At 70.5% G+C, this 455164-nt stretch carries 428 protein-coding genes, 5 tRNA genes, 3 rRNA genes, 1 other RNA gene, 2 pseudogenes and 1 riboswitch (2 of these 440 only partly in view); of the genes and pseudogenes, 301 read left to right on the top strand and 138 right to left on the bottom strand.

Translation table 11 applies throughout. The annotated features are described in order from the left end of the window. Nucleotides 1-1856, bottom strand: the 5' portion of a protein-coding gene (locus AB3M34_RS19130; protein ID WP_370616333.1) for a DEAD/DEAH box helicase. 703 nt of this gene lie to the left of the window's left edge; 1856 of the gene's 2559 nt are visible here — the first part of the coding sequence; it begins with the start codon at nucleotides 1854-1856; its stop codon lies beyond the left edge, outside the window. A 73-nt stretch (nucleotides 1857-1929) separates the two neighbouring features. Here AB3M34_RS19130 and AB3M34_RS19125 point away from each other — a divergent pair, with 73 nt between their 5' ends. Then, nucleotides 1930-2700 (top strand): SGNH/GDSL hydrolase family protein, encoded by a 771-nt coding sequence (locus AB3M34_RS19125; protein ID WP_370616332.1) that lies wholly within the window; start codon nucleotides 1930-1932, stop codon nucleotides 2698-2700. Nucleotides 2701-2743: 43 nt separating this feature from the next. Here the strand turns inward: AB3M34_RS19125 and AB3M34_RS19120 are convergent, their stop codons facing one another. Further along, entirely contained in the window at nucleotides 2744-3706 is a 963-nt protein-coding gene (locus AB3M34_RS19120; RefSeq protein ID WP_370616331.1) for a type IV toxin-antitoxin system AbiEi family antitoxin domain-containing protein, read from the bottom strand. Between the two features lie 139 nt (nucleotides 3707-3845). Between AB3M34_RS19120 and ggt the strand changes: the two genes are divergently transcribed. Beyond that, entirely contained in the window at nucleotides 3846-5663 is a 1818-nt protein-coding gene (gene ggt, locus AB3M34_RS19115; RefSeq protein WP_370616330.1) for a gamma-glutamyltransferase, read from the top strand. Between the two features lie 6 nt (nucleotides 5664-5669). Here the strand turns inward: ggt and allB are convergent, their stop codons facing one another. The 5 genes from allB to AB3M34_RS19090 are packed head-to-tail and all read right to left on the bottom strand — an operon-like array spanning nucleotide 5670 to nucleotide 11226. After that, the gene (gene allB, locus AB3M34_RS19110) at nucleotides 5670-6995 is read right to left on the bottom strand and encodes an allantoinase AllB (RefSeq protein ID WP_370616329.1); all 1326 of its coding nucleotides are present in this window, start codon (nucleotides 6993-6995) and stop codon (nucleotides 5670-5672) included. Nucleotides 6996-6997: 2 nt separating this feature from the next. Further along, nucleotides 6998-7915 carry a factor-independent urate hydroxylase gene (pucL, locus tag AB3M34_RS19105; RefSeq protein ID WP_370616327.1) on the bottom strand — a complete coding sequence of 306 codons (918 nt, stop codon included), beginning with the start codon at nucleotides 7913-7915 and terminating at the stop codon, nucleotides 6998-7000. A gap of 1 nt (nucleotide 7916) precedes the next feature. Then, nucleotides 7917-8252: a hydroxyisourate hydrolase gene (gene uraH / locus AB3M34_RS19100; RefSeq protein WP_370616325.1), complete on the bottom strand. Its 336-nt coding sequence runs from the start codon at nucleotides 8250-8252 to the stop codon at nucleotides 7917-7919. Continuing rightward, nucleotides 8249-10012 (bottom strand): allantoate amidohydrolase, encoded by a 1764-nt coding sequence (locus AB3M34_RS19095; protein ID WP_370616324.1) that lies wholly within the window; start codon nucleotides 10010-10012, stop codon nucleotides 8249-8251. The genes uraH and AB3M34_RS19095 overlap by 4 nt, the downstream gene beginning before the upstream one ends. After that, nucleotides 10009-11226, bottom strand: coding sequence for a pyridoxal-phosphate-dependent aminotransferase family protein (locus AB3M34_RS19090; RefSeq protein WP_370616323.1), 1218 nt, complete (start codon nucleotides 11224-11226; stop codon nucleotides 10009-10011). Before AB3M34_RS19090 ends, AB3M34_RS19095 begins: the two co-directional genes overlap by 4 nt. A gap of 90 nt (nucleotides 11227-11316) precedes the next feature. On the opposite strand from AB3M34_RS19090, the gene AB3M34_RS19085 reads away from it, so the two are divergent. Together AB3M34_RS19085 and AB3M34_RS19080 are read left to right on the top strand one after the other, a co-directional pair. After that, nucleotides 11317-14688, top strand: a complete 3372-nt coding sequence (locus AB3M34_RS19085) for an SNF2-related protein (RefSeq protein ID WP_370620065.1) — start codon at nucleotides 11317-11319, stop codon at nucleotides 14686-14688. A 107-nt stretch (nucleotides 14689-14795) separates the two neighbouring features. Then, nucleotides 14796-15356 (top strand): DoxX family membrane protein, encoded by a 561-nt coding sequence (locus AB3M34_RS19080; RefSeq protein ID WP_370616322.1) that lies wholly within the window; start codon nucleotides 14796-14798, stop codon nucleotides 15354-15356. 2 nt (nucleotides 15357-15358) lie between these two features. On the opposite strand, the gene AB3M34_RS19075 is transcribed toward AB3M34_RS19080, so the two are convergent. Further along, nucleotides 15359-16666: an isochorismate synthase gene (locus tag AB3M34_RS19075; RefSeq protein ID WP_370620063.1), complete on the bottom strand. Its 1308-nt coding sequence runs from the start codon at nucleotides 16664-16666 to the stop codon at nucleotides 15359-15361. Between the two features lie 50 nt (nucleotides 16667-16716). On the opposite strand from AB3M34_RS19075, the gene AB3M34_RS19070 reads away from it, so the two are divergent. From AB3M34_RS19070 to AB3M34_RS18990, 17 genes are all read left to right on the top strand, one after another. Continuing rightward, the gene (locus AB3M34_RS19070) at nucleotides 16717-17409 is read left to right on the top strand and encodes a demethylmenaquinone methyltransferase (RefSeq protein ID WP_370616320.1); all 693 of its coding nucleotides are present in this window, start codon (nucleotides 16717-16719) and stop codon (nucleotides 17407-17409) included. Between the two features lie 209 nt (nucleotides 17410-17618). Continuing rightward, entirely contained in the window at nucleotides 17619-17978 is a 360-nt protein-coding gene (locus AB3M34_RS19065) for an NADH-quinone oxidoreductase subunit A (RefSeq protein WP_149770153.1), read from the top strand. 1 nt (nucleotide 17979) lies between these two features. Beyond that, a complete protein-coding gene (locus tag AB3M34_RS19060) occupies nucleotides 17980-18534 on the top strand; it encodes a NuoB/complex I 20 kDa subunit family protein (RefSeq protein ID WP_370616319.1) in 555 nt (184 codons plus the stop codon). After that, a complete protein-coding gene (locus AB3M34_RS19055; protein ID WP_370616318.1) occupies nucleotides 18531-19250 on the top strand; it encodes an NADH-quinone oxidoreductase subunit C in 720 nt (239 codons plus the stop codon). The genes AB3M34_RS19060 and AB3M34_RS19055 overlap by 4 nt, the downstream gene beginning before the upstream one ends. Continuing rightward, the gene (locus AB3M34_RS19050; RefSeq protein ID WP_370616317.1) at nucleotides 19247-20599 is read left to right on the top strand and encodes an NADH-quinone oxidoreductase subunit D; all 1353 of its coding nucleotides are present in this window, start codon (nucleotides 19247-19249) and stop codon (nucleotides 20597-20599) included. Before AB3M34_RS19055 ends, AB3M34_RS19050 begins: the two co-directional genes overlap by 4 nt. Then, the gene (gene nuoE, locus AB3M34_RS19045) at nucleotides 20596-21396 is read left to right on the top strand and encodes an NADH-quinone oxidoreductase subunit NuoE (RefSeq protein ID WP_370616316.1); all 801 of its coding nucleotides are present in this window, start codon (nucleotides 20596-20598) and stop codon (nucleotides 21394-21396) included. Before AB3M34_RS19050 ends, nuoE begins: the two co-directional genes overlap by 4 nt. Beyond that, entirely contained in the window at nucleotides 21393-22709 is a 1317-nt protein-coding gene (gene nuoF / locus AB3M34_RS19040; RefSeq protein WP_370616315.1) for an NADH-quinone oxidoreductase subunit NuoF, read from the top strand. Before nuoE ends, nuoF begins: the two co-directional genes overlap by 4 nt. After that, nucleotides 22706-25288 carry an NADH-quinone oxidoreductase subunit G gene (locus tag AB3M34_RS19035; RefSeq protein WP_370616314.1) on the top strand — a complete coding sequence of 861 codons (2583 nt, stop codon included), beginning with the start codon at nucleotides 22706-22708 and terminating at the stop codon, nucleotides 25286-25288. Before nuoF ends, AB3M34_RS19035 begins: the two co-directional genes overlap by 4 nt. Next, nucleotides 25285-26541: an NADH-quinone oxidoreductase subunit NuoH gene (gene nuoH / locus AB3M34_RS19030; protein WP_370616313.1), complete on the top strand. Its 1257-nt coding sequence runs from the start codon at nucleotides 25285-25287 to the stop codon at nucleotides 26539-26541. The genes AB3M34_RS19035 and nuoH (AB3M34_RS19030) overlap by 4 nt, the downstream gene beginning before the upstream one ends. 7 nt (nucleotides 26542-26548) lie before the next feature. Beyond that, a complete protein-coding gene (gene nuoI, locus AB3M34_RS19025; RefSeq protein WP_370616312.1) occupies nucleotides 26549-27118 on the top strand; it encodes an NADH-quinone oxidoreductase subunit NuoI in 570 nt (189 codons plus the stop codon). After that, nucleotides 27115-28017, top strand: coding sequence for an NADH-quinone oxidoreductase subunit J (locus AB3M34_RS19020; protein ID WP_370616311.1), 903 nt, complete (start codon nucleotides 27115-27117; stop codon nucleotides 28015-28017). Before nuoI ends, AB3M34_RS19020 begins: the two co-directional genes overlap by 4 nt. Beyond that, nucleotides 28014-28313, top strand: coding sequence for an NADH-quinone oxidoreductase subunit NuoK (gene nuoK / locus AB3M34_RS19015; RefSeq protein WP_370616310.1), 300 nt, complete (start codon nucleotides 28014-28016; stop codon nucleotides 28311-28313). The genes AB3M34_RS19020 and nuoK (AB3M34_RS19015) overlap by 4 nt, the downstream gene beginning before the upstream one ends. A 10-nt stretch (nucleotides 28314-28323) precedes the next feature. Continuing rightward, entirely contained in the window at nucleotides 28324-30279 is a 1956-nt protein-coding gene (gene nuoL / locus AB3M34_RS19010) for an NADH-quinone oxidoreductase subunit L (RefSeq protein ID WP_370616308.1), read from the top strand. A 5-nt stretch (nucleotides 30280-30284) separates the two neighbouring features. Beyond that, a complete protein-coding gene (locus AB3M34_RS19005) occupies nucleotides 30285-31823 on the top strand; it encodes an NADH-quinone oxidoreductase subunit M (RefSeq protein WP_370620061.1) in 1539 nt (512 codons plus the stop codon). Beyond that, entirely contained in the window at nucleotides 31820-33439 is a 1620-nt protein-coding gene (gene nuoN, locus AB3M34_RS19000) for an NADH-quinone oxidoreductase subunit NuoN (protein ID WP_370616307.1), read from the top strand. The genes AB3M34_RS19005 and nuoN overlap by 4 nt, the downstream gene beginning before the upstream one ends. Before the next feature lie 95 nt (nucleotides 33440-33534). Then, a complete protein-coding gene (locus AB3M34_RS18995; RefSeq protein ID WP_370620059.1) occupies nucleotides 33535-34467 on the top strand; it encodes a polyprenyl synthetase family protein in 933 nt (310 codons plus the stop codon). A gap of 88 nt (nucleotides 34468-34555) precedes the next feature. Continuing rightward, entirely contained in the window at nucleotides 34556-37279 is a 2724-nt protein-coding gene (locus tag AB3M34_RS18990) for a SpoIIE family protein phosphatase (RefSeq protein WP_370616306.1), read from the top strand. 18 nt (nucleotides 37280-37297) lie between these two features. Here AB3M34_RS18990 and rarD read toward each other — a convergent pair whose 3' ends face one another. The 4 genes from rarD to AB3M34_RS18970 form a co-directional block, all read right to left on the bottom strand. After that, on the bottom strand, nucleotides 37298-38230 hold the full coding sequence (rarD, locus tag AB3M34_RS18985; protein WP_370616305.1) for an EamA family transporter RarD: 933 nt from the start codon (nucleotides 38228-38230) through the stop codon (nucleotides 37298-37300). 9 nt (nucleotides 38231-38239) lie between these two features. Further along, nucleotides 38240-39334 carry a 2-oxoacid:ferredoxin oxidoreductase subunit beta gene (locus AB3M34_RS18980; RefSeq protein WP_370616303.1) on the bottom strand — a complete coding sequence of 365 codons (1095 nt, stop codon included), beginning with the start codon at nucleotides 39332-39334 and terminating at the stop codon, nucleotides 38240-38242. After that, nucleotides 39331-41256, bottom strand: coding sequence for a 2-oxoacid:acceptor oxidoreductase subunit alpha (locus AB3M34_RS18975; RefSeq protein ID WP_370620057.1), 1926 nt, complete (start codon nucleotides 41254-41256; stop codon nucleotides 39331-39333). The genes AB3M34_RS18980 and AB3M34_RS18975 overlap by 4 nt, the downstream gene beginning before the upstream one ends. Before the next feature lie 143 nt (nucleotides 41257-41399). Further along, nucleotides 41400-42983 carry a M28 family peptidase gene (locus AB3M34_RS18970; RefSeq protein WP_370616301.1) on the bottom strand — a complete coding sequence of 528 codons (1584 nt, stop codon included), beginning with the start codon at nucleotides 42981-42983 and terminating at the stop codon, nucleotides 41400-41402. 142 nt (nucleotides 42984-43125) lie between these two features. Here AB3M34_RS18970 and AB3M34_RS18965 point away from each other — a divergent pair, with 142 nt between their 5' ends. Continuing rightward, the gene (locus AB3M34_RS18965; protein WP_370616300.1) at nucleotides 43126-43752 is read left to right on the top strand and encodes an HAD family hydrolase; all 627 of its coding nucleotides are present in this window, start codon (nucleotides 43126-43128) and stop codon (nucleotides 43750-43752) included. 24 nt (nucleotides 43753-43776) lie between these two features. On the opposite strand, the gene AB3M34_RS18960 is transcribed toward AB3M34_RS18965, so the two are convergent. The 3 genes from AB3M34_RS18960 to AB3M34_RS18950 form a co-directional block, all read right to left on the bottom strand. After that, nucleotides 43777-44337, bottom strand: a complete 561-nt coding sequence (locus AB3M34_RS18960; protein WP_370616299.1) for a DinB family protein — start codon at nucleotides 44335-44337, stop codon at nucleotides 43777-43779. 17 nt (nucleotides 44338-44354) lie between these two features. Further along, complete coding sequence (locus AB3M34_RS18955; protein ID WP_370616298.1) at nucleotides 44355-44855, bottom strand: hypothetical protein; 501 nt, start codon at nucleotides 44853-44855, stop codon at nucleotides 44355-44357. 77 nt (nucleotides 44856-44932) lie between these two features. Next, nucleotides 44933-46954, bottom strand: a complete 2022-nt coding sequence (locus tag AB3M34_RS18950; protein ID WP_370616296.1) for a S8 family serine peptidase — start codon at nucleotides 46952-46954, stop codon at nucleotides 44933-44935. A gap of 110 nt (nucleotides 46955-47064) precedes the next feature. Here AB3M34_RS18950 and AB3M34_RS18945 point away from each other — a divergent pair, with 110 nt between their 5' ends. From AB3M34_RS18945 to rnhA, 11 genes and pseudogenes are all read left to right on the top strand, one after another. Further along, a complete protein-coding gene (locus AB3M34_RS18945; protein WP_370616294.1) occupies nucleotides 47065-47439 on the top strand; it encodes an NADH-quinone oxidoreductase subunit A in 375 nt (124 codons plus the stop codon). After that, complete coding sequence (locus tag AB3M34_RS18940; RefSeq protein WP_370616293.1) at nucleotides 47430-48035, top strand: NADH-quinone oxidoreductase subunit B; 606 nt, start codon at nucleotides 47430-47432, stop codon at nucleotides 48033-48035. Before AB3M34_RS18945 ends, AB3M34_RS18940 begins: the two co-directional genes overlap by 10 nt. A gap of 7 nt (nucleotides 48036-48042) precedes the next feature. Further along, entirely contained in the window at nucleotides 48043-48813 is a 771-nt protein-coding gene (locus tag AB3M34_RS18935) for an NADH-quinone oxidoreductase subunit C (protein WP_370616291.1), read from the top strand. Further along, nucleotides 48806-49759 carry an NADH-quinone oxidoreductase subunit NuoH gene (gene nuoH / locus AB3M34_RS18930; RefSeq protein WP_370616289.1) on the top strand — a complete coding sequence of 318 codons (954 nt, stop codon included), beginning with the start codon at nucleotides 48806-48808 and terminating at the stop codon, nucleotides 49757-49759. Before AB3M34_RS18935 ends, nuoH (AB3M34_RS18930) begins: the two co-directional genes overlap by 8 nt. A 104-nt stretch (nucleotides 49760-49863) precedes the next feature. Continuing rightward, a pseudogene (locus AB3M34_RS18925) lies at nucleotides 49864-50160 on the top strand (4Fe-4S binding protein); the annotation flags it as partial. A gap of 161 nt (nucleotides 50161-50321) precedes the next feature. Further along, entirely contained in the window at nucleotides 50322-50825 is a 504-nt protein-coding gene (locus tag AB3M34_RS18920; protein WP_370616288.1) for an NADH-quinone oxidoreductase subunit J, read from the top strand. Beyond that, complete coding sequence (gene nuoK, locus AB3M34_RS18915) at nucleotides 50825-51157, top strand: NADH-quinone oxidoreductase subunit NuoK (RefSeq protein WP_370616286.1); 333 nt, start codon at nucleotides 50825-50827, stop codon at nucleotides 51155-51157. The genes AB3M34_RS18920 and nuoK (AB3M34_RS18915) overlap by 1 nt, the downstream gene beginning before the upstream one ends. Next, the gene (locus AB3M34_RS18910) at nucleotides 51154-52899 is read left to right on the top strand and encodes an NADH-quinone oxidoreductase subunit L (protein ID WP_370616284.1); all 1746 of its coding nucleotides are present in this window, start codon (nucleotides 51154-51156) and stop codon (nucleotides 52897-52899) included. The genes nuoK (AB3M34_RS18915) and AB3M34_RS18910 overlap by 4 nt, the downstream gene beginning before the upstream one ends. Next, nucleotides 52896-54410 (top strand): complex I subunit 4 family protein, encoded by a 1515-nt coding sequence (locus AB3M34_RS18905; protein WP_370616283.1) that lies wholly within the window; start codon nucleotides 52896-52898, stop codon nucleotides 54408-54410. Before AB3M34_RS18910 ends, AB3M34_RS18905 begins: the two co-directional genes overlap by 4 nt. Beyond that, entirely contained in the window at nucleotides 54407-55834 is a 1428-nt protein-coding gene (locus AB3M34_RS18900) for an NADH-quinone oxidoreductase subunit N (RefSeq protein WP_370616281.1), read from the top strand. Before AB3M34_RS18905 ends, AB3M34_RS18900 begins: the two co-directional genes overlap by 4 nt. 47 nt (nucleotides 55835-55881) lie before the next feature. Beyond that, the gene (rnhA, locus tag AB3M34_RS18895; RefSeq protein WP_370616280.1) at nucleotides 55882-56343 is read left to right on the top strand and encodes a ribonuclease HI; all 462 of its coding nucleotides are present in this window, start codon (nucleotides 55882-55884) and stop codon (nucleotides 56341-56343) included. On the opposite strand, the gene AB3M34_RS18890 is transcribed toward rnhA, so the two are convergent. Next, complete coding sequence (locus AB3M34_RS18890; protein WP_370616279.1) at nucleotides 56330-56824, bottom strand: YajQ family cyclic di-GMP-binding protein; 495 nt, start codon at nucleotides 56822-56824, stop codon at nucleotides 56330-56332. The two genes, rnhA and AB3M34_RS18890, sit on opposite strands and share 14 nt — an antisense overlap. Before the next feature lie 100 nt (nucleotides 56825-56924). Between AB3M34_RS18890 and AB3M34_RS18885 the strand changes: the two genes are divergently transcribed. Continuing rightward, nucleotides 56925-57006: transfer RNA gene (locus AB3M34_RS18885), tRNA-Tyr, on the top strand. Nucleotides 57007-57064: 58 nt separating this feature from the next. Here the strand turns inward: AB3M34_RS18885 and AB3M34_RS18880 are convergent. Next, a complete protein-coding gene (locus AB3M34_RS18880) occupies nucleotides 57065-58234 on the bottom strand; it encodes a serine hydrolase domain-containing protein (protein ID WP_370616278.1) in 1170 nt (389 codons plus the stop codon). 110 nt (nucleotides 58235-58344) lie between these two features. Here AB3M34_RS18880 and AB3M34_RS18875 point away from each other — a divergent pair. The 4 genes from AB3M34_RS18875 to AB3M34_RS18860 all read left to right on the top strand — a co-directional run bounded on the left by AB3M34_RS18875 (nucleotide 58345) and on the right by AB3M34_RS18860 (nucleotide 59875). Then, nucleotides 58345-58417 (top strand) — tRNA-Thr (locus AB3M34_RS18875). A 52-nt stretch (nucleotides 58418-58469) separates the two neighbouring features. Then, a tRNA-Met gene (locus AB3M34_RS18870) sits at nucleotides 58470-58543 on the top strand. 46 nt (nucleotides 58544-58589) lie between these two features. Continuing rightward, nucleotides 58590-58760 carry a 50S ribosomal protein L33 gene (gene rpmG, locus AB3M34_RS18865; RefSeq protein WP_370616276.1) on the top strand — a complete coding sequence of 57 codons (171 nt, stop codon included), beginning with the start codon at nucleotides 58590-58592 and terminating at the stop codon, nucleotides 58758-58760. Nucleotides 58761-58843: 83 nt separating this feature from the next. After that, entirely contained in the window at nucleotides 58844-59875 is a 1032-nt protein-coding gene (locus AB3M34_RS18860) for a UDP-N-acetylmuramate dehydrogenase (RefSeq protein ID WP_370616275.1), read from the top strand. Between the two features lie 17 nt (nucleotides 59876-59892). Here the strand turns inward: AB3M34_RS18860 and AB3M34_RS18855 are convergent, their stop codons facing one another. The 3 genes and pseudogenes from AB3M34_RS18855 to AB3M34_RS18845 form a co-directional block, all read right to left on the bottom strand. Continuing rightward, nucleotides 59893-60411 carry a hypothetical protein gene (locus AB3M34_RS18855; protein WP_370620109.1) on the bottom strand — a complete coding sequence of 173 codons (519 nt, stop codon included), beginning with the start codon at nucleotides 60409-60411 and terminating at the stop codon, nucleotides 59893-59895. Nucleotides 60412-60599: 188 nt separating this feature from the next. Beyond that, nucleotides 60600-60734 (bottom strand): annotated as a pseudogene (locus tag AB3M34_RS18850) (type IV toxin-antitoxin system AbiEi family antitoxin domain-containing protein); the annotation flags it as partial. 174 nt (nucleotides 60735-60908) lie between these two features. Continuing rightward, nucleotides 60909-61940: an adenosine deaminase gene (locus AB3M34_RS18845; RefSeq protein ID WP_370616273.1), complete on the bottom strand. Its 1032-nt coding sequence runs from the start codon at nucleotides 61938-61940 to the stop codon at nucleotides 60909-60911. Nucleotides 61941-62077: 137 nt separating this feature from the next. Between AB3M34_RS18845 and AB3M34_RS18840 the strand changes: the two genes are divergently transcribed. The 20 genes from AB3M34_RS18840 to AB3M34_RS18745 all read left to right on the top strand — a co-directional run bounded on the left by AB3M34_RS18840 (nucleotide 62078) and on the right by AB3M34_RS18745 (nucleotide 79324). Then, nucleotides 62078-62150, top strand: a tRNA-Trp gene (locus AB3M34_RS18840). 66 nt (nucleotides 62151-62216) lie between these two features. Next, nucleotides 62217-62444 (top strand): preprotein translocase subunit SecE, encoded by a 228-nt coding sequence (secE, locus tag AB3M34_RS18835; protein WP_149770185.1) that lies wholly within the window; start codon nucleotides 62217-62219, stop codon nucleotides 62442-62444. A gap of 353 nt (nucleotides 62445-62797) precedes the next feature. After that, complete coding sequence (nusG, locus tag AB3M34_RS18830; protein WP_407070178.1) at nucleotides 62798-63613, top strand: transcription termination/antitermination protein NusG; 816 nt, start codon at nucleotides 62798-62800, stop codon at nucleotides 63611-63613. Nucleotides 63614-63702: 89 nt separating this feature from the next. After that, complete coding sequence (gene rplK, locus AB3M34_RS18825) at nucleotides 63703-64131, top strand: 50S ribosomal protein L11 (RefSeq protein WP_370616270.1); 429 nt, start codon at nucleotides 63703-63705, stop codon at nucleotides 64129-64131. A gap of 80 nt (nucleotides 64132-64211) precedes the next feature. After that, nucleotides 64212-64925, top strand: coding sequence for a 50S ribosomal protein L1 (gene rplA, locus AB3M34_RS18820; protein WP_370616268.1), 714 nt, complete (start codon nucleotides 64212-64214; stop codon nucleotides 64923-64925). A 122-nt stretch (nucleotides 64926-65047) separates the two neighbouring features. Next, nucleotides 65048-65860 carry a DUF6612 family protein gene (locus AB3M34_RS18815; protein WP_370616267.1) on the top strand — a complete coding sequence of 271 codons (813 nt, stop codon included), beginning with the start codon at nucleotides 65048-65050 and terminating at the stop codon, nucleotides 65858-65860. Nucleotides 65861-66147: 287 nt separating this feature from the next. After that, on the top strand, nucleotides 66148-66732 hold the full coding sequence (rplJ, locus tag AB3M34_RS18810) for a 50S ribosomal protein L10 (protein WP_370616266.1): 585 nt from the start codon (nucleotides 66148-66150) through the stop codon (nucleotides 66730-66732). A gap of 55 nt (nucleotides 66733-66787) precedes the next feature. After that, nucleotides 66788-67177 carry a 50S ribosomal protein L7/L12 gene (gene rplL, locus AB3M34_RS18805; protein WP_370616265.1) on the top strand — a complete coding sequence of 130 codons (390 nt, stop codon included), beginning with the start codon at nucleotides 66788-66790 and terminating at the stop codon, nucleotides 67175-67177. A gap of 304 nt (nucleotides 67178-67481) precedes the next feature. Beyond that, nucleotides 67482-68495 (top strand): DUF6801 domain-containing protein, encoded by a 1014-nt coding sequence (locus AB3M34_RS18800; RefSeq protein ID WP_370616263.1) that lies wholly within the window; start codon nucleotides 67482-67484, stop codon nucleotides 68493-68495. Between the two features lie 67 nt (nucleotides 68496-68562). Then, nucleotides 68563-69552 carry an ABC transporter ATP-binding protein gene (locus tag AB3M34_RS18795; RefSeq protein ID WP_370616261.1) on the top strand — a complete coding sequence of 330 codons (990 nt, stop codon included), beginning with the start codon at nucleotides 68563-68565 and terminating at the stop codon, nucleotides 69550-69552. Next, nucleotides 69549-70328, top strand: a complete 780-nt coding sequence (locus tag AB3M34_RS18790; protein ID WP_370616260.1) for an MlaE family ABC transporter permease — start codon at nucleotides 69549-69551, stop codon at nucleotides 70326-70328. The genes AB3M34_RS18795 and AB3M34_RS18790 overlap by 4 nt, the downstream gene beginning before the upstream one ends. Before the next feature lies 1 nt (nucleotide 70329). Further along, nucleotides 70330-71157 carry an MlaE family ABC transporter permease gene (locus AB3M34_RS18785; RefSeq protein ID WP_370616259.1) on the top strand — a complete coding sequence of 276 codons (828 nt, stop codon included), beginning with the start codon at nucleotides 70330-70332 and terminating at the stop codon, nucleotides 71155-71157. Then, nucleotides 71157-72473, top strand: coding sequence for an MCE family protein (locus AB3M34_RS18780; protein ID WP_370616257.1), 1317 nt, complete (start codon nucleotides 71157-71159; stop codon nucleotides 72471-72473). Before AB3M34_RS18785 ends, AB3M34_RS18780 begins: the two co-directional genes overlap by 1 nt. Beyond that, the gene (locus tag AB3M34_RS18775; protein WP_370616256.1) at nucleotides 72470-73576 is read left to right on the top strand and encodes an MCE family protein; all 1107 of its coding nucleotides are present in this window, start codon (nucleotides 72470-72472) and stop codon (nucleotides 73574-73576) included. Before AB3M34_RS18780 ends, AB3M34_RS18775 begins: the two co-directional genes overlap by 4 nt. Next, entirely contained in the window at nucleotides 73564-74547 is a 984-nt protein-coding gene (locus AB3M34_RS18770) for an MCE family protein (protein ID WP_370616255.1), read from the top strand. The genes AB3M34_RS18775 and AB3M34_RS18770 overlap by 13 nt, the downstream gene beginning before the upstream one ends. Then, a complete protein-coding gene (locus tag AB3M34_RS18765) occupies nucleotides 74544-75770 on the top strand; it encodes an MCE family protein (RefSeq protein ID WP_370616254.1) in 1227 nt (408 codons plus the stop codon). Before AB3M34_RS18770 ends, AB3M34_RS18765 begins: the two co-directional genes overlap by 4 nt. Continuing rightward, a complete protein-coding gene (locus AB3M34_RS18760) occupies nucleotides 75770-76873 on the top strand; it encodes an MCE family protein (RefSeq protein WP_370616253.1) in 1104 nt (367 codons plus the stop codon). The genes AB3M34_RS18765 and AB3M34_RS18760 overlap by 1 nt, the downstream gene beginning before the upstream one ends. Then, nucleotides 76870-78132: an MCE family protein gene (locus AB3M34_RS18755; RefSeq protein WP_370616251.1), complete on the top strand. Its 1263-nt coding sequence runs from the start codon at nucleotides 76870-76872 to the stop codon at nucleotides 78130-78132. Before AB3M34_RS18760 ends, AB3M34_RS18755 begins: the two co-directional genes overlap by 4 nt. Then, nucleotides 78099-78662: a hypothetical protein gene (locus AB3M34_RS18750; protein WP_370616249.1), complete on the top strand. Its 564-nt coding sequence runs from the start codon at nucleotides 78099-78101 to the stop codon at nucleotides 78660-78662. The genes AB3M34_RS18755 and AB3M34_RS18750 overlap by 34 nt, the downstream gene beginning before the upstream one ends. Further along, on the top strand, nucleotides 78659-79324 hold the full coding sequence (locus AB3M34_RS18745; RefSeq protein ID WP_370616247.1) for a hypothetical protein: 666 nt from the start codon (nucleotides 78659-78661) through the stop codon (nucleotides 79322-79324). Before AB3M34_RS18750 ends, AB3M34_RS18745 begins: the two co-directional genes overlap by 4 nt. Nucleotides 79325-79345: 21 nt before the next feature. On the opposite strand, the gene AB3M34_RS18740 is transcribed toward AB3M34_RS18745, so the two are convergent. Continuing rightward, nucleotides 79346-80059, bottom strand: coding sequence for a class E sortase (locus AB3M34_RS18740; protein WP_370616246.1), 714 nt, complete (start codon nucleotides 80057-80059; stop codon nucleotides 79346-79348). 334 nt (nucleotides 80060-80393) lie between these two features. On the opposite strand from AB3M34_RS18740, the gene rpoB reads away from it, so the two are divergent. The 3 genes from rpoB (at nucleotide 80394) to AB3M34_RS18725 (ending at nucleotide 89103) form a co-directional block, all read left to right on the top strand. After that, nucleotides 80394-83864: a DNA-directed RNA polymerase subunit beta gene (gene rpoB, locus AB3M34_RS18735; protein WP_370616245.1), complete on the top strand. Its 3471-nt coding sequence runs from the start codon at nucleotides 80394-80396 to the stop codon at nucleotides 83862-83864. 85 nt (nucleotides 83865-83949) lie between these two features. Next, complete coding sequence (locus AB3M34_RS18730) at nucleotides 83950-87828, top strand: DNA-directed RNA polymerase subunit beta' (protein ID WP_370616243.1); 3879 nt, start codon at nucleotides 83950-83952, stop codon at nucleotides 87826-87828. A gap of 168 nt (nucleotides 87829-87996) precedes the next feature. Continuing rightward, entirely contained in the window at nucleotides 87997-89103 is a 1107-nt protein-coding gene (locus AB3M34_RS18725) for an acyltransferase family protein (protein ID WP_370616241.1), read from the top strand. On the opposite strand, the gene AB3M34_RS18720 is transcribed toward AB3M34_RS18725, so the two are convergent. Continuing rightward, complete coding sequence (locus AB3M34_RS18720) at nucleotides 89079-90272, bottom strand: hypothetical protein (protein ID WP_370616240.1); 1194 nt, start codon at nucleotides 90270-90272, stop codon at nucleotides 89079-89081. The genes AB3M34_RS18725 and AB3M34_RS18720 overlap by 25 nt on opposite strands. A gap of 133 nt (nucleotides 90273-90405) precedes the next feature. Between AB3M34_RS18720 and AB3M34_RS18715 the strand changes: the two genes are divergently transcribed. The 7 genes from AB3M34_RS18715 to AB3M34_RS18685 all read left to right on the top strand — a co-directional run bounded on the left by AB3M34_RS18715 (nucleotide 90406) and on the right by AB3M34_RS18685 (nucleotide 100259). Next, nucleotides 90406-91695 (top strand): hydroxyacid-oxoacid transhydrogenase, encoded by a 1290-nt coding sequence (locus AB3M34_RS18715; protein WP_370616238.1) that lies wholly within the window; start codon nucleotides 90406-90408, stop codon nucleotides 91693-91695. Then, complete coding sequence (locus AB3M34_RS18710; protein ID WP_370616237.1) at nucleotides 91692-94628, top strand: FAD-binding and (Fe-S)-binding domain-containing protein; 2937 nt, start codon at nucleotides 91692-91694, stop codon at nucleotides 94626-94628. The genes AB3M34_RS18715 and AB3M34_RS18710 overlap by 4 nt, the downstream gene beginning before the upstream one ends. A 286-nt stretch (nucleotides 94629-94914) precedes the next feature. Further along, entirely contained in the window at nucleotides 94915-95289 is a 375-nt protein-coding gene (rpsL, locus tag AB3M34_RS18705; RefSeq protein WP_139087780.1) for a 30S ribosomal protein S12, read from the top strand. Further along, entirely contained in the window at nucleotides 95289-95759 is a 471-nt protein-coding gene (gene rpsG, locus AB3M34_RS18700) for a 30S ribosomal protein S7 (RefSeq protein ID WP_370616236.1), read from the top strand. The genes rpsL and rpsG overlap by 1 nt, the downstream gene beginning before the upstream one ends. A 79-nt stretch (nucleotides 95760-95838) precedes the next feature. Next, nucleotides 95839-97947 (top strand): elongation factor G, encoded by a 2109-nt coding sequence (gene fusA / locus AB3M34_RS18695; protein WP_370616234.1) that lies wholly within the window; start codon nucleotides 95839-95841, stop codon nucleotides 97945-97947. A 72-nt stretch (nucleotides 97948-98019) separates the two neighbouring features. Continuing rightward, entirely contained in the window at nucleotides 98020-99213 is a 1194-nt protein-coding gene (tuf, locus tag AB3M34_RS18690) for an elongation factor Tu (RefSeq protein ID WP_370616232.1), read from the top strand. Between the two features lie 134 nt (nucleotides 99214-99347). Further along, a complete protein-coding gene (locus tag AB3M34_RS18685) occupies nucleotides 99348-100259 on the top strand; it encodes a cation diffusion facilitator family transporter (protein ID WP_370616231.1) in 912 nt (303 codons plus the stop codon). A 9-nt stretch (nucleotides 100260-100268) separates the two neighbouring features. Here the strand turns inward: AB3M34_RS18685 and AB3M34_RS18680 are convergent, their stop codons facing one another. The 3 genes from AB3M34_RS18680 to AB3M34_RS18670 are packed head-to-tail and all read right to left on the bottom strand — an operon-like array spanning nucleotide 100269 to nucleotide 104284. Beyond that, complete coding sequence (locus tag AB3M34_RS18680; RefSeq protein WP_370616229.1) at nucleotides 100269-102887, bottom strand: molybdopterin-dependent oxidoreductase; 2619 nt, start codon at nucleotides 102885-102887, stop codon at nucleotides 100269-100271. Further along, a complete protein-coding gene (locus AB3M34_RS18675; RefSeq protein ID WP_370616228.1) occupies nucleotides 102884-103777 on the bottom strand; it encodes an FAD binding domain-containing protein in 894 nt (297 codons plus the stop codon). The genes AB3M34_RS18680 and AB3M34_RS18675 overlap by 4 nt, the downstream gene beginning before the upstream one ends. 9 nt (nucleotides 103778-103786) lie before the next feature. Then, nucleotides 103787-104284, bottom strand: coding sequence for a nucleoside deaminase (locus AB3M34_RS18670; protein ID WP_370616226.1), 498 nt, complete (start codon nucleotides 104282-104284; stop codon nucleotides 103787-103789). A gap of 416 nt (nucleotides 104285-104700) precedes the next feature. Here AB3M34_RS18670 and rpsJ point away from each other — a divergent pair, with 416 nt between their 5' ends. The 34 genes from rpsJ to AB3M34_RS18500 all read left to right on the top strand — a co-directional run bounded on the left by rpsJ (nucleotide 104701) and on the right by AB3M34_RS18500 (nucleotide 123013). Then, nucleotides 104701-105009 carry a 30S ribosomal protein S10 gene (gene rpsJ / locus AB3M34_RS18665; protein WP_039345402.1) on the top strand — a complete coding sequence of 103 codons (309 nt, stop codon included), beginning with the start codon at nucleotides 104701-104703 and terminating at the stop codon, nucleotides 105007-105009. Between the two features lie 13 nt (nucleotides 105010-105022). Further along, nucleotides 105023-105682 carry a 50S ribosomal protein L3 gene (rplC, locus tag AB3M34_RS18660; RefSeq protein ID WP_370616223.1) on the top strand — a complete coding sequence of 220 codons (660 nt, stop codon included), beginning with the start codon at nucleotides 105023-105025 and terminating at the stop codon, nucleotides 105680-105682. Further along, nucleotides 105679-106338: a 50S ribosomal protein L4 gene (gene rplD, locus AB3M34_RS18655; protein ID WP_370616222.1), complete on the top strand. Its 660-nt coding sequence runs from the start codon at nucleotides 105679-105681 to the stop codon at nucleotides 106336-106338. The genes rplC and rplD overlap by 4 nt, the downstream gene beginning before the upstream one ends. Further along, a complete protein-coding gene (gene rplW / locus AB3M34_RS18650) occupies nucleotides 106335-106640 on the top strand; it encodes a 50S ribosomal protein L23 (RefSeq protein WP_370616221.1) in 306 nt (101 codons plus the stop codon). The genes rplD and rplW overlap by 4 nt, the downstream gene beginning before the upstream one ends. A 19-nt stretch (nucleotides 106641-106659) precedes the next feature. Beyond that, a complete protein-coding gene (rplB, locus tag AB3M34_RS18645; protein ID WP_370616220.1) occupies nucleotides 106660-107490 on the top strand; it encodes a 50S ribosomal protein L2 in 831 nt (276 codons plus the stop codon). 13 nt (nucleotides 107491-107503) lie between these two features. Next, nucleotides 107504-107785 carry a 30S ribosomal protein S19 gene (gene rpsS, locus AB3M34_RS18640; RefSeq protein WP_370616218.1) on the top strand — a complete coding sequence of 94 codons (282 nt, stop codon included), beginning with the start codon at nucleotides 107504-107506 and terminating at the stop codon, nucleotides 107783-107785. A gap of 29 nt (nucleotides 107786-107814) precedes the next feature. Further along, complete coding sequence (gene rplV / locus AB3M34_RS18635; protein ID WP_370616216.1) at nucleotides 107815-108261, top strand: 50S ribosomal protein L22; 447 nt, start codon at nucleotides 107815-107817, stop codon at nucleotides 108259-108261. Next, nucleotides 108261-109097 carry a 30S ribosomal protein S3 gene (rpsC, locus tag AB3M34_RS18630; RefSeq protein WP_370616214.1) on the top strand — a complete coding sequence of 279 codons (837 nt, stop codon included), beginning with the start codon at nucleotides 108261-108263 and terminating at the stop codon, nucleotides 109095-109097. Before rplV ends, rpsC begins: the two co-directional genes overlap by 1 nt. A 4-nt stretch (nucleotides 109098-109101) precedes the next feature. Beyond that, entirely contained in the window at nucleotides 109102-109521 is a 420-nt protein-coding gene (rplP, locus tag AB3M34_RS18625; RefSeq protein ID WP_370616212.1) for a 50S ribosomal protein L16, read from the top strand. Continuing rightward, nucleotides 109521-109745 carry a 50S ribosomal protein L29 gene (gene rpmC, locus AB3M34_RS18620; protein ID WP_149770225.1) on the top strand — a complete coding sequence of 75 codons (225 nt, stop codon included), beginning with the start codon at nucleotides 109521-109523 and terminating at the stop codon, nucleotides 109743-109745. The genes rplP and rpmC overlap by 1 nt, the downstream gene beginning before the upstream one ends. Further along, on the top strand, nucleotides 109742-110017 hold the full coding sequence (rpsQ, locus tag AB3M34_RS18615) for a 30S ribosomal protein S17 (RefSeq protein ID WP_149770226.1): 276 nt from the start codon (nucleotides 109742-109744) through the stop codon (nucleotides 110015-110017). The genes rpmC and rpsQ overlap by 4 nt, the downstream gene beginning before the upstream one ends. Nucleotides 110018-110083: 66 nt before the next feature. Further along, the gene (gene rplN / locus AB3M34_RS18610) at nucleotides 110084-110452 is read left to right on the top strand and encodes a 50S ribosomal protein L14 (RefSeq protein ID WP_149770227.1); all 369 of its coding nucleotides are present in this window, start codon (nucleotides 110084-110086) and stop codon (nucleotides 110450-110452) included. After that, nucleotides 110452-110820: a 50S ribosomal protein L24 gene (gene rplX / locus AB3M34_RS18605; RefSeq protein WP_370616211.1), complete on the top strand. Its 369-nt coding sequence runs from the start codon at nucleotides 110452-110454 to the stop codon at nucleotides 110818-110820. The genes rplN and rplX overlap by 1 nt, the downstream gene beginning before the upstream one ends. Further along, nucleotides 110820-111389 (top strand): 50S ribosomal protein L5, encoded by a 570-nt coding sequence (gene rplE / locus AB3M34_RS18600; protein WP_370616209.1) that lies wholly within the window; start codon nucleotides 110820-110822, stop codon nucleotides 111387-111389. The genes rplX and rplE overlap by 1 nt, the downstream gene beginning before the upstream one ends. 2 nt (nucleotides 111390-111391) lie before the next feature. Then, complete coding sequence (locus tag AB3M34_RS18595; RefSeq protein WP_139087798.1) at nucleotides 111392-111577, top strand: type Z 30S ribosomal protein S14; 186 nt, start codon at nucleotides 111392-111394, stop codon at nucleotides 111575-111577. Between the two features lie 74 nt (nucleotides 111578-111651). Continuing rightward, a complete protein-coding gene (gene rpsH / locus AB3M34_RS18590; RefSeq protein ID WP_370616207.1) occupies nucleotides 111652-112059 on the top strand; it encodes a 30S ribosomal protein S8 in 408 nt (135 codons plus the stop codon). A gap of 16 nt (nucleotides 112060-112075) precedes the next feature. Then, a complete protein-coding gene (gene rplF, locus AB3M34_RS18585) occupies nucleotides 112076-112618 on the top strand; it encodes a 50S ribosomal protein L6 (RefSeq protein ID WP_370616205.1) in 543 nt (180 codons plus the stop codon). Next, a complete protein-coding gene (rplR, locus tag AB3M34_RS18580) occupies nucleotides 112618-113001 on the top strand; it encodes a 50S ribosomal protein L18 (protein ID WP_149770232.1) in 384 nt (127 codons plus the stop codon). The genes rplF and rplR overlap by 1 nt, the downstream gene beginning before the upstream one ends. 26 nt (nucleotides 113002-113027) lie before the next feature. Next, on the top strand, nucleotides 113028-113630 hold the full coding sequence (gene rpsE / locus AB3M34_RS18575; protein WP_167005660.1) for a 30S ribosomal protein S5: 603 nt from the start codon (nucleotides 113028-113030) through the stop codon (nucleotides 113628-113630). Beyond that, on the top strand, nucleotides 113630-113812 hold the full coding sequence (rpmD, locus tag AB3M34_RS18570) for a 50S ribosomal protein L30 (RefSeq protein WP_370620055.1): 183 nt from the start codon (nucleotides 113630-113632) through the stop codon (nucleotides 113810-113812). Before rpsE ends, rpmD begins: the two co-directional genes overlap by 1 nt. A gap of 14 nt (nucleotides 113813-113826) precedes the next feature. Then, complete coding sequence (gene rplO / locus AB3M34_RS18565) at nucleotides 113827-114267, top strand: 50S ribosomal protein L15 (RefSeq protein ID WP_370616202.1); 441 nt, start codon at nucleotides 113827-113829, stop codon at nucleotides 114265-114267. Between the two features lie 130 nt (nucleotides 114268-114397). Continuing rightward, nucleotides 114398-115705 (top strand): preprotein translocase subunit SecY, encoded by a 1308-nt coding sequence (gene secY / locus AB3M34_RS18560; protein ID WP_370616201.1) that lies wholly within the window; start codon nucleotides 114398-114400, stop codon nucleotides 115703-115705. After that, on the top strand, nucleotides 115702-116271 hold the full coding sequence (locus AB3M34_RS18555; protein ID WP_370616199.1) for an adenylate kinase: 570 nt from the start codon (nucleotides 115702-115704) through the stop codon (nucleotides 116269-116271). The genes secY and AB3M34_RS18555 overlap by 4 nt, the downstream gene beginning before the upstream one ends. Before the next feature lie 23 nt (nucleotides 116272-116294). Beyond that, on the top strand, nucleotides 116295-117131 hold the full coding sequence (gene map, locus AB3M34_RS18550) for a type I methionyl aminopeptidase (RefSeq protein ID WP_370616197.1): 837 nt from the start codon (nucleotides 116295-116297) through the stop codon (nucleotides 117129-117131). 114 nt (nucleotides 117132-117245) lie between these two features. After that, entirely contained in the window at nucleotides 117246-117467 is a 222-nt protein-coding gene (gene infA / locus AB3M34_RS18545; RefSeq protein WP_039345467.1) for a translation initiation factor IF-1, read from the top strand. An 80-nt stretch (nucleotides 117468-117547) separates the two neighbouring features. Further along, nucleotides 117548-117661, top strand: a complete 114-nt coding sequence (gene rpmJ / locus AB3M34_RS18540) for a 50S ribosomal protein L36 (RefSeq protein WP_068116313.1) — start codon at nucleotides 117548-117550, stop codon at nucleotides 117659-117661. A gap of 135 nt (nucleotides 117662-117796) precedes the next feature. Continuing rightward, entirely contained in the window at nucleotides 117797-118174 is a 378-nt protein-coding gene (gene rpsM / locus AB3M34_RS18535) for a 30S ribosomal protein S13 (RefSeq protein WP_370616195.1), read from the top strand. Next, a complete protein-coding gene (rpsK, locus tag AB3M34_RS18530) occupies nucleotides 118174-118572 on the top strand; it encodes a 30S ribosomal protein S11 (protein ID WP_139087808.1) in 399 nt (132 codons plus the stop codon). Before rpsM ends, rpsK begins: the two co-directional genes overlap by 1 nt. Nucleotides 118573-118599: 27 nt before the next feature. Continuing rightward, complete coding sequence (rpsD, locus tag AB3M34_RS18525; RefSeq protein ID WP_370616193.1) at nucleotides 118600-119208, top strand: 30S ribosomal protein S4; 609 nt, start codon at nucleotides 118600-118602, stop codon at nucleotides 119206-119208. A gap of 112 nt (nucleotides 119209-119320) precedes the next feature. After that, nucleotides 119321-120331, top strand: a complete 1011-nt coding sequence (locus AB3M34_RS18520; protein ID WP_149770239.1) for a DNA-directed RNA polymerase subunit alpha — start codon at nucleotides 119321-119323, stop codon at nucleotides 120329-120331. A gap of 47 nt (nucleotides 120332-120378) precedes the next feature. Then, on the top strand, nucleotides 120379-120939 hold the full coding sequence (gene rplQ / locus AB3M34_RS18515) for a 50S ribosomal protein L17 (RefSeq protein WP_370616191.1): 561 nt from the start codon (nucleotides 120379-120381) through the stop codon (nucleotides 120937-120939). A 112-nt stretch (nucleotides 120940-121051) separates the two neighbouring features. Then, on the top strand, nucleotides 121052-121318 hold the full coding sequence (locus tag AB3M34_RS18510) for a GlsB/YeaQ/YmgE family stress response membrane protein (protein ID WP_370616190.1): 267 nt from the start codon (nucleotides 121052-121054) through the stop codon (nucleotides 121316-121318). Between the two features lie 89 nt (nucleotides 121319-121407). Further along, nucleotides 121408-122457, top strand: coding sequence for an LLM class flavin-dependent oxidoreductase (locus tag AB3M34_RS18505; RefSeq protein WP_370616188.1), 1050 nt, complete (start codon nucleotides 121408-121410; stop codon nucleotides 122455-122457). Between the two features lie 31 nt (nucleotides 122458-122488). Further along, nucleotides 122489-123013, top strand: coding sequence for a 2'-5' RNA ligase family protein (locus AB3M34_RS18500; protein ID WP_370616186.1), 525 nt, complete (start codon nucleotides 122489-122491; stop codon nucleotides 123011-123013). A 34-nt stretch (nucleotides 123014-123047) separates the two neighbouring features. Here AB3M34_RS18500 and AB3M34_RS18495 read toward each other — a convergent pair whose 3' ends face one another. Together AB3M34_RS18495 and AB3M34_RS18490 are read right to left on the bottom strand one after the other, a co-directional pair. Then, nucleotides 123048-124556: a flotillin family protein gene (locus AB3M34_RS18495; protein WP_370616184.1), complete on the bottom strand. Its 1509-nt coding sequence runs from the start codon at nucleotides 124554-124556 to the stop codon at nucleotides 123048-123050. A 24-nt stretch (nucleotides 124557-124580) separates the two neighbouring features. Then, nucleotides 124581-125084, bottom strand: coding sequence for a hypothetical protein (locus AB3M34_RS18490; protein ID WP_370616183.1), 504 nt, complete (start codon nucleotides 125082-125084; stop codon nucleotides 124581-124583). A gap of 94 nt (nucleotides 125085-125178) precedes the next feature. Between AB3M34_RS18490 and AB3M34_RS18485 the strand changes: the two genes are divergently transcribed. Then, the gene (locus AB3M34_RS18485) at nucleotides 125179-126885 is read left to right on the top strand and encodes an ABC-F family ATP-binding cassette domain-containing protein (RefSeq protein ID WP_370616181.1); all 1707 of its coding nucleotides are present in this window, start codon (nucleotides 125179-125181) and stop codon (nucleotides 126883-126885) included. 4 nt (nucleotides 126886-126889) lie between these two features. On the opposite strand, the gene AB3M34_RS18480 is transcribed toward AB3M34_RS18485, so the two are convergent. The 3 genes from AB3M34_RS18480 to AB3M34_RS18470 form a co-directional block, all read right to left on the bottom strand. Continuing rightward, nucleotides 126890-127315, bottom strand: coding sequence for a hypothetical protein (locus tag AB3M34_RS18480; RefSeq protein WP_370616179.1), 426 nt, complete (start codon nucleotides 127313-127315; stop codon nucleotides 126890-126892). A 66-nt stretch (nucleotides 127316-127381) separates the two neighbouring features. Further along, entirely contained in the window at nucleotides 127382-130594 is a 3213-nt protein-coding gene (locus AB3M34_RS18475; protein WP_370616177.1) for an acetyl-CoA carboxylase family protein, read from the bottom strand. Continuing rightward, on the bottom strand, nucleotides 130591-131277 hold the full coding sequence (locus AB3M34_RS18470) for a TetR/AcrR family transcriptional regulator (RefSeq protein ID WP_370616175.1): 687 nt from the start codon (nucleotides 131275-131277) through the stop codon (nucleotides 130591-130593). The genes AB3M34_RS18475 and AB3M34_RS18470 overlap by 4 nt, the downstream gene beginning before the upstream one ends. Nucleotides 131278-131355: 78 nt before the next feature. On the opposite strand from AB3M34_RS18470, the gene AB3M34_RS18465 reads away from it, so the two are divergent. The 4 genes from AB3M34_RS18465 to AB3M34_RS18450 are packed head-to-tail and all read left to right on the top strand — an operon-like array spanning nucleotide 131356 to nucleotide 135404. Then, entirely contained in the window at nucleotides 131356-132174 is an 819-nt protein-coding gene (locus tag AB3M34_RS18465) for an SDR family oxidoreductase (protein WP_370616174.1), read from the top strand. A gap of 16 nt (nucleotides 132175-132190) precedes the next feature. Further along, the gene (locus AB3M34_RS18460; RefSeq protein WP_370616172.1) at nucleotides 132191-133411 is read left to right on the top strand and encodes an acyl-CoA dehydrogenase family protein; all 1221 of its coding nucleotides are present in this window, start codon (nucleotides 132191-132193) and stop codon (nucleotides 133409-133411) included. Next, complete coding sequence (locus AB3M34_RS18455) at nucleotides 133408-134619, top strand: acetyl-CoA C-acyltransferase (RefSeq protein ID WP_370616171.1); 1212 nt, start codon at nucleotides 133408-133410, stop codon at nucleotides 134617-134619. Before AB3M34_RS18460 ends, AB3M34_RS18455 begins: the two co-directional genes overlap by 4 nt. After that, complete coding sequence (locus AB3M34_RS18450; protein ID WP_370616169.1) at nucleotides 134616-135404, top strand: enoyl-CoA hydratase-related protein; 789 nt, start codon at nucleotides 134616-134618, stop codon at nucleotides 135402-135404. The genes AB3M34_RS18455 and AB3M34_RS18450 overlap by 4 nt, the downstream gene beginning before the upstream one ends. On the opposite strand, the gene AB3M34_RS18445 is transcribed toward AB3M34_RS18450, so the two are convergent. The 5 genes from AB3M34_RS18445 to AB3M34_RS18425 all read right to left on the bottom strand — a co-directional run bounded on the left by AB3M34_RS18445 (nucleotide 135401) and on the right by AB3M34_RS18425 (nucleotide 140118). Next, on the bottom strand, nucleotides 135401-136000 hold the full coding sequence (locus AB3M34_RS18445) for a class I SAM-dependent methyltransferase (protein WP_370616167.1): 600 nt from the start codon (nucleotides 135998-136000) through the stop codon (nucleotides 135401-135403). The two genes, AB3M34_RS18450 and AB3M34_RS18445, sit on opposite strands and share 4 nt — an antisense overlap. Then, nucleotides 135993-136817 carry a tRNA pseudouridine(38-40) synthase TruA gene (truA, locus tag AB3M34_RS18440; RefSeq protein ID WP_370616166.1) on the bottom strand — a complete coding sequence of 275 codons (825 nt, stop codon included), beginning with the start codon at nucleotides 136815-136817 and terminating at the stop codon, nucleotides 135993-135995. Before truA ends, AB3M34_RS18445 begins: the two co-directional genes overlap by 8 nt. Before the next feature lie 21 nt (nucleotides 136818-136838). Beyond that, a complete protein-coding gene (locus AB3M34_RS18435) occupies nucleotides 136839-137885 on the bottom strand; it encodes an NADP-dependent oxidoreductase (RefSeq protein WP_370616164.1) in 1047 nt (348 codons plus the stop codon). 102 nt (nucleotides 137886-137987) lie between these two features. Beyond that, entirely contained in the window at nucleotides 137988-138587 is a 600-nt protein-coding gene (locus AB3M34_RS18430; RefSeq protein WP_370616162.1) for an LPXTG cell wall anchor domain-containing protein, read from the bottom strand. Between the two features lie 217 nt (nucleotides 138588-138804). After that, nucleotides 138805-140118 (bottom strand): citrate synthase, encoded by a 1314-nt coding sequence (locus AB3M34_RS18425; protein WP_370616160.1) that lies wholly within the window; start codon nucleotides 140116-140118, stop codon nucleotides 138805-138807. Between the two features lie 350 nt (nucleotides 140119-140468). Between AB3M34_RS18425 and rplM the strand changes: the two genes are divergently transcribed. From rplM to AB3M34_RS18405, 4 genes are all read left to right on the top strand, one after another. Beyond that, nucleotides 140469-140912: a 50S ribosomal protein L13 gene (rplM, locus tag AB3M34_RS18420; protein WP_370616158.1), complete on the top strand. Its 444-nt coding sequence runs from the start codon at nucleotides 140469-140471 to the stop codon at nucleotides 140910-140912. Between the two features lie 24 nt (nucleotides 140913-140936). Then, nucleotides 140937-141446, top strand: coding sequence for a 30S ribosomal protein S9 (rpsI, locus tag AB3M34_RS18415; protein WP_370616156.1), 510 nt, complete (start codon nucleotides 140937-140939; stop codon nucleotides 141444-141446). A 10-nt stretch (nucleotides 141447-141456) separates the two neighbouring features. Next, entirely contained in the window at nucleotides 141457-142803 is a 1347-nt protein-coding gene (glmM, locus tag AB3M34_RS18410) for a phosphoglucosamine mutase (RefSeq protein WP_370616154.1), read from the top strand. Between the two features lie 62 nt (nucleotides 142804-142865). Continuing rightward, nucleotides 142866-143858 carry a hypothetical protein gene (locus AB3M34_RS18405; RefSeq protein ID WP_370616152.1) on the top strand — a complete coding sequence of 331 codons (993 nt, stop codon included), beginning with the start codon at nucleotides 142866-142868 and terminating at the stop codon, nucleotides 143856-143858. 7 nt (nucleotides 143859-143865) lie between these two features. On the opposite strand, the gene AB3M34_RS18400 is transcribed toward AB3M34_RS18405, so the two are convergent. Together AB3M34_RS18400 and coaA are read right to left on the bottom strand one after the other, a co-directional pair. Further along, nucleotides 143866-144747: a bile acid:sodium symporter family protein gene (locus AB3M34_RS18400; protein WP_370616150.1), complete on the bottom strand. Its 882-nt coding sequence runs from the start codon at nucleotides 144745-144747 to the stop codon at nucleotides 143866-143868. A 65-nt stretch (nucleotides 144748-144812) separates the two neighbouring features. Continuing rightward, nucleotides 144813-145781, bottom strand: a complete 969-nt coding sequence (coaA, locus tag AB3M34_RS18395; protein ID WP_370616148.1) for a type I pantothenate kinase — start codon at nucleotides 145779-145781, stop codon at nucleotides 144813-144815. Nucleotides 145782-145824: 43 nt separating this feature from the next. Between coaA and glmS the strand changes: the two genes are divergently transcribed. From glmS to AB3M34_RS18350, 9 genes are read left to right on the top strand one after another with little or no spacing between them, the layout of a single operon-like run. Next, nucleotides 145825-147672 carry a glutamine--fructose-6-phosphate transaminase (isomerizing) gene (gene glmS, locus AB3M34_RS18390; protein WP_370616146.1) on the top strand — a complete coding sequence of 616 codons (1848 nt, stop codon included), beginning with the start codon at nucleotides 145825-145827 and terminating at the stop codon, nucleotides 147670-147672. 39 nt (nucleotides 147673-147711) lie between these two features. Further along, nucleotides 147712-149187 (top strand): bifunctional ADP-dependent NAD(P)H-hydrate dehydratase/NAD(P)H-hydrate epimerase, encoded by a 1476-nt coding sequence (locus tag AB3M34_RS18385; RefSeq protein ID WP_370616145.1) that lies wholly within the window; start codon nucleotides 147712-147714, stop codon nucleotides 149185-149187. Continuing rightward, nucleotides 149184-150332 (top strand): alanine racemase, encoded by a 1149-nt coding sequence (alr, locus tag AB3M34_RS18380; RefSeq protein ID WP_370616143.1) that lies wholly within the window; start codon nucleotides 149184-149186, stop codon nucleotides 150330-150332. The genes AB3M34_RS18385 and alr overlap by 4 nt, the downstream gene beginning before the upstream one ends. 13 nt (nucleotides 150333-150345) lie before the next feature. Continuing rightward, a complete protein-coding gene (locus AB3M34_RS18375; protein WP_370616141.1) occupies nucleotides 150346-151383 on the top strand; it encodes an alpha/beta fold hydrolase in 1038 nt (345 codons plus the stop codon). Continuing rightward, complete coding sequence (tsaE, locus tag AB3M34_RS18370) at nucleotides 151380-152432, top strand: tRNA (adenosine(37)-N6)-threonylcarbamoyltransferase complex ATPase subunit type 1 TsaE (RefSeq protein WP_370616139.1); 1053 nt, start codon at nucleotides 151380-151382, stop codon at nucleotides 152430-152432. The genes AB3M34_RS18375 and tsaE overlap by 4 nt, the downstream gene beginning before the upstream one ends. Before the next feature lie 31 nt (nucleotides 152433-152463). Next, nucleotides 152464-153120 (top strand): tRNA (adenosine(37)-N6)-threonylcarbamoyltransferase complex dimerization subunit type 1 TsaB, encoded by a 657-nt coding sequence (gene tsaB / locus AB3M34_RS18365; protein WP_370616137.1) that lies wholly within the window; start codon nucleotides 152464-152466, stop codon nucleotides 153118-153120. Nucleotides 153121-153143: 23 nt separating this feature from the next. Then, nucleotides 153144-153566 (top strand): ribosomal protein S18-alanine N-acetyltransferase, encoded by a 423-nt coding sequence (rimI, locus tag AB3M34_RS18360; protein WP_370616136.1) that lies wholly within the window; start codon nucleotides 153144-153146, stop codon nucleotides 153564-153566. Beyond that, complete coding sequence (locus AB3M34_RS18355; protein WP_370616134.1) at nucleotides 153566-153949, top strand: RidA family protein; 384 nt, start codon at nucleotides 153566-153568, stop codon at nucleotides 153947-153949. Before rimI ends, AB3M34_RS18355 begins: the two co-directional genes overlap by 1 nt. 47 nt (nucleotides 153950-153996) lie before the next feature. Further along, entirely contained in the window at nucleotides 153997-154749 is a 753-nt protein-coding gene (locus AB3M34_RS18350; protein ID WP_370616132.1) for a lysophospholipid acyltransferase family protein, read from the top strand. A gap of 115 nt (nucleotides 154750-154864) precedes the next feature. Here AB3M34_RS18350 and AB3M34_RS18345 read toward each other — a convergent pair whose 3' ends face one another. Further along, a complete protein-coding gene (locus AB3M34_RS18345) occupies nucleotides 154865-155842 on the bottom strand; it encodes an aldo/keto reductase (protein ID WP_370616130.1) in 978 nt (325 codons plus the stop codon). Next, entirely contained in the window at nucleotides 155843-156343 is a 501-nt protein-coding gene (locus AB3M34_RS18340) for a DinB family protein (protein ID WP_370616128.1), read from the bottom strand. It lies immediately after the preceding gene. Here AB3M34_RS18340 and tsaD point away from each other — a divergent pair. Continuing rightward, on the top strand, nucleotides 156342-157418 hold the full coding sequence (gene tsaD, locus AB3M34_RS18335) for a tRNA (adenosine(37)-N6)-threonylcarbamoyltransferase complex transferase subunit TsaD (RefSeq protein WP_370616126.1): 1077 nt from the start codon (nucleotides 156342-156344) through the stop codon (nucleotides 157416-157418). The two genes, AB3M34_RS18340 and tsaD, sit on opposite strands and share 2 nt — an antisense overlap. A gap of 230 nt (nucleotides 157419-157648) precedes the next feature. After that, entirely contained in the window at nucleotides 157649-160309 is a 2661-nt protein-coding gene (locus AB3M34_RS18330) for an Ig-like domain-containing protein (protein ID WP_370616125.1), read from the top strand. 85 nt (nucleotides 160310-160394) lie between these two features. Here the strand turns inward: AB3M34_RS18330 and AB3M34_RS18325 are convergent, their stop codons facing one another. Then, nucleotides 160395-161567 (bottom strand): class I SAM-dependent methyltransferase, encoded by a 1173-nt coding sequence (locus AB3M34_RS18325; protein WP_370616124.1) that lies wholly within the window; start codon nucleotides 161565-161567, stop codon nucleotides 160395-160397. A 206-nt stretch (nucleotides 161568-161773) separates the two neighbouring features. Between AB3M34_RS18325 and groES the strand changes: the two genes are divergently transcribed. The 12 genes from groES (at nucleotide 161774) to AB3M34_RS18265 (ending at nucleotide 178734) form a co-directional block, all read left to right on the top strand. Beyond that, on the top strand, nucleotides 161774-162073 hold the full coding sequence (groES, locus tag AB3M34_RS18320; protein WP_370616122.1) for a co-chaperone GroES: 300 nt from the start codon (nucleotides 161774-161776) through the stop codon (nucleotides 162071-162073). A gap of 107 nt (nucleotides 162074-162180) precedes the next feature. Then, entirely contained in the window at nucleotides 162181-163758 is a 1578-nt protein-coding gene (gene groL, locus AB3M34_RS18315; RefSeq protein ID WP_370616120.1) for a chaperonin GroEL, read from the top strand. Nucleotides 163759-163934: 176 nt separating this feature from the next. Then, nucleotides 163935-164534, top strand: a complete 600-nt coding sequence (locus AB3M34_RS18310) for a sigma-70 family RNA polymerase sigma factor (RefSeq protein ID WP_370616118.1) — start codon at nucleotides 163935-163937, stop codon at nucleotides 164532-164534. Continuing rightward, a complete protein-coding gene (locus tag AB3M34_RS18305) occupies nucleotides 164531-165568 on the top strand; it encodes a hypothetical protein (RefSeq protein WP_370616117.1) in 1038 nt (345 codons plus the stop codon). Before AB3M34_RS18310 ends, AB3M34_RS18305 begins: the two co-directional genes overlap by 4 nt. Nucleotides 165569-165677: 109 nt before the next feature. Beyond that, nucleotides 165678-167195, top strand: a complete 1518-nt coding sequence (guaB, locus tag AB3M34_RS18300; protein ID WP_370616115.1) for an IMP dehydrogenase — start codon at nucleotides 165678-165680, stop codon at nucleotides 167193-167195. A gap of 42 nt (nucleotides 167196-167237) precedes the next feature. Then, the gene (locus tag AB3M34_RS18295; protein ID WP_370616113.1) at nucleotides 167238-168341 is read left to right on the top strand and encodes a GuaB3 family IMP dehydrogenase-related protein; all 1104 of its coding nucleotides are present in this window, start codon (nucleotides 167238-167240) and stop codon (nucleotides 168339-168341) included. Between the two features lie 68 nt (nucleotides 168342-168409). Further along, nucleotides 168410-170146, top strand: a complete 1737-nt coding sequence (locus tag AB3M34_RS18290; protein WP_370616111.1) for a helicase HerA-like domain-containing protein — start codon at nucleotides 168410-168412, stop codon at nucleotides 170144-170146. 106 nt (nucleotides 170147-170252) lie between these two features. Continuing rightward, nucleotides 170253-171869, top strand: a complete 1617-nt coding sequence (locus tag AB3M34_RS18285; protein WP_370616109.1) for a succinic semialdehyde dehydrogenase — start codon at nucleotides 170253-170255, stop codon at nucleotides 171867-171869. Nucleotides 171870-171971: 102 nt separating this feature from the next. Further along, nucleotides 171972-173678 (top strand): GMC oxidoreductase, encoded by a 1707-nt coding sequence (locus AB3M34_RS18280; protein ID WP_370616107.1) that lies wholly within the window; start codon nucleotides 171972-171974, stop codon nucleotides 173676-173678. A gap of 312 nt (nucleotides 173679-173990) precedes the next feature. Beyond that, on the top strand, nucleotides 173991-176567 hold the full coding sequence (locus AB3M34_RS18275) for a glycoside hydrolase family 3 protein (protein ID WP_370616105.1): 2577 nt from the start codon (nucleotides 173991-173993) through the stop codon (nucleotides 176565-176567). 73 nt (nucleotides 176568-176640) lie between these two features. Beyond that, nucleotides 176641-178206 (top strand): glutamine-hydrolyzing GMP synthase, encoded by a 1566-nt coding sequence (guaA, locus tag AB3M34_RS18270; protein WP_370616103.1) that lies wholly within the window; start codon nucleotides 176641-176643, stop codon nucleotides 178204-178206. Between the two features lie 3 nt (nucleotides 178207-178209). Next, entirely contained in the window at nucleotides 178210-178734 is a 525-nt protein-coding gene (locus AB3M34_RS18265) for a DinB family protein (protein WP_370616102.1), read from the top strand. Here the strand turns inward: AB3M34_RS18265 and AB3M34_RS18260 are convergent. From AB3M34_RS18260 to nhaA, 4 genes are all read right to left on the bottom strand, one after another. Then, a complete protein-coding gene (locus AB3M34_RS18260) occupies nucleotides 178724-179959 on the bottom strand; it encodes an RNA polymerase sigma factor (protein ID WP_370616101.1) in 1236 nt (411 codons plus the stop codon). The two genes, AB3M34_RS18265 and AB3M34_RS18260, sit on opposite strands and share 11 nt — an antisense overlap. Nucleotides 179960-179969: 10 nt before the next feature. Beyond that, nucleotides 179970-180314: a YciI family protein gene (locus AB3M34_RS18255; protein WP_370616099.1), complete on the bottom strand. Its 345-nt coding sequence runs from the start codon at nucleotides 180312-180314 to the stop codon at nucleotides 179970-179972. An 80-nt stretch (nucleotides 180315-180394) separates the two neighbouring features. After that, the gene (locus AB3M34_RS18250) at nucleotides 180395-181495 is read right to left on the bottom strand and encodes a GNAT family N-acetyltransferase (RefSeq protein WP_370616098.1); all 1101 of its coding nucleotides are present in this window, start codon (nucleotides 181493-181495) and stop codon (nucleotides 180395-180397) included. A gap of 50 nt (nucleotides 181496-181545) precedes the next feature. Continuing rightward, nucleotides 181546-182850: a Na+/H+ antiporter NhaA gene (gene nhaA, locus AB3M34_RS18245; protein WP_370616096.1), complete on the bottom strand. Its 1305-nt coding sequence runs from the start codon at nucleotides 182848-182850 to the stop codon at nucleotides 181546-181548. 171 nt (nucleotides 182851-183021) lie between these two features. Here nhaA and AB3M34_RS18240 point away from each other — a divergent pair, with 171 nt between their 5' ends. Genes AB3M34_RS18240 through AB3M34_RS18225 form a run of 4 tightly spaced genes read left to right on the top strand, consistent with a single transcriptional unit; the run spans nucleotide 183022 to nucleotide 187382 of the window. Continuing rightward, nucleotides 183022-184746 (top strand): ABC transporter ATP-binding protein, encoded by a 1725-nt coding sequence (locus AB3M34_RS18240; protein WP_370616095.1) that lies wholly within the window; start codon nucleotides 183022-183024, stop codon nucleotides 184744-184746. Then, nucleotides 184739-186484, top strand: coding sequence for an ABC transporter ATP-binding protein (locus AB3M34_RS18235; RefSeq protein WP_370616094.1), 1746 nt, complete (start codon nucleotides 184739-184741; stop codon nucleotides 186482-186484). The genes AB3M34_RS18240 and AB3M34_RS18235 overlap by 8 nt, the downstream gene beginning before the upstream one ends. A gap of 36 nt (nucleotides 186485-186520) precedes the next feature. Continuing rightward, on the top strand, nucleotides 186521-186907 hold the full coding sequence (locus tag AB3M34_RS18230) for a nuclear transport factor 2 family protein (RefSeq protein WP_370616092.1): 387 nt from the start codon (nucleotides 186521-186523) through the stop codon (nucleotides 186905-186907). Nucleotides 186908-186941: 34 nt separating this feature from the next. Then, nucleotides 186942-187382 (top strand): Lrp/AsnC family transcriptional regulator, encoded by a 441-nt coding sequence (locus tag AB3M34_RS18225; protein WP_370616090.1) that lies wholly within the window; start codon nucleotides 186942-186944, stop codon nucleotides 187380-187382. Between the two features lie 4 nt (nucleotides 187383-187386). On the opposite strand, the gene AB3M34_RS18220 is transcribed toward AB3M34_RS18225, so the two are convergent. From AB3M34_RS18220 to AB3M34_RS18210, 3 genes are read right to left on the bottom strand one after another with little or no spacing between them, the layout of a single operon-like run. Beyond that, a complete protein-coding gene (locus AB3M34_RS18220) occupies nucleotides 187387-187581 on the bottom strand; it encodes a PspC domain-containing protein (protein ID WP_370616088.1) in 195 nt (64 codons plus the stop codon). After that, nucleotides 187578-188015 carry a hypothetical protein gene (locus tag AB3M34_RS18215; protein ID WP_370616086.1) on the bottom strand — a complete coding sequence of 146 codons (438 nt, stop codon included), beginning with the start codon at nucleotides 188013-188015 and terminating at the stop codon, nucleotides 187578-187580. The genes AB3M34_RS18220 and AB3M34_RS18215 overlap by 4 nt, the downstream gene beginning before the upstream one ends. Next, nucleotides 188012-189346, bottom strand: coding sequence for a PspC domain-containing protein (locus tag AB3M34_RS18210; RefSeq protein ID WP_370616084.1), 1335 nt, complete (start codon nucleotides 189344-189346; stop codon nucleotides 188012-188014). The genes AB3M34_RS18215 and AB3M34_RS18210 overlap by 4 nt, the downstream gene beginning before the upstream one ends. 147 nt (nucleotides 189347-189493) lie before the next feature. Here AB3M34_RS18210 and AB3M34_RS18205 point away from each other — a divergent pair, with 147 nt between their 5' ends. The 4 genes from AB3M34_RS18205 (at nucleotide 189494) to AB3M34_RS18190 (ending at nucleotide 194947) form a co-directional block, all read left to right on the top strand. Then, on the top strand, nucleotides 189494-190777 hold the full coding sequence (locus AB3M34_RS18205; RefSeq protein ID WP_370620054.1) for a PspC domain-containing protein: 1284 nt from the start codon (nucleotides 189494-189496) through the stop codon (nucleotides 190775-190777). Nucleotides 190778-190839: 62 nt separating this feature from the next. Continuing rightward, nucleotides 190840-191442: a LuxR C-terminal-related transcriptional regulator gene (locus AB3M34_RS18200; RefSeq protein WP_370620052.1), complete on the top strand. Its 603-nt coding sequence runs from the start codon at nucleotides 190840-190842 to the stop codon at nucleotides 191440-191442. Between the two features lie 59 nt (nucleotides 191443-191501). Beyond that, a complete protein-coding gene (locus tag AB3M34_RS18195) occupies nucleotides 191502-192839 on the top strand; it encodes a protealysin inhibitor emfourin (protein ID WP_370616083.1) in 1338 nt (445 codons plus the stop codon). A 17-nt stretch (nucleotides 192840-192856) separates the two neighbouring features. Next, nucleotides 192857-194947 carry a heavy metal translocating P-type ATPase gene (locus AB3M34_RS18190; RefSeq protein ID WP_370616081.1) on the top strand — a complete coding sequence of 697 codons (2091 nt, stop codon included), beginning with the start codon at nucleotides 192857-192859 and terminating at the stop codon, nucleotides 194945-194947. 55 nt (nucleotides 194948-195002) lie between these two features. Here AB3M34_RS18190 and AB3M34_RS18185 read toward each other — a convergent pair whose 3' ends face one another. Next, nucleotides 195003-196286, bottom strand: a complete 1284-nt coding sequence (locus AB3M34_RS18185; protein WP_370616079.1) for a fatty acid desaturase family protein — start codon at nucleotides 196284-196286, stop codon at nucleotides 195003-195005. A 10-nt stretch (nucleotides 196287-196296) separates the two neighbouring features. Further along, the gene (locus AB3M34_RS18180; RefSeq protein ID WP_370616078.1) at nucleotides 196297-197388 is read right to left on the bottom strand and encodes a ferredoxin reductase; all 1092 of its coding nucleotides are present in this window, start codon (nucleotides 197386-197388) and stop codon (nucleotides 196297-196299) included. A gap of 139 nt (nucleotides 197389-197527) precedes the next feature. On the opposite strand from AB3M34_RS18180, the gene AB3M34_RS18175 reads away from it, so the two are divergent. Genes AB3M34_RS18175 through AB3M34_RS18165 form a run of 3 tightly spaced genes read left to right on the top strand, consistent with a single transcriptional unit; the run spans nucleotide 197528 to nucleotide 202798 of the window. Further along, nucleotides 197528-198103: a GNAT family N-acetyltransferase gene (locus tag AB3M34_RS18175; RefSeq protein ID WP_370616076.1), complete on the top strand. Its 576-nt coding sequence runs from the start codon at nucleotides 197528-197530 to the stop codon at nucleotides 198101-198103. 27 nt (nucleotides 198104-198130) lie between these two features. Beyond that, nucleotides 198131-199564: a glucose-6-phosphate dehydrogenase gene (zwf, locus tag AB3M34_RS18170; RefSeq protein ID WP_370616075.1), complete on the top strand. Its 1434-nt coding sequence runs from the start codon at nucleotides 198131-198133 to the stop codon at nucleotides 199562-199564. 36 nt (nucleotides 199565-199600) lie between these two features. Continuing rightward, nucleotides 199601-202798 (top strand): BTAD domain-containing putative transcriptional regulator, encoded by a 3198-nt coding sequence (locus AB3M34_RS18165; RefSeq protein ID WP_370616073.1) that lies wholly within the window; start codon nucleotides 199601-199603, stop codon nucleotides 202796-202798. A 71-nt stretch (nucleotides 202799-202869) separates the two neighbouring features. Here AB3M34_RS18165 and AB3M34_RS18160 read toward each other — a convergent pair whose 3' ends face one another. The 3 genes from AB3M34_RS18160 to AB3M34_RS18150 all read right to left on the bottom strand — a co-directional run bounded on the left by AB3M34_RS18160 (nucleotide 202870) and on the right by AB3M34_RS18150 (nucleotide 205093). Beyond that, nucleotides 202870-203676, bottom strand: coding sequence for an ABC transporter permease (locus tag AB3M34_RS18160; protein WP_370616072.1), 807 nt, complete (start codon nucleotides 203674-203676; stop codon nucleotides 202870-202872). Further along, nucleotides 203673-204653 carry an ATP-binding cassette domain-containing protein gene (locus AB3M34_RS18155; protein WP_370616070.1) on the bottom strand — a complete coding sequence of 327 codons (981 nt, stop codon included), beginning with the start codon at nucleotides 204651-204653 and terminating at the stop codon, nucleotides 203673-203675. The genes AB3M34_RS18160 and AB3M34_RS18155 overlap by 4 nt, the downstream gene beginning before the upstream one ends. Nucleotides 204654-204733: 80 nt before the next feature. Continuing rightward, a complete protein-coding gene (locus AB3M34_RS18150) occupies nucleotides 204734-205093 on the bottom strand; it encodes a GntR family transcriptional regulator (RefSeq protein WP_370616068.1) in 360 nt (119 codons plus the stop codon). 134 nt (nucleotides 205094-205227) lie between these two features. Between AB3M34_RS18150 and pcrA the strand changes: the two genes are divergently transcribed. Further along, the gene (pcrA, locus tag AB3M34_RS18145; RefSeq protein ID WP_370616066.1) at nucleotides 205228-207645 is read left to right on the top strand and encodes a DNA helicase PcrA; all 2418 of its coding nucleotides are present in this window, start codon (nucleotides 205228-205230) and stop codon (nucleotides 207643-207645) included. Nucleotides 207646-207696: 51 nt separating this feature from the next. Here pcrA and AB3M34_RS18140 read toward each other — a convergent pair whose 3' ends face one another. Together AB3M34_RS18140 and AB3M34_RS18135 are read right to left on the bottom strand one after the other, a co-directional pair. Continuing rightward, nucleotides 207697-208947 (bottom strand): M23 family metallopeptidase, encoded by a 1251-nt coding sequence (locus AB3M34_RS18140; protein ID WP_370616064.1) that lies wholly within the window; start codon nucleotides 208945-208947, stop codon nucleotides 207697-207699. A 172-nt stretch (nucleotides 208948-209119) separates the two neighbouring features. Next, complete coding sequence (locus tag AB3M34_RS18135; RefSeq protein ID WP_370616062.1) at nucleotides 209120-210028, bottom strand: alpha/beta fold hydrolase; 909 nt, start codon at nucleotides 210026-210028, stop codon at nucleotides 209120-209122. Nucleotides 210029-210134: 106 nt separating this feature from the next. On the opposite strand from AB3M34_RS18135, the gene sucC reads away from it, so the two are divergent. Next, complete coding sequence (sucC, locus tag AB3M34_RS18130) at nucleotides 210135-211298, top strand: ADP-forming succinate--CoA ligase subunit beta (RefSeq protein WP_370616060.1); 1164 nt, start codon at nucleotides 210135-210137, stop codon at nucleotides 211296-211298. A gap of 14 nt (nucleotides 211299-211312) precedes the next feature. After that, nucleotides 211313-212209 (top strand): succinate--CoA ligase subunit alpha, encoded by an 897-nt coding sequence (sucD, locus tag AB3M34_RS18125; RefSeq protein ID WP_370616058.1) that lies wholly within the window; start codon nucleotides 211313-211315, stop codon nucleotides 212207-212209. Between the two features lie 133 nt (nucleotides 212210-212342). Here sucD and AB3M34_RS18120 read toward each other — a convergent pair whose 3' ends face one another. Then, nucleotides 212343-214208 (bottom strand): sensor domain-containing protein, encoded by a 1866-nt coding sequence (locus tag AB3M34_RS18120; RefSeq protein ID WP_370616056.1) that lies wholly within the window; start codon nucleotides 214206-214208, stop codon nucleotides 212343-212345. 117 nt (nucleotides 214209-214325) lie between these two features. Here AB3M34_RS18120 and AB3M34_RS18115 point away from each other — a divergent pair, with 117 nt between their 5' ends. The 4 genes from AB3M34_RS18115 (at nucleotide 214326) to AB3M34_RS18100 (ending at nucleotide 218797) form a co-directional block, all read left to right on the top strand. Beyond that, nucleotides 214326-215585: a DUF6350 family protein gene (locus AB3M34_RS18115; protein ID WP_370616055.1), complete on the top strand. Its 1260-nt coding sequence runs from the start codon at nucleotides 214326-214328 to the stop codon at nucleotides 215583-215585. After that, a complete protein-coding gene (purN, locus tag AB3M34_RS18110) occupies nucleotides 215554-216192 on the top strand; it encodes a phosphoribosylglycinamide formyltransferase (RefSeq protein ID WP_370620050.1) in 639 nt (212 codons plus the stop codon). The genes AB3M34_RS18115 and purN overlap by 32 nt, the downstream gene beginning before the upstream one ends. Then, nucleotides 216189-217763 (top strand): bifunctional phosphoribosylaminoimidazolecarboxamide formyltransferase/IMP cyclohydrolase, encoded by a 1575-nt coding sequence (gene purH, locus AB3M34_RS18105; protein ID WP_370616053.1) that lies wholly within the window; start codon nucleotides 216189-216191, stop codon nucleotides 217761-217763. The genes purN and purH overlap by 4 nt, the downstream gene beginning before the upstream one ends. A 131-nt stretch (nucleotides 217764-217894) precedes the next feature. Continuing rightward, nucleotides 217895-218797 carry a hypothetical protein gene (locus AB3M34_RS18100; RefSeq protein WP_370616051.1) on the top strand — a complete coding sequence of 301 codons (903 nt, stop codon included), beginning with the start codon at nucleotides 217895-217897 and terminating at the stop codon, nucleotides 218795-218797. A gap of 79 nt (nucleotides 218798-218876) precedes the next feature. Here the strand turns inward: AB3M34_RS18100 and AB3M34_RS18095 are convergent, their stop codons facing one another. Beyond that, nucleotides 218877-219419: a YbaK/EbsC family protein gene (locus AB3M34_RS18095; protein ID WP_370616050.1), complete on the bottom strand. Its 543-nt coding sequence runs from the start codon at nucleotides 219417-219419 to the stop codon at nucleotides 218877-218879. A gap of 30 nt (nucleotides 219420-219449) precedes the next feature. On the opposite strand from AB3M34_RS18095, the gene AB3M34_RS18090 reads away from it, so the two are divergent. The 3 genes from AB3M34_RS18090 (at nucleotide 219450) to AB3M34_RS18080 (ending at nucleotide 221034) form a co-directional block, all read left to right on the top strand. Beyond that, on the top strand, nucleotides 219450-220310 hold the full coding sequence (locus AB3M34_RS18090; RefSeq protein ID WP_370616049.1) for a bifunctional methylenetetrahydrofolate dehydrogenase/methenyltetrahydrofolate cyclohydrolase: 861 nt from the start codon (nucleotides 219450-219452) through the stop codon (nucleotides 220308-220310). Continuing rightward, nucleotides 220307-220579 carry a DUF3017 domain-containing protein gene (locus tag AB3M34_RS18085; protein ID WP_370616048.1) on the top strand — a complete coding sequence of 91 codons (273 nt, stop codon included), beginning with the start codon at nucleotides 220307-220309 and terminating at the stop codon, nucleotides 220577-220579. The genes AB3M34_RS18090 and AB3M34_RS18085 overlap by 4 nt, the downstream gene beginning before the upstream one ends. Before the next feature lie 62 nt (nucleotides 220580-220641). Further along, complete coding sequence (locus AB3M34_RS18080; RefSeq protein WP_370616046.1) at nucleotides 220642-221034, top strand: hypothetical protein; 393 nt, start codon at nucleotides 220642-220644, stop codon at nucleotides 221032-221034. Between the two features lie 87 nt (nucleotides 221035-221121). Here the strand turns inward: AB3M34_RS18080 and AB3M34_RS18075 are convergent, their stop codons facing one another. Then, entirely contained in the window at nucleotides 221122-222111 is a 990-nt protein-coding gene (locus AB3M34_RS18075) for a malate dehydrogenase (RefSeq protein ID WP_370616044.1), read from the bottom strand. A 115-nt stretch (nucleotides 222112-222226) separates the two neighbouring features. Next, complete coding sequence (gene aqpZ, locus AB3M34_RS18070; protein WP_370616042.1) at nucleotides 222227-222979, bottom strand: aquaporin Z; 753 nt, start codon at nucleotides 222977-222979, stop codon at nucleotides 222227-222229. Nucleotides 222980-223131: 152 nt separating this feature from the next. Between aqpZ and AB3M34_RS18065 the strand changes: the two genes are divergently transcribed. After that, nucleotides 223132-224379 (top strand): MFS transporter, encoded by a 1248-nt coding sequence (locus AB3M34_RS18065; RefSeq protein WP_370616040.1) that lies wholly within the window; start codon nucleotides 223132-223134, stop codon nucleotides 224377-224379. A gap of 136 nt (nucleotides 224380-224515) precedes the next feature. Here the strand turns inward: AB3M34_RS18065 and AB3M34_RS18060 are convergent, their stop codons facing one another. From AB3M34_RS18060 to trxA, 9 genes are all read right to left on the bottom strand, one after another. Beyond that, on the bottom strand, nucleotides 224516-225490 hold the full coding sequence (locus AB3M34_RS18060; RefSeq protein ID WP_370616038.1) for a sulfate/molybdate ABC transporter ATP-binding protein: 975 nt from the start codon (nucleotides 225488-225490) through the stop codon (nucleotides 224516-224518). Next, nucleotides 225487-226371 carry a sulfate ABC transporter permease gene (locus AB3M34_RS18055; protein WP_370616036.1) on the bottom strand — a complete coding sequence of 295 codons (885 nt, stop codon included), beginning with the start codon at nucleotides 226369-226371 and terminating at the stop codon, nucleotides 225487-225489. Before AB3M34_RS18055 ends, AB3M34_RS18060 begins: the two co-directional genes overlap by 4 nt. Further along, nucleotides 226368-227213: a sulfate ABC transporter permease subunit CysT gene (gene cysT, locus AB3M34_RS18050; RefSeq protein WP_370616034.1), complete on the bottom strand. Its 846-nt coding sequence runs from the start codon at nucleotides 227211-227213 to the stop codon at nucleotides 226368-226370. Before cysT ends, AB3M34_RS18055 begins: the two co-directional genes overlap by 4 nt. Further along, complete coding sequence (locus tag AB3M34_RS18045) at nucleotides 227210-228235, bottom strand: sulfate ABC transporter substrate-binding protein (RefSeq protein ID WP_370616033.1); 1026 nt, start codon at nucleotides 228233-228235, stop codon at nucleotides 227210-227212. The genes cysT and AB3M34_RS18045 overlap by 4 nt, the downstream gene beginning before the upstream one ends. Nucleotides 228236-228405: 170 nt before the next feature. Beyond that, complete coding sequence (locus AB3M34_RS18040) at nucleotides 228406-229260, bottom strand: hypothetical protein (protein ID WP_370616032.1); 855 nt, start codon at nucleotides 229258-229260, stop codon at nucleotides 228406-228408. Nucleotides 229261-229321: 61 nt separating this feature from the next. Further along, nucleotides 229322-230182: a formyltetrahydrofolate deformylase gene (purU, locus tag AB3M34_RS18035; RefSeq protein ID WP_370616031.1), complete on the bottom strand. Its 861-nt coding sequence runs from the start codon at nucleotides 230180-230182 to the stop codon at nucleotides 229322-229324. Between the two features lie 21 nt (nucleotides 230183-230203). Then, complete coding sequence (locus tag AB3M34_RS18030; protein ID WP_370616030.1) at nucleotides 230204-231712, bottom strand: DHA2 family efflux MFS transporter permease subunit; 1509 nt, start codon at nucleotides 231710-231712, stop codon at nucleotides 230204-230206. After that, nucleotides 231694-232263, bottom strand: coding sequence for a PadR family transcriptional regulator (locus AB3M34_RS18025; RefSeq protein ID WP_370616029.1), 570 nt, complete (start codon nucleotides 232261-232263; stop codon nucleotides 231694-231696). Before AB3M34_RS18025 ends, AB3M34_RS18030 begins: the two co-directional genes overlap by 19 nt. A gap of 114 nt (nucleotides 232264-232377) precedes the next feature. Further along, nucleotides 232378-232761, bottom strand: coding sequence for a thioredoxin (gene trxA, locus AB3M34_RS18020; RefSeq protein WP_370616028.1), 384 nt, complete (start codon nucleotides 232759-232761; stop codon nucleotides 232378-232380). Nucleotides 232762-233151: 390 nt separating this feature from the next. Here trxA and AB3M34_RS18015 point away from each other — a divergent pair, with 390 nt between their 5' ends. Then, the gene (locus AB3M34_RS18015) at nucleotides 233152-233787 is read left to right on the top strand and encodes a hypothetical protein (protein ID WP_370616027.1); all 636 of its coding nucleotides are present in this window, start codon (nucleotides 233152-233154) and stop codon (nucleotides 233785-233787) included. Here the strand turns inward: AB3M34_RS18015 and AB3M34_RS18010 are convergent. Together AB3M34_RS18010 and galK are read right to left on the bottom strand one after the other, a co-directional pair. After that, nucleotides 233741-234595: a prephenate dehydratase gene (locus AB3M34_RS18010; RefSeq protein ID WP_370620048.1), complete on the bottom strand. Its 855-nt coding sequence runs from the start codon at nucleotides 234593-234595 to the stop codon at nucleotides 233741-233743. The two genes, AB3M34_RS18015 and AB3M34_RS18010, sit on opposite strands and share 47 nt — an antisense overlap. Nucleotides 234596-234629: 34 nt before the next feature. Then, nucleotides 234630-235748, bottom strand: coding sequence for a galactokinase (galK, locus tag AB3M34_RS18005; RefSeq protein ID WP_370616026.1), 1119 nt, complete (start codon nucleotides 235746-235748; stop codon nucleotides 234630-234632). A gap of 41 nt (nucleotides 235749-235789) precedes the next feature. Between galK and AB3M34_RS18000 the strand changes: the two genes are divergently transcribed. From AB3M34_RS18000 to AB3M34_RS17980, 5 genes are read left to right on the top strand one after another with little or no spacing between them, the layout of a single operon-like run. Beyond that, nucleotides 235790-237070, top strand: coding sequence for a hemolysin family protein (locus AB3M34_RS18000; RefSeq protein ID WP_370616024.1), 1281 nt, complete (start codon nucleotides 235790-235792; stop codon nucleotides 237068-237070). A gap of 34 nt (nucleotides 237071-237104) precedes the next feature. Next, on the top strand, nucleotides 237105-238121 hold the full coding sequence (gene trpS / locus AB3M34_RS17995; RefSeq protein WP_370616023.1) for a tryptophan--tRNA ligase: 1017 nt from the start codon (nucleotides 237105-237107) through the stop codon (nucleotides 238119-238121). 40 nt (nucleotides 238122-238161) lie between these two features. Continuing rightward, complete coding sequence (locus AB3M34_RS17990) at nucleotides 238162-238674, top strand: 2'-5' RNA ligase family protein (protein ID WP_370616021.1); 513 nt, start codon at nucleotides 238162-238164, stop codon at nucleotides 238672-238674. Nucleotides 238675-238703: 29 nt separating this feature from the next. Then, nucleotides 238704-239795, top strand: a complete 1092-nt coding sequence (locus tag AB3M34_RS17985; RefSeq protein WP_370616020.1) for a YihY/virulence factor BrkB family protein — start codon at nucleotides 238704-238706, stop codon at nucleotides 239793-239795. Then, nucleotides 239792-240751, top strand: coding sequence for a serine/threonine dehydratase (locus AB3M34_RS17980; protein ID WP_370616018.1), 960 nt, complete (start codon nucleotides 239792-239794; stop codon nucleotides 240749-240751). The genes AB3M34_RS17985 and AB3M34_RS17980 overlap by 4 nt, the downstream gene beginning before the upstream one ends. A 101-nt stretch (nucleotides 240752-240852) precedes the next feature. Here AB3M34_RS17980 and AB3M34_RS17975 read toward each other — a convergent pair whose 3' ends face one another. After that, a complete protein-coding gene (locus AB3M34_RS17975; protein ID WP_370616017.1) occupies nucleotides 240853-241779 on the bottom strand; it encodes a LysR family transcriptional regulator in 927 nt (308 codons plus the stop codon). A gap of 88 nt (nucleotides 241780-241867) precedes the next feature. Here AB3M34_RS17975 and AB3M34_RS17970 point away from each other — a divergent pair, with 88 nt between their 5' ends. From AB3M34_RS17970 to AB3M34_RS17905, 14 genes are all read left to right on the top strand, one after another. Further along, nucleotides 241868-242578 (top strand): succinate dehydrogenase cytochrome b subunit, encoded by a 711-nt coding sequence (locus AB3M34_RS17970; protein WP_370616015.1) that lies wholly within the window; start codon nucleotides 241868-241870, stop codon nucleotides 242576-242578. A gap of 4 nt (nucleotides 242579-242582) precedes the next feature. Beyond that, nucleotides 242583-244556: a fumarate reductase/succinate dehydrogenase flavoprotein subunit gene (locus AB3M34_RS17965; RefSeq protein ID WP_370616013.1), complete on the top strand. Its 1974-nt coding sequence runs from the start codon at nucleotides 242583-242585 to the stop codon at nucleotides 244554-244556. After that, complete coding sequence (locus AB3M34_RS17960) at nucleotides 244553-245299, top strand: succinate dehydrogenase/fumarate reductase iron-sulfur subunit (RefSeq protein WP_370616011.1); 747 nt, start codon at nucleotides 244553-244555, stop codon at nucleotides 245297-245299. The genes AB3M34_RS17965 and AB3M34_RS17960 overlap by 4 nt, the downstream gene beginning before the upstream one ends. 172 nt (nucleotides 245300-245471) lie before the next feature. Continuing rightward, on the top strand, nucleotides 245472-246650 hold the full coding sequence (locus tag AB3M34_RS17955) for an amidohydrolase (protein WP_370616009.1): 1179 nt from the start codon (nucleotides 245472-245474) through the stop codon (nucleotides 246648-246650). A 261-nt stretch (nucleotides 246651-246911) separates the two neighbouring features. Further along, complete coding sequence (locus tag AB3M34_RS17950) at nucleotides 246912-247991, top strand: BMP family lipoprotein (protein ID WP_370616007.1); 1080 nt, start codon at nucleotides 246912-246914, stop codon at nucleotides 247989-247991. Nucleotides 247992-248100: 109 nt separating this feature from the next. Further along, nucleotides 248101-249606: an ABC transporter ATP-binding protein gene (locus AB3M34_RS17945; RefSeq protein ID WP_370616006.1), complete on the top strand. Its 1506-nt coding sequence runs from the start codon at nucleotides 248101-248103 to the stop codon at nucleotides 249604-249606. Beyond that, the gene (locus AB3M34_RS17940) at nucleotides 249603-250697 is read left to right on the top strand and encodes an ABC transporter permease (RefSeq protein ID WP_370616004.1); all 1095 of its coding nucleotides are present in this window, start codon (nucleotides 249603-249605) and stop codon (nucleotides 250695-250697) included. The genes AB3M34_RS17945 and AB3M34_RS17940 overlap by 4 nt, the downstream gene beginning before the upstream one ends. Before the next feature lie 46 nt (nucleotides 250698-250743). Further along, nucleotides 250744-252006: an ABC transporter permease gene (locus tag AB3M34_RS17935; RefSeq protein ID WP_370616002.1), complete on the top strand. Its 1263-nt coding sequence runs from the start codon at nucleotides 250744-250746 to the stop codon at nucleotides 252004-252006. Continuing rightward, entirely contained in the window at nucleotides 252003-252401 is a 399-nt protein-coding gene (locus AB3M34_RS17930) for a cytidine deaminase (RefSeq protein WP_370616000.1), read from the top strand. Before AB3M34_RS17935 ends, AB3M34_RS17930 begins: the two co-directional genes overlap by 4 nt. A 22-nt stretch (nucleotides 252402-252423) precedes the next feature. Continuing rightward, on the top strand, nucleotides 252424-253638 hold the full coding sequence (locus tag AB3M34_RS17925) for a cytochrome P450 (RefSeq protein ID WP_370615998.1): 1215 nt from the start codon (nucleotides 252424-252426) through the stop codon (nucleotides 253636-253638). Continuing rightward, nucleotides 253635-254924 (top strand): thymidine phosphorylase, encoded by a 1290-nt coding sequence (locus AB3M34_RS17920; RefSeq protein WP_370615996.1) that lies wholly within the window; start codon nucleotides 253635-253637, stop codon nucleotides 254922-254924. The genes AB3M34_RS17925 and AB3M34_RS17920 overlap by 4 nt, the downstream gene beginning before the upstream one ends. 99 nt (nucleotides 254925-255023) lie before the next feature. After that, nucleotides 255024-256091 carry an adenosine deaminase gene (locus tag AB3M34_RS17915; RefSeq protein WP_370615994.1) on the top strand — a complete coding sequence of 356 codons (1068 nt, stop codon included), beginning with the start codon at nucleotides 255024-255026 and terminating at the stop codon, nucleotides 256089-256091. A 78-nt stretch (nucleotides 256092-256169) separates the two neighbouring features. Next, complete coding sequence (locus tag AB3M34_RS17910; RefSeq protein WP_370615992.1) at nucleotides 256170-257783, top strand: substrate-binding domain-containing protein; 1614 nt, start codon at nucleotides 256170-256172, stop codon at nucleotides 257781-257783. 87 nt (nucleotides 257784-257870) lie between these two features. Continuing rightward, nucleotides 257871-259493 carry a substrate-binding domain-containing protein gene (locus tag AB3M34_RS17905; RefSeq protein ID WP_370615990.1) on the top strand — a complete coding sequence of 541 codons (1623 nt, stop codon included), beginning with the start codon at nucleotides 257871-257873 and terminating at the stop codon, nucleotides 259491-259493. Between the two features lie 12 nt (nucleotides 259494-259505). Here the strand turns inward: AB3M34_RS17905 and AB3M34_RS17900 are convergent, their stop codons facing one another. From AB3M34_RS17900 to deoC, 4 genes are read right to left on the bottom strand one after another with little or no spacing between them, the layout of a single operon-like run. Further along, complete coding sequence (locus tag AB3M34_RS17900) at nucleotides 259506-260141, bottom strand: ATP-binding protein (RefSeq protein ID WP_370615988.1); 636 nt, start codon at nucleotides 260139-260141, stop codon at nucleotides 259506-259508. After that, nucleotides 260138-260998 (bottom strand): aldehyde dehydrogenase family protein, encoded by an 861-nt coding sequence (locus AB3M34_RS17895; RefSeq protein WP_370615986.1) that lies wholly within the window; start codon nucleotides 260996-260998, stop codon nucleotides 260138-260140. The genes AB3M34_RS17900 and AB3M34_RS17895 overlap by 4 nt, the downstream gene beginning before the upstream one ends. Next, complete coding sequence (locus AB3M34_RS17890; protein WP_370615985.1) at nucleotides 260995-262461, bottom strand: aldehyde dehydrogenase family protein; 1467 nt, start codon at nucleotides 262459-262461, stop codon at nucleotides 260995-260997. The genes AB3M34_RS17895 and AB3M34_RS17890 overlap by 4 nt, the downstream gene beginning before the upstream one ends. Before the next feature lie 11 nt (nucleotides 262462-262472). Further along, nucleotides 262473-263423, bottom strand: a complete 951-nt coding sequence (deoC, locus tag AB3M34_RS17885; protein WP_370615983.1) for a deoxyribose-phosphate aldolase — start codon at nucleotides 263421-263423, stop codon at nucleotides 262473-262475. A 58-nt stretch (nucleotides 263424-263481) separates the two neighbouring features. Here deoC and AB3M34_RS17880 point away from each other — a divergent pair, with 58 nt between their 5' ends. Then, a complete protein-coding gene (locus tag AB3M34_RS17880; protein ID WP_370615981.1) occupies nucleotides 263482-264318 on the top strand; it encodes a universal stress protein in 837 nt (278 codons plus the stop codon). A 314-nt stretch (nucleotides 264319-264632) separates the two neighbouring features. Continuing rightward, the gene (locus AB3M34_RS17875; protein ID WP_370615979.1) at nucleotides 264633-265661 is read left to right on the top strand and encodes a glycoside hydrolase family 25 protein; all 1029 of its coding nucleotides are present in this window, start codon (nucleotides 264633-264635) and stop codon (nucleotides 265659-265661) included. Between the two features lie 109 nt (nucleotides 265662-265770). Here the strand turns inward: AB3M34_RS17875 and AB3M34_RS17870 are convergent, their stop codons facing one another. From AB3M34_RS17870 to AB3M34_RS17855, 4 genes are read right to left on the bottom strand one after another with little or no spacing between them, the layout of a single operon-like run. Next, nucleotides 265771-267831, bottom strand: a complete 2061-nt coding sequence (locus tag AB3M34_RS17870; protein ID WP_370615978.1) for an alkaline phosphatase family protein — start codon at nucleotides 267829-267831, stop codon at nucleotides 265771-265773. A gap of 4 nt (nucleotides 267832-267835) precedes the next feature. Next, nucleotides 267836-269458 carry a phospho-sugar mutase gene (locus tag AB3M34_RS17865; protein ID WP_370615976.1) on the bottom strand — a complete coding sequence of 541 codons (1623 nt, stop codon included), beginning with the start codon at nucleotides 269456-269458 and terminating at the stop codon, nucleotides 267836-267838. After that, the gene (locus AB3M34_RS17860; RefSeq protein WP_370615974.1) at nucleotides 269455-270249 is read right to left on the bottom strand and encodes an NAD-dependent epimerase/dehydratase family protein; all 795 of its coding nucleotides are present in this window, start codon (nucleotides 270247-270249) and stop codon (nucleotides 269455-269457) included. The genes AB3M34_RS17865 and AB3M34_RS17860 overlap by 4 nt, the downstream gene beginning before the upstream one ends. After that, nucleotides 270249-271022, bottom strand: coding sequence for a purine-nucleoside phosphorylase (locus AB3M34_RS17855; protein WP_370620046.1), 774 nt, complete (start codon nucleotides 271020-271022; stop codon nucleotides 270249-270251). Before AB3M34_RS17855 ends, AB3M34_RS17860 begins: the two co-directional genes overlap by 1 nt. Nucleotides 271023-271113: 91 nt before the next feature. Here AB3M34_RS17855 and AB3M34_RS17850 point away from each other — a divergent pair, with 91 nt between their 5' ends. Further along, nucleotides 271114-271704 carry a TetR/AcrR family transcriptional regulator gene (locus tag AB3M34_RS17850; RefSeq protein WP_370615973.1) on the top strand — a complete coding sequence of 197 codons (591 nt, stop codon included), beginning with the start codon at nucleotides 271114-271116 and terminating at the stop codon, nucleotides 271702-271704. Nucleotides 271705-271785: 81 nt separating this feature from the next. Here AB3M34_RS17850 and AB3M34_RS17845 read toward each other — a convergent pair whose 3' ends face one another. The 6 genes from AB3M34_RS17845 to AB3M34_RS17820 are packed head-to-tail and all read right to left on the bottom strand — an operon-like array spanning nucleotide 271786 to nucleotide 280071. Next, nucleotides 271786-273726: an Ig-like domain repeat protein gene (locus tag AB3M34_RS17845; RefSeq protein ID WP_370615971.1), complete on the bottom strand. Its 1941-nt coding sequence runs from the start codon at nucleotides 273724-273726 to the stop codon at nucleotides 271786-271788. Nucleotides 273727-273778: 52 nt separating this feature from the next. Next, on the bottom strand, nucleotides 273779-275920 hold the full coding sequence (locus tag AB3M34_RS17840; protein WP_370615969.1) for a hypothetical protein: 2142 nt from the start codon (nucleotides 275918-275920) through the stop codon (nucleotides 273779-273781). After that, entirely contained in the window at nucleotides 275917-277110 is a 1194-nt protein-coding gene (locus tag AB3M34_RS17835) for a hypothetical protein (RefSeq protein ID WP_370615967.1), read from the bottom strand. The genes AB3M34_RS17840 and AB3M34_RS17835 overlap by 4 nt, the downstream gene beginning before the upstream one ends. Continuing rightward, nucleotides 277107-277907, bottom strand: coding sequence for a heme ABC transporter ATP-binding protein (locus AB3M34_RS17830; RefSeq protein WP_370615965.1), 801 nt, complete (start codon nucleotides 277905-277907; stop codon nucleotides 277107-277109). Before AB3M34_RS17830 ends, AB3M34_RS17835 begins: the two co-directional genes overlap by 4 nt. Continuing rightward, a complete protein-coding gene (locus tag AB3M34_RS17825) occupies nucleotides 277904-278974 on the bottom strand; it encodes a FecCD family ABC transporter permease (RefSeq protein WP_370615963.1) in 1071 nt (356 codons plus the stop codon). The genes AB3M34_RS17830 and AB3M34_RS17825 overlap by 4 nt, the downstream gene beginning before the upstream one ends. Further along, nucleotides 278971-280071 carry a heme/hemin ABC transporter substrate-binding protein gene (locus tag AB3M34_RS17820; protein ID WP_370615961.1) on the bottom strand — a complete coding sequence of 367 codons (1101 nt, stop codon included), beginning with the start codon at nucleotides 280069-280071 and terminating at the stop codon, nucleotides 278971-278973. The genes AB3M34_RS17825 and AB3M34_RS17820 overlap by 4 nt, the downstream gene beginning before the upstream one ends. A 205-nt stretch (nucleotides 280072-280276) precedes the next feature. On the opposite strand from AB3M34_RS17820, the gene AB3M34_RS17815 reads away from it, so the two are divergent. Then, nucleotides 280277-280942, top strand: coding sequence for a heme oxygenase (biliverdin-producing) (locus AB3M34_RS17815; protein ID WP_370615959.1), 666 nt, complete (start codon nucleotides 280277-280279; stop codon nucleotides 280940-280942). A gap of 111 nt (nucleotides 280943-281053) precedes the next feature. Continuing rightward, nucleotides 281054-282427: an NAD(P)H-quinone dehydrogenase gene (locus AB3M34_RS17810; RefSeq protein WP_370615957.1), complete on the top strand. Its 1374-nt coding sequence runs from the start codon at nucleotides 281054-281056 to the stop codon at nucleotides 282425-282427. A gap of 78 nt (nucleotides 282428-282505) precedes the next feature. Here AB3M34_RS17810 and AB3M34_RS17805 read toward each other — a convergent pair whose 3' ends face one another. The 6 genes from AB3M34_RS17805 to AB3M34_RS17780 form a co-directional block, all read right to left on the bottom strand. Then, nucleotides 282506-285883: a pyruvate carboxylase gene (locus AB3M34_RS17805; RefSeq protein ID WP_370615956.1), complete on the bottom strand. Its 3378-nt coding sequence runs from the start codon at nucleotides 285881-285883 to the stop codon at nucleotides 282506-282508. A gap of 65 nt (nucleotides 285884-285948) precedes the next feature. After that, nucleotides 285949-286359 (bottom strand): universal stress protein, encoded by a 411-nt coding sequence (locus tag AB3M34_RS17800; protein WP_370615955.1) that lies wholly within the window; start codon nucleotides 286357-286359, stop codon nucleotides 285949-285951. Nucleotides 286360-286437: 78 nt separating this feature from the next. Next, nucleotides 286438-287634 (bottom strand): hypothetical protein, encoded by a 1197-nt coding sequence (locus AB3M34_RS17795; protein WP_370615954.1) that lies wholly within the window; start codon nucleotides 287632-287634, stop codon nucleotides 286438-286440. After that, complete coding sequence (locus tag AB3M34_RS17790; RefSeq protein ID WP_370615952.1) at nucleotides 287631-288308, bottom strand: hypothetical protein; 678 nt, start codon at nucleotides 288306-288308, stop codon at nucleotides 287631-287633. Before AB3M34_RS17790 ends, AB3M34_RS17795 begins: the two co-directional genes overlap by 4 nt. Continuing rightward, the gene (locus AB3M34_RS17785; protein WP_370615951.1) at nucleotides 288305-289678 is read right to left on the bottom strand and encodes a hypothetical protein; all 1374 of its coding nucleotides are present in this window, start codon (nucleotides 289676-289678) and stop codon (nucleotides 288305-288307) included. Before AB3M34_RS17785 ends, AB3M34_RS17790 begins: the two co-directional genes overlap by 4 nt. A 5-nt stretch (nucleotides 289679-289683) precedes the next feature. Next, entirely contained in the window at nucleotides 289684-291441 is a 1758-nt protein-coding gene (locus AB3M34_RS17780) for an acetyl/propionyl/methylcrotonyl-CoA carboxylase subunit alpha (protein ID WP_407070177.1), read from the bottom strand. A 122-nt stretch (nucleotides 291442-291563) separates the two neighbouring features. Between AB3M34_RS17780 and AB3M34_RS17775 the strand changes: the two genes are divergently transcribed. Both AB3M34_RS17775 and AB3M34_RS17770 read left to right on the top strand, forming a co-directional pair. Next, complete coding sequence (locus AB3M34_RS17775) at nucleotides 291564-292022, top strand: helix-turn-helix domain-containing protein (protein WP_370615948.1); 459 nt, start codon at nucleotides 291564-291566, stop codon at nucleotides 292020-292022. Next, nucleotides 292015-293028, top strand: a complete 1014-nt coding sequence (locus AB3M34_RS17770; protein ID WP_370615946.1) for a serine/threonine-protein kinase — start codon at nucleotides 292015-292017, stop codon at nucleotides 293026-293028. Before AB3M34_RS17775 ends, AB3M34_RS17770 begins: the two co-directional genes overlap by 8 nt. Here the strand turns inward: AB3M34_RS17770 and AB3M34_RS17765 are convergent, their stop codons facing one another. Next, nucleotides 293029-295005: a vWA domain-containing protein gene (locus AB3M34_RS17765; protein WP_370615944.1), complete on the bottom strand. Its 1977-nt coding sequence runs from the start codon at nucleotides 295003-295005 to the stop codon at nucleotides 293029-293031. A gap of 143 nt (nucleotides 295006-295148) precedes the next feature. On the opposite strand from AB3M34_RS17765, the gene AB3M34_RS17760 reads away from it, so the two are divergent. Then, a complete protein-coding gene (locus AB3M34_RS17760) occupies nucleotides 295149-296318 on the top strand; it encodes an acyl-CoA dehydrogenase family protein (RefSeq protein WP_370615942.1) in 1170 nt (389 codons plus the stop codon). 13 nt (nucleotides 296319-296331) lie between these two features. On the opposite strand, the gene AB3M34_RS17755 is transcribed toward AB3M34_RS17760, so the two are convergent. Continuing rightward, the gene (locus AB3M34_RS17755) at nucleotides 296332-296790 is read right to left on the bottom strand and encodes a nucleoside deaminase (protein WP_370615940.1); all 459 of its coding nucleotides are present in this window, start codon (nucleotides 296788-296790) and stop codon (nucleotides 296332-296334) included. Nucleotides 296791-296912: 122 nt separating this feature from the next. Here AB3M34_RS17755 and AB3M34_RS17750 point away from each other — a divergent pair, with 122 nt between their 5' ends. Together AB3M34_RS17750 and AB3M34_RS17745 are read left to right on the top strand one after the other, a co-directional pair. Then, the gene (locus AB3M34_RS17750; RefSeq protein ID WP_370615938.1) at nucleotides 296913-297338 is read left to right on the top strand and encodes a GNAT family N-acetyltransferase; all 426 of its coding nucleotides are present in this window, start codon (nucleotides 296913-296915) and stop codon (nucleotides 297336-297338) included. A 34-nt stretch (nucleotides 297339-297372) separates the two neighbouring features. Next, nucleotides 297373-298860, top strand: a complete 1488-nt coding sequence (locus AB3M34_RS17745; protein ID WP_370615937.1) for an HNH endonuclease signature motif containing protein — start codon at nucleotides 297373-297375, stop codon at nucleotides 298858-298860. Between the two features lie 68 nt (nucleotides 298861-298928). On the opposite strand, the gene AB3M34_RS17740 is transcribed toward AB3M34_RS17745, so the two are convergent. The 6 genes from AB3M34_RS17740 to AB3M34_RS17715 form a co-directional block, all read right to left on the bottom strand. Next, nucleotides 298929-299534, bottom strand: a complete 606-nt coding sequence (locus AB3M34_RS17740; protein ID WP_370615935.1) for a Maf family protein — start codon at nucleotides 299532-299534, stop codon at nucleotides 298929-298931. 21 nt (nucleotides 299535-299555) lie between these two features. Beyond that, a complete protein-coding gene (locus AB3M34_RS17735) occupies nucleotides 299556-300185 on the bottom strand; it encodes a hypothetical protein (RefSeq protein WP_370615933.1) in 630 nt (209 codons plus the stop codon). A gap of 73 nt (nucleotides 300186-300258) precedes the next feature. Beyond that, nucleotides 300259-300411 carry a hypothetical protein gene (locus tag AB3M34_RS17730; RefSeq protein ID WP_370615931.1) on the bottom strand — a complete coding sequence of 51 codons (153 nt, stop codon included), beginning with the start codon at nucleotides 300409-300411 and terminating at the stop codon, nucleotides 300259-300261. Between the two features lie 49 nt (nucleotides 300412-300460). Next, the gene (locus AB3M34_RS17725; protein ID WP_370615929.1) at nucleotides 300461-300634 is read right to left on the bottom strand and encodes a hypothetical protein; all 174 of its coding nucleotides are present in this window, start codon (nucleotides 300632-300634) and stop codon (nucleotides 300461-300463) included. A gap of 45 nt (nucleotides 300635-300679) precedes the next feature. Further along, entirely contained in the window at nucleotides 300680-300937 is a 258-nt protein-coding gene (locus AB3M34_RS17720; protein WP_370615928.1) for an acyl-CoA carboxylase epsilon subunit, read from the bottom strand. Further along, the gene (locus AB3M34_RS17715; protein WP_370615926.1) at nucleotides 300934-302532 is read right to left on the bottom strand and encodes an acyl-CoA carboxylase subunit beta; all 1599 of its coding nucleotides are present in this window, start codon (nucleotides 302530-302532) and stop codon (nucleotides 300934-300936) included. The genes AB3M34_RS17720 and AB3M34_RS17715 overlap by 4 nt, the downstream gene beginning before the upstream one ends. 66 nt (nucleotides 302533-302598) lie before the next feature. On the opposite strand from AB3M34_RS17715, the gene AB3M34_RS17710 reads away from it, so the two are divergent. From AB3M34_RS17710 to AB3M34_RS17685, 6 genes are all read left to right on the top strand, one after another. Then, nucleotides 302599-303426 (top strand): biotin--[acetyl-CoA-carboxylase] ligase, encoded by an 828-nt coding sequence (locus tag AB3M34_RS17710; RefSeq protein WP_370615925.1) that lies wholly within the window; start codon nucleotides 302599-302601, stop codon nucleotides 303424-303426. 12 nt (nucleotides 303427-303438) lie between these two features. After that, nucleotides 303439-303939: a PH domain-containing protein gene (locus AB3M34_RS17705; RefSeq protein ID WP_370615923.1), complete on the top strand. Its 501-nt coding sequence runs from the start codon at nucleotides 303439-303441 to the stop codon at nucleotides 303937-303939. A gap of 1 nt (nucleotide 303940) precedes the next feature. Next, nucleotides 303941-304915: an adenylate/guanylate cyclase domain-containing protein gene (locus AB3M34_RS17700; RefSeq protein ID WP_370615921.1), complete on the top strand. Its 975-nt coding sequence runs from the start codon at nucleotides 303941-303943 to the stop codon at nucleotides 304913-304915. A gap of 67 nt (nucleotides 304916-304982) precedes the next feature. Then, nucleotides 304983-306161, top strand: coding sequence for a 5-(carboxyamino)imidazole ribonucleotide synthase (locus AB3M34_RS17695; RefSeq protein ID WP_370615919.1), 1179 nt, complete (start codon nucleotides 304983-304985; stop codon nucleotides 306159-306161). Beyond that, entirely contained in the window at nucleotides 306154-306663 is a 510-nt protein-coding gene (purE, locus tag AB3M34_RS17690) for a 5-(carboxyamino)imidazole ribonucleotide mutase (protein WP_370615917.1), read from the top strand. Before AB3M34_RS17695 ends, purE begins: the two co-directional genes overlap by 8 nt. A 129-nt stretch (nucleotides 306664-306792) precedes the next feature. Then, on the top strand, nucleotides 306793-307815 hold the full coding sequence (locus AB3M34_RS17685) for an esterase/lipase family protein (RefSeq protein ID WP_370615916.1): 1023 nt from the start codon (nucleotides 306793-306795) through the stop codon (nucleotides 307813-307815). Here the strand turns inward: AB3M34_RS17685 and AB3M34_RS17680 are convergent, their stop codons facing one another. Further along, entirely contained in the window at nucleotides 307816-308457 is a 642-nt protein-coding gene (locus AB3M34_RS17680; protein WP_370615914.1) for a pyridoxamine 5'-phosphate oxidase family protein, read from the bottom strand. 72 nt (nucleotides 308458-308529) lie between these two features. Between AB3M34_RS17680 and AB3M34_RS17675 the strand changes: the two genes are divergently transcribed. Then, nucleotides 308530-309684, top strand: coding sequence for an acyl-CoA dehydrogenase family protein (locus AB3M34_RS17675; RefSeq protein WP_370620044.1), 1155 nt, complete (start codon nucleotides 308530-308532; stop codon nucleotides 309682-309684). Nucleotides 309685-309952: 268 nt separating this feature from the next. Here AB3M34_RS17675 and AB3M34_RS17670 read toward each other — a convergent pair whose 3' ends face one another. Then, on the bottom strand, nucleotides 309953-311173 hold the full coding sequence (locus AB3M34_RS17670) for an LCP family protein (protein ID WP_370615912.1): 1221 nt from the start codon (nucleotides 311171-311173) through the stop codon (nucleotides 309953-309955). A 141-nt stretch (nucleotides 311174-311314) separates the two neighbouring features. Between AB3M34_RS17670 and AB3M34_RS17665 the strand changes: the two genes are divergently transcribed. Continuing rightward, a complete protein-coding gene (locus AB3M34_RS17665; RefSeq protein WP_370615911.1) occupies nucleotides 311315-312757 on the top strand; it encodes an LCP family protein in 1443 nt (480 codons plus the stop codon). A 7-nt stretch (nucleotides 312758-312764) separates the two neighbouring features. Here the strand turns inward: AB3M34_RS17665 and AB3M34_RS17660 are convergent, their stop codons facing one another. Genes AB3M34_RS17660 through AB3M34_RS17650 form a run of 3 tightly spaced genes read right to left on the bottom strand, consistent with a single transcriptional unit; the run spans nucleotide 312765 to nucleotide 315605 of the window. After that, nucleotides 312765-313478: a TIGR03089 family protein gene (locus AB3M34_RS17660; RefSeq protein ID WP_370615909.1), complete on the bottom strand. Its 714-nt coding sequence runs from the start codon at nucleotides 313476-313478 to the stop codon at nucleotides 312765-312767. 10 nt (nucleotides 313479-313488) lie between these two features. After that, entirely contained in the window at nucleotides 313489-314472 is a 984-nt protein-coding gene (cofE, locus tag AB3M34_RS17655) for a coenzyme F420-0:L-glutamate ligase (protein ID WP_370615907.1), read from the bottom strand. Next, nucleotides 314469-315605, bottom strand: coding sequence for a 2-phospho-L-lactate transferase (locus tag AB3M34_RS17650; RefSeq protein ID WP_370615906.1), 1137 nt, complete (start codon nucleotides 315603-315605; stop codon nucleotides 314469-314471). The genes cofE and AB3M34_RS17650 overlap by 4 nt, the downstream gene beginning before the upstream one ends. Nucleotides 315606-315756: 151 nt before the next feature. Here AB3M34_RS17650 and AB3M34_RS17645 point away from each other — a divergent pair, with 151 nt between their 5' ends. From AB3M34_RS17645 to AB3M34_RS17630, 4 genes are all read left to right on the top strand, one after another. Continuing rightward, nucleotides 315757-317055: a hypothetical protein gene (locus tag AB3M34_RS17645; RefSeq protein WP_370615904.1), complete on the top strand. Its 1299-nt coding sequence runs from the start codon at nucleotides 315757-315759 to the stop codon at nucleotides 317053-317055. A gap of 246 nt (nucleotides 317056-317301) precedes the next feature. Further along, nucleotides 317302-317550: a WhiB family transcriptional regulator gene (locus AB3M34_RS17640; protein WP_149770400.1), complete on the top strand. Its 249-nt coding sequence runs from the start codon at nucleotides 317302-317304 to the stop codon at nucleotides 317548-317550. A 137-nt stretch (nucleotides 317551-317687) separates the two neighbouring features. Further along, nucleotides 317688-320495, top strand: coding sequence for a glycosyltransferase (locus tag AB3M34_RS17635; protein WP_370615903.1), 2808 nt, complete (start codon nucleotides 317688-317690; stop codon nucleotides 320493-320495). Beyond that, the gene (locus AB3M34_RS17630) at nucleotides 320492-322015 is read left to right on the top strand and encodes a DUF5719 family protein (RefSeq protein ID WP_370615902.1); all 1524 of its coding nucleotides are present in this window, start codon (nucleotides 320492-320494) and stop codon (nucleotides 322013-322015) included. The genes AB3M34_RS17635 and AB3M34_RS17630 overlap by 4 nt, the downstream gene beginning before the upstream one ends. Before the next feature lie 3 nt (nucleotides 322016-322018). On the opposite strand, the gene AB3M34_RS17625 is transcribed toward AB3M34_RS17630, so the two are convergent. Then, a complete protein-coding gene (locus tag AB3M34_RS17625; protein ID WP_370615901.1) occupies nucleotides 322019-322474 on the bottom strand; it encodes a metallopeptidase family protein in 456 nt (151 codons plus the stop codon). 126 nt (nucleotides 322475-322600) lie between these two features. Here AB3M34_RS17625 and AB3M34_RS17620 point away from each other — a divergent pair, with 126 nt between their 5' ends. From AB3M34_RS17620 to secA, 13 genes are all read left to right on the top strand, one after another. Continuing rightward, nucleotides 322601-322948 carry a DUF3499 domain-containing protein gene (locus AB3M34_RS17620; RefSeq protein WP_370615900.1) on the top strand — a complete coding sequence of 116 codons (348 nt, stop codon included), beginning with the start codon at nucleotides 322601-322603 and terminating at the stop codon, nucleotides 322946-322948. Between the two features lie 5 nt (nucleotides 322949-322953). Continuing rightward, nucleotides 322954-324345 carry a phosphomannomutase/phosphoglucomutase gene (locus AB3M34_RS17615; protein ID WP_370615898.1) on the top strand — a complete coding sequence of 464 codons (1392 nt, stop codon included), beginning with the start codon at nucleotides 322954-322956 and terminating at the stop codon, nucleotides 324343-324345. Then, nucleotides 324342-324515: a Trm112 family protein gene (locus tag AB3M34_RS17610; protein ID WP_370615896.1), complete on the top strand. Its 174-nt coding sequence runs from the start codon at nucleotides 324342-324344 to the stop codon at nucleotides 324513-324515. Before AB3M34_RS17615 ends, AB3M34_RS17610 begins: the two co-directional genes overlap by 4 nt. Nucleotides 324516-324532: 17 nt before the next feature. After that, the gene (locus AB3M34_RS17605) at nucleotides 324533-325546 is read left to right on the top strand and encodes an SIS domain-containing protein (protein ID WP_370615895.1); all 1014 of its coding nucleotides are present in this window, start codon (nucleotides 324533-324535) and stop codon (nucleotides 325544-325546) included. 54 nt (nucleotides 325547-325600) lie between these two features. Further along, nucleotides 325601-327031, top strand: coding sequence for an adenosylhomocysteinase (gene ahcY, locus AB3M34_RS17600; RefSeq protein WP_370615893.1), 1431 nt, complete (start codon nucleotides 325601-325603; stop codon nucleotides 327029-327031). A 112-nt stretch (nucleotides 327032-327143) separates the two neighbouring features. Continuing rightward, nucleotides 327144-327809: an MtrAB system response regulator MtrA gene (gene mtrA, locus AB3M34_RS17595; RefSeq protein ID WP_370620042.1), complete on the top strand. Its 666-nt coding sequence runs from the start codon at nucleotides 327144-327146 to the stop codon at nucleotides 327807-327809. A 5-nt stretch (nucleotides 327810-327814) separates the two neighbouring features. Further along, nucleotides 327815-329455, top strand: a complete 1641-nt coding sequence (gene mtrB, locus AB3M34_RS17590) for an MtrAB system histidine kinase MtrB (protein ID WP_370615892.1) — start codon at nucleotides 327815-327817, stop codon at nucleotides 329453-329455. Continuing rightward, nucleotides 329452-331215: an LpqB family beta-propeller domain-containing protein gene (locus AB3M34_RS17585; RefSeq protein ID WP_370615891.1), complete on the top strand. Its 1764-nt coding sequence runs from the start codon at nucleotides 329452-329454 to the stop codon at nucleotides 331213-331215. The genes mtrB and AB3M34_RS17585 overlap by 4 nt, the downstream gene beginning before the upstream one ends. Nucleotides 331216-331353: 138 nt before the next feature. Next, complete coding sequence (locus AB3M34_RS17580; RefSeq protein WP_370615889.1) at nucleotides 331354-332070, top strand: ComF family protein; 717 nt, start codon at nucleotides 331354-331356, stop codon at nucleotides 332068-332070. 123 nt (nucleotides 332071-332193) lie between these two features. Beyond that, nucleotides 332194-332844 (top strand): ribosome hibernation-promoting factor, HPF/YfiA family, encoded by a 651-nt coding sequence (gene hpf / locus AB3M34_RS17575; RefSeq protein WP_370615887.1) that lies wholly within the window; start codon nucleotides 332194-332196, stop codon nucleotides 332842-332844. Nucleotides 332845-332870: 26 nt separating this feature from the next. Continuing rightward, nucleotides 332871-333545, top strand: coding sequence for a response regulator (locus AB3M34_RS17570; RefSeq protein ID WP_370615885.1), 675 nt, complete (start codon nucleotides 332871-332873; stop codon nucleotides 333543-333545). Further along, nucleotides 333542-334762 carry a winged helix-turn-helix domain-containing protein gene (locus tag AB3M34_RS17565; RefSeq protein ID WP_370615884.1) on the top strand — a complete coding sequence of 407 codons (1221 nt, stop codon included), beginning with the start codon at nucleotides 333542-333544 and terminating at the stop codon, nucleotides 334760-334762. Before AB3M34_RS17570 ends, AB3M34_RS17565 begins: the two co-directional genes overlap by 4 nt. Before the next feature lie 144 nt (nucleotides 334763-334906). Continuing rightward, on the top strand, nucleotides 334907-337618 hold the full coding sequence (secA, locus tag AB3M34_RS17560) for a preprotein translocase subunit SecA (protein WP_370620040.1): 2712 nt from the start codon (nucleotides 334907-334909) through the stop codon (nucleotides 337616-337618). A 67-nt stretch (nucleotides 337619-337685) separates the two neighbouring features. Here the strand turns inward: secA and AB3M34_RS17555 are convergent, their stop codons facing one another. Together AB3M34_RS17555 and AB3M34_RS17550 are read right to left on the bottom strand one after the other, a co-directional pair. Continuing rightward, nucleotides 337686-338183 (bottom strand): Rv3235 family protein, encoded by a 498-nt coding sequence (locus AB3M34_RS17555; protein ID WP_370615883.1) that lies wholly within the window; start codon nucleotides 338181-338183, stop codon nucleotides 337686-337688. Beyond that, a complete protein-coding gene (locus AB3M34_RS17550) occupies nucleotides 338180-339088 on the bottom strand; it encodes a LysM peptidoglycan-binding domain-containing protein (protein WP_370615881.1) in 909 nt (302 codons plus the stop codon). Before AB3M34_RS17550 ends, AB3M34_RS17555 begins: the two co-directional genes overlap by 4 nt. Nucleotides 339089-339189: 101 nt before the next feature. Here AB3M34_RS17550 and AB3M34_RS17545 point away from each other — a divergent pair, with 101 nt between their 5' ends. Beyond that, nucleotides 339190-339699 (top strand): hypothetical protein, encoded by a 510-nt coding sequence (locus AB3M34_RS17545; RefSeq protein WP_370615880.1) that lies wholly within the window; start codon nucleotides 339190-339192, stop codon nucleotides 339697-339699. Here the strand turns inward: AB3M34_RS17545 and AB3M34_RS17540 are convergent. Then, complete coding sequence (locus AB3M34_RS17540) at nucleotides 339683-339952, bottom strand: helix-turn-helix transcriptional regulator (RefSeq protein WP_370615878.1); 270 nt, start codon at nucleotides 339950-339952, stop codon at nucleotides 339683-339685. The genes AB3M34_RS17545 and AB3M34_RS17540 overlap by 17 nt on opposite strands. A 104-nt stretch (nucleotides 339953-340056) precedes the next feature. Between AB3M34_RS17540 and AB3M34_RS17535 the strand changes: the two genes are divergently transcribed. From AB3M34_RS17535 to AB3M34_RS17520, 4 genes are read left to right on the top strand one after another with little or no spacing between them, the layout of a single operon-like run. Beyond that, nucleotides 340057-340752, top strand: a complete 696-nt coding sequence (locus tag AB3M34_RS17535; RefSeq protein ID WP_370615876.1) for a hypothetical protein — start codon at nucleotides 340057-340059, stop codon at nucleotides 340750-340752. After that, nucleotides 340749-341987: an AAA family ATPase gene (locus AB3M34_RS17530; RefSeq protein WP_370615874.1), complete on the top strand. Its 1239-nt coding sequence runs from the start codon at nucleotides 340749-340751 to the stop codon at nucleotides 341985-341987. The genes AB3M34_RS17535 and AB3M34_RS17530 overlap by 4 nt, the downstream gene beginning before the upstream one ends. Before the next feature lie 9 nt (nucleotides 341988-341996). After that, nucleotides 341997-343445, top strand: a complete 1449-nt coding sequence (locus tag AB3M34_RS17525) for a WS/DGAT/MGAT family O-acyltransferase (protein ID WP_370615873.1) — start codon at nucleotides 341997-341999, stop codon at nucleotides 343443-343445. Continuing rightward, nucleotides 343442-343762, top strand: a complete 321-nt coding sequence (locus AB3M34_RS17520; protein ID WP_370615872.1) for a hypothetical protein — start codon at nucleotides 343442-343444, stop codon at nucleotides 343760-343762. Before AB3M34_RS17525 ends, AB3M34_RS17520 begins: the two co-directional genes overlap by 4 nt. Nucleotides 343763-343765: 3 nt before the next feature. On the opposite strand, the gene AB3M34_RS17515 is transcribed toward AB3M34_RS17520, so the two are convergent. Together AB3M34_RS17515 and AB3M34_RS17510 are read right to left on the bottom strand one after the other, a co-directional pair. Continuing rightward, entirely contained in the window at nucleotides 343766-345160 is a 1395-nt protein-coding gene (locus tag AB3M34_RS17515) for a transaminase (protein WP_370615871.1), read from the bottom strand. Nucleotides 345161-345247: 87 nt separating this feature from the next. Next, nucleotides 345248-346210: a ThuA domain-containing protein gene (locus AB3M34_RS17510; protein WP_370615870.1), complete on the bottom strand. Its 963-nt coding sequence runs from the start codon at nucleotides 346208-346210 to the stop codon at nucleotides 345248-345250. A gap of 333 nt (nucleotides 346211-346543) precedes the next feature. On the opposite strand from AB3M34_RS17510, the gene AB3M34_RS17505 reads away from it, so the two are divergent. Next, nucleotides 346544-348877, top strand: coding sequence for a PQQ-dependent sugar dehydrogenase (locus AB3M34_RS17505; RefSeq protein ID WP_370615869.1), 2334 nt, complete (start codon nucleotides 346544-346546; stop codon nucleotides 348875-348877). A 48-nt stretch (nucleotides 348878-348925) separates the two neighbouring features. Here the strand turns inward: AB3M34_RS17505 and AB3M34_RS17500 are convergent, their stop codons facing one another. After that, on the bottom strand, nucleotides 348926-349957 hold the full coding sequence (locus tag AB3M34_RS17500; RefSeq protein ID WP_370615867.1) for a LacI family DNA-binding transcriptional regulator: 1032 nt from the start codon (nucleotides 349955-349957) through the stop codon (nucleotides 348926-348928). A gap of 170 nt (nucleotides 349958-350127) precedes the next feature. Here AB3M34_RS17500 and AB3M34_RS17495 point away from each other — a divergent pair, with 170 nt between their 5' ends. Genes AB3M34_RS17495 through AB3M34_RS17445 form a run of 11 tightly spaced genes read left to right on the top strand, consistent with a single transcriptional unit; the run spans nucleotide 350128 to nucleotide 360438 of the window. Beyond that, nucleotides 350128-351351 (top strand): amino acid ABC transporter substrate-binding protein, encoded by a 1224-nt coding sequence (locus AB3M34_RS17495; protein ID WP_370615866.1) that lies wholly within the window; start codon nucleotides 350128-350130, stop codon nucleotides 351349-351351. 7 nt (nucleotides 351352-351358) lie between these two features. Beyond that, nucleotides 351359-352243, top strand: a complete 885-nt coding sequence (locus tag AB3M34_RS17490) for a branched-chain amino acid ABC transporter permease (protein WP_370615864.1) — start codon at nucleotides 351359-351361, stop codon at nucleotides 352241-352243. Beyond that, complete coding sequence (locus AB3M34_RS17485; protein WP_370615862.1) at nucleotides 352227-353318, top strand: branched-chain amino acid ABC transporter permease; 1092 nt, start codon at nucleotides 352227-352229, stop codon at nucleotides 353316-353318. The genes AB3M34_RS17490 and AB3M34_RS17485 overlap by 17 nt, the downstream gene beginning before the upstream one ends. Continuing rightward, the gene (locus tag AB3M34_RS17480; protein ID WP_370615860.1) at nucleotides 353315-354079 is read left to right on the top strand and encodes an ABC transporter ATP-binding protein; all 765 of its coding nucleotides are present in this window, start codon (nucleotides 353315-353317) and stop codon (nucleotides 354077-354079) included. Before AB3M34_RS17485 ends, AB3M34_RS17480 begins: the two co-directional genes overlap by 4 nt. Then, entirely contained in the window at nucleotides 354072-354854 is a 783-nt protein-coding gene (locus tag AB3M34_RS17475; protein WP_370615858.1) for an ABC transporter ATP-binding protein, read from the top strand. The genes AB3M34_RS17480 and AB3M34_RS17475 overlap by 8 nt, the downstream gene beginning before the upstream one ends. Nucleotides 354855-354859: 5 nt before the next feature. Continuing rightward, on the top strand, nucleotides 354860-356008 hold the full coding sequence (locus AB3M34_RS17470; protein WP_370615857.1) for a Gfo/Idh/MocA family protein: 1149 nt from the start codon (nucleotides 354860-354862) through the stop codon (nucleotides 356006-356008). After that, nucleotides 356005-357174 carry a dihydrodipicolinate synthase family protein gene (locus tag AB3M34_RS17465; protein ID WP_370615855.1) on the top strand — a complete coding sequence of 390 codons (1170 nt, stop codon included), beginning with the start codon at nucleotides 356005-356007 and terminating at the stop codon, nucleotides 357172-357174. Before AB3M34_RS17470 ends, AB3M34_RS17465 begins: the two co-directional genes overlap by 4 nt. Beyond that, nucleotides 357171-358067 carry a sugar phosphate isomerase/epimerase family protein gene (locus AB3M34_RS17460; protein WP_370615853.1) on the top strand — a complete coding sequence of 299 codons (897 nt, stop codon included), beginning with the start codon at nucleotides 357171-357173 and terminating at the stop codon, nucleotides 358065-358067. The genes AB3M34_RS17465 and AB3M34_RS17460 overlap by 4 nt, the downstream gene beginning before the upstream one ends. Next, the gene (locus AB3M34_RS17455) at nucleotides 358064-359167 is read left to right on the top strand and encodes a glycerate kinase (protein WP_370615851.1); all 1104 of its coding nucleotides are present in this window, start codon (nucleotides 358064-358066) and stop codon (nucleotides 359165-359167) included. The genes AB3M34_RS17460 and AB3M34_RS17455 overlap by 4 nt, the downstream gene beginning before the upstream one ends. 9 nt (nucleotides 359168-359176) lie before the next feature. Then, entirely contained in the window at nucleotides 359177-359968 is a 792-nt protein-coding gene (locus AB3M34_RS17450) for a hypothetical protein (protein ID WP_370615849.1), read from the top strand. Beyond that, nucleotides 359965-360438, top strand: a complete 474-nt coding sequence (locus AB3M34_RS17445; protein ID WP_370615847.1) for an RDD family protein — start codon at nucleotides 359965-359967, stop codon at nucleotides 360436-360438. The genes AB3M34_RS17450 and AB3M34_RS17445 overlap by 4 nt, the downstream gene beginning before the upstream one ends. A gap of 79 nt (nucleotides 360439-360517) precedes the next feature. On the opposite strand, the gene AB3M34_RS17440 is transcribed toward AB3M34_RS17445, so the two are convergent. Beyond that, nucleotides 360518-361012: a DUF2505 domain-containing protein gene (locus AB3M34_RS17440; RefSeq protein ID WP_370615846.1), complete on the bottom strand. Its 495-nt coding sequence runs from the start codon at nucleotides 361010-361012 to the stop codon at nucleotides 360518-360520. Nucleotides 361013-361103: 91 nt separating this feature from the next. Between AB3M34_RS17440 and AB3M34_RS17435 the strand changes: the two genes are divergently transcribed. Continuing rightward, nucleotides 361104-365879, top strand: coding sequence for an NAD-glutamate dehydrogenase (locus tag AB3M34_RS17435; protein ID WP_370620039.1), 4776 nt, complete (start codon nucleotides 361104-361106; stop codon nucleotides 365877-365879). Nucleotides 365880-365910: 31 nt separating this feature from the next. Here AB3M34_RS17435 and AB3M34_RS17430 read toward each other — a convergent pair whose 3' ends face one another. Genes AB3M34_RS17430 through AB3M34_RS17415 form a run of 4 tightly spaced genes read right to left on the bottom strand, consistent with a single transcriptional unit; the run spans nucleotide 365911 to nucleotide 370689 of the window. Continuing rightward, entirely contained in the window at nucleotides 365911-368187 is a 2277-nt protein-coding gene (locus AB3M34_RS17430; protein WP_370615844.1) for a PspA/IM30 family protein, read from the bottom strand. A 49-nt stretch (nucleotides 368188-368236) separates the two neighbouring features. After that, entirely contained in the window at nucleotides 368237-368995 is a 759-nt protein-coding gene (locus tag AB3M34_RS17425; RefSeq protein ID WP_370615843.1) for an amino acid ABC transporter ATP-binding protein, read from the bottom strand. Continuing rightward, nucleotides 368995-369819, bottom strand: coding sequence for an amino acid ABC transporter permease (locus tag AB3M34_RS17420; protein WP_370615841.1), 825 nt, complete (start codon nucleotides 369817-369819; stop codon nucleotides 368995-368997). Before AB3M34_RS17420 ends, AB3M34_RS17425 begins: the two co-directional genes overlap by 1 nt. Before the next feature lie 45 nt (nucleotides 369820-369864). Next, nucleotides 369865-370689: a transporter substrate-binding domain-containing protein gene (locus AB3M34_RS17415; protein WP_370615839.1), complete on the bottom strand. Its 825-nt coding sequence runs from the start codon at nucleotides 370687-370689 to the stop codon at nucleotides 369865-369867. Between the two features lie 249 nt (nucleotides 370690-370938). On the opposite strand from AB3M34_RS17415, the gene AB3M34_RS17410 reads away from it, so the two are divergent. From AB3M34_RS17410 to AB3M34_RS17315, 20 genes are all read left to right on the top strand, one after another. Further along, nucleotides 370939-371868, top strand: coding sequence for an NAD(P)H-binding protein (locus tag AB3M34_RS17410; RefSeq protein WP_370615838.1), 930 nt, complete (start codon nucleotides 370939-370941; stop codon nucleotides 371866-371868). Beyond that, on the top strand, nucleotides 371865-372617 hold the full coding sequence (locus tag AB3M34_RS17405) for a CPBP family intramembrane glutamic endopeptidase (protein WP_370615836.1): 753 nt from the start codon (nucleotides 371865-371867) through the stop codon (nucleotides 372615-372617). Before AB3M34_RS17410 ends, AB3M34_RS17405 begins: the two co-directional genes overlap by 4 nt. A gap of 138 nt (nucleotides 372618-372755) precedes the next feature. Beyond that, entirely contained in the window at nucleotides 372756-375437 is a 2682-nt protein-coding gene (locus AB3M34_RS17400; protein ID WP_370615834.1) for a M14 family zinc carboxypeptidase, read from the top strand. A gap of 80 nt (nucleotides 375438-375517) precedes the next feature. After that, nucleotides 375518-376228: a hypothetical protein gene (locus AB3M34_RS17395; protein ID WP_370615833.1), complete on the top strand. Its 711-nt coding sequence runs from the start codon at nucleotides 375518-375520 to the stop codon at nucleotides 376226-376228. Nucleotides 376229-376352: 124 nt separating this feature from the next. Further along, nucleotides 376353-377576: a CpaF family protein gene (locus AB3M34_RS17390; RefSeq protein ID WP_370615831.1), complete on the top strand. Its 1224-nt coding sequence runs from the start codon at nucleotides 376353-376355 to the stop codon at nucleotides 377574-377576. Then, a complete protein-coding gene (locus AB3M34_RS17385) occupies nucleotides 377573-378433 on the top strand; it encodes a type II secretion system F family protein (RefSeq protein WP_370615829.1) in 861 nt (286 codons plus the stop codon). The genes AB3M34_RS17390 and AB3M34_RS17385 overlap by 4 nt, the downstream gene beginning before the upstream one ends. Continuing rightward, complete coding sequence (locus AB3M34_RS17380; RefSeq protein ID WP_370615828.1) at nucleotides 378430-379362, top strand: type II secretion system F family protein; 933 nt, start codon at nucleotides 378430-378432, stop codon at nucleotides 379360-379362. Before AB3M34_RS17385 ends, AB3M34_RS17380 begins: the two co-directional genes overlap by 4 nt. Nucleotides 379363-379378: 16 nt before the next feature. Next, nucleotides 379379-379573, top strand: coding sequence for a hypothetical protein (locus AB3M34_RS17375; RefSeq protein ID WP_370615826.1), 195 nt, complete (start codon nucleotides 379379-379381; stop codon nucleotides 379571-379573). Between the two features lie 65 nt (nucleotides 379574-379638). Next, the gene (locus tag AB3M34_RS17370; RefSeq protein WP_370615824.1) at nucleotides 379639-379989 is read left to right on the top strand and encodes a TadE/TadG family type IV pilus assembly protein; all 351 of its coding nucleotides are present in this window, start codon (nucleotides 379639-379641) and stop codon (nucleotides 379987-379989) included. Nucleotides 379990-380036: 47 nt separating this feature from the next. Then, a complete protein-coding gene (locus AB3M34_RS17365; RefSeq protein ID WP_370620037.1) occupies nucleotides 380037-380432 on the top strand; it encodes a hypothetical protein in 396 nt (131 codons plus the stop codon). Then, the gene (locus AB3M34_RS17360; protein ID WP_370615822.1) at nucleotides 380429-380872 is read left to right on the top strand and encodes a pilus assembly protein TadG-related protein; all 444 of its coding nucleotides are present in this window, start codon (nucleotides 380429-380431) and stop codon (nucleotides 380870-380872) included. Before AB3M34_RS17365 ends, AB3M34_RS17360 begins: the two co-directional genes overlap by 4 nt. A 433-nt stretch (nucleotides 380873-381305) precedes the next feature. Further along, nucleotides 381306-382825, top strand: a 16S ribosomal RNA gene (locus AB3M34_RS17355). A 401-nt stretch (nucleotides 382826-383226) separates the two neighbouring features. Beyond that, nucleotides 383227-386347: ribosomal RNA gene (locus AB3M34_RS17350) — 23S ribosomal RNA — on the top strand. Nucleotides 386348-386458: 111 nt separating this feature from the next. Next, a 5S ribosomal RNA gene (rrf, locus tag AB3M34_RS17345) occupies nucleotides 386459-386575 on the top strand. The 16S, 23S and 5S rRNA genes sit together here, the layout of an rRNA operon. A 146-nt stretch (nucleotides 386576-386721) precedes the next feature. Beyond that, complete coding sequence (locus AB3M34_RS17340) at nucleotides 386722-387729, top strand: tetratricopeptide repeat protein (RefSeq protein WP_370615821.1); 1008 nt, start codon at nucleotides 386722-386724, stop codon at nucleotides 387727-387729. A 90-nt stretch (nucleotides 387730-387819) separates the two neighbouring features. Next, nucleotides 387820-389553 (top strand): sulfatase-like hydrolase/transferase, encoded by a 1734-nt coding sequence (locus tag AB3M34_RS17335; RefSeq protein WP_370615819.1) that lies wholly within the window; start codon nucleotides 387820-387822, stop codon nucleotides 389551-389553. 73 nt (nucleotides 389554-389626) lie between these two features. Continuing rightward, nucleotides 389627-390742: a peptide chain release factor 2 gene (gene prfB / locus AB3M34_RS17330; protein ID WP_370615818.1), complete on the top strand. Its 1116-nt coding sequence runs from the start codon at nucleotides 389627-389629 to the stop codon at nucleotides 390740-390742. A 19-nt stretch (nucleotides 390743-390761) separates the two neighbouring features. Then, complete coding sequence (ftsE, locus tag AB3M34_RS17325; RefSeq protein ID WP_370615816.1) at nucleotides 390762-391451, top strand: cell division ATP-binding protein FtsE; 690 nt, start codon at nucleotides 390762-390764, stop codon at nucleotides 391449-391451. Between the two features lie 9 nt (nucleotides 391452-391460). Then, entirely contained in the window at nucleotides 391461-392381 is a 921-nt protein-coding gene (ftsX, locus tag AB3M34_RS17320) for a permease-like cell division protein FtsX (RefSeq protein WP_370615814.1), read from the top strand. Nucleotides 392382-392472: 91 nt separating this feature from the next. Beyond that, complete coding sequence (locus AB3M34_RS17315; RefSeq protein WP_370615812.1) at nucleotides 392473-393891, top strand: peptidoglycan DD-metalloendopeptidase family protein; 1419 nt, start codon at nucleotides 392473-392475, stop codon at nucleotides 393889-393891. Nucleotides 393892-393906: 15 nt separating this feature from the next. On the opposite strand, the gene AB3M34_RS17310 is transcribed toward AB3M34_RS17315, so the two are convergent. Further along, complete coding sequence (locus AB3M34_RS17310) at nucleotides 393907-395313, bottom strand: MFS transporter (protein ID WP_370615810.1); 1407 nt, start codon at nucleotides 395311-395313, stop codon at nucleotides 393907-393909. 58 nt (nucleotides 395314-395371) lie between these two features. Here AB3M34_RS17310 and smpB point away from each other — a divergent pair, with 58 nt between their 5' ends. The 3 genes from smpB to ssrA all read left to right on the top strand — a co-directional run bounded on the left by smpB (nucleotide 395372) and on the right by ssrA (nucleotide 397198). Continuing rightward, nucleotides 395372-395851, top strand: a complete 480-nt coding sequence (smpB, locus tag AB3M34_RS17305) for an SsrA-binding protein SmpB (RefSeq protein WP_370615808.1) — start codon at nucleotides 395372-395374, stop codon at nucleotides 395849-395851. Continuing rightward, nucleotides 395848-396744, top strand: a complete 897-nt coding sequence (locus tag AB3M34_RS17300; protein ID WP_370615806.1) for an amidohydrolase family protein — start codon at nucleotides 395848-395850, stop codon at nucleotides 396742-396744. The genes smpB and AB3M34_RS17300 overlap by 4 nt, the downstream gene beginning before the upstream one ends. A gap of 82 nt (nucleotides 396745-396826) precedes the next feature. Next, nucleotides 396827-397198: a transfer-messenger RNA gene (gene ssrA, locus AB3M34_RS17295) on the top strand. 144 nt (nucleotides 397199-397342) lie between these two features. Here the strand turns inward: ssrA and AB3M34_RS17290 are convergent. After that, nucleotides 397343-398170 carry a helix-turn-helix domain-containing protein gene (locus AB3M34_RS17290; RefSeq protein WP_370615804.1) on the bottom strand — a complete coding sequence of 276 codons (828 nt, stop codon included), beginning with the start codon at nucleotides 398168-398170 and terminating at the stop codon, nucleotides 397343-397345. A gap of 113 nt (nucleotides 398171-398283) precedes the next feature. Here AB3M34_RS17290 and AB3M34_RS17285 point away from each other — a divergent pair, with 113 nt between their 5' ends. Then, nucleotides 398284-398883 carry an NADPH-dependent FMN reductase gene (locus AB3M34_RS17285; RefSeq protein ID WP_370615803.1) on the top strand — a complete coding sequence of 200 codons (600 nt, stop codon included), beginning with the start codon at nucleotides 398284-398286 and terminating at the stop codon, nucleotides 398881-398883. A 19-nt stretch (nucleotides 398884-398902) separates the two neighbouring features. Here the strand turns inward: AB3M34_RS17285 and AB3M34_RS17280 are convergent, their stop codons facing one another. Both AB3M34_RS17280 and AB3M34_RS17275 read right to left on the bottom strand, forming a co-directional pair. Next, nucleotides 398903-400468: a hypothetical protein gene (locus AB3M34_RS17280; protein WP_370615801.1), complete on the bottom strand. Its 1566-nt coding sequence runs from the start codon at nucleotides 400466-400468 to the stop codon at nucleotides 398903-398905. 130 nt (nucleotides 400469-400598) lie between these two features. Beyond that, the gene (locus AB3M34_RS17275; protein ID WP_370615800.1) at nucleotides 400599-400895 is read right to left on the bottom strand and encodes a WhiB family transcriptional regulator; all 297 of its coding nucleotides are present in this window, start codon (nucleotides 400893-400895) and stop codon (nucleotides 400599-400601) included. Nucleotides 400896-401097: 202 nt separating this feature from the next. On the opposite strand from AB3M34_RS17275, the gene AB3M34_RS17270 reads away from it, so the two are divergent. Then, the gene (locus AB3M34_RS17270) at nucleotides 401098-402036 is read left to right on the top strand and encodes a MerR family transcriptional regulator (protein ID WP_370615798.1); all 939 of its coding nucleotides are present in this window, start codon (nucleotides 401098-401100) and stop codon (nucleotides 402034-402036) included. A gap of 63 nt (nucleotides 402037-402099) precedes the next feature. Here AB3M34_RS17270 and AB3M34_RS17265 read toward each other — a convergent pair whose 3' ends face one another. Together AB3M34_RS17265 and AB3M34_RS17260 are read right to left on the bottom strand one after the other, a co-directional pair. Beyond that, complete coding sequence (locus AB3M34_RS17265; RefSeq protein ID WP_370615797.1) at nucleotides 402100-403671, bottom strand: carboxypeptidase regulatory-like domain-containing protein; 1572 nt, start codon at nucleotides 403669-403671, stop codon at nucleotides 402100-402102. 71 nt (nucleotides 403672-403742) lie between these two features. Further along, nucleotides 403743-404003 (bottom strand): hypothetical protein, encoded by a 261-nt coding sequence (locus AB3M34_RS17260; protein WP_370615795.1) that lies wholly within the window; start codon nucleotides 404001-404003, stop codon nucleotides 403743-403745. Between the two features lie 117 nt (nucleotides 404004-404120). On the opposite strand from AB3M34_RS17260, the gene AB3M34_RS17255 reads away from it, so the two are divergent. Continuing rightward, on the top strand, nucleotides 404121-404381 hold the full coding sequence (locus tag AB3M34_RS17255; RefSeq protein WP_370615793.1) for a hypothetical protein: 261 nt from the start codon (nucleotides 404121-404123) through the stop codon (nucleotides 404379-404381). On the opposite strand, the gene AB3M34_RS17250 is transcribed toward AB3M34_RS17255, so the two are convergent. Further along, nucleotides 404382-404714: a TraR/DksA C4-type zinc finger protein gene (locus tag AB3M34_RS17250; protein ID WP_370615792.1), complete on the bottom strand. Its 333-nt coding sequence runs from the start codon at nucleotides 404712-404714 to the stop codon at nucleotides 404382-404384. 86 nt (nucleotides 404715-404800) lie between these two features. Here AB3M34_RS17250 and poxB point away from each other — a divergent pair, with 86 nt between their 5' ends. After that, nucleotides 404801-406534 carry a ubiquinone-dependent pyruvate dehydrogenase gene (gene poxB / locus AB3M34_RS17245; RefSeq protein WP_370615791.1) on the top strand — a complete coding sequence of 578 codons (1734 nt, stop codon included), beginning with the start codon at nucleotides 404801-404803 and terminating at the stop codon, nucleotides 406532-406534. Nucleotides 406535-406538: 4 nt separating this feature from the next. On the opposite strand, the gene AB3M34_RS17240 is transcribed toward poxB, so the two are convergent. Continuing rightward, entirely contained in the window at nucleotides 406539-407774 is a 1236-nt protein-coding gene (locus AB3M34_RS17240) for a glycoside hydrolase family 3 N-terminal domain-containing protein (RefSeq protein ID WP_370615789.1), read from the bottom strand. Between the two features lie 128 nt (nucleotides 407775-407902). On the opposite strand from AB3M34_RS17240, the gene AB3M34_RS17235 reads away from it, so the two are divergent. The 8 genes from AB3M34_RS17235 (at nucleotide 407903) to AB3M34_RS17200 (ending at nucleotide 417384) form a co-directional block, all read left to right on the top strand. After that, complete coding sequence (locus tag AB3M34_RS17235) at nucleotides 407903-409474, top strand: GGDEF domain-containing protein (RefSeq protein ID WP_370615788.1); 1572 nt, start codon at nucleotides 407903-407905, stop codon at nucleotides 409472-409474. A 161-nt stretch (nucleotides 409475-409635) separates the two neighbouring features. After that, nucleotides 409636-410325, top strand: a complete 690-nt coding sequence (locus AB3M34_RS17230) for an NUDIX hydrolase (RefSeq protein ID WP_370615786.1) — start codon at nucleotides 409636-409638, stop codon at nucleotides 410323-410325. A gap of 64 nt (nucleotides 410326-410389) precedes the next feature. Continuing rightward, the gene (gene nadA / locus AB3M34_RS17225) at nucleotides 410390-411658 is read left to right on the top strand and encodes a quinolinate synthase NadA (protein ID WP_370615784.1); all 1269 of its coding nucleotides are present in this window, start codon (nucleotides 410390-410392) and stop codon (nucleotides 411656-411658) included. Beyond that, nucleotides 411655-413208: an L-aspartate oxidase gene (gene nadB, locus AB3M34_RS17220; RefSeq protein WP_370615783.1), complete on the top strand. Its 1554-nt coding sequence runs from the start codon at nucleotides 411655-411657 to the stop codon at nucleotides 413206-413208. The genes nadA and nadB overlap by 4 nt, the downstream gene beginning before the upstream one ends. Then, on the top strand, nucleotides 413202-414056 hold the full coding sequence (gene nadC / locus AB3M34_RS17215; protein ID WP_370615781.1) for a carboxylating nicotinate-nucleotide diphosphorylase: 855 nt from the start codon (nucleotides 413202-413204) through the stop codon (nucleotides 414054-414056). Before nadB ends, nadC begins: the two co-directional genes overlap by 7 nt. Beyond that, on the top strand, nucleotides 414057-415211 hold the full coding sequence (locus tag AB3M34_RS17210; RefSeq protein ID WP_370615780.1) for a cysteine desulfurase family protein: 1155 nt from the start codon (nucleotides 414057-414059) through the stop codon (nucleotides 415209-415211). Between the two features lie 339 nt (nucleotides 415212-415550). Further along, nucleotides 415551-415713, top strand: a riboswitch (cyclic di-AMP (ydaO/yuaA leader). A 7-nt stretch (nucleotides 415714-415720) separates the two neighbouring features. Beyond that, nucleotides 415721-416275 carry a C40 family peptidase gene (locus AB3M34_RS17205; RefSeq protein ID WP_370615778.1) on the top strand — a complete coding sequence of 185 codons (555 nt, stop codon included), beginning with the start codon at nucleotides 415721-415723 and terminating at the stop codon, nucleotides 416273-416275. Nucleotides 416276-416346: 71 nt separating this feature from the next. Then, nucleotides 416347-417384 carry a DUF3048 domain-containing protein gene (locus AB3M34_RS17200; RefSeq protein WP_370615777.1) on the top strand — a complete coding sequence of 346 codons (1038 nt, stop codon included), beginning with the start codon at nucleotides 416347-416349 and terminating at the stop codon, nucleotides 417382-417384. Nucleotides 417385-417548: 164 nt separating this feature from the next. Here the strand turns inward: AB3M34_RS17200 and AB3M34_RS17195 are convergent, their stop codons facing one another. Then, nucleotides 417549-418355 (bottom strand): MerR family transcriptional regulator, encoded by an 807-nt coding sequence (locus tag AB3M34_RS17195; protein ID WP_370615776.1) that lies wholly within the window; start codon nucleotides 418353-418355, stop codon nucleotides 417549-417551. 109 nt (nucleotides 418356-418464) lie between these two features. On the opposite strand from AB3M34_RS17195, the gene AB3M34_RS17190 reads away from it, so the two are divergent. The 5 genes from AB3M34_RS17190 to AB3M34_RS17170 are packed head-to-tail and all read left to right on the top strand — an operon-like array spanning nucleotide 418465 to nucleotide 423699. Further along, complete coding sequence (locus tag AB3M34_RS17190) at nucleotides 418465-419067, top strand: YqgE/AlgH family protein (RefSeq protein WP_370615775.1); 603 nt, start codon at nucleotides 418465-418467, stop codon at nucleotides 419065-419067. A gap of 40 nt (nucleotides 419068-419107) precedes the next feature. Beyond that, nucleotides 419108-419371, top strand: coding sequence for a DUF3039 domain-containing protein (locus AB3M34_RS17185; RefSeq protein WP_370615773.1), 264 nt, complete (start codon nucleotides 419108-419110; stop codon nucleotides 419369-419371). Continuing rightward, nucleotides 419364-420413 (top strand): zinc metalloprotease, encoded by a 1050-nt coding sequence (locus AB3M34_RS17180; protein WP_370620035.1) that lies wholly within the window; start codon nucleotides 419364-419366, stop codon nucleotides 420411-420413. Before AB3M34_RS17185 ends, AB3M34_RS17180 begins: the two co-directional genes overlap by 8 nt. Then, complete coding sequence (locus AB3M34_RS17175; protein ID WP_370615772.1) at nucleotides 420413-422224, top strand: DEAD/DEAH box helicase; 1812 nt, start codon at nucleotides 420413-420415, stop codon at nucleotides 422222-422224. The genes AB3M34_RS17180 and AB3M34_RS17175 overlap by 1 nt, the downstream gene beginning before the upstream one ends. Then, a complete protein-coding gene (locus tag AB3M34_RS17170) occupies nucleotides 422200-423699 on the top strand; it encodes a M1 family metallopeptidase (protein WP_370615771.1) in 1500 nt (499 codons plus the stop codon). Before AB3M34_RS17175 ends, AB3M34_RS17170 begins: the two co-directional genes overlap by 25 nt. Here the strand turns inward: AB3M34_RS17170 and AB3M34_RS17165 are convergent. Both AB3M34_RS17165 and AB3M34_RS17160 read right to left on the bottom strand, forming a co-directional pair. Then, entirely contained in the window at nucleotides 423672-424544 is an 873-nt protein-coding gene (locus AB3M34_RS17165; protein ID WP_370615769.1) for an SDR family NAD(P)-dependent oxidoreductase, read from the bottom strand. The genes AB3M34_RS17170 and AB3M34_RS17165 overlap by 28 nt on opposite strands. A 5-nt stretch (nucleotides 424545-424549) precedes the next feature. Then, nucleotides 424550-425059: an Lrp/AsnC family transcriptional regulator gene (locus AB3M34_RS17160; protein WP_370615767.1), complete on the bottom strand. Its 510-nt coding sequence runs from the start codon at nucleotides 425057-425059 to the stop codon at nucleotides 424550-424552. A gap of 21 nt (nucleotides 425060-425080) precedes the next feature. Between AB3M34_RS17160 and AB3M34_RS17155 the strand changes: the two genes are divergently transcribed. From AB3M34_RS17155 to AB3M34_RS17145, 3 genes are read left to right on the top strand one after another with little or no spacing between them, the layout of a single operon-like run. Further along, nucleotides 425081-426457 (top strand): FAD-binding oxidoreductase, encoded by a 1377-nt coding sequence (locus tag AB3M34_RS17155; RefSeq protein WP_370615766.1) that lies wholly within the window; start codon nucleotides 425081-425083, stop codon nucleotides 426455-426457. Between the two features lie 10 nt (nucleotides 426458-426467). Continuing rightward, nucleotides 426468-427466: an alpha/beta hydrolase gene (locus AB3M34_RS17150; protein WP_370615764.1), complete on the top strand. Its 999-nt coding sequence runs from the start codon at nucleotides 426468-426470 to the stop codon at nucleotides 427464-427466. Between the two features lie 36 nt (nucleotides 427467-427502). Then, nucleotides 427503-427940, top strand: coding sequence for a hypothetical protein (locus AB3M34_RS17145; RefSeq protein ID WP_370615763.1), 438 nt, complete (start codon nucleotides 427503-427505; stop codon nucleotides 427938-427940). On the opposite strand, the gene AB3M34_RS17140 is transcribed toward AB3M34_RS17145, so the two are convergent. Further along, nucleotides 427909-428802 carry a hypothetical protein gene (locus tag AB3M34_RS17140; protein WP_370615761.1) on the bottom strand — a complete coding sequence of 298 codons (894 nt, stop codon included), beginning with the start codon at nucleotides 428800-428802 and terminating at the stop codon, nucleotides 427909-427911. The two genes, AB3M34_RS17145 and AB3M34_RS17140, sit on opposite strands and share 32 nt — an antisense overlap. A 56-nt stretch (nucleotides 428803-428858) precedes the next feature. On the opposite strand from AB3M34_RS17140, the gene AB3M34_RS17135 reads away from it, so the two are divergent. Together AB3M34_RS17135 and AB3M34_RS17130 are read left to right on the top strand one after the other, a co-directional pair. Further along, nucleotides 428859-429761 (top strand): oxygenase MpaB family protein, encoded by a 903-nt coding sequence (locus tag AB3M34_RS17135; protein ID WP_370615760.1) that lies wholly within the window; start codon nucleotides 428859-428861, stop codon nucleotides 429759-429761. Next, on the top strand, nucleotides 429754-430350 hold the full coding sequence (locus tag AB3M34_RS17130) for an acyltransferase (RefSeq protein ID WP_370615758.1): 597 nt from the start codon (nucleotides 429754-429756) through the stop codon (nucleotides 430348-430350). Before AB3M34_RS17135 ends, AB3M34_RS17130 begins: the two co-directional genes overlap by 8 nt. Before the next feature lie 12 nt (nucleotides 430351-430362). On the opposite strand, the gene AB3M34_RS17125 is transcribed toward AB3M34_RS17130, so the two are convergent. Genes AB3M34_RS17125 through AB3M34_RS17115 form a run of 3 tightly spaced genes read right to left on the bottom strand, consistent with a single transcriptional unit; the run spans nucleotide 430363 to nucleotide 433580 of the window. Then, nucleotides 430363-430914 (bottom strand): isochorismatase family protein, encoded by a 552-nt coding sequence (locus tag AB3M34_RS17125; RefSeq protein ID WP_370615756.1) that lies wholly within the window; start codon nucleotides 430912-430914, stop codon nucleotides 430363-430365. A 5-nt stretch (nucleotides 430915-430919) separates the two neighbouring features. Further along, nucleotides 430920-432242 carry a nicotinate phosphoribosyltransferase gene (locus AB3M34_RS17120; protein ID WP_370615755.1) on the bottom strand — a complete coding sequence of 441 codons (1323 nt, stop codon included), beginning with the start codon at nucleotides 432240-432242 and terminating at the stop codon, nucleotides 430920-430922. 36 nt (nucleotides 432243-432278) lie between these two features. Further along, the gene (locus AB3M34_RS17115; protein WP_370615754.1) at nucleotides 432279-433580 is read right to left on the bottom strand and encodes a hypothetical protein; all 1302 of its coding nucleotides are present in this window, start codon (nucleotides 433578-433580) and stop codon (nucleotides 432279-432281) included. A 67-nt stretch (nucleotides 433581-433647) separates the two neighbouring features. On the opposite strand from AB3M34_RS17115, the gene clpS reads away from it, so the two are divergent. From clpS to AB3M34_RS17055, 12 genes are all read left to right on the top strand, one after another. Next, nucleotides 433648-433944 carry an ATP-dependent Clp protease adapter ClpS gene (gene clpS, locus AB3M34_RS17110; RefSeq protein WP_370615752.1) on the top strand — a complete coding sequence of 99 codons (297 nt, stop codon included), beginning with the start codon at nucleotides 433648-433650 and terminating at the stop codon, nucleotides 433942-433944. 10 nt (nucleotides 433945-433954) lie between these two features. Next, on the top strand, nucleotides 433955-434536 hold the full coding sequence (locus tag AB3M34_RS17105) for a DUF2017 domain-containing protein (protein WP_370615751.1): 582 nt from the start codon (nucleotides 433955-433957) through the stop codon (nucleotides 434534-434536). A gap of 83 nt (nucleotides 434537-434619) precedes the next feature. Continuing rightward, a complete protein-coding gene (locus AB3M34_RS17100; protein ID WP_370615749.1) occupies nucleotides 434620-435774 on the top strand; it encodes a sensor histidine kinase in 1155 nt (384 codons plus the stop codon). Next, on the top strand, nucleotides 435771-436436 hold the full coding sequence (locus AB3M34_RS17095) for a response regulator (RefSeq protein ID WP_370615748.1): 666 nt from the start codon (nucleotides 435771-435773) through the stop codon (nucleotides 436434-436436). Before AB3M34_RS17100 ends, AB3M34_RS17095 begins: the two co-directional genes overlap by 4 nt. A 24-nt stretch (nucleotides 436437-436460) precedes the next feature. Further along, nucleotides 436461-436931, top strand: coding sequence for a 2'-5' RNA ligase family protein (locus tag AB3M34_RS17090; RefSeq protein ID WP_370615746.1), 471 nt, complete (start codon nucleotides 436461-436463; stop codon nucleotides 436929-436931). A gap of 154 nt (nucleotides 436932-437085) precedes the next feature. Then, entirely contained in the window at nucleotides 437086-437373 is a 288-nt protein-coding gene (locus AB3M34_RS17085) for an SHOCT domain-containing protein (protein ID WP_370615745.1), read from the top strand. After that, nucleotides 437370-438323 carry an ABC transporter ATP-binding protein gene (locus AB3M34_RS17080; protein WP_370615744.1) on the top strand — a complete coding sequence of 318 codons (954 nt, stop codon included), beginning with the start codon at nucleotides 437370-437372 and terminating at the stop codon, nucleotides 438321-438323. The genes AB3M34_RS17085 and AB3M34_RS17080 overlap by 4 nt, the downstream gene beginning before the upstream one ends. Continuing rightward, on the top strand, nucleotides 438316-439173 hold the full coding sequence (locus tag AB3M34_RS17075; protein ID WP_370615743.1) for an ABC transporter permease: 858 nt from the start codon (nucleotides 438316-438318) through the stop codon (nucleotides 439171-439173). Before AB3M34_RS17080 ends, AB3M34_RS17075 begins: the two co-directional genes overlap by 8 nt. Nucleotides 439174-439230: 57 nt before the next feature. Next, nucleotides 439231-439656: a Mov34/MPN/PAD-1 family protein gene (locus tag AB3M34_RS17070; RefSeq protein ID WP_370615741.1), complete on the top strand. Its 426-nt coding sequence runs from the start codon at nucleotides 439231-439233 to the stop codon at nucleotides 439654-439656. A 72-nt stretch (nucleotides 439657-439728) separates the two neighbouring features. Beyond that, a complete protein-coding gene (locus AB3M34_RS17065) occupies nucleotides 439729-440007 on the top strand; it encodes a MoaD/ThiS family protein (protein ID WP_370615739.1) in 279 nt (92 codons plus the stop codon). A 13-nt stretch (nucleotides 440008-440020) separates the two neighbouring features. Continuing rightward, on the top strand, nucleotides 440021-440968 hold the full coding sequence (locus AB3M34_RS17060; protein ID WP_370615738.1) for a PLP-dependent cysteine synthase family protein: 948 nt from the start codon (nucleotides 440021-440023) through the stop codon (nucleotides 440966-440968). A gap of 114 nt (nucleotides 440969-441082) precedes the next feature. Next, a complete protein-coding gene (locus AB3M34_RS17055; RefSeq protein ID WP_370615737.1) occupies nucleotides 441083-441478 on the top strand; it encodes a hypothetical protein in 396 nt (131 codons plus the stop codon). Here the strand turns inward: AB3M34_RS17055 and AB3M34_RS17050 are convergent. Further along, on the bottom strand, nucleotides 441466-441969 hold the full coding sequence (locus AB3M34_RS17050) for a DinB family protein (protein WP_370615735.1): 504 nt from the start codon (nucleotides 441967-441969) through the stop codon (nucleotides 441466-441468). The two genes, AB3M34_RS17055 and AB3M34_RS17050, sit on opposite strands and share 13 nt — an antisense overlap. Before the next feature lie 109 nt (nucleotides 441970-442078). Here AB3M34_RS17050 and murI point away from each other — a divergent pair, with 109 nt between their 5' ends. From murI to AB3M34_RS17025, 5 genes are all read left to right on the top strand, one after another. Further along, on the top strand, nucleotides 442079-442882 hold the full coding sequence (gene murI, locus AB3M34_RS17045; RefSeq protein WP_370615734.1) for a glutamate racemase: 804 nt from the start codon (nucleotides 442079-442081) through the stop codon (nucleotides 442880-442882). Further along, complete coding sequence (locus AB3M34_RS17040) at nucleotides 442879-443643, top strand: MBL fold metallo-hydrolase (RefSeq protein ID WP_370615732.1); 765 nt, start codon at nucleotides 442879-442881, stop codon at nucleotides 443641-443643. Before murI ends, AB3M34_RS17040 begins: the two co-directional genes overlap by 4 nt. Nucleotides 443644-443728: 85 nt before the next feature. Further along, nucleotides 443729-444466 (top strand): ribonuclease PH, encoded by a 738-nt coding sequence (rph, locus tag AB3M34_RS17035; RefSeq protein ID WP_370615731.1) that lies wholly within the window; start codon nucleotides 443729-443731, stop codon nucleotides 444464-444466. Then, nucleotides 444463-445071: an RdgB/HAM1 family non-canonical purine NTP pyrophosphatase gene (gene rdgB / locus AB3M34_RS17030; RefSeq protein WP_370615730.1), complete on the top strand. Its 609-nt coding sequence runs from the start codon at nucleotides 444463-444465 to the stop codon at nucleotides 445069-445071. The genes rph and rdgB overlap by 4 nt, the downstream gene beginning before the upstream one ends. Before the next feature lie 7 nt (nucleotides 445072-445078). Continuing rightward, a complete protein-coding gene (locus tag AB3M34_RS17025; protein WP_370615728.1) occupies nucleotides 445079-445507 on the top strand; it encodes a hypothetical protein in 429 nt (142 codons plus the stop codon). Here AB3M34_RS17025 and AB3M34_RS17020 read toward each other — a convergent pair. Further along, nucleotides 445489-445953 carry a tRNA (cytidine(34)-2'-O)-methyltransferase gene (locus tag AB3M34_RS17020; protein ID WP_370615727.1) on the bottom strand — a complete coding sequence of 155 codons (465 nt, stop codon included), beginning with the start codon at nucleotides 445951-445953 and terminating at the stop codon, nucleotides 445489-445491. The genes AB3M34_RS17025 and AB3M34_RS17020 overlap by 19 nt on opposite strands. Nucleotides 445954-446007: 54 nt before the next feature. On the opposite strand from AB3M34_RS17020, the gene AB3M34_RS17015 reads away from it, so the two are divergent. Together AB3M34_RS17015 and AB3M34_RS17010 are read left to right on the top strand one after the other, a co-directional pair. Next, nucleotides 446008-446886, top strand: a complete 879-nt coding sequence (locus tag AB3M34_RS17015) for a helix-turn-helix domain-containing protein (protein WP_370615726.1) — start codon at nucleotides 446008-446010, stop codon at nucleotides 446884-446886. A 4-nt stretch (nucleotides 446887-446890) separates the two neighbouring features. Continuing rightward, entirely contained in the window at nucleotides 446891-447319 is a 429-nt protein-coding gene (locus AB3M34_RS17010; protein ID WP_370615725.1) for a VOC family protein, read from the top strand. Nucleotides 447320-447441: 122 nt separating this feature from the next. On the opposite strand, the gene AB3M34_RS17005 is transcribed toward AB3M34_RS17010, so the two are convergent. Together AB3M34_RS17005 and bcp are read right to left on the bottom strand one after the other, a co-directional pair. Next, nucleotides 447442-447526 (bottom strand) — tRNA-Leu (locus tag AB3M34_RS17005). Nucleotides 447527-447579: 53 nt separating this feature from the next. Then, a complete protein-coding gene (gene bcp, locus AB3M34_RS17000) occupies nucleotides 447580-448050 on the bottom strand; it encodes a thioredoxin-dependent thiol peroxidase (RefSeq protein ID WP_370615724.1) in 471 nt (156 codons plus the stop codon). A 103-nt stretch (nucleotides 448051-448153) separates the two neighbouring features. On the opposite strand from bcp, the gene AB3M34_RS16995 reads away from it, so the two are divergent. From AB3M34_RS16995 to AB3M34_RS16985, 3 genes are read left to right on the top strand one after another with little or no spacing between them, the layout of a single operon-like run. After that, complete coding sequence (locus AB3M34_RS16995; protein WP_370615722.1) at nucleotides 448154-448438, top strand: DUF3618 domain-containing protein; 285 nt, start codon at nucleotides 448154-448156, stop codon at nucleotides 448436-448438. Next, nucleotides 448439-448759, top strand: coding sequence for a GroES family chaperonin (locus AB3M34_RS16990; protein WP_370615720.1), 321 nt, complete (start codon nucleotides 448439-448441; stop codon nucleotides 448757-448759). Nucleotides 448760-448767: 8 nt separating this feature from the next. Continuing rightward, entirely contained in the window at nucleotides 448768-449898 is a 1131-nt protein-coding gene (locus AB3M34_RS16985; RefSeq protein ID WP_370615719.1) for an FUSC family protein, read from the top strand. 18 nt (nucleotides 449899-449916) lie between these two features. Here the strand turns inward: AB3M34_RS16985 and AB3M34_RS16980 are convergent, their stop codons facing one another. Then, complete coding sequence (locus AB3M34_RS16980; protein WP_370615718.1) at nucleotides 449917-450879, bottom strand: L-lactate dehydrogenase; 963 nt, start codon at nucleotides 450877-450879, stop codon at nucleotides 449917-449919. A gap of 98 nt (nucleotides 450880-450977) precedes the next feature. Between AB3M34_RS16980 and AB3M34_RS16975 the strand changes: the two genes are divergently transcribed. Continuing rightward, a complete protein-coding gene (locus AB3M34_RS16975) occupies nucleotides 450978-451196 on the top strand; it encodes a hypothetical protein (RefSeq protein ID WP_370615717.1) in 219 nt (72 codons plus the stop codon). Here AB3M34_RS16975 and AB3M34_RS16970 read toward each other — a convergent pair. Both AB3M34_RS16970 and AB3M34_RS16965 read right to left on the bottom strand, forming a co-directional pair. Then, nucleotides 451193-451480: a hypothetical protein gene (locus tag AB3M34_RS16970; protein WP_370615715.1), complete on the bottom strand. Its 288-nt coding sequence runs from the start codon at nucleotides 451478-451480 to the stop codon at nucleotides 451193-451195. The genes AB3M34_RS16975 and AB3M34_RS16970 overlap by 4 nt on opposite strands. 26 nt (nucleotides 451481-451506) lie before the next feature. Further along, a complete protein-coding gene (locus AB3M34_RS16965; protein ID WP_370615714.1) occupies nucleotides 451507-452217 on the bottom strand; it encodes a CatB-related O-acetyltransferase in 711 nt (236 codons plus the stop codon). A gap of 145 nt (nucleotides 452218-452362) precedes the next feature. Here AB3M34_RS16965 and AB3M34_RS16960 point away from each other — a divergent pair, with 145 nt between their 5' ends. The 4 genes from AB3M34_RS16960 (at nucleotide 452363) to AB3M34_RS16945 (ending at nucleotide 454923) form a co-directional block, all read left to right on the top strand. Continuing rightward, the gene (locus AB3M34_RS16960; protein WP_370615712.1) at nucleotides 452363-452887 is read left to right on the top strand and encodes a winged helix-turn-helix transcriptional regulator; all 525 of its coding nucleotides are present in this window, start codon (nucleotides 452363-452365) and stop codon (nucleotides 452885-452887) included. Then, a complete protein-coding gene (locus AB3M34_RS16955; protein ID WP_370615711.1) occupies nucleotides 452884-453414 on the top strand; it encodes a PaaI family thioesterase in 531 nt (176 codons plus the stop codon). Before AB3M34_RS16960 ends, AB3M34_RS16955 begins: the two co-directional genes overlap by 4 nt. An 85-nt stretch (nucleotides 453415-453499) precedes the next feature. Next, nucleotides 453500-453850, top strand: a complete 351-nt coding sequence (locus AB3M34_RS16950; RefSeq protein ID WP_370615709.1) for a hypothetical protein — start codon at nucleotides 453500-453502, stop codon at nucleotides 453848-453850. Next, a complete protein-coding gene (locus AB3M34_RS16945) occupies nucleotides 453847-454923 on the top strand; it encodes a YihY/virulence factor BrkB family protein (RefSeq protein ID WP_370615708.1) in 1077 nt (358 codons plus the stop codon). Before AB3M34_RS16950 ends, AB3M34_RS16945 begins: the two co-directional genes overlap by 4 nt. Nucleotides 454924-454972: 49 nt before the next feature. Here AB3M34_RS16945 and AB3M34_RS16940 read toward each other — a convergent pair whose 3' ends face one another. Further along, nucleotides 454973-455164 carry the end of a winged helix-turn-helix transcriptional regulator gene (locus AB3M34_RS16940; RefSeq protein ID WP_370615707.1) on the bottom strand. 486 nt of this gene lie beyond the right edge of the window, so 192 of the gene's 678 nt are visible here — the last part of the coding sequence; its start codon lies beyond the right edge, outside the window; the stop codon is at nucleotides 454973-454975.

Raw genomic sequence — 455164 nt, 5'->3', positions numbered from 1 at the left:
GACTTCGGCTTCAGCTCGTGGTCGGCGACCCACGGATGGCCGGAACGGTACGCCTCGTACGCGACCTCCAGCTCGTCGCGCAGGGGCTGCGGGTGCTCGACGTCCTCGAGGAGCTCCATCCGCTCCTCGTACTCGAGTCCCTCGGCCTTCATCTCGGCGACGGCCTCGCCCTTGGCGCGGTTGCGCTGGGCACTGATGATCGTGCGGGGGTCCTCGAGGATCGCCTCGAAGACCGAGACGACCTCCAGCGCGTACGTCGGCGACTCCGGGTCGAGGATCTCCAGCGCCGCGACGGCGAACGGCGCCAGCGGCTGGTTGAGGGCGAAGTCCTCCTGGAGGTCCACCGTGAGGCGTACGGTGCGCCCGTCGGCGTCGGGCTGCGCGAGCTCCTCCACGACACCGCCCTCGATCAGGGTCGTGAAGATCGACTCGGCCTCGGCGAGCATCCGCTCCTGGTCCGCCTCGCTCGCGTGGCTGTCGGTGATGAGGGAGCGTACGGCGGCGCGGGCGTCACCGGGACGCGCGACGAGGTTGAGCACCATCGCGTGGGTCATCCGCATCCGCGAGACGAGCGGCTCAGGCTGTCCGGTCGACAGCTTGTCGAACGTGCGGTCGGACCAGTTGACGAAGCCCTCCGGCGGCTTCTTGCGCTGGATCCTGCGCAGCTTCTTGGGGTCGTCGCCGGCCTTGCGGACCATCTTGGCGTTCTCGACCTCGTGCTCGGGCGCCTCCACGACGACCCGCCCGATCGTGTCGTAGCCGGCACGTCCGGCGCGGCCGGCGATCTGCTGGAACTCGCGGACGTGCAGGTGCCGCTGACGGATGCCGTCGTACTTCGAGAGGCCCGAGAACAGGACCGTACGGATCGGCACGTTGATGCCGACGCCGAGCGTGTCCGTGCCGCAGACGACCTTGAGCAGGCCCTTCTGGGTGAGCCGCTCGACCAGCCGGCGGTAGCGCGGGAGCATGCCGGCGTGGTGGACGCCGATGCCCATCCGCACGAGCCTCGACAGCGTCTTGCCGAAGCCCGTCTGGAACTTGAAGTCGCCGAGCGCGGTGGCGATCGTGTCCTTCTCCGCCCGCGTCGTCACGTTGATGCTCGACAGCGCCTGCGCCCGCTCGATCGCCGACGCCTGGGTGAAGTGCACGATGTAGATCGGTGCCTGCCCGGTCGCGAGCAGCTCCTCGACGGTCTCGTGCACGGGCGAGGTGACGTACTCGTGGACCAGCGGGACGGGCCGGTCGGTCCCGGCGACCAGCGTGGTCTCGCGGCCGGTGCGCTCGGTGAGGTCCTTCTCGAACCGGGTGGTGTCGCCGAGCGTCGCCGACATCAGCAGGAACTGCGCGTGCGGCAGCTCGAGCAGCGGCACCTCCCACGCCCATCCGCGGTCGGGCTCGGAGTAGAAGTGGAACTCGTCCATCACCACGAGACCGACCTCGGCGGCCGCCCCCTCGCGCAGGGCCTTGTTGGCGAGGATCTCGGCGGTCGCGGCGATGATCGGGGCGTCGGCGTTGACGGAGGCGTCGCCGGTCATCATCCCGACGTTGTCGGCGCCGAACATGTCGACGAGCGCGAAGAACTTCTCCGACACCAGCGCCTTGATGGGTGCGGTGTAGAAGCTGCGCCGGCCCTTGGCGAGCGCGGCGAACTGCGCGCCCGCGGCGACGAGGCTCTTGCCGGAACCGGTGGGGGTCGCGAGGATCACGTTGGAGCCGGACACGATCTCGATGAGCGCGTCCTCCTGGGCGGGATAGAGGGTCAGGCCCTCACCCTCGGCCCACGTGCTGAACGCCTCGAAGACGACGTCGGCGTCGTCGGACTCCTCGGCGGCGGGAAGGTGGTCGACGAGGCGCATGATGCTGCCATCCTCCCACGCGGGACCTACCGGGGTGCTCGGCCACAAGGGTCGCCGGTGCAACAATCGGGACATGGTCAGCGAACCCACCTACCACCGTTATGTCGCCATGGGTGACTCGTTCACCGAAGGGGTCGGAGACCCCGACAAGTCCCGGCCGAACGGGCTCCGCGGGTGGGCGGACCGGGTCGCCGAGGTGCTCGCGACGAAGACCGACGACTTCGGCTACGCGAACCTCGCCGTCCGCGGGCGCCTCCTCAAGCCCGTGATCGCCGAGCAGCTCGAGCACGCCCTCAAGCTCTCGCCGGACCTCGTCACGATCTACGCCGGCGGCAACGACATCCTGCGGCCGAAGGTCGACCTCGACCTCCTCGGCGAGCTGTACGACGCCGCGATCGGTCGCCTCGCCGTGTGCGGGGGGCGTGTCGTCATGTTCACCGGCTTCGACCTGGGCCACGCGCCCGTGTTCGGCAAGCTCCGGGGGAGGGTCGCGGTCTACAACGAGATCGTGCGCGAGATCGCCGACAACCACGGCGCCACCGTCGTCGACTACTGGCGCTTCCGCGAGTTCCGGGACGAGCGCTACTGGGACACCGACCGGCTGCACATGGCGACCCCCGGCCACAAGCAGATGGCGATCCACGTGCTCGACACCCTCGGGATCTCGCACGACCTCAAGAAGCCGCGCCTGCCGAGGGCGGTGCCGCCGTCCAAGAAGGAGAAGCGCGACGCCGACCTCGCGTGGGCCAAGGAGTTCGCGATGCCGTGGGTCCAGCGTCGGATGAACGGCACGTCCTCGGGCGACTCGGTGAAGCCTAAGCGCCCGAGCCTCGAACCGATCTGACGTTTTCCGCGCAACGCGGGCCGCTGGCGCCACCCGATGGCACCTACGGCCCGCGTACCGCTCGCACCGCGCAGTCCGGTGAGGCGCACGGTTGCGGCGAACCCTCCCACCCGGCGTTGCTCAGGACACGCGCGATCTTGATCGCGGTGGCGCAGGGTCGTCGATACACCTGCCCCCACCCCAGTCGGGCGGTCTGGCGTCCCTCGCCGAGCACGTCGAGGTCTCGTTCGAGATCTGCATCCCGGCGCGCAGACGACTCGTGGTAGATCCGCCCGTCGAGCTCGATCACGATCCGGTCCAGGTCGACGTCGCGGTACGCGGACCCGCCCGGCGCCTCCGCGAGGACCTGGCGCCGCCCGCGTGGCAGGCCGTGCGGGCGCTCCACACGGGTCAGGTAGCCGTGCTCGAGGGCGGAGTGCGTTCCTTCCGCGATGTCGCGCAGCACATCCGTCGTCCAACGCCGCCGACGCGCCCGCGCACGACGCTCGAGGGCGTCCGCCAGCCGGGCGGCGGTCGTACGGGGTGAACCGCAGGCCCCGGACAGGATCGCGACAGCGTCGACCTCGTCGTCGGCCGCCAGCGCACGGTCGAGGACAGCCTCCTCGTAGCGCAGCCGCGGTGGTCCCGCGTTCCACTGGACGTCGTCGTCGAGCCGGACTCGCCGTACGACCTCGATCCCGCCCGGCGCTGCCTTCAGGTTTCGCTGGCGATCGATCGCCAGCTGGATGGGCTCCTCCAGGGTCGAGTCCCACCGCCTTCGCTCGGCCGCCCGCAGCGCCGACTCATCGGCGAGGGCCGCAGGCCACGCATAGAGCACCGCGCCCCACGCCCGTTGGATCCACGTCGGGGCGCCGGTGTGGTTCACGAGCACCCCGGGGAACAGTTGCTCAAGCTCCTTCGCCCGGACCATGCGCCGGACGTCGTGCGGCTCGTACCCGGCGGCGAGGAGCTGTCGGCGCGCGATCACACCGCCTTGAAGCTCGAAGAGCTCGCCGATCGTTTCCACGGCCTCAGCGTGGACCGTACGCCGCCGGTCCCGCAGCGGTCGTCCACAGGCACTGCGCGGGCCGTAGCTGTCAGCAGGTGGCTCCTGTGGCCCGCGCTTGCGATCTGCGCCTTCGCAGGACCCGTCGTAGCGTCGAAGGATGGACGTGAGGCGCATCACCACGACCCTGTCCGTCGTCGCACTGGGTGCCGCCGTGCTGGTCGCGGCGCCCGCGGAGGCGCACCGACGACCAGCGCCCTCGCTCCCCACGCCCACGTCGTACGGCACGGGTGGCGCGGTCTCGTCGGTGGACGCGACGGCCAGCAAGGTGGGGCGCGACGTGCTCGCTCGTGGCGGCAACGCGGCGGACGCTGCGGTCGCGATGGCGGCGACCCTCGGCGTGACCGAGCCGTACAGCGCCGGGATCGGCGGCGGCGGCTACTTCGTCTACTACGACGCCAAGCGGCACAAGGTCTCGACGATCGACGGCCGCGAGACGGCGCCGGCCGGGATCACGCCCGACGCGTTCATCGACCCGGCGACCGGGGCCCCTTACCGCTTCACACCTGAGCTGGTCTCCTCCGGCGTCGCCGTCGGCGTGCCGGGGACGCTCGCCACCTGGGACGAGGCGCTGGACCGCTTCGGCACGCGCTCGCTCGCGCGTTCCCTGGCGCCGGCGATCGGTGTCGCGGCGAAGGGGTTCCCGGTCGACCAGACGTTCCGCAGCCAGACGCTCGACAACGAGGCGCGGTTCGCCGCGTTCCCGGACACGGCCGAGCTGTTCCTGCCCGGCGGGGACGCCCCGCAGGTCGGCACGACGTTCCGCAACCCGGATCTGGCCCGCACGTACGCGCAGATCGCGCTGCGGGGCCCGCGCGCCTTCTACCGCGGGTCGCTCGCCCGCGAGATCGCGGCCACGGTGCAGGCGCCGCCGAAGGACCCGGCGTCCACGCTCCCGGCACCGGCCGGATCGATGACTGCGGCCGACCTGGCGGCGTACGAGGTCGTGAACCAGGCGCCGAGCAAGGTCCGCTACCGCGGGCACGACGTGTTCTCGATGGCGCCGTCGAGCTCGGGAGGTACGACCGTCGGCGAGGCGCTCAACATCCTCGAGAACTACCGGCTGCGCGGCGGGTCGGGCACGCCGCAGAGCCTGCACCTGTTCCTGGAGGCGAGCGCCCATGCGTTCGCCGACCGCAATGCGTACGTCGGCGACCCGGCGTTCGTTGACGTGCCGACCCGGACGCTGCTGAGCCAGCGGTTCGCCGACTCACGGGCGTGCAGGATCGATCCGACGCAGGCGTCGACGCGGCCGGTCGCACCGGGCGCGCTGGACGGCTCCGGCTGTGGCGCCGCGGCGCTCAGCGAGACGCCCGACACGGAGAACGTGTCGACGACGCACCTGTCGGTCGTCGACAAGTGGGGCAACGCGGTCGCGTACACGCTCACGATCGAGCAGACCGGCGGCTCGGGCATCACGGTCCCCGGTCGCGGCTTCCTGCTGAACAACGAGCTGACCGACTTCTCCGCCGTCTACAACGAGGCCGACCCGAACCGCATCCAGCCGGGCAAGCGCCCACGCTCGTCGATGTCGCCGACGATCGTGGTCGACGACGGCAAGGTGAAGTACGTCCTCGGGTCGCCCGGCGGCGCCACGATCATCACGACCGTGCTCCAGATCCTGATCAACCGCATCGACCTCGGCATGACCTTGCCCGAGGCGGTCGCCGCGCCGCGAGCCTCGCAGCGCAATGCGGCCACGACGCCGTCGGAGCCCGCGTTCATCGAGGCGTACGGCGCCGCGCTGACCCCGTACGGCCAGCGGCTCGTGCCGTCGGGAGACGCGTTCACGTCCGCTGCGGAGATCGGCGCCGCGGCGACGATCGAGGTCGGCAGACGCGGCACGATGATCGCCGCGGCCGAGCCCGTACGACGCGGCGGCGGCACCGGGCTCGTGGTGCGCCCGCGGCGGCACTGAGGGCGGTCAGCGGCGCAGCAGGCGACCCGTCGCTGTCGCGGGTACGGCGTCCGTGGTCGCATCGAACACCGTCTCGCCGCGCAGCACCGTCCGCGTGACGCGACCCTGCAGGGTGAGCCCGGCGTACGGGGTCGGCTTGTTCCTGTGCGCGAGCGCCTCCGCGTGCACCTCGTACGAGTCGGTGGGCGACCACAGGACGAAGTCGGCGTCGTACCCGGCGGCGATCGCCCCCTTGCCTGCCACGCCGGCGATGCGTGCGGGGGTGGTGGACATCCAGGCGCTCACCCGCTCGATCCCGACCCCTCGGCGCACCGCCGAGTCGGCGACGGCGGCGAACCCGACCTGGAGGCCCGTGATGCCGCCCCACGCCTGCTGGAGGTCGCCGCCGCCGCGGGACTTCTCCGCTGCGGTCGACGGCGAGTGGTCGGACACGACGCAGTCGATCACACCGTCGACGAGCGCGTCCCACAGCGCGTCCTGGTTGCCGCGGTCCCGGATCGGCGGGCAGCACTTGAACTCCGTCGCGCCGTCCGGGACCGAGCCGGCGTCGAGCACGAGGTAGTGCGGGCAGGTCTCGACCGTCAGCGGCAGCCCCTCTGCGCGGGCGTCGGCGATCAGACCGAGCGCGCGGGCGCTCGAGAGGTGCACGAGGTGCGTCCGCGTGCCGTGCTCGCGGACCGCGTCCACGACCCGAGCGATCGCGGCGACCTCGGCCTCGTCGGGGCGCGAGGAGACGAAGTCGGCGTACGCCCGGCTCGGTGGCGCGGGGGACGAGGCGATCACGTCCGGGTCCTCGGCGTGCACGATCAGCAGGCCGTCGAACCCGCCGATCTCGCGCATCGCGGCGTGCAGCTGGTCACGGCCGAGCGGAGGGAAGTCCGCGACACCGGAGTCGATCAGGAAGCACTTGAAGCCGAGCACGCCCTCGTCCCACAGCCCCTCCAGCGAGCCGAGGTTGTCGGGCACCGCGCCGCCCCAGAAGCCGGTGTCGACCCGCACCTGGCCCTCGGCCCGGCTCCGTTTGAGCGCGAGCGCTTCCGGGGTCGTCGTCGCGGGGACGCTGTTGAGCGGCATGTCGACGATCGTCGTGACGCCGCCGCGCGCCGCCGCCTCGGTCGCCGTCGCGAAGCCCTCCCACGCGGTGCGCCCCGGCTCGTTCACGTGGACGTGCGTGTCGACGACGCCAGGGAGGACGTACGCACCTGCGCCGGCGTCGTCGCCGCTCGCGCCGAGGGTCACCGCCGTGATCGTGCCGTCGGTGATCGTGATCGTGGCCGGCCGCAGCTCGCCGTCGACCAGCGCGTTCGCGGCGCTGAGCGCAGACCGGCCCATCCTCAGCAGAACCCGCCCACCAGGGCCCACGCCGCGTCGGCCGAGTCGGCGCCGTCGCGCAGCACGGACGCCTCGATCAACCCGTACGGACGGTCGGCGACGGAGAAGACCTCGCCGGGGTTGTCGAGGTCGAAGGGCGTCAGGTCGACGAGGAAGTGGTGCTTGTTGGGCATGGAGAAACGGACCTCGGCGATCTCGGGCACGGCATCGAGCACCGCGGAGCCCATCGCGTAGAGGGACTGCTGGAGCGCGAGCGAGTACGTCTCGGCGAACGCGTCGAGCATCGCCGCTCGCGCCGCCTCGTACGCCCGGTCGTACGCCGTGGCGTCGAGCGGTCCGGCGTCCGCCGCGTACCGCCACCGGGCCGTGACCGACGTCGCGAGGATCCGGTCGTCCGCGTCGGCCAGCGTCGTGAACTCGTCGCGCGGGAACCCGACGAACTCCGACCCGGTCGACTTGAGCACGACCAGGTCCGCGAGCCCCGCGAGGACGGTCGTCGCGTCGGAGTCACGGACCACCAGCGCCGTACGGGTCTCGCCGCCGTCGCGCACGAACGCATGGTCGTGTCCCTGCGGGCTGGCCGCGGTCGGGATGCGCGACCACGCGTACTGCTCGGCCTCCCAGCGCCCGCCGGTGACCCAGTCGAAGGAGCCCGTGAAGTGGTCGGCGAGCCGGAGGAGGAACGTCTCGGGAGCGCCGACGCCCTCGCGCGCGAACGCGTACACGGTGTTCTTCTGCGTGTCGGTCGCCACCACGTGCGCGTTGTCGCCCTCGGTGTGCGCCGCGGTGAAGTCGCCCGTCAGCTGGCTCGTCACCGACAGGTCGCTCACGCGGTGCCGCGGCGTGTCCCGGTCGACCCGTACGAGGCGGACCTGGGCCTTGCCGTACTGGTTGGGGCCGAGCTGGTACGGGGCCGGCACGTCAGCTCCCTCGGTAGGTGGAGTAGCCGAAGGGGCTCAGCAGCAGCGGCACGTGGACGTGCTCGTCGGTCTCGATCGTGAAGGTGACCTCGACCGTCGGGAAGAAGGCCGACCGGTCGTCGCGGGCGAAGTAGGCGTCGGTGTCGAACGTCAGCCGGTAGGTGCCGGACGGGATGTGCTTGGGGCCCAGCTCGGTGATCCGACCGTCGGCGTCGGTGGTGCCGACGGCCATGGGCTCGACGGAGCGCTCGTCGACGTGGCTGAGCGTGACGGCGAGGCCGGCTGCGGGGAGTCCGAGGGAGGTGTCGAGGACGTGGGTGGTGACGTGGCTGGTCATGCCCCATCCTTGCCGGTCCGCAGCGCCGCCACCACTGATTGCAGACGAAGGGTCGCGATCTCCCGCAGCTCGGCCCTGACGACCTCCCGCTCGGTCGCGTCGTCGTTGCCGAGACGGTCTTCGAGGAGGGCGAGGATCTCCTCGGCGTCGCGTCCGGCAGCACGGACGAGGAAGACCCGGTCGAACCGCTTCTCGTACGCCGCGTTGCCGGCCTGGAGCCGCGCCGCCACGTCGTCGTCGGTGGCAACCCGCGACTGCTCGCGCGCCGACATCGCCGCCTCTGCGGCGGGACGTCGCGAGCGCTCGCCGATGCGGGGGTGTTGCGCGAGCGCGTGGTCGACCTCCTCGTCGGTCCAGGTGGCTGCCGCCGCGTCGGCGTGCTGCAGGAGCGCGGCGACGGACTCGTACGGACGGGCGGTGACGACCGCCTCGACCCAGCGGGGGACGTCGGCGCACCTGGTCAGTGCCGCGGCGAGCTCCGCCCCCGGCATGGCGTTGACGGTGGCGAGGTCCACGGTGCTCGCCGCCACCGCCAGCACGGCTGCCTCGAACGCGTCGATCGCCGCTCCCACGTCGTCGACCCGCACGGACTCGTCCGGGTGGTGCGAGACGCCGTCGCGGCACCGGACGAACTGCATCGCGACCGGAGTCACCGTGGCGATCGCCATCGCGTCGTGGCCCGCCAGGCTCGTCAGCACCATCGGCGCGTCCTGCCCTGTCGTGGCCCGCACTCCGGTGGCGATCGCGTCGCGCAGGTGAGGATCCATCTCCACCGCCGGCGCGCGGTGCGTCTCGGTCGCCTCGAACGCCAGCCCCCGCTCCGCGCAGCGCTTCTCGATCGCGTCGGCGATCAGGTCCCAGGCGCGGTCGCGGTCCACGTCGCGCTCCGCCCGCAGGTCGAGCGTGAAGTCGGCGCGACCAGGGACCACGTTGACCGCGCCGGGGTGCACCTGCATCGATCCCACGGTCGCGACGACGCCCTCCGCGCGGGCGATGCGCTCGACGTCGATCACCGCGTGGCTCGCTCCGACGAGAGCGTCGCGCCTCCGGTCGTACGGGGTGCCTCCGGCGTGCCGTGCCTCCCCGACGACGCTGAGGGTGAAACGTCGCGCGCCGGCGATCGAACGGACGACGCCGAGCGGGAGGTCGGCGGCCTCGAGGTACGAGCCCTGCTCGATGTGAGACTCGAGATAGCCGACGAGCGACCCGGGGTCGCGTGCGGCGTCACCGGCCCGGGCCGGGTCCAGGCCGAACCGCGCGAACGCCTCCCGCAGCGTCGTCCCGTCCGCGTCGCGCTGCTCCCACCAGCTCTGGTCCCACGTGCCGGCCAGGCCACGACTGCCCGTCAGGGCCGCACCGAACCGGGCCCCCTCCTCGTCGGAGAAGCCCACGACCTCGAGCGCGAAGGGCAGCGACGCCCTCCGGTCTCGCAGCCGCTCGGCGACCGCGACCGCGACGACGACGCCGAGCGGCCCGTCGTACCGTCCCGCGTCCGGCACGGTGTCGAGGTGCGAGCCGAGGAGCAGCGCGGGCAGCCCGGGCGTCGCCCCCTCGAGTCGCCCGCAGACGTTGCCGACGGCGTCCGTCCAGGTCGACATGCCGGCCTCGTGCATCCACGAGGCGGCGAGCGTGCTGGCGGCCGCGTGCTCCGGTGTCAAGGAGAAGCGGTCGATGCGGCCCTCGACCGCGCTGAGCGTCGCGAGCGCGTCGCACCGGTCGAGCGCCGTACGCGCGTCGGCGAGCGGGTCGCGTGCCCTCATGCGGCGTACACCTCCTTCGCGGCGGCGAAACCCGCCCCTGGTAGCGGGGACGTGCCGGCGCCGCGCAGCACCTGCTCGAGCGCGGCCAGGGTCGTCAGTACGGCGTCGTGCCGCGCGTTCCAGCCCATCGTGCCGATGCGCCAGACCTTGCCGTGCAGCGGACCGAACGACGTCCCGATCTCGATCGCGAAGTCGGTCAGCATCTGGGCCCGCGCGGCATCCCCGTCCACGCCGTCCGGGATCTCGACCGCGACGACGTTATTCATCCTGTGCGCCTGATCGCCGAAGAGCACGAGCCCGAGCGCCTGCACGCCGGCCGTCATCGCGGCGCCGTGCAGCCGGTGGCGTGCGACGGCCGCGTCCATGCCCTCCTCGACGAGGAGGCGCGCGCACTCGCGAGCGCCGTACAGCATCGTCGTGGCCTCGGTGTGGTGGTTGAGGCGACGCGGCCCCCAGTAGTCGAGGATCATCGCGAGGTCGAAGTAGTTGGAGCCGATCCGGCGGCCGCGCTCGGCGTCGCCGGCCTCGCGGATCCCGGCCTCCACGTGGCGTCGACCGAGCACGACCTCGACGGCCGCGGGCGAGAGGGTGATGGGCGCGCTCCCCGACGGACCGCCGAGGCACTTCTGCAGGCCCGCCGTCGCGACGTCGAGCTGCCAGTCGTCCATCGCGAACGCGTTGCCGGCCAGCGACGCGGTGGCGTCGACGTACGTCAGCACCCCGAGCTCCCGGCAGACCGTACCGACCTCCGAGAGCGGCTGGCACATCGTCGTGGACGTGTCGCCCTGCACGGTCGCGAGCACCTTCGGCCGCACACGGCGTACGGCGTCGGCGATCTGCTGCTCGTCGAACACGGTTCCCCACGCCGTCTCGATCACGTGCACGTCCGCCCCGCAGCGCTCGGCGATCTCGCGCAGCAGGTGGCCGAACCGTCCGAGGACCGGCACCAGCACCCGGTCGCCCGGCTCGAGCAGCGACACGAGGGCGGCCTCGATGCCGGCGCGCGACGTGCCGTCGACCAGCAGCGTGGCCTCGTTCGTGGTCCGGAAGACGTCGCGGTAGAGCGCCATGGTCTCGTTCATCGACTCCGTCATCCACGGGTCGAACTGCCCGACCAGCTGCGCCGACATCGCCCGCAGCACCCGTGGATCGGCGTTCACCGGGCCGGGACCCATGAGCAGGCGCGGGGGCGGATCGATCGGGGCGACGGGCACAGGTCAACTGTGACACCGACACCGCGGGACGGCCCGCGAACCGCTCAGCTCGACCGACCCGTCCGCGACGCCGCCTAGGCTGGTCGGGTGATGACGCTCGACGACCTCGCGGACGACGCCCTCCTGCGTCTCCACATGGACGCGAGCACGATCGAGCGCGGCCGCGCCTACGCGCGCGACGGCTACGTCATCGACCTCGACGTCGCTCGCAACCGCGACGGCTACCTGCTCCAGAGCAGCGTGGCCGGCACCAGCGCGGCGAGCTACCAGACGGTCGTGTCGGCGCGCAGCGAGCCGGGCCAGCCGGTCGAGCTCTACACCGCGTGCTCGTGCCCGGTGGGCCACCGCTGCAAGCACGCCGTCGCCACGGTGCTGGTCGCTCGCGACCGCGCCGCACGCGCCGCGACGTCGTCCGCCGAGCCCGAGCGGGGTCCGAGCTGGACGCGGGTCCTCGACGACCTGCTCGGCGACGCCGGCGACGACGGGTCGTCGGCGGCGCGCCCGGCGAGGCCCGGGCAAGACCTCGCCCTCCGCGTCGAGATCAGCGCCAGCGGGCCGCAGGAGCGGCGCTTCGGCCGCACCTGGAACGACGCCGTACGCCCTGCGCTGAGGCTGCGGCCCGTCACCCGCGGTCGTCGTGGCGCGTGGGTCAAGTCCGGTGTGGGCTGGCGCGACCTCGTGGTCGCCGACCCCCGCGACGGTCGTTTCGTCCCCGAGCACCTCGACGTCCTGCGCGCGATCCACGGCACGCACCGTGCGCGCTACTCCTACGGCTTCGGCTCCGAGGACACCCTCCCGCTGACCGCGCTCGGGGCGTCGCTGTGGCGGCTCCTCCGCGAGGCCGGTGAGGTGGGGCTGCCGCTGGTGGCGTCCGGCTTCGCCGAGGTGCGGGTCGCGCCGCAGCCTGCCCGGGCCGCGCTGGACGCCCGGGCCGACGACCGTGGAGGCGCCGTCCTCGTCGCCGGGGCGGCGGTCGGGGGCGCGTGGAGCCCCTCGGACGACGTGACCTTCCTCGGCACGCCCGAGCACGGCGTCGCGCTCTGGGAGGGCAGCGGTGACGACGCCGTGGTCACGCTGGCGCCACTCGACCGGCCGCTCTCGCCGGCGGTCAAGGAGATGTTCGCGGCCCGCGCTCCGGTGACGGTGCCGCCGGACGGCATGGACGAGCTGCGCCACACCTACCTCCCCCGCGTGGGTCGCCTGATCGAGGTGGGGTCGCGCGACGACTCCGTCCACGTGCCAGCCCCGCCTGCCCCGCACCTCGTCCTCGCCCTCAGCTGGGTCGGTGGCGCGGAGGCGCGGCTCTCGTGGGCGTGGCACTACCGCAGCCCCGCGACCGGCCAGACCGTGCGGGTGTTCGCGCTCGACGACGAGCCCGCGCCGTTCGGCATGCGCGATCCAGCCCTCGAGTCGGCGGTGCTCTCCGGACTCGTGCTCGACGAGGCGGCGGCGGTCCTGCTGCTGCGCGCGGGGACGGCAGTGCCCGCCCCGTACCCCGAGCTCGTCCTGCGCGACATGGACGCGGTCCGGTTCGCCCACGACATCCTTCCCGGTCTCCGTGACAACCCCGCGTTCGAGGTGCAGGTCGACGGTCACGAGCCGGCGTACGAGGAGGTCGTCGGCACGCCCGAGATCTCGTTCACGACGGCCCCGACGCCGTCCGGCCGCACCGACTGGCTCGACCTCGAGGTGGTCGTCACCATCGGCGGACGTCAGGTCGGGCTGGCGACGATCATCGAGGCGATCGCGACCGGGCAGGACAAGATCCTGCTGCACAAGACCGACCGCAAGGGCACCTACCTGTACGTCAGCGTCGACCACCCCGAGCTCGACGCACTCACCCGCATGCTCGCCGACGCCCGCGCGCTCAGCGACCGCCGCCGCGACGAGGGCACGATGAGCGTGGCGACGAGCGCGTTCGACCTGTGGGACGAGCTCGACGAGATCGGCGTCGTCGACGCGCAGGCAGCCCGGTGGGTCTCCCTGGCCCGGCGGCTCGTCGGGTCCGAGGGGGTCCCCGCGCTCGCTGCGCCCGCCGGTCTCAAGGCCACCCTCCGCCCGTACCAGCTCGAGGGCTTCTCGTGGCTCGCGTTCCTCGCCGAGCACGGCCTGGGCGGGATCCTCGCCGACGACATGGGGCTCGGCAAGACTCTGCAGACGATCGCTCTCGTCACGCACGCCCGCGAGCGCGAGCCGGACGCGCCACCGTTCCTCGTGGTCGCGCCGACGAGCGTCGTCGCGACGTGGGCAGGGGAGGCGGCCGCCTTCGCGCCAGGGCTGGTCGTGCGCACGGTCACCGAGTCCAGCGCCCGACGGCGTGAGCCGTTGCCCGCGGTGGTTGACGGCGCCGACATCGTCGTCACCTCGTACACGCTGCTGCGGCTCGAGGCCGACGACTACGTGGCGCTGCCGTGGTCCGGCCGGATCCTCGACGAGGCCCAGGCGGTCAAGAACCACCGGGGCAAGACCTACCAGGCCGTCTGCCGGGTCGAGGCGCCGTTCTCGCTGGCGATCACCGGCACCCCTGTCGAGAACGACCTCATGGAGCTGTGGTCCCTGCTGTCGCTGACCGCGCCGGGGCTGTTCCCGCACCCGCTCCACTTCTCCCACGAGATCGCCAAGCCGATCGAGAAGGGCGGCGACGGCGAGCTCCTCGCGATGCTCAAGCGACGCATCCGGCCGGTGATGCTGCGTCGCACCAAGGAGCTCGTGGCCGCAGACCTGCCACCGAAGCAGGAGCAGGTGCTGGAGGTGGCCTTGTCCGCGCGCCACCGCAAGCTGTACGACACCCACCTGCAGCGTGAGCGCCAGCGCATCCTCGGCCTGCTCGAGGAGGCCGGCGACGACGAGGCAGCGTTGAGGCGGCACCGCATCACGATCTTCGCCGCTCTCACCCGCCTGCGGCAGCTGAGCCTCGACCCCGCCCTCGTCGACGAACGCTACGAGGCGGTCGGGTCCGCCAAGACCGACCTGCTCGTCGACCACGTCCGCGAGCTCGCCGCCGAGGGCCACCGTGCGCTCGTCTTCAGCCAGTTCACAACCTATCTGCGGCGCGTGCAGGCCCGGCTCGAGAGCGAGGGCATCGCCACCGCGTACCTCGACGGCAGCACCCGCGACCGTGCCGCGGTCATCGACGGATTCAAGTCGGGTGACCAGCCGGTGTTCCTCATCAGCCTCAAGGCCGGCGGTGTGGGCCTGACCCTGACCGAGGCCGACTACGTCTTCGTGCTCGACCCGTGGTGGAACCCCGCCGTCGAGGCGCAGGCCGTCGACCGGGTGCACCGCATCGGCCAGCAGTCACCGGTGAACGTCTACCGGCTCGTCTCTGCAGGGACGATCGAGGACAAGGTGGTCGAGCTGAAGGCGCGCAAGGCCGAGCTCGTCGCCGGCGTGCTCGACGACGGCGCTCTGTCGTCTGCCGCGCTCACGGCCGACGACCTGTCGGGTTTGCTCGAGACCTGAGCCAAACACTGCGACATTCCGGACACCTTCACTGCAGCACCCGGCGAGGCGCGCCATATTGAGAGCAGGGCGACGGGGGAACGGCGCCCATGACGAGGGGACGACCGATGACCGGATCCGAGACCACCAGCGCCGGCGGGGCCCACGCCCTCCCGTCGAGCGGCGAGGCACAGCCTGTGGTGTCGCTCCCGGTCGCGCGAGCGCTCGCGCTCCTGCGGATCGTGCTCGGCTTCACCTTTCTGTGGGCCTTCCTCGACAAGCTCTTCGGGCTGACGTACTCGACCCCGAAGGACGCGGCCTGGATCGACGGCGCCAGTCCCACCGACGGCTACCTGTCGAACGCTGCCAAGGGCCCGTTCGAGAGCTTTTACCACTCGATCGCCGGACAGTGGTGGGCCGACTGGCTCTTCATGCTCGGCCTGCTCGGCATCGGTGTCTCGCTTCTCCTCGGGGTCGCGATCAGGATCGGCGCCGTCTGCGGCTGCCTCATGTACTTCCTGATGTGGACCGTCGCCCTCCCGCCGGAGACGAACCCGGTCGTCGACGACCACATCATCGGCCTGCTCGCCGTCGCGGTCTGCGGGCTCGCGCTCGCGGGCGACACCTGGGGGCTCGGCAGGATGTGGGGCGCGCTGGGGTTCGTCAAGGCGAACCCCTGGCTGCGCTAGCGCTAGCCCGTCAGCGAGTCGCGCACCGGGACGAGCTTGGCCTGCGACTCGGCGAGCTCGGCCTCGGGGGAGGAGTCCGCGACGATGCCGCACCCGGCGAACAGCCGGACCCGCGACCCGTCGTACTCGGCCGAGCGCAGCGCGATGCCCCACTCGCCGTCGCCGTCGGCGTCGATCCACCCGACCGGCGCGGCGTAGCGGCTGCGGTCGAGGTGCTCGATCTCAGCGATCAGCTCGAGCGCCGTCGCCCGCGGCGTTCCCCCGACCGCGGCCGACGGGTGCAGCGCGGCGGCGAGGTCGAGAGCGGTCGCTGACTCGTGCTCGGCGTCGACCACGCCGGCGACGTCGGTGGCCAGGTGCATCACGTTCGGGAGGTGGAGCACGAACGGCGTCTCGGGCACGTTCGTCGACGAGCAGTACGGCTCGAGCGCGTCGGCGACCGAGCGGACGGCGTACTCGTGCTCCTCGAGGTCCTTGCTGGAGCGGGCCAACGAGCCGGCGAGGGCGAGGTCGCGGGCGTCGTCGCCGGTCCGGCGGATCGTGCCGGCCAGCACCCGCGAGGTCACCAGCCCCCGCTCACGGCGTACGAGCATCTCCGGGGTCGCTCCGAACAGGCGGTCGACGTGGAAGGTCCAGCAGTTCGGGTACGCCTCGGCGAGCCGCCGAAGCGGTGCGCGGACGTCGAGCGGCGCCGCGAGGTCGGCGACGAGGTCACGGGCGAGGACGACCTTGTCGAGGGCGCCGGACTCGATGCGGCGGACCGCGTCGGACACGATCGTCTCCCACTGCGCGCCCGACGTGGAGCCGTCGGTGAACACCGCGGCCTCGGGGGTGGCCGGCTCGTCGCTCGGGGCGATCCGCGGCGGCGGGGCGAGCGCGGACTCGCGGATCGTGGTGACCCAGGTGGTGCCGCCGCGTCGGCCGACCACGACGCGCGGCACGACGAGCACGGAGCTGCCGCCGGTGCGGCCCTGCGTACGACCGGAGTCGTCGGCGAACGCGAACGAGCCGAACGCGACCAGACCGCTGCCGGGGACGCCGACCTTGTCGCGCACGACGGAGTGGGCCGAGACCTCGCGCCACCAGTCGCCGGCGTCGTCGAACCGGCTCGCGCCGGACGTCTCGACCCGGGCGGCCTCGCCCCAGCCCACGATCCCGTCGCCGTCGCGGACCCAGGCGAGCGCGCCCTCGGTGGGGAGCAGGTGGGTGAGGGGGACGCCGTCGAGGTCGGACGGTGCCAGCGGGACCGACTGCGCCACCAGTCGGAGAGGGCCACGGAGAGGCACGACGGTGTCGGTCACGTCTGCCAGGGTACGACCCGTGCCGTGGAGGACACCGTGGTGCGTGACACAGTTGCCTCGTGAGCCGAGCGAACCTGGACAAGCAGCCGCACGAGGTCGCGTCGATGTTCGACGCCGTCGCCAAGCGCTACGACCTCACGAACGACGTGCTGTCGCTGGGTCAGGACCGCCAGTGGCGTCGCCGCGTCCAGGCGCTGGTCGCCGCGCAGCCCGGCGACCGCGTGCTCGACCTCGCCGCAGGCACGGGCACCTCCTCGGTGCCCTTCGCCGACGACGGCGCGTACGTCGTGCCCTGCGACTTCAGCATCGGCATGCTCCGTGAGGGCAAGCGGCACCACGCCGAGCTGCCGTTCACCGCCGGCGACGGCATGCGCCTCCCGTTCGCCGACTCGACGTTCGACGCGGTGACGATCTCGTTCGGGCTCCGCAACGTGCACGAGCCCGAGGTCGCGCTCGCCGAGATGCTGCGCGTGACGAGGCCCGGCGGACGGCTGGTGGTCTGCGAGTTCAGCCACCCCACGTTCGGGCCGTTCCGCACGGTCTACCTCGAGTACCTGATGCGAGCACTCCCGCCCGTCGCGCGAGCCGTCTCCTCGAACCCCGACTCGTACGTCTACCTGGCCGAGTCGATCATCGCGTGGCCGGACCAGCTCGGCCTCGCGAAGGTGATCGCCGAGACCGGTTGGGGCGCTACCCGCTGGGAGAACCTCTCCGGCGGGATCGTCGCGCTCCACACCGCGACCAAGGCCTGAAACGGCACCTCCCCAGGCCCTGAATTACGCACCGTGTTTGTTGCGTAATCGCAGGTCGGGCGGCGTTTCCGAGGTCCTGCTGTGACCTCGCCCACCCCGTGTCGTGGCCGTCCGCTCGCCGTGGCATAGTGACGTGCAACACAAGGAATCACCGCTCGGTGATGTCCGCGTGGACAGGCTCGTGAACATTTTCACGAAGGGAGGATGCGGTGACCGAGTACACCCCGGTCTTGGTGCTCGCCGCCATCTCGGGAGCGTTCGCGGTGTTCTCCGTGCTGATCGCCCCGCTCACCGGACCGAAGCGCTACAACCGCGCCAAGGTCGACTCGTACGAGTGCGGCATCGAGCCGACCCCGCAGGCAGCGGGAGGCGGTCGCGTTCCGGTGAAGTACTTCATCACCGCGATGCTCTTCATCGTGTTCGACGTGGAGATCATCTTCCTCTACCCGTTCGCGGTGGAGTTCGATCTCCTCGGCTGGTTCGGCATCGTCGAGATGCTGCTGTTCATCGCGACGGTCTTCGTCGCGTACGTCTACGTCTGGCGCCGCGGCGGACTGGAGTGGGACTGACATGGGCCTGGAGGAAAAGCTTCCCAGCGGGGTCCTGCTGACGACCGTCGAAGGTCTCGCGGGCTACTTCCGCAAGGCGTCGTTCTGGCCGGCCACCTTCGGCCTGGCCTGCTGCGCGATCGAGATGATGGAGTTCGGCGCCCCGAAGTACGACTCGTCGCGCTTCGGCATGGAGGTCTTCCGTGCCTCGCCGCGCCAGGCCGACCTGATGATCGTCGCCGGGCGCGTCAGCCAGAAGATGGCGCCGGTGCTGCGCCAGATCTACGACCAGATGGCCAACCCCAAGTACGTCCTCGCGATGGGCGTGTGCGCCAGCTCCGGCGGCATGTTCAACAACTACGCGATCGTCCAGGGCGTCGACCACATCGTCCCGGTCGACATGTACCTTCCCGGCTGCCCTCCGCGGCCCGAGATGCTCATCGACGCGGTGATGAAGCTGCACACCAAGATCCAGGACACGAAGCTCGGCGCGCACCGCACCGCCGAGATCGCGGCCGACGAGAAGATCGCCCTCGAGGCGGTCCCGACGACGGCGATGAAGGGGCTGCTGCGATGACTCAGGACCCGAGCAGCACGTCGGTCGGAGGCGAGGACGTCGTCCCCTCCACGGCACGCACCCTCGAGGTCGTCGAGGTCCGCGAGGGCATGTTCGGCATCCGCGGCTCCGGAGACACCTCGGGTTACGGCGGGCTCCAGCGGCCAGTCGCGATGCCCGAGGCGTCCGCCCGTCCGTACGGCGGCTGGTTCGACGACGTCGCCGACCGGCTCGAGCAGATCCTCGGCGAGAGCGTCGGCGCCGGTGCGGTGGAGTCGGCCGTCGTCGACCGTGACGAGCTCACGCTGCACGTGTCGCGCGAGCGGATCCGCGAGGTCTGCCAGCACCTGCGCGACGACGCGGCGCTGCGCTTCGAGCTCTGCAGCGGCATCTCCGGCGTCCACTACCCGCACGAGACGGGCCGCGAGCTGCACGCGGTCTACCACCTGCTGTCGATGACCCACAACCGGCGCATCCGGCTCGAGGTCGCCGCCCCGGAGTCCGACCCGCACATCGAGTCGGTCGTCGCCGTCTACCCGACCGCCGACTGGCACGAGCGCGAGACGTACGACTTCTTCGGGATCGTGTTCGACGGCCACCCGGCCCTCACCCGCATCCTCATGCCGGACGACTGGCCCGGCCACCCCCAGCGCAAGGACTACCCGCTCGGCGGAATCCCCGTCGAGTACAAGGGCGCAACCGTCCCACCGCCCGACGAGCGGAGGTCGTACTCGTGAGCACCACCGACCAGACACAGACCGATCCGTACGCCCCGGCCCAGGAGACGACCTCCGGCCCCGTCTACACCGTCACCGGTCAGGACTGGGACACCGTGGTCTCCGGCGTCGATCCCGACGTCTCCGAGCGGATCGTCGTCAACATGGGGCCCCAGCACCCGTCGACGCACGGTGTGCTCCGGCTGATCCTCGAGATCGAGGGCGAGACGGTGACCGAGGCCCGCTGCGGCATCGGCTACCTGCACACCGGCATCGAGAAGAACATGGAGTACCGCACCTGGACCCAGGGCGTCACGTTCTGCACCCGGATGGACTACCTGTCCCCGATGTACAACGAGGCCGCCTACGTCCTCGCGATCGAGAAGCTGCTCGGCATCACCGACCAGGTCCCCGAGAAGGCCGACGTCCTCCGCGTGATGATGATGGAGGTCAACCGGATCTCCTCGCACCTCGTCGCGATCGCCACCGGCGGCATGGAGATCGGCGCCCTGACCGTGATGACCGTCGGGTTCCGTGAGCGCGAGCTGTGCCTCGACATCTTCGAGCTGTTCTCGGGCCTGCGCATGAACTCCGCCTACCTGCGGCCGGGCGGAGTCTCGGCCGACGTCCCCGACGGCGGTCTCGACGCGGTCGACCGGTTCGTCGCCCTGATGCGCAAGCGGCTCCCCGAGCTGGCGGCGCTGTGCAACCAGAACCCGATCTTCAAGGGACGCCTCCAGGACGTCGGCTTCCTCGACCTCGCCGGGTGCCTCGCGCTCGGCATCACCGGGCCGGCGCTGCGCTCGACCGGCTACGACTGGGACCTGCGCAAGAAGCAGCCCTACTGCGGCTACGACACGTACGACTTCGACGTCATCACCCGCGACGAGCCCGACGCGTACGGCCGGTTCCGCATCCGGCTCGACGAGATGGACCAGTCGCTGCGCATCATCGAGCAGTGCGTCACCCGGCTCCGCGGCCTCGAGGGCGCGCCGGTGATGGTGGCCGACAAGAAGATCGCGTGGCCCGCGCAGCTCGCGGTCGGGCCCGACGGCCAGGGCAACTCGCTCGAGCACATCCGCCACATCATGGGCGAGTCCATGGAAGCCCTGATCCACCACTTCAAGCTCGTCACGGAGGGCTTCCGCGTCCCGGCCGGCCAGACCTACGTCAGCGTGGAGTCGCCGCGCGGCGAGCTCTCGTGCCACCTGGTCTCCGACGGCGGCACCCGCCCGTACCGTGCGCACTTCCGCGACCCGTCCTTCAGCAACCTGCAGGCCACCGCGGCGATGTCGGAGGGCGGCATGCTCGCCGACGTCATCGTCGCGATCGCCAGCATCGACCCGGTGATGGGAGGGGTGGACCGGTGAGCGGTCTGGACTCCGCACGTGTCCGCGACGACCTGCAGGCGATCATCGCCCGCTACCCGCAGAAGCGGTCGGCGCTGCTCCCGATGCTGCACCTCGTGCAGTCCGTCGAGGGCCGGGTGACGTCCGAGGCGATCGAGCTGTGCGCCGAGCTCCTCGACATCTCGGCGGCCGACGTCAACGGCGTCGCGACCTTCTACACGATGTACAAGCGGCGCGAGGTCGGCGACTACCACGTCGGCGTCTGCACCAACACGCTGTGCGCGGTGATGGGCGGCGACGCGATCTTCTCCCGTCTGCGCGAGCACCTCGGCGTCGGCAACGACGAGCGCACGGCCGACGGCAAGGTCACGCTGGAGCACATCGAGTGCAACGCAGCCTGCGACTACGCGCCGGTGATGACGGTGAACTGGGAGTTCTTCGACAACCAGACTCCCGACTCCGCCGTCGAGCTCGTGGACGACCTGCGTGCCGGCACGCCGCGCACCGCCAGCCGCGGTGCACAGATCGTGACGTGGCGCGAGGCGGAGCGCGTGCTCGCCGGCTTCCCCGACGGACGCGCCGACGAAGGCCCCGCTGCCGGCGAGGCGTCGCTGGCCGGACTGCGGCTCGCGCAGGAGCACGCGTGGACTGCGCCGGAGTCGCCCGCCGGCCGCGACTCGCAGGCTCGCTCGGCGTCCGGCGAGTCCCCGGAGGCCGCCGTCGCGCAGGCCGACACGCAGCGCGCCGAGTCGGAGGCGTTGGTCGACGACAGCACCACCCCGCCCGCGCAGCGCGACGAAGCCGAGGAGGCCGAATGAGCGTCGCACCCCTCACGCCGGTCCTCACCCAGGGGTGGGACCACGAGCGCTCGTGGACGCTCGACGCCTACGGCGAGTACGCCGCCCTCCGTTCGGCGCTGGGCCAGGCCCCCGACGACGTCATCGCGACCGTCAAGGACTCCGGTCTGCGCGGACGCGGCGGAGCGGGCTTCCCCACCGGCATGAAGTGGGGCTTCATCCCGCAGGACCCGAGCCAGCCGGGCGGTGACAAGCCCCACTACCTCGTGGTCAACGCCGACGAGTCCGAGCCGGGCACCTGCAAGGACATCCCGCTGATGATGGCGAGCCCGCACGTCCTCATCGAGGGCGTCGCGATCACCTGCCACGCGATCCGCGCCAAGAAGGCGTTCATCTACGTCCGCGGAGAGGTCCTGCACGTCATCCGCAGGCTCCAGGCCGCGGTCGAGGAGGCGTACGCAGCGGGGTTCCTCGGCGCCGACGTCTTCGGCTCGGGCATCGACGTCGACGTGGTGGTCCACGCCGGTGCCGGCGCCTACATCTGCGGCGAGGAGACGGCGCTGCTCGACTCGCTCGAGGGGCGCCGCGGCCAACCGCGGCTGCGTCCGCCGTTCCCGGCCGTCGCCGGCCTGTACGCCGCACCGACCGTGATCAACAACGTCGAGTCGATCGCCTCGGTGCCCTGCATCGTGGAGAACGGCGCGGAGTGGTTCGCCTCGATGGGCACCGAGAAGTCCAAGGGCATGACGATCTACTCGCTGTCGGGCCACGTGAAGCGGCCAGGCCAGTACGAGGCCCCGCTCGGCATCACGCTGCGCGAGCTGCTCGACCTGTCCGGCGGGATGCGCGAGGGCTCGGAGCTGAAGTTCTGGACCCCGGGTGGCTCGTCCACCCCGATCCTCACCGCCGAGCACCTCGACGTGCCGCTCGACTACGAGGGCGTCTCCGGTGCGGGGTCGATGCTCGGCACGAAGGCGCTGCAGCTGTTCGACCAGACGACCTCGGTCGTACGCTGCGTGCTGCGCTGGACGGAGTTCTACAAGCACGAGTCCTGCGGCAAGTGCACCCCGTGCCGCGAGGGCACGTGGTGGCTGGTGCAGACGCTCGAGCGGCTCGAGGCCGGCAAGGGCACCGAGGGCGACATCGAGCTCCTCCTCGACCAGTGCGACAACATCCTCGGGCGCGCGTTCTGCGCGCTCGGCGACGGTGCGACCAGCCCGATCACCTCGGCGATCGAGCACTTCCGCGACGAGTTCGAGGCAGGGATGCACACGCCCGCGTGGGACCTGTTCCCGTACGAGGCGTCCACGGCCTGGAAGGGAGCCACGGCATGACGGTCACGAAGGGCACGGAGACCGGCGGTGAGCTGGCCGACCAGGACCTCGTCACGCTGGTCATCGACGACGTCGAGGTGAGCGTGCCCGCGGGCACGCTGGTGATCCGCGCGGCGGAGCTGATCGGTGTCGAGATCCCGCGCTTCTGCGACCACCCGCTGCTCGCTCCGGTCGGCGCGTGCCGCCAGTGCCTCGTGGAGGTCCCCGACGCCGGCAACGGCCGTGGCATGCCCAAGCCGCAGGCGTCCTGCACGCTGCCGGTCTCGCCCGGCATGGTGGTGAAGACGCAGATCACGTCGCCGGTCGCCGACAAGGCGCAGAGCGGCATCATGGAGTTCCTCCTGATCAACCACCCGCTCGACTGCCCGATGTGCGACAAGGGTGGCGAGTGCCCCCTCCAGAACCAGGCGATGAGCCACGGCGAGGGTGAGTCGCGGTTCGCGGAGACGAAGCGGACGTACCCCAAGCCGCTGGCGATCTCGCCGCAGGTGCTGCTCGACCGTGAGCGCTGCATCCTGTGCGCGCGCTGCACCCGCTTCTCCGAGCAGATCGCGGGCGACCCGTTCATCGCGATGGCCGAGCGCGGCGCGCTCCAGCAGGTCGCGATCTACGAGAACGAGCCCTACTCGTCGTACTTCTCCGGCAACGCCATCCAGATCTGTCCCGTCGGCGCGCTCACCAGCTCCGCGTACCGGTTCCGCTCGCGTCCGTTCGACCTGGTGTCGACCCCGTCGGTCGCCGAGCACGACGCCTGCGGTGCTGCGATCCGGGTCGACCACCGTCGCGGCAAGGTGATGCGCCGCCTGGCCGGCGACGATCCCGAGGTCAACGAGGAGTGGATCAGCGACAAGGACCGCTTCGCGTTCGCCTACGACCGCCAGGCCGACCGCCTGACGCGTCCGCTGGTTCGTGACCCCGAGACCGGCGCGCTGGAGCCTGCGTCGTGGCCGTCAGCGTTCCTCGCCGCGGCCCGTGGGCTCACCGCGGCGGCCGGATCGGGCGGCGTCGGTGTCCTGACCGGCGGCCGGCTGACGGTCGAGGACGCGTACGCGTACGCCAAGCTGGCGCGCACCGTCCTCGGCACGAACGACATCGACTTCCGTGCCCGCCCGCACTCCGACGAGGAGGCCGAGTTCCTCGCGCACGCGGTCGCAGGCACCGGGCTCGGCGTCACGTACGCCGACCTCGAGGCGGCCGGCAAGGTCGTCCTGGTGGGCCTCGAGCCCGAGGACGAGGCGGCCACGATCTTCCTGCGGCTGCGCAAGGCCTGGCGCCAGAACGGCACCGAGGTCGTCGCCCTCGCGAGCCACGCCACCCGCGGTCTGGAGAAGGTCGGCGGACGCCTGGTCCGCACCGTCCCCGGCGACGAGGCCAAGGCGCTGGGCGAGGCCGGTCTGACCCCGGGCACGATCGTGCTGCTCGGCGAACGGCTGGCACGCGTCGAGGGCGCCTTCACGACGGCCCTGACGGCGGCGACGCGCAGCGGCGCACGACTGGCCTGGGTCCCGCGGCGTGCGGGCGACCGTGGCGCGGTCGATGCCGGGTGCCTCCCCAACGTGCTGCCGGGCGGTCGCCCGGTGCTGGACGGAGAGGCGCGCGCAGACCTTGCGGCGGCCTGGGGTGTTGCTTCCGTTCCGGGCGAGGTCGGTCGCAGCACCGACGAGATCCTCGCCGCGGCCCTCACAGGTGAGATCGGCGGTCTGCTGGTCGCCGGCGTCGAGGTCGACGACCTCGCCGATCCGCGCGGTGCGCTGGACGCCATCGACGCGGCCGGCTTCGTGGTGAGCCTCGAGGTCCGCGCCAGCGCGGTCACCGAGCGGGCCGACGTGGTCCTCCCCGTCGCTGCCACCGTGGAGAAGTCGGGCTCCTTCCACAGCTGGGAGGGCCGCCGCCGCCCGTTCGGCGCGGTGCTCACCGTGCCGCACGCGCTTCCCGACACCCGCGTCCTCGCCGGCATCGCCGAGGCCGCTGGGCGCGACCTCGGGTTCCGTACGCCCGACGCGGCCGCCGCGGAGCTGGCCGAGCTCGGTGCCTGGGACGGTGCGCGCGCGCCGAAGCCCGAGGTCGTCCCAGGCCGTGCGCCGCGGACAGACCCCAGCGAGCTCGTCCTCGACACGTGGCGCCGGCTGATCGACGACGGACGCGGCCAGGACGGCGACCCGCACTACCAGGCGACGGCGCGACCGTCGGTGGCGCTGCTCTCCCCGGCGACCGCGCGGGCGGCCGGTGTCCGTGACGGCGACGAGATCGTCCTCCGCACCGAGCGCGGTGCCGTGGCCGTTCCCGTGGGCATCACCGACATCGCCGACGGAGTGGTCTGGACTCCCGCGAACTCCAACGGGCTGTCGCTCCTCGGCATCCTGGGCGCGGCGTACGGAGACGTCGTCACCGTCGAGCGCGCGACCCCGGGTGACGAGGCGAACGCCCTCTCCGGGCCACCGCACCCGCACCGGCACGAGGCGCCGATCGACCAGGTGCAGCGGGACGAGACAACGGCACCGGGTGAGGACGCCACCGCGCCGTACGAGCCCGACGGGTCGAGCTCGCCGGCCCGCTCTACTCAGGAGGACGACCAGTGAGCGAGCTGTTCGGCAACGAGGCCTGGTGGGTGGTCATCCTCAAGGCGCTCCTGGTGTTCGTCGTCCTGGTGGTCTTCACCCTCTTCAACATCTGGTTCGAGCGCCGGGTCGTGGCGCGCATGCAGCACCGCGTCGGACCCAACGTGTGGGGCCCGTTCGGCCTCCTCCAGAGCCTTGCCGACGGCGTCAAGCTGGCGCTGAAGGAAGAGATCTTCCCCAAGCACGCGCACAAGGTCGTCTACTTCATCGCCCCGGTGATCGCCACGATCCCGGCGTTCCTCGCCTGGGCGGTGATCCCGTTCGGTCCCGAGGTCACGATCCCGTTCACCGACACGGTGACGCCGCTGCAGCTGACGGACATGCCGGTCGCGGTGCTCTACATCCTCGCCGTCACCTCGATCGGCGTGTACGGCATCGTGCTCGGCGGCTGGGCCTCCGGCTCCACCTACTCTCTCCTCGGCGGAGTCCGCTCCTCGGCGCAGATGATCTCGTACGAGGTCGCGATGGGCCTCTCGCTGGTCGCGGTCTTCATCTACGCCGGCTCGATGTCGACCTCGGAGATCGTGGCGGCGCAGGCCGAGGACACGTGGTTCGCGCTCCCGCTGCTGCCGTCGTTCATCATCTACATGATCGCGATGGTCGGCGAGACCAACCGCGCCCCGTTCGACCTGCCGGAGGCCGAGGGCGAGCTGGTCGGCGGCTTCCACACCGAGTACTCCTCGCTGAAGTTCGCGCTGTTCTTCCTCGCCGAGTACATCAACATGGTGACCGTCTCGGCGCTGGCGACGACGATGTTCCTCGGCGGCTGGCGTGCACCGTGGGGCATCTCGATGATCGACGGGGCCAACGAGGGCTACTGGCCGGTGCTGTGGTTCCTCGGCAAGACCCTGCTGTTCGTCTTCCTCTTCATCTGGCTGCGCGGTTCGCTCCCGCGGCTGCGCTACGACCAGTTCATGAAGTTCGGCTGGAAGGTCCTCATCCCCGTCTCGCTGGCGTGGATCGTCGTGGTCTGCGTGATGCGGCGGCTCATCGTCGACGGCGACCTCGACCCGACCAAGATCCTGATCGTCGCCGGCGTCCTCGTGGCCGCCCTGCTCGTCGTCCAGTTCATCCCCGAGCGGCGGACACCGACCGTCGAGGCTCCCGAGCCCGACGCGTTCGCCGGCGGCTACCCCGTACCCCCGATGCCCGGGCAGCAGCCGGTCGCCCCCAGCGGGGCACCGGTCGCATCCTCCGGCGAGAAGGAGGCCTGACTCCGCGATGGCTACCTTGAAGGAACAGCTCTGGGACCCGATCGCCGGCTTCGGCGTGACGTTCCGGACGATGTTCAAGAAGCCCGTGACGGTGCAGTACCCGTTCGAGAAGCGGCCGACCGCGCCGCGGTTCCACGGCCGGCACCAGCTCAACCGTTGGCCGGACGGGCTCGAGAAGTGCATCGGCTGCGAGCTGTGCGCGTGGGCGTGCCCCGCGGACGCGATCCTGGTCGAGGGCGAGTCCAACACCGAGGACGAGCGCTTCTCGCCGGGCGAGCGGTACGGCCGCGTCTACCAGATCAACTACCTGCGCTGCATCCTCTGCGGGTTGTGCATCGAGGCGTGCCCGACGCGAGCGCTCACGATGACCAACGAGTACGAGCTGGCCGACACGAGCCGCGAGTCGTTGATCTTCGAGAAGTCCGACCTCCTGGCGCCGCTGCTGCCCGGCATGGAGCAGCCGCCGCACCCGCTGCGTCTCGGCGACTCCGAGCGTGACTACTACCGCGGCGACGCGGCCGCCCGAGCAGTGGCCGAGGGGTCGATCGCGGCCGGGCCGGCGGGAGGCGAGAAGTGACCGGGTTCTTCCTGCTGGCGCCGATCATGATCGTCGCCGCGCTCGGCGTCGTCCTGTCGCGCAAGGCGGTGCACTCGGCGCTCTGCCTCGCCGTGGTGATGATCTCGCTCGCGATGATGTACGCGATGCAGGACGCTCCGTTCCTGTTCGCGGTGCAGATCATCGTCTACACCGGCGCGATCATGATGCTGTTCCTCTTCGTCCTGATGCTGGTGGGCGTCGACAAGACCGACTCGCTGGTGGAGACGATCAAGGGTCAGCGCCTGGTGGCCATCGTCGTCGGACTGCTCTTCGGCGGCGTCCTCGTCACGGCCGTCGCGCAGGCGTTCGTCGGACCCACGGTCGGGCTCGCCGAGGCCAACGCGGACGGCAACGTGCACGGTCTCGCGAAGCTGCTCTTCAACCGCTACGTCTTCGCGTTCGAGGCGACCAGCGCCCTGCTGATCACGGCGGTGCTCGGCGCGATGGTGCTCGCGCACCGCGAGCGGCTCGAGCCGCGCCCGTCGCAGCGCGACCTCGCTCTCGAGCGCATGCAGCGCTACGCGGAGCGCGGCGAGCACCCGGGCAACCTGCCCACGCCGGGTGTCTTCGCCCGGCACAACGCGGTCGACGTCCCTGCCCTGCTGCCCGACGGCACCGCCTCGGAGATCTCGACGTCCAAGACGCTCCGCGACCGCGGCGTCGTGCGCGACGGCGCGTTCGACGGCGACGTCGCGCTCACGATGCGGCGGCTCGAGGCGGACGGACCCGAGCGCGGTGTCATCGAGTCGGCGCCGATCTCGATCGCAGGGCCGCTGTCGCCGGAGTCCGAGCGCGCGCGCCCTGCGCATCCCGTCCGACCCGCGAGCGACGCCGGAGCGACCGCCGACACTCACCAGGACGAGGAGGCCGACCAGTGACCATCGATCCCTACATCGGACTGTCGGCCCTGCTGTTCGCCATCGGAGCGGTCGGCGTGCTCGTACGCCGCAACGCGATCGTCGTGTTCATGTGCGTGGAGCTGATGCTCAACGCCTGCAACCTGTCGTTCGTCACGTTCGCCCGCGCCCACGGCAACCTCGACGGCCAGGTGGCCGCGTTCTTCGTGATGGTGGTCGCCGCGGCCGAGGTCGTCGTCGGGCTCGCGATCATCGTGTCGATCTTCCGTACCCGTCGCTCGGCCTCGGTCGACGACGCCAGTCTGCTGAAGCTCTGAGGTGGCGGGAATGACGAGTATGTCCTCCATCGTGCTGGCTGCGAGCGAGCACGGCGACGTCGTGCCGGTCGCCGCCGACGGTGTTTTCTCCTGGTTGTGGCTCCTGGTGGCGATCCCTGCCGTCAGCGCTGCGATCCTCCTGATCGGAGACGGTGCGGGCGACCACGGTCCGCTCGACCGCTTCGGCCACCTCCTCGGCACGGCGGCCGCTCTCGCGTCGTTCGTCGTGGGCGTGGTCGGCTTCGTCGCGCTGCTCGGTCAGGACGTCGCCGACCGTGCCGTGACGCAGGACCTCTGGACCTGGATGCAGGTCGGCGGGTTCGACGTCACGATGAGCGTCTACTACGACCAGCTCGCGTCCCTGTTCGTGCTGCTGATCACCGGTGTCGGGTCGTTGATCCACATCTACTCGATCGGCTACATGGCCCACGACCCTCGCAAGCGACGGTTCTTCGGCTTCCTCAACCTGTTCATCGCGGCGATGCTCGTGCTCGTCCTCGCCGGCGACTACCTCGTGCTGTTCCTCGGCTGGGAGGGCGTGGGTCTCGCCTCGTACCTCTTGATCGGGTTCTGGCAGGAGAAGCGCTCCGCCGCCGTCGCCGCCAAGAAGGCGTTCATCGTCAACCGCGTCGGCGACCTCGGCCTCGCGCTCGGCATCATGCTGATGTTCGCGCAGTTCGGTACGACCAACATCCACGAGGTCGGCCTCAACGTCAGCAACGCGTCCCAGTCGGTCGCCACTGCGCTCGGGCTGCTGCTCCTGCTCGGCGCGTGCGGCAAGTCCGCGCAGGTCCCGCTGCAGAGCTGGCTCCTCGACGCGATGGAGGGTCCGACCCCGGTCTCGGCCCTCATCCACGCCGCGACGATGGTCACCGCCGGTGTCTACCTGGTGGTCCGGTCGGCCGCGATCTACGACCTCTCGGAGGTCGCACGTACGGCGGTCGTGATCGTCGGCTGCGTCACGCTGCTGTTCGGTGCCTGGATCGGCTGCGCGAAGGACGACATCAAGAAGGCACTGGCCGGCTCCACGATGAGCCAGATCGGCTACATGATGCTGGCGGCGGGGCTCGGCCCGGCCGGCTACGCGTTCGCGATCTTCCACCTGATCACGCACGGCTTCTTCAAGGCCAACATGTTCCTCGGTGCCGGCTCCGTGATGCACGGCATGAACGACGACGTCGACATGCGCCACTACGGAGCGCTGCGCAAGCTCATGCCGCTGACGTTCATCACGTTCGCGATGGGCTACCTGGCGATCATCGGCTTCCCGGGCTTCTCCGGCTTCTTCTCCAAGGACCGCATCATCGAGACGGCGTTCGCGACCAACTTCTGGGCTGGCCTCGCGGCGCTGCTCGGCGCCGGCGTGACCGCGTTCTACATGACGCGCGTGATGATCATGACCTTCTTCGGTGAGAAGCGTTGGCGGGAGGACGTGCACCCCCACGAGTCGCCGAAGATCATGACGGTGCCGCTCATCGTCCTGGCGGCGCTCTCCGTCGTCGGTGGCGCGCTGACGTTCTCCGACTGGATCGAGGACTGGCTGACTCCGGTGACGGGGTCGGAGCACCACGAGCTGGGCGTGCCGGCGTGGGTGATCACGCTGATCATCGTGGCCGTCGTGGCTGTCGGCGCCTCCCTGGCCTACGTGCTGTTCGCCCGCCGCGACATCCCGGACACCGCACCGCAGCAGGTCTCGGTCTTCACCCGGGCGGGCCGCGCCGACCTGTACGGCGACGCCGTCAACGAGGCGGTGTTCATGCGGCCCGGCCAGTACCTCACGCGCTCGCTCGTCTACGTCGACGGGAGCGGCATCGACGGCGCGGTCACGGGCACCGCGGAGCTCGTCGGTGACGGAGCGCGCGGCCTGCGGCGGCTCCAGACCGGATTCGTCCGGACCTACGCCGCCGAGATCTTCGGTGGCGCCCTCGTCCTCGTCCTGGCCCTCCTGGCGGTGAACCTCGCGTGAGTGACATGTCCTTCCCCTGGCTGACCGTGCTGATGGTCGTCCCGCTGGTCGGTGCGGTGCTCGTCGCCGCGCTGCCGCGCAGCCGACCGGCGCTCGCGAAGTGGACGGCGCTCGGTGTCTCGCTCGTGTCGCTCGGCATCTCGCTGGGCGTGCTGTCGCAGTTCGACCTCGACTCCGGCAGCTTCCAGCTCACCGAGCAGCACGAGTGGATCGAGCAGCTCGGAGTCCACTACGCGCTGGGTGTCGACGGCATCGGGCTCACCCTGATCCTGATGACGACGATCCTGGTGCCGATCGTCATCGTCGCCGGCTGGAACGACGCCGACGACGCGCGCTGGAGCGTCGGCACGTTCTTCGCACTCATGCTGGCGCTCGAGGGCCTCGTCATCGGCGTGTTCGCCGCGACCGACGTCTTCTTGTTCTACGTGCTGTTCGAGGCCGCGCTGGTCCCGGCGTACTTCCTCATCGGAGGCTACGGCGGTGCACGCCGGTCGTACGCCGCCCTGAAGTTCCTGATGTTCTCCCTCGCCGGCGGACTCCTCATGCTCGCCTCGGTGATCGGCATGTGGGTGATCTCCAGCAGCCAGGGCGACCCGTCGTTCCTGCTGGCGGACATGAAGGACCTGTCGATCGGCACGGTGGAGGGCCGCTGGCTGTTCCTGGGCTTCTTCATCGCGTTCGCGGTGAAGGCGCCGATGGTGCCGCTGCACACGTGGCTCCCCGACGCGGCGTCTGCGGCGACACCGGGCACGTCGGTGCTGCTGGTGAGCGTGCTGGACAAGCTCGGCACGTTCGGCATGATCCGCTTCTGCCTGGGCCTGTTCCCGGAGGCCTCGGAGTGGGCGAGCCCGGTCGTCATCACGCTGGCCGTCATCAGCATCCTGTACGGAGCCCTGCTGGCGATCGGTCAGGACCACATGATGCGGCTGATCGCGTTCACGTCCGTCTCGCACTTCGGCTTCATCGTGCTGGGCATCTTCGCCCTGACGTCGCAGTCGGCGTCGGGATCGACGTTCTACATGTTCAACCACGGCCTGTCGACGGCGGCGCTCTTCCTCATCGCCGGGTTCCTGATCCAGCGGCGCGGGTCGGCGCGGATCTCCGACTTCGGCGGCGTCCAGAAGATCGCGCCGATCACGGCCGGCCTGTTCCTGATCGCGGGACTCGCCTCGCTCTCCCTGCCGGGACTGTCGACGTTCGTCGGCGAGTTCCTGGTGCTGGCAGGCACGTTCACCCGGTCGACGACCGCCGCGGTGTTCGCCACGCTCGGCATCGTGCTCGCAGCGCTCTACATCCTGCTGATGTACCAGCGCACCATGACCGGTCCGCTGCGCGAGGACAACCGGGGCATCACCGACATGGTGCCGCGCGAGATCGTCGCGATCGCGCCCGTCGTCGTCCTGCTCATCGGGTTCGGGCTGTTCCCGCAGCCGATCCTCGACGTCGTCAACCCGGCCGTGTCGGAGACGCTCGACCACGTCCAGGTCGGCGACCCGGAGCCGAAGACCCCGTCCTTCCCGATCGCTGAGGGGAGCTCCAAGTGAGTGCCGTGAGCGTGCAAGCCATCGTCGTCGCGGCGCCGTCGCCGATCGATGCGCCCGACGTCGACTACGCGACGATCTCGCCGCTGCTCATCATCCTCGGAGCCGCGGTCCTCGGCGTGCTGGTCGAGGCGTTCGTCCCCCGCGCGTACCGGTTCGTCGTCCAGGTCGCGGTCGCGGTCGTCGGTGTGGTCGCCGCGTTCGTGGCGACGGTCCTCGTGGGCGCCGGACTCGACACGGTCGACGGGGACGTGACAGGCCGTGGCGGTCCGACCGCGATGGGCGCCCTGAGCGTCGACGGCCCTGCGGTCGTGACCTGGGCGATGCTCCTGTTCTTCGGTCTCCTGGGCGTGCTGCTGTTCGCCGAGCGTCGGCTCGACGGCGGCCTGAGCGCCTTCACGAGCCAGGCGTCGACTCCTCCGGGCAGCGCTGACGAGCGGCGCGCGACCCGCATGCGGATCGAGCACAGCGAGGTGTTCCCGCTCGCGTTGTTCGCCCTCGGCGGCATGATGTTCTTCGCCTCGGCCAACGACCTGCTCGGCATGTTCGTGGCGCTCGAGGTCCTGAGCCTGCCGCTGTACCTGATGTGCGGTCTGGCGCGACGTCGCCGGCTGCTCAGCCAGGAGGCGGCGATGAAGTACTTCCTCCTGGGCGCGTTCTCCAGCGCGTTCTTCCTGTACGGCGTCGCGATGATCTACGGCTACGCCGGCTCGTTCGACCTCGGCGAGATCTCCACCGCCGTGAGCAGCCAGATCGGCGGCCAGAACCTCCTCCTCGCCGGCATGGCGCTGATCCTGGTCGGCCTGCTTTTCAAGGTGGCCGCGGTCCCGTTCCACGCGTGGACCCCCGACGTCTACCAGGGTGCTCCCACGCCGGTGACGGCGTTCATGGCCGCCGGCACGAAGGCGGCGGCGTTCGTCGCGATGCTGCGCATCTTCTTCGTCGCCTTCGGGGGCGCCCGCTGGGACTGGGTTCCCGCCGTGTGGGCGATCGCGATCATCACCATGCTGTTCGGTGCGATCGCCTCGATCGCGCAGACCGACGTCAAGCGGATGCTCGCGTACTCGTCGATCGCGCACGCGGGCTTCCTTCTGGTCGGCATGGCCGGTCTGACCAGCGGCGACGGCGTCACGAGCGTGTCGGCGGTGCTGTTCTACCTCGTGGCGTACGGCGCGGCCGTGATCGGCGCGTTCGCCGTGGTCACCCTGGTCCGCGACGCCGGCGGCGAGACGACCCACCTGAGCCGGTGGGCCGGGCTCGGCAAGGAGTCGCCGGTGCTCGCTCTCGCGTTCACGGTGTTCCTGCTCTCGTTCGCGGGGATCCCGCTGACAGGCGGCTTCATCAGCAAGTGGTCGGTGTTCGCGGCGGCCTGGGAGGGCGGCGCGTGGCCGCTCGTCGTGGTCGGCGTGGTCGCCTCCGCGCTCGCGCTCTTCTTCTACGTCCGGGTCGTCGTGCTGCTGTTCTTCGCTCCTCCGCAAGGTGATGGTCCGACGGTCGTCGTGCCCAGCCCCCTGACCTGGTCGGTCGTCGCCGTGACCGTGGCTGTCACAATCGTGCTGGGAGTTCTTCCTGGTCCGCTGCTCGAGGTCGTGCAGCAGGCCGGGTCGTTCGTCCGTTGACCAATCGCGCGACCGAGGGAGCAGCAGCCGTGGCGTCACACGCCTGGGGCATCGCCGAGTCCGACACCGAGCTCGATGCCCGCATCCGCGCTCGCATGGACGAGATCGAGAAGCAGCTCAGCGCTGCGGTCCATGACGAGGACGGATTCGTCGACGAGACAGCCAGCCACCTGCTGGCGGCCGGCGGCAAGCGGTTCCGACCCTTGGTGGTGCTGCTCGCCGCCGAGTTCGGCGACGATCCGGGCGCCGACGACGTGGTCCCGTCAGCCGTGGTGATCGAGCTGACGCACCTCGCCACGCTCTACCACGACGACGTGATGGACGAGGCGGCGCTGCGGCGCGGTGCCGCGTCGGCCAACGCGCGCTGGGACAACTCCATCGCGATCCTGACCGGCGACTACCTGTTCGCGGTCGCGTCGCGCGTCGTCGCGGGTCTCGGGACGGACGCCGTCCGGATCCAGGCGGAGACCTTCCAGCGCCTGGTCCACGGCCAGATCCACGAGACCGTCGGTCCACGGACCGACGACGACCCGCTCCAGCACTACCTGGGTGTGGTGGCCGACAAGACGGGTTCGCTGGTGGCGACCGCGGCACGCTTCGGCGCGATGATGAGCGGTGCCGACCCGGGCGTCGTGTCGACGCTCACCGAGTTCGGTGAGCGCATCGGCGCCGCGTTCCAGCTGGCCGACGACGTCATCGACATCGCGAGCGAGTCGCACGACTCCGGCAAGACGCCGGGCACGGACCTCCGCGAGGGCGTCCCGACCCTCCCGACACTGCTGGTCCGGCAGGCGGCCCGCCCCGAGGACGCACGGCTCCTCGACCTGCTCAGCCGTCCCTTGACCGACGACGCCGAGGTGGACGAGGCGCTCGCCCTGCTCCGCACGAACCCCGCGCTCGAGGAGGCCCGCGTGCTCGTACGCCGCGAGGCCGACATCGCTCGCTCGCTGCTCGACCAGCTTGCTGCCGGCCCCGCACGCACGGCGCTGCTCGGGGTGTGCGACCGCGTCGTCACACGGCTCGGCTGACGGCGCACGCCGCCGCGCGTCGCGGCATGTGGTGACCTCCACGCCGCTGACAGAGGATACTGGCAGCACGCTGTCGCGGAGGTCCGAGGTGAGCAAGCACAGGTCGTACGTCCACCTGACGGTGTTCGTGGTGCTCTCGCTGTCCCTCGCGACCGTCATCGCGGTGATGTGGCGCGTGAACGATCTCGGACCCGAGGCGACGCTGCCGTGGGCGTGCCTGCCGGTCCTGCTGGTCACGGTCGCCGCGGCCAGCTACTTCACGGTGGAGGTCCGCGGTCCGGCCGACCCGGTCCGGTTCACCCTGATGGCGTCGGCGATCGCGCCGCTCGTCTACGGCTACGGCGTCGCCGTCGTCACGGCGACCGTCGCGGCCGCCCACCTTCCGGGTCTGCTCTCCCGCCGCACGCCGCGCATGCGGACGCTGACGCGGATGGCGCGCTGGACCCTCGCAGCAGCAGTCGGCTCGGCCGTCGCGGACCTGCTCGGCATCCAGCCGGTGCTCACGGACACCGCGATCATCGCGCTGCTGGCGGCTCTCGCCGTGATCGTCGTCGTCAACACCCTGGGAGTCCTGGTCGAGGGTGCCGTCACCGACCCGGTCGCCTGGCCGTACCCGATCCGCTCTCTCGGCTACCTGCTCGTCGCCGCCACCACGCACCTCGTCGTCAACACGCTGTTCGGCCTGCTGTTCGTCTTCGCGCTCGCCGGCAGCCCGTTCGGCGTGCTCCTCGTCCCTGTCCCGCTGCTGCTGACCTTCATGGCCGCTCGGCTGTACGAAGGGGCGTTCGCCGACCGGGCCCGCGTCGAGACGCTGAGCGAGACGGTCCGCGTGCTGTCCGAGCCGGTCGACCCGATGACCGCGGTGCGCCCGTTCCTCAAGGAGATCCGCGAGCGGTTCGACGCGCGCGCGGTGTCGCTGGTGGTGCTCCGGGAGGACGCACGGGCCAGTGCGTACCGGCTGTCTGCGGACGGCGAGTACGAGGAGGACGTCCCCGTCGGCCCGCTCGAGCGACGGCTCGCCCGCACGGGCAAGTCCACGCGGGCCTCCGCCGACGACAACACGGCGATCGCCCGGCTGCTGCGCGAGGCAGGAGTGGGGTCCTGCCTCTCGGCACCGATGCAGATCGGCCCAAGGGACGTCGGGGTGATCGTGCTGCTGGACCTCCAGGACGCTCCACCGGCGATCGCGCGCGACCAGATGGCCGTGATGCAGACGCTGGCACGCCAGACGGCGCACACGCTCACCCGCGGTTGGGCGATCGCGAAGGTGGTCCAGAACGAGCGGTCGCTCGCCGAGATCCTCCAGAGCACGTCGGACGGCATCTTCACCGTCGACGCGACCGGCAGGATCTCGACGTGGAACCCGGCGTGCGAGCACATCACCGGGCTCCCGGCCGCAGAGGTCATCGGGCGGCGTGACGCGCTGCTGCGGGTCCAGGCGCGGACGGCCGCCCGCCGTACCGTCGACCTCACCGAGTGGCCGACGATCGACGAGTTCCCGCGCGAGATGGTGATCACGGCGGTCGACGGGCGTTCGCGGCAGCTGGCGTGCTCCTTCGCAGAGGCCGAGGGCAGCGACGGGTCACCGCTCCTCGTCGTCGTCGCCCGCGACATCACACCGGCGACGGAGTTCCACGAGCTGAGCGAGCAGTTCAAGCGGCTCGTCGAGATGCAGGCGGCCCAGCGGCTCGTGGTCGACCACCTCCAGCAGGCCGTCGCACCCGAGCCCCCCGGCATCGAGGGCGTGGACATCGCGGTCTCGTACGTGGCCTCCGATCCGACGGCACCGACCGGCGGAGACCTGTTCGACTGGCGCCTCCTCCCGACCGGCGAGCTGCACGTCGCGGTCGTCGACGTGCTCGGCCACGGCGTGACCGCCACCCGGGACGCGCTCACCGTGATCCACACCCTCCGCTACGTGGCCGTGGAGGGGACGCCGCTCGAGCGTCTGGTCCTCCGCGCGGACGAGCTCCTCGGAGCCCAGGACAGCGACCTGGTCGCCACCGTCGTGGTGGCGCGCTTCAACCCGGTGACCGGTGACCTCCGCGTCGCCTCCGGCGGGCACCCGCCGGCGCTGGTCGTCTCCCCGGGCGGTGCGGTCCGTGAGGTCGCGAGCAGCGGCGGCGCCATCGGGTGGCCCGGCGTCGGCAGCAGCTCGGTCGCGTCGACGCGGCTCGGGGCGGGCGACTCTCTGATCCTCTACACCGACGGCCTCGTCGAGGCGCGGCGCGACATCATCGCCGGGATGGAGCAGCTCGAGCGGATCGCCTCCGAGTCCGCCGACCTGCCGGCGCAGAAGCTGTCCGACGCGTTGGTCGTCCGGTCCCTGGAGGGCGCCGAGCGCCACGACGACGCGCTCGCCCTCGTCGTACGCCGCGCCCCCAGGCCCGCGGTCGCGCCTGTCGTCCGCTGGGAGCTCGGCCCGCAGGCGACCTCGATGATCAGCCGGGTACGCCGTGAGCTCGGCCAGTGGATGGACGAGCACGAGATCGCGAGCGAGGACGCGCTTCTCGTCGCCGCCGAGCTGATGTCGAACGCCATCGCGGTGGCGCGTACCCGGGCCGTCCTGTCGGTCGAGGTCGACGACGGCGCGCTCGTGATCGTGGTCAGCGACGACGGGCGCGGGGATCCCGACCTCGCGCAGCAGGGCCTGACGCCGCCTCCCACGGGGACGGAGGGCGGTCGAGGACTCTTCATCGTGCGTCACCTCAGCAGCGACGTGCAGACACGCAGCACCGGCGAGGGCTCGACCGTGCGCGCACGCGTCGCCACGGCGCCGCGGACACCGGTGACCGGCAGCGTCGTGTCCTGAACGGACCGACGCGGACGGTCACACGATGTTGTCGGCGGCGCGGCGGAGCGTACGCCGGTGGTGTCCGGTCGCCTCGACCGTGATGAGGACGAGCGCCGCCCACACGAGGACGAAGCCCACCCAGCGACCGGTGGTCATGTGCTCGTGCATGACGAGGACGCCGATCGCGAACTGGAGGATCGGGGCGATGTACTGGAGCATCCCGAGCGTGGTCAGGCTGAGGCGCGTCGCGGCGCCGGCGAACAGCAGCAGCGGGGCCGCGGTGACGACCCCGGTCGCGACGAGCAGGAGCGAGTGACCGGCGCCGTGGGCGCCGAAGCTGAGCGCGCCGGTCACGGCGAGGAAGCCGAGGTAGGCGAGCGCGACCGGTGCGAGCACGAGCGTCTCGACCGCCAACCCCTCGATCGACCCGATGCCGGCCTGCTTCTTCAGCAGGCCGTAGACGCCGAACGAGACCGCGAGCGTCAGAGCGATCACGGGGACGTGCCCGTAGTCCCACGTCAGCTCCACGACGGCCAGCAGCGCGAGCCCGAGCGCGCACCACTGCAGCGGGCGGAGCCGCTCGCGCAGGAACACGACTCCGAACGCGATCGTGATCAGCGGGTTGATGAAGTAGCCGAGCGACGCCTCCACGACCCGGTCGCTGTTGACGGCGTAGATGAACGTCCCCCAGTTGACGGACACCGCGACGGCGCCGGCGACCACGTACGCCATCCGTCGCCGGTCGCGGAGGACCGCGAGGGCGTGGCTCCACCGGCGTGCCGCCAGCAGCAGCAGAGCGACGACGACCAGCGACCAGACCACGCGGTGCGCGAGCACCTCGAGAGCGGAAGCGGGCTCGAGCAGCGGCCAGAAGAGCGGGACGACGCCCCAGATGAGGTAGGCGCCCACCCCGAGGGCGAGCCCTTCGGCGGTGTCGGAGGCGCCTCGCCCCAGTCCGGCTCGTGTCACCAGGTGAGGCTACGCGTCGATGGTCCAGGTGTCGTTGCCGGTCAGCAGCTGCTGGAGGTCGCCCTCGCCCATCGTGCCGACAGCCGTGTCCAGCTGCTGGCGCGCGAGGTCGTCGTACGCCGGTCGCTCGACCTGGCGGAAGATGCCGATCGGTGCCCGATCGAGGTGACCGGCGTCGGTGAGCCGGCTGATCGCGAACGCGAGAGTCGGGTCCTCGGCATGGGCGTCGTGGACGAGGATCTGGTCGCGGTTGGCGTCGGTGACCTCGACGGCCTCGATCGTCCCGGTGGCAGGGTTGCGGACGAGCCCGTGCTCGCCGTCCGGGCCGTACGTGATCGGCTGGCCGTGCACGAGGGGGATGACCGCGTGGTCGCGCGTCGCGGGGTCCTTGATCGTGTCGAAGGCGCCGTCGTTGAAGATCGGGCAGTTCTGGTAGATCTCGACCAGCGACGTACCGCGGTGCGCGGCGGCCTCGCGCAGCACCCCGGTGAGGTGGTTGCGGTCGGTGTCGATGGTGCGGGCGACGAAGCTGGCCTCGGCGCCCAGAGCCAGCGAGATCGGGTTGAACGGGTTGTCGAGCGAGCCCATCGGCGTGGACTTGGTGACCTTGCCGATCTCCGACGTGGGGGAGTACTGACCCTTGGTGAGGCCGTAGATCCTGTTGTTGAAGAGCAGGATCGTCATGTTGACGTTGCGGCGCAGCGCGTGGATCAGGTGGTTGCCGCCGATCGAGAGCGCATCGCCGTCACCGGTCACGACCCACACCGAGAGGTCGGCGCGGCTCGTCGCGAGGCCCGTCGCGATCGCGGGCGCACGGCCGTGGATCGAGTGCATGCCGTACGTGTCGAGGTAGTACGGGAAGCGAGACGAGCAGCCGATGCCGGAGACGAAGACGATGTTCTCGCGCTTCAGTCCGAGATCCGGCAGGAATCCCTGGACGGCCTTGAGGACGGCGTAGTCGCCGCAGCCGGGGCACCAGCGCACCTCCTGGTCGGAGGTGAACTCCTTGCCGGTCTGCTTCGCGTCGGCCGCGGGCATCCCGGCGAGACCGTCGCGGGCGAGACCGTCCTGGATGAGGGAGGGGGAGGGGAGGTCGATACTCATCGGTCGTTCTCCAGGCTGTGGGTGTCGATGCTCTTGACGGCCTGCGCGATGACCTCGGCCAGCTCCTCGGAGCCGAACGGCATGCCGGTCACCTTGTCGTAGCCCTTGACGTCGACGAGGAACTCCGCACGCAGCAGCAGCGCGAGCTGACCGAGGTTCATCTCGGGCACGATCACGTGGTCGTACGACCGGAGGACCTTGCCGAGGTTGCGCGGGAAGGGGTTGATGTGGCGCAGGTGGGTGTGCGCGACGTCGATGCCCTGGGCACGCGCAGCGCGGACGCCGGCACCGATCGGGCCGTACGTCGAGCCCCAGCCGAGAACGAGGACCTGTGCCTTGCCCGACGGGTCGTCGACGACGAGGTCGGGGATCGTGTCGGCCACCCGGGCGACCTTCGCCGCACGGTTGCGGACCATCCGGTCGTGGTTGGCCGGGTCGTACGAGATGTTGCCGGTGCCGTCGGCCTTCTCGATGCCACCGACACGGTGCTCGAGGCCGGCGACGCCGGGCGGCGCCCACGCGGGGGCGTGCGTCTCGGGATCGCGGGCGTACGGGAGGAACTCCTCGCCGTCGCCGGGGGGTGAGGCGAACGCCGGCTCGATGCGGGGGAGAGACGCGACGTCGGGGATGCTCCAGGGCTCGGACCCGTTGGCGAGGTAGCCGTCGGACAGCAGCATGACCGGGGTGCGGTACGTGACGGCGATCCGAGCGGCCTCGACGGCCGCGTCGAAGCAGTCGGCCGGCGACTGGGGGGCGATCACGGGCAGCGGCGCCTCGCCGTTGCGGCCGAACATCGCCTGGAGGAGGTCGGACTGCTCGGTCTTCGTCGGGAGCCCGGTCGACGGGCCGCCGCGCTGGACGTCGACGATGACGAGCGGCAGCTCCAGCATGACCGCCAGACCGATCGTCTCCGACTTGAGCGAGATGCCGGGGCCCGAGGTCGTGGTGACACCGAGCGCGCCGCCGAACGAGGCACCGAGGGCCGCGCCGATGCCGGCGATCTCGTCCTCGGCCTGGAACGTCGTGACGCCGAAGTGCTTGTGCTTGGACAGCTCGTGGAGGATGTCCGAGGCCGGCGTGATCGGGTACGCGCCCAGGAAGACGGGGAGTCCCGACTGCCGGCCCGAGGCGACGATCCCGTACGCGAGCGCCGTGTTGCCGGTGATGTTGCGGTAGCGGCCGCTCGCCATCGGCGCGGGGGCGATCTCGTACGAGACGGCGAAGGCCTCGGTCGTCTCACCGAAGTACCAACCGGCCTTGAAGGCCGCGACGTTGGCGTCGCGGATCGCAGGCTTCTTCGCGAACTTGGTCTGGAGGTAGGCGAGCGTCGCGTCGGTCGGGCGGCCGTACATCCACGACAGCAGTCCCAGCGCGAACATGTTCTTGGAGCGGGCGGCGTCCTTGCGCCCGAGCCCGAAGTCGGCGACGGCGTCGACGGTCATCCCGGTCAGGTCCAGCGGGTGCACCTGGTAGTCGGCGAGCGAGTCGTCGTCCAGCGGCGACACGTCGTAGCCGGCCTTGGCCAGGTTGCGCTTGGTGAAGTCGTGGCTGTCGACGATCACGATGCCGCCGGGCCGCAGGTCCGAGATGTTGGCCGCGAGGGCGGCCGGGTTCATGGCGACCAGCACGTCGGGGCGGTCGCCCGGCGTGAGGATGTCGTGGTCGGCGAAGTGGACCTGGAAGGAGCTGACGCCCGGGAGCGTGCCCTGAGGTGCGCGGATCTCCGCCGGGAAGTTCGGCAGTGTGGAGAGGTCGTTGCCGAAGGCCGCCGTCTCTTGTGTGAAACGGTCGCCTGTCAGCTGCATCCCGTCGCCGGAGTCTCCTGCGAACCGGATGACCACCCGGTCCAGCTTTTCGACCTGCTTGCTCTCGCTCGCCAAGGCCCGGCCCTTCTGTGCGTCGTCTCTGAAGTGGTGCCCCATGAGCAGGTTAGCCACACCTTCAGAGTAAGGGGAGTGAATTTGGAACACTGTTCCATATCAGATCACGGGCATGTCGCGCGGGGCTCCGACGGTGTGCGTCAGAACGCGGCCCGGGATCCAGGATCCCGGGCCGCGTCGGGTGGCTACTGCAGGAAACGGTCCTGCAGGGCGTCGATGCTCTTGCCCGCACCGTGCGACTTGCCCGGCTTGCGGACACCGTTGACGGTCGACGTGTCGAACGCGAACGTGATCGTCGCCGCGGCGACCGCGTCGGAGTTGACGTCGAGCGCGTACTCGTTGACGTTGCCGACCAGCGTGTAGTCCTCCTCGAGCTGGTCGTACAGCGCCTCGTTCTGGCCGTCACCGGTGAGGTTGTCGCAGAACGCGTGGTAGCACGGGTCGTACGCCGCGCCGGCGACACCGCCGTACAGGTCCTCCTCGGCCTCGGTCTTCACGCCCTCGGCGCCGGTGAACAGGCCGCCCGCCGGGATCTCGATCGCGATGAACGGGCCGTAGTCGGACCTTCCGGAGAACTCCGTGTCCTGGAACGGGATCCCGCGGTCGGCGTAGAACTTCTCGAACACGTCCTCGATCTGCGCCGAGCCCTCCGGGATGAAGCCGGGGGCCGCGGTGCCGCCGGAGTTGTCTCCGTCGTACACGCCGAACATGTAGTTCGGGGACCCGATCATGTCGAAGTTCAGGTACAGCGCGATGTCGTCCGCCTCGGCCGGGGACAGGTTCGCGACGTAGTGCTCGGACCCGAGCAGGCCGGACTCCTCCGCGCCCCACCACGCGAAGCGCACCGTGTTGTTGGGCTTGACCTTCTGCATCTGGATCGCGGTCTCCAGCAGGGCCGCGCTGCCGGTCCCGTTGTCGTTGATGCCGGCGCCGCCCTGGACGCTGTCGAGGTGGGCCCCGACCATGACCGTGTTGTTGTCGTCGCCCTTCTCGGTCTCGGCGAACACGTTGTACGCCGTCCGCTCCTCGGCCACGTAGTCCACGGTGACGGTGACGGTGGCGCCGGGTGTCGCTGCGAGGTCCTCGCCGGCCGCGGACGTCACGAACACCGCGGGGATCTCGAGGCCGGTGGCGTCACCGATCATGTTGATGAGCCCGGTACGGCCGGGCTGACCCTCGTTCATCACGACCACGCCTGCCGCGCCGGCGGTCTGGGCGTTGAGAACCTTCACGTTGAAGCCGCACGTGCCGCGTTGGACGAGCGCGATGCCACCGATCGGGAAGCCGGCGAAGTCGCTGGCCTCGCAGCCGCTCGTGTTGCTGTTCGGCGGCAGCGCCGCAGCGGGGACGACGACCCCGACGGGAACCAGCGGTCCGGTCGCGGTGCCCTCCGGGCTGCCGGAGTCGAAGGTGTTGCGGAGGAAGTCGGTCTCGTTCACGAACGTCCGGGGATTCGGGCTCACCCGGATCAGCTCCGAGTTCTCCTCGAAGTAGTCGAACGCGAACGGCTGGACGACGGGGTCGTAGCCGGCACCCTCGAGCTGCTCGACGACGTAGTCGACCGAGGCGTCGTAGCCCTCCCTGCCGGCGGCACGGTCGCCGTGCTCGTCGGCGATCTCCTGGAGTGCCTCGAGGTGGTCGAGGACACCCTCGACCGTGACGGCCTTGGTGAGCTTCTTGACGGAGTTGTTGTTGGGGACGCCGGCCGACGGTGCGGCGCCGGCGACGACCAGGGCCGCGATCGCGACCCCGGCGTAGACGGTCCTCATTGCGTTTCGTAACACTGAACGAGCCCTTCTCGTGAAGCGCTCGGCCCCCTGTGCCCGAGACTGCCGAACGGTCCTGAGACTAGACGCACCGGTCGGCAGGCGCCGGTCGTTTGCGCACGTCCTCGCCCCGTAGCGTGGAGGCATGGCAGCTGACCTCGTCGTCTTCGACCTCGGCAACGTCCTCATCCGGTGGGACCCCGTCCCCGCCGTCGCCGCCCGCGTGGGGGAGGAGCGAGCCCGGGCCTTCGTCGCGGATCCCGACTTCGACTTCGGAGGGTGGAATCACGAGCAGGACGCGGGGCGTGGCTGGGACGAGGCCGAGCGCGTCGCGCTCGCGGCCTTCGCGCACTACGCAGACGAGATCCCCGCCTATCGCGCGAACTTCGCCGCGTCGCTCGTCGGTGAGATCGAAGGCTCGGTGGCGATCGTGCGCGAGCTGCACGCCGCCGGGGTGCCCCTCGTTGCCCTGACGAACTGGTCGGCCGAGCTCTTCGGGCACGCGCTCGAGCGCTTCGACGTCCTCGGCGCGTTCGACGACATCGTCGTGTCGGGCGCCGAGGGACTCGCGAAGCCGGACCCGAGGATCTTCGACGTCCTCGCGACCCGAGTCGGACGCTCGCTCGACGGCGTCGTGTTCGTCGACGACCTGCCGCGCAACATCGAGGCTGCTGCTCGCGCGGGGATGGATGCGATCCGCTTCACCGACCCCGAGGCGCTCCGCCGCGACCTGGTCGCCCGCGGGCTCCCGCTGGCACCGGTCTCCGGCTGACCAGGCGCGACAGGCTCGCCCGCGTCACTGGCCGACCCGTCCGTCGACGCACTCACGCAGGAGGTCGGCGTGGCCGCAGTGCCGGGCGTACTCCTCGATCCGGTGCACCATCAGCTCTCTGACGGACACCTGGTCCTTGCCCAGCCGCGCGCCCAGGTCCGGGTGTGCGGCGAGCGCGGCATCGGTCGCGGCCTGCTCGCGCGCGAGGTCGGCGTACGCGGCGTCGACGACGGCCTGCTCGGCGACGGCCCCGTCGAAGTCCGCGTCACGCGCGCCGTACAGCGTGGGAAGCGGGTCGCCGTCGGTGATCCAGCTCTGCCAGTCGCGCTCCACCTCGGCGAGGTGGCGGACCAGGCCGAGCAGCGACATCGTCGAGGGCGGGACCGACCGGCGGGCCAGCTGCTCCGGATCGAGCCCGTCGCACTTCATCAGCAGGGTCAGGCGGTAGTTCGCCAGGAAGTCGAGCAGCGTCGCGAGCTCGCCGTCTGGGGTGCCGCCGTCGTTCGTGCGCGGGTCGTCGTCGGGGTCGGCCCACATGTCGGGATAGACCGACGCCTTGCTCCAGCGCGCTGGTTCTTCGCTCATGCGCCTATCGTCGCTGGCTACGAGCTCGGAGACGACTCCCGCGGGCCGGTGTCACGAGCGGCGATGGCGTACCTGACGCCTGCGAGCGCCTCTCGGATCGTGCTCGCGTAGCCGTCGTCGGGAAGGATGTCGACCCGGGCCGCCGCGTGCTCGGCGTGGACTGCGGCCTCGTCGAAGCGGCCGAGCCGGCGCAGGACGTCGGCGAGGTTGAGGTGCAGCGACGGGAAGAACCCGGCGATCGCCAGGCTCGCGTCGTACTGCTGGGCACGGGCGTCCGTCGTCTCGTGGGCCGCGTCGAGCGCGCGCTGGTCCCACAGCAGCTCGTCCTCGGGGTCGGCGGTGACGTCGGCGAGGTAGTGCGCGATGACGCAGCGGTAGAACGGGTCACCGTCGTCACCCACCTCGAACCAGGTCGCGGCGAGGGCGTCGCGCGCGGCGGCCCGGTCGCTGCGACCCAGGGCCACCGCGTCGGTCACGCGCTGCATCAGAGGGTCGGGGGACGAGGTGGTCTCGGTCATGCGCCCGAGCGTACGAGAGGGCGGGGACACGACGCGTGTCCCCGCCCTCCCCGATCGATCGGCTGTCGCCGTCCGGGCTACCTCACGCGCAAGGTCCGCGGTCGCGACACGGACCGGCTGAAGGCAGAGCGCTTCGGGACGAACGTCGCCCTGATCGTGTGCTTGCCACGCTTGAGCCTCGTCGACCTCAGCGTGAGGACCGCCTTGCCCTTCTTCAGCTTGACGGACTTCAGGCGCTTCTTGCCGTCACGGAAGACGATCTTCCCCTTCGCCGAGCCGGCAGCGACACGCACGGTGGCGACGAGCTTGGCGCCGTTGCGGCCGTACCGGGTCGCCTTCGGCTTGACGCGAAGCCGCACCGCCGACGCGACCTTGGGCACGCGCAGGCCTGCCGTCGAGCGCCACAGGACAGGCGATCCGGCACCCTTGCGACCGGCGACCTGCGCCTGGATCAGCGCGCCGCCGTCCGCGACGGCGACGCGGTACGACGAGGCGTACGCGCCGGGGATGGGAACACCGCTGCGGAGCCAGCGGACGCTGTAGCCGGTCGGACTCCCGAGCCAGGTGCCGGCGTTCGTGGTCAGCACCTGGCCACGCCGCGCGACGCCTCGCAGGACGGGCGACGTCTTGGCGAGAGTCAGCCGGGAGACGTCGAGGATGCCGGTGCCGCAGTCCGCGCGGACGCACGGCGCGTAGCCGGAGACGTGTGCCGGGAACGGCCTGACGGCCCAGCGGAGTGCGTGCTCGATGGTGGCCGGCGAGTGGTATCCGGTCGACGCGATCAACGCGGCCGCGGCAGCGACCGAGGGTGAGGCCATGCTCGTGCCCGCCTGCTGCGCCCACGCGGCGCTGGTGGGCCTGGTCGCTCCGGCATTCACCGTCGAGAGGATCGCGCCCCCGTTGACGAGGTCGCCGCCGGGAGCCGACAGGTCGACGGCCGGGCCGTAGTTCGAGTACGGGTGGTACAGCCCGTTCACGGGGGCCTTGCCGGCGGACTGGCCGAGCTTGTTGGTCGCTCCGACCACGACCACTCCGGGACAGTTCGCAGGAGTGAAGAGCCTCGCGTCCATCCTGTCGTTGCCCGCCGCGACGACGACGACCGAACCGCGGGCGCGGGCGTTGAGGATCGCCTTGCGGAGCGGGCTGGGGCAGATGTCGGAGCGACCCGACAACGACAGGTTGAGCACCTTCGCAGGCGTCCGGTTGCGGGGCAGCCGGCCGACCGTGCCGCCGGATCCCCAGGTGATCGCCGCGGCCATGTCCGAGGTCGAGCCTCCGCACGTGCCGAGCACCCGCAGGTGCTGGATGCGCACCCCAGGGGCGTTGCCGACGATGCCTTGGCCGTTGTTGGCCCGGGCGCCCACGATGCCGGCGACATGCGTGCCGTGCCACGAGCTGCTCGTCGCTGCGCCACAGCCCTCGGCCCCCGTGAGCCAGTCGCCCTCGTCGCGCGGGTTGGTGTCCCGGCCGTGACCGTCGCGGGCCACCCATGCCGCGGAGATGAAGTCCATGCCGGCGACCATCTTGCCGTCGAGGTCGGGGTGCGACGTCTGTCCGGTGTCGATCACGCCGACGACGACGCGTCCGGTCGTCGCCGGCCATGCGGCGTACGAGTGCGTGCCGAAGGTGTCACGGATGTACCACTGCTGCCACCAGGCGCTGTCGTTCAGCACGGGGGGCGCGGCGGCTGCGGTCACCAGCACGTCGGGCTCGACCGAGGCGACGCCGGGCAGCGCCTCGACCTTCTTCGCGGCCTGTTCGGCCTCGGCCAGGCTTGCGGGGGCGTCGAAGGCCAGGGCCGCGACCCCGTCCTCGACCGGCGTCGTGGTGGCCTCGGTGTCGAGTCCCTGGGACTCGACGACACGGCGCGAGGCCTTCGTCACGGACTGCGCAGCGTCGTCGTACGTGATGAGGAGGCCGACGGCGCGGGCCGCAGGAGCGACGTTGAGGGGGGCGGGAGATTCTCCTGGGGCGGCCGCGGTCCCAGGGGTCGCTGCTCGGCCGCGAGGCTCGGCAGGATCGGCGATCGCTGGCGCGGCCACGGCGAGCACGAGACTCGCGGACGCGACCAGGGCGAGGGGTCGGATCAGACGGGGCATGGGCCTTAGTGTGACGGTTCGAGGGGTCGCGGTCACCACGGGCCCGCGCCGCCGGCACACGCCGCCCTGCAGTCCGTGCGCCGGTCGCTCGACCCCCTAGACTCAGGCGCATGTCCGACTACCCCGACTACCTCGCGTCGTACGCCTCGGTGGCCGCGATCATCGGGGTCGGCGTGCTGCTGGCGGCAGGGATGCTCGGGGTCAACAGGCTGTTCCGCCCCACGCTGACCACGCCCGCGAAGCTGCTCACGTATGAGTCCGGAGTGGACCCCGTCGGCGTCGGGTGGGCGCAGAGCAACGTCCGCTACTACGTCTACGCCTTCCTCTACGTCATCTTCGCGGTCGATGCCGTGTTCCTGTTCCCCTGGGCGGTGGTCTTCGAGTCCATCGGGTGGGCCGCCGCCGTCGAGATGGCGGTGTTCCTCGGCTTCATCGCGGTCGGGCTCGTGTACGCCTGGCGCAAAGGGGTGCTGTCGTGGACGTGACGCCCGCGCCCGTACCGCTCGGTGTCCCGTCGCTGCAGCGTCTCGGCGAGACAGACCTCGGCATCGGGTCCGCCCTCGCGCCTCGCCCTGTGCGCTACCTGCTCAACTGGGGGCGCCGCTACTCGCTGTGGGTGTTCAACTTCGGGCTCGCGTGCTGCGCGATCGAGTTCATCGCCGCGTCGATGGCGCGGCACGACTTCATCCGCCTCGGTGTGATCCCGTTCGCGCCCGGTCCACGCCAGGCCGACCTCATGGTCGTCTCGGGCACGGTCACCGACAAGATGGCGCCGGCGATCGAGCGCCTCTACCACCAGATGCCCGACCCGAAGTACGTGATCTCGTTCGGCTCGTGCGCCAACTCCGGCGGGCCGTACTGGGACTCCTACTGCGTCACCAAGGGCGTCGACCAGATCATCCCCGTCGACGTCTACGTGCCGGGCTGCCCGCCGCGTCCGGAGGCTTTGCTCCAGGGCATCGTCACGCTCCAGGACAAGATCGCCGGCGAGGACCTCGCCGAGCGCTACGGGCGCACCGGTCCACGCCGGTCGGTCTCCTCGCTCCTCCGGCCCCCGGTCACGCCCGAGCGGGACGGGTAGGACGGCGATGGGATGGGCCTCTGACGTCCTCGACCTGGGGCGGGTGATCGGTGGCGACCGCGTCACCGCCTCCGACCACCTCGGGCAGCTCACGCTCACCGTCCCCTCCGGGTGGTGGCGACCGATCCTGACCGCGCTGCGCGACCGGGCGGGGTGCGCCTACTTCGACTGGCTGAGTGCCGTCGACGAGGCCGGGGGGCCCACGCCGTACGCCGACGAGCCCGAGCTCGCAGGCGGCTTCCGCGTCGTGTGCCATGTCGCCGCCCTGTCGCCCGGGGTCGCCAGGACGGCCGTACGCGACGTCCTCGTGCAGACCACGGTCGCCCGTGCGGAGCCAGTGCTGGACTCGGTCGTCGGCGTCTACGCGGGCGCTGCGTGGCACGAGCGCGAGACCCACGAGATGTTCGGGATCGACTTCCGCGACGGCGTCGCGCTCGACACGTTGCTGCTCCCGGACGCCTTCGAAGGCCATCCGCTCCGCAAGGACTTCGTGCTGGCGTCGCGGGTCGTCAAGCCGTGGCCGGGCGCGAAGGAGCCCGGGGAGTCGGACCACGACGTCGCGGCGGCCGACGCGTCGCCCGGACGTCGCCGGATGCGTCCGCCCGGTGTTCCCGACGCCGAGCAGTGGGGCCCGAGGGAGCCGGGGTCGCCGGCGCCCGACCCGTTGGCCCACGCCACCGCCGGGCCTGCGTCCGGCCCCGCGCGCCCACGTCGGGCGCGTCGCCAGCCACCCGGTGAGCCCACGCCGGACCCCGGTGAGGGAGCCGGCGATGGCTGACGTCCTCGAGATCGCGCTGCGCTGCCTCCTCGTGCTGGCGGCCTTCCTCGTGCTGCCCCTGCTCATCGGGCAGATCGAGCACAAGACGATGGCGCACATGCAGTCGCGCGTCGGTCCGATGTACGCCGGCGGCTTCCACGGCTGGGCCCAGCTGGTCGCCGACGGGGTGAAGTTCGTCCAGAAGGAGGACGTCACACCGCGGGCGGCGGACCGTACGGTGTTCGCGCTGGCGCCGGCCGTCGCCCTGGTCCCGTACCTCGTCGTCCTGTTCGTCATCCCGCTCGGGCCGAGCATGGTCGGCGCGGACCTCGACGTCGGGTTGTTCTTCGCGCTGGCGGTGATGAGCATCGGCGTTCTCGGCTCGCTGATGGGCGGCTGGGCCAGCGCCAACAAGTACTCCCTGATCGGCGGCCTGCGTGTCGCGTCCCAGCTGATGAGCTACGAGCTGCCGATGGTGCTGTCGGCGGTCTCGGTGGCGATGATGGCCGGCACGCTGTCGCTGGTCGGCATCGCGGAGGCGTGGCAGTGGTCGTGGCTGGTGTGGCAGCTCCCCGCGCTCGTGGTCTTCGTGATCGCGGGGCTCGCCGAGCTGCAGCGTCCGCCGTTCGACATGCCGATCGCCGACGCGGAGCTGGTGCTCGGCCCGTACACCGAGTACGGAGGCATGCGCTTCGCGATGTTCCTCCTCGCCGAGTACGCGGGCATCCTGGTGCTCGCCGGGTTGACCACGACGCTCTTCCTCGGCGGGTGGCGCGGCCCCTCGTCCGACGAGCTCGGCTGGTTGTGGGCCCTGGTGAAGACGATGGTCGTGGCGTTCTGCGTGGTGTGGTTCCGTGTCGCGTGGCCGCGCATGCGCGAAGACCAGCTCAATGCACTGGCCTGGAAGGTCCTGGTGCCGGTGGCGCTCGGACAGCTGGCCCTGACGACGGTGGTGGTTCTCGTATGAGCAGGTTCGGACGTGCCGTGAAGGGCAGCGGTCTGGTCAAGGGTCTGCAGGTGACCTGGCACAACCTGACCCACCGTGCCGTGACCCAGCAGTACCCGGACGTGATGCCGGACCTGCCGCCACGCAGTCGCGGAGTGATCGCGCTGCAGGAGGAGAACTGCACCTCCTGCATGCTCTGCGCCCGGGAGTGCCCGGCGTGGTGCATCTACATCGACTCGCACAAGGAGACCGCTCCGCCGGCGACGGAGGGTGGACGCGAGCGGTCCTTCAACGTGCTGGACCGCTTCGACATCGACTACTCGTTGTGCATGTACTGCGGGATCTGCATCGAGGTCTGTCCGTTCGACGCCCTGCACTGGTCGCCCGAGTTCGAGTACGCCGAGCTCGACATCCGCGACCTGACGCACGACAAGGACCGCCTGCGCGAGTGGATGTGGACGGTCCCGCCGCCGCAGCCCCTCGATCCGGCCGCGGAGGATCCGAAGGAGATCGCGGTGGCGGAGAAGGCAGCCCACCGGGAGGCGGAGAAGTCGACGGAGCGCGAGGCCCCGGAGCCTGACGCATGACGGCGGTGACGGTGATCTTCGCGGCGCTCGGGCTGGTCGCCCTGGTGTCGGCGTTCCTCGTCGTCACGAGCGACCAGATCGTGCACGCGGCGCTGTGGCTGGTGGTGACGCTCGGCGCCGTCGCCGGGCTGTACGTCCTGCTGGCGGCCGAGCTGGTCGCCTGGGTCCAGGTGCTCATCTACATGGGCTCCGTCGTGGTCCTGCTGCTGTTCGCTCTGATGCTGACCCGCACGCCGACGGGCCCGGGCTCCGCCACCGTCACCGCCAACCAGCCGCTGTCGACCGTGGTGGCCGTGGCGACGACGGTCGCCCTGGGCGCGGTGATGTGGGCGGGGTTCGGGGGAGAGGTGATCGAGAAGGACGCGGTCCGGGTCGGCACGGCCGAGCGTCTCGGCGATGCGATCTTCCGGACGTGGGTGCTGCCCTTCGAGGTGCTCTCGGTGGTGCTGCTCGCGGCGCTGGTCGGCGCGATCGTGCTGACGCGCAGGGGTGAGCGCTGATGCCGCTGATGCTCCCGCTCACCGTGTCGTGCGGGCTCTTCGGGTTAGGCCTGTACGCCGTCCTCGCCCGTCGTCACGCCGTGATGGTGCTGCTCGGGATCGAGCTCATGCTCAACGCGGCGAGCCTCAACCTGGTCGCGTTCGACACCTGGTGGGCCGACAACCTGCACACCGGCCAGTCCCTCACCCTGTTCGTGATCGCGCTGGCAGCCGCCGAGATCGGGCTCGGTCTCGCGATCGTGCTCGCGCTCTTCAGGGCGGTCGGCAACGCCGACGTCGACGGGCAGGATCCGCCGACGTCGATGCTCGCCGAGGGCGGTGACGAGCTGTGAACCGCCGCTACTCCTCGTCGGCGGTCGGCATCACGGCTGTCCTCGCCGTGTGCGCCGCGGTCGTCGCGTTCCCCAGGCTCGGTGACGACACCGGTCCGTACGGCCTGCCGGCCGGCCGTACGACGACGCTCGTCGACGGCGGCGACCTGCTGGGGGTGTCGGTGTCCTTCTACGTCGACCACCTCAGCGCCGTGATGCTCCTGCTCGCAGCGTCGGTGGGCCTGCTCGTCCAGGTCTACTCGGTGGCCTACCTCGCGGGCGACTCCCGCTACCGCTCCTACTCGACGATCATCCAGCTCTTCCTGGTGGCGATGGCCACGGTCGTCGTCGCCGACAACCTGTGGCTGCTGCTGGTCGGGTGGGAGGTCATGGGCGTCTGCTCGTACCTGCTGATCAGCCACCACTGGGAGCTGTCGCCTGCTCGCGCCGGCGCGGTGAAGGCGTTCCTGCTGACCAGGATCGGCGACCTCGGGCTGCTCGTCGCCATCTTCGCGATCGGGCAGACCTTCGGCACGTACGAGATCAGCGAGGTCCTCACGGCGATGGCCTCGCCGGGTGCACCGGAGGGGCTGACCGCGATCGGCCTCCTGCTCGTCGTCGCCGTGGTCGGCAAGTCGGCGCAGTTCCCGCTGCACACCTGGTTGGCCGACGCGATGCCGGGCCCGACGCCGATCAGTGCGCTGATCCACGCGGCGACGATGGTCGCGGCGGGCGTCTTCCTGGTCGCCCGGCTCTATCCGGTGCTCGCCGCCTCCGCGGTGACGATGACGGTGCTCGCGGCGATCGCGTGCGTCACGATGCTGCTCGCGGCGCTGCTCGCCCTGACGTCCGCCGATCTCAAGCGTGTGCTCGCCTGGTCGACGGTGAGCCAGCTCGCGTACATGTTCGCCGCGCTCGCCGTCGGCGGCTACGACGCGGGCATCGACCACCTGCTCTCCCACGGTGCCTTCAAGGCGCTGCTCTTCCTCGTCGCCGGGTCGGTGGCGCACGCGATCGGGTCCACGGCGCTGCGCGACATGGGTGGGCTGCGCGCGGCGATGCCGTGGACGTTCCTCACCGGCACCGTCGGGTTCGCCGCGCTCGCGGGTGTGGTGCCGACGGTCGGCTTCTTCAGCAAGGACGCGGTGCTCGAGTCGGCGTGGCACGCGATCGGCCACGACGCGCCCGTGGCGCCGGTGGTGGCGGTCGTCGTCCTCGCGGTCGGGCTGGTCACCGCCGCGGTGACGGTCGTCTACGCGTTCCGCGCCTGGTGGCAGACCTTCATCGGCGAGGGTGCGCCCGTGCGGGTGTCTGCGGCGGTGCACGAGTCCCCGCCGCTGATGGTCGGGCCCCTGATCGTCCTTGCCGCGGTGACGTTCCTGCTCAGCCTCGCGATGCCGTTCGACCTGCTGATGGGCCTGGTCACGACGGCGATCGTGGGCGCGGCCGGATGGCTGGCCTGGCGGACGACGACCTCGGGTCGCGACCCGGCCGGGCTGCTCGGGCCCCTCCAGCCTGCGTTCACCCGCGAGCTCGAGTGGGACCTCGGATACGAAGGCGCCGCCGTGGCCGCACGTCGCGCAGGAGACCTGGTCGTCGCCACCGACCGCGACGTCATCGGCTTCTACCCGCGTGCCGCCGCCGGTGTGAGCGTCTGGCTGTCTCGCGCGCTCGCCCGGGCGCAGAACGGCAACGCCCAGACGTACGTGACCGTCCTGGCGGTCGGCGCCCTGGCGATCACCGCGCTGGTGGTGGTCCGATGAACGGGCTGGTGGTGGCGCTCGCGCTGCCCGCGGTGGCGGCGCTGCTCCTCGTGGTCCTGCGCGGCATGCTGACCGACCGGCTCGCCGCCTGGTCCGGCGTCGGTGTGTCGGTCGCGGTCGCTCTGCTGCTCCTGGTGACGTGGGTCGCCGGGGACGGCGACGGCTACACCGCCGAGGTCGACCTGGTCTGGGTCCGCTCGCTCGACCTGCACCTGCACCTCGGGATGGACGGCATCTCGTTCCCGCTGCTGATGATGACGGCCCTGGTGACGGCGCTCGTCTGCTGGGCGCTCGTCGACGACCCGCCCGCCGGCGACAACGCGACGCCGGCGCTGGTCGGGCTCGTGATGGTCGTGCTGACGGCCTCGATCGGCGTGTTCGCCGCACTCGACCTCGTGCTCTTCTTCGTGTTCTTCGAGCTGGCGCTGATCCCGATGTGGTTCGTGATCGCCCGGTGGGGCGACCCGCTCGACAGGGCCGGGCGGCGCACGGCAGCGACACGGTTCCTGCTCTACACCGTCGTCGGGTCGGCGCTGATGCTCGTCGGGTTCGTGACGGTGTGGGCGCTCGCAGGCACCGTGCAGATCCCCGAGCTCACGGCACTCGGCGGGCAGATCGACGGCGGCTGGGCCCTGTTCGCGGCCTGCATGATCGCGCTCGGTCTCGCGGTCAAGACGCCGGTGTGGCCGCTGCACCTGTGGCTTCCCGACGCGCACGCCAAGGCGCCGACGGTGGGGTCGGTCCTGCTCGCCGCGGTCTTCCTCAAGCTCGGGACGTACGGGCTCCTCCGGGTCCTCGTCGCAGTCCTTCCCGGTCCGGCGCGTGACCTGGCGCCGTGGCTCGGGCTGCTCGGGGTGGTCGGCATCGTGGTCGCCGCCCTGGCGTGCCTGCGGCAGGTCGACCTCAAGCGCCTCATCGCGTACTCCAGCGTCGGCCACATGGGGTTCGTGGTGCTCGGCATCGCGACGCTGACCGAGATCGGCATCGCGGCGGCGGTGTTCGCGAGCGTCGCGCACGGCGTGGTCACCGCGCTGCTCTTCTTCAACGCGGGCTCGTTGAAGCGCCGGTTCGGGACCGCCGAGCTGTCCGTGCTCGGCCGCGGCATGTACGCCCGCATGCCGGCGCTGGCCGTCGTGCTGGCGTTCGCGTCGTTCGCGAGCCTCGGCCTCCCCGGTCTCGCCGGCTTCTGGGGCGAGATGATGGCGCTGCGGGGCACGTACGAGGCAGCAGCGGGCACCGACGGTGCAGGCCTCGGTGAGGCGCTGGCCGCCGTCCTGCTGGTCGGCGCCCTGCTCGGCGTCCTGCTCACCTCCGCCTACTTCCTCCGGATGCTCCGGCGCACGCTCCAGGGGGTGCCGACGCCTCACGACTCGGACACCGACCTCGCCGGGTCGGAGCGCGGCATCGCCGTCGTGCTCGTGGTGGCCGTGCTCGTGCTCGGTCTCGTCCCCGGCCTCGTGATGGGTGTCGTGGAGCCCAGCATCCCGGCGATCCTGGGAGGCGCCCGATGACGGTCGTGGACGCGGTGGACTGGGCCTCGGCCGGCGTGCCGCTGCTGGTGGCGGTCGGAGCGATCGTCGTGCTGGTCGTCGACGCCTTCTGGCCCGCCGGCGGCTGGCGGCGAGCCGGGCTGATCGCGCTCGCGTCGCTGGTCGCCGCCGGAGCCTGGCTGGCCGACAGCGGGTCCAGCGGAGCAGTCGTCGCGGGCTTCTCGTGGGTCATCCTGCTGTCCGCGCTCGCGGTGGTGCTGCTGACCCAGGCCCTCGAGGACGACCCACAGATGCCGGCGGGGGAGTCGACGTTCCTCGTCCTGAGCGCGACGGCGGGCGCGCTGACGCTCGCGGCAGCGAGCGATTTCGTCACGCTGCTGGTGGCGCTCGAGCTGCTGTCGCTGCCGTCGATCGCGCTCGTCGCGATGCGACGCGACCGGGCGGTCGCCGTGTCGTCGGCTTGGACGTTCTTCATCGCCTCGGCGACGGCGACGGCGATCACCCTCATGGGGCTCTCGCTTCTCTACGGCATCACCGGCACCCTCACGTACGAGGGCGTGCTCGTCGGCCTGCAGGACGGCCGCGCTCCCGAGCGGGCGACCTCGGCCGTCGTGGTGCTCGTCCTCGTCGGGCTGGTGTTCAAGGTCGGTGCGGTGCCGTTCCACCTGTGGATCCCCGACGCCTACCGTGGAGCCTCCGTCCCGGTCGCCGCGTTCCTGTCGGTCGTGTCCAAGGGTGGCGCGCTCGCGGCGCTGCTCGTCGTCCTCGCGTACCCGTTCCTCCCGCTGCAGCCTCGCTGGGACGTCTTCATCGCGGTCGTCGCGGCGCTGTCGATGACGATCGGCAACATCGGCGCACTGGCGCAGCGCGACATCGTCGGCATGCTCGCGTGGTCGTCGATCGCCCAGGGCGGCTTCGTGCTCGCCCCCCTGGTGGCCGTGTCTCTCGCCTCCGACGACGTCCTGTCGGCGCCGCTGCGCTACCTCGCCGTGTACGCCGTCGCCAACCTGACCGTGTTCGCGGTCGCCGCGGTCGGAGTGCGCAGGCTCGGCGGCACCTCGTACGCCCACTACCGCGGCGTCGCCCGCCGTGACCCGCTGATCGGGGTGGCACTCGTGATGGGGCTGCTCGCCCTGGCCGGGTTCCCGCCGGCGGTCATCGGCCTCGTCGCCAAGTACGTCGTGCTCCAGCCGGTCGTGCTGGGCGGCCACGGGTGGCTGGCCGTGGTGATGGCCTTCAACGTCGCGCTCGGACTCGTCTACTACCTGCGGCTTGTGGTGGTCGCGTTCGCTCCTGCCGACCGTGCCGGCGCAGAGGCTCCGACCGGCGCGGCGGTGCGCAGCGGTCGCGGCGCCACCACCGCGTACGCCGTGGTGGCCGTCGGTGTGACGCTGCTCATCGCCACCTCGGTCTATCCGACGCTGATCTTCGGTCCGCTGCCCTGACCCTGCCCTGACATTGTCGGGGTGGTTCGGCCCACTAGGGTTCCGGTGTGCCCGATGCGATCGTGACCATCCACACCGACGGCGCCTGCCTGGGCAATCCTGGCCCGGGCGGATGGGGCGCGGTGCTGCGCTACGGCGACCACCTCAAGGAGCTGCACGGCGGCGAGCCGGCGACCACGAACAACCGGATGGAGCTGATGGCGGCCATCCAGGCGCTCGAGGCCCTCACCCGGCCGGCCGTCGTCGACCTGCACACCGACAGCAGCTACGTCCGCAACGGCATCATGACGTGGGTCGCCAAGTGGAAGGCGAACGGTTGGCGGACGGCCGCCAAGCAGGCGGTCAAGAACGAGGACCTCTGGCGCCGCCTCGACGCCGCGGCCCAGCAGCACGAGGTCCGCTGGCACTGGGTGAAGGGCCACGCCGGCGACCCCGGCAACGAGCGTGCGGACGTGCTGGCCGGCCGCGGCGCGATCGAGGCGAGGGCGGGCTCGGTCAGCGGTAGTTGACGAACTGCACCGCGAAGTCCAGGTCCTCGCCCTTCACGAGCGCGATCACGGCCTGGAGGTCGTCACGCTTCTTGCTCGTGACGCGCAGCTCCTCGCCCTGGACCTGCACCTTGACACCCTTGGGGCCCTCGTCGCGGATCAGCTTGGCGACCTTCTTGGCCTGCTCCTGGGTGATGCCCTCGGAGAAGGTCCCGTTGATCACGGACTCCTTGCCCGACTGCTTCGGATCGCCGGCCTCGAGTGTCTTGAGGGACACGCCACGCTTGACGAGCTTGTCCTTCAGCACGTCGAGGACGGCCAGTGCACGCTCGTCGGCGTTGGCCTTGATGACGACGGCGGTCGAGCCGCTCTTCTCGATCGAGGCGCCGGTGTTCTTGAAGTCGTACCGCGTCGAGATCTCGCGCGCGGCCTGGTTGATCGCGTTGTCGATCTCGGCGTGGTCGAGCTTGCTCACGATGTCGAACGACGAGTCCGCGGCCATGGTGATCCTCTCGGTCGGGGCAGCCGGTCACCCGGTTTCGGGTGGGTTGGAGCCCTGCGATAAAGTCGTTGCTGTTGCTCGCGCAGAGTAACAACCCCGAGGCAGGTTGCCCGAGCGGCCAATGGGAGCTGACTGTAAATCAGCCGGCAATGCCTTCGCAGGTTCGAATCCTGCACCTGCCACGTCGATGAGCCCGGTCCCGCATGGGACCGGGCTCGTCTGATTCTCCCACCTGCGGGCTCACTGCAGCGTGGCGAGGACGTCCCGTGTGAACGCCCCCGGAGTGAGGGCGTCGGCATCCTGCGGCGCCGCCCCCATCCGTACGGCGACGATCCCCTCGGAGGGGACCACGGCGACGATCTGCTTGGCGAGTCCGAGCGCCCAGAACGCGTCGGCCGGGACGCCGGGGGCGAGGCGCGCGGCCCGTGCCGCGGCGGTGTCCTCCGAGCCTCCGGTGGCGGTGAGCGCGCCGAGCACGGGGCCCTTGCGGTTCACCCACCAGAGCAGCCCGTACGCCGCGTTGAGCCGCGACGAGGACCTTCCTGTGGCGGCCGCGACGTACTCCTTCGACACGATCTGCTCGCCGCCCCAGCTGCCGTCGTTCAGCATCAGGACCCCGAGCCGCGCCAGGTCGAGGCACGACGCGTTGATGCCGGAGAACATCGTGGTGTTGTCCGCCGCGTCGGCCCCCCAGGAGGTCCGCGACATCTGCATCGGCGCGAACAGCTTCTCTCGTGCGTACTCCGCTGGGGTCGTCCCGGTGGCTCTCGAGAGCACCGCCTCGAGAGTCTGGATCGCGGCGTTGTTGTAGCGCCAGACCGTCCCGGGCGGCGCATCCTGGGCCAACCCGATCGCGAAGGCCGTCTTGTCCGCGGCGCCGATCGCCATCTCCTGGTAGTCGGTCGTGAAGTCCCAGTGCCGTCCCGACACGTTCGCCAGCAGGTCGCGGATCGTGACGCCCGCTGCCGGGGTCCTGCGCCACTGCGGGATGTAGTCCGACGCGCGGTCGTCGAGGTCGAGGAGCCCTTCGTCGGCCGCGATCCCCACGAGCAGCGAGGTGAACGACTTCGTCACCGAGAACGCCGCGCCCATCGCCTGGTCGTCGCTCCCGCCGAAGTACGCCTCGTGGACCAGCTCGCCGTGGCGCGTCACCACGAGGCAGGACGAGCCCAGACTGTCGAGCTCACGGTCGAGGGCGCGCAGCGCCGTACCGTCGAACCCGGCGGAGTCCGCCGGCGTACGCGTCCAGTCCTCGCCCGGGACCTCCGGGCCGACGGCCGTGGGCGGCGTCGCCGTGCCCGCCGCTGACGCGTCCGGCGCGGCGTCGGGAGACGCCGCGCGCCCTCCCGCACTGCACGCGGAGAGGACCAGCACGGCCGCGGTAGCGGCGATCAGCGGGCGTGGCAGCATGGGTCCATTGTGGTGTCCCGGACCTAGCCACGTGACCCACGTCATGGGGCCCACCCCGGATTTCGGTTCCGTACGGCGGCCGTGTATCTTTGCTTTTCGGTTCGCCGATCGCCCCTTTAGCTCAGTCGGCAGAGCGTCTCCATGGTAAGGAGAAGGTCTACGGTTCGATTCCGTAAAGGGGCTCTGAGTCTCACCCCGTGTCCCGCCTCGTGTGGTAGGGCGCGGGATGACGCATGGCGGGGTAGCTCAGGTGGTTAGAGCACACGGCTCATAATCGTGGTGTCGCGGGTTCGAGTCCCGCCCCCGCTACAAGACCAGTCGACAGAAGCAGTTCCAGCGAAGAAGAGGCAGACTCGTGGCCAGCAAGAGCTCTGACATCCGTCCCAAGGTCACCTTGGCGTGCACCGAGTGCAAGCGACGCAACTACATCACCAAGAAGAACCGTCGCAACGACCCCGACCGTCTCGAGCTGAAGAAGTTCTGCCCGCACGAGCGCGTCCACACGGTCCACCGCGAGACCCGCTGACCTTCGCCGTACGAACCTCGTACCTTCCCACTGGGGTCCCGCCTGTCGGCGCGGACCCCGGTGTCATGTTGGGAGCCCAACGGATGCGTGACCTGTTCGTCCTCGCCCCGCTGACCACCCTGCGGATCGGCGGTCCGGCCCGCGACATCGTCGAGGTGACGAGCGCCGACGACCTCGTCGACACCGTCCGCGAGCTCGACGAGGCCGGCGAGCCGGTCCTGGTGCTGGGCGGCGGCAGCAACGTCGTCGTCTCCGACGAGGGGTTCGACGGCACGGTGGTGGTCGTCCGTACGCAGGGGCTCGTCGCCGACGTCGACTCGTGCAGCGGTGCGACGCTGACGGTCGCCGCCGGCGAGGTGTGGGACGACTTCGTCGCCCACGCGGTCGACCAGGAGTGGGTCGGGGTCGAGACCTTGTCCGGCATCCCGGGCAGGGTCGGTGCCACGCCGATCCAGAACGTGGGGGCGTACGGCCAGGAGGTCTCGCAGACGATCTCACGTGTTCGCACGTACGACCGCGTCGACCGCCGCGTCGTCACCTACTCGGCCGACGACTGCGGCTTCGGCTACCGCACGAGCCGCTTCAAGCGTGAGCCCGACCGTCACGTCGTGCTCGACGTGACCTTCCAGCTGCGCCTCGGCTCGCTCAGCGCGCCGGTGCAGTACGCCGAGCTGGCCCGCACGCTCGGTGTCGAGGTCGGGGCGCGTGTCCCGCTCGGCGAGGTGCGCGACGCCGTCCTCGCCCTGCGGGCGGGCAAGGGCATGGTGCTCGACCCCGACGACCACGACACGTGGAGCGCCGGCTCGTTCTTCACGAACCCGGTGCTGAGCGCGGAGGCCGCCGCCTCCCTGCCCGCCGACGCGCCGCGCTTCCCCCAGCCGGACGGCCGGGTCAAGACGAGCGCCGCCTGGTTGATCGAGCGCGCCGGCTTCTCCAAGGGGTACGGCGACACCGCGGCGCGCGTCTCCGGCAAGCACACGCTCGCCCTCACCAACCGCGGCGGCGCCACCGGCTACGAGCTGCTCGCCCTCGCGCGTGAGATCCGCGACGGCGTCGAGACGAAGTTCGACGTCCGGCTCGAGAACGAGCCGGTCCTGGTCGGCGCCACGCTCTGACTCAGCGACACTCGGCTCTACTCAGCGTCGCCCATCGGCGTCGCTGTGTGGGTGCTGGTGGCGCTGAGTGCCCGAGCCGAGCGCGCGAGGTCACGCTTGATCCGCGCTGCCGTACGCACTTGGCTCGCCGGTTGGAGGTCCGCCCAAGTAAGCCGGGTCATGCCGTAGCCGAGGTCGCGGATGTCTCGTTCGCGGCGTTTCTCGGCCAAGATCTTGTCCCGCGCCGTCATGCCGCCCACAGGGTCGTCCAGGTACTTCTCCGCGCCGTCAAACTCGAGGACGTGGCGGATCGCCGGCCACGCGAAGTCGACCTCGGCTCGGCGCCCGCCGGGCAGGCTGACCGGGTACTGCGGCTCAGGCGGCGGGATGTCGAAGCGCCAGCACAGGACCAGGACCAGCACCTCCGCCGCGCTGTCGCACCTGGCGTCGGCAATGGCGAGGGCATCCTTGGCGTCCCTCGTCCCTGGCCGCTTGCCGAAGGCATCCAGGACGTCGCGGAGCTGAGCCTTCGCCGTGGCCTGTGAGAACTCCTCCACCATCCCGCGCCGCAGCGCATCGCGGCGTCGGTCTGCGAGCCATCGTCAATGACGACGTCGTGCACCACCAGGGCAGAATCGTGGCTGGCGGCGTACCCCGGACCGAGGACGGCGATGACGCTGCGGATCATCACGAGCATCTGCTCTCGCGAGGACGCCGTCCCGTACGACCTTGCGGGCGTGTAGACGCCGCGGCGGAGCTTGATCCAGTCCCCGCTTGCGATCTGCCGCTCGAGGTCGTTCGACGTGTAGCCGTTGGCGAGCGCCTCTCGGCGTGTGGCGAACCCCAGGTTGCGGCGTGCCACGATCTCGAGTCGTTCCATGGCGGACCACTCTGGCGTCCGTGGCCGACCCTCCGCTCGCGCACCTGTGGACAACCACATGAGCGGCGCACTCAGCGACCGTCGGCGCTACTCGGCGGCGCCGCGGAGCGGCGCTGAGTAGGCGTGGATGTCGCTGAGTAGCAGCCGCTTACGTCGCCCGAGGCGACATGACCCTCACGCGGGGTCAGCGGCGAGCCAGGCGTCGATCGCCGCCAGCGCCTTCTCGCGCAGGTCGGCGGGTGCGTACGAACCACGCAACGACATCCGCGCCAGCTCGGCCAGCTCGGCGTCGCTGAAGTCCTGGGCTGCACGCAGTGCGGCGTACTGGCCGGACAGGCGTGCCCCGAACAGCAGCGGGTCGTCGGCTCCGAGCGCGACGCCGACGCCCGCCTCCACGAGGGTGCGTACGGGCACCTCCTCGAACGTGTCGTACACCCCGAGCGCGACGTTCGACGACGGGCACACCTCGAGCGTGATGCCGGCGTGTGCCACCGCGGCGAGCACCTCGGGGTCCTCCACGCTGCGCACCCCGTGGCCGATGCGGTCGGGCTCGAGGTGCTGGAGGACCGCGGCCACGCTCGCCGGCCCGCGGAGCTCGCCGCCGTGCGGCATGCTGCGCAGCCCGCCCCGACGTGCGATGGTGAAGGCGGGCGCGAACGCGGCGGTGTCGCCACGCCGTTCGTCGTTCGAGAGGCCGAACCCCACCACGCCCCGCCCCGCGTACTGGGTCGCGAGCCGGGCGAGCGTGCGAGCGTCCAGCGGGTGGCGTGTCCGGTTGGACGCGATCACCACCGCCATGCCGATGCCGTGCGTGGTGCTCGCCTCGTCCACGCAGTCGAGCACGAGGTCGGTGAACGCGGTGATCCCGCCGAACTTCGCGGCGTACCCGGACGGGTCGACCTGGATCTCCGTCCACACCGAACCCTCGGACGCGTCGTCCTCGGCGACCTCGTGGACCAGGCGGCGTACGTCGTCGGGCGTCCGCAGCACCGACCGGGCCGTGTCGTACAACCGCTGGAACCGGAACCAGCCCTTCTCGTCGGTCGCCCGCAGCTGCGGCGGCCACTCGTCGACGAGCGCCGGGGGAAGGCGTACGCCGTCCCTCTCGGCGAGCTCGACCAGCGTCCGGTGGCGCATCGATCCGGTGAAATGAAGGTGCAGGTGGGCCTTCGGGAGGCTGTCGATCGAGCGCATCGCTACGGCCATGCGGTCATCGTGCCAGCCGGTTCGACTCGGCGCCGGGGCACCCCGTACACTTGACGACTGGTGGATGTTTCCACTGTGTCGTCATGCCCTCCGGACGTCGTTCGCGGGTGGATGGTCGCGCAGCAGACGTTCATCGAAGGGCAGTAGCTCAACTGGCAGAGCATCGGTCTCCAAAACCGAAGGTTGGGGGTTCAAGTCCCTCCTGCCCTGCAAAACGCCTGGTCCGTCCCGACGGCGGACCGAGACGGGCACCACGATCGAAAGGGAACGGTCACCATGAGTGAGACGTCGAACGCGTCGACCGAGAGCACGCGCTCCGGTCGCACGTCGCCGGTGACCTTCTACCGTCAGGTCGTAGCAGAGCTCCGCAAGGTCGTCTGGCCGACCCGTTCGCAGGTCGCCAACTACTTTGTCGTCGTGCTCTTCTTCGTGCTCGTCATGATGGCCATCGTGGCGGGCCTGGACTACGGCTTCGGCAAGCTGATGTTCTGGGTCTTCGCCTGACCCACGGGTCGAGGAGGCCCTGGGGCCGTGAGATCCAAGGGCCGAGAAGAGACGAGGAAAGAGGCGCTGTGACCCAGCCGTACGAAGAGAACGAGGGCGACGAGCTCCGCGACCTCATCGGCGAGGACGACCGCGCGCCGCTCGACCTCGACGAGAACGAGCTCGAGGCGCAGGAGTTCGAGCAGGGCATCGATGCCGCCGCCGATGCGACCGAGGCCGACGTGCCCGAGTCCTTCGAGGCGTACGAGGTGCGTGGCGAGGACGAGGGCGAGCCCGAGATCCCCGACGCGGCCGACGCCGCGGAGGCCGAGTTCCAGGGTGAGGCGTCGACCGACCCCGAGGCCGAGGACGAGATCGCAGAGACGTCGACCGACGGGGCCTACGTCGTGGACGGTGACGACATCACGGAGTCGCTGGCGGCCGACGCCGCGATCGAGCGCGGTGCCACCGTCGACCCCGAGGCGGAGGCGCTGATCGCCGACGCCGCCGGTGACGACGAGGCTGCCGCCGCTGCTGAGGCGGACGCCGCCGAGGTGCTGGACGAGCCGGTCGAGTCGGACCCGCTCGCCGAGTTCCGTGAGAAGCTCCACAGCCAGTTCGGTGACTGGTACGTCGTGCACACCTACTCCGGCATGGAGAACAGGGTCAAGTCGAATCTCGAGAACCGGACGACCTCCATGCACATGGAGGACTTCATCTTCGAGATCGTCGTGCCGACCGAGGAGGTCGCCGAGATCAAGAACGGACAGCGCAAGCTCGTCAAGCGCACCGTTCTCCCCGGCTACGTCCTCGTCCGCATGGACCTGACCGACGAGTCCTGGTCGACGGTGCGCAACACGCCGTCGGTCACCGGGTTCGTGGGCAACGCCCACCAGCCCGTGCCGCTGACCCTCGCCGAGGTCGAGAGCATGCTTGCTCCCGCCGTCGAGGCGCAGGTCGCGGTCGACCAGCCTGCCAGCGCGTCGTCGACGCAGGCGCAGGCGCCGAAGGTCGAGTTCACCGACTTCGCCGTCGGAGACTCGGTCATGGTCGTGGACGGGCCGTTCGCGACCCTGCACGCCACGATCACGGAGATCAACGTCGACGCCCAGCGTGTGCGGGCGCTCGTCGAGATCTTCGGGCGGGAGACCCCCGTCGAGCTCAGCTTCGCGCAGATCCAGCGCGTCTGAGCCAGCGGGTACGCTCGACAGGGCTTCCGCGCAACACCCAGTGGGAGGGCCGAGGCAGGCCCACCGTGACCACGAGAAGGAAAAGAGATATGCCTCCGAAGAAGAAGATCGCTGCCCTCGTCAAGGTGCAGCTCCAGGCCGGTGCAGCCACGCCGGCTCCGCCGGTCGGTACGGCCCTCGGCCCGCACGGCGTCAACATCATGGAGTTCTGCAAGGCGTACAACGCCGCGACGGAGTCCATGCGCGGCAACATCGTCCCGGTCGAGATCACGATCTACGAGGACCGGTCGTTCACGTTCGTCACCAAGACGCCCCCGGCTGCGGAGATGATCAAGAAGGCAGCGGGCCTCCAGAAGGGCTCGTCCGTCCCGCACAAGGACAAGGTCGGTTCGATCTCCAAGGACCAGGTCCGCGAGATCGCCCAGACCAAGCTTCCTGACCTGAACGCGAACGACATCGACGCCGCGATGGAGATCATCGCCGGCACCGCCCGTTCCATGGGCGTCACCGTCGACTGACCTCGTCGATCCGACCGACCGAACAGTGGCAGGGCCAGCTGGGCCCGACGACCACGACTGGTAGAGAGAGAAGAACCAGAATGCCTCAGCACAGCAAGGCGTACGAGAACGCCGCCAAGCAGATCGACAAGGACGCGCTCTACTCGCCGGCAAAGGCGATGGAGCTCGTCAAGGAGTCCGGCTCGAAGAAGTTCGACTCGACCGTCGACGTCTCGATGCGCCTCGGTGTCGACCCCCGCAAGGCCGACCAGATGGTCCGCGGCACCGTCAACCTCCCCCACGGCACCGGCAAGACCGCTCGCGTCCTCGTGTTCGCGACCGGCGCGAACGCCGACGCCGCCCGTGAGGCGGGTGCCGACTACGTCGGTTCCGACGATCTCGTCACCAAGATCTCGGACGGCTGGCTCGACTTCGACGCCGTCGTCGCGACGCCCGACATGATGGGCAAGGTGGGTCGCCTCGGTCGAGTCCTCGGCCCGCGCAACCTCATGCCGAACCCGAAGACCGGCACCGTGACGCCCGACGTCGCGAAGGCTGTCTCGGACATCAAGGGCGGCAAGATCGAGTTCCGCATCGACCGTCACTCGAACCTGCACTTCGTGATCGGCAAGGCCTCGTTCAGCGCCAGCGCGCTCGCCGAGAACTACGCGGCCGCGCTGGAGGAGATCCTCCGCATCAAGCCGTCGAGCTCGAAGGGCAAGTACGTCCGCAAGGTCACCGTCTCGACGACGATGGGCCCGGGTGTGCCGGTCGACCCGAACCGCACCCGCAACATCGCCTCCGACGAGGAGTGACACCCCCGCGTCCCACGGACGCGTGACGTGACTGCACAGACGCCGCCTCCTTCGGGAGGCGGCGTCTGTGCGTCTGGGGACAGGGGTTCGATGTGCACCACCTACCGGGTAGCGTGGGTGTCATGCGCATCCGAACCCTCAGCACCGCCGTCGCCGCACTCGGCCTCGTCCTCGTCGCGGGCTGCGGCAGCAGCGCCGACCTCGTCGGAGACGGCTCGGACTCCACACAGACGTCCTCGACGACCTCTCAGGGATCGGGCGACGTCAGCGAAGGCACGACCACGCTGACCACCGCCAACTTCGCCGAGGTCGTCTCGGGCGCGCAGACGGACGCACGCTCGACGCACATGACGATGTCGATGGAGGTCGCCGGTCAGTCGATCGAGGCTCAGGCCGACGTCACGACCGACACCGACCCGACGAAGTCCGCCATGCGGATGACGATGGACATGGGCGGGCAGGACGTCGAGATGGTCCTGGTCGACGGCGTCGTCTACACCAAGGCTCCGGGCATGCCTGAGGGCAAGTGGATGAAGATCGATCTTGCGGACGCCGCGGGTGCGGCAGGTGGCTCGTTCGCGCAGCTGCGTGACTCGATCGACCCCGCGCAGAGCATCAAGAACCTCAAGGACTCGCTCAAGGACCTCAAGGACACCGGCGAGACCGAGACCCTGGACGGGGTTGAGGCCCGGCGCTTCGACGCGGTGGTCGACACCTCGAAGCTCGCCGGCCTTCCGGCGGCCGCCGGGGCACAGATTCCCGACGAGATCACCTACCAGTACTGGGTCGGACCCGACAACCTCCCCCGCAAGGTCGTCCTCGAGGGCCTCGGCACGCCGATGGAGCTGACCTTCAGCAAGTGGGGCGAGGACGTCGCGGTCGAGGCGCCGCCGGCCGCCGACGTCGTCGACGGCTCGTCGATGCTCGGCGGCTGACCGACCCGGTTCGACCGACCCGATTTTGGAAGTCCCCGGGTCGTCACGTACTCTGGTCGATGCCGAAGACCGCCGGTCGTCCGGGACGATCCCGCAAGGGAGCGCCACGGATCGAAGGGCCCGCAGAAGCGGGCGGCCCGCGCAGGTTCACCGAGTGAAACGTACTCTCCCGTACGCCACGCCCCGTGCCCTGCGCCGGGGCGTTCGTCATGTCGGGGCTCAAGCGCCGGTGGCCTTCGTACGAACCAGGTGCCCGTCGCACGTCGGGTACGACACGAAGGAGAAGCATGGCGCGACCGGACAAGGCCGCAGCGGTTGCCGAGCTGACGGACGAGTTCCGCAGCTCGAACGGCGCTGTGATGACCGAGTACCGCGGTCTCACCGTGAAGCAGCTGCAGGATCTGCGCCGCTCGCTCGGTGAGAACGTCAACTACGCCGTGACCAAGAACACGCTGACCAAGATCGCGGCTCGTGATGCCGGCGTCGACGGTGTCGACGGCCTGCTCAACGGGCCGACTGCCATCGCCTTCATCAAGGGCGATCCGGTCGAGGTCGCCAAGGGTCTGCGTGACTTCGCCAAGGCGAACAACAATCTCATCATCAAGGGCGGCTTCCTCGAGGGGAAGGCGCTCGACGCTGCGGAGATCACCAAGCTTGCTGACCTCGAGTCGCGCGAGGTCCTCCTCGCCAAGCTCGCGGGCGGCATGAAGGCGAACCTCTCGAAGGCCGCCGCACTGTTCCAGGCACCGCTCGCCCAGGCGGCGCGTGCTGTGGGTGCCCTGCAGACGAAGGTCGAGCAGGAGACTCCCGCGACCTCGGCTCCCGCCGAGACCGAAGAAGCCCCGGCCGAGGCCGAGGGCTCCGAGGGCTAGGGCCCGATCACGTATCCGACCCCCCTCGGGGTCCCCAACAGGAAGGACGCCAACCATGGCGAAGCTCAGCACCGAGGACCTGCTCGACGCGTTCAAGGAGATGACCCTTCTTGAGCTCAGCGAGTTCGTGAAGCAGTTCGAGGACACCTTCGACGTCACCGCTGCCGCTCCGGTCGCGGTTGCCGCCGCTCCGGCTGCCGGCGGCGCCGGCGAGGCCGCTGCTGCCGAGGAGAAGGACGAGTTCGACGTCGTCCTCGAGTCGGCCGGCGACAAGAAGATCCAGGTCATCAAGGAGGTTCGTGCACTCACGAGCCTCGGCCTCAAGGAGGCCAAGGACCTCGTCGAGGGTGCGCCGAAGGCCATCCTCGAGGGTGTCAACAAGGAGGCCGCGGAGAAGGCCAAGGAGGCCCTCGAGGCCGCCGGCGCCACCATCACCCTCAAGTGATGTTGCACTCCGTGTGAACCTGAGCAGCACCTGCTGCTGAGAACGGGCGTCCACCCCTGCGGGGTGGGCGCCCGTTCTGCGTCTCCGCGGGAGCCGCGAGCGGAAGGCCGCGCCCGGGAGGCGCGTTCGTGCTGAGTAGCATTCCGCTGTGAGACACGTCACCGGTGCGTGACGGTCTTGTGACCGAATTGGGCCATCTGTGGGTTGTGTCACAGTGCAAACTTTGGTTACAGTCGCAGTTATTACCTGGGAGTAGCAAGCGTGGGCTGCCAGGACGTTGAGGTTCCTTGGGAGGGAGAACCGCATGCGCGTCAGCGCTGCCGCAGCACGTCGAGGCTCGGGACTCGTGGCCACCGCCGGATTGATCGCCGGGGGCCTGGCGGTGGTCGCCGCTCCGGCCGCGCACGCGGCCGACGCGAGGGTCGAGCGCGTCGGCTACACGTGCAAGGCGACGAACCCGATCGTCGACGCGTCGCTCCAGGGTCCGCAGCAGTTCTACGTGACTGCGGAGACGACCCTCCCCGACAGCGTCGCTGCCGGCGACACCGTGCCGCAGACCGACGCCAGCCTGACGCTGTTCCTTCCTGTGAAGCTGGTCGACCGTCTCACGGGTCCGATGGCGGTCGAGCGGGTCAAGGGCTCGGCGACGTCCGACGTGGTGATCGACGGAGTCGCTCCGGGCGGTGAGGTCGTCGAGAGCATGACCAAGGTGGTCAGCAACCTCGTCGCGCCCAACTGGGTGACGCTCACCCCCGGCAAAGAGGTGCCGATCAAGGTCACCGGCCAGGTGGAGCCGATCGACGTCCCGGAGATCCCCGAGGGCAACGGCCTGATCTACGTCCAGATGCCGCCCTCCTTCGTGCTGCACTCCGAGATGGACCCGCCGGTGCTGGGCTCGATCGCGAAGGCCGACCTCAAGTGCACCCGCGACGCCAACACGCGGGCGGCCCGGGTCATCGGCACGATTCCGGTCGGCGAAGGCTGCGAGGAGTCAGAGTGCCCTCTGCCGGCCGCGGGCGGGGGAGTGACGGACCCCGAGCCGGGTGGTGACGGTGACGGCGGCGGGACCGGCGGCGAAGACCCGCCGGTGATCGATCCGACGACGACCCCCGTCGACGACGACGGCAACGGGGACGGTGGCAACGGCAACGGCAACGGGGGCGATGACGACGACGCCGACGTCGCTCCCTACACGACCACGGCGCTCCCGGCGACGGGCGCACCGGTCGGCGTGGGCATCATCGCCCTCCTCGGCCTCGCGGCCCTCGGGCGCGTGGCGCTCGCCGTCCGGTCCCGCCGTCGAAGTCCGCAGGCCTGACACACCTTGCTGGCCCCTTGTGGCTCCCCGTCGGACGGGGAGCCCGTCCCCCAAAGGAGTCTCGCTCATGGGAGTCGAGGTACGGGTCGAAGGCCTGACGAAGTCCTTCGGCAAGCAAACGATCTGGCGTGACGTCTCGCTGACGCTGCCCGCCGGACAGATCAGCGTGATGCTCGGCCCGTCGGGCACCGGCAAGTCGGTGTTCCTGAAGGCGCTCATCGGTCTCCTCAAGCCCGACGAGGGCCACATCTTCATCGAGGGCACCGACATCGCCACGTGCAGCGAACGCGATCTCTACGACATCCGGAAGCTGTTCGGCGTCCTGTTCCAGGACGGTGCGATGTTCGGCTCGATGACGCTGTTCGACAACGTGGCGTTCCCCCTGCGCGAGCACACGCGCAAGACCGAGACCGAGATCCGCGAGATCGTCATGGAGAAGATGTCGATGGTCGGCCTCGTCGGCGCCGAGGACAAGCTCCCGGCGGAGATCTCCGGCGGGATGCGCAAGCGCGCCGGGCTGGCGCGGGCGCTGGTCCTCGAGCCCGAGATCGTTCTCTTCGACGAGCCGGACTCCGGCCTCGACCCGGTCCGTACGGCGTTCATCAACCAGCTGATCGTCGACCTCAACGCCCAGATCGAGGCCACCTTCCTCATCGTCACCCACGACATCAACACCGCACGGACGGTGCCCGACAACATCGGTCTGCTGTTCCACCGGCACCTGGCGATGTTCGGCCCCCGCGAGATGCTGCTGTCCAGCGAAGAGCCCGCGGTCCGTCAGTTCCTCAACGCACAGACGATCGGCCCGATCGGCATGAGCGAGGAGAAGGACGCCGACGAGCTCGCGATGGAGGACCACGACGCGCTGCCTCCGCTGCCGCCGATCCCGGTCCAGCTCCTCCCCACCGACGGACGCCCACGCCCGACCCAGGCACCCCCGGGAGCCTGGTGCGTGGCCAACGGCGTCACGCCCCCGCCCGGATCGTTCCTCGACGACGGCACCGTGCTCGGTGCCGCCGCAGCGCGACAGCCGGTCTCGTCCGGCGGTGCGGCGTGAGTGCCGCAACCCTCGTCACTGCACCTCTCGCGACGGCCGGCAAGCTCTTCGCGTTCGGGGCCGACGTCGTCCTGGGCATCTTCCGGCGACCATTCCAGGTCCGCGAGTTCATCCAGCAGGCGTGGTTCATCGCCTCGGTGACGATCATCCCGACGGCGCTCGTGGCCATCCCGTTCGGCGCCGTGATCGCGCTGCAGGCCGGCAGCCTCATCCAGCAGTTCGGCGCCCAGTCGTTCGCCGGATCGGCTGCGGTGCTGGCCGTCGTCCGTGAGGCCGGGCCGATCGCGACCGCGCTGCTGGTCGCCGGTGCCGGCGGCTCGGCGATCGCGGCAGATCTCGGCGCGCGCAAGATCCGCGAAGAGCTCGACGCCATGATGGTGCTCGGCATCGACCCGATCCAGCGCCTGGTCGTGCCTCGAGTCTTGGCATGCATGCTCGTCGCCGTCTTCCTCAACGGCCTGGTGAGCGTCGTCGGGGTGATCGGCGGCTACGCGTTCAACGTCGTGCTGCAAGGAGGCACGCCCGGCGCGTACCTCGCCTCCTTCACCGCGCTCGCGCAGACCGCAGACCTCTATCAGGGGATGGCGAAGGCCCTCGTGTTCGGGTTCATCGCGGCGATCGTCGCCGCGTACAAGGGCATGCACGCCGACGGCGGCCCGCGCGGGGTCGGTCAGGCCGTCAACGAGGCGGTGGTCATCACCTTCCTGCTGCTCTTCCTCGCGAACTTCGTGATGAGCGCGCTGTACTTCCAGCTCGTCCCGGCGAAGGCGTTGTGACATGGCTGACGTGAAGGCTCTCTACCAGCGACCCCTCGGCGGCATCGACACCCTGGGGCGCCACCTCGCGTTCTACCTGCGGGTGCTCGCGTGGATCCCACGCACGCTCGTGCACTACCCGCGCGAGGTCCTCAGGCTCCTCGTGACGGTGACCTTCGGCCAGGGCGCCCTCGCCGTCATCGGCGGGACGGTCGGCGTCATCACCGCGATGTCGTACTTCACCGGCACCGAGGTCGGCCTCCAGGGGTTCACCGCTCTCGACCAGCTCGGCACGAGCGCCTTCTCGGGCTTCTTCTCCGCGTACTTCAACACCCGCGAGATCGCACCCCTGGTGGCAGGCATCGCGCTCGCGGCGACGGTCGGCTGCGGATTCACCGCACAGCTGGGCGCGATGCGGATCTCCGAGGAGGTCGACGCGCTCGAGGTGATGGCGATCCCGTCCCTCCCGTACCTCGTGACGACGCGGGTGATCGCCGGCATGGTCGCGATCGTCCCGCTGTACGTCGTCGGCCTGATGGCCTCGTACTTCGCGACCCGGCTGACGGTCACGGGCATCTACGGCCAGAGCGTCGGCACGTACGAGCACTACTTCACGCTGTTCCTCCCGCCCGAGGACGTGCTGTGGTCGTTCGTCAAGGTGATCGTCTTCGCCGTCCTGGTCATCCTCATCCACTGCTACTACGGCTACTACGCCTCCGGTGGACCCGTCGGCGTGGGCGTCGCCGTCGGCCGTGCCGTGAGGACGTCCATCGTGATGATCAACGTCGTCGACCTCCTGATGTCGATGGCGATCTGGGGGACGACGACGACGGTGAGGTTGGCCGGCTGATGGCGCGCACCCCTGCTCTCGACCGCCCCGGGGCCGTCCGCACGCTCGGCATCATCATGCTGGCCCTCATGATCGGCGCCGTGTACGCGACGTACGCGGTCTTCACCAAGCAGTTCTCCGGCGACGTGCCGGTCACGATCCGCAGCGAGAACGTCGGCCTGCAGCTCAACCGCAACGCCGACGTGAAGCTCCGCGGCGTGATCGTCGGCCGCGTCTCCGAGATCAGCTCGGACGCCGGCGCGGCCACGATCCACCTGATGATCGACCCCGACTACCAGCCCTTGATCCCTTCCGACGTAGAGGCGCTCATCGTGCCCAAGACGCTGTTCGGCGAGAAGTTCGTCGACCTGCAGCCGGTGTCGAGCTCGGCCGGCACCCCGATCGAGTCCGGCGACGTCATCGTGCAGGCGGACCTGCCGGCCGAGGTCGAGAACCTCCTGATCGACCTGGACCCGATCCTGACGGCGCTCAACCCCGCCGACCTGTCGTTCACGCTGACGGCGCTGTCCGAGGCGCTCGACGGCCAGGGCGAGGCGATCGGCGAGACGCTCGAGACGCTGGAGGGCTACCTCCAGAAGATCACCCCGCTGGCGCCGCGCATCGTCGAGGACATCACGCTGCTCGGCGAGACGGCCCAGACGTACGCCGACGTGATGCCGGAGGTGGGGGAGACCCTGCGCAACGCCGTCGTCACCGGCAACACGCTCACCGCCCGCAAGGCGCAGCTGCAGGCGCTGTTCGTCGAGACCGCCGCGTTCGCGACGACCGCCGACGCCTTCCTCGACCGGTCCGGCCAGGACTTCATCACGCTCTCGAAGCAGTCCCAGCCGACGCTGGAGCTCTTCGCGGAGTACGCGCCCACGATCGGGTGCGTACTCCTGGGCATCGACCGCCTCAAGCCCGGCATCGACTCGGCGTTCCGGGACCACCGCGCGCACGCGACCGTCGAGTTCGCTGCTCGCTCGCCCCGGGCGTACACGAGGGCGGACGCCGGAGAGCTGCCGCCGGCGACCGGTGGGTCCAGCGCGCTCGACCCGACCTGTGCGTCGCTGCCCAAGGCGCCGTACGACGCCGGCACGCCGGCACCCGGGATGAGCAACGCGCTGCTCCGACAGCTCGGCATCTCGGGGTCGCTCGGCAAGACGAAGCCGCTCGTGTCGCCGAGCGCCCTCAGCCCGGCGGGCTCGCAGGCCGAGGCGGAGCAGATCGATGCGCTGCTCGCGTCGACGCTCGGCGTCGAGCCGAAGGACGTGCCTGAGGTCGCTCAGGCTCTCGCCGGTCCGGTGCTGCGCGGGGCGGAGGTGACGCTCGGATGACCAGGCGCCGCCGCACCCTCGATCCTCGGCTCGACCGGAAGACGGCCGGAGCCCTCGCCCGGCTGCTGGTGTTCCTCGTGGTCACCGGGCTCCTGACGGGGCTCCTCGCCGTGGTCATCGGCAACCGGTCGTTCATCGACACCCACCAGTACAAGGCCGAGTTCGCCGACGTGACCAGCCTCGTGAAGGGCGACGACGTCCGCATCGCCGGCGTACGCGTCGGCACCGTGGACGACGTCCGGATGCACTCCGACTCCACGGCCGAGGTGACGTTCACCGTCGACCGATCGATCGACCTCACCGAGAGCACGCTCGCGACCCTGCGCTACCGCAACATGATCGGGCAGCGCTACCTGTCGTTGACCGAGGGCGCCGAGGGCTCGAGCGCCCGGCTCGAGCCGGGAGAGACCATCCCGATGAACCGCACGCAGCCCGCCCTCGACCTGACCGTCCTCTTCGGCGGCTTCAAGCCGCTCTTCCAGGCGCTCTCGCCCGACGACACCAACCAGCTCGCGTACGAGCTCATCCAGGTCTTCCAGGGAGAGAGCGGCACGGTCGAGTCCCTGCTCGGTCACACGGCGTCGCTGACGCAGACGCTGGCCGACCGTGATGACCTGATCGGTTCTGTCATCTCGAACCTGACGACGGTCCTCAAGTCCTTCAACGACCGGGACGAGGAGCTGTCGACCACCATCTCGACGTTGCAGCAGCTGATCAGCGGGCTGAAGGACGATCGAGGCGTGCTGACGGGGTCGCTCGACGACATCGCCTCGCTGACCTCGGAGACCGCGAGCCTGCTGACCGACGTCCGACCCGACCTGACCCAGGACATCTCGCACCTGCGTGACCTGACCGACGAGATCGGCACCAAGAAGGCGCGCAAGGCCCTCGACAGCACGTTGCAGATCCTGCCGGTCAAGATCGACCGGATCGGGCGGACGGGCCAGTACGGGTCGTTCTTCAACTTCTACGTCTGCGACGTCGGCGTGGACGGCAGGATGCCGAGCCTGAGCGGTGTGCCGGGGTGGGAGAAGGCCCGGCCGTTCAAGACGACGAAACGCGTCACGGTGACCGGGGCGGGGGTGAGCCGATGCGCGCGGTGAAGCCGTTCCGCGATCGCAACCCGGTCCTCGTGGGCCTGGTCGGACTCCTCGTGATCGCGACGTTCCTCGTTCTCGCCAGCCAGGCGAGCCGGCTGCCGGTCGTGGGCAGCGGCCCGAAGTACGCGGCCGAGTTCACCGAGGTCGGTGGACTGAAGAAGGGCGACGACGTGCGGATGGCAGGGGTCCTCGTGGGCGAGGTCGACGACCTCGAGCTGCGCGGCAACAAGGTGCGGGTGTCGTTCCGGATGAAGAAGGAACGTGACCGCCTCGGGTCCCAGACGAGCGCCTCCGTCCGCATCAAGACGTTGCTCGGCACGATGTACGTCGCCCTCGACCCTGCCGGCGGTGGCACCCTCGACGAAGGAGCCGTCATCCCGGCCTCGCGCACGACTCCGCCGTACGACATCGTCCAGGCCTTCTCCGACCTCAGCGAGACGACCCAGGAGATCGACACCGACCAGCTCGCCCACGCGATGCGCACGCTCGGCGAGGTCACCGAGAAGACGCCCGAGGAGTTCCAGCGCGCCGTCACCGGAGTCACGCAGCTCTCGGAGAACCTCGCCGCGCGCGACAAGGAGATCAAGACGCTGCTCGAGAACATCGACGGCATCTCGGGCGTCCTGGCCGACCGTAACTCCGAGGTCGTCACGCTGTTCGAGGACGGCGGTGTCCTCTTCGAGGCGCTGACCGCACGTCGACAGGCGATCCACGACGTCCTGGTCGGGGTGACCCGGATGTCGGACGAGATCGAGAAGCTCATCGGCGACACCCGCGAGGACCTCGGGCCGGCGCTCGACCGTCTCGCCGGCGTCGTGAAGGTGCTTCAGGACAACGAGGAGAACATCGAGTCGGCGATCCGGCAGCTGCCGGCGTTCTACTCGATGGTCGCCTCCAACAGCGCCAACGGTCCGTGGCTCGACGGCTTCATCTACAACCTGCTGAGCATCCTGGGCCTTCAGGAGGGACTGTGAGCGCCAACGTCACCCGCGGCCCGCGTGTGAGCCGCCGGATCGTCGAGATCGTCGTGGTGGTCGGCGTCCTGGCGCTGATCGCGGCGCTCGTGGTGGTCCTGGTGCCGCGGTCGGAGCAGCGCACTGCGACGGTCGAGTTCGACCGGACGGTCTCGTTGTACGAGGGCTCGAAGGTCCGCATCCTCGGCGTCGACGTCGGCACGGTCGAGTCGATCACGCCGCAGGGGTCGAGCGTCCGGGTCCGCCTGGCGTGGGACGCGGAGTACGACGTCCCTGAGGACGTGAAGGCCGTCATCGTCTCGCCGTCGGTCGTCGGCGACAGGTTCGTCCAGCTGACCCCGGCCTACGCCGGCGGCGCGAAGCTGGCCGACGGTGCGCACCTCGACCAGACGCGCGCGGCCACCCCGACCGAGCTCGACGAGACCTTCGAGGCGCTCGACCGCGTGGCCACCGCCCTCGGTCCGGAGGGTGCCAACAAGGACGGCGCGCTCAGCAACCTCCTCTCGACCACCGCCGACAACCTCGACGGGCGCGGCGCAGAGATCCGGCGCAGCATCGCCGCGCTGGCGAAGCTCACCACGACCGCGGACGGGTCCAAGGACGAGCTGTTCTCGTCGATGGAGAAGATCGAGCGCTTCGTCCAGGCGCTCGAGACGAACGACGCGAGCGTGCGGTCGTTCAACGCCAGCCTGGCGTCGGTCAGCGACGTCCTCTCCGGGGAGCGCGACGACCTCCAGCTCGCGCTGCGCGAGCTGGCCTCCGCCCTGGGAATGGTCCAGGGCTACGTCGCCGAGAACCGCGCGAGCCTGCGCAAGAACGTCGACGGCCTCGCCGACATCACGAAGTCCTTGGCGTCGCAGCGCAAGGATCTCGCGGCTCTCCTCGAGAAGGGCCCGCAGGCTCTGTCGAACCTGGCGACGGCCTACAACCCGACCACGGGCACGATCGACACCCGCGGCACGATCAAGGGCAAGGCAGACCGCACGTTCCGCACGCTGACCGAGCCCGCCTACGTCTCCGCGTACTGCGGCCTCGCGGCGGGACAGAACCCGGAGTACGAGGACGCCTGCTATGCGCTCGGCGACGTGATCACGTGGCTGGGCAACCAGGCCGACCGCGCCACGGCGGCTTCGTCGAGCGGGGCGGGCGGCGCGGGCGACGACGGCCCCGCAGCCGACGGCGCGCCCGCGGACGACCTGGCAACCCTGATGGGAGTGGCGTGATGAGCACGTCCCGTCCCTGGGTGGGCGGCCTCGCGGTCGCCGCAGCGCTGGTGCTCGTCGCCGGCTGTGGTCGCAGCAGCGTCGGCGACCTGCCGCTGCCCGGCGGTGCCGACCTCGGTGACGATCCGTACACGGTCGTCGTCGAGTTCTCCGACGTCCTCGACCTCGTCCCCCAGAGCGCGGTCAAGGTCAACGACGTCTCTGTCGGGAGGGTCACCGCCGTCGAGCTGGACGGGTGGCAGGCGACGGTGACGGTGAAGGTCAAGCGGTCGGTCGACCTGCCCGACAACGCGACCGCCTCCATCCGGCAGACCAGCATCCTCGGTGAGAAGTTCGTGTCGCTGGCTCCGCCGGCGACCGGCGCCGAGGGCACCCTGTCCGACGGTGACCGGATCCCCCTCGCCCGCTCGGGCCACACGCCCGAGGTCGAGGAGGTCCTGGGTGCGATGTCGCTCGTCCTCAACGGCGGTGCGATCGACAAGGTCCAGGTGATCGCGCGCGAGCTCAACGCCATGTCGACGGGCCGTGAGGCCAACATGCGGACGCTGCTGAGGCGGCTCGACGAGTTCGTCGGCACCGCGGACGACTCCAAGACCCAGATCGTCACCGCGATCGAGCAGATCGACCGGCTCGCCAAGGCCACAAAGACTCAGCAGACCGCCATCAACGCTGCCCTCGGGGACCTTCCGGGGGCGCTGAAGACGGTCGACGAGCAGCGAGCGAACCTCGTCCGGATGCTCGGAGCCCTGACCGACCTCAGCAGCGTCGGCACCGAGGTGATCACGAAGTCCAAGCAGGCGGTGCTGGCCGACCTCAAGGCTCTCAACCCGGTCCTCGACAACCTGGCGTCGGCCGGGGACGCGCTGATCTCGTCCCTCGAGGTCCTGCCGACCTTCCCGTTCCCCGACAGTCTGCTCGGCAAGACACCTGCGGAGGCGGCCGACTACCAGATGGGTGACTACACCAACGTGTCGATCGACTTCACCACGGACTTCTCCACGACGATCGGTCTGATGACGGAGGCCGAGCGCGCGTCACTGAAGGCCGCGCTGCGAGGCGACGACGTCGCGTCCGTCATGGCCTCGACGGTGGTGGCGCCATGATCACCGGTCGCATGCGTGTCCAGCTGGTCCTGTTCCTGGTCCTCACGCTCGTCGGGGTCACCTACGTCGGAGCGACCTATGCCCAGCTCGACCGGCTGTTCGGCGGGAACGGCTACTCGGTGACCGTCGAGATGGCGGAGTCCGGCGGCATCTTCACCGGTGCTGACGTCACGTACCGCGGTGTCAGTGTCGGGCGGGTGAAGGACATGTGGCTGACGACCGACGGGGTCGACGTCGAGGTGCGCATCGACGACGAGGCGCCGCGGATCCCCTCCGACACCGACGTGGTCGTCGCCAACAAGTCGGCGGTGGGCGAGCAGTACCTCGACTTCCAGCCCGCGAGCAGCTCCCGCCCGTACCTCGCCGACGAGGACGTCGTCGCCCGCGAGCGCACCAAGGTCCCGATCGACACCCGCACCCTGATCACCGACGTGAGCGCGCTGCTGACGTCGGTCGAGGCCGACGACCTCAGCACGGTGATCACCGAGCTCGGCGACGCGTTCGAGGGATCTGCCACCGACTTCCGGACGACGATCGACGCGACGAGCTCCTTCATCACGAAGGCGGACCAGAAGTACGAGGTGACCGCCGAGCTGATCCGCGAGTCGACCAAGGTCCTGCAGACCCAAGTCGACTCCTCCGACGACATCCAGGACTTCGCGACCAACCTGCGCGACCTCACCACGGCGATGCGGACCTCGGACGCCGACCTGCGCAAGGTCCTCGAGGCGGGCGCGCCGACAGCGGCGACGCTGCGCACCGTGATCGCGGAGAACGCCGACGACCTCGCCGTCCTCCTCGACCAGGCGATCCGCCTCAACAAGGTCGTCCGGGCCCACCTCGACGGCATCCGTGGCGTCCTCGTGATCGCCCCGTACGGCATCGAGAGCGCGTTCTCGATCATCGCCAAGGACTCCCGGACGGGGCAGTACGCCCTCCGCCTGAGCCTGGCGCTCCAGGACGACAACGCCCCCTGCACGAAGGGCTACCTCCCGGAGCCGCGTCAGCGGACGCCGTTCGACCGCACCCCGGCCGCCTGGAAGCGCAACCTCACCTGCGCGGACCCGCAGGTGCGAGGCGCGAAGGGGACGGGATCCCCCGTCTCTCCGGTGGGCGCGACGGAGGCCCAGACCCTCGGTACGTACGATGTTGCGACGAAGCAGGTGGACGTCTCGGACCCGACGACGATTCCCGATGCCCCAGATCTCGGGAAGGAGTCCTGGAAGTGGATGATGCTCGGACCCGCCGTCTCCCGCTGACCCGGACCCGTCTGCTCGCCCTGGTGCTCGCCCTCGTGGCGGTCGCCGGGCTCGCGATCGGCGTCCTCGCGGTCGTCCGCGGCCCTCAGATCCCCGCCGCGGCCGACACCTCGACACGCCAGGACGTGCGCGCGGCCGCCGAGAAGTTCGCGACGAGCGTGAACACGTACGACGTCAAGGACCTCGATCCGTACGTGGAACGCGTGACCCCGCTGCTGACCGACACCATGGCCGAGCAGTTCGAGGCCTCGACGAAGGACCTCCTGTCGCAGTTCGCCGACACGGGCATCGTCTCGAAGGGGACGGTCGAGCAGGTGGCGATCGAGAGCCTCGACAACGACAGCGCCGACGTCCTCGCCGCGATCACCGTCGCGACGGAGCCGGCCGACGTCCAGGTCGGGCAGCCCCGGCTGCGGTGGAGGATCTCGCTGGTCCTCGAGGACGGTCGCTGGCTCGTCGAGAACTTCGCCAACGTCCCCGTCGAGTCGGAGCCGCCGACCCCTGCGCCGGACGAGGAGGGCGGATCGTGAGCAACCGACGCCCGCGGATCGCCGGCGAGCGCCGCCGGTCCACCGAGCAGACCTCCACCCCTCTCGAGGCGACGGAGTCGACCGAGACCTCCACGGACTCGGCCGAGAGCTCGGCCGCGGCCCCCGGCGTACGCCCCCCTCGGCCGTCGCGCCCGCCTCTCAGCCGCCGCGCCAAGGTCGTCCTGGCCGGCCTCGGCGTGCTCGCCGTCGTGGCGGTGGCGTTCGCGGTCGTCGCGACGCTCGCCGTACGCCAGACCGAGTCGGCCGCCGATGAGCGCGTCGAGACCGCGGACCGAGCCACCGCCGCTGCGACGCCCGCGCTGGAGACCGTCCTCAGCTACCGTCACGCATCGGTCGCCGACGACCTGGAGGCCGCGACCGACCTGATGACCGACGAGTTCGCCGAGGAGTACGAGCAGCTGGCGCCGCAGGTCGCGTCGGCTGCGAAGCAGCGCAAGATCGACGTCGCGGCCTCCGTGCGCGCGATCGCGCCGCTGGAGTGCGGCCAGGAGTGCTCCGACACCAGCGTCAGGCTGCTGGCGTTCGTCGACCAGCACCGGACGGTCGCGGGCAAGCCCGGCTCCCCGGCGGCGCTGTCGGTCGTGGTGCGGATGGAGAAGATCGACGGAGACTGGCTCGTCGCCGAGCTGACGACGACCTGACCCCGTCGGTCGCCGCGCGCGTCAGACGTGACGGGAGTCGACGAGCCGCCCGAAGACCACCGACCGGTTGTCGGTGTGGAAGATCTCGGAGCACGTGGTGAGCGTGATGAGGGCTTCGTCCGGGGTCGCGCGCGACCGCTGGCTCTTGGAGCGCTTCGCCTTCTCCGGCACGGGCTGGACGACCCACACGTCGGTGAAGTCGACGACGGTGCTGGTGCCGGAGCCCTCCAGGACGTACGTGTAGACGTGCGTGCGGGTCTCGACCTCGACCTCGTCGCCCTTGCGAAGCTCCGGGAAGTCCTTGAACGGCTGTCCGTTGGTGATGCGGTGCCCGGCGACCGCGAAGTTGCCGAGCTGGCCGGGACGCTGGGTGTCAGGGAAGTGGCCGACGCCCGATGTCAGGGCGGAGTCGTCGACTCCCTCGACGACCGGCACCTCGAAGTCGTCGCCGAGGCGGGGGATCCGCAGGACCGCCATCGCCTCACCCGGCTCGATCTCGTCCGTCGTCGCGTCGCCGCCGCGGTTGCCGCGCCAGTCGTCGGCCAGGGCGACCGCCATCTCGCCTTGGCGCTGCTTCGCGACGATGTTGGTGCCGACGTACTTCCAGGCGATCCAGCCTCCGCCGACGATGAGCACGAGGGTCAGCGCGGTGGCGAGCATGCGGGCGGGCCGCAGGTGCGGGGTCGGCTTCAGCTCGGGCCGCTCACGCCTCGGCGGGACCGTGTCGACGGGCACTGGCACCTCCTCCTGTCCTCGCACCGATCGTACGTAACGCGGGTCACAACCAGGGTGGCACACCGCTGGAAGCGACCCGGCGGACGGTAGTCAGGACGGGGGAGGAGCCGACTTCGTGAAGAACTATTCCGGCGGGTTGCTTGACCTGAGGCGAAGATACGTTCATCATCGACGGCGAAGGCTGGACACCCTGGGTTGAAATCTGCCCACGTTGGCGTCTAGACTATTTCTTTGCGCCTCCTGCATCCTGCCCTCACCCCTTGACGGGGGTCGTTCGGCATGGGTTCTGGACGGTGCCGCAATCGGGAACTGCGAGCCTTCGGAAGGACCCCTCTTGGCTTCCTCGCGCACTGTCGCCGCCTCTGCCAACAACAATCCCCGCCGTGTCTCCTTCGCCAAGATCTCCGAGCCCCTCGAGGTGCCGGAGCTGCTTTCGCTCCAGACCTCCAGCTTCTCGTGGCTGATCGGTGACGAGAGCTGGAAGGCGTCCGTCGAGCAGCAGCTGGCCGCCGGGCGTACGGACGTTTCTCAGAAGTCCGGTCTGGAGGAGATCTTCGAGGAGATCTCTCCGATCGAGGACTTCTCGGAGACCATGTCTCTGTCGTTCCGTGACCACCGCTTCGAGCCGCCGAAGAACTCGGTCGAGGACTGCAAGGACCGTGACGTCACGTACGCCGCGCCCCTGTTCGTCACCGCCGAGTTCATGAACAACGAGACCGGCGAGATCAAGAGCCAGACCGTCTTCATGGGTGACTTCCCCCTGATGACGGACAAGGGCACCTTCATCATCAACGGCACCGAGCGTGTCGTCGTCTCGCAGCTCGTCCGCTCGCCGGGCGTCTACTTCGAGCGCACGCCGGACAAGACGAGCGACAAGGACATCTACACCGCGAAGGTCATCCCCTCGCGTGGTGCCTGGCTCGAGTTCGAGATCGACAAGCGTGACCAGGTCGGGGTTCGCCTCGACCGCAAGCGCAAGCAGAGCGTCACGGTCCTCCTCAAGGCGCTCGGCATGTCCGAGGCCGACATCCTCGAGGACTTCGGCCAGTACGACTCGATCCGCGCCACCTTGGAGAAGGACCACACGTCCGGCCAGGACGACGCGCTGCTCGACATCTACCGCAAGCTGCGTCCGGGTGAGCCGCCGACGACCGAGGCTGCCCAGCAGCTGCTGGACAACTACTACTTCAACTCCAAGCGCTACGACCTCGCGAAGGTCGGTCGCTACAAGATCAACAAGAAGCTCGGCACGGACGAGGCCTTCGACCAGCAGACGCTGACCATCGAGGACATCGTCTCGACGATCAAGTACATCGTCGCGCTGCACGCCGGCGAGACCGAGCTCGAGATGGCCGCCGGCACGACGTTCGTCGAGGCCGACGACATCGACCACTTCGGCAACCGTCGCCTCCGCAGCGTCGGCGAGCTCATCCAGAACCAGCTCCGTACGGGCCTCGCCCGCATGGAGCGCGTGGTGCGCGAGCGGATGACGACCCAGGACGTCGAGGCGATCACGCCGCAGACCCTGATCAACATCCGTCCCGTCGTGGCCGCGCTGAAGGAGTTCTTCGGGACGTCGCAGCTCAGCCAGTTCATGGACCAGAACAACCCGCTCGCCGGCCTGACGCACAAGCGTCGTCTGTCGGCGCTCGGCCCGGGTGGTCTGTCCCGTGAGCGCGCCGGCTACGAGGTCCGTGACGTCCACCCGTCGCACTACGGCCGCATGTGCCCGATCGAGACCCCGGAGGGCCCGAACATCGGCCTGATCGGCTCGCTCGCGTCGTACGGCCGCATCAACGCGTTCGGCTTCGTCGAGACGCCGTACCGCAGGGTCGACGGCGTCCGGGTCACCGAGCAGATCGACTACCTGACCGCGAGCGACGAGGACCGCTACGTCATCGCCCAGGCGAACTCGCGTCTCGAGGAGGACGGCACCTTCGCGGAGGAGCGCGTCCTGGTCCGCCAGCGTGGCGGCGAGGCCGAGCTCGTCCCGGCCGCCGAGGTCGACTACATGGACGTCTCGCCGCGCCAGATGGTGTCGGTCGCGACCGCGCTGATCCCGTTCCTGGAGCACGACGACGCCAACCGTGCGCTCATGGGCTCCAACATGCAGCGCCAGTCGGTGCCGCTGATCCGCAACGACGCGCCGCTCGTCGGCACCGGCATGGAGTACCGTGCCGCCGTCGATGCCGGTGACGTGACCGTCGCCAAGGCGCCGGGCGTCGTGACCGAGGTCTGCGCCGACTACGTCGAGGTCATGCAGGACGACGGCACCTACAAGACGTACCGGATGTCGAAGTTCACCCGCTCGAACCAGGGCACCTGCATCAACCAGCGTCCGCTGGTGAAGGAGGGTGACCGCCTCGAGAAGGGCTCGCCGATCGCCGACGGTCCTTGCACCGACGAGGGCGAGATGGCGCTCGGCTCCAACCTGCTCGTGGCGTTCATGCCGTGGCAGGGCCACAACTACGAGGACGCGATCATCCTCTCGCAGCGCGTCGTCCAGGACGACCTGCTGACCTCGATCCACATCGAGGAGCACGAGGTCGATGCCCGCGACACGAAGCTGGGGCCGGAGGAGATCACCCGCGACATCCCGAACGTCAGCGACGAGATGCTCGCCGACCTCGACGAGCGCGGCATCATCCGGATCGGCGCGGAGGTCTCCAACGGCGACATCCTCGTCGGCAAGGTGACCCCCAAGGGCGAGACCGAGCTGACCCCCGAGGAGCGCCTGCTCCGCGCGATCTTCGGTGAGAAGGCGCGCGAGGTCCGCGACACCTCGCTCAAGGTCCCGCACGGCGAGTCCGGCACGGTCATCGGCGTCCGCGTCTTCGACCGCGAAGAGGGCGACGAGCTGCCGCCGGGCGTGAACCAGCTGGTCCGCGTCTACGTGGCCCAGAAGCGCAAGATCTCCGACGGTGACAAGCTCGCCGGACGCCACGGCAACAAGGGCGTCATCTCCAAGATCCTGCCCGTCGAGGACATGCCGTTCATGTCCGACGGCACCGCGGTCGACATCATCCTCAACCCGCTCGGTGTTCCGGGCCGGATGAACGTCGGCCAGGTGCTCGAGACGCACCTCGGCTGGGTCGCCAAGGCCGGGTGGGACATCGGTGAGAGCAAGGACGAGTGGGCCGAGCGGCTGCGCTCGATCGGCGCCGACCGTTCGCCGATGGACTCCAACGTCGCCACGCCGGTGTTCGACGGTGCGCGCGAGGACGAGATCCAGGGACTCCTGGAGTCGACCCTCCCGAACCGTGACGGCGAGCGCATGGTCGGTCGCGACGGCAAGGCGCGGCTGTTCGACGGACGTACGGGTGAACCGTTCCCGGACCCGATCTCGGTCGGCTACATGTACATCCTGAAGCTGCACCACCTCGTCGACGACAAGATCCACGCGCGTTCGACCGGCCCGTACTCGATGATCACCCAGCAGCCGCTGGGCGGTAAGGCCCAGTTCGGTGGTCAGCGTTTCGGCGAGATGGAGGTCTGGGCGCTCGAGGCGTACGGCGCCGCCTACGCCCTGCAGGAGCTCCTCACCATCAAGTCGGACGACATCCTCGGACGCGTGAAGGTCTACGAGGCGATCGTCAAGGGCGAGAACGTCCCCGAGCCCGGCATCCCGGAGTCGTTCAAGGTTCTCGTCAAGGAGATGCAGTCGTTGTGCCTGAACGTCGAGGTCCTCTCGTCCGACGGCACCGCGGTGGAGATGCGTGACGCCGAGGAGGACGTGTTCCGGGCTGCTGAGGAGCTCGGTATCGACCTCTCGCGCCGCGAGCCCGCCAGCGTCGAGGAGGTCTGAGCTGCGGGGGCGCGGCACTCGCTGAGTCCGCGCCCCGCCTCCGACCTCGACCACAGATTTTTCATCACGAAGGAAAGAAGACAACGTGCTCGACGTGAACTTCTTCGATCAGCTCAAGATCGGCCTCGCCACCGCCGACGAGATCCGTGCCTGGTCGCACGGTGAGGTGAAGAAGCCCGAGACGATCAACTACCGCACGCTCAAGCCCGAGCGCGACGGTCTGTTCTGCGAGAAGATCTTCGGTCCCACCCGGGACTGGGAGTGCTACTGCGGCAAGTACAAGCGTGTCCGCTTCAAGGGCATCATCTGCGAGCGCTGCGGCGTCGAGGTGACGCGCTCGAAGGTGCGCCGTGAGCGCATGGGCCACATCGAGCTCGCCGCCCCGGTGACCCACATCTGGTACTTCAAGGGCGTGCCGAGCCGTCTCGGCTACCTGCTCGACCTCGCCCCGAAGGACCTCGAGAAGGTCATCTACTTCGCCGCGTACATGATCACGCGCGTCGACGAGGACGCACGTCACCGCGACCTGCCCTCGCTCGAGGCCAAGATCGACGTCGAGCGCAAGAACCTCGAGTCGCGACGCGACAACAACATCGAGCAGCGCATGGCGAAGTTCGAGGAGGACCTCGGCGCGCTCGAGGCCGAGGGTGCCAAGGCCGACGCCAAGCGCAAGGTCAAGGACGCGGCCGAGCGCGAGGTCAAGCAGATCCGTGACCGCGCCCAGCGCGAGATCGATCGCCTGGACGAGGTCTGGAGCCGCTTCAAGAACCTCAAGATCCAGGATCTCGAGGGCGACGAGCTGCTCTACCGCGAGATGACCTACCGCTTCGGCAAGTACTTCGAGGGCTACATGGGCGCGGCAGCGATCCAGAAGCGCCTCCAGGACTTCGACCTCGCGGCCGAGGCCGAGAGCCTGAAGGAGACCATCGCCACGGGCAAGGGTCAGCGCAAGACGCGCGCCCTCAAGCGCCTGAAGGTCGTCTCCGCGTTCATGCAGGGCGACAACCGCCCCGCCGGCATGGTCCTCGACGCGGTCCCGGTGATCCCGCCGGAGCTGCGCCCGATGGTGCAGCTCGACGGTGGCCGGTTCGCGACCAGCGACCTGAACGACCTCTACCGTCGCGTCATCAACCGCAACAACCGGCTCAAGCGCCTGCTCGACCTCGGTGCGCCGGAGATCATCGTCAACAACGAGAAGCGGATGCTCCAGGAGGCCGTCGACTCGCTGTTCGACAACGGTCGCCGTGGTCGTCCGGTCACCGGTCCGGGCAACCGCCCGCTGAAGTCGATCTCCGACATGCTCAAGGGCAAGCAGGGTCGATTCCGTCAGAACCTGCTCGGCAAGCGCGTCGACTACTCGGGCCGTTCGGTCATCGTCGTCGGCCCGCAGCTCAAGCTGCACCAGTGCGGCCTGCCGAAGCAGATGGCCATCGAGCTGTTCAAGCCGTTCGTGATGAAGCGCCTGGTCGACCTGAACCACGCGCAGAACATCAAGTCGGCCAAGCGCATGGTGGAGCGCGGCGCACGCGCCGAGGTGTGGGACGTCCTCGAAGAGGTCATCGCCGAGCACCCGGTGCTGCTCAACCGTGCACCCACGCTGCACCGTCTGGGCATCCAGGCGTTCGAGCCGCAGCTGATCGAGGGCAAGGCCATCCAGATCCACCCGCTCGTCTGCTCGGCGTTCAACGCCGACTTCGACGGCGACCAGATGGCCGTCCACCTGCCGCTCTCGGCAGAGGCGCAGGCCGAGGCCCGCGTCCTCATGCTGTCGACGAACAACATCCTCAAGCCGGCCGACGGACGTCCCGTCACCATGCCGACGCAGGACATGGTCATCGGGCTCTACTTCCTCACGCTCGAGCGTGACGGACAGCCCGGCGAGGGGCGCGCGTTCTCGTCCGCGGCCGAGGCTCGGATGGCGTTCGACCGTGGCGAGATCTCGCTGCAGAGCAAGGTCAAGATCCGGTTCCCCGAGGTCGTGCCGCCGGCCGGCGTCGAGGTGCCCGAGGGCTGGAGCTACGGCGACGCCCTCGTGCTCGAGACCACGCTGGGTCGCGTCCTCTTCAACGAGGCGCTGCCGGTCGACTACGCGTACGTCAACTACCAGGTCGGCAAGAAGCAGCTCGGCATCATCGTCAACGACCTCGCCGAGCGTTACAGCAAGGTCGACGTCGCCGCGTCGCTGGACGCGCTGAAGGACACCGGCTTCCACTGGGCGACCCGTTCCGGCGTCACGATCTCGATCGAGGACGTCGTCACCCCGGACCGCAAGCAGGAGATCCTCGCCACCTACGAGGACCAGGACGCCAAGGTCCAGAAGCAGTTCCAGCGCGGCCTGATCACCGACGACGAGCGCCGTAGCGAGCTCATCGAGATCTGGACGCAGGCCACCAACGAGGTCTCCGCCGAGATGGAGAAGACCTTCACCGAGGACAACCCGATCTGGATGATGATCCAGTCGGGCGCCCGCGGCAACATGATGCAGATGCGTCAGATCGCCGCGATGCGTGGCCTCGTGGCCAACCCGAAGGGCGAGATCATCCCGCGCCCGATCAAGGCGAACTACCGCGAGGGCCTGTCGGTCGTCGAGTACTTCATCGCGACCCACGGTGCTCGCAAGGGTCTGGCCGACACGGCGCTCCGTACGGCCGACTCGGGCTACCTGACGCGTCGACTCGTCGACGTCAGCCAGGACGTCATCATCCGCGAGGAGGACTGCGGCACCGAGCGCGGTCTGCCCAAGCGGATCGCCGACCGTCTCGAGGACGGCCGCCTGATCCTGGCGGAGAACGTCGAGACCTCGGCGTACGCCCGCAACGCGGCGACCGACATCACTCACCCGGAGACGGGCGAGGTCCTCGTCGAGGCCGCCGGCGACCTGGGTGATCCCGAGATCGCGACGCTGGTCGCGGCCGGGATCGAGGAGATCAAGGTCCGTACGGTCCTGACCTGCGACGCCAAGTCCGGCACGTGCGCCAAGTGCTACGGCCGCTCCCTGGCGACCGGCAAGCTCGTCGACATCGGCGAGGCGGTCGGCACCATCGCCGCCCAGTCGATCGGTGAGCCCGGCACGCAGCTGACGATGCGTACCTTCCACACCGGTGGTGTGGCAGGCGACGACATCACGCACGGTCTGCCTCGCGTGGTCGAGCTCTTCGAGGCTCGGCAGCCGAAGGGCCGCGCGCCGATCTCGGACGCCGCCGGCCGGGTCCAGATCGACGACAGCGACAAGGCTCGCAAGCTGGTCGTCGTGCCGCACGACGGCTCGGAGCCCCACGAGTACCCGGTCTCCAAGCGTTCGCGCCTGCTGATCGTCGACGGCCAGGAGGTCGAGGTCGGCGAGCAGCTCACGCACGGCACCCCGGATCCGCAGGAGGTCCTGCGCATCCTCGGTGTCCGTCGGGCTCAGGAGCACCTCGTGGACGAGGTCCAGGAGGTCTACCGCAGCCAGGGCGTGGCGATCCACGACAAGCACATCGAGATCATCGTGCGGCAGATGCTGCGTCGCGTCACGGTCATCGACCAGGGCGAGACCACCCTCCTGCCGGGTGACCTCCACGATCGTGCGACGTTCGAGGAGGCCAACCGCCGCGTCGTGGCCGAGGGTGGCCAGCCGGCGTCGGGTCGACCGGTGCTGATGGGCATCACGAAGGCCTCGCTCGCGGTGGAGTCGTGGCTGAGTGCCGCCTCCTTCCAGGAGACGACCCGCGTCCTCACGGAGGCGGCGATCCAGGGCAAGTCGGACCAGCTCCGCGGCCTGAAGGAGAACATCATCATCGGCAAGCTGATCCCGGCGGGCACCGGTCTCGAGCGTTACCGCAACGTTCGGGTCGAGCCGACCGAGGAGGCGCGCCAGGCGGCCTACGCCGTGACCGGTTACGAGTCGTACGACTACGACTTCGGCAACTCGGCCGGGCAGTCGGTGGCGCTGGACGACTTCGACTTCGGCAGCTTCTCCGGCTGATCGACGAGGTCTGCACAGAGGGCCCTCGGAGCTTCGTGCTCCGGGGGCCCTTCTGCGTCCGCGTGACCGCGCTCACGGGTGTTTGCGCAGGTCACAGGCCATTTTCAGGCCCTCTCAGGGTTTGTTCAGGAACGCCTGGTTACGTCGATGGGGATGTCTTCGACACTGATGCAGCCCCCCGCAAAGGTCGCCGCCGGCACCACGGCCGACGCGCCGCGACCCTCGACTCGTGACCCCCTGCTCGACAACGCCCGCTACTGGGTGATGCTCCTCGTCGTGGCGGGTCACGCTCTCCAGTACCTCCTCGAGGTGCCGGAGGCCCGCGGCACGTACGCCTGGATCTACGCGTTCCACATGCCGGCGTTCGTGCTGATCTCCGGGTACGTCTCGCGACGGTACGAGGGCTCCCCGAAGCAGACCCGTGCGCTGATCACCACGCTGGTGCTTCCGTACGTCGCCCTCAACGTGGGTCTCGACGGGTTCCGGGCCCTGCTGGACGGCAAGCCCCTCGACATCAACCTGCTCGACCCGGCGTGGTCGACGTGGTTCCTCATCGCGCTGGTGGCGTGGCGGTTGTCGACGCCGGTCTGGCGTGTCCTGCGCGCCCCGGTGCTGGTGGCGATCGCGATCAGCCTGGTGGCCGGCCTCTGGCAGGTCAGCAACGTGGTGTCGATCCACAGGATCCTCGGTCTGCTGCCGTTCTACGTCGCGGGCATGTACCTGCGCCCGGAGCACTTCGCCATGCTGCGCCGCCCCGTCGTCCGGGCCGCGTCGGCGCTGGCTCTGGCCGCGACCCTCGGCTGGTGCCTCGTGCGCCAGGAGGACTGGTCGGTGTCGTGGCTGTACTGGCGCGATGCGTACGCGCAGGCTCCGCTCGACGCCGATCCGGTAGGCGGCGTCGTCACGCGCGCTGGTCTGCTGGTCGTCGGGTTCGCCCTGACTGCGGCCGTGCTCTCGGTCGTGCCGCGTCGCGAGGATGCCACGACCGAGCTGGGCAAGCGGACGATGAACGCGTACATGGTCCACGGGTTCGTCCTGATCGCGCTCGCGCACTTCGGCGCGTTCGACGTGCTGGCCGGGATCGGTGGGCTGTCCGTGCCCGTCGTGCTCGTGTCGTCGGTCCTGCTCGGGACGGCGCTGATGTCGGACGCCGTGGGCCGGGTCGTCGGACCTCTGGTGGCGCCGACGATGCCGTGGGCGTTCCGTGACCGGACCAGGTCCGGCGAGGCCGCTCAGCCGCGGACGAGCGTTCAGCCGCGCGCCGGCGGCGTGTAGAACAGAGCGATGTAGTTGCCGCGGCCGGCCTGCGTGAACGTCGCCGACACCATCGGTCCGTTCTCACGGGTCACCGCACGATAGGTCGTGCTGATCTCCGTCCGGTCCTCGATCACGTCCTGAGTCGGTTCGCCGCCGGTGCTGTAGCTGAGGACGTAGCTCCGGGCGATCGCATCGGCGTCGACGCCACGCTCCACCAGGATGCTCGCGAAGGCAGGCTTGTCGCCGGAAAGGAGCAGCGCGGAGTCCTCGCGCAGCCTCCACCGCTCGGTAGCCAGGGCGCCGCCCGTCGTGACGGGCCGGGAGACGGGGAGGTCGGGCCACTCGGCGTCGACCTCGGGGACGGCGACGACCGGCGTCGTGGTCGCGGGGACCTTCGCCGGCTCGGGTGGCTCGGGAGTCTCGGCATCGCCCGGCGCCTCGGTGTCCTCGTCCAGCGCCTGCCAGACGGGGCGCATGTCCGGGGGATCGGTGGCCACGGCGGTGTACGTCATGACCGGGCGACCCTGCGAGCCGGCCGGGGACTGCTTCTTGCGGAGGTTGCCAGGGTCGAGCGTGGCAACGACGCGGACGCCGGCGTCGTCGGTGGTGCGGCCCGTGACGTCGAGCGTGCAACCGGTGTAGATCCCGTCGACGGCCGTGCAGAACTGCGACCACGCGTCGGGGTCGAGCCCGAGGTCCGGGACCAGGGTCGACACCTGCTCGACGACCTCGCTGAAGACGTCGCTCGGGTCGCCGTCGACACGCAGCAGCGCCGTCGTGACGTCGGGCTCCGGCGGGTCGCTGAGAAGCGCGAACGTGTCGGTGGTGGGGAGCGGGTTGAGCGGCTCCGTCGGCGTCGGCGTGGTCGCATCGGGGTTCTCGGCGGCCTCGGCGGCAGCCGCGATCGCCTCGCGGCGCTCCGCCTCGGCGAGAACCGGCTGGTAGGCAGCGATGAGCGCCGGGGTGCGGCGGCGTACGAGCGGGCCGAGCTGGGTCGTGCCCTCGGGCACCGTGAGCGTGAACGCGATCGGGGTCCCCGAGAACGTCTCGTGCTGGCCGACGTCGACCTTCAGCCCGGAGTGCGGGGTCTGGGAACGGTCGGGGTCAGCAGGGGTGAGTGGACTGCAGGCGCTGAGGCCCACCATCACGGCCGCAGCCATCCCCGCAGCCGCCTGCGACCGTTTCATCACCGTTGCACCTCCATGTCGACCCCGATCACCCTATGGCAACGTGGTCACGTGCCGGACAGGTGCCCGCGAGGTCGTATTGTCGTGCAGGTAACACCGCCGTGCCGTGTTTCCCCCGAGTTCAGGAGCATCGATGTCGTTCTCTGCCCCGACCACTCCCGAGAGCGTGTTCACGTATGGATCGCCGCGCCTGAAGTTCGGCTCCGGTGCGAGCACCGAGCTCGGCTACGAGCTGGCGTCGCTCGGGGTGCGTCGCGCGCTGCTGGTCACCGACCGTGGCCTCGAGGCGACAGGGATCCCCGCACGGATCGTCGACGAGGTCGCCGCTGACGGCGTGAGCCTCGACGTGTACGCCGACACCCATGTCGAGCCGACCGACGCGAGCCTGCGTCACGCGATCGACCATGCTCGCGCGAACGGCCCGTACGACGCGGTCGTGGCGCTCGGAGGCGGCTCGGCCATCGACACGGCGAAGGCGGTGAACCTGCTCACCACCAACGACGGCGAGCTGATGGACTACATCAACGTGCCGGTCGGTGCCGGACGCGCTCCCGCGAAGGCACTGCTGCCGATGATCGCCCTGCCGACCACGACCGGCACGGGGAGCGAGAGCACCACCATCTGCGTCCTCGACGTCCTCGAGCAGCACGTCAAGACCGGCATCAGCCATCCGCGGCTGCGCCCCGAGCTCGCGATCATCGACCCTCAGCTGACGTTGTCCCAGCCGCCGCAGGTCACCGCCGCGAGCGGGATGGACATCCTGTGCCACGCCCTCGAGAGCTACACCGCCCGCCCCTACACCTCGTACGAGCGCAAGACGGCCGCCCAGCGTGTCCCGTACTGCGGAGCCAACCCGATCTCCGACATGTGGGCGGAGAAGTCGATGAGCCTGCTCGCGTCGGCGTTCCGTACGGCGGTCCGCGACGGTGGCGACGTCGCGGCACGCGAGCAGATGTCGCTCGCGGCGACGTTCGCCGGCATGGGCTTCGGCAACGCCGGCGTGCACATCCCGCACGCCAACGCGTACCCGATCGCCGGCCAGGTCAAGGACTTCTGCCCGGACGGCTACCCGCAGGGCGGGGCCATGGTGCCGCACGGCATGGCGGTCTCCCTCACGGCGCCCGAGGCGTTCCGCTTCACCTTCGACGCGTCTCCCGAGCGTCACGTCCGCGCAGCCGAGCTGCTCGAGCCGGGCGCCGAGCGACCGGACGACCTCGCCGACTTCCTGCCCGGCGTGCTGGTCCGGCTGATGCGTGACATCGAGATCCCGGCCGGCATCGGCGCCGTCGGCTTCGACAAGGCAGACATCCCGGCCCTGGTCGAGGGCACGATGAAGCAGCAGCGGCTGCTCGCGACCGCGCCGAAGCCCGTCCACGAAGAGGCGGTCACGGCGATCTTCGAGCGGTCGATCACCCTGTGGTGAGCCCTGCTCCCTCCGCGCTCGACCTCCGCGGTTCCGGGGTCGACGTCGCGGCGGCGCTGCGGCGGGCGGGTGTCCGTGACGTCGACGACTCCACGCTCGCGCGTGCGCTGTACAGCACGGACGCCTCGCTCTACCGCGTCGTCCCCGAGGTCGTGGTGCGCCCGCGCTCGGTCGACGAGGTGCTGGCCGCGGTCGACGTCGCGCGCACCAGCGGGGTGCCGCTGACCTCCCGGGGCGCCGGCACATCGATCGCGGGCAACGCCGTCGGTCCGGGCATCGTGGTCGACTTCACGCGTCACCTCAACCAGGTCCTCGACATCGACGTGGAGGCGCGGACGGCACGCGTGCAGCCCGGCACCGTCCACGCCTCGCTCCAGCGCGAGGCCTTCGCCCACGGCCTGCGCTACGGGCCCGACCCGTCGACGCACACCCGCTGCACGATCGGCGGCATGATCGGCAACAACGCGTGCGGGTCCCGCGCCCTCGCGTACGGGCGGTCGGCCGACACCGTCGCCGGGCTCGACGTGGTGACGATGGCGGGGGAGCGGCTCGACCTCGTACGCCCCGCGCGGGGCGCCGCGCCCGCGGTCTCGGGATCGCCCACCCTCGAGGCGCTCCGTACGCTCGTCGACGCCGGCCTGGGCACGATCCGGACGGAGTTCGGCAGGTTCGGGCGCCAGGTCTCCGGCTACAGCATGGAGCACCTGCTGCCCGAGAACGGCTTCGACGTGGCACGCTTCCTGTCCGGCACCGAGGGGACGCTCGCCGTGATGCTGGAGGCGACGGTCGACCTGGTCTCGGACCCGCCGCACCGCGTCCTGCTGCTCCTCGGCTACCCGACGATGGCGGACGCGGCCGACGACGTGACGGCGATCCTCCCGCACGGCCCGACGGCGTGCGAGGGGCTCGACGCCCGGATCGTCGACGTGGTGCGCGCGCAGCGCGGCCCCGCGTCGGTTCCCCCGCTCCCCGCCGGCGCGGGCTGGATGTTCGTCGAGCTCTCCGGCGACTCGCTCGCCGAGCTGGAGGCGCGGGCCGCGGCGGTCTCGGCAGAGGTCGGCACGCGTTCCACCCGGCTCGTGACGGACACCGTCGAGCAGGCGGTGCTGTGGCGCATCCGCGAGGAGGGCGCGGGCCTCGCCGCCCGTTCGCTGACTCGACCCGCGTACGCCGGCTGGGAGGACACCGCCGTGCCTCCGGAGCGTCTCGGCACGTATCTGCGCGAGTTCGAGGCGCTGCTGCGCCAGTACGACCTCGACGGCGTCCCGTACGGCCACTTCGGCGACGGCTGCGTCCACGTCCGCATCGACTTCCCCTTCGCGCAGGACGACGGTGCCCGCGTGTTCCGCGACTTCCTGCACGACGCCGCGGTGCTCGTCGCCGGACACGGTGGATCGCTGTCGGGCGAGCACGGTGACGGGCGGGCACGCTCCGAGCTGCTCCCGCTGATGTACAGTCCCGGGGCGATCGCGCTCTTCGGCCGGGTCAAGGCTGCCTTCGACCCGGACGACCTCCTCAACCCCGGCGTCCTCGTCGCCCCGGCGCCGCTCGACGCCGACCTGCGCGGGACCGGCGTGGGCCGTGTCCAGGACCGGCTCGCCCTGCGGCTGCTGCACGACGACGGCGACTTCGGTGCCGCCGTCCACCGCTGCACGGGTGTCGGCAAGTGCATCGCGGACCCTGCGCTCACCGGAGGCGGCGCCGGGGGAGTGATGTGCCCCTCGTACCAGGCCACCCGCAACGAGAAGGACTCCACGCGGGGGCGGGCCCGCGTCCTCCAGGAGATGGTCGACGGCCGCCTGGTAGGCAAGGGGTGGAAGGACCCCGCCGTCCACGAGGCCCTCGACCTGTGCCTCTCCTGCAAGGGCTGCGCGCGCGACTGCCCGACCGGGATCGACATGGCGACCTACAAGGCCGAGGTGCTGCACCAGACGTACAAGGGCAGGCTGCGCCCCCGCAACCACTACGCGCTCGGCATGCTGCCCCGCTGGGCCCGGCTGTCGGCGCCGGTCGCGCGGCTCGCCAACCTCGCTCTCCGGGTCCCCGGTCTGCGACACGTCGCCCTCTGGCTCGCCGGCGTCGACTCGCGCAGGAGCATCCCCGCGTTCGCCACGACGACGCTCCGTCGATGGAGCCGCAGGACCGGCACCGCGGCGCGCACCGCCGACGTGGGCGCACCCGCGCGCGATCGTGCAGGAGAGCGGCCCGAGGTGCTGATCTGGGCCGACTCGTTCACCAACTACTTCCAGACCGCTCCCGGGCAGGCCGCCGTACGCGTGCTCGAGGCCGCCGGCTACCGCGTGCGGCTCCTGGACGAGTCGGTGTGCTGCGGCCTCACCTGGATCTCGACCGGCCAGCTCGACGGAGCACGCCGCAACGTCGAGCGGACCGTCGCGGCCCTGCACCCGTACGTCGCCGCCGGGATCCCCGTCGTCGGCCTGGAGCCGTCCTGCCTCACGGTGCTCCGTACGGACGCGGTCGAGCTCAGCGACGACCCGCGGGCCGCCGAGGTGGCCCGGGGAGTGTTCACTCTCGCCGAGCTGCTCACCCGCACCGAGGGGTGGGAGCCCCCGGACCTCGCCGACGTGACGATCGTCGCGCAGCCGCACTGCCACCAGGCGTCGATGCTCGGCTGGCAGGTCGACGCCGCCCTGCTCGAGAGGGCCGGTGCCGCCGTCACCCGGGTCGGCGGGTGCTGCGGGCTGGCGGGCAACTTCGGGGTCGAGAAGGGCCACTACGACGTCTCGGTGAAGGTCGCCGAGCACCAGCTGCTCCCTGCTGTCCGGACGGCGCCCGAAGGGGCCGTCGTCCTCGCTGACGGGTTCTCGTGCCGGACGCAGCTCGACGACCTGGCCGAGGTCCGCGCACTGCACCTCGCCGAGCTGCTCGACCAGCGGAGGGGCGCCGACGCGCCTGACGGCGGGGCGCGGTGAACCCGTTTTGACCCCTCACGGGGCACCCGGTAGTCTTGGACATTGTGCCGTGGACTCGCTGTCCGTGTGCACCGATTCGCGTGTCGACGCACTGTCGGTCGAGTCGTACGAACGGGTCCTCGACCTGGACGGACGAGCGGGGTGCAGGGCCGCGAGAAAGCAACACCTACCATCGCACGTCGCGGTGGCGGCACGCCCGAGGCGCGCCGCCTGCGCCGCGCCCGCTGGCAGGAACACAGCAGCACACCGCAAGACAACAGAGCCGGACAGAAGAAAGAAGCTTGTAGTGCCAACGATCCAGCAGTTGGTCCGAAAGGGCCGTCAGGACAAGGTGGCGAAGACCAAGACGCCCGCCCTGAAGGGTTCGCCGCAGCGTCGTGGAGTGTGCACCCGCGTGTACACGACGACGCCGAAGAAGCCGAACTCCGCGCTGCGGAAGGTTGCTCGTGTCCGGCTGAGCAGCGGGATCGAGGTCACTGCCTACATCCCCGGTGAGGGTCACAACCTGCAGGAGCACTCGATCGTGCTCGTTCGCGGTGGTCGCGTGAAGGACCTCCCGGGTGTGCGTTACAAGATCATCCGCGGCGCGCTGGACACCCAGGGTGTCAAGAGCCGCAAGCAGGCTCGCAGCCGTTACGGCGCGAAGAAGGAGAAGAGCTGATGCCGCGCAAGGGTCCCGCACCGAAGCGCCCCGTCGAGGCCGATCCGGTCTACTCGAGCCCCCTGGTCACGCAGCTGATCAACAAGGTCCTCGAGGACGGCAAGAAGCAGGTCGCACAGCGCATCGTCTACACCGCGCTCGAGGGCACTCGCGAGAAGACCGGCACCGACCCGGTCATCACGCTGAAGCGTGCGCTCGACAACGTGAAGCCGACCCTCGAGGTCAAGTCCCGCCGTGTCGGCGGTGCGACCTACCAGGTCCCGATCGAGGTCCGCGCGTCGCGCGCCAACACCCTCGCGCTCCGCTGGCTCGTCCGGTTCGCCAGCGAGCGTCGCGAGAAGACCATGGCCGAGCGCATGATGAACGAGCTGCTCGACGCCTCGAACGGTCTCGGCGGCGCGGTCAAGAAGCGTGAGGACACGCACAAGATGGCCGAGGCCAACAAGGCCTTCGCCCACTACCGCTGGTGACGGAGTGCCGCCGGCCCGTCCAGGGCCCGCGGCACCCATCTCCTGATTCGACTCACGACAGCAAGGGAAGTCAGCCAAGGTGGCCGTAGACATCACCACCAACCTCGCCACGGTGCGCAACATCGGCATCATGGCGCACATCGACGCGGGCAAGACGACGACGACCGAGCGCATCCTCTTCTACACCGGCATCACCTACAAGATCGGTGAGGTCCACGAGGGCGCGGCCACGATGGACTGGATGGAGCAGGAGCAGGAGCGCGGCATCACGATCACGTCCGCCGCGACGACCTGCCTCTGGAAGAACCACCAGATCAACATCATCGACACGCCGGGTCACGTCGACTTCACCGTCGAGGTGGAGCGTTCGCTCCGGGTCCTCGACGGTGCGGTGGCGGTGTTCGACGGCGTCGCCGGCGTCGAGCCGCAGTCCCAGACCGTGTGGCGCCAGGCCAACAAGTACCACGTGCCGCGGATGTGCTTCGTCAACAAGCTCGACCGCACCGGTGCCGACTTCTTCTACTGCGTCGACACCATCGTGGAGCGCCTCAACGCCAACCCGGCGGTGCTGCAGCTCCCGATCGGTGCCGAGTCGGACTTCGTCGGCGTCGTCGACCTCGTCGGCATGCGCGCCCTCACCTGGCGCGGCGAGACCGCGATGGGCGAGGACTACGCGGTCGAGGAGATCCCGGCCGAGCTCGCCGACCAGGCCGCCGAGTACCGCGAGAAGCTCCTCGACACCGTCGCGACCGCTGACGACGACCTCATGGAGCTGTACCTCGAGGGCGAGGACATCGACGTCGAGACGCTGAAGGCCGCGATCCGTCGCGCCACGCTCGCCGACAAGATCGTCCCGGTCCTGTGCGGCACCGCGTTCAAGAACAAGGGCGTCCAGCCCCTGCTCGACGCGGTCGTCGACTACCTGCCCTCGCCGATCGACGTCGGCTCCGTCGCGGGCCACAAGGTCGGCGACGAGGACACCGAGTTCACGCGCGAGCCCACCGAGGCCGAGCCGTTCTCGGCCCTGGCGTTCAAGATCGCGGCTGACCCGCACCTCGGCAAGCTGACCTACATCCGTCTCTACTCGGGACGCCTCGAGGCCGGCACCATGGTCCTGAACTCCGTCAAGGGGCGCAAGGAGCGGATCGGCAAGATCTACCAGATGCACGCCAACAAGCGCGAGGAGATCGCGTCGGTCGGCGCCGGTCAGATCGTCGCCGTGATGGGTCTCAAGGACACCACCACGGGTGAGACGCTGTCCGACCCGAGCAACCCGATCGTCCTCGAGTCGATGACGTTCCCGGCTCCGGTGATCCAGGTCGCCATCGAGCCCAAGACCAAGAGCGACCAGGAGAAGCTCGGCGTCGCGATCCAGCGTCTCGCCGAGGAGGACCCGACGTTCACGGTCCACACCGACGAGGAGACCGGGCAGACCATCATCGCCGGCATGGGCGAGCTGCACCTCGACATCCTCGTGGACCGCATGAAGCGCGAGTTCCGCGTCGAGGCGAACGTCGGCAAGCCGCAGGTCGCCTACCGCGAGACCATCAAGCGCAAGGTCGAGAAGGTCTCGTACACCCACAAGAAGCAGACCGGTGGCTCCGGCCAGTTCGCGAAGGTCCTCATCCACATCGAGCCCACGGGCCCGGTCGTGGGTGGCGAGGGCGGCTACGAGTTCGTCAACGAAGTCACCGGTGGACGCGTCCCGCGGGAATACATCCCCGCCGTCGACGAGGGCGCGCAGGAAGCCATGGAGTTCGGTGTTCTTGCCGGATACCCCATGGTCGACGTCAAGGTGACGCTGGCCGACGGCCAGTACCACGACGTCGACTCATCAGAGCTCGCTTTCAAGATCGCCGGTTCGATGGCGTTCAAGGATGCGGCACGCAAGGCAGACCCGGTGCTCCTCGAGCCGATGTTCAAGGTCGAGGTCACCACCCCTGAGTCCTATCTGGGGGAAGTCATCGGCGACATCAACTCTCGCCGCGGACAGATCCAGCAGATGACGGAACGGTCCGGAGACCGGGTCGTCGAGGCACTCGTTCCGCTCTCCGAGATGTTCGGGTACGTCGGAGACCTCCGGTCGAAGACGTCGGGGCAGGCGTCGTACTCCATGGAGTTCGACTCCTACGCCGAGGTGCCTAAGAACGTGGCGGAAGAGATCATCAAGAAGGCCAGGGGCGAGTGATCGCGGGCCTGACTAGGCTTCGATCAGCTCAACCGCACGGCGCAAGCAACATTCAATCGAGGAGGAGCCCCAGTGGCTAAGGCGAAGTTCGAGCGGACTAAGCCGCACATGAACATCGGCACCATCGGTCACATCGACCACGGTAAGACGACGCTGACCGCGGCGATTACCAAGGTGCTGCACGACAAGTACCCGGATCTGAACGAGGCCTCGGCCTTCGACCAGATCGACAAGGCTCCTGAGGAGCGCCAGCGCGGTATCACGATCTCGATCGCTCACGTCGAGTACCAGACCGAGAACCGTCACTACGCGCACGTCGACTGCCCGGGTCACGCCGACTACGTGAAGAACATGATCACGGGTGCGGCACAGATGGACGGCGCGATCCTCGTGGTCGCCGCCACCGACGGCCCGATGCCCCAGACGCGTGAGCACGTCCTGCTCGCCCGTCAGGTCGGCGTGCCGGCGATGGTCGTCGCCCTCAACAAGTGCGACATGGTCGACGACGACGAGCTCATCGAGCTCGTCGAGCTCGAGGTCCGTGAGCTCCTCAGCGAGCAGGAGTTCGACGGTGACAACGCACCGGTCGTCCGCGTGGCCGCCTTCCCGGCGCTCAACGGCGACGCCAAGTGGGGCGAGTCGATCATGGAGCTCATGAACGCTGTCGACGAGTACATCCCCGAGCCCCCGCGTGAGACGGACAAGCCGTTCCTCATGCCGGTCGAGGATGTCTTCACGATCACCGGTCGCGGCACCGTCATCACGGGCCGCATCGAGCGGGGCATCGTCAAGCTCAACGACACCGTCGACATCGTCGGCATCCGCACGGAGAAGCAGACCTCGACCGTCACCGGCATCGAGATGTTCCGCAAGCTCCTCGACGAGGGCCAGGCGGGTGAGAACGTCGGCCTGCTGCTTCGCGGCACCAAGCGCGAGGACGTCGAGCGCGGCATGGTCGTCATCGCTCCGGGCACCACGACTCCCCACACGGAGTTCGAGGGTCAGGTCTACATCCTGAGCAAGGAGGAGGGCGGCCGTCACACGCCGTTCTTCAACAACTACCGCCCGCAGTTCTACTTCCGCACCACGGACGTCACCGGCGTCGTCACGCTGCCCGAGGGCACCGAGATGGTCATGCCGGGCGACAACACCGAGATGTCGGTTCAGCTGATCCAGCCGATCGCGATGGACGAAGGTCTTCGTTTCGCGATCCGCGAGGGTGGTCGTACGGTCGGCGCTGGTCGCGTCACCAAGATCAACAAGTGACCTGATCCCGGGCTCTGCCCGGGTCCGGTCTCTGGTCGGAGCCCCGTCCTGCACCTGCAGGGCGGGGCTTCGTCGTCCCCTCGGCGTTCCGAGGCGGGCGGCGCCGCACGGGGGTCCGGAAGTATCGTGGGGGCGTGGGACACGACCATGCGCACGCGACGCCGTCGGCGCAGCACCGCCCGAGACTGGCGCTGGTGCTGGGCCTGACGGTCCTCGTCCTCGTGATCGAGGTCGTGGCCGCCGCGCTCACCGGCAGCCTCGCTCTGCTGGCCGACGCCGGGCACATGCTGAGCGACACGTTCGGCCTGGCGATGGCCCTGGTCGCGGTGACCGTCGCGCAGCGGCAGGGGAGCCCGCGACGCACCTTCGGCTACCACCGCTCGGAGATCCTCGCGGCCGGGCTGAACGGCCTCGTCCTCCTCGTGGTGTGTGCCGTCGTGACGGTCTCGGCGATCCGCCGGCTTGGCGACGCGCCGGCGATCGACTCGCCGTGGATGCTCGCCGCCGGCGTGCTCGGCCTGGCGGCCAACGTCGTCGGTCTGCTCGTTCTACGGCAGGGTGCGCGGGAGAGCCTCAACGTCCGCGGCGCCTACCTGGAGGTTCTCGGCGACGCCGTCGGCTCCGTCGCGGTGATCATCGCCGCCGTGGTGATCATGGCGACCGGGTGGTACGGCGCCGATGCCGTCGCCTCGCTCGCCATCGCCGCGCTCATCGCTCCCCGCGCGATCGGCCTGCTCCGCGAGGTCGCCGACGTCCTTCTGGAGTCGACGCCGCGCGACCTGGATCTCGACGAGCTGCGGGAGCACATGCGCGAGACGCCGGGAGTCCTCGACGTGCACGACCTCCACGTGTGGACGATCACGTCGGGGATGCCGGTGATGTCGGCCCACGTCGTCGTCGACGACGCGGTGCTGGACGTGGATGCCGGCCACGGGGTCCTCGACAACCTCCGCAGCTGTCTCTCGGACCACTTCGACGTCGATCACTCGACGTTCCAGCTCGAGCCTGCGAGCCACGCGGCGACCGAGCACCACACCCACCGCTGAGGTCGACCGTCATCGGCGCGCCTGCGCGGCGCGCCACACCCGGTCGCGCGTCATCGGCAGATCGGTCATACGGACGCCGATCGCGTCGCGCACGGCGTTGGCGAGCGCGGCGGCGACCGGGTTGTAGGGGGACTCGCTCATCGACTTCGCGCCGTACGGCCCGAGCCGGTCCGAGGTCGCGGCGAACAGGACCTCGGTCGGCGGGACGTCCGCGATCTGCGGCACGTGGTACGTGCGGAGCACCGGGGTCCGGACCACGCCACGGTCATCGACGACGACCTGCTCGAACAACGCCGTCCCGATGCCCTGGGCGACGCCTCCCTCGACCTGGCCCCGGCACTGCTCGGGATTGACGACGGCGCCCGCGTCGGCGGCCTGGACCGAGCGGAGGATCCGGACCTCACCGGAGTCGACGTCGACCGCGACGGCGAACGCGTGCACATTGAAGGCGATCGAGCGGGGCGACCCGAACGCGTTGCCCGTGCCGACCAGCCCGGCCGTCTCCTCGCCCGCGGCCTCGGCATCGCGGATGCGGCGCGCGAGGTCCTCGGCCGCCGCGGCGAGCGCCGTACCGGCGACGACCAGGCCGGTCGACCCGAACGCGCCGGTGTCGTGGGAGACGGCGCCGGTGGTCCCCGAGACGAGGCGGACGCGGTCGGTGGTCGTGCCGAGGGCGTGAGCGACCAGCTGCACGTGTGCCGTCGCCGAGCCGTTGCCGAACTCCGCCGAGCCGACGGTGGCCTCGAACCTCCCGTCGGCGAGGGCGTGCACCTCCGCCGCGGCGTGGTGACCGCGGGGCGGGATCGTGTCGATCATCGCGAGCGCCATGCCGGTGCCGTACCGCCAATGCGGGCCATCGGGCACCGGAGCGACATCCCGCTCGACGGCCTCACGCGCCAGCGCCAGGCACTCGAGCGCGCCGTGGCTGCCGTACTCCACGTCGTGCGGGTCCGTCGAGTAGGCGACCATCGGGTCGCCAGGCACCACGACGTTGCGCGCCCGCAGGTCGTACGGGTCGATCCCGGCCGACCGCGCGAGCTCGTCGAGCGTCTGCTCGATCGCGAAGACCAGCTGCCCGAGCCCGTACCCGCGGAACGCTCCGGACGGGACGGTGTTCGTGTAGACGGCCTCGCCGCGCACGCGCTTGTTGGGGCAGCGGTAGACCGCGACGGACTCGTTGCACCCGTGGAAGAGGACCCCCGGCGCGTGGTTGCCGTACGCGCCGGTGTCGGCGAGGACCTCGACGTCCAGTGCGGTGAGGGCGCCCTCGGCGTCGACGCCGGCACGGACGCGGATGCGCATCGGGTGCCGGACGGTCGAGGCCGTCAGCTGTTCCGTCCGGGTGGTCTCCAGCTGCACGGGGCGTCCCGTCTTCAGCACGGCGACCCCCACGAGGTCCTCGACGAGCATCTCCTGCTTCGCGCCGAAGCCGCCGCCGACGCGGTTCGTGAGCACCTCGACACGGTCGCGGGGCAGATCGAGCACCAGAGCCAGCTCGTCGCGCACGAGGTAGGGGACCTGGCTGCTCGTCCTGATCACGAGCCGGCCCTCGGCGTCGAGCCAGCCGACCGCGCCGTGCATCTCCAGGTGGGTCGCCTGGACCCGGGCGGTCGTGAACTCCGCGTCGGAGGTGTGCGCGGCTGCGGCGAGCCCCGCCTCCACCGAGCCGATCTCGGCGTCGATCCGCGCGGCGACGTTGCGGGCCGGGTCTGCGATGCCCGACTCGGGGCCCTTGTCCCCGTGCAGGAGCGGAGCTCCTGGAGCGCGCGCGGCGTCGGGGCCGACGACGGGCGGGAGCAGCTCGTACGTCACGCGGACCAGTGCGAGCGCCTGGTGCGCCTGCTGGGCGGTCTCGGCCACCACCAGGGCTACTCGCTGCCCGACGAACCGCACGACGCGGTCGATGACCCGGGTGTCGCGGGGGTCGTCGTCGCGGGAGTGGTGGCGTGCCGTCGAGAAGAGCGTGTCGGGCACGTCGTCCGCCGTCAGGACCGCGACGACGCCGGGTGCCGCACGGGCCTCGGAGGTCTCGACCCGTACGACGCGGGCGTGGGCGTGCGGCGACCGGACGACCGCGGCGTGCAGAGTGCCGGCGGGGGACTCGTCGAGCGTGAAGCGCTGCCGTCCTCGGACGATCGCGGCTCCGGCGGGCGCGGCCAGGCTGCGCCCGAGCGGTGCGGCGACCCCGTCGGTCTCGACGTTCTGCCTGCCCGTCACCGCGTCCCGGACGGCGCGGTAGCCGGTGCACCGGCAGAGATTCCCCTTCAGGAGCCGGTCGACGTCCTCGGTGTCGTCGTGGCCGAGGCAGCTGGCCGTGACGACCATGCCCGAGGTGCAGTACCCGCACTGGAAGCCCTGCGCGTCACGGAAGCGCCGGGCGGCGTCCGACGTCTCCTCGCCCGGTGAGAGCCCGGCAGCGGTCACGACGTCCCGGCCCTGAGCACGCACGGCGGAGACGAGGCACGAGTGCACCGGAGCCCCGTCGAGCAGGACGGTGCACGCGCCGCAGTCCCCGGAGTCGCAGCCCGTGCGGACGTCGAACGCGCCCGCCTCACGGAGGTAGGTGCGCAGACACTGGCCGGGACGAGGCGCCGTGGTGGTCTGGACCCCGTTCACCGTGGCGCTCATCGCCGTGCACCGATCACGGCCAGAGCCTCGAGCCCGAGCCGGTGGGTCTGCGCGCGCCGCCAGTCGGCGGCGCCGTGCACGTCGTGGAGCCAGCTCGACGCGGAGACGGTGGCGTCGAGCGCGGTGTGCCAGTCCGCCGTCGAGACGGGCGCGGGGAGCACGAGAGCGTACGGGCGCGGGGTGGCTGCCGTGACCGTGACGAGGGCGACGTCCGCGCCGGTGGCCGGGTCGACGGTCGGTCGCGCGACGACGACGGCCGCCGACCTCCCGTGGGTCGACAGCGAGGTCCGGGCGAACGCGACCGGTGCCGTCAGGACGTCGGTCGCGAGGCGGAACGAGCGCACGACGTCACCGGGGGAGAGGAGCGTCGTGCCGTCACCGGTGACCAGCTCGGCGACAGGCACCTCGCGGGTCGAGAGGTCGGGGGCCCAGACGGTCGCGGTGGCGCCGAGCCCGCTCAGCAGCGACGTCATCGCGCCTGCGGGAAGGCCGAGGCAGACGTTGCCCCCGACCGTCGCCTGGTGCCAGACCTTGAACGAGGCGACAAGGGCGTCGACGGACTGCCGCACGACCGGACCGAACGTCCAATCGCCCGGAAAGCCCTGGGTCGCCAGCGCGCGACGTCCGCCGCCGCGCAGCAACGGGGCGGTGTCACCGGCGGCGGCCGCGAGCGTCGCGAGGGTGCACGTCGCCCCGATCACCAGCCCGTCGCCGTCGATCTCCAGCGGCGCCCAATCGAGCCCGGTGACGTCGACCAGCCGGCGTACCCGGGGCTGGGGCGCGGAGAAGAGGTACGTGCCGCCGGCGAGGACGACGTCGCCGGGCCGCCAGTCCGCGAGCTCGCGACGGTCCGACGGGACGGTGAGTGCCTGGACGTCGACGAGATCCATGCCCGATCCTCAGTACTCGACGCGCGCGCCGTGGTCGTGCCACGCGTCGAACGGCGCCGTACGAGACAGCAGCGGGATCGCGCGGACCGGTTGCGGCCACGACTCCCGCGGCGACGCGAACCGGTCGTAGAACACCCGGTCGTCGAACCCGCCCCGTGCGGCGTCGTGGCGGTCGGCGGCGTAGTACACGGCGTCGAGCCGGGCCCACATCGAGGCGGCCAGGCACATCGGGCACGGCTCGCACGAGCAGTACAGGACGGCGCCGTCGAGCGAGAAGGCGCCGAGCTCTGCGCACGCCCGCCGGATCGCGACCATCTCGGCGTGCGCGGTCGGGTCGTGGGTGGCGGTGACCAGGTTGACGCCCTCGGCGACCACGACACCGTCGACCACGACGAGCGCGCCGAACGGACCTCCACCGGCACCGACGTTGGCCGTCGCGAGCGCCACGGCTCGCTCGAGGAGCGAGGCCGGGCTGCCTGCGGCGGGTTCGGGCTCGCGGTCGTCCATCGTGGCTCCTTTCACCAGGTCCCAGCGTGCCCCCACGGCGGGTCACGTGCTCGCTTCGTGTCGTTTGGGCTGCCTGGATACGGTGGGAAACGCCCAGGTGAGGCAGGTCTCGCCCCCCGATTTGGCATTACGGGTGGCGTCTGTCAGACTTGGAAAGTTGCTTCGGCGCTGCCTGCCGTTCTCCTCGCGGAGATCGGCGGTGGGGCGCCTGGCTCGAGGAAGGGCAGGCACATCCCGGCAAGGGATGGGCGGCAGTCTCGGGCCCAACCATCAAACTCCAGAGGTGTGACGAACTCGCGCGCGCGACGTGCCTGCGACACGCCCGACCTCGGGGGTCGGAGGGGGAGCAATGCTCTTCCTCGAAACCCCGAGGTAGAGAGACCGAGGCAGTACGAAGAGAAGGACGAAGCGAGAGCATGGCGGGACAGAAGATCCGCATCAGGCTCAAGGCCTATGACCACGAGGTGATTGACACCTCGGCGCGCAAGATCGTCGACACCGTCACGCGTACGGGCGCCACGGTCGCTGGCCCGGTGCCTCTGCCGACGGAGAAGAACGTCTACTGCGTCATTCGTTCGCCGCACAAGTACAAGGACAGCCGCGAACACTTCGAGATGCGCACCCACAAGCGCCTCATCGACATCATCGACCCCACGCCGAAGACCGTCGATTCGCTCATGCGCCTCGACCTCCCCGCAGGCGTCGACATCGAGATCAAGCTCTGAGGAACGATCGCTGATGAGCAACCAGAAGGCACCCGTCGGGCTGCTCGGGCGCAAGCTCGGCATGACCCAGACGTGGGACGAGAACAACCGCGTGGTTCCGGTCACCGTGATCGCTGCCGACACCAACGTCGTCACGCAGATCCGGACCGCTGAGACCGACGGCTACACGGCCGTCCAGATCGGTTTCGGCGAGATCGACCCGCGCAAGGTCAACAAGCCGCAGGCCGGTCACTTCGACAAGGCCAGCGTCACCCCGCGCCGCCACCTCGCGGAGATCCGCACCGAGGCGATCGCCGACTACGAGCTCGGCCAGGCCGTCAGCCCCGAGGTCTTCTCGGCCGGCGACTTCGTCGACGTGACGGGCACGAGCAAGGGCAAGGGCTTCGCCGGAGTCATGAAGCGTCACGGCTTCCATGGCGTCGGAGCCTCCCACGGCGCGCACCGCAACCACCGCAAGCCGGGTTCGATCGGCGGCTGCGCCACTCCGGGCCGCGTGTTCAAGGGCCTCCGCATGGCAGGCCACATGGGCACCGACCGCGTCACGGCGCAGAGCCTCACGGTTCACGCCGTCGACGCCGAGAAGGGCCTCATCCTCATCAAGGGTGCGGTTCCCGGCCCCAAGGGCGGCATCGTCATGATCCGCACCGGCGCCAAGAAGGGAGCCGTGAAGTGACCGCCACCGTCATCGACGTCGACCTGCCCAAGGACATCTTCGACGTCCAGGTCAACATCCCCCTGATCCACCAGGTGGTCGTCGCCCAGCTCGCCGCCGCGCGCCAGGGCACCCACGACACCAAGTCCCGCGGCGAGGTCGCCGGCGGCGGCCGCAAGCCGTACCGCCAGAAGGGCACCGGCCGTGCACGCCAGGGCTCGATCCGCGCACCCCAGTTCACCGGTGGTGGCGTGGTGCACGGCCCGACCCCGCGCAGCTACGACCAGCGCACCCCCAAGAAGATGAAGGCCGCCGCGCTCCGTGGCGCCCTCACCGACCGGGCCCGCAACGGTCGTCTGCACGTGGTCGAGTCCCTCGTCACCGGCGAGACGCCGTCGACCAGGGCAGCGATCGCTGCGCTCCGCGACATCACGGCACGTCCGCGTGTCCTCGTCGTCGTGGAGTCCACAGACGAGGTCACCGTGAGGAGCCTGCGCAACGTCGCCGGCACCCACCTGATCGAGCTGGCGCAGCTCAACACGTACGACGTCCTGCTCAGCGACGACGTGGTCTTCACCAAGGCCGCGTTCGACGCCTTCGTCGCGCTCCGCTCCAGCGGTGACGCCGAGACGGTCAAGCTGAGCGAGGCCGCTACCGCGAAGGACGGTGACAAGTGAGCACGCTGCAGAAGGATCCCCGCGACATCCTGCTCGCGCCGGTCGTCAGCGAGAAGAGCTACGGCCTGCTCGACGAGAACAAGTACACGTTCCTCGTCCGGCCCGACGCGAACAAGACCGAGATCAAGATCGCCGTGGAGAAGGTCTTCGGCGTCACGGTCACCGCGGTGAACACCCAGAACCGCAAGGGCAAGACGCGTCGTACCCGCAACGGCCTCGGCAAGCGTGCCGACGTCAAGCGGGCGATCGTGAGCGTCGCCCCCGGCCAGAGCATCGACATCTTCGCTGCGCCGGGCGCCTGAGAACGAGGACTGAGCACCTATGGCAATCCGCAAGTACAAGCCGACCACCCCGGGCCGTCGTGGCTCGTCGGTGTCCGACTTCGCCGAGATCACTCGCACGACGCCTGAGAAGTCGCTGACGCGCCCGCTGCCCAAGAAGGGCGGCCGCAACAACCAGGGCCGGATCACCACCCGGCACCAGGGCGGCGGTCACAAGCGTGCGTACCGCATCATCGACTTCAAGCGTTACGACAAGGACGGCGTGCCGGCGAAGGTCGCGCACATCGAGTACGACCCGAACCGCACCGCGCGCATCGCGCTGCTGCACTACGCGGACGGCGAGAAGCGCTACATCATCGCGCCGGAGGGTCTGAAGCAGGGCATGACGGTCGAAGCCGGTCCCGGCGCCGACATCAAGCCCGGCAACAACCTGCCGCTGCGCAACATCCCCGTCGGCACCACGATCCACGCGATCGAGCTCCGCCCCGGCGGCGGTGCCAAGATGGGCCGCTCGGCAGGCGCGAAGGTGCAGCTGGTCGCCCGTGAGGGCACCCGCGCGCAGCTGCGTCTCCCCTCGGGCGAGATGCGCTACGTCGACGTCCGCTGCCGCGCCAGCATCGGCGAGGTCGGCAACGCCGAGCAGTCGAACATCAACTGGGGCAAGGCCGGCCGCAACCGCTGGAAGGGCAAGCGCCCGACCGTCCGCGGTGTGGCGATGAACCCGATCGACCACCCGCACGGTGGTGGCGAGGGCAAGACCTCGGGTGGTCGTAACCCGGTGTCGCCGTGGGGTCAGCCCGAGGGCCGTACCCGCAAGAAGAAGGCCAGCGACAAGCTGATCGTCCGTCGCCGCAAGTCCGGAAAGCGCTGAGGAAGAACCTGACATGCCACGCAGTTTGAAGAAGGGGCCGTTCGTCGACGACCACCTGATGAAGAAGGTCGAGACTCAGAACGAGGCCGGCACGCACTCCGTCATCAAGACGTGGTCGCGCCGCTCGATGATCCTCCCCTCGTTCATCGGTCACACCATCGCGGTGCACGACGGACGCAAGCACGTCCCGGTCTTCGTGACCGACGCGATGGTCGGGCACAAGCTCGGCGAGTTCGCGCCGACGCGTACCTTCCGCGGACACGTCAAGGACGACCGAAAGAGCCGCCGCCGCTGACGCGGGCGACAACCAAGGGAAGAGTTCAGATGAGCACATTGGAGCGTAAGGGCGTCAGCGCCCGACGTGAGAGCCTGCTCGGCGACGAGCCCGGCGCTTTCGCGGTCGCACGCTTCGTCCGCGTCACGCCGCAGAAGGCGCGCCGGGTCGTCGACATGGTCCGCGGCATGCACGTGGACGAGGCACTGCCGTTGCTGCGGTTCGCACCGCAAGCTGCAGCCGAGAACGTCTACAAGCTGGTGGCGAGCGCCGCCGCGAACGCCGAGACCACTGAGGGTCTCGACCGGTCGTCGCTGATCATCTCGGCCGCCACGGTCGACGAGGGTCCGACGATGAAGCGTTGGCGCCCCCGCGCTCGTGGTGCGGCCAACCGCATCCTGAAGCGCACCAGCCACATCACCGTCGTCGTGCAGCCGCGTGACGCCGTGACGCAGACTCGCACACGCAAGGCCAACAAGAAGGGTGGGAACCGCTAGTGGGACAGAAGATCAACCCGCACGGCTTCCGTCTCGGTATCTCCACCGATCACAAGAGCCGCTGGTACGCCGACAAGCTCTACAAGAGCTACGTCGGCGAGGACATCAAGATCCGTAGCCTGCTCACCAAGGGCATGGATCGCGCCGGCATCAGCCGCGTCGAGATCGAGCGCACCCGTGACCGCGTCCGTGTGGACATCCACACGGCACGTCCGGGCATCGTCATCGGTCGCCGTGGCGCCGAGGCCGACCGCATCCGCGGCGACCTCGAGAAGCTGACCGGCAAGCAGATCCAGCTGAACATCCTCGAGGTCAAGAACCCCGAGGTCGACGCGCAGCTCGTCGCTCAGGGAGTCGCCGAGCAGCTCGCAGGTCGCGTGCAGTTCCGTCGCGCCATGCGCAAGGCTCTGCAGACCACGATGCGCGCCGGCGCCAAGGGTGTCCGCATCCAGTGCTCCGGCCGTCTCGGCGGCGCCGAGATGTCGCGCTCGGAGTTCTACCGCGAGGGCCGCGTGCCCCTGCACACGCTCCGCGCTGACGTCGACTACGGCTTCTACGAGGCCAAGACGACGTTCGGCCGCATCGGCGTGAAGGTCTGGATCTACAAGGGCGAGGTCGCCGGCACCCGTGCCGAGCGTGAGGCTCAGGCCGCCGCCCGCGCAGCCGCCCCCGGTGGGCGCCAGCGTCCGGGTCGTGGCGGCGCACGCCGTCCGGCGCGCGACGGCCAGCGCGGCGAGCGTCCCGCACGTCAGCAGGAGCAGGCCGCCGAGGCAGCTCCCGCCAGCAGTGAGGCTGCTGCCGCTCCGGCGGACGCAGCGAACGGAACGGAGAGCTGAAACCATGCTGATCCCGCGCAGGGTCAAGCACCGCAAGCAGCACCACCCCAAGCGTCGTGGCGCCGCCAAGGGCGGCACGTCGCTGGCGTTCGGTGACTTCGGCATCCAGGCGGTCGAGGGTCACTACGTGACCAACCGGCAGATCGAGTCCGCTCGTATCGCCATGACCCGCCACATCAAGCGAGGCGGCAAGGTGTGGATCAACATCTACCCCGACCGCCCGCTGACCAAGAAGCCGGCCGAGACCCGCATGGGTTCCGGCAAGGGTTCCCCGGAGTGGTGGATCGCCAACGTCAAGCCCGGCCGCGTCATGTTCGAGCTCTCGGGCGTGCCGGAGCCGGTGGCGCGTGAAGCGCTGCGGCGTGCGATCCACAAGCTCCCGATGAAGTGCAAGATCGTGTCCCGCGAGGCAGGTGAACTCTGATGGCGAACGCCACTACCGCTGCCGACCTCCGCTCCCTGAGCGCCGAGGATCTGGCCGCCAAGCTCGGTGAGGCCAAGGAAGAGCTGTTCAACCTTCGCTTCCAGGCCGCGACCGGCCAGCTCGAGAACAACGCTCGGCTGCGTACGGTGCGCAAGGACATCGCGCGCATCTACACCGTCGTCCGCGAGCGCGAGCTCGGCATCATCGAAAGTGAAGAGGCATGAGCAACAACACCGCAGCAGGCGAGCGCAACCGCCGCAAGGTGCGTGAGGGCCTCGTCGTCAGCGACAAGATGGACAAGACCGTCGTCGTGAGCGTCGAGGACCACGTCAAGCACGCTCTCTACGGCAAGGTCATGCGCCGTACGAGCAAGCTGAAGGCGCACGACGAGGCCAACGAGGCCGGCATCGGAGACCGCGTGCTCATCGCGGAGACCCGACCGCTGTCGGCGACCAAGCGTTGGCGTCTCGTCGAGATCCTCGAGAAGGCCAAGTAACCACCACTCGTTCCGCCAGGCTCACGGCGAAACCGTGAGAACCAGCGAGACAACAGGAGAGAACCGATGATCCAGCAGGAGTCGCGACTCAAGGTCGCCGACAACACCGGTGCCAAGGAAATCTTGTGCATCCGCGTGCTCGGCGGTTCCGGTCGTCGATACGCAGGGATCGGCGACACCATCGTCGCCACCGTCAAGGACGCGATCCCGGGCGGGAACGTCAAGAAGGGCGACGTCGTCAAGGCTGTCGTCGTCCGCACCGCGAAGGAGCGCCGTCGTCCCGACGGCTCCTACATCCGGTTCGACGAGAACGCCGCAGTCATCCTGAAGAGCGATGGCGAGCCCCGTGGCACCCGCATCTTCGGCCCCGTGGGCCGCGAGCTGCGCGACAAGCGCTTCATGCGCATCATCTCGCTCGCCCCGGAGGTGCTGTGATGACTGTCCAGAAGAGCCTGAACATCAAGAAGGGCGACCACGTCCGCGTGCTGTCCGGCAAGGACCGCGGCGTCGAGGGCAAGGTCATCGCCGTGCTCCCCGAGGCCGACCGCGTGATCGTCGAGGGCGTGAACCGCATCAAGCGCCACCAGAAGGCGCTGCAGCCGGGCACGACCAGCTCGATCATCACCAAGGAGGCACCGATCCACGTCTCGAACGTGGCGCTCCTGGTGGAGGTCGACGGCAAGAAGGTCACCACCCGCATCGCCTTCCGTCGTGACGAGGTCACCAAGAAGCGCGCCGACGGCTCGACCTACAGCGCGCACCGCAGCGTGCGCATCGCTACGCGCACCGGAGAGGAGATCTGATGACCGCCGAGACCACGGAGAAGGTCACGCCGCGCGTCAAGACGCGTTACCGCGAGGAGATCCTCCCGGCCCTGCACGAGGAGTTCTCGTACGAGAACGTCATGCAGGTCCCCGGTATGACCAAGATCGTCGTGAACATGGGCGTCGGTGAGGCTGCCCGCGACTCGAAGCTGATCGAGGGCGCGATCCGCGACCTGACCGCGATCACCGGTCAGAAGCCGCAGGTCACCCGTGCTCGCAAGTCCATCGCGCAGTTCAAGCTGCGTGAGGGCATGCCGATCGGTGCCCACGTCACGCTGCGTGGCGACCGCATGTGGGAGTTCCTCGACCGTCTGCTGACGATCGCCCTCCCGCGTATCCGCGACTTCCGCGGGCTCTCGCCGAAGCAGTTCGACGGGCGCGGCAACTACACGTTCGGTCTCACGGAGCAGGTCATGTTCCACGAGATCGATCAGGACAAGATCGACCGGACGCGTGGCATGGACATCACCATCGTCACCACGGCGACCAACGACGAAGAGGGGCGCGCGCTCCTCACCAAGCTCGGCTTCCCGTTCAAGGAGAACTGACCATGGCGAAGACCTCGCTCAAGGTGAAGGCCGCGCGCAAGCCGAAGTACGCCGTGCGCGCCTACACCCGCTGCCAGCGCTGTGGCCGTCCGAAGTCCGTGTACCGCAAGTTCGGCCTGTGCCGGATCTGCCTGCGGACGATGGCTCACCGCGGTGAGCTCCCGGGCGTCACGAAGAGCAGCTGGTAATCCCGACTCGACCCTGAACGCCGCAGGTCCGCACCCAGGTGCGGAAACCGTGGCAGGAAAGTGGAAACACACTCATGACGATGACTGATCCGATCGCGGACATGCTGACGCGTGTCCGCAACGGCAACCAGGCGTTCCACGACGAGGTGAGCATGCCTTACAGCAAGCTCAAGGCCGGCGTCGCGGAGATCCTTAAGCAAGAGGGCTACATCACGGGCTTCTCCGTGGCCGAGCCGGCTGAGGGCGTGGTGGGCAAGACGCTCACCGTCACCCTCAAGTACGGCCAGCACCGCGAGCGTGCGATCGCCGGCATCCGGCGCATCAGCAAGCCGGGGCTGCGGGTCTACGCGAAGTCGACCAACCTGCCGAAGGTTCTCGGTGGCCTGGGCGTGGCGATCATCTCCACGAGCCAGGGCCTCCTGACCGACAAGCAGGCCAAGTACAAGGGCGTCGGCGGCGAAGTCCTCGCCTACGTCTGGTGACGGGAGGAAACTAGACATGTCACGTATTGGCAAGCAGCCGGTGACGGTTCCTTCCGGAGTCGACGTCGCGATCGACGGCCAGGTCGTCACCGTGAAGGGCCCCAAGGGCTCCCTCGCGCACACCGTCGCCGCACCGATCAAGGCGACGAAGTCCGAGGACGGCACGATCTCGGTCGAGCGTCCGAACGACGAGCGCCAGAACCGTTCGCTCCACGGCCTCACCCGCACGCTGATCAACAACATGATGGTCGGTGTGACGCAGGGCTACGAGAAGAAGCTCGAGCTGGTCGGCGTGGGTTACCGCGTCCTGGCGAAGGGCCCTGCCGCGATCGAGCTCAACCTCGGCTTCAGCCACCCGGTGCCTTTCGAGGCCCCGGAGGGCGTGACCTTCACGGTCGAGTCGCCGACGAAGCTCACCGTGACCGGCATCGACAAGCAGCAGGTCGGTGAGGTCGCGGCCAACATCCGCAAGCTGCGCAAGCCTGAGCCCTACAAGGGCAAGGGCGTGCGTTACGCAGGCGAGCACGTTCGCCGCAAGGCCGGGAAGGCTGGAAAGTAATGGCAATCGCACTCAAGCACCGCAAGCACGAGGCTGCGCGCACCGCAGGCCGTCGTCGCCGCCAGGTGCGCGGTCGCAAGCGGGTCGCGGGGACGCAGGATCGTCCCCGTCTCGTGATCACGCGTTCCAGCCGCCACATCGTCGCTCAGGTCGTCAACGACCTGGAGGGCCGTACGCTTGCGTCGGCGTCGTCGATGGAGGCCGAGCTGCGTTCGCTGGACGGCGACAAGACCGCCAAGGCCCGTCGCGTCGGTGAGCTGATCGCCGACCGCGCGAAGGTCGCAGGGGTCGAGTCGGTCGTCTTCGACCGCGCAGGGAACAAGTACCAGGGGCGCGTCGCCGCCCTGGCCGAGGGCGCCCGCGAGGGCGGCCTGGCCTTCTAGGCCAGACGAGAGAAGAGGACAGTCGAATGAGCGGAGCCCAGCGCCGCAGTGGCGGCGGGGACCGTCGGGGTCGCGGTCGCGACTCGGCGGACAAGACCGCATACATCGAGAAGGTCGTCGGCATCAACCGCGTGGCCAAGGTCGTCAAGGGCGGACGTCGGTTCAGCTTCACGGCCCTGGTCGTCGTCGGTGACGGCGACGGCATGGTCGGTGTCGGTTACGGCAAGGCCAAGGAGGTGCCGACCGCCATCCAGAAGGGTGTCGAGGAGGCGAAGAAGTCCTTCTTCCGCGTGCCGCGCATCCAGGGGACCATCCCGCACCCCGTGCAGGGTGAGAAGGCCGCCGGCGTGGTCATGCTGCGTCCGGCCGCACCCGGTACCGGCGTCATCGCCGGTGGCCCGGTCCGCGCCGTGCTCGAGGCCGCAGGCATCCACGACGTCCTGAGCAAGTCGCTCGGGTCGTCCAACGCGATCAACATCGTGCACGCCACCATCCAGGCGCTGCGTGAGCTCGAGTCGCCCCAGGACGTGGCAGACCGCCGCGGCCTGCCGGTCGAGCACGTCACGCCGGCCGCGCTGCTCAAGTCGAGCAAGGAGCCGACCCAGGCTCCTGCCCAGGCAGGTGCATGATGGCGAAGCTTCAGGTGACCCAGACGCGTTCGGGCATCGGACGCAAGCAGAACCAGCGCGAGACCCTGCGCACGCTCGGTCTCAAGCGCATCGGCGACGTCGTCGTCAAGGAGGACCGTCCCGAGATCCGCGGGATGATCGCGACGGTTCCTCACCTCGTCGACGTCAAGACTGTGGACTGAGGGGAGGAACTGACATGACGCTCAAGCTGCATCACCTCCGCCCGGCCCCGGGTGCGAAGACTGCCAAGACCCGTGTGGGTCGCGGTGAGGGAAGCAAGGGCAAGACCGCGGGCCGCGGCACCAAGGGCACCAGTGCCCGCTACCAGGTGCCGGTCGGGTTCGAGGGCGGCCAGGTCCCGATCCACATGCGCCTTCCGAAGCTCGGCGGCTTCCGGAGCCCCTTCAAGGTCGAGTACCAGGTCGTCAACCTGACCCGCCTCGAGGAGCTCTTCCCCGAGGGCGGCGCGGTCGACGTGGCCACGCTCGTCGAGAAGGGCGCCGTCCGCAAGGACCGCCCGGTCAAGGTGCTCGGCAACGGCGAGATCTCGGTGGCGGTCCAGGTGACCGCCGACAAGTTCTCGGCATCGGCCAAGAGCAAGATCGAGGCGGCCGGCGGCTCGGTCACCGAGCTCTGAGCCGTACCAGCTCATGAGACATGGCGGTCTCTGACAGCTGCTCTTCGAGCGGCTGTTAGAGTCGCCATGTTTCGCTTATCCCCCCATACCACGCACGGGACACCGTCGCCGTTGTCCATAGGAGGACCCGGTGCTCAGCGCCTTCGTCAACGCGTTCAAGACGCCTGATCTACGCAAGAAGATCTTGTTCGTCTTGTTCATTCTCGTGCTGTTCCGGTTGGGATCCGTTCTTCCCGCACCGGGTGTGGACGTCGAGAACGTCCGGTTCTGCCTGAACGCGGCCACCACGGGCGAGAACGCCAACAGCGTGTTCAGCCTGCTCAACGTCTTCTCGGGCGGGGCGCTGCTCCAGCTGACCGTCTTCGCGCTCGGCATCATGCCGTACATCACCGCGAGCATCATCCTGCAGCTGTTGACGGTGGTGATCCCGCGGCTGGAGGCCCTCAAGAAGGAGGGCCAGTCCGGCCAGACGAAGATCACCCAGTACACCCGTTACCTCACGCTCGGCCTCGCGGTGCTCCAGGGCGCCGGCATCGTGGCGATGGCACGCTCGGGTGCCCTCTTCGGCAACCAGTGCGCGCGCGACCTGCTGGTCGACACCGACTCCGTCTCGCTCTTCCTGCTGATCGTCCTCGTGATGGTCGCCGGCACGGCCATCATCATGTGGTTCGGCGAGCTCATCACCGACCGCGGCGTCGGCAACGGCATGTCGCTGCTGATCTTCACCCAGATCATCGCCACCTTCCCCGGCACGATGTGGCTGATCAAGGAGCAGAAGGGCTGGGGCACGTTCGCGATCGTCACCGGCGTCGGACTCGCGGTCGTCGCGGCCGTCATCTTCATCGAGCAGGCGCAGCGCCGCATCCCGGTGCAGTACGCCCGCCGCATGGTCGGCCGCAAGATGTTCGGCGGGTCCTCGACCTACATCCCGCTGAAGGTCAACCAGGCCGGCGTCATCCCGGTGATCTTCGCCTCGAGCCTGATGTACCTTCCGGCGCTGGCGGCGCAGTTCAACCAGGGCAAGGGCTGGTCGACCTGGGTCACCGAGAACTTCGTGCAGGGCGACCACCCGCTCTACATGCTCGTCTTCTTCCTGCTGATCGTGTTCTTCACGTACTTCTACGTGTCGATCACCTTCAACCCGAAGGAGGTCGCGGACAACATGAAGAAGTACGGCGGCTTCATCCCCGGGATCCGCGCCGGTCGCCCGACCGAGCAGTACCTCGGCTACGTGCTGTCGCGCATCACCTTCCCGGGATCCCTGTACCTCGGCCTCGTCGCCCTGATCCCGCTGCTCGCGTTCATGCTGATCGACGCCAACCAGAACTTCCCGTTCGGTGGCACGACGCTGCTCATCATGGTGGGCGTCGGCCTCGACACCGTGAAGCAGATCGAGAGCCAGCTGCAGCAGCGCAACTATGAAGGGTTCCTGAAGTGACGCGCCTCTTGTTCATGGGTCCCCCGGGTGCAGGCAAGGGCACCCAGGCGACTCTGCTCGCCGACAAGCTCGGGATCCCCCATATCTCCACGGGTGACATCTTCCGCGCGAACGTCAGCCAGGGAACCGAGCTCGGTCTCAAGGCGCAGAGCTACATGGACAAGGGCGAGTACGTCCCGGACGAGATCACCAACGCGATGGTGCGCGACCGGCTGGGCGAGCCCGACGCGCGCACCGGCTTCCTGCTGGACGGCTACCCCCGCACGGTGGACCAGGTCGACACCCTCGACGGCATCCTCGACGAGCTCGGCGAGAAGCTCGACGCCGTCGTCGAGATCGTCGTCGACAGCGAGGAGCTGATCTCCCGCCTGCTCAAGCGCGCGGAGACCTCCGGACGCACTGACGACACCGAAGAGGTCATCCGGCACCGTCAGGAGGTCTACGAGCAGACCACGCCGCTGCTGGCGGTCTACGCCGAGCGTGGACTGCTCGTCCAGGTCGACGGCATCGGCGATGTCGACGACGTGCAGGCTCGGATCCTCGCCGCGCTCCCGCATGCCGGCTAGCGCGTCGACGGGCACCTAGTCCGATGGGGTTCTTCGGCAGCGGGTTGGAGATCAAGAAGCCCGACCAGGTCGCCGTCATGCGACGGGCCGGACTGATCGTGGGGGAGGCGCTCGAGCTCCTGCGTGCCTCGGTGCGTGCAGGGATGACGACGGCCGACCTCGACGAGATCGCTGAGGAGCACATCCGCAGTCGCGGTGCCGCACCGAACTTCAAGGGCTACCACGGCTTCCCGGCGACGATCTGCACGTCGGTCAACGCCGAGGTCGTCCACGGAATCCCCGGTCCTCGCGTGATCGAGGAGGGCGACCTCGTCTCGATCGACTGCGGTTGCGTGCTCGAGGGCTGGCACGGCGACGCGGCGATCACCGTCGCCGTCGGCGAGGTGCCGGAGAGCCGCCGCGAGCTGATGCGGGTCACCGAGGAGTCGATGTGGCGCGGCATCGCAGCCGCGCGGCTCGGCGGACGGGTCAGCGACATCGGCCACGGAGTCGAGTCGTACGTGCGGAGTCAGCCCGGCGGCGAGCGCTACGGCATCGTCGAGGACTACGTCGGCCACGGCATCGGCTCGGCCATGCACATGCCTCCGAACGTGCCGAACTTCGGGAGTCCTGGCCACGGGCCGAAGCTCGTCAAGGGGCTGGTGCTCGCGGTCGAGCCGATGCTCACCGAGGGCACCATCGAGACGACCACCCTGGACGACGACTGGACCGTCGTCACGGACGACCAGGGGTGGGCCGCGCACTTCGAGCACACCTTCACGCTCACCGACGCCGGCGCCTGGGTGCTGACGGCGCTCGACGGCGGGCGAGCCAAGCTGACCGAGCTCGGCGTCCCGTACGGCGGCCCGGCCGACGCCTGACGGGGCGGATTTGTCCCGCGGTAGTCCCGCACCGTACTATGGACAGTCGGCCGTGGTGTGCAATTCTGCATGCCTGCGGCCGGTCCGAGAGACGTACGACAGATTGCGGAGGACATGCCGAAGAAGGAAGGCGTCATCGAGCTCGAGGGCTCGGTCATCGAGGCCCTGCCGAACGCGATGTTCCGGGTCGAGCTGACCAACGGCCACAAGGTTCTTGCGCACATCAGCGGCAAGATGCGTCAGCACTACATCCGAATCCTCCCTGAGGATCGTGTGGTGGTGGAGCTGTCCCCGTACGACCTCACTCGAGGTCGGATCGTCTACCGGTACAAGTGACTCGCACCGGTGCCAGCCCGCTTGGGCTGTCGCCGACGCGTGCCGCCCCACCATCCGTCCGTTCAAGATAAGAGAGCTCGATGAAGGTTCAACCGAGCGTCAAGCCGATCTGCGACAAGTGCAAGGTCATCCGTCGCCATGGCCGAGTCATGGTGATCTGTGAGAACCCGCGCCACAAGCAGCGGCAGGGCTGACCAGCCCGCAACCCACCACGTGACCGCTCGTCTCGTCTTCTGACGAGACGCTTCCCCCGGACCGGAGGCCGGGGCCTGGCTGAGGCAGCCAGGACGCGTCACGTCCACACCTCCGTAGTGGAAGGACACCGCCTGATGGCACGCCTCATCGGTGTAGACCTGCCGCGCGACAAGCGCGTGGTGATCGGTCTCACCTACATCTACGGCATCGGCCGTACCCGCAGCGTGAAGCTGCTCGAGCAGACCGGCATCAGCCCCGACCTGCGCGTCCACGAGCTGAGCGAAGACCAGCTGGTCGCGCTCCGTGACGCGATCGAGGGTCAGTTCCAGGTCGAGGGCGACCTTCGTCGTGAGGTTGCCGCCGATATCCGTCGCAAGATCGAGATCGGCAGCTACCAGGGCCGCCGCCACCGCGCCGGGCTCCCCGTGCGCGGTCAGCGGACCAAGACGAACGCGCGTACCCGCAAGGGTCCGAAGCGCACCGTTGCCGGCGCAAAGAAGAAGGGTAAGTAATGCCTCCGAAGGGCACAGGCGCCAAGAAGGTGCGCCGCAAGGAGAAGAAGAACGTCGCCGCGGGCCAGGCCCACATCAAGAGCACGTTCAACAACACGATCGTCACGATCACCGACCCGACCGGTGCGGTGATCTCGTGGGCCTCTGCCGGCACCGTCGGCTTCAAGGGCTCGCGCAAGTCCACTCCGTACGCCGCGCAGATGGCCGCTGAGGCCGCCGGGCGTCGGGCGATGGAGCACGGGATGAAGAAGATCGACGTCTTCGTGAAGGGTCCGGGTTCGGGCCGCGAGACGGCGATCCGTTCGCTGGGTGCCGTCGGCCTCGAGGTCGGCACCATCCAGGACGTCACCCCCAGCCCCCACAACGGCGTGCGGCCGCCCAAGCGCCGCCGCGTCTGATCGCCCGGATCGGAGAGGAGAACACAGATGGCCCGTTACACCGGACCCCTGACCAAGAAGTCTCGCCGCCTGGGCGTCGACCTCGTCGGCGGTGACGCCGCGTTCGAGCGTCGCCCTTACCCGCCCGGCCAGCACGGCCGTGGTCGCGTCAAGGAGAGCGAGTACCGCTCGCAGCTGCAGGAGAAGCAGAAGGCGCGCTACACCTACGGCGTCCTCGAGCGGCAGTTCCGCAAGTACTACGAGGAGGCGCACCGTCGTCCCGGCAAGACCGGTGACAACCTGCTCCAGATCCTCGAGTGCCGTCTCGACAACGTCGTCTACCGCGCCGGTTTCGCGCGGACCCGTCGTCACGCTCGCCAGCTCGTGGTCCACGGCCACTTCACGGTGAACGGTCACAAGGTCGACATCCCGTCGTTCCAGGTCAGCCAGTACGACATCATCGACGTGCGCGCGAAGTCGCTCGAGATGACGCCGTTCATCGTGGCCCGTGAGACGTTCAACGCCGACTCCGTCCCCGCCTGGCTCACCGCCGTGCCGGAGAAGGGTCGCGTCCTCGTCCACCAGCCGCCGGTGCGCGAGCAGATCGTCGTGCCGATCACCGAGCAGCTGATCGTGGAGTACTACTCCAAGATCTGATCGCCCTACGGCCGATCGCTCGTACGGCTGCCCGGGTCCGTCCCGGGCAGCCTCCACCACTCCACAGACCGTGTCCGTCAAATAGCGGGCGACGCGGAAAGGAATCCACAGAATGCTCATTGCACAGCGGCCCACACTGTCCGAGGACGTCGTCGACGAGTTCCGTTCGCGGTTCGTCATCGAGCCCCTCGAGCCCGGCTTCGGCTACACCCTCGGCAACTCGCTGCGCCGTACGCTCCTGTCGTCGATCCCGGGTGCAGCAGTCACCTCGATCAAGATCGACGGCGTCCTGCACGAGTTCTCGACGATCCCCGGCGTGACCGAGGACGTCACCGAGATCATCCTGAACCTCAAGAACCTCGTGGTCAGCTCGGAGCACGACGAGCCCGTCGTCATGTACCTGCGCAAGCAGGGACCCGGCGACGTCACTGCAGCCGACATCGCGCCTCCGGCCGGTGTCGAGGTGCACAACCCCGACCTCAAGATCGCCACCCTGAACGACAAGGGCAAGATCGAGGTGGAGCTGGTGGTCGAGCGCGGACGCGGTTACGTGTCGGCAGTCCAGAACAAGACCGGCGACGAGGAGATCGGGCGCATGCCGGTCGACTCGATCTACAGCCCGGTCCTCAAGGTCACGTACAAGGTCGAGGCCACTCGTGTCGAGCAGCGCACCGACTTCGACAAGCTCATCATCGACGTCGAGACGAAGCGCTCGATCCTGCCGCGCGACGCCATGGCGTCGGCCGGCAAGACGCTGGTCGAGCTGTTCGGTCTCGCACGCGAGCTGAACGTCGAGGCCGAGGGCATCGACATCGGCCCGTCGCCCGTCGACGAGGCGCTCGCCGCCGACCTGGCGCTCCCGGTGGAGGACCTCCACCTCACGGTGCGCTCGTACAACTGCCTCAAGCGTGAGGGCATCCACTCCGTGGGTGAGCTCATCTCGCGCAGCGAGCAGGACCTGCTGGACATCCGCAACTTCGGTTCGAAGTCCATCGACGAGGTCAAGGCGAAGCTCGCCGAGATGGGCCTCGGTCTGAAGGACAGCCCCGCAGGGTTCGATCCGTCCGCGGTGGTCGACAGCTACGACGACGACGAGAGCTTCGCGGAGGACGAGCAGTACTGAGCTCACGCTCGGACTGATCTCCGCACAACATCCCAGGAGACACAGCAATGCCTACGCCCACCAAGGGTCCGCGGCTCGGCGGGAGCCCGGCGCACCAGCGCCTCATTCTCGCCAACCTCGCACAGAGCCTGTTCCAGCACGGCCGCATCACCACCACCGAGGCCAAGGCCAAGCGCCTTCGCCCCTATGCCGAGTCGCTGATCACCCGTGCCAAGGTCGACACGGTGGCCAACCGCCGCCAGGTCGTCAAGGTGATCCGTGACAAGGAGACCCTCCACGTGCTGTTCACCGAGATCGCGCCGAAGTACACGACGCGTCCCGGCGGCTACACGCGCATCACCAAGATCGGGCCGCGCAAGGGCGACAACGCCCCCATGGCCGTGATCGAGCTCGTCGAGGAGAAGGACTTCTCCGTCACGACGAAGGCCCCGAAGAAGTCCGCCAAGACCGAGACCACCCCGGTGGCCGAGAGCGCCGACGAGGTCAAGGACCAGATCGCCGCAGCGGACGAGGCGGAGACCGAGACGCCGGCCGACGAGGCCGCCGTCGAGGCGACCACCGACGAGGCGCCCGCTGACACGACCGAGGGCGACGCCGACAAGGCCTGACGCACCCTCGGCCGGTCGGTCGACACCGCCGAGAGCCGGTCCCGGATCATTCCGGGGCCGGCTCTTCGCGCGTCCGTGTCCGGGCAGCGACCGGAGCCTCTATGCTTCACCCGTGCTCATCATTGCGATCATCCTGTTCGGCATGCTCATCGGTGCCGCCGCCCAGTTCATCCTCGGCAAGGGAGCGAGTGGCATCGACTGGCCGATGGCCTTCGGCGCAGGCATCATCGGCTCGTTCGTCGGTGGCCTCCTCGCCAGCCTTCTCGCCGGTGACGGCCTCGACCTCCGCCCCAGCGGCATCATCGGCTCGCTCGTGGGTGCGCTGATCGTGACGCTCGCCTGGCAGTGGTGGAAGGGCCGCTCTGCCGCAACCCAGTAGTCGTCGCGCAGCAGGCGCCCGCCGGGTCGTGACGAGGTAGACACGGCGCGGGCGGAATGCCGAGCACTGCCTCGGCTGTTGACCCAGGTATGCCATCCCCGAAGCTGTCGGTCCTCGACCTCGTCCCCGTCCGCACCGATCAAACGACGGGCGACGCGCTCGCGGCGACCGTGGAGCTCGCTCGTACGGCTGAACGGCTCGGCTTCACGCGCTACTGGCTCGCCGAGCACCACAACATGCCGGCGGTCGCCGCATCCTCACCCCCGGTGCTGATCGCCCACGTCGCCGCTCACACCGAGCGCATCCGGGTGGGATCCGGCGGGGTGATGCTGCCGAACCACGCGCCGCTCGCGGTCGCTGAGCAGTTCGCCCTCCTCGAGGCGGCTCATCCCGGACGCATCGACCTCGGGATCGGCCGGGCACCTGGCTCGGACCAGGTCACGTCGTGGGCGTTGCGTGGAGCCGCCGGTCGCGACAACACCGACATCGAGCAGTTCCCCCAGTACCTCGACGACGTGATGGCCCTCATGGACTCGTCCGTCGGCGTGCGGGTGCCCGTCGGTGGGCGTCAGTACCTCCTGAAGGCGACGCCGGTGGCGACGTCGACGCCTCGGCAGTGGCTGCTCGGATCCTCGATGTACTCGGCTCATCTCGCCGCTGCGAAGGGTCTGCCGTACGTCTTCGCGCACCACTTCTCCGGTCAGGGGACGGCGGAGGCGCTGGCGACCTATCGTGCCGAGTTCCAGCCCAGCGCGCACACGCCGGAGCCCACGACGTTCCTGACCGTCAACGCGGTCGTCGCGCAGACGTACGAGGAGGCTGTCGCGCTGGCCCTCCCGAACCTTCAGTCGATGGCCCGCCTGCGTACAGGTGCTCCGCTCGCGCCGCTCGACCTCGTCGAAGATGCCGAGAAGGTCGAGATGACCGGGCCACAGCTGGCGATGGTCGAGGAGGGTCTGCTGCGCAACGTCGTCGGTGACCCGTCGCAGGCGGCCGAGCGCATCCGCGCGCTCGCCGCACAGTTCGACGTCGACGAGGTGATGATCAGCCCGAACGCGTCTGCCCACCAGGGTGACGACCCGCGGCGGTCGTCCTCTCGTGAGCGGACGCTCGAGCTGCTTGCTGACGCGCTGGCCTGACCCGGAGCACTTCTCGGGCACCCTTGAAGGCATGGCCCTCGCTGTCTGCGTGCTCTTCGATCGACCGACCGAGCGTCGCCTCCGCGCCTTGTGGGCCCGGTTGGAGGAGCACGGCGTGCACACGCTCGCGAGCCACACGCACCGGCGGCACCATCCGCACCTGTCGTACGCGGTGCTGCGCGAGTGGGACCTCGACGCCGTCCGCAGGGCGCTCGAAGACCTTCCCGACGGTGGCCCGTTCGCGATGACGTGCCACGGGACCCTCGCGTTCCCGCGGGGTCGCGCAGCTCTGGCGCCGTCGATCACCCCGGACGTCGCCGCCCGACAGCTGGCGGTGGTCGATGCCGTCCGCGCGACGGGCGCCGACCTGCACCGCCACTACGGGCATGGAGCCTGGATCCCGCACGTCTCGATCGCCACCCGCGCGCCGGGCGCGCTGCTGCCGGTCGTCGTCGAGGCGGTCGCCGATGTGCTGCCGATGCCGCTGGTCGTCGATCGCGCCGCGCTGATCGACAGCGGGACAGGTCGGACGTGGCCGCTGTCGGGGATCCCGTGAGCGGCGCCGCCCTCGCTGCGGCAGCGAGGTGTCGTCAGCCCGCGACGTCCCCGTTCTTGCCGGTCGTGACGCCCATCCCGTTGGCGGCCTTCTCGACCGAGCGGTGGAGCAGCGCCTCGAGGTCGAGGCCAGTCGACGTCTTGAGCATCTGCAGCGTCTGGACGACGTTGTCGTTGACCTGCTTCGGCAGCGCGCCGGCGCCGTCCGTGGAGATCACGGTCAGCTTGTCGATGGCACTGATCGGAGCGGCGACCTCCTTGGCGATCTGGGGAAGGACCTCGATCAGCATCTGCAGCACAGCGGCGTCGTTGTAGCTCGCGAACGCCGCGGCCCTCTTGTCCATCGCCTCGGCCTCTGCGTGTCCGACAGCGAGGATGGCCGCTCCCTGGGCCTCGCCCTCGGCGCGCGTCGCCTCCGCCTCCGCGACACGGCGGGCCTTCTCGGCCTCGCCTCGGCGCGCACCCTCGATCGCCTCGGCCTCGGCGAGCGCTGCGCGACGCGACTTCTCGGCCTCACCGGTGAGCCGCGCTTCCTCGGCCTTCGCCTCGGCGGCGGCGATGGTGGACGCCTTGCGCGCCTCGGCGGCCGAGATCTCCGACGTACGACGTGCCTCTGCCTCCTGCTCGACGCGGTAGCGCTCCGCGTCGGCAGGCTTGCGGACCTTGGTCTCGAGCTCACGCTCGGTGAGCGCGGCCTGGCGGACGGCGACCTTCTCCTGCTCGGTCAGGATCGCCTGGTCGAGATCGGCCTGGGCGAGCGGTCCCGCTGAGGTGGCGTTGGCGTACGCCGCATCGGTCTCGGCCTTGATCTCGGACTGCTTCAGAGCGAGGGCGCGCTGGGCGATCGCGATCTCCTCCTCGGCCTTGAGGCGGGCCTGCTCGGCGGCTTGACGCGCTGCGGCCTCGGCGATGGCGGCCGTCTGCTGGATGCGGGCGGCCTCGGGGCGCCCGAGGTCTGCCAGATAGCTGCCGTCGTCGGTGACGTCCTGGATCTGGAACGTGTCGAGGATGAGGCCCTGCCCCGTGAGCGAGTTCTCGGACTCGTCGGCGACGCGCTGGGCGAACGCCGCACGGTCACGGATGATCTGCTCGACCGTCAGACCGCCGACGATCGACCGGAGCGCACCCGCGAGCACCTCCTGGGTGAACGGCTCGACGTCCTGCTGCTGGGAGAGGAAGCGCTGTGCCGCGAGGCGGATCTGGTCGGCGTTGCCGCCGACCTTGACGATGGCGACGCCCTCGACGTTGAGCTTGATGCCCTGGCCGGACACCGCGCCGCGGATCTGCACCGAGATGCGACGGCTCGACAGGTCCATCGTCGCGAGCTTCTGCACGAACGGGATCACGAACGTGCCGCCGCCGAGGATCACCTTCTGGCCGGACAGGTCGGTGGTGAGGGCGCCGGTCTCGGGATTGAGGACCGCCTTGCCCTTGCGTCCGGTGACGATGAAGGCCTGGTTGGGGCCGGCGACCTTGTAGCGGCTCGTGACCAGGAAGATCAGCAGGAGGACGACGGCAGCGATGCCGAGAAGCGGGATCAGCACGGGGGATGCCTTTCGGTGGGGGAGTCAGTCGAGCGAGCCCCACACGGGCGCGACGGCGACCGCGGTGGGAGAGAGGACCTGCGTGACGTGGACCTCGGTGCCGGCGCCGACGGCGGTCTCGGCGCGTGCGTTGAGCTGGAGGACGTGGCCGCCGACGGTGACCCGGACGACGCCGAAGCCCTCGGCGGGGATCTCCGTGATGACCTGTCCGCTGTAGCCGACGGAGTCACCGGTCGACGGAGTCGCGTCGCTCCCGCCACCGCGTACGAGTCCGGTGAGCCAGGCGGCGAACCAGCCGACGACCAGGCCGCAGACGATGCCGATCGGGAGCGTGCCGACGAGCGGGAGACCGGCTGCGTCGGCCGCCGCCGCTCCGAAGCCGAACGCGGCGACGAAGCCGCCGACCACCGCGGTGGAGAACGCGTCTCCGGGAAGGGCGTCGAGGATCCCGTCGAAAACTTCTCCGACGATCAGGGAGACAGCGAGCAGGGCGAGGCCGACCAGGCCGAGGATCAGGAACACGGTCACGAAAGAGCTCCAGGGGAGGGGGTGAACGGATCGTACTCGACCTCGGGACCAGGCCCGTACCAATCCGGTTGACGGACAGCGGACACTGGAGGGCGTGGGTCACGTGGAGCTGTCCGGAGTCCGGTACGACCTCCCTGACGGGAGGGTGCTGCTGGACGACGTCTCGTTCCGGGTGGGCGACGGCGCCGTCGTCGCCCTGGTGGGAGCCAACGGCGCCGGCAAGACGACCCTGCTGAGGATCATCACCGGAGAGATCACCCCGCACGCCGGCTCCGTCAACCGCAGCGGCGGGCTCGGCATCATGCGCCAGATGGTGACGCGCCACCCCGACGGCTCGCACCTCGAGACGGTGCGTGAGCTGCTGCTCTCGATCGCCCCGCCGCGGGTCCGGCTCGCGGCCGCTAGTCTCGACGAGGTGGAGCTGCTCCTGATGGAGCGCGACGACGAGCCGACCCAGCTGCGGTACGCGTCGGCGCTCGCCGAGTACGCCGACTCCGGGGCGTACGAGCTCGAGGTCACCTGGGACGCGTGCTGCACGGCGGCGCTCGGGATCGGCTACGAGCGGGCGAAGTGGCGCGACCTCTCGACGATGTCGGGCGGTGAGCAGAAGAGGCTGGTGCTGGAGGGGCTGCTGAGGGGCCCTGACGAGGTCCTCCTGCTCGACGAGCCGGACAACTATCTCGACGTACCCGGTAAGGAGTGGCTCGAGGCGCAGCTGAGGGCGACCCAGAAGACCGTGCTCTACGTGAGCCACGACCGTGCCCTGCTCGCGAACACCGCTACCCGGATCGTCGCGCTGGAGCTCGGTGCGGCGGGCAGCACCGCCTGGACGCATCCGGGCGGTTTCGCGACCTATCACGAGGCCCGCGCCGCACGGTTCGAACGTCTGGAGGAGCAGCGCCGCCGCTGGGACGAGGAGCACCACAAGCTCCGCGAGCTCATGCTCATGTACAAGAACAAGGCGGCCTACAACTCCGACATGGCCGCGCGCTACCGGGCGGCGCAGACGCGCCTGCGCAAGTTCGAGGAGGCCGGGCCGCCGGAAGCCGTCCCGAACGACCAGAACGTGTCGATGAGGTTGACGGGTGGCCGCACGGGCAAGCGCGCCGTCGTCTGCGAGGCGCTCGAGCTGACCGGTCTCATGCGTCCGTTCGACCTCGAGGTCTGGTACGGCGAGAGGGTGGCCGTCCTGGGGTCCAACGGGTCCGGCAAGTCGCACCTCCTCCGGCTGCTCGCCGCAGGAGGGTCCCGTCCCGACATCGAGCACCAGCCGGTCGGCGACCAGGTCGTCGCCCCGGTCGCGCACGAGGGGATGGCGAGGCTCGGTGCTCGCGTACGCCCGGGCTGGTTCGTGCAGACCCACTCGCACCCCGAGCTCGTCGGCCGGACGCTGCTCGAGATCCTGCACCGCGGCGACGTGGACGCACGGGGCATCGGGCGCCGAGGGATGGGACGCGAGGAGGCGGCTCGCAAGCTCGACCGCTACGGACTCGCCCGCTCCGCGGAGCAGGCGTTCGAGTCGTTGTCGGGCGGGCAGCAGGCACGGTTCCAGATCCTTCTGCTCGAGCTCTCCGGGGCCACGCTGCTGCTGCTCGACGAGCCCACCGACAACCTGGACGTCGACTCCGCCGAGGCGCTCGAGGACGGCCTCGCGGCGTTCGACGGCACGGTGCTCGCCGTCACGCACGACCGGTGGTTCGCTCGGACGTTCGACCGGTTCCTGGTGCTCGGCCAGGACGGCAGGGTGTACGAGAGCCCCGAGCCGGTGTGGGACGAGGGGCGGGTCGCGCGGGAGCGGTGACGTCCTAGGCCGCGAGATCGTCCGGTGCGAACGCGACGAGTGAGCTGTCGGTCGCCAGGTGGACGGTCTCGATCGGGACACGCTGGAAGCGGGCCGCCGCAGTCAGGGCCCGCGCCCACGACCGGTCGTCGGGGTCCATCCTGTGGTGTCCGGGCCGGCTGACGAGGAAGGCGACCGACGACACACCGTCCGCCTCGTCGAGGAGGCGTCGGCACATCGTGAGGAGCTCCGACGCCATCTCGTGGTCGCCGCGGTCGGACAGGTCGACGATCTCAGAGATCTGCGGGATCATCCGCCGCTCGGTGTCGACGAAGGTGAACCACAGCGAGCGGCGGGAGAAGCCGAGCTCGCCCATCAAGATCGACCAGCGGTCGTGCAGGTCCTGCTGGCAGCGGATCGGGGTCGCGAGTGCGGTGCGCATGTCGTCCATGGCGCACAAGCGTGCCGGAATCCGGCGGACCTCCGTGGGCGTCGTCCACAGGCCTGCTGGTCACCGTCACCAGGTGTCGACGTAGCCGCGGGAGCCGCCGGTGCCGGGTCGGTGGTCGCCGAGGGTCGCGACGAGCCAGCGGCGCGTGTCTGCGGGGTCGATGACGTCGTCGAGCTCGAACGTCATCGCGGCGTTGATCGCCTTGCCGGCGTCGTAGTGCTCGGCGACCAGCTGCTGGAACCGCTCCTCACGCTCGCCCGGGTCGTCGATCGCGGCGAGCTCGCGGCTGTAGCCCAGGCGGACCGCGCCCTCCAGCCCCATCGCCCCGATCTCCCCGGTCGGCCAGGCGGCCGTCGCGACCGGCCGGTGGAAGCCGCCGGCCGCCATCGCCTGCGCGCCGAGACCGTACGCCTTGCGGAGGACGATGGTCGTCACGGGCACCCGCAGGTGCGAGCCGATGACGAACAGGCGGCTGAAGTGCCGGACGGTCGCCGTCCGCTCTGCCTCCGGGCCCACCATGAAGCCGGGTGTGTCGCAGAGCGAGACCACTGGCAGGCCGTGGGCGTCGCAGAGCTGGAGGAAACGGGCGAGCTTGTCGGCTCCGTCGGCGTCGATCGCCCCGCCGAGGTGGGTGGGATCGTTGGCGACGATCCCGTAGGGCCGTCCTTCGATCCGTACGAGCGCCGTGACCATCCCGCGTCCGAACTCGGCACGCAGCTCGAGGACCGAGTCGCTGTCGGCCAGCGTGCGTACGACCTCGAGCACGTCGTACACGCGCAGGCGGTTCTCGCCGATGACGTGCCGGAGCAGGCGCTGGTCGGGCGCGGACCAGCGGGCGACGGGGCCCTGGAAGTACGAGAGGTACTTCTTCGCGACCGCGACGGCCTCGGCGTCGTCGTCCACCAGCACGTCGACGACGCCGTTGGGCCCCTGGACCGACATGGGTCCGACCTCCTCGGGGGCGTACCGGCCGAGACCGCCACCCTCGATCATCGCGGGCCCGGCCATGCCGAGGGACGAGTCCCGGGTGGCCACGATGACGTCGCAGCAGCCGAGGAGCGCGGCGTTGCCGGCGAAGCAGCGTCCGTTGAGCACCCCGACGGTCGGCACCGAGCCGCTGAGCGCGCCCATCGCGGCGAAGGTGCCGACGTCGAGGCCCGCGGTGTGGACCGCCGTCGTGTCGGTGTCGCCCGGGCGCCCGCCGCCGCCCTCCGCGAAGAGCACGACCGGGACGCCGAGGCGCGCGGCGACCGACAGCATCCGGTCGGTCTTCTTGTGGCTGAAGTAGCCCTGCGTGCCTGCGAGGACGGTGTAGTCGTACGCGAGGACCGCGACGCGCGAGGAGTCCTCGCCGTGGTCGGCGGCATTGATCGTCGCGAGTCCGGTGACGATCCCGTCCGCGGGGGTGCTCGTCACGAGGTCGTCGAGGGAGCGACGGGTGCGCTGAGCGGCCACCGGCAGCGCGCCGTACTCGACGAAGGAGCCGTCGTCGCACAGCGCGTCGACGTTCTCCCGCGCCGTACGGTGCCCGCGCGCACGGCGCTTCTCGACGGCCTGCGGACGGGCCTCGTCCCGCGTCAGCCGGTGCCGCTCGAGCACCTCGGCGAGGTCAGGACGGATGTGGGTGGGGTCGAGCCGCTCGGGGTCCTCCCGCTCGTCGACGCGGACGTCGCCCGGCTCGATGACGACGAGGAGGTCCCCGTCGCCCACCTGGTCGCCGGCGGCGACCAGGACCTCCTGCACGGTGCCGGAGGCCGGCGCCACGACGGGGTGCTCCATCTTCATCGACTCGAGGACGAGCAGGATCGCGCCGGCGGCGACCGCGTCGCCCGGCGAGACGTCGACCGCGACGACCGATCCGGAGAAGGATGCCGTCACGGAGGCGGTGTCGCCGGGGACGGGGGTGTCGTCCCGCTGGCCGGTCGAGAGCTCCGGATGGCGGGCGAGGAAGGTCGTGGTGGCTCGGCCTGAGACCACTTCCGGGTGCGCGAGCACGCGCGCCGCCATCGCGAGGTTGGTCTCGACGCCGTCGAGCACCGTTGCGCGGACGGCGGCCTCTGCGGCGGCACAGGCCTCCGCGAAGGTCCCTGCCGTGGTCGTCACGAGCTTGGCGAGGAGCGGGTCGAACGTGCCGTCGACACGCAGCCCGGGGCGGACGTGGGTGTCCACGCGCACCGTGGGCGACGTCGGCGTCTCGAACGCGGTCACGGTCCCGGTCGCGGCGACCACCGACCCGTCGGTCAGCGGGCGCTCAGCGTTGACGCGGACCTGGATCGCGTACGTGTCCCCACTCGGCGGAGCGTCGGCGTCCAGGCCGATCTCCGCGAGCGTCGCCCCGGCGGCCAGCCGCAGCTGGGCGGAGACGAGGTCGACGCCCGTGACCTGCTCGGTGACCGTGTGCTCGACCTGGACGCGGGGATTCACCTCAATGAAGACGAAGCGCGCCGGGTCGTCGGCGTCGACGAGCATCTCCACCGTCGCGAGGCCGCGGTACGGGACGGCCTCGGTGAGCGTGATCGCGGCGTCGTGCAACGCCTTGCGGGTGCTGCCGTCGAGCGCCGGGCTCGGGGCGTACTCGACGACCTTCTGGTGCCGGCGCTGGAGGCTGCAGTCGCGTTCGCCGAGGTGCACCACGCGTGAGCCGTCTCCGAGCACCTGGACCTCCAGGTGGCGGGCGTGGGGGAGGAGGGCCTCGGCGTACAGCGTGTCGTTCCCGAAGCTCCGCTGCGCCTCGGACCGGCAGCGGTCGTACGCGTCGGCGAGGGCGGCACCCTCGGTCACGGACCGCATGCCGCGACCGCCGCCACCCGCGGTGGCCTTGAGCATGATGCCGCTCGGGTTCTCCGCGAGGAAGTGCCCGGCGTCGGCGAGCGTGATGCCCGCAGGCGTCGCTGGGAGGACGGGCACGCCCAGGCGTACGGCGTGGTCGCGGGCGCCGGCCTTGTCGCCGAAGAGCCGCAGCACGTCGGCGTCCGGGCCGACGAAGACCAGACCGGCCTCGGCGCAGCGTTCGGCGAGCCGGGGGTCCTCGCTGAGGAAGCCGTAGCCGGGGTGCACCGCCTGCGCGCCGGTGGCGAGCGCGGCATCCACGACGGCCTCGACGTCGAGGTAGCCCGCGACGCCGTCACCCGGCAGCGCGTACGTCTCGTCGGCCTCGGCCACGACGAGCGTGTCGGCGTCCGCGGGGACGTGCGCGGCGACCGTCGGCCAGCCGAGCGAGGCGGCGGCGCGGTGGATGCGGACGGCGATCTCGCCGCGGTTGGCGATGAGGATCTTCACGGGCGGGACCCCTTTACGGATGGGTCTGCGTTGACCCGCTCGGGGATGCCGAGCGCGTTGACCCACAGGCGCGTCAGCGTGTCGGTGAGCGTGTCGAGGTCGCGGTCGTCGCCCAGCACGTAGGTGTTGTAGGCGGTGCGGGAGACCATCATCGAGAGCGCGGTCGCCGCGAGACCGGCGTCGACGTCGGGGTCGGCGAGCCCGCGCTCCTGGAGGTGGCGGATGCTGCGGGCGTTGCGCTCGGTGAAGGCGCGCCCACGTTGCCAGCGGACGTCTGCGAACCGGTCGTCGATCGCCGCGACCTGCTCGAGCAGGCGCATCAGTGCGGCGTTGCGCGCGTACGACTCCAGGTAGGCGCGGTTGCCCGCCGCGATCACGGCGACGGGGTCGTCGCCGCTGGTGACCTCGCGCACCTGCGGGTGGAGCATCTCCTCCTTGACCTCTTCGAGGACGGCGGCGAAGATCTCCTCCTTGCTCGCGAAGTAGGTGTAGAACGACCCTGCCGCGGTGCCCGCCTCCGTCGTGATGTCGGCGAGACGCGCGTCCAGGAACCCGTCGCGCTCGAAGACGGTCCGTGCTGCGCTCACCAGGCGGGCGCGGGTGCGCACGCCCCGGGCCGTACGAGGGGGCTCGCGCAGCTCTGCGGGCTCAGCCTCGTCGGCGTCGTTGCTCGTCCGCGGCATGCGCACCTCCTTGTCGGGCACTTGAACTTGAAATCGGATTCAAGTATACAGAGCAGAGGCCGCAACGGAAGGAGCACGATGGAGCTCGACGGAAGTGTCGCCGTGGTCACCGGCGGAGGTGGCGGGATCGGGGGAGCGCTCGCCCGGCGCCTCGTGGCCGCCGGCGCCAAGGTGCTCGTGACCGATCTCGACGGTGCCGCCGCGGAGGCCGTCGCCGCCGACATCGAGCAGTCGAGCCCCGGCAGCGCCGTGGCCATGGCCGCCGACGCTGCCGACGTGTTCGGGATCCGAGAGGCGGTCGCGCGCGCCGAGGACGCGTTCGGCCCTGTCGACCTGTACGCCGCGAACGCGGGCGTCGGTGGAGCGCCGGGGCTCGGGGGCGAGGCGCAGTGGGACCTCGCCATCGACGTCAACCTCCGCGCCCACGTCCGGGCTGCCGAGGTGCTCGTCCCCCGGTGGCTCGAGCGCGGACGCGGCTACTTCGTCAGTACCGCGTCGGCCGCCGGTCTCCTCACGCAGGTCGGCTCGGCCGCGTACGCCGTCACCAAGCACGCCGCCGTCGGCTTCGCCGAGTGGCTGTCGGTCACCTACGGCGACCGGGGCATCGGCGTCAGCTGCCTGTGCCCGATGGGGGTCGAGACGGCGCTCCTGCGCGAGGGCGAGCGCTCGGGCGACCCGCTCGGCGAGGCCGCCACCCGGGCCGTGACCTCGGCGGGCGACGTCCTCACGCCGGAGGTCGTCGCCGACGACGTCGTCCGCGCGGTCGCCGCCGGCCGGTTCCTCGTCCTGCCGCACCCCCAGGTGCTCGACATGTACCGCCAGAAGGGCGCTGACTACGACCGCTGGATCCGCGGCATGCGCCGCTACCAGGCGAGCCTGCTCGCCGACCGACCCTGAGCTCCGAGGAGGAGTCATGTCATTCTTCGAAACCACCGAGCGCGGCAAGAAGTACCAGGAGGACCTCCTGGACTTCATGGACGCCCATGTCTACCCCGCAGAGGCGGTCTACACCGCCCAGATGCAGGAGTCGGGCAACCCTCACCACCACCCGCAGATCCTCGAGGACCTCAAAGCCGAGGCCAAGCGGCGCGGTCTGTGGAACCTCTTCCACCCGCACCCCGAGTGGGGCCCGGGCCTCACGAACTACGAGTACGCGCCGCTCGCCGAGATCATGGGCCGCAGCCCGCACCTCGCGCCCGAGTCGATGAACTGCGCGGCTCCGGACACCGGCAACATGGAGGTGCTCACGCTCTTCGGCAACGACGAGCACAAGGAGAAGTACCTCAAGCCGCTGCTCGACGGTGAGATCCGCTCCGCGTTCGCGATGACGGAACCCGCCGTCGCGAGCTCCGACGCGACCAACATCGAGATGCGGATGGAGCGCGATGGCGACGAGTACGTCCTCAACGGGCGCAAGTGGTTCACGTCCAACGCGATGCACGCCCACTGCAAGGTGCTCATCGTGATGGGCAAGACCGACCCGACCGCGGCGACCCACCGTCAGCAGTCGATGATGGTCGTCCCGCTCGACGCCCCCGGGATCACGGTCGTCCGCAACCTGCCGGTCTTCGGCTACCAGGACCGCGAGGGCCACGCGGAGGTCGTGTTCGAGGACGTCCGGGTCCCCGCGAGCGACGTGCTCGCCGGCGAGGGGGAGGGCTTCGCGATCAGCCAGGCGCGGCTCGGCCCAGGCCGCATCCACCACTGCATGCGGGCCATCGGGATGGCGGAGCGCTCGTTGGAGCTGCTCTGCAAGCGCGCTCTGACCCGCGAGACCTTCGGGCAGCCGATCGCCGAGCGGTCGAACATCCAGGACTGGATCGCCGAGGCGCGGATCGAGATCGAGAAGTCCCGTCTTCTCACGCTCAAGGCGGCCTGGATGATGGACGAGGTCGGCAACAAGGCCGCACGGATGGAGATCGCGGCCATCAAGGTCGACGTCCCCAACACGGCCCTCAAGATCGTCGACCGTGCGATCCAGGTGCACGGCGGCGGCGGCGTGACCGACGACTTCCCGCTCGCCTCGTTCTACGCGCACCTTCGTACGCTGCGGCTCGCCGACGGCCCCGACGAGGTCCACAAGCGCACCCTCGCGCGCCAGGAGCTGCGCAAGTACGCCGGGGTGACCGCGTGAGGACCGGCTCCACGAGAGAGGCGGTCGTCGTCTCCACCGCGCGTACGCCGATCGGCAAGGCGTACCGAGGAGCGTTCAACGACACGTCCGCCCAGGAGCTCGCCGGTCACGCCGTCCAGCACGCCGTCGCGCGGGCGGGGCTCGAGGGCGGTGAGGTCGACGACGTCGTCCTCGGTGCGGCGATGCAGCAGGGGTCGTCCGGGTTCAACGTGGCCCGCCAGGCTGCGCTGCGCGCGGGGCTCCCGAGCTCCGTGGCGGGCATGTCGGTGGACCGCCAGTGCGCGTCCGGACTGATGGCGATCGCGACGGCCGCCAAGCAGATCGTCCACGACGGCATGCAGGTCGTCGTGGGCGGCGGGGTGGAGTCCATCTCCCTGGTCCAGAACGAGCACGCGAACGGCTTCCGGACGCAGGACCCGTGGCTCGTCGAGCACGTCCCCGACCTCTACATGCCGATGCTCCAGACCGCGGAGATCGTCGCCGAGCGCTACGACGTCAGCCGCGAGCGTCAAGATGCGTTCGCGCTCGCGTCGCAGCAGCGCACCGCCGCTGCCCAGGCCGCCGGACGCTTCGCCGACGAAATCGTCCCGCTGCCCTCGAGCCGGCTCGTACGCGGCGAGGACGGGTCGCCCGTCTCGGAGCCGATGACGCTCGAGCACGACGAGGGCAACCGTCCGTCGACGACGCTCGACGGGCTCGCCGGCCTCCGACCCGTGCTCGGCGACGGTGACGTCACCCGGCGCGCGACCGTCACCGCCGGCAACTCCTCGCAGCTGTCGGACGGTGCGTCCGCGTCGGTCCTCATGGAGGCGACGGAGGCGAGCCGTCGGGGACTCGAGCCCCTGGGCATCTACCGAGGCATGTCGGTCGCGGGGTGCGCGCCCGACGAGATGGGCATCGGACCGGTCTTCGCGATCCCGAAGCTCCTCGACCAGCACGGGCTGAAGGTCGACGACATCGACCTGTGGGAGCTCAACGAGGCGTTCGCCTCCCAGGCGCTCCACTGCCGCGACGCGCTCGGCATCGATCCCGAGCGCTACAACGTCGACGGCGGCGGCATCTCCGTCGGCCACCCGTACGGCATGACCGGCGCGCGGCTCGTCGGGCACGCGCTGATCGAGGGACGGCGGCGTGGCGCCCGCTACGTCGTCGTCACGATGTGCATCGGGGGCGGCATGGGTGCCGCCGGGCTCTTCGAGGTCGCGTGAGCACCGAGCTGGTGCTGGCCGAGCGGCGGGGCGCTGTGCTCGTGCTCACCCTCAACCGACCCGACCGCCTCAACGCGTGGAACGACGAGCTCGAGGATCGCTACTTCGCGCTGCTCGACGAGGCCGAGGCCGATCCCGACGTGCGCGCCGTGGTCGTGACCGGAGCCGGCCGCGGCTTCTGCGCGGGCGCGGACATGGACGCGCTCGCGAGCATCGGGACGAGCGAGGTCGTCGAGGTGCCGGTGCGTCCGCGTCCGCGGCACCGCCCGCTGATGTTCTGCAAGCCGTTGATCGCCGCGATCAACGGGGCGGCTGCTGGGCTCGGTCTCGTCGAGGCGCTCTACTGCGACCAGCGGTTCGCCACGCCGGACGCCAAGCTCACGACGTCGTTCGCGCGGCGCGGGCTGATCGCCGAGTACGGCATCGCCTGGCTGCTGCCACGGCTGGTCGGGCAGAGCCGGGCGCTCGACCTGCTGATGTCGGCGCGCGTCGTGCGGGGTGAGGAGGCGCTGCGCATGGGGCTGGTGGACCGCGTCGTCGATGCCGATGCGCTGCTGGACACCGCGGTCGCGTACGCCGAGGACCTCGCCGCACACTGCTCCCCGACCTCGATGAGCATCATCAAGCGACAGGTCCTGCAGGCGCTCGACAGCGACATCCGCTCGGCGCTCACAGAGGCCGAGGCAGAGATGGTCGATTCCTTCCAGCGACCGGACGTCACGGAGGGCGTCGCCAGCTATCTGGAGGGCCGTGCCCCGTCGTTCCCGGGAGTGTCCGTGCCCTAGCCGCGGCGAACGAGCAGGACCCGGAACCCCTTCACGCTGGTGACCCTCTCGGTCGGCCACCCCTGGTCGATCAGCCAGCGCTGAAGGGAGTCCGAGCCGAGGTTCTTGCCGACCACCAGGCGCGCCACGCCGTCCGGTGCGAGGCGAGGGAGCCACCGGAGCAGCAGCTCGTGCAGCGCCACCTTGCCGATCCGGATCGGCGGGTTGGACCAGATCTCGTCGAACACGGTCGTCGCCGGGACGTCGTCCGGCGCCGCGACGACGACCCGTGAGGCGACGCCGGCGCGTTCGGCGTTGTGGCGGACGAGGTCGCGTGCACGGGTGTTCGTGTCGACGGCGTGCACGGTCGCCTCGGGCACCTCGGCCGCCACGGCGACCGCGATGGCGCCCCAGCCGCACCCGAGGTCGAGGACGGTACGGGCACCGTCCGGCGGGTCGAACGCCGACAGCAGGACGGCCGTCGCCTTGTCGAGGCCGTCGCGTGCGAAGACGCCGGCGGCCGTCGTGAACGTGTAGTCGTCGCCCCAGATGCGCGCGACGACGTCACGGCGTTCCTCGGGTCCGGTGGGCGTGGCGTCGAAGTAGTGCTCAGTCACTCTCGGGCCCCTCGGCGGGGCCGCGGAACACGCGTGTCTCCTGTGCGCGCGACGCGAGGTGGGAGTCGGCCGGGTAGGCAACCTCCTCCAGCGTCAGCCCGTGCGCTGGCATCACCTTCACGCGCGAGTCGCGGGTGCGGGCCTTGAGCACGCGACTCATCCACGCGGGCTCGTGACGTCCGTCGCCGACGGCCGTCAGCGCGCCCATCAAGGAACGCACCATCGAGTGGCAGAACGCGTCCGCGACGACCGTCGTCTCGACGATGCCGGAGTCGGTGCGGCGGGTCGTCAGCTGCAGCAGGGAACGGATGGTGCTGGCACCCTCGCGGCGGCGGCAGAACGCGGCGAAGTCCTGCTCGCCGAGCACCCCGATCGCCGCGTCGTTCATCGCGGAGACGTCGAGCGGCTTGTGGTGGTGCACGACGTGGTTGCGGTGCAACGGGTCGGGTCCGGTGGGACCGTCCCAGATCCGGTACACGTAGCGGCGGCGCAGAGCGGAGAAGCGGGCGTCGAAGCCGTCGGCGGCGATGCGGGCCGTCCGCACGACGATGTCGTCGGGCAGGACGCGGTCGAGGCGGCGTACGAGGTGGGTCTCGTCGGTCTCGACGTCGTCCGGCAGGTCGACGTGGACGACCTGGCCGCGGGCGTGGACACCGGTGTCCGTCCGGCCCGCCACCGTCAGCCGTGGTGGGTCCTCGAGGCGCAGGACGAGAGCGATGGCCTCCTCGATGGTCTGCTGCACGGACGGCAGTCCTGGTTGGGTCGCCCAACCCCGATAGGCGCTTCCGTCGTAGGCAAGATCCAGTCTCCAGCGCACCTGATCAACCTATCGACGGCGTCAACCGGCCGACGGCACGCGGTCGTCGAGCGCGAGGACCAGCTTGCCGGTGTTCACGCCCGAGAACAGGCCGAGGAGAGCGTCGGGGAAGTCGTCGACCCCTCCGTGCAGCACGGTCTCTCGCGCGACCACGGTGCCGTCGGCGATCCATCCGGCGATCGCCTCGACGGCCTCCGGGTAGCGGTCCTCGTAGTCGAAGACCACGAACCCCGCCATCGTCGCCCGGTAGACCAGGAGCGAGAGGTAGCGGCGTGGGCCCGCCGGCAGCGAGGTCTCGTTGTAGGCAGAGATCGCGCCGCACAGGACGACCCTGGCGCCGCGACGCAGGTTGGCGAGGCCGGCGTCGAGGATGTCGCCGCCGACGTTGTCGAAGAAGACGTCGATGCCCTTGGGAGCCGCCTCGCGGAGGCGGGGGAGGACCTTCTCGGCCTTGTAGTCGATCACGGCGTCGAAGCCGATCTCGGAGAGCCACGCGCACTTGTCGGGACCACCGGCGATGCCGATCACCGTGCAGCCCATCGCCTTGGCGATCTGACCGACGACGCTCCCGACGGCTCCGGCGGCGCCCGACACGAGGACCGTGTCTCCCGGCTGGACCTTGCCGACGTCCTTGAGCCCGAAGTAGGCGGTCATCCCCGGCATCCCGAGCGCGCCGAGCCAGGTGGGAGCACCGCACGTGTCGAGGTCGATGTGCGTCACGCCCCGGCCGTCGGACAGCGCGTACTCGGTGACCCCGAACGAACCCGCGACCGTGTCACCCACCGCGTACGACGGGTGGCCCGATGCGACCACGGTGCCGGTCGCGCCGGCGCGCATCACCGCACCGATCTCCACGGGCGGGATGTACGAGCTGAAGTCGTTCAGCCAGCCGCGCATCGCCGGGTCGAGCGAGAGGTGGGAGACCCGGACGACGAACTGGCCGTCGCCGGGCGCGGGGACCTCCGAGGTCACGACCGACCAGGTCGTGTCGTCGGGGTAGCCGTGCGGGCGCTGGTTCAGCAGGACCTGGCGGGCCGTGAACGGCGCGGCCGGTGCGGACTCGGTCATGGATTCATCCTCCTCGAGTGACGTCGGCCACTCTAGAGGCCGGGTACGCGCGAAGGCCGCCCGGGGCTGGGCCCCGGACGGCCTTCGTGGCTGTGGCGTGTGTCAGGCGCGGCGGCGCCGGGCCGTCATGAGCGCAGCGCCTCCGCCGAGCAGCAGCGCGAGGCCGCCGGCGGTCCAGGCGAGGTTCGAGCCGCCCGTGTTGGGAAGCACTCCCTCGTCGTCGGTCTCGGTGTCGCCCGCGACGTCCTTCGGCGGGGTGGTCTCCGACGGCGCTGCCGGGGTCTCGCTCTCGCCGGCCACGCTCGGCGTGGTCTCCGACGGCGTGGTCGGCACGGTCTCCGTCGGCACCGTCTCGGTCGGCGTGGTCTCCGTCGGCACGGTCTCGGTCGGCGTGGTCTCCGTCGGCACGGTCTCGGTCGGCACGGTCTCGGTCGGCGTGGTCTCCGGCGACGTCGGCGGCGTGGTGGGCGGCGAGGTCGGCGGCGTCGACGGGGTCTTCGTCGGGTACGTCACCGTGGGCGTCGGCGTGCCCGGGGGGCAGTCCGGGTTGTGGGGCTTGCCGGGGTGGTAGTGGCCGCCGTGGTGGCCGCCGGTCGCGGGCGCGACCGCAGAGGCGGACGGAGCAACCGCGACGCCGAGGCCGAGAACGATGCTCGCGGCGGCGGGCAGGACGATGCGGGCGAAGGGGGTACGGGGGTTCACGAGTGTCCTTCGAGAGTGTGCGGGGGAGCGGCCCCGTCCGAAGAGGGGCCAGATGGAACCTAGCGAAGGTTCCGTCCCTCGTGCGACGTCCTGCTTGACTTCGTGCAGCATGTGAGATGCCCCTTCGGGGCAAACCGGTCGCAAGACGGACAGAAACACCGCCGCCCGTCCACATCGTGGACGGGCGGCGGTGTCGGTGCGATGAGACCTCGGGTCGTCAGGCCCAGCGCTCCTCGCGCGAGGGGAAGACGAGACCGCGGTCGCCCGTGTAGATCTGCTTCGGGCGAGCGATCTTCTGCTCCGAGTCGTTGACGAGCTCGAGCCACTGCGCGAGCCAGCCGGCCGTACGCGGGATCGCGAACAGCACGGTGAACATCTCCGGCGGGAACTGGAGCGCCTCGTAGATGAGACCCGAGTAGAAGTCGACGTTCGGGTAGAGCTTGCGCTTGACGAAGTACTCGTCCTCAAGCGCGATCTTCTCCAGCTCGACGGCGATCTTGAGGAGCGGGTTGACCCCGGTGACCTCGAAGACGTCGTCGGTGGCCTTCTTGATGATCGTGGCGCGCGGGTCGTAGTTCTTGTAGACGCGGTGACCGAAGCCCATCAGGCGCTCGTCGCCGGCCTTGACGCCCTCGATGAACGCCGGGACGTTGCTGACGTCGCCGATGCGGCGCAGCATCTTGAGGACCGCCTCGTTCGCGCCGCCGTGCAGCGGGCCGTAGAGCGCGCCGATGCCGGCGGACACCGCGGAGTACGGGTCGACCTGGCTCGAGCCCACCGAGCGCACGGCGTTGGTCGAGCAGTTCTGCTCGTGGTCGGCGTGCAGGATGAACAGCACCTCGAGCGCCTTCACGAGACGCGGGTCCGCCTGGTACTTCGGCTCGCTCATCTTGAAGAGCATCGCGAGGAAGTTCTCGGCGTACCCGAGGTCGTTGTCCGGGTAGACGTACGGCTTGCCCTGGGCGTGCCGGAAGGACCAGGCGCCGAGCGTCGGCATCTTGGCGATCATCCGGACGATCTGCAGGTGACGCGTGTCGGCGTCGTGGATGTTGCGCGCCTCGGGGTAGAACGTCGACAGCCCGCCGACCGCGGACAGCAGCATCCCCATCGGGTGGGCGTCGTAGCGGAAGCCCTGCATGAGCGACTTGATGTTCTCGTGCACGAACGTGTGGAACGTGATGTCGTGCACCCACGAGTCGTACTGCGCCTCGCTGGGCAGCTCGCCGTGGATCAGGAGGTACGCGACCTCGAGGAAGTTCGACTTCTCGGCAAGCTGCTCGATCGGGTAGCCGCGGTACTCGAGGATGCCCTTCTCGCCGTCGATGTAGGTGACCGCGGACCGCGTGGAAGCGGTGTTGGTGAACCCCGGGTCGTACGACGCGATGCCGGGATCGTCGTCGCCGGCCTTGATCTTGCCGAGGTCGCTCGCGCGGATCGTCCCGTCGACGATCGGGAGGACGTACTCCTTGCCGGTCCGGTCGTCCCGGACTGTCAGGGTCTGGCCGTCGGCCGAAGGTGTGGCGTCTGTCACGAGGAGTTCTCCTTGTGCCTGGCGTGCGCACGCTGGGTCGATGCGCCGCTCGATTCAAGGGTCCCCTGGGTATTGAGACCCACTCCAACTTATTGCGTCGCGCGAGCGTGCACACAGCCGGGTCCCGCTGGCGGCCGAGAACGCGCTCCCGCCGGCCGGGTCCTTGAGCCCGCGAGGTAGGCTTCGATCTGGAGCGTCCGGCGTACGGCGCCCCCGCGCCGAGGGTCGTTTTGACCGAGCCCGTGGTGGACAGTTATTGTTGTACGTCGTTGTGCCTTGATGGAGATGCGGTTCTCCTGCGTCCGTCGAGGTGCACCATCAGTCCCCATCCACACGAAGGTAGAACTAGCGTGCGCACGTACAGCCCGAAGCCTGGTGACGTCGACCGCAAGTGGCACGTCATCGACGCATCTGACGTGGTGCTTGGGCGTCTCGCCGTCCAGACCGCGACCCTGCTTCGCGGCAAGCACAAGCCGACGTTCGCCCCGCACGTCGACAACGGTGACTTCGTCATCATCGTCAACGCCGACAAGGTCGCTCTCTCCGGCAACAAGCGCGAGGACAAGCTCGCGTACCGTCACAGCGGCTACCCGGGTGGTCTCAAGCAGGTGGCCTACGGCGACCTGCTCGACAAGGACGCGCGCAAGGCCGTCGAGAAGGCGGTGTGGGGCATGCTCCCCAAGAACCGCCTCAGCCGCGCGCAGTTGAAGAAGCTGAAGGTCTACGCCGGCCCCGAGCACCCGCACGCCGCTCAGCAGCCGCAGACCTTCGACATCACGCAGATCGCCCAGTAGGCCCAGGAAGCAGTGAGGATCAACGTGGCCGAGACCAGCACCGAGACCGTCGACACGACCGACGAGTTCACGACCAACGCCGAGGGCGTTGCCTACACCTCCGAGACCGCACCGAGTGCGGAGTCGGCGGCACGTTCGTCGATCATCGCCCCTTCGGCAGCCACCGGCCGCCGCAAGGAGGCTGTCGCTCGTGTCCGCCTCGTGCCGGGCACCGGTGCGTGGACGGTCAACGGCAAGCCGCTCGAGGAGTACCTCCCCAACAAGCTGCACCAGCAGATCGCCAAGGAGGCCTTCGCATCGACGGGCCTCGGCGAGAGCTTCGACGTGATCGCTCGCGTCTCCGGTGGCGGCATGACCGGCCAGGCCGGTGCGCTCCGCCTCGGCGTCGCCCGCGCGCTGAACGCGGTCGACGAGGAGTCCAACCGCGCGACGCTCAAGAAGGCCGGGCTGCTCACGCGTGACGCCCGCGCCAAGGAGCGCAAGAAGGCAGGCCTCAAGAAGGCCCGCAAGGCACCGCAGTACAGCAAGCGCTGACGGCTCCACCGTGGGTCGGATCTTCGGAACTGACGGCGTCCGCGGGGTCGCCAACGTCGACCTGACGGCCGAGTTGGCAGTTGATCTCGCCGTCGCAGCGGCCCACGTGCTGGGGGAGGCTGGCGCCTTCGCCGACCAGCGACCGACAGCAGTCGTGGCCCGCGATTCCCGCGCCTCAGGAGAGTTCCTCGAGGCTGCGGTGGTCGCGGGTCTCGCGTCTGCCGGGGTCGACGTGCACCGTCTCGGTGTCGTCCCGACACCCGGTGCCGCCTATCTGACGGCGGCGCTCGACGCCGACATGGGCGTCATGATCTCGGCGAGCCACAACCCGATGCCCGACAACGGCATCAAGTTCCTCGCGCGGGGCGGGCTGAAGCTCGACGACGCGATCGAGGACGAGATCGAGCACACGCTCGAGCAGCCCTGGCGGCGACCGACCGGTGCCGCTGTGGGTCGTGTCGGCGACAGCACGACCGCACTGCGCACCTACGAGCGCCATCTGGTCCAGGCGGTCGGTCGCAGGCTGGACGGTCTGAAGGTCGTCCTGGACTGCGCCAACGGTGCTGCTTCGTCCGTCGGCCCGGCCGCGTTCGAGGCGCTCGGCGCCGACGTGGTGAGCGTGCACGCCGAGCCCGACGGGCTCAACATCAACGCCGCCTGCGGGTCCACCCATCCCGAGGACCTCCAGCGTGCCGTCGTCGAGCACGGCGCAGACGCCGGCTTCGCCTTCGACGGGGACGCCGACCGGTGCCTGGCGGTCTCGGCCGACGGAGCGCTGGTCGACGGCGACCAGATCCTCGCGATCCTGGCGCTGGCCCTCCACGGCGAGGGGCGCCTCGTCGACGACACCGTCGTCGCGACCGTGATGTCGAACCTCGGTCTGGTGCAGGCCATGGAGGCCCACGGCGTGACGGTGGTGCAGACGGCGGTCGGCGACCGCTACGTGCTGGAAGCCATGCGCGAGCGTGGCTACAACCTCGGCGGTGAGCAGTCGGGTCACGTGATCATGAGCGACCACGCCACGACCGGGGACGGCGTGCTGACCGCGCTCGCCGTGACGCGACAGATGGCCGAGACCGGCAGCACGCTCGCCGACCTCGGCGCCGTGATGCGGCGCCTCCCGCAGGTCCTGGTCAACGTGCCCGGGGTCGACAAGTCGCGTGCCTCCACGGACCCGGACGTCGCCGCCGCCGTCGCCGAGGCGACGGCAGAGCTCGGCACCACGGGCCGCGTGCTGCTGCGGCCGTCCGGCACCGAGCCTCTCGTGCGGGTCATGGTGGAGGCGGGCTCCGGCGAGCAGGCCGACGCCGTGGCGCAGCGGCTCGCGACGGTCGTCGGGTCGGCGCTCGCGCTCTGACGCGGCGGCCCGCCCACGAAACGCAGGTGCGTCGAAGGGTCCGATGATCCTACGGTGACGAGATGCTCATCGAGGAGATCGATCCCGTCGACGACGCCGCTCTGGAGGCGTTCCACGCGCACGAGGTCCGCGTCGCGGCCACCCGGCCGTACGGCACGACGTGGACGCTGCCGGAGCTGGTCGTGGCGGCTCGCACCGACGACCCCTGGAACGCGCGCACGCTCCTGTGGGCCCGGCGCGACGACGGCACGGTGCTCGCGACCGGCATGCTGGAGGCGCCGCTGCGTGACAACACGGACGCCGCGTGGATCGACGTGGCGACCCTGCCCGAGCACCGTGACGTCCTCGGGCCGGTCCTGGAGCACGTCAAGGACCGTGTCCGGGCGCTGGGTCGTCGCACGCTGGAGTCGGTCGCCAAGTGGGCACCCGGTGACGAGGAGGGGCCTGAGGCGGAGATCCTGCGCGTGCACGGGTTCCGGCTCGGACTCGTCGAGGCGCAGCGCGTGCTCGACCTGCCGACGGACCGCGAGCACCTGGAGCGCCTGGCCGACGACGCCGCCGTGCACCACTCGGCGTACGCGCTGCGGACCTGGCGCGGGCCGGCGCCCGACGAGGTCTTGGCCGAGTACGCCGCGATGCGGGCGGTGATGGCGGTCGAGGCGCCGTCGGGCGACATGGGGTGGGAGGCCGAGGACTTCCCGCCGGAGCGTGTCCGCACCGAGGAGGCCGAGCTCGCCGCGCAGCGGCGTACGCCGTGGACGACGGTCGCGGTCGCCGACGACGGAACGCTCGCCGGGCACAGCCAGATCATCGTGCCGGCCACCGACATCGAGAACGCCTACCAGTGGGACACCCTGGTCCTCCGCGAGCACCGGGGCCATCGGCTCGGGCTCGCGATGAAGGCGCGCAACCTCCTCGCAGCCGCCGACGACCTCGTCCCGCGGTCGCTCCTGCACACCTGGAACGCCACGGAGAACGGGCCGATGGTCGCTGTGAACGAGACGATCGGTTTCCGGCTCGCAGCGATGACGGGCGAGTTCCGCTGCGACCTGTGAGGGGGGCTCACGCGTCGGCGGCGACCGGGTCCTCACGGCGTACGAGGTAGCGGGTGAGGATGACGCCCCATGCTCCGGCGACGAAGAACATGACCAGGCCGTACACCGCGCCCGGGACCGAGATCTCGACCTCGTCGAGCACCTCGACGGCCACGTAGATCGCGAGGGTCGCGTTGTGGACGCCGATCTCGAAGGACGACGCGACCGCCTGACGCTCGGTGACACCGGCCCACCGCGGGACCAGATAGCCCACCGCGAGGCTGGCCGCGCAGAACAAGGTCGTGATCGCGCCGACCTTCGCGGCGTAGTCGGCGACGTTGGCCCGCTGGTCGACGAGGATGCCGAGCACGAGCACGGCGAGGATGACCGCCGAGGCGATGCGGACCGGCTTGTCCATCCGTGCGGCGAACGCGGGCCGCGCCGACCGCACCGCCATGCCGAGCGCCACCGGCAGCAGCACGATGGCGAACACCTCGAGCACCTTGGTGAACTGCAGCGAGACCGAGCTGTCGGCCTCGAAGTAGGCGATGGCGAGGTTGGTGATCAGGGGGAGCGACACGATGGCGATGATCGAGTTGATCGCGGTCAGCGTCACGTTGAGCGCGACGTCGCCGCGGAAGAGGTGGCTGTAGAGGTTCGCGCTGGTGCCGCCCGGGGACGCCGCGAGCAGCATCATCCCGACCGCCAGCAGCGGCGGGAGGTCGAAGAGCAGCACCAGCCCGAAGCACAGCGCCGGGAGCAGGAGGAGCTGGCAGACGAGCGCGACGACGACGGCGCGGGGATGGCGTCCGACCCGGCGGAAGTCGTCGACGGTCAGCGACAGCCCGAGGCCGAGCATGATGATGCCGAGGGCGATCGGGAGGCCGACGGTGCTGAGCGCGGAGTCCATGGCCGAACCCTAGGGGTGACGTACGTCACGCGGGAAGAGGGGCCGGAATCGTGGACCGGCGTGGCTCAGAGCTTGCGCAGGCGCACCCACCGCACGGAGTGGTCCGCGTCCTTGCGCAGCACCAGCGTCGCCCGGCCGCGGGTGGGCTCGATGTTCTCCTTGAGGTTCGGCCCGTTGATGGAGTCCCACAGCAGCGACGCCTGGGCGACGGCCTCCTCGGAGTCGAGAGCGCCGTAGCGGACGAAGTAGGAGTCGGGGTTGCGGAACGCGGTCTCGCGCAGCCGCAGGAACCGCTCGACGTACCACCGCCGTATGTCCTTGCGGGCGGCGTCGACGTAGACCGAGAAGTCGAAGAAGTCGCTCGTCGCCAGGCCCGTACGGCCATCGGCGCGGGACCGGGCGGGCTGAAGGACGTTGAGGCCCTCGATCAGGACCACGTCGGGGTGGTTCAGGGTGACGACCTCGTCGGTGACGTCGTACGAGAGGTGGGAGTAGACCGGCGCCTCGACGGTCTCGCGGCCTGACTTCACAGCCATCACGAACCGCAGCAGCGCCTTGCGGTCGTACGACTCCGGGAAACCCTTGCGCTCCAGCAGGCCACGACGCTCGAGCTCGGCGTTCGGCAGCAGGAAGCCGTCGGTGGTGACGATCGACACGTTGCTGTGGGCGGGATTCTTGGCGAGCAGCTCGCGCAGGAGGCGCGTGGTCGTGGACTTGCCGACCGCGACCGACCCGGCGATGCCGATCACGTACGGCGTGCGCTTGGGCTGCGGTCGACGCAGGAACGCCTCGGTCGACCGGTAGAGCTCGCCGGCGTACCGGATCCGCATGCTGATCAGCTGCGCCAGCGGCACGTAGACCTGCCGGACCTCCTCCAGGTCGAGCTCGTCGCCGAGCCCGCGGACCTTGTCGATCTCGGTCTGCGTCAGCGGCTGGGGGGCATCACCGGCGAGATCCGCCCAGGCGCTGCGCTCGAGCTCGACGTACGGCGAGGTATCGCCGGAACCCGGCTGCGTGACCGACATAGGACCCATTCTTGCCGCTGGGCGTCAGAGACCGGCCGGTACCCTGGTCCTCATGTGTGGAATCGTCGGATACGTCGGTCAGCGTCCCGCCCTGGATGTCGTCCTCGGGGGACTGCGCCGTCTCGAGTACAGGGGCTACGACTCCACCGGTGTCGCGCTGGTGATGGGCGACCAGATCGCCGTCTCCAAGAAGGTCGGCAAGCTCGCCAACCTCGACAAGGAGCTCGCCGAGAGGCCCCTCCCGCACTCGAGCACCGGCATCGGCCACACCCGCTGGGCCACCCACGGGCCGCCGAGCGACCGCAACGCCCACCCGCACGTGTCCGGCGCCGACCGGGTCGCCGTCGTCCACAACGGCATCATCGAGAACTTCGCCGAGCTGCGCGCCGAGCTGGAGGCCGACGGCTACGAGTTCGTCTCCGAGACGGACACCGAGACCGTCACGCACCTCGTCCACCGTGAGCTCCTCGGCGACGCCGACGACCTGAGCGACGCCGTCCGTCGCGTCTGCCGCCGGCTCGAGGGGGCGTTCACGCTCGTCGTCGCCGACGGGACGGATCCCGACCGTGTCGTCGGCGCGCGCCGCAACTCGCCGCTGGTCGCCGGTCGCGGTGACGGCGAGAACTTCCTCGCGTCCGACGTGTCGGCGTTCATCGAGTACACCCGCGACGCGGTCGAGCTCGGTCAGGACCAGGTCGTGACGATCACCCGCGACGGCATCGACGTCACCGACTTCGACGGCCGGCCCTCCTCGGTCACCGAGTACCACGTCGACTGGGACGCCGCGGCCGCCGAGAAGGGCGGCTACGACTGGTTCATGCTCAAGGAGATCGACGAGCAGCCGCAGGCCGTCGCCGACACCCTGCTGGGTCGTCACGACTCCGCCGGCCGCCTCGTCCTCGACGAGATGCGGCTGTCCGACGACGAGCTGCGCGAGATCGACAAGGTCGTCATCATCGGTTGCGGCACCGCCTCGTACGCGGGCATGGTCGCCAAGTACGCGATCGAGCACTGGACCCGCGTCCCCTGTGAGGTCGAGCTGGCGTCGGAGTTCCGCTACCGCGACCCCATCGTGGGCCGCTCGACCCTGGTCGTCGCGATCAGCCAGTCGGGCGAGACGGCGGACACGCTGCAGGCGATCCGCCACGCACGCCAGCAGGGCTCGAAGGTCCTCGCCATCTGCAACACCAACGGCTCGACCATCCCGCGCGAGTCCGACGCGGTGATCTACACCCACGCCGGCCCCGAGATCGCAGTCGCCTCCACCAAGGGCTTCCTGACCCAGCTCGCCGCCTGCTACGTCCTCGGCCTCTACCTCGCGCAGGTGCGCGGCACGAAGTACGGAGACGAGATCGCGACGACCGTCGCCGAGCTCCAGAAGCTCCCCGACGGCATCCGGACGCTCCTCGAGGGTGCCGACGCGGTCCGGACCCTCGCGCGCGAGCTCGCCGGACACCGGACGTTCCTGTTCCTCGGTCGCCACGTCGGCTACCCGGTGGCGCTCGAGGGTGCGCTCAAGCTCAAGGAGCTGGCGTACCTGCACGCCGAGGGCTTCGCGGCGGGCGAGCTCAAGCACGGACCGATCGCGGTCATCGAGCCCGGCCTCCCGGTTTTCGTGGTGGTGCCTCCCAAGGGCCGCGACCAGCTCCACGAGAAGGTCGTGAGCAACATCCAGGAGATCCGTGCGCGCGGCGCCCGCACCGTGGTCCTCGTCGAGGACGGTGACACGTCCGTCGACCCGTACGCCGACGTGGTGATCCGGCTGCCGAAGGCCCCGACGCTGCTGCAGCCGGTCCTCGCCGTCGTGCCGCTGCAGGTCTTCGCAGCCGAGCTCGCCTCGGTGCTCGGCCACGACGTCGACCAGCCCCGCAACCTCGCGAAGTCCGTGACGGTCGAGTAGGCCCTCGGGTCCACCCTCCGTCCGTGGCAGAGTGCTGACATGCTCCAGGCACACACGGTGGCCGACGTCCGTGCGGCTGAGGCGGCGCTGATGACGCAGGTGCCGCCCGGTTCGCTGATGCGCTGGGCCGCGTCCGGCCTCGCCGCGTACGTCCGCGAGGTGGCTCCGGGGTCCGCCCCGCTCGTCTTCCTCGTCGGCACGGGCGACAACGGGGGAGACGCACTTTTCGCGGCCGCCGAGCTGGCGCGCGAGCGGTTCGTCGCCGTCGCGATCGCCGACCCTGCACGGGTGCATCCCGAGGCGGCGTACGCCGCGCAGGCCGCCGGCTGTCGGCGGGTCGACTCGCCGCGCGGGTTCGGCGTCGTCGTCGACGGGGTGGTCGGGATCGGGGGCGCGCCCGGGCTCCGGGCACCGGCAGACGCGTGGCGGGCCACCATCGAGGCGGAGCAGCCGTTCGTCATCGCCGTCGACGTGCCGAGCGGCGTCGACGTCGACGGCGCCACGGTCTCGGGTGGCTCGTTCCTCCCCGCCGATGCGACCTGCACCTTCGGGACGTACAAGAACGCGCTCCTCGTCGACCCGGCGGCCCGCTACGCGGTCCGCGGCGCGCTGCCGCGCCTCATCGACATCGGCCTGGCGCCGTACCTTCCCGCCCCGTCGGTCGAGGCGCTGCAGGCCAGCGACAACGGGCTCCTCCTGTCGGTGCTCGCGCCGACCCTCGACCAGCGTGGCGATGCGCCGACGCAGAAGTACACCCGCGGGGTCGTGGGTGTCGCCGCCGGGTCCGCGGCGTACGCCGGGGCTGCGCTGCTGTGCGTGCGCGGCGCGCAAGCGGGTCCCGCCGGGATGGTCCGGTTCCTCGGCGAGCCGGAGCTGGCGGCGAGGGTGGTCGACCGGTGCCCGGAGGTGGTCGCGCACACCGACGTCGCCCAGCGCGGACGCGTGCAGGCCTGGGTCGTCGGCTCCGGCGGCGGCGACGACGCTGCCTCACGCCTCGCCACCGCCCTCGAGGACGAGGTCCCCGTCGTCGTCGACGCCGACGCGCTCCAGCACGTCCCCGACCGCTTCGACGTGCCGGCTCTCCTGACGCCCCACGCCGGCGAGCTCGCCCGGATGCTCGACGTCGAGCGCAGCGCCGTCGAGCAGGACCCGCTGGGTCACGCGACACGCGCCGCCGACCGCTGGCAGGCAGCGGTGCTGCTCAAGGGCTCGCGCACGCTCGTCGCGTATCCGGACGAGCCCGCGCGCGTGAACCTGAGCGGCACTCCCTGGCTCGCCACGGCCGGTGCCGGCGACGTGCTCGCGGGCCTCGCGGGCGCGTTCCTCGCGTCGGGGGCTCATCCCCGCGACGCCGGGTCGCTGGCGGCGTTCGTCCACGGCGCCGCCGCCGTCGTCGCCTCGGGAGGAGGGCCGGTCACGGCGAGCCGGGTCGCCGATGCGGTCCCGGGCGTCCTCGCGGCCTGGCGCAACGGCACGCTGGACGAGTCGCAGGTGCGCGACTGGAGGGACCGGTGACTCGGCCGACGATGTCGCACGCGGCGGGTCCGGCGGAGGCCGTGGTCGACCTCGCCGCCTATCGCGCCAACCTCGCCGTCCTGCGCGCCGCGGCGCCCACCGCCCTGCAGATGGCCGTCGTCAAGGCCGATGCGTACGGGCACGGCGCGGTCGAGACCGCCCGTGCGGCCCGCCAGGCCGGAGCGGAGTGGCTGGGCGTCGCCACCGTGGAGGAGGCGTCGACGCTGCGGCGCGGCGGCGACCGTGGACCGGTCCTGGCGTGGCTCTCCCCGGCCGGCGCTGATCTCGCGCCGGCGATCGACGCCGGTGTGGACGTGGCCGCGGGATCGGTCGCACAGCTCGAGGCCGTGGTCGCGGCGGGTGCGACGAACCGTCCCCGCGTCCACCTGAAGGTCGACACCGGGATGGCGCGAGGAGGGGTCCGCGGAGCCGAGCTCAGCGCGCTGTTCGAGGCGGCCCGCGACGCTCGGCACGCCGGACGCATCGAGATCGTGGGCATCTTCTCCCACCTCGCGTGCGCCGACGAGCCGTCGAGCCCCGTCAACGCCGCCCAGGAGCACGCGTTCGGCGAGGCGGTCGCCGAGCTGGCGTCGTACGGCGTCGAGCCCGAGGTCAGGCACCTGGCCAACTCGGCCGCGACGCTGACCCGGCCGAGCGTGCACCACGACCTCGTGCGCGTCGGCATCGCCTCGTACGGGCTGAGCCCGGGACCGCAGCTCGGCACGCCGTCGGACCTCGGGCTGACCCCGGTGATGAGCCTGACCACCGCGCTCTCACTCGTACGACGCGTGCCGCCGGGCACGGGAGTCTCGTACGGCCACACCTACGTCACCAAGCGCGAGACCACGCTCGGGCTGGTGCCGGTCGGCTACGGCGACGGCATCCTGCGGGCGGCCTCCAACCATGCCGAGGCCTGGGTCAACGGGAGCCTGGTGCCGATCGCGGGACGGGTGTGCATGGACCAGATCGTCCTCGATCTCGGCGACGTCGTCGCGGAGCGCGGCGACGAGGTCGTCCTGTTCGGCAGCGGGAGCCGCGGAGAGCCGATCGCCGAGGACTGGGCGCAGGCGGCGGCGACCATCGGCTACGAGGTCGTCACTAGGCTGGGTGGCAGGATCGTCCGCACTTTCGTCGACGCGACCTGAGGAGGAAGCACGGATGGACTGGCGCAGGCTGGGCACGTACGCGGCCGTGACGGCGGGCACCGCCGTCGCCGTCGGAGCCACGGCTGCTGCCGCCCGGGTGGCCACGGACCGCCGTCGTGTCCGCCGACGTTCCCAGCGTGGCGACGCGATGGAGTTCGGGACGCTGCACGTGCCCGGGGTGTCGGTCGACGCCACCGACGGGGTCTCGCTGTACGTCGAGGTCGAGGAGCCCGACGACGCCGACGCGCACGCGCTCCCCACCGTCGTGTTCTGCCACGGCTGGGTGCTCGACCTCGACTGCTGGCACTACCAGCGGGCGGCGCTGCGAGGCCGCGCCCGGATGGTCTTCTGGGACCAGCGCGAGCACGGCAGCTCGGGCGTCGGCACCGCGGAGAGCTGCACCCTCGACCAGCTCGGCGACGACCTCGCCGCCGTCATCGCCGCGGTCGCTCCGGAGGGACCCCTGGTCCTCGTGGGCCACTCGATGGGTGCGATGACGGTGATGTCGTTCGCCGCCCAGTACGGCGACCTGGTCCGCGACCGCGTCGACGGCGTCGTCCTCATGGGCACCAGCGCCGGAGACCTCATCCGGAGGCGCGACCCGCTCGCACGCCTGAGCCCGTGGCTCCCGCGCATGGGCCCGCTGATCGGCGCCGCGCGACTGCTCGACTCCTATCCCGTCACCCGGGCCATGGCGGTCGGCCCGCAGTCGCCCGCGAAGTACGCGGACATGACCGACGAGATGATCTCGCGCTCGCACCCCCGGGCGCTCGCCGACTTCGTCGGCTCGTTCGTCGACCTCGACCTGTACGAGGCGCTGCCGGCGCTCCCCGGCCGGCGGACGATCGTCATGGGCGGGACGAAGGACGTCCTGACGCCGTTCCGTCACTCCGAGCGCCTCGCCGAGCTGATCGAGGGCTCCGAGCTGGTGGCCTACGAGGGTGCCGGCCACATGATGATGCTCGAGCGCCACGAGGAGGTCACGAGCGCCATCGAAGCGCTGTGGAGCTCCTCGGACCCCTCGATGCCGCGCGAGGACCTCTACGCATGAACGGTTCGACGTTCCCGAACTTCCACGCCCTCAACGTCTTCGACGCGACACCGGAGCGCGCCGCGGACGTCCTCGGGGTCATTCGTCGCTCCTTCGGCGCGCGACCGCCCCTGGACCCGCCGTCGACGGCGATGGCCGAGACCGAGGAGACCATCCGCGCTGCGCTCGCGGAGGGCGGCGGGCTGCTCGTCGAGCGCCGGGGGAAGCCGATCGGGGCGATGCTGTACGACGTGTCGCGCCCGGGGCTGCTCGGGTTCCGGCGGGTGTCGGTCGATCCCGACCACCAGGACCGAGGCGTCGCCTCGGCGATGGTCGGCGTCGCCGAGGACACCGCAGAGGAGCGCGGTCTCGACGGCGTGTGGCTCGACGTGCGCGAAGAGCTCCCCGAGAACGTGACGTTCTGGACGCGGCGACGCTACTTCCCTGTCCGCCGGGACGGTTCGACGATCGAGTTCGGCAAGACGCTGTGGCTCGCTCGGGAGCTCTTGACCGCCGAGGACGCGCAGGCCTTCGGCGCGCGGCTGGCGACGTTGCTGCGCGCCGGCGACGTCGTCGTGATGTCGGGTGGTCTCGGCGCCGGCAAGACGACGATGACGCAGGGGATCGGTGAAGGGCTGGGAGTGCGGGGTCCGGTGACCTCGCCGACGTTCGTGCTCGCACGCACCCACCCGAACCTCGGCGACGGTCCGCCCCTGGTCCATGTCGACGCGTACCGTCTCGGCGGGGCGCTCGAGCTCGACGACCTCGACCTCGACACCGCCACCGAGGACTCGGTCACGGTCGTGGAGTGGGGCGAGGGCATCGCCGAGGACCTCAGCGACTCGTGGCTCGAGCTGCGCCTGGAGCGCCGTTCGGCAACCGTCCTCGATCCTCTCGGGGCAGAGGATCCCGCCCGCGACGACGCGGGTGACCACGACGTACGGCTGGTCACGCTGAAGCCGCACGGCGCGCGCTGGGCACGCGTCCCTCTGCGGTCGACGCTCCTCGAGCCCGACGCGATCCTGCACTCGGTGCAGGCGCGCGGACTCGAGGACACGAGGCCCCTGTGAGCGGCGTCCGTGCTGGCGTAACCTTGCCCCGATGCTGATCCTCGCCCTCGACACCGCTGCTCCGGCCACCTCGGTCGCCCTGCACGACGGCGCTGCCGTCGTGGCGGCCGAGTCGAGCCCTGGCGCGATGAGTCACGGCGAGCTCCTCGCACCCGCGATCGCCGCGGTGCTGCAGCAGGCCGGTGCCGACCGGCGTGACGTCACCGACGTCGCGGTCGGCGTCGGCCCGGGACCTTTCACCGGTCTGCGCGTCGGCATCGTGACCGCGCGCACCCTCGCCGTCTCGCTGCACGCACGCCTCCACGGGGTCTGCTCGCTCGACGTCGTGGCGGCGCAGGCGATCGCGGACGGCGTCGTCGACGAGGCGTTCGTGGTCGCGACGGACGCGCGCCGCAAGGAGGTCTACTGGGCGGAGTACACGCCGTCCGGCGAGCGCGTCGGAGACGCCGACGTCGCCCGCCCGGCCGACCTGGCCCTCAGGCTGCCCGGCACGATGCCGGTCCTGGGTCGGGGTGCCGACCTGTACGCCGAGGTCCTCAACCGCGTCGCCGGACCCGCCGACCCCGATGCGGCCGTGCTTGCGGACATGGTCGCGGCCGGCTCGGCGCGCGAGATCGGGACTGAGCCGCTCTACCTGCGGCGGCCCGACGCCACGCCGGCCGCTCAGCGCAAGCGCGTGTCGGCGTGATCCGTGCGGCACGACCGGACGACGTGGACGCCTTGACAGCGCTCGAGCGGGCGGCGTTCGGCGCCGACGCGTGGAGCCGCGCGCAGGTCGCGGACGAGGTCTCCGGGACGAGCCGCCACGTCGTGGTGGCGGCCGAGGACGACGTGGTCACCGGGTACGCGAGCATGATCGCGACCGGAGACACGGCTGACGTGGCACGGATCGCCGTCGTGCCGCAGCAGCGAAGGACGGGGGTAGGGCGCCACCTTCTGGGGGCGCTGCTGGGGGAGTCCGAACGCTGTGGGGTGGAGCGGGTGCTGCTCGAGGTGGCATCCGACAACCACGCGGCGATCGGGCTGTACGAGGCAGGAGGCTTCGTCGCGATCGCGACGCGGCCCCACTACTACCGCTCGGGCGCCGACGCCGTCGTCATGGAACGACACGTCGCGCCCCGAAGGGACGGCTGATGTTCAGGGTCGCGTCGGGAACTCCCTGGGAGGACAAGTACGGCTACGCCCGCGCGGTCTCGTACGGGCCGCACGTGGCGATCGCCGGGACCACGGCGACCGTCAACGGGACCGTGATCGGTGTCGGAGACCCGTACGTCCAGACGATGGTGGCGTTCGGGATCGCGATGGACGCCCTGCGTCGCTGCGGCCTCGACAGCCAGCACGTCGTACGCACGCGCATGTACGTCATCGACATCACCGACGCCGACGAGGTGGGCCGCGCGCACCGCGAGCTGTTCGGCGGGACACCACCCGCGGCGTCGATGCTCGAGGTCAACCGGCTGATGCATCCCGATCACCTGGTCGAGGTCGAGATCGACGCGTACGCCGAGGGCCGCTAGCCCGTCCGCCCGCAACCTACGCCACCGTAGGTCGGTAGGGTTGCCGGATGCGCGACCTCACGTACCCGCCGATCATCGCGACGGCCAAGACCCTGTTCAAGCTGCGCGGCTGGTCGTTCCGGATGACCGGCACGGAGCACATCCCCCGTGAGGGCGGCGCCGTGCTGGCGTCCAACCACATCGGCTTCGCCGACTTCGTCCTCACCGGCTTCCCGGCGGCGAAGCAGCACCGTGTGGTGCGGTTCATGGCCAAGAAGGAGGCGTTCGACCACCCCGTCGGAGGGCCGGTCCTGCGCTCGATGCACCACATCCCGGTCGATCGTTCGGCGGGAGCGGAGTCGCTCGAGGCCGCGGTGGACTACTGCCGCCGCGGCGAGATCGTCGGCATCTTCCCCGAGGCCACGATCAGCCAGTCGTTCGAGATCAAGGAGGTCAAGTCGGGCGCCGCACGCATCGCCGCCGAGGCCGGCGTCCCGCTGATCCCGGTGACGCTGTTCGGCACGCAGCGGATCATGACGAAGGGCCACAAGCTGGCGCTGCCCCGCGGCCTCCCCATCGGCATCTCCGTCGGGGAGCCGATGCACCCCACTGGTGAGGACCCGGCGGCGGAGACCGCCCAGCTGCACGACGCGCTCGCGGCGCTGCTGGACGAGACGATCGCGGCCTATCCCGACCCGCTCGAGGGCCAGTGGTGGGCCCCGGCACGGCTCGGCGGCACGGCGCCCACCCTCGAGGAGGCGGCGCGACTCGACGCCGAGGAGCGGGCTGCCCGCGCCGCGCGGAAGGCGCAGAAGGACTGACCCCGACGTCAGGGGCGGTACGAGGCGCCGCCGCCGCCCGACGATATGACGCCCTATCCACCTCCGGGAGTGCCGGGAAGGTGGATACGGCGTCACATCGTGGGGCGGAGAAGGATCAGCGACGCGGAGCGAACGTCGTGTACGACCGGCGCTCGGTCGGACGGATCGCGTCCAGGGCCGCGAGGTCGTCGTCGGTGGGCTCCCACGCTGCTGCCTCGACGTTGGAGCGCACCTGGTCGGCACTCGTCACTCCGGCGATGACGCTGCTGACCGCCGGCTGCGCCGCGAGCCCGCCGATGGCCACCTCGAGGATCGAGCGGCCGCGATCACGGGCGTACGACTCGAGCGCCTCGATGCTGTCCCAGTCGGCCGTCGCGAGACGCGAGGCCTGGCTGTCGGCGGAGAGCCGGGACCCCTCGGGTGCGGCGGCACCGCGGGTGTACTTGCCGGTGAGGAGCCCGTACGCGAGCGGGAAGTACGGGAGAAGCCCGACGCCCAGCGCCTCGCACGCAGGTGCGAGCTCGGCCTCGGCGGAGCGGTTGTAGAGCGAGTACTCGTTCTGGGCGGACACGAAGGCGGTCGTGCCGGTCGTCCGCGCGGTCCAGTCCGCGTCGACGAGCTCCCACGCGGTGAGGTTCGAGCAGCCGGCGTACCGGACCTTCCCTTCGCGTACGAAGTCGTCCATCACGCCGAGCGTCTCCTCGATCGGCGTGATCCGGTCGGGGGTGTGCAGCTGGTAGAGGTCGACGTAGTCGGTGCCGAGCCGTGTCAGGCTCGCCTCGAGCGCCCTGCGGAGGTAGCGGCGCGAGGCCCGCGCGCCCCAGTCTGGTCCGTTGGTGCCGCGCATGTCCATGCCACCCTTGGTCGCCACCACGACGTCGCCGCGGCGGGCACCGAGCGCCCGGCCGAGGAGCACCTCGCTCGCGCCCGTGCTGTAGGTGTCGGCAGTGTCGAAGAGCGTGATCCCCTGGTCGATCGCGGCGTGCACGACGTCTTTCGTACGGGCCTCGTCGACGCGCGCGCCGAAGGCGTTGCACCCGATGCCCACCACCGACACCATCAGTCCGCTCCGGCCGAGCTGGCGTGTCCGCATTCAGTCACCTACCTGTCCGTCGGCGAGCTCCCGGAGAACGTCCAGGTGCCCGTTGTGGCGCGCGGTCTCCTCGACGAGGTGCGCGACGACCCAGCGTACGTTCGGGTGGAAGTCGCGGCGCGGTCTCGCGGTCGCGGCGTCGAGGTCGAGGTCGGCGAGGACGGCGTCGGACGCCGCGATCTGCTGGCGGTAGCCCGTGAGGACGTCGTCGAGCGTCATCTGTGCGGCGACCTCGAACTCGCCGTCGGGATGCTCCTCGGACCACGGGGCGCGATCGTCGCCGCCGGCGACCACGACCTCGACCCAGTAGTGCTCGATCCACCGGAGGTGGTTGACCACCGCCGCGACCGACATCAGGGGCGAGGTCGGCAGCGGCGTCGCGTGCGCGAGCTCGTCGGTCAGGCCCTCGGCCTTCTCGAGAGCGGTCTCCCGTACGTAGCGGAGCATCGCGAGCGCGATGGCACGCTCGTCGGGAGCTGGGGGAGCATCGGTACGACTCATGCGCTCAGCCTGGCACCATGGGGGCGTGAGCAACGATGCGCCCCTCGTGATGGGGATCGAGTCGTCCTGCGACGAGACCGGGGTCGGGATCGTCCGTGGGACCGAGCTGCTGGCGAACGCCGTCGCCTCCAGCGTGGAGGAGCACGTCCGTTTCGGTGGCGTGGTTCCCGAGGTCGCGAGCCGCGCCCATCTCGAGGCGTTCGTGCCGATGCTCGAGAAGGCGCAGGCCGACGCCGGCGTCTCGGTGGCTGACGTCGACGCGATCGCGGTGACGAGCGGGCCCGGGCTCACCGGCGCGCTGCTCGTCGGCATCGCCGCGGCGAAGGCGCTCGCCATCGCGTACGACAAGCCGTTGTACGGGGTGAACCACCTCGTGGCGCACGTGTGCGTCGACCGGCTGGAGCACGGCGAGCTCCCCGAGCCGACGGCGGCGCTCCTCGTGTCGGGAGGTCACACCAACCTCCTGCTCGTCGACGACGTGACGAGCTCGGTGCGGATGCTCGGCGAGACCATCGACGACGCGGCGGGGGAGGCGTTCGACAAGGTCGCGCGCCTGCTCGGGCTGCCGTACCCGGGTGGCCCGCAGATCGACCGTGCCGCGCGTGACGGCGACCCGTCGGCGATCGCGTTCCCGCGCGGGCTCACCGCGGGACGCGACATGGAGAAGCACCGATACGACTTCTCGTTCTCCGGGCTCAAGAGCGCGGTCGCCCGCCACGTCGAGCACGAGGAGCGGATGGGCCGCGCGATCTCGGTGCCCGACGTCGCAGCGTCGTTCCAGGACGCCGTGTGCGACGTGCTGTCGGCCAAGACCGTCCGCGCGTGCCTCGACCACGGCGCGCAGCACCTGGTGCTCGGCGGCGGCGTCGCCGCGAACCAGCGGCTGCGCCACTTCGTGCTCGAGCGCGCGGGCGAGGCGGGCATCGACGTCCGCATCCCTCCGCCGGTGCTGTGCACCGACAACGGTGCGATGGTCGCCGCTCTCGGGTCGGCGCTGGTCGCGAAGGGCGTCGCGCCGAGCGCCCTCGATCTCCCGGCGGACTCCTCCATGCCGGTCACGCAGATCGTCGCCTGACCCTCGCCCCAGGGTGTGTCCTGCGCCACAGAAACTTTGTGCTCCCTATTGCAACTGCGGGTTACACGTGAGTAGGTTACTGAGCCGTAACACTCGTTTACGAGTGTTGGACACAGGGCCCCTGGAGGGGGGGTCCGAGAGATCTGGAGGGGATCTGATTGTCCAGGTTCAGGAACTCAACGGCCCGAAAGCCGTTGTCGCTCACCGCATCCGGGGCTTTGGTCGCCGGCATGGCGGTCAGCGTCACGGCACTCGGGACGTCGGCAGCACAAGCCGACGACGTCCAGCTCGACAAGAACTTCACCTACACCTGCAACGTGGTCGCAGCGGGGCTCCCGCTCGGTGACCACGCCGTCGGCGTCAACGCGAGGGTGGTCATCCCGGACGCTGTCGACCCCGGGTCGGAGATCCCGGGACGCAAGACCCAGATCACGCTGACGCTGCCCGAGACCCTGCGCAACGCGACCTACGGTCTGCTCAGCGCACGCTCGGCGAGCGGTGCGTCCAACGACGCCAGCATCTCGATCACGGTCCCCGGCATCGACGACCCGTTCGTGTACCCGATCGCGAACCTCGCCGCCCCCTGGTCGCCCGTCCCCGCCTCGTCGACGCCGCCGTGGCAGATCCCGACGGAGGGCGACGTCCCCGCGATCGACGTCCCCAGCACCGACGAGTACCCGAGCCTGGAGCTGCCCACCACGGGCACGATCCACATGCCGCGCGCGTTCAACGTGACCGCGTCGCTGCGCAACGCCAACGGTGACCTGGTCGGCGGCGAGGGCGCGGTGACCATGGCGTGCACCCTGCCCGCTGCGTCCGACGACACCTTCGGCACCTTCGGCATCAACACCGCCGAGGTCCCCAACACCCCGCCGACCGCCGGTGACGTGAGCGTCTCCACCGGGTACGGCGCGGCGGTCGACGTCGCGCTCCAGGGAGCCGACGCCGACGGTGACGAGCTCACCTACACCTACTCGCAGCCGGCCAACGGCACCGTGACGGGGTCGGGCGCGAACGTGACCTACACGCCCGACGCCGGCTTCTCGGGCTCGGACTCCTTCGACTACACCGTGTCCGACGGTGGGGCGGAGGCGACCGGCACGGTCTCGGTGACTGTGTCCGCGGCACCCAACACGCCGCCGACCGCCGGTGACGTGAGTGCGTCGACCGACTTCGGCACGCCCGTCGACATCGCGCTGGAGGGTGCGGACGCCGACGGTGACGAGCTGACGTACTCCTACGGCGCGCCGGCCAACGGCACGGTGACCGGTTCGGGTGCGAACGTGACCTACACCCCGGCTGCCGGCTTCTCGGGCTCGGACTCCTTCGACTACACCGTGTCCGACGGTGAGGCGGAGGCGACCGGCACGGTGACCGTGACCGTCGGCGAGCAGCCGAACACGCCGCCGGTGGCGGTCGACGGCTCGGTGACGCTCGACGAGAACACCTCGGCCGACGTCACGCTGTCGGCGACCGACGCCGACGGCGACGACCTGACGTACTCCTACACGCAGCCGGCCAACGGTACGGTCACGGGCAGCGGTGCGACGGTCACCTACACGCCGACCGCCGACTTCGTCGGCACCGACTCGTTCACCTTCACGGTGGACGACGGCAACGGCGGCACCGACACGGCGACGATCGCCATCACGGTCAACGACACCGAGGATCCCAACACGCCTCCGACCGCGGGTGACGTCGCTGCCGAGACCGACGAGGGCGCCGCGGTCGACATCGCCCTCGAGGGTGCGGACGCCGACGGTGACGAGCTGACCTACACCTACTCGCAGCCGGCCAACGGCACGGTGACGGGTTCGGGCGACAGCGTCACCACCTACACGCCGGCCGAGGGCTTCTTCGGCGAGGACATCTTCACCTACACCGTCTCCGACGGCACCGACTCGGCCACGGGCACGGTGACGGTGACGGTCAACGAGGTCGTGGATCCTCCGGTGAACACGCCGCCCACCGCGGGTGACGTCGCTGCGGAGACCGACGAGGGCGCCGCGGTCGACGTCGTGCTGGCCGGTGCTGACGCCGACGAGGGCGACGAGCTCACCTACACCTACGGGACGCCGGCCAACGGCACCGTGACGGGTGAGGGTGCCAACGTCACCTACACGCCGGCCGAGGGCTTCTTCGGTGAGGACACCTTCGACTACACCGTCTCCGACGGTGAGGCCGAGGCGACGGGCACGGTGACCGTGACGGTCAACGAGGTCGTGGACCCGCCGGACAACACGCCGCCCACCGCGGGTGACGTGACGGCCGAGACCGACGAGGACGTCGCGGTCGACATCGCGCTCGCAGGAGCCGACGCCGACGGTGACACGCTGACCTACACGTACGGCGACCCGGGCCACGGCACGGTCTCCGGCACGGGCGGCAGCGTGACCTACACGCCCGACGAGGGCTTCTTCGGTGAGGACACCTTCACCTACACCGTCTCCGACGGCGAGGCCGAGGCGACGGGCACGGTGACCGTGACCGTCAACGAGGTCGAGGAGCCTCCGACCAACACGCCGCCGACGGCCGCCGCCGTGAGCGCGACGACCGATCAGGGCAAGGCTGTCGCGATCACGCTCAAGGGCGCCGACGCCGACGGTGACACCCTCGCCTACGCGTACGGCACGCCGGCCAACGGCGCGGTGACCGGCACGGGTGCGAACGTCACCTACACGCCGGCCGCCGGGTTCTCCGGCACCGACTCGTTCACCTACTCGGTGGACGACGGCAAGGGCGGCACGGCCTCCGCGGCCGTGACCGTCACCGTCAAGCCGGTCACGACGCCTCCGGGCGACAAGTGCGGCCCGATGCCGAACCCGGTGAAGGAGCCGGTCAAGTGGCTCAAGTGGCTGGCCTGCAAGATCTTCGGCCTGCTGCACAAGTGATCCACAGGGCCGCTCTGAGCGGCTGAGATCGACGACCGCCGGTGGCGGGGCCCGGTTCCGGGCCCCGCCACCGGTGCGTCGCGGGTCAGGCGATCGGCTCGACCAGGAAGGCGCGTCCTTCTCCCGCCACGCGGGTCAGTACGACGGTCGCGGTGGTCGACCCGGTCAGCCTGAGCCGTTTGATCAACGCCTCGGGGACCACCGTCACCCCACGCTTCTTCACCGTCAGCGTGCCGACGTCGCGATCGCGGAGGGCGGCGCGCAGCTGCTTCTCGCGGTACGGAAGCTCCTCGACGACCCGGAACGCCCGTGCGTACGGGGTCGGCACGTGCGCGTCGCTCGAGACGTACGCGATGTGCGGGTCGACGAGCCACCCGCCGACGAGGGCCGCGACCCCGGTGACGAGCCCGGCTCGGATCACGGCGTCGTCCGGCTCGTACCACCAGGCTCCGGGCTCTCGAACCTCTGCGTCGGCAGGTGCCTCGCTCTCGGTGAGCGTCGCGGCCCCGTGCGCCCCGAGGACGGTCGCGCGTCGCCGCGTCCCCGCGAACCTGCGGCCCCACAGGCAAGCCTCGACGAGGCTGCCGCGTTCGCTCACCCACTCGGCCTCGACGCCCTCGGAAACGAGGTCGTGGGAGATCCCCGGGAGCACCTTGGCCACCCCACGCTCCTGGAGGAGGCCGCTCACGAAGCTCCAGGGCGGGCTGAACGCGTCGGGGTCGAAGGTCCTCCCGCGCCCGTCACGTCGGGCAGGGTCCACGAACGCCACGTCGTAGGGCGCCACGTCGACCGCGGTGGCGTCGGCGACCTCGACCGTCCCGTCGAGCCCGAGTGCCGCCAGGTTCGCACGCGCCATGGCCGCACGGAGCGGGTCGCGCTCGACGCCGTGCACCGTGAGACCGGCCCGGGCCATGGCGACGAGGTCCGCCCCGATGCCGCACCCGAGGTCGAGCACGGTGCGAACGCCGTGCGTGTGCAGGCGTGCGGCGCGATGGGACGCCACGGCGGGTCGCGTCGCCTGCTCGAGCGCGTCGGGCGTGAACCACATGACCGCGGCGTCCCCGCCGAGCTTGGTGCGTGCGCGTCGCCGCAGGGACGCCTGGCCGGTCGCTGCCGCCACCAGCTCGCCCGCGTGCCCGTCGCGGCGGAGGCGGGTGCCGAGGACGAGGTCGTCGACCTCGTCCTGGGCGTCGGTGACCTCCTGGAGGAGTCGCTGCCCCTCGGGGGAGAGGAGCCGTTCGAACGTGGAGACCTCCATGCGCCCAGTCTCCCAGCACCCCTCGAAGCTGGCACTCTGCTTGACCGAGTGCTAGCCCCGTCCTACGGTGGTGTTAGCACTCTCGTATCCTGGGTGCTAACGGTGCAGAGGCGCACGGCTCCCGCGACGGCGTGCGTACGAAGCACCTCCTTGGACCACAGTCCCAGTCATTCGTACGGGGTAACACCGAAAGGGGAGGTCGACAAGTGTCGGTCACCATCAAGCCGCTCGAGGACCGTATCGTCGTCAAGATTCTTGAGGCGGAGCAGACCACTGCCTCGGGTCTTGTCATCCCGGACACCGCCAAGGAGAAGCCCACCGAGGGCTCCGTCCTGGCTGTCGGCCCGGGCCGCTTCAACGAGGATGGCGACGAGCGCATCCCGGTCGACGTCAAGGTCGGCGACGTCGTCGTGTTCAGCAAGTACGGCGGCACCGAGGTGAAGTACGACGGCCAGGAGTTCCTGATCCTGTCGGCGCGCGACGTCCTCGCGGTCATCGAGAAGTAACGACGTGCACGCCCCGGCGGTCATCGGCCGCTGGGGCGTACGCACGCGTCCGCAGCACACGGGCCCGCGGTGTCTCGGCGGGTCCGACACCAACAAGAAGGATCCCCATGCCCAAGATTCTTGAGTTCGACGAGAATGCTCGTCGCTCGCTCGAGCGTGGCGTCGACACCCTGGCCAACACCGTGAAGGTGACCCTGGGTCCCAAGGGCCGCTACGTCGTGCTCGACTCGAAGTGGGGCGCGCCGACCATCACCAACGACGGCGTGACCGTCGCTCGTGAGGTCGAGCTCGACGACCCGTTCGAGAACCTCGGCGCGCAGCTCGCCAAGGAAGTCGCCACCAAGACCAACGACGTCGCCGGTGACGGCACGACGACCGCGACGGTGCTCGCCCAGGCGATGGTCCACGAGGGCCTGCGCGCCGTGGCCGCCGGCACCAACCCGATGGCGCTCAAGCGCGGCATCGACAAGGCCGTCGAGGCCGTCTCCGCCGCGCTCCTCGAGCAGGCGCGCGACGTCGACGACAAGCAGGACATGGCGCACGTCGCCAACATCTCGGCGCGCGACGCCCACATCGGCGGTCTGATCGCCGATGCGTTCGACAAGGTCGGCAAGGACGGTGTCATCACCGTCGAGGAGTCCAACACCATGGGCACCGACCTCGACTTCACCGAGGGCATGCAGTTCGACAAGGGTTACCTGTCGCCCTACATGGTCACGGACACCGAGCGCATGGAGGCCGTCCTCGACGAGCCCTACATCCTCGTGAACCAGGGCAAGATCTCGGCCGTCTCCGACCTCCTCCCGCTGCTGGAGAAGGTCGTCCAGGCGGGCAAGTCGCTCCTGATCATCGCCGAGGACATCGAGGGCGAGGCTCTGTCGACGCTCGTCGTCAACAAGATCCGCGGCACGTTCACCTCGGTCGCGGTCAAGGCTCCGGCCTTCGGCGACCGCCGCAAGGCGATGCTCCAGGACCTCGCGGTCCTCACCGGCGCCCAGGTCGTCACCCCTGACCTCGGCCTCAAGCTCGACCAGATCGGGCTCGAGGAGCTGGGCACGGCGCGTCGTGTCGTCGTCACCAAGGACGCCACCACGATCATCGACGGCTCCGGCAACGACGAGGACGTCTCCGCCCGCGTCAACCAGATCAAGGCGGAGATCGAGGCGTCGGACTCCGACTGGGACCGTGAGAAGCTCCAGGAGCGTCTCGCGAAGCTCGCCGGCGGCGTCTGCGTCATCCAGGTGGGTGCGGCGACCGAGGTCGAGCTCAAGGAGAAGAAGCACCGCATCGAGGACGCGGTCTCCGCGACCCGTGCGGCCATCGAGGAGGGCATCGTCGCCGGCGGCGGCTCTGCCCTCGTCACGGCTGCAGCGGTCCTCGACGGCGACCTCGGCCTGACCGGCGAAGAGGCCGTCGGCGTCGGGATCGTCCGCAAGGCGACCGTCGAGCCGCTGCGCTGGATCGCCGAGAACGGTGGCGAGAACGGCTACGTCGTCGTCGCCAAGGTCCGCGAGAGCGGCCAGGGCTACAACGCGGCCACCGGCGAGTACGGCGACCTCGTCGCCCAGGGTGTCCTCGACCCGGTGAAGGTGACGCGCTCGGCGCTCGCCAACGCGGGTTCGATCGCGGCGATGCTTCTCACCACCGAGACGCTCATCGTCGAGAAGCCGGCCGACGAGGACTGATCAGCGCGCACGCGCACTGATCGGTTCCGCGTGAAGGCCCGCCCCTCTCCCGGGGCGGGCCTTTCTCGTACCAGTTTCTGCAACAAGTGGCGCGGCCCCTCGTGGTCGTGTCACGGTGTTACCGGCACGCTGCGCCGCCGCCGTGACGATCACCTCGATCTACGAAGGATCCCTGGATGCTTCTTCGCAACCTGTCTGCCGACTCCGACCTGTCCGAGCTCGCGCTGCGCGCGACGAGGGACGAGTCTGCGATGGACACGCTGATGCGCAACGTCCGGGTCCTGTCGCACCGCTACAGCCGCGCCCGGCTGAGCGGCAACGGTGACGGTGGACAGCTGGCCGACGACGTGGCCCAGGAGATCTGCATCGCGGTGTTCCAGGCCCTTCCGACCTACACCCACAAGGGTGTGCCCTTCCAGGCGTTCGTCTACGCGATCGCCAGCCGCAAGGTCGCCGACGCCCGTCGCAGCTCGTACCGGTCGCGGACCGTGCTCGTCGACGTGCTCCCCGACACCGGTGAGGTCACGGCGTCCGCCGAGACCGAGGTGATCGGGCGGCTCGAGTCGAGAGACATGACCGACCTCCTCGAGACCCTGCCAGAGCGCCTGCGCGAGGTCCTCGTGCTCCGGGTGGCGATGGGTCTGACCGCGCAGGAGGCCGGTGTGATGCTCGGGATGACGGCCGGCGCCGTACGCATCGCGCAGCACCGGGCGCTCCAACGGTTGCGAGACCTCCACCGGGCCCGCGCGGTGACGAGGGGGGAGGTGACCGCATGATCAGGCACGATCCTGTCGCTCACGACGACGTCCTCGTCGACGACCTGCTCGCCGGAAACGTCCCTGACGATCCGATCTTCGCCGGCCTGGCCGCCTGGCGTACGTCGCTGGCCGAGATGGAAGCCCCGCGGCCACCCGCCTTCGACGTCACCGAGGTGCAGTCCTCGAGCTTGTTCGACCGCCCGATCGCATCCTCCTGCAAGCCTTCTCGACGGGTGCGCCCGCCGAAGCGCGGGTCCCGGACCGGCCGCGCGGCGGTCGTCGTGGTCGGCGCGGGTCTGCTGCTGTCGATGGGCATCGGCCAGGCGGTGGCCGGCAGTCCCGTGGCCCCGCTGCGGTACGTCGTGACCCGTGCCGTCGGCATCGGTGACGACGTGGCGAGCCCGACGGCCTCCGACGTACCCAGGTCCCAGGTTCCTTCGTCGTCCCCCGATCCCGCGGTGACGACGGGGCGATCGGGAGCAGGAGCCGTCCCCCCGACCGAGACCGAGGACAAGGCGGCGCCGTCGGCGGGCTCGTCCGAGAGCAAGGGTCGTGGAGAGGCGCCGGCCAGCGGTGCAGAGCCAGACCCCGCGCCGGACACCGGCAAGGGCCCGGTCGCGGACGACGACGAGCCGACGACCAAGCCGCCGGAGAAGCCGCACAAGCCTCGTCAGCCGGAAGCGAGCCCGGCTCCTCCGACGAAGCCGCCGAGGACCGATGCTCCGCCGAGGACACCGGTGCCCACGACTCCGCCCACCACGAAGCCGCCGAAGGGTGGCTACGACTGGTGGGACCGCGATGACGACGACGAAGCCGGCGGCAAGCCCAAGCCCGGACGACCAGGACGTCCGCACGAGCGCCCCGGCGCCAAGGACGGCGAGGACTCGGAGTCCGACGGCAAGGACAGCGGCACGGGCAAGGACACCGACAGAGGCACTGGCACGGATCCCACCACGCCTCCCGTGCCCGAGGACTCGGACGAGACCGCGGACGGCGGCACTCGCGACCGCTCCTACGACTGGATCTGGAAGCTCCTCAACGCCGTGGACTGAGGCGCGCGCTCGCGGTGGGCGTGAGGAAGGATTGCCGGTCGCCCGGCGTTGACGACCTTCATAGGCGTCCTCGTTAGGATGGGGACGTCGGGTGATCAGGAAGGACGTCATGGATCTCAACGCCAGCGGTGTGCCGGAGAAGTTCGCAGCTCTGGGCCTCACCTACGACGACGTCCTGCTCCTCCCGGGGGAGACCGACGTCATCCCGAGCGAGGTCGACACCACTGCTCGGCTGACCCGTGGCATCTCGCTGCGCATCCCGCTGGTGTCCGCCGCGATGGACACCGTCACCGAGGCGCGGATGGCGATCGCGATGGCCCGCGAGGGCGGCATCGGCATCCTGCACCGCAACCTCTCGGTCGAGGACCAGGCGTACCAGGTCGACCTGGTGAAGCGTACGCAGACCGGCGTCATCTCCAACCCGGTCACGATCACCCCCAAGGCGACCCTCGAAGAGCTCGACGAGATCTGCGGCCAGTACCGAGTCTCCGGTCTTCCCGTCGTCGACTCCGACGACAAGCTGATCGGCATCGTGACCAACCGCGACCTTCGTTTCGTCCCGGTCGCGGAGTGGTCCCAGAAGACGGTCGGCGAGGTCATGACGCCGATGCCGCTCATCACAGGGCCGGTCGGCATCGACCGTGACGAGGCGTCGGCGCTGCTGCGCAGCCACAAGAAGGAGCGGCTCCCGCTCGTCGACGACACCGGTCACCTCCGAGGGCTCATCACGGTCAAGGACTTCGTGAAGTCCGAGCAGTTCCCCCATGCGAGCAAGGACCCGCAGGGACGCCTTCTCGTCGGTGCTGCGGTCGGGTTCTTCGGCGACTCGTGGGACCGCGCCACCGCGCTCGTCGAAGCCGGCGTCGACGTGCTCGTCGTCGACACCGCCCACGGTCACGCGCAGGCGCTGCTCGACATGATCGCGCGGCTCAAGGCCGATCCCGCGACATCCCACGTCCAGATCATCGGCGGCAACGTCGCGACGTACGCCGGGGCCAAGGCGCTCGTCGACTCCGGGGTGGATGCCGTGAAGGTCGGCGTAGGCCCGGGATCGATCTGCACGACGCGCGTCGTCGCAGGGGTCGGGGTCCCGCAGGTGACGGCGATCTACGAGGCGTCGCGCGCGACGCGGCCGGCCGGTGTCCCGCTGATCGGCGACGGCGGCCTCCAGTACTCCGGCGACATCGCCAAGGCGCTGGTCGCCGGCGCCGACACGGTCATGGTGGGGTCGCTCCTCGCCGGCACCGAGGAGAGCCCCGGTGAGCTGATCTTCGTCAACGGAAAGCAGTACAAGAGCTACCGCGGCATGGGCTCGCTCGGCGCGATGTCGTCGCGCGGCAAGAAGTCGTACTCGAAGGACCGCTACTTCCAGGCCGACGTGGCCAGCGACGACCAGCTCGTCCCCGAAGGCATCGAGGGTCAGGTCGCCTACCGCGGCCAGCTGGGTGCCGTCGTCCGTCAGCTCGTCGGCGGCCTGCACCAGTCGATGTTCTACGTCGGTGCACACACCGTGCCCGAGCTCCAGGACCGTGGACAGTTCGTCAGGATCACGGCGGCCGGTCTCAAGGAGAGCCATCCGCACGACATCCAGATGACGGTCGAAGCCCCGAACTACGCCCGGCTCTGACGCCTTCGTCGGTCGCGGTGCCGCCTCACTAGACTGCCAGGCATGGACATCGAGATCGGCGCCGCCAAGCGCGGCCGCAGGGCCTACGCGTTCGACGACATCGCCATCGTGCCGAGCCGCCGGACCCGTGACCCCGAGGAAGTGTCGACGGCGTGGCAGATCGACGCGTACCGGTTCGACATCCCCGTGATCGCCGCCCCGATGGACTCCGTGATGTCCCCCGAGACCGCCATCCAGCTCGGGCGGCTCGGTGGGCTGGGTGTGATCGACCTCGAGGGTCTGTGGACCCGCTACGACGACCCGTCGACGCTGCTCGAGGAGGTCGCGGGCCTGGAGCCGCGCGAGGCGACGATGCGGCTCCAGAAGATGTACGACGAGCCGATCAAGGCCGAGCTGATCCACGAGCGTCTCAAGCAGATCCGTGAGGCCGGGGTCACGGTCGCGGGTGCGCTCTCGCCCCAGCGCACCAAGCAGTTCGCCCAGACCGTCGTCGAGTCGGGTGTCGACCTGTTCGTCATCCGGGGGACGACGGTGTCCGCCGAGCACGTCTCCGGGCAGACCGAGCCGCTGAACCTCAAGGAGTTCATCTACGAGCTCGACGTCCCCGTGATCGTCGGCGGCTGCGCGACCCACCAGGCCGCGCTCCACCTCATGCGCACCGGTGCCGCGGGCGTCCTCGTCGGGTTCGGCGGCGGTGCCGCCCACACGACCCGGCAGGTGCTCGGCCTGGCCGTTCCCATGGCCAGCGCGGTCGCCGACGTCGCCGCGGCGCGTCGCGACTACCTCGACGAGTCCGGCGGGCGCTACGTCCATGTCATCGCCGACGGCTCGGTGGGCGTGAGCGGTGACCTCACGAAGGCGATCGCCTGCGGCGCGGACGCGGTCATGGTGGGCTCGCCGTTCGCCCGTGCCGAGGAGGCACCGGGCCGTGGCTTCCACTGGGGCGCCGAGGCCTGGCACGCCGATCTTCCCCGCGGGCAGCGGATCGATCTCGGCACCGTCGGGTCGTTCGAGTCCGTGCTCTTCGGCCCGTCCACCGTCTCGGACGGCACCATGAACCTCATCGGTGCCCTGCGGCGTGCGATGGCGACCACCGGCTACACGGAGCTCAAGGAGTTCCAGCGGGTGGCGGTCGTCGTCCAGTAGCCGCGTCGGTGGCGGCGCGCCGTGCCCGTCGACGTGCCGTCCCGCGCGGTCGGCGCTTGGATGTGGGCATGGGTGACGACGCCGACGACGCGCGCAAGGCGGCCGAGGAGGCCGAGCGGGCTCTCCGCGAAGCCCAGGCGCGCGCCGACGATGCGCGCCGTCGGGCCGACGAGCTGGAGGCGACCGAGCGGGAGGCGACCGAGCGGGAGGCCGGTGCCGCCGCAGCCGACGGGGAGACCCAGAGCGAGCTCGCCCGCACGGTCGCTGCCGCGTACGCGTTCGAGGGCGCGGCGCTCCAGATCGGCGCCCTCGTCGAGGACGGCGAGGCTCGACCCGCGGCGCAGGTACGGATCCCGCTGGCGATGCTGAACCGGCACGGCCTGGTCGCCGGCGCCACGGGGACGGGCAAGACCAAGACCCTGCAGGTGCTGGCCGAGCAGATCGCCGGGCACGGCGTTCCTGTGTTCGCGGCCGACATCAAGGGCGACCTCTCCGGGATCGCGGTCCCCGGCTCGCCGAGCGAGGCGCTCACCGCCCGTTGCGTCAGCATCGGCCAGGAGTGGACGCCGACCGGGAGCCGTACCGAGTTCTTCAGCCTGGGTGGTGTCGGGACCGGCGTCCCGATCCGTGCGACGGTCGCGGAGCTCGGGCCGACCCTCCTCGCCAAGGTGCTGGGGTTGAACGAGACGCAGGAGTCGTCGCTGGGCCTCGTCTTCCACTACGCGCGCAAGCGAGACCTCGCGCTCATCCGCATCGAGGACCTCCGCGCCGTGGTGCAGCACCTGACGAGCGCCGAAGGCAAGGCGGACCTCGCCGAGCTCGGTGGGCTCTCGAAGGCGACGGCCGGGGTGATCCTGCGAGAGCTGATCGCCTTCGCCGACGCGGGTGCCGACAGCTTCTTCGGAGAGCCGTCGATCGCCGTCTCCGACTTCCTCCGGGTGGCCGACGACGGCACCGGGATCGTGTCGCTGCTCGAGGTGCCGTCGGTCGCCGACCAGCCGGAGCTGTTCTCGACCTTCTTGATGTACCTCCTGACCAGGTTGTTCTCGGAGCTGCCCGAGGTCGGCGACACGGACAAGCCGAAGCTGGTGTTCGTCTTCGACGAGGCCCACCTCCTCTTCAAGGACGCCTCCGACGACTTCCTCGACACCGTCGTGCAGACCGTCCGCCTCATCCGCTCGCGCGGCGTCGGCGTCTTCTTCGTGACCCAGACGCCGAAGGACGTCCCCGGTGACGTGCTCGCACAGCTCGGCTCACGGATCCAGCACCAGCTGCGAGCGCACACGCCCGCAGACGCGAAGGCGCTCAGGGCGACCGTGTCCACGTACCCGACCTCGTCGTACGACCTCGGCGAGGTCCTCACGTCCCTGGCGACGGGAGAGGCCGTCGTGACCGTGATGAACGAGAGGGGTGCTCCGTCGCCGGTCGCGTGGACGCGGGTACGCGCGCCGCAGGGGTCGATGGAACCGATGCCGAGCGACGCGATGGCGGCCGCCGCGCAAGGTTCGCCGTTGCAGGCGCGGTACGGGACGGCGGCCGCTGCGGACCGCGGAGCGGCGAGCGTGCTCGAGCAGCGCAAGGCCGGGCAGGCGACCGAGCCGTCTGCGGCTGGTGGTGAGGAGCGCCGCGGTCAGTCCGGTGAGGTGTATCCGGAGGGCTGGGACGAGCAGCCGGACCCGAAGCCGAAGCGCCGGTCGGGCAGCGGGTCGCGGTCCACACGGATGTCGCCGCTGGACCGGGCCATGGGCGAGGCAGGTCGGACGTTCGCGCGCGAGATCACGAAGCGGATCTTCGGCAGAAGGTGACCCGCCGTGCACGTACGCGCCCCCGCGACAGGCGATGCGCCATCGCGCGTGGCGCATCCGTTACCGCGAGGTAGCGGTGGGGTGACCTCGGCTCTACAGTGACGGCATGTCACCCCGCGACCCGAGCGCCTCGACTCCTCCCGCGCTGCCTGCCGATCCCGAGCACGACCCGGCAGCCACGTTCGCCGTCGATCCGGCCGTGGTCCGACGACTCGCTCCGGCCCTGCGCGCGACCTCGGGTGAGAGCGCGACGACGTACGCGCCGTTCACCGGCCAGCCGATCGCGACCCTCGCGGTGTCCGACGTCGGAGACGTGGAGGACGCCTTCGCGGCCGCGCGGGTCGCCCAGCGGACGTGGGCGCGTACCGAGCTCGACCACCGTGCGGCGCTGCTCCTCGACCTGCACGACGCGGTGCTCGACCACGCCGACGACCTCATGGACCTCGTGCAGTGGGAGTCCGGCAAGGCGCGCAAGCACGCGTTCGACGAGGTGCTGCACGTGGCGCTCACCGCCCGCTACTACGCCCGCACCCTGCACAAGCACCTCAAGACCCGTCGCGTCCCCGGGGTGTATCCGCTCCTCACCCAGGCGCGCGTCAACCGCATCCCCAAGGGCGTCGTCGGCATCATCTCGCCGTGGAACTACCCGCTGACGCTGGCGATCTCCGACGGCCTGCCGGCGGTCGCCGCGGGCAACGCGGTGGTCCACAAGCCTGACGCCCAGACGCCGCTGTCCGCGCTGGCGGCGATCGACCTCTTCCGCGAGGTGGGCTTCCCGGCCGGTCTGTGGCAGCTCGTCAGCGGTGACGGGCCGCTGATCGGTGGCGCGATCATCGACCGCGCCGACTACGTCTGCTTCACCGGCTCCACGGCCACCGGGCGTCGGGTCGCGGCGCAGGCGGCACAGCGGCTCGTCTCGTGCTCGCTCGAGCTGGGCGGCAAGAACCCGATGCTCGTCCTCGCCGACGCCGACGTCGATCGCGCGGTCGAGGGTGCCGTCCGGGGCTGCTTCTCCTCCGCGGGTCAGCTGTGCGTGTCGATCGAGCGGCTGTTCGTGGCGGACGCCGTCTACGACCGGTTCGTCACCAAGCTGGTCAAGCGCGTCGAGAAGATGAAGCTCTCCGCCGCGATCGCGTACGACGGCGACATGGGATCGCTGGTCTCGCAGCGTCAGCTCGACACCGTCACGCGGCACGTCGCGGACGCGGTGTCCAAGGGCGCCACCGTGCTCACCGGTGGCCGTCCGCGGCCCGACGTCGGGCCGTACTTCTTCGAGCCCACCCTGCTCGAGGGTGTCCACCCGATGATGGAGTGCTTCGGCGAGGAGACCTTCGGTCCGGTCGTGTCGCTCTACCGGTTCGGCAGCGAGTCCGAGGCGGTCGACCGCGCCAACGCGGGGTCGTACGGGCTGAACGCGGCGGTCTACACCCGCGACATCGCCCGCGGCCGCGCACTCGCCCGCCAGATCAAGGCAGGCACGGTCAACATCAACGAGGGGTTCGCCGCGACGTTCGGCACGATCGACGCGCCGATGGGCGGGATGCGGGAGTCGGGGATCGGGCGCCGCCACGGGGCGGAGGGCATCCTGCGCTACACGGAGACGCAGTCCGTCGCCAACCAGCGGCTCCTGCCGCTGACGGCGCCGCGCTTCGTCAGCGACGCGGCGTACCAGCGGACGATCACCGCGGCGCTCAGGCTGCTCAAGAAGGCCGGTCGCGCCTGACGGCCACGCCCCTCAACACACCGGGTCTCAATACGACATCGATGATGAAGTATTCCCTACCCGGGGGTAGCAAGACCGTGACCGGGGTCATACGCTGACGCTGTGACCCACGACCTCGCCTCGACGCACTACGACGTCCTCGTGATCGGCTCCGGCTTCGGCGGGAGCGTCACGGCGCTGAGACTCACCGAGAAGGGCTACCGGGTCGGAGTCCTCGAGGCTGGTGCCCGGTTCGCCGACGAGGACTTCGCGGAGACGTCCTGGGACCTGAGGCGGTACCTCTTCGCACCCGAGGTCGGCTGCTACGGCATCCAGCGGATCAATGTCCTCAAGGACGTCATGATCATGTCGGGGGCCGGGGTCGGCGGCGGTTCCCTCGTCTACGCGAACACCTTGTACGAGCCGCTCGAGCCGTTCTACCGCGACAAGGCATGGGGGCACATCACCGACTGGAAGGCCGAGCTCGCGCCGTACTACGACCAGGCGAAGCGCATGCTGGGCGTCAACACCTACCCGCTCGTCTCGCCCGCCGACGAGGTCATGCGTGAGGTGGCCGACGACATGGGCGTCGGCGAGACCTTCCACCCGACGCCGGTCGGCGTCTTCTTCGGTGGGCCGGGCGAGACCGTCGCGGATCCCTACTTCGGCGGCGCCGGACCCGACCGCGCCGGCTGCACCCACTGCGGCGAGTGCATGACGGGCTGCCGGCACAACGCCAAGAACACGCTGGTCAAGAACTACCTCTACCTCGCCGAGCAGGCCGGGGCGACCGTGCACGCACTGACCACCGTGACGAGCGTGAGCCCTTTGCCGGGTGGTGGCTACGCTGTCGACACGCGCCGTACGAACCGCCGGCGCCGTGTCCCGCGCCGCTTCACGGCCGACCAGGTCGTCTTCGCGGCGGGCGCGCTCGGCACCCAGAAGCTGCTCCACCGGATGCGGACGCAGGGCACCCTCCCGCGGATCTCTGACCGGCTCGGTGTGCTCACCCGGACGAACTCCGAGTCGCTCCTCGGCGCGATCGCGGGCAGCACCGACGTCGACTACTCGAAAGGCGTCGCGATCACCTCGTCGTTCCACCCCGACGAGGTCACCCACATCGAGCCCGTCCGTTACGGCAAGGGCTCCAACGCGATGTCGTTGCTGCAGACCGTGCTGACCGACGGCGACGGTCCGCGGCCGCGGTGGCAGTCGTGGCTGAAGGAGCTGTGGGCGCAGAAGGGCAACGTCCGCGAGCTGTACGACCTCAAGCACTGGTCCGAGCGCGTGATCATCCTGCTCGTCATGCAGTCGGTCGACAACTCGATCACGACCTCCATGAAGAAGGGCCGGTTCACCGGACGGATGCGCCTGACGTCGAAGCAGGGCAGCGGTGAGCCGAACCCGAGCTGGATCCCGAAGGCCAACGACGCGGTGCGCCGGACCGCCGAGAAGATCGACGGGTGGCCCGGCGGGACGATCGGCGAGCCGTTCAACATCCCGCTCACCGCCCACTTCATCGGCGGGTGCGCCATCGGAGACTCGCCGGAGTCCGGCGTCATCGACCCGTACCACCGGCTCTACGGCCACGAGGGCCTGCACGTGGTCGACGGAGCGGCGATCAGCGCCAACCTGGGCGTCAACCCGTCGCTCACGATCACGGCGCAGGCCGAGCGCGCGATGGCGTTCTGGCCGAACAAGGGCGAGGAGGACCAGCGGCCGGCGGCGGGGGAGGCGTACGCGCGTCTCGAGGCGGTCACGCCGAAGAGCCCCGTCGTGCCCGCGGACGCCCCGGCGGCGCTGCGCCTCCCCATCGTCGGAGTCAGCTGAGGGCGGCGCGGGGGCCGCCTGAGCTTCGCGACATCCCGTGAACGGTGCGCCGCGCATCCGATGCATTGCAGTGGGGACAAACCAGACATAGCATCCTAAAAGGGATGTGATCTAAGTCACATCCCGCCCAATTTATGGGGGGATCGTATGGCGTTGTCGAGCGGAACCTTTCGAGCAGCTGTCATTGCGGGACTGATCGGGCCGGCCCTGCTGGTCTTCGGGATCCCGGCACAAGGATCCGGGATCGACGCCTCCGAACCCTCCGTCTCCGCCCCAGACTCTTCCTCCGACGATCGTGATGACGAGCGGTGGTTGGCGCCACGCCTGACCGCGGACGAGAGAGCCGAAGCGCTGGCCGCGGTGATGACGACCGAGGAGAAGCTCAACCTGTTCGAGGCGAACCCGTCCACACCGATCCCCGAGCTCGGCATCCCGTCCCGCAAGGAGAAGGACGGCTGCTGCGGTGTCAGCCTGGCCGACTCCCTCAACACCCCGACCACCGCCCTCCCGAAGAGCATCTCGCTGGCCTCGACGTTCAGCGAGGCACTCGCACGCGAGTACGGAGTGCAGATCGGTCGCGAGTCGTGGCGGACCGGATTCGCCGGCGCCACTGCTCCGACCTCCGACATCATCCGCAGCCCTCACTTCGGCCGTCGAGGGGAGTCCTTCAGCGAAGATCCCCTGCTTGCGGGACGTCTCCCGGCGTCGGTGGTCGAGGGCGTACAGGCGCAGGAGGGCGTGTACTCCCTGGCCAAGCACTACGTCGGGAACTACCAGGAGACGTCGCGGCAGGGTGTGAACCAGCTCATCGAGGAGCGGGCGCTGCACGAGATCTTCGCGCGGCCGTGGGAGCACATCGTCAAGAGCGCGAACCCCGGCGCCATCATGTGCGCCTTCCAGCAGGTGAACAGCGAGTACGCGTGCGCGAACAGCCACCTTGTGCAGGACATCCTCAAGGACGACTGGGGCTTCCCCGGCTGGGTCTCCTCCGACTTCAACGCCTGCCCCGACTACACGGCCTACACGCAGGGCGTCGACATCTGCGCCCCGGACCTCGGCCGCGCGTCGGTCGAGCAGGCCCTCGCCGACGGCACGCTGAGCGAGGAGCGCTTCGACGACATGGTGCACCGCATCCTGCGCACCTTCTTCGAGCAGGGCGTGATCGACAACCCGCCACCCGGGGCGCTCGACGTCCCGTCGGCGGACGTGCCCGGCGGTGTGGTGCCGGCCTTCATGCTCGACGACGGCGCCGAGCTGTCGCGCCGCGTCGCGGCAGAGGGAACCGTGCTGCTGAAGAACCGCCGCAGGACGCTCCCGCTGTCGCCGAACGACTCGATCGCTCTGATCGGGCCCGATGCCGACCGGTACATCGACATGTTCGGCAGCCCGTCGGTGCCGAACCCTGGCCGCCTCACGACCATCGTCGACGGCATCACCGAACGGTCCGCGGCCGAGGTCACCTACTCCGAGGGCGCCGACACGACGCGGTACGGCGACACGCTCGGTGGACCGGCACCCGTGCCGTCGGCGGTCCTCACCCCTGCAGGGGCGTCTGGTGATGAGCGCGGCGTGCGCGCCTCGTACTTCGTCGGCTTCCAGGGCGACAGCCCGCAGAACCCCTCCGAGGTGCGCATCGAGGACCAGGTCAACCATCGCACCGGGACCGGCGGCCTGATCGGCATCTTCGGACTCAACCCGAGCCCGGCGCCGCTGATCTCGCTCACCTTCGCCACCCAGCCCATGACGGCGCTGTACGAGGGCTCGCTGCGGCCGGTGCGGAGCGGGACGTACCAGCTGGGCGTCCGCGGGATGGGCACCTTCAAGCTCACCGTGAACGGTCAGACCCTCGTCGAGGAGAACCAGGTCGGCCTCAACAACTACCTGGAACCCATCGATCTCGTCGCTGGGCAGGACTACGAGATCCGGCTGACCTACCAGGACGACACCCCAGGTCAGTGCTGCGGCTCGGATGTGCCCGGGCCCACCGTCCGGCTCGCGTGGGAGCCGCCGACGGCGAGCGCCTCGCCTCAGATCCAGGACGCGGTCGACGCAGCGCGTGAAGCCGACGTCGCTGTCGTGGTCGCCTCCACGTTGGAGGGCGAGGCGACGGATCTGCACTCTCTGCAGCTGCCTCAGGACCAGGACCGCCTGATCCGCGCCGTCGCGCGAGCCAACCCGAACACCGTCGTCGTGCTCGCCACGGGCGGTCCGGTGCTCACGCCGTGGCGGGACCGTGTTCCCACACTTCTGGAGGCGTGGTTCTCGGGTGAGGAGCAGGGCTCAGCGCTCGCGGACGTCCTCTACGGCGACGTGAACCCCGGCGGGAAGCTCCCCCTCACCTTCCCGGCGACGGAGTCGCAGCCGGAGGAGATCGGCATCCAGAACCCGTCGCTCGGGTTCAACATCGCCAACCCGACGGTGAGATTCGACGAGGGAGTCGGCGTGGGCTACCGCGGCTACGACGCCGAGCGCCTGACACCGGCCTTCGCGTTCGGACACGGCCTCTCGTACACGACGTTCCGCTACTCGAACCTGCGAATCAAGAACCCGCGCGGTTGGAAGGCGGGAGTGGTCGCGGTCCGGGTCCGCAACACCGGCAGGCGGACGGGCACCGAAGTGGTGCAGCTCTACAACGGACGTCTTCCCACCTCCGTGTCGACACCTCCGCGGCAGCTCGCGGGGTGGGCACGCGTGACGCTACGGCCCGGCCAGAGCAAGACCGTGCGCATCCGCGTGAATCCGGGTGGGAGCGACCGCGTTCTGTCGTACTGGCGTGTCTCCGACAACGAGGTCGGCGGCCGCTGGGTCACGCCCAAGGGCCGTGTCCGGATCTATGTCGGATCGTCGTCGCGGGACATCAGGCTGAGAGGAACGATGCTCGTCCGATGACGGCACACGCCGTCGGCCGGGCCGCACACGGCGCGTCGGAGCGGTGGTGGCGTCGCTCGATAGGATCGGGGGCGTGACCGAGATTCCTGACCACGACCTGGTCCTCGTCGTCGACTTCGGCGCCCAGTACGCCCAGCTGATCGCCCGGCGCGTCCGCGAGGCGAAGGTCTACTCCGAGATCGTGCCGCACACGATGCCGGTCGAGGAGATGCTCGCCAAGAAGCCCAAGGCCGTGATCCTGTCCGGTGGGCCGTCGTCGGTCTACGAGGACGGCGCACCTCGACTCGACCCGGCGTTGTTCGCCCAGGGCACACCGGTCTTCGGGATCTGCTACGGGTTCCAGGCGATGGCCCAGGTCCTCGGCGGCACCGTCGCGAGCACCGGCCAGCGCGAGTACGGCCGCACCGACGTCACCGTCGGCGAGCGCGGCGTGCTGCTCGCCGGGCTTCCGGACAGCCTGCGGGCCTGGATGTCGCACGGCGACGAGGTCACCGCCGCGCCGGCCGGGTTCTCCGTCACCGCCTCGTCGCCCCGGGCGTCCGTCGCGGCTTTCGAGGACGTCGACCGCGGGCTCGCGGGCGTCCAGTGGCACCCGGAAGTCCTGCACACCGAGCACGGGCAGCGAGTCCTCGAGCGCTTCCTCGTCGAGATCGCTGGCTGCCGTCAGACCTGGACGATGGTCAACATCGTCGACGAGCAGGTCGACCGCATCCGGGCCGAGGTCGGCGACTCCCGGGTGATCTGCGCACTGTCCGGTGGCGTCGACTCGTCGGTCGCAGCAGCGCTCGTCCAGCGCGCGATCGGCGACCAGCTGACCTGCGTCTTCGTCGACCACGGGCTGCTCCGCAAGGGTGAGCGCGACCAGGTCGTCCGCGACTACGTCGAGGCGACCGACGTCAACCTGAAGGTCGTGGACGCGCGCGAGCAGTTCCTCGGGCACCTCGCCGGCGTCACCGATCCCGAGGAGAAGCGCAAGATCATCGGGCGCGAGTTCATCCGTACCTTCGAGGCCGCCGAGCGCGAGATCCTCGAGACGCCCGGCGCGCCGGTGAAGTTCCTCGTCCAAGGCACGCTCTATCCCGACGTGGTCGAGTCGGGCGGCGGCGAGGGCGCCGCCAACATCAAGAGCCACCACAACGTCGGTGGCCTCCCCGAGGACCTCGAGTTCAGCCTCATCGAGCCGCTGCGCACCCTCTTCAAGGACGAGGTGCGCCAGGTCGGTGAGCAGCTCGGCCTCCCGGCTGCGATGGTGTGGCGTCACCCGTTCCCGGGGCCGGGGCTCGCCATCCGGATCGTGGGTGCAGTCGACGAGGAGCGTCTGTCGATCGTCCGCGACGCCGACGCGATCGCCCGCGAGGAGCTCACCGCCGCCGGCCTCGACCGCGACGTGTGGCAGTTCCCCGTGGTGCTGCTGGCCGACGTCCGGTCGGTGGGCGTCCAGGGCGACGGTCGGACGTACGGGCACCCGGTGGTCCTGCGCCCGGTCAGCAGCGAGGACGCGATGACGGCCGACTGGAGCCGTCTCCCGTACGAGCTGCTCGAGCGCATCTCGACCCGCATCACCAACGAGGTGAGCGAGGTCAACCGCGTGGTCGTCGACATCACCAGCAAGCCGCCCGGCACCATCGAGTGGGAGTGACCTGTGGGCATCGTTCCAGACACCAAGGACTGGACCTGGACGACCCGCGAGACCTGTTCGGACTGCGGGTACGACCCCACGGCCGTCGGTCGCGGCGAGGTCGGCGCGCGCGTGCGGGCGTACGCGGAGCCGTGGGCGGAGGTCCTGCGGCGCGACGACGTCCGCGAGCGTCCGGACGACACCACGTGGTCACCGCTGGAGTACGCCTGCCACGTCCGTGACGTGTTCGCGCTCTACCACGAGCGCCTCGACCTGATGCTCGACGAGGACGACCCGCTCTACCCGAACTGGGACCAGGACGCGACCGCCGTGGCCGAACGCTACGGCGAGCAGGACCCCGCTGTCGTGTCCGAGGACCTCGCGCGCGAGGCGGCGCTCGTGGCCACGGCGTTCGACGCGGTCGACGGCGACCAGTGGGACCGTACGGGGCGGCGCTCCGACGGCGCGTCGTTCACGGTGACGACGTTCGCCCGCTACTTCCTGCACGACGCCGCGCACCACCTGCACGACGTCGGCGTCAAGGCCTGAGCGCGTCCAGCCGCTCCTTGAGGAAACGGCGCTGGGCGTCGTCGCCGGCGACCGCGATCGCACGCCGGTAGGCGTCTGCTGCCTCGTCACGCCGTCCGACGTCGGCGAGCAGGCGCGCGCGTACGGCCGGGAGGTAGGCGTACTCGCGCAGGCCCGGCTCGCCCGCGACCGGTTCCAGCGCCGTGAGGGCTGCCTCGGGGCCCTCGACGTACGAGACCGCCACCGCGCGGTTGAGCCGTACGACGGGGGTCGGCCACCGTTCGACGAGCCGGTCGTACAGCCGCAGCAGGGCGGGCCAGTCGGTCGTCTCCACGCTCGCGGCCTCGGCGTGCACCCCGGCGATCGCCGCCTGCAGCGCGTACCTGCCCGCACGGCCGTCGCGCGCCATCGCCCGCTCGATCGCGCGGCTGGTCGCCTCCCGGCCGCCGGCCATCAGCCGGGGGTCCCACGACCCGCGGTCCTGGCCGTCGAGCAGGACCACGTCCGCGGCGCGGCGGGCCCGCGTGCGCGCCTGTGTGAACAGCACGAGCCCGAGCAGCCCGAGAACCTCCGGCTCGTCGGGGAAGATCTCCGCGAGGCTGGTCGCGAGGGCGAGCGACGACTCCTCGAGCGCGTCGGTCTCCGGGTCGCGCGGACGCTCGTGCGCCGCGGTCGCGACCAGGTGCACGACCTCGAGGACCGCGCCGAGTCGGTCCGGCAGGTCGTCGGCGGACGGCACGGCGTACCGGATGCCGGCAGCGGCGATCTTCTGCTTGGCCCGGGTGATGCGGGCGGCGGCGGTCGCCGGCTTGAGCAGCAGCAGGCCTGCGGCGGTCGGTGTCGGCAGCCCGCAGACCACCCGGAGCGTCAGCAGCACCCTGTCCTGCTCGGCCAGCGCAGGATGGCAGCACGTGAAGACGAGCCGCAGCAGGTCGTCGTTCCATCGGGCCGCTGGGTCGTCGAGGTGCCGAGTCTCCTCGCGCTGGGCGAGGTCGGGCAGCCGGTCGCGCAACGAGCCCGCCCGGCGGTGCAGGTCGAGGGCGTGGTTGCGGGCCGTCCGGACGAGCCAGCCGACGGAGCTGGCCGGGACGCCGTCACGGTCCCAGGCCGCGAGGGCGCGCTCGAACGCGTGCTGCGCGCAGTCCTGAGCGGTGTCGAGGTCGCCCGCGGTGCGGACGGTCGCCGCGACCACACGGCCCCAGTGGTCACGGTGGAGGGTCGCGACGACGTCCGCGACGTCCGTCATCGGCAGCCGATCACACGGCCATGATGGGCCGCACCTCGACGACCGCGCTCGGGCACTGCTTGGCCAGCGCCAGCGCGGTGTCGAGGCCGTCGCACTCGATGACGTAGTAGCCGCCGAAGGCCTCCTTCGACTCGACGAACGGACCGTCGGTCACCACCGGCTCCGCGCCCGTACGCACGGTGGTGGCGGTGGTCGTCGGCTGGAGGGCCTCGCCACCGTGGTCGATCGCCCCCGCGGCTTCGACGGCCTTGCTGAACCGCTCGTGCGCGGCCATCAACGCGTCCCACTCCGCCGGGGTCGCGTCGACCCACGTGGACTCGTCGTCGAAGAGGATGAAGAGGTAGCGCTCGGACATCGGATCTCCTTCGGTCGGGTCCCGCCGTTCGGGGCCTTCACCCAGGTAACGAACAGCATGCGCCGAGATCGACAACGAGGCTACGCCTGGTCGAGGCGCAGCTGCCACTGGGCCGCGACGCTCGCCGGGCGGTAGCCGAGCGCGACGTTGATCGCGATCATCGGCGCGTTCTCGTGCGCGTTCCAGGTGTGGATGCGGCGCGCTTGCGGGCGGAGCGAGCTCAAGGCCCCCATCAGGGACGTCTTGATGAGCATCCCCAGGCGGTGGCCGCGGTGCTCCCCGAGCACCAGCGTGTCGGCCTGGATGGCGGACTCAGGACGCGAGCCCATGACCTCCGCGACGGAGTAGCCCGCGAGCGTGCCCGACGGTCGGTGCTCGGCGACCCCGATGACGGCGACCCGTCCGCTGGCCTGCCGCCGCGCCGTCGCGTCGCGCAGCCGCGCGACGTCCCACGCATCCTCGCTGTGGTCCATTCCTCCGGCCGGGGCGTCGGTCGTCATCCGGGTCATCAGGAGCGCGTACTGCTCCTCCCACTCCTCGGGCACCTCGTCCACCCACACGTGCGTCCGGTACGCCGCGCCCGCCACGCGCGAGGCCTCCTGCGCGAGGCCCGCAAGGCGGCCGGCCGGGACGGGGAGGTCGAGCGTGGACTGCTGCTCGACCTGCTCGAGCACGAATCCGTGCGCGCGGGCGAAGCGGGTGGACGCGTCGACGGCCACGGTGCCGGCCCCGGTGGTCGGACGCAGGACGTCGTGGTCGGGGTCCGCGCTGCGTGGGTGCGTGGTGTCGGCCTGGACGACGCGTCGCCCCGCGGCGCGGACCTCGGCGGCGACGAGCTCGGCGAGGCTCGTCCCGACACCGCGGCCCCTCCAGCGGGGGTCGACGCCGACATCCACGATCGCCACGTCGGTCTCGCCGACCTGCGGCAGTCGGAGGGAGCCGTGGCCGACGACCGACTCGGGCGTCCGCGCGTCGTCGGCCACCGCGACCCAGCGGTCGAGGGGGCGGTAGACGCGGTCCGCCATCATCTCGGCCGAGAGCGCAAGGTCGGGAACGAGGTCCGCGTGTCCCACGATCGCTCGCTCGATCGCCTCGCGCACCCGGACCACACCGCGAAGCGCCCACGCCTCCGAGGAGGAGAGCGAGGCAGGGAGGTGCACCGGGACGAGAGACAGCGGCATGGCCCGAGTGTCGTCGTGGCGCCGCTGCCGGTCAAACGCGTTCGGGACGCCTACTGGTCGTCCCGGCGCTGGTACACGTCCGGGATCCCGTCGTCGTCCGCGTCGACCGCGTCGCTCTCGGCCACCCTCCGGTAGTGCCGGTTGCGTGCGGTGAGCAGGACCGCTGCCACGAGCGCTGACAGGAGCGAGCCCTCGAGGACACCGATCTTGACGTAGTCGTCACGCTCCGACCCGAGGCCGTACGCGAGGTCGCCGATGAGCAGCGAGACCGTGAAGCCGATGCCGCCGAGCAGTCCGACGCCCACGACGTCGACCCAGGCGAGGTCGGGGTCGAGACGGGCGTGGGTGAACCTCGCGGTCAGCCAGGTCGCGCCGAAGATGCCGACCGTCTTGCCGACGACCAGGCCCAGCAGGATGCCGTACGTGATCGTCGACCGGTTGGCCTCGACGAGGCCGCTGATGCCGCCGACGTCGACGCCGGCGGCGAAGAACGCGAAGACGGGGACGGCGATGCCGGCGGAGATGGGCCGCCACCGGTGCTCGAAGTACTCGGCGAGCCCGGGTCCGGCCTCCGGTCCCCCCGCGGCCTCGCTGCGCAGCACCGGGACGGTGAAGCCGAGCACCACGCCGGCGACCGTGGCGTGGACCCCCGACGCGTGCACGAGTGCCCAGGCCGTGACGGCGAGCGGGAGGAGCAGCCACGGTGCGCGCACCCGCCGCTGGACGAGCACCGCGAACACCGCGATCGGGACGGCAGCCGCTGCCAGGAACACGATGTCGAGGTCGTCGGTGTAGAAGATGGCGATCACGACGATCGCGAGGAGGTCGTCCACGATCGCCAGCGTCAGGAGGAACGTCCGCAGGGCCGACGGGAGGAAGGATCCGAGCACGGCGAGGACGGCCAGCGCGAACGCGATGTCGGTCGCGGTCGGGATCGCCCAGCCCCGGAGCGCGTCGCCGCCCGTCTGGGCGTTCACGGCCACGAAGATGAGCGCGGGCACCACCATGCCGCCGACGGCGGCGATCATCGGGATCGCGGCCCGGCGAGGGTCGCGGAGGTCGCCGGCGACCAGCTCGCGCTTGAGCTCGAGACCGGCGATGAAGAAGAAGATGGCCAGCAGCCCGTCGGCGGCCCACGTGCCGAGGCTGAGATGGAGATGGAGCGCCTCGGGCCCGATCTCGAAGTCGCGGAGATCGACGTACGCGTCTCCGGCGGGCGAGTTCGCGAGCACCATCGCCAGGACCGCGGCACCGATCAGCAGGAAGCCGCCGACGGTCTCCTGGCGCAGCAGCGCTGCGATCCGGGACGTCTCGCCCCACGAACCTCGCCCGAGGACGGTGTTGTCGTTCTGCACGATCGGCTCCTGAAGGGTCGTCGGAAGGACGCCGACCAGACTTCCCGGCACACCGCGTCACATCCTACCGATCGCGACCGGTGAGGGAGGGACGAGACCTGGGTCACAGAACCGTCCGGACGGGGGATATTCGGTCGCTCGATGCCGAGGCGCGTCCTTACGCTGGAGGGTGTGAAGAACCTCCCGCTCGCCGATCCAGGCACCCCAGACCTTCGCTCGGCGACGCGGTACCTGGCCTGGATCTTTCGCGTGCAGGGGTGGACGCTGGTCGGCGCGATCTCGTTCGGGATCGTGTGGATGGTCGCTCAGGCGACGATCCCCGCCGTCATCGGTGCCGCGATCGACGCGGTCGTCGACGACGGCTTCGGATCCGCCCTGCTCATGTGGACAGGCGTTCTTCTCGTCGTGGGTGTGATCCAGGCGGTCGCGGGGATCGTACGCCACCGGCTGGCCGTCCAGACCTGGCTCGACGCCGCCTACCGGACGGTGCAGCTGGTGAGCACCCACGCGGGGCGGCTCGGGTCCGAGCTCAACCGGCGCGTCGCCCACGGGGAGGTCGTCTCGGTCGGAGCGACCGACATCGCCAACCTCGGCAACGCCGTCGACGTCATGGCGCGGTTCGTCGGGTCGTTGGTCGCCTACCTCGTGGTCGCCGCGATCCTGCTCGAGGCGTCTCCGACGCTCGGGCTGGTCGTGCTGATCGGCGTGCCGCTGCTGATGCTCGCGACCGGGCCGCTGCTGCGCCACCTGAACCGGCGCAACCAGCACGCCCGTGTCCTGCAGGGCGAGCTCAACACGCTGGCGAGCGACATCGTCGCCGGACTCCGGGTGCTGCGGGGGATCGGCGGGGAGGCGATGTTCGACCGCCGCTACCGTGCTGCGTCGCAGGACGTGAAGCGCGCCGGCGTCCAGGTCGCGCGGGTCCAGTCGTACCTCGACGCCTTCCAGGTGCTGCTGCCCGGCGCCTTCGTGGTCCTCGTCGTGTGGCTCGGCGCGCGGTTCGCGGCGTCCGGGCAGATCACTCCCGGCGACCTGATCGCGTTCTACGGGTACGCGACCTTCCTGATGCTGCCGCTGCGCACGTTCACCGAGGCCGCCAACAAGCTGATCCGCGGCCACGTCTCGGCGCGGCACGTGATCAGGATCCTCGGAGTCGTCCCGAGCGTCTCCGACCCGGCCGAGCCGGTGAGCCCGCCCGACGGCGACCTCGTCGACGCCCGGACCGGCACGGTCGTGCGCCAGGGACTCCTGACCGCGCTCGTCAGCGACGACCCGCGCGAGGTGGTCACCCTTGCCGACCGCCTCGGCGGCTATCCGGAGGCCGGAGGCGACGTCGGCGCGGTGACCTACGGCGGCGTGCCCCTCGGCGCCGTCTCCCGCGAGGAGCTGCGTCGTCGCATCGTCGTCAACGACACCGGCTCGGCGTTGTTCAGCGGACGCCTGCGCGATGCGCTCGACGTCCGGCACGCGACGACCGACGCCGAGATCGGGCGCGCGATCGACAGCGCCTCGGCGGGTGACGTGCTCGAGACGCTGGCTGACGGCCTCGACGCCGAGCTCGCCGAGCGGGGCCGCTCGCTGTCCGGCGGGCAGCGGCAGCGCGTCGTGCTGGCACGGGCACTGCTGACGGAGGCCGACGTGCTGGTGCTCGTCGAGCCCACGTCCGCCGTCGACTCGCACACCGAGGCGCGGATCGCCGGACGCCTCCGCCACCACCGCGCCGGTCGGACGACCGTCGTGGCGTCGAGCAGCCCGCTGGTGCTCGACGTCGTCGACGAGGTGGTCTTCCTGTCGGGCGGACGCGTCGCCGCACGCGGCAGGCACCACGACCTGATGACCACCGAGCCCCGCTACAGGCAGGTCGTGACCCGAGAGGAGGCCGAGGACGTTGCGTGACGCACTCCCCATCGCCGGCACCGGTCTGCTGCGGTCGTACCTCCGCCAGGTCGCGCGCGACCATCGCCGCGCCCTGGCCGTCATCGTCGTGCTGCACGGTGCGGCCGCGGCCGCGGGGCTCGTCGTCCCGTGGCTCGTCGGCGACCTCGTCGCGGCTGCGACCGGCTCCGGCGACTACGGCACGATCGACCGCCTCGCCGCGGTCGTCGCGGCCTGCCTGATCGCGCAGACGATCCTCACCCGGTACGCCCGCCTGCGCTCCGCTGTCTTCGGCGAGGTCGTGCTGGCGCGCCTGCGCGAGGACTTCGTCGACGAGGCGCTGACCCTGCCGATCGGCGTGGTGGAGAGCGCCGGGACGGGCGACCTCCTGACGCGCACGTCCCGCGACGTCGACACGCTCGGCTGGTCCGTACGCTTCGCCGTCCCCGAGACGGTCGTGGCGCTGGTGACCGCCGTGTGCACCGTCGTCGCGGCGCTGCTCGTCGGTGGCTGGGTCGCGCTGCCGCTGGTGCTCGGAGTCCCGGTGCTGTGGGTGTCCACCCGCTGGTACCTCAAGCGTGCCCGCGACGGCTACATCCGCGAGCACGCCTCGTACTCGCAGATCAACGCGACGCTCGCCGAGACCGTCGAGGGCGCCCGCACGGTCGAGGCGCTCGGACTCGGCGAGCAGCGCCGTGACCGCATCGACGCCGACATCGCGGAGTCGTACGCGGCAGAGTCGTACACCCGAAACCTGCGGACCGTGTTCTTCCCCGCCATCGAGGTCGGCTACCTCATCCCCGTCGCCGGCACGCTGTTGCTCGGCGGCTGGCTCATGGCACAGGGCTCGATCTCGCTGGCAGAGCTGACGGCGGCGATCCTGTACGTACGGTTCCTCATCGACCCGGTCGAGCGACTCCTCAACTGGATGGACACCCTGCAGGTCGGAGCCACGTCGCTCGCACGGCTGCTGGGCGTCGCCGAGGTGCCTGACGACCGCGTCGCGAGCGGACGGACGCCCGCGGGCGAGGAGATCGAGCTCGACGGCGTGCGGTTCTCGTACGTGGAGGGCCGCGAGGTGCTGCACGGCGTCGACCTGGAGCTGGCCGAGGGGGAGCGCCTCGCGGTCGTCGGACCGTCGGGGGCCGGCAAGTCGACGATCGGGCGCCTCATCGCGGGGATCCAGGGCCCGACGCGTGGTGCCGTCACGCTGGGCGGTGTCGGGGTCACCGAGCTGGAGCTCGACGACCTGCGCCGCCGTGTCGCCCTGCTCACCCAGGAGCACCACGTGTTCGTCGGGACGGTGCGCGACAACCTCCAGCTCGCGCTGGAGACGCCCGGGACCGCCGCCGACGACCGCCTGTGGGCAGCGCTGGACGCGGTCGACGCGCGGGAGTGGGTCGACCACCTGCCGCACGGCCTCGACACGGTGGTCGGGTCCGGCGGACACCGGCTGACCGACGCCCAGGCACAGCACCTCGCGCTCGCGCGCGTCGTACTGACCGACCCGCACACGCTGGTGCTCGACGAGGCGACCTCCCTGATCGACCCGCGGGCGGCGCGCGCGCTCGAGCGTTCGCTCAGCGCGGTGCTGGAGGGAAGGACGGTGGTGGCGATCGCGCACCGGCTGTACACCGCGCACGACGCGGACCGCGTCGCCGTGGTCGAGGACGGCGAGATCAGCGAGCTCGGCAGCCACGACGAGCTGGTCGCGCGCGGGGGCTCGTACGCCGCCCTGTGGAAGTCCTGGCAGAGCTGACCCGAATCGTCGGTGGCACCCTGCAGGATGGCAGCCATGGATGCGATCGAGGTCGTCAGACAGCTGGAGACGCGCATGCAGGCGCGTGACTGGGACGGCGTCGCGGAGCTCGTCTCGCCCGACGCGGTGATCGAGTGGCCGCGCACCGGCGAGCGTTTCAGCGGCACGTCGTACGTCGCGATGAACCGCGGCTACCCGGACGGATGGTCGATCCGGGTCCGCGAGATCGTCGGCGGCGACGACCGTGTCGCGTCCGACCTCGAGGTCACGCAGGAGGGCGTCGACGGCGTCTTCGTCGCGACGGGCTTCTGGACGGTGCGCGACGGTCGGGTCGTCGCGGCCCGCGAGTACTGGTCGGGCCCGACGCTCGACGAGGCACCTGCCTGGCGCACGCCCTACCAGCTGGGCGACGACGGGCCCTAGGCTGACGGGACCACGACCGAGGAGGGGTGCCGCGATGGATGCTGTCGACCGCGAGATCATCGGGCACCTGATGCGCGACGGGCGGGCGACCTATGCCGAGATCGGCTCCGGTGTCGGCCTGTCGGCGCCCGCGGTCAAGCGCCGTGTCGACCAGATGCGCCTCCGGGGCCAGATCACGGGCTTCACGGCGCTGACCGATCCGGCGGCGCTCGGGTGGAGCACCGAGGCGTACGTCGAGATCTACTACAACGGCAACGTCTCCGCCGCCGAGCTCAAGCGCAGCCTCGAGGCGATCCCGCAGATCGTCGGCGCCTGGACGGTCGCCGGCAACGCCGACGCGATCGTCCACGTGATGGCGACGAGCATGACGGAGGTCGAGCAGGTCGTCGAACGGATGCGGGGCCACGCGAAGGTCGAGCGCACGATCAGCGCGATCGTGATGTCACGACTCTTCGAGCGGCCACGCTCCCGCTGATCGGTCAGACATCGGTGGGCATAAGGACCCAGGCGACCAGGTACACCAGGATCATCGAGCCGAGCCCGAGCACCGTGAGCACCACGAACGCCAGTCGTACGAGCGTGGGGTCGATGCCGAAGTAGCGGGCGATCCCGCCGCAGACACCACCGACCCACTTGTCGCCGGTCGTGCGGGTGAGCTTCTTCGTCCCGGTCATCGCGGGTCCTCTCGGTCGTCGGAGGGCCGGGTGAGGTCCTCCAGGGTGAGCGTGTCCGTCGGGGTGTCGACGGGCTCGGGGTGGGTCGTGTCGGTGTCGGTACGCGGTTCGGTCTGCGTCGTGACGTCGGAGTCGGTCGGCTCCGCGGCCGCCTCGGCGTCGGCCTCGTTGTCGGCCTCGTTGTCGGCCTCGTTCGGGGCGATGACCGGCGGAGCGACAGCCGTACGGCGCTCCTGCTGACGGCGACCCGCCTGCCGGGCTGCGATCAGCGTCGCGACGAGTCCGACGGTGCCCAGGAGCACGAGCAGGAGGGGGGCCGCGATCGCGAGGGACACGGGCTCCCAGCCGGCGTACCACATGCCCCACAGGACTCCTGCGACGAGCACGAAGGTCAGCGCGACCAGGGTGAGGGCGTCGAGCGGATGGCGCTTCATGAGCGGATCACCTCCACGGCACCGATGGTGACGTCGATGTCGAGTGTCAGGTCAGGTCGGTCGGTGTGCTCGCCCGTCTCGAGCGAGGTCTGGAAGCCGCCCCGCTCGTAGCCGAGGGCGGAGATCCCGCCTGCGCCCACGGAGGCGTCGAGGTCGATGTCCACGGTGTCGGGGACGTACACCCGCACCGTGCCGACCCCGGCCTCGAGATCGAGGCGCCGTCCGTCGAGCGCGGCCGGATCGGAGATCTCGCGCAGGTCGACGACCACCTCGCCGAAGCCGACCTCGTAGTCGTCGCGCAGGTCCGCCGCGCTGCTGGGTGTCACCTCGATACGTCCGGCGTCCCAATGCGGGACGGCCGTCGTGACGGCCAGCACGGCGACCGCGAGGATCGCGGGGAGGATCAACGGACGGGCGTTGCCGAACACGGTCCCGACCAGCAGGCCGAGCGCGAGCGTCCCCGTCGCCACGGCGACGTACACCGACGGCTCGTCCCCGCCGATGCCGGCGACGAGCGCGATACCGGTGGCGATCAGGGTGAGCGACAGCGTGATGATCGTCAGCGCCCCACGGTCGTGACGCGGGTTCGGTCGCTTGGGCCTGGGCGGCAGCGGGGTCGGCGCAGGCACGGGCGGACCGGGCGGGACCGGTGGCAGGGGAGCGTACGACCCCGGGCCGTACGACCGCGGCGCGGTCGGCGCGAACGCGGCGGAAGGCGGTGCCGGCGGCAGGGGAGCGGCGCTCGGCGGCCCGGGGGCCCACGGCGGCGGCGGGTACGAGCCCGGTGCCGGCGGGTACGAGCCCTGCGGGTACGGCGGGACGACGACGCCGGCCGGACGGGTGCGGCGGCGCTCCTGGTACTCGCGGTAGGCGACCCAGGCGATGACGGCGACGGCGATGATCCACAGCGGTCCGAGGCCCCAGCCCCAGCCCCAGGTCCACGTGACCGCGACCAGCGCAGCCGCGCCGAGCCCGACGAGGCGGATCTGGGGTTCGTTGTCCCCGAGCCCGAGCCAACGCTTCAGGTAGCTCTCGCCGGTCGCCTCGTCGGGAAGCAGGATCCAGGCGGCGACGTACGCGAGGACGCCGCCGAAGCCGACGAGCGTCAGCACGGCGAAGATGATGCGCGGGATGACGGGGTCGATGCCGAGGTAGCGTCCGACGCCCGCGCAGACGCCGGCGACCATGCGTCCGTCCTCGGTCCGTCGGATGTCGGTCAGCGTGCCCGTGCCCACGGGGGTACGGCGTTCGTCCTGCGGCCGCCGGCCGGTCCCGGCGTCGGGCTCCGGACCCGGTGGGTCCGTGCCGAGAGGTGTGGTCGAGTCGTCCATGCATCCATCCTGCTGCGCGACAGTCCTCCGCAGTATGGGTGAGACCCCTGATTCGTGCCTGGCTGACGGGCCGGTATCCCGGGGTCGGCCAGGGACGATCCGGGTGGTCCGTAGGGGGACCAGCGTGTGACGATCGATAGCGTGACGATGACTGCGACGCCGCCGAGGCGCCTCTACCGCTCGCCGAGCCCCCGGGTGCTCGGCGGCGTGGCTCAAGGACTCGCCGACCACCTCGGTGTCCCGGTCCTGTGGGTGCGCCTCGTGTTCGTGGTGAGCACGGTGTTCCAGCTCGCCGGCGTCCTGGCGTACGTCGCGTTCTGGGTGTTCGTCCCGTTGGGCACCGCGGCGGAGTCGCCGGGGCTCGCGAGCGCGACGCGTCGTGGTCTGCGCGACGGCACGGTCGAGGAGGAGTCGCCGGCCTCGAACCGTACGACCCTGCAGACGGCCGCGCTCGTCGTGCTCGGGATCGGCATCGTCTGGTTCGTCGTCGGGAGCGACACGGTCTCCAGCCTGGTCTTCCCTGCCGTCCTGGCGATCGCCGGCTTCGCCCTGATCTGGCGGCAGGCCGACGACCGGTCCTTGGAGCGTTGGGTCCGTGTGACCTCCGGGTGGCAGGCCGTCATCAGGACGGCGGCCGGCACGATGCTCGTGCTGATCGCGTACGGCGTCTTCGTCGCGCAGCTCGGGGGCGGCCTGCAGTCGGCCGCGCAGCTGCTCGCGGCCCTCGTCGTCGCCGTCGCCGGAGCCGGACTCCTCCTCGGCCCGTGGGTCGTACGACTGCTCAGCGACCTCGCGACGGAGCGTCGCGAGCGGGTGCGGTCGCAGGAGCGCGCCGACGTGGCGGCCCACCTGCACGACTCCGTGCTCCAGACCCTCGCGCTGCTGCAGAAGAACGCGAGCGACCCGGCCCAGGTGGCGACCCTGGCCCGGCGTCAGGAACGCGAGCTGCGCGACTGGCTGTACGGCGACCGGACGCCCGACGACGCGACGCTGCGGTCCGGCCTGGTCGCCGACGCGGCCGAGATCGAGACGACGTACCGGATCCCGATCGAGGTCGTCGGCGTCGGCGACACCGACCCGGACCCCGACGTCGACGCCCTCCGCGCGGCCGCCCGCGAGGCGATGACGAATGCCGCGAAGCACTCCGGGGCCGACCGCATCGACGTGTACGTCGAGGTCGCCGGCGCCGCTGCGGAGGTGTTCGTCCGCGACCGGGGTGTGGGCTTCGACCCCGAGCAGGTGCCCGAGGACCGTCTCGGCATCCGGCGGTCCCTCGTGGAGCGGATGAAGCGCCACCGGGGGACGGTCGACGTACGCTCGGCACCGGGGGAGGGCACCGAGGTCCGCCTCGCGCTCCCGCTCGTCCGCGAGCCGTCACCCGACGGCGTACGCGACACCGCGCCGGACGGCGCCGAAGGAGGAGCCTCGTGACCAGCACGACGAACGCTGCCAGCCCACGGGACCTCGCGGTCGTCCTCGTCGACGACCACACGATGTTCCGGACCGGCGTGCGCGCCGAGCTGGGGAGCACGGTCCGGATCGTCGCCGAGGCCGGTGACGTCGACGAGGCGGTCCGGGCGGTGGAGGAGCACCGCCCCGACGTCGTGCTGCTCGACGTCCACCTGCCGGGCGGCGGTGGCGCCGAGGTCCTGCGGCGGGTCGCGACGCGCTACCCCGACACCAAGTTCCTCGCCCTGTCGGTCAGCGACGCGGCCGAGGACGTCATCGGCGTGATCCGCGCCGGTGCCCGTGGCTACGTCACCAAGAACATCACCGGCGACGAGCTGGTCGACGCGATCCGGCGGGTCTCCGGGGGCGACGCCGTGTTCTCGCCCCGGCTCGCCGGGTTCGTTCTCGACGCGTTCGCGGGGACGATCGAGGTCGCGCAGGTCGACTCCGACCTCGACCGGCTCACCGAGCGCGAACGCGAGGTGATGCGGCTGATCGCGCGCGGCTACGCCTACAAGGAGGTCGCGAAGGAGCTCTTCATCTCGGTGAAGACCGTCGAGACCCACGTGTCGTCGGTGCTGCGCAAGCTCCAGCTGTCGAGCCGCCACGAGCTGACCCGCTGGGCCAGCGACCGTCGCCTGATCTGAGCCCGCGTCGGCCGCGCGTACGAGTCGACGGTGTCGGTGCTGAGCGGTAGACAGGACGGATGAGCTGCCAGTTCGTCCCTCCGTACCTGCTCGAGCGTGTCGCCGACTCCAGCGGCGACCGCTACCTCACCGACACGCGGTCCCTCGACGCTCAGCTCCGCGAGCGCCGCGCCACTGCGCCCTCGGCCGCGCCGCAGCCCACCGACGCCGACGGCACGAAGACGATCTTCACCGCGGCCGGCAGCACGCGTCTGCCCGGTGACAGGGCCCGTGGCGACACCGACCCGCCCACGGGCGACGTCGCGGTCGACGAGGCGTACGACAGCACCGGTGTCGTGCACGAGCTGTTCCACACCGTGTTCGGGCGCAGCGGCATCGACGGAGCAGGCAGCGGCGTCACGGTGACGGTGCACTACGGACAGTCCTACGACAACGCCTTCTGGGACGGTGAGCAGCTTGTCTTCGGCGACGGCGACGGCGAGGTGTTCGAGCGGTTCACCAAGCCGCCGGACGTGAACTTCCACGAGTTCACGCACGGGGTCACGCAGTTCACCGCCAACCTGCGCTACGCGGGCCAGTCCGGGGCGCTCAACGAGTCGATGTCGGACTGCTTCGCGGCGATGGCCCTGCAGCGGATGCTCGACCAGACCGCCGAGGAGGCCGAGTGGCTGATCGGTGAGGGCCTCTTCGCGCCGGGGATCGACGCCGTCGCGCTGCGCTCCATGCGCGAGCCGGGCACGGCGTACGACGACCCGCTGCTCGGCAAGGATCCCCAGGTCGGGTCGATGGCCGACTTCGTGGTGACCACGGCGGACAACGGAGGTGTGCACATCAACTCCGGCATCCCCAACCGGGCGTTCGTGCTCGCCGCGCTGCGGCTCGGCGGTTACAGCTGGGAGCGTACGGGCCAGATCTGGTACGCCGCGCTGACGGGCGACGCGGTCGGCCAGGACACCGACTTCACGGGCTTCGCTGCCGCGACCGTGGCGGCCGCGACCGCGCTCTACGGCACCGAGGAGGCCGGAGCAGTCCGAGACGCCTGGGCCGAGGTGGGCGTCGATGCGGAGGGGAGCTCTCCTGCCGGCGGTGGGCGTCGTCCGACGTCCGGCCGGGTCGTGGTGTCGCGTTCGGGCGGCTTCGCCGGCATCGGCCGTGAGGCGACCGTCGACCTGGACGAGGGACCGCTCGGCGCGGAGGTCGCGTCCCTGCTCGCCCGCACGGACTTCGCCGGTCTGCCGGCCCCCGACGAGGTCCCCGGCGGTGACCGCTTCACCTACACCTTCTCCTTCGAGGGGGAGCAGGTGACCGTCCCCGAGGGTGCGCTGACGCCCGAGCTGGAGCAGGTCGCCTCGCTGGTCCTGGGGTCCCCGTCGGACGGCTTGTCGGATACCCCCTAGGGGTATATGGTCGAGGCATGAGCACGCACGAGCACACTCACGCCGACCACGAGGAGCACGTCGCTCATGAGCACGGCGGTCGCGAGACGGCGGGCCACGATCACGCCGGCCACGGCGGGCACGGCGACCACGTCGGCCAGTTCCGCAGGCTTTTCTGGGTCATGCTGGTGCTTGCCGTCCCGGTGGTCGGCCTCTCCGGCATGTTCGCGGCGATCCTCGGCTACGACCTCCCCGACGCCGGGTGGGTCGAGTGGGTGTCGCCGGTCCTCGGCACCGTCATGTACGCGTGGGGTGGTCGACCGTTCCTGACCGGTGCCGTCAGCGAGGTCCGCGCCCGCCGACCCGGGATGATGCTCCTCATCGCGCTCGCGATCACGGTCGCGTTCGTGTCGTCGTGGGGTGCGAGCCTCGGCGTCCTCCACCACCAGCTCGACTTCTGGTGGGAACTCGCGCTGCTGATCGTGATCATGCTGCTCGGCCACTGGATCGAGATGCGCTCGCTCGCACAGACGACCTCCGCGCTGGACTCGCTCGCCGCCCTTCTCCCGGACCAGGCGGAGCGCGTCGAGGGCGACCAGATCGTGACGGTCTCGCCGGCAGACCTGCGCGTGGGCGACGTCGTCGTCGTACGCCCCGGTGGCAGCATCCCCGCGGACGGCGACGTCGTCGACGGTGCCGCCGACATGGACGAGTCGATGGTCACCGGTGAGTCGCGGACCGTACGCCGTGCCGCCGGTGACGCGGTCGTCGCCGGGACCGTGGCCACCGACTCCGGGGTCCGGGTCGAGATCACCGCCGTGGGTGACGACACCGCCCTCGCCGGCATCCAGCGGCTCGTCGCCGAGGCGCAGGGCTCGACCTCGCGTGCGCAGCGTCTCGCCGACACGGCCGCAGGCTGGCTGTTCTGGTTCGCGCTCGGCGCCGCTGCGATCACTGCGGTGGTCTGGTCGTCGATCGGTCTGCCCGACGAGGCCGTCGTGCGCACGATCACCGTCCTGGTGATCGCCTGCCCGCACGCGCTCGGACTCGCCATCCCGCTGGTCGTGTCGATCGCGACCGAGCGAGCGGCGCGCGGGGGAGTGCTGGTCAAGGACCGCCTCGCGCTCGAGAGCATGCGCACCGTCGACGCCGTGCTGTTCGACAAGACCGGCACCCTCACCAAGGGCGAGCCCACGGTCGTGTCCGTCGAGACGGTCGGTGGCCGTACCAGCGACGAGGTCCTGGCGCTGGCGGCGGCGGCCGAGACCGACAGTGAGCACCCGCTCGCGAAGGCGATCGTCGAGGCGGCGCAACGTCGAGGGCTGACAGTCGCGCCGGCGAGCGACTTCTCGTCGTCACCGGCCGTCGGCGTCACCGCGCGGGTGGAAGGCATGCGCGTCCAGGTGGGCGGCCCGGCGCTGCTCGAGCAGGAGCACGCGGTCGAGCTCGAGGTGGCCGGGTCCTGGCGGCAGAAGGGCGCCATCATTCTCCACGTCCTCGCCGACGGTGAGGTCGCCGGAGCCCTCGAGCTCGCCGACGAGGTGCGTGAGGAGTCGCGGCAGGCGGTCGACGCCCTGCACCGCAGCGGCGTCCAGGTCGTGATGATCACCGGTGACGCCGAGGCGGTCGCCCGCTCGGTCGCCGACGAGCTCGGCATCGACCGGGTCTTCGCCGGGGTCCGTCCGGAGGACAAGGCTGCGAAGGTCGCCGAGCTGCAGCACGAGGGACGCAAGGTTGCGATGGTCGGCGACGGTGTCAACGACGCCCCCGCGCTGGCCCAGGCCGACGTCGGCATCGCGATCGGAGCCGGCACCGACGTCGCCATCGCGTCGGCCGGCGTGATCCTCGCCAGCTCGGACCCGCGGTCGGTCCTGTCGGTGATCGAGCTGTCGCGCGCGACGTACCGGAAGATGAAGCAGAACCTGTGGTGGGCAGCCGGCTACAACCTGATCTCCGTCCCGCTCGCGGCAGGCGTGCTCGCGCCGATCGGGTTCGTGCTCCCGATGTCGGTGGGGGCGGTCCTGATGTCGGCGTCGACCGTCGTGGTGGCAGTCAACGCCCAGCTGCTGCGTCGCCTCGACCTGCGCCCTGAGGCGAGCGTCCGAGCCGGAGCCGTTACGAAAAGATGATGCGTTCCGACCAGCATGTGGTCGGAACGCATCATCTTTGCGTGCAGGGGAGCGGTCAGGCGTTCGCCATCGCCTCGCGTGCGGCCTTCTCGGCCTCGCGCTTCTCGCGGCGCAGCGCCTTCGACTCGGGCGAGTTGCCGACCTTGTACGGGTCGGAGGGCTTCCGGCCGAGCACGGCGAGCTGACGGACCACGCTGCCGATCTGCTTGGACAGGCGCCCGGAGTTGTACGTCAGGCCGTACTTCTCGACGAGCAGGTGCACGTCCTTCGCGACCTCGGGGTAGCGGCGCGCCGGGATGTCGGGGAACAGGTGGTGCTCGACCTGGTACGACAGGTTGCCGGTCATCACGTGGAAGGGACGCGAGCCGCTGATGTTCGCGGAGCCGAGCAGCTGGCGGAGGTACCACTGGCCGCGGGTCTCGTTCTGGGCCTCGTCCTCGGTGAACGTCTCGACCTCGGCGGGGAAGTGGCCGCAGAAGATGATGATGAACGTCCAGATGTTGCGGAGGATGTTGGCCACGAAGTTCGCGCCGAGGACGGCGAGCGGCACCCACCACGACGTGAACGGGATCAGCGGGACGGCGAGGAGCGGGAACGCCACGTAGTCCTTGACGACCTGGCGGCGGACCTTCTGCCAGGCACGCTTCTTGCGGGCCTGGAACTCCGACTTGCTCATCCGGCCGCCGAGGTACTCGTCGAGCTCGATGCCGTGGTACATCACGCCCCACTCGAAGAACAGCATCAGCAGGAACGCCAGCGGCAGGTTGACGCGGTGGCTCGGGTACCACGGCTGCGCCTCGTCGATCCGGAACATGTTGTAGCCGATGTCGCGGTCCATGCCGTGGATGTTCGTGTACGTGTGGTGGATGTAGTTGTGGCCGTGCTTCCAGTCCTGCGCCGGCGCGACGTTGTCCCACTCGTACTTCTTGCCGTCGACGACCGGGTCGTTCATCCAGTCGTACTGGCCGTGCATCACGTTGTGGCCGATCTCCATGTTCTCGAGGATCTTGGCGACCGCGAGGCAGACGATGCCGGCGATGAAGACCGGGAGGAAGAACGGGAAGAAGATGCCGACGCGGCCGAGCACGTCGAAGACGCGCTGGACCTTGATGACGCGGCGGATGTAGTCGGCGTCGGCCTGGCCGAGGTCGTCGAGGACCCGCTGGCGCACCGCGTCGAGCTCGTGGCCGAACTCCTCGAGCTGCTCGTACGTCATGACGTCGAGGCCGATGGTCGCGCGCTTGGTGGTGTCCTCGCCGACCAGGGGAGCCGGCGCCTTGTTGTGGTTGCTGGCGCTCAGCGGCTCGATCGGGGCGTTCCGCTTGCGGAGGTGGGACATGGCGTTCCTCTCAGAGGGCGACGTTGACGTCGCCGACGGGGACATGGACGCAGATCTTGACGGTCTCGTCGGTGCTGGCGGAGACCTCGCCGGTGATGACGTGGCGCACGGCGCCGTGGTTCTTCTTGAGGGCGCAGGTGTTGCAGACGCCCATGCGGCAGCCGAACTCCGGCGTGAGGCCGGCGGCCTCGGCCTGCTCGAGGATCGTGCTGCCCGAGTTGTCGGTCTCGATACCGCTGTCGTCGAAGGTCAGGGTGCCGGTCGCGTCCTCGGCGTCGAGGTCGACGGTCGGAACCTTGAAGTACTCCATGCGCAGCTGCTCTGCTGCGCCGAGCTCGTCGTACGTGTCGCGCACCGAGGCGATGAGGCCCGCGGGTCCGCAGACGTACGAGAGGGTGCTGGTGGGGTCCACCTCGAGGTGCTTCAGGTGGACGAGGTCGAACCGCCCGGTCAGCTCGGCGCCGGCCTCGGGCTCGCGGGTGTAGACCCGCACCAGCCTGACGAAGTCGAGCGACGCCGCCAGCTCGTCGAGCTCCTCGGAGAACATCTCGTCCTCGCGGCTGCGGGCGTAGTGCAGGAAGGTGACGCGGCCGCTGTGGCCGGTGTCGCGCAGGGTGCGCAGCATCGACATGACCGGCGTGATGCCGCTGCCGCCGGAGAGCAGGAGCAGGTCGTCCGGGATGACGTCCGGCAGGACGAAGTCGCCGTCGGCCGGCGAGAGGTGGATCAGGGTGCGCGGGGCGAGCGCGTTGTGGAGGTACTGCGAGACGTAGCCGTCGGGGTGCGCCTTCACCGAGACGCTGAAGAGCCCGTCCTTGCGGCGCGCCGAGCTCGACACCGAGAAGACGCGGACGCGACGCTTGCCGTCGACCTCGACGCCGAACTCGACGTGCTGGCCGGGCTTGAAGCCGGTCCAGGCGCCGTTGGGTCGGAGAACGACCGTGCTCGCGACACCCGTCTCGTGGACCACGTCGACGACCCGGGCGCGTACGTGCTGCACGGCGAGCATCGGGTGGATCTGGTCGAGGTAGTGGTCGATGGTGTGCGGCGAGGTCAGTGCGGCGATCGGGCGCGAGGCGAGGGCCTTGCGGACGATACCCATGGGGCCTCCGAGGGATTCAGTGAACGTCCGTGCACCGCCTAACCTACGCAACCGTAGGTTCAGTCGCAAGCCGAGGCCGCTGTGAGGCAGGTCACGTGCCCCGGAGGACGTGACGCCGAGGGCCTGCCAGACTCGGTCCGTGACCGTGTTCCTGACCACGCCACGGGTCCGGCTCCGCCGGTTCACCACCGACGACGCCGACCTGCTGCACGCGCTCGACAACGACCCCGCTGTGATGCGTTACATCAACGGAGGACTGCCGGTCGCGCGCGAGGAGATCGTCGACGACGTGATTCCCGCATTCCTGCGCTGGTACGCCCGCCACCCGGCGTACGGGTTCTGGGCGGCCGAGGAGCGCGAGGGCGGCCGGTTCCTCGGCTGGTTCCACTACCGGCCGGGCGAGGACGGCGACCCCCGGGACCCGGAGCTCGGCTATCGCCTGCACGAGGCGGCGTGGGGCCAGGGGTACGCGACCGAGGTGTCGCGCGCGCTGATCGACAACGGCTTCAGCGCCCACGACGTCGAGCGCGTCCACGCGGAGACGATGGTCGTCAACGTCGCCTCGCGCCGGGTCATGGAGAAGGCCGGGATGCGGCTCGTCCGGACCTTCCACGCCGACTGGCCGGTACGGATCGACGGTGACGAGCACGGCGACGTGGAGTACGCGATCACGCGGGCCGAGTGGCAGGCGCGGCAGCCGCTCCGTCAGCCGTGACCGCCTTTCCCGCACTACCCTGAGGGCATGGAGTCGAAGCCGTACGTGTTCGTGCTCTTCGGTGCGACCGGAGACCTCGCTCGCCGCAAGCTCCTGCCCGGCCTCCTGCACCTATGGCAGGCGGGATTGATTCCGAGCGCCCGCATCGTCGGCACGTCGCTCGACGAGATGGACCTCGACAAGTTCCGTACGCTCGCCCGCGACGCGATCGCGGAGTTCAGCACCCCGGCGCCCACCGACGAGGAGTGGGCGGGTTTCGCGGAGATGCTCCGCTGGGCGCCTGGTGGTGAGGCAGGCCCCGAGGGCCTCGCGTCGGTCGTGCACCGTGCCGAGTCCGAGCTCGGTGGCGAGCCCCAGGTCCTGCACTACCTCAGCGTCCCGCCGAACGCCGCGCTCGCGGTCGTCCACGAGATCGACGAGGCGGGCCTCGCCGAGCGCTCGCGGATCATCATGGAAAAGCCGTTCGGCACCGACCTCGCATCAGCCCGCCGGCTCAACGCCGCGCTGCACGAGGTGTTCCGCGAGGAGCAGATCTTCCGGATCGACCACTTCCTCGGCAAGGAGGCGGCGCAGAACATCCTCGCGTTCCGGTTCGCCAACGGACTCTTCGAGCCGATCTGGAACCGCAACCACATCGACCACGTCCAGATCGACGTCCCCGAGACGCTCGGCCTCGGTGGACGCATCGGGTTCTACGAGCAGACCGGCGCCTACCGCGACATGGTCGTGACCCACCTGTTCCAGGTCCTCGGCTTCGTCGCCATGGAGCCGCCGACCGCGCTGGCGCCGTACGCGATCACCGAGGAGAAGACGAAGGTCTTCCGCTCGATGCTGCCGATCGAGCCCAGCGACGTCGTCCGCGGCCAGTACTCCGGCTACCGCGAGGAGCCCGACGTCTCCGACGAGTCCGACACCGAGACCTTCGTGGCGTTGCGCTGCTACGTCGACAACTGGCGGTGGGCCGGCGTCCCGTTCTACCTGCGGACCGGCAAGCAGCTCGCCGAGGGCGCCCGGATCATCTCGATCGCCTTCCGTGAGCCGCCGAAGAGCATGTTCCCCGAGGGCTCCGGTGTCGGAGCGCAAGGACCGGACCACCTGACCTTCGACCTCGCCGACCATGCGCGGCTGTCGCTGTCGTTCTACGGCAAGCGCCCCGGGCACGGGATGCGGATGGACAAGCTGTCGATGCAGTTCGCGTTCAACGAGACCAACGGCTACGCGGCTCTCGAGGCGTACGAGCGGCTGATCTACGACGCGATGCGCGGCGACCACACCCTCTTCACCACGGCCGAGGGCATCGAGCAGCTGTGGAGCATCTCGCAGCAGTTGATCGACCACCCGCCGCCGGTGCGGGTCTACCCGGTGGGGTCGTGGGGCCCGAACGCGATCCACCAGCTGATCGCGCCGCACGCGTGGCGGCTGCCGTTCGAGCGTCCCTGGCGCGAGAAGAAGAAGGAGTAGCCCGGTCCTGATCCTGCGGATGCCAGGATGGGACGCGTGCAGGTTCACCTCCTCGGCCCGGTCACCGCGTACGTCGGCGGGGAGCCGGTCGATCTCGGCGGCCCTCGCAACCGGGCGCTCGTAGCCCGGCTCGCGCTCGCGGTCCCGCACGCCGTCGCCGCCGACACCCTCGTCGACGACCTGTGGGGTGACGATCCGCCCCGCAACGCGCACAACGCGCTGCAGTCGATCGTCTCGAGGACCCGAGCGCGGCTGCCCGACGGCGTCGTCGTCTCCCACGCCAACGGCTACCGGCTCGCCCTGGATCCCGACGACGTCGATGCCCACCGCTTCACCACCCTGATGCGCGACGGGCGGAGCGCCGACGCGCTGGCGCTGTGGGGCGGGCACGCGCTCGAGGGCCTCGACGACGCACCGTTCGTGGGTCCAGCCGCGACCGCCCTCGAGGAGCGCCGTCTGGCGACGCTCGAGGAGACGTACGCCGGTGAGCTGGAGTCCGGCACGTACGACCCCGCGACCGTCGTCGCGGAGCTGAGCGGCCTCGTCGACGCGCACCCGTACCGCGAACGGCTGTGGACCGCGCTCATCCGTGCGCTCGCGGTGACCGGTCGGACCCCTGACGCGCTGGCGGCTTACGAGCGGATGCGCGTCCGGCTCGCCGACGACCTCGGTCTCGACCCGTCTCCCGCTGCACAGCAGCTGCAGCAGGCCATCCTGGTCGGCGAGGTCCCAGCCCGGACGCCCGCGGTGAAGCAGGCCGCGCGTTCACGCAGCAACCTCCGGACGGCGCTCACCAGCTTCGTCGGGCGGGACAGGGCCGTCGCGGAGCTGAGTGCGCTCGTGACCTCGAACCGGCTCGTCACCCTCGTCGGACCAGGGGGTGCGGGGAAGACCCGGCTCGCGGTCGAGACGGCGTCGCGGGTCGCCGCCTCGTACCCCGACGGCGTGTGGATGATCGAGCTCGCCGCCGTCACCGATCCGGCCGACATCCTCGACGCGGTCGTCGGTGCGCTCGACCTCCGCGAGGTCGTGGTCCTCGACCGGTCGGCCGAGCGGAGGGTGGACGACCGGACGCGCGTGGTCGAGGCACTGGCCGGCCGCAGCGTGCTGCTGGTGGCCGACAACTGCGAGCACGTCGTCGCCGACGTCGCCGCAGTCACGGAGGACCTGCTGCACGCGCTGCCGGACCTCCGGGTCGTCGCGACGAGCCGCGAGCCGCTCGATCTCGTCGGCGAGGTGGTGCTGCCGGTCGCCCCGCTCGACGTGCCCGCGGACGGGACGAAGCCGCTGGAGGCGCTCGAGCACAGCGCGGTCGACCTCTTCGTGCAGCGCGCGCGGGCTGCAGCGCCGTCGTTCGTCCTCGACGACGCGTCCCTGCCGGCGGTCCTGGAGATCTGTCGTCGCCTCGACGGTCAGCCGCTCGCGCTCGAGCTGGCCGCTGCCCGGCTCCGCACGCTGACCGCGGCCCAGGTCGCAGCCCGCCTCGGCGACCGGTTCCGGCTCCTCACCGGCGGCAGCCGTACGGCGTTGCCGCGTCATCGCACCCTGCGCGCCGTCGTCGAGTGGAGCTGGGACCTCCTCGCCGACGACGAGCGGGAGCTCGCCGAGCGGATCGCCGTGTTCCCGGCAGGCATCTCCGTCCCGGCGGCGGCGGCCATCGCCGGGATCGACGAGCCCGGTGCGCTCGACCTCCTCACGGCGCTGGCGGACAAGTCGCTGCTCGCCCCCGCTGCCGACAACCTGGGTGAGCCGCGGTTCCGGATGCTGGAGACGCTGCGCGAGTACGGCGCCGACCGGCTCGTGGAGCGGGGCGAGGCCGACGCCGTACGCCGCGCCCACCTTGCCTACTTCCGCAGCCTCGCCCACGAGCTCGAGCCTCGGCTGCGGCGCCGGGAGCAGCTCGAGGCACTCGCCGTTCTCGACGACGAGCGCGGCAACCTCCTCGCGGCGATGTCGTACGCGATCGACGTCGGCGACGGAGCCTCGGCCGCCTGGATCACCGCCGACCTCGCCTGGTACTTCTCGCTCCGCGGCCAGCACGACGAGATCGCCGATCTCTCGACCCGTGTCCTCGCGATGGACGTCCAGCTCCCGCCGACCCCCGAGCTGGTCTGCGTGGCGATGCGGTTCATCGCCCAGATCGACGACTCCGACAGCCAGGCCGGCCGAGACGCCCTGGTGGAACGCATCACGATGCTCCGAGCGGATCCCGGGCTCGACCGCGAGGCTCCGACCGTCACGGTGATCCTGGTGGCGGCCGACCTCTTCTCGACCTTCGGTGACGACGTGGGTCGCGCCGACGTGAGCGTGATCGACCTGTCGGCAGGGCTGGAGCACCCCGATCCGTGGGTGCGGTCGGCCGTCCGCTTCGTTCGGCTCGCGTGGCAGGACAACGCCGGTGCCGCGACGCGCGGGTCGTACGACGACCTCGCTGACGCTCTTGAGGGGTTCCGCGAGGTCGGGGACCGGTGGGGACTGGCGATGGGGGAGTCGACCCTCGCCGCGGCGTACGAACGCGCGGGCGAGTTCGACGACGCCCGCAGCCACCTGCGCTCCGCGATCAGCCTCCTGACCGAGCTCGGCGCCGACCGCGACGCCGTCCAGCTCCGGACCCGGCTCGTCTGGCTCGCCGTCGTCGACCTCGAGCACACCGGCGCCGACGTCGCGACTCTGCGGCGCGATCTCACTGACGTCGTCGAGGAGGCACGGGCGTCGGGGCACCGCGAGAACGACGCGTACGCTCGCGTCACCGCGATCGAGCTCGAGCGTTGGCTGGAAGACGGCGAGACCGCCCGGCGTCTGGCGACCGAGCTGGTCGCGGAGATCGACCGCGGCGGATCAGCCTTCCGAGCACCGCAGTTCCGGGCGATCGCGCTGAGCGCTTCGGCGCTGGCGACCCTCCCGTACGACGCTCCGGCTGCTCGCGCGTACCTCCAGCGCGGCGCCGCCGACGCCCGGCGCTCGCGGGACATGCCCATCGCGGCGATGGTCGCGACGGCGCTCGCCTCGGTCACCGCGCAGGAGGGCGACCCCGAGCTCGCCGCGCAGCGCCTCGGAGCCGCTCGGCAGATCCGAGGGACCGACGACCTCGGCAACCGCGATGCTGTCACGCTCACCGGTGCGCTGGTCGAGTCGCTCGGGCAGGAGCGGTTCGACACCCTGTTCGCCGCAGGCGCAGCGCTGTCGCGCGAGGACGCGCTGGCGCTCGCCCTCCCGGAGGCCGACGAGCACTGAGGCGTTGCGCATCGACGTTCACGCGACCGGGTGGACGCGAGGTCGATAGGCAACGCCTCAGGGCAGGTGGGTCAGGCCTTGCGTCGGTACGCGCGCACCGCGAGCGGCGCGAACACCGCGATGATCGCCCCCGCCATGCCCAACGTGACGACGATGTCGGACGCCTCTGCGCCTCCGGTGAAGAGACCGCGTACGGCGTCGGTGAGGTGCGTGACCGGGTTGACGTTCACCCATGCCTGCAGCCACCCCGGCATCGTGTCCGGGTCGACGAACATGCTCGACCCGAAGGTCAGCGGGAACAGCGCCAGGAACCCGATGCCCTGCACCGAGCCCGACTCGCGGAGGACCATCCCGAGGAAGACCGAGATCCAGCAGAGCGCCCAGGCGACGAGGAGCACCAGCGCGCAGCCGGCGAGGACCGACCAGAAGCTGGTGGTCGCGCGATACCCGATCACGTAGCCGAAGCCGAGCGTCACCAGGATCGAGGTGGTGTAGCGAATGCCCTCGGCCGCGACCGCGCCCACGAGCGGCGCGGATCGGGGGATGGGCAACGACCGGAACCGGTCGAAGACGCCTTCCTTGATGTCGGTGTTGAGGTTCACGCCGATCGAGATCGTGCTGAACAGCACCGTCTGGGCCATCAGGCCCGGCAGCACGAACTGGAGGTAGTCGTGCGTGGACCCCGAGATCGCGCCACCGAACAGGTAGACGAAGGTGACGATGAAGAGGATCGGCTGAAGCGTGACGTCGATGAACTGCTCCGGCGTACGGATCATCTTCTTCACCGACCGGCCTGCCAGCACGGCGGCGTGGCGGACGAGCGGGAACGGCGCGGAGGCCGCCCGGGTGGGGACGAGGGTCGCGGTCGCGGTGCTCATCGGACGAGCTCCTTCTCGTGGTCGGCGTCGGATGCGGGGGTGTCGGAGGCGGGCTTGCCGGTCAGGGCGAAGAACACCTCGTCGAGGTCGGGGAGCGAGAGGGCGAGCTCGGCGACGGCGATGCCGCGGGTGTCCAGGTCGCGTACGACCGTGGTGAGGACGCGGTCGTCCTCCACGGGCACGGCGACCGTGCCCTTGGCCGGCTCGTCCGTGGGGCGGCCGGCGATGCCGCTGAGCAGCGCGGCCACGTCTCCGATGTCGCGGGGATCGACGGGGCGGACCTGGAGGGTACGGCCGCCGACCAGCGCCTTGAGCTCGTGCGGCGTCCCCTCGGCGATGACACGTCCCTGGTCGATCACGCTGATGCGGTCGGCGAGGGCGTCCGCCTCCTCGAGGTACTGCGTGGTCAGCAGCACCGTCGTACCAGCGTCGGTGAGCTCGCGGACGACGTTCCACATGTCGTCGCGCTTGCTCGGGTCGAGGCCGGTGGTGGGCTCGTCCAGGAAGATCACCTCGGGACGCCCGACGAGGCTGGCGGCGAGGTCGAGGCGTCGGCGCATGCCGCCCGAGTAGGTGCGGGCGCGACGGTCACCCGCATCGGTGAGGCCGAACTGCTCGAGGAGCTCGTCGGCGCGGCGCACGGCGTCGCGGCGGGGGAGGTCGAGGAGACGCGCGACCAGCACGAGGTTCTCCCGGCCGGTCAGCTGCTCGTCGACGGCGGCGTACTGGCCGGTGAGACCGATCGCGCGTCGGACCTCGTCGGGGTTGCGGGCCACGTCGTACCCGGCGACGGTGGCGTGACCACCGTCGGCTTGGAGCAGGGTGGCGAGGATGCGGACGGCGGTCGTCTTGCCGGCGCCGTTGGGGCCGAGGACCCCGAGCACGGATCCCTCGGGCACGGCGAGGTCGACGCCGGCGAGGGCCTGAGTGTCTCCGAAGCGCTTGGTGAGCCCTTCGGCGAAGATCACGTTGTTCATGCCTCTACGGTGCAGAGGCGCGCTGTCGGGCCGCTGGCAGCCCGCGCACCACGGCGCCGTCGGCCTGACAGCGGGTCAGGTCACGGCCAGCGGTCCTCGACCATGCGGATCGCCTCCGTGCGTGCGATGCCGAGTCGTCGCTGCTCCGCGACGTAGGTGTCGGCGGCGCTCGCGGCCGCTGCCGCGATGTCGTCGGGGAGGGCGCGCGATCGGATGAACGTGCCACGGCGGCCGAGGGCCTCGAGGACACCCTCCGACTCCAGGGCGCGGTACGCCTTGGCGACCGTGTTGACGGCGATGTTGAGCTCCTCCGCCAGTGCCCGCACCGTCGGGATGCGGGAGCCCGGACCGAGCGTGCCGTCGGCCGCCTGGGCCGCGATCTGCCGCCTCAGCTGCTCGTACGGGGGCTCGCTCGCGTCGTGGTCGATGACGATGCGCAACGTCGGCGCCTCCTTGGTTCGAGGGAGTTCGTTCCCCCTCTGTCAGGGTAGGTCGTCGCTGGTGACGGTGGGCCGCATTGCATCGGTACGTCGTGGGCGGGGATGTCCGCGCGCACCCGTAGGCTGGACCCACGATGAGTCTCCCGTTTCCCGTGCCCTCAGACCGGATGCCCGGTGGTCTGCGCCCTGCCGATGCCAGGACGTCGCCGGCCTTCCCCGCCGGCGGTGGCGGCGGCCACGACCGCCCGAGCGACGAGGAGATCCAGGCACGCCGCGAAGCCCAGGCGGAGCGGCTGCTGGAGGGGCTCAACGACCCCCAGCGCGCAGCCGTCACGCACACCGGTGGCCCGCTCCTGGTGGTCGCGGGCGCCGGGTCCGGCAAGACGCGTGTGCTCACCCGCCGCATCGCGTGGATGATCTCCCAGCACCGGGTCCACCCCGGTTCGATCCTGGCGATCACCTTCACCAACAAGGCCGCGGCCGAGATGAGGGACCGGGTCGCCGACCTGGTGGGTCCGCGCGCCCGCCTGATGTGGGTCTCCACGTTCCACTCGGCGTGCGTCCGCATCCTCCGCAAGGAGGCGCAGCGCTTCGGCTACACCTCGACGTTCACGATCTACGACGCCGCCGACTCCAAGCGCCTGATGACCCAGGTGTGTCGCGACCTCGAGCTCGACCCCAAGCGGTTCCCGCCCCGTGGGGTCCTCAACTGGGTGTCCAACCAGAAGAACGAGCTCGTCGACCACGAGGCCGCGGCGACCAGGGCACACAACGACACCGAGCGCGCCTACGCCTCCGCGTACTCGACCTACCAGGAGCGGTTGCGGTCGTCCAACGCGATGGACTTCGACGACCTGATCATGGGCACCGTCCACCTGTTCCAGGCGTTCCCCGACGTCGCCGACTCCTATCGGCGGCGGTTTCGCCACGTGCTGGTCGACGAGTACCAAGACACCAACCACGCCCAGTACGTCCTGATCCGCGAGCTCTGCACCGAGCCTGACTCCGACCTGCTCGTCGTCGGCGACTCCGACCAGTCGATCTATGCGTTCCGGGGCGCCAACATCCGCAACATCCTCGAGTTCGAGGCCGACTTCCCGACGGCGACGACGATCCTCCTCGAGCAGAACTACCGCTCGACCCAGTCGATCCTCGATGCCGCGAATGCCGTGATCTCACGCAACGAGGGCCGCAAGAAGAAGAACCTCTGGTCGGCGCAGGGCACGGGGGAGCAGATCGTCGGCTACGTCGCCGACGACGAGCACTCCGAGGCCCAGTACGTCGCCGACGAGGTCGACCGGCTCGCCGACGAGGGCATCGCCAAGCCGTCCGACGTCGCCGTCTTCTACCGGACCAACGCGCAGTCCCGTGTGTTCGAGGAGGTCTTCATCCGGGTCGGCCTCCCCTACAGGGTCGTCGGCGGGGTGCGGTTCTACGAGCGCAAGGAGATCAAGGACGCCATCGCCTACCTGCGCGTCCTGGTCAATCCCGCCGACTCCGTGTCGCTGCGCCGGATCCTCAACACGCCCAAGCGCGGCATCGGCGATCGGGCCGAGGCCGTGGTCGGTGCGTACGCCGACCGGCTCCGCATCACCTTCTGGGAGGCGTTGCAGCGTGCCGAGGAGGCCCCGGGCATCGCGACCCGGTCCCTCAAGCAGATCAGCGGCTTCGTCGAGACCATCACCGGGCTCCAGGAGCTGGCCGCCGCCGGCGAGCCGGTCGACGTCGTTCTCGAGGCCACGCTCGCGCGGTCCGGTTATCTCGACGAGCTCGAGAACAGCACCGACCCGCAGGACGAGGCTCGCGTCGAGAACCTCTCCGAGCTCGTCGCCGTCGCCCGCGAGTTCGTCTCCGATGCCGCGACGCTCGCCGAGCCCACCGATGTGGGCGACGCCGGCATCGAGGACGACGAGGTGCTCGAGCCGGGGTCCGTCGCGGCGTTCCTCGAACGCGTCTCGCTCGTCGCCGACGCCGACTCGATCCCCGACTCCGGTGACGGCATGGTCACCCTGATGACTCTGCACACCGCCAAGGGACTCGAGTTCCCGGTGGTGTTCCTCACCGGTCTCGAGGAGTCGGTGTTCCCGCACATGCGCTCGCTCGGCGACCCGAAGGAGCTCGAGGAGGAGCGCCGCATCGCCTACGTGGGCCTGACTCGCGCCGAGCAGCGTCTCTACGTCACGCGCGCGCTCGTACGCTCCGCGTGGGGCGCGCCGTCCCACAATCCGGCGTCGCGCTTCCTGGACGAGATCCCGGAGGAGCTCGTCGACTGGAAGCGCACCCAGGCCGACACGGCCACCTGGTCCGGCGGATACCTGCCGCGCCGGACGTCCGCCGCGCCGATGCGCGCGTCGGCTGCCGACCGCGCGAGCAAGACGAAGCGCGACGTGCCGAGCCTGTCGCCGGGCGACCGGGTCACGCACGACGCGTTCGGGCTGGGCACGGTGGTGGCGCTCGAGGGTGTCGGTGACCGTGCGGTGGCGTCGGTCGACTTCGGCTCCGAAGGCGTCAAGCGCCTGCTGCTCCGCTACGCGCCCGTCGAGAAGATCTGACGGTCACCCCTCGCCGGACGACCGATCCCGGCGATGGCGGCCCGGTGAGCGTCAGGCGTTGACGAAGTGCTCGCGGAGAGCGACGAGCGGATCGATCGGGGTGTCGGGCGTGGGCCGGACCTCGAGGTGCAGGTGCGGGCCGGTGACGTTGCCGGTCGAGCCGACGTAGCCGACCAGGTCACCGGGCTGCACGGTGTCGCCGACGCTGACGGCGATCGACGACTGGTGGCAGTACCACAGCTCCGTGCCGTCCTCGAGGGTGAGCACGGTCTTGTTGCCGTACGCGCCGTCGTAGCCGGTGCTGGTGATCGTGCCCCGAGCGATCGCGACCAGGCGCGTGCCCGACGGGGCAGCGAAGTCGAGACCGGTGTGGACCGTGGACCACAGGGAGCTCGACTGGCCGAAGCGTGCCGTCAGGCGGTAGCCGGTGAGCGGGATGACCCACTGCCGCTTCTTGATCTCCTGGGAGCGGGCCTCGGTCTTGTTGGCGAGCTCGGCGAGCGACGACGACATCTGTGCCGCCTGCTGCTCGGCCTGCTTGTCGAGGAGTGCGCGGTCGAAGTCGCGGGTGACGTCGACGTTGCTCGGGTCGTAGCGCGACTCGGCCGCGCCCGCTGCACCAGCGGCGTCGGCGGCGACCGGCACGAAGTCGGCCGTCTCCATCACCGGCGGCTTCGCCGACGACATCGCCACGGCGCCGACTCCGGCTAGGACGAGTGCCGCTGCGCCGATGACGGCGGGGGTCGGGAGTCCGCGGAACCTGCGGGTCTTCGTGCGCGAGGCGCGAGAGCCGGGAGGGGTTGCCCGGCGGACGGCCCGGAGCTCGCCCGAGCGGCGCTCGGTGACCGTGGTGTGGTCGGAGACCGCGTCGATCGTGGCCGTGGCGTCGGCGGGGATCGGAGGAAGCTCGGCGGCGCGGCGCCCGCGGTAGGGCTCGTGGGGGGTGCTCTCGCGGGCTGCCTTGGCGCTCTCGCGGGTGGTGGGCTTCTCGGCGGCGGGCTCCGCGGTGCGGGCCCTGCGACTGCCTGAGGGGGACGCCGTGCGTCCGGGGTGCTCGGGGCGGGGATCGTGCTGCGTGGCGGAGCGGGCTTCCTTGTCCGACTGCGGGGTGGCGGCCAGCGGTTTGCTGACCTCCGTATGCGACCGGGCCGCTGCCGACTCGTCCGCGGAGGAGGCCGCTCGGCCTGCGACCCTGCGGCCGGTGGTGCTCGTCGTGCTGGTGGCGTCGCCGGCTTCCGTCACCCGCGAGGCGCCCTTCTTGGGCTTCTCAGCGCGGCGCTTGGGCGCAGGGCGCGACGTCATTCAGTGACCTCCAGTAGTGGACTAGCGGTTGTCGACCCTAGCGGACGCGCCCCCGTTACCGAAGGGAGACAACTGGTCCAGGGTCCAGCATGTTGGACGGTTGGTCAAGGTCCGGCGACGAGGTCGCCGTGGTTGCAGGCGTGTCGGCCGGTCTGTATGAGTCGCGTCACACTCAGGATCCCTCCGACCCCGCCTCGATGGCCGCGCGGACTGCCCCGGCGACCTCCTCCGGACGCAGCCACGGAAGCCAGTGGCCGGTGTCGACCTCGCGGCGTACGAGGTGCGGGACGTGCTTCTCGAGGCCGTCGTAGAGAGAGGGAGAGAGGAAGTCGTCCTTCAGCGCGACGACGAGCGTCACCGGGACGTCCGTCGCCGTCGGCAGGGGAGCGGACGCCGACCGGAAGGCGTTCGCGCGGTAGAGGTTGATGCCGTTCGCCGCATCCCGGGCGAGGGAGCCCGACCAGTGGCCGGCCTCCAGCCCTTGTGACCGCGTCAGCACCCGGCGTACGACGTGGGTGCCGCGCCGCACCACGACCTCGGGCAGCAGCGGGACCTGGAAGGCGAGGATGTACCAGGACCTCCGCAGCTGGTCGCCGAGGCGGCTCCACCTCCGGTCGCGCAGGTTGCGCCGGAGGTAGGCGCCGTACAGCCGCAGGTCAGGACCGCTGATCGACACGAACGACGCGATGCGCCCCCGAAGGCGAGGGTCGTCGGACGACGCGAAGACCGCAGCCCACAGCTGGACCGAGCCCCAGTCGTGCCCGACGAGATGGACGGGACCACCGTCTGGCCGTACGGCGTCGAGCACAGCGACGAGGTCGTCGACGAGACGCTCGACCTGGTAGGCGGAGCGTCCGCTCGGAGCCGTCGACCGGCCCGCGCCGCGGACGTCGTACGTGACGACGTCCAGGTCGTCCAGCAGCGGGACCACGCGGTCCCACACGTGGTGGTCGTCCGGGAACCCGTGGACGAGCACCACGGTCGGACCGGACCGGGTCCCGGAACGGTTCACCGAGAGGGTCGCGCCACGGGCAGGCACACTGAGGGCGGACACACTCATGGACGTGCTGTCGTCGGACATGCGCGGATGGTAGCCCGCGCACCCCGTCGCCCTGTGACCAGGATCACGGGACTACAGTCCAAAAGGTTGTACGGCAGCGTACCTGTACCAAAAGGACGGCATCACCGTGGATCTGATGGAGTACCAAGCGAAGCAGCTCTTCGCCAAGCACGGGGTTCCCGTGACGCTCGGCGTCGTGGCGAACACCCCCGAAGAGGCGCAGCAGGGCGCCCAGGACCTGGGTGGCGCAGTCGTCGTCAAGGCCCAGGTCAAGGCCGGTGGCCGTGGCAAGGCGGGCGGCGTCAAGTTCGCCCCTACCCCGGACGAGGCACGTGACCGCGCTGCGGACATCCTCGGGATGGAGATCAAGGGGCTCACGGTCAACCGTGTCCTGATCGCTCCGGCAGCCAGCATCGAGGACGAGTACTACTTCTCCTTCCTGCTCGACCGCGCGAACCGCCAGTACCTGTGCATCGCATCGGTCGAGGGCGGCGTCGAGATCGAGGAGGTCGCCAAGACCAACCCCGATGCCGTCAAGCAGATCCCGATCGACCCGGGCACGGGAGTCGACGCGGACAAGGCGCGTGCGATCGCGACCGAGGCCGCCTTCCCGGAGCCGGTCTTCGAGCAGGCCGTCACGATGATCCAGGCGCTGTGGAAGGTCTTCGTCGAGGAGGACGCGACCCTCGTCGAGGTCAACCCGCTCGCACGCCTCGCCGGCGACACGCTCGAGGCGCTCGACGGCAAGGTCTCGCTCGACGAGAACGCCGAGTTCCGTCACGCCGAGCACGAGGAGTTCGTCGACAAGAGCGCCGAGGACCCGCTCGAGGCGAAGGCCAAGGAGCTCAACCTCAACTACGTCAAGCTCGAGGGCCAGGTCGGCATCATCGGCAACGGCGCGGGTCTGGTCATGTCGACCCTCGACGTCGTCGCGTACGCCGGAGAGGCCCACGGCGGCGTCAAGCCGGCGAACTTCCTCGACATCGGCGGCGGCGCCAACGCCCAGGTGATGGCGAACGGCCTCGACGTGATCCTCGGAGATCCCGACGTGAAGTCCGTGTTCGTGAACGTCTTCGGTGGAATCACCGCCTGCGACGAGGTCGCCAACGGCATCGTCGGCGCGCTCGACCTGCTCGGTGACACGGCGACCAAGCCGCTCGTGGTCCGCCTCGACGGCAACAACGTCGAGCTCGGCCGGCAGATCCTCGAGCAGCGCAACCACCCGCTGGTCACGTTGGTCGGCACCATGGACGGCGCGGCCGACAAGGCCGCCGAGCTGGCGAACGCCTGAGAGGGGACGAGGACATGTCGATCTACCTGAACAAGGACTCCAAGATCATCGTCCAGGGCATCACCGGCGGGATGGGTGCCAAGCACACCGCCCTGATGCTCGACGCGGGATCCAACATCGTCGGTGGTGTCAACGCCCGCAAGGCCGGCACCACCGTCACGCACACGAAGGACGGCGCTGAGGTCGAGCTGCCCGTCTTCGGCACGGTCGAGCAGGCGATCGCCGAGACCGGCGCCGACGTGTCGGTCGTGTTCGTGCCGCCGGCCTTCACCAAGGACGCCTGCGTCGAGGCCATCGATGCCGGCATCGGGCTGCTCGTGGTCATCACCGAGGGCGTGCCCGTCCAGGACACCGCCGAGGTGTGGGCGTACCTGCAGGGCAAGCAGACCCGGATGATCGGCCCGAACTGCCCCGGCATCATCACGCCGGAGGAGTCGCTGGCCGGCATCACGCCGCACACCATCGCGGGCAAGGGTCCGATCGGTCTCGTGTCGAAGTCCGGCACGCTGACCTACCAGATGATGTACGAGCTGTCGGACTACGGCTTCTCGACCGCCATCGGCATCGGCGGCGACCCCATCGTCGGCACGACCCACATCGACGCGCTCGAGGCGTTCGAGAACGACCCCGAGACCAAGGCGATCGTGATGATCGGCGAGATCGGTGGCGACGCCGAGGAGCGGGCCGCGGCCTACATCAAGGCGAACGTCACCAAGCCGGTCGTCGGCTACGTGGCGGGCTTCACCGCGCCCGAGGGCAAGACGATGGGCCACGCCGGCGCGATCGTGTCCGGCTCGTCCGGCACGGCCGAGGCGAAGAAGGCGGCCCTCGAGGCCGCCGGGGTCAAGGTCGGCAAGACGCCGTCCGAGACCGCCGAGCTCATGCGCGAGATCCTGAAGGCGCTGTCCTGAGGAGCGAGCGCCAGCGAGCGTCTCGAAGGGCGCTGTCCTGAGGAGCGAGCGCCAGCGCGCTCGCCTGATCGGCTGAGTACGAAGAGGCGCCCCGACCGTTCGCGGTCGGGGCGCCTCTCGTCGTACCAGGAGGTCAGCGCCAGTAGGCGAGGCGCTGGCCGGAACGGTCGGCGACGCGCAGGAACTCGGTCGCGGTGAGGTCGGCACGCTTGTTGCCCGACTGCCGCACCTCGGTGACGGTGGCGCCGCGGCATACGAGCGCGAGCCGGTAGCTCACGGTGGACTTCGGGCCGGTCTCGAACGTCATGCGCCAGCTCCTGCCGGCGTAGCCGGACCCGCGCACCGGCTTGCCGTCGACGACGTTCGCGGCCTGGTTGCGGTCCTCGCACTTGCGGATGCGCTTCTGAAGGCGCTGCACGAACGCCTGCGCCTGCTGCGGACTGCGGAAGGTCGCGATCGACTGGCCGATGCCGAACTGCTTCGGGATCGCCTTGTCGTTGGGCACCACGTAGATGCGGCCGCGGGCCTTGGTCACGCCCGGTGCGAGGAAGTTGGCCTGGTCGCACATCGTCGCCGCAGGGTTGTCGTTCGGCGCCTTCGGCTTCGTGCCCGCCCACGGCGACGTCTGCGAGCCGACCGGAGGAAGGTCGACGGCCGCCAGGAACCCCGGGTCGGTCGAGGTTCGCGGGAGCGGTGCGGCGACCACCTTGGCCGTCGTCGTGCACGGTCCGCCGGACGATGCGCACGCGAGCCGCATGCCGTCGACCATGGTCGACCCGAGGGCCGCGGTCGACGGGCCGGCGGCACCGTCGGTCTCGTGCACGAGCATGGTGTTGACGACACCGGTCTGCATCATGCCGATGGTGATCGTGCGGACCGGCGACGAGAGGTCGCGCAGGCGCAGGATGGTGACCGGGGAGGCTGCACCCGCGATGGTCGCCGTCTCGGAGCTCATCTGTACGCCGGGGACGGCGCAGTCGGCGTACCACTGGAGACGACGCTTGTAGGCGGCCTTCGCGCCGTCGGCGTCGCGGGCGACCTCGAGGACGTGGACGGCCTGCTCCGGCCGGCCGTACACCTCGAAGTCGCGCACATACGTCTTGCGGGGGTTGTTGGTCGCGAACCGTCGCGCCGCGCACACCGTCAGGGGTTCGCCGGCGGCAGCATCCGCGTCGGCCGATGCGGCGGCCGCGAGCTCGTCCTCGTCAGGGGCGGCTTCGTCCGCAGTGGTCGTGAGCGTCGTCCAGTCGCGGTTCGGGCTGACGCGGCTGATCTCGGTCGCATTGAGCAGCGAGCGCGTCGTGACGGCGTCGCCGGGGCGCGCCGCCTCGACCGGGGTCTCGCCCACGCGGTTGCGCTCCTGGGCCTGCGCGGGGCTCATCGGGGCGGTCGGTGCGACGGCGAGGCCTGCTCCGACGACGGCGGCAGTGGCCGCAGCGACAGCGACGACGGTGTGCCTGCGGCGGCGCCTGCGCGCCTTGCCGCGGATCCGTGCCGGGGTCGGGAGCGGGATGCGCTCAGAGATCTCGGAGAGGCCGAGGAGCCGGCTCTCGACCTGGCCGATGCTCTGACCGAGGGCTTGCTCCAGCTCGGTCACGGCCTGCTGCGTCTCAGCGACGGCCTCGGCGTCGGTCATGGCCAGGTCGCGCGCGGCGGCGGAGATGTCGAGCTCGCCGAGCGTCTGGAGGATGATCAGGCGACGGGTGCGGTTGTTGAGGCCCTGGAGTGCCTCGATCAGGTCGAGGTCGCTGTCGTCCTCGTGCCGGCGGCGCCACGGGCGCGTGCCGCGGGAGAGCCGGGCGTGGCGGAACGCCTCGCCTCGGACGAATCCCAGCGGGTCGCGGGAACGCTGCTTGGCCCAGCTCTGCCAGGCCTTCTCGTACGCCTCGGCGACGGCTTCCTCGGTGACGGTGCGGTCGCCGCTCTCGGCGTACGTGAGGTGGGTCACGTACCTGCTGGTGGAGTCGTAGAAGGTGTCGAACTCTTCCACCTTCGGCATGACTCGGTTCTCCCTACGTCCGGGGTGCGTGACTGGCTGAAACTCGGACGACCCCCCGGTCGGGCACTGCGGCGTGCCTCCGTCCAGGGAACCCAGGCTACAGGGACGATGGTGACGATGACCGAGACTCTCGCCCCAACGTCGACAGGCCCCCGCGACGCCCGCGGCAACGGCGCCAGGCCCGGATGGTACGCCGGTGCGGCCGGCGCCGTCCTGGCCGCGGCCGTCGGCCTCCTGGTGTGCGGCGGACTGGCTGTCGTGGCCTGGATGTCGGCCGACAGCGGCACGGCCGCAGGTGCGCTGCGTGCCGGCGCGATCGGCTGGCTCGCAGCCCATGGGAGCGGTGTCGTGGCGTCGGGCGCCGTCCTCAACGCGATCCCGCTCGGTCTCCTCGCGCTGGTCGCCGCGCTCCTGCACGGGTCGGTGGCACGGGTCGCCTCGGGGTTCGGCGTCGCACCCACGACGCGCCAGGCGGTCTCGGCGGGCGCTGCGTCCGGTCTCGTGTCCGCCGCCGTCCTCGCGGTCGTCGCCTGGTGGTCCGCGCTCGGCCCGGTCCACGTGGAGATCTGGCGCGCGGCCGCAGCCGGTCTCGTCGTCGGCGGGATCTTCGGGTTCACCGGCGGTGCTCGCGGGTCGGGGCTCGCGCGCCGCCAGTACGACGCCCTCCCGCCGCTGGGGCGCTCGGCGCTCCGGGGCGCGCGCGTCGGAGCGGTCACCCTGCTCGGGACGGCTGCGCTGCTGGTCCTCGGCGGGATCGTCGTGCGGCTCGACGCGGCGGGCGCGATGTGGGACGCGCTGCGGCCGGACGCCCTCGGTGGGCTCGGCCTTCTCGTCGTGTGCCTCGTGGTCCTGCCCAACCTCGTCCTCTGGAACGTCGCCGCACTGCTCGGACCGGGGTACGCCCTGGGTGCCGGAACCTCGGTCACCCTGACCGCGAGCAGCCTCGGCGCCGTCCCAGCGCTCCCGGTGCTCGCTGCGCTGCCGCCGACCGGACCGCGCCCGGCGTCGCTGGTGGCGCTGTCGGCGCTCCCGCTGGTGGCGGGTGCGCTGGCGGGCTACCTCGCGGTCTCGCCCTGGCGCTCGGCGACCGTCCTCGCGGGCGACCTGCGGACGGCGCTCACCGCTGGTGGAGGGGCAGGCGCGCTCGCGGGATCGGTGCTCGCCGTGGGTCTGCTGCTCTCCGGCGGCTCCGTCGGGCCGGGAAGGCTCGGCCACTCCGGCCCCGACCTCGCCCTCGCCGCACCGCTCGCGATCGTCGTCCTCGCCGTGGGCGGGGCGGTCGGGGGAGCGGCAGCGCACTATCGTGGTCGTCGTGGAGCAGACGACGACGCAACCGCAGCGGCCGCTGACCCGCCGGACTCCACCCCCGACGACTGACCGCCCGGCACGGCTCGTCGTCCTCGTCTCCGGGTCCGGCAGCAACCTGCAGGCCCTCGTCGACGCCTGCGCCGATCCGGCGTACGGGGCCGAGGTGGTAGCCGTCGGCGCGGACCGCGACGGCATCGAAGGCCTCGCGCGCGGCGAGCGCGCCGGTGCCGCGACGTTCGTGCACCGCGTCCGCGACTACGACCAGCGGGCGGACTGGGACGCTGCGCTGACGGCGAGCGTGGCGGCGTACGAGCCCGACCTGGTGGTCTCCGCCGGCTTCCTCAAGCTCGTCGGGGCGGAGTTCCTCGCGGCGTTCGCCGACCGCTACGTCAACACCCACAACTCGCTGCTGCCCAGCTTCGTCGGGATCCACGGGCCGCGCGACGCCCTCGCGTACGGCGTCAAGCTCGCCGGCGCCACCCTCTTCTTCGTCGACGACGGCGTCGACACCGGGCCGATCATCGCCCAGGTCGCCGTCCCCGTCCTCGACGACGACACCGAGGAGACCCTCCTCGAACGCATCAAGGAAGCAGAGCGTCGCCAGCTGGTCGACGCTGTCGGATCCATGGTCCGCCGCGGTTGGACCATCGACGGAAGAAAGGTCACCATCGGATGAGCGAGGCCATCGCGGGCGACGACCGCCGCCCCATCAAGCGCGCCCTGATCTCGGTGTACGACAAGACCGGGCTGGAGGCGCTGGCGAACGCTCTGCACGCCGAGGGCGTGGCGCTCGTCTCCACCGGGTCCACCGCAGACCGGATCGCGGACGCCGGCGTCCCGGTGACGAAGGTCGAGGAGCTGACCGGCTTCCCCGAAGCCCTCGACGGCCGGGTCAAGACGCTGCACCCGCGGGTGCACGCCGGGATCCTCGCGGACATGAGGCTCGACAGTCACGTCGAGCAGCTCACCGAGCTCGAGATCGAGCCGTTCGACCTCGTCGTCGTCAACCTCTACCCGTTCCGGCAGACGGTGGCCTCCGGTGCGTCGCCGGACGAGGTCGTCGAGCAGATCGACATCGGCGGGCCGTCCATGGTGCGCGCAGCAGCCAAGAACCACCCGTCGGTCGCGGTCGTCGTCGACCCCCGCCGGTACGACACGCTGCTCACGGCCGTACGCGCCGGAGGCTTCACCCTCGAGGAGCGCAAGCGCCTCGCCGCGGAGGCGTTCACGCACACCGCCTCGTACGACATCGCGGTCGCCTCGTGGTTCCAGAGCATCTACGCACCGCAGTCGCAGCAGCAGTTTCCGGCGTGGATCGGCGGCGACTGGGGCCTGTCCACGGTGCTGCGCTACGGCGAGAACCCGCACCAGGCGGCGGCGCTCTACCACGGCGACCGTGTTGGCATCGCCAACGCGACCCAGCTGCACGGCAAGGAGATGTCGTACAACAACTACGTCGACGCCGACGCCGCGCGACGTGCCGCCAACGACTTCGACGAGCCCGCCGTGGCGATCATCAAGCACGCCAACCCGTGCGGGATCGCGGTCGGTGACGACATCCTCGACGCCTACGCGAAGGCGCACGCGACCGACCCGTTGTCGGCGTACGGCGGCGTGATCGCGGCGAACCGCACCGTCACCGTCGCGATGGCGGAGAAGGTGGCGGACGTCTTCACCGAGGTGATCGTGGCGCCGGAGTTCGAGCCGCGCGCGGTCGAGGTGCTGACGCGCAAGAAGAACATCCGGATCCTGGTCGCGCCGCTCGACGAGCACCCGCAGGGCATCGAGCTGCGGCTGATCTCGGGCGGTGCGCTGATGCAGTCGCGCGACCACGTCGACGCGCCCGGCGACGATCCGGCGACATGGACGCTGGTCGCGGGGGAGCCTGCCGACGAGGCGACCATGGCCGACCTCGCGTTCGCGTGGACGGCGTGCCGCACGGTGAAGTCCAACGCGATCCTCGTCGCGAAGGACCGCGCTGCCGTCGGCGTCGGCATGGGCCAGGTGAACCGGGTCGACTCCTGCAGGCTCGCGGTCGAGCGCGCGGGCGAGGAGCGGGCGGCGGGCGCCGTCGCCGCGTCCGACGCGTTCTTCCCGTTCGCCGACGGGCTGCAGGTGCTGATCGACGGCGGTGTGCGCGCCGTCGTCCAGCCGGGCGGCTCCGTGCGCGACGACGAGGTGATCGCGGCTGCGAACGCCGCCGGCGTCACGATGTACGTCACCGGGTCGCGCCACTTCTTCCACTGACGCGGTGCCCGACGAAACGACCCGACAATCCACCCCTGAAACGGGGGTGAAACGTCGGGTCGTTCCGTCTGGTCTGCGGTCGTCCACAGGCGGTCCTGCACTCCGACGGGAATCCGCGTCAGGATCGGCGGATGCCGAACGAGCTCGACGAGATCCTTGCGATGCAGTGCGGCGTCCTCACAAGCGCACAGGCGTCGCGACTGGTGGGCGAGAAGCGGTTCCGTGCCCTGGTCCACCGCGGACGGTGGCAGCAGCCGTACCGCGGTGTCGTCGTCACGCACAACGGCCCGCTCTCGCCGGACCAGACGACGTGGGCGCATCTGCTCGCCTGCCCGCCGGGCTCGGTGCTCGGCGGGCTGAGCGCGCTGGATCAGGAGGGGATGACCGGGTTTCCTCCGAGTGGCACGTACGTCGTGGTCCACGACAAAGCGCGACGCCCGGAGATCGAAGGACTGATCGTCCACTCCAGCGTCTACCTCGACGAACGCGACGTGCACCCCCTCCGCGTGCCGCCGCGTACTCGCCGTGCGCGAAGCCTCGTCGACGGCGCGAGCTGGTCCGAGCCGCCGAGGCGTGCACGCGCGATCATCCTCGCGGGTGCGCAGCAAGGGCTCGTCCGTACGAGGGACCTTCGCGATGCGCTGTCGCGTCGCGGCACCTGTCGACACCGGGCGCTGATCGTCGAGTCCTACCTCGACGCGGCCGGCGGGATCCAGTCCCTTCCCGAACGCGACTTCGACTCGATCCGCCGGTGGAGCGGGCTACCTGAGCCGACGCGGCAGCGGCCGGTACGACGCAAGGACGGCCGCTACTACCTCGACGTCGCCTGGGACGAGTACGGCCTCGCCATCGAGATCCACGGGATCCCGCACATGCGGGTGGCGCAGTGGGATGCCGACCTGATGCGGGCGAACGAGATCGTGATCGGTGGGCCAAAACTCCTGATCTTCAGCTCGTACGCGATCCGTCGAGAGCGTGCGGCCGTCGCGGATCAGCTCGTCCGGCTCTTCGTGAACGCCGGCTGGCGGGGCTGAACGGAAACCCGACGCAACGACCCGACGTTCGACCCCCGAATCAGGGGTCAAACGCCGGGTCGTCTTGGCGGGCTTGTCGTCAGTCGAGGGCGAACGCGCCGACCTCCGCTCCGGGGAGTGCGGCGAGCAGCGCCCCGGGGACCACGAGCTTCGAGTGCCGGACGCCGGAGCCGATCAGCGCCCACTCGATCGCGGCAGCCCGCTCGTCGACGAGGACCGGCCACGCCGCCGGGGTGCCGACCGGCGTGATGCCGCCGTACGCCATGTCGGTGGTCTCCGTCGCCCAGTCCGTCGGCGCGAACGACAGCTTGCGGACGTCGAGCCGACGGCGTACGGCGCCGTTCACGTCGGCGCGCGTGTCGGCCCGGACCACGCACGCGGCCGCCCGCTCCTCACCGGCGCGCCTGCCGAGCACGACGACGCAGTTGGCCGACGCCTCGAGCGGCACCGCGTACGCCTCCGAGAACGCCGCCGTGTCCGCCAGACCGGGGTCGATCTCGCACACCCAGGCGTCGCTCGCGTCGATGCCCGGCGCGGACAGGGCTGCGGCCACAGGGTCGGCGAGGAGGTCGAGGCGGTCCAGCGCGGGCACGAGGTCGAGGGTTCCGAGGCGAGGGGTCACCGAGGAAGTCTTGCATGGGAGACTTCTCGGGTGAGCGCTCAGATTCTCGACGGCAAGGCCGCTTCCGCTGCGATCAAGACCGACCTCACCGCACGGGTCGCGACTCTCGCGGAGCGCGGGGTACGACCGGGGCTGGGGACGCTGCTCGTCGGCGACGACCCCGGCAGCCAGATCTACGTCGCCGGCAAGCACCGGGACTGCGCGCAGGTCGGCATCGAGTCGATCCGGGTCGACCTGCCCGCCACGGCCGGCCAGGACGAGATCCTCGAGGCGGTCGACACGCTCAACGCCGACCCCGCCTGCACCGGCTACATCGTGCAGCTGCCGCTGCCGAAGGGCATCGACGAGAACGCCGTCATCGGCCGTATCGACCCCGACAAGGACGCCGACGGACTCCAGCCGACCAACCTCGGCTGGCTGGTCCTCAACGAGCCTGCTCCGCTGCCGTGCACGCCGCGCGGCATCGTCGAGCTGCTGCGCTGGGGCGGCGTCGAGATCGCCGGGGCCCACGTCGTCGTGGTCGGACGCGGTGTCACGGTCGGACGGCCGCTCGGGCTCCTCCTCACCCGGCGTACCGAGAACGCGACCGTCACCCTCTGCCACACCGGCACCCGTGACCTCGCGGCCGAGGTGCGGCGGGCCGACATCGTCGTCGCAGCCGCCGGCGTGCCGTCGATCATCACCGCCGACATGGTCAAGCCGGGGGCTGCAGTCCTCGACGTCGGTGTCAGCCGCGACGTCGAGGGCAAGATCGCGGGGGACGTCGACGCCGGCGTGGCCGAGGTCGCCGGGTGGGTCTCCCCGAACCCGGGAGGCGTGGGGCCGATGACGCGCGCGATGCTCCTCCAGAACGTCGTCGAGGCCGCCGAGCGCACAGCCGGGCCGGCATGACCCGACCCGACGGCGTCTCGGGGACGCAGGCGTACGCCGCGCTGATCGTGGCGATGTGCATCGGGCTCGTTCTCGTGGCGTTCGGCGCCTGGCGCCAAGGGATCATCGTGGTCGGCAGCTCGCTCGTCGGTGGCGCCCTGATTCGCGCCGCCCTCCCCGAGCCGCGCGCCGGGCTCCTGCGGGTGCGAGGCCGTACCTTCGACGTCCTGTGGATGCTGGTCCTCGGCTCCGGTCTGGTCACCCTCGCCTTCGCCGTCCCGCAGGGTTAGTCCGCGAGCGGCACCCTGCGCGCCGCACGGCACCCGCGGTCGCGCAGCGCTACGCTCCGACCATGATTCGGCTGATCCTCAACCTCTTGATCAACCTGCTCGCATGTGCGATCGGCATCCTCGTCGCCGGCTCGCTGCTCGACGACATGACGGTGTCCGCCGGGGGCTTCGTCACCGCGGTCGTCGTCTTCGCGGTGGCACAGATGATCCTCTCGCCGTTCATCCTGAAGGTCGCAGCGACCAACGCACAGGCCTTTGTCGGCGGGATCGGCATCGTCTCGACCCTGGTGGCGCTGTTCATCGCCACGCTCGTCGGAGACGGCATCTCGATCGACGGAGTCTCGACGTGGATCCTTGCCGCGCTGATCGTCTGGCTCGTCACCGCGGTCGCGACGCTGCTCGTGCCCTTCATCCTCATCAAGATGGGTGTGCGCGCGCTCGCCGACAACAAGTGATCTTGGCCCGTCCGGTCGACGCGACCCGCTGACAGACGACGACGCCCTGCCCCGGTGCTCCCGGGGCAGGGCGTCGTCGTGAGGGGGTCAGATCAGGCCGAGCTTGGTGACCGCGTCGCGCTCCTCGACGAGCTCGGCGACCGAGGCGTCGATCTTGGCGCGCGAGAACTCGTCGATCTCGAGGCCCTGGACGATCTCCCAGTCGCCGCCCTTGGTGACGACGGGGAACGAGGAGATGATGCCCTCGGGCACGCCGTACGAGCCGTCGGACGAGACGGCCATCGAGACCCAGTCGCCCTCGGGGGAGCCGAGCAGCCAGTCGCGGGCCGCATCGATGGTCGCGGAGGCGGCCGAGGCGGCCGACGAGGCGCCGCGCGCCTCGATGATCGCGGCGCCGCGCTTGGCGACGGTCGGGATGAAGCTGTCGGCGATCCACGCCTGGTCGTCGACGACCTCGGCAGCGTTACGGCCGGCGATCTCGGCGTGGAAGATGTCGGGGTACTGGGTTGCCGAGTGGTTGCCCCAGATCGTCATCTTGGTGATGTCGGTGACCTTGGCGCCGGTCTTGGCGGCCAGCTGCGAGATCGCACGGTTGTGGTCGAGACGCGTGAGCGCCGAGAACCGCTCGGCGGGGATGTCGGGAGCGTTCGTCTTGGCGATGAGCGCGTTGGTGTTGGCCGGGTTGCCGGTCACGCCGATCCGGATGTCGTCGGCGGCGTGGTCGTTGAGCGCCTTGCCCTGAGCCGTGAAGATCGCGCCGTTCGCCTCGAGGAGGTCGCCGCGCTCCATGCCCTTCGTACGGGGGCGCGCGCCGACGAGGAGGGCGAGGTTCGCGCCGTCGAAGATGGTGTTGGCGTCGTCGCCGATCTCGACCGAGTCGAGCAGCGGGAACGCGCAGTCGTCGAGCTCCATCACGACGCCCTCGAGCGCCTTGAGCGCAGGCGTGATCTCGAGCAGGCGGAGCTGGACCGGGGTGTCCGGGCCGAGCAGATCGCCGGCGGCGATACGGAAGAGCAGGCTGTAGCCGATCTGACCGGCGGCGCCGGTGACGGCCACCTTCACGGGTGTTGCGCTCACGACATCTCCTTGCAAGAGCTGGGCGTACGGACGCGTACGTGCCCATGACGCTAGCAAGCCGGGTCCGTTCCTGGGCTTCAGGGGTACGGACCCGGCTTGCGCGGGCAGAAGTGTGTCAGCGCGTGGTCTCGCCGGTGACCTCGACGTCGCTCCGATCGACTCCGGTGATGAAGACGAAGGAGGCTCCGGCGATGGCGGCGCCTATCAAGGGAGCCAGCAGGAAGACCCAGACCTGGGCGAGGGCATCCGCTCCCGCGAACCACGCGACACCGAGCGATCGCGCCGGGTTGACGGACGTGTTGCTCACCGGGATCGAGACGAGGTGGATCAGCGTCAGCATCAGGCCGATCGCCAGCGGTGCGAACCCGACGGGTGCACGCTTCGAGGTGACGCCGAGGATCACGTACAGGAACATCGCGGTCATGACGACCTCGCACAGGAACACCGACCAGAGCACGTAGCCGCCGGGGGACCGGTCGTCGTAGCCGTTGGTGGCGAATCCGCTCTCGACGGCGTTGAAGCTCTCGATGCCGTTGGCGATGCCCAGGAGCACGGCGCCGGCGAGGGTGGAGCCGATGATCTGGACGATCCAGTAGGGAAGGACGTCCTTCCACGGGAACCGTTTCGCGATGGCGAGCCCGAAGGTGACGGCGGGGTTGAAGTGCGCGCCGGAGATGTGGCCGACGGCGTACGCGCCGGTGAGGACGGTCAGGCCGAAGGCGAAGGCGACACCGAGGTGACCGACGCCGAGGTTGCCCGCATCGGTCACGAACACTGCGGCGATCACCGCCGTGCCGCAGCCGCCGAGCACCAGCCAGAAGGAGCCGAGCAGCTCGGCTCCGAGTCGTGAGCGGATTTCGGGCGTCATCGTTCCCCCTTTGACGGCCGTCCCCCTGACAGCCTTCGTCTCGCATTGTGCGCGACTTGTCATAGGTGCGCGAGCGACACGCCGTGCTGGGGTGAGCGAGTTCACGAGTAGGGAGCGGGAATTGTCGTTTCCAACAACATATCCTTGACGGGATGACCACCACGCTCTCGCCTCGCCGTCCACGACCGCCGCGCATCCTGCGCGAGCGGGCTGACGGCCGTCCGCACAACCTGACCCTGGCGCTGATCGCGCTGGCTCTTGGCGGATTCGCCATCGGGACCACCGAGTACGTGACGATGGGGCTCCTGCCCGAGATCGCCTCCGGGATCGGTGTGTCGATCCCGAGCGCCGGTCACGTCATCTCCGCGTACGCGGTCGGCGTCGTCGTCGGTGCACCGCTCATCGTCTCGATGACCGCCAGGCTTCCGAAGCATGCGCTCGCCATCGCCCTGGTGGCCGCACTCGCCCTCGGGAACATGCTGACCGCCATCGCCCCGACGTACGAGACGCTGCTCGGAGCCCGATTCCTCGCCGGCCTGCCGCACGGGGCGTACTTCGGCGTCGCGTCACTGATCGCCGCCTCGATGGTCTCCCCGCAGCGACGTGGTCGAGCGGTCGCGGCCGTCATGCTCGGGCTCGCAGCCGCGAACCTGATCGGCGTGCCCGTCAGCACGTTCCTCGGTCAGCAGCTCGGCTGGCGCTCGGCGTACTGGGTCGTCGTCGGCCTCGCGGTCGTCACCATGGGGTTCATCGGGGCGTTCGTCCCGCAGCAGCAGCGCGACACGTCGGCGACCGTACGACGCGAGCTGCGCGCGCTGCGTCAGCCGCAGGTCCTCCTCACCGCGGGCGTCGGGGCGATCGGGTTCGGCGGTCTGTTCGCCGTCTACAGCTACATCGCACCCATCACGACCGACGTGAGCCACCTCAGTGCCTCGTTCGTCCCGTGGGTGCTACTGGTCTACGGGATCGGGTCCATCCTCGGGACCGGGCTCGGCGGACGGCTCGCCGACCACGCTCTCTTCGCGTGGCTCTGCACCGTGCTGGTCGCGATGGCGGCGCTGCTCGCGCTGTTCGCGGTCACGGCGCAGCACGGTGCTCTGCTCCTGATCGGCGTGCTTCTGCTGTCGACGGCGGCGTCCGCGCTCGGACTGCTGCTGCAGATGCGCCTGATGCACGTGGCGGGCAGCGCCAAGATGCTCGGTGCTGCCCTCAACCACTCGGCGCTCAACGCTGCCAACGCGCTCGGGGCGTGGCTGGGCGGCCTGGTGATCGCCGCCGGGCTCGGCTACATCGCGACGGCGTGGGTCGGCGTGGGCCTGTCGTTCGCCGGGCTCGGGATCCTCGTCGCGTCGGCGTGGCTCTACCGCGGGGAACGACTGGCACTGTCGCTCGCGCACTGAGCGCCGGGCACGCCGTCCGCGCCGCACGCTGCCGGTTCGCCTCTCTGCGCTTCTCCGTTGGGCCCACTGCAGAGTCGAGGCCCCACCGCACAGTTGCGGTGGGGCCTCGACTCTTCGTGGGGCCCCACGGAGAGGGTCAGGCCAGGACGGGTGCGTGTGCTCCGTTGACCGGCGCAGTCTCGCGCAGCCACACGGCCGAGCCCGTGGCAAGCCCGCGCTGGAGAGCCTCCGTCCGCGTGAGCTGGACGAGGATCGGCTCCCCGCCCTCGGTCGGCGTCACCTCGAGGCGCACCTCGTACCCGATCCGGGTCCACCGCGAGACCGTGCCCGGTACGGCGTCCGGGACGGGGGCGGCGGTGACCTCGATGTCGTGCGGCCGCACCAGTCGCCCACCGAGGGTGGTGACCGGACCGAGGAACGACAGCACAAAGTCCGAGGCCGGCTGGTCGTACAGCTCGTCGGGCGTGCCGATCTGCTCGATGCGCCCCTGGTTGATCACGACGATCTGGTCGGCGACCTCCAGGGCCTCCTCCTGGTCGTGGGTCACGAACACGGTGGTGACGTGCACCTCGTCGTGCAGACGTCGCAGCCAGTCGCGCAGCTCCTTGCGGACCTTCGCGTCGAGGGCTCCGAACGGCTCGTCGAGCAGCAGCACGCTGGGCTCGATCGCGAGCGCGCGTGCCAGGGCCATGCGCTGCCGCTGACCACCCGACAGCTGCGCGGGGTAGCGGTCGGCGAACTGCTCGAGGTGGACCAGGCTCAGCATCTCCCGGACGCGGTCGGCGACCTGCTTCTTGGGGAGCTTGCGGATCTCCAGACCGAACGCCACGTTGCGGGCGACGGTCATGTGCTTGAACGCGGCGTAGTGCTGGAACACGAAGCCCACGTTGCGCTTGCGCGCGGGGAGGCGGGTGGCGTCGGTGCCCCCGATCTGCACGGTGCCGGAGTCGGCGTTCTCGAGTCCGGCGATGATGCGCAGCAGCGTGGACTTGCCGCCGCCGCTGGGTCCGAGCAGGGCGGTGAGCTGGCCCGTGGGGACCGACAGGTTGATGTCCTCGAGGGCCACGAAGTCGCCGAAGCGACGGCCGACCCCTGCGATCTCGATGCTCATGCTGGGTCCTTCTGGGTGGGTGCGGGAACGGTGGGTACGGGCGCGGTGGTGGCTCCCGGGGTTCTTGCCGACTCGCCGTGGCCGGGACGCAGGAGCGTCACGACGATCAGCGCGAGCACGGCCGCTGCCGCGAGGACGAACGACGAGGCGTACGCGGCGGTCTGGTCGAAGTTCTGGTACTTCTCCTCGACGACGAGCGTGGCCGTCTGTGTCTGCCCGACGACGTTGCCGGACACGATCTTGACCGCGCCGAACTCGCCGAGCGAGCGGGCGAGGCTCAGGACGACGCCGTAGACGAGCGCCCAGCGGATGGCGGGGATCGTGATGCGTCGGAAGGTCTGCCACGCGTCGGCACCGAGGCTGCGCGCGGCCTGCTCCTGGTCCGTCCCGATCTCGGTGAGGACCGGCACGATCTCGCGGATCACGAGCGGCAGCGACACGAACGCCGTCGCCATGATGATGCCCGGGGTCGCGTAGATCACCTGGATGCCCGAGTCCTCGAGCGCGGGACCGAACCAGCCGTTCGTGCCGCCGTACGCGAGGAGCAGCGCGAGGCCGACCACCACCGGCGACACCGACAACGGGAGGTCGATGAACGCCGAGAGGAGTCGGCGCCCCGGGAACGTGTAGCGCACCAGCAGCACCGAGATGAGGATGCCGAAGAGCGTGTTGATGACCACGGCCCAGACCGCCACGACGAGGGTGAGCTTGAAGGCGTCGACCGTCGTCGGCTCGGTCAGGGCGTCGACGAAGGCCCCGAAGCCGTCGGCGAACGCGTTCTTGGCGACGAGCGAGACCGGCCACACGATCAGGAGCCCGAGGTAGACTAGCACGATGGCGCGGAGCGTGTAGCGGGTCAGGCGGCTGCTGTTGTTGTTCATCGGCGGGCCACCCTTCTCGCGATGAGGTCGAGCACGACGATCGCGAACAGAGCCACGAGGAGAAGCAGCGACGCGACGGAGGCGGCGGCCGCCATGTTGCCGTTCTCGATGTAGGTCAGGATCCGGACCGACGTGACCTCGGTGCGCATCGGCAGGTTGCCCGACAGCAGCACCAGGGAGCCGTACTCGCTGATCGCCCGTGCGAACGAGAGCGCCGCCCCGGCGGTGATCGCCGGCGCGAGCGCCGGGATCAGGACGCGGCGGAAGGTCGTGAACCGGGTCGCTCCGAGCGACTGCGCGGCCTGCTCCGTCTCGGGGTCGAGCTCGAGGAGGACGGGCTGCACCGTCCGGACCACGAACGGTGTCGTCACGAACAGCAGGGCGAGGTAGACCGCGGTGCGGGTGTTGGCGACGTCGACGCCGATCGGGCTGTTCGGGCCGTAGAGGCTGAGCAGCACCAGGCCGGCGACGATCGTCGGCAGCGCGAACGGGATGTCGATGATCACCTCGAGGGCACGCTTGCCCCAGAAGCTGTCACGGACCAGGACCCAGGCGATCAGGGTGCCGAAGACGACGTTGGTGAGGGTGACGAGGAAGGCCTCGCCGACCGTGAGCTTGATCGCGGCCCAGGTCTGAGGCTGGCGGATCGTCTCCCAGAACGTCGCCCAGCCACCCTCGGTCGTCGTGAGGACCACCGCAGACAGGGGCAGCAGCACGAGGATGCTGAACCAGATCAGCGCGATGCCCAACCCCACCCCGGCGGCGGGGGTGAGGGCGGTTGCCGCGCGGGCGCGGCGCCGGGGTCCCCGGCGCCGCACCTGCGAGATGGTCGGAGACGTCACGACTTGCCCGTCTCCTGCTGGATCTTCGTGATGATGCCGTTGTTCTCGTCGAAGAACTTCGTGTTGATCGCGTCCCACCCGCCGAGGTCGCCGTCGATGGTGAAGAGCTTGGTCGGGGTCGGGAACGGGTCGGACGGGTCGTTCGCACCCTCGACCTCGCCGACCTCGACGGAGTCGCTGATCGGGCGGAAGCCCTTGGAGACGTACTGCTCCTGGCCCTCGTCGCTCACGACGTACTCGAGGAAGGCCTCGGCCTTGGGGTCGGCGTCCTTGAGGACGGCGGCCGGGTTCTCGATCAGCAGCGTCTCGTCGGGGACGACGTAGTCGAACTTCTCGCCCTGCTGGCGAGCCAGGATCGCCTCGTTCTCGTACGAGATGAGGACGTCTCCGGTGCCGGCCTGGAAGGCGGCGGTGGCGTCACGTCCCGACCCCGGGAGCGCGGCGACGTTCTTGAAGAACTTCGTCAGGTAGTCCGTTCCGGCGGCGTCGCCACCCTCGTCGGCGGCCTGCTGCCATCCGGCGAGGATGTTCCAGCGCGCCGAGCCCGACGAGCCCGGGTTGGGCGTGACGATCGAGACGCCGGGCTTCACGAGGTCGTCCCAGGTCTGGATGTTCTTCGGGTTGCCCTCGCGGACCACGAGAACGACGACCGAGTCGGTGACGATGCCCTTGTGCTCGCCGTCGTCCCAGGTGTCGTCGACCAGCTTCGCCTCGACGAGGCGCGTCACGTCGGGGGTGAGCGAGAAGTGGACGTAGTCGGCCTTCAGCCCGCCGGCGACGGCGCGGCTCTGGTCGCCGGACGCGCCGTACGACTCCTTCCAGACGACGCCCTTGCCGTCGTCGGTCTTCGCGAACTCCTTCTGGGCGGCGTTGTTGCCGGCCTTCGGGACCGCGAAGCCCACCAGCGACAGCGTCGTGCTCGAGCTGTCGGCGTCGGCCCCGCCGCACGCCGACAGCCCCAGCGCGGCGGCGAGCGCGACGGTTGCAGCCGTGAGGCGGGTGGCCTTCGTTCGAGTGGACATGTCTTCCCTTTCGCTGTGCGACCTAGCTGCCTTGCAGCTAGTGCGCTGAAACTAGTGAGTTACTAATCCCGAGTAGATTACTCGACTATAGCGACATGGGAACGCCGTTTTCGGAATTCTCACGATGTGGGCGTCGCGCCGCGTCGTGTCAGCGCGTCCGCGGGGGCGCGCTACTGGCGAGTGGCGGTCCAGGGGATTCTGTACGGCGACGTCTTGCACTCTCCCCAGTGGATGGGGTCGGCGTACACCTCGCTGTACGAGAAGGATCCACCGGTGGCGGCGCCCCCGCGGAGCGTCACGCGCAGGGTCGCCCTGCGGTCCCAGTCCAGCCGCTCGTCCGCCAGGTCGATGTCGGCATCCACAGTGCCGTCCGAGCGGACCGCGAGGACCGGAATCACGATGTCGCGGAGTGTTGCGTGGCGGGGCTCGCCGCCGTCCCAGTGGTCCGCGCACGTGCCAGGGGCGCGGGGCACCGTGACGTTGCGAAGGCTGCGCCCGTCGGCGCTCATCGTGAAGCGCACGGGCTCGCCGCCCGGCTGAAGTGCACCCCTCCATGTGGTGGCGCGCGGCACGAGCCGCACCGTCGTGGTGCGCGTGCGAGCTCCTCTCGCCGTGGCGCTGACCTTGAGGTTCCGTGCGCGGGTCACATCGAGGCGCACCCGCACGACGGCCGTGAGCCGAGCGCCGGGCGCCAGACCGCCCAGTCGCAGCACGCGCTTTCGGAGGGTGAGTCCGGAGTGCTTGGCGACCCTTACGCGGACCACGCGGGCCTTCGTACGGCTCACGTTGCGGACCCTCACCTTGATCCTCGCCCAGTGGCCGGGTGCGAGGTGGCGCTCACGGTCCCGGACCGTGACACGGAGCCTCGGCCGTACGCGCTCGGTCTTCTCGGCAGCGGCGGGTCGTGTGATGGCCGGTGCTACGGCGGTGGGAGCGGCGGACGCCGTCGGAGCGGTGACGGTGCCGAAGGTGGCAACGGTCAGCAGCGCCGACGTCAGGATGGAGGCAAGTCGACGGAAGCTCATCGTGGCAATGTAGGCACGCTGGGGTGCCGTGCGCTACGGATTTTGTACACCAGGGTACGAGTTAGGCGAAGACGACCGTCCGAGTGCCGTTGAGGAGGACGCGCTGCTCGGCGTGAAGACCGACCGCCCGGGAGAGCACTCGCGTCTCGACGTCGCGACCCGCCTGGACGAGTGCGGTGGGGTCCTGGTGGTGGCCGACGCGGGTGACATCCTGGTCCACGATGGGCCCTTCGTCGAGATCGGCCGTCACGTAGTGGGCCGTCGCGCCGATCAGCTTCACGCCGCGGGCGTACGCCTGGTGGTACGGCCTGGCGCCCTTGAAGCTCGGCAGGAAGCTGTGGTGGATGTTGATCGCACGCCCCTCGAGCCGACGGCACGCGTCGTCGGACAGGATCTGCATGTAGCGCGCCAGCACGACCAGATCGATCTCGAGCTCGTCGACGAGCTCGAACATGCGTCCCTCGGCCTCGGCCTTCGTGTCGGCGGTGACCGGCACGTGGTGGAACGGCACGTCGTACGACCGCGCCAGGCGCTCGAGCGCGGTGTGGTTCGAGACCACGGCGCCGATCTCGATGTTGAGCGCACCGATGCTCTGCCGGAACAGCAGGTCGTTGAGGCAGTGGCCTTCCTTCGACACCATCACCAGCGTGCGGCACGGCGCCTCGGCGACCGCGAGGTTCCACGCCATCACGAAGCGCTCGGCGACGCCCGTGAACCCTGTGCGCAGACTCTCCACCTCGTACGCGTCTCCGACGCTCTCGAAGTGCACACGCAGGAAGAACTGGCCGACGACCGCGTCCGTGAACTGCTGCGCGTCGAGGATGTTGCCGCCGCGGTCGACGATCCAGGACGAGATCGCGTGCACCAGGCCGGGGCGGTCCGGGCACGTGAGGGTCAGGACGTACGTCGAGGCGGCAGGCATGGGAGAAAGCGTACGGCGAGGTCAGGCGGCGGTCGTCGACGCCGACCGCTCGGCGCTCCGCGGGGCGGCGATGTGCGACGGGCGCTGGTAGAGGAGCACCGCGACCAGCCCGACGACCAGGACCGCAGCCGGCAGCAGCAGCGACTGCGCCATCGCCGTGCTGAATCCGTCCCGCGCGGCCTCGGGAAGGGCGCCGATCGCCCCGGCGGACACGCCTGCCGATCCCGTCGGCAGCTCCGCGAGGATCCGTGCCTGCATCAGCGCCGCGATCGCCGCGCTCCCGAGAACACCGCCGACCTGGCGCATCGTGTTGTAGACGCCCGCACCGGCGCCGGCACTGCTCATCGGCAGGTTTCGGGTCGCCGTGGACGCCACGGGTGACCACATCGAGCCGTTCGCGACGCCGAGCAGGGCGATCGGGAGCAGCACGGTCCACACCGGCGCGTCAGGGGTGAGCGCGAAGGACAGCCAGATCAGAGCCACCACGAACGACAAGATCCCCGCCCCGGCGATGATCCGCGGGTGGATCCGGTCGGTGAGCCCGCCGACCCAGGGAGACAGACCTGCGGCGATGACCGCCATCGGCAGGAGGAGCATGCCGGACTGGGTCGGCGACCAGTCGCGTACGGCCTGTGCCCACAGCATGAGCGGCAGCGACATCGCCGTGACGGCGAACCCGATGGTGCTGATGGCCACGCTCGACAGCGAGAAGTTGCGGTCCTTGAACAGGCTCAACGGCACCAGCGGCTCCGCACGGTTGACGGCCTGCCAGACGACGAAGGCCGCGAGGACGAGCAGGCCGGCGATGATGATGCCCCACACGGTGACGAAGCCCGTGATCGTCCCCCAGTCGTACGTCTCGCCCTCCTGGATGCCGAAGACGAGCAGGAAGAGCCCGATCGCGCTCAGTGCGACGCCGACGAGGTCGAAGCGGTGCGAGAGCGTGGGGAGGTTCGGGACGAGGCGGATCGCCATCACCAGGCCGACGATGCCGACCGGGATGTTGATGAAGAAGATCCACTCCCATCCGAGCGAGTCGACCAGCACGCCGCCGAGGATCGGGCCGACCATCATGGCGACCCCGGCGGTGGCGCCCCACAGGCTCATCGCGCGCCCGCGCTTGTCCGCGGGGAACGTGCGGGTGATGACGGCCATCGTCTGCGGCGTCATGAGTGAGGCGCCGAAGCCCTGGAAGACACGGGCCACGATCAGCTGCTCGATCGTGCCGGTGAGGCCGCACCACAGCGAAGCGGTCGTGAAGAGGACCAGCCCCGCGACGTACACGCGCTTCGGCCCGATCCGGTCGCCGAGGCGCCCCGTGATCAGCAGCGGCACGGCGTACGCCAGGAGGTAGGCGGAGGTGACCCAGACGACGGCCGAGACGCCGGCGTCGAAGGTCTCCATGATCGAGGGCATCGCGACGGAGACGATCGTCGTGTCGACCAGGATCATGAAGAATCCGATGACCAGCGCCCAGAGCGCGGGCCACGGGCTGCGTGCCGTCGAGGTGGTCACGTCAGGTGCGGCCATGTCAGGTCCTTCGTTCGGAGACGGTCGATCAGCCGGTCGAGCCAGTCGCGCTCGGCGGCGAGCACGGCACGGCGGTAGTCGGCGACGAACCAGTAGGCCTCGTCGACGGCGCTTCCGCGGGCCGCGTCGATGATCGTGCGGAGGTCGGCGATCTCGGCGTCGAGCGCCGTACGTCGATGTTCGAACAGGTCGAGGGCCTCGTCGAGCGGGAGGTTGTGCGCCTCGCTGAGTGCGATCGGGAACCGGGGGAACTCGTTGACCGGTGTCCGCAGCATCTCGGTGACCGACGCGTGGAGCGCTGCACGCCCGTCGTCGGTGAGGGCGTACGTCGTGCGCTCGGGGCGGTTGCCGGCACGGTCGGTGCCGACGACGTCGACGAGTCCGTCGCGGTGGAGGCGCTCGACGGCGTGGTAGAGGGAGCCGGCGCGAACCTTCATCAGGTGACCGTCGCGACGCTCGAGGAGCAGCTGGAACATCTCGTACGGGTGCATCGGGCGCTCCACGAGCAGCCCGATCGCGGCGAGCGCGAGGGGCGACAGCGCTGACGCCATGTGACCTCCTGACCCGTACGGATTATTCCGCCTGGAATATTACGTCGGCGTCCGCTCAACGACAAGCAAGCCCCCCGACCCAGGAGGTCGAGGGGCTGCGGGTTGAGGCGCGGGTCAGGCCGGGGAAGCGCCCTCCTCGGCCTGCTGCTTCGAGACCTCGGAACGAACCTCGTCCATGTCGACCTCGCGTACGGCGTCGATCACCTGGTCGAGCGCCTGCGCCGGCAGCGCACCGGGCTGGTTGAAGAGGAGGATGCCGTCGCGGAACGCCAGTAGCGTGGGGATCGAGGTGATCTGCAGCGCTCCGGCGAGGTCCTGCTCGGCCTCGGTGTCCACCTTGGTGAAGCTGATGTCCTCGTGCTTCTCGGCAGCGGCCTCGAAGACCGGCGCGAACTGGCGGCACGGGCCGCACCAGGAGGCCCAGAAGTCCACCAGCACGATGCCGTCGCCGGAGATGGTGTCCATGAAGGTGTCGGCGGTCAGGGCAGTGGTTGCCATGTCACGTCCATTTCGGTCGGGTATTTCGTGCGTCTACGGGGTCAACGCCCTTCGGGGGCTGGAGATTCCCCGGCGTCCCGGACCAGCCTAGGCACGCGCCGGTGTCAGACCCGGCCCGCCGCGCATTCGCACGCGGCGCCGGATGTTCGCACATGGCGACGGAAGGACGCGGCGCTCGATGCGAAGAAGTGGAGCCCCGTACGTCGTCGGCTGGCGTCGTCGGCGGCAGCCCTCGCCGCTACGCATTCGCTGGGGTACCCGAGCGGACGCGCACTGACCCGACCGTGCCTGCTCGGGTGCGTGCGGCTCCGGTGCGGTACCCGAGTGTGGCGAAGGCCGGGACCGCTGGAACGGTGTTCCTTTGGCCCGTCGCGACGATAGTGTCCGGCCATGACTCGTGGAGGCGCTCATCGGGACGACGTGCTGCCCCGCGCCCTGCGGCCGAAGCGCACGCGGGCAGAGATCGCCACCACCGCACTTCTGCTGGCCGGGGTGGCGGTGCTCGTCGCCGTGGTGCTGCCGATTGCCTCGCTGCGGGAATACGACGGCGCGCTCCTGCTGGCTGGACTGGCGCTGCTGGGCGGATGGACGATCGCCATGACCGCGTCGGTGCGGTCCCGTCCTGGCAGGCCGAGGTGGGAGCTCTGGCTAGGGCGTGTCGCGACCGTGCTGATCGGGAGCGGGCTCGTCCTCAAGTTCGTCGCCCTGTTCCAGACCGCCTACAACGGGCGCGGGTGGTGGGCGCTCTTCATCGGCGGCGGTGTCGTCTACATGGCCGGTCACCTGCTCGATCTGTTCGTGACGCGAGACGAACGCGCGGAGCAGCGTGAGCGTGACCGGGAGCACTGGGAGTACGAGCACCGGCGCCGGGAGGCCGCCCGGGCCGCCACGGCTCAGGCGGCCGCGACGTCCCGGGCGGATGTCGCCCGGATCGCCGCGTACGAGCACCGGGCCCGCGAGGCGGCCCGGCGGGCCGAGCTCACGCCTCAGCGAACCGGTGCGGGTGCGCCGGATACACACCCATGACCTGGACCTCGGTCGAGAAGAACGCCAGCTCCTCCAGCGCACGCGCGAGCGGTGGGTCCTCGGGGTGGCCGTCGACCTCGGCGAGGAACATCGTCGCCGTAAAGGTCCCGCCGACCATGTAGCTCTCGAGCTTCGTCATGTTGATCCCGTTCGTCGCGAAGCCTCCGAGCGCCTTGTAGAGCGCGGCAGGGATGTTGCGCACGTTGAAGACGAACGTCGTCACCGTCGGCCAGTCGCCCTGCTCCGGGACCTCCGGGTGACGGGACAGCACCACGAAACGGGTGGTGTTGTGGTCCTCGTCCTCGACGGTGGTCGCGAGCGTGTCGAGGCCGTAGGTCTGCGCGGCCAGCGGGGGAGCGAGCGCGGCCTTGGTCGGGTCGCCCCACTCCGCGACCTCGCGTGCGGCCCCGGCGGTGTCGCCGGCGATCACCTGCGAGAGCTTGAGGTCGCGGATGATCCGCCGGCACTGGCCGAGGGCGTGGACGTGGCTGTGGACCTCGGTGATCGTCTCCAGCGTGGCGCCGGGGACCGCGAGGAGGTCGAAGTGGATCGGGAGGAAGTACTCGCCGACGATGTGCAGCCCGGAGTGGGGGAGGAAGTGGTGGATGTCCGCGACGCGTCCCGCGAGGGTGTTGTCGATCGGGATCATCGCCAGGCCCGCGCGTCCGTCGGTCACCGCGGCGAAGGCGTCCTCGAACGACGCGCACGCCATCGGCTCCCAGTCGGGGTACGCGTCGGCGCACGCGATGTGCGAGTTCGCACCGGGCTCGCCCTGGTAGGCGATGCGGCGGGGCAGGTCGAGGTCCAGGCTCACGGCGCCCATCATCGCACCGCCTGCCCAGTCAGGAGATGCGGTGGGCACCCTGGGACGGAGCGACCACGAACGTTCTGGGCGGTGTGAAGTCGATGCGCGTGAACGCCTCGGTCACCGCCGTGCTCACCGCGTCGACGCGGGCGGCCTCGACGAGGGCGATCGCGCTGCCGCCGAACCCGCCTCCGGTCATCCGGGCGCCGAGCGCGCCGTGCTCCAGCGCTGCCTCCACGGTGAGGTCGAGCTCGGGCGCGCTCACCGCGTAGTCGTCGCGCAACGACACGTGGGACGCGGTCATCAGCTGCCCGAGCTGCGCCCAGTCCCGAGCGGCGAGCGCGCGGGTGGCGGAGCGTACGCGTTGGGTCTCCGTGATCACGTGCCGCAGCCGTGCCTTGAGCTCCGGGTCCTCGACCTTGAGCACCGCGTCGGGTGGCGCGGCGGCCAGCGACTCGAGCCCGAGGAGCGTCGCGAGCTCCTCGGTCTGCGCGCGACGCTTGCCGTACTCGCCGCCCGCGTGGCTGTGCTTGGCGCGGGTGTCGACCACGAGCAGGGCGAAGCCGTCCTCGACCCAGTGCGCGGGCACGGGCTTCACCTCGGGCGGAGTGGACGCGGTCTCGATCAGCAGGGCGTGGCCCTCCGAGCCGCACATCGACGCGAGCTGGTCCATCGACCCGGTCGGCGCTCCGGCGTACGCGTTCTCGGCGCGCTGGCACAGCAGCGCCATCTCGATCGGGTCGACCTCCCAGCCCTCGATCCCGGCGAGCGCGACGCCGACACCGCACTCGAGAGCGGCCGAGCTCGACAGCCCGGCACCGAGCGGCACGTCCGAGGAGATCACGAGATCGGCCCCGCCGGTCGTACGGCCGGACTCGGCCAGCGACCAGACGGCTCCAGCGACGTAACGGCCCCAGCCCTTGACGTCGCCCGGGGCGGTGTCCGCTCCGAACTCGACCGACCCCTCGCTGATCGCCGACCACACGCGCACGCGTCCGTCGCTGCGCCGGCGCGCCTTGACCGTCGTCGCGAGGTCGATCGCGATCGGCATCGCGGGCCCCCCGACGTAGTCGAGGTGCTCTCCGATCAGGTTCACGCGTCCGGGAGCTGCCCAGACGCCGATCTCACCCTCGGCGAGTTGGTCCGCTGCACTCATGGCCGACATCCTTGCTCATGCCGTCTCGCTACGCTGGCAGGGTGGACGGCACCCTGTGGAACATCGCCCTCGTGCTGGTCTTCATCCTGCTCGGTGGGGTCTTCGCGGCCGCCGAGATGGCACTGGTCTCGCTGCGTGACTCACAGCTTCCGGAGATCGCGACCCGCGGCAAGCGCGGCGCCACCGTCTCCCGTCTCGCCTCCGACCCCAACCGCTTCCTGTCCGCGGTGCAGATCGGCGTCACGCTGTCCGGTTTCCTCTCGGCCGCGTTCGGCGGTGCGACGCTCGCGAGCGACCTGAGCCCGCTCCTGGAGGACCTCGGCATGTCGAGCGGCCTCTCGTCGGTGACGGCGCTGATCCTCATCACGATCGTCATCTCGTACCTGTCGATCGTCTTCTCCGAGCTCACCGCCAAGCGTCTCGCCATGCAGCACGCCGTCACGTTCTCGCTCGCCCTCGCACCCGCGGTCGACGCGATCGCCAAGTTCGCGACACCGGTGATCTGGCTGCTCTCGGTGTCCACGAACTTCGTCGTCCGGATGCTCGGCGGCGACCCGTCGGCAGCGCGCGAGGAGATCACCGACGTCGAGCTCCGCGGCCTCCTGCAGACCACCCAGGGGCTGTCCGACGAGGAGCGCAGCATCGTCGAGGACGTGTTCTCGGCGGGCGACCGCCAGGTGCGCGAGGTGATGCTGCCGCGTACGGAGGTGGACTTCATGGACGCCTCGCTCCCCGTCTACAAGGCCGTGCAGCTCGCGCGCGAGCAGCCGCACTCCCGGTACCCGGTGATCGACGGCTCGGCCGACGAGGTCGAGGGATTCGTGCACGTCCGGGACCTCTTCGACCCCGGCATGCACGACCGTTCGGTGCGCGTCGGCGAGCTCGTGCGCGAGGTCGTGATGATCCCCGGCACACGACCGGTGCTCGCCGCGATGACCGACATGCGACGTGCCCAGGTCCACCTCGCGATCGTGCTCGACGAGTACGGCGGAACGGACGGCATCGTCACGCTGGAGGACCTCGTCGAGGAGATCGTCGGCGACATCCGCGACGAGTACGACACGGACGACACCGCTGCGACGGGCTTCATCGGCAACACGCTCGTCGTGGAGGGCCTGCTCAACATCGAGGACTTCGCCGAGCAGACCGGCATCGCGCTGCCGGACGGCCCGTACGAGACGGTCGCCGGCTACGTGACGGCGCGGCTCGGCCGGCTCCCCGACGTCGGCGACACGGTCGCGCTCGACGGGTTCCGGCTGGTGGTCGACGAGAAGGACGGACGACGCGTCGCCCGTCTCAGCCTCGTACGCGAGGACGCCTGAAAATCGTTGTGAGGCGACTGGCAGAATCGACCACATGTCCGTCGCGCCCACTGGCCCCCGCGTGTTCTCCGGCATCCAGCCGACCGCCGACTCCTTCCACCTCGGCAACTACCTGGGTGCCCTGCGGCACTGGATCCGGCTCCAGGACGACCACCATGCTTTCTACTGCATCGTCGACATGCACGCGATCACGGTCGAGCACGACCCCGTCGCCCTGCGCGAGCGCACGTACCGGTCCGCGGCGCAGCTCATCGCGATGGGCCTCGACCCGCAGCGGAGCACGCTGTTCGCCCAGAGCCAGGTGCCGGCGCACGCCGAGCTGGCCTGGGTGCTGAACTGCATCACGGGTCTCGGCGAGGCGCGTCGGATGACGCAGTTCAAGGACAAGTCGGCGAAGGGCGGGCTCGAGCAGGCCTCCGTCGGCCTGCTGACGTACCCGATGCTGATGGCCGCCGACATCCTGCTCTACCAGACCGAGGCGGTCCCTGTCGGCGAGGACCAGCGCCAGCACCTGGAGCTCACCCGCGACCTCGCTCAGCGCTTCAACACGCGCTTCGGCGAGACGTTCACGGTCCCCGCGCCGCTGATCATCTCCGACACCGCCAAGATCGTCGACCTCCAGGAGCCGACGATCAAGATGAGCAAGTCTGCGTCCTCGCCGAAGGGGATCATCGACGTCCTCGACGACCCCAAGGCGGCCGCGAAGAAGATCCGTTCGGCCGTCACCGACTCCGACGCCGAGGTGCGCTTCGATCGTGAGTCCAAGCCGGGTGTCTCCAACCTGCTGACCATCTACGCGGCGCTCACCGGCCGCAAGGTCGACGAGATCGCTGGTCAGTACGAGGGCCAGGGATACGGGGCGTTCAAGGTGGACCTCAGCGAGATCGTGGCGGACTTCGTCGCGCCGCTGCGCGAGCGTACTGACACCCTGCTCGCCGACCGCGCCGAGCTCGACGCGATCCTCCGCGACGGTGCCGCCGCAGCACGCGAGGTGGCCTCCACGACGCTCGCCACGGTGTACGACCGGGTCGGGTTCATCGGTCAGCGGTAGGGGCTCCACCGCGCGGCTGGCTGGCGCTAGGGTGGGCGCCATGCCCACGATCGGCGTCGCCATCCCCGTCCCCGAACCCTGGGGGAGCGAGCTTCGTGAGCGCCGTGCCGACTTCGGTGATCCGCAGGCGGCACTCATCCCGACGCACGTGACGCTCCTGCCGCCGACGGCCGTCGACGAGGCTGATCTGGAGGCGCTCCACGCCAAGCTCGCCGTCGACGCGACGGCTGCGGACCCGTTCATGATGCGCCTTCGCGGCACGGGCACTTTCCGTCCCGTCTCGCCGGTGGTGTTCGTCGCGGTGAGCGAGGGCATCTCGAGCACCGAGCTGCTCGCCAAGCACATCCGGGCCGGGCTGATCGACGAGCGCGACCTCGCCTTCCCCTTCCACCCGCACGTCACGGTCGCGCACCACCTCGACGACGCCGCGCTCGACCTCGCGTACGCGTCGCTGGCCGACTTCGCGTGCGAGTTCGAGGTGCGAGCGTTCGCGGTCTACCTGCACGATGACGAGGCGGGCTGGGTCCCGTACATGGAGTTCCAGCTGGGCTGAGCGCGTCGAGCGCAGACGGGGAGCGGGCATTGGGATCGTTGCTCAGGCGCGCGAAGGACGGGTTCGCCGCGCTGCGCCGCCGTCGGCCGTTCGTCGATCACGTCGTCCGTACGATCCAGCACTTCGGTTCGGTGCGCGGCGGCATCCTGTCCGGCGGGATCACCTACTTCGGCTTCCTGTCGGTCTTCCCGATCCTCGCGCTGGCCTTCTTCGTCGTCGGCTACATCGCGGAGTACTTCCCCGGCGCCGACGACGCCCTCGAGGCCGCGATCAGCCAGGTCCTGCCGGGCATCGTCACGTCGGAGGACCCGCCGCCCGCCGGCCAGATCTCGTTCGACCAGATCGCCGCCAGCCGCAACATCGCCGGAGTGATCGGTGCGCTCGGTGTGCTCTACACCGGTCTCGGGTTCGTCTCCAACCTGCGGTCGTCGCTCGAGGTGGCCTTCGGGGTGCCGAAGACACGGTCGTACGGATTCGTCCCCGGCAAGCTGCGCGACCTGGGGACGCTGGTGGGGGTGGGCCTGATGATCATGCTCTCCGTCGGGGTCTCGAGCGCGCTGACGCAGAACGCGAGCGCGGTCCTGGACTCGATCGGGATCCAGAGCGGTACGGCGGCCGTGGCGGTCGGCGTCCTCAGCGTGGTGGTCGGTGTCGCCACCGGCACGTTGCTGTTCTGGGTGCTCTACACCTTCCTGCCGCACACCGACGTGCCGTCGCGGGCGCGCTGGTCGGGCGCACTGCTGGCGGCGATCGGGTTCGAGATCGTGAAGCAGCTCGCGTCGTTCCTCCTCGGCATCGCGGCCGGAGGGGCCCTCGCGTCCCTTGCGTTGTCGGTGACGCTGCTGGTCTGGATCTACTACTTCGCGCAGCTGACGATCTACGGCGCGTCCTGGGCCGTGACGACGGCGGCCTCGCGGCGGCGGGCGACCGTCGTCGTACCCCACGTCGTCCCGGTCGTCGGCGCGAGCTCGGCCTCGCCACCCGGACTGCCCGCGCTGCCGGCGCTGCAGGCCCAGCGTGACGACGCGGTGACGACGTCGCGGGCGATGCTGGTGCTCGCCGGGGCGGCGCTCGGCGCGTGGGTTTGGGGCCGGTACGAGAAGCACAAGGAGGAGACGTGACCACTGCGCTCCCGGCGTACGACGACCTGGAGGCCGCGTACACGCTGCTGCGGCCGATGGTGCGACGGACGCCCGTCGTGGAGGTCGCCGGCGGCGACCTCGGTGTCGCCGGACGCATCCTGCTGAAGCTGGAGATGCTTCAGCACACCGGCTCGTTCAAGGCGCGCGGCGCACTCAACACGGTGCTGAGGATGCCCGAGGGGACGACGGGCGCGGTCGCCGCGTCGGGCGGCAACCACGGTGCCGCCGTCGCCTGGGCGTGCGGGATCTCCGGGATCGAGGCGGACGTCTTCGTCCCGGCGACGTCCCCGCCGGAGAAGGTGCGGCGGATCGAGGCGTACGGCGCGACGGCGCACGTGGTCGACGGATACTACGCCGCGGCGTACGACGCCTCCCGCCGGTGGGCGGAGGGGCGCGAGGTCGTCGCGATCCACGCCTACGACGCCGCCACGATCGTCGCCGGCGCGGCCGGGGTGGGCATCGAGATCGGCGACCAGGCGCCGTACGCCCGCCGGGTGCTGGTCCCGTGCGGTGGCGGCGGGCTCTACAGCGGAACGGCCCTCGCGCTGCGCGACCGCGTCCCCGTGATCCCGGTGGAGCCGCAGCGGTGCCCGTCGCTGGCGTCGGCCCTGGACGCGGGCGGCCCCGTCGACATCGAGGTGTCGGGTGCCGCGGCCGACTCGCTCGGTGCGGCACGGGTCGGCGACCACGCGTACGCCGTCGCGCGGGAGCTCGGTGCTGCGCCGCTGCTGGTCAGCGACGACCAGATCCTCGCCGCCCGGCGCGTGCTCTGGGAGCAGTGCCGTCTGCTCGCCGAGCCTGGCGGCGTCACCGCGCTCGCCGCGGTTCTCGCGGGGCTGGTGGACGTGCGCGACGGCGAGACGGTGGTCGTGGTGGTCTCCGGCGCGAACCACCCGACGATCCCCGACGACGTGGTGCGTCCGGTCTCGAGCTGACGCACCGCGTTTGGGGTGCTCGCACCCGGTACACGGGGATCCCACCTCAGCTGGAGGGTGGGATCGCGGGCTTCGGGGTGGGAACACCCCGAACGCCGGGGTCACTCGACGAGATCGACGTCGACGCCGAGCTCGTCCGCGGCAAGTCCGCGCAGGTGGTCCACGAGCACGTCGCGGAACGTGCGCGACGCCAGCGGCAGCGCCTGCGTACGGCGGTGAGCGAGCGCGATCGTCCGCGTCAGCGCCGGCTCTCCGATCGGGGTGGCGCGCAGCGAGGGCCGCGACGTGAGCACCATGCTCGGGACCACGGCGTGACCGAGGCCCGCCTCGACGAACCGCAGCACGGCGTTCATCTCGCCGCCCTCGATCGCCACGGTGGGCTCGAAGCCGGCGTCGAGGCAGGCGTTCATCGTCGTGTCGCGCAGGTCGTAGCCCTCCCGGAACATCACGAGCGGGACGTTCTCGAGGTCGCGGACGGCGAGCGGCTGGTCACCGAGGCCGGGACCGTTTCCCGGACTGGCGACCACCAGGCGCTCCCGCAGCAGCGGCGTCGCGACGAGGTCGGGGTCGTCGGTGCGCAGCGGCACGATCACGAGCGCGAGGTCGAGGTCGCCGCGGCCGAGCGAACGGGTGAGCGTGCGCGACCCGCCCTCGGTGACCTCCAGCTCGATCCCGGGGTACGCCGCACGGAACGCGATGAGCGCATCGGCCATGAGCCCGTCCCACATCGACGGTGTCGCGCCGACGCGGACCCGTCCGCGCTGGAGCCCCGCCACCTCACGGACGGCCCGCAGTCCCTCGTCGACCTCGATGAGGATCTCTTGCGCGTGGGGGAGGAGCGCCTCACCGGCAGGGGTCAGGCGTACGTCTCCACGCTCGCGTTCGAACAGCGCCGTGCCGAGCGAGTTCTCGAGGACGCGGATCTGCTTGGACAGGCTCGGCTGCGAGACTCCGCAGTCCTCGGCGGCCTGCGTGAAGTGCCGCGTGCGGGCGACGGCGACGAAGTAGGTGAGCTGCTGGATCTGCACGTTCTCCAGTGTGTCATGCCATTTGGCTATGAAAGTAAGCCTCAGTATGACTTAGCGCAGTCCCGCCATCGCGTCCTATCGTGGCGGAGTGGCGACAACTCAGATGACCAAGCGGGTGGGCGCACGTCGTTCCACCGTTGCGCTCAAGGCGCTCATGGCGGTCAGCGGCCTGATCATGGTCGGCTACCTCCTGCTTCACATGTACGGCAACCTCAAGGTCTTCAGCGGCCAGCGTGCCTTCGACGAGTACTCGCACCACCTCCGGACCATCGGCGAGCCGCTGCTCCCGGAGGAGGGCCTGCTGTGGATCATCCGCGTGGTGCTGCTCGCGGCGATCATCGCCCACGTGTACGCCGCGGTGGTGCTGACGATGCGCGACCACAAGGCCGTCGGGCGCGGCTCGCGCTACCAGACGAAGCAGAACAAGCGCGGCTTCCAGCGCAGCTACGCGTCGTTCACCCTGCGGTGGGGCGGCGTGATCATCTTCCTGTTCGTCATCTTCCACCTGCTGAACCTCACGACGAACGACATCGCCCCCGGCGGTGCGTCGGCGAGCCCGTACGAGCGTGTGATGAACACGTTCGGCGAGTGGTACATGGTGCTCGTCTACACGATCGCGCTGCTCGCGGTGGGCTTCCACCTCCGCCACGGCGTCTGGGCCGCGGGCATGACCCTCGGCGCCAACACGAGCGAGAAGGCTCGCCGCAACCTCAACGTCCTCGCGTACGCGCTCTCGGGAATCATCACCATCGGCTTCCTGATCCCGCCGTTCGCCATTCTCTTCGGATGGGTGGGCTGACCCCATGACCGTGAACACGCAAGCACGCACCGACGAGTTCACCGACATCTACGAGCTCGGCGCCCCGGTCGCGGACACCCGCGCACCGGACGTCGACGTCACGAAGCGCTGGGACACCCGCCGCTTCGAGGCCAAGCTCGTCAACCCGGCCAACCGCCGCAAGCTCAAGGTCATCATCGTCGGCACCGGCCTCGCAGGCGCTTCCGCCGCCGCGACCCTCGGCGAGGCGGGCTACCACGTCACGAGCTTCTGCTACCAGGACAGCCCGCGCCGTGCGCACTCGATCGCGGCCCAGGGTGGCATCAACGCCGCCAAGAACTACCGCAACGACGGCGACTCGATCTACCGCCTGTTCTACGACACGGTGAAAGGCGGCGACTTCCGCAGCCGCGAGTCCAACGTCTACCGTCTCGCGCAGGTGTCGGTGGAGATCATCGACCAGTGCGTCGCGCAGGGCGTCCCGTTCGCCCGTGAGTACGGCGGCCTGCTCGACAACCGCTCGTTCGGCGGCGTGCAGGTCTCCCGCACGTTCTACGCCCGCGGCCAGACGGGCCAGCAGCTGCTGATCGGTGCCTACCAGGCGCTCGAGCGTCAGGTCGCCGCCGGCACCGTCATCAACCACACGCGCCACGAGATGCTCGAGGTGATCGTCGCCGACGGGCGCGCCCGTGGCGTGATCGTCCGCGACATGGTGACCGGCGAGATCGAGTCCCACTTCGCCGACGCGGTCGTGCTGGCGACCGGCGGCTACGGCAACGTCTTCTTCCTGTCGACCAACGCGATGGGCTGCAACGTCACCGCCAACTGGCGCGCGCACCGCAAGGGGGCCTACTTCGGCAACCCCTGCTACACGCAGATCCACCCGACCTGCATCCCGGTCTCCGGCGACTACCAGTCGAAGCTGACGCTGATGAGCGAGTCACTGCGCAACGACGGCCGCATCTGGGTCCCCAAGAAGGCCGGCGACGACCGTCCCGCCTCGCAGATCCCCGAGGACGAGCGCGACTACTACCTCGAGCGCCAGTACCCGGCCTTCGGCAACCTCGTGCCGCGTGACATCGCGTCGCGCGCCGCGAAGTACGTCTGCGACGAGGGCCGCGGCGTCGGCCCCGGCGGCCTCGGCGTCTACCTCGACTTCGCCGACGCGATCACCCGACTCGGACGCGACACCGTCGAGGCGAAGTACGGCAACCTCTTCGACATGTACGCCCAGATCACCGGTGAGAACCCGTACGAGACCCCGATGCGGATCTACCCGGCGGTGCACTACACGATGGGCGGGCTCTGGGTCGACTACGACCTCCAGAGCTCGATCACCGGCCTGTTCGTGACCGGCGAGGCGAACTTCTCCGACCACGGCGCCAACCGTCTCGGCGCGAGCGCGCTGATGCAGGGGCTGGCCGACGGCTACTTCGTCCTCCCGTACACGCTGGCGAACTACCTCGCCGACGGTCCGTACGAGCCGATCGACGAGACGCACCCCGCGGCGGTCGAGGCGAAGCAGCAGGTCACCGACCGCATCGAGAAGCTGCTGTCGGTCAACGGGAGCCGCACGGTCGACTCGTTCCACCGCGAGCTCGGCAACATCATGTGGGAGTACTGCGGCATGGCCCGCTCGGAGGGCGGGCTCCTCAAGGCGATCGAGCTGATCCGCGAGCTGCGCACCGAGTTCTGGCGCGACGTCAAGGTCACCGGCGTCAACGAGGACCTCAACCAGACTCTCGAGCGCGCGGGCCGGGTGGCCGACTTCATCGACCTCGGCGAGCTCATGTGCATCGACGCGCTCCACCGGCGCGAGTCGTGCGGTGGTCACTTCCGCGTCGAGAGCCAGACCGAGGACGGCGAGGCGCTGCGGCACGACGACGAGTTCGCCTACGTCGCCGCGTGGGAGTTCGGTGGGGACGGCGGCAAGCCGGTCCTGCACAAGGAAGCCCTGATCTACCAGAACGTCGAGATGAAGCAGCGGAGCTACAAGTGAAGATCACCGTTCGTGTGTGGCGCCAGGCCAACCCGTCCGCCGAGGGCAAGATGGTCGGCTACGACCTCGACGACGTGTCGGAGCACATGTCGTTCCTCGAGATGCTCGACGTCCTCAACGAGCGCCTCACCCTCGAGGGCGAGGAGCCGATCGCGTTCGACAGCGACTGTCGCGAGGGCATCTGCGGCATGTGCGGCCTGGTCATCAACGGCCTCGCGCACGGCCCGGAGCGTACGACCACGTGCCAGCTGCACATGCGTACGTTCAAGGACGGCGACGTCATCGACATCGAGCCGTGGCGCTCGTCGTCGTTCCCGGTCGTGAAGGACCTCGTGGTCGACCGCGGCGCGCTCGACCGCATCATCCAGGCGGGCGGCTACATCAGCGCGCCGACCGGCTCCGCCCCCGAGGCCAACAACCTCCCGGTGCCGAAGCAGGACGCCGACCACGCGTTCGAGGCGGCGACCTGCATCGGGTGCGGCGCCTGCGTCGCGGCCTGCCCGAACGGGTCGGCGATGCTCTTCACCGCCGCCAAGATCACCCACCTCGGTCTGCTCCCTCAGGGCCAGCCCGAGCGTGCGTCGCGCGTGCTCGACATGGTCGAGCAGCACGACCACGAGGGCTTCGGCAACTGCACGAACATCGGTGAGTGCACCGCCGCGTGCCCGAAGGGGATCCCGCTCGACACGATCTCGCGGCTCAACCGCGACCTGCTCGGCGCGCTCGCCAAGGGCAAGGTCTGACCGACCGCCGAGTCCGCACGACCGGCCGGTGAGCGTGGTCCCACACGGGTAGGCCTCGGTGGGACCAGGCTCACCGCGACGGGATTCGGACGGGGGGTCGGCCGCCCTGCGCGCGCGTCTCACGGCCTCCCGCCCGGACGGCGCGGCCTCGTACGAGCGTTAGCCTGGGACCATGTCCACGCCCTCCGACCTCGTCGACGCCGTCGACGCTCTGGTGCCTGATCTGCTCGAGGTACGCCGCGACCTGCACGCGCACCCGGAGCTGTCGTGGCAGGAGCACCGGACGACCGAGGTCGTCGCGGGCTGGCTCGACAAGTTCGGCATCGAAGCGGTCCGGATCGACCCGACGGGTCTGGTCGCGGAGGTGGGCAACGCGGAGGGGCCGGTGGTCGCGCTCCGGGCCGACCTGGACGCCCTCCCCATCACCGACCGCACCTCCGACCCGTGGCGCTCGACCGTGCCCGGGGTGGCGCACGCCTGCGGGCACGACGTCCACACGACCGCTCTCCTCGGGGCGGCGGGCGCCCTCGCACGCTGCGCTCGCACCGGCAACCTCCCGGTCCGCGTGCGTCTGGTCTTCCAGCCTGCCGAGGAGGTGATGCCCGGCGGAGCGCTGGCCGTGCTGGCCGCGGGCTCCCTCGCGGGCGTCTCTCGGGCCTTCGCGCTGCACTGCGACCCCTCCCTCGACGTCGGCCTGGTCGGGCTCCGGGAAGGCTCCATCACTGGCGCCGCGGACCGGGTCCGCGTGCAGCTGTCCGGGCGCGGCGGGCACACGTCGCGACCGCATCTCACGCAGGACCTGACGTTTGCGCTCGCCACGTTGTGCACCCAGCTCCCGGCGGCACTCTCGCGGCGCCTCGACCCGCGGGCCGGCGCCAGCCTGGTCTGGGGGAGCATCAACGCCGGCAGCGCCCCCAACGTCATCCCCGCGAGCGGTGAGGCGACCGGCACCCTGCGGATGCTCGACGCGACGGCGTGGCACGACGCCGAGCACCTCGTACGCGCGCTGGTCCGCGAGATCGTCGCCCCGTACGGCGTCGACGCCGAGGTCACCTACACCCAGGGCGTGCCGCCGGTCGTCAACGACGTCGAGTCGACCGAGATCCTGCGCGACGCGGTCGCCGTGGCGCTCGGCCCGAGCGCGGTCACCACCACGAGCCAGAGCCTCGGCGGCGAGGACTTCGCATGGTTCGTGGAGTCGGTGCCGGGGTCGATGGGGCGGCTGGGCACGCGCACACCGGGAGGACCGACGTACGACCTGCACCAGGGCAATCTCCGCGTCGACGAGCGCGCCATCGCGATCGGCGCGAAGGTGCTGGCGATGGCGGCGCTGGCGAGCGCACCAGGCTGACCCTGCCTGGTCCAGCACCGGGCTCCGCGGACGGCAACATCAATGTTCGACGGTGTCACGGTGTCCGTATTGGCGGCATCTTCCGTGCGAGCCGTCCGGTGCGAGGGGTGCGACGAAACGGGGTAACAAGTGAGTATCGGCTCCCCACATCACACCGGATCCGTACCTCCTTTGCGCGTTCGCAGGGTTATGGTTCAAAAATCCGCCGGGGCTGGCCCGTGACGGACGAAAAATCATGACTGAGGAGTCCCCTTGCGTCGAATGGGCAAGATCACCGCGCTGGCCGCGGTGGCCGTGCTGGCTCTGGCCGGGTGCGGCAGCGACGATGACAGCGACGGCGGTGACGACACCAACGCAGGCTCGGGCGGCAACGCCCTCGACTGTGACGCTGCCGATGGTGACGGCCCCAAGGTCGGCATCGCGTACGACGTGGGCGGTCAGGGCGACAAGTCCTTCAACGATGCGGCTGCGGTCGGCGTGAAGAAGGCTGTCGACGACCTCGGCGCCACCTGCACCGAGGCCGAGGCCACCGACGGTGAGGCCGAGTCCGCGCGCGAGGATCGCCTCCGCCAGCTCGCCGACGCCGGTCACAACCCGATCCTGGCTGTCGGCTTCCTCTACAGCGAGGCCGTCAACAAGGTCGCGCCGGACTACCCGGACGTCAGCTTCGACGTCGTCGACGGCTACGACCCCGACGACCAGCCGAACGACAACGTCGCCTACCTCGGGTTCGCCGAGGAGCAGGGCTCCTTCCTCGTCGGCGTCGCCGCGGCCACCAAGTCCGAGGCCGACAACGTCGGCTTCGTCGGCGGTGTCAACTCCGACCTGATCAAGAAGTTCGAGGCCGGCTTCACCGCGGGTGCGAAGGCCGTGAACCCCGACATCGAGGTTCAGGTCAAGTACCTCCAGGAGTCCGACCCCAAGGGCTTCAACGACCCGGCAGCCGGCAAGGCCACGGCCACCGGCATGTACGACCAGGGTGCCGACGTCGTCTACCACGCGAGCGGTGGCTCGGGTGCGGGCGTCTTCGAGGCCGCGGTCGAGGCCGGTGACGGCAAGTGGGCGATCGGCGTTGACTCCGACCAGTACCTCACAGCGTCGTCGACCGAGCAGCCGCACATCCTGACCTCGATGCTCAAGCGCGTCGACGTCGCGGCGTTCGACGCCGTCAGCGCCGTCAACGACGGTTCGCCGCTGGTGAGCTACCAGGTCTACGACCTGAAGTCCGACGGCGTGGGCTACTCCACGTCGGGCGGCTTCGTCGACGACATCACCGGTGACATCGACGGCTACGCCGACAAGATCAAGAGCGGCGAGATCACGGTTCCGACGGCTCCGTGATCGCCGGATAGGGCCGAAGGGCCTTATCGTGACGATCAAGGCGGGCCCGGGGGGCGTCAACGCCCCCCGGGCCCGTGTCTTGTCTCTCCCCGTCGTTCGAAGGAGCACGATGACGACCTCCGCGGTGGAGCTGCGTGGGATCGAGAAGCGATTCCCCGGTGTGATCGCGAATCACGATGTCAACCTGCAGATCGCCCCGGGCACCGTCCACGCGCTGGTGGGTGAGAACGGTGCCGGCAAGTCGACGCTGATGAAGATCCTGTACGGCGTCCAGAAGCCGGACGCCGGCACGATCACGATCAACGGGTCGGTGGTCGAGCTCAGCACCCCGGCGGACGCGATCGCGCAGGGCGTCGGCATGGTGTTCCAGCACTTCATGCTCGCCGACAACCTGACGGTGCTCGAGAACGTCGTGCTCGGCGCCGAGAAGCTGCACGGCACCGGCGCGAAGGCACGCAAGGAGGTCCGCGCGATCTCCGACCGGTTCGGGTTCGGGCTGGATCCCGACGTCCTCGTCGAGGCGCTCGGCGTCGCCGCACGCCAGCGGCTGGAGATCCTCAAGGTCCTCTACCGTGGCGCCAAGATCATCATCCTCGACGAGCCGACAGCCGTGCTCGTGCCGCAAGAGGTGGACGCGCTCTTCGCGAACCTCGACGGCCTCAAGCAGCAGGGCCACACGCTGCTGTTCATCTCCCACAAGCTCGACGAGGTCCTCGCCGTCGCCGACGCCATCACGGTGATGCGACGCGGCACGACGGTGGGCGACCCCGACCCGGCGAGCGTCACCAAGCGCCAGCTCGCGGAGCTGATGGTCGGTACGGAGCTGCCGTCGCCGGCCACCGACGAGTCGACCGTCACCGACGTCGTCCAGCTCTCCGTCGAGAGCCTGTCGATGGTGGACGAGTTCGGACGTACGGTCCTCGACGGCATCGACCTGCAGATCCACCGCGGTGAGGTCGTCGGCATCGCCGGTGTCGAGGGCAACGGACAGACCGAGCTGGTGGAGGGCATCCTCGCGATGCGTCCCGCCGGCGGCACGGTCCGACTCGGCGGCGACGACCTGTCGGGCTGGGGCACGCGCAAGCGGCGTGCTGCCGGGGTCGGTTACATCCCCGAGGACCGCCACCGCCACGGCCTGCTGCTCGACTCGCCGCTGTGGGAGAACCGCATCCTCGGGCACGCGTACGAGGACGTCGCCGTCAAGCGCGGCTGGATCAACCGCACCGGAGCCCGCCAGGACTCGGAGCGGATCGTCGACCAGTACGACGTGCGCACCCCCGGCATCGACACGATGGCGCGCGCGCTGTCGGGTGGCAACCAGCAGAAGTTCATCGTCGGCCGCGAGCTGTCCGGTGAGCCGAGCCTGCTCATCGCCGCTCACCCCACCCGGGGCGTCGACGTCGGTGCCCAGGCCGCCATCTGGGACCAGATCAAGGAAGCCCGGCGTGCCGGCCTCGCGGTGCTGCTGATCTCCGCCGACCTCGACGAGCTGATCGGGTTGTCCGACCGCATCGAAGTCATCTTGCGCGGCCGCCTCGTCGGCACGTTCGACCCCCGCACCGTCACCCCGCAGGACCTCGGTCAGGCCATGACGGGCGGACAGGAGGAAGCATGACCCGGCTGCGGAACGTCGCGATCGCCCTCGCAGCGCCCCTTCTCGCGATCGTGTTCTCGCTCGCGGTCACGAGTCTGGTCATCCAGATCTCGGGCGGCTCAGCGGGCGACTTCATCAGCATCCTGTTCTCCTGGCCGGCCGACCGCCTGCTGGTCAACATCGTCAACCAGACGTCGCTGATCTACCTGTCAGCGCTGGCTGCCGCCGTGGGCTTCCGGATGAACCTCTTCAACATCGGCGTCGAGGGCCAGTACCGGATGGCGGCGTACGCGGGTGCGCTGTTCGCCGGCGCGGCGTTCCTGCCCGGTGCGCTCAACGTGATCGGTGCCCTCCTGGTCGCCGTCGCCGTCGGCGCCGCCTGGGCCGGCATCGCCGGTCTGCTCCGGGTCACGCGAGGCGTCAGCGAGGTGATCTCCACGATCATGCTGAACGCGATCGCGATCACGATCACCGGCTACATGATCAACACCTACGGCATCAAGGCCGGCGACTCCCGCCGTACGGAGGGGATCCCCGAGTCGAGCCAGGTGCCGGGGTGGCAGCCGTTCGACAAGGCTGCGGGAGAGGTCTGGACGCTCGGGATCCTCGCGGTCGTCGCCGGGCTGTCGTTCTGGCTGGTGCTCAACAAGACCCGGTTCGGGTTCGACCTGCGAGCGACCGGCCAGTCCGAGTCCGCAGCGATCGCGAGCGGCGTCAACAGCAAGAAGATGACGATGGTCACCCTGCTGATCTCGGGAGGCATCGCCGGGCTCATCTGGATGCCGTCGCTGTTCGGCAGCGCCCACTACTACGGCACGACCTTCCAGGCAGGCCTCGGGTTCACCGGCATCGCGGTGGCACTGCTCGGCCGCAACCGCGCGCTCCCGATCGCCTTCGCCGCGCTGCTGTTCGCCTACCTCAACGAGCAGTCGAACCGCCTCACCATCGAGGCGGGCATCTCGGTCGAGGTCATCCAGATCACGCAGGGCATCATCGTGCTGGCCGTCGTCATCGCGTACGAGCTCGTCCGTCGCTACCGTCTCCGTGCCGAGGAGCGCGAGGTGGCACAAGCGCCCAGACCGGGCGCCACGTCCGAGGAGGTCTCGGCATGAGCACGAGGAGCGAGGCACCGCAGTGCTCAGGCAAGGAGGAGATCGCATGAGCACCGTGGTCCCCGAAGCCACCATGCCTCCGCCCCCGTCGGCACCGACCGCGGCGGCCGGCCGGTCGTACCGCTGGCTGCTCGTCACGCTCGGCTTCCTCGCGCTCGTCTCGTCGGTCCGTGTGATCAGCGGCGCCAACGAGATCGACTCGGTCGGCACGATCCAGGCCGCCCTCATCGCGACCTGTCCGATCCTGCTCGCCGCGCTCGGCGGCGTCTGGGCCGAGCGTGCGGGCATCGTCAACATCGGGCTCGAGGGCCAGATGATCCTCGGCACGTGGGGCGCGGCCTACTTCACGTACTACTACGGTCCGTGGGTCGGGCTCATGGGCGCCGCCCTGCTCGGCGCGGTCGGCGGCATCCTCCACGCGATCGCCACCGTCACCTTCGGTGTCGACCACATCGTGTCCGGTGTCGCGCTCAACATCATCGGCGCCGGCGCGGTCGCGTTCCTCGCCGAGGCATACTTCCGTGACCTCGACGGCGGCGGCATCAAGCAGCTCACGGGGTTGGAGACGCCACCGCGGGTCGACATCCCGTGGCTGGGAGAGGCCGCCTCGGACCTGGCCGACAAGCACTGGTTCATGATCTCCGACTTCGCGGCCCTGATCGCGGCGCTCACCAACAACATCTCGATCATGGTCTACTTCGTCGCCGCCCTCGTGGTCTTCACCGCGTGGGTGCTGTGGCGGACGACCTTCGGTCTGCGCCTGCGCTCGTGCGGCGAGAACCCGCAGGCGGCGGAGACGCTCGGCGTCAACGTCTACTTCTTCAAGTACGTCGCCGTCATCGTCTCCGGCGTGTTCGCGGGCCTCGGCGGCTACATGCTCGTGCTGGTGTCCTCGAGCGGGTTCGTGACCGGACAGACCGGTGGCCGCGGCTACATCGGCCTTGCCGCGATGATCTTCGGCAACTGGCGTCCGTTCGGCGCAGCAGGTGCCGCCACGATGTTCGGCTACACCGACGCGATGCAGCTGCGCAACGCCGCCGCCGTCCATGCACTGCTGCTGCTCGTCGCTGCGCTGCTGATCATCTTCACGGTGCTGCGGCTGCGGCAGGGTGACCGCAAGAACGCCATCCTCTTCGCGGTGGTCGGTGTGGCGTTCCTCGCCTGGTACCTGCTGAGTGACGAGGTGCCGCGCGAGTTCGCCGGCATGACGCCGTACGTCGCCACGCTGCTGGTCCTGGCGCTGGGGACGCAACGCCTCCGGATGCCTGCCGCGGACGGCAAGCCGTACCGCAAGGGCGAGGCCGGATGAGCGAGGTCGACTGGGACGCGCTCCAGGCCGAGGCGGTCGCCGTGATGCGGCGCGCCTACGCCCCGTACTCGCGCTACCGCGTCGGTGCGGCCGGGCTGGTGGACGACGGTCGCGTCGTGGTGGGGTGCAACGTCGAGAACGCCGCGTACGGCGTGGGTCTGTGCGCGGAGTGCGGCATGGTCTCCGCACTGCACGCGACCGGCGGTGGCCGTCTCGTCGCGGTCGTGTGCGTCGACGGCGACGGCAGCCCGGTGATGCCGTGCGGCCGGTGCCGTCAGGTCCTGTGGGAGAACGGCGGTGCGGCGATGCGCCTCAAGGGGCCCCGCGGCGTCCTCACGATGTCCGAGGTGCTCCCGTACGCCTTCGACGACGGCGACCTCGCGACGCAGGCCTGAGGCCACGGGCGATGATGGGGACGTGAACACCACCCACGTCGACCTGAGTGATCCCGGGTTCGTCTCCGATCCCTACCCCGTCCTCGCCGAGCTCCGTGCGGCCGGCCCCGTGCTGTGGCACGAGCCGAGCCGACGGTGGCTCGCCACGACCCACGACGCTGTCAGCCAGACGCTGCGCAACCGGCGTCTGGGGCGCATCTGGGAGGACTGGGAGCCGACCGCGGAGATGGAGCCGTTCAACGCGCTGCACCGCAACCAGATGATGGAGAACGAGCCGCCCGCGCACACGCGGCTGCGTCGGCTGGTGGCCGGCGCGTTCGGTCGCGGCCACGTCGAGCGGATGCGCCCGCGCGTGGAGGCTCTGACCGCGCGGCTGCTCGACGGGCTCAGAGGCACGACGGACATCCTCGGCGAGTACGCCGAGCCGCTGCCGGTGTACGTGATCTGCGACCTGCTGGGCGTCCCCGGTGACGACCACGCGCAGCTGCGCGCGTGGTCGCAGTCGATCGTGCACATGTACGAGGAGGGCGTCGACGACGCGACCAAGCACGATGCGATCGCCGGCAGCGTCGAGTTCAGCGCGTACGTCGCCGAGCTGGTGAACGAGCGGAAGGCGGAGATGGCGCGGGGCATCCGTGGCGAGGACCTGCTGTCCGACCTGATCGCCGAGCGCGACACCGGGTCCGGCGGTGCCGGACGCCTGAGCGAGGACGAGCTCGTCGCCACCGTGGTGCTGCTCCTCAACGCGGGCCACGAGGCGTCGGTCAACGTGTTCGGCAACGGCCTGCACGCGCTCCTGTCCCATCCCGACCAGCGTGACCGGGTGCTCGCGGGGGAGGTCTCGGTGCCCACAGCGCTCGAGGAGCTGATCCGTTACGACGCGCCGCTGCAGCTGTTCGAGCGCACCGCGACGGCCGACGTCGAGGTCGCGGGGACGACCGTGAGCGCCGGCCAGAAGGTGGCGTGCCTGATGGGCTCGGCCAACCGCGACGGCGCCGTGTTCGCCGACGCCGACCGATTCGACGTCTCCCGCGACCCGAACCCGCACGTCGGTTTCGGGATGGGTCTGCACTTCTGCCTCGGCGCACCCCTCGCACGCATGGAGCTCGACATCACGCTCACACGGCTGCTCGAGCGCTTCCCGCGGCTCGAGCTCACGGGAGTCGCGCCGCGGCGTCCGACGTGGGTCCTGCGCGGGTTCGACGCGGTCCAGGTGGATCTAGGGGAGGCAGCATGACGGCGGCACGCCACGACGCGGTCGAGGTGATCGCAGCGAAGAGGGACGGGCACGTCCTCAGCGACTCGCAGATCGACTGGGTGGTCGACGGGTTCACCTCCGGGGAGGTGGCCGACGTCCAGATGGCCTCGCTCGCGATGGCGATCGTCCTCAACGGCATGGAGTTCGCCGAGATCGCCCGCTGGACCGATGCGATGATCCGCAGCGGCGAACGCATGGACTTCTCCGGCCTCTCGTGGCCGACGTCGGACAAGCACTCCACCGGAGGGGTGGGGGACAAGATCACGCTGCCGCTCGCGCCGCTGGTCGCCGCCTGCGGCGTCGCCGTACCCCAGCTCTCGGGCCGCGGGCTCGGTCACACGGGTGGCACGCTCGACAAGCTCGAGTCGATCCCGGGGTGGCGCGCCGATCTCACGAACGACGAGATGCTCGCGCAGCTCGAGGACGTGGGTGCGGTGATCTGCGCGGCGGGAGCGGGCCTCGCGCCGGCCGACAAGAAGCTGTACGCGCTGCGCGACGTGACGGGCACCGTGGAGTCGATCCCGTTGATCGCCAGCTCGATCATGAGCAAGAAGATCGCCGAGGGGACCGGCTCGCTCGTGCTCGACGTGAAGGTCGGCTCGGGGGCGTTCATGAAGGACCTCGACAAGGCGCGTGAGCTCGCCCGGACGATGGTCGCGCTCGGCAACGCCGCGGGGGTCGACACGCGCGCGCTCGTCACCGACATGTCCACGCCGCTCGGGATGACGGCGGGCAACGCCGTCGAGGTCGCGGAGTCCGTCGAGGTGCTCGCGGGCGGTGGACCGGCCGACGTCGTCGAGCTCACCGTGGCGCTGGCGCGGGAGATGCTGTCGGCGGCCGGCCGCGAGGACCAGGACCCTGCCGACGTCCTCGCGTCGGGTCGCGCGATGGACGTGTGGCGTCGCATGATCGCTGCTCAGGGCGGCGACCCCGACGCGGAGCTGCCGGTCGCTCGAGAGACGTCCGTCGTGACGGCCGACCGTGACGGCTACGTCGCACGGGTCGACGCGATGGCGGTCGGGCTCGCCGCGTGGCGGCTCGGTGCGGGACGTTCGCGACCGGGGGAGGCCGTCCAGGCCACCGCCGGCGTCACGCTGCACGCGCGACCGGGCGACGCCGTACGCGCGGGCCAGCCGTTGATGACGCTCCAGACGGAGACGCCGGAGCGCTTCGAGCGCGCGCTGGCTGCGCTCGATGGCGGGTACGACGTCACGGACACCGAGCCGTCCGTGCCGTCCTCGCCCGTGCTGGAGCGCATCGTCTGACCGCCCGTCCCCGATTTGTGCACTTCTACAAGGAACTTGCCGCCTGATTCCTTGTCGGAGGGCACAAATCGCGGACGTGGCTCGCACTAGGCTGATCCGATGCTGACCGCCGAACAGATCGCCCGCGTCCCGAAGGTTCTCCTGCACGACCACCTCGACGGTGGCGTGCGGCCGCAGACGGTCGCCGAGATCGCGTCGCGCACCGGCCACCAGCTGCCCGTCGACGACGCGTCGGAGCTCGGCCGGTGGTTCGCCGACTCGGCGACGTCCGGCAGCCTGGTGCGCTACCTCGAGACGTTCGAGCACACGGTCGGTGTGATGCAGACGCGCGAGGACCTCGAGCGTGTCGCGCGCGAGTGCGTCGAGGACCTGGCGGACGACGGCGTGCTCTACGCCGAGGTGCGGTGGGCCCCCGAGCAGCACCTCCGCGAGGGCCTCAGCCTCTCCGAGACCGTCGACGCAGTCCGTGAAGGGTTCGAGCAGGGGGTCGCCGAGGCGGCGAGGCGCGGCAAGGTCATCCACCCCCGCCAGATCCTCACCGCCATGCGGCACCAGGCGCGCTCGTTCGAGATCGCCGAGCTCGCCGTGGCCTACCGTGACCGCGGCGTCGTCGGCTTCGACATCGCCGGGGCGGAGGCCGGCTACCCTCCGACCCGGCACCTCGACGCCTTCGAGTACCTGCAGCGCGAGAACGCCCACTTCACCATCCATGCGGGCGAGGCGTTCGGACTGCCCTCGATCTGGCAGGCGATCCAGTGGTGCGGCGCCGACCGGCTCGGCCACGGTGTCCGCATCATCGATGACATCGACACGACCGACGGCGATGCACCACGCCTCGGTCGGCTCGCCGCGTACGTGCGGGACAAGCGCATCCCGCTCGAGCTGTGCCCGTCGTCCAACGTGCAGACCGGAGCAGCCGCGTCGATCGCCGAGCACCCCATCGGCACGCTCGCAGCGCTGGGCTTCCGCGTGACCGTGAACACCGACAACCGACTGATGAGCCAGACGTCGATGACGCGCGAGATGGGCCTTCTCGTGGACGCCTTCGGGTACGACCTCGAGGACCTGCGGTGGTTCACCGTGAACGCGATGAAGAGCGCTTTTCTGCCCTTCGACGAGCGACTCGCACTCATCCAAGATGCGATCAAGCCGGGTTATGCTATATAGCGCTTACTGGACACCCGTCCCACTCTGCTACCTTGTGCGCAGTCGTGTGTGAAGCATGCCACGAACGAGGGAGATTGAATGGGCGGGCGTCATGCCGTGGCCAAGGAGTCCGATACCGGCCGAAAGTGGCAGTACGGCATCGGACTCGTGGTCATTGCCACCATCCTGACCGGGGTGTTCGTCCTCAGGGACGAGGACACCCCGGCTGCTGCGTCGTGCTCGACGACGCACCAGATCACTGTCGCTGCGGCGCCTGAGATCGCCTCGGTCGTGGAGGACGCGGCCGCTCGTGTCGGTGACGACGCGTGCGCCAGCTACACGGTCGAGTCCCAGGCTCCCGCGCTCGTCGCGCAGTCGCTCGCCATCGGCGAGGAGCAGCCCGACCTCTGGATCCCCGACTCTTCGCTGTGGATCATCCGCGTGAAGGGTCAGCAGGCCGAGGGTGCGCAGGGTCCGGCGACGATCGCCGGGTCCGTCGCCACCTCGCCGGTGGTGCTCGCGCTGCCCAAGGAAGGCGCCGAACCGCCCGCGACATGGCTCGAAGCGATGTCGGGCACCAACTTCACCGCCGGTGACGCGCTGGCGTCGACGCCGGCTGCGGTGCCGCTGCTCGCGGCGCAGGCGGAGGTCGCCAAGGGCATCAGCAACGCAGACCAGGTCGGCGCCGCGATGGTGACGATCGCGCAGCGGCAGACCGTCTCGGCGCCGAAGGCGAACCCGGTCGAGCTCCTCGCCGACGTCGCCAAGGCCGGCGGCAGCACCGTCGTCAGCGAGCAGGTCTTCAACGCGGCGCCGCAGGCCAGCGCCGCGTTCGCCGAGGTCGTGCCGCGGACCGGCAGCATCATGCTCGACTACCCGTTGGCGGCGGTGTCGACGAACCCCGGAAACGAGCGGGCAGGCGAGGCGCTGGCCGACTCGCTCGGTTCGGCCGACGGTGTCGCCTCGCTGGCGGCAGCGGGCTTCCGTACGCCGTCGGGCGAGCCGCTGCCCGAAGGAGCGGGTGTCGGGGCGTTCACGCCGATCGTGCTCGACGACATGAAGCTGGTCGGTCTGACCCTGCGCAAGTGGTCGGTCGTCGCTCTCCCCGCTCAGATGCTCTCCGTGATCGACGTGTCCGGCTCCATGGAGGCGCAGGCCGGCGACTCGACGCGCATGGGGTTGACAGTCGAGGCGGCCCTGACCGGTCTGTCGTTGATGCCCGACTCGTGGGCCGTCGGCGCGTGGGCGTTCTCCCACCAGCTCGACGGTGAGCAGGACTGGCGCAAGATGGCGCCGATCCGCAAGCTCGGCGCGGTCACCGACGGCGTCAAGCACCGTGACGTGGTCGTCCAGAAGACGCGCGAGTACCCCACCCTCGTCGGCGGCGGGACCGGCCTCTACGATACGACGCTCGCGGCGTGGCGGACGGTGCAGGCTCAGTACGACCCGAAGGCGATCAACTCGGTCGTGATCATGACCGACGGCAAGAACGAGGACTCCAACAGCCTCACCTTGTCGGAGCTCCTCGCCACGCTGCAGCGCGAGCGCGACCCGGCACGACCCGTGATCATCGTCGCGATCGGCATCACAGAGGACGCCGACGCGGATGCGCTCGAAAAGATCGCCAAGGCCACGGGCGGCTCGTCCTACATCGCCCGTGAGCCCGACGAGATCCCGACCGTGTTCGTCAAGGCACTGGAGTCGCGCGGCTAGTCGCTCGCCAGGACGCGCCGCCCGCCCGGGCGGCGCGTCCGTGCGAGATGACGCCACCGACGCCACCACCACGCAAGGAGCCAGGCAATGGGCGGGCGACACGCCGGGGATAAGGACCCGAGTGGTCGCGGGGGAATCACAGCTTTCGGGGTCGGGATCGTCGTGCTCGCGGCGGTGCTCGCCCTCGTTCTCGTCGTTCGTGACGACGAGAACTCCGCCTCGGCGGACTGCACGGACGGCGATCCCTTCGTGGTCGCCGTCGCTCCGGAGATCGAGCCGATCGTCGCGGAGGCGGCCGCACGCGCGGGTGACGAGCAGTGCTTCTCGTACGACGTGGTCGGCGAGGCGCCCGCGCTGACTGCCCAGGCGGTCACGATCGGTGACGACAGCGCCGACCTGTGGGTTCCGGACTCGTCGGTGTGGCTCTCGCGGGTCAGCACCCAGCTCGTCGACGGCGCCCCGGAGCCCCGCACGATCGTGCGCTCGGTGGCCTCGTCGCCCGTGGTCGTCGTCTGGCCCAAGGACTCCGGAGAGGCTCCCAAGACGTGGCTCGCCCTGCTCACGCACCCGTCCTTCACCGCCGGTGATCCCCTTGCGAGCGCGACCGCCGCGGCGCCGCTCCTCGCCGCGTACGCCGAGGCCGCACGCGGAGTGACCCCGACGGCGTTCTCCACCGTCAGCGCCGCGCAGGTGACGCTCGCCCAGCGCCAGGCCGGCAACCCGCCTCCGGTCGAGCCCACCGCCCTGCTGACCGCCGTCGCCGCCGCGCGCGGCAGCACCGTCGTGAGCGAGCAGGCCTTCAACGCCGCGGGTCCCGTGTCCGAGGGCTTCGACCCGGTGGTGCCCGAGTCAGGCAGCCTCGGTCTCGGCTACCCGCTCGCCTCGATCACCGACCGACCGGCGATCTCGAGGGCCGCGTCGGCGCTCGGCGACGCGCTGATGACGCCCGAGGCGGTCGAGGCGTTCGCCGACGCCGGCTTCCGGGCGCCTCTCGGAGACCCGCTCGACACCGGCCGTACGGTCGGAGCCATCGAGCCGATGGCGATCAAGGACCCGAAGGTCGTCGCGGACACGATCCGGCGCTGGTCGCTCATCGCGATGCCCGGCCGCACCCTCGCGGTCGTCGACGTCTCGAAGCCGATGGGCGGACGCGTCGGCGGCTCGACCAAGATGGCGCTCACGGTCCAGGCTGCGCTCAAGGGGCTCGGCCTGATGCCCAACTCGTGGTCGCTCGGGTCCTGGGCCTTCGCCTCCAAGGCGGGCAGCAAGAAGGACTGGACGGAGCTCGCTGCGATCCGGCGTCTCGACTCGCCGGACCGCGCAGGCACCCACCGCGCGCGCATCGTGGGCGCGACCAGCCGGCTGACCAAGCAGGTCGGCGGCAAGACGAGCCTGTACGACACCACGCTGGCCGCGTACCGCGCGGTGCAGGCCTCCTACGACCCGAAGGCCGTCAACTCGGTCATCATCCTGACCGGCGGGCGCAACGTCGACCCGGGCAGCATCAGCGAGGCGAAGCTCCTCGAGACACTGAAGCGGGAGCGTGACCCCGCCCGGCCGGTGGTGGTGATCGCGATCGGCGTCACGAAGGACGCCGACGCCTTCACGCTCCAGAAGATCGCTCAGGCGACCGGCGGTCAGGTGTACCTCGCGCGGGAGCCCGACGAGATCGTGGACGTGTTCATCAACGCCCTGCAGGCGCGCTACTGAGCGGTGGCGCCGTCAGACGTCGCGCGGCCTGCGGTCTCGGGTGGCAGCGACGACCACGGCGACGTGGCGTTCAGCACGGCGGGGCGTCATCGGCCGGCAGCCGTGCTCGACCGCCTCGGCGACCACGGCCGGCTCCTCGCGCATGAGGTGCCAGCCGCGCCGCAGCAGCACCGGCAGCGGCTTGCGCTTCTCACGCAGGTCGCGCACCAGCCGCAGGACGAACGTCACCATTCGGTGGTGCCGGACGCAGATCGCGTCGGCGAGCAGACCGCGGCGGGCGAGCTCCGCGACCACGGCGTGCGCGAACAACCCCTCGGCGGCGACGGTCGTCGCATCGCCGAGCGTCAGCGTGCGCGTCCCCGTACGTCGGCTCGACGCGATGTCGTAGACGGGCACGTCCACGGTCCCCGTCGTGCACAGCTGCTCGAGCGCGTCGCAGGCGGCGAGCATGTCCCAGGATCCGACGTCGTCCCAGTCGACGATCTCGGTGTCTCCGAAGACCGTCATCGGCAGAGCGGGGTCGTCGCCGTCACGGTAGAAGTCGTCGAGCCGGACCACCGGCAGGCCGCTGCGTTCGGCGACGCGCGACTTCCCGGAGCCCGAGGGGCCGGTGAGGACGACGACGCCGCTGGAGGATGCCCTGCTCACACGCCGACGGGGTGCCAGACGGTCTTCGTCTCGAGGAAGGCCGACATGCGGGAGATCGACGGGTCGGCCGTCCAGTCCGGGTCGCTCGGGCGAAGGACCCGCTTGAGGTTGACCGCAGCCTCCGCCTCGAGGTCCGCGGCGACCGCCGGGTCGTCGACCCCGGTCAGGTCCAGCGCGTTGACGTCGAGGTGGCCGGCGAGCCAGGGGCCGAGCTCGGCGGAGTCGCCGGTCAGCACGTTCACCACACCGCCCGGGAGATCGGAGGTCGCCAGGACCTCGGACAGCGTGATCGCCGGCAGCGGGCGGTCGTACGAGGTGACGACGACGACGGTGTTGCCGGAGACGATCGCCGGCGCGACGACGCTGACCAGCCCGAGGAGGCTGTCGTCGGACGGCGCCACGACGGCCACGACGCCGGTCGGCTCGGGGGAGGACAGGTTGAAGAACGGTCCGGCGACCTGGTTGGCGTTGCCGGTGACCTGAGCGAGCTTGTCGGCCCATCCTGCGTACCAGACCCACCGGTCGATCGCCGCGTCGACGACCTTGCTCGCCTGCACCTTGGTGAGGCCCTCCGCGGCGACGACGTCGGCGGTGAACTGGTCGTGGCGTCCCTCGATCATCTCCGCGACCCGGTAGAGGATCTGACCGCGGTTGTACGGCGTGCGTCCGCTCCACCCGCCGAACGCCTTGCGGGCAGCGCCGACCGCGTCACGCGCGTCCTTGCGCGACGCCTTGGCGGCGTTCGCGAGGAACCGTCCGGCAGTGTCGACGACCTCGTAGGTGTGCCCCGACTCCGAGCGGGGGAACGCCCCGCCGATGTAGAGCTTGTACGTCTTGCGCACGTCGAGCCGGCTCATGTGGTCTCACCCTCCTGCAGGTACGCCGCAAGCCCCTGCTTGCCGCCCTCGCGACCGTAGCCGGACTCCTTGTAGCCGCCGAACGGCGACGCCGGGTCGAACTTGTTGAACGTGTTGGCCCAGACGACGCCGGCGCGGAGCCGGTCGGCCATCGCGAGGATGCGCGAGCCCTTCTCGGTCCAGACTCCGGCCGACAGGCCGTACGGGGTGTTGTTGGCCTTCGCGACGGCCTCGTCCGGCGTCCGGAACGTCAGCACCGAGAGCACGGGGCCGAAGATCTCCTCGCGGGCGATGCGGTGCGCCTGCGTGACCCCGGTGAACACGGTCGGGGCGTACCAGAACCCCGAGCTGGGCAGCTCGCACGGCGGTGACCAGCGTTCGGCCCCCTCGGCGTCGCCGACCTCCGCGAGCTCGGTGATGCGCTGGAGCTGCTCGCGCGAGTTGATCGCCCCGATGTCGGTGTTCTTGTCGAGCGGGTCGCCGACCCGCAGCGTCGCCATCCGTCGCTTGAGCCGCTCCATGACCTCGTCGAAGACGTTCTCCTGGACCAGCAGTCGCGACCCTGCGCAGCAGACGTGTCCCTGGTTGAAGAAGATGCCCGACACGATGCCTTCGATCGCCTGGTCCATCGGCGCGTCGTCGAAGACGATGTTGGCGGCCTTGCCACCGAGCTCGAGGGTCAGTCGCTTCTCGGTGCCGGCGACCGCTCGGGCGATGCTGCGCCCGACGTCGGTGGAGCCGGTGAACGCGACCTTGTCGACGTCGGGGTGCGACACGAGCGCCTGGCCCGTGTCGCCGGCGCCGGTCACGATGTTGACGACTCCCGGCGGAAGGTCGGCCTGCTGGCAGATCTCGGCGAACAGCAGCGCGGTGAGCGGCGTGGTCTCGGCGGGCTTGAGGACGACCGTGTTGCCGGCGGCAAGCGCCGGTGCGATCTTCCAGCTGAGCATCAGCAGCGGGAAGTTCCAGGGGATCACCTGGGCGGCGACGCCGAGCGGGCGCGGGTTGGACCCGGCGCCGGCGTACGACAGCTTGTCGGCCCATCCGGCGTAGTAGAAGAACCACTGCGACACCAGCGGCACGTCGACGTCGCGCGACTCCTTGATCGGCTTGCCGTTATCGAGCGACTCCAGCACCGCCAGCTCGCGGCTGCGCTCGGCGATGATGCGGGCGATGCGGTAGAGGTACTTGGCGCGCTCTCGGCCCGGCATCCGCGACCAGCCGCGGAACGCACGACGGGCTGCGGCCACCGCGAGGTCGACGTCGGCCGGCGTCGCCTCGGTGACCTCGGCCAGCACCTCCTCGGTCGCCGGGTTGACCGTCTTGAACGTGCCGCCATCGGTGCCTTCGGTGAACGCACCGTCGATGAACAGCCCGTACGACGGCTCGAGGTCGACGATCGAGCGGGACTCCGGCGCCGGAGCGTACTCGAGAGGCGTCGGGGGAACTGCGTGGTCAGCCATCTCTCTCCCTCTCAGTCGATCGTCACGTAGTCGGGGCCGGAGTAGCGACCGGTCTCGAACTTCTGCCGCTGCATCAGCAGGTCGTTGAGGAGGCTCGACGCCCCGAACCGGAACCAGGTCGGCGTCATCCAGTCGAGACCCGCGGTCTCGTTGACGGTGACGAGGTACTTGATGGCGTCCTTGGTGGTGCGGATGCCTCCGGCGGGCTTCACGCCGACCTGACGGCCGGTGGCGTCGCGGTAATCGCGGACGGCCTCGAGCATGAGCAGCGTGACCGGGAGAGTCGCCGCGGGGGAGACCTTGCCGGTGCTGGTCTTGATGAAGTCGGCACCCGCCAGCATCGCGAGCCAGGAGGCGCGGCGCACCGCGTCGTACGTCGCGAGCTCACCGGTCTCGAGGATCACCTTGAGGTGGGCGTGCGTCCCGTCACCGCGCTCGCAGGCGGCACGGACGGCGACGATCTCCTCGGCGACCTTCAGCAGGTCACCGGCGAGGAACGCGCCGCGGTCGATGACCATGTCGATCTCGCTCGCACCGGCGGCGACGGCGTACTCGGTGTCGGTGATCTTGACGTCCAGCGGTGCTCGGCCGGAGGGGAACGCGGTGGCGACGCTGGCGACCCCGACCGGCGCGGCCCCGAGCGCGGCGCGGGCGGTGGCGACGAGGTCCGGGTAGACGCACACCGCCGCGACCTGCGGGCAGGTCGGGTCGGACGGGTCGGGACGCAGGGCCTTCGCGGCGAGCGAGCGGACCTTGCCGGGAGTGTCGGCGCCCTCGAGCGTCGTGAGGTCGACCATGGAGATCGCGAGGTCGATCGCGGTGCGCTTGGCGCCCTTCTTGATCGATCGGGTCGAGAGTGCGGCGGCGCGCGCCTCGAGGCCGACCTGGTCGACCCCAGGGAGGTCGCGGAGGACGGCCAGGACGTCGGCGGCGCTGCCGAGGCCTGTGGTTGTCGTGGTCACCCGCCCAGTCTAGGTCCGCTGTTCGTCATCGCCCTCCTCGTGCGGGCATGCTGGGGGCATGACTGATGAAACAGCACCTGTCCTGGTCGGCATCGACGGTTCTGACGACAGCATCCGCGCGCTGCACTGGGCGGCGCGGTACGCCAGGACGACGGGCACCCGGCTGCTGGGGCTGGCCGTCGTGCCGGACGACATCGCCTCGTCCGACGCGGCCGACGACGTGGAGACGAGCCTGGTCGCGGAAGCGCGGCGCATCCTGGAGGCTGACGGCACGGTCGACTTCGAGATCGAGGTGCGCAACGGCAAGCCTGCCGAGCAGCTGTCGCGCTCCTCTGCGGGGGCGAGGGCCGTCGTGATGGGGAGCCGCGGTCACGGGACGATCGCCGACCTCGTGGTCGGGTCGGTCAGCCAGCACGTCTCGCGTCACGCAGCGTGCCCGGTTGTCGTCGTCCGCGAGCAGGAACGGGCCGACGCCACCCGCGTCGTGGTCGGCACCGACGGCTCGGAGGAGAGTCGCCCGGCCCTCGAGTGGGCGTTCGCCTACGCCGAGGCGGCGGGTGTCGAGCTGCGTGTGGTGTACGGATTCCGTACGTCCGCGTCCAGCCCGGCGACGCTCTCGGGCTACATCCCGACGACCGTGGGGGACGAGATCGCCACGGCCGAGGAGCTGCTCGCCGAGATCGTGGCGCCGTACGCGACCCGTCATCCCGCGGTGGCGGTGCGTCAGGACGCGGTGCCCGTGCCGGCGTCCGTCGCGCTCGCCGACGCTTCGGCCGAGGCGGCGCTCGTGGTCGTGGGGTCACGAGGACGTGGCGCGTTCGAGGGCATGCTGCTCGGCTCGGTGAGCCAGCGCCTGCTGCACCGGGCGGGCTGCAGCGTCGCCGTCGTGCGCTGACGCCCCCTGGCGAGACCGGGCGTCGTCGTCGAGCTCCCGACCGCGACGTCCGGTCCTCTCTTTTCTATCGGTGTCCGATTTGTGTGCATATGTACAGTCGTCCAAAAGGAGAAACGGCCGAGCTTGGCCGAACGCGATGCCGTAGCGGCCGCGGGGTGACGACCATCCGCTCCTGACCACCCGGCGCAATCCTGCGCTGGTGATCCGTACGCCGTGACCCCCGGGGCGTACGAGCACCCACGATTCAGCCGAGCTTGAGCCCGGCCGCTTCGGCGTGCTCTCCGGAGGTCGTGGACTCCCAGGAGCAGACCCCCATGGCAACACCCGTTCTCGCCCTCGCAGCACGCCGCGCGCTCGTGGCCCTGCTCGTGCTCGGTGCCGCGCTCGTCGCAGCATCGATCGCGCACCCTGCATCCGCCTCCGCTGCGCCGGCTGCCGCCTCGCGCGTCCCCGCCGGGATCGCCGACCAGCACCGGGAGGGTGCCGTCCGCGGCATCGACGTCTCGGGCCACCAGCACCCCCGCGATCGCGCCATCAACTTCGCGAAGGTGCGCCGTGCCGGCTTCACGTACGCGTTCATCAAGGCCACCGAAGGTCGCGGCTTCGTCAACGAGTGGGCCACGGCCGACGGACGCGCCAGCGCCCGTGCCGGTCTGGCCACCGGCTTCTACCACTTCGCGCGGCCCTCCTCGTCGGCGCGCCAGCAGGCCCAGCACTTCGTCCGCGAGGTGCGTCGTACCGGTGTGCGCTCGCCGATGCTCGTGCTTGATCTCGAGACGACCGACGGTCGCTCGCGTGCCCACCTGCGCGCCTGGTCGCGCACCTGGCTCGTGACCGTGGAGCGAGCGACCGGCGAACGCCCGATCCTCTACACCGGTCCCGGGTTCTGGAAGGGCTCCGTCGCGGGGTCCACGGCATTCTCGAAGTACCCGCTCTGGGTCGCGCACTACGAGACGAAGCACCCGACCGTGCCCGCGCCGTGGCGTGGCTACGCGATCTGGCAGCACTCCGACTCGGGGCGCGTCGCCGGTGTGCCGGGTCGCGTCGACGTGAACGTCGCACCGCGGGCCGTGGCGGAGCGGCTCGCGCCGCCGCACTCGGCGCTGGCCCGCGTCGCTGCCGCCCGCGCGACGAAGGCCGCGACTGCGCGCTCGGACGACGCGTCGGTGAGTCGCGGAGGAGAACGCCCGGCGGCTGGGGCGGCGACGTCCGACAAGGCGGCCAAGGAGAGGTCGGCCGTTCGTTCGAAGGAGGCCGAGCTGCGTCCTGCCGAGCGGACGCCCGGACTCATGGACCGCTTCGGGTTCGGCCACGGGTTCTCGATCGGCTCGATGGTCCGCTGAGTCGCGCCTCTCGTCCCCGATTTGTGCGCTAAACCATGGATCTGCACCCGAAAAGCGTGAACAAGTGCCCAAATCGCGGACGAGACGGGGCGGGGCGGGACGCGAGTGCTCAGGCGCCGAGCTCGTCCCGCCAACCGCGCAGCACCCGGTGCAGCGCATCGGCGCCGAGGATCTCGGTGGGTGGCGCGGCGAGATCGGCAGGCGCGACCAGCACCGCTCGGTCCTGCCAGCCGCCGAGCCCGCCGTGGCTGCCGACCAGCTCCTCGAAGGCATGGACCGTGCCCGTCGCCTCGTCGCAGGCGCTGATGACGTAGAGGTCGGGAGCCATCGTGCGCTCGGCAGCCGGGAGCAACCGGTCGCGCGCACCCTCGCCGTACGCGGCGAGCGGATCGCAGTCGCCCACGACGGCGCCCGTACGCAGCGAGTGGATGCCGTCCGGACCGATCGCCACCGGGCCCTCGTTGACGGTCATCACGACCACGCACCCGATCGTCGGGTTGTTGACAAGGCCGGGTACGAGGCGGGGCCAGCGTTCGTCGATCTCGTGCAGGAGGAGCCTGTGGTCCGTGCGAGCGTGGACCAGCCCGAGATTTCCCGAGGCGAGGACGATGAGTTCGCTGTCCGTCGTGCCTTCGGAGCTGCGTGCGGCGGCACCGCCAGGGCCGTCGGTCTGGGCGCCGCGTGCGGTGTCCGTGCCGGCACGCGTCCGCTGGTCGAGGCGCGCGGCCGTCCGCCGGGCGGTGCCTGAGCCCGCGCCGGACCCGGCCATGTCCTCAGCGAGCGCTCGAAGCCGTGAGTAGTCCTCCCCGGTCGTCTGCACCGCCTCCACAGATCCCGAGGTGAGGGTGGCCACCGCGTCGGCGAGCGTCGCACCGTCGAGCTGGAGGAACGTGTCGCCCTGGGACTGGCCGTGGTCGCTGACAACGGCGATCCGATAGCGCCGTGGGGCTGACTCCGCGACGGTCTCGAGCGTGGCCAGCACGCCGTCGAGCGCCTCGAGCGCAGCCAGCGACTCGCGCCGGAAGACTCCCGCGTGGTGCGCCACCTCGTCGTAGTCGACGTAGTCCACGTACACGATCGGGGTGCCCCGCAGCATCTCCTGCGCGACCACGGCGGTCGACAGGTCGCGGATGACGCCGTTGGTCACCGCGCGCATGAGGGCGAACACCCAGTCGCGGGGCACCCGTGGACGCAGGTCGCGACGGACCTGGCGTGCCGACTGGGCGCGCTCGCGGACGATCTCGCCGATCGCGCGGAACAGGCTGCGCGCGAAGCCGTCGGGCCGCAGGACGAACCAACCGACCGCCTCGCGGGTGATCGTCGTGCCGCGGCCGGTGCGCAGCCGCGACATCACCATCGCGGTGCGTTCGGCGCCGCCGCTGAAGAGGTTGGAGACCGAGACCCCACCTCCGGACAACAGCCCTGGTCCTTCGGCCCGCTGCTCGATGATGGCGGCGTCCGCGGGATGGTTCGCCGTCAGGACGCGTCCGAGCTCGCGGTCGTACCAGCGGAAGGCCGGGACGCGTTCGACGGTCCCGTGGAGGATCCCGAGCTGGCTCGCCGGCGTCGTGCACGGCACGGTCGGGCGCCACTCGTGCAGGGTGTGCGAGCCTCCACGGAGCCAACGGTCGAGCGTTGGGGTGTTGCCCGCGGCGAGCGCCCAGGTCAGGACGGGGAAGGGGACGCCGTCGAGCTGGACGATCAGAAGACCGTCGGTCATCTCGCCGTCCGGACTCTGCCGGGACCGACGGCCACGGCGTGCCAGGGACACCGCGAAGCCCTCGTCGGTGCCCGCGGCCCCGAGCCAGGCGAGCACCGATCCGACGAGGGCGGCGAGCCACGCGGCCACGACCGGCGCCCACCACGACTCGACCTCCACCGCGGGGACGACCGCGAGCGCGACACCGACGACGAGTGCCTGTCCGACGACGGCGAGCGCGATCACCGCGAGCCACCCGACCCGGGCGGCGACTGCCACGAGCAGCGGATGGAGGACCAGGCCGACGACTCCGATGACCGCGGCAGCGAGCGGCGCCGCCCACCAGGTCGTGAAACGGAGCTCGTCGAGCAGCACGTCGACGAGCAGGAGGGTGAGCGTGCCGGCCACCCACGCGACAAGGAGCCGGCCGACGTCCCCCCAACGGAGGCGGTAGCTCCTCGGCGCGTTCATGGGGTCACACCTCCAGAGCGACAGAGAGGTCGGTGCGGATGGCGTCCAACCGCGCGGCACCGGCGATCCGGGCGGCCTCGACCCCGTCCGCGGTGGGGACGACGACCTCCAGGTAGCACTTGAGCTTGGGCTCGGTGCCCGACGGCCGCACCACGACGCGCGCTCCTTCCTGGAGCACGAACCGGAGTCCGTCCGTCGGCGGGAGCACGTCGGAACCCTGCTCGAGGTCGTCCACGCACTCCACGGCGAAGCCGCCGAGCTGCGCGGGTGGATCCTGCCGCAGTCGTGTCATCGCCGAGCTGATGAGTGCGAGGTCGTCGACCCGGACCGACAGCTGGGCGGTCGCATGAAGGCCGTGCCGCTGCGCGATCTCGTCCAGTCGGTCGACCAGCGAGCGCCCTTCGGCGCGCAGCGACGCCGCGAGCTCCAGCACGCGGAGCATCGCCGTGATGCCGTCCTTGTCGCGGGCGATCGAGGGAGCCACCGCGTAACCGAGCGCCTCTTCGTACCCGTAGGCGAGCCCCGGGACGCGGCCGATCCACTTGAATCCGGTCAAGGTCTCGGCGTACGGCTGCCCGTACGCCGCAGCGAGCCGGCCGAGCAGCGACGACGACACGATCGTCGTCGCGTACGTGCCGGTGACGCCGAGCCTCAGGAGGTGGTCTGCGAGGAGCACACCGACCTCGTCACCGGACAGCTGGTGCCATCCGGCGGGGGTGGGCACCGCGACCGCGCACCGGTCGGCGTCGGGGTCGTTGGCGATCGCCACGTCGGCACCGACCCGCTCGGCGAGCGCCAGCAGCAGGTCGGTGGCGCCGGGCTCCTCGGGGTTGGGGAACGCCACCGTCGGGAAGTCCGGGTCGGGTTCGGCCTGCTCGGTCACGACGTGCAGCGGTGCGAACCCGGCCGCGACGACGGCGCGCTCGGCGGTCTCGCACCCGACGCCGTGCATCGGCGTGTACGCGACGACGAGGTCACGCGGTCCGGTGCCGACGACGACGGCCGCCGCTGCGGCGACGTACGCGTCACGGACCTCCTCGCCGAGGACCTCGTACGCCGGGTCGCGAGGCAGCTGGTCCACCGGGCCGACAGCGCCGATCGCGGCGGCGATGTCGGCGTCGGCGGGCGGGACGATCTGGCTGCCGTCGCCGAGGTAGACCTTGTAGCCGTTGTCCTGCGGCGGGTTGTGCGACGCCGTCACCATGACGCCCGCGTCCGCCCCGAGGTGCTGGATGGCGAACGCCAGCACAGGCGTGGCGAGCGCCTCCGGCAGCAGCAGGGCACGCACCCCGGCCGCCTGAGCGACCTCGCACGTGTCGCGGGCGAAGATCGCGGAGTTGTAGCGCGCGTCGTAGCCGACGACCAGGGTCGGGGTGACGCCGTCGGCGCGGCTCGTGAGGTACGCGGCGAGACCGGCCGCAGCCTGGGCGACGACGACACGGTTCATGCGGGTCGGACCGGCGCCGAGCGGCCCGCGGAGTCCGGCCGTACCGAAGACCAGACGCCCGGCGAAGCGCTCGGCGAGCGCGGCGTCGTTCCCGGCGGCGAGCAACGCCTCGAGCTCTGCGCGCGTCTGGGGGTCGGGGTCCTGGACGATCCACGCACGTGCCTGCTCCGCGGGAGTCATCGCATCGCCTTCCTGAGCGGCTCGACGGCGTACGGCCCGCCGACGTACGCGCCCTCGGCCTCGTCGTCCTCGTGGTCGGGGATGCGTGCCGCGTACGCCTCGGCGTCGTCACGGGGCTGGTAGCCGAGCCGGCGCCCGGGCTCCATGTCCCACCAGCCCTGCGTGTTGGCGGAGATGCCGTAGACGGCGGTGAACCCGTCCACGGGTCCGGTCACCGCCGCCTCGACGAGACGGACCGCGTCTCCGTACGACAACCAGGTCGAGAGGTGACGGCGGGTCGCGGGCTCCGGCAGGAACGAGCCGATCCGGAGCGCGACCGCAGCGATGCCGTGTGCGTCGGCGTACAGGCTCAGAAGGCCCTCGGCCGCGACCTTGCCCACCCCGTAGAACGTGTCCGGGCGAGGGCGTACGTCGGTGGTGAGCCGGTCGGTGCGGGGAGTGCGCCCGACCGCGTGGTTGCTGCTCGCGTACACGATCCGGTCGACGCCCTGAGCGACCATCGCATCGAGGACCGTCGCCGTCGTGTGCACGTGCGAGACCAGGGCCTCCGGCAGGCTCGACTCCTCGGGGATGCCGGCGAGGTGCACGACCGCCTCGACGCCCTCGACCGCGTGGGCCACCGTGATCGGGTCGGTCACGTCACCGATGAACGCACCGAGAGGGAGCAGCGCCGAGAGGCCCGGGTCCGGCTGCAGCACGTCGATGCCGCGCAGGATGTGGCCGCTCGCGTAGAGACCCGAGACCACCGTGCGACCGATGGCCCCCGACGATCCCGTGACGAGGATCCGCATCAGATCCGGCCGACCACGCTGGCGAGCAGGCGCCCCATCGACTCCGCCGACGCGGCGCCGGCCGCGAGGACCTCCTCGTGGTCCAGCGGTTCGCCGGTGATCCCGGCGGCGAGGTTGGTGACGAGCGAGATGCCGAGGACCTCGAGCCCGGCGGCGCGTGCTGCGATCGCCTCGAGCGTCGTCGACATGCCCACGAGGTCACCGCCGATCGCGCGGATCATGCCGATCTCGGCCGGGGTCTCGTAGTGGGGACCGGGGAGCTGGACGTAGACACCCTCGGCCAAGGTCGGGTCGGCCTCGAGGCACAGCGCCCGCAGGCGTGCTGCGTACAGGTCGGTGAGGTCCACGAACGTCGCGCCGTGCAGGGGCGAGGTCGCGGTCAGGTTGATGTGGTCGCTGATCAGCACCGGGGTGCCGGGCGTCCACTCGGACCGCAGGCCGCCGCACGCGTTGGTGAGGACGACGGCTCGACACCCCGCGGCAGCGGCGGTGCGTACGCCGTGGGCGACGGCGTCGACGCCGTGCCCCTCGTACAGGTGCGTCCGGCCGAGGAACACCAACACGCGGGTGTCGCCGACGCGTACCGAGCGGACCGTCCCGCCGTGACCCGCGACCGACGGTGCGACGAAGCCCGGGAGGTCGGTGGTCGGCAGCTCGTGCTCCGGGGTCCCGAGCACGTCGGCAGCGGGCTTCCAGCCCGATCCCATGACGAGCGCGACATCGTGGTCTCCGCCGGTGCGGTCACGCAGGACCGTGGCGGCGGCATCGGCCATCTCGCCGGGCGAACGAGGCTGGGGCGTTTCGGTTGCGACACTCACGACGGCACACTAACGCAGCGAGCCGTCTACGCCGTATCTTGTTCGGGTGCCGAAGATCATCGGAGACAGCCTCGCAGAGCACCGCGCCGAGACGCGGCGCCGCCTGCTGGCCGCCTTCGGCGACCTGCTGACCGAGCGCGGCTACGACGCGGTCCGCCTCGCCGACGTCGCGACGCGAGCCGACATCGGCCGCACGGCGATCTACAACCACTTCGCGGACAAGGAGGCGGTGCTGCTCGCGTTCGCGATGGACGAGACGCAGCGCTACGTCGATGCGATCCGTGAGGCGCTCTCCGAGGTCGACGGTCCGGTCGAGCGGCTCCAGACGTACGTCCGGATGCACGTGGCGCTCTCGCGGGAGATGCACATGGGGCTGGGGCCGCAGCTCTACTCGCTGCTGTCGCGCGACGCCCTCCTGCACATGCGCGAGCACGTGATCGTCGTCGAGAGCCTGCTCCGCGACGTCCTCGAGGACGGCATGAGCCAGGGCGCGTTCGTGGTCGACGACCTGCGGGCGACCACCGCGCTCGTGCTCGCGTGCCTCCAGAGCCGCCAGGTGACGCATCCCGAGGCGTCCGAGCGTGACAACGCGGTGGCGGTCACCGAGCGATTCGTGCTCCGCGCCGTCGGTGCCTGAGGCGCGACCCGACGAAAGAACCCGACGTCCCTCCCCTCTGCGGGGCAGGAACGTCGGGTCCTTGTGTCAGGTCTGTGGGTCCTACTTCGTGACCTTGACCTTGACCGACTTGACGGCTCCGGTGTGGGTCGCGGTGGCCTTGAAGGACACGGTGACCTTGTAGGTGCCCTTCTTCTTGGCCTTCGGCAGGCTCACGACCGCCCTGCCGTTCTTGACCTTCACGCGGATCGTCTTCTTGACGCCCTTGGCCTTGACGACCACGGTCGCCGTGCCGTTCGCCTTGGGGGCGCCGGAGACCGTGATCGTCGCCTTGCCCTTCTTCTTGCGCGTCGGCTTCTTGACCTTGACGCCGGCCTTGGTGGCGACCTTGATGACGTTGAGCGGACGCTGGGTCGAGGTCGAGCTCTTCACGACTGCGGCGTTGCTCGAGGTGAAGACGGCCTTCAGGCGGTGCGCGCCGACGGTGAGGGTCTTCGGCAGCGCGTACGACGTCTTGCCGCCGACGACCGTCTTGGTGCCGAGCGAGCGCGACCCGTCGTACAGCGTGACCTTGCCGGCCAGAGCCTTCGAGGACTTCACGTGGACCGTCGCGGTGGCGCCGCGGCCGTAGACGAGCGTGCCGGGAGCCGTGATGGCGGTCGTCGAGGCGACGGCCGGGACCGGCTCGGGCTCCGGGTCGACGAACGTGATGGGCGTGTAGGTCTCGTACGCGGCCTGGACGGCGCCGCTTCCGGCGTAGGTGAAGATGCCGAAGTTGGCGAGCTTGCCGGTCGCTGCGTCGTAGGCGTCCTTGGAGACGGTCACGGTGGTGCTGAAGGTGCCGTCAGGCTTGAGCTCGATGGCGCCTGCGGCGGCGCCGCCGATCGTGGCCATCTGTGCAGCGGGCACGGCCCACTTCTGGCTGGTCGCGTTCAGTGCCTTGCGGGTGCTCGAGGCCGCACCGACGCTGGGCTTCCAGACGTCGGCGACCGTGCCGAGGACGACGTACGCACCGGAAGGCTGGCCCGGGAGCGGCGGGCGGGCGCCGGTGGCGAGCGCGGGGTCGAAGCCCGAACCCGTCACCGTGATCTCGTGCTCGCCGGTGTTGACGATCGTCGTGTCGCTGACCGTGACGATGGCCGGGGCCGGGTCGGGAGCGACGGTGTAGTCGACCGAGATCGGTGTCGCGACCTTGGCCGCGTCCCGCCCGCTGCCGCTCGAGTACCAGTACGAGGACTGGCCCGTGAGTCCCTGGAACGCGACGTAGTCCTGGGGGAAAGCACCCCAGAAGCTGCCGCTGGTCGACTGCGGTGCCATCCCTGCGGGGACGGTGACCGCGACACCGAGGTACTGCGGCGTCACGTCGATGCCGGTCGCGGTGACGTCGACGTCCGTGAGGTTGGCGAGCGTCACCTGCTGCGGAGCGATCGCGGCCCACTTGCTCGTGTCGACCATGTCGGTCCCGTAGCCGGACGCGGTGGCAGTGACGGTGCCGGTCCCGTCAGCATTCACGGTCAGCTTCGGGTCGGTGGCCGTCCAGTACGTCAGACCCCCGTAGAAGGCGACGGTGAAGGACCCGTCCCACTGGATCGTCGCAGTGCCCGCCGTCGCGTCCACGGTGCCCGTGCCGTCCGTGATCACGACCTTGTTCTCGCTCTTGGAGTTCACGTTCATCGCCGACACCGTCGCGCCGTTGCGGTCCTGGCACTTGGTCGCCCAGGTCGGCGTGACGTCGACGCCCGCAGCGTTGGGCTTCACGACCGAGACGTTGCCGTCCGTCGTCCGATAGAAGCCGTCGGACTCGGTCCAGTCGCGCGACGAGCCGGTGTCTCCGGCCTCGCCTGCGGACAGGAAGTTGCAGCTGCCGTTGTAGGCGCCGCCGCCGGCCTCGTTGCTGAGACCCCACGTGAACCTGGCGTCGTCGACCGACTTGGGTGCTGCCTGCGCCGGCGCTGCGGCGAGGGCGAGAGACCCTGCCGCGAGGGCGGTCACAGCGGTGCCGGCGACGAGGCGCCTGAACCGCTGGGGGAGGGACGTGGACATGGTGTTTCCCTTCGTGTGCTTCCGGGGACGTGTGGTGCTGGGAGGAGAGAAGTCAGAGGGCTCTTCGGGTCAGGACGCGCGAGCCGGCCGTGACGAGGAGCGCGGCCGCGGCCATCGCGCCGCCGACCCACCAGGGCCAGGAGTGCGGCGACGTGTTGAGCGGCTGCGCCACCGGGCGTACGCCTTGGGTGGTGCCCACCGGGACCGCCGCGGCTCCGAGGACGGTCGCTGCCGGCGGCGGGACCACCGGGGCCGGCACCGCTGCCGTGGGTGCAGCGGTCGTCGGAGCGCCGGTCGTGGTGCTCGGCGGCGTGGTCGTCGTCGGCCCGCCGTCGCCCGACTCGTCCTGCCCGTCGGACCGCGGCGTCTTGGCCGGCTTGTCGGCGTCGTAGCTGAACGTGATCGGCAGCGCCGCCTTGAAGCGGTCGGTCGACGCGCCGCTGCTGTACCAGTACGGGGCGGTGCCGACGCGCTCCTGGAAGCGGATGAACGAGGTCGGGAAGGCGCCCCAACCGGTCGCGCTCCGGCTCTGCGCGACGGCGCCGGTCGGGGCGTCGTACCGGACACCCGCATAGCGGGGCGTCACCGTGAAGCCGCGTGCGTTGCCGAGGCCTCTCGCGGGGGCGTTGGCGAGGCGTACCGACGTGGGCGAGACCGGCTTCCAGACGGTGGTGTCGTCGCGGTCGCTCGCGTAGCCGCCGAGCGTGGCGTCGAGGCGCGCCTCGCCCTTGCTGACGCTCAGTACCGGGTCGGTCACGGTGAAGAACGACATCCCGCTGTAGAGGAGGACGGTGAACGTACCCTTCCAGCGGATGGTGGCCGTGCCCTTCGCGGGATCGATCCGGCCGGTCCCGCCGTCGACGACGACCGTGTGGCCGGACAGCTGACCGTTGGTCGCAGCGCCGAGCGGCTTGCCGTCCCGGGTCGTCCCGAGGCCGCCCCAGGTCGCGAGACGATGACCGCCGCCGGAGGGGGTCTGCTTCTCGATCCGTACGTTGCCGGCGCTGGACCGCCAGGCGCCCTGGGCGAGCGTCTGACCGCCGCGCCCCGGGTCGGGGATCGTTCCCGCAGAGAAGAAGTTGTACGTCCCCGGCGCGAACGCGGAGTTGCTCATCTCCTGGTTGACGCCCCAGCGCAGCTGCGCGTCGGAGACGGTGAAGGCGTCCGACTGCTTCGGCTCGCTCCCGCCGGGCGGGGTCGGCGTGGTCGGCGCCGGCGCTGTGGGGGTCGGCGTGGTCGGCGTCGGTTCTGGGTCGACCGGACCGGTCGGGTCGTCGGGATCCTCAGGGAGCACGTCTCCGAGCTGCCAGTCGAAACCGATCGGCAGCGGCACCTTGTGGCGGTCGACGGCACCGCCGGAGGAGTACCAGTACGAGGCCGACCCGGCGACGGCCTGGAACGCGATGAACGAGCGGGGCCATGAGCCCCAGCCACTTCCCGTGCGGACCTGGTCGGCGATGCCGAGAGCCGACGTGTCGATCGTGACACCCGCGTACGCCGGGGTCGCCGTCGCGCCGTCCTCGCCGACGTCGACGGACGGCAGGGTCGCGAGTGTCACCGTCTTGGGGGCGACCGGCTTCCAGACGGTGGGGTCGTCGACCGACGAGCCGTAGCCGCTCAACGTCGCGCGGAGGACGCCGCTCCCGTCACGCCCCACCTCGAGCACGGGGTCGCTGACGGAGAAGAACGTCATGCCGGAGTACGCGATGACGGTGAACGTCCCGTCCCACGCGATCGACGCGCGGCCCGTCGCCGGGTCTGCCCATCCCGTGCCCTGCGACAGCACGACGCGGTGGTCGCTGAAGACGTCGCTGGTCGGCGGTGAGATCGCGGCTCCGGTGGGCGAGGTGTGGAGTCCGGCCCACGTCGCGGGGGCGTACGAGCCGTTCGGAGTCCGCTTCTCGATCGTGACGTTGCCGGCCGAGGCGCTCCAGCCGGCCGGCTTGCCGTTGGACCACGACTGGGCGGAGACGATCCGCTGACTGCCCTGGCCCGGGTCGCCGATCGTGCCCGCTGACAGGAAGTTGTAGGTGCCTGGGGCGTACGCCGCGTTGTTGGCCTCGTTGGCCAGGCCCCAACGCAGGGTGGCGCCGCTGACCTGGCGGGCGGTGGTCGAGTCGGCCGAGGCGGGCACCAGCGGAGTGATCAGCGCGACCAGGGCGACCGAGAGCGCGAGGGCGATGCGGCGGGTCATCGCGTCGCCGTCCGGGTGGGAGCGCCGTACGCCTCGGTGTCGACGGTCGTGTCGCCGCGGTCGAACGCCGCGAAGGGGTGCGCCGGGGGCTCGTCCGGCGTCGTGCGCCGAGCCCGGCGGACGCGCACGAGTGCGCCGACCACCGCCAGGAGGAGCAGGAGGCCGGCGGCCGCCATGAAGATCCACGCCGCCGTCGTCGGACCGTCGTCGCTCGCCGCCTCCTCGACGCCAGCGTCCACGACGGCCGGGGCGGGAGCGATCGGGAAGGCGACGGTCGGTGCGGCACCGCTGGCTGCCCCCGACAGCTTGAGGACGTGCGTGCCCGCGGTGATCGTGGCGGGCAGCTGCAGGACTCCGGCGATCTCGCCGGACTGACCCGCCGACAGCGGTCCGACCGCGGCGATGCCGTCGTCGAGGGTCGCCACGACCTGCTCGCCGGGCAGGAATCCCCTGCCGGTGAAGGTCAGGACGCGGCCGACGACGGCGGTGGCGCGATCGACGCCGACCATCGGCTTGGCCGCGCGGGCCGGCGCGGTCGGAGGGGCCGTCGGCGCGGCAGCGGCTGCCGGTGCCTGGGTCGCTGCGGCCTTCGGTGTCGCAGCCTTGCTCGACCCGGCGACGAAGCGCACCGGCGTGAACGTCTCGTTGCGGGGGTTCTTGATGCCGTGCGCGCCGATCGTGATGACACCGCAGGTCACCCGTGTGCAGTCGACCTCGACGGCGCTGCCGGAGCGATCGACCGACTGGAACCGTGCGCCAGGGACGGTCAGCGTGGTGCTCCAGCCGCCCGAGGCGCTGATCGTCCCGTTGGCCGAGTCGGCGGTCTCCGCGCCCGGGAAGGCGAGGAAGCGCTGGTGCCCTGCGTTGCTCGCGCTCTCGCTGTCGGGCACGTAGCGGTAGTCGTCGCCGGTCAGCCCGCCGTTCGACGGCTTCCACGACGCACCGTCGGGGTCCGACACCCATCCGAACGCGACGTAGATGCCGCCCGCGCCGCCCTTGATCGACTGGAACCCGCGGCCGGTGACCGTCAGGGTGGTCGTGCCGTCGGTCGTCGCGGTCGCCGCGCCGCTGCCGTTGGTGACCGTGATGCGAGCCGCGGCTCCGGCGGGTGCGGCGGTGAAGGGGTTGGCGGGTACGGCGAGCGCGACGGCCGTGACGCCGAGCACCGCGACCCTGGTCAGGCCGGTCATCGTGCGACCTCCTCGACGGGAGTGCGTACCGGGGAGACGATCAGGTCTCCGGTACGAGGGTGGGTGAACACGTCGACGGGGTGGCCGTAGACGTCGGAGAGCAGCTCGGGCCGGAGGACGTCCTCCGGGGACCCGTCGGCGCGGACCTGGCCGCCGGCGAGGACGCAGACGCGGTCGGCGTACGCGGCGGCGAGCGAAAGATCGTGCAGGACCGCGACCACCGCGCGTCCTTCTCGGGCGAGTCGGCGTGCCTCCGTGAGCAGCGCCTCCTGGTGGGCGATGTCGAGGGCGGCCGTCGGCTCGTCGAGGAGCACGATCGGAGCCTCCTGCGCCATGACGCGCGCGAAGCTCGCCCGGCCCTTCTCGCCCCCGGACAGGGTCGGGAAGCGGCGCTCGGAGAGGTGGTCGATGTCGGTACGGCGCATCGCGTCGGCGATCACGGCCTCGTCCGCGTCGGACTCGTCACGGCCGTGCCACGGCGCACGACCCATCGCGACCACCTCGGTCACCGTGAACGGGAACGACAGCCGGTGCTCCTGGAGCAGCACCGACCGGCGACGGGCGAGCTCACCTGCGCGTCGTGACCTGATCGGCTCGCCGTCGATCAGCGCGCGGCCGCGCGTGAGCGCGATGTCACCGGCCAGCACACCGAGGAGCGTGGACTTGCCTGCACCGTTGGGGCCGACCAGGACCAGGAGCTCGCCGGGTCGGACGTCGAGGTCGACGTCGCGCAGGATCGACGCGGGCCCGTACTCGACGCACGCGCCGATCACCTGCAGCGTGGCGCGGGGGCTCATGCCCAGCCTCCCGCCGTACGTCGGGTCCGGCGCAGCAGCCAGAAGAACATCGGGCCGCCGATGAGGGAGGTCAGCATGCCGATCGGGAGCTCGGCGTACGGCACCGCCGTACGGGCGACGAGGTCGGCGGCGAGCAGCAGGACCGCGCCGCCGAGGACGCTGGCCGGCATCAGCAGGCGGTGGCCCGGCCCGACGACCATGCGCATCAGGTGCGGGACGACCAGGCCGACGAAGGCGATGATGCCGCAGAACGCGACCGCTGCGGCGGTGAGCAGCGCGACCAGCGTGATCGCCACCATCCGCAGCCGCTCGACGTCGACACCGAGGTGCCTCGCGGCACGGTCGCCGAGGGCGAGGAGGTCGAGTTTGCGGCTGAGGACGAAGCAGCCGACGATGCCGACGAACGCGAGCGGAGCGACCACCCACACGTACTGCCAGCGCGTGCCGTTGAGGCTTCCGAGCTGCCAGAACACGATCTCCTCGCGGGCCTGCTGGTCGGCGAGGAACATCATCAGCGCGAGCAGGGCGCCGGTCACCGCGTTGACCGCGATGCCGGTGAGGACGAGGGTGACGACCTCCGTACGGCCGTCCGACCGCGACAGGAGGTAGACGGCCACGGTGGTGATGAGGCCGCCGACGAAGGCGAGCGAGGGGACCGTCCAGGTGCCGAGCGCGGTCCAGCCGAAGACCATCGCGCCCGCGGCCGCCACCGCGGCACCCGACGAGACACCGATGACGCCGGGCTCGGCCAGCGGGTTGCCGAACACGCCCTGCATCAGGGCGCCGGCCGCGGCGAGCGCAGCCCCGACGATCATCGCCATGGCCACACGGGGGAACCGGATGCTCCACAGCGCGGCGTCGCCGCTGGGGTGCGCGGGCAGGGGACCGACGTCGATGCCGATCTCGTGCAGGAACGATCCGAGGACCTCGGCCGGTGGGATCGAGAGCTGGCCGGTGCCGGCCGAGACCACGGCGAGGAAGACGAGCGCGACCGAGAGCCCGCTGAAGAGGACGACCGTGGCGCTCAGGCGGAAGCGCGCGGAGATCGTGGGGTCGACGACGGTCATCGCAGCGACTCCGGCGCGTACATCGCGACGGCGAGCGCGTTGATGACGTCGGCGCTGCGCGGACCGAAGCTGAGGATCTGGCTGTCGGGCATCGTGATGAAGCGACGGTTCTGGCCGGCGGGCGTGTTCGCGAGCGCGGGGTAGCGCTCGAGCAGCCCGTCGACGCCGCCGGCCGAGTCGAGCCCCTTGCTCATCATGAGGATCGCGTCCGGCTGCGCGGAGACGATGCCCTCGTCGTTGAGCGGCTTCATGCCCTTCCAACCGATCTCCTTCGACACGTCGTACGCGCCGGTGGCCGAGATCAGCGCGTCCGCGCCCGACCCCGCACCGAACATGTAGTAGACGCCGCTCTGGCCGCGGACGTAGAGGAAGACGGTGCGGAGCTTGTCCTGCACGGATGCGGGAGCCTTCTCGGCGACGGTGGCGGTGACGGCCTCGACCTCCGCGGTCGTCCGCTGCGACAGCTGCTTGCCGACCGCCGGGACGCCGAGCGCCGTCGCGGTCTGCTCGATGAGCGTGGAGGTGTTGTCGAGGTTGCGCTTGCTGTCCACCACGACCACCGGGACCCCGGCGTCGCGGACCTGCTCGATGACGTCCCACGGTCCGAGCGACGTGTCGGTGATGATCAGGTCGGGGGAGAGGCCGAGGATCGCCTCGCCGTTGAGCTCGTGGCCGTTGTGCGTGACGAGCGGGAGGTCCTGCGCCTGCGCGAACTGGGTCGAGATGTCGCGCCCGACCAGGAGGTCGCCGAGCCCCAGCTCGTAGACGATCTGGCTCAGCGTGCCGTACTGGTCGAGCGCCAGGATCCGCGTCGCCGACGAGATCGTCGTACGGGTGCCCTGGGCGTCGGTGAGCGTGACCGGGAACGACTGCTCCGGGTCCTGCGCGATGGGCTCGGGCTCCTGGGCGCCGAGATCCACGGAGACCTCGCCGGACAGCTCCTTGGGGGCCTCGGTGACGCTCACCTCGGCCAGGGCTGGGATGTCTGTCGCCGCTGTCGGGGTGCCTGCATCGCTGCTGTCCTCCGGGCCGCAGGCCGCAGCGAGGAGGGCGAGCGCACTCACGAGGACGGCGGTGACGAGACGGGGGCGACGCACGGAATCCTGCTCCGATCAGGGTTTATGAGGTTGACCTAACCTCGATGGAACGTAGCATAGGCAAGCCTTGCCTCGCCAGAGCAACCGGGGTTAAAGTGACGCAACGTCATGTTCGTCATGACGCAACGTCCCGTTGATGATGACGGTGTGTCATATTGTTTCCGGCACCCGTCCGCTGTTCGAAGATCGCCCGTGGAGGCCTCGCATGACCGTCACCGCCCCCCAAGAGACGACCGTCCCGAGCACCGATCTCTCCGCACTCATGCGCGAGGGGTCGCGTGCCGAGCACACGTCCGCCGAGAACTCGCCGTTCATGTCCGACCTTCTCGGGGGCAGGTCGTCGGTGGACCGCTACACCGTCTTCCTGCGTCAGCTCGCGGTCGTCTACGAGGCGATCGAGGCGGTCGGCGACGCCCTCGCGTCCGACCCCGTGGGCGGCGCGGTCGTCGATCGGGCACTCGTTCGGTCCGCGGCGATCGAGGCCGACATGGTCTTCCTCGCCGGTGACTCGTGGCGTGAGATCCCGGTCGGTCCCGCCGCGACGGCGTACGCCGACCGCGTCAGCGAGACCGCGGCCGATCCGGTGCGCTTCCTCGCCCACCACTACACGCGCTACCTCGGCGACCTCTCCGGCGGCCAGGCGATCGGGCGGATCCTTCAGCGCGAGTACGGGCTCGCCGCCGACGGCGTGACCTTCTACGACTTCCCGCTCGTGCCGAAGCCCAAGCCGTACAAGGACGGCTACCGAGCCCGGCTCGACTCGCTGCCGCTCGACGACGTGACCAAGCAGCGCGTCGTGGACGAGGTCAAGGTGGCGTTCTCGCTCAACGAGGCGCTGTTCGCGGAGATCGGTCTCTCGCCGGTCGAGTAGCCGCGACGGACGCGCGGCGTACCCACACCCTGCTGTGGCGCAGCCGACACCGGGCGCCACCCGCGACAGACCGCGACGTGCCGTCGTCGTCGGGTGCGAGACAATGGCGGCGTGAATCGTGTCGTGATCGTCGGTGGCGGACCTGGTGGGTACGAGGCTGCGCTCGTCGCGGCGCAGCTCGGAGCTGAGGTCACCGTCGTCGAACGCGACGGGCTCGGCGGCTCGACCGTCCTCACCGACTGCGTGCCGAGCAAGACCCTCATCGCCACCTCGGACCTGATGACGGACGTCGCTGGCTCGGCCGAGCTCGGCATCCTGGCGACCGGCACGCAGACCGTCGACCTCAAGCAGGTCAACGACCGGGTGAAGCGGCTCGCGATCGCGCAGTCCGAAGACATCCGGCGACGCATCGAGCGCGAGAACGTCCAGGTCGTCGCAGGGACCGCGCGCCTCGACGGACCGGAGACCGTGCTCGTCGAGCGTGCCGACGGCGGCACCGAGGAGCTTCACTCCCAGATCGTGCTGCTCGCGACCGGCGCGCACCCTCGCGTCGTCGACAACGCCCAGCCCGACGGCGAGCGCATCCTGACGTGGGAGCAGGTCTACGAGCTCGACGAGCTTCCCGAGCACCTCGTCGTCGTCGGATCGGGCGTCACCGGCGCCGAGTTCGCCGGCGCGTACAAGGCGCTCGGCTGCGAGGTCACTCTGGTCTCGAGCCGTGACCGGGTGCTGCCCGGCGAGGATCCGGACGCGGCTCTCGTCCTCGAGGAGGTCTTCACCCGACGCGGGATGAATGTCCTCTCCCGCTCCCGGATGGAGTCGGTCGAGCGCAAGGGTGACTCGGTCGTCGTCCGTCTCACCGACGGGCGCGAGATCGAGGGGTCGCACTGCCTCCTGGCCCTGGGATCGATCCCGAACAGCGCCGGACTGGGGCTCGAGTCGGCCGGGGTGAACGTCGACGCGGGTGGCTTCATCGAGGTCGACCGCGTGTCGCGGACCTCGGCGCGAGGCGTGTACGCGGCGGGCGACTGCACCGGCGTCCTCATGCTCGCCTCGGTCGCGGCGATGCAGGGGCGGATCGCGATGGCGCACGCGCTCGGCGACGCGGTGCACCCGCTGCGGCTCCGTACGGTCGTCTCCAACGTCTTCACCGCCCCCGAGATCGCCACGGTCGGGGTCACTCAGAACGACGTCAACGCCGGCGAGGTCGATGCCGAGTCGGTGATGCTGCGGTTGTCGGGGAACCCGCGCGCGAAGATGCAGGGCGTCCGAGACGGGTTCGTCAAGCTCTTCTGCCGCCCGGGGGGCGGTGCGGTGATCGGCGGCGTCGTGGTGGCGCCGCGGGCGTCGGAGCTGATCCACTCGGTCTCGCTCGCGGTGGCGACGGGGCTCACCACCGACCAGGTCGCGAACGCGTTCACGGTCTACCCGTCGATGAGCGGCTCCGTCGCCGAGGCCGCCCGGCGCCTGCACCAACCCCGCTGACCTCCCGTCCGCGATTTGTGCACCTGAACAAGGATTTGCGGACCGGATTCCTTGATCACGTGCACAAATCGGGGACGGCTACCCCAGGACGAGGAGCAGGTCGCCGCCCTCCGACTGGCGCGGACCATCGATCACCAGGCGCGACACGGTGCCGCCGTTCGGCGAGGTGATCGACGCCTCCATCTTCATCGCCTCGATCGTCGCGACCTGCTGACCGGGCTCGACCGTGTCGCCGACCGCGACCGACGGAGTCACCACGCCGTCGAACGGCACCGCGACGTGCAGCGGGTCGGACGCGTCGGCCTTCTCCGCCGTCACGACGTCGCTGGCCACCGACCGGTCGCGCACCAGAACCGGGCGGAGCTGCCCGTTGAGCGTGCACAGGACGTTGCGCAGCCCGCGCGCGTCGGCGTCGCTGATCGCCTCGAGCCCGAGGATCAGCGTCTTGCCCTCCTCGAGCGCGACCTCGACGTCGGCGCCGGGGCGGAGCCCGAACCAGTACGCCTCCGTCGGGAGCACCGACAGGTCACCGAACTCGCCGCGTGCGTCCTCGAAGTCGCGCGTCGGCCCGGGGAACAGCAGCCGGTTCAACGTGGGGCGCGGGTCGGCCGCGAGACCGGCACTGTCGTCCGCGGCCAGCTCCGTCTCGCCGAGCTTGACCGTACGACCCTCGAGCGCCTTCGTACGGAACGGCTCGGGCCATCCGCCGGGAGGGTCGCCGAGCTCGCCGGCGAGGAAGCCGATCACCGAGTCCGGGATGTCGAACGCCTGCGGGTTGTCCGCGAACTCCTTCGGGTCCGCACCGACCGCGACGAGGTGCAGCGCCAGGTCGCCGACGACCTTCGACGACGGCGTGACCTTGACGATGTCGCCGAGGATGTCGTTCGCCGCGGCGTACATGTCCTCGATCTGCTCGAAGCGCTCGCCGAGCCCGAGCGCGATCGCCTGCTGCCGCAGGTTCGACAGCTGCCCGCCCGGGATCTCGTGCCGGTAGACGCGTCCGGTCGGCGACGGCAGCCCGGCCTCGAACGGCGCGTACAGCTTGCGTACGGCCTCCCAGTACGGCTCGAGGTCGTTGACCGCCTGCAGCGACAGGCCGGTCGGTGCCGAGGTGTGCTCGAGGCCGGCGACGAGCGCGGACATCGGGGGCTGCGAGGTGGTCCCCGACAGCGACGCCGAGGCGGTGTCGACGGCGTCCACGCCGGCGTCGATCGCCGCCATGAGCGTCGCGAGCTGGCCGCCCGCCGTGTCGTGCGTGTGCAGGTGCACGGGCAGGTCGAACCGCTCGCGCAGCGCCGTGACGAGACGGTGCGCCGACGGCGCGCGAAGCAGCCCCGCCATGTCCTTGATCGCGAGAACGTGTGCGCCGGCGTCGACGATGCGCTCGGCCAGACGCAGGTAGTAGTCGAGCGTGTAGATCGGCTCGGCCGGGTCCATCAGCTCGCCGGTGTAGCAGAGCGCGACCTCGGCCACGGCCGTCCCGGTGTCGCGCACCGCCTGGATGGCCGGCCGCATCTGCTCGACGTCGTTGAGCGCGTCGAAGATGCGGAACACGTCGATGCCGGTGGCGGTCGCCTCGGCGACGAACGCGTCGGTGACCTCCGTCGGGTACGGCGTGTAGCCGACCGTGTTGCGTCCACGCAGCAGCATCTGCAGGCACACGTTCGGGATGGCCTCGCGCAGGCTGGCGAGCCGCTCCCACGGGTCCTCCTTGAGGAAGCGCAGCGCCACGTCGTACGTCGCACCGCCCCAGGCCTCGACCGACCACAGCTGCGGCGTCGTCCGGGCGACCACCGGCGCGGCCGCGAGCAGGTCGTACGTCCGCACGCGGGTCGCGAGCAGCGACTGGTGCGCGTCGCGGAAGGTCGTGTCGGTGACGGCGACCTGCGTCTGCTCGCGCAGCGCTCGGGCGAAGGCCTCGGGGCCGGTCTCGAGGAGCTGCTGGCGCGTCCCGCTCGGAGCCGCGCTGCGGAGGTCGACGGGCGGGAGCTTCTCGCGAGGGTCGAGCACGTCGGGGGCGGCGCCGTGAGGGCGGTTCACGGTGACGTCGGCGAGGTACGACAGCAGCTTGGTGCCGCGGTCGGCCGACGGCGGCGTGGCGAGCAGCTCGGGGTGCCGGTCGATGTAGGACGTCGTGACGCCGCCGGCGACGAACTCCTCGTCGCTCAGCAGTGCCTGGAGGAACGTCAGGTTGGTCGTGACGCCACGGATCCGGAACTCGGCGAGAGCCCGCCGGGCCCGCTCGACGGCGGCCTCGAAGTCGCGGCCACGACAGGTGAGCTTGGTGAGCAGCGAGTCGAAGTACGCGCCGATCTCCGTGCCGGCGTACGTCGTGCCGCCGTCGAGGCGCACACCGGCGCCACCGGGGGAGCGGTAGGTGGTGATCTTGCCGGTGTCGGGCCGGAAGCCGTTGGACGGGTCCTCGGTCGTGATCCGGCACTGCATCGCGGCGCCGCGGACGGTGATGGCGTCCTGGCGCAGACCGAGGTCGGCGAGCGTCTCGCCGGACGCGATCCGCAGCTGAGCCTGCACCAGGTCGACATCGGTCACCTCCTCGGTGACCGTGTGCTCGACCTGGATCCGCGGGTTCATCTCGATGAAGACGTAGTTGCCCTGCGGGTCGAGGAGGAACTCCACCGTGCCTGCGCAGGTGTAGCCGATCGACCGCGCGAACGCGACGGCGTCGGCGCACATCCGCTCACGGATCGCCGGGTCGAGCCGCGGCGCCGGGGCGATCTCGACGACCTTCTGGTGACGCCGCTGGACCGAGCAGTCGCGCTCGTACAGGTGGACGACCTCGCCGGTCGCGTCGGCGAGGATCTGCACCTCGATGTGCCGCGGGTCGACGACGGCCTGCTCGATGAAGCACGTGGGGTCGCCGAACGCGCCCTCGGCCTCGCGCATCGCGGTCTCGACGGACTCGCGCAGGTGTGCGGGGTCGTCGACGCGCCGCATGCCGCGTCCGCCGCCACCGGCGACGGCCTTGACGAAGAGCGGGTACGGCAGTGCGTCCGCCGCAGCGACCAGCTCGTCGGCGTCGCGGCTGGGAGGAACGGAGGCGAGCACGGGTACGCCGGCGGCGCGCGCCGCCTCGATGGCGCGGGCCTTGTTGCCGGTCAGGCGCAGGACATCTTCGGAGGGCCCGACGAAGGTGATGCCGGCCTCGGCGCACGCACTCGCGAGCGCGGGGTTCTCCGACAGGAAGCCGTAGCCGGGATAGACGGCGTCAGCACCCGCGCGTACGGCGGTGGCGACGATCGCCTCGGGGTCCAGGTAGGCGCGAACGGGGTGACCGACCTCGCCGATCTGGTAGGCCTCGTCGGCCTTCAGGCGGTGCTCTGAGCCGCGGTCCTCGTAGGGGAACACGGCGACGGTGCGGGCGCCGAGCTCGTAGGCGGCACGGAATGCACGGATCGCGATCTCGCCACGGTTGGCGACGACGACCTTGCGGAACATGGGGGTACTCCGATCGGGAGTGCGTCAGGTCCGGTCGGCCGCCGCGACGGTGGGGCGACCGGGTCTCACCGTAACGGGTGCTGACCTGGCTTCGCCGCGAAGACCGGGACCTGAGAATCGAGCAGCAGCTTCTGGGCGACGCTGCCCATGATGAGCTTGCCGACCGGAGTGCGGTGACGGATGCCGATGACGAGCAGGTCGGCGCCCTCGTCGGCGACGGCCTCGAGGACGAGGTCGGCGATCGCGGGCCCGACCGGCTGGCGGACCCGGTGCCCGGCGAGAGCGGCGCCGGCGAGGCGGTGCTGGAGCTGCTCGAGGTCGTAGCCGTGCACGAAGTCGGCGTCCTCGTCGAACCGGGAGTGCTTCGCGACGTTGACGACCACGAGGCGGGCGTCGCGGGCCTGTGCCCAGGCGATGCCGTGCTCGAGGGCCGTCTCGCCGTACTGGTCGGGGGTGTAGGCGACTGCGATCGTCATGCGTGCACGATGGCACATCGACGGTGTCACGGTCACCCACCCGTCTCGCGGATCAGCCGCAGGGCGCTGCCCGGGGCGTCAGCGCTTGGTCTGGTGCAGCCTCGTGACGAGGTCGGGGTCCAGCGCGCCGTAGCCGGTCGACGCCCATGGCTCGACGCCGGAGTCGAAGTAGTGCACCGGCTTGCCGTGGCGGACGACGTCGAGGATGTCGGGTCTGCGCTTGGCCTTGAGGTCACGGCGGCACGTCTCGCACAGCGGGACGGTCACCTTGCCGGAGGCCGACGTCAGTGTCGAGCGTCCGGTGGCGCTACCGTGCAGCGGGTTGAGGTAGCACGGTGCGGAGGGGACGTACGCCGTGCCGTCCTCTGCCGCGGCCAGCGCCGCGACCCCGCGTTCGACGAGCACGATCGCCCCGACGACGTCCAGGACGTCCGGCTTCGCCCCCTCTCCGCGGGCCCGCTTGGCGAGGTCGTACGAGTCGAGGGTCGCCTGCCAGGCATCGCTCGAGCCGTTCAGATCTGCGGCATCGATCAGCTCGCCCAGCGCCAGGATCTCGCGGTCGGCTCGTGCGATCAGCGCACTGTCGTGTGCGTCGCGGACTCGCTCGACGACCGACGGAGGCAGGGCGAAGGCCTTGCCGCGTGCCGGGAGGTCGCCGCGCTCGACCTTGAACCGCCGCCAGGATCGCGCCAGGGCCACACCGACGACCACGATCGCGAGCGTCAGGGAGCCGGCGACGATGAGGCCGGTGCTGCCGCCGTCGTCGTAGGAGGAGGAGGACGAGGAGGACGAGGTGGAGGACTCCTGCTCCTTCTCGTACTGCGCCCACTCCTCGTTGTACGTCGCCTCGGTGGTGCCGTCGGCGAGCATCTCGGTCGCGGCGACGAGCTGGTCGCCGAGGTTCGTGGGGTGCTCGTGCTCCGCGGCGAAGGTCGCCTTGTACGCGGTGTAGTCCCTCGTGGTGGTGTCCCAGGCCTTGCCCTCGAGGCGCGCCTCGCCGAAGCTCGTGTCGGTCGCGAGGTAGACGCCCGGCTGAGGGTTGTGGTCGTGCACGGTGGCGAGGAGGTCCACGGCACGACCGCTGAACTCGTCGTCGTGCGAGAGCGGGTATGCGATGACGTACGTCGGCTCTTCGGTGGCGGCGACGTTCTGCTCGATCTCGGCAACCTGTGCGGCGGTGATCTGAGAGGACATCGACGGATCGACGTAGACGCCGGTCTCGTCGAGGGAGGCCCAGATCGCGTCGAGGTCGGCGCTCTGCGGTGTCGTGGTCATGCGTCGCTCCCGACGAAGAAGTCCCGCCAGCGCCCCGGCAGGAAGTAGGTCGACCCGGCCAGGGCGCGGACGATGCCGACCACGAGGATCAGGCCCAGGTAGCCGCTGACGACCATCAGCAGGGCCGCAGCGATGCCGCCGCCAGGCCCGCCCCAGTAGTCGGAGCTGTCCGGCTCCTCCAGCGTCTCGCTGTCGACCGAGTCGACGTAGCGCATCAGCGCGGCCTCGGTCTTGCCCGACATGTCGTAGTCCACGCTGTAGATCGTGCCGCCGCGCGTGCGCTCTGTCCCGTACTGGCCCTCCCCGTCCCAGACGAGATAGGAGCCGTCGACGGCGACGCCGTTCATGAGGTACTGAGCGAGATCCGCGTCGAGGTAGTAGCCGGCGTCGCCCTTGCCGGCCAGAGCGATGAAGGCGGCGGGATCCGACGCGGCGGCCGCCGCGGCAACCCGAGCCTGCGCCTGCGGATCGATGAGGTGTGCGAGCTCGGGGGCGACGTACAGGTGGTCGGCGACGAGCGCGGCAGTCGCCTCGGCGACCCGGTCTCCACCTGGCGGCAGGTTTCCGTCGCTGGAAGGGTGTCGGGACTCGTACTCGTGGACACCGAACATCGCCGCGCCCACGGCGATCCCGACGACGAGGGCGGCGCCGATCCAACGCACCAGCGACCTCATCGGTCCACTCCCGCCCGCTCGGCGGTGACGGTGGCCCAGAGCTGGCCGTCGAGGGCACCGTAGCCGGTGCGGGCCCAGACGGTGTTCTCCTCGTAGTACGGACGGAGCTGGCGGCGTCTGACCGGCGGGAAGATGAGCGCCCTTGGAGTGCCGCCGCTCGAGAGGGCCTCAGAGCACCGGCGGCAGGCGGGGACATCGACGGAGCGACGGCCCGGGTCCGAGACGGCGTGGAACGCCCGGCCGTGCAGCGGGTCGAAGAAGCAGGGTACGTAGCGCTCGGTCCCGGGCTTGCCCGCGCGGCCGAGCTCGTGGCGACCGGCCTTGGCGAGGACCAGTGCGCCGACCGCGTCGCGCAGCTGCCGGCCGTACCGGGCCTTGTCCTCCGGACTCGAGAGGTCGTCGAGGTCCCGCAGGACGGCCTCGGCGGCGGTGCGGTAGCCGACGGCGCTGTCGGCGTACGGCGACGACGGTGCGTCGGCGAGCTCACGGGCGAGCCGGGTGGCGTCCTGGTTCGCGCGCTCGACCAGGTCGGCGAGGTCCAGCCGCGTCGGCGCCAGAACGGCGCTTGCGCTGGCGGGGACCCGCCTGCGCGGTTCTCGCGACGCCGTCGCCCACAGCAGGAGCCGGAGCCCGACCAGCAGCACCGAGAGACCGACGGCCGTGCCGACGACCCAGCGTCCGCCTGGCGTCGCCTCGTCGTACGACCGCGGCAGCTCCTCGGGCAGCGGTGCCCACGGGGCGGTCGCGATCTCGTCGAGCGCGTCGTCGGTGATCCCCCACGGAGCCCCGCCGGCGGCGATCGTCGCCGCGATCTGCGCGTCGGCGACGTCGGAGAGGCCACGCGGCCGGCTCTCTGAGCTGTCGTTGTTCCAGTCGACATCGGGAAAGGCCAGGTCCCTCGCCCTCGGGTACGCGTCGTACACGGCGATCGAGAACTGGGTCGCCTCCGGCACACCCCACGCCTCGTGGCGCGGCGGGCCGCTGGTCAGTGCGATGAAGAAGATGCCATCTCCCAGACGGGAGCGGAGGCGGACGGCGAGGTCGTTGGCGGGGTCGGACTGGCTCAGGCCGCGCGGCGTGCTGCCCAGCACGACGTAGATCGGCACGTCGGAGCCGTCGATCACCTCGCGCAGGCGGTCGTGGGCGCCGGCCGCGTCGCCGTTGCCCATCACCTCCTCGACGATGACCGGATCCTGCTCCAGCGCGGCCGCGACCTCGTCGATCGTGCTGTCGACGAGAGCGGCGGGTACGGCGGTAGTCGCGGCAGCGGGAACGGCGACGGTGAGCAGCGCGAGCCCGGCGACGAGCCCCGCCAGCGCCGTGCGCGCAGCCCTTCGTACGGCGCCTGCCTGCGCCGCCACACCCCGCACCCGGGTCAGTCCTTGATCTCCACCACGACCGCGCCTGCGGTCACGGTCTCGCCAGCGGTCGCCGTGAGGCCGGTGATCGTGCCGGCCTTGTGCGCGTTGAGCGGCTGCTCCATCTTCATCGCCTCGAGGACCACGACGAGGTCGCCCTCGGCGACGGCCTGGCCCTCCTCGACCGCGACCTTGACGATCGTGCCCTGCATCGGTGAGACGAGGGCGTCGCCTCCGGCGGCGGCACCGGCCTTCTTGCCGGCCGCGCGCTTGGGCTTCTTCGCGCCGCCCGCAGCGGCGGCGCCGGCAACGGCTCCGAGCCCGCCCGGGAGGACGACCTCGAGACGCTTGCCGCCGACCTCGACGGTGACGGTCTCGCGCTCGCCCGCGTCGGGCGCCTCGGCTGCAGCACCGGCGTACGGCTCGATGGTGTTGTCGAACTCGGTCTCGATCCAGCTGGTGTAGACGCCGAACTGCTCACCGTCGCCGAGGTAGGCGGGGTCGTCGAGGACCCGGCGGTGGAACGGGATGACGGTCGGCATGCCGTCGACCTTGAACTCGTCGAGCGCACGGCGCGACCGCTCGATGGCCTGCAGGCGGGTGCTGCCGGTGACGATCAGCTTGGCGACGAGGGAGTCGAACGACCCGGGGACAGTCTCGCCGGCGACGTAGCCCGAGTCGACGCGTACGCCCGGGCCCGCCGGGGGCTCCCACACCGTGAGGGTCCCCGGCGCGGGGAGGAAGTTGCGGCCGGCGTCCTCGGCGTTGATGCGGAACTCGATCGAGTGACCCTTGATCTCCGGGTCGTCGTAGCCGAGCTCCTCGCCTGCGGCGATCCGGAACATCTCGCGCACGAGGTCGAGGCCGGTGACCTCCTCGGAGACCGGGTGCTCGACCTGGAGGCGGGTGTTGACCTCGAGGAACGAGATGGTGCCGTCCTGGCCGACGAGGAACTCGCACGTGCCGGCGCCGACGTAGCCGGCCTCGCGCAGGATCGCCTTGGACGCGGTGTAGAGGCTGTCGATCTGGTCGTCGGAGAGGAACGGTGCGGGCGCCTCCTCGACGAGCTTCTGGTGGCGGCGCTGGAGCGAGCAGTCGCGGGTGGAGACGACCACGACGTTGCCGTGGGCGTCGGCGAGGCACTGAGTCTCGACGTGACGCGGCTTGTCGAGGAACTTCTCGACCAGGCACTCGCCGCGCCCGAACGCCGTGACCGCCTCGCGGACGGCGGAGTCGAACTGCTCGGGGATCTCCTCGAGCTTGCGGGCGACCTTGAGTCCTCGGCCGCCGCCGCCGAAGACGGCCTTGATCGCGACCGGGAGCCCGTGCTCCTTGGCGAAGGCCACGATCTCGTCGGCATCGGCGACCGGGTCCTTGGTCCCCGGGGCCAGAGGAGCGTCGGCCTTCGCGGCGATGTGCTTGGCCTTCGCCTTGTCGCCGAGCGCCTCGATGGCGTGCGGCGGGGGACCGATCCAGATCAGTCCTGCGTCGAGGACGGCCTGCGCGAACGGGGCGTTCTCGGCGAGGAACCCGTAGCCGGGATGAACACTGTCGGCGCCGCTGCGCTGAGCGACGTCGAGGATCTTCTCGATCGACAGGTACGTCTCGGCGGGGGTGGCACCACCGAGCGAGTAGGCCTCGTCGGCAAGACGGACGAACAGGGCGTCGCGGTCGGCGTCGGCGTACAGCGCGACGCTGCCGATCCCGGCGTCCTTGCAGGCGCGGATGACGCGGACGGCGATCTCACCACGGTTGGCGATGAGGACCTTGCTCAGCGGGCGGATGCCCTGGTCGTTGCTCACGGGTGCTCCTCGGTGTACCTGGGGCTGCCCGTCGAGTCTAGAGCGGGCGGTCTCCGGTCCCGACGGGTGTCCGGTCCCCGGCTAGGGTTCGGTGCATGAGCGCTCCCGATGCCGACGCCAACCGGCGCGCCCAGGCGGCGCTGTACGGCGAGCCGCTCGGTGACATCGTCCGCCGCTGCGCGGAGACCCTCGGCCTGACGCAGGCTCGGGTCGCCGAGACGCTGGGCATCTCGGCGCCGATGCTGTCGCAGCTGGTCAACGGTCACCGCGTCAAGATCGGCAACCCTGCGGCGGTGTCACGGCTCCAGGCGATGTACGCCGCAGCGCAGGCGGTGGCGTCGGGGCAGGTGTCGCAGGACGAGGCGGTGGCGTCGCTGGCGTCTCAGGAGGGCGCTGCTGTGGTGACGTCGTGGACGACCGCAGACGCCAGCACGGTGCGTGCGTTGTTCCGGTCGGAGGCGACCGCAGCCGAGTACGAGGACGCCGCCGCGCGGGTCGCCGAGCTGCACCCGCGGATCGCGGCCCTGCTGCGGAGGTACGGCGCCGATGGGTGAGGTCTTCGCCGGCCGGTACGAGCTCCTCGAGCCGATCGGTTCCGGTGGCATGGGCACGGTGTGGCTGGTCCACGACCGGCGCGACGACGCGGTGCGTGCGGCGAAGCTGGTCCGGCAGGTCGACGCGGCGCTGCTCCTGCGGTTCGTTCGCGAGCTCAGCACCCGTGTCGAGCACCCGCACACCGTGCGCCCGCTCGGCTGGGCCGGCGAGGACGACACGGTGCTGTTCACCATGGACGTCGTACGAGGCGGGTCGGTGCACGACCTCCTCGAGGACTTCGGTGCGCTGCCGGTGTCGTGGGCGGCCTGCCTGCTCGACCAGCTCCTGGACGCGTTGGGCGCGGTCCACGACGCCGGCGTCCTGCACCGTGACGTGAAGCCCGCGAACCTGCTGCTCGAACCCACCGGTCGCAGCCGTCCGTACCTGCGCCTGAGCGACTTCGGCGTCGCCGCACCGCTCTACGAGCCGCGGATGACGGGACCCGCGATGGTGCTCGGGACCCGTGGTTATCGCGCACCCGAGAGCCTCGTCGGCGCCGATCTCCATCCGACCCAGGACCTGTACGGCGTCGGCGTCGTGCTGGCCGAGATGCTCAGCGGCGAGCGCCCGCAGGAGGGTGCTCCGCTCGCTCCGACGCCGCCGGCTCGAGTCGATCATCGTCTGTGGCGCCTTGCGCTCGGTCTGACCGATCCCGACCCGCGCCGCCGCCCGCAGTCCGCAACGGACGCACGCGCCTACCTGCGGAGCACGGGACTCGTCCCGCCGGACGGCAGCGCCCCTGCCGACGAGGGCGCCGACATCGAGGTGTTCGCGCACGTGACGGTGCCGGGGGAGGAGCCGGTGGAGCCTGAGCGGTCACCGGTCGAGCGGACCCTCCCGCCGGTCCAGCCCGTCGCGGCTCCGGCTCCGCCCCGACAGCGGACCCGCCTCGCGACCGGGGGCTTCGCCGCGATCGGCCTCGGCGTCGCCCTCCTGGTCGTGATGGCCGTCCTGCTCCTGGGCTGACTACCAGCCGCCGGGGCCGGGCCCGCCCCAGGGCTGCTGCGGTCCGGGCGTCGGCGTCGGCTGCTTGGGTCGCCGCGCGAGCACGACGGCGGCCACGCCCCCGGTGACGAGCAGCAGACCCGCCGCGCCGAGCCCGACAGGGAGCCACGGGAAGCCACCCTCGTCGGAGCTCGTCACTGCTGCCGCAGCTTCGGTGTCGTCGTCGGACGGCTGCTCCGACGGCGGGGTGCCGGCGTCCTCGGTCTCCGGCGTCAGCAGGTTCGCGTCGTCGGCGTACTGCGGTGCGCCTTCGCCCTCCTCGCCGAACACCTTCACCGTGAGGTCGTAGGTGATGACGGCTGCGTCGTTGGCCCGGTTGACGAACCCGACGTCGACGTAGCGGTAGCCGGGGAGCGTCGACGCGCTCACCTCGGGCTTGGCCGAGGCGCGGTTGAGGTAGGTGACCGGGACGGTGGTGGCGCCGCGACGCCAGTGCTTGTCGTCCTCGATCCACATGTTCCCGAACGGGATGCTGGCCCGCCAGTCGGCTGGGGGGTTGGGGAACAGCGTCGCGGTGGCGTCGGAGCGGGTGGGGCCGACGACGTGGACGTCGAAGCCGCTCCAGGCGCCCGCACCGTCGTACGCGGGCTTCGTCAGGGTCGCGTCGATCTGTGCCTGGAGGTGCTGGCCCCAGGAGAGCGGCACAGCCACTACCTGCCGCTCGCCCGACCGGATGTCGAGGCGGTACGTCCCGGCCTCGATGACAGGTGCGTTCGCGATGCTGCTCCCGGGGACGACCTCACTGGTCGGGGTCGCGGGATCCATGCGTTCCCAGGGCGGGGTGCCCTGCTCGGCAGGAAGCTGCGCAACCGTCCCCTCGGCGAGCGGCGGCTCCTCGTACACGACGATCTCGACCGGAGCGCCTGCGAGGGTGTCGTCCACCGTGATCTTGACCTCGAGCGTCAGGGCTTCGGCGTCGTCGCACACGGGCTTTTCGTCCCGCGACCAGCTGTTGAGGCTTCCGCTGACGAGGTTCGTACCCCCGATCGCGGACTCGAACGCCGAGCCCCTCCCGCACTCGGTCGTGCCGTCGTCGCCCGTGAGGGTGAGCACGAGCCCGCTGCCGAGGCTGTCGCCCGGGGTCTGTGTCGTCGCACCCACGTGGATCGTCGAGCCGGGGATGGTGCGCGGGATCGTGTAGTAGGCGGCGGTGTCGCGGACAGGGACCTTGTCCAGCCACTGACCCACCCCGATCTCGGGAGCGTTGACACGCTCGGGTGTGCCCGTCACGGGTGTCCCGGTGAAGTCGAACGGGCGGAACGCGCGCGTGGACGTCACCTCGAGCCGTTCGGTGAGGGAGGCGGCGGAGTCGGCGTCGTAGTAGGTGCCGTGCCCGGCGTCGGCGATGCACCGAAGCTGCTTGCGGGTCTTGGCGTCCACCGACAGACCGACTACGTCGATCTTGAGGTCGATTCCGTCCTTCGAGAGATCGCGCGCGACCTTGCACGGGTCGGGATCGCAGGTGGACTCCCCGTCGGAGACGAGCACGATGGTGCGCTTGCCCTCGGTGCCGAGGTCCTTGCCGGCCTCCTGAAGGGCGTAGCCGATCGGGGTCTCGCCGAGGGGCTTGTAGTCCCCGACGGCGGTGCGGAGGGCGTCGCGGTTGTCGGTGCCGGGTTCGACGACCTGCTGGGAGTCCGTGCAGGCGCCCTTGCCCGTGTCGATCGTGGCGCCGTAGACGCGCATGCCGACCACGGCCTCGTCGGGGAGGGTGTCGACGACGTTGGTGAGGGCGGTGCGGGCCGCGGCGATCTTCGTGCCTCCGCCCTTGGCCGGCTCGGCCATCGAGCCTGAGGCGTCCAGGACGAGCTGCATGGTCTGCGGCGGCGCCTCCTCGGCGTGTGCGGTGGCGGGGATGAAGAGCAGCGCTGTGGTCGTGAGCGGCGCGGCCACTGCTGCGACGAGGCGCCGAGCGAGCTGCGAGGCGGGGAGGTGCACGAGGGAGGTCCTTCCGTGTTTGCTTTCGCAAACATCATTATTTGCGATCGCAAACCTGTCAAGTCGTCAGCCGAGGAACACGGTACGAGGTGGGGAGGTCGTCGTTCTCGCGGAGGCTGGTTAACGACTGTTAACATCACGCCATGGCGTACAGCACCCTCTCTCCTGAGCACGAGTCCTTCCGCAAGGTCGTCCGCGACTTCGCGCAGGCCGAGATCAGCCCGCACGTCGCGCAGTGGGACCGCGACCACCACTTCCCGGTGGACCTCGTGGCGAAGATGGGCGACCTCGGGTTGTTCGGGCTGACGGCGCCGGAAGCGTACGGCGGCTCGGGCGGCGACTTCACGAGCCTGTGCGTGGCGATCGAGGAGCTCGGCCGGGTCGACCAGTCGATCGGGATCACCCTCGAGGCCGCGGTGGGTCTGGGCATCAACCCGATCCTGACCTACGGCACCGACGCTCAGAAGGCGCAGTGGCTTCCCGACCTCGTCGCCGGTCGGGCGCTGGCGGGGTTCGGGCTCACCGAGCCTGGTGCCGGGTCGGATGCGGGTGCGACGGCGACCAAGGCCGAGCTCGTCGACGGCGAGTGGGTCGTCGACGGCGCGAAGCAGTTCATCACGAACTCCGGCTCAGCGATCACGTCGCTGGTGACGGTCACCGCGCGGACGGGGATGCGCGACGGCGGCCGTCCCGAGATCTCGACGATCATCGTCCCCGCGGGCACGCCCGGGTTCGTGGCCGAGGCTGCGTACGACAAGCTCGGCTGGCACATCTCCGACACTCACCCGTTGTCGTTCTCCGGTTGCCGCGTGCCGGAGGAGAACCTCCTCGGTGAGCGTGGTCGCGGCTACGCGCAGTTCCTCGCGACCCTCGACGACGGCCGGATCGCCATTGCGGCGCTCGCCGTCGGGTGCATCGAGGCGTGCCTCGACCTTGCACGCGAGTACGCGCTCGACCGCCAGACGTTCGGCGGCCCGATCGGACGCAAGCAGGGTGTCGCCTTCCAGATCGCCGACCTCGCAGTCGCCGCCCGCGCGGCGCGTGCGCTGACGTACGAGGCGGCCGCGATGAAGGACGCCGGCATCGGTGGGCGGGAGCTCAAGCAGGCGGCGTCGATCGCCAAGCTGTACGCGACGGAGCAGGCCGTGACCGCCACGCGGATCGCGACGCAGGTGTTCGGCGGGTACGGCTTCATGGAGGAGTACCCGGTCGCGCGCTTCTACCGCGACGCCAAGATCCTGGAGATCGGCGAGGGGACGTCCGAGGTGCAACGGATGCTCATCGCGCGAGGCCTCGGCCTGCCGGTCGAGTAGTCACGGCTGGCGGTCAGGGCATTTCGCCGATGTCCTCGGCCCACAGGCTCGGTCGCTCGCGAAGCATGCGTTCCATCAGGGCGACGCACCGCTGGTCGTCCACGACGTCGACGACGGTCCCGTGCGACCGCAGCCAGTCCTCCGAGGCCTCGAACGTACGGTTCTCGCCGACGACGATCCGGGGGATCTCGTACAGGAGCGCCGTGCCCGCGCACATGAAGCAGGGCGACAGCGTCGTGTAGAGGACGCTGCGGCGGTAGACCGCGGCGGGAAGCCGTCCGGCGTTCTCGATGCAGTCGGTCTCGCCGTGCCGGATGGCGCTGTTCAGCTGGACGCGTCGGTTGCGGCCGACGGCGAGGACCGTGCCGTCGTGAACGAGGGCCGCCCCGATCGGGACGCCGCCCTCGGCCCATCCGATCCGTGCCTGCTCGATCGCGAGGTCGAGGAACCCCGCGTCGTCCGCCCTCGTCACTGTGGTCTCCTCGCCGCGCGGTGTCGCCTCGGTGGTAGAAACGCCACTGTGGCATCGTCGCGCTCCAGTCTGCACCGGCCCACTCGAGTCCGAGGACGGCGCAAGGTGATTTTGTGGCGCGCATGACGATCAGGCCGGCTCGAGCCGACGAGGCGGCGGCGCTGGTCGACTTCTGGGGCCGGGCCGGCGAGAACGAGGCGCGGCCGGCCGACACCGAGGATGCGGTTCGCCGGTTGGTCGCGCGAGATCCGGAGTCGCTGGTGGTCGCCGAGCGGGACGGGCGGATCGTGGGTTCGCTGATCGTCGGTTGGGACGGATGGCGGTTCCACCTCTACCGGCTCGCCGTTGATCCCGGTGCGCGGCGCAGCGGCGTGGCACGTGCGCTGATCGCCCATGCCGAGGAGCGAGCGAGGGACGTGGGTGCGGGACGGATCGACGCGATGGTGCTCGAGGCCAACGGGCAGGGTGCATCGTTCTGGGAGGCGTCTGGCTTCCGTCCCCAGGACGAGTGGAGGCGCTGGGTGCGCACAGGTCCGTACGAGTCGTAGTCGGCTGTCATTGGCCCCGAGTAGGATCGAATACATGTTCGATATCGATGCGGCGGGCGCGCTCGAGGCCGCGCTGGACGCACTTGCCGACCAGCCGGTGGCCTTGGCGACCGACGAGCAGACGTGCGAGGTGCTGCGGCGCCTCGGGCGCGCTGCCGATCGCCTCGACGGACTCCAAGCCACGTGGTTCGACCAGATGCAGGAGCAGGCTGCTCACGACGCCGAGGGTGCGGCGACCGCGGCCGCGTGGGCACGGCGCGAGATGCGGTGGGACGCCGGGCAGACGCGCAGGGCGACGGCAGCCGGCCGGACGATGCGGGTCCTGCCTGCGGTGGGGTCGGCGCACCGTGCCGGCGAGATCCGGCGCGCGCACGTCGATGCGTTCACAGTCGCCCTGAAGAAGGCCGACCGCGAGGTCGTCGAGGCCGCGGAGGACGTCATGCTCGACGTCGCGCGGATGTGTGAGCCCGACGAGCTGTCCCAGCAGCTCACGATGCTGGTCGAGGTCGCGCACCCCGAGGAGCTCGACCGTGCCTACGCCGCCGGCATGGACAAGCACGACCTGACCGTCGCGCGATGCGGAGAGGGCTTCCACGTCAACGGCTTCCTCGACGCCGTCTCCGGCACGCGCTTCAAGACGTGGCTGACGGCGGCGTCGGCGCCTCGAGGTTCTGACGACGCGCGCACTCCGGCGCAGCGCCGCGTCGATGCGGTCGGCGACCTCGCTGCCGCGGCCCTCGAGCACGGGCTGCCTACCGACCGGGGAGTGCGTCCGCAGGTCGGCGTCATGGTGGACGCGGAGTGGCTGGCCGGACAGCCGGGCGCCGCACCGCCGGTCCTGGCCGGGTGGGGCCCGGTCGGCCCGAAGCTCTTCGAGTACCTGAGCTGCGGTGCCGACCGGACCGACTTCCTGGTCGACGGCGCGACGGGTGGTGCGACTCCGCAGGCCGACATCCTCAACGTCGGACGCACGCACCGGTTGGCGACCTACAAACAGCGGCAGGTCGTTCTCGCGCGGCAAGGCTGGATCTGCGCCAGCCCCGGTTGCCGCGGGACGCATCTCGAGCTGCACCACGTGGCGTGGTGGGACCGCGACGGTGGCCGGACCGATCTCGACAATCTCGTCGGTCTGTGCCCGCGATGCCATCAGCTGATCCATATCGGCAAGCTCTGGGTCGAGTCCGACGGTGCGCGAGGGTTCGTCTTCCGTCGGCGCAAGGGTGCGAGGATCCAGGAGATCGAGGACCACCATCGCGTGCAGCGCCGACGGTTGAGCGACCGCCTTCGTGAGCTCCGCGCACTGCGGTGTGCCCCGGACGCCGTGCCTGCGCAGCCGCGAGCAGCGGTCGCCGGTGCGGGTACCCCGGAGCGTGTGGCGGCTTCGGAGCGTGCGGGCCCTCCGGAGCGTGTGCGGCCTTTCGATCATGAGCGTGCGCGGCGGCCGGCGCTGCACCGGCCCCGTCCTGATCGCCACTCGCCTCTCGAGGCGCATCTCGATCGGCTCCTCCGCCTGCGCGTGTGAAGTGTGGCGCCAAGCGAGAGTCATGACGGCGCGCCGTCAGGTGAAGGTGCTGTCAGGTGAAGGTGCAGTCAGCTTCGCGACGTCTGCCAGAGGTCGGTCCACCGGACACCCAGTCCGGCCAGCATGCTGCGCACGAGCGGGAGCGAGAGGCCGACCACGTTGTGGTGGTCGCCCTCGATCCGCTCGACGAACGCGCCTCCGAGCCCGTCGACCGTGAACGCGCCAGCCACCTGGAGCGGTTCGCCGGTGGCGACGTACGCCTCGATCTCGGCATCGCTCACATCGGCGAAGTGGACGGTCGTCGCTGCGTCGTCGCTGATCTCACGTTCACCGAGTCTTACGGAATGGCCGGTGTGGAGCACCCCGGAACGGCCCCGCATGCGCTGCCAGCGTTCGACCGCGGTGGCCGCGTCGCCTGGCTTGCCGAGGACCTCGCCCTCGAAGGCCAGCACCGAGTCGCATCCCAGGACCAGCGCTCCGTCGTCCTTGATCCGGTGTGCGACCGCCCGCGCCTTCAACCGAGCAAGCTCCGTCGCCACGACCACCGGGTCGTCCGACACGATCACCGACTCGTCGACCCCGGAGACGATCACCTCCGGCTCGATCCCCGCGGCGCGCAGCGTGGCGAGGCGGGCAGGGGACTGTGAGGCGAGGACGACGCGAGAAGGCAGCACGCGGTCAGCGTAGGCGAGGCGTCACCGGTACGGCTGGGTCCCGTACGGGTCGGCATGCACGACGTCGAACCGGTCGTCGCTGTGCAGCTCGTCGATCAGCGACTGAGGACCACCGATCCCGGTCCACGGGTAGTCGATCTCCGTCGCCACGCACCAGGCGCGATCAGCCGGCCAGAGAAGGTTCGGGCTGTTGATCCAGCCGTGGACCGAGTTACCTCCCCAATGGCCGGCGTCGGCGAGCGGGCCACGGAAGAGCAGGTACGACCGGCCCTTGCGCAGCGCGACGCGTGGATACGCCATGACCTCGGCAGGGAAGGCCTGCGGCAGTTGGCCACTCTCGCCGGTGGTCAGGCTGACGAAGACCCCGCCACGTAGCTGCCCGAATCCGTCCCACAGGCCGTGGTAGGCGTCGTCCGGTGTGGACGTGTGCCGTGCGAGGACCTCGCACAGTGCGACCATCTGCACCTCGTCGAGGTCGCCCTCGGCGTTCAGCGTTGCGTTCTCCCCGCTCAGGTCCTCGTCGAGCGGGTGGAGGAGCCGGACGTACGTGTCGAATCCAGGCGCGCCGAGGCAGATCACGTCGAAACCTGCGGCATCGGCCGTGATGAGCCAGTCGGCGGGCCCGAGATCGGTGAGCGGGCGAAGGGCCATACCCCAGGTCTAGCGCGAGGAAGGCGTGCGGCGCCACCGCCTTCCGCTCGTTGCGTCGCGGGTGAGCGAGCCGTCAGTCGTACGGGTAGACGGGCGTGGTGTCGAAGCGGCCATCGGCCTGGAGATCGGCGATGAGCGTACGCGTACCGCCGATACCGAGCCGCCACTCGTCGTCGGGGTCCTCGTCGACGATCGCGTGCGAGAACCGTCCGCTCTCGACGGCCACCCGGCTCAGCGACAGAAGTACGAGTCGGTGGGAGTCCCGGTGTGGCGTGCTAGTACCTCGCACGGTGCGCGGAGCAGCTCCTCGTCCTCGTCGCCCTCGGGACGACGAGGCGGAGGTATGCCTCGAAACCCGGCGGGCAGTAGTTGACGACGTCGTACCAGAACGCCTCGGCCGATGAGACCCAGCTCGCAGGGCCGAGGTCGGACAACGGACGAAGACTCATGGTCAGGTTCTAGCGCGTCCTAGCCAAGGTGGGCGGCGATCGGATCTAGCGCGGGAACGCCGACCGGCGCCACCCGTCGCGGCCGTGGCTGTGGACGGGGCGGACAGCGAGGGCAGGATCGCCCCAGGCCGAACGACGCGCCGGAGCGGCTCCCGTCGCCGCCGCCGCTGCAGCGCCGCGCGCGGCCACCACGGCGACGAGCGCCGCGAGCTCCTCTGGCGTCGGATCGCCCTTGACGACCCGCAGCAGAGGAGTGACGGGGTCTCGATCGACTTCGTCGCCTCGACCAGCGGAAGCGCTCACAGCGGGATGTTTCCGTGCTTCTTGGGCGGCAGCGTCTCGCGCTTGCTGCGCAGCAGGCGCAGGGCGCGGATGATCTCGACACGCGTCTCGTGCGGCTGGACGACCTGGTCGACGTAGCCGCGCTCCGCGGCGATGTACGGGTTGGCGAGCGTCTGCTCGTAGGCGTCGATCAGCTCGACGCGCTTGGCCTCGGGATCGTCGGCCGCAGCGAGCGTCTTGCGGTGCAGGATGTTGACCGCGCCCTGCGCGCCCATGACGGCGATCTGGGCGGTCGGCCAGGCGATGTTGAGGTCGGCGCCGAGGTGCTTGGAGCCCATGACGTCGTACGCGCCGCCGTACGCCTTGCGGGTGATGACGGTGACCAGCGGGACGGTGGCCTCGGCGTAGGCGTAGATCAGCTTCGCGCCGCGGCGGATGATGCCGTTCCACTCCTGATCGGTGCCGGGGAGGAAGCCCGGCACGTCGACGAAGGTCAGGACCGGGACGTTGAACGCGTCGCAGGTACGGACGAAGCGGGCGGCCTTCTCGGAGGCGTCGATGTCGAGGGTGCCGGCGAACTGCATCGGCTGGTTCGCGACCACACCGACCGACCGGCCCTCGACCCGTCCGAAGCCGATCAGGATGTTCGGCGCGAACAGCGGCTGGACCTCGAGGAACTCGCCGTCGTCGACGATCGACTCGATCACCGTGTGCATGTCGTACGGCTGGTTCGGCGAGTCCGGGATCAGCGTGTCGAGCGCGAGGTCGACGTCGGAGAACTCGACGTCAGCCACCTCGTCGTACGCCGGCGCGTCTTCCATGTTGTTCTGGGGGAGATACGAGAGCAGTGCCTTGACGTACTCGATCGCATCTTCCTCGTCGGCACCCATGTAGTGGGCGTTGCCCGACTTGGTGTTGTGCGTCCGGGCGCCGCCGAGCTCCTCCATCGACACGTCCTCGCCGGTGACGGTCTTGATGACGTCGGGCCCGGTGATGAACATGTTGGAGGTGCCGTCGACCATCACGGTGAAGTCGGTGACCGCAGGGGAGTAGACGTGGCCGCCCGCGCACGAGCCCATGATGAGGCTGATCTGCGGGATGACACCCGAGGCGTGGACGTTGCGGCGGAAGATCTCGCCGTACAGGCCGAGCGAGACGACGCCCTCCTGGATGCGTGCGCCTGCACCCTCGTTGATGCCGACGATCGGGGAGCCGGTCTTGATCGCCAGATCCATGATCTTGGTGATCTTCTCGCCGTACACCTCGCCGAGCGACCCGCCGAAGACCGTGAAGTCCTGCGAGAACACGCAGACCTGGCGGCCGTCGACCGTGCCGTAGCCGGTGATCACACCGTCGCCGTACGGGCGGTTCTTCTCGAGCCCGAACGCGGTCGACCGGTGCCGGGCGAGCTCGTCGATCTCGACGAACGAGCCCTCGTCGAACAGCATCTCGATCCGCTCGCGTGCGGTCTGGCGGCCCTTGGCGTGCTGCTTCTCGACCGCCTTCGCCGACCCCGCGTGGACGGCCTCGTCGAGACGACGATCGAGGTCGGCAAGCTTGCCGGCCGTCGTGTGCGTGTCGATCTGACCCTGTTCGGGTGCCACTGCTTCACTCACGCGCTCAGGGTAACCGCACGGTCGCACAGGCCCGACCGGGGCCGCAGATCGTGGGACAGTGGCCCTATGAGCGACCAGCCTGACTCACCACTTGTCCGACGCCCGCTCGATGCCGCTGGCCTGGAGCAGGCTCTCATCCGACCTACCTCCTGGTGGCAGGACGTCCGCGTGACGCCCGAGACGGCGAGCACCAACGCCGACCTCGCCGCACTCGCCCGCGCGGGTGCCCCCGAGGGCACCCTGCTCACCACTGACCACCAGACCGCCGGGCGCGGCCGGCTCGACCGTACGTGGGAGATGCCCCGCTACTCCGCGGTGGCGGTCTCGATCCTCGTACGACCGCGGGTCGACGCGCAGCGGTGGACGTGGCTCCCGCTGCTGACCGGTACGGCGGTGATCGCCGCCGTACGCCAGGCCGGCGTCGAAGCCCGGCTCAAGTGGCCCAACGACGTCGTCGTGGACGACCGGAAGCTCGCGGGCATCCTCGTCGAGCGGGTCGACACGCCGACCGGCCCGGCCGCGGTCGTGGGCTGCGGCATCAACGTGTCGGTGACCCCGGAGGAGATCGACGTCCCGAACGCCACCTCGCTGACGCACGAGGGCTCGCCGACGGCGGAGCGCACCGGGCTGGTGAGCGAGTACGCCCGTGCCTTCGAGGCCGTCTACTCCGCCTGGGTCAAGGCCGACGGTGACGCCGACCGCGGGCTGCGTCCCGCGTACGAGCGCGTCTGCTCCACCGTGGGACGCGAGGTGTCGGTGGAGTTCCCGGACGGGACCCACCTGGAGGGGACCGCCGTCGGCATCGACGCGAGCGGCCGCCTCGAGGTCTCGTCGGACGGCAAGGTCTCCGTCGTCTCTGCCGGTGACATCACCCATCTGCGCCCGCGGTCGTGACACCATGACCCCGTGACAGTCTCCAAGAAGCTGCTGATCGAGGGCGAGCGCGAGATCCTGACGGTGCGGACGCACGTGAAGGCGCTGTTCGGCGCCGTGCTCGTCCTGGTCCTCGCGGCAGGCGCCGGTGGGTACGCCGCCGCCGTGACGGACGGCCTCGTACGCACCGTCGTGATCGTGGTGGCGCTCGTCGTGATCGTGTGGTGGGCGGTGCTGCCGTTCCTGCGTTGGTTCACCTGGACGTACACCGTCACGAACCGCCGCCTCGTCGAGCAGAAGGGCCTCCTGACGCGGACCGGCCGCATCATCCCGTTGACCCGCATCAACGACGTGTCGTACGAGAAGCACCTGCTGGACCGGGTCCTCGGCTGCGGGACGCTGATCGTGCACGACGCCAGCGAGCAGGCGGGCCTCCAGATCCGCGACGTCCCCCACGTCGAGGACGTCCACCGCCAGCTGACCTCGCTCGTGCTCGAGGCGCACCAACCGACGGCGACCGACGAGCAGATCTGACGTGTCCGACGAGCTCTCCCGCGCCATCCTCGGTGCGGATCCCACCTTCACCAGCGACGAGGTCGCAGCCGCCGCCGGCGTCACGTACGAGGAGGCGCGCCGTCTCTGGCGAGCGCTCGGTTTCCCGGACGCCCTCGACGCCAAGGCGTTCGTCCCTGCCGACGTCGACGCGTTGAAGATGGTGCAGGCAGTCCTCGGCTCCGGCGCCATCGACGACGACACCGTCGTCCGGCTCACCCGGGCGCTGGGCACGACCATGTCGCGTCTGGCCGACTGGCAGGTCTCCACGCTCGCCGAGGCGTTGGAGGACCGCACCGCCGAGCCCGCCGACCGCGTCCCGTGGTCCACCGGAGCCGGTGCCGTCGCTCAGACGATGGGCCCCGTGTTCGAGCGGCTCCTGGTCTATGCCTGGCGGCGCCATCTCGCGGCCTCCGCCGGTCGCGCCCAGGCTCTCGCCGCCGACGAGGAGGACGTCCTGCGGATGGTCGTCACGGTCGGGTTCGCTGACCTGGTCGCGTTCACGAAGCTGTCCAACGGCCTCGACGACGACGGGCTCGCGGACCTGGTCGAGGAGTTCGAGACGCGGTGCATCGACCTCGTCACCGAGGGCGGCGGGCGTCCGATCAAGACGCTCGGTGACTCCGTCCTGTACGTCGCGGAGTCGCCCGAGGTCGCCACCGACATCGCGTTCGCGATCGTGGCGGAGATCGGCGGAGACCGGAGCCTGCCCGACGTCCGCGTCGGCCTCGGCACCGGGCCGGTCATCTCGCGGCTCGGTGACGTGTACGGCCCGCCGGTGAACCTCGCGGCACGCCTGACCGCCGTGGCCCGGCGCAACCGGGTGATCATCGACGACACCACCGCCGCAGGGTTGAGCGACCGCTTCGAGACCCGGGCGATGGCGCAGCGCAACCTGCGCGGCTTCGGCAACGTGGCGCCGCTGACCGTCCGCCACCGCTGGTCCTACAACGGCTGACGCCCGTCGACCCGGCCGGCCCGACCGTCGGAGCCTCCGCGCCGTGTCCGCCCCGTACGATGTGTCCGTGCAGAGCCCCATCGACAGCCCTGTCCTCGCGATCATCGGTGGCGGCCAGCTCGCCCGGATGATGGAGCAGTCCGCGGTCTCCCTGGCGGTGCCGGTGCGCCTCCTGGCCGAGGGGCCCGAGGTGAGCGCGGCCCAGGTCAACCCGGCCACCACGGTGGGCGACTACCGCGACCTCGCGACCCTGCGTGAGGTGGCGGCCGACTGCGCCGTCGTCACCTTCGACCACGAGCACGTCCCGCCGGAGCACCTTCGTACGCTCGACGCGGAGGGCCACGCCTGCCGTCCGGGCCCGCACGCGCTGCTGTTCGCGCAGGACAAGCTGGAGATGAGGCAGGTCCTCACCGGGCTGGGCATCGCGTGCCCGCGCTGGGCGCCGGTCTCGACCCCGGCCGACCTCGACGCGTTCGCCGCCGACGGCGAGGGATATCCCCTGGTCGTGAAGACGACCCGCGGCGGCTACGACGGCAAGGGCGTGTGGGTGGTCAGGTCCGCCGAGGAGGCCCACGAAGCCTTCGCCGCCGGAGTCGCGCTGATCGCCGAGGAGCTCGTGGCGTTCCGTCGCGAGCTCTCCGCGCTGGTCGCCCGCTCCGCATCGGGGCAGGTTGCGGCGTACCCGGTGGTCGAGTCCCGCCAGGAGAACGGGATCTGCCGCGAGGTGATCGCCCCTGCGCCGGATCTCGCCCCCGAGCTGGCGGCCGAGGCCGAGATGCTGGCGATGAAGGTCGCGGGGGAGCTCGACGTGGTCGGGATCCTCGCCGTCGAGCTGTTCGAGACCGCCGACGGGCGCGTCCTCGTCAACGAGCTCGCGATGCGCCCGCACAACACCGGCCACTGGACCATGGACGGCGCACGCACGAGCCAGTTCGAGAACCACCTGCGTGCCGTGCTCGATCTCCCGCTCGGGTCGCCACAGGCCCGTGCGCCGTACACGGTGATGGTCAACATCCTCGGTGGTGAGGTCGGCCGCCTGTACGACGCGTACCCGCACGTGATGGCGCGCGACCCCGGACTCAAGGTCCACCTGTACGGGAAGTCGGTGAAGCCGGGCCGCAAGGTGGGGCACGTGAACGTCTACGGCGACGACCTCGACGACCTGCTCGAGCGGGCACGCCACGCCGCAGCCTGGTTCGAGGGCCGGTTGGACGACGAGATCGACGAAGGAGCGACGCATGAGTGAGTCACCGCAGGTCGGCATCGTGATGGGCTCGGACTCCGACTGGCCCACGATGAAGGCCGCCGCCGAGGCGCTCGAGGAGTTCGGCGTCCCGTACGAGGCCGACGTCGTCTCCGCCCACCGGATGCCGGACGAGATGATCGCGTACGGCCGGGAGGCTCACGGCCGTGGGCTCCGGGTGATCGTCGCCGGTGCCGGGGGAGCGGCACACCTCCCCGGCATGCTCGCGGCAGTGACGCCGCTGCCGGTGATCGGGGTCCCGGTCGCGCTGAAATATCTCGACGGGATGGACTCGCTGCTGTCGATCGTGCAGATGCCGGCCGGGGTTCCGGTGGCGACGGTGGCGGTCGGCAACGCCCGCAACGCCGGGCTCCTGGCGGTGCGCATCCTCGCGGCGTCCGATCCCAGGCTCGCCGAGGCGATGGTGGCGTTCCAGGAACGCCTGGCCGACGCGGCACGCGCCAAGGGCGCGGTCGTCAGGGGTGAAGCGACTCGCCAACCTTGATGTAACGGCCTGTGACAGCGGACTTTACAGCGTGATCGGCGTCACAGTACAGTCCTGACGACGCCTCTCCCTCGGTGTTCGCCGACCGGTCGGACGCCGGCGTCACCCGCCGACCCGAGGTGACGTTCCGTGAAAGCTCCTGCCCTTGCCAACTCGCGATTCCCCCGTCTGCTCGCTGCGTTCGCCGCGCTGCTGCTCGCCTTCGTCACCGTTCCCGCGCCTGCCGAGGCGGCCTGGGTCAATCCGCTGCCACGCCCGATGCGGTTCGCTCCGTTGGGGGAGGACTCATCCTTCCCGGCCGCCTTCGGCAAGACGCTGATCGCGCCGAACCTCAACCCGATCGGCGCCAACGACTGGTCGTGCCGGCCGAGCAGCCGGCACCCGAACCCGGTCGTGCTCGTCCACGGCACCTGGGAGAACGCGTACAACAACTGGAACGGGCTCTCGCCGGTGCTGAAGCACCAGGGCTACTGCGTGTACGCCCTCAACTACGGCAACTCGACGGGCATCCCGTTCCTCAACGGCACGGGCGACATGATCGAGAGCGCGCACCAGCTCGCTCCGTTCGTCGACCGGGTCCTCGCCTCCTCCGGTGCGGAGAAGGTCGACCTCGTCGGCCACTCGCAGGGCGGCGCGACCGCACGCTTCTACGCCAACAAGATCGGGGGTGCCGCCAAGGTCGACCAGGTCATCGGGATCGCGCCGTCGAACCACCCGACGACGCTGTCCGGCATCACCGAGCTCGGCAAGACGCTGCGCCTCTTCGGCCTTGCGATGGATCTGCTCGAGCTGGTCAACATGCCCGCGGCCCAGCAGCAGGCGGACAAGAGCCCTGCGCCGCAGTCACCGTTCTACCAGCAGCTCAACGACGCCGGCGAGACCGTGCCGGGGATCGACTACACCGTGATCGCGACGCAGTACGACGAGGTGGTCACCCCGTGGCGCCAGGCGTACATCGTCGGTGGCGGGTCGGCGGTCGACAACATCCACCTCCAGGACGTCTGCGGGATCGACCTGTCCGAGCACCTATCGATCACGTACTCCAAGAACGTCGCGCAGATCGTCATGAACAAGCTGGAGCCCGCGAGGCAGCACCGTGTCTGGTGCTACCCGCAGGCGCCGATCACGGGCAACATGCAGCTGATCGGCTGATCAGTAGAGGTTCTTCGAGTACGCCTCGCCGTAGTACGCCTCCAGTGCCTCGAGCGACTCCTCACGTCGCTCGAGGCGCTTGGCGATCTGCGCGCGGGTCGCCAGCACCTCGGGGTGCCAGCTTTCCTGCTTCCAGAGCTGTGAGCGCAGGAACGCCTTCGCGCAGTGGAAGAACACCTCCTCGATCGCGACCTCCAGCGCCAGGATCGGACGGTGCCCCTTGACGACGAGGTCGTCGAAGTACGGGGCGTCCGACACGATGCGGGCGCGCCCGTTGATCCGTAGCGTGTCGCCGCGGCCGGGCACGACGAAGAGCAGGCCGGCGTGCGGGTTCTCGAGGACGTTGAGGAACCCGTCGACCCGCTTGTTGCCCGGGCGTTCGGGGATCGCGACCGTGGTGCGGTCGACGACGTAGCCGATCCCGCCGGGATCACCCTTCGGCGAGACATCGACGCGACCGGTCGCGTCGGAGGTCGCCACGAGGCAGAACGGCGACGCGCCCAGCCAGTCGACGTGGTCGTCCTCCAGCTCGGCGCGCACCTTGTCGATCACCGGCTGGAGCGGATGCCCGACGACGGCGCGGAGCTGCTCGGCGGACGTGATCTCGGTGGTGGAGGCGGGCGGAGGGACGGTCGCTGTCATGGCCCCAGCCTAGGGCCCTGCCGGTGGCCGGTTAACACTCATTAGCATGGGGGCGTGACCAACGACCAGCCCATGTACGCCTTGTCCGAAGAGCACCAGGCCATCCGCGAAGCCGTCCGTGCGGTCTGCGACGCCAAGGTCGCCCCGTTCGCCGCCGCCGTCGACGAGGAGGCGCGCTTCCCGCAGGAGGCGTACGACGTGCTGGTCGCGTCCGACTTCCATGCACCGCACGTCGCCGAGCAGTACGGCGGCGCCGGCGCTGACGCGTTGGCGACGGTGCTGGTGATCGAAGAGGTCTCGCGCGCCTGCGTCTCGTCCTCGTTGATCCCCGCGGTCAACAAGCTGGGCAGCCTGCCGGTCATCCTCGCGGGCAGCGAGGAGCTCAAGCAGAAGTACCTCACGCCGCTCGCAGCCGGCACGTCGATGTTCTCGTACGCGCTCTCCGAGCCCGATGCCGGCAGCGATGCGGCCGGCATGAAGACGCGCGCGGTCCGCGACGGCGACTCCTGGGTGCTCAATGGCGTCAAGCGCTGGATCACCAACGCGGGCGAGTCCGACTTCTACACCGTGATGGCGGTGAGCGACCCCGAGAAGCGGTCGAAGGGCATCAGCGCGTTCGTCGTCGAGAAGAGCGACGAGGGCGTGTCGTTCGGGGCGCCCGAGAAGAAGCTCGGCATCAAGGGCTCGCCGACCCGCGAGGTCTACCTCGACAACGTCCGGATCCCGGCGGACCGCATGATCGGCGCCGAGGGCACCGGATTCGCGACCGCGATGCGGACCCTCGACCACACCCGAGTCACGATCGCCGCCCAGGCGGTCGGCGTCGCCCAGGGTGCGCTCGACTACGCGATCGGCTACGTCAAGGAGCGTCAGCAGTTCGGCAAGGCGGTCGCCGAGTTCCAGGGTCTCCAGTTCATGCTGGCCGACATGGGCATGAAGGTCGAGGCGGCCCGCCAGATCACGTACGCCGCGGCCGGGCGCAGCGAGCGTGGCGACAAGGACCTGACGTTCTTCGGCGCGGCCGCCAAGGCTTTCGCGTCGGACACGGCGATGCAGGTGACGACCGACGCGGTGCAGCTGCTGGGCGGCTACGGCTTCACCCGCGACTACCCGGTCGAGCGCATGATGCGCGACGCGAAGATCACCCAGATCTACGAGGGCACGAACCAGGTCCAGCGGATCGTCATGGCCCGCCAGCTCCTGGCCGGGATCCAGTCCGAGCTCTGAGGTCACCCCGTACGGCGGTAGCCCACGGTCAGAATCCGACCGTGGACTACCGCCGTCCTCGTTCGCGTGAACACCTGTGGACGCCGTCTCGTCCGTCGCGCAAGATCCTCGCTGCGCGCCGGCCGCGACCCGCCGGAGGTGGATCGATTCGGTGCTGCACGACATCGACACAGGCGCACCGGGACGTCGATCTCGCCCAGTCGTCGTCGAGCTGGACGGCCTGCTCTTCCGGCGGGGGCCGACCGCGATCCGCCTCCCCGGCGTCACGTCAGTGCTGGAGCCCGTCCTTGGTGCAGACCGCCTTGGTGATCTTGTCGGTCTCGTCGGCCTTGATGTAGCCGAAAAGCTCCAACGCACGCTTCTTGTCCCACCGCACCGACGCGTCGGCGATCGGGACCGTGCAGTTGAGGCCGGAGCCGCCCATCGCGCCGGACAGGTTCCAGGCGAACCGCCCGAGCGAGAGGGGGCCGACATTGTCGCCGATGCGCAAGGAGCCGGTCGCGGAGCTCACGACGCCGGCGTAGCGGAACGGGTTGAGGAACGTCGACGGCGTCTTCACCTCGCCCGCGATCGCGCCGAGCACCTCGCGCTGGGACTGGACGCGCTGCAGGTCCTGCGACGCGTAGGTGTGGCGAGAGCGTGCATATCCGAGGGCCGTCGCCCCGTCGACCTCCTGGCAGCCCTTCTTGATGTTCAGGCCGGCGTCCTTGTCCTTGATCCGCTGCTTGGGGCAGATCTCGACGCCGCCGACGGCGTCGACCATGTTGACGAAGCCGCCGAAGCCGATCTCGACGTAGTCGTCGATCCGGACGCCGGTGGACTGCTCCAGCGTCTCGACGAGCAGCTTCGGTCCGCCATAGGCGTACGCGGCGTTGATCTTCGTCCGCCCATACCCCGGGATCGGCACGATCGAGTCGCGCGGGATCGACACAAGGGTCGTCGGACCGCTGCCGACGTGCATGAGCATGATCGTGTCGGTACGGCGGCCCTCGGCGTCGCCGGTCCGCAGCTCCTTGCGCTGTGCGGCGGTCAGACCCTCGCGGCTGTCCGAGCCGACCAGGAGGTAGGTCGTGCCGCCCTGCTCGGCAGGGCGTTCGCCGTCGGGCGTCGCGTCGACCTTCTCGATCTTGCCCCACGCCCAGATCGGGACGGCGATCAGGAACACCAGCCACGCTCCGAGGAGCAGCGGGATGAGCCGGCGAGGACGCAGCCAGCGTCGCCACCACCCGCCGCCGCCACCCGAACGGCCCGACCGCGAGCCACCCGCGGGCGGTCGCTGGTCGGGGAACTGCATCGGCGGCAGGTTCGACGGCTGCTGCTGGGGGGCCGGGCCGGTCTGCTGCGGGCCAGGGCCACCGTACGGAGCAGCTCCGTAGGGTCCGGTCGGCTGCGACGACGGGGGTCGCACAACCTTGGTGGCGTCGTCGTCAGGGCCGTACAGCCACTGGTAGTCGCCACCGTCGCCGCGGCGCGGATCGGGATCGGGCATGCGTTCGAAGGTACCGGACGCCCGTTCTCGGCCCGCGGAGTCATCGGCGCGTCGTCGCAGCGTCGGCGGGGCCGCTGGTGATACTGACGGGGCGTCCCCGAGTCAGCGGGGCGCCGCACGACGACGACAGCACGGGGGGTCATGTCCGACCACGCAGACGGCTACGCCCGGACGCCGGCCGAGCTCGCATCGGCGCGCGTACGCTTCCGGCGCGCGTTGTCGTTGATGCTGATGACGCTCGTCGCACCCGGATCGGCACAGCTCGTCGCGGGCAACCGCCGGGTGGGCAGGATCGCCCTGCGCGTCTGGGCGGCGCTGTGGGCCGTCGTCGCGCTCGTCGTCCTTCTCGGGCTGCTCGACCGGGGCATCGTCATCTCGATCCTCACCACGCCGTGGATGCTCTGGCTGCTCCGGTTCGGCCTGATCGCGCTGGCACTGGGCTGGGTCGCGCTGTTCGCGGACGCGTGGCGCCTCGGAGCGCCGCTGCGTCTCGACCGCGGCCACCGGCTCGCGCTGAGCGGCGTGACGGGCATGCTCTGCTTCGTCACCGCGGGACTGCTCTTCGTCGCGTCGAACCTGATGGCGGTCCAGAAGGACTTCATCACCACGGTCTTCGGCAGCTCCGTCGTGCACGAGGCCGACGGCGGCCGCTACAACGTGCTGCTGCTCGGCGGCGACTCGGGCAAGGGCCGTGACGGTCTCCGCCCGGACTCGATCACCGTTGCCAGCATCGACGCCGACACCGGCGACACCGTGCTGGTCGGGCTGCCGCGCAACCTGGCCGACGTGCCGTTCCCGGAGGACTTCCCGATGCACGAGGAGTTCCCCGACGGGTTCGACTGCGAGGGCTGCTACCTGAACAGCGTCAACACGTGGGCGGACGACCACCCCGACCTGTTCGGCGGCAAGGGGCACGAGGGCGTCGCGGCGACGCAGGCCGCGGTCGAGGAGATCACCGGTCTCCCGATCAGCTACCACGTGATGATCAACATGAAGGGCTTCGCCTCGCTCGTCGACGCGGTCGGCGGCGTCAAGGTCCGGGTCCGCCAGCGGACGGCGATCGGCGGCATCGGATCACCGATCACCGGCTGGATCCCGAAGGGTCGCCAGGTGCTCGACGGCAAGGAGGCCCTCTGGTACTCCCGCAGCCGCGTGCAGAACTCCGACTACTCCCGCATGGCTCGCCAGAAGTGCGTGATGAACGCGATGCTCCAGCAGCTCGACCCCAACACCGTCCTCCTCAAGGCCACCGGCATCGCCGAGTCGAGCAAGAAGATGCTGAGCACGGACATCCCGGCAGGCGAGCTCGACACCTTCGTCGAGCTCGCGCTGAAGGCCCGCGGGGCGAAGATCTCGACGGTGTCCCTCGTACCGCCGGCCGTCGATACGGGCGACCCGAACTTCAAGAAGATCCGCGCGATGGTCGAGAAGGCGGTCGACCGCTCGGAGTCGGGCCCGACGGCGACAGCTGCGCCGTCCTCGGCCAAGGCGACCAAGGCGGGCGACCAGAAGGCCGACCCCGACCCGGACAAGCGACGGTCCGCGAAGGTGAACGACTCCGAGGACCTCGCGTCGGCCTGCTGAGCGGACGTCAGCGTACGGTGACGCGCTCGGTCTCGGCGATCGCCGCGATCCGGTCGCTGTCGGCCTCAGGGTCGGCGGAACGCACGAGCACCAGCGACCCTGTCGCGTGGAGGACGGCCGGGACCACGTGCAGCAGCGGCACCGCGTCGCGGTTGCCGACCAGCATCACCCGGGACCCGTCCGGGTAACGGGCCGCCGTCTCGGCCACGAGATCGGCGTGCGTCAGCATGTCGCCGTCATCACGCACGGCCGGCGAGCTGTCGGTAGGTGGGTAGTAGGCGACGAACCGGTCACCGTGCGACGGGACCTCGGCGTTGTAGTCGATGACGCCGGGCGGGAGCGGCGTGGTGAACCGACCCCCGAGCGGGCGCAGGGAGAGGGCGACGACGTCGTCGGCGCCCTGGCTGCCCGCGATGTCGAGATCGTCCGGACCGACGACGACGATCCTGTCGCCGGGCCGCACGCTGACGGCGCACCCCGCGACCCAGCAGGCGAGCAGCCAGACGACGGTCTCCCAGTGCAGGGGCAGCAGGACGTCGACCGTCGTGTCGTCGTCGGTGCCGAGGGTGTCCTGCAGCATGTTGGCGGTCTTGGCGACCCAGTTGGCGGCGGTCGTGACGCTCAGCTCGACGCGTTCGCCGGTCTCGAGGTCGTAGTACGTCACGACCGGGCGTGAGGCGTCGGTCCGTGCGGCGTCGGCGAGCAGCTCGGCAAGTGTCACGCTGCCAACTTTAACGGCCGGAGGCGACGGTGGCCCGAACCTCGACACGGTGCACGACGCGGTGCGCGCGGGCCGCGACCCGTAGCCGCTCGGCCACGCGCCCCGCCTCGATCAGCGCGTCCGCGGCGTCGCTGCGCGCCGTCACACGGATCGCGTCGTCGACGATCTCGACATCGACCAGCGCAGGATCGGCTGACGCGAGGTCCCGTACCCGCTCGAGTGCGTCCGGCGGTGCGCTCGGGAAACCGAGCGGCACGTCCGACCCCAGCGCGACCTCGACCGCATCACGAGCTCCCAGGCCGAACATGTCCTCGTCGTCCGGACGCAGCAGGTCCTTGGCGCCGGCACGGGCCGACGCCCAGTGGTCTCCGACCCAGTGCCTCGGGAGACCGCGGACCACCACGAACGGGGTGCGTCCGGTCTTGCCGGCGACCAGCTCGGCCGCTCCGGCGATCTCGTCGGCGATCGCGCGCTCGGTGACCTGCAGCGCGTTGCCGTAGGTGTCCAGGGTGCCGGACAGCGAGTCGACGACCTTCAGGCCGGCGCTCCCGATCGCGATGTCGGTCTGGCCCGTGCGCCAGGCACGGCCGGCGGTGTCCGAGAGCACCACGCCGACCTCGACCCCGGCGCGCCGCTGCAGGCGCCGACGGAGCGCGAGCGCCTCGCCGTCGGGGTCGCGCGGCAGCGTGAGGACGGTCCCCGGCACGGTGTTGCTGGCGTCGACCCCGGCGGCCGCCATCGTCAGACCGGCGGGGTTGCGCACGATGCGGGTCGGGCCGCGTCGCGCGACGACGCGTACGGTCTCGTCGTCGATGACGGTCTCGCGGTCGGCCGTCGAGACGAGGCCCAGAGCCTTGCTGACGATCTTGCTGGTGATCACGACGACGTCGCCGTCGCGGAGCGGCTCGTCGAGGCGACCGAGAAGCAGGTGGACGAGGTCGTCACCGGCGCCGACCTCGCCGACGCCGGTCACCGGCCACAGCGTGAGGCTCATCGGGCGTCGCCGATCTCACGCGCGAGCGCGAGCGTGTCGGCCGCGAGCGTCCGCGTTGTGGCCGGGTCGGACATGTAGAGCGGGACGACGCGGGTGGTCAGCCCCGTTGCCTCGAGTGTCGGCACCTGGCTCGCGTCGGACGTGTCGACGAGCCAGCCGTCGAGGACCCCACCCGCCGTACGCGCGCCGTACCGGGCGCCGACCGCACCGGCGCTCACCTCGACCCCGAGCGCGGTCAGCAGCTGGTCGGCCATGCCCCGCACGGCCCCCGTCCCGATGATGGGAGACACACCGACCACCGGCGCGCGGGTCGCCCGCAGCGCGTCGGCGATGCCCGGGACCGCGAGGATCGGGCCGACGGACACGACCGGGTTCGACGGCGGGACGATCACGACGTCGGCCGTGGCGATGGCCTCGACGACGCCGGGTGCGGGCTTCGCGTCCTCGATCCCGATCATCACGACGTCGTGGGCGGGGATCGCCGCGCGGTGCCGTACCCAGTACTCCTGGAAGTGGATCGCGCTGCGCTGCCCGCCGTCCTCTACGACGCTCTGCTGATTCGGATCGTCTACGACGCTCTGCTGATTCGGATCGTCTACGACGCTCTGCTGATTCGGATCGTCTACGACGCTCTGCTGATTCGGATCGTCTACGACGCTCTGCTGATTCGGATCGTCTACGACGCTCTGCTGATTCGGATCGTCTACGACGATGTGCGTCTCGACCCGGTCGTCGGTCATCGGGATCAGGGTCACCCCCGGCTCCCACCGCACGCAGAGCGCGCGCGTGACGTCGCTGAGCGCGTACCCGGCCTGGAGCATCTGGGTCCGCACGAGGTGGGTCGCGACGTCACGGTCCCCGAGACCGAACCACGTCGGCTGCGCGCCGTACGCGGCGAGCTCTTCCTTGACGCTCCACGACTCGTCGGCGCGGCCCCAGCGGCGCACGGGATCGATGCCGCCCCCGAGCGTGTACATGAGGGTGTCGAGGTCCGGGCACACCTTGAGGCCGAACAGCCAGATGTCGTCGGCAGTGTTGCCGACGACCGTGACATCGGCGTCGTCGACCTCGTCGAGAAGACCGCGGACGAACGTCGCGCCGCCGATCCCTCCGGACAGAACAGTGATCCTCATGGGCCCATTGTCCCTTCTCGACAGGGTGGTCCTGCACGCCCGGGGGAGACTCCTGCACCCGTTGCTGCGTAGGGTAGGTCCGTCCGTGGGGACCAGGGCCGTGCTCTGCCCCCGAACCATGCTCTGCCCCCGAACCACGAGATGGGGATCCGTGACCGACTCACTGCGTACCTACCGCGACATCTTCTCCTTCGCGCTGCTCGGCGTGGTCGCCGCGACACTGCTCGCGACGTTCATCGCGCTGCTCGACGACCGCACGCTCGACGGCACCCTCGGCGTCGGACCGGTCCTGCTGGTCGTCCTCGCCGTCGCGATCGCCGCCCCGCGCAAGGACGCCTCGAGCTCGCACGCGCGCCTGATCACGATCGCTGCGATCTCCGTCCTCGGAGTCGGCGTGGTGCTCGGGCTGTGGGGGTTCTTCTCGATGCTCTCGACCGACCTCCTCCAGGGCAAGGCTTCGCTCGCGATCGTGCAGCTCGCCACCCTCGCCCTGAGCGGACTGGCGATCTTCGCCGGCGTCCTCGTCCTCGGCTCGCTTCCCGCGCCGGTGCGCCAGCAGCAGCCCCAGGCCTGGGGCGGCCAGCAGCAGGGTCCCTGGGCCCAGCAGCAGGGCGGCCAGCAGCAGGGCTGGCCGGCCGCGCCCGCGCAGCAGTGGGGCGGCAGCGAGCAGGCCGGCTGGCAGCAGCCGCAGGCAGCGTCGCAGCAGTCGGCCCAGCAGGGCTGGCAGCCGTACGCCGCCGGTGCCGCCGGCTACGCCGCCGCAGAAGGCGCCCAGCAGGTGTCGTGGTCCCAGCCGCAGCACGCGGCCCCGCAGCACGTGGCGCAGCCCGAGCAGCAGGCCCCTCAGCAGCAGGACGGCCCGGCCGACGTCGAGCCGGCCGAGCAGTCGACGGCGGTCTGGACGCCCCCGGCCGAGCAGCAGCCGGACCCGTGGGGCCAGCAGCAGGCGCAGGACCAGCAGCCCGGCTGGGGTGCGCCCCAGCAGGAGCAGCAGCCCACGTGGGGCGCGCCGCAGGACTCCGCATGGGGTCAGGACAACAGCTGGTCGCAGCCCGCCCAGCCGGCCCAGAACACGTGGGCCCAGGAGGCCACCGAGCAGCCCGCGTGGCAGCCGGCGACCGAGTACGGCTCTTCCTGGTCGCAGCCGACCCAGCAGCCGGCGCAGCAGCCGTACGGCACCGAGCAGCCGTCGCAGGGGTGGGGCAGCCCGGCACCGTCGAGCGGCTGGGGAGCGACCGAGCCCGAGGCAGAGCAGCCGTACGCCCGCTTCGGCAACGCGACCTTCGACCCGCCGGCGACGGAGCCCACGTTCGACACCACCGACCCGAACGCGGCCGACGCGTCGACGGGTTCGGAGTCGGGCGAGCGCCCGGCCGCCGACAACGACGACGACCGTGGCGACGACGGCTCACGGACCACGTCCTGGTGGTCGCCGGGAAGCCCTTCCTGACGCGATCTCCATCACTCTCGAAGGCCCGTACCACAGGTACGGGCCTTCGCATTAGCACCACTCGGCTTGACGGATGGGTATTGACAGGCATGTAATTTCACTAGTGTCGTCCTCTTGGACTTCCCAGGTGCACGATTCAGGGGCTCTCCAGCTCCCGGGTCACCGGCTCGCGAGGGGTCGCGAGCCAGCACCAGGGCACGGGCGGCGCTGGCCACGGGGAATCACGAGGGGTAGGAGGCGAGACTGATGGAAGACATCTTCCAAGCAGACGCCGAGGAGATGGGTTGGCAGGACCGCGCCTTGTGCGCGCAGACCGACCCGGAGGCATTCTTCCCGGAGAAGGGCGGCTCGACACGTGAGGCGAAGCGGGTCTGCCTGACCTGCGACGTGCGCGGCGAGTGCCTGGAGTACGCGCTCGAGAACGACGAACGGTTCGGGATCTGGGGCGGTCTGTCCGAGCGCGAGCGACGAAAGCTCAAGAAGCGCGCGATCTAGAGCGCGGTCCTGACGGCGGGCGGCAGTCGCTCGTCGACGGGCCGACGGTGCCGATCGGCCCGTCGCTGCGGGGGTGCGTGCATGCGGCGCGTACCCCGCGGAAGCCCCTGGATCGGCACGGCTAGACTCGCCAACCTATGTTCGAAGGCGTCGACGAGGGCTTGGTCCCTTCCCGCGAGTGGATCTCCTCGCCCCCTGGCGTCACCGCCGTGATCGTGTGCCGCAACGGCGCTCGCTGGCTTCCCCAGGTTCTCGACGCGCTGGCGTCCCTGCCCCACCTGCCGAACGCGGTCGTCGCCGTCGACGTGGCGTCCACTGACGAGACGCGCGAGATCCTCGGCCGCTACCTCCACCCGGCGTCCATCCGTACGGCGCCGGCAGGCACCGGCTTCGGCGACGCGGTCCGCGTGGCGCTCGACGGTGCCCAGCAGACCGAGTGGGTGTGGCTGCTCCACGACGACTCGTCGCCCGGTCCGGACGCCCTCGCCCACCTGCTCGACCAGGCGACGCAGTCCGAGGACATCGGCATCGTCGGCCCGAAGCTGCGCGAGTGGCCGTCGCTGAAGCGGCTGCTCGAGGTCGGGGTGACGGTGACCGGCACGGGAGCGCGCGAGACCGGGCTGGAGCGCGGTGAGCCCGACCAGGGCCAGCACGACCGCCCCCACGACGTGCTCGCGGTCAGCACAGCAGGGATGCTCGTACGCCGCCGCGTGCTGGACGACCTCGGCGGCTTCGACCCGCAGCTCCCGCTCTTCTTCGACGACATCGACCTCGGCTGGCGGGCCGCACGCCGTGGCTACCGGGTCCGGGTCGTGCCTGCGGCGGTGGCCTTCCACGTCGAGGCGTCCGCGACCGCCGTACGCGTCGGGTCGATCGCGCGCCGCCCGCGCCGTGACCTGCGCCGGGCGGCCGTCTACACGCTGCTCGCCAACGCGAGCCGCCCCGGATTCCTGTGGCAGTCGGTCCGGCTCCTGCTCGGCTCCGTGCTCCGCACCCTCGCGCTGCTCGTCGCGAAGGCGCCTCGCGAGGCCGCCGACGAGCTGGCCGGCACGCTCGCGGTCTACCTTCGGCCCGGAGCGATGTTCCGGGCGCGACGCCGCCGCGCGGCGGCGTCGCGCGTGGACCAGAAGTCGGTCCGCGAGAGGCTGCTGCCGTCGCCCCTGATCCCGTACCGGCACGGGCTGGACGCGGTCGGCGAGCTCATCAACACCCTGGTCGGCCCAGCCCCCGAGATGACCGGGCGCCGCGCCGCGGTCGAGGCGCGCGACGACGACGAGGACGAGCTGCCCGTCAGCGGGTCGCTCCTGTCGCGTCACCCGTGGGCCGGGACGGTGCTGATGCTGGCGATCGTCGCGCTGGTGGCGGCGCGGACCGTGATCGGATCGGGGTTCCTGGCCGGCGGCGCGCTGCTCCCGGCACCGGACAGCGCCGGAGCCTGGTGGTCGCTGTTCACGTCCGGCTCCCACGACGTGAGCATCGGCAGCGACGTCGCGGCGCCGGGCTATGTGGTCCCGCTGGCGCTGCTCGGGACGCTCTTCGGCGGCAACGCCGATCTCGCCGTCTCCGTCGTGCTGCTCGCCGGCTCCGTCCTCGCCGCACTGACCGCCCACCGCCTCGCGCGCCGACTGTTCGCCTCGCCGTGGATCGCGCTCTGGTGGGGCGCCACCTACGGCATCCTCGTGGCGACCTCCGGTGCCGTCGCCCAGGGTCGGATCGGCTCCGTGGTGGCACTCGCCGCCGCCCCCGCGATCGTCAACTCGGCCTACCTGCTCACGACACGTCCTCGGGTCACCGACGGCCTGCGTCTCGGGCTGTGGCTGACGCTGGCGACCGCGTTCGCACCCCTGACGTACGTGCTGACCGCCGCGCCGCTGCTCCTCGCCGGCGGGGTCCTCCTGCGCCGCCGCGGGTGGCCGAGCATCGCCACGGCGCTGCTGGTCCCGTGGGCCCTGCTGGGGTCCTGGATGTGGACCCGCGCGCTGAACCCGGGCGCCTGGTGGTGGGAGGCCGGACGCGCCGACGCCGGCGTCGGAGACCTCGACCCGCCGACCTGGCAGCTCGCCCTCGGGCACGCCGGCGGACCAGGCGCGGCGACGTACGCGACCGGAGCGCTGGTGCTCCTCGGCCTGCTCGCGCTGATGCGCACCGATCGCCGGGCCGGCGTCCTCGTCGCCTGGGCAGCAGGCCTGTGGGGTCTCGCCTGGGCGAGCCTCGGTGCCGGGGCGCGGTTCACCGATGGCATCTCGTCCGGACCCGCATGGGTCGGCGTGCCCGCCACGCTGTGGGTCGCCGCCCTTGCCGCTGCAGCGGGGATGGCGGCAGACGGCCTGACCGAGCGGTGGGCGGAGCGCCCGCTGCGCCGCCGCGCCTATGCCATCGGGGTCGTGGTCGCGATCGCCGGTCCGCTGCTCGCCACCGGCTGGTGGGTCGTCCGCAGCGTCGACGACCCGCTCGAGCGGGGCCCGATCACGGAGGTGCCCGCCTATCTCGCGGACCGTGCCGCCGACGGGTCCTCGACGCTCGTCCTCACCGGGTCGCGCGAGGAGGGCGTGTTCCAGCAGGTGGTGGCAGGAGACGGCACTCGGCTCGGTGACGAAGCCGTGATGCCGCCGCCCGAAGCGTTCCGCGACCTCGACACCGACGTCCGTCGGCTGCTCACCAACCCGTCCACCGGCGTGCTCGAGCGCATCGGCCAGTACGGCATCCAGGCGATCTACGTCCCGGCACCTGCCGATCCCGCCCTCGTCGACGCGCTCGAGATCGTCCCGGGTCTCAAGCCTTCCGGCAGCCCTGAGGGCTCGCGGGTGTGGACGTTCACCACCGAGTCGGGTCGGGTCGATGCACCGGACTCGGCGATCCGTCCGATCCTGGCCTACGTCCAGCTCGGGCTGCTCGTGGTCGTCACGATCGCCGCGGCGCCCGGTCGAGCGAGGGAGGTCCGATGAGTCCCCGCACGCCGAAGCGCAAGGCCGGTGGCCGCCGCGTCAAGGACCAGGTCGTCGAGACGACCTCGGCGGCGATCGCGCTGGGCGCCCAGTCGGGACGCCTGGTCATCGGCGCCATCCTGCTCGCTGCGCTGCTGCTCGTGGTCGGCGAGGTGCGCACCGCGTCGAGCGGCGACGCCCCTGCGCCGCCGTCGGCCGAGAAGGTCTCGATGCTGGCCTACGGGTGCCCCGCATTCACCCACGCGGGGGAGTCGTCGCCGACCACCGTCGCGGTCGGAACCCTTCCTGGTGCGGCGGTCGACGGCGGTTCCCGCACGGTCGTCCGGCTCCCCGGCGCCGACCCCGTCGCCGCGCTCGCCGATGCACCGCGCGGGACGTGGGCGACGGCCGCTGCCGGCCAGAAGACGGCGTCGTTGCTCGTGGACGTCACGGGGCCGCAAGCACCCGGGACCGTGGCGTACTCCGCAGCGAGGGCGAGCAGCGGGGACGGTGGCGGCCTGGCCGTCGGCGCGTGCCCGCGCCCGCTGCCCGAGCGGTGGTTCGTCGGAGCGGGCAGCACCGCTGAGCACAGCACCGCGCTGGTGCTGACGAACACGTCGACGTCGCCGGGCGTCGTCGACCTCACCCTGTACGGCGACGCGGGCGAGGTCGACGGCGTCGGGACGAGCGGCATCACCGTCGACCCGGGCACCTCGAAGGTCGTCCGGCTCGCGCAGCTCACGTCGGGCTCGCCGGAGCTCGCCGTCCGTGCCGTCGTACGTCGCGGCGCGGTCGCCGCAGCCGCCGTCGACGTCTCGCGGTCGGGCGTCACCGCTCCCGCCGGCAGCGAGTTCCTCCCCAGCTCCGCGCTCCCGGCGAACGACGTGACGGTGGCGGGCGTCCCCGCGGGACGCAGCGCCCGGACGCTGCTGGTCGCCAACCCCTCCGACCGGACGGCGACCGTCGGGCTGTCGATCGCGACCAAGGACGGTCTCTTCACCCCGACCGGCCTCGAGTCGGTGGACGTCGCGCCGCAGTCGGTGACCTCCGTACGCCTCCCCGCCGACATCAGCCCCCGCGCGTACGCGGTGCGACTCACCTCCGACGTACCCGTGACGGCTTCGGTGCGCACCACCGTCGGCAGCGACGTCGGCTACTCCGTCGCCACCGTCGCCTGGGAGGACACCGCGGTCGTGCCCGTTCAGGTGGGTCGCGCGCTGGCGCCCGGCTCGACGCGCCTGATGGTGACTCCCGCCGGCGACCAGCCGTCGACGGTCCGGGTCACGGCGCACGCCGAGGACGGCACCGAGGTCGGCAACACGGAGCTCGAGTCGCCCGCCGGCGCGACGACGACGCTCGACCCGTTCGGCGCCGGTGGCGTCGGGGTCGACGCCGACGACGTCGCCTACCTCACGGTCGAGGCCACCGGTGGCGCCGTGCGCGCAGCGGCCGCGTACGAGACCGGAGGCTTCGCGGTGACACCGCTCCTGCCTGCTCCGGTCCGCGAGGCGGCCCCGGTCGTCAAGCCGGCTGCGCCCTGAGGTTCAGGCCCGGGGATCGATGTCCTCGGGCTCGCAGCGCCACAGCGTCGCAAGCTGGTCGACGAGCACGCTGAGAACGAGGTCGTCGAGGTCGGCGCGGGTCTCCGCACGGTGCTGGATCGGGTGCCGGAAGAGTACGACCCGCGCCCGCTCGTGGTCGGGTACGACGGTGCCGAGGGGGACGTCGTCGCGCCAGCGGCGGGGGAGGACCGGGACGTCCTCGACCGCGACGTCGAGCTCCGCGAGCGCGGCCGCGTGCGACGGTCGCAGCCTCGCCAGCGCACCCAGGACGGCGGTGTCGAACTGGGAGCCGTGGTCCCAGCCGCCGGGGACGCCGCGCGGAGACAACGGCCCGGGCACGGCCACCGGTCCGCGGAACCCACGGCCCCGGCGGTCACGGCGGCGACCGCCGCGCGGACCGGTCAGGGGTTCCACGCGCGGGTTGCTCCGTCGGGCCATGGGACCGTCCTACCGCGACGGGTGTGTCGTCGCAAGCAGCCGGGCCTCCGCACAGCGGTGCGGAGGCGCCGACCGCACGGAGCGCCGCATCAGGCCGTCGGCGGCCGGCACGTTACTCTCAGCGTTGTGAGCCCCCAGCGTCGATGCACTCGTCCGGCGTGCCTCCGCCCCGCCGTGTCGACCCTGACCTACGTGTACGCCGACAAGACCGCGGTCCTCGGCCCGCTGGCGGTCTACGCCGAGCCCCACAGCTACGATCTCTGCGAGGACCACGCCCTGCGCCTGTCGGCGCCGAAGGGGTGGGAGGTGCTCCGGCTCGAGATCGACCTCGCGGCCGCGCAGGCACCTTCGTCGCACGACCTCGAGGCGCTCGCAGACGCGGTTCGAGAGGCAGCACAGGCGCCGCCGCCGGTCGCGGCGCCAGCAGAGAGCAACCGACGCGGTCACCTCCGCGTCCTCGGACCCCAGGACTGAACCACATGGACCAGCAGACCCTCGCCGCGCGCCTCGCGTCCCTCGTGAAGTCGTACGACGTGCGCGGCGCCTCGCCCGAGGTGCTCGACGCCGACGTGGCTCGGGCACTCGGTGCGGCCTTCGCCGTCGAGACCGGCGTCGCGGCACGTCCGGACAGGACGGCCGGCTCGGTCGTCGTCGGGCACGACATGCGCGTCACCTCGCCGCAGATCGCCGAGGCGCTCGCCGACGGAATCACGAGCACCGGGGCCGACGTGGTCGCGATCGGTCTCGCGTCGACCGACATGCTCTACTTCGCGTCGGGCGAGTGGGACATGCCCGGGATCATGGTCACCGCGAGCCACAACCCCAGCGGCGACAACGGGCTCAAGCTGTGCCGTGCTGGCGCTCGTCCGATCGGTCGCGACACCGGCCTGTCGGCGATCGCCGAACGCGCGGTAGCGGGCGTCGAGCCTGCCGACGCCGCGGGTGCCGTGACCGAGCGCGACGCCCTGACCGCGTACGTCGAGCGCGTCATCGCCCTCGTGGGCGTCCCGGCCGGTCGGCGGCCGCTTCGGGTCGTGGTCGACGCCGCGAACGGCATGGGCGGGCTGATCGCACCCGCGGTCCTCGCACGCCTCGACGTGGAGGTCGACGGCCTCTACCTCGAGCTCGACGGGACGTTCCCGAACCACCCGGCCAACCCGCTCGACCCCGCGAACCTGGTCGACCTCCAGAAGGCGGTGCGCGAGCAGGGCGCAGACATCGGCCTCGCGTTCGACGGCGACGCGGACCGTTGCTTCGTCGTCGACGAGAGGGGCGAGCTCGTGTCGCCGTCGGCGGTCACGGCGATGATCGCCGCGCGCGAGCTCGCGAAGCACCCCGGCGAGACGATCCTGCACAACGTCATCACCTCACGTGCCGTGCGCGAGGTGATCGTCGAGAACGGCGGCACGCCGGTCCGTACCCCTGTGGGCCACTCGCTGATCAAGGCGGAGATGGCACGCACCGGGGCCGTGTTCGGCGGGGAGCACTCCGGCCACTACTACTTCCGCGACTTCTTCCTCGCCGACTCCGGCATGCTGGCCGCGCTCCACGTGCTCGCCGCGACGAGCGAGTCCGGCTCGCCGCTGTCGCAGGTCATCGCCGAGTTCGAGCGCTACCCGTCGTCGGGCGAGCTCAACTCCCGCGTCGCCGACGCCGGTGCTGTGACGGCGCGGGTCGCGGCGGCGTACGCGGATCACGAGCAGGACCGGCTCGACGGCCTGACGGTCACGGCCGCAGACTGGTGGTTCAACCTGCGCAGCTCGCAGACCGAGCCGCTGCTCCGTCTCAACGTCGAGGCCGACGACGAGGCGACGATGGAGTCGGTCCGCGACGCCGTCCTCACCCTCATCCGCCAGGAGGCAACCTCGTGAACCTCGATCCCGCGCTGCTGGAGATCCTCGTCTGCCCGCAGTGCCGCGCCACGCTCGCGGTCGACGTCGACCGCGACGAGCTGGTCTGCAACATGTGCCGCCTCGCCTACCCCGTCCGCGACGACATCCCGGTGATGCTCGTGGGCGAGGCCCGCAGCCTCACGGACTGACGTCGGCGGCGAGTGCGATGTTCGACGACGCGCTGCTGGACGACGAGAGCGCGCTGACGCGTGCCGACGGCGTCCTGCGCGACCTGGCGGGGTGCGGTGCGCGGGTTCGGCTGGACGCGCACACGGCGCAGGAGGCGATCGGGAGCCTCGTCGGTGACGCCGACCAGCGTCCGCGTGCCGTCGTCGCGGTGGGGCCCGCTGCACGGCTCGTCAGGGCCGTGCTCGAGCCGGCGTGCCCCGTCCCGTTCGTGGCGTGGCCCGGTCCCGGGCTCCCCGGCTGGGCCGGGAGCCTCGACCTCGTCGTCGCCCTCGGCGCACCGGACGGTCCTGGCGTGCACGCGGCTGCCGCGGAGGCGATCCGGCGCGGCTGCCCGTTGCTCGTCGTCACCGTCGCGACGTCGCCCCTCGCCGAGGTCGCGGCGTCGCGCTGGACGACCCTCGTCCCGACCGCGACGGCCGATCCGCTCGCTGTCGCCGTCGTGACGATCCAGGCCCTCGCCGCTGCCGGGCTCGCGGCGCCGTTCGAGACCGAGGAGGTCGCGCAGGCGCTCGACGAGGTGGCGCTCTCCTCCTCGCCGTACGTCGACCTCGGCACCAACCGTACGAAGCAGCTCGCCAGCAGCATCGGTGACGACGTCCCGCTGCTGTGGGGCGGGAGCGTTCTCGCCGCTCGCGCGGCACGCCGGTGGGCGGAAGGGCTGCGACGTGCGTCGGGACAGGCTGCGCTCGCCGCCGAGGCGGACGACATCGTCGCGGTGCTCGACGCGAACCCGCCCCGTGACCTGTTCGCCGACCCCTTCGAGGACCCGGTGGCGAGTCGTCCGGCCTCTGCCCTCGTCCTCCTCGACGACCGGGTGGAGGCGCCCTCGGTCCGCATCGATCGCGGCAACATCCTCGGCGCGGCGGCCCGTCACGGCGCGCGGCACGACGAGGTCTTCGCGGGTGAGGGTGGCGATCTCGCACGCTACGCGTCGCTCGTCGCGACCGGCGGATACACGGCCGCGTACCTCGGGATCGGGCTCGGGCGCTGAGCTCGCCGTGGCCGCGCGCGTGGTCCGTGTGCGGTGCGCCGCTACGATGGTGCAATGGACTTTTCGGTTGCTGATCTGACCCTGGCCGATCGCGGCCGCACTGAGATTACGCTCGCCGAGCACGAGATGCCCGGGCTCATGGCGATGCGTGAGCGCTTCGGCGACTCGAAGCCGCTCGCCGGAGCACGCATCGCGGGCTCGCTCCACATGACGGTGCAGACCGCCGTCCTCATCGAGACCCTCGTCGACCTCGGCGCCGACGTGCGCTGGGCCAGCTGCAACATCTTCTCCACGCAGGACGAGGCGGCCGCTGCCGTCGTCGTCGGCCGCACCGGCACCGTCGACGACCCGCAGGGCGTCCCCGTGTTCGCGTGGAAGGGCGAGACGCTCGCCGAGTACTGGGACCTCGCCGAGCAGATCCTGGTCTGGCCGAACGGCGAGACCCCCAACATGATCCTCGACGACGGCGGCGACGCCACCCTCCTGCTCCACCTCGGTGTCGAGTACGAGAAGGCCGGCGCGGTGCCGTCCCCCGACACGACCGACAACGCCGAGCTCAAGGAGGTCCTGCGGGTCCTCGGGCGCAGCCTCGAGGTCGACCCGCAGCGCTGGACCCGCGTGGGCAACAGCGTCCAGGGCGTCACCGAGGAGACGACCACCGGCGTCCTCCGCCTCTACGAGCGGTTCAAGGAGGGCAGCCTCCTGTTCCCGGCGATCAACGTCAACGACTCGGTCACGAAGTCGAAGTTCGACAACAAGTACGGCTGCCGCCACTCGCTCATCGACGGCATCAACCGCGCCACCGACGTCCTCATCGGCGGCAAGGTCGCCGTCGTCTGCGGCTACGGCGACGTCGGCAAGGGTTGCGCGGAGTCGCTGCGCGGCCAGGGTGCCCGCGTCATCGTCACCGAGATCGACCCGATCTGCGCGCTCCAGGCAGCCATGGACGGCTACCAGGTCGCGCGCCTCGACTCCGTGATCGAGCACGCCGACATCGTCATCACCGCGACCGGCAACAAGGACGTCGTCACCGCCGAGCAGATCGGCCGGATGAAGCACCAGGCGATCCTCGGCAACATCGGCCACTTCGACAACGAGATCGACATGGCCGGCCTCAGCGCGACGCCGGGCGTGACCCACAAGAACGTCAAGCCGCAGGTCGACCTGTGGACCGTTCCCAGCGGCAACACCGTCATCGTGCTGAGCGAGGGCCGTCTGCTCAACCTCGGCAACGCGACCGGCCACCCGTCGTTCGTGATGTCGAACTCCTTCACCAACCAGGTGCTGGCGCAGATCGAGCTCTTCACCAAGAACGAGGCCTACCCGGTCGGCGTCTACACGCTGCCGAAGCACCTCGACGAGGAGGTCGCACGCCTGCACCTCGACGCTCTCGGTGTCGAGCTGACGGAGCTGAGCGCCGACCAGGCCGACTACCTCGGCATCGCGGTCGAGGGCCCCTACAAGTCCGATCACTACCGCTACTGAGGCGATTGGCCGAGGAGAACAGGCGAGGAGATCTGGCGTGGACGGCAACGACGCTGTCAGGGAGCCGGCGGCCCGCGAGGAGCCGCCGGCACCCGTACGCTCCGGCGGCAAGATCCTGGTCGTCGACGACGACCGGGCGCTGGCGGAGATGCTCACGATCGTGCTGCGTGCTGAGGGCTTCGACACCGCGGTGGCGTCGACCGGCACTGCGGCGGTGGAGGCCTTCCGCACCTACCAGCCCGACCTGGTCCTGCTCGACGTGATGCTGCCGGGCATGAACGGCATCGACGTCGCCCGGCACATCCGCGCCGAGTCCGGCGTGCCGATCGTGATGCTGACCGCCAAGAGCGACACGGTCGACGTCGTCCTGGGTCTCGAGTCCGGTGCCGACGACTACGTCGTCAAGCCGTTCAAGCCCAAGGAGCTGATCGCTCGGGTCCGGGCACGGACCCGGGTCCACCACCAGCCCGACCCGGAGCTGCTGTCGATCTCCGACCTCGAGATCGACGTCCGCGGCCACGCGGTGCGCCGTGGCTCCGAGGAGCTGTCCCTGACCCCGCTGGAGTTCGACCTCCTGGTGTGCCTGGCACGCAGCCCGCGGCAGGTGTTCACGCGCGAGGTGCTGCTCGAGCGCGTCTGGGGCTACCGTCACGCGGCCGACACGAGACTCGTCAACGTGCACGTCCAGCGGCTCCGCTCGAAGGTCGAGCCCGATCCTGACAACCCGACGGTCATCGTCACGGTGCGCGGGGTCGGCTACAAGGCGGGCGGTTCCTGACGCCCATGGCGTGGCGGGCGCCGAGCTGGCTGCGTCGAGGGCTGCTGCGGGTGCGTCAGGCGCTGCTCCCGGCGGTGTCGCTGTGGCGCCGGTCGATCCAGGCGCGCGTCGTCATCACGACGATGGCGATCAGCGCGCTGGTGATCGGAGGCGTCGGGTGGCTGATGCTCCAAGGCGTCGCCGACGGCATGGTCGAGGCGCGCAAGACCGTCGCGCTCTCCGAGGCGCGCGCCGGCTTCTCCGCCGCGCAGCAGGCTCTGGACGTCAGTGCGATCTCCGACGCGTCGTCCGAGCCGGAGGCGCTGCGCACGCTCGTCAACGACCTCGCCTCGAGGGCGGGCTCGCCACCGTCGTACCAGGTGCTCCTCGAAGGCCCGCTCGACAACACGGGTGACGGCGAGGCGGCAGTGGTGTCCTCCTCGGGGATCGCGCCGCAGACGATCCCCGACGACCTCGCGCGCGCGGTCGCCGAGGGCGACGGCGTCGCGTACACGTTCACGCGCATGCAGATCGAGGACACCGACGAGCAGCCCGCCGCGATCCTCGTGGGCGACGTCCTGCGCATGCCGGACGGCACGCAGACGTACGCCCTGTACTACGCGTTCTCGATGGCCGACCAGGAGCGCACGCTGGCCCTGGTGCGCAACTCGCTGCTCTACGCCGGCCTCGCGCTGGTGCTGCTCTCGTCCGGGGTCGCGTGGCTGGTGACGCGCCAGGTCGTCACGCCGGTCCGGCTCGCGCGGCGCATCGCCGAGAGGCTCGCCGACGGCCGGCTCGAGGAGCGGATGGTCGTCCGGGGCGAGGACGACATTGCACGCCTGTCGGTCTCGTTCAACAAGATGGCAGAGAGCCTGCAGCGACAGATCCGTCAGCTCGAGGAGCTGTCCCGGCTGCAGCAGCGGTTCGTGTCCGACGTCTCCCACGAGCTGCGGACGCCGATCGCGACCGTCCGCATGGCCGCCGACGTCCTCTACGACAACCGCGACGACTTCGATCCGAGCTCCCACCGGTCCGCTGAGCTCATGCAGGCCGAGCTCGACCGGTTCGAGGCCCTGCTGAGCGACCTGCTCGAGATCAGCAGGTTCGACGCGGGGGCCGCGCGGCTCGACCTCGACGGCATCGATCTCGTCGAGCTCGCGGAGCGGGTCTGCGTGCAGTACTCCCCGCTCGCGCACCGTCACGGCGTCGAGCTCAGGGTCGTCAACCGCGACGGTTCGGCGATCGTCGAGGCGGACGTCCGTCGCATCGAGCGCATCGTCCGCAACCTGGTCGCCAACGCCATCCACTACTCGGGGTCCGACGTGGTGGAGCTCCTCGTCGCCCACGGCACGAGCAGTGCGGCGATCGCAGTCCGCGACTTCGGTGTCGGGCTCGACCCCGGCCAGTCGCAGCTCGTCTTCAACCGGTTCTGGCGCGCCGACCCGGCGCGCGAGCGCAGCCGCGGCGGCACCGGTCTGGGCCTGGCGATCGCTCTCGAGGACGCCGTCCTCCACGGCGGCTGGCTGCAGGCGTGGGGCGAGCCGGGACTCGGCGCCCAGTTCCGGCTCACGCTGCCCCGGCACGCCGGCGACGACCCGCTGCGGTCGCCGCTGCCGCTGGTGCCCGACCGAGGCTCCGCGCTCGACCGCACGGGAGGTCCGCGATGACGACCATGCACGTCCGACCCGGGCGCACCGCCTTCGTCCTCGCCGCGCTCGCCGCTCTCGTGGGGGGCTGCGTGTCCATCCCCGACGACGGCACCGTGCAGACCGTCGAGGGCGGCCGGCCGCAGCAGGTCTCCCCGGCCCGCATCCGCCCGGCGGGCCCGGTCACCGACGCCGCGCCCACCGAGATCGTCAACGGCTTCCTCCAGGCGATGATGTCGTCGCCGGTCCGCTACGACATCGCGCGACGGTTCCTCACCGAGGGAGCCTCGGACGACTGGTCTCCCCGGGCGTCGGTCACGGTGTACTCGCAGACGTCGGTGTCCGAGGGCGACACCCCGGCTGTCGGCGCGAGCGTCGACGTCGACCTCGCCCGCGAGGCCGTCCTCACGGCTCAGGGCCGCTTCACGGTGCCGGACTCCCGTGAGCAGCACCTCGGGCTGACGCTGGTGCAGGAGGACGAGCAGTGGCGGATCGCCGACCCGCCCCAGGGTGCGTTGATCTCGCAGTCCTTCTTCGAGAGCTACTACGACCCGCTCAACCTGTACTTCTTCGACTCCGCCGGGACGCAGCTCGTGGCGGCGCCGGTGCACCTGCCCGACGACACCGGCCGTGCGACCTACCTCGTCTCGTCGTTGCTCATGGGCCCCCAGGGCGTGCTCGGGGGGCAGGCGAGGACCTTCCTTCCGGAGACGTGGGTGCTGGCGCGTCCGGTCGAGATCGACGACGAGGGCGTCGCGGTCGTGCGCTTCGCCGGGTCCGACTCGGGCCTCTCGCTCGACGACCGGCAGCGGCTCTCGGCGCAGCTCGTCGCGAGCCTGCGGCAGATCCCGACCATCACCGGCGTCGAGATCCGGGTCGGCGACCGTCCGCTGTCGCTGCCGAGCACACCTGACGTCCAGCGTCTCGACACCTGGAACCAGTACGACCCCGCCGCGGACCGGTCGTCCCAGCAGCTGTTCGCGATGCGGGAAGGCACGCTGTACGTCGTCGGCCGGGCGAGCACGAGCCCGTTCGCCGGTGCGTGGGGCACCGATCCGGTGCGCTCCGAGGACTTCCGCGTGTCGCTCGACGCGGAGCGGATCGCCCTTGTCACCGACGGCCGCCGGGTCGTACGGGTCTCACCGCTCGCCGGCGAGCCCGAGCTGACCGCGGTGCGCCAGGGGACGAACCTGCTGCGGCCGAGCTGGGACGCCGGGGGGCGGCTGTGGACGATCGACCGGACGGCGACCGGGTCCGTACTCACCGTCGGCCCGACCGACAAGCCGCCACGGTCGGTGGACCTGGGCATCCTCGCCACCGGACAGGTCACCGGTTTCGAGCTCTCGCCGGACGAGGCGCGGGTCGTCGCGACGGCCCGGGTCGGTGGGCGGGACGGTCTCTACGTGGGCGCGATCCGCTACGACGAGGAGGGGACTCCGGTCGGGCTCGTGGACGTCGCCGAGATCCCCGTCCCCGCGGACACGGGCGTCCCGGTCTCCGCCGCGTGGCGTTCGAGCACCTCCCTCGCCGTCCTCGCCCGCGCGCAGCAGCGGGTGCCGCAGGTGTCGATCGTCGCCATCGACTCCTCGACGCCGGTCACCGGTGCGGTGCGGGTGGGGCTGTTCCCGCAGGACGGCGCGATCCAGGTCCTCGGGCCCGGGCAGCCGACGGCGCCGTTGTACGTGCTCGATACCGAGGGTGGGCTGTGGACGCAGACCGCGGACGGACGCTGGAAGCAGACCGGCGACGACCCGGTCGACGTCGCCGCGTTCCCGGGCTGACCTCCGTCGCCCGCGGCTGGCCGCGGGCAGTGCGACGTGGTGGGCATCTCCAGGGCGGTGCTGTCCACAGGGCGGTGCTGTCCACAGGGCAGCGGGCGGTAGGCGGCATGAGCGGCGGCGTCCGTGCACGCTGAGCAGGTGCAGCTCCTCCGCGCGGCCATGGCCGATCTCGTCCTGGGCGTCCGGTGCGCCGGCTGCGAGGCGCCCGGGCGCGTGCTCTGCGCGCACTGCGCGGCGGAGCTCGGTCGCCGTCCGGCCGTGCGCTCGCCCGACCCGTCACCGGCTGCACTCGTACGACCCACCCCGGTCGTCCCGGTGTCGCTCACCGTGTACGAAGGCGTCGTCGTCCCGGTCCTGCACGCCTACAAGGAGGAGTCACGCACAGCGCTGGCGGCGCCTCTCGGCCGGCTTCTGGCTGGTGCGGTCGGATCGGTGCTCGATCGCCGGCGGACCCCGGGGCCAGTCTGTCTCGTGCCCGTCCCGTCGCGTCGGAGCGCCGTACGCGCGAGAGGCTTCGACGCCGGTGCGACGCTCGCACGCGCCGCCGCGGCGGCGCTGCGCCGCCGGGGTGTCCCGGCTCGGGCCAGACCCGTGCTGCGGGTGGGTCGCATCGCCGACCAGACGGGTCTCTCGGCCGCCGAGCGGGTCGAGAACCTCGCCGGCGCGTACGACCTGCGCCGACGGCCGAGCGTCGGGCTCGTCGTCGTCACCGACGACGTCCTGACCACTGGCGCGAGCGCCGCGGAGGCGGTCCGGGTGCTTACCGCGGGGGGTCGTCGCCCTGTTGCCGTGGTCACCGTCGCGGCGACACGGCGCCGCCGAGGCCACGCGTGGGACGAGTCACGTCCGGCATGACAGATCTTCGTGGCTTCCTGTGGAGAAATGCCTCGGTCCGGTCTACGGTCGAGACATGTGAACGTCATCCGCCGCGCCTCGGTCACCCGTCAGCGGTGGCCGACGCTCATCTGAGGAGGACTCGTGGAAGTTGTCGTCAAGGGCCGAAACTGCGAGGTCAGCCAGCGTTTTCGTGACTACGTGGACGAGAAGACGCACCGGATAGACAAGTACGACCAACGCAAGAAGATCCAACGCGTCGAGGTCGAGCTCACCAAGGAGTACAACCCGCGTCAGAGCGGCCGTAGCGAGCGGGTGGAGATCACCCTCCGCGGTCGCGGACCCGTGGTTCGTGCCGAGGCGTGCTCCGACGACGCCCTCGCCGCCCTCGACAAGGCCGTCGACAAGCTCGAGACCCAGGTCCGCAAGGTCCAGGACCGTCGCCGCGTCCACCGCGGCAACCGCACGCCGATGTCGGTCGCCGAGTTCGCCGCGTCCGTCGACGGCTCCAGCGGGGGTTCCGACGCCGAGGAGCCGATCGACGCCATCCACTACGCGGGTCCTGTGGAGGTCCGCGGGGAGGGGCCGCTGGTCGTCCGCGAGAAGACGCACGCGGCCGCTCCGATGACTCTGGACCAGGCCCTCAACGAGATGGAGATGGTCGGGCACGACTTCTATCTCTTCGTCGAGAAGGACTCCGGCCACCCGAGCGTCGTGTACCGCCGGCGGGGTTACGACTACGGCGTCATCCACATCGACCAGTCCGCCGACGGCCTCGACGCAGCGGTCGGCTGAGCCGTCCCATGGCATGATCGGCTGCGATGACGTTCGCAGCCGATCATGCCGAGACGATCCGGGTCCTACTCGTCGACGACCAGGAGCTCTTCCGGCGCGGGCTGCGCATGGTCCTCGAAGCAGACCCCGGCCTCGAGGTCGAGGAGGCAGAGGACGGGCTGTCCGCCGTCGCCAAGGTGACCGCGAGCCCCCCGGACGTCGTTCTTCTCGATGTCCGCATGCCCGGCATGAACGGCCCCGAGGCCGCCGGCTCGATCAAGGAGGCCGCGCCGTCGGCGCGCATCGTGATGCTGACGGCCAGCGACGAGGAGAGCGATCTGCTCGACTCGATCCGCAACGGGGCTGCGGGCTACCTGTTGAAGGACTCGTCGGTCGACCAGGTCAGTGACGCCGTGCGGCGGGTCGCAGCGGGGCAGTCGCTGATCAGTCCGCAGGTCGCCACCCGCCTGCTGGAGGAGTTCCGGCTCCTCGCGTCCCGTGACGAGCCCGAGCCGCGGGGCACCAAGCTGTCCGACCGTGAGCTCGAGGTGCTGCGGCTCGTCGCCCTCGGCAACAACAACAAGGAGATCGGGCGCGCGCTGTTCATCAGTGAGAACACCGTCAAGAACCACGTCCGCAACATCCTCGAGAAGCTGCAGCTGCGCTCGCGGGTCGAGGCCGCGACGTACGCCGTCCGCGAACGCCTGCTCGACCTGCCGTGAGCCGCCCGCAGGAGATGTCCGCGGCGGCGGCACGGCGTACGGTGCTCGCCGCCCAAGGATTCGCGGACCGCCCCCATCGCCGCACCACGGCGCGCTCGCTCGACCGTGCCGTCTCCCGCACCGGGGTGCTGCAGATCGACTCGGTCAACGTCCTGCAACGGGCTCACTACCTGCCCCTGTTCAGCCGGCTGGGTCCCTACGACACACAGCTGCTGCACCGGGCGGCGGAGCGCAGCCCGCGCCGGCTCGTCGAGTACTGGGCGCACGTCGCCGCCTACATGCCCGTCGAGCTGTGGCCCACCATGCAGCACCGGATGCGGCACTACCGCGACAACGGCCACGCGTGGGGTGGTCGTGCAGGGCGGCCCGACGTCGCCGACGCGCTCCTCGCCGAGGTGACGCGCCGCGGAGCGGTGACAGCCCGCGACCTCGACCCGGCGACGGAGCGGAGCCGCGAGAACTGGGGCTGGAACTGGTCGGAGACGAAGTTCGCCCTCGAGTACCTCTTCCTCGCCGGCGAGCTGGCCGTCGCCCGGCGCAACGGGGCGTTCGAGCGCGTGTACGACCTTCCCGAACGCGTCCTGCCGATGGCGGTCCTGGACGCTCCCGAGCCCGATCCTGCCGAGGCCGCACGCGAGCTCGTCCGACGGGCCGCGGCGTCGACCGGGGTCGCGACCCTCGCGAGCCTGCGCGACTACTACCGGATGGACCTCGCACCGACCCGTACGGCGGTCGCCGAGCTCGTCGAGGACGGCACTCTCGAGGAGGTCCGGGTGGAGGGCTGGGCGCGGCCCGCCTACCGGCACGTCGCTGCGACGACGCCGCGCGAGATCCGCGCCGCTGCCCTGCTCAGCCCGTTCGACCCGCTGGTGTGGGAGCGGGCCCGGACCGAGGAGCTGTTCGGGTTCCGGTACCGCATCGAGATCTACGTCCCGGCGCACAAGCGGGTCCACGGCTACTACGTGCTGCCGTGCCTGCTGGACGAGGCGATCGTGGCCCGGGTCGACCTCAAGGCGGACCGCCCCTCCGGTCGTCTCCTGGTGCGCGCCGCCTGGGCCGAGCCGGGGCGTCCCGTCGAAGCCGTCGCCGCAGCCCTCGCGAAGCAGCTGTGGGCGGTCGCCGGGTGGACGTCGCTCGACACGGTCGAGATCGAGCCCCGAGGTGACCTGGCACCCGCACTCGCCTCCGCCGTCAGGGATCCTGCGGGCGTCGTGTGACCCCGATCTCCGGTGCGCTTACGGTTGTGCCCGCTGGTCGCCTAGGATGGACGCGATTCTGCCGTCGGTCGGCACGCCCGCTCAGGGCCCGATCGCGACGGCTCGGCGAGCAAGTTCTCAGGAGTGCGTTCCGTGCCCAAGGTGATCGACAAGATCCTGCGCGTCGGCGAGGGCAAGATCCTTCGTCAGCTGCAGGCCATCGTCAAGCAGGTCAACGCGCTCGAGGACGACTTCGTCGCGATGACCGACGAGCAGCTCCGTGCGATGACGGACGAGTTCAAGGAGCGCCTCGCCGAGGGCGAGTCGCTCGACGACCTCATGCCGGAGGCCTTCGCGACGGTCCGTGAGGCGAGCAAGCGCGTCCTCGGGCAGCGGCACTTCGACGTCCAGATCATGGGCGGTGCCGCTCTGCACCTCGGCAACATCGCCGAGATGAAGACCGGCGAGGGCAAGACGCTCGTCGCGACCCTTCCCAGCTATCTCAACGCGCTGGCCGGCAAGGGCGTCCACATCGTGACGGTCAACGACTACCTCGCGAAGTACCACGCCGAGTGGATGGGGCGTGTGCACAGCTTCCTCGGTCTGACCGTGGACGTCATCCTGCCGTCGATGACCCCGGCGCAGCGGCGCGAGGCCTACAAGGCCGACATCACGTACGCGACCAACAACGAGCTCGGCTTCGACTACCTGCGCGACAACATGGCCGACTCGATCGAGGAGTGCGTCCAGCGCGAGCACTTCTTCGCCGTCGTCGACGAGGTCGACTCGATCCTGATCGACGAGGCCCGTACGCCGCTGATCATCTCCGGTCCGACCCAGGACGAGGTGAAGTGGTACGGAGAGTTCGCGTCGATCGTCGCGCCGATGGAGGCCGACGTCGACTACGAGGTCGACGAGAAGAAGCGCACCGTCTCCGTGCTCGAGCCGGCGATCACCAAGGTCGAGGACCACCTCGGCATCGACAACCTCTACGACGCCGTCAACACGCCGCTGATCTCGTTCCTCAACAACGCGATCAAGGCCAAGGAGCTCTTCAAGCGCGACAAGGACTACGTCGTCATCGACGGCGACGTCCTGATCGTCGACGAGCACACCGGCCGCATCCTCGACGGACGCCGCTACAACGAGGGCCTGCACCAGGCGATCGAGGCGAAGGAGGGCGTCCGGATCCGCGAGGAGTACCAGACGCTTGCCACGATCACCCTTCAGAACTACTTCCGCCTGTACGAGAAGCTCGCCGGCATGACCGGTACGGCGATGACCGAGGCCTCGGAGTTCGACAAGATCTACAAGCTCGGCGTCGTCCCGATCCCGACGAACAAGCCGATCGCCCGTGTCGACGAGCGCGACCTCGTCTTCAGGACCGAGGACGCGAAGTTCGACGCGGTCGTCGAGGACATCGCGGAGCGGCACGAGCTGGGGCAGCCGATCCTGGTGGGCACCACGAGCGTCGAGAAGTCCGAGCGGCTCGCCAAGCTCCTCAAGAAGCGTGGCGTCCCGCACCAGGTCCTCAACGCGAAGCAGCACGAGCGCGAGGCGGCGGTCGTCGCGGTCGCCGGTCACAGGGGTGCCGTCACCGTCGCCACGAACATGGCCGGTCGAGGCACCGACATCATGCTCGGTGGTTCTGTCGAGTTCCTCGCCGACCAGGCGCTGCGGGCCAAGGGCCTCGATCCGGTCGAGACTCCCGACGAGTACGAGGCAGCCTGGGCCGAGACGGTCGCCGAGGTCGAGAAGCAGGTGGCTGCTGACCACGACGAGGTCGTCTCGCTCGGCGGTCTCGCGGTGATCGGCACCGAGCGGCACGAGTCGCGTCGCATCGACAACCAGCTCCGCGGTCGATCCGGACGTCAGGGAGACCCGGGTTCGACCCGCTTCTACCTGTCGCTCCAGGACGACCTGATGCGGCTGTTCAAGGCGGACTGGGTCGACTTCATCCTCACCCGGATGAAGGTGCCCGACGACGTCCCGATCGAGAACAAGAACGTCACCAAGTCGATCGCGTCGGCGCAGGCGCAGGTCGAGGGCCAGAACTTCGAGACACGCAAGAACATCCTCAAGTACGACGACGTGATGAGCCGCCAGCGTGAGGTCATCTACGCCGAGCGCCGTCGTGTGCTCGAGGGCGCCGACCTGTCCGACTGGGTGCGCGAGATGATCACCGACACCGTGACGGGCTACGTCAACGGTGCGACGCAGGGCTTCCCCGACGAGTGGGACCTCGATGCGCTGTGGACGGCCCTCAAGACGCTGTTCCCGATCTCGGTCACCGTCGCCGGGCTCGAGGACGAGCACGGCGGCCGCTCCGGCCTGACCCGCGAGATCCTCGTCGAGGCGATCACGACGGATGCGCGCACCGCGTACGAGACCCGTGAGGCCGAGCTCGGTGCCGAGGTGACACGGGAGCTCGAGCGGCGCGTCGTCCTGTCGGTCGTCGACCGCAAGTGGCGCGAGCACCTCTACGAGATGGACTACCTGCGCGAGGGCATCGGGCTGCGGGCCTACAGCCAGCGCGACCCGCTCGTCGAGTACCAGCGCGAGGGCCACGAGTTCTTCACGGCGATGATGGATGCGATCAAGGAGGAGTCGGTCGGCTACCTCTTCAACGTCGACGTCCAGGTCGCGCCCGAGGAGGACGGCCAGGTCGAGGTGTCGGCGAAGGGCCTGGAGGAGAACGTCCCCCAGCAGCTGACGTACAGCGGCCCCACCGAGACCGGAGAGGTCGAGGTCGAGGTGGAGGACGAGGAGGACCCGCTCGCGCTCGCCGAGAACGAGAAGGTCCGCCAGGCCAACCTCAAGTCGAAGGCGCGCCAGAAGGCGAAGCAGCAGCGGAAGTCGCGCAAGAGCAACCGCTGACCGCGGCACCGCACGAAAGACCAGGCATCCAGACCCTCACGGGGCTGATGCCTGGTCTTTCGTCCGTTCAGACCCAGACGAGCGCGGTGCACACCCACGTCGGATCGCGGCGCTCGGTGTCGTGCTCGAGGCGAACGGCGACGGCGCGCGAACGCCCGTCGCGCGCGACCCTGGCGGTGACCTCCGCGACGTCGTCGCGGGGACGGTAGACGCGCACGCTCGCGACCCGTCCGGCGGCCGGTCTGCGTGGCGTGCGGGTCCGGGCCCGCGAGAGCACGGACAGCCGGTGTCGAAGCTCTTCGTACACGTCGGGACGAAGGACGCGCACGAGCTGTTGCAGCGGGCGAGTGCCGGCCGAGACCTCGAGGACGGCCTGGACGAACCGGCCGGCGTGCTGCTCGAGGTCGCGCTCCGGTGGGGGGACCAGTCGGAGCGCGGGACGAGGTGGTGTCGGTGGCGGGGCACCGCGGTCGAGCGCGAGGGCGAGCGATCCCTCGACGAGGGGCAGCGACCACTGGACGGACGGCGTCGGTTCGAGGGTGTGCAACGGGGCTTCGATGGTCATCGGCGGGGTCCTCCGTCGGTGTGCTGGGCTGGGTCGAGGTGCGGTGCGGGGGCGTCTGGCGGGGCGGGGTCGGTGCGCGGCTCGCGGAGCGTGAGTCCGGCGCGGAGGGTGTCAGGGTCGGGTCCGATGGCGGCGCGGTTCGCTGCGTACCAGCGGCGCCACTCCCGGTCGGTGCGGTCCCGGGTCGCGCGGACACCTGCGGTGCGGAGGGAGTCGGCGGCGATGCCCCACAGGCTGTCGCCGACGCGCACCTCGTAGGTCTGGCGCCGGGGCCGCGGCGCCGCCGTGCCGGCCGTGCCCGTGCTCGGCCCGGCGGCGGTCGTCTCGCCGCGCGCCGTGCTCGGAGCGCGTGTCTCGTCGCGTTCGCGCGCCTCGTGGCGATCGGACGCCGCGCGCGCTGGGGAGGGTGCACCTGCACGGGGGAGCCGGGCATCGCGTCGGCCGAGGGCCGCGTCGCCAGGACGGTCGGGGAGCGGGAGCCCGGCGAGCCTCGACGCCGGCGGTGCTGCGGTGAGCGAGCTCGCGGCGCCGCCTTCCGATCCTGTCGCCCGGGCCGAGTCAGGCGTGGACATCGCGGCTGCCGGTGAAGCGGCGAGCACCGCTGCGCCGGCCGCGGCAGCGACCACCGGCCGCCAGACCCGGGGAGCGAGCAGGAGGAGGATCGCGGGGACGGGACGGCGGGCGAGCCGGAAGGCGTACGCGATCGCGGTCAGCACCGTGAGCCAGCCCGTCGCGGCCGCGGCGGCGAGCAGTGCCACGTCTGCGAGCGCGGTGTCCAGGGTGGGCCCGTACGGTGCGGCCACCGTCGCCAGGCGTCCGCAGGCCTCTCCGAGGTGCGGGACCAGCACGGCGAAAGCCACGACCGGCAGGAACGCGACCCCCGTCGGGCGACTTCGTGGTGGCATCGCTCCACCTCCTTTGATGACGTTTGCCTACGTTTGCGTACAGCGAGATACGTCGTCAAGCGTTCGTCCACAGAGCTGTGCGGGGTCGCTAGAGTGCCGCCATGCGCTGGGACGAACGATTCGTTGCCCTCGAGACCGGTCTCGCTCTCGAGGCCGACGGCGAGCAGCAGACCGACCGGGACCGCGAGATCGACGAGCTCGCCGTCGAGCGGTCGGCGACCGTTTCTTGGACGGACCGTTGCCGCGGGCGCGAGGTGACGCTCCGGGTCACCGTGCTCGGCACGATCCGCGGTGAGCTCGCGATGGCCACGGCCGACTGGCTGCTGGTCCACCAGGACACCGCCACGGACTGGGTCGTCGCCGTCACGCACGTGCTCGGGGCGACCGTCGCGGGAGGAGGCCCCGCGGCCGCACGCAAGGAGATCGAGCGTCGTACGACGTGGCGTCAGGCCTGGACGGAGCTCATCCGGGACCGCGACGTCGTGACCGCGATGCTGGTCGACGGGAGCACCCTGCGCGGAGCGCCGTCACGCGCCGGGAGCGACTACGTCCAGATCGGCGACGAGCTCGTCCCGTACGCCGCCGTGGTCGCGGTCAGGTGTCCGCGTTGACGTCCTCGCCCCGCGAGTCCTCGGGCTCGACCCACGGGTGGGCGGCGATGTGGTCGCGCGCTGCGGCGTACTGGTCGGCGATGAAGGCCTCGAGCGCCTCCGCCTCGACCCGCCAGACCCCACGCCCACCGACCCTGATGGCGGCGAGGTCGCCGCGGCGCACCAGCGCGTAGACCTGCCGCTCCGAGACGTTGAGCACGTCGGCCACGTCCGAGAGCCGCAGGAACCGGGGGGACTCGGAACCGAGAGGCATGGCTCGATCATGCCAGTCACGGCCGCTGCCGCGGCGAGCGCGGATGCACGGACTGTGGACAGAGGGTGGACGCGGCGGGCCTGTGTCCGGCATGAATAGGGCCCATGCCCACGCTCATGTCGCGAGCGCGACCCACGTCGCCCTCCCGGACGGACGCCCGCCGGCTCCAGCGACCGCGCTGGACGCACCCGCGGGCGGCGGCCGGCGCCGCGCTGGTCGCGGTGTCCATGCTCCTCGGCGGAGTCCTCGTCGCCAACGTCGCTCGCACGACCGAGGTGTGGGCGGTCCGCGCCGACGTGCGCGCCGGTGAACCCGTGCGGGCCGAGCAGCTCGAGCGGGTCGACGTCCGGCTGGCTGACGGCGCCCTCGCGGCGTACGTGTCCGAGCGCGACCCGGCAGCCCTCGCTCGTCGCGTGTCCGGGTCGAGGTGGGCCCACGACCTCTCCGCGGGTGCACTGGTGCCGGTCGCCGCGCTGACCACTGCCGCGGACGCCTCCGGCGTGGAGGTCCCGCTCCAGGTCCCCGGTACGGCGATGCCCGCCGACCTCGCCGCCGGACACCGGGTCGACGTGTGGGTCGCTCCGGAGCCCGGAGGGCGGGGTGACGCCGCGGCGGCACGCCGGGTGATCGAGGACGTGGGCGTCGTGGCCGTCCACGGTGACAGCGGCGCGTTCGGAGAAGGCACGTTGCGGAGCGTGGTCGTGCTGGTCGACGACGCACGCGCCGCGGTCCTCCCGACCGCGCTCGCGGCACTATCCGACGGACGCACCACGCTCGTGCGGCGGACAGGTCCGGCGTGAGCGTCCCCGTCCTCATCGCTGCCGGGGGCGAGCCGTGGGAAGCCGATCTGGTGGCCGCCGCCGTGGCGACCGACGGCATCGACGTCGTCCGCCGCTGCGTGGACGTCGCGGACGCCGTCGCGACGGCGTCGAGCGGTTCGGTCGGTGTCGCGCTCGTGTCCGTCGGTCTGCCCGGGCTCGACGCGGACGCGGTGCGCCGGCTCGCGGGGACCGACGTCCTCGTGGTGGCCGTCGTCGGAGGAAACGAGACGGAGCAGGCCGCACGGCAGCACGCGTCGGCCCTCGGGATCGCCGCCGTCGTGCCCTGGACCCGCCTGCGGGAGGTGCCGGCGCTCGCACGGGACACGCGTCGCGAGAGCGTCGCCGAGCTCGCGCTCAGACCGACCGCGGTCGAGCGCGACGACGCAGCGGTGCCCGTCACCGATCGCCGTCGCGACGGGCTCCTCACGGCGGTGTGGGGGCCGTCGGGAGCGCCGGGCCGAAGCACCCTGGCGCGCAGCATCGCCGCTGAGCTCGCAGCGCGCGGGCGGCGTACGGCGCTGATCGACGCGGACGTCGACGGCGGCACCCAGGCGGCGGCGCTCGCCCTCCTCGACGAGGTGAGCGGCATCCTCGTCGCCGCTCGCGACGCCAACGCCGGGACGCTCACGCCGGAGACACTGACCGCGTCCCTGCGCTGGATCGGTCCGGACCTCGGCGTCCTGACCGGCCTTCCCCGGGCCGACCGGTGGCCGAGCCTGCGTGCGGCGGCGTACGAGGCACTGCTCGACGTCGCTCGCGAGATCGCCGACGACGTCGTGGTCGACCTCGGGCTCGCCCTCGACGACGTCGACGAGCCGGGGTTCGACTCCGCGGCGCCGAGGCGGGCGGCGGTGGCTCGGCACACCCTCGCGGTCGCCGACCGCGTCCTCGTCGTGGGGAGTCCCGACCCGGTCGGGCTGTCCCGGCTGGCGCGGGCCGTGCTCGACGTCCGTACGCGGCTGGGGATCGAGCCCGACGTCGTCGTCAATCGGCTGCGCCCGACGCTGGGGTGGAGCGCCGGCGAGGTCGCCGACGCCGTCGAACGGTTCACCGGCCTGCGGCCCGTGGCCCTCCTGCCCGACGACCCTGCAGCGCTCGACCACTGCCTCGTGCACGGCTACACGACGGTCGAGGGTGCAGCAGGATCGCCGTTTCGTACGGCGTTGGTCACGTTGGTGGATCGGCTGCGGGTTCACGACGCAGAACTGGCGTAATCTGTGGCCGTGCCCCGCCGTCTCGATGCGCTCGACGTGACGTTCCTCGACGAGGAGACCTCGACCGCGCCCCGACAGGTCATGACGCTCGTCGTGATCGAGCCCGGCGAGCGCACCTTCGACTACGACACGCTCGTCGGCGTGGTCAACGAGCGGATCGGCCTCGTCCCGCGCTACCGACGACGGGTCGCCAACGTCCCCGGCGGGCTCGGTGCGCCCGTGTGGGTCGACGACGAGGACTTCGACCTCACCTACCACGTGCGCCGCTCGGCGCTGCCGTCCCCGGGCACCGACGCGGCACTGAGAGAGCTCGTGAGCCGGCTCGTCGGCCGCCACCTCGACCTGTCGCGGCCGCTGTGGGAGGCCTACTTCATCGAAGGGCTCGAGGGCGGGCGGGTCGCCGTCCTCATCAAGTCGCACCAGGCTCTGGTCGACGGTTCCGTGACGGTGGATCTCGCTCAGGTGCTCCTCGACGAGACGGCGCACGACCGCGACGTCCCGTCGGACGGGTGGGTCCCGCGCGGCGCGCCGGGCGGACCGTCGCTGGTCGCGGGGTCGCTGTGGGACGTCGCGACGCATCCCCGCCGTGCGGCGGAGCGCATCTCGGGCGGCATCGACCGCGTCCAGTCCGCGGTCGGCAAGGTGGTGCAGAGCCTCCCGGTCGTCGGCCCGGTCGCTGCCGACGCCTCGGGTCCGTTCTCGGCCCGGCTCAGCCCGCACCGCCGCTACGTCACCGTCCGGACCCGCCTCGACGACTACCGGCTCGTGCGCGACGCCCGCGGGGGCACCGTCAACGACGTCATCATGACCACGATCGCCGGCGGCATCCGTGGCTGGATGCTCACGCAGGCCGAGCCCGTCAGCGCCAAGACCCGCGTCCGGGCGATGGTCCCGATGTCGGTCGCCGCCCCGGACGGTGTGCCGACCTCGTACGGCTCGACCGTCCGCGGTCAGCTCCTGACCCTGCCCGTCGGCGAGACCAACCCGATCGTTCGCCTGCACCAGGTGTCGTACGCGCTCAAGGCCCACAAGGAGACCGGGGTCGCCGTCGCTGCCAACACCCTCGCCTCGCTGCCCGGGTTCGCGCCGACGACGTTCCACGCGGTCGGTGCTCGTGTGGCGGAGACGCAGGCGCACCACCCGTACGACATCGTGGTCACCAACGTGCCAGGGCCGCAGGAGCGGATGTTCATCGCCGGCGCGCCGATCGTGGAGACCTACCCCGGCATCCCGCTGTCGCACGGGCGGACCCTGTCGATCGGGGTCACCTCGTACGCGGGCGGCGTCTACTACGGCCTGGTCACCGACCGCGCGGCCGTGCCGGAGCCGGACGTCCTGGGGCAGTGCATCGAGGAGGCGCTCGCCGAGCTCGTGGAGGCGTCGAGCCCGACCCGGGTGCGCGCACCGCGGGGCGCGCGCACGGACGGTTCTTCGCGCGGGATGGGAGCAGGGGCGTGAGCCGACGCGCCTATCTCGCGACGCACGGCGACGGGCTGCGCGCGCTCGCGCGTGACGGTGCGCTGCCGGCCGACGCGTACGCGTGCGTGGTTGCCGAGAGCGACGACGAGCAGGACGAGTACGACGCGATGGCCGTCGCCGGCGAGATCGCCGAGGAGCGTTGGGGCACGGTGCTCGTCGTCGCGACCGACACCGACGGCGCCGACGTCACCGGTGCCGTCGCGCTGCCGGACGTCGCCGCGATCCATGTCGGCGACGAGCTCGCCTGGTACGCCGCCCAGGAGCTCGACGCGGTCGTCGCCGACCTCGAGCGCTGACGGTCACACCAGCGCGCGGACGGCCTCCTCGAACACCTCGGTGTGCCGGTCCACGTCGGCGTCGGTGGTCGTCGGCGACATGAGCGCCATGTTGTGGAACGGCGTGAGCATGATGCCGCGGTTGACCAGGAAGACGTGCAGGTAGTCCTCGAGCGGCCCGTCGGCGGCCGCGGCAGACTCGGTGCCGTTGCGCGGTGCGGGTCGCGCGAAGCGGTACTCGGCGCGGGCGCCCAGGCGGCTCACGGACCAGGGCAGGTCGTACCGGTCGATGACGGCGTCCACGCCGGCGGCGAACCGCTCGGCGCGTGCGGACATCCCGGTGAACGCCTCGTCCGTGAGGACCTCGCCGAGCGTCGCCCGCATCGCGGCGACGGACAGCGGGTTGCCTGCCAGGGTGCCGCCGACGCCACCCATGTCCACGAGATCGAGGTCTGTGCGAGCGAGTGCCCGGGCGGCGAGGTCCTCGGACAACCCGTACGCTCCGCTGGGGATCCCGCCGCCGATCGCCTTGCCGACGACCACCACGTCGGGCTCGAGGCCCCACGCCGCCGTCGCGCCACCTGGACCGGCCGAGAACGTGTGGGTCTCGTCGTTGATCAGGAGCGTGCCGTACGCCCGGGTGAGCTCACGCACCCCGTCGAGGTAGCCCGGTTCAGGCAGCACGATGCCGATGTTGGTCAGTGCCGGCTCCATCAGCACCGCGGCGACGTCACCGTGGGCGAGCTCGCGCTCCAGCATCGCCAGGTCGTTGAACTCCGCGGCGCGGCTCGTCAGGGTCACGTCCACCGGCGCTCCGACGTTGCCGGGGCGGTCCACGCCGTGCCCGTCCGGTCCGACGACGATCAGGGACTCGTCGACCGTGCCGTGGTAGCAGTACGGGTTCACGAGGATCTTGGGCCGCCCGGTGAGCGCGCGGACCAGCCGGATGGCCCAGCGGTTGGCGTCGGTCGCGGTGAGGGAGAAGCTCCATCGCGCGGCACCGAAGCGCCGCGTCAGCTCGGCGCCGACCCATTCGGCGTCCTCCGTCGGCATCATCGTCGTCATGCCGCCCAGCTCCTCGAGCCGCCGGCGTACGGCCCGGACCGTCGGCTCGGGGGAGTGGCCCGCCATCGCTCCGGTGTCACCGAGCGCGAGGTCGAGGTAGTCGTGGCCGTCGATGCAGCGCACCGTGTGACCCTGGGCTCGATCCAGGTAGACGGGGAACCCCGTGGCGAGCTTGTTCATCCACGTCATAGGCACCTGGCCGAAGAGGTGGTCGGCCGAGGCGTACGCGGCGCGGGAGCGCGGATGGGCGTCGGCGAAGGTGGCGAGCTCGCGCGCGTACGCCTCCGCGAGCCGTCGGCGGTCGATCGCCGTGACTGCGTGGTCGGACGCGGGCGTCTGGTGGTCTGCGGACATGCCCAGCAGCCTAGGTGGCTGGAGCGCCCAGGACCGTGACCCTGCCGTCGCCCGTCGCTGCGGGGACGGCAGGGTCACTGCCGAGGATCAGGCTCGGCAGAAGGGCTTCTTGCCCATCGTGGAGAGCAGGCCGTTGACGACGTGGCTCTTGAACAGGCGAGCCTGCTCGTCACCGGGCGTGTCCTGCCAGAGCGCGACCTCGTGGCCGAGCGAGGTCACCCACGACCGACCGCCGTCGTAGTACTGGCACCAGGTCACCGGGTGCTCGACCGGGTGGCCGGGGTGGCCGTTGAAGCCCTTCCCGCCTCCTTCGAGGGTCTCGGGATCGACGCGGGCAAGCACCCGGACACCGGTCGGGAACGGGACGAGGTTGTAGAACTCGTCCTTCATGGTGAACCGCTTGGGAAGCTCGGCGACGGAGACGTCTCGTCGGCTCGCCTTCTCGACGACGCCGTTGCGGGACGGTCCGTGGTCGTAGAAGTTGGCGCCCCCGAGGAGTCCCTGGAAGTAGGGCCAGTGGTACTCGGCGCCGAGCGTGTTGTGCACGGCGACGAATCCGCCGCCGGCACGGACGTACTGCATGAGCGTGGTCTGCGCGGCATCGTCGAGGATGTCGCGGGAGTTGCTCAGGAACACCACTGCGTCGTAGCGCAGCAGCTTGGCGGGGGAGTCGAGCTGGGCGACGTCCTCGGTCCAGTCGACGGTGAGGTCGTTCTCGGCGCCCCAGCGGAGCATCGCCTTCTGGGCGACGTTGGCGTCGCCCAGTGCGGGGTTCATCCCTGCGGCGAGCCGCGGGCCGAGGTGCGCGTGGCGGGAGACGCCGGTCGCGCTGTAGACCAGGACACGGTCGACACCGTCGGTGCGGAACGCGGTCTGCCACTCGTGGTAGCAGTCGTCGTCCGTGCCGCGACAGACGCCGTAGTCGGCTCGGGTGTCGTCGTCGACCGCCCACCGCGTGCCGCCGCGTTCGGCGACCGATGGCCATGCTGCGAGCACGGTCGCGCCGACCAGCAGCGCGAACGCTCCGGCCAGGATCTTTCTCATCCTCATGACACTTCCTTCGGTGTGCGACGTCCTTGACGCATCGGGGCGCCACCCGGAGGAGTGGCGCAAGCGCTTGCGGGAAGCGCTTGCGTCGGACGATCCTCCTCCCGGCGCAATGCGTCAAGAGGGGACGTACCGGCAGCGACACGGCGCCGTAACGTGCGCTTGACGTGACCTACGTCATACCCGTACGTTTCACGAAAGCGTTTACGGAAGCGCTTTCGGCACATCTGAGAAGGCTCGGTCTCGGGGAGACGACGGTCTCGGAATGCACGTTCTCGACGACCTCGTCTCGAGCCATCTGCGAAACCCTCTGACGACACACGGATGGTGGATGGAATGACCCAACGAAGGTGGAGTCTCGTCGCTGCGGCCGCACTGGTCGCCGCGACGATGACCACAGCCACGATGGCGACGGCGGCAGATCCCGCCGCGCCTGCACCCCTCACCGACCCGCTCCCGGAGCCGGTCATGGCCGACTTCGGGCTCGTGGTCGAGGAGGTCGCCCAATTCCCGAAGTCGGAGCCGACACCCGCCCCGACCGACCCGCGCCTGATGCGGCACGCGCGCATCAACTACCTCGGCGAGCTCCCGGACGACTCCGGAAGGCTCTACGTGCCCGACCTCAACGGCACGCTCTACCTGATGCGTGGCGGCGGCAAGCACGGCAACCCGGGCGCGCCCACGCCGTACCTCGACCTGAAGGCCGCGGTGGGTGCCGACTTCTTCTCCGGTGCCGGCATGGGCAGCGGCTTCGGCTTCGTCACCTGGCACCCCGACTTCAAGCGCAACGGCAAGTTCTACACCGTGCACACGGAGGCGTTCGGCGCGCTCACCAACAAGACGCCCGACCTGACGCCGCAGCCCAACACGGCGTACCACGGCGTGATCACGGAGTGGACCGCCGACAACCCGAGGGCGAACACCTTCAGCGGCACGCACCGTGAGGTGCTCCGCCTCGGCTACGCCACGCGCATCCACGGCATCCAGCAGATCGAGTTCAACCCGAACGCCGACCGGCGCGACGACGACTACGGCCTGCTGTACGTCGCGTCCGGCGACGGCGGCATCGGCGTCAGCACCGACGAGCCCCAGAACCTGGGCACCCCCCAGGGCAAGCTGCTGCGCATCGACCCCACCGGGACGAGCAGCGACAACGGCAAGTACGGCATCCCGTCGAACAACCCGTTCGTCGGCACGCCGGGCGCGATCGGCGAGATCTACGCGTACGGCTTCCGCGACCCGCACCGCTTCAGCTGGGACACCGGCGGTTCGGAGCGCCTCCTGCTCGGCCACATCGGCGAGAAGGACGTCGAGGCGATCTACGACATCAAGGCCGGCGACAACTCCGGCTGGAGCGAGCGCGAGGGGTCCTTCCTGTTCGACAAGGCGGACCGCTGCAACCTGTACCCGCTGCCCGAGGGCGACGAGGAGAACGGTTACAACTACCCGGTCGCGCAGTACGACCACAACCCGCCGCCGGGGTACCCGTGCGGTGCGGACGTCGGTCACGCCGTCAGCGGTGGCTTCGTCTACCGAGGCAAGGACGTCCCGAAGCTCAAGGACAAGTACCTCTTCGCCGACCTCGTCGACGGTCGCGTGATGTACACCGAGGACGACGAGATGGTCCGCGGCGGTCCGGCGGCCCAGATCCACGAGCTCACGCTGTTCGACGAGCAGGGCAACGAGGTCACGACGCCGATCCTGTCGGGCGACCGGCGGGTCGACCTGCGGCTCGGCCGCGACGGTGGCGACGAGCTCTACCTGCTCGCGAAGGCCAACGGCAAGGTGTGGAAGATCGTCGGCACCAAGAAGGTCAAGCACGACCGCGACGTCCACCCGGCGCTGACGCCGTACATGGTCTCCCACTACGACTTCGAGCGGCCCTGGTCGCGCGACGTCGAGCTCGACCGAGGCCCGTCGGGCACCACGATCGACCTGATCAACGGTGGCTCCGACATGCGGGTGAAGGACGGGGCGTTCGACGGCAGCAAGCGTTCGATCCAGCTGCGCGAAGCCGACCCGGCGAACGGTCAGCTGCCGTGGAAGGCAGGGGTCTACGAGGACGACGCCGACGGTGTGGAGTCGCTGTCGCGGTTCAGCTCGGCCAAGGGGATCACGGTGATGGGCTGGGTCAAGATGACCGGCGACGGACCGTCCCTCAACACGAACACTCCCGACCCGAACGACCGCTACAACGCGATCGGGCTCGCCGGGGTGCTCTCCGGGAACTCCGACGGCCACGGTGTCCGGGCGCTGCTGGAGCTGATCGACGTCAACGGCGAGCTGCGGCTGGTCGCGCTCGGACGACGCGTCGACACCGGTGCGTCGCAGACGTTCGCCGCGTCGGAGGACTGGCGCACGCTGCTCCCGCAGGGTGAGTGGGTCCACATCGCCGCGACGTTCAACTACACGAACGGCACCATGGCGCTGTACAAGAACGGCAAGCCGATCCCGGGCTTCTACACCCGGACCGACGACCCGTGGGGCAACGCCGCCCCCGGTGAGGAAGTCACGTCCGCGACCAACCCGCGCGGTATCAAGATCGGTGGCAGCTTCCCGCAGAACGGTTCCGAGCGGAACCCCTGCAACTGCCGGATGGACAGCCTGATGTTCCTCGACAGCTCCCTCACGAAGCTGGAGGTGAACCAGCAGTTCCGCCGCGTCGAGTGACGTGACGGAGGGGGCGGCGGGCCGGAGCCCGTCGCCCCCTTCTGCGTGTCAGACGCGAGCGGGGCCGCTGGAGTCGCGGACCATCAGCTCGTGGCCTGTGTGGCGACGGCGAGGCCGCGACGAGTGGTCCTTCAGCGCCATCATGAGCGCGTCTGCACCCATCTCGGTCATCGGGAGCCGGACCGTCGTGAGGCTGGGTGCGAGGTCGGCGGCGACGGTCACGTCGTCGAACCCGACCACGGACATGTGCGACGGCACGGCGATCCCGTGCGACCGCAACGTCGCGAGCGCGCCGATCGCCATCGCGTCGTTCAGGGCGATGATGGCGGTGGTGGCGGGATGGTCGGCGACGATCCGCTCGGTGGCGTACGCGCCTCCGTCCCGGGTGAACTCGGCCTCCACGAGCGGGAGGTCGTCGATGTCGATGCCGTGGCCGGCGAGCGCGCGCTCGATGCCGGCGAGCCGGTCGACGACGGTCGTCAGGTTGACCGTCCCTGAAGCGATCGCGATCCGGCGGTGGCCCAGCTCGACCAGGTGCTCGGCCAGTGCGGCGCCCGCGTCCTCGTTGTCCGGCAGCACGGCGTCGGCCCGCAGGGCGTGACGACCGATCACGGCGACGCGGCCGCCGGTGTCCTGGAACGCGGCGAGCTCGCGCTTCGCGGCGGTCTCGACGTCCTCGCCGACGTATCCGGAGCCCGCGACGATGATCGCGCGGACGTTGTTGGCGATGAGCGTACGGATCTGACGGAGCTCGTTCTCGGGGTCGCGCGCCGAGTGGCAGATCTGCACGGTGATGCCGTGCTCGTAGGCGACCGAGATGACGCCGGCCGCGATCTCGGAGAAGTACGGGTCGTCGATCTGGTGGACGATGAGCCCGACCACCGAGGCGGAGCCGCCGGCCAGCGAGCGGGCGTGCGCGTTGACCACGTAGCCGAGCTCGGAGGCGACCTCCTGGACCCGCTGCGCGACGGCCGGGCTGACGCCGTCGCGTCCGGACAGTGCGCGCGACGCGGTCGCGAGCGAGACGCCCGCCCGCTCGGCCACGTCCACCAGCCGTGGCGCGGTTCGACCTCTCGCCATCCGGTTCCCCCTTCTCGGCTTTGCGTTGGGCATGCATCCTGGGGCGGTACGCCCGCCCCCCGCGACTTGTGACGCTTGCCACAGTCGCCGTTCCCTGTCTATCCTACGTAAGCGCTTACGAAAGCGCTTACGGCGGCCCGGACACGCGGACCTCAAATCGTAGGAGTGTCATGTCGATGAAGACAACGAGCATCATGCGGATCGGCGCCATCCTCGGCGCCGCATCCCTGGCCCTCACCGCATGCGGAGGATCTGACTCCGGCTCCGGTGACGACGAAGGCCCCATCACCATCGGCGTCTCGCTCCCCCTGACGGGTGACTTCGCCGAGCCGGGCAAGGGCGTCCAGCGCGGGTACGAGGCGTGGGCGGCGGACGTCAACGACGCCGGCGGCCTCCTCGGACGCAAGGTCGAGCTGAAGATCCTCGACGACCAGTCCAACGCGGACCGCGTCGTCGCCGACTACGAGTCCCTGATCGCCCAGGACGAGGTCGACCTGGTGTTCGGGCCGTTCTCGACCCGCCTGGTCGTCCCCGCAGCCCGCGTCGCCGACGAGTACGGCATGTTGTTCGTCGAGCCGGCAGGTGCGGCTCCGGAGGTCTTCGAGCAGGGCTTCGGCAACCTCTTCTACGCCGCCCCCGCGGTCGCGAACGACCACTACAACTACCTCGCCGAGTGGATCGAGGCCCTCCCCGCCGACCAGCGCCCCAAGACCGCGGCGTACGCGGCCATGGACGACCCGTTCGCGATGGGCACGGCGTACGGCCTCAAGGACAAGATGGAGGCCGCGGGCGTCAAGACCGTGGTCGACGAGAAGTACCCGCCGAACACCACCGACTTCAGCAGCATCGCCGCGAAGATCGAGTCGTCCGACGCCGACATGATCGTGGGCGGCACCCAGTACCAGGACGCGGTCAACCTGATCGTGGCGCTCCAGCAGCTCGACTACCAGCCGAAGCTGGCGGCGTTCTCGACCGCACCGACCAACCCCGAGTTCCCCGAGGCGATCGGTGACAAGACGGAGGGCATCCTCTCGCCCACCGGCTACACGACGGAGGCCACCGTGGCCACCAACAAGGAGTTCGTCGAGAGCTACACCAAGCGCAACGGCAACCCGCCCGGCGAGGACGAGGCCAACGCCTACACGACCGGCCAGGTCGTCGCCGCCGCCGTCGAGGCCGCCGGGTGCGCCGAGCAGGGCGAGTGCCAGCAGAAGATGATCGACTGGCTCCACGAGAACGAGGTCGAGACCGTCGTCGGGCCGCTGAGCTGGGACGCCGACGGCCGCCCGCAGGGCGCCCACATGATCCAGCAGTACGTCGGTGGCGAGATCAAGATCGTCCTCCCGGAGGACGTCAAGGAAGCCGACATCATCTACCCGAAGCCGGCTTGGTGACGCGCTGATGGATGGCTCGCTCCTCTTCCAGAGCCTGATCCTGGGGATCCTGCTGGGAGGGCTCTACGCCCTCCTGGCAGCCGGGCTCACGCTCTACTTCGGGATCATGCGGGTGGTGATGATCGCGCACTCGGCGTTCCTCATCCTCGCGGCCTACCTCGCGTGGTGGTTCCACCGCGAGACCGGCATCGACCCGTTGCTCTCCCTGATCGTCACGGTCCCGCTCTTCTTCGCCGTCGGCGTCCTGATGCAGCGGCTGCTCGTGGCGAGGCTCCGACCGGTGACACTCACGATGATGTCGGTGCTGCTGACCTTCGCGATCGCCCTGACGATCGAGGGCCTGCTGGGCTTCGTGTTCTCGGGCACGCAGCGCCGCATCCAGCTCGGCTACAGCGGCGAGAGCATCGAGGTGTTCGGCGCCCACGTCGCGGTGGTCAAGCTCATCACGTTCGGGTTGGCCGCGTCGTCGCTCGCCGCGCTGTACGTGATCATGAAGTACACGAAGTTCGGCCAGTCGCTGCGTGCGACCATCCAGCACAAGGAGGCCGCCCAGCTGGTCGGCATCAAGACCGACCGGGTGGCGGGCTACGGCTTCGGCCTCGGTCTGGCCACCGCGGCGATCGGCGGCACGGCGCTGTCGCTCGACGCGACCATCTACCCGTCGTTGCACTGGCACTGGATCGGCCCGTTGATGGCGATCATCGTCGTGGGCGGCCTGGGGAGCATCCCCGGCGCCGCGATCGCCGCGATGGTGCTCGGCATCGGGCAGAGCCTGCTGCAGATCCCGATGGGGACGACGTGGGCGCAGACCATCTTCTACGTGGCGCTGTTCGCCACGCTGATGCTGCGGCCGCAAGGATTCTTCGGAGGTCGTCTTGCCCAGCGTTTCTAAGGTCTTCGTGGCGAAGGTCGTGGTGTTCGCCGCGTGCGCGGCTGCACTGCTGACCTTCCCCAGCTGGGCCGCCAACCCCTACATCCTGTCGGCCGGCATCGTCGTGCTCAGCTACGCGGTGCTCTCCACGTCGTGGAACTTCGTCGGCGGGTTCACCGGCTACATCTCGCTCGGCCACGCGGCATGGTTCGGCCTCGGGGCGTACGGGACGGCGCTGCTGATCACCAAGATGGAGCTCTCGAGCTTCGTCGCCTGGGCAGTCGCGGGCGTCCTGGTCGCGATCTTCGCGATCCCGGTCGGTTGGGCTGCCTTGCGGGTGCGTGGGGCGTCGTTCGTCATCGTGTCGATCGCGCTCGTGCTCATCATGCTGCTGGTCTTCCAGAGCTGGAGCGACTTCACGGGTGGCTCGAACGGCCTGGTCGTGCCGCGTCCGTTCCCGGACATGCTGCGTCCCGAGCACCACGAGACGTTCTTCTACCTGTTCGCGGCGCTCCTCGCGGTGACGCTGCTCTGCTGGTGGCTGATCGACCGCTCCCGGTTCGGGATGGGTCTCAAGGCCATCCGCGAGGACGAGGACAAGGCGGAGGCCCTCGGCATCCCGACCTACTCGTACAAGCTCGTCGTGTACGTCGTCTCGGCGTTCTTCACCGCGCTCGGTGGCGGCATGTACGCGCTGTGGTTCGGCGACCTGGACCCGGTGTTCCAGTTCTCGATCCTGATCGGCTCCTACATGGTGCTGATGGCGCTGCTCGGCGGCGTCCGCCAGCTGTACGGCCCGCTGCTCGGCGCGCTCATCGTGGGCACCGCTCTGGAGTACTTCAAGCTCGAGTTCGGTGACACCCAGTTCCACCTCGTCGCCACCGGTCTGCTGCTCGGCGTCGTCGTCCTCTTCATGCCCGACGGGATCATCCCGGCCGGGATGAAGCTCGTCGACCGGTTCACCCCGGAGCGCAGCTCGATCCGGGAGATGACGGCCGCGCAGCTGCTGGAGCGCGACGAGGAGGAGACGTCCGAGCGGGCGGATCGGCACACCGCCGCCACGGGCGCTGCCACACCAGAGAGGACGAAGCGATGACCACCAGCGCGAACCCGATCGCACCTCCCCGCGAGAGCCTCGCCACGGTCTCGCTCAGCAAGGCCTTCGGTGGGGTGAAGGCCGTGGACGACGCGACCGTGACCTTCCACGAGGGCAAGGTGAACGCGCTGATCGGCCCGAACGGGTCCGGCAAGACGACGTTCTTCAACTGCGTCACAGGGATGATCAAGCCCGACTCGGGCAAGGTCACCTACCGGGGCAACGACGTCACCGGACGGTCGCCGCACCGGATCGCGCGAGCAGGGATCGGTCGCAGCTTCCAGCTGTGCCGGATCTTCCCGCGGATGACCGTCCTCGAGAACGTCCTGGTCGCCCACCGCACCGACGGGCTGCGCTCGTTGCTCAAGGGTGCGCGCGACGACGACGAGATCGAGCGCGCCCGGGGCTACCTGCGGCGCGTCGGCATCGACCACCTGGAGCGGTCCGAGGCGGCCGACATCTCGTACGGCCAGCAGAAGCTGCTCGAGCTCGCCGGTGTCCTCATGGCCGAGCCCGACCTCATCATGCTCGACGAGCCCGCCGGTGGTGTGAACCCGGCTCTGATCGGTCGGATCGGCACCCTCATCCGCGAGCTCAACGCCGAGGGCAGGACCTTCGTCGTCGTGGAGCACAACATGGAGATGGTGATGAGCCTGAGCGACCACGTCATCGTGTTCGACCGCGGTCGACCGATCGCCGAAGGACCTCCGTCGGAGGTCCAGTCCGATCCGCGAGTGCTGGAGGCGTATCTCGGTGTCTGACTACCTGCTCGAGCTCAACGACATCGAGGCCGGGTACGGGCGCGCCGCGCTCGTGCTCCGCGGCCTCACCGTGAAGGTGCCCGCCGGTTCGGTGGTCTGCCTCGTCGGCCCGAACGGCGCCGGCAAGTCGACCGTCCTGAAGGTGGCCAGCGGACTGCTGACCCCACGGTCGGGGTCGGTCGTCGTCGACGGCGTCGACGTGACCGGTCAAGGCCCCCAGGCGATGCTCGCCTCGGGTCTCGCCCACGTCCTCCAGGGGCACAGCGTGTTCCGCGAGATGACGGTCGAGGAGAACGTCATGCTCGGCGCGTTCACCGTGCGCGACAAGGCGAAGGTGGCGGAGCGGATGGAGTTCGTCCAGTCGCTCTTCCCGATCGTCGGAGAGCGGTGGAAGCAGCTCGCCGGCCTGCTGTCCGGTGGACAGCAGAAGCAGGTCGAGTTCGCCCGCTCGCTGATGGTGAGCCCGAAGGTGGTGCTCCTCGACGAGCCGTCGATGGGCCTCGACCCCAAGACGACCGCCACGGTCTTCGACCAGGTGGTCCGCATGCGCAACGCGGGCATCGCCGTGCTCCTCGTCGAGCAGAACGCCCGACGCGCCCTCGAGACCGCCGACGTCGGCTGCGTGCTCGACCTGGGACGCGTCCACATCTCGGGCCCCGCGCCCGAGCTCCTCGCCGACCCCCAGCTCGGTGCGCTCTACCTCGGCGGGCGTCCGAGCGAGCCCGCCCACGCACAGGCCACGCCGGCCGAGACCGCCACACGAGAGAACGGGTGAAGTCCATGGCACAGCAGAGCGTCCGGATCGTCATGAACGGCGTCACCGGTCGGATGGGGTACCGCCAGCACCTGCTCCGCTCGATCCTCGCGATCCGGGACGAGGGCGGCGTGGAGCTGCCCGACGGGAGCCGCCTCCAGGTCGAGCCGGTGATCGTCGGCCGCAACGCCGACAAGCTCGCCGAGCTCGCCGAGCGTCACGGCATCGCCGAGTGGACGGTGGACGTCGACGAGGCCCTGGCCGACGAGACCGCGCCGATCTACTTCGACGCCCTCGTCACGTCGGAGCGCAAGAAGTCGCTCCTCAAGGCGATCGCGGCCGGCAAGGCGATCTACACCGAGAAGCCCATCGCCGAGACCGTCGGCGAGGGGGTCGAGATCGCCCGTGCGGCTGACGCCGCAGGCATCCTCAACGGCGTCGTCCACGACAAGCTCTACCTGCCGGGCCTGCTCAAGCTGCGCCGGCTGGTCGACGCCGGCTACTTCGGCCGCATCCTGTCGGTGCGGGGCGAGTTCGGCTACTGGGTCTTCGAGGGCGACCTCATCCCCGCCCAGCGTCCGAGCTGGAACTACCGCGCCGAGGACGGCGGCGGGATGGTCCTCGACATGTACTGCCACTGGAACTACGTCCTCGAGAACATCCTCGGCAAGGTCGAGAAGGTGACGACCCGCGCGGTCACGCACATCCCGAAGCGCTGGGACGAGAAGGGCGAGGCCTACGAGGCGACCGCGGACGACGCGGCGTACGGCATCTTCGAGCTCGAGGGCGGCATCGTCGCGCAGATCAACTCCTCGTGGGCGGTCCGCGTCAACCGGGACGAGCTCGTCGAGTTCCAGGTCGACGGCACGGAGGGCTCCGCAGTGGCGGGCCTCTTCGGGTGCAAGGTGCAGTCTCGGGTGCGCACGCCGAAGCCGGTCTGGAACCCGGATCTCCCGACGGACCAGGTCTTCCGGGACCAGTGGTCCGAGGTGCCCGACAACCAGGAGTTCGCGAACGGGTTCCGCGCGCAGTGGGAGGAGTTCCTCCTCGACTGGCACGCCGGTCGTCCGCACCGCCACGACCTGTGGTCGGGTGTGCGCGGGCTCCAGCTGGTCGATGCCGCGCTGGAGTCGTCGCGGGAGGGCCGGACGGTGAGCATCGAGGAGACGGCGTGACGACCACGCGCGGCACGGTCGCGGTCCCGCGTGCCGACGGCACGTGGCAGGGCATCGAGCTCCGCGAGGCGCGCACGTTCGCCGACCACCCCGCTCCGTACGCGAGCCGGGCCGTGTTCGCCGCGGCGCACGTGGTCGCCGACCCGTTCGGCGAGAACGTCCCCGGCGCCCCGGCGGCGGTCGACTGGGAGTCCACGCTCGCGTTCCGGCGCCACCTGTTCCGGTACGGCATGGGTGTCGCCGAGGCGATGGACACCGCCCAGCGCAACATGGGCCTCGACTGGCCCGCCGTGGTCGACCTCGTGACCCGCAGCGCCGAGCAGGCGCGCGAGGTCGGTGCGCGGATCGCCTCGGGTGCCGGCACCGACCACCGTGACGAGCTCCGTACGCTCGCCGAGGTGACCGATGCCTACCTCGAGCAGGTCGCGGCGATCGAAGGCGCCGGCTCCCAGGTGATCGTGATGGCGTCTCGGCACCTGGCGGCGATCGCGTCGACGGCCGAGGACTACCTGACGGTCTACGACACGGTCCTCAGCCAGGTCAGCGAGCCGGTCGTCCTGCACTGGCTGGGCGAGGCGTTCGACCCCCACCTGGCCGGCTACTGGGGCTCGGCCGACGTCGACACGGCGACGGCCACGTTCCTCCAGCTCGTCGAGGCGCACGCCGACCGGGTCGACGGCGTGAAGGTCTCGCTGCTGTCGGCCGAGCACGAGGTAGGTCTGCGCGCAGCCCTGCCGGAGGGCGTACGCCTCTACACCGGTGACGACTTCCACTACCCCGAGCTGATCCGCGGAGACGGTACGCACCACTCCGACGCGCTGCTCGGCGCGTTCGCGGCGGTCGCCCCAGCAGCGTCGGCCGCCCTGGCCGCGCTCGACGACGGCGACCTGGCGACGTACGACGCCGAGATGGCGCCGACCCTGGCGCTCTCGAGGCACATCTTCAGCGCACCGACCTACTACTACAAGACCGGCATCGCGTTCCTCGCGTGGCTGTCGGGCCACCAGCCCGGGTTCACGATGGTCTCGGGCCTGCAGTCGGCGCGCAGCGTGGTGCACCTGTCCGAGGTGTTCGCGCTCGCCAACGAGGCGCGGCTGCTGCCGGACCCCGACCTCGCCGCACACCGGCTCGGCCTGCTCCTCGAGACTGCAGGAGCGCGTCCATGACGACCGTGGTGGACGTCCCGAGCGGGGTCGCAGCGCGCGTCGAGACGCCGTCGGTGGGCGACCCGCGACTGTCACGCCTGTCGCTGAACCAGCGGACGACCGCGCAGTGGTCGCTGCGGGAGGCGCTCGACGGCACGCGTGCCGCGGGCCTCTCGTCGATCGGCCTCTGGCGCGAGCCGGTGGCCGAGGTCGGTCTGGAGACGGCGGCCCGCTGGGTCGCCGACAGCGGGCTGCGCGTGTCCTCCTTGTGCCGAGGCGGCTTCTTCACGGCCGCCGATCCCGACGCCCGCGAGACCGCGCACGCCGACAACCGCGCCGCGATCGACGAGTGCGTCGCGCTCGGGACCGACGTGCTCGTCCTCGTCCCCGGCGGGCTGCCGGACGGGAGCAAGGACATCGTCGGAGCACGCGAACGAGCGGCCGAGGCGATCGGCCGGCTCGCGCCGTACGCCGCCGAGCGAGGCGTCCGCCTCGGCATCGAGCCGATGCACCCCATCTTCGCTGCCGACCGCGGCGTCGTCTCCTCCCTGCGGCAGGCGCTCGACATCGCCGAGCAGCACCCCGTCGCGCAGGTCGGCGTCGTCGTCGACACCTACCACCTGTGGTGGGAGCCCGACGTGGAGGCGCAGATCGCCCGCGCCGGCGACCGGATCGTCGCCTACCAGGTCTGTGACTGGATCACCCCGATCCCGGCCGACAACCTGCTCGGGCGCGGGATGATGGGCGACGGCCACGTCGACTTCCCGGCGTTCACGCGCGCGGTCGCGGCGACCGGCTACACCGGAGACGTCGAGGTCGAGATCTTCAACGCCGACGTGTGGGCGGCGCCGGGCGAGGACGTGGTCGCGACGATGGCTCGCCGCTACGCCGAGCTCGTCGAGCCCTACCTGTGACCCGGTTCCTCGTCGCGCCGGACAAGTTCAAGGGGTCGCTCGACGCCGCCCAGGTCGCGGCTTCGATCGCTCGCGGTCTGCGCGCCGCGGGTGCCGAGGCCGTGGAGCTCCCGATCGCCGACGGCGGTGACGGTACGGTCGCGGCGGCCCTGGCAGCGGGCTGGACGCCGGTGCCGGTGACCGTTGCCGGACCCACCGGCCAGCCGGTCGCGACGACGATCGCGCGGAACGGCGACGACGCCGTCGTCGAGATGGCCGACGCGTGCGGCCTGGTCCGACTCGAGGACGGACCGGCTCCGCTGACGACGACCTCGCGCGGTCTCGGTGAGGCCGTCGCTGCGGCGGTCGCCGACGGGGCGACCCGCATCGTCGTCGGGATCGGTGGGAGCGCCTCGACCGACGGTGGTGCGGGCATGCTCGCCGCCCTCGGCGCACGGGTGCTCGACGCGGACGGTGCTTCCGTACGCGACGGGGGCGCCGGTCTCGCCGACGTCGCCTCGCTCGATCTTGACGGTCTCGGCCTCGACGGCGTGTCCCTCGTGGTCGCATGCGACGTCGACAACCCGCTCACGGGTGAGCACGGTGCCGCGGTCGTCTACGGGCCGCAGAAGGGCGCGGACCCCGATCAGGTCGCGGCCCTCGACGCGGCGCTCGCGCGATGGGCGGACGTCGTCGCGGCCGCGACGGGACACGACCTGCGCGACGCGCCCGGCGCCGGTGCCGCCGGCGGGGTCGGCTTCGCGGCGCTCGCGCTGCTCGGCGCCGAGACCCGGTCGGGTGCGGAGCTCGTGCTGGACCTCGTCGGGCTCGACCGAGCCCTCGACGAGGCCGACGTGGTGATCACCGGCGAGGGTTCGTTCGACGAGCAGACGCTGCGAGGAAAGGGTCCTGCGGTCGTCGCCGCCCGTGCCGCCGCGCGGGGGACCGCGGTGTTCGTCGTCTGCGGTCGTACGACCCTGACCGACGATGCTGCCCGCGGCGCCGGCGTCGACCGTGTCTTCGCCCTCCAGGATCTCGAGCCCGACCTCGCACGCTGCGTCACCGACGCGCCGAGCCTCCTCGAACGCATTGCGGCTGACGTGGCGTCGTCCGTGCTCTAGATTCAAGCCGTGGACAGCGGACCGGACGACGACGACGGCGGTGACGTAGCCGACGCCGCGCCCGCCGGCGACGAGGCCGCACGTGCGTCCGCCACCGCGTTCGACGTCGTGGTCGGAGTCGCCGACCTGACGCTGACGATCGGCGTGCGTGCCGCGGTGACCGCCCGAGCCCTGCTCGGCCCCGCCATCTCGCAGGTGGCCCACCACCTCGCGTACCCACCGCTCGTCCCCACGTCACGCGCCCCGGGGACCCTGATCGGCCGTCTCGCGTCGCGCGGGGCGCGGCGTCGCCGCGAGACCGAGGAGTACGCCGTACGCACCGCGCGTCAGGCGGTCCCCGTCGTCGCCGACGCGGTGCTGGACCAGATCGACCTCACGTCGCTCGTCCTCTCGCGCGTCGACGTCATGACGGTCGTCACGGTCGTCCTAGATCAGCTCGACCTCACCGAGCTCGTGACGAAGCAGGTGGCTCTGGGCGACGTCGTCCAGGCCGCGCTCGACGATCTCGACCTCACCGCGACCGTCATCGACCGGGTCGACCTCCAGCGCATCGTCACGCACGTGCTGGACGGGCTCGACCTCACCGCCCTCGTCCGTGACCGCGTCGACCTCGACTCGCTCGCCAACCAGGTCATCGAGGACGTCGACCTGCCCGAGATCATCCGCGACTCCTCCAGCGGCGTCGCCGCCGACCTCGTGGTCGAGGCGCGGTCCGGCGCGGCGACCGCCGACGAGGTCGTCGCACGAGCGGTCGATCGCGTGCTGATGTGGCGTCGCCACCGTGAGCGGGGCGAGCAGTGAACGTCGCGCACAGTCATCCGGTCGGTCCCGGGGCGAACCTCCAGGGCAAGCCCGCCGGTGTGGTGACCCGCACGATCGCAGGCGGGATCGACTACGCGCTCGCCGGGCTGGCGGTCGCCGGCACCTACGCGGGGGTCGCCGCGCTGACCTTCCTCTACAACCCGGTGAGCTGGCACTGGCCACGCTGGCCGTTCATCGTCCTGCTGGCCCTCGGCGCGTTGTATCTCGGCGGCTACCTCACCGCGTGCTGGGCGACGAGCGGCAAGACCCTCGGCGGACAGGTGATGGGCACGAGGGTGCTGGGACGTCACGGCGGCCGCGTACGCCTGTGGCGGGCGGCGGTGCGCGCCCTCGTGGTGGTCGTGTTCCCGATCGGTCTGTTCTGGTCGGCCGTCAACCGGCACTCACGGTCCGTCCAGGACATCGCCACGGGCACCTCCGTCGTGTACTCGTGGCGCACCGCGGTCTGACGGGCCTCCCGACAACAGGACCCGACGTTTCACCCCAGATTCGGGGGTGAAACGTGGGGTCGTTCCTGCGGGTCTTGCGTCAGCCTGCGGCGAACCTGGCCCTGCCCTCCGCCGACTCCACCCGCAGCGCCTCGACGACGGCCTTGGCGATCTCGGGCTCGACCTTGCGACCGATCAGCGGGATCTTGACCTTCAGCTCGCCGTCGACGGTCAGCTCGGAGCCGCCGGCGACCGGCCGGATCGTCATCGTGCCGTCCATCGACGCGGGCTGGCCCTTGATCGTCAGACGCACCGTGCCCGTCCGTGAGCCGTCGGCGGCCGGAGGGCCCCAGGACTCGACCTGACGCACCTCGACGGTCTCGCCGGTGATCTTCTTGATGAAGTCGGGCATCTCGGCAGGCATCGTACGGTCGATCTGGACATCGACCCGGTCGCCGCCGTCCTCGACGGTCACCTCGTACGCGATGGCGTGGATCTTCTCGCACACCGAGGCACGGAACTCGTCGTCGCGGATGATGTCGAACACCTGGTCCGGGGTGGCGCCGGGGTAGTCGGCGGTCTCGTGCAGCTTCATCCGGACATCATGGCAGGCAGCGGCTTCGTGGCGGCAAAGTAGTGTGCAAGGGGTCACAACGACGTGAATCCGAAGGAGTCCGATCTTGTCCGTGGAGGAAGGCGAGCTGCCCGCCGAGGTCATCGATGTCCTGGTGTCCTCGTACTACCAGCACGTGCCGTCTGACGAACGAGAGGAGCGGTCGCCGGACACCTTGCGCGGCGCCGTCCTCAGCCATGCCGAGCTCGCGCGGGAGCGCAGACCGGGGGAGACCCTGCTTCGGGCGTGGGAGCCCACGAAGGACACCGACGGATGGTCGGCGAACGGGCACCTGGTGCTCCAGGTCGTGACCGACGACCGGGCGTTCCTGGTGGACTCGACCGTCGCGTTCCTCGCGACCGCCGGCTTCGGCGTCGACTGGCTCGTCCACCCGCAGCTCGACGTCGAGCGGGACGCGTCCGGTCGGCTGCAGTCCGCCCACCTCGCCGGTGCGAGCGCCCACGGGTCCCGCACCGTCCGCGAGTCGTGGATGTACCTCGAGATCGACCGCAGTGACCGCGACGACGCCGCCGAGCTCGTCCTCGAGGGTGTCCGCCGCGTGCTGCACGACGTGGAGCTGGTCAACGAGGACTGGCACCCGATGCGGTCGCGCGCGCACGAGATCGTGGCCGAGCTGCGGGCCGACCCGCCGACGGGCATCCGGCCCGAGGAGGCCGCCGAGGCAGCCCAGCTGCTCGCCTGGCTGGCCGACGACAACTTCACGTTCGTGGGCTACCGCGCCTACGACCTCGAGGGAGAGGTCGGTGACGAGCATCTGCGCCCGGTGAAGGGCAGCGGTCTCGGCATCCTGCGGCACGAGCGGCGCGAGTCGACGAGGCTCAACCGCCTCCCGAAGTCGTCCCGGGAGCGTGCGCGGGAGCGGACGGTCCTGGTGATCACCAAGGCCAACTCCCGCTCGACGGTGCACCGCAGCAGCTACCTCGACTACATCGGCATCAAGACGTTCGACGCCGCCGGCAACGTCGTCGGCGAGCTCCGGTTCCTCGGGCTGCTCGCCTCCTCGGCGTACACGGGCAGCATCACCCGCATCCCGATCCTCGACCGCAAGGTCGACCAGGTGGTCTCGACGCTCGGGTACGACCCGGACAGCCATGCGGCCAAGGAGATCCTCGACCTCCTCGAGACGTACCCGCGTGACGAGCTGTTCCAGGTGCCGGTCGCCGGGCTGTCGGAGATCGCCGAGGCGCTGATCCACCTGCAGGAGCGCCGCCACGTGCAGCTCTTCGTGCGCCGTGACCCCTACGAGCGCTTCCTGTCGTGCCTCGTCTATCTCCCGCGTGACCTCTACACGACGGCGGTCCGTCACAAGGTCGAGGCCATGATCGCGGACCGGGTCGGCGGAGACCCGATGATCGACTACGGCGTGTGGGTGAGCGAGTCGCCCCTGGCGCGGGTCCATCTCGTCGTCCGTCCGCGCCCTGGTGAGCAGCTCGGCACGGTCCAGCCCGCCGAGCTGCAGGGCGAGGTCGCCGCGGCCGTGCGCTCCTGGACCGACGCGCTCGGCGAGGCCATCGACGTCCGGTTCGGCCCCGCCAGCACCACGGCGATGCTCTCGGGGTTCCGCGACGTCTTCCCGGCGGCGTACAAGGAGGACGTCCCCGCCGTGGACGCCGTCGACGACGTGCTCGCTGCCCGGTCCCTGCTCGAGGGAGCGCGGGCCCGGGTCCACCTGACCGTGGAGCCCGATCCTGCGACCGACGACCCGCACGCCTTGCGGCTCCGCCTCTACACCCGTGAGCCGGCGGCGCTGACCGACGTGCTCCCCGTCTTCGCCTCGCACGGCGTCGACGTGCTCGACGAGCGGCCGTACCGGCTCGGGACGCCCGAGCCCGTCTGGGTCTACTGGTTCCACGCCCGCTCGCAGACCGTCACCGACGAGGAGGGGCGTCGCCGGCTCACGGACGCGTTCGTCGCGTGCTGGGACGACCGTGCCGAGGTGGACGGCTTCAACCGGCTCGTCCTCGCCGCCGACCTGGAGTGGCGTCAGGTCGTCGTGCTGCGCGCGTACGCCCGCTACCTCCAGCAGGCTGGCACCCCTTTCAGCCTCGAGTCCCTCCAGAACGTCCTCATGTCCGAGACCGACGTCGTGCGGTGCATCGTGGACCTGTTCGAAGCGCGCTTCGACCCGGTGGTCGACGACCTCGAGCGGAAGTCGCTCACCGAGTCCGTCGAGACCGACCTCCGCGCGCGGCTGGAGGCCGTCGAGGGGCTGGACACGGACCGAGTCCTGCGGTCGTACCGGACCCTCGTACGCGCCACCGCGCGCACGAGCTACTACCAGCGCGGCGACGACGGCCTGCCCAGGTCGTACGTGTCGTTCAAGCTCGCCCCCCGCGAGATCGCGGACCTGCCGGAGCCTCGACCCGAGCACGAGATCTTCTGCTACTCGCCGCGGGTCGAGGGAGTGCACCTGAGGTTCGGCAACGTCGCCCGCGGAGGGCTGCGATGGTCGGACCGTCGCGACGACTTCCGTACGGAGGTCCTCGGTCTCGTCAAGGCGCAGATGGTCAAGAACGCGGTCATCGTGCCGGTCGGCGCCAAGGGCGGGTTCTACTGCAAGCGGCTGCCCGACCCCAGCGACCGCGAGGCATGGATGGCGGAGGGCGTCGCGTGCTACAAGACGTTCATCTCCTCGATGCTCGACCTCACCGACAACCGGGTCGGCGACGAGGCCGTCGGGCCGCCGGACGTGGTCCGGCACGACGGCGACGACACCTACCTCGTCGTGGCTGCCGACAAGGGCACGGCGACGTTCTCCGACATCGCCAACGAGATCGCGACCGAGTACGGCTTCTGGCTGGGCGACGCGTTCGCGTCCGGCGGCTCTGCGGGGTACGACCACAAGGCCATGGGCATCACGGCCCGCGGCGCGTGGGTCTCGGTGCAGCGGCACTTCCGAGAGATGGGTGTGGACTGCCAGCGTGAGGACTTCACCTGCGTCGGCATCGGCGACATGTCCGGCGACGTCTTCGGCAACGGGATGCTCCTGTCGGAGCACACCCGCCTCGTCGCGGCGTTCGACCACCGTCACATCTTCGTGGATCCCGATCCGGACGCGGCGACCTCGTTCATCGAGAGGCAGCGGCTCTTCGCGCTGCCGCGTTCGAGCTGGGCGGACTACGACCGCTCGCTGATCTCGGAGGGTGGTGGCGTCTTCCCGCGCACCGCGAAGACCGTCCCGGTCAGTGCCGCGATGAGGGAGGCGCTCGGCATCGACGGTGACGTCACGACCCTCAGCCCGCCCGAGCTGCTGCGCGCGATCCTGAAGGCGCCGGTCGACCTGCTGTGGAACGGCGGCATCGGGACGTACGTCAAGGCGTCCTCGGAGTCGAACGCCGACGCCGGCGACAAGGCCAACAACGCCATCCGTGTCAACGGGGCCGACCTGCGCTGCAAGTGCGTGGGCGAGGGCGGCAACCTGGGCTTCACGCAGCTCGGACGCATCGAGTACGCGCTGTCCGGTGGCCGGATCGACACGGACTTCATCGACAACTCCGCAGGGGTCGACACCAGCGACCACGAGGTCAACATCAAGATCCTGCTCAACCGCGTGACCGCGCGCGGTGAGCTGACGGAGTCCGAGCGGGACACGCTGCTCGCGTCGATGACCGACGAGGTGGCGCGGCTGGTCCTCGAGGACAACTACGACCAGAACGTGTCGCTCGCCGGGTCGGTCGACGCCGCCGTGAGCCTGCTCCACGCGCACGCGAGCTGGATGACGCGCCTCGAGCGGGCCGGCTACCTCAATCGCGCGATCGAGTTCCTGCCGAGCGAGAAGCAGGTCTCCGAGCGCCGGGCGCAAGGCGTCGGGATGACGGCGCCCGAGCTCGCGGTCCTGCTGGCCTACACCAAGATCGTGCTCGAGGAGGAGCTGCTCGACTCCGACATCGCCGACGACCCGTACTACAAGACACACCTGATCAGATACTTTCCGTCGGCCCTGCAGCACAAGTACCGCGCCGACATGGCCGAGCATCCGCTGCGCCGGCAGATCGTGGTCACGGCGATCGTCAACGAGATGGTGAACCGGGGCGGCATCTCCTACTTCCACCGGCTGTCGGGAGAGACCGGCATCACCGCGTCCGACCTGGCACGCGCCCGGTCGATCGCGGCGGAGATCTGCGGCGAGCGCGCGATGCTCGAGCGCGTCGCCGACCTCGACAACGTGGTCCCCGCCGACGTCCAGGAGCGCATGCGCGGTGCCGTCCAAGCGCTCGTCGAACGCGTCTCGCGGTGGCTGGTGAACCATCGCCGCTACACCGACGTCGAGGGCAGCGTCGACTACTTCGGTACGACGGTGGAGCACCTGCTGCGCAGCCTGCCGACCTTCCTGCTCGGCCGGGAGCGGGATGCGTGGGCAGCGCGTGCCGACGAGCTCGCGGCCGCCGGCGTCCCCCGGGAGGACGCCGAGGAGTTCGCCGTCCTCGCTCCGGCGTACGGTGCGATCGAGATGGCCGACGTCGTCCGCTCCACCGGGCTGGACGTCGAGACCGTCGCTCTCGTCTTCCTCGAGCTCGGTGAGCAGCTGGGCCTCGACCGGCTCGCGCACCGGATCCAGGGTCTGCCGCGCGACGACCGGTGGCGCTCGATGGCGCGGGCCGCGTTGCGCGACGACCTGCTGGGCGTCCAGGGTCAGCTGGCCCGCAAGGTGCTGGCGACGACGGACGGCGACCTCTCGCCGCACGAGCGGGTGAGGGAGTGGGGGGCGTCGGAGGCGCTGGTCCTGCAGCGTGCCGAGGAGACGTTGGAGGAGATCTGGGGCGAGGACAGCCCCGACCTCGCTCGTCTGTCCGTCGGGCTGCGGGTGGTGCGGACCCTCCTGACCTGAGGCTGCTCAGCCGGCGCCCGGCCGGCCCCGCTCAGCGGGGCTGGCCCGGGCGCTTGTCGTCGTTGCGGGGGCGCAGCGGATACACCTGCGCGTCGTCGCCGCCCTCATCACCCGGCGGATCCAGGAAGCTGGGGTGCGCCGGGCCCTGCGTGGGGTCGTACGCGAACTCGTACGCCGTGGGCACCCCGGGCGTCCGAGGCTCGCGCGAGCGACGGGCCCGTCGCTGTGCCAGCGCGTCGGGCTCCGTCCCGTCCTCGACGTGCGGGCCGAGGTCGGTGCCGGGGTCGGCGAGGCCGCCGTCGATGGTCTCGTCGCGCGGCTCGTGCGAGGTCGTCGGCGGCTCGGGCGTCTCGGCGGGCTCGACGAGCGGGGACAACGCGCTCGCCTGCCCACCGAACGTGTCGAACCGGATCGCGGGGTACTCCGCGGTCGGCAGCTCGTCCTCGTCGCGCTGCACGGAGCTCGACTGCGCGTACGGAGTGAAGGTCATGCCCGACCAGGCCGGCAACGGAGCGATCGGCGCTGACGCGGGACCAGCCGGCCCCGGCTCCGGCTCGGGATCGTCCACGAACGCCGGGAGGTCCCACTGGGTCTCCTCCTGTGCGCGAGCGAGACGGTACGCGGCCTCGACGTCGGCGATGCCGGCGAGCGGGTTGGTCCGCGTGATCGGATCGGTGCCGGCGAGCATCGCGAAGCCGGACGGGGGTGCGGGCGGAGGCGTGTCGGGCCCCTTGACCGGGACGTCCGCACGGCGGCGGCCGCCGCCAGCAGGGGCCGGTGACTCGTCCGTGAACGCGGACCGCGAAGGAGGTGCGTCGGCGTCGGCGTCGGTGGCGTGCTCGCCGGGTCGTACGTCGTCGGCGTCGGCGGTCGCCGACGGTGTCCCGCCGTCTTCGGCGACCGGCTCGTCGGCGACCGGCTCCTCGGCGACCGGCACCTCGGCGACCGGCTCCTCGGCAGGCGTCTCTGCAGCGAGCGGTTCGTCGTCGGCCGGCTGCTCGGGCGGCGCCTCTCCGGCGGGGACCGCGGGCGCGGCGGTCGCCACGTCGTCGGCCCGCTCCTCGGAGCCCGACTCGTCCGGTGCGTCGAGGCTGTGTGCTGCCTCGGGTGTCTCGGACTCCTCCTCAGCGGGAGGGTTCAGGTCGGGGGCCTCGTCGGCCGGAGTGGGTGCCTCGTCTCCGACGGCCCGGGTTGCGGCGACGGACGTCTCCGTACCGTCTGCTGGCTCCTCGGCGACGGGGATGTCGACGTCCGCGTCGACGTCGACGGCAGGAACCTCCGCCGCAGGTGCCGGCTCGGCCGCAGGCTGGGTCTCGGGCTCAGGCTCTGCCTCTGCCTCTGCCTCTGCCTCTGTCTCTGCCGCCTCCACAGGCTCGGCGGCCGCGACCTGGGGGGCCGCCACCTGCGGGCCCGCGACCGGCGGTTGCGCCACATGGGAGTCGGCTGACTCCGGGGCGCTGGCAGTGTCGCTGCTCTCCCACTCGTCGAGGTCGAGGTCGGCCGAGTCGTGCTGCGCCTGTGCGCGCGCTGCCATCGCCTCGGCCTCGTCCGCGACCCGTTCGGCCTCGGCGGACGCACGGGCAGCGAGCGCGGCGACGAGCTCGTCCTCGTCGGGGGAGAGCAGCTCGAGGCGACGCTCGATCTCGCCCCGCAGGGACGGGTCGACCGATCCGGTGAAGCGTTCGTCGAGGAACGACGGACGGTCAACTCCCGAGGTCTGGCGCTCGTCCTCCCGAAGGAGCTTCTGCTCGAAGGTCCACAGGTCGCTGTCAGGGTCGAGGACGTCGGCGGTCTCGGGGTCGAGCACGCGGCCGTCGCTCGGCTCGACGTGCCCCAGTTGGTGAGCCCGACGCTCCTGCACGAGGGCGAGCCGGTCCTTGGCGAGGTCGAGCTGCTCGCGCAGCCGATCGACGTACGACGCCAGGGCGGCGACGATGCCGGCGGCGTCCGCGACGGCCTGCTCGGTGGTGAGCTGGCGCTCGAGGGCTGCGCGGGCCAGGCCCTCGAAGATCGCGGCACCGCTCATGTTGCCCTCGACCCGCAGCTCGGCCGCGTGGTAGGCGGCGGTCGCGGCGTGGACACCCCAGTCGTCGGCGGTCTGCCGGTCCTCGGACCGGTCGTGCTCGGTCAGCCGCTTGGTGGCGACCGCGGCCGCGAGCGCCTCCTCGGCCTCGGCGATCGTCGTCGTGAAGGCGCGTCCGAGTGCGATGAACAGCGCCTCAGGGTCGGCGGAGTCGTCGATCAGCGTCTCGACGTCGGCCTGCGCGAGCGCAGTGACGCGGCCGAGGACGGACTGCTTCTCAGCCATGACAGAGGTCCTCCGGTCAGTCAGTCGGTCAGCTCCGACTATCTCGCAGTCAGCTCGGGTTCACATGCGTGGGGTCGAGAACACGGCGCAGGAACTCCTTCGTCCGTGCCTCCTGGGGGTTGCCGATCACGTCGTGCGGCGAACCCTGCTCCACGATGACGCCGCCGTCCATGAAGACGACGCGGTCGGCGACCTCTCGCGCGAAAGCCATCTCGTGGGTGACGACGAGCATGGTCATGCCCTCCTCGGCGAGCCTGCGCATGACCGTGAGGACCTCGCCGACGAGCTCGGGGTCGAGCGCCGAGGTCGGCTCGTCGAACAGCATGAGGTTGGGCTCCATCGACAGCGCGCGGGCGATCGCCACCCGCTGCTGCTGTCCGCCGGAGAGCTTGGCCGGGTAGGCGTCGTGCTTGTCGGTGAGGCCGACGCGGTCGAGGTTCTCCGCGGCGACCTTGCGTGCGTCCTTCTTGCCCCGCTTCAGCACGGTCTGCTGAGCGAGCATGCAGTTGCTGAGCGCGGTGTGGTGCGGGAAGAGGTTGAAGCTCTGGAACACCATGCCGATGTGGCGACGGGCGGCGTCGATGTTGCCGTCGGGGTCCGTGAGGTCGTCGCCCGCCACCAGGACCGTGCCGCTCGACGGCACCTCGAGGAGGTTGACGCAGCGCAGCAAGGTGGACTTGCCGGAGCCTGAGGGCCCGATCACGCACACCACCTCGCCCTGGCCGACCGTGAAGTCGATGCCGCGCAGGACGTGGTTGTCGCCGAACGACTTGTGGAGGTCCTTGATCTCGACCAGGGTCTCGGGCATCAGCGGGCCTTCCCTGCGGAGGCTTCGAGCCTTCGCACGATCACCGACAGCGGCAGGGTGATGATGAGGTACGCGAACCCGGCGACCACCAGCGGCGTGACGTTGGCGTACTGCACCGACATGTCGCGGCCGAACTTCGTGAGCTCGGCCTGGTCGGCCGTCAGTCCGATGATGAACACCAGCGACGAGTCCTTGACCAGAAGGATCAGCTCGTTGGTCAAGGGCGGGAGCATCGTGCGGAACGCCTGCGGCAGCACCACCTTGCGCATCGCCTGTCCGGACGACATGCCGAGCGAGCGCGCCGCCTCGGACTGTCCCTTCGCCACCGCCTGGATGCCGCCGCGGATCGTCTCCGCCATGTAGGCGCTGGCGACGATGCCGAGTGCGAGCCAGACCGTGCCGAACGGGTCGAACGGGATCCGCAGCGCCGGGAAGGCCAGTGGCAGCAGCGAGAAGATGAGGAAGACGATCAGCGCCGGGAGCCCGCGGAAGAACTCGATGTAGGCCGTCGAGAGCCAGCGGTACGGACCGATCTCGCTGAGCCGCATGATCGCGAGAACCGTGCCCGTGACCAGGCCGAAGACGAACGCCCCAGCGGTGTAGACGACCGTGTGCCACAGCGCGTCCCAGAGCCCGCCGGTGATGGACTCCTTGATCAGGTCGGGCCGGAAGAAGGCGTCCTTGATCGACGGCCAGTCGGCAAAGACGATCGCGGCGATCACGAGCGCGATCAGGACGGCGTACTGGACGAACCGAATCCGCTGAGCCCGCTTGCGCGGGCTCAGCGGACGTCGGGTCGCCGCCTGCTCTGTGGAGGTGCTCATCGCTCTCTCAAGGTCGGGGGCGGGGTACTACGGACGGGAGGCCGATCAGGACTGCGGTGCCTCGCCGAAGTACTTCGCGTAGATCTCGTCGTACGTGCCATCTTCCTGCGCCGCCGCGAGAACTTCGTTGACCTTGTCGATCATCTTCTCGCCGTTGTCGGCCTTCTCAGCGGCGAACCCGTACTCCTCGCCGGTGTCGAACTCGGTGGCGACAGCGTACTCAGGGTTGTCCTTCACGAAGTCGTAGAGGACACCGTTGTCGTTGATGATCGCGTCGACGCGGCCGGCCTGCAGGCCGGTGATCTCGAGCGAGAGGTCGTCGAACGCCGGCATCGTGTAGCCGTACTTGTCGGCGTTCTCCTCGGCGTAGATCTGGCCGGTGGTGTCGACCTGGACGCCGAGCTTCTTGCCGTCGAGGTCCTCGAGGCCGCTGATGCCCGAGTCGGCCTTGACGAGGAGGGCCTGCGTGGCCTCGAAGTACGGGTCGGAGATGGCGATGGCCTTGGCGCGCTCGTCCGTGATCGTCATGCCGCCCATGCCGACGTCGCACTTGCCGGCCTTGAACGCCGCTCCGGACGTGACCTGGTTCCAGTCGACGTCGACGATCTCGGTCTCGAGACCCATGTCGTCGGCGACCAGTGTCAGCAGGTCGGTGTCGAAGCCCACGATCTCGTCGCCCTCCTCGTACTGGAAGGGCTTGTAGGGCATGTTGGTGCAGATGGTCAGCGTGTCGTCGCTGACGAGCTCCACGCCGTCGACGGTGGCGGCCGGCTCGTCGTCTCCGCCGCAGGCAGCCATGGACACGGTGAGCGCGAGCGCGCCGGCTGCGGCAGCGGCCGCACGTCCCAGGCGTCGTCCGGTGACCTTCATGGGTGATGCTCCTTGGGCTTGATGGGTCGTGAGGCTGAATCTCTTGAGTGTGGGATGTAACCATACGAACAACACGAAATTGTTACGGGTGCCCGAGATCGTCGTCCAGTGCCCTGCGACTTCTGGAAAGCCTTCGGCGAGGCAACCTGGACGCGTGCCCGCCTCCTTCTGACGCGGCCGCCCGATGGACCGATGATCGAGTGAGCTGATCCTCCAGACGAGGACAGCCGATCGACGTCGGGGGGACGGATGCGGGTGCTCGTGGCCGGTGCGACCGGCTTCGTCGGACGGCGGCTCGCTCCGGCGCTTGAGGACGCGGGCCACGAGGTGGTCGCGATGACCCGGCACCCCGACACGTACGAGGGCCCGGGCTCTGCGGTGTTCGGCGACGTCCACGACGCCGGCTCGCTCCCTGCTGCGCTCGACGGCGTCGAGGCAGCGTACTACCTCGTCCACTCGTTGGACTCCGACGACTTCGTCCGTCGTGACGCCGAGGCGGCGACCGCGTTCGGGGTCGCGGCCGCGGAGGCCGGCCTGCAGCGCATCGTCTACCTGGGCGGACTCGGCGACGACGCCGACGACCTCTCCGACCACCTGCGCAGCCGCCGCCAGGTGGAGGGGCTGCTGTCCGGCGGCGGCGTCCCCGTCACGACGCTGCGCGCGGGGATCGTCATCGGGCACGGCGGCATCTCCTGGGAGATCACGCGACAGCTGGTCGAGCACCTCCCGGCGATGGTGACACCGCGCTGGGTGAGCACGCGGACGCAGCCGATCGCGGTGGACGACGTGATCCGCTACCTCGTCGGCGTCCTCACTCAACCTGTCGGCAGCGACCGTGCGTACGAGATCGGTGGCCCGGAGGTGCTCGAGTACGTCACGATGATGCGTCGCGTCGCCGAGATCGAGGGACGTCACCCGGTGATCGTCCCCGTGCCGCTGCTCAGTCCCGGGCTGTCGGCCCGGTGGCTGTCGCTGGTCACCGACGTCGACAGCCGGGCCGGGCGCTCGCTGGTCGACTCGATGGTGAACGAGGTCGTGGTCCGCGACGGCGCGATCCGGGAGGTCGTGCCGTTCGAGCCGATCTCGTACGACGACGCGGTGCGACGCGCCCTGGCCGAACGCGCCGAGCAGGCGGAGGCAGCCGCGTCGGCGACGGCACCGTCCGAGGACGGCGAGTGAGCGGCGGTCTGCCCGCCCGGCTCGGGGCCGTACGCGACCGCGCCCGCGGCCTCCTGCCACGCGGCCTGGGGTATGCCGTGCCTGCCCGGGATCCCGAGCCTGAGGCGGTGGTCCGCCGTCGGCGTCGGACCGTCGGCGTGGTGTGCGTCGCGGGTGCGGGCATGCTCGGTGTCTCCCTGTCCACCGAGCCCGACTCGCCCCAGTTCTACGGCCTCACGCTGGCGACGGCGGCGACCTGGGCCCTCGGGTCCCTCGCGTCCGGCCCGCTGCACCAGGGCTGGATCGAGACGCAGGACGGGGCCCGCCGCCGGCCGGTGATCGTGCCCGTGGCGACCGGGGTCGGCGCGTTCGGCTGCTTCGTCGCCGGGGCGTTCGTGGCACGGCGGGTGCCCGTGCTCGATGCTGCGGTACGCCGAGTGCTCCGTTTCGCCGAGGAGGGCACCGCGCCGCTGGTGGTCCTGACCACCCTCGCCAACGGTGCCGCGGAGGAGCTGTTCTTCCGCGGCGCCCTGTACGAGGCGGTGGGCGAGCGTCATCCGGTCCTGGTGTCGACGGTCGCCTACACCGCGACGACCGCGGCGTCGCGCAACCCGTCGCTCGCCCTGGCCGGTGCGGTGATGGGCACGCTGCTCGGGCTGCAGCGGCGCGCGACCGGAGGCATCCAGGCGCCGATGCTCACCCACCTCACGTGGTCCGCGCTGATGCTGCGCTACCTCCCGCCGCTCTTCCGCAGCCCGCGCGTCTCCTGAACGTCCGCGGGTGTGAAGTCCTGAGTTTCACCGGGCGCGAGGGGTTCCGCGCGCGATGAGTTCGGGTAAGACTCGGGGAAACGTGCCGGCGTGTCGCCTGCGTCACGTCGGCCTCCGTCCTTCGGAGAGGATCCAGCCGTGCGACTCACCCGTGTCGTGGGCGCCGTAGCGAGTCTCGGACTCGCCTCGACCGCCCTCCTGGCAGCCCCTGCTGCCACCGCCCTTGAGCGACCCGACTCCCCACCCAGCCACCGCCTGCTCGGTGACGCGCCGACCGAGCGTTCCCTCACCGCGAAGATCGCCAGGTGGGCGGCGAAGCACACGACGGGAGCCGACGCGCTCCCGATGCCCGCGTCGTACCCGGCCCAACCGACGCTGAAGGTCTATCCCGAGACCGAGCCCGACGCCGCGGACACCGGCAACCTCGTCGGTTACGACCAGATCGCCCCGATCCTCAACGACCTGATGTCGTCCTCGGACCGCGTGTCCACGCAGGTCGTCGGCGAGTCCACGCAGGGCCGCGAGCTGTACCTCGTGACGGTGACGGCGCCCGAGAGCCGCCGTGAGACGTCGCAGCAGACCCGGTGGCGCGACGAGATCCGCGAGCGCCCGTCGGCCGCCGCGAAGGACCGCCGCCTGGCGAGGGACTACAAGACGCCCATCTGGATCAGCTCCAACATCCACGGCAACGAGTGGGAGGGGACCGACGCGGCGCTCCAGTACATCGAGGACCTCGCGACGGCGCCGTGGCGTGACGTGAAGTCGCTCCTGAGCGAGCACCGGCTCTACTTCAGCCTGACGCTCAACCCTGACGGCCGGACGATCGGGCAGCGTGCCACCGCGCTGAACCTCGACGAGAACCGCGACATGATCACCAACACGACGCCGGAGTCGGTCTCGTTCATCCGGACCGCACAGGCCGTCCAGGCGTTGTACGCCGCCGACTTCCACGGCTACACCGGCGTCCTCCAGGTCGAGCCCTGCGGTCCGCCGCACGGTGACGACTACGAGTACGACCTCTTCATCCCGCACGCGTACGCGGCCTCGCTCCAGGTGGAGAAGGACGTCGTCGAGGCGGCGATCCCGGGCAACACCTACTACGACGTCTCGACGGGGAGCGTCGTCCCCGAGAACACCGGTCCCGACTCGGCGCACATCAAGATCCCCTACCGCGACACCCCGTCCGGGTGGGACGACTACCCGCCGATCTTCACCGCGCAGTACGCCGCGTTCGCCGGCGCGGTCACCTCGACCGTCGAGCTCCCGAAGTCGCGTCCGAACAGCTCGAGCCAGACGCCGCAGAACGCCGTCATCAACACGGCCGTCGCACTGCAGACGATGGAGAGCATCGTCGACTACGTCGAGGACAACGACGCCGCGATGCTGGACGACCAGATCGAGTTCTTCCGCCGTGCCGACGTCGGCGCACCTCGTACGGCGCTGACGACGGAGAACATCGCCGACGTGCCCGGCCCGCAGGAGTGGAAGGCCGAGTGGGACGCTGCCGACGACCAGAACCCGGTGAGCTACCCGCGGGCGTTCGTGATCCCGGTCGGTGACCGGCAGCGCTCGAGGTCGGACGCCCGCGTCCTCGTCGAGCAGCTCCAGCGGCACGGCATCGAGGTCGAGCGTCTAGTTGTCCCGTCACGCCTCGGTGGCACGACGTACCCGGCGGGGTCGTACGTGGTCGACATGCACCAGCCGCGGCGCAACCTGGCGCACGCCCTGCTGGCGCTGGGCACCGACATCTCGGCGAAGTTCCCGAGCATGTACGACATCTCGGCCTGGAGCCTCGGCTACCTGTGGGGTGCGACCGTCGACGGCGTCGGCCGGACCGGCACGGGCGCGCTCCCGTGGACGCGGCCGATCTTCCGTCGCGAGGACCGCGGTGACCTGCCGCGCCGTGGGTCGTACCTGACCTTCGACCTCGCCGGTGTCGACGACTACCGCGCGCTCAACGCGCTGCTGGAGGACGGCGTCGCGGTCTCCGCTCTCGCCGACGGCTCCGCGGTCCTCGGGTCGGACAGGGCGTCGTACGCCGCCGCCGACGAGGTCGCCGACGACTTCGGCATCGACTTCGACGCGGCCACCCGCGCGGAGGTCGCCCAGCTGAGGGCAGGGTCGGCGAAGGGTCTCGAGGACCTGACGATCGGCTACACGGGGACCCAGGACGACCTGCTGTCGCTCACCCAGCTGGGCTTCGACGACCTGGTCGCGCTGAACGCGGCGTCGATCACCGCGGACCCGGCGCTGCTCGACGACGTCGACGTGCTGTGGCTCGGCTCCGCGCTGACGTTCAGCGCGGCGCAGACGGCGGGCAGTGCGGCCGTGCAGGCGTTCGTCGACGACGGCGGAAGCATCGTCGGACGTGGTTCCGGTGCGTTCAACACCGCACGGACGTTCGGCCTCGTGACCGGGACGGCGGTGCCGGGCAACGGCTCCGGCAACGGGATCGTCACGGTCGACACGGCCACCGACGGGGTGCTCGCGCCGTACGCGCAGGACTTCTCGTTCATCTACCCGGCGACGTGGTTCACCGAGCTGGGTGCGGGGATGACCGTCGAGCAGTCGTACGACGCGGAGGACCCGTTCCTGGCCGGCCACTGGCGCCGAGGCGGTCCGGGTGGCACGACGCCGAACGGTCCCGAGGACGCCGCCGGTCAGCCGGCCGTGGTGTCCGCGGAGGCTGCGTCGGGGGCGAAGGCGTTCGTCTTCGGGACGTCGATCATGTTCCGCACCCACCCCAAGGGCGGCCAGAGCCAGGCCGCGCGAGGCCTGTTCTGGGCCGCTCCGGAGGGCGACGGGGTGGTGGCGCCCTGATCGTCTGAGCCGAAGGGCCGTGGGGTGCCGCTGCGACAGTGGTGCCCCACGGCTCTCGTCGTCGCCCTAGACTCGCCGCCATGCTGCACGCCGCCGTGATCCTCGTCGGCACGCTGGTCAGCCTGGTGCTGCTCGGACTGGCCACCGGGTTCAGTCCGACGTTGATCGCGCTGCAGGTCGCGGTTCTCGCCCGTTCACCCGGTTCGATGCGCCGGGGTCTCGTCGTGGCGAGCGGTGTCGCCACAGGCGCGCTCGTCCTGACCCTCCTGCTCCAGGTCACGAACCCCGACGCCTGGGAGCACCTGTTCAGCGGTCGCGTGAGGTCCTTGCTCCTGCAGCGCGCGTTCGACCTGATCGCCGGCGTGCTGTTCGTCGGCGCCGGCCTGTGGGTGCTGCGGAACCGTCATGCGACGGTCGACCACAGCGCTGTCAGTACGGCCTCGCGGCTCCTCGACCGCCCGCGGAGCCTCTTCGGCTTCTCGGCGGCGAACACCGTGATCGGTGTGAGCGCCGCAGCGAGCGCCTACCTCGTCGTCAGGATCGCCCGGGAGAGCAGCTCGGCCGGCGTCCTGCAGGTCGCCATCTACCTCGGGTTCGCTGCCGCGGCAGCCGTGCCGTACCTCCTGATGGCGTGGGGGACCGAGCGGTTCCCGATCGTGTCGCGCGCGGTCGACCGGATGACGGGATGGGTACGCTCCCGCAGCTGGCGCACGCTCGGCGGCGTCCTGCTCATCGCGCTCGGGGCCCTGTTGATCGCGGGGTCGCTGACGCGCTACTTCGGCCGCGGCTGACCGTACGGCGGGTCCCGCGGCCGAGCTTGTCCATGCGTTCGTCCACAGGGTGGGCTCGGGGACTGTCGGTGTGACCCCGGTTTACGGCAGGATTCCGCTGACGATCACCGCCGTGGGGAGTCCCGTGACGACGAGCAGCCTGACCGAGGAGGTCCGCGCCGCCGTGCGCGCCCGCGGCGTCGATCCCCTGCGCGACGCCGAGTCGGTCCACCGGATCGCCGAGGAGGTCGCGGCCGCGCACGAGCAGCGCAGCCTGACCGGTGCCGTGGCCCCGCTGGCGGACCCGAAGGCGACGGTCGGTGCACTGGTGGCGGCGGTCGCCGGTCTCGGCCCTCTCCAGCCGTACCTCGACGACCCGGACGTCGAGGAGATCTGGATCAACGAGCCATCGCGGGTGTTCGTCGCCCGCGGCGGTCGGCACGAGCTGACGTCGGTGATCCTCGGCGCGTCGGAGGTGCGCGAGCTGGTCGAGCGGATGCTGGCCACCAGCGGACGACGGATCGACCTGAGCCAGCCCTTCGTGGACGCGACCCTGCCTGGTGGTCACCGCCTTCACGTGGTGCTCGAAGGCATCTCGCGCGGGTTCGCCGCGGTGAACATCCGCAAGTTCGTGAGTCGTTTCCGGGGTCTCTCCGACCTCGTCGCCGCCGGCACGATGACCGAGCACGCCGCGGCGTTCCTGCGTGCCAGCGTCGTGTCGGGCCACAACGTCGTCGTCTCGGGCGGCACGCAGTGCGGCAAGACCACACTGCTCAACGCGCTGGCCGCCGAAGTGCCGGGCACGGAGCGCATCGTGTCGGCCGAGGAGGTCTTCGAGCTGCGGTTCAGCCACCCCGACTGGGTGGCGCTCCAGACGCGTCAGGCCGGTCTCGAGGGCACCGGCGAGATCCGGCTCCGGACGCTCGTCAAGGAAGCCCTCCGCATGCGTCCGTCCAGGCTCGTCATCGGCGAGGTCCGCGCCGAGGAGTGCTTCGACCTCCTGCTCGCCCTCAACGCCGGCATCCCCGGCATGGTGACGCTCCACGCGTCGTCCGCCCGGCAGGCGCTGGTCAAGATGTGCACCCTTCCGCTGCTCGCAGGCGAGAACATCTCCGCACGCTTCGTCGTGCCCACGGTCGCGACCTGTGTCGACCACGTCGTGCACCTGGGCATCGACGCCGACGGGCGACGTACGGTCCGCGAGATCGCCGCGGTCAGCGGACGCGTCGAGAACGACGTGATCGAGACCGAGACGCTGTACGAGCGGCGCGACGGCGCCCTGGTTCGCGCCAGCGGTACGCCCGCACGCGCCGAGCGGTTCACCCAGGCCGGCATCGACCTCGCGTCCCTGCTGAGGGCCGAGGCGTGACGGGCTACCTGCTCGGCCTCGGGCTCGGGGTGGGCATGCTGCTGATCTGGTCCGGGCTGACGGCGCCGTCCCGTCCTGCCGGGGCTGCGTCTGCCCGCCGGAGCAGGCTGGACGAGCTCCTCGCCCGGGCGGGCGCGGAGGGCACGACGGCGCGCGGCCTGCTCACGGTCTCCGTGCTGTGCGGGCTGCTCGGTCTCGTCGTCGGACTCGTCGTGACAGCGACGCCGACGGTCGCCCTCGTCGCGGCGGTCGGCGCCGCCTACGTCCCGGTCGCCGTGATCCGCGGGCGAGCGAGCCGGGTCACCGAGGAGCGTGCGGCGGCGTGGCCAGAGGCCGTCGACCACCTTGCTTCCGCCGTACGCGCAGGGATGTCGCTGCCAGAGGCTCTCGCGGGGCTCGGCGAGCGAGGGCCGGAGGCCCTGCGCCACGCGTTCGCCGCCTTCGCCCGCGACTACCAGGCCAGCGGTCGCTTCGCGGAGTGTCTCGACGCTCTCAAGGACCGGCTCGCCGATCCGGTCGGCGACCGCGTCGTCGAGGCGCTCCGGATCGCGCGAGACGTCGGCGGCGGTGACCTCGGCCGCATGCTCCGCACCCTGTCGGCCTTCCTCCGCGACGACCTCCGGACCCGCGGCGAGCTCGTCGCGCGTCAGGCCTGGACGATCAACGGAGCACGCCTCGCCGTCTCGGCGCCGTGGATCGTGCTCGCCCTGATGTCGCTGCAGCGCGACGCGATCAGCCAGTTCGGGTCGGGCACGGGGCTCGTCCTCCTCGTCGGGGGCCTGGTCGCGTGCGTCCTCGCGTACCGGCTGATGCTGATGATCGGCCGTCTTCCCCGCGAGCCCCGGGTGCTGCGATGACGGCGACCCTCCTCGGCGCCGTGCTCGCCGCCGCGCTCACCCTCGGGCTGCTCGAGCTCCGGCACGTCGCGCGGCTGCGCCGCCGGCCGAGCCTCGTGAGCCGGGTCGCCCCGTACGTCCGCGACGTGACCGTCGGCGCCGCCCCGACCACGGACGCGTCCCGTCCATGGTCGGCCGGGCGGGAGGTCTTCGGTCCGACCCTGCACCGCTCAGCCGCCGTCGTCGAGCGCGTCCTGGGAGGCAGCGCCTCCGTTCGCCGGCGGCTGCGGCGCTGTGGTTCCGACCAGACCGTCGAGGAGTTCCGTACGGGCCAGGTGATCTGGGGTGTGACCGCCTTCGGTGTGGTGGCCGTCGTGCTCACCACGTGGGGGCTGGCGTCCGACGTCTCCCCGCTCGCGGGGCTCGTGCTCTGCGGGGTCGCGGCGGTCGCCGGAGTTCTGGCCCGCGACGTCGCGCTGACCCACGCGGTGAGCAGGCACGAGGAACGACTGGTCCGAGAGTTCCCGACGTTGGCAGACCTGCTCGCGCTGGCCGTCGCCGCCGGGGAAGGACCGGTGTCCGCGCTCGAACGGGTCGCCGACGTCAGCAACGGTGCCATGTCGGCCGAGCTGCGGACCGTCGTCGCCGACGTCCGTACGGGCCGTCCCCTCACCGCCGCGCTCGACGACCTGTCGGCCAGGACCGGGGTGGCAGCGGTCGCACGGTTCGCCGAGGCGCTCGCCGTGGCCGTCGACCGGGGTACGCCCCTGGTCGACGTCCTGCACGCCCAGGCCGCCGACGTCCGGGAGGCGGGCCGTCGCGACCTCGTCGAGTCCGGGGCACGCCGCGAGGTGCTCATGCTCGTCCCTGTCGTCTTCCTGGTCCTCCCTGTCACGGTTCTCTTCGCCTTCTACCCCGGCCTGGTGGGGCTGTCCCTCACCACGCCCTGAGTCACAAGGAGCATCCATGTCCGTACGCTTTCGCCCCCACCGACCTCCGTGCGAACGTCGGGTCGGACGGCCTCGCGACGAGCGCGGCGACGTCCCGGGCTGGGTGATGATCACGGTGATGTCGGCCGGACTGGTCGCCGGACTCACCGCGATCGCGGGCCCTCAGCTGAAGGCGATGCTGGAGGCCGCGCTGTCGTCGGTCTCGGGATGACGCCGGACCGCCGGCCTCGCTGCCTGAGACGTCCGAACCCTCGAGCGCGCGACGCCGGCTCGGCGGTGGCCGAGTTCTGCCTCGTCATGGTGCTCCTGGTGCCGCTCGTGCTCGCGGTCGTGCAGCTGGCCCTGGTCCTGCACGTCCGGAACACGATCACGGCTGCAGCGGCCGACGGTGCGCGGTCCGCCTCGCGCGCCGGCGCGGCGCCCGAGCTGGGTGCCCAGCGCGCACGGGAGCAGATCTCGAGGGTGCTCTCACCCCGGTACGCCCGAGACGTCGCCGTCGAGCGGGCCTCGGTCGGCGGGGTGCCGCTCGTCGTCGTGCGCGTGCGGACGACGGTGCCGGCGCTCGGCCTGTTCGGTTCGACGGTGCAGCTCGACGCGACCGGGCGCGCGGTGGTCGAGACAGGATGATGACTCCCAGGTCCAGGCGCGACGAACGCGCTTCTGCCGTGGTGGAGATGACGTGGCTCGCGCTGCTGCTCCTCGTTCCGCTCGTGTACGTCGTCCTCGCCGTCTTCGAGGTGCAGCGGTCGGCGTACGGAGCGAGCGCCGCCGGACGGGCCGCCGGTCGTGCCTTCGTCCAAGCGCCGGATCCCACCGCCGGTCACGCTCGCGCGGTGCGCGCCGCGCAGCTGGTCCTCGAGGACCACCGGATCACCGACACCGCCACGGACGTCTTCGTCCGCTGCACGGGCGGACCCTGCTTGAGCCCCGGCTCCTCGGTCGTGGTCACCGTGACCACGCGAGCGCGGCTCCCGTTCGTGCCCGACGTCCTGGGCGGTGCTCGGCCTTCCGTCCGGGTCGACAGCACCCACACCGAGCCGTACGGCCGCTTCCGCGAGGACCGCTCATGAGCGGGAGACGCCCCGCACGACGCGATCGCGCGGAGGGCGGACAGGTGACCGTCATGCTGATCGGCTTCTTCGTGGTGGTCGGCCTGGTGGTGGCAGTGGCGGTGAACGCGTCCGCGGCGTACCTCGGCCAACGGCGTCTCGCAGACCTCGCTGACGGAGCTGCTTTGGCCGCGAGCGAGGCTGCCGAACGCTCGAGCCTGTACGCCCCTGGTGACGTCGTCGCGCTGAACGCCGATGCGGCGCGGAGCTCCGTCGAGGAGTACTTGACCGCCTCGGGGGCGATGCAGCGGCACGGCGGACTCACCTGGGACGTCGAGCAGGTCGGCGACGACGTCCGTGTACGGCTTCACGGTCACGCGCGCATGCCGCTCGTCCCGCCGGGCTGGGACGCGCGGGCCGACGTGCGCGCGGACGCCGTGGTGCAGCTGAGGATCCGGTAGCCGGGGCCGGAGCGTTCGGGATCGCCATCGATGCAGGTCAGAAGCCATTTTGCGGCAAAGGGGGACCCCCCTTTTGACCCCCTGGGACCCACCCTGTAGTGTTCTTCTTGTTGCCGGGGACGGCGGTGGGCAAGGCCTTGTGGGTCGGGTTCGCGGTCCTGGTTGACTTATCTTCCTTCTCTTTCGGAGTCACCGCCCTGTTTGGGGTGTTGTGGTTGTTCTGGTAGGTTGGGGGGTCGCGCCTTGGTCTGGGGTCTCCTTGTGTGGGGGTTTTGGGTTTTGTGTGTCTGATGTTTGAGAACTCAACAGTGTGTTAAAAGTCGACGAGATAATCAGTATGACCTTTTTGGTCATTTTTCCGTGACAAATTATTTGTCAGCAAATAGTTAGTCCGGGTTTGAAGTTTTTGTTGTGCCCAGCTTTTGGTTGGGTTTCGACGGAGAGTTTGATCCTGGCTCAGGACGAACGCTGGCGGCGTGCTTAACACATGCAAGTCGAGCGGTAAGGCCTTTCGGGGTACACGAGCGGCGAACGGGTGAGTAACACGTGAGTAATCTGCCCTTCACTCTGGGATAACCTCTGGAAACGGTGGCTAATACCGGATATGACCTCGCACTGCATGGTGTGGGGTGGAAAGTTTTTTCGGTGGGGGATGAGCTCGCGGCCTATCAGCTTGTTGGTGGGGTGATGGCCTACCAAGGCGACGACGGGTAGCCGGCCTGAGAGGGTGACCGGCCACACTGGGACTGAGACACGGCCCAGACTCCTACGGGAGGCAGCAGTGGGGAATATTGGACAATGGGCGAAAGCCTGATCCAGCAACGCCGCGTGAGGGATGACGGCCTTCGGGTTGTAAACCTCTTTCAGTAGGGACGAAGCGCAAGTGACGGTACCTACAGAAGAAGGACCGGCCAACTACGTGCCAGCAGCCGCGGTAATACGTAGGGTCCGAGCGTTGTCCGGAATTATTGGGCGTAAAGGGCTCGTAGGCGGTTTGTCGCGTCGGGAGTGAAAACTTGGGGCTTAACCCCATTCGTGCTTCCGATACGGGCAGACTAGAGGCAGGCAGGGGAGAACGGAATTCCTGGTGTAGCGGTGGAATGCGCAGATATCAGGAGGAACACCGGTGGCGAAGGCGGTTCTCTGGGCCTGTTCTGACGCTGAGGAGCGAAAGCATGGGGAGCGAACAGGATTAGATACCCTGGTAGTCCATGCCGTAAACGTTGGGCGCTAGGTGTGGGATCCATTCCACGGGTTCCGTGCCGCAGCTAACGCATTAAGCGCCCCGCCTGGGGAGTACGGCCGCAAGGCTAAAACTCAAAGGAATTGACGGGGGCCCGCACAAGCGGCGGAGCATGCTGATTAATTCGATGCAACGCGAAGAACCTTACCTGGGTTTGACATACGCCAGAAGCCTGCAGAGATGTGGGTCTCTTTGGACACTGGTGTACAGGTGGTGCATGGCTGTCGTCAGCTCGTGTCGTGAGATGTTGGGTTAAGTCCCGCAACGAGCGCAACCCTTGTTCTATGTTGCCAGCACGTGATGGTGGGGACTCATAGGAGACTGCCGGGGTCAACTCGGAGGAAGGTGGGGATGACGTCAAGTCATCATGCCCCTTATGTCCAGGGCTTCAAGCATGCTACAATGGCCGGTACAAAGGGCTGCGAAACTGTAAGGTGGAGCGAATCCCAAAAAGCCGGTCTCAGTTCGGATTGGGGTCTGCAACTCGACCCCATGAAGTCGGAGTCGCTAGTAATCGCAGATCAGCAACGCTGCGGTGAATACGTTCCCGGGCCTTGTACACACCGCCCGTCACGTCATGAAAGTCGGCAACACCCGAAGCCGGTGGCCTAACCCCTTGTGGGAGGGAGCTGTCGAAGGTGGGGCTGGCGATTGGGACGAAGTCGTAACAAGGTAGCCGTACCGGAAGGTGCGGCTGGATCACCTCCTTTCTAAGGAGCATTGCTCATCTGCTCGCATCCTGGTGGTGTGGGTGGGTGTGTTCTCGGCTTGATCACGCGGATGTCGTGGTGGTCGGGTGCTCAGATGGTGGAACGTCGATTATTCAGCCGGTCTTGTCCGGTCTGGGTCTAGTACTGCTTGCTCCTTTTTGGGGGGTGGGTGTGGAACGGTCTGGGCGGGGTGGGGTGTGGTTGGGCACACTGTTGGGTCCTGAGGCATCAGGCGCCTCCTGTGTCTCTTCTCTTGCCTTCGGGTGGGGGTTGGGGTGTGGGGGGTGTTGGTGTTTCTGTTCCGGTCATGTCGGCTGCAGGTTTTCTGTGGTGCGGGGTGGTTGCGGGTTGTGGTTTGAGAACTTCACAGTGGACGCGAGTGTCTTTGTAGTGTGTGTATTTTGCAAGCTACTAAGGGCACATGGTGGATGCCTTGGCATCGAGAGCCGATGAAGGACGTAGGAGTCTGCGATAAGCCCCGGGGAGTTGACAACCGAGCTGTGATCCGGGGGTGTCCGAATGGGGAAACCCGGCCAGAGTTATGTCTGGTCACCGGCGCCTGAACACATAGGGCGTGCGGAGGGAACGTGGGGAAGTGAAACATCTCAGTACCCACAGGAAGAGAAAACAACCGTGATTCCGTGAGTAGTGGCGAGCGAAAGCGGATGAGGCTAAACCGTGCAGATGTGAGAGACGGCAGTTGTTGTCTGTGCGGGGTCGTGGGAGCGCACTTGCTGGTTCTGCCGAGCTGGCGGGAAGTGATAAAGCATGAGTGAAGTCGAAGGGCCTGGAATGGTCTGGCGTAGAGGGTGAGACCCCTGTAGACGTAAGCTTGTGCCTTCCTTGTGTGTTTCCCGAGTAACGCGTGACTCCTGGAATTGCGCGTGAATTTGGCGGGACCACCCGTTAAGCCTAAATACTCCTCGATGACCGATAGCGGACTAGTACCGTGAGGGAAAGGTGAAAAGTACCCCGGGAGGGGAGTGAAATAGTACCTGAAACCATGTGCCTACAATCCGTCGGAGCCTTGATCCTTTGGGGTTGGGGTGACGGCGTGCCTTTTGAAGAATGAGCCTGCGAGTTAGTGGTACGTGGCGAGGTTAACCCGTTGGGGGTAGCCGTAGCGAAAGCGAGTCCGAACAGGGCGTATGAGTCGCGTGCTCTAGACCCGAAGCGGAGTGATCTATCCATGGGCAGGTTGAAGCGCGGGTAAGACCGCGTGGAGGACCGAACCCACTTAGGTTAAAAACTGAGGGGATGACCTGTGGATAGGGGTGAAAGGCCAATCAAACTCCGTGATAGCTGGTTCTCCCCGAAATGCATTTAGGTGCAGCGTCGTTTGTTTCTTGCCGGAGGTAGAGCACTGGATGGTCTAGGGGGCCTACAAGCTTACCGAAATCAGCCAAACTCCGAATGCCGGCAAGTGAGAGAGCGGCAGTGAGACTGCGGGGGATAAGCTCCGTAGTCGAGAGGGAAACAGCCCAGACCATCAGCTAAGGCCCCTAAGCGGTTGCTAAGTGGAAAAGGATGTGGAGTCGCACAGACAACCAGGAGGTTGGCTTAGAAGCAGCCACCCTTGAAAGAGTGCGTAATAGCTCACTGGTCAAGTGATTCTGCGCCGACAATTTAGCGGGGCTCAAGCAATCCGCCGAAGCTATGGCATTCATACGTGTACTCGGCCCGCATCCAAGTGGTGTGGGTCCAGGTGTGTGGATGGGTAGGGGAGCGTCGTGTGGCGTGTGAAGCGGCGGGGTGACCCAGCCGTGGATGCCACACGAGTGAGAATGCAGGCATGAGTAGCGAATGAAGAGTGAGAAACTCTTCCGCCGAATGACCAAGGGTTCCAGGGTCAAGCTAATCTGCCCTGGGTAAGTCGGGACCTAAGGCGAGGCCGACAGGCGTAGTCGATGGACAACGGGTTGATATTCCCGTACCGGCGTTGGTGCGCCCATGCTGAATCAGTGATGCTAAGCACCCGAGCCGAGCTAGACCGCCCTTCGGGGTGGCGTGTCTTGGTGAGCGTGTGACCCGAGCTGGTAGTAGGCAAGTGATGGGGTGACGCAGGAAGGTAGCTCATCGCGGCGATGGTTGTCCGCGTGTAAGGACGTAGGGCGGCAGATAGGTAAATCCGTCTGCCATGTGCCTGAGATCTGATGCCGAGCCTTATTGGCGAAGTGAGTGATCCTATGCTGTCGAGAAAAGCCTCTAGCGAGTACCAGAGCCGCCCGTACCCCAAACCGACACAGGTGGTCAGGTAGAGAATACCAAGGCGATCGAGTGAATCGTGGTTAAGGAACTCGGCAAAATGCCCCCGTAACTTCGGGAGAAGGGGGGCCTGATTCGTGAACCCACTTGCTGGGGGAGCGTTGAGGGCCGCAGAGACCAGGCCCAAGCGACTGTTTACTAAAAACACAGGTCCGTGCGAAGAAGTAATTCGATGTATACGGACTGACTCCTGCCCGGTGCTGGAAGGTTAAGGGGACGTGTTAGCTGTAAGGCGAAGCACTGAACTTAAGCCCCAGTAAACGGCGGTGGTAACTATAACCATCCTAAGGTAGCGAAATTCCTTGTCGGGTAAGTTCCGACCTGCACGAATGGAGTAACGACTTGGGCGCTGTCTCAACCACGAGCTCGGCGAAATTGCACTACGAGTAAAGATGCTCGTTACGCGCGGCAGGACGGAAAGACCCCGGGACCTTCACTACAGCTTGGTATTGGTGTTTGGTTCGACTTGTGTAGGATAGGTGGGAGACTGTGAAGCGGCCACGCCAGTGGTTGTGGAGTCGCTGTTGAAATACCACTCTGGTCGTACTAGATATCTAACTTAGGTCCGTGATCCGGATCAGGGACAGTGCCTGGTGGGTAGTTTAACTGGGGCGGTTGCCTCCTAAAATGTAACGGAGGCGCCCAAAGGTTCCCTCAGCCTGGTTGGCAATCAGGTGTTGAGTGTAAGTGCACAAGGGAGCTTGACTGTGACACCGACGGGTGGAGCAGGGACGAAAGTCGGGACTAGTGACCCGGCGCTGGCATGTGGAAGCGGCGTCGCTCAACGGATAAAAGGTACCCCGGGGATAACAGGCTGATCTTCCCCAAGAGTCCATATCGACGGGATGGTTTGGCACCTCGATGTCGGCTCGTCGCATCCTGGGGCTGGAGCAGGTCCCAAGGGTTGGGCTGTTCGCCCATTAAAGCGGCACGCGAGCTGGGTTTAGAACGTCGTGAGACAGTTCGGTCCCTATCCGCCGCGCGCGTAGGAAACTTGAGAAAGGCTGTCCCTAGTACGAGAGGACCGGGATGGACGAACCTCTGGTGTGTCAGTTGTTCTGCCAAGAGCACTGCTGATTAGCTACGTTCGGGAGTGATAACCGCTGAAAGCATCTAAGCGGGAAGCACGTTTCAAGATGAGGTTTCCCACCCCATGTGGGTTAAGGCCCCCAGTAGACCACTGGGTTGATAGGCCGGAAGTAGAAGCGCAGCAATGCGTGTAGCTGACCGGTACTAATAGGCCGAGGGCTTGTCTACACACACTTCAACGACACTCAAATGCGTCCACTGTGAGGTTCTGGGACCACAACCCAGAACCAAAACAAAATAGCAACACCATGTTTTGGTCCAGTTGTAACCCCACAGGGTTACGGCGGCCATGGCGAAGGGGAAACACCCGGCAACATTCCGAACCCGGAAGTTAAGCCCTTCAGCGCCGATGGTACTGCACGGGAGACTGTGTGGGAGAGTAGGACGCCGCCGGACAACTTTTAAGGAGAGGGTCGTCGGGAGTCACCATCAGGTGACACCCGGCGACCCTCTTCGCTTTTGTGCTGCCCGTGAGACGTTGTACGCGCCGGGCAGCGCACGATGAGCAAGACTGAGCGCATGTACGCGCGGGAGGAAACACCATGAGCGATCGCGGAGGACAGAACCGAGGCGGCCAGGGTGGTCGCTCAGGCGGCCAAGGACGGTCCGGCGGTTCCGGCGGTTCCGGACGTTCCGGCGGCCAGGGGGGTCGCTCCGGTGGTCCCAGCGGCCAGGGCCGTTCCGGCGGTTCCGGCGGTTCCGGACGTTCCGGCGGCCAGGGGGGTCGCTCCGGCGGCCCCGGCGGCCAGAGCCGCTCCGGCGGCCCCGGCGGCCAGAGCCGTTCCGGCGGCCAGTCCCGTGGGGGCAGCGCGCCGCGGGGCGACCGCGACGACCGCTCGCGTCAGCGCCGTGACGACGATCGGCAGCCTCCTGCTCGCCGTGTCGAAGGACCGCCGATCCCCGACGGTGTCCACCCTGACCAGCTCGACAAGGGCGTGCGTCGACTTCTGACCTCGCTCACGCCCGGCAAGGCGGACGCGGTCGCCTCGCACCTGGTCGCTGCGGGGATCCTGATCGACGAGGATCCTGACCTGGCCTACAAGCACGCCCGTGCAGCGCGCGAGCTGGCGCCCAGGATCGGCGTCATCAGGGAGGCGGCCGGCGAGACGGCGTACGCGGCCGGACGATGGGCCGACGCGCTCGCCGAGCTGCGAGCGGCGAAGCGGATGACCGGCGGGTACGACCACATCGCCCTGATCGCCGATTCGGAGCGCGCCCTGGGCCGTCCGGACCGCGCTCTCAAGGTCGTCGCCGACGCTCGGGAGAAGCTCACCGACGTCGACGTCCGGGTGGAGGCGGCCATCGTCGCCGCAGGCGCACGGCGTGACCTCGGCCAGCTGGATGCAGCGCTCGCCGTTCTCCAGCAGGAGCCGCTCCACAGCACTAGCCCGACGACGTGGTTGGCGCGGCTGCGCTACACCTACGCGGACACGCTGGCCGAGGCCGGGCGCACCCAGGACGCTCTCGAGTGGTTCCACCGGACGCTCGCTGCCGACCCCCAGCACACCACCGACGCCCAGGAACGAATCACCGCGCTCGAAACCCCCTGAATTTCGCCCCAAGACGACTTCCGAGGTCTTGGAGCACCTTCGGGCGTCGTACACTCGTGCCTTCCGTCCCATTACTCGGAGGTTCCTCGCGTGGGCGTCAGAAGTTGGCGAGCTCCCGCCATCGCGATCGCGGCAGCAGTGGTCGTCACGGCGGGTGCTGTGGTGGTGGCAGGTGCGCACGACCCGATGCCCGTCTCCGCCAGCGGCGCCACGGATGGTGCGTTGGCTGCCGGCGCAGCGGGCACGGGTGGTCTGGCACCCGCCGTCACTCCCGCGGGATCAGCGCGGTTCCGTCCCAACATGGTCGTGATCGTGGCTGACGACCTCGACAGCTCCCTCGTGAAGTACATGCCGAACGTGCAGAGGCTGCGCAAGCGTGGAGCGGACTTCAGGCGGCACTTCGTCGTCGACTCGCTGTGCTGCTCGTCGCGTGCGGCATTCCTGACCGGGATGTATCCGCACAACACCAAGGTCTTCAACAACGTCACCGGCCCGGACCGCTCCAACCCGACCGGTGGCTACGCGGCGTGGTTGAAGGCGAAGAACGATGCCAAGACCTTCGCGTACGCGATCAACCGGTCCGGCGGCGGCAGCTATCACACCGGCTTCTTCGGGAAGTTCATCAATCTCTACCAGGGAAGCCCCGGAAGCGCCGTCCCGGCGGGATGGAACACCTTCAACGCGATGAGCTCCTCGCGGATGTACGCGATGTGGGGCTATCCGATGACCTCGGTGGCGACGTCCGCATCCGGCGCACGAGTCGTCGCCCGGCACTTCTACGGGACCCGCGACCGCGACTACTCGACAGACGTCCTTCGCCGCATGTCGGTCGCGCACATCAATCGGGTCGAGCGCGCAGGCAAGCCCTACTTCGTCGAGATCGCCCCCACCGCCACGCACTTCCGCGTCGGCAAGCCGGCACGCAAGGGAGACAACTGGTTCCCGGCGGCACCCCGTGACCTTCCGCGCAAGGGCAAGAAGGCCCGAAAGAACCCGCGGCTGCGTTACGGCGACTGCGGGACCAAGCGCTGCGAGAGGATCGACGTCCGCAAGCTCCCGGGATTCAACGCGAGCCGTGCCCCCTCGCGTCCCCGCTACGTCGACGGCCGCCTGGCGCCGATGTTCGGTACGACGAAGAAGCTTCCGCGCAAGCAGGTCAAGGCCATGCAGAAGCGCTACCGGGACCGGGTCCGGATGGCGCAGTCGCTCGACGACCTCGTGGGCGCCGTGATGCGCTCTGTCGGACCCGACACCTACATCGCCTTCACGAGCGACAACGGCTACCACATGGGACACAAGCGACTTCCCTCCGGGAAGTCCAGCCCGTACGACACGGACATCCGGGTGCCGTTGATCATCGCCGGCCCTGGCGTCGTACGCGGCCCCCGCTACCAGGTGGTCCAGAGCATCGACCTCGCGTCGACCTTCGAGCACATCGCGGGGCGCACACCTTCCCAGGCACGTGACGGACGGTCCTTGCTGCCCATCCTCCGCAATCCGCGGGCTTCGTGGTCGCGCTACGCGTTCCTCGAGCACACTCGACCGGCACGCTCGGTGGACGATCCGGACGGTGAGGGCTGGACCCCGTTGGTGCCGTCGTACGTGGCGGTCCGCTCGGCCGACAAGCTGCTCGTGCGCTACGACACGCTGGGTGGCGACCCTGCGGGGTACACGTACGAGTACTACCGCGGTCTTACGCGCAAGGGGGCGTGGGAGCGGACCAACACGTACAACCCGACCGATCCGGAGATTCTGGCGATGCGATCTCGCATCGAGAGGTTCAAGGAGTGTGCGGGTGCTCGCTGCCGTGACCTGGCCCGATAGGGCTCGGGTCGGAGGGTCGTACGCGGCAAGCCCTCGCCCGTGACGTCAGGGCGCTGCGGGTAGGCTCGCAGTCGTGGCAGCACGGGACTACGACGCAGCACTGAAGGCACTCGGCACGACGATGACGTCGATCGAGGCCGTTCTCGACCTCGATGCGATGCGGGCAGAGGTCGCCGACCTTCAGGAGCAGGTGGCTGCCCCGGACCTCTGGGACGACCAGGCGAACGCGCAGGTCGTGACCGGACGTCTGTCGGTGCTCCAGGCGGAGCTCGAGCGCGTCTCGAGCCTGCGCCAACGGATCGACGACGCCACGATCCTCGTCGAGCTGGCGCGCGAGGAGTCCGACGCCGACGTCCTCGCCGAGGCCGACGCCGAGCTCGACCGGCTCGAGAAGGCCGTCGAGGCGCTCGAGGTCCGGACGCTCCTGGCAGGGGAGTACGACGCCCGCGAGGCGCTCGTCTCGATCCGTTCTGGCGCCGGCGGTGTGGATGCCGCCGACTTCGCCGAGATGCTGCAGCGGATGTACGTCCGCTGGGCCGAGCGCCACAAGTACCCCGTCGAGGTCTACGACACCTCGTACGCCGAGGAGGCGGGGATCAAGTCGACGACCTTCGCCATCAAGGCGCCCTACGCGTACGGCACGCTCTCCGTCGAGTCGGGCACGCACCGTCTCGTCCGGATCAGCCCGTTCGACAACCAGGGGCGCCGGCAGACGTCGTTCGCGGCCGTCGAGGTGGTGCCGGTTCTCGAGCAGACCGACCAGATCGACATCCCCGAGGACGAGATCCGCGTGGACGTCTATCGCTCGTCGGGGCCCGGCGGCCAGAGCGTCAACACCACCGACTCCGCCGTCCGCCTCACCCACATCCCCACCGGCACCGTCGTGAGCTGCCAGAACGAGAAGAGCCAGCTCCAGAACAAGGCGAGCGCCATGGTGATCCTCAAGGCGAAGCTCCTCGCCCTCAAGAAGGCCGAGGAGCGTGCGCAGCTCGACGAGCTGCGGGGCGACGTCCAGGCGTCGTGGGGCGATCAGATGCGGTCGTACGTCCTCAACCCGTACCAGATGGTCAAGGACCTCCGGACCGAGTACGAGACCGGCAACACGCAGGCCGTCTTCGACGGTGAGATCGACGAGTTCATCGAGGCGGGCATCCGTTGGCGGCGTGGCGCGGAGTCGGCCGCGAAGTAGCCTTGCGTACACTCGCACGGTGATCCGCTTCGAGAACGTCAGCAAGACCTATCCGGGGCAGCCGCGACCCGCGCTCGAGAAGCTCAGCCTCGAGATCGAGAAGGGCGAGTTCGTCTTCCTCGTCGGCCAGTCAGGGTCGGGCAAGTCCACGTTCATGCGCATGATCCTGCGCGAGACACGACCGAGCACCGGACGCGTCTACGTCGCCGGCAAGGAGATCAACCGCCTCGCGAACTGGAAGGTCCCGAAGCTGCGCCGCCAGCTCGGCACCGTGTTCCAGGACTTCCGTCTGCTCCCCAATAAGACGGTCTCCGAGAACGTCGCGTTCGCGCTCCAGGTGATCGGCAAGTCGCGGTCGGAGATCCGTCGGGTCGTCCCGGAGACGTTGGAGCTGGTGGGGCTCGAGGGCAAGGGTGATCGCATGCCCGACGAGCTCTCGGGTGGCGAGCAGCAGCGTGTCGCCGTGGCACGGGCGTTCGTGAACCGGCCGATGATCCTCATCGCCGACGAGCCCACCGGCAACCTCGACCCCGCGACGTCGGTGGGCATCATGAAGCTCCTCGACCGGATCAACCGCACCGGCACGACCGTCGTCATGGCGACCCACGACGCCGGCATCGTCGACCAGATGCGCAAGCGAGTCATCGAGCTCGCCGGCGGCGTGCTGGTCCGTGACCAGTCCCGCGGCGCGTACGACTACGAGAACTGACGAGGACCGATGGCACTGGGAAGCATCTTTTCCGAGCTCACCACTGGGCTGCGACGCAACTTCTCGATGACGGTCTCGCTCGTCGTCACGATGAGCGTCTCGCTGGTCCTGGCGTCCCTGGGACTGCTCCTGCAGGCGCAGGCGGACCGCACCGAGAAGTACTTCGGCGACCGTCTCCAGATCCAGGTCAACCTCTGCACCCAGAACTCCTCGGCCGACTCGTGCGTCGGCGGTCGGGCAACGCCCGAGCAGGAGTCCGAGGTCGAGGCCGCGCTCGAGAGCAACCCCGAGGTGAAGTCGTTCGAGCGGTGGAGCCCCGAGCGGAACTACGAGCAGGCACAGGAGCGCCTCGGCCAGAACGAGGAGGACCGCAAGCAGCTCGAGGCCCTCGGCCCGGAGTCGTTCGGCACCTCGTACATGGTGACCCTCGAGGACCCCAACGAGTTCCAGGGAGTCCAGAGCCAGATCAGCGGCATGGACGGCGTCGCGTCGGTCTTCAGCCTGCGTGACCTGCTCGCGCCCCTGTTCGAGGTTCTGTCCAAGCTGCGCTGGGCCGCGCTCGGGACGTCGCTCCTCCTGATCGTCGCCGCCGTCCTCCAGGTCTCCAACACGATCCGGATGACCGCGTACGCACGCCGCCGCGAGATCGGCATCATGCGTCTCGTCGGCGCCTCGACCTGGCACATCCAACTCCCGTTCATCCTCGAGTCGCTGGTCGCCGCCGTGGTGTCGGCCGCCCTGGCGTGCGGTGGCCTCGCGGCATTCATGCACTTCGTCGTGTACGGCTTCCTCCGAGACCGGCTCGCTGGTCTGACGACCTGGGTGCGATGGCAGGAGGCGGTCACCGTGATGGGCTACACGACGGTGCTGGCGCTCCTTCTCGCGCTCGTCCCGACCCTGGTGATGACGCGGCGCTACCTGAAGGTGTAGACACGCCGCGCCGGAAAAGTCCGAAATCCAGCATCTACCTCAGGTTGAGGGTTAGCGTCGCCAAGGAACTTCCCCGACCAGAGGCAGGCCTGTGGCACGAGTCGACGATCCCCGGCGTGCCGGCGCGCGTGTGCGCACTGCGCTCGTGCTGACGGTGCTGCTCGCGCTGACCGGAACCGTCACGAGCCCTTCCTCCGGCGACGACAAGAACGACCTCCGCGACCGGCGCAACCAGGTCCAGTCGGAGATCTCGGGCGCGAAGTCGGAGCTCGACCAGTCCAGCGCGCAGCTGTCGTCCGCCACGCAGGCGCTCCAGCAGTCGCAGGCGAGCCTCGCGACCGCGCGTACGACGCTCGCCGCGACCCGGACGCAGCTGGCCGCGGCGCAGGCGCGCGATGCCGCGATGAAGGCGGCGCTCGTCCAGGCCGAGGCGACGCTCGTCACCGCCAAGACCGAGGCGAAGCAGGGCCGCAAGAGCCAACGTCGCGCCGAGCGTGTCGTGGAGCGGATGACCGTGGAGTCGCTGCAGGGCGGCTCGCCGAGCATGCGTGCGTTCGCGGCGCTGGTGAACGGCGTCGATGCTGCGACCTACGGCAAGCAGGTCAGCCTCGACCAGGCCGTCACCGATGCGCGCCTGGCGAAGGTCGACACGCTCGAGGCCACGCGCGTGATGCTGGACCTCCACCGCAAGCGGGTGCAGAAGGCCCGGGACGAGGTGAAGGTCAAGCGGCAGGAGGCCGCGGACAACCTCGCCGAGCAGGAGCGGCTCGAGCTGGCCGCCGAGGAGCAGGAGGCTCAGGTCTCCGAGCTCGTGGCGACGAACGCCACGGCCCGGACCACGGCAGCCAAGGCCCGGTCGGACGACGCGGCTCAGCTGGCCGCGCTCGAGTCCGAGCGCTACTCGATCTCGCGTCGACTGAAGGCGATCGCGGCCGCCGAGCGCGCAGCGGCACAGCGTGAGCGCGAGCGGGAGCGCAAGCGGCTCGAGGCGCAGAAGAAGCGCAACAACAGTGGCGGAGGCGGCAACAACGGCGGTGGCAACAACGGCGGTGGCGGCAACGGCGGTGGCGGCAACGGTGGCGGCGGCAACGGTGGCGGTGGCGGCGCTGACGGCGGTTCGTCGCTGTCGTACCCGGTCCAGGCGCCGATCACCTCGGCGTACGGGATGCGGTTCCACCCCGTCCTGCACTACTGGAAGCTCCACGACGGCACGGACTTCGGCGCCGCGTGCGGCACGCCGGTGCATGCCGCGGCGGGCGGCCGGGTCGTGGACCGCTACTACAACGCCGGTTACGGCAACCGCGTGATCATCTCGCACGGCCAGATGCGCGGTCGCAGCGTCGCCACGACGTACAACCACCTTTCGCGCTACTCGGCCTTCCCGGGTCAGCGCGTCAAGCGCGGTGACGTCATCGGGTACGTGGGGACGACGGGCTACTCGACCGGTTGTCACCTGCACTTCATGGTCATGCTGGACGGAGACACGACCAACCCGATGAACTGGCTCTGAGCCTGGTCGGAAGCATCAGCTCTCCCGCCGACTGGTCAGGAGATCGGCCAGCCCGAGCGCCAGCGCGCCGACGACGAACGCGATCGTGGTCCGCAGCGCCAGGCTCATCGACTCCGCGTAGTCGCCGTCGACCGCGAGCCGGCTGAAGAACTGGGCGAGTACCAGCGCGACGCCGATCGCGCTGCCGACCCGCTGCGCCGTCTGGAGCATCCCGCCGCCGACACCGGCACGGCGGATGTCGACCTCGGACAGCGTGATCGTGACGTTCGGCGAGATGACGAGACCCCCGCCGAACCCGGCCACCGCCAGCGGTGCGGCGAGCCACAGTCCGACGTGAGTGTCGAGGTGGGGGACGAGGAGGTCCACGACGACCAGCCCGGTGACCACCATGACCAGACCGACCACGACCAGCGCGCGGCCGTACCGGTTGACGAGGCGACCGCCGAGCGCCGCCGCGACCGCTGAGCCCAGCGCGAACGGCATCTGCGTGAGTCCGGCCTCGAACGCGCTGTAGCCGAGCCCGTTCTGGAGGTAGAGCGTGAGGACGAGGAAGATCGACGTGAAGCCGGCGAAGTAGAGGGTGCCCAGGCCGAGCCCGAGCATGTACGACCGGACGCGCAGGAGCGTCATGTCGACGAGCGTCGCGCGACCGGACCGCGCCCACCAGCGCTCCCAGAGCCCGAGGGCGAGCAGCAGAACGGCCGCGACGCCGATCAGCCACCAGGGACGCGATGACAGCGCGTCGCTGCTCCCGCCCTCGACCAGGGGAAGGAGCACCAGAAGTGTGGCGGTCGCGAACAGCAGCACGCCGACCGGGTCGAGCGACTCTCGGTGATGCGGCTGGGACCGCGGCAGCCAGCGCAACGCGAGGACCAGAGCCACGACGCCGACAGGGACGTTGACGAAGAAGACGTATCGCCAGCCGTGCTCCGCACCGCCGAGGGAGACGAGTGCGCCCCCGAGCAGAGGGCCGACAGCGGTCGAGATGCCGACGGTGGCGCCGAAGAGGCCGAACGCACGTGCGCGCTCGTCGCCCTGGAACAGGTTCTGGATGAACCCCGAGACCTGCGGGTTGATCAGGCCGCCGCCGATGCCCTGAACGATTCGTGCCGCCGCGAGCCATCCGGGGTCCGAGGCGGCGCCGGCCATGGCGCTGGCGGTCGTGAAGACGACCAGGCCGACACAGAAAACCGTGCGGCGGCTGAGCGCGTCGCCGAGCCGGCCGGCGGGGACGAGGGCGATCCCGAACGCGAGCGAGTAGCCGGCGACGATCAGCTGGATCTGGGCGTCGGAGGCATCGAGGCCTTCACGGATCGACGGGAGGGCGACGTTGACGATGCTCACGTCGAGCAGCGTCATGAAGCCGGCGACGAGACAGACGACGAGGCCGCTCCACCGGGTGTCCCGAGCCCCCTCCTCCACCTACGAACCGTATGCGCCCGCACGTGAATCTGCTGGACACGGCTGGGAGAATGGGCGAATGGCCAAGGAGACCGGCAAGAAGCTGATCGCGCAGAACCGCAAGGCGCGCCACGAGTACCACCTCGACGACCTGTACGAGGCGGGGATCGTGCTGTCCGGCACCGAGGTCAAGTCGTTGCGGGAGGGGCGCGCGAACCTCACCGACGGGTGGGCCGACATCGAGGGCGGCGAGGTGTGGATGCACGGCGTCCACATCCCTGAGTACGCGCAGGGCACCTGGACCAACCACTCGGCCCGCCGCAAGCGCAAGCTGCTTCTCCACCGGCGCGAGATCGAGAGGATCGAGAAGGCGGTCGCGACACCGGGCGTCACGCTCATCCCGCTGTCGCTCTACTTCACCGACGGCCGTGCGAAGGTCGAGATCGCCGTTGCGCGCGGCAAGAAGGCGTGGGACAAGCGCCAGGCGATCGCCCAGCGTCAGGCCACCCGTGAGGTCCAGGCGGAGGTCGGACGCCGGGTGAAGGGGATGCCCGGATGACGTCCGCCCGTGAGAGCCTCGCCCTGCAGGACGAGGACCTTCCCGCCTTCGCGGCCGAGCTGGGGATCCCGGGCCTCTTCGACGCTCACGTGCACTTCTTGCCGCCGCGGGTGATGGACAAGGTCTGGTCGTACTTCGACGCCGTCGGGCCGATGACGGGTCGAGAGTGGCCCATCCGTTACCGCTTTCCCGTGGAGGAGCGCGTCGAGTACCTCGGCACGCTCGGTGTGCTCCGCTACTCCGCCCTCCCGTACGCGCACAAGGCAGGCATGTCGGAGTTCCTCAACGCCTGGGCCGCGGAGTTCGCCGCGGGCAACGGCAACGCGTTGCGGTCGGCGACCTTCTATCCCGAGCCCGAGGCAGGTGCGTACGTCCGTCGTGCGATCTCCGACGGCGTGGAGATCTTCAAGACCCACCTCCAGGTCGGAGACTTCGACCCGACCGATCCGCTGCTCGACCCCGTCTGGGGTGCGATCGCCGATGCCCAGGTGCCGGTCGTGGTGCACGCCGGCTCCGGGCCTGCTCCGGGGACGTACACCGGCCCGGAGCTGATCGGCCGTGTGCTGGCCGCGTACCCGACGCTGCCGATGATCGTCGCGCACATGGGCATCCCGGAGTACGAGGACTTCCTCGTGATGGCCGAGCGCTACCCGAACGTTCGGCTCGACACCACGATGGTGTTCACCGACTTCACCGAGGACACGACGCCGTACCCGCGTGATCTCCTACCGCGCCTGCGGGACCTGCAGGACCGCGTGCTCCTGGGATCCGACTTCCCCAACATCCCGTACGCGTACGCGCACCAGGTCGAGTCGCTGGTCCGCCTCGGCCTGGGCGACGACTGGCTGCGCGACGTGCTCTGGCGCAACGGTCTCCGGCTGTTCGACGCCTGACCCGGGGTGCACGCGGCACGTGGGAATACCGGTCGTCGCTCGGCGGTTGGACCAGGTATCCTTCGGGAGACAACTGAACAGCGGGGCTGATCGGTTTCGACTTTGGTCGTACGCACCAGGAGAAGCGAGCCGAGAATCCAAGGTCATCTCGTAAACGTTCCTTGGAAACCAATAAGTGCCAATACACAGCGCACTGACTTCGCCCTCGCCGCCTGAGGCGAGCTAAGCGGAGGGTCGGCCTGGGAACGCCTCCGTCCCAGTAACCGGCCTCAGCTAGGAGGCTTGCTCTGTTAGCCCGGTCGCGGGACTGACAGGGGACATTCACAGCGACTGAGCCTGTCGACGACGCGTCTGCGCGAGCGTCGGGGCTGAGAACACGACATCGCAGACTGCGCTCGGAGAAGTCCTGGTCCTGCGCTGAAGGACGCGGGTTCGATTCCCGCCAGCTCCACACACACAGCACAGCCAAGAGGTCTACGCATCATTTGCGGGGGGTCTCTTCGCACAACTCAGAGGCGCTCCCGGCCATCGGCCAGGAGCGCCTCTGTGTCTCCGAGACAGGGCGCGGCCGCTGTCACTGCCAGCAGCCGACGTTGCGTCAGACGGCCCGCAGCGACCCGGCCGCGCGTCGGTGCAGCGACTCGAGTGCGGTCGCCGTCGCGTCGTCGGCGGGGAGAAGGACCATGATCTGCTGGCTGTCGACGGCCGGCAGGTCGAGGACCTCACAGTCCAGGCGCAGCTCGCCGGCAACCGGATGGATCCAGCGTTGCGTCCCGCGTGAAGGTGCGGTGTGGGCGTTGAGGCGACGGGTGAACGCATCACCGACCACCGCCGTCATCTCGGCGACGAACAGCCTGGAGCGGTCCGTCGTGGGGCCCTGCCACAGCTCTGCCACCCGCTCGTCGGCGATCCGTTCCCACTCGGGGAACGCCAGGCGCGCCCTGTTGTCGGTGAGGACGAATCGGGTCAGGTTCGGGTCCGGTGTGTCGAGAACCCCGAGCGGGCCGACGAGCTGCTCGAAGCCGGCGGTGTGGGAGAGCAGGTCACCGATCCGGTTGACGACCGCGGCGACCCCCGGCTCGAGCTGGTCGAGGATCGCCTGGACGGTCGGCCGCACCGACGTGCGGTGCGGAACGACACTGACACACTCGCCTGACGTCGCCTTCGTGAGGTTGTGGAGGTGCTCGCGGTCGTTGACGTCGAGCCGCAACGCCTCGGCGAGGGCGTGCACGACCTGGATCGAGGGGTTGCGGTCGCGCCCCTGCTCGATGCGGGTGAGGTACTCGACGCTGATGCCGGCGAGAGCCGCCAGCTCCATGCGGCGCAGACCAGGGGCTCGGCGCCGTACGCCGGCCGGTAGACCGAGGGACTCCGGCGTCGTGCGGTCGCGTCGTGCGCGCACGAAGTCGCCGAGGGGCGTGCTCATGCCCTCAACAGTACGGCGCGACGAGCCGCTCCACCCCACGTGAACGTGGCCCTGCCGGGGCCAGCCTCAGCGCGGTCTGGTTGCATCGCGCGGTCCGCCCCACGCTGAGAGGCATGAGCGAGAACAGCAGACTTGTCATCCTCGTCGGCAGCGTCCGCGAGGGTCGTTTCGGGCCGGTGGTGGCCTCATGGGTCGCCGAGCAGGCGGGCGCCCACGGAGGGTTCGACGTCGATGTGGTCGACCTCGCGAACGCGGACGTTCCGCTGGCACTGCCGGCGGAGTCGCCGAAGCTGGCGGGGGAGGCCTATCCGCGCCCAGCGGGGATGCTCGACCTGACGGCACGGTTCGAGGCCGCCGACGCTTTCGTCATCGTGACCCCCGAGTACAACCACAGCTATCCCGCGTCGCTCAAGGCGGCGATCGACTGGCATTTCACCCAGTGGACGGCGAAGCCTGTGGCGTTCGTCAGCTATGGGGGAGCGGCCGGTGGACGCCACGCCGTGCTGCACCTCGAAAACGTCCTCACCGAGCTGCACGCGGTCACGATCCGCGACGGGCTGTCGTTCCCGAACTACTACCTGAACTTCGACATGGACGCGGGTCTGCCCCACGACGATCAGGCGGGGGTGTATGCCAAGGCGATGCTCGAGCAGCTCGACTGGTGGGCGACGGTCCTGAAGGATGCCCGCCGCCGGATCCCGTATCCGGCCTGACGGGATGCGCAGCCGGTGCTCAGCGCCTGACCTTCGCGGTCTTCTTGCTCGTCCGGCTGGTGGTGGCGTACGAGACGCGCTTGCCGGTGACCTTCACGCGGATGCGCTTGCCGACGTCCTTCCTCGTCAGTCGGTAGGTCTTGTGGGTCGCGTGCGGGATCTTCTTGCCGTTGCGGTACCAGCGGAAGCGGAGATCCACCCTGCCCGGTCCCCAAGACCTGGTGCGCACCCTGAGCTTCGTGCCGTTCGTGGCCTTGCCGGCGATCTTCGGGACACGTGCCGAGAGGACACCGATCGACGGGGAGGTCGTCGCAGAGGTCCTGGTGGCGGGGACATGACCCTCCTTGGTGGCCGTCACCGTGACCGACATCCGCTTGCCCGCGTACGCGTTGGTGACCCGCAGCGCAGACGACGTGGCGCCGGGGATCGCGGAGCCGTTCGTGCGCCACTGGTAGCGCAAGTGGAGTCCCGTCGGTGCCCACCGGCCCGGGTTGGCACGCAGCGTCGAGCCCGTGCGGGCGGTGCCGGAGACCGTCGGAGCTGCCGCGGTGATCTTCGGTGCCGGACCGAGCTGCACCGTGAACTCGCGGTGGCTCTCCGGCCCGCGGAAGTCGACGATCGTCGCCTCGGCCAGCGTGTAGGTGTCCTTCCAGTACTCCGCGACGGCCGGCGGTCCTGAGTAGCCCTCTTCGGGGAGGGCGAAGAGGTACTTGAAGGTGCCCGTTCGGCTCGCTGGCCGGAAGTGGCCGGCAGCGTCCGCGGCGGTTCGACCGGCGTGCCCCTCCTGCCACTGACCGCCGACGAGGTGGTAGACCACCACCAGAGCGTGGGGGAGCGGCATCCCGTCGGGTCCGAGAACGGTGAAGTCGACGGTCGAGAGTACGGCGAGCTGGACGTCCACCAGGGCGACCTGCCCCGGCGTGACCTCGACCGCTGTCTGCGAAGTCGCGTAGGGATAGCCCTCAGCGTTGTTGCCTGCACTCACGTAGACCCGGTAGTCGCCTGCGACGAGGTCCGGAAGGTCGGCGTCGCGGGTGTCGAACGAGCCGTCGGGCCCGGTCGTGAAGTGTCGACCCTGGCTGCCGGCGCCCTCGGCGATGTAGAGGGACGCCTCGACAGGGGCGCCGTCCTCGTTCGTCACGCCACCGCGCACGAAGCCGGCCTGCTCCAGGACGATGTCTTCGATGTCGACGCCCTGACCTCGGACCCTGATCCGCGTGCCGTTGGTCGGCATCCACGCGTCGCCGTAGTACTCGTCGGCGTACGGTTCGGGAGCACCGGAGGTGCGGAGGACGTAGGTGCCGTCAGGAATGGCGGGCGCGGTGAAGGTGCCGTCCGCCTCTGTCTCGGCCTCAGCGACGACGACGTCGGTCTGGTTGACGCTGTACAGCTCGATGCCGATGCCGTCCGCCGCCGTCGTGTCATCGACGCCTGGGTGGAAGAGGACGCGACCGCTCACCGAGCCGGTGTCAGCCGCGTACGCGGGCGCACCGACCAGGACGGTCGTGCCGAGGACGGCTGCACCGAGGAGGCAGAGCAGGCGGGCGGAAAGTCGTCGCGGGGCCGGGTCCGACGCATCGTGCACGGGTCACTCCTCGAATCGCCGGGCGCCGGCTGCCCGGGGTCGAGCAAAGACTAGCCGCCGGCGAGCTCGCCCGGGAAGGAGTGGCTCGCCGGCGGCTAGGACCAGCGTTCAGTCGCAGTGCGACCGAAAATCAGGAGGCGTGCCGGACACCGCCGCTGGCGAGGAGGTCGGTGCGTTCGCGGGTGTTGAGGCCGCCCCAGACTCCGAACGGCTCCTGGACCCGGAGTGCGTGCTCCAAGCACGAGGCGACGACCGGGCAGGCTGCGCAATATTCCTTGGCTTTGGCCTCGCGGGCGAGCCGCTTCGAGCCGCGCTCGTCCTCGGGGCTGAAGAAGGTGGCTACATCGGCGTCGCGGCAGGCTCCGTCGAACTGCCACTCGTAAGAGTCGATCAGCGGCATCGGGAGACGGGAGATCGTGCTGTTCATGATGTTACTCCTTCCAACTGAGGGTAAGAACGTAGCACGAGAACTTGTTCACCCACCACGGGGGTGAACCAATTTGCTCGCGCCAAATCCTTGCGGTACCGGTGATCGCTATACCCAGGTACCCACTGGAAATGATTCAAACCTGCAATTTCATGGCGAAGTTTGTACCCTGGCCCGGATGCTGACCGAGGAGAGGTAACGGATGCCACCCCCTCCCGAGGGACTGAGCGTGCAGGCTGTCGCCGCCCGCATCGGTGTGCCCGCCGCCACGCTGCGCACGTGGGAGCGCCGCTACGGGCTCACGCCGTCAGGACGCAGCAGCGGAGGACACCGGCGCTACTCCGAAGGGGACGTCGGTCGGCTCGCGGTCGTCGCCCGACTGGTGAGCGACGGCATGTCGCCCCAGGTCGCCGTCGAAGCAGTGCGCGCGGACCCCCACGTGTCTCCGATGGCGCTCGGCAGGGCGCAGGAGCAGATCAGTGGCGAGCTGGTGTCCGTCCTGCTCGCGGCGGGCGCACGCGGCGACACCGCCGCGATGGCGCGCCACGTCAGCCGGGCGATCGTTCGTCGCGGCGTGATGCGTGCCTGGGACGAGGTGCTCGTCCCGCTGCTCCAGGCGGTCGGAGACCTCTGGCGAGACCCTGCGTTCGGGGTCGCCGGCGAGCACCTCACCACCGAGGTGATCCTGACGGCCCTGCGGGGCGCGGCCGTGAGAGCCGAGCCTCGCACTCGGGGGACGGTGGACACCGACGTCCTGCTGGCAACCGCCGAGGAGGAGCAGCACTCGCTCCCGGTCGCAGCTCTGTCGGCGGCGCTCGCCGAGTCCGCGGTCGCGAGCCGCTCGCTCGGAGGCAGGGTCCCGGCAACGTCGATGGTCGACGAGATCGTGCGCTCACGTCCTCGGGTCGCGTTCGTCTGGGCGTCGATGCGACGCCCGAACGGCAGCCTGCTTCACTCGATCCAGGACACCGCCGTCACACCCATGCTGGTCCTGATCGGCGGTCCCGGCTGGAAGCGGGTCGACGTCCCCGAGCCGCGGCACGGTGTCGCGATCGAGCGCGTGCCTGATCTGCCCGGCGCCGTGACGCGGATCGCCGGCGTGGTCAGCCCGCAGACCGTTCCGCCGGAGCCTGAGGTCTGATCCCGAAAGCGATGCCGGCCCTCCCCGGTACGGGAAGGGCCGGCGTCAGCGAGAGGGGACGGGCTACTTCTTCACCCGTGCCGTCTTCTTGCTGGTCTTCGTCACGGTCGCGTACCAGGTGCGCTTGCCCGTGACCTTGACGGTGATGCGCTTGCCGACGTCCCGCTTGGTGAGCGTGTACGACGTCTTCTTGGCCTTCGCGATCTTCTTGCCGTTGCGGTACCACTGGTAGGTCAGTCGGACCGGGCTCGGACCCCAGGCCGCGGTCTTGGCCTTGAGCTTCTTGCCCTTCTTGACCTTGCCCGCGATCCGCGGCGTCTTCGCGGAGAGGGTGCCGACGACCGGCGCGGTGGCTGCAGACGTCCGCGCGACGGTCGTGGAGCCGGACCTCGAACCGGTGACCGTGACCGAGATCCGCTTGCCCGCGAACGCGTTGGTCAGCCGCAGCGCGGTGGCCGTCGCGCCAGAGATCGCGGCGCCGTTGGCGCGCCACTGGTAGCGCAGAGCCACGCCCGCCGGGCTCCACGTGCCGGCGCTGGCCCGCAGCGTCTGACCGCTGCGCGCGCTTCCCGAGAGTGCCGGCGTGCGCGGGGTGATCACCGGCGCGACGACCTGGGCGGGGCCGAGCTGGACGGTGTAGGCGGCGTGCGTCTGGGGCGTCGGGAACGTCACGGGAGTCGCCGTCTCGAACGAGGAGGCGTCCTTCCAGTACTCGCCGACCGCTGCCGGACCGGAGTAGCCCGTGGGGAGTCCGAAGTAGACCTTGAACGCCGGGTAGTAGTCGGTGAAGCGGTAGCGGCCCTCCGCGTCGGTCGTGTGCGGACCGGAGTTGATCCAGTCCCAGACGCCATCGCGCAGGACGCGGATGTTGAGCGGGGCGTCCACGAGGGGCTTGCCGGCGGGATCGAGGACGGTGAAGTCGACCGTGGGGCGCTCCTTGAGGATGACGTCGAACGTGGTGGTCGTGCCGGGCGTCACCACGACCTCTTCGTCGACGTAGTAGTACGGCCAGCCGCGGTTGGTCGAGTCGGCGTCGTAGACGGAGACGCTCACCCAGAAGCTGCCGGGGAGGAGGTCCTTCGACCACTCGCCCGTCTGGTTGTCGTACGTGCCGTCGGCCTTCGTCGTGACTCCGTAGCCTCCGGAGCTCTCCGACTGGCGGAAGCTCACCGACGCGCCGGCGACCGGCTTGCCGAACTCGTCCTTGACCGTGCCCTTGATGAAGCCCGCCTTCTCGAGGACGATGTCGCCGAGCGCTTGGGTGTTGCCGTTCTTGACCACGACCTCCGTCGCGTCACCGACGTACCATGCGTCGCCGTGGTACTCGTCGGCGTAGGCGTCATCGGCGTCGTGGGTGCGGACCGTGTAGGTGCCGTCGGGCACCCCGGTGAGGGAGAACCTGCCGTCGCCACCCGCGAAGATCCACTTCGCGTACTTGGCGGTGGGGTACACCGACTCGATCCCGACCGACATGCCGGCCGCCGGCGTCGCCGTGCTGTTCAGCAGGACACGACCGGTCACCGTGCCGGTCGCGGCGTGCGCCGGTGCGGCGACGAGCATCGAGAGGCCGAGTGCGACAGCGAGCGCCAGGACGAGGGCGTGGACGCGCCGGACAGGGGCGTGCGAGGTGTGCATGGGGGAAGCTCCGAGAACGTCGGCGGGAGCCGGGCGCTCCCAAGTCTGTACCAGGGTACGTGCCCCCCAAGTCAGGCCTCGGCGTCGCCCCGCGTCCGTGACCGCAGCCACTGCCCGAGCGAGTCGGCGAGCTCGTCGGTCGGCTCCTCCTCAGGCTCCGCCTCTTCGAGGGGCTCCGGATCGGCCGGGAGCGGCGCGGAGGGATCGATCTGCCAGGTGACGCCGAAGGCGGTCGACCCCGTCACGGAGGTGACGGCCGTGCGTTCCGGGTCGTACGGCTCACCGGACGCGGTGCTCGTCACCTCGTCCTGCACGCTCTTGCTGCGAAACACGCCCACGATGCTCCTCCGGGATGTCTTAGGCCCTGCCGCCCAGCCTAGGTCGCCCGCCTTGTCACGTCCATGTGACACAGGTACTGTCACGATCGTTCCCAACTCGAGGAGAAGCGCATGTCCAAGCTCGCACCGCTCGCCGGCACCGTGATCGCCGCCACCGGCGCCGCGCACTTCGTCACGCCGCAGGCGTTCGCCTCGATCAACGAGGCCGCCTTCCCGCAGAACACCGGTGAGTGGATCAAGCGCAACGGCGCGACGGAGGTCGCGCTCGGACTCGGCCTCGTCTCGCGTCGCACGCGCAAGCTCGCCGCCGTCGGCCTCGTCGCCTACAGTGCGTTCCTCGGCAGCCGGATCGCGGCCAACCGCAAGGGCTGATCAGCCGCAGCCGACGCAGGTGCGGGCGGCCGGTCGTACGGCGAGCCGCTCGTCGGGGATCGGCCGCCCGCACCTCTCGCACACCCCGTACGCGCCCGCCGCGATGCGTGCCGTCGCCTCGGTCAGCTCGTCGCGCTCGTCCTCCAGCCTCTTGATGAGGGCGGCGACCTGCTCGCGCTCCCAGGCGATCGTCGCGCCCTCCGGGTCGTGCTCGTCGTCGGAGTTCGACGCCGCCGACGCGGCGACGATCGACGCGTGGTCGCGTCGGAGCACGTCGAGCTGCTCGGCGACCCGAGTGAGGCGTCCAGCGAGCGCAGCGGCATCCACGACCACGGCAACGCCGGCGCGCGCCGCGTGATTCCTGCCTTCACGGCGCGCCGATGTGACGATGGGAGGGAGCCGCAACCGGAGGAGCGCCTATGCCGACCACCGCCCAGGTGATGATCGAGACGGTGAAGGCCGCCGGCGTCTCGCGGATCTACGGACTGCCGGGCGACTCTCTGAACGCGTTCACCGATGCACTGCGCAAGGACGGAACGCTGGAGTGGGTCCACGTACGCCACGAGGAGGTCGCCGCGTTGGCAGCCGCTGCCGACGCGCACCTGACCGGAGAGGTCGCCGTGGTCGCCGCAAGCTGCGGACCGGGCAACCTCCACCTCGTCAACGGCCTCTTCGACGCCCAGCGGAGCCGTGTCCCGGTCGTCGCGATCGCCTCTCACATCCCGAGCAGCGAGATCGGCAGCGGCTATTTCCAGGAGACGCACCCTCAGGACCTGTTCCGCGAGTGCTCCGTCTACTGCGAGATGGCCGGAGTGCCCGAGCAGCTGCCGAGGATCCTCGAGATCGCCTTCCGTACGGCGGTGGCCGAGCGTGGCGTGGCCGTGGTGGTCGTGCCGGGTGACGTCATGCAGGCGGACGCGTCAGGGCGCCGGCCACCGACGGCGATCGAGACACCCCGTAGCCACGTCGTTCCGGCCGAACGCGACCTCCGACGGGCCGCCGAGCTCCTCGGACGAGCCGGCAAGGTCACCATCCTCGCCGGTGCAGGATGTGCGGGGGCGCACGACGAGCTCCTCGCGGTCGCCGGGGCGCTGAAGGCGCCGATCGTGCACGCGATGCGGGGCAAGGAGTACGTCGAGCACGACAACCCGTACGACGTGGGCATGACCGGTCTGCTCGGATTCTCGTCGGGCTACCGCGCGATGGAGGCGTGCGACGCCCTCCTGATGCTCGGTACGGACTTCCCGTACCCCCAGTTCTTCCCCGAGCACGCCACCGTGGTCCAGGTCGACCTTCGCGGTGAGCAGCTCGGCAAGCGGACGCCGGTCGACCTCGGGCTCGTCGGGGACGTCGGAGACACGCTGCGTGCGATCACGCCGATGATCGAGCCGCGCAGCGACGACGCACACCTGCGTTCGATGCTCGAGCACTACGCGAAGGCGAGGAAGAGTCTCGACGATCTCGCTGTCCCGGGTACCGAAGGGCCGCTTCACCCCCAGTACGTCGCGCGCACGGTCTCGGAGACGGCGACCGCCGACGCCGTGTTCACGTGCGATGTCGGTACGCCGGTCATCTGGGCCGCCCGCTACCTGCGGATGAACGGACGGCGCTCGATCGTCGGTTCGTTCACGCACGGGACGATGGCGAACGCGCTCGGTCACGCCATCGGCGCTCAGGCCGCCTACCCGGACCGGCAGGTGGTGGCGCTGTGCGGCGACGGCGGGCTGTCGATGCTGCTCGGCGATCTCATCACGCTCGTCCAGCAACGCCTGCCCGTGAAGGTGGTGGTGTTCAACAACGCCTCGCTCGCGTTCGTCGAGCTGGAGATGAAGGCCGCGGGCATCGTCAACTTCGGCACCGATCTGACGAACCCGAGCTTCGCGGCGATCGCCCGCGCGATGGGCATGCACGGCGAGCGGGTCGACCAGCCGGACCGTCTCTCAGCGGCTGTCGCGGAGGCGTTCGACGCCCTGGGACCGGCGCTGGTCGAGGTGGCGGTCGCGCGGCAGGAGCTGTCGATCCCCCCGAACATCACGGCCGCGCAGGCAAAGGGTTTCACCCTCTACGCGCTCAAGACGGTGCTCTCCGGTCGCGGTGACGAGGTGCTGGACCTCGCCCGGACGAACGTATTCCGGAGGTTGCGCGACCGCTGACGGGTCAGGACGTCGCGGAGCGGGGCTGCTTGAGCGCGACGACGCGCGCCGCTGCCTCGTACACGCGGGCGCGGAAGGCCGGGTCCTTGCTCGCCTGTGCTGCGACGGCCGCAGTCATCTCCGGCATCTGCGCGGGGTCGACGGCGAGCACGAGGTCACCGCCCGCGCGGAGGAAGTCGACGGCGCGACGGCCGGGCGGTCGGTCGGACACCTGTGCGGCTGAGGAGAGGTCGTCGGAGATGACGACGCCGTCGAACCCCAGGCCTTCACGCAGGAGTCCGGTGACGACCGGCCGCGAGAACGCCGCGGGCTGGCGCGGGTCGATCCGGTCGTAGATCGCCGTCGACATCATGATCACGCGGGCACCGGCGGCGATGGCGTCCTCGAAGGGCTGGAGGTACGGGTCGTCGGCGCGGGTCCGCGTGTCGTGGACGTCGCCGGTGGTGTCCGTGTTCGCGGTCACGCGACCGAGCCCGGGGAAGTGCTTGACGGCAGCGAGGACGTCGGCGCCCTCCATCCCCGCGAAGAAGGCGAGTCCTTGGCGGGAGACGATCTCAGGGGTGTAGCCGTAGTGGCGGTCGAAGGCCCCGATCGGGGCGTTGCGCGGCGCGAATCGCGGGCTCGGCACCGTGTCCAGGACGGGCGCGAGGTTCATGTCGATCCCTGCTCTGCGCAGCTGCTGACCCCAGGTCGTCGCCCGTCGCTGCAGGGTCGCCGTCGGCCACCCGCCCTGCGTCGCGGCAGACGGGATCTCGCTGAACCCGGGGCCGCGGAGCACCTGCACGAGCCCGCCCTCCTGGTCGGTCGACACGAGGAGCCGCACGGACCCGGTGGAGTCGGCATCGACCTCCGCCTGCAGGGTGCGTGCCACCCGCGCCGTCGTGGCGACCCCTTCCTCGCTCCGGCCGCGGAGCATCACGTTGCCGACGTGGTTCTCGCGGACCGCCTCGAGCGTGGCCCCGTCCGCCCGCGACGCCAGCGTGCCCGTCATGAAGACCTGCCCGACGACCTGCGCGAACGTGAGGTCCGCCAGCGCCTCGTGCGGTGTCGGCGTGGCCGCCGTCGGCGACGCCCCGGTCGCAGTGGGCGACGGCGCGGGGGAGGGCGTGACCGCGGTGGCGGTCGGCGTCGGCGAGGACCGCTGCGGGGCGTCGGACCGGGATGCGTCCGAGCAGCCGGCCAGTGCGAGCGCGGCAGCGAGACCGAGCGCGAGTCGGCGCGCTACCGGTGAGCCGCTCATCGCCCCCAGGCTATCGGGCGGGTGGTGCAATCCGTGCAGGGCGTGACCCCTGCATGAACTTGTCTGTAAAGAACGCCTGGAAACGGACGTTTGCGGCGATACTGGCGGTGGGCTCGGGAAGGAGTGCGATGACCTCTTCGATCACGTCGTCGCATGCCGCCAGTCTGACGACCGCGCTCGCGGCCGTCCGGGGTGGCGATGGTGCGTTCGCAGCGTCGGCGATGAAGAACCTGCTGCGCGATCTCGGTCGTGACCCGTCGGAGCAGCGCGCGCTCGCCGAGTACGCCCTCGCCACGGCGGCGATCCAGGACGGCGCCGTCGGGCAGGCGTCGCGCGCTGCCGCAGCCTGCCAGGCGATCGGACTGGCGCTGGACGAGCCGGGCTGGGTGGCGATCGGCTGCGCCACGCGCGCCATCGCCGTGCTCCAGGACAACCGGCCGGCCGACGCCGTCGAAGACCTCGTCAGGGCGGAGTACGAGCTGCGGGCCTCGGGTCGTGACGGGCTGCGCGCGTGGGCGCACACGCAGCTCGGCCAGGCGTACGAGAGGTTCGGGCTCTTCGAGCTCGCGGTCCCGCACTACGAGGGGGCCATCGCGATCGACGAGCGCATCCTCGACATCGCCGGCTCGCGCGCGCTCGACGCCCGCAACCTCGCGACCGTGAGCTACCACTGGGTCAAGGAGCTCGACATGCTCATGGACCCGGACCTCGACGACGAGGTCGAGCTGCGCCGCGCCGAGGTGGTCCGGTGGGCGGAGCGGTCGCTGGCGCTGGCGTCGACGGAGCAGGTCGAGGGTGCGGTCTTCCCGCTGGCGCGCTACCTGCGGGCGGCCGCCGCCTGGCCGTCGGAGCCCGGTCGCTGGATCGGTGAGCTGCACGTGTGCCGCAGCAACCTCAACGAGTCCGCACACCCCGGCTTCGAGATGGAGGCGACGGCGCTGCTGGCGGTCGCGTACGTCGAGGTCGGCGAGATCGCCGAGGCGCAGCGCGAGGCCCGTCGGGCGCTGATCCGGCTCGAAGGCGTCGACGACCTCAACGTCCAGCGGTACGTGCGCTGGGCGACGCTGCGGGTGGCCGACGCCATGGGGTACCCGTCCGCCGGTGCCGGGCTCGGCTACGGCCGGAGCATCGCGTGGGCCTGGCGTCAGCAGCACCAGAGCGACCTCGAGATGATGCGTGCGGCGATCGCCGGCTACGAGCGGTCGCGTGCCCACGATGCCGCGGTCCGTGCCGCCCGAGAGGACGCGCTCACGGGCCTCGGCAACCGACGTGCGTTCGACGAGTGGATCGCCGAGGTCGCTGCCGCACGCGGTGAGGTGAGCCTGATCGTCGTCGACGTCGACCGCCTCAAGGAGCTCAACGACACGTACGGTCACGCTGCCGGCGACGTCGCCCTGCGGGCCGTCGCGGACGTGATCCGGAGCAACGTCCGCAGCGGCGACCGGTCGGCGCGCGTCGGGGGCGACGAGTTCGCGGTCGTGCTGGCCGACGCGGACCCGGTGGAGGCGCAGCTGGTGATGGACCGCATCCAGCTCGGTGCGCGCGTGGTGTCGTTGACGGCGGTCCCCAGGGCCTCCGGCATCGGGCTGAGCATGGGTCTGGCGTCTTCGAGCGAGGGCTTCGTGACGAGCGACCTCTACGCCGTCGCGGACGCGCGGATGTACGAGGAGAAGCGCCGCCGCGCCGGCGCGGTCGCCTGACCTCTTCGCAGCGCGCCGCCGTCCCCGGCCTCCTGTCTCGACGTCTCATTCCGTGGGCAGGGGCATGCCGCGGTGGCGAGTAAGGGTGCCTATGACTATTATGTGTTCAGGTCGAGGCGACACTTACTCCAGCAGCCTCGTCGTCCGGAGGAGTGGGAGCCATGCACGGGATCGAGATCGCGGTGTCCACCGTCATCTTCGCGCTGCGCCACGACCCCCGGGCCGACTGCACGGCGCTGTGGATGCCGCTGGTCCGCCGCGTCCGCGAGCCGTACGAGGGCAGCTGGGCCCTCCCCGGAGGGCCGGTCCGCCCGGACGAGGACCTCACGGACACCGCGCGCCGCACCCTCGTTGAGACGACGGCACTGAGCCCGACGTACCTCGAGCAGCTCTACACGTTCGGCCACGTCGACCGGGCGCCCAGACCCGTCCCCGGTCCTCGCGTCATCTCGGTCGTCTACTGGGCGCTGGTCCGCCCCGAGGAGGCCGAGCGGGGGATCGAGGACGAGAACGTCGCGTGGCACGCCGCTGACCACCCGCCCGAGCTCGCGTTCGACCACGCCACGATCGTGGAGTACGCCCTGTGGCGGCTGCGGACCAAGATGGAGTACTCGCGGATCGCGCAGGCCTTCCTGGGCGAGACCTTCACCCTCGCCCAGCTGCGGCAGGTGTACGAGGTCGTCCTCCAGCGCACGCTCGACCCCGCCAACTTCCGCCGCCAGGTCGAGTCGAGCGGTGGCGTGGAGCCGACCGGCGAGCACCTCGTCGGAGGCAGGCACCGACCGCCCATGCTCTACCGACATCGCGCGGCGAGCGACCTCGCCGACAACGGACCCCTCACGCGGCTCTGACGTGCCTCGCACGGCTGCACCGCACCCGCCGGCTCTGCCGGCTCCCTCCAGGAAGGCAACGAACATGACCTCAGTCGACACCGTCGTCCGGAGCGCACCCGGAGCCACCTGCGCGCCCGACCTCGCCGACGGACCCTGGACGTTCGACCTCGCGCCCCCGTCGTACGGTCCCGGCGCGTCGATGGCCGATCCGATCCCTGCCGAGGCGCCCCGGCAGGGCGTGCTCCCCGCCGCGTACACGCAGATGCCGGCCGACGAGCTCGACGCACGCATCCGTGCCGCCAAGGAGACGCTCGGCGACCGGCTGGTGATCCTCGGGCACTTCTACCAGCGCGACGAGGTCGTCAAGCACGCCGACTTCGTCGGTGACTCGTTCCAGCTCGCGAACGCGGCCCTCACCCGTCCCGAGGCCGAGGCCATCGTCTTCTGCGGCGTCCACTTCATGGCGGAGACCGCCGACATCCTCTCGGGACCCGAGCAGGCCGTGATCCTGCCCAACCTCGCGGCCGGGTGCTCGATGGCCGACATGGCCGACATCGACTCCGTCGAGCAGGCGTGGGCGGAGCTCGAGGCGGTGTACGGCACCGAGCCCGACGCCGACGGCAAGGTGCCGGTGATCCCGGTGACCTACATGAACTCGTCCGCCGCGCTGAAGGGCTTCTGCGGCGACCACGGAGGGATCGTCTGCACGTCGTCGAACGCCGAGACAGTGCTGCGCTGGGCGTTCGACCGAGGCCAGCGCGTCCTCTTCTTCCCCGATCAGCACCTCGGCCGCAACACCGCGAAGGCGATGGGGGTCAGCCTCGACGCGATGCCGATGTGGAACCCGCGCAAGCCCCTCGGGGGCAACGACGAGCAGACCCTCCTCGACGCGAAGGTCCTGCTCTGGCACGGGTTCTGCTCGGTCCACAAGCGCTTCACCGTCGCGCAGATCGAGAAGGCACGTGCCGATCACCCCGACGTCCGGGTGATCGTCCACCCGGAGTGCCCGATGCCGGTCGTGGACGCCGCCGGCGAGGCGGGCTCGACCGACTACATCCGCAAGGCGGTCCAGGCCGCGCCGGCAGGCACGACCTTCGCGATCGGCACGGAGATCAACCTCGTGCAGCGGCTCGCTGCGGAGCACCCCGAGCACACGATCTTCTGCCTCGACCCGGTGGTGTGCCCGTGCTCGACGATGTACCGGATCCACCCCGGCTACCTCGCCTGGGTGCTCGAGAGCCTCGTCGAAGGGCGGATCGAGAACCGGATCCAGGTCGACGTCCGGGTCTCCGACGGAGCTCACGTCGCGCTCGAGCGCATGCTCGCCGCCCGTCCGCCGGAGCAGCGGTGAGCGCCGTGCGTCGCCGCGTCGTGGTCGTCGGCAGCGGCATCGCCGGCATGACCGTCGCGGTCGAGGCCAGCGCCGAGCACGACGTCGTGCTGATCACCAAGGGCGCCCTGGGTGAGGCGACGACGCGGTACGCACAGGGCGGCATCGCGGTCGTCCTCGACGCGGCCGCGCGGCCCGGCGTCGACGACTCGGTGTCCGCGCACGTGGCAGACACGGTCTCCGCCGGAGCCGGCCTGGTCGACCCGACGGTCGCCGAGACGGTCTGCGGCGACGGTCCGGACGCGGTGTCGGCGCTGATGCGCTGGGGCACGCGGTTCGACCGTGTCGACGGGCGGCTCGCGCTGGGCCTCGAGGCAGCGCACTCGGCGCCGCGCATCCTGCACGCCGACGGGGACGCGACCGGGGCGGAGATCGTCCGAGCGCTCGCGGCGAAGGTGCGTTCCGGCGCGGTCGTCGTCCGGGAGCAGGCCCTCGTGACCGACCTCGTCGTCCGAGACGGTGCGGTGACAGGCGTGGTCTGCGTCGGCGTCCCCAGTGGACTCCCGTGGACGATCGACGCCGACGCGGTCGTCCTGGCCACCGGTGGTGCCGGCCAGCTCTACGCCCACACCACCAACCCGCTGGTCGCGACCGGCGACGGGCTGGCTCTCGCGCTGCGCGCAGGCGCCGTCGTCGCCGACCTCGAGATGTACCAGTTCCATCCCACCCGTCTCGCCGTCCCGGGCGGCGGCCTGATCTCCGAGGCCGTACGCGGAGAGGGAGCCGTCCTGCGCGACACCGCCGGTCGGCGGTTCATGACCGAGGTCCACCCCGACGCCGAGCTCGCCCCCCGCGACGTCGTCGCCCGGGAGATCGCCCGCGTCATGCGCGAGCAGGGCGGTACGCCCGTGCTCCTCGACGCGACGGCGCTCGGCGCCGACTTCCTCGCCCGCCGGTTCCCGGGTCTCGACGCGCGCTGCCGGGCGCACGGGCTCCGCTGGGACCGCGAGCCGATCCCGGTCACCCCGGCCGCGCACTACTTCATGGGCGGTGTCCGGACCGACCTCGCGGGGCGGACGAGCCTCCCCGGCCTGTACGCCGTCGGCGAGGCCGCCTGCACCGGGCTGCACGGTGCCAACCGCCTCGCCTCCAACTCGCTGCTCGAGGGTGCGGTGACCGCGCTGCGCTGCGTGCCGGCGCTCGGTGCCCCTGCCCCGGCGGTCTTCGAGGGGGAGCCGACACCGTACGCGCCGGCCCCCGTCTCCGAGGACGCCCAGCCGATGGAGCGGGCGGAGCTCCAGGAGATCATGTGGACCGCCGCCGGCCTGGTCCGGGACGGTGCGACGCTGAGCGCCGCGTCGGACACCCTCGCGGGGTGGACGACGGCCGACGACAGGACGGCTGCGTCGTACGAGGACGCCAACCTCCTGGAGGTCGCCCGGCTGGTGGTCGCTGCCGCGCTCGCCCGCACGGAGTCGCGCGGCGCGCACGACCGCCGCGACTTCCCCCGTCGCGACCCCGCCTTCGACCGGCACCTCTCGTGGGTGCGCAAGGGAGACCACGCATGCTGACCGACGCCGTCATCGCCACCGCCGTGGCCGCTGCACTGCACGAGGACGCCCCGTGGGGCGACGTCACCGGCGAGGTGCTGGTCCCCTCCGACGCGGTCGCGTCGGCGCGGATGGTCGCTCGACAGCCCGGTGTGCTGGCCGGCGTCGGGGTCGTGGCGGCGACGTTCACCGCCGTCGACCCGACGATCGCCGTGCGGCCCGAGCGCGAAGACGGCGACGGTCTCGTCGCCGGCACCGTGGTCGCGACGATCGTCGGACCGGCACGCGGCGTGCTGCGCGCAGAGCGCGTCGCGCTCAACTTCGCCCAGCGGATGTCCGGCATCGCCACCGCGACCCGCGCCTACGTCGACGCCGTCGCCGGCACCGGCGTCCGCATCGTCGACACCCGCAAGACGACGCCGGGCCTGCGAGCGTTCGAGCGGTACGCCGTACGCTGCGGCGGCGGCCACAACCACCGCTACTCCCTGTCGGACGCCGTGATGGCCAAGGACAACCACCTCGCCGTCCTCGGCGACGACCCCGAGCGCATCACCGCGGCCCTGCGCGCTGCACGTGCGGCGCTCCCGCACACCGTCCACCTGGAGGTCGAGGTGGACCGGCTCGACCAGCTCGACGCGGTCCTCGCCGCCGGCGTCGACACGGTCATGCTCGACAACTTCTCGCTCGAGGACCTCCGTACCGGCGTCGAGAAGGTGGACGGCCGGGCCCTGGTCGAGGCCAGCGGCGGCATCACCCTCCCGGGGATCCGCGACGTGGCCGAGACCGGGGTCGACCTCATCTCGGTCGGGGCTCTCACCCACAGCGTGACGGCGCTCGACCTGGGGCTGGACGTCGAGGTGGCGGTCTGAGTGCGCTACCTCGACGCGGCCGCGACGACGCCCGTACGCCGGGAGGTGCTGGAGGCGATGTGGCCGTTCCTCACCGGGGAGTTCGGCAACCCCTCGAGCCACCACGCGCTCGGTGACGCGGCCGCGCGGGCGCTCGAGTCCGCCCGGCGCGACGTCGCCGCCGCCGTGGGCGGACGCGCCGCGGAGATCGTCTGGACCTCCGGCGGCACCGAGGCCGACAACCTCGCCCTGAAGGGGCTCGCCCTCGCCCGGCCGCGCGGCCGCCACGTGGTCACCTCACGCATCGAGCACCCGGCGGTTCTGGAGGCGTGCGGCTACCTCGAGCGCCACCACGGGTTCCGCGTCGACCACCTCGACGTCGATGCGCGAGGCGTCGTAGACCTCGATCAGGCCCAGCGGTTGATCGGTCCGGAGACGGCGGTCGTCTCGGTCATGCTGGCCAACAACGAGATCGGGACGCTCCAGCCCGTCGTGGAGCTCGCCGAGATCGCCCGGCGTCACGGGGCGCTGGTGCACACCGACGCGGTCCAGGCGATGGGCGCGGTCGCGGTCGACGTGGCCGATCTCGGCGTCGATGCACTCTCGCTGAGCGGCCACAAGCTCGGGGCGCCGAAGGGGAGCGGAGCGCTGTGGGTACGCCGCGGGTTGGCGCTCGAGCCGCTGGTGCACGGGGGAGGCCAGGAGCGCGGTCGTCGTTCGGGCACGGAGAACGTCGCGGCCGCGGTCGGCCTCGCCGCGGCGTTGTCGCTCGCGATCGAGGTGACGCCGCACGGGCCACGTCCCCGTGGACCGGTCGCGGACCTTGCCCGGGCCCGTGACGAGTTCGTCCGCGAGGTCCTGGCCGGTGCCGAAGGCGCCTTCCTGACGGGCGACCCTGTACGCCGCCTCCCCGGCCACGCCTCGTTCTGCTTCCCCGGCACGGCGGGAGAGGCCGTGCTGCTCGGTCTGGAGCAGGACCACGGCATCGTGTGCTCGAGCGGTTCCGCCTGTGCGGCTGGCTCGGACGACGCTTCGGAGGTGCTGCTCGCGCTGGGGATCGAGTCGGAGGTGGCTCGTACGGCGGTGCGCTTCACCGCGTCAACGCCTGCGGACCTCGAGGGGGTCGCGGCGGCGGTGGTGGACGCCGTACGCGGGGTCCGTTCACTCGCAGGCTGACGGTCGACCCGGACGGTTTGTCCACTCTGTGGCGGTTCGGCTCGCTTCCGGCCCGACCTCTTGTTATCGTCCTGTGACGCTATCGAGATAAATCGTGATCATCGTCACGGGCTGCCTCGTAGATCCCTGTGATAGCAGGCTTCGACCGCTGGACGTGTGCCCAAGAACATGGTGGGTGACATTCGACCGGTTTGAGCCCTTGGGAGAGATTGCCTACTGTTGCCCGCGGCCCGGATTCGGCCACACAACCGCATATGGGGTCAGACCGGGACGCGACCGGGTCGGACCGCACAACTGAACATCGTGTGTGGGAAACGCCGAACCCTGCCCGCCTGCACACGCCCCCTTTCACCGACACACCGACGGGCAGGAGCGGAGGAACCAACTCTGCACGAAGACCGCTCGCGGTCATGCGTGCTCGGGGTGAAGTCCTTTCACAGGGCAGGGCCATCCTTCGGCCCTAATCCGACAGCTCACTTCGCAGGCGTGGAAGGGAAACCCCACACAACATGCTCGCGACCCCCCGGATGCGGCGCCTCGTTGCGCTGCCTATCGCATCGCTCGCTGCCCTCGCCATGGTCTTCACGACCGGCCAGTCCGCCAGCGCTGCCACCTCCACCACCACGACCAAGACGGCGACCGCCTCGAAGCTCAAGGCCTCCACGGCCAAGCAGCTGAGGCAGGCCAGGGCCAAGCAGCGCCGTGCGAACCGCATCGGCACCGCCGCCCGCGTCGCCGCTCGCCAGAAGGGCGATCCGTACCGCTACGGCGCCAGCGGCCCCGGCGCGTTCGACTGCTCGGGCCTGACGTCGTACTCGTTCCGCAAGGCCGGGATGAAGCTCCCGCGCACCGCGAACTCCCAGTACCAGCGCGTCCGCAAGATCAAGAAGCGCAACATCCGCAAGGGCGACCTCGTCTTCTTCGGTGGATCCCGCAAGTACCACGTGGGCATCTACTGGGGGAAGGGTCGCATCCTCCACTCGCCGTACTCCGGCAGCCGGGTGAAGGTCGAGCGGATCTGGACCCGCGGCTGGTCCGCGGGCACGCTCCGCCTCCGCGGCTGATCCGACCCGTACATCACGACACGGCAGGGCCGGTGCCTCGAGGGGCACCGGCCCTGCTTCACCATGGGAGCATGCCCGTGAGCACTCACCCCCGAACCGCGGTCCGCGCGACGCTCGTCGCCGCAGCCCTCCTCCTCGCCGCTGCCTGCTCGGGCGGAGGCGACGAACAGCCTGCCGCGAAGCCCACCACGGCGGCCACACCGGACGCGAGCCGCAAGGCCGCGACCCTGGTCCGCGCGAACCCCTTCACGGGCATCGCGTCCGAGAAGGGGCTCCCCGACCACCCCTCGTTCCTCGTCAAGATCGAGAACACCGACGCCGGTGCGCCGCAGTACGGGCTCTCGCGGGCCGACCTGGTGGTCGAGGAGCTCGTCGAGGGCGGGCTCACCCGCCTCGCCGCGATCTTCTACTCGCAGACGCCGTCGAAGGTCGGGCACGTACGCTCCACCCGCACGACCGACATCGCGCTCGTCAAGCCGACCGGCGGACACCTGATCGCCTCCGGCGGTGCGGGTGTCGCGGTCCGCAAGATCAAGGGCGCCGGGGTCGACTTCCACAGCGAGGACACCGGCAACCTGCCGCTCACGCGCGACCCCGCCAAGAACGCTCCGTACGACCGGCTGCTCGACCTCGACGCCTACGCCGAGAAGTACACGTCGGCGAAGGCTGCAGTCCCTCCGCCGTACCTGACCTTCGGTCCCCAGCCGACCCCGGGCACCCGCAAGGCCACCGCCTTCTCGGTGCGGTTCTCCGCGGGCACGGCGACGCGCTGGCAGCTCGAGTCCGGCCACTACCGCCGGGTCAACGGCCACGCGGAGAAGGGCAAGGACTTCAAGCCCGACACCGTCCTCGTCCTCTACACGCGACAGGGCGACGCCGGCTACCGCGACCCTGCCGGCAACCCTGTCCCCGAGACGGTGTTCACCGGCAGCGGGAAGGCCGCCGTGCTCAGCGGTGGCAGGATGCTCGACGCGCGCTGGAGCAAGAAGAACGCGTCCGCGCCGATCACGCTCGTCGCGGGCGGCAAGCCCGTGACGCTGAAGCCGGGCAAGGTCTTCATCGAGCTCGTCCCGCAGGGCAACGGCGGCGTCTCCGTGACCGCGCGCTGACGCGAGGAACGTCACAGCCGCCGACCCGTGGTTCGGCGGCGAGCGTCGCCTAGCATTCACGGCAGAGCTTCGGTCCTGCCCGGCCGTCCCTCCCTCCAGTGCCGGGTAGGGCCGTTCTCTCTGTCCGGGGTCGGTCGCGTCCCCGGACCGGCTTCGAGGGCCCGCTAGGACTTCGGGCCCTGCTCGCCCAGCGCCTCGAGCTCCTCGCCCAGTGCCTCGTCGATCGCGTGCGCCAGCTCGTCGCGGAACACCGCGACGACCGCCTGCGCGGCCACGGGGAGCAGGTTGGCGATGGCGGTGACGATCTCCTGCCAGCGCTCGTCCGGCATGCCCTCCTGCACGAACGGCTGCCAGATGTCGTCACGGACCCGCTGGACAAGGTCGTCGGCGACCGCACGGAGCGGCGGTGTCATCGCGGGGAGCAGCTCCAGGACCGTGTCCGGGCGCAGACCGAGCGAGATCGCCGAGGCGCCCGCGCGGACGACCTCGGGGTGGTGCACCTCGAGGGTGTCGTCGTCGACGATCGTGGCGAGGCCACGCTCGACGAGCCGTTCGGCGAGGTCGGCGTCGCGGGGGATCCCGGCGAGCGCGGTGAGCCCTGCGCGCGACATCAGCTCGCTCTCGGGCTCGCGAGCCAGCGGCGAGTCGAGCACGGTGATCAGGTCGAGCGCGTAGTCGGCCGTCTTGGGGGTCTTGTCCAGAAGTGCCTTCTCGACCGCCTGGAGGGTGAACCCCCGCTCGAGCAGCGTCCGGACGAGCGTCAGCTGGTTGACGTGCGACTGCGAGTAGTAGCCCGTCCTGCCCTCCAGCCTCGGCGGAGCGAGAAGACCTCGGCTCGCGTAGGCGCGGACGTTGCGCACGGTCATGCCGACGCGGGATGCGAGCTCGTCGACGGTGAGCTCGTCGACGGTGACCTCGCCGGAAGGCTGCACGTCGACAGCGGGCTCGGCATCGTGGTGGGTCTCGGGCATGTCGTCCTCTGGTCGCGGCCGGTTTCGTCATCCTAGGCCCTGGATCACCCGTGAGGGCGCCACCACGGCGTACGCTGAGGTACGGCTGCTCGTGACGTGAGGAGGGGCGATGACCGAGTACGAACCCGCGGAGACGCCCGATGAGCTCTCGCCGCGACACCGGTCGTACCGAGGGCGTCTGCTGGTCGCCACGCCGCTTCTCGGTGGAGGCCCGTTCTACCGCTCGGTGGTGGTCCTGCTCGACCACGACGGAGGCGGCGCGCTCGGCGTGATCATCAACCAGCCGTTGGACGCAGCCGTCGCCGACATCCTTCCCGAGTGGTCGACGGTCGTGTCGAGCCCGACGGCGGTGTTCTCGGGTGGGCCGGTCTCCTCGGACTCCGCGCTCGCGGTCGGCGTCCTTGCCCCGGGTGACACTCCGCCCGTCGGCTGGCGGGAGATGTACGACGGGGTCGGACTGGTCGACCTCGACCTCCCCGCGCGCGCCGCGGATGCCGGTCTCCGCGGGGTCCGGGTGTTCGCCGGCTACGCCGGCTGGAGCCCGGGGCAGCTCGAGGGCGAGATCGCCGAGGGCTCGTGGGTGGTCGTGGACGCTTTCGACGACGACCTTCTCTCACCGAATCCCGAGGCGCTCTGGAGGCAGGTCCTTCGGCGTCAGGGCGGCGATCTCGCGATGTTGTCAACCTTCCCCGACGACCCTCAGCACAACTGATCGACTAGGGCGCAGCCCGCGCCTGGCATAGACTGCCGGGGTGTCGACGACCTTCAGCCCCGGAGCCCAGACGTCATCCGACGTCCGCACTCAGCCGCGTCTCGACGATGGCGACCACGAGCGCTTCTCGCACTACGTCCCGAAGGACAGGCTCACCGAGGCGATGATCGAGGGCACGCCGGTCGTGGCGCTCTGCGGGAAGGTGTGGGTGCCCAGCCGCGACCCGCAACGGTTCCCCGTGTGCCCGGAGTGCAAGGAGATCTGGGAGTCCCTGAAGTCGGGCGACTCCGGTGACGATGCCTGACCGCCGCCGGCGGGTGCACACTCGCGCGTACGGCGTCGGGCTGCTCGCAGCTCTCCTGGTGGCCGGGCTTTTCTCGGCCACGTCGTCCGCTGCTGCTCGGCAGCCGGCGACGGCCGACTCAGACGGGCGCCTCGGGGCCACGACGCCCCGAGCACATGCTTCCGACGACTGCGACCCCGCAGAAGCGCTCGCAGCCCGCGCGATCAAGGGCGTCGACGGAGTCGTGCGCGGTCCCGAGCCGTCCGCAGCGACGATCGAGGCGTACGAGCGTGACTTCGCACGGAGAGCGGCGGCGCTCGACGCCGCCAGGACGGGCTCAGGAGACAAGGGCGACGCAGGCGACGCGCCGCGCCGCATCACGGTGAACGTCTACGCCCACGTGATCAAGCCGTCGGCCGGCAGCAAGACCGTCAGCCGCGCCAAGGTCCGCCGTCAGATCAAGATCGTCAACCGCGCGTTCGCCGGCAAGCAGTGGGGGCCGGCGCGCACGACGCGCATCCGCTTCAAGCTCAAGAGCACCGGCTACACCGTCAACCGCGCGTGGTACTACGCCGGTCTCGGCTCGAAGGAGTCGCGGCAGATGCGCAAGGCGCTCCACCGCGGCAAGAAGCGCACCCTCAACCTCTACATCGGTGCGCCGACCGTGCAGGGCGACCTCCAGGTCCTCGGCTACGCGACCTTCCCGCAGCGGCCCGCGAGCAAGCTCGCGACGGACGGTGTCGTGATCCACCGCGGGACCCTGCCGGGCGGCGGGTTCCGCCGCTACAACAAGGGCGACACCGCGGTGCACGAGATCGGGCACTGGCTCGGGCTCTACCACACGTTCCAGGGCGGGTGCGGCAAGAAGGGTGACCGGGTCGCCGACACGCCCCGCGAGCGGATCCCGAGCTTCGAGTGCCCGCGCGGACGCGACACCTGTCCGAGCCCGGGGGAGGACCCGATCCACAACTTCATGGACTACTCCTACGACCGGTGCATGCACCACTTCACGGCCGGTCAGACCGAACGCATGCGCAAGCTGTGGCGGGTGTATCGCCGCTGATGTCCGGGGCCGCACACCTCCCTCCGGCCTATCCAGATCGTGCAGCATGGGGCACCGCCCCGAAGCTTCGCGCGTGGCAGGCCGACGCGATCTCGCATTACGCCGAGCGCAATCCACGTGACTTCCTCGCGGTGGCGACGCCCGGCGCCGGCAAGACGACCTTCGCTCTGACGGTCGCCGCCCAGCTGCTCGAGCGCCGCGTCGTCGAGCGGATCATCGTCGTCGCACCCACCGACCACCTCAAGACGCAGTGGGCCGAGGCGGGCGCCCGTGCCGGCATCCCGCTGGACCCGTCCTTCAGCGGACGCAGCGGTGCGATGGCGGCCGACTACAAAGGCTTCGCGCTCACGTACGCCGGAGTGGCGACCAACCCGACCGCGTACCGTCTTCGCACCGAGCGCTTCCGCACGTTGGTGATCCTCGACGAGGTCCACCACGCCGGCGACGCCCTGTCGTGGGGTGACGCGGTCAGCGAGGCCTTCGAGCCCGCCACGCGGCGGCTTGCGCTGACCGGCACCCCGTTCCGGTCGGACACCAACCCGATCCCGTTCGTGACGTACGCCCCGGGCGACGACGGCATCGGCCGCAGCGTCGCCGACTACTCGTACGGCTATGCAGAAGCGCTCTCCGACGGGGTCGTCAGGCCAGTGCTCTTCATGGCCTACTCGGGCGACCTCCACTGGCGCACGCGCGCTGGCGACGAGGTTGCCGCGAGGCTCGGCGAACCGATGACGAAGGACCTCACCGCACAGGCCCTCCGTACGGCGCTCGACCCGACCGGCTCCTGGATCCCGTCCGTGCTCGCCGCTGCCGACAAGCGGCTGTCCGAGGTCCGTCGGCACGTGCCCGACGCCGGGGGGCTGGTGATCGCGAGCGACCAGAACAGCGCCCGCGCCTACGCCAAGATCCTCCGTGAGATCACCGGCACGGGCCCGTCGGTCGTGCTCTCGGACGAGAAGGAGGCGAGTGCCCGGATCAGCGCGTTCGCCGAGTCCGACGAGCGGTGGATGGTTGCCGTACGCATGGTCAGCGAGGGCGTCGACGTGCCTCGCCTGGCCGTCGGCGTGTACGCGACCACGACGTCGACGCCGCTGTTCTTCGCCCAGGCCGTCGGGCGCTTCGTGCGTGCCCGCAAGCGCGGCGAGACGGCGACCGTGTTCGTGCCGAGCGTGCCGCGCGTGCTCGGGCTCGCCGCGGAGCTCGAGGTGGAGCGCGACCACGTGCTCGGCCGGGTCGGCGGCGACACGGACGACCCGCTCGCGCTCGACGACGAGCTGATCGCCGCTGCCCAGGCGACCGAGTCCACCGCCGACCTCGAGCCGTTCGAGTTCCAGGCGCTCGGGAGCGAGGCGTCGTTCGACCGGGTCCTGTACGACGGCGGTGAGTTCGGCCACGAGGGTGAGGTCGCGGTCGGGTCCGAGGAGGAGATGGACTTCCTCGGGATCCCCGGTCTGCTGGAGCCCGACCAGGTCCGGGAGCTGCTCCGGCACGCCCGGTCGAGACGCGCTCAGCGCGGACGGGACGCGGACGCCGCCGACGGCACGGACGACTCGGAGGCGGCTGCGTCGGCGGCACCGGACGCGCCCGCGCAGCCCGACGAGCCGAGCACGCACGAGATGCGTGCGCTGCTGCGCCGTGAGCTCAACGGTCTCGTCGGCGCGTGGCACCACCGCACGGGCCAGCCGCACGGCGTCGTCCATCACCGGCTGCGGGAGGAGTGCGGCGGGCCGGCGGCGGTGAGCGCCTCCGTCGACGACCTGCGGACCCGGATCGACAAGATCAGAGAATGGGCCAGCCGACCTTCTCGATGATCTATCGTCACGGCATGCGCATCGCCGCCGTCGCCCTGTCGACCGCCTTGGTGGTCGGGCTCACCCCGACACTGTCCGGCACGCCGTCGGCTGCGACGGCCGAAGCCGCCACGTCCGAGCATCCGGCAGCCGTGGCCGCTGCGGCGGCGCGACCGGCCGTGGGCGGTGGCAGCGCAGGCGACCCGTACGTCCCCGGTCACGGCAACCGCGGCTACGACGTCCGCCACTACCGGATCACGGCCACCCTGCACCCTGACAAGCGGCTGGTCGGTCGGACCCGCGTCACCGCGGTGGCGTCGAAACGACTGCGACGGTTCAACCTCGACCTCGTGCTCGACGCGACGTCCGTGCGCGTCGGCGGCCGCCCGGCTCGCTTCTCCCAGCGCGGCCGCGAGCTCGTCGTCACGCCGCGCCGCGCGGTCCGCAAGGGTGCGCGCTTCACGGTCACGGTCGCGTACGCCGACCGACCGACCGAGGTGACGCACCAGGGTCTGCGGCCGTTCCTCGCGACGAGGACGGGCGCGGTCGTGGTGGGTGAGCCGGAGTCCGCGCCGTGGTGGTTCGCGAGCAACGACCACCCGAGCGACAAGGCGACGTACGACATCCGGCTGCGTGCGGCACACGGCACCGAGGCGATCAGCGTCGGGCGGCTCGCGGGGCGCAGGAACGTCGGCGACCTCACCCAGTGGCGGTGGGTGATGCGCCGGCCGATGACGACGTACCTCGCCTTCGCGGCGTGGGGCGACTTCCGCATCGTGCGCGAGCGTGCCGGCGGCGTGCGCTACCTGTACGCGTACGACCGTGGTCTCAGCAAGGGAGTGCGGACCCGCGCCGTCCGCTCGCTCCGCCGGACCCCGCAGGTCGTCCAGTACCTCGAACGCCACCTCGGCCCCTACCCGTACGCCGACCTGGGTGGCGTGGTCACGACAGCCGACCTCGGGTTCGCCCTCGAGACGCAGGCGCGTCCGGTCTACGAGGACGGCTTCTTCACGCGCGGTGCAGGGCTGGAGCCTGGCCGCAACACGTCCGTGGTCGCTCACGAGGTGGCCCACCAGTGGTTCGGCAACGCGGTCTCGCTGCGCCGGTGGCGTGACATCTGGCTCAACGAGGGGCTCGCGACCTACCTCGAGTGGATGTGGGACGAGTCGCAAGGACTCGGCACGGTCGACTCGGTCTTCGACGACTGGTACGAGTACGGCGGCCGCTCGTTCTGGCGCCTCCCGATCGGCGACCCCGGTCCGGACCGGATCTTCGACCACCGCGTCTACGTCCGGGGTGCCATGGCCGCGCACGCGCTCCGCGACCGGATCGGTGACCCGGCGTTCTTCGCGCTGCTGCGCCGGTGGGTCCAGGAGCGACGCGACGGGCACGGCACGACGGCGCAGTTCGTCCGGCTCGCCGAGGGCGTCAGCGGTCGCCCGCTGGACGCGTTCTTCGACGCCTGGCTCTACGGTCGATCGCGGCCGTCACTCTGACTCTCCCGCGGTGCGGGAGTGGTCAGGCCGGGATGCTCCGTCCGGGCGAGCGCCACGGCTCGCGGCGCCCGTCGCCGCAGCGCGAGCTCGACGACCCGTTGCGCCTGGGTGCGGAAGGGGACCGCGGGCCGGACCCAGCGGGGCGCGACGACGACGCGTGACCGGTGCTCGATGCCGTGCTCGAGCGCAGCCGCGGCGCTCTCGACCGGAGCAGCACGCGTGAGCGGACCGACGTTGAGGACGCGTGCTGCCTTCGTCGAGAAGCCCTCGGCCGTCATCTCGGTGTCGATCTCGCCGAAGTAGGCGATGCCGACGCGCGCTCCGCTCGTCGTCAGCTCGGGACGCAGGGAGTCGCCGAGAGCCTCGACGCCCGCCTTGGACGCTGCGTAGGCGCCGAGCAGCGGCGGATGCACGGCTCCGGCGATCGAGGACACGAGGAGGACGTAGCCGGAGCGGTGGGCGACGTACGGGGCGGCGAGGCGGACGGTGTCGTACGCGCCCGTGAGGTTGACCGCGATCGTGCGGTCCCAGACCGCGGGGTCACCGCCGATCAGGGGCAGCTGGGCCACCACGCCGGCGTTGGCCACCACGACGTCCAGGCCGCCCAGGATCGCGACCACCTCGGTGACCGCACGGTCGAGCGACGCTCGGTCGGCCACGTCGCAGACCGCCCACGGCGCGTCGCCGCACCGGCTCGCGGTCTCTGCCAGCGCGTCGCCCTCGAGCCCGACGAGCGCCACGTGCGCGCCCCTGGAGGCGAGCCGGACCGCGAGCGTCGCGCCGATCCCGCGCGCCGCTCCGGTGATCAGGATGCGGCGGCCGGCGACGGAAGCCGAAGAGCGCACCGACGTCACCCGGCCGTGTCAGCGACGTCCGCCGCCGTGCCGGGAAGGTCGCGGGCGGCGTCGACGAGCGGGGCGACGCGCGGGGTGAGCTCGGACTGGAGGGCGATCACGGTGGCGACGCGGACGATGCTGGGCACGGAGACGACGGCGTCGAGGACGCGTTGGAGGTCGCTGTTGGAGCGGGCGACGACCCGGCACCACAGGTCCCCGGCGCCGGTGATCGTGCAGGCCTCGAGCACCTCCGGGATGGAGGCCAGGTGGTCGGCGACCGGGGCACGGCCCTCGCCCTGGACGACCTCGAGGGTGAGGAACGCGGTCACGGGATAGCCGAGTGCGGCAGGCGACACGGTGGGGGACCAGGACGCGATCACGCCGCGCTCGGCGAGCCGGTCGAGCCGCGTCTGCACCGTGGCACGGGCGACGCCCAGGCGGCGCGAAGCCTCCAGGACGCCGATCTTGGGCTCGGCCAGGAACAGTCGCACGATCTGGGCGTCGAGGTCGTCGATCACAGCCACGTCGTCAGCATAGGGTGAGGCATGCGCAACGACGCTTTCGTCGCCGCCCTGACCACAGAGCTCGGCGCCGACATGGTGCTCACGGATCCCGATCGCCTGCTGTCCTACCAGACCGATCGGGCGATGTTCTGCGACGCGGGGATGCCCTGCGCCGTCGTGCTCGCCCGCTCGACCGCCGACGTGTCGGCCGCGGTGCGCCTGGCCTCGGAGCACGGAGTGCCCATCGTCGCCCAGGGCGCCCGAAGCGGTCTCTCGGGTGCCGCGAACGCGATCGAGGGGTGCCTCGTCGTCGCGCTCGAGCGGATGGACCGGGTGCTCGAGATCGACGTCGACGAACGCCTCGTCGTCACGCAGCCGGGTGTCCTCAACGCCGACCTCTCGCGCGCGGTCGCCGAGCACGGGCTGTTCTACCCGCCGGACCCGAGCTCGTGGGAGTTCTGCACGATCGGCGGCAACCTCGCCACGAACTCGGGTGGCCTGTGCTGCGTGAAGTACGGCGTCACGACCGACTACGTGCTGGCGCTCGAGGTGGTGCTCGCCGACGGCGAGGTGCTGCGGACGGGGCGGCGTACGGTCAAGGGGGTCGCCGGCTACGACCTGGCGCGCCTGTTCGTCGGCTCCGAGGGCACCCTGGGCATCATCACCGAGGCGACCCTGCGCCTGCGCCCTGCTGCTCAACGGCCCCGGACGCTCGCGGCCACCTTCGGGACCGTGCACGACGCCGCTGCGGGGATCGCCGCGGTCAGCCGCTCTGCCGTCATCCCGAACCTGCTCGAGCTGATGGACCGCACCAGCCTGCGTGCCGTGAACTCCGCGTACCAGCTCGGGTTCGAGGACGCCGTCGGTGCGCTCGTCCTCGCCCAGTCAGACGCGCCCGGACTCGCGGGGGAGGCCGAGATCGACGCCATCGCCGAGCACCTGCGGGCCGCGGGAGCGCACGACGTGGTGCTGGCCGCCGACGACGCCGAGGCGGCGCTCCTCCTCACCGCGCGCCGCGAGGTGCTGACGGCGTTCGAGTCGATGGGGACCACCATGGTCGACGACGTCTGCGTCCCGCGGACACGGATCGCCGACCTGGTGGACGGTGTCGCGGCGGTCGCCGACAAGCGCGGGGTCGTGATCGGGGTCGTCGGGCACGCCGGCGACGGCAACTTCCATCCGTGCGTGATCTTCGACGCGTCGGACCCGGACGAGGCGGAGCGTGCGCACGCGGCGTTCGACGACGTGATGGTGCTCGGGCTCGACCTCGGCGGCACCATCACCGGCGAGCACGGCGTCGGGGTCCTCAAGCGGGAGCTGCTCGAGCGCGAGCTGGGTCCGGTCGGGCTCAAGGTGCAGCGAGCCGTCAAGGACGCATTCGATCCGCGCGGTCTGCTCAATCCGGGCAAGGTCCTCTAGTCTGGCGGCCATGGTTGCCCCACTGCCGATCCGCACGCGCGTGTTCAGCGTGATCGAGCGCCTCCTGAGCTCGCCGATCGACGAGATCCCTCGCGAGGAGATCCCGGCTCGACGGACCAGGCGCGCCAAGCTGCTCGCCTCCCGGGCCGGCCGGCTTGTCTCCGGTCGCCCGCACGTCGACGCGCAGATCGCCGATCGCCTGGTCGAGCTCGCACCCGTCCGGATCGAGGGGCTCACAGGGGAGACGGATCCGGTCACGCTCAGGCTGCGTGTCTATCAGCCGCCGACGCCCGGGCCTGAGCCGTTGCCCCTCGTCGTGCTCTACCACGGTGGCGGCTGGGTGCTCGGCGACCCGGAGCAGGACGAGTGGTGGGCGAGCCACCTGGCCGTCGGCGCGCCGTGCATCGTCGTGTCCGTCGCGTACCGGTTGGCGCCCGAGCACCCCTACCCCGCGGCGGTCCTCGACGCCTGGGCGGCGCTCGGCTGGGCCGTGGACCACGCCGAGGAGCTCGGCGGCGACCCGGGGCGCGTCGTCGTCGCCGGTGACAGCGCCGGCGGCAACCTCGCCGCGGTCGTGGCCGACCTGGCTGCGCAGGCCGGGTCCCCGGCCCTCGCCGGACAGCTGCTCGTCTACCCGTCCGCTGAGATGGAGGACGTCTTCCCGTCCGAGCGCGAGCACGCCAACGCGCCGGTGCTGACCTCGCGGAGCATGCGCGCGTACTCGAGGCTGTACCTCGACGGCGCCGACCCGTACGCCCCCACGGCGGCGCCGCTGCGCGGCTCGCTCTCAGGGGCGGCCGTGCCGGCACTCATCCAGGTCGCGGGCCACGACCCGTTGCGCGACAACGGCATGCTGTACGCCGAGGCGCTGCGAGGCAACGGCGGTGACGTGACGCTGACGGAGTACGCGGAGGCGATCCACGGATACCTCAGCCTGCCGGGTGCGTCACCGTCAGCGCCGCGGGCGCTCGCCGAGACGGTCGCGTTCGTCCGTGGCGCCGGAGCGTAGCCGGGCCCACCGCTCGGCCGCTGCCGAGGGACGACCGTGAGCACCTTCGACACCGATCCGCCATTCGTGGACGAGCACGTGGTGACGGTTCCCGAGCCGCGCGAGCGTGTCTGGCAGGTGCTCGAGGCCTTCGTGCGAACGTCGCTGCTCACGGCCGCAAAAGGGCCGCTCGCGCTCATCCTCGGCACGGATCCGCCAGGGGGTTTCGCCGTCGCGGTCGAGGTGCCGCAGGAGCGGATCGAGCTCGTCGGGCGGCACCGCTTCTCCCGCTACCGCCTGGTCTTCGCGGTCGCGGACGGGGACGAGGCTGGAAGCACCCGCCTGAGCGCACGCTCGTACGCGACGTTCCTCGGGCCGCACGGCGCGGTCTACCGCGCGCTGGTGATCAGGACCGGCTTCCACGTCCTCGCCACCACGCGGATCCTGCGGCAGGTCCGTCGGCTCAGTCGGTCGGGGCCGCCGGGAGCAGGCTGAGAGCACGCAGATCGGCCAGGCTGGCGTCGACGTCCTCGGAGCCGAAGCCCGTGAACCATCGACGGGCGGACTCGAGCGCCGGCTCGCCCACGGTCGCGAGGTCGTCCGCGACCGCCTCCGCGCTCGTCCGGGTCAGCCGCTCCGCCACCGCGGGCACGTCGTCGCCGTCGAGGCTGGCGCGCGTGGCGAGAAGGACGTCGAGGAAGCCGTAGCGCAGGCGGTCGCCGTCGGGAGCGCGCCAGGCGATCGCGTGGGCGAGGTCACCGATGCACCCGAACCGCACCTCCCGGTCCAACGCGTCGCTGATCGCGCCGGCGAGCGTCTCGGGAGACGGGACGTCCTCCGCGTCCTCGCCGCCGGTGCGGAGGAGGAGCCCGAGGTCTTCCGTCGCGAGAGTGTCGAGCGCGTGCTGCCACCGTTGGACACCGGCGACCCGGGCGTACAGCGGCAGCGCCACCTGGACCGACACGTCCTCGAGCAGGCCCTCGGCGTCGAGCTGGGAGACCATCGCCGCGACGCGGTGCGCCCCGCGCGCGAGGTCGTCGAGGTCGCGCACCGTCGTCACCAGTCCGGCGAGCCGGACGCCCTGCAGCCGTGCTGCCCACCGCACTGCCGGCTCGATCGCGCCGGCACCTCCGGTCACGGCGACCGCGATGTCGAGCGGTGGCGCACCGTCGACGAGGCAGGCCTGGACCGACGGCAGGTCGGTGTCGGGGACGATCAGGGGGCCGAGCACGTCCGCGTGCTCAGGGGAGCCGGTCATGCGTGCCGTGTACGTGGCGACCCGCTCGGACAGGATCGGCCGCGGTGCTGCGTCCGACGATGCGTCGGCCACGAGATCGCGGAGATAGGAGGCGCTCATCCTCACGAATATCTCGTGCAGACACGCGACCTGTCCAACCGGTAGCGTCCTGGGGCATGACCCAGACGCTCCCGCCGCCGCCCCGCGGGCGTGACCGCCTGCGCCGTGACGCGTGGCAGCGGGTGATCGCCGGTCTCGACCCCGTGCAGGACCACGAGACGATCTCGGCCGTGCTCGCGCGCTACGAGTTCCCCTGGGACATCCAGCAGGCGCTGAGCTTCGCGCTGTTCCGGACGTTCGCGGTGCCGTCGATCGGCGTCCTGCTGCAGGAGACGCACGAGTTCACCGTGCGCACCCAGAAGCGGCACGACGACACGGTCCTCGTGCTCGACGCCATCATCGAGGACGGGCTCGAGTCGCAGAACGGCCGCGCCGCCGTGCGTCGGATGAACCGCATGCACGGCGCGTACGCCATCAGCAACGACGACATGCGCTACGTGCTGTCGACGTTCGTCGTCACGCCCGTGCGCTGGCTCGCCGACTACGGCTACCGCGGGCTCACGGCGGCGGAGATCGAGGCCTCGACCCGGTCGTACCAGCGCATCGGCGCACTGATGGGCATCAAGGACATCCCTGCGTCCTATGCGGAGTTCGAGAAGCTGCTCGACGCGTACGAGGCAGCGCACTTCGGCTACGACCACCGCTCGCGCGAGGTCGCCGACGCGACCCTCGAGCTGCTGTGCACCTACTACCCGAGGCCGCTGCGCCGTGCGGTCGAGATCTTCTCGCGCTCGGTGATGGACCCGCACGTCCGCGAAGCCTTCCGCTACCCCGACCCGCCGCACCTGGTCGTCGCGCTGTCCCGCGGACTGCTGCGGCTGCGTGGTCGTGTGCTGCGTCTCGCGCCCCCTCGGGTGAAGGCCTCCCGGCCGGAGGACCGTGGCGCGGTGCGCACCTACCTGCCCGGCGGCTACCGCGTCGAGGACCTCGGCACCCACACCGACACGGCGCATGTCTGACACGTCCACCTCGTACGCGCTCGCGCGCGAGTGGTGGCGCAAGCAGCGCTGGTACGGCCGTGCGTACCGTCCGCTGAACCGTGCCCGGCTGACGGTCGAGCTGGCGCGGAGGCGTGCGTACGCTCGTGGCGTCGTGCACGGCGAGGCACTCGAGATGCTGCGCGACGGACGGCTCGAGATCGGGCCGCGGGTCTTCCTGGAGCCCGGAGTCTGGATCACCGGCGGGCCCGACGCACGCATCGTGATCGGCGAGGGGACGTTCCTCAACCTCGGCGTGATGGTGGCGGCGTCGCAGCGGGTCGAGATCGGCGCGCACTGCATGATCGCGAACGGCTCGCTCGTCACCGACTCGGCGCACCGGTTCGACGACCCGGACCTCCCGGTGCCGTGGCAGGGTTTCACGTCGAAGGGGCCGACGGTGATCGGCGACAGCTGCTGGCTCGGTGCCAACGTCGTCGTGACCAGCGGGGTGACCATCGGGGAGCGGTGCGTGATCGGCGCGAACTCCGTCGTCACGCGCGACATCCCTGCCTACTCGGTGGCTGCGGGCGCGCCGGCGCGCGTGGTGCGCCCGATCGCGTACCCCTGAGCCTGAGCCGGCTCAGGACACCGCCACGCCGGCCTCTTCGAACTCCGCTCGGGTCCGATCGAGGTTGTCCGTCGACACCGGTGCGGTGAGGTCCATCAGGACGGTGGTCGCGAAGCCGGTGCCCGCGGCGTCGAGCGCGGTCGCCCGCACGCAGTAGTCGGTCGCGATGCCGACGACGTCCACGCTGTCCACCCTGCGCTCGCGCAGCCAGGCGTCGAGCTGCTCGCCGTCGACGGTGCGCCCCTCGAAGCCGGAGTACGCGGCGTCGAACTGACCCTTCTCGAACACGGCCGAGAACATGTCCTCGGTCAGGGGCGCGTGGAGGGCGTTGCCCTCCGTGCCGACGACGCAGTGCGGTGGCCACGAGTCGACGAAGTCGGGCGTCGCGCTGAAGTGGGAGCCGGGATCGATGTGGTGGTCCTTCGTCGCCACGACCACGTCGTAGCCGCCCTCGGCCACGAGCCTCGCGATCTGCTCGGCCACCGCAGCACCACCGGCCACGGCGAGCGAGCCGCCCTCGCAGAAGTCGTTCTGGACGTCCACCACGACAAGTGCCTTGGTCATCGGAGTCATTCCCCCTCGAAGGTCGTCGGAATCGCGGGCTCGCCCCGCGACAGCTGCCGAGCCTGCAAGGGTAGCTCGGCCAGCGACGTACGAAGGCGCTCGCGGGCCGCCTCCAGCGGCTCGTCGTACACCCTGCGCCCGGCCTCGACCAACGGGACGAGGAGCGGCCGGTCGTTGTCGTCTCCGTCGGGCGACCCGCCGATGCCGATGACCTCGGCCTGCGCCGTACCCCGCTCGTCGAGCCTGCGCAGGGCGTACTTGCGACCGCCGACCGAGATCTTGTCCTTGCTCGCCTTCGCGACCGAGACCATCGTCGCGTCGGGGCCGACACCGTCCGCGCGCGAGACGAGCTTGTAGACGAACCCGCAGGTCGGGTGACCGGAACCGGTGACCAGCGAGGTGCCGACGCCGTACCCGTCGACCGGGGCGGCGGCCAGGCCCGCGATCGCGAACTCGTCGAGGTCGCTCGTCACCACGATCTTGGTGGCGGTGGCGCCCAGGCTGTCGAGCTGGCGGCGCACCTGGGCCGCGAGCGACGGGAGGTCGCCCGAGTCGAGCCGCACGGCGCCGAGCTCCGTACCGGCGACCTCGATGCCGACCCTGACCGCCTCCGCCACGTCGTACGTGTCCACGAGCAGCGTCGTCCCCGCGCCGAGCGACGCGACCTGCGCGGTGAAGGCTTCACGCTCGGTGTCGTGCAGCAGCGTGAACGAGTGGGCCGACGTGCCCGTGGTCGGGATGCCGTACCGGCGACCCGCCTCCAGGTTGGAGGTCGTCGTGAACCCGGCGACGTAGGCGGCGCGCGCCGACGCGACCGCCGCGGCCTCGTGCGTACGGCGCGAGCCCATCTCGATGCAGGGGCGATCGCCGGCGGCCACGATCATGCGCGCCGCCGCCGAGGCGATCGCGGAGTCGTGGTTGAGGATCGACAGCAGCAGCGTCTCCAGCAGCACGGCCTCGCCGAACGTGCCCTCGACGACGAGGACCGGCGACTGCGGGAAGTAGAACTCGCCCTCGGGATAGCCCCAGACGTTCCCGCTGAACCGGTAGTCGGCGAGCCACTCCAGCGTCGGTCCGTCGACCACCGCGTTGTCGCGCAGGAATGCGAGGTCGGCATCGGTGAACCGGAAGCGTTCGATCGCGTCGAGCGCGCGACCGATGCCGGCGACCACGCCGTAGCGCCGTCCGTCGGGGAGCCGCCGGGCGAACAGCTCGAACACGGAGCGGCGGTCGGATGCCCCGTCGGTCAGCGACGCCTGGAGCATGGTCAGCTCGTAATGGTCTGTCAGCAGCGCGGTGTGGTCGGTGAGCAGGGCTGTGGAGGTCACGGCGTCAGCGTAGTGCGGCACCGACGCCGTGGCGGGTCAGCGACGGACGCGGAACCGCTTGGTCGCGTACGGGCTGCCGCCCTTGGCGTTGACCGCGCGGACGAGGACGGTGTGCTTGCCGTTGCGGAGCTTCGCGCGCTTGACGACGACCTTGCGCCTGGACGCGGAGACGGTGCGGACGAGCAGGGTCTTCTTGCCCTTGTTGACCACGACGCGGTAGCGCAGGATGCGCGCGCCGCCGCTGCGCGCGGGAGCCTTCCACCGGACGACACGCTTGCGTGCGGCGGTCTTCCCGGTGACCTTCAGTGCACGCGGCTTGGACGGGGCTGTCGTGGGAGGCGTGGTCACAGGCGGTCGCGGCGCCGGTGGCGGTGGGGCGGCGAGCGCCGGGAACCGGAGGACCTTCCCGGGCACCGTGTCGTTGGCCACCCAGATGCGTCCCGCACCGTCCAGCAGCACGTCCGACGGGAGCTCGAGCTGTGTCGCCGCTCCCTCGAGGACGACGATCGGTGCGACGTTGCCGGTCGCGCCCGCGGCGAACACGCGGATCGAGCTGTCGCCGCCGTTCGCGACGTACGTCCGCCCGTACCGGTCGACGGCGAGACCCCAGACGTTGTCGAGACCCGTCGCCGGACCCGAGATCGTCCGCGACGGCGTCGCTGGCCCGCTCGTCCCGGCGGTGAAGACCTTCACGTACGGCGCCGTCCCGTTGCCGCCACTCACGTACAGAGAGGTGCCGTGCACGGCGAGCCCCATGGGGGCGGGCGTGTGGAGCGTCCGCCGGCGCGTCGTCGACCCGACGTCGAGCCGGACGACCTCGTCGGTCGTCCCGCTGGCGACCCACAGGCTCGTCGGCGAGGTGAGGGCGAGGTCGTTGGGTGCGGCGATCAGGGTCGCCGCGCCGATCGCCGACTGCAGAGCGAACCCGTTGCCCGTCGCAGGCACGGTGAAGGTGCGGATGGCGTTGTCGTTGTAGGCGGCCATGTGGAGACGCCCGTCGGACCCGACGGCGATGCCTGCCGGCTTGGTGAGGAACCCCATCCCGGGCGAGGTCGGGTCGAGGACGGCGACAGCGGGGACGTTCCCGTCCGCGGCGGGCGCGAACACCCTCACCGAGCCCGGCGTCGGAGTGGCGAAGAGGTTGCTGACGAAGAGCCGCCCGTCGGGACCGAGCGCGAGGCCGACCGGGCGTTGCATCCCCGTCGCCGCGCCTGCGATCACACGGTCGGGCGTCGGGGCGATGACCTGCGGTGCGGCCGAGGCCGTCGGCGGCGTCGCGAGGACGAGGGTGCCGCCGATGAGCGCAGCAGCGGGCAAGAAGGTCAGCGTGCGTCTCATGGCATGTATCACATCAGCAACGCAGGGCCAGGTGGGAGCGGTTTGCACGTGCGCCACAATGGGGCGGGTGAGCAGCCCAGCCCCGATCGAGGTCGACCAGCCGGAGACCGACCAGGTCACCGAGCTGGACCGCCCCTGGGTGACGATCGTCTGGAACGATCCGGTCAACCTGATGTCGTACGTCGCCTACGTGTTCAAGTCCTACTTCGGCTACGCCGACGAGAAGGCGCACGAGCTGATGATGAAGGTGCACAACGACGGCAGGGCGGTCGTCTCGACCGGCCCCCGCGAGGAGATGGAGCGTCACGTGCAGGCGATGCACGAGTACGGCCTGTGGGCCACCCTGCAGAAGGCCGACGCATGAGGGCCGCGGCATGAAGGCGTTCGAGCGACGCAAGCGCGACCGCGTCCGTGCCGAGTTCGAGCCCGCCGAGGCGGCGCTGCTGACCAACCTGCTCGGCCAGGTCGTGGAGCTGTTGCGTGACCGCAACGGACCCGAGGAGTCGTCGCCGGATCCGCTGTTCGGGCAGCTGGGCACGACCGGGTCCTCCATCGCCCCCGAGGACCCGGTCCTGAAGCGCCTGCTCCCGGACGCGTACCGCGACGACGACGAGGCGGCCGCCGACTTCCGCCGCTTCACCGAGCGCAGCCTGTCCACGGTCAAGGTCGAGAACGCGCAGGCGGTCATCGCCTCGCTGGTGGCCGGCGGGTTCGACGTCGACGACCCGGAGCAGTCCGAGGCGACGGTGGAGGTCGAGCTGGGACAGCGCGCCGTGCAGGCGTGGCTGCGCTCCCTGACCGACGTCCGGCTCGCGCTCGCGGCAAGGCTCGGCATCGAGTCCGAGGAGGACGCCGAGTCGGCCGAGGCGAGCGACGACGAGGCCGTCTCCGTCGTGATCGACATCTACGAGTGGCTGGGCTTCGTGCAGGAGTCGCTCGTGCAGGCGCTGGACTGACCGACCGCCTACGCCCCCCGGCGTACGCGCAGCTCGTCCCGCCGGCCGATGACAACCCTGTCGGCGGCACCTAGCGTGGAGGCGTGACCAGCGACGCGAGCCTGCCGAGCCACCCCTGGCGACCGGCGCCTCTCGTGGTCCCGCTCGTGCTGCTGGTGGTGCAGGTCCTCGGCACCCGCGGCGCCGCACAGAACCAGCCGGATGCGCGAGCGCTGGACGCGGCGGCGTACGCCCTTCTGGTCGCCGGCCCGCTCGCGCTGCTGCTCGTCACCCGGTACCCGCGGGTGGTTCTCGTGCTCGTCACCGTCGTCACGTCGATCTATCTGCTCGCCGACTACCCGCCCGGCCCGGTGTTCGCGTCGTTCGCCGTCGCGGTCGTCGTCGTGATCGCTCGGGGCCACCGCGGGTGGGCGTGGAGCGTGCTCGTCGCGGCGTACGCGGTGGCGCTGGTCGCGTGGTCCGCGGTCCACGGCAACGGGTGGTCCTGGGCGTGGGCGACGGGCGTCCTCGCCTGGCTCCTCGTGCTGGCCGGGGTCGGCGAGCTGATCGCCCTACGGCGCTCCCGGGCCCGTGCCGCGCGGGAGGCGTCGGCCCAGGCCAGGGCACGCGCCGAGGGAGAGGAGCGGCTCCGTGTCGCGCGCGACCTGCACGACGTCGTCGCCCACCACATCTCGCTGATCAACGTGCAGGCTCAGGTCGCCCTCCACCTGGGGGACCGCAGACCGGAGCAGGCAGCGATCGCGCTGGCGACCATCCGCGACGCCAGCTCCGAGGCCCTCGCTGAGCTCCGTGACCTGATCGGCGTGCTCCGCGACGACACCGGCGTGGCGCCGCGTGCTCCGGTCTCGCGGCTCGCCACGCTCGACGAGCTCGTCCGGCGAGCAGAGGTCGCGGGCCTCGACCTGTCCGTCCGCACCACCGGGCCGCCGCGGACGCTGGCGGCGCCGGTCGAGCTCGCGGCGTACCGGATCGTGCAGGAGGCCGTCACCAACGTCGTACGCCACTCCGGCGCGGAGCACGCCAGCGTCGACGTGTCGTACGGGTCCGACGCGCTCGAGATCGCGGTGGACGACGACGGCCACGGGTCGGCCCTCGCGGAAGGCAGCGGCCTGCGGGGGATGCGGGAGCGCGCCGAGGCGCTGGGTGGCACGCTGGGCGTGACGTCGACCCCGACCGGTGGTGTGGCGGTCCGCGCCCACCTGCCGTACGCCGTCCCCGAGCCTGGAGGTGCCACGTGATCCGTGTGCTGCTCGCCGACGACCAGGCGCTCCTGCGGGCCGGGTTCCGAGCGCTGATCGAGGCCGAGGACGACCTGGAGGTCGTGGGAGAGGCTTCGACGGGCGACGAGGCTGTCGCGCTCGTGCGCACGCTGCATCCGGACGTGGTCCTCATGGACATCCGGATGCCCGAGCTCGACGGGCTCGCAGCGACGCGCAGCATCACGGAGGATCCGGCCCTCGCCGAGACGCGCGTGGTGATCCTGACGACCTTCGAGCTCGACGAGTACGTGTTCGAGGCCGTACGCATCGGTGCGAGCGGGTTCCTCGTGAAGGACACCGCGCCGGCCGACCTGCTTGCGGGCATCCGGGCCGTCGCGGCCGGCGACGCGCTGCTGTCGCCGAGCGTGACGCGCCGCCTGATCGGGGAGTTCGCGAGCCGGAGCCGCCCTGCCACGGCACCCGCCCTGATGGATCCGCTCACCGAGCGCGAGCGGGAGGTCGTCGCACTCGTCGGCGAGGGGCTGAGCAACGACGAGATCGCCGCGCGGCTCGTGGTCAGCGTCGCCACCGCGAAGACGCACGTCAGCCGGGCGATGCTCAAGCTGGGGGCGCGCGACCGCGCACAGCTCGTCGTCATGGCGTACGAGAGCGGGCTGGTGCGGCCGGGCTGGTCGGGCTGAGGCGGTCGCGTGAGGTGCTGCGTCGTGACGTTCGTGGAGGACCTCGCCGTGCCGGAGGCCTTCGGGCGCGACGCGTGGCCCCTGCACCTGACGTGGGTCCCGCCGTTCGAGGCCGAGGAGGAGGCCGCCCTCGAGGCGGTCTCTCGCGTGGCCCACGGCCGTACGGCGCTGGTGTCCGAGGTGGTCGGCGAGGCCTGGTTCGGGTCTCGCCACGACGTCCGGGTCGGCGAGCTCGCGCGCACGGCGGGGGTCGACACCCTGCACCGCGACCTGCTCGCCGCGCTGTCCGAGAGCGGGGTGGACGTCGCCCGGATGCGTCACGTCCGCGACGAGTTCCGTCCGCACGTGTCGGCCCAGCGCGGACGTTCCCTCGCCGTCGGCGCGACGGTGCGCCTCGACGCCGTCACGCTCGTCGACATGCGGCCCGACGGTGACCCGCGGCGTCGCCGTGTCGTCCGCACGTGGCCGCTCGACCCGGCCGTACGTCGCGGCTGACGCGAGTGACCTGGGCGTACGCCCGGTGGCGTACGCCACGCACCGTCTCGTACCTCCGTTGCAGCACTGCAGGAGCCCTCTCCAGCCCGACGCCCCAGGGGAGTCCGCGACGGCACTCTCGAAGCGAGACAACCGACTCGTGAAGGAGAGACCCATGATCAGCACGTCAACAGCCGCGGCGACCTCGGCCACCGTCCTCGCCCATCCCGGCTCCGACGGTCCCGGATGGTGGATCGTGTTCCCGATCTTCTGGCTGGCGTTCTTCGTGTTCGTCGTCGTCATGGCCTTGCGGTTCGGGCCGTGGCGCCGTCGCTGGCACGACCCGCGCAGCGGCGGCGAGTCGCGGCTCGCCGAGCGCTACGCGGCGGGGGAGATCGACGCCGACGAGTACCGGAGCCGACTCGCGGTCCTGCGCGAGGCGCGCCCCGGGGACCGGCGATGACCTCGGCGGCGGTCGCGGACCGGGCCGTCGTCGAGGTCCGCGGGCTCACCAAGGCGTACCGGCGCCGTGGCAGCCCGCCGCTCGTTGCCGTCGACCGCGTCGACCTCACGGTCCGGCGCGGCGAGGTGTACGGGTTCCTCGGACCGAACGGCGCCGGCAAGACGACCACGCTGCGGATGCTCCTCGGGCTCGTCCGCCCGACCGGCGGGACCGCGTCCGTGCTGGGGAACGCTCCGGGTAGTCGCGCGGCGCTCGAGGCGACCGGCGCGATGATCGAGGGTCCGGCCTTCCTGCCGTACCTGTCGGGCACCGCCAACCTCCGCGTCGTCGCCCGCTACGCCGGCGTCGACGCCTCGCGGGTGGCGCCGGCGTTGGAGTCGGTCGGGCTCGCCGAGCGCGGCGACGACCGTTACGCGTCGTACTCGCTCGGGATGAAGCAGCGGCTCGGGGTTGCGGCGGCGCTGCTCAAGGACCCGGTGCTGGTGGTCCTGGACGAGCCGACCAACGGCCTCGACCCGGCTGGGATGCGGGAGATGCGCACCCTCGTCCGCGGGCTCGCCGGACGCGGTCACACCGTCGTCCTGTCGAGCCACCTCCTGGGCGAGGTCCAGGAGATCTGCGACCGGGTCGCCGTGATCGACCACGGCCGGGTGGTCCTCGAGAGCTCGGTCGAGGAGATGCGGGGCGGGTCGGAGCTCGTGGTCCGTGCGACGCCGTCCGACGTCGCCCGTGACACCGTCGCAGCGCTGCGCGGCGTCGAGGACGTACGGCTTCGCGACGGCGTGCTGGCCGTCCGCGTGCCGGAGGCGCAGACGGCCGACGTCACCAGTGCCCTCGTCGGCGCGGGGGTTGCCGTCACCGAGGTACGGCGGTCCGAGCGCCAGCTGGAGGACGTGTTCCTCGAGCTCACCGGCGGGCCCGCAACCGGAGGCGGTGATCGCGATGCGTGACCTCGTCGACGTGGTGCGCGCCGAGCTCGCCGCCCTCGTCCGCCGCCCCGGTGCGTGGGCGCTGCTCGCGACGGCGGTGGTGCTCAGCATGACGTTCGCGTACCTCATCCCGTACATCTCCTATCGGAGCGGACAGTCCCCGGCGGAGGGTGCCGACGCGGTGTCGCCGGAGCAGCTCCTCGCCAGCACCCTTCCTGACCAGCTCGTCCCGAACACCCTCGACGGGTTCCCGGTCTTCGCGGGGGCGCTGGCCCTCGTCCTCGGAGCGCTCGTCGCGGGGAGCCAGTACGGGTTCGGCACGCTGAAGACGCTCCTCGTCCAACGCCCCGGTCGCCTGACGGTCGCCGCGGGACAGACGGTCGCGCTCGTGCTGTCCGTCGGGATCGGAGTCCTCGTGCTGTTCGGCGTCGGGGCGATCGCGTCGACGGCCATCGCGTTGGGGGCGGGGCGGACGGTCGCGTTCCCCGCGCCAGCGCACCTGCTCCCCGGCATGGCTGGGGGCTGGCTGGTGCTGACGATGTGGGCCACGATCGGCGCCTGCCTCGCGACCGTGCTCCGCAGCGTCGCACTGCCGATCGGCCTCGGCGTGGTGTGGGTCCTGGGCGTCGAGAACCTCGTGGCCGCGGTCGCCTCGAGCGTGCTCACGGGCATGGAGCCCGTACGCGACCTCCTGCCGGGAGCGAGTGCGGGATCGTTGGTCGCCGCCCTCGGTCCCGAGCAGGTCGGACCGGCCGCACCGGGAGTCACCGACGCGCTCAGCGGAGGGCGTGCGCTGGTCACCGTGGCGGCGTACGTCGTGGTGGCCGTCGGCGTCGGCTGGTGGAGGACCCGGCGTCGCGACGTCGTCTGAGGTCCCGCATGGCGGACACCGGCTGTTCGCCATGCGAGACCACGTACCCTGTGAGGCGTGCTGACCATCGACCAGGCGACCTACGACGCGATCGTCGCGCACGCCCGCAGGGACCACCCTGACGAGGCCTGCGGCGTCGTCGCCGGTGCCGTCGGCTCCGACCTGCCGACGCGGTTCATCCCGATGGTCAACGCCGCGATGTCGCCGACGTTCTACGAGTTCGACTCGACCGACCTGCTCCGTCTCTACCAGGAGATGGACGACAACGACGAGGTGCCGGTGGTGGTCTACCACTCGCACACCGCCACCGAGGCGTACCCGTCGCGCACCGACATCAACCTCGCCGGCGAGCCCGAGGCGCACTACGTCCTGGTCTCGACCCGTGACGGTGCTCACGAGTCCGGGCCGGTCGACTTCCGGTCGTACCGGATCGTCGACGGCGAGGTGACCGAGGAAGAAGTCACGGTTGTCGAGCGTTACTAGGCTCGAGAGTGACGACCACGCACTCCTGGGCGGTTCCGTCCAGGTCACGAAGAACGAGGAAGCTGACGTCTGATGGCCATCGAGGTCCGTGTCCCCACCATCCTCCGCACCTACACGAGCGGCGAGAAGAACGTCTCCGCCGCCGGTGAGTCGGTCAGCGCGCTGATCGAGGACCTGGAGGTCAACCACGCCGGCATCAAGGACCGGCTGGTCGACGGCGGCCAGCCGCGCCGCTTCGTGAACATCTACGTCAACGACGAGGACATCCGCTTCTCCGGCGGCCTCGAGACGCCGCTGTCCGACGGCGACGTCGTCGTGATCCTGCCTGCCGTCGCAGGCGGGGCGCGCTGAGCGTCTGCTCTCGATGCGCTACGCGAACCTGATCGACTCGGTCGGCAACACCCCGCTCGTGGGCCTGCCGAGGCTGTCGCCGAGCCCCGACGTGCGCCTGTGGGCGAAGCTCGAGGACCGCAACCCCACCGGGTCGATCAAGGACCGTGCAGCGCTCGCGATGATCGAGCGCGCCGAGCACGAGGGTGTGCTGCGCCCAGGGTGCACCATCCTCGAGCCCACCTCCGGCAACACCGGCATCTCCCTCGCGATGGTCGCCAAGCTGCGCGGTTACCGGATCGTGTGCGTGATGCCGGAGAACACGTCCGAGGAACGCCGCCAGCTCCTGCGCATGTGGGGCGCCGAGATCGTGTCGTCCCCGGCCGCCGGCGGATCGAACGAGGCCGTACGCGTCGCCAAGCGGATCGCCGAGGAGCACCCGGACTGGGTGATGCTCTACCAGTACGGCAACCAGGCCAACGCCGAGGCGCACTTCCGCGGCACGGGTCCCGAGATCCTCGCCGACCTGCCGGAGGTCACCCACTTCGTCGGCGGCCTCGGCACGACCGGCACCTTGATGGGCGTCGGGCGGTTCTTCCGCGGGGCCAAGCCCGACGTGCGGATCGTCGCGGCCGAGCCCCGGTACGGCGAGCTCGTGTACGGCCTGCGCAACCTCGACGAGGGCTTCGTCCCGGAGCTGTACGACCCCCAGTACATCGACGCCCGCTTCTCCGTCGGCCCCCGCGACGCCGTACGCCGGGTCCGTGAGCTGCTGGAGTCCGAGGGGATCTTCGCGGGCATCTCGACCGGAGCGATCCTCCACGCGGCGCTCGCGCAGGCGGCGAAGGCCGTCAAGGCGGGCGAGGCCGCCGACATCGCGTTCGTGATCGCCGACGGCGGCTGGAAGTACCTCTCGACCGGCGCGTACGAGGGCACGATCGACGACGCCGAGGAGCGGCTCGAGGGCCAGCTCTGGGCGTGACGCCCGTTCGCGCACGCACCGTCTGCGCCGTGCGGTGCCTCCCGCCCTCTCACTCTTCGTGGGGGCCACGAGGAGTGCGCGGTGACGGAAGCCGTGCGCGCCTAGAATCCGGCCGTGGCGACTTTCCGTGCGGTGACGCGGCCCATCCTGCCGAGCGCCGACCTCGAGGAGACGGCGCGCTTCTACGCTTTGCTCGGGTTCGACGAGCGAGGGCGCTGGCCCGGCGAGTACCTCATCGTCGCCGACTCGCACGGCATCGAGCTGCACTTCTGGTGCAAGCCTGACGTCTCCCGATGGACGAACGACGTCGCGTGCTGGATCGGGCTGCCGACCCCGGCCGACGTCCACGCGTTGTACGAGTCGTGGGCTGCGACAGACCTCCCGGCGCCTGCGGATCTCCGCCCTCCACGACAGGCGGGCCACCTGCTCGAGCTCGACCTCATCGATCTTCACGGCAACCTGCTCCGGGTCGGGACGCCGACGCAGCCGCGCACGGGTCAGGTCGGGTAGCCCTCGAACGGGCCGGTCGCCCCGTCGATCAGCTCGCGGAGGATGTCTGCGTGGCCGGCGTGGCGGGCGTACTCCTCGACCATGTGGATCAGCACCCACCGCATCGTGACGGTCGGGCCGTACCAGGCGGTGCCCGTGTCGAGCACGTCGAGCTCGTCGATCACCGCATCGGCGGCGGCACGGGCCATCGCGAAGTACGCGAGGACCCCCTCCGTCGTCTCCCAGGGCTCGATCCGCCAGTCGGAGTCCCAGTCGTCCTCGGTGTACGGGACCTCCAGCGACTCGCGTCCGAACGTCCCGCAGAACCAGGTGTACTCGACGGACGCCACGTGCTTGACCATGCCGAGCAGCGTGGTGCCGGACGGCACCATCGGGCGCCGGAGGTCCTCGTCGGAGAGCCCGTCGATCTTCCACAGGAGGGCGTCGCGGTGCCGGTCGAGAGCCACGTAGAGGCTCTCCTTCTCGTCGCCGGTGAACGGAACACGTCTCATCGGGACACCGTGGCACGAACCCCGGGCAGACGTCACGTGACGCGACTCGCGCTGTGGCTTGGACCGCATTGTGTTTCGTGCGTGTGAATCGCCCACTAGGCTCGCTCGGGTGAACGACGCGCCCATCGGCATCTTCGACTCCGGCTTCGGCGGCATGACCGTCGCCCGTGCCGTGATCGACCAGCTGCCGAACGAGGCCGTCTCCTATCTGGGCGACACCGCCCGGCAGCCGTACGGCCCGCAGCCGATCGCAGACGTCCGTGAGTTCGCGCTCGAGTGCCTCGACCACCTCGTCACCCAGGGCGTGAAGGCGCTCGTGATCGCCTGCAACTCCGCCAGCGCCGCGGTCCTGCGCGACGCACGCGAGCGGTACGACGTCCCGGTGGTCGAGGTGATCGTGCCAGCGACGCGTCGAGCCGTCGCCGCGACCCGCAACGGTCACGTGGGCGTGATCTGCACGCAGGCGACGAAGACGTCGATGGCCTACGACGACGCGTTCGCCGCCAACCCGTCGGTTCACGTGACTGTCCAGGCGTGCCCGCGGTTCGTCGAGTTCGTCGAGGCCGGGATCACCGCCGGTCCGGAGCTCATCGGTGCTGCCCACGAGTACCTCGCCCCGCTCCAGGAGGCAGGCGTCGACACGCTCGTCCTCGGGTGCACCCACTACCCGCTGCTCACCGGCGTCATCTCGTACGTGATGGGCGACGACGTCACGCTGGTCTCCAGCGCGGACGAGACCGCGAAGGACGTGTACGCGCTGCTCGTGCGCGACGGCCTCGAGCGCACCGCAACGACTCCGCCGGAGCACCGTTTCCTGACGACCGGTCAGCCGGACGAGTTCCGGACCCTCGGCCGCCGGTTCCTCGGCCCGGAGATCGAGCGTGTGGACCAGTTCGCGTGGGTGGGCGTATGAGGCTGACGATCATCGGCTGCGCCGGTTCGTACCCCGGCCCGGAGTCCGCTGCCAGCTGCTATCTCGTCGAGGCTCCGTACGAGGGGCGCACCTACCGGCTCGTCGTCGACCTCGGCAACGGCGCGCTCGGGCCGCTGCAGCGCTACGTGGGGCTCGACGAGATCGACGCGATCGCCGTCTCGCACCTTCACCCCGACCACTACATGGACGTCTGCGGGCTCTACGTCTACCGCCGCTACGTGACGGGCGGCCCGCTGCCGCGGATCCCCACCTGGGGCCCGACGGGCAGTGCCGACCGGTTCGCGATGGCGTACGACCTCCCGCTCGACCCCGGCATGTCCGAGGTCCTCGACGTCGCGACGTGGGAGGACGGCGTCCCGGTCGAGTTGGGTCCCTTCACGGTGACTCCTCGGCGGATGGACCATCCGGTGGAGGCGTACGCGCTGCGGGTCGAGGTCGACGGCAAGGTCCTCGTGTACTCCGGTGACACCGGCCCGACACCGGCACTGGTGGAGGCTGCGCGCGACGCCGACCTCTTCCTGTGCGAGGCCTCGTTCACCGAGAACCCGCTCAACCCGCCGCACCTGCACATGACGGGCACGGACGCGGGCGAGGCGGCCACCGCGGCACACGTCGGGCGACTCCTCCTCACCCACATCCCCGCCTGGACCGATCGCGACCTCGTCGCCGCCGAGGCGAAGGCGGCGTTCGCAGGGCCGAGCGAGCTCGTCGAGCCAGGCGGGGCGTACGAGGTGGGCTGAGCCTGGATCTCGTGGCGGACCCACACATGGGCTCGACGCGAGCGCCGGGGAAACGCTCGGTGGCGTCGCTCGATACGCTCGCGCCATGAGCGTCACCCGAACCGACGGCCGCGCCGCCGACCAGCTCCGACCCGTCACCATCACCCGCAACTGGCTCGACCACGCCGAGGGCTCGGTCCTGGTCGAGTTCGGCCGCACCCGCGTCCTCTGCGCGGCGAGCGTCACCCAGGGCGTCCCGCGCTGGCGCCGCGACTCCGGGCTCGGCTGGGTCACCGCCGAGTACGCGATGCTCCCGCGCGCGACCCACACCCGCTCCGACCGCGAGTCGGTCAAGGGCCGCATCGGCGGGCGTACGCACGAGATCTCGCGCCTGATCGGTCGCTCGCTCCGCGCGATCATCGACTACAAGGCGCTCGGAGAGAACACGATCGTCATCGACTGCGACGTCCTCCAGGCCGACGGCGGCACCCGCACCGCAGCGATCACCGGGGCGTACGTCGCCCTGGCCGACGCCGTCTCCTACCTGCGCGACCGCGGTGCCCTCGTGTCCGAGCCGCTCACCGGTTCCGTCGCGGCAGTGTCGGTCGGCATCATCGACGGTGCGCCGATGCTCGACCTGCCCTACGACGAGGACGTCCGCGCCGAGACCGACATGAACGTCGTCATGACCGGGACCGGCTCGTTCGTCGAGGTGCAGGGCACCGCCGAGGGCGCACCCTTCGACCGCGCCGAGCTCGACGCGCTGCTCGCGCTCGCCGAGAAGGGCTGCGCCGACCTGACCGCGATCCAGACCGCCGCGCTCGGCGAGGGAGCCCCCTCGTGAGCGAGCGCCGCGTCGTCCTCGCGAGCCACAACCAGGGCAAGCTCGCGGAGCTGCGCCGCATCCTCGAGCCTGGGCTGCCGGGCATCGAGGTGCTGGGCCTCGACGACATCGGCGACTTCGCGGAGCCCGTGGAGGACCAGCCGACCTTCGAGGGCAACGCGCTGCTCAAGGCCCGCGCCGCGGCGACGGCGACGGGCCTGCCGTCGCTCGCCGACGACTCCGGACTCTGCGTCGACGCCCTCAACGGGATGCCCGGCGTCCTGTCGGCTCGATGGGGTGGGCGTCCCAAGTCGGACGCGCGGAACAACGAGCTGCTTCTCGACCAGCTGGCCGACGTGCCCGACGAACGGCGGGGTGCGGAGTTCCGCTGTGCGATGGCGCTGGTGCTGCCGAGCGGCGCCGAGGTCGTGGAGCTCGGCGTCATGCGCGGGCGGGTGCAGCGCGGACCGACCGGTGACGGCGGGTTCGGCTACGACCCGTTGTTCGCGGCGGACGGCTACGACGTCTCGACAGCCGAGCTGACTCCCGCGGACAAGGATGCGATCAGCCACCGCGGCAAGGCGCTCCGCGCGATGGTCCCGCACCTCGTCGCCCTGCTGGTCTGAGGCGGCCGTGCGTACGCTCCTGACGCTGCTGCGGATCATCGCCGTCGTCGCGTTCGCGGTCGCGTTCGTCGCCACGTGGCGTGCGCTGAGCTCCACAGGCATGCCGAACCCCGACGGCATGGATCCCGACGTGCTTTGGTGGTACACGAACCAGGACGACATCCGCCAGGCCGGTCTGGCGATCCTCGTCGTCGGTCTCGTGACGATGCTCGTGCCGGTCATGCTGGTGACCGTCGCCGGTGCCGTCGCCGTGGGGGCGTACGCCTGGATCGTCGACTCGTCGCCGGCGTTCGACGTCGAGCAGCCCGTCGCCTGGTGGGGCTTTGCCGCCGCGCTCCTGGCGATCGCCGTCGTACGCGGCGTGGTCCGGCGCCGACGCCACGGCTCACCGTCGACGGGGCCGGGCGTGAGCGGTGGCTACACGCCTCCGGCGTAGCCCTGCTGGCGCCACGCCTCGTAGACGACGATCGCCGTCGAGTTCGCGAGGTTGAGCGAGCGGCGCGACGGCTGCATCGGGATCCGCAGCAGCTCGGTGATGCGCCGGTCGGCGAGCACGGCCTCCGGGAGCCCTGTCGGCTCTGGCCCGAACAGGAACACGTCACCCGGCTCGTACGCGATGTCGGCGTAGGACGTCGTCGCCTTCGTCGTGAACGCGAACACGCGGACCGGGTCGAGCGCCTTGAACGCCGCCTCCAGGTTGCTGTGGACCGAGACGTCCGCCAGGTCGTGGTAGTCGAGGCCGGCGCGCTTGAGCTTGGCGTCGGACAGGTCGAACCCCAGCGGCTCCACGAGGTGAAGCTGGGCGCCGGTCGCTGCCGCCAGCCTGATCGCGTTGCCCGTGTTGGGAGGGATCCGCGGCTCGTAGTAGAGGATTCGGAACATCGTCCGAGGCTATCGCGGCTGCCGTGCAGGGCCGATCGGGCGGATACTCGGACCGTGAGAACGTCGCCGGCCGAGATGACGATGGACTTCGTACGCGCTGATCCCCGCGGCGCGTACGCGGGTGCGGTCTCGACGATGGTCGGATACCGCCAGAGCGGTGTCACGCAGCGGCTGCACCGTGGGCTGCCCTCGCCGTACCTGACGCTGGTCGTCGCGCTGGACACGCCCGTCGTGGTGGGGGAGCGGGAGGACGACGGCGCCCCGATCGCCGCGTACGACATGCTCGGCCCGCTCTCGACCCGCCCCGCGTACATCGACCAGCCCGACAGCCAGGAGGGCGTCCAGCTCGCCGTGCACCCGTTCGCCGCGCGCTGGCTGTTCGGCGCCCCCGCCAGCCGGTTGCCGGGTCTGGCGCTCGACCTGGGCGACGTCCTCGGGCCGTCTGCGGCGGCGCTCCGCCGCAGGATCGGTGACAGCGACGACTGGACGGTCCGGTTCGCCGCCGTCCGGGACTTCCTCGCCGCGCGCGCCCGTACCGCGAGCGGGGCAGCCGCTGCACGTCCGCGGCCGGAGGTCGTGGAGGCGTGGCGGTGGATCGTCGCGCGCGGAGGCAACGGCCGCGTCGACGACCTCGCCGCGCACGTGGCGCTGAGTCCGCGCCAGCTGCGCACGGCGTTCGTCGACGAGCTGGGCTTCGGACCGAAGGTGCTGAGCCGACTGGTCCGCTTCGACCGCGCCGTCGGCATGGTGCGCGACCAGGTCGTACGCCCGGGTGACGAGTCTCTCGGCGACGTCGCAGCGCGCGCCGGGTACGCCGACCATGCCCACCTCGTCCACGAGTTCCAGGCGATGGCGGGCACGTCGCCGACCGGGTGGCTCGCCGAGGAGCGCCGAAACATCCAAGCCGGGGGCCACCGCAACGGGTCAGAGTGAGGTCATGAGCACCCAGGAGCAGAACACGCAGGAACAGACCACCACGCCGCCACCGACCGTGTGGCCCGCGCTCGCCGCCCGCGACGCGCTCGGCATGATCGACTTCCTCGAGCGGGCGTTCGGGTTCCGCCGCGTCGTCGTGATGGCCGACGACGAGGGCTTCGTCCATCACGCGGAGCTGGCCTGGCCGGAGGGCGGCGGCATCATGATGGGCTCGGAGAAGCACGAGGGGCACTGGCAGCAGAAGGCCGGCACGTTCGGGGCGTACGTCGTCTGCTCCGACCCCGATGGGCTGTACGAGCGGGCGAAGGCGGCCGGCGCGACGATCACGATGGAGCTGACGACCACCGACTACGGGAGCCGCGACTTCATCGCCGCCGATCCCGAGGGCAACTCATGGTCGTTCGGGACCTACCGCGGGGAGCCGCATTGAGCCGGTCACCGAAGGGTCCGTACGCTGGGGGTACGGCTCATCGGATTCGCCTCTGATGGCCGAGGCCCTGAGCGGAGCTTCCACCTCTGCTCGGGGCCGCTCTGTCTCCCGAGGAGCTTCGCTGGTGCCGGTGACAGGACTCGAACCTGCACGTCTCTCGACACAGGAACCTAAATCCTGCGTGTCTACCAGTTCCACCACACCGGCCCGCCGGACATTCTAGGGGCCGGGGGTCTCGACTGGCTCGACCAGCGGGAGGGTCAGGACAGCTGGAGCTGGCGGATCAGCCGCTCGACGTGACCGGTCGCCTTGATGTTGTACTGGGCGACCTCGATCAGGCCCTTCTCGTCCACGACGAACGTCGAGCGGATGACACCCTCGATGACCTTGCCGTAGAGCTTCTTCTCACCGAAGGCACCCCAGGCGCGGAGCACCTCCTTGTCGGGATCGGAGAGCAGCGTGAGCTCGAGGCTCTCCTTCTCGCGGAACGTCGCGAGCTTCTCGGGCTTGTCCGGCGAGATGCCGAGCACGGTGTAGCCGGACTGGTCGAACGTCTCTCGCTCGGCGGTGAAGTCGCAAGCCTCCCGCGTGCACCCCGGCGTCATCGCGGCGGGGTAGAAGTAGACGATGACCTTGCCGCCCCGCAGGTCGGAGAGCGTGACCTCGTGGCCGTGGTCGTCGAGAAGGGTGAAGTCCGGCGCCTGATCACCTGGCTGCAGTCGCGTGGTCATGGTCCTATCCTTGCGTATCGGTAACGTGGTCTCGACAGGTGACTGCGAGGGCGACCGGTCGAGGGCCGGTGACTCACCACTGACGCGGAACGAGGAGACGGACGTGGCGAACGATTCCAGGCCGGTAGTCCCGACGACGATCACCGGGACGCCGGACCAGCTCGTCGCCCAGATCGACGAGGTGCGCAACCGCCTGGCCGCCAACGTCGACCAGCTTGTCCAGCGCTCTCACCCCAAGACCCTCGCCCGGCGAGGTCTCGCCGACGTCAAGGGCAAGTTCGTCACCCCGTCCGGCGAGCCGCGGATGGAGACGATCGTGCCCGTCGTGGGCGGCTTCGTCGCCGTCGTCGGCGTCATCGTCCTGATCCGCAAGATCGTGGGCAGCTGAATGGCCGACGGGCTTCCTATCCGGATGCTCCACGACCGGCTCCTCGTGTCGATCGATCCCGACGGCGGTGACCGGCGCTCCACCGGGGGCATCGTCATCCCGGCCACGGCTCAGCTCGGGCACCGGTTGTCGTGGGCGCGGGTCGAGGCGGTCGGCAGCAGCGTCCGGACGGTCCAGATCGGCGACCGGGTCCTCTTCGACCCCGACGAGCGGGCAGAGGTGGAGGTTCGGGGCAAGGACTTCATCCTGCTGCGCGAGCGCGACCTCCACGCCGTCGCCGCCGAACGCATCGACGACGGCCAGACCGGGCTCTACCTGTAGGCGGCGCCGTGGCGCGCGAGGAAGGCTTCCTGCAGCGCATCGCCGGCCGTCCAGACGTCCGCGGCGGCCTCGTGCCGGTGTCGCTGCGCACCCGCATCGGATGGGTCCGCTCCCAGTGGACCGCCATCGTCCAGATCTCCCTCGGCGCCGCGATCGCGTGGGTCATCGCCCGTGACGTCATCGGCCACGAGCAACCGTTCTTCGCCCCGGTGGCCGCGATCCTGGTGATCTTCGCCGGTGCCGGCGGCCGCCGGCAGAACACGATCGAGCTGTTCTTCGGCGTCTCCGTCGGCGTGCTCATCGGTGAGGGTCTGATCCTCGTGATCGGCCGCGGCTGGTGGCAGATCGGCGTGATCGTCGCGCTCGCCGCGATCGCCGCGACCTTTCTCGGCCTGCGCGGGCTCGCCCGGACCCAGGCCGCCACGTCGGCGAGCCTGCTCGCGGCGATCGTGCCCGTCACCGCCGGCAACCCGGCGGTCGTCCGCTTCGTCGACGCCGTGGTCGGAGGGCTCGTCGGGCTGACCATGGCGCTCCTCATCCCCGGCAATCCCGTACGCCGGGCGAACCGCGACATGCAGGTGGTGCTCGGGTCGCTGAACGAGGCCCTGCGGCAGATCGAGACGGCGCTGAGGCTCGGCGACGCCGGGCCGGCGTGGACCGCCCTCCAGCAGCTCCGTGCCACGCAGCCGTCGATCACCGGGCTCGAGACGACGGTCGCCAACGCGGACGAGATCGCCCGCTACTCGCCGCTGCGGTGGGGACAGCGCGGCCACGTCGAGCGCTACGTCGTCGCGATCCGCGACGTCGACAACGCGATCCGCGACACCCGGGTGCTCGCCCGGCGGGTGCACACGATGCTGCGGCGCGGCGAGCGCGCGTTCGCCGGCATCCCGGAGGCCGTCGGGCTGCTCCAGGAGGCGGTCGGCGTCTTCGCTGACGACATCGCCGCCGAGGATGCGTACGACGACGCGCGTCAGCACCTGATCGATGCCGCGAAGCTGGCGACCCGCGCCCTGCCGGACGCCGCGACGATCAACGACGCCGCGGTCGTCGCCCAGGTGCGCGCGATCGCCTCCGACCTGCTGTACGCGACGGGGTGGACCGTCGTGCAGGTCGATCGCGCGATGGGCGGCCCGTAGGGCACCTCTGCGAGCGACCTAGACGACCAGCGACGGCAGGCCGAGGACGTCGATCTGCTGCCGCAGGGTCTGGGCGGACGCCTGGAGCCCGGTGAGGTCCGTCTCGTCGAGCGGCAGCTCCGCCGGCCCGGCCACGCCCGCGCGACTGACGACGCACGGCGCGGACAGGCAGACGTCGCTGATGCCGTACTGACCGGTGAACAACGTCGAGACCGGCAGGAAGCGGTGCTCGTCGCGCAGGACGGCCGACATGATGTCGGCGGTCGCCAGCCCGATCGCGTAGTTCGTCGCTCCCTTGCCCTCGATGACCTTGTACGCCGAGTTGGCGACGGTCTCCCGGATCTCGTCGTACTCGGACACGTCGATCGAGCGGCCCTCCACGTCGTACGCGCGGAGGGGCACGCCGCCGATGTTCGCCGAGGACCACAGGACGATCTCGGAGTCGCCGTGCTCGCCCGCGACGAGTGCGTGCACGCTGCGGGTCGAGACGTGCAGCCGCTGCGACAGCACGTAGCGCAGGCGTGCCGTGTCGAGGACGGTGCCCGATCCGAAGACCCGCCCCGGAGGCAGCTCGAGGAATCCGATCGCGGCGTACGTCAGGACGTCGCACGGGTTGGTGATGACCAGGTAGATCGCGTCGGGCGCGACCTCGCGGACGGCGGCGAGGACGCTACGCGTGATCGCGACGTTCTCCTCGGCGAGATCGAGTCGCGTCTGTCCGGGCTTCTGCCGTGCGCCCGCCGTCATGACCACGACGTCGGCCCCTGCGCACGCTGCGGGATCATCGGTGCCGATGATCGTCGTCGGGTGCGCGAACGCTGCGCCGTCGTTGAGGTCGTCCGCCTGCGCGCGTACGAGGCTGGTCACGATGTCGAACAGCACGATCTCGCCCGCCAGACCTCGCAGGAGCGCGGCGTAGGCGACGGTGCTGCCGACGGACCCTGCTCCGCAGACGGCGATCTTGGCGGTTCGGTCGGCCATCGCTCTCCCCTGGTCGGAGTTCGGACAGGCGCGTTCACGCTCCACGAAGTCTGACACTGATCGGGTGGACATGTCCGTTCGGTACTACTCTCACGGTCATGGCGATGGTGGTGACGTTCGGCGGTCCCTTGGAGTACGCCAACCAAGTGTGGGACGACGTGGAGCCAGACGCGGACGGCTACGTGCTGATCCTCGGCGGCGCAGGGGCGGGGCCCGAGGCCTGGTACTTCGTGGATGTGGAGTCGGAGACCATCCCGACGGAGCAGGGCGACGCGCTGGCGGCCGAGTACGCGGGGGAGCGCAAGCCCGGGACCTAGCTCGTCAGCGCGAGCACGACGCAGGCGAGGTAGCCGACGACGAGGAGTGCTGCGGCGCGCTCTCCGCGCTTCGGCCAGCGTGCGTGCGGCCAGCGGAAGTGGCCGTACGCGTAGAGCGCGAAAAGCGCGGCGCACGTCGAGCGGCGTCCGAGCGCCAACCACTCCGAGTCGGTCGCCGCCGGTGCGCAGGCGACGAGAGACGCTCCCGCAACGACGGCGAACAGTACGCCGAGCCACACGCGACGCGGCGTGCCAATCGCGCCGGTGGTCATCTCGGAGGTCACCGCCCGATCCTACGGAGCGGGGAGGGTCAGACTCGTGCGCCCCGGACGGTCGTCGTCGCGTCGCCGGTGCGCAGCGCCTCGATCGCCTCCAGAGAGGCTGCGACGTCGGTGACGGGGACGGCGGCGAGCTCGTTGGGGGTGAGCTCCCACCACCGCGTCGCGAGGAGGCGCGCGACAGTCTCGTCGTCGAAGCGTCGCCGGATCGGGCGCGCGGGGACGCCGCCGACGATCGTGTAGGGGGCGACGTCGCGTGCGACGACCGCGCCGGCCGCGACGACGGCGCCGTCTCCGACGGTGACGCCGCGCAGGATCGTCACGCGGGCGCCGATCCAGACGTCGTTGCCGATCGCGAACGGCTCACCCCTGAACTGCCTGACGGCGGGGTCGCTCACGGGGACCGTGTCGAACGTGTCGGCGGTCGGGTGCCAGGCGAACCGTGAGGGGTTGTACTGGAAGGGCGAGGTGCTGAGCCAGTCGATGGGGTGCTCGGGGGGAGCGATGAGGACGTCAGGTCCGATCGAGCAGTAGCGCCCGATGGTGCCGGTCCCCCTGATCTTTCCCGAGGTCAGATAGCTGTAGGCGCCGACCGAGACGGGATGCGTCACCTTGATCCGCCCGGCGAGCTGCACGGGGGCCTCGCAGTCGAGGTTCTTGGGAAGCGTGTCGTCGTACGTCTCGGTCTGAGGGGCTGTGCTCGCGGTGGGGGCGGGTCGGCGGCGGCGGATCGGCAGGCGCAACGGGGACCTTCCTGGGTAGTCGAGGCGTCCAACCTAGTCAACGGACTCGCGGTCCCTGCGTGCTTCTCGGCCCGTGGGCGTCGCGGGTCGACTTCTGCTCACCGTGATGACTACTATCATGATAGTTACTGACCGGGAGGGTGCTGTGCGACGAGTCGACCTGAGCGATGCCGAGTGCCCGATCGCGCGCGGTGCGGGGGAGCTCGGAGACTGGTGGAGCCTGCTGATCCTGCGCGATGCGCTCGACGGGATCCGCCGGTTCGACGAGTTCGCCGAGGACCTCCCGATCTCGCCCGCCATGCTCATCCGCAGGCTGCGGACGCTGGTCGACGGGGGGCTCTTGGAGCGTCGCCGCTACAGCCAGCACCCCGAGCGCTTCGAGTACGTCCTCACGCCCCGCGGGCGCAGCGCGCAGACCGTCGTCATCGCCCTCCTCGCCTGGGGCAACGAGCAGCTCGAGCCGAGCCGGCGGTCGGTCGTGCTCACCGACCGCGACACCGGTCGTGAGATCGAGCCCGTGCTCGTCGACGCGGCCACCGGCACGCCCCTGTCCGAGCTGCGCCTGGCAGCCGTCCCCGGCCCGGTCGCGAGCGACGCGATCCGTGACCGCTTCACCACTCTCACCGAACGACGAGCCCGGCGCCGCCGGGACCGAGGAGCAGCCTCATGACCACACAGCCCACCACCGCATTGACGGAGCCGGTCGACGCCCGGGAGCGCACCCACAGCTGGGACGACCCGATGGCGACCGTGCACGCCGCCCACGGGCGTACCGGGCTCGAGATCATGCAGGACGTCCGCGACGGTGTCGTGCCGGCGCCGCCGATCGCCCGCCTGATCGGCTTCGAGCTGGTGAAGGTGGAGGAGGGCAACGTCGAGTTCGGGCTGGTGCCCCAGGAGTACATGTACAACCCGATCGGGTCGGTGCACGGCGGGATCTTCGCGACTCTCCTGGACTCGGCCGCCGGGTGCGCGGTGCACACGACGCTCCCGGCCGGGGTCGGATACACGAGCCAGGACCTGACCGTGAAGTTCCTTCGACGACTGACCGTCGAGTCGGGTCCGGTCCGGTGCGTCGGCCGCGTCAAGCACCGTGGGCGCTCGACCGCGCTCGCGGAGGCGGAGCTCCTCGACGAGCAGGGGCGCCTGCTCGCGTACGCGACCAGCAGCTGCTTGATCCTCGGCCCGGCCGGCTGACATCGCACAACCCTGCTGACGACAGGTTGATCCTTTCGCGATCGGGTACCCGCTGTAGACCGGAACTCGACGAAAGGAACTTCCCATGAAGGGAAAGCTGGCACTTCTCGGTGGACTGGCCGTCGGCTATGTCCTCGGCACGCGTGACGGCCGCGAGCGCTTCGAGCAGATCAAGGGCAAGGCTCAGAGCATGTGGAACGATCCCACCGTTCAGCAGAAGGTGAGCGACGCCCAGGACTACGCGATGGAAAAGGCTCCTGAGGTCCAGGACAAGGTCGTCCAGACGGCGAAGGACACCGTCGGCAAGGTGACCCACCGCGGTGAGAACGGTGGCGAGCATGCTGCCGCGACCACCAGCACCGGCTCCAGCGGGTCGAGCACCGCCGCCACGTCAGGATCGCCCGCCTCGAGCCGTCCGACGGGACAGACTGGATGACCGAGGCCCGCGACCAGCGGGCCGACGATGACCGGGACGAGCGGGCCCCGCACCCCGACGACCCGGCGAAGCCGGACTCGCTGACGGACATCAAGAAGCCGTCGTGGGTGTACGTCGGCCGCAAGGCGGTGCGTGAGTTCTCCGAGGACGAGTGCCTCGACCTCGCGGCAGCGCTGACGTACTACTCGGTCCTGTCGTTGTTCCCGATGATGATCGCGCTGCTCTCGTTGGTCGGTCTGTTCGGCCAGGGGCGCGAGACGGTCGACACCCTGCTCGGGATCCTCCGCGACGTCGGTGCGGGTTCGGCGGCCGACACCCTCGAACCGACCCTCGTGCAGCTCAGCGAGGGTCGCGGTGCGGGCCTCGCGTTCATCCTCGGCCTGGCGCTCGCGCTCTGGTCCGCCTCGGGCTACGTCGGAGCTTTCGGGCGTGCGATGAACCGGGTGTACGAGGTCGACGAGGGGCGGCCGATCTGGAAGCTGCGGCCGGCGATGCTCCTCGTCACCGTGATCACGGTGATCCTGTGCGCGATCGTCGCGCTGGCGCTGGTGCTGACCGGTCCTGCCGCGCAGGCCGTCGGTGACGCCGTCGGTCTGGGCTCCACCGCCGTGACGGTGTGGAACATCGCGAAGTGGCCGGTGTTGCTGCTCGTGGTCATCCTCATCGTCGCGCTGCTGTACTACGCCACGCCGAACGTGCGGCAGCCGCGTTTCCGCTGGATCAGCGTGGGCGCGGTCATCGCGATCGTCACCCTGATCGTCGCGTCGGTGGGCTTCGGCTTCTACATCGCCAACTTCTCCAGCTACAGCAAGACGTACGGCTCACTGGCCGGCGTGGTCGTGTTCCTGCTGTGGCTGTGGATCACCAACCTTGCGCTCCTCTTCGGAGCAGAGGTCGACGCCGAGCTCGAGCGGGGGCGCGAGCTCCAGAGCGGGATGCCGGCGGAGGAGACGATCCAGCTGCCGCCGCGCGACACCCGCAAGAGCGACAAGGCGGCCGCCAAGCACGACGAGGACGTCGAGCGTGCCCGGCGCCTGCGGGAGAGTCGCGGCGAGACCGCGAAGACCGAGTGACAGCGCTCTCGTACGCCCGGCTGCGTCCAGGCCGGGCGTACGAGAGCGTTCAGGCCGGGCGTACGGCCTGGGCGAAGCCGGTGGGCGGGAACCACGCCGGAACGGCCCGCCGCAGGGGAGTCGGCCCGTCGAGCCGGATCGCCCCCGTGCGTTGCGCCTGAGCCCAGCTCAGGTCGCCGCGCCAGATCTCGGTCAGGGTGCGCAGGTTCGACGTCACGGTCACCGACACCGGACGCTCGGG

The organism is Mumia sp. Pv4-285 (genome assembly GCF_041320275.1).
In the GTDB taxonomy this organism is placed as follows: Bacteria; Actinomycetota; Actinomycetes; order Propionibacteriales; family Nocardioidaceae; genus Mumia; species Mumia qirimensis.
Note: the sequence above shows the minus strand (reverse complement) of the source record. Positions and strands in the feature narration are given on the sequence as shown.

Coding starts and splice junctions, on each gene's coding strand:
- AB3M34_RS19125 (WP_370616332.1), top strand. CDS start 1,930: ATGGTCAGCGAACCCACCTACCACCGTTATGTCGCCATGGGTGACTCG.
- ggt (WP_370616330.1), top strand. CDS start 3,846: ATGGACGTGAGGCGCATCACCACGACCCTGTCCGTCGTCGCACTGGGT.
- allB (WP_370616329.1), bottom strand. CDS start 6,995: ATGGGCCGGTCTGCGCTCAGCGCCGCGAACGCGCTGGTCGACGGCGAG.
- uraH (WP_370616325.1), bottom strand. CDS start 8,252: ATGACCAGCCACGTCACCACCCACGTCCTCGACACCTCCCTCGGACTC.
- AB3M34_RS19095 (WP_370616324.1), bottom strand. CDS start 10,012: ATGAGGGCACGCGACCCGCTCGCCGACGCGCGTACGGCGCTCGACCGG.
- AB3M34_RS19085 (WP_370620065.1), top strand. CDS start 11,317: ATGACGCTCGACGACCTCGCGGACGACGCCCTCCTGCGTCTCCACATG.
- AB3M34_RS19080 (WP_370616322.1), top strand. CDS start 14,796: ATGACCGGATCCGAGACCACCAGCGCCGGCGGGGCCCACGCCCTCCCG.
- AB3M34_RS19060 (WP_370616319.1), top strand. CDS start 17,980: ATGGGCCTGGAGGAAAAGCTTCCCAGCGGGGTCCTGCTGACGACCGTC.
- AB3M34_RS19055 (WP_370616318.1), top strand. CDS start 18,531: ATGACTCAGGACCCGAGCAGCACGTCGGTCGGAGGCGAGGACGTCGTC.
- nuoF (WP_370616315.1), top strand. CDS start 21,393: ATGAGCGTCGCACCCCTCACGCCGGTCCTCACCCAGGGGTGGGACCAC.
- AB3M34_RS19035 (WP_370616314.1), top strand. CDS start 22,706: ATGACGGTCACGAAGGGCACGGAGACCGGCGGTGAGCTGGCCGACCAG.
- nuoI (WP_370616312.1), top strand. CDS start 26,549: ATGGCTACCTTGAAGGAACAGCTCTGGGACCCGATCGCCGGCTTCGGC.
- nuoL (WP_370616308.1), top strand. CDS start 28,324: ATGACGAGTATGTCCTCCATCGTGCTGGCTGCGAGCGAGCACGGCGAC.
- AB3M34_RS19005 (WP_370620061.1), top strand. CDS start 30,285: ATGTCCTTCCCCTGGCTGACCGTGCTGATGGTCGTCCCGCTGGTCGGT.
- AB3M34_RS18995 (WP_370620059.1), top strand. CDS start 33,535: ATGGACGAGATCGAGAAGCAGCTCAGCGCTGCGGTCCATGACGAGGAC.
- AB3M34_RS18980 (WP_370616303.1), bottom strand. CDS start 39,334: ATGAGTATCGACCTCCCCTCCCCCTCCCTCATCCAGGACGGTCTCGCC.
- AB3M34_RS18975 (WP_370620057.1), bottom strand. CDS start 41,256: ATGGGGCACCACTTCAGAGACGACGCACAGAAGGGCCGGGCCTTGGCG.
- AB3M34_RS18970 (WP_370616301.1), bottom strand. CDS start 42,983: ATGAGGACCGTCTACGCCGGGGTCGCGATCGCGGCCCTGGTCGTCGCC.
- AB3M34_RS18965 (WP_370616300.1), top strand. CDS start 43,126: ATGGCAGCTGACCTCGTCGTCTTCGACCTCGGCAACGTCCTCATCCGG.
- AB3M34_RS18960 (WP_370616299.1), bottom strand. CDS start 44,337: ATGAGCGAAGAACCAGCGCGCTGGAGCAAGGCGTCGGTCTATCCCGAC.
- AB3M34_RS18955 (WP_370616298.1), bottom strand. CDS start 44,855: ATGACCGAGACCACCTCGTCCCCCGACCCTCTGATGCAGCGCGTGACC.
- AB3M34_RS18950 (WP_370616296.1), bottom strand. CDS start 46,954: ATGCCCCGTCTGATCCGACCCCTCGCCCTGGTCGCGTCCGCGAGTCTC.
- AB3M34_RS18945 (WP_370616294.1), top strand. CDS start 47,065: ATGTCCGACTACCCCGACTACCTCGCGTCGTACGCCTCGGTGGCCGCG.
- AB3M34_RS18935 (WP_370616291.1), top strand. CDS start 48,043: ATGGGATGGGCCTCTGACGTCCTCGACCTGGGGCGGGTGATCGGTGGC.
- nuoH (WP_370616289.1), top strand. CDS start 48,806: ATGGCTGACGTCCTCGAGATCGCGCTGCGCTGCCTCCTCGTGCTGGCG.
- AB3M34_RS18920 (WP_370616288.1), top strand. CDS start 50,322: ATGACGGCGGTGACGGTGATCTTCGCGGCGCTCGGGCTGGTCGCCCTG.
- nuoK (WP_370616286.1), top strand. CDS start 50,825: ATGCCGCTGATGCTCCCGCTCACCGTGTCGTGCGGGCTCTTCGGGTTA.
- AB3M34_RS18905 (WP_370616283.1), top strand. CDS start 52,896: ATGAACGGGCTGGTGGTGGCGCTCGCGCTGCCCGCGGTGGCGGCGCTG.
- AB3M34_RS18900 (WP_370616281.1), top strand. CDS start 54,407: ATGACGGTCGTGGACGCGGTGGACTGGGCCTCGGCCGGCGTGCCGCTG.
- AB3M34_RS18890 (WP_370616279.1), bottom strand. CDS start 56,824: ATGGCCGCGGACTCGTCGTTCGACATCGTGAGCAAGCTCGACCACGCC.
- AB3M34_RS18880 (WP_370616278.1), bottom strand. CDS start 58,234: ATGCTGCCACGCCCGCTGATCGCCGCTACCGCGGCCGTGCTGGTCCTC.
- AB3M34_RS18860 (WP_370616275.1), top strand. CDS start 58,844: ATGCGTGACCTGTTCGTCCTCGCCCCGCTGACCACCCTGCGGATCGGC.
- AB3M34_RS18845 (WP_370616273.1), bottom strand. CDS start 61,940: ATGGCCGTAGCGATGCGCTCGATCGACAGCCTCCCGAAGGCCCACCTG.
- secE (WP_149770185.1), top strand. CDS start 62,217: ATGAGTGAGACGTCGAACGCGTCGACCGAGAGCACGCGCTCCGGTCGC.
- rplK (WP_370616270.1), top strand. CDS start 63,703: ATGCCTCCGAAGAAGAAGATCGCTGCCCTCGTCAAGGTGCAGCTCCAG.
- rplA (WP_370616268.1), top strand. CDS start 64,212: ATGCCTCAGCACAGCAAGGCGTACGAGAACGCCGCCAAGCAGATCGAC.
- AB3M34_RS18815 (WP_370616267.1), top strand. CDS start 65,048: ATGCGCATCCGAACCCTCAGCACCGCCGTCGCCGCACTCGGCCTCGTC.
- rplJ (WP_370616266.1), top strand. CDS start 66,148: ATGGCGCGACCGGACAAGGCCGCAGCGGTTGCCGAGCTGACGGACGAG.
- rplL (WP_370616265.1), top strand. CDS start 66,788: ATGGCGAAGCTCAGCACCGAGGACCTGCTCGACGCGTTCAAGGAGATG.
- AB3M34_RS18800 (WP_370616263.1), top strand. CDS start 67,482: ATGCGCGTCAGCGCTGCCGCAGCACGTCGAGGCTCGGGACTCGTGGCC.
- AB3M34_RS18795 (WP_370616261.1), top strand. CDS start 68,563: ATGGGAGTCGAGGTACGGGTCGAAGGCCTGACGAAGTCCTTCGGCAAG.
- AB3M34_RS18785 (WP_370616259.1), top strand. CDS start 70,330: ATGGCTGACGTGAAGGCTCTCTACCAGCGACCCCTCGGCGGCATCGAC.
- AB3M34_RS18780 (WP_370616257.1), top strand. CDS start 71,157: ATGGCGCGCACCCCTGCTCTCGACCGCCCCGGGGCCGTCCGCACGCTC.
- AB3M34_RS18775 (WP_370616256.1), top strand. CDS start 72,470: ATGACCAGGCGCCGCCGCACCCTCGATCCTCGGCTCGACCGGAAGACG.
- AB3M34_RS18770 (WP_370616255.1), top strand. CDS start 73,564: ATGCGCGCGGTGAAGCCGTTCCGCGATCGCAACCCGGTCCTCGTGGGC.
- AB3M34_RS18760 (WP_370616253.1), top strand. CDS start 75,770: ATGAGCACGTCCCGTCCCTGGGTGGGCGGCCTCGCGGTCGCCGCAGCG.
- AB3M34_RS18755 (WP_370616251.1), top strand. CDS start 76,870: ATGATCACCGGTCGCATGCGTGTCCAGCTGGTCCTGTTCCTGGTCCTC.
- AB3M34_RS18725 (WP_370616241.1), top strand. CDS start 87,997: ATGCAGCCCCCCGCAAAGGTCGCCGCCGGCACCACGGCCGACGCGCCG.
- AB3M34_RS18720 (WP_370616240.1), bottom strand. CDS start 90,272: ATGAAACGGTCGCAGGCGGCTGCGGGGATGGCTGCGGCCGTGATGGTG.
- AB3M34_RS18715 (WP_370616238.1), top strand. CDS start 90,406: ATGTCGTTCTCTGCCCCGACCACTCCCGAGAGCGTGTTCACGTATGGA.
- rpsG (WP_370616236.1), top strand. CDS start 95,289: ATGCCGCGCAAGGGTCCCGCACCGAAGCGCCCCGTCGAGGCCGATCCG.
- AB3M34_RS18680 (WP_370616229.1), bottom strand. CDS start 102,887: ATGAGCGCCACGGTGAACGGGGTCCAGACCACCACGGCGCCTCGTCCC.
- AB3M34_RS18675 (WP_370616228.1), bottom strand. CDS start 103,777: ATGGATCTCGTCGACGTCCAGGCACTCACCGTCCCGTCGGACCGTCGC.
- AB3M34_RS18670 (WP_370616226.1), bottom strand. CDS start 104,284: ATGGACGACCGCGAGCCCGAACCCGCCGCAGGCAGCCCGGCCTCGCTC.
- rpsJ (WP_039345402.1), top strand. CDS start 104,701: ATGGCGGGACAGAAGATCCGCATCAGGCTCAAGGCCTATGACCACGAG.
- rplC (WP_370616223.1), top strand. CDS start 105,023: ATGAGCAACCAGAAGGCACCCGTCGGGCTGCTCGGGCGCAAGCTCGGC.
- rplB (WP_370616220.1), top strand. CDS start 106,660: ATGGCAATCCGCAAGTACAAGCCGACCACCCCGGGCCGTCGTGGCTCG.
- rpsS (WP_370616218.1), top strand. CDS start 107,504: ATGCCACGCAGTTTGAAGAAGGGGCCGTTCGTCGACGACCACCTGATG.
- rplV (WP_370616216.1), top strand. CDS start 107,815: ATGAGCACATTGGAGCGTAAGGGCGTCAGCGCCCGACGTGAGAGCCTG.
- rplP (WP_370616212.1), top strand. CDS start 109,102: ATGCTGATCCCGCGCAGGGTCAAGCACCGCAAGCAGCACCACCCCAAG.
- rpmC (WP_149770225.1), top strand. CDS start 109,521: ATGGCGAACGCCACTACCGCTGCCGACCTCCGCTCCCTGAGCGCCGAG.
- rpsQ (WP_149770226.1), top strand. CDS start 109,742: ATGAGCAACAACACCGCAGCAGGCGAGCGCAACCGCCGCAAGGTGCGT.
- rplN (WP_149770227.1), top strand. CDS start 110,084: ATGATCCAGCAGGAGTCGCGACTCAAGGTCGCCGACAACACCGGTGCC.
- rplX (WP_370616211.1), top strand. CDS start 110,452: ATGACTGTCCAGAAGAGCCTGAACATCAAGAAGGGCGACCACGTCCGC.
- rplE (WP_370616209.1), top strand. CDS start 110,820: ATGACCGCCGAGACCACGGAGAAGGTCACGCCGCGCGTCAAGACGCGT.
- AB3M34_RS18595 (WP_139087798.1), top strand. CDS start 111,392: ATGGCGAAGACCTCGCTCAAGGTGAAGGCCGCGCGCAAGCCGAAGTAC.
- rpsH (WP_370616207.1), top strand. CDS start 111,652: ATGACGATGACTGATCCGATCGCGGACATGCTGACGCGTGTCCGCAAC.
- rplF (WP_370616205.1), top strand. CDS start 112,076: ATGTCACGTATTGGCAAGCAGCCGGTGACGGTTCCTTCCGGAGTCGAC.
- rplR (WP_149770232.1), top strand. CDS start 112,618: ATGGCAATCGCACTCAAGCACCGCAAGCACGAGGCTGCGCGCACCGCA.
- rpsE (WP_167005660.1), top strand. CDS start 113,028: ATGAGCGGAGCCCAGCGCCGCAGTGGCGGCGGGGACCGTCGGGGTCGC.
- rpmD (WP_370620055.1), top strand. CDS start 113,630: ATGGCGAAGCTTCAGGTGACCCAGACGCGTTCGGGCATCGGACGCAAG.
- rplO (WP_370616202.1), top strand. CDS start 113,827: ATGACGCTCAAGCTGCATCACCTCCGCCCGGCCCCGGGTGCGAAGACT.
- map (WP_370616197.1), top strand. CDS start 116,295: ATGGGGTTCTTCGGCAGCGGGTTGGAGATCAAGAAGCCCGACCAGGTC.
- infA (WP_039345467.1), top strand. CDS start 117,246: ATGCCGAAGAAGGAAGGCGTCATCGAGCTCGAGGGCTCGGTCATCGAG.
- rpmJ (WP_068116313.1), top strand. CDS start 117,548: ATGAAGGTTCAACCGAGCGTCAAGCCGATCTGCGACAAGTGCAAGGTC.
- rpsM (WP_370616195.1), top strand. CDS start 117,797: ATGGCACGCCTCATCGGTGTAGACCTGCCGCGCGACAAGCGCGTGGTG.
- rpsK (WP_139087808.1), top strand. CDS start 118,174: ATGCCTCCGAAGGGCACAGGCGCCAAGAAGGTGCGCCGCAAGGAGAAG.
- rpsD (WP_370616193.1), top strand. CDS start 118,600: ATGGCCCGTTACACCGGACCCCTGACCAAGAAGTCTCGCCGCCTGGGC.
- AB3M34_RS18520 (WP_149770239.1), top strand. CDS start 119,321: ATGCTCATTGCACAGCGGCCCACACTGTCCGAGGACGTCGTCGACGAG.
- rplQ (WP_370616191.1), top strand. CDS start 120,379: ATGCCTACGCCCACCAAGGGTCCGCGGCTCGGCGGGAGCCCGGCGCAC.
- AB3M34_RS18505 (WP_370616188.1), top strand. CDS start 121,408: ATGCCATCCCCGAAGCTGTCGGTCCTCGACCTCGTCCCCGTCCGCACC.
- AB3M34_RS18500 (WP_370616186.1), top strand. CDS start 122,489: ATGGCCCTCGCTGTCTGCGTGCTCTTCGATCGACCGACCGAGCGTCGC.
- AB3M34_RS18480 (WP_370616179.1), bottom strand. CDS start 127,315: ATGGACGACATGCGCACCGCACTCGCGACCCCGATCCGCTGCCAGCAG.
- AB3M34_RS18470 (WP_370616175.1), bottom strand. CDS start 131,277: ATGCCGCGGACGAGCAACGACGCCGACGAGGCTGAGCCCGCAGAGCTG.
- AB3M34_RS18465 (WP_370616174.1), top strand. CDS start 131,356: ATGGAGCTCGACGGAAGTGTCGCCGTGGTCACCGGCGGAGGTGGCGGG.
- AB3M34_RS18460 (WP_370616172.1), top strand. CDS start 132,191: ATGTCATTCTTCGAAACCACCGAGCGCGGCAAGAAGTACCAGGAGGAC.
- AB3M34_RS18435 (WP_370616164.1), bottom strand. CDS start 137,885: ATGACCGAGTCCGCACCGGCCGCGCCGTTCACGGCCCGCCAGGTCCTG.
- AB3M34_RS18405 (WP_370616152.1), top strand. CDS start 142,866: ATGCTCATCGAGGAGATCGATCCCGTCGACGACGCCGCTCTGGAGGCG.
- AB3M34_RS18400 (WP_370616150.1), bottom strand. CDS start 144,747: ATGGACTCCGCGCTCAGCACCGTCGGCCTCCCGATCGCCCTCGGCATC.
- coaA (WP_370616148.1), bottom strand. CDS start 145,781: ATGGGTCCTATGTCGGTCACGCAGCCGGGTTCCGGCGATACCTCGCCG.
- glmS (WP_370616146.1), top strand. CDS start 145,825: ATGTGTGGAATCGTCGGATACGTCGGTCAGCGTCCCGCCCTGGATGTC.
- AB3M34_RS18385 (WP_370616145.1), top strand. CDS start 147,712: ATGCTCCAGGCACACACGGTGGCCGACGTCCGTGCGGCTGAGGCGGCG.
- AB3M34_RS18375 (WP_370616141.1), top strand. CDS start 150,346: ATGGACTGGCGCAGGCTGGGCACGTACGCGGCCGTGACGGCGGGCACC.
- tsaE (WP_370616139.1), top strand. CDS start 151,380: ATGAACGGTTCGACGTTCCCGAACTTCCACGCCCTCAACGTCTTCGAC.
- tsaB (WP_370616137.1), top strand. CDS start 152,464: ATGCTGATCCTCGCCCTCGACACCGCTGCTCCGGCCACCTCGGTCGCC.
- AB3M34_RS18355 (WP_370616134.1), top strand. CDS start 153,566: ATGTTCAGGGTCGCGTCGGGAACTCCCTGGGAGGACAAGTACGGCTAC.
- AB3M34_RS18350 (WP_370616132.1), top strand. CDS start 153,997: ATGCGCGACCTCACGTACCCGCCGATCATCGCGACGGCCAAGACCCTG.
- AB3M34_RS18345 (WP_370616130.1), bottom strand. CDS start 155,842: ATGCGGACACGCCAGCTCGGCCGGAGCGGACTGATGGTGTCGGTGGTG.
- tsaD (WP_370616126.1), top strand. CDS start 156,342: ATGCGCTCAGCCTGGCACCATGGGGGCGTGAGCAACGATGCGCCCCTC.
- AB3M34_RS18340 (WP_370616128.1), bottom strand. CDS start 156,343: ATGAGTCGTACCGATGCTCCCCCAGCTCCCGACGAGCGTGCCATCGCG.
- AB3M34_RS18330 (WP_370616125.1), top strand. CDS start 157,649: ATGGCGGTCAGCGTCACGGCACTCGGGACGTCGGCAGCACAAGCCGAC.
- AB3M34_RS18325 (WP_370616124.1), bottom strand. CDS start 161,567: ATGGAGGTCTCCACGTTCGAACGGCTCCTCTCCCCCGAGGGGCAGCGA.
- groL (WP_370616120.1), top strand. CDS start 162,181: ATGCCCAAGATTCTTGAGTTCGACGAGAATGCTCGTCGCTCGCTCGAG.
- AB3M34_RS18310 (WP_370616118.1), top strand. CDS start 163,935: ATGCTTCTTCGCAACCTGTCTGCCGACTCCGACCTGTCCGAGCTCGCG.
- AB3M34_RS18305 (WP_370616117.1), top strand. CDS start 164,531: ATGATCAGGCACGATCCTGTCGCTCACGACGACGTCCTCGTCGACGAC.
- guaB (WP_370616115.1), top strand. CDS start 165,678: ATGGATCTCAACGCCAGCGGTGTGCCGGAGAAGTTCGCAGCTCTGGGC.
- AB3M34_RS18295 (WP_370616113.1), top strand. CDS start 167,238: ATGGACATCGAGATCGGCGCCGCCAAGCGCGGCCGCAGGGCCTACGCG.
- AB3M34_RS18290 (WP_370616111.1), top strand. CDS start 168,410: ATGGGTGACGACGCCGACGACGCGCGCAAGGCGGCCGAGGAGGCCGAG.
- AB3M34_RS18285 (WP_370616109.1), top strand. CDS start 170,253: ATGTCACCCCGCGACCCGAGCGCCTCGACTCCTCCCGCGCTGCCTGCC.
- AB3M34_RS18260 (WP_370616101.1), bottom strand. CDS start 179,959: ATGACGGACGTCGCGGACGTCGTCGCGACCCTCCACCGTGACCACTGG.
- AB3M34_RS18255 (WP_370616099.1), bottom strand. CDS start 180,314: ATGTCCGAGCGCTACCTCTTCATCCTCTTCGACGACGAGTCCACGTGG.
- AB3M34_RS18250 (WP_370616098.1), bottom strand. CDS start 181,495: ATGCCGCTGTCTCTCGTCCCGGTGCACCTCCCTGCCTCGCTCTCCTCC.
- AB3M34_RS18230 (WP_370616092.1), top strand. CDS start 186,521: ATGGATGCGATCGAGGTCGTCAGACAGCTGGAGACGCGCATGCAGGCG.
- AB3M34_RS18225 (WP_370616090.1), top strand. CDS start 186,942: ATGGATGCTGTCGACCGCGAGATCATCGGGCACCTGATGCGCGACGGG.
- AB3M34_RS18220 (WP_370616088.1), bottom strand. CDS start 187,581: ATGACCGGGACGAAGAAGCTCACCCGCACGACCGGCGACAAGTGGGTC.
- AB3M34_RS18215 (WP_370616086.1), bottom strand. CDS start 188,015: ATGAAGCGCCATCCGCTCGACGCCCTCACCCTGGTCGCGCTGACCTTC.
- AB3M34_RS18210 (WP_370616084.1), bottom strand. CDS start 189,346: ATGGACGACTCGACCACACCTCTCGGCACGGACCCACCGGGTCCGGAG.
- AB3M34_RS18205 (WP_370620054.1), top strand. CDS start 189,494: ATGACTGCGACGCCGCCGAGGCGCCTCTACCGCTCGCCGAGCCCCCGG.
- AB3M34_RS18200 (WP_370620052.1), top strand. CDS start 190,840: ATGTTCCGGACCGGCGTGCGCGCCGAGCTGGGGAGCACGGTCCGGATC.
- AB3M34_RS18195 (WP_370616083.1), top strand. CDS start 191,502: ATGAGCTGCCAGTTCGTCCCTCCGTACCTGCTCGAGCGTGTCGCCGAC.
- AB3M34_RS18190 (WP_370616081.1), top strand. CDS start 192,857: ATGAGCACGCACGAGCACACTCACGCCGACCACGAGGAGCACGTCGCT.
- AB3M34_RS18185 (WP_370616079.1), bottom strand. CDS start 196,286: ATGTCCCACCTCCGCAAGCGGAACGCCCCGATCGAGCCGCTGAGCGCC.
- AB3M34_RS18180 (WP_370616078.1), bottom strand. CDS start 197,388: ATGGGTATCGTCCGCAAGGCCCTCGCCTCGCGCCCGATCGCCGCACTG.
- zwf (WP_370616075.1), top strand. CDS start 198,131: ATGGAGTCGAAGCCGTACGTGTTCGTGCTCTTCGGTGCGACCGGAGAC.
- AB3M34_RS18160 (WP_370616072.1), bottom strand. CDS start 203,676: ATGAGCACCGCGACCGCGACCCTCGTCCCCACCCGGGCGGCCTCCGCG.
- AB3M34_RS18155 (WP_370616070.1), bottom strand. CDS start 204,653: ATGAACAACGTGATCTTCGCCGAAGGGCTCACCAAGCGCTTCGGAGAC.
- pcrA (WP_370616066.1), top strand. CDS start 205,228: ATGAGTCTCCCGTTTCCCGTGCCCTCAGACCGGATGCCCGGTGGTCTG.
- AB3M34_RS18140 (WP_370616064.1), bottom strand. CDS start 208,947: ATGACGTCGCGCCCTGCGCCCAAGCGCCGCGCTGAGAAGCCCAAGAAG.
- AB3M34_RS18135 (WP_370616062.1), bottom strand. CDS start 210,028: ATGTCCGACGACAGCACGTCCATGAGTGTGTCCGCCCTCAGTGTGCCT.
- sucD (WP_370616058.1), top strand. CDS start 211,313: ATGTCGATCTACCTGAACAAGGACTCCAAGATCATCGTCCAGGGCATC.
- AB3M34_RS18120 (WP_370616056.1), bottom strand. CDS start 214,208: ATGCCGAAGGTGGAAGAGTTCGACACCTTCTACGACTCCACCAGCAGG.
- AB3M34_RS18115 (WP_370616055.1), top strand. CDS start 214,326: ATGACCGAGACTCTCGCCCCAACGTCGACAGGCCCCCGCGACGCCCGC.
- purH (WP_370616053.1), top strand. CDS start 216,189: ATGAGCGAGGCCATCGCGGGCGACGACCGCCGCCCCATCAAGCGCGCC.
- AB3M34_RS18100 (WP_370616051.1), top strand. CDS start 217,895: ATGCCGAACGAGCTCGACGAGATCCTTGCGATGCAGTGCGGCGTCCTC.
- AB3M34_RS18085 (WP_370616048.1), top strand. CDS start 220,307: ATGACCCGACCCGACGGCGTCTCGGGGACGCAGGCGTACGCCGCGCTG.
- AB3M34_RS18080 (WP_370616046.1), top strand. CDS start 220,642: ATGATTCGGCTGATCCTCAACCTCTTGATCAACCTGCTCGCATGTGCG.
- aqpZ (WP_370616042.1), bottom strand. CDS start 222,979: ATGACGCCCGAAATCCGCTCACGACTCGGAGCCGAGCTGCTCGGCTCC.
- AB3M34_RS18065 (WP_370616040.1), top strand. CDS start 223,132: ATGACCACCACGCTCTCGCCTCGCCGTCCACGACCGCCGCGCATCCTG.
- AB3M34_RS18060 (WP_370616038.1), bottom strand. CDS start 225,490: ATGAGCATCGAGATCGCAGGGGTCGGCCGTCGCTTCGGCGACTTCGTG.
- AB3M34_RS18055 (WP_370616036.1), bottom strand. CDS start 226,371: ATGAACAACAACAGCAGCCGCCTGACCCGCTACACGCTCCGCGCCATC.
- AB3M34_RS18045 (WP_370616033.1), bottom strand. CDS start 228,235: ATGTCCACTCGAACGAAGGCCACCCGCCTCACGGCTGCAACCGTCGCG.
- AB3M34_RS18040 (WP_370616032.1), bottom strand. CDS start 229,260: ATGAGCTTCCGTCGACTTGCCTCCATCCTGACGTCGGCGCTGCTGACC.
- purU (WP_370616031.1), bottom strand. CDS start 230,182: ATGCCTGCCGCCTCGACGTACGTCCTGACCCTCACGTGCCCGGACCGC.
- AB3M34_RS18030 (WP_370616030.1), bottom strand. CDS start 231,712: ATGGCCGCACCTGACGTGACCACCTCGACGGCACGCAGCCCGTGGCCC.
- AB3M34_RS18025 (WP_370616029.1), bottom strand. CDS start 232,263: ATGGCGTCAGCGCTGTCGCCCCTCGCGCTCGCCGCGATCGGGCTGCTC.
- trxA (WP_370616028.1), bottom strand. CDS start 232,761: ATGGCAACCACTGCCCTGACCGCCGACACCTTCATGGACACCATCTCC.
- AB3M34_RS18015 (WP_370616027.1), top strand. CDS start 233,152: ATGACTCGTGGAGGCGCTCATCGGGACGACGTGCTGCCCCGCGCCCTG.
- galK (WP_370616026.1), bottom strand. CDS start 235,748: ATGAGTGCAGCGGACCAACTCGCCGAGGGTGAGATCGGCGTCTGGGCA.
- trpS (WP_370616023.1), top strand. CDS start 237,105: ATGTCCGTCGCGCCCACTGGCCCCCGCGTGTTCTCCGGCATCCAGCCG.
- AB3M34_RS17990 (WP_370616021.1), top strand. CDS start 238,162: ATGCCCACGATCGGCGTCGCCATCCCCGTCCCCGAACCCTGGGGGAGC.
- AB3M34_RS17965 (WP_370616013.1), top strand. CDS start 242,583: ATGACCGTGAACACGCAAGCACGCACCGACGAGTTCACCGACATCTAC.
- AB3M34_RS17955 (WP_370616009.1), top strand. CDS start 245,472: ATGTCCACGCCCTCCGACCTCGTCGACGCCGTCGACGCTCTGGTGCCT.
- AB3M34_RS17950 (WP_370616007.1), top strand. CDS start 246,912: ATGGGCAAGATCACCGCGCTGGCCGCGGTGGCCGTGCTGGCTCTGGCC.
- AB3M34_RS17945 (WP_370616006.1), top strand. CDS start 248,101: ATGACGACCTCCGCGGTGGAGCTGCGTGGGATCGAGAAGCGATTCCCC.
- AB3M34_RS17940 (WP_370616004.1), top strand. CDS start 249,603: ATGACCCGGCTGCGGAACGTCGCGATCGCCCTCGCAGCGCCCCTTCTC.
- AB3M34_RS17935 (WP_370616002.1), top strand. CDS start 250,744: ATGAGCACCGTGGTCCCCGAAGCCACCATGCCTCCGCCCCCGTCGGCA.
- AB3M34_RS17930 (WP_370616000.1), top strand. CDS start 252,003: ATGAGCGAGGTCGACTGGGACGCGCTCCAGGCCGAGGCGGTCGCCGTG.
- AB3M34_RS17920 (WP_370615996.1), top strand. CDS start 253,635: ATGACGGCGGCACGCCACGACGCGGTCGAGGTGATCGCAGCGAAGAGG.
- AB3M34_RS17915 (WP_370615994.1), top strand. CDS start 255,024: ATGCTGACCGCCGAACAGATCGCCCGCGTCCCGAAGGTTCTCCTGCAC.
- AB3M34_RS17910 (WP_370615992.1), top strand. CDS start 256,170: ATGGGCGGGCGTCATGCCGTGGCCAAGGAGTCCGATACCGGCCGAAAG.
- AB3M34_RS17905 (WP_370615990.1), top strand. CDS start 257,871: ATGGGCGGGCGACACGCCGGGGATAAGGACCCGAGTGGTCGCGGGGGA.
- AB3M34_RS17895 (WP_370615986.1), bottom strand. CDS start 260,998: ATGAGCCGGCTCGACGTGCGCAAGACGTACAAGCTCTACATCGGCGGG.
- AB3M34_RS17890 (WP_370615985.1), bottom strand. CDS start 262,461: ATGGCTGACCACGCAGTTCCCCCGACGCCTCTCGAGTACGCTCCGGCG.
- AB3M34_RS17880 (WP_370615981.1), top strand. CDS start 263,482: ATGACTGATGAAACAGCACCTGTCCTGGTCGGCATCGACGGTTCTGAC.
- AB3M34_RS17875 (WP_370615979.1), top strand. CDS start 264,633: ATGGCAACACCCGTTCTCGCCCTCGCAGCACGCCGCGCGCTCGTGGCC.
- AB3M34_RS17870 (WP_370615978.1), bottom strand. CDS start 267,831: ATGAACGCGCCGAGGAGCTACCGCCTCCGTTGGGGGGACGTCGGCCGG.
- AB3M34_RS17865 (WP_370615976.1), bottom strand. CDS start 269,458: ATGACTCCCGCGGAGCAGGCACGTGCGTGGATCGTCCAGGACCCCGAC.
- AB3M34_RS17860 (WP_370615974.1), bottom strand. CDS start 270,249: ATGCGGATCCTCGTCACGGGATCGTCGGGGGCCATCGGTCGCACGGTG.
- AB3M34_RS17855 (WP_370620046.1), bottom strand. CDS start 271,022: ATGGCCGATGCCGCCGCCACGGTCCTGCGTGACCGCACCGGCGGAGAC.
- AB3M34_RS17845 (WP_370615971.1), bottom strand. CDS start 273,726: ATGTCCACGTCCCTCCCCCAGCGGTTCAGGCGCCTCGTCGCCGGCACC.
- AB3M34_RS17840 (WP_370615969.1), bottom strand. CDS start 275,920: ATGACCCGCCGCATCGCCCTCGCGCTCTCGGTCGCCCTGGTCGCGCTG.
- AB3M34_RS17835 (WP_370615967.1), bottom strand. CDS start 277,110: ATGACCGGCCTGACCAGGGTCGCGGTGCTCGGCGTCACGGCCGTCGCG.
- AB3M34_RS17830 (WP_370615965.1), bottom strand. CDS start 277,907: ATGAGCCCCCGCGCCACGCTGCAGGTGATCGGCGCGTGCGTCGAGTAC.
- AB3M34_RS17825 (WP_370615963.1), bottom strand. CDS start 278,974: ATGACCGTCGTCGACCCCACGATCTCCGCGCGCTTCCGCCTGAGCGCC.
- AB3M34_RS17815 (WP_370615959.1), top strand. CDS start 280,277: ATGACCGTCACCGCCCCCCAAGAGACGACCGTCCCGAGCACCGATCTC.
- AB3M34_RS17805 (WP_370615956.1), bottom strand. CDS start 285,883: ATGTTCCGCAAGGTCGTCGTCGCCAACCGTGGCGAGATCGCGATCCGT.
- AB3M34_RS17800 (WP_370615955.1), bottom strand. CDS start 286,359: ATGACGATCGCAGTCGCCTACACCCCCGACCAGTACGGCGAGACGGCC.
- AB3M34_RS17795 (WP_370615954.1), bottom strand. CDS start 287,634: ATGACCACGACACCGCAGAGCGCCGACCTCGACGCGATCTGGGCCTCC.
- AB3M34_RS17790 (WP_370615952.1), bottom strand. CDS start 288,308: ATGAGGTCGCTGGTGCGTTGGATCGGCGCCGCCCTCGTCGTCGGGATC.
- AB3M34_RS17775 (WP_370615948.1), top strand. CDS start 291,564: ATGAGCGCTCCCGATGCCGACGCCAACCGGCGCGCCCAGGCGGCGCTG.
- AB3M34_RS17770 (WP_370615946.1), top strand. CDS start 292,015: ATGGGTGAGGTCTTCGCCGGCCGGTACGAGCTCCTCGAGCCGATCGGT.
- AB3M34_RS17760 (WP_370615942.1), top strand. CDS start 295,149: ATGGCGTACAGCACCCTCTCTCCTGAGCACGAGTCCTTCCGCAAGGTC.
- AB3M34_RS17750 (WP_370615938.1), top strand. CDS start 296,913: ATGACGATCAGGCCGGCTCGAGCCGACGAGGCGGCGGCGCTGGTCGAC.
- AB3M34_RS17745 (WP_370615937.1), top strand. CDS start 297,373: ATGTTCGATATCGATGCGGCGGGCGCGCTCGAGGCCGCGCTGGACGCA.
- AB3M34_RS17735 (WP_370615933.1), bottom strand. CDS start 300,185: ATGGCCCTTCGCCCGCTCACCGATCTCGGGCCCGCCGACTGGCTCATC.
- AB3M34_RS17725 (WP_370615929.1), bottom strand. CDS start 300,634: ATGAGTCTTCGTCCGTTGTCCGACCTCGGCCCTGCGAGCTGGGTCTCA.
- AB3M34_RS17710 (WP_370615925.1), top strand. CDS start 302,599: ATGAGCGACCAGCCTGACTCACCACTTGTCCGACGCCCGCTCGATGCC.
- purE (WP_370615917.1), top strand. CDS start 306,154: ATGAGTGAGTCACCGCAGGTCGGCATCGTGATGGGCTCGGACTCCGAC.
- AB3M34_RS17680 (WP_370615914.1), bottom strand. CDS start 308,457: ATGACAGCGACCGTCCCTCCGCCCGCCTCCACCACCGAGATCACGTCC.
- AB3M34_RS17675 (WP_370620044.1), top strand. CDS start 308,530: ATGTACGCCTTGTCCGAAGAGCACCAGGCCATCCGCGAAGCCGTCCGT.
- AB3M34_RS17670 (WP_370615912.1), bottom strand. CDS start 311,173: ATGCCCGATCCCGATCCGCGCCGCGGCGACGGTGGCGACTACCAGTGG.
- AB3M34_RS17665 (WP_370615911.1), top strand. CDS start 311,315: ATGTCCGACCACGCAGACGGCTACGCCCGGACGCCGGCCGAGCTCGCA.
- cofE (WP_370615907.1), bottom strand. CDS start 314,472: ATGAGCCTCACGCTGTGGCCGGTGACCGGCGTCGGCGAGGTCGGCGCC.
- AB3M34_RS17650 (WP_370615906.1), bottom strand. CDS start 315,605: ATGAGGATCACTGTTCTGTCCGGAGGGATCGGCGGCGCGACGTTCGTC.
- AB3M34_RS17640 (WP_149770400.1), top strand. CDS start 317,302: ATGGAAGACATCTTCCAAGCAGACGCCGAGGAGATGGGTTGGCAGGAC.
- AB3M34_RS17635 (WP_370615903.1), top strand. CDS start 317,688: ATGTTCGAAGGCGTCGACGAGGGCTTGGTCCCTTCCCGCGAGTGGATC.
- AB3M34_RS17630 (WP_370615902.1), top strand. CDS start 320,492: ATGAGTCCCCGCACGCCGAAGCGCAAGGCCGGTGGCCGCCGCGTCAAG.
- AB3M34_RS17625 (WP_370615901.1), bottom strand. CDS start 322,474: ATGGCCCGACGGAGCAACCCGCGCGTGGAACCCCTGACCGGTCCGCGC.
- AB3M34_RS17615 (WP_370615898.1), top strand. CDS start 322,954: ATGGACCAGCAGACCCTCGCCGCGCGCCTCGCGTCCCTCGTGAAGTCG.
- AB3M34_RS17605 (WP_370615895.1), top strand. CDS start 324,533: ATGTTCGACGACGCGCTGCTGGACGACGAGAGCGCGCTGACGCGTGCC.
- ahcY (WP_370615893.1), top strand. CDS start 325,601: ATGGACTTTTCGGTTGCTGATCTGACCCTGGCCGATCGCGGCCGCACT.
- mtrB (WP_370615892.1), top strand. CDS start 327,815: ATGGCGTGGCGGGCGCCGAGCTGGCTGCGTCGAGGGCTGCTGCGGGTG.
- AB3M34_RS17585 (WP_370615891.1), top strand. CDS start 329,452: ATGACGACCATGCACGTCCGACCCGGGCGCACCGCCTTCGTCCTCGCC.
- AB3M34_RS17570 (WP_370615885.1), top strand. CDS start 332,871: ATGACGTTCGCAGCCGATCATGCCGAGACGATCCGGGTCCTACTCGTC.
- AB3M34_RS17555 (WP_370615883.1), bottom strand. CDS start 338,183: ATGACCATCGAAGCCCCGTTGCACACCCTCGAACCGACGCCGTCCGTC.
- AB3M34_RS17550 (WP_370615881.1), bottom strand. CDS start 339,088: ATGCCACCACGAAGTCGCCCGACGGGGGTCGCGTTCCTGCCGGTCGTG.
- AB3M34_RS17545 (WP_370615880.1), top strand. CDS start 339,190: ATGCGCTGGGACGAACGATTCGTTGCCCTCGAGACCGGTCTCGCTCTC.
- AB3M34_RS17540 (WP_370615878.1), bottom strand. CDS start 339,952: ATGCCTCTCGGTTCCGAGTCCCCCCGGTTCCTGCGGCTCTCGGACGTG.
- AB3M34_RS17535 (WP_370615876.1), top strand. CDS start 340,057: ATGCCCACGCTCATGTCGCGAGCGCGACCCACGTCGCCCTCCCGGACG.
- AB3M34_RS17515 (WP_370615871.1), bottom strand. CDS start 345,160: ATGTCCGCAGACCACCAGACGCCCGCGTCCGACCACGCAGTCACGGCG.
- AB3M34_RS17510 (WP_370615870.1), bottom strand. CDS start 346,210: ATGAGGATGAGAAAGATCCTGGCCGGAGCGTTCGCGCTGCTGGTCGGC.
- AB3M34_RS17505 (WP_370615869.1), top strand. CDS start 346,544: ATGACCCAACGAAGGTGGAGTCTCGTCGCTGCGGCCGCACTGGTCGCC.
- AB3M34_RS17500 (WP_370615867.1), bottom strand. CDS start 349,957: ATGGCGAGAGGTCGAACCGCGCCACGGCTGGTGGACGTGGCCGAGCGG.
- AB3M34_RS17495 (WP_370615866.1), top strand. CDS start 350,128: ATGTCGATGAAGACAACGAGCATCATGCGGATCGGCGCCATCCTCGGC.
- AB3M34_RS17490 (WP_370615864.1), top strand. CDS start 351,359: ATGGATGGCTCGCTCCTCTTCCAGAGCCTGATCCTGGGGATCCTGCTG.
- AB3M34_RS17480 (WP_370615860.1), top strand. CDS start 353,315: ATGACCACCAGCGCGAACCCGATCGCACCTCCCCGCGAGAGCCTCGCC.
- AB3M34_RS17470 (WP_370615857.1), top strand. CDS start 354,860: ATGGCACAGCAGAGCGTCCGGATCGTCATGAACGGCGTCACCGGTCGG.
- AB3M34_RS17460 (WP_370615853.1), top strand. CDS start 357,171: ATGACGACCGTGGTGGACGTCCCGAGCGGGGTCGCAGCGCGCGTCGAG.
- AB3M34_RS17440 (WP_370615846.1), bottom strand. CDS start 361,012: ATGAAGCTGCACGAGACCGCCGACTACCCCGGCGCCACCCCGGACCAG.
- AB3M34_RS17430 (WP_370615844.1), bottom strand. CDS start 368,187: ATGGCTGAGAAGCAGTCCGTCCTCGGCCGCGTCACTGCGCTCGCGCAG.
- AB3M34_RS17425 (WP_370615843.1), bottom strand. CDS start 368,995: ATGCCCGAGACCCTGGTCGAGATCAAGGACCTCCACAAGTCGTTCGGC.
- AB3M34_RS17420 (WP_370615841.1), bottom strand. CDS start 369,819: ATGAGCACCTCCACAGAGCAGGCGGCGACCCGACGTCCGCTGAGCCCG.
- AB3M34_RS17415 (WP_370615839.1), bottom strand. CDS start 370,689: ATGAAGGTCACCGGACGACGCCTGGGACGTGCGGCCGCTGCCGCAGCC.
- AB3M34_RS17410 (WP_370615838.1), top strand. CDS start 370,939: ATGCGGGTGCTCGTGGCCGGTGCGACCGGCTTCGTCGGACGGCGGCTC.
- AB3M34_RS17395 (WP_370615833.1), top strand. CDS start 375,518: ATGCTGCACGCCGCCGTGATCCTCGTCGGCACGCTGGTCAGCCTGGTG.
- AB3M34_RS17380 (WP_370615828.1), top strand. CDS start 378,430: ATGACGGCGACCCTCCTCGGCGCCGTGCTCGCCGCCGCGCTCACCCTC.
- AB3M34_RS17375 (WP_370615826.1), top strand. CDS start 379,379: ATGTCCGTACGCTTTCGCCCCCACCGACCTCCGTGCGAACGTCGGGTC.
- AB3M34_RS17365 (WP_370620037.1), top strand. CDS start 380,037: ATGACGTGGCTCGCGCTGCTGCTCCTCGTTCCGCTCGTGTACGTCGTC.
- AB3M34_RS17360 (WP_370615822.1), top strand. CDS start 380,429: ATGAGCGGGAGACGCCCCGCACGACGCGATCGCGCGGAGGGCGGACAG.
- AB3M34_RS17340 (WP_370615821.1), top strand. CDS start 386,722: ATGAGCGATCGCGGAGGACAGAACCGAGGCGGCCAGGGTGGTCGCTCA.
- ftsX (WP_370615814.1), top strand. CDS start 391,461: ATGGCACTGGGAAGCATCTTTTCCGAGCTCACCACTGGGCTGCGACGC.
- smpB (WP_370615808.1), top strand. CDS start 395,372: ATGGCCAAGGAGACCGGCAAGAAGCTGATCGCGCAGAACCGCAAGGCG.
- AB3M34_RS17300 (WP_370615806.1), top strand. CDS start 395,848: ATGACGTCCGCCCGTGAGAGCCTCGCCCTGCAGGACGAGGACCTTCCC.
- AB3M34_RS17290 (WP_370615804.1), bottom strand. CDS start 398,170: ATGAGCACGCCCCTCGGCGACTTCGTGCGCGCACGACGCGACCGCACG.
- AB3M34_RS17285 (WP_370615803.1), top strand. CDS start 398,284: ATGAGCGAGAACAGCAGACTTGTCATCCTCGTCGGCAGCGTCCGCGAG.
- AB3M34_RS17275 (WP_370615800.1), bottom strand. CDS start 400,895: ATGAACAGCACGATCTCCCGTCTCCCGATGCCGCTGATCGACTCTTAC.
- AB3M34_RS17270 (WP_370615798.1), top strand. CDS start 401,098: ATGCCACCCCCTCCCGAGGGACTGAGCGTGCAGGCTGTCGCCGCCCGC.
- AB3M34_RS17265 (WP_370615797.1), bottom strand. CDS start 403,671: ATGCACACCTCGCACGCCCCTGTCCGGCGCGTCCACGCCCTCGTCCTG.
- AB3M34_RS17255 (WP_370615793.1), top strand. CDS start 404,121: ATGTCCAAGCTCGCACCGCTCGCCGGCACCGTGATCGCCGCCACCGGC.
- poxB (WP_370615791.1), top strand. CDS start 404,801: ATGCCGACCACCGCCCAGGTGATGATCGAGACGGTGAAGGCCGCCGGC.
- AB3M34_RS17240 (WP_370615789.1), bottom strand. CDS start 407,774: ATGAGCGGCTCACCGGTAGCGCGCCGACTCGCGCTCGGTCTCGCTGCC.
- AB3M34_RS17235 (WP_370615788.1), top strand. CDS start 407,903: ATGACCTCTTCGATCACGTCGTCGCATGCCGCCAGTCTGACGACCGCG.
- AB3M34_RS17230 (WP_370615786.1), top strand. CDS start 409,636: ATGCACGGGATCGAGATCGCGGTGTCCACCGTCATCTTCGCGCTGCGC.
- nadA (WP_370615784.1), top strand. CDS start 410,390: ATGACCTCAGTCGACACCGTCGTCCGGAGCGCACCCGGAGCCACCTGC.
- nadC (WP_370615781.1), top strand. CDS start 413,202: ATGCTGACCGACGCCGTCATCGCCACCGCCGTGGCCGCTGCACTGCAC.
- AB3M34_RS17205 (WP_370615778.1), top strand. CDS start 415,721: ATGCTCGCGACCCCCCGGATGCGGCGCCTCGTTGCGCTGCCTATCGCA.
- AB3M34_RS17200 (WP_370615777.1), top strand. CDS start 416,347: ATGCCCGTGAGCACTCACCCCCGAACCGCGGTCCGCGCGACGCTCGTC.
- AB3M34_RS17195 (WP_370615776.1), bottom strand. CDS start 418,355: ATGCCCGAGACCCACCACGATGCCGAGCCCGCTGTCGACGTGCAGCCT.
- AB3M34_RS17190 (WP_370615775.1), top strand. CDS start 418,465: ATGACCGAGTACGAACCCGCGGAGACGCCCGATGAGCTCTCGCCGCGA.
- AB3M34_RS17180 (WP_370620035.1), top strand. CDS start 419,364: ATGCCTGACCGCCGCCGGCGGGTGCACACTCGCGCGTACGGCGTCGGG.
- AB3M34_RS17175 (WP_370615772.1), top strand. CDS start 420,413: ATGTCCGGGGCCGCACACCTCCCTCCGGCCTATCCAGATCGTGCAGCA.
- AB3M34_RS17170 (WP_370615771.1), top strand. CDS start 422,200: ATGGGCCAGCCGACCTTCTCGATGATCTATCGTCACGGCATGCGCATC.
- AB3M34_RS17155 (WP_370615766.1), top strand. CDS start 425,081: ATGCGCAACGACGCTTTCGTCGCCGCCCTGACCACAGAGCTCGGCGCC.
- AB3M34_RS17150 (WP_370615764.1), top strand. CDS start 426,468: ATGGTTGCCCCACTGCCGATCCGCACGCGCGTGTTCAGCGTGATCGAG.
- AB3M34_RS17140 (WP_370615761.1), bottom strand. CDS start 428,802: ATGAGCGCCTCCTATCTCCGCGATCTCGTGGCCGACGCATCGTCGGAC.
- AB3M34_RS17135 (WP_370615760.1), top strand. CDS start 428,859: ATGACCCAGACGCTCCCGCCGCCGCCCCGCGGGCGTGACCGCCTGCGC.
- AB3M34_RS17130 (WP_370615758.1), top strand. CDS start 429,754: ATGTCTGACACGTCCACCTCGTACGCGCTCGCGCGCGAGTGGTGGCGC.
- AB3M34_RS17125 (WP_370615756.1), bottom strand. CDS start 430,914: ATGACCAAGGCACTTGTCGTGGTGGACGTCCAGAACGACTTCTGCGAG.
- AB3M34_RS17115 (WP_370615754.1), bottom strand. CDS start 433,580: ATGAGACGCACGCTGACCTTCTTGCCCGCTGCTGCGCTCATCGGCGGC.
- AB3M34_RS17105 (WP_370615751.1), top strand. CDS start 433,955: ATGAAGGCGTTCGAGCGACGCAAGCGCGACCGCGTCCGTGCCGAGTTC.
- AB3M34_RS17085 (WP_370615745.1), top strand. CDS start 437,086: ATGATCAGCACGTCAACAGCCGCGGCGACCTCGGCCACCGTCCTCGCC.
- AB3M34_RS17080 (WP_370615744.1), top strand. CDS start 437,370: ATGACCTCGGCGGCGGTCGCGGACCGGGCCGTCGTCGAGGTCCGCGGG.
- AB3M34_RS17075 (WP_370615743.1), top strand. CDS start 438,316: ATGCGTGACCTCGTCGACGTGGTGCGCGCCGAGCTCGCCGCCCTCGTC.
- AB3M34_RS17065 (WP_370615739.1), top strand. CDS start 439,729: ATGGCCATCGAGGTCCGTGTCCCCACCATCCTCCGCACCTACACGAGC.
- AB3M34_RS17060 (WP_370615738.1), top strand. CDS start 440,021: ATGCGCTACGCGAACCTGATCGACTCGGTCGGCAACACCCCGCTCGTG.
- AB3M34_RS17050 (WP_370615735.1), bottom strand. CDS start 441,969: ATGAGACGTGTTCCGTTCACCGGCGACGAGAAGGAGAGCCTCTACGTG.
- AB3M34_RS17040 (WP_370615732.1), top strand. CDS start 442,879: ATGAGGCTGACGATCATCGGCTGCGCCGGTTCGTACCCCGGCCCGGAG.
- rph (WP_370615731.1), top strand. CDS start 443,729: ATGAGCGTCACCCGAACCGACGGCCGCGCCGCCGACCAGCTCCGACCC.
- AB3M34_RS17020 (WP_370615727.1), bottom strand. CDS start 445,953: ATGTTCCGAATCCTCTACTACGAGCCGCGGATCCCTCCCAACACGGGC.
- AB3M34_RS17010 (WP_370615725.1), top strand. CDS start 446,891: ATGAGCACCCAGGAGCAGAACACGCAGGAACAGACCACCACGCCGCCA.
- bcp (WP_370615724.1), bottom strand. CDS start 448,050: ATGACCACGCGACTGCAGCCAGGTGATCAGGCGCCGGACTTCACCCTT.
- AB3M34_RS16990 (WP_370615720.1), top strand. CDS start 448,439: ATGGCCGACGGGCTTCCTATCCGGATGCTCCACGACCGGCTCCTCGTG.
- AB3M34_RS16980 (WP_370615718.1), bottom strand. CDS start 450,879: ATGGCCGACCGAACCGCCAAGATCGCCGTCTGCGGAGCAGGGTCCGTC.
- AB3M34_RS16975 (WP_370615717.1), top strand. CDS start 450,978: ATGGCGATGGTGGTGACGTTCGGCGGTCCCTTGGAGTACGCCAACCAA.
- AB3M34_RS16955 (WP_370615711.1), top strand. CDS start 452,884: ATGACCACACAGCCCACCACCGCATTGACGGAGCCGGTCGACGCCCGG.
- AB3M34_RS16950 (WP_370615709.1), top strand. CDS start 453,500: ATGAAGGGAAAGCTGGCACTTCTCGGTGGACTGGCCGTCGGCTATGTC.
- AB3M34_RS16945 (WP_370615708.1), top strand. CDS start 453,847: ATGACCGAGGCCCGCGACCAGCGGGCCGACGATGACCGGGACGAGCGG.